Below are 446,838 nucleotides of genomic sequence, written 5' to 3' on the forward strand. Positions count from 1 at the left end.
GGAAAATGATAAGACCAATATGATTGACATAGGGACCCCATCTCGAGAAACGATTTTTCTCTGCAAGAATGTTTCCGTCTTCTTCCCGGATCTTGTATTTTTTTTGAGTTAACTTTTCCTTGATCTTACTTATTGAATCATTGACTTCTACCATTTCTGTTTTCCCATAGATTCGTTGACGCTTCAGGAAACCAACATGTCTGGAAACACGTTGATTCTTGAGGGCACGATAGAGGGGAATCACCCGATCCAGACTGCAGATCACGAGGGAAACTCCAATCGATGCGATTAATAATAGATACCACCATGAACTATATAAATCATGGAACCCTAACGTATAATATAACTCTCCAAAAAAGCCGTATACATCTTCATAGTATTCATTTGCCGGCTGTCCATTCGGAATATACTGTTCCTGGGGCAAAATCGTACCGACTGCAGAGGCGATAAGTGTGATGACAATTAACCATACGCCAACCTTAACAGATGAAAAGAAATTCCAAATCTTATCGACTATCGATTTGTTATACGTTTGGGAACGTCTAGCACTACCCTCGTATCGCATGTCATGAAGCTTCTCGTTCTTCGCTTCATCCGTTAAAGCACGTCCGCAGGATTCGCAGAGAACGGTACCATTCGGGTTTACATGACCGCATACACATTTGATCTCTTTCATGTTAAAACTCCTTATATCAAGTTAAACTGCTGAACTAAGGCTTAATGCTCTCTAAATCTTCAATGATATCGTTTTCTGACATCGTTCCTGTAATGATCTTTTCGATTTTACCTTGAGGGTTAATGAGGAAGGTTGTTGGTAACGGATCAATGCCGTATGCATTTTGAACTTCTTCTTCCTCGTCCACTACAATCGGGAACTCTAACCCGTGTTTCGATACGAAACGATTGATAAGAAAATCCGATTCCCCCACATTAACAGCCAATATCTCTACACCTTGATCTTTATATTTCGAATATTGATTATTCATATAAGGCATTTCTCTTTCACATGGTTTGCACCATGTTCCCCAGAAATTCAGGAATACCCCTTGACCCTCATAGTCGGACAAACGATGTTTATTCCCTTCCATATCCTCCAAAACAAAGTCAGGCGCTTGATCCCCCACCTTCAACTTCCCTCTTTCATCCTTCGTAAAGTTTGCATACAAGGTATATGCAACCGCAGAAGTCAGTACAATGAGGATTATGGTCCGGATGAGTAATCTGCGTTTTTTCTTATCCATGTACGTGTGCCTCCCATATTGAAATCGTTCTCAAAAAATGGAAAAGTTTTTTTCTCTCTTTACAGTAGCAAAGGGCCTGATGTCATAAGAATTCACTTATGAGACCAGTCCCTGCCATAATGTAATGTTCCATTCCTTCATAATAAGCAGGGAAATATCCCTTATATTTCAGGGTAAAATTCCTTTCTCATTATATCATTTATCACTTTATAGATAGTGTAAATTATATGAAGGATATGTGACACTTTCCATGCTATTTTCTATCGGATGCTTCCCGTTTCAGCCAGTGTTCTTAGCTGCTTCACTTCATGGGGAGTAAGTTCCCTTCCTTCTCCTGCGTTCAAACCATGAAGAGTAAGGAATGCATATCTTTCTCGTTTCAGCTTCTGAACCGGATATCCAAGGGCTTCGAACATTCTGCGCACTTGGCGGTTTCTGCCCTCATGAATGGTAATTTCGACGATGGATTTCCCTTGTTTCTTATCAATGCTTAATACTTTCACTTTTGCTGGAGCCGTCATGCCGTCCTCCAGTTTAACCCCTTTTTCAAGTTCTCTGATTTTGAACTTAGGTGGGATGCCTTTTAATCTCGCTACATACGTTTTTTCAATTTCGTTACTTGGATGCATCAGGGAGTTAGCGAAATCCCCATCATTGGTTAGAAGAAGAATACCTGACGTTTCATAGTCCAGTCTTCCTACCGGATAGATTCTTTCTTCTATTTCAGGGAAGAAATCGGTTACGACTTGACGGTCTTTATCGTCAGTCACAGCTGAGATGACCCCTCTTGGTTTATAGAGCATATAATATACTTTATTTTCTCTTTCAATCTGAATACCTGTCACTTCAACTCTATCGGAATTAGAAACCTTTGTTCCTAATTCTTTTACTACTGTACCATTGACCTTTACTTTGCCTTCTATAATTAATTGCTCAGCTTTTCTTCGTGACGCTACGCCACTATGAGCAATAACCTTTTGTAATCGTTCCACGGTATTTCACCTCATTTAATTTTCAATACATTTGTCTTCATGAATTATTACACAATCCAGACAAAATAGAAAGGTATAAAGAAAAATCGACTTTTTCAGTCGATTTCTTTATACCTTATTATTTCCTTTATTAATAGATGTCAACCATTATTAAAACATGACCGTGACGATGAAGATTGCAGCTACGATTCCTACGACATCGGCTAGTAATCCAACTTTGAGGGCGTCCCCCATCTTCCGGATGCCTACTGCCCCGAAGTACACGGTCAGTACGTAAAGGGTCGTATCGGTACTTCCCTGTAAGGTTGATGCAAGTCTTCCTATAAAGGAATCTGGCCCGTGGGTAGCGACTATATCGCTCATCATACCCAGGGCAGCTGTTCCTGAAATGGGCCTGATAATGGCAAGTGGTACAATTTCAGGGGGAATACCGAGTGCAAGTAATCCCGGACGGATGAGGTTTACGAAGAACTCAAGTGCCCCTGATTCTCTGAAAATGGTAATGGCTACAAGCATCCCAATGAGAAAAGGAATGATTGACACGGCTATTTTAATGCCTTCTTTTCCCCCATCGACGAACACTTCATACGTAGGTACCTTTTTGAGTGTTCCATAGATTAAAATGAAGCCGATCATAATGGGGATCAACCATAATGAAATCGTGGATATCCATTGCATCTACTTCACCTCTCTACGAGTACGTCTATAATGAAAATATCGGTCTATCAATATGGCTCCTATGGTGGAGAGCATGGTCGCGATCAAGGTTGGTCCCACAATTTCAGTCGGGGAAGCAGAATCATATTTCATCCGGATCGCAATGACAGTTGTTGGTATGATGGTAAGGCTCGACGTATTAATGGCTAAGAAGGTAATCATCGATCTGCTGGCATAGTCTCTTCCGCCGTTCAATTCCTTTAATTGCTCCATCGCTTTAATCCCAAGAGGTGTTGCTGCGTTTCCAAGACCGAACATATTGGCCATCATATTCGATAATATATACCCCATCGCGGGATGATTATCAGGCACCTCTGGAAACAACCGGGTGACAAAGGGTCTGAACAGCCTTGCCAGTTTATCCAATAATCCCGCTTCCTGGGCAATCCTCATGATTCCCAACCAAAACACCAATACACTGACCAACCCTATACAAAGAGTAACGGCTTCATTTGCTGAAGTGAAAATGGCTTCGTTTACTTCTTTCATCTTGCCATTGATAATGGCGAATACTAAACCTATGATGGTCATCCCCACCCAAATGAGATTAACCATGATCCCTGACCCCTATAAAGGACTCAAAGGAATAGGCCCAGAATTTCCACCAGCTCTTTTCTTCTTCAGCTTCATCCGTTGTTTTAAAGTAAATGGGAAGAGTATCTACTTCTTCGTCTTCTAAATACACGACAGCCTTCCCTACTACTTCAGGTACATTTTTATTCTTTAACCATTCCTCTTTAGGCTTTAACATTTTGTACTCTACCTTCACATCATCCACTTCATCATCTTTAAGGGTTAGGACGGATTCTCGTTTAAGATAGGCATGATCCTTATATATTTCGTCATCCATTTTTTCAATCATGCCTTCTTCCAGGACGATCTTATAATCATATTGCTTAAACCCGTATTCAAACATCCCTATATGATCATTCCAATCATCAGGTCCATTGAGTGTAACGGCAATCAGGTTCTCCCCGTCCTTGGAAGCTGTGGACACAAGCGTTCTTTTGGCTAGTTTTGTATATCCCGTTTTCCCACCCGTACTATGCTTATACAATTCTGTTAATAATCTATTTTTGTTCTTCCACTTCCGGTCCCACTTTTCTTCAGGATTTGGTGCTGTATGCACTTTTGTCCCTGCAATCTCCTTATATACTTCATTCTCCATTGAATATCTAGTCAGAACTGCCATATCGTAAGCAGTGGAATAGTGGTCTTCATGATCATCGAGACCATGTGGATTGGAAAAATGCGTATTTTTCATTCCGATTTCATTCGCTTTTTCATTCATCATATAAGCAAACCCGTCAAGACTTCCTCCCACAGATTCTGCAATAGCGACTGCCGCATCATTCCCGGACCTCAACATAAGCCCGTAAACGAGATCTTCCAGCTTGATTTTCTCCCCCGCTTTCAGGTAAAGGGACGATCCTTCTGTCCCCGCTGCATTCGAAGATACCGTTACTTCCTTATCCATCATTCCGGATTCAACCGCAAGAATCGCCGTCATGATTTTTGTGATGCTTGCTATCCGACTTTGACTGTGGGCATCCTTTTCATACAGAATCCGCCCCGTCTCCTGATCCATTAAAATCGCCCGCTGTGAACTAACAGAAGGTGCGGCCTGAACTTCATTGGAAACCACTACAAATAGCAAGGTGAGGATAAGAATATAATATATGTAATATTTCACTCTCTTTCGATTCACACCCATCTACTCCTTTAATTCTAACGTGTTTGTACAAGTTTATGCAGGACAAGGGGTAATATGAATGAAAATCCGGAATTCACATTTAGGTTCAATTTCTGGTATTTGACCCACGAAAAAGACACAGCAGAGAAACTTTGCTGTGTCTTTTCGTGATTCTATTCTTTTGGATCCGGACCCCTGCCAGTCCATTTATATTTCATTCTGCCCTACTCTTTCGATTCCATCGTTTCTTGAAATTTCTCAAAAAACAAGTCCGCTTCATCCTGCATGAATTCATCCTCGATATTTTCAGGTAGGGGAGGAAGTTCTTCTATTCTCTTCAAGCCGAAATAGTCCAGAAATTCTTTTGTCGTACCGAATAAGTAGGCACGACCTGTCCCTTCTGCTCTTCCAACTTCCTTCACGAGCCCTTTTGACGTAAGGGTCTGAATGGGACGCTCGGTTTTGACGCCTCTGATTTGTTCAATTTCCATCCTCGTGATCGGTTGCTTATAAGCGACTATCGCAAGTGTTTCAAGAGCTGCTTGTGATAAAAAGCTTACATTTGGTGACTCAACCAATTTCTTTAAGTAATCGGCGTTGCTTTTTTTTGTCACCAATTGAAAAGTGTCTGCTATCTCAATCATATAGATCCCCCGATCGGGATCATTTTCGTAATCCGCCTTTAGCTCCTCGATCACAGCCATCGCTTCCTGATCCCCGATTTCCAATACAGAACAAACTTGCTTTAGTGAAAGACCTTCATCACCAGCTGCAAACAATAAGCTTTCGAGGATCCCTTTCCAATTACTACTGTTCAACTAGACCTACCTCCTCTCCTGCTTCAACAAATATTTCCGTGAAGTTTTTTTCTTGATTGACAATGATCTGCTTTCTCTTCATCAATTCAAGCACGGCAAGGAAAGTAACAACGAGATGTTCTTTATTATCAGACGGGAAAAGACTTGTAAAGGGTGTTCGCTCTTTGATATTTCGCAGACTATGAAGAATATCATTCATTCTTTTTTCAATGGATATTTCCTGTCTGGTTATTCTGGTTTGCACTGGCCGTTGCAGCTTCTTGCGCCTCAATAATTTATGAAAAGCTCCTAACATGTCATATAGAGACACTTGAACCTCGCTATTCTTTAAATCCGCCTCTTCCGTAAATTCCGAGAGATCACTAGGAGGTTTCGTATACACCTGTCCCCGTTCTTCCTCACGGTGCTTCAGCTCATTGGCAGCTTCTTTAAACTTGCGATACTCAATCAACCGCTCAACCAATTCATCACGGGGATCTTCCTCTTCGAATTCAATTTCATCGTTTAAAAGGCCGTCATCATGTTTAGGGAGGAGCATTTTACTTTTAATCGCCAATAATGTAGCGGCCATCACTAAGTACTCACTGGCAACATCAAGTTGCAAATTCTTCATCGTATGTACATATAACATATACTGCTCAGTAATTTGAGCCATAGGAATATCATATATATCAATTTCCAACGAATTAATCAGATGCAAAAGAAGATCTAACGGACCTTCAAAAGCGTCAATCTTCACATTGTATTCCACTTTATCACCAAATTTCTAATTACAGTCATTCCTGATCGCTACTTAATAGTATAGTAGATTGACCACTATTCTCCAATAGAAAGTTTTTGCATAAAGAGGATGTACTTGTCGTTTTGGCAAAGATGGAGAATATGCTACACTTTAAATACTCAGACGTTATTTCATAATATAGGAGGGACTCACATGGTTTATCCTAAACCTTACTTAGAATTTTTAATGTATTTCCATGGAAATCGTGATTACTTCGAGTGCCATGAGGTGTTGGAAGAACATTGGAAATATGCAGATCCTAAGAACCGTTCTTCCCATTGGGTTGGATTAATCCAGATTGCTGTGGGTTTGTATCATTACAGAAGAGGTAATCTCTCAGGAGCAGCCCGGACACTTAGGAAAGCCGTTCAAAATATCAAACTGAATCAGGATGAACTTTCCCGATTAGGGATCCATCCTGGTAAACTTCAGGAAAAACTCGTTGATATCACCCATGGACTAAGTACCAACCAGCCCTATAACAGCATCAATATCCCCCTGACGGATTCATCTCTACAAAAGCAGGTCCAATCACTGTGTGAGGACAATGGATACTCCTGGTGTTCTCCAAGTGATTTAAACAATATCGAGCTCATTCATCGTCATTCCCTGCGTGACCGTTCGGAAGTGATTTTAGAACGAAAAAATGCTTTACAACGAAAAAAAAGAGGCTGACCACCTACAGATCCGGTGGCCGTCCTCTTTATTGATCTTCGTCTATTACTTTATCTTGATCGATTTCGTCACACTTCTCAAAGAATGAAGCGGTCTCTGAATTCGGCTTCACTTCATGCTCAGAATGCATGTCTCTAAGATGCTTCACCATTGATTTCCCAATTCCTTCGTGCCGATGGGATGGATTAACGGATATATGCTGAATTTCTAAAGTACTATCTGTCTTGAATACTCCAATTAAACCTACTATGTCCTCTTCTTTCCATAAAAAGAGCTGCCAATTATCTTCAGTTTCGTATTGCTTCATCGTCTGTTGAAGCTTCTTCAAATCCTTTTCATTTGGCATGAAAGATAATAATCCCATTGCGATCTTTTCAAACGCCTTTTTATACCGAATTAACATATTTACCCCTCGTTATGTTTTATGTCTAATCTATTTATTTCCTATTATAGACAAAAACTAGAAATTTAATTGATATGAACGTTTATTTATCTTACTAAATTTACTTTTATTAATCAACTTTAACCAATCAGTTTCCAGCCAGGAACAGCCAGTAGATGACTCCCCATACTATGCCTGATACTAATAAAAACAAGAACAATCCCTTATTGCTGATCTTCATAAATGACTCCTTTGTCTACACTATATTCATCTATATATGTCATTGCTATTGTATAGTAAAATCACTATTTGTTAAAGTATGTAATTAGATATGAAAAAAAAGTAGTCTTTAAGTACGATATACTTAAAGACTATGTTTCCAGCTTATTTAAATCTTATATCGAGTGAAATCATATCCTCATATGTCTCTCTTTGAACAGCTAATCTTGCTTCTCCATTCTCGACAAATACGACAGCGGGACGGGGAATACGATTGTAGTTATTCGCCATAGAATATCCATATGCACCAGTACAGAACACAGCAAGAGTGTCACCAGCTTCTGATTGCGGGAGGGGTAAATCCCAAATCAACATATCTCCGGATTCACAGCATTTACCAGCGATTGACACGGTTTCTTCAGGGGGATGATCCGCTTTATTTGCAATCACCGCTTCATATTTTGCCTTGTAGAGAGCCGGTCTTATATTATCACTCATTCCCCCATCAATGGCTAAGTACTTTCGGATGTTGGGCACTTCTTTTCTTGACCCCAATGTATATAGGCTGGTCCCTGCATCTCCAACAAGGGAACGTCCCGGCTCGATCCAAATCTCCGGCATTTCAAGGTTGTACCTCTCCACTTCCTGTTTTACAGCCGCAATCATTTCCTTCACATATTGTGCAGGTGGAATCGGGTCATCATCCTTCGTATAGCGAATTCCAAATCCACCGCCTAAGTTGATCACTCTCGGATCGTAATCATATTGAGATTTCCATTTTGCCACCTTCTCAATGATTTTTTTTGCAGCAAGAATGAAGCCTGTCGTCTCGAATATTTGAGATCCGATATGGCAATGAAGACCTAACAATTCAATACCTTCATAGCTCATCGCCATTTTCATAGCATCCCGGGCTTGACCATTCCCCAAATCGAATCCGAATTTGGAATCCTCTTGTCCGGTTAAAATATAATCATGAGTATGGGCTTCTATCCCAGGTGTCACTCTTAATAAAACCTTCGTCACTCTTTCAGTGGATTGTGAGATGGCATTCACAAGTTGCAGCTCGTAGAAATTATCGACGACAATGCAGCCTATATTGTTTTCAATGGCCATCATCAGTTCTTCTTCAGATTTATTATTTCCATTAAAATGGATGCGTTCAGGAGGGAATCCTGCCTTTAAGGCAGTGTACAACTCCCCTCCTGAAACCACATCCAGAGATAATCCCTCTTCTTTCATCAATTGAAAGACCGCGATACATGAAAATGCCTTACTGGCATAGGCAACTTCCGCTTTCACTCCAAGGGAATCAAATGTTTCTTTAAAGCCTCTTGCCCGTTCTCTAATGAGTGCAGTGTCATAAACATAAAGGGGTGTACCGTATTGTTTGGCTAGTTCTAAGGTGCTCACCCCTCCTATCGTTAAATGACCATTTTTTATTTCTGCTGATCCATGAAGATGCATGAAACGTCTCATTCCCCTCTTTAATGCTCTGCTAATTAAACGTAATTTACCACAGAATGAGAGTTGTTGCAATATTTCTAAGATTTCGCCGGCTGCTTATACTTATTTCTCGGCTGCACGATGCTAGGCCGAATTTTGGATCCCGGCACGGCTTTTCTTATCAGAATCTGCATAAACGCCTTTGGACTGAACGGAAGTAAAGGCCATAAGTAAGGTGTATTGAGTGATTTAATATTCACTACAAATAGTATAAATAGCGTGCTGCCGATCATAAGGCCGGGAATATGGAAGAATGCGACTAATACAAGAAGTAGAAGTCTTGCCATCTTATTCGCTACACTTAGTTCATAACTAGGAGTCGCAAATGTACCGATTGAAGCAACCGCTACATAAAGGATGACCTCTGGTTGAAAGAGACCGACGTCAATCGCAATTTGTCCAATTAATACAGCCGCTATTAAACCCATAGCTGTGGAAAGCGGGGTCGGGGTATGAATGGCGGCAATCCTGAACATCTCGACTCCCATATCTGCTATAAACAATTGAACGATGACAGGTATATTTGTCTGTTCATTCGGTCCTACATATTTTATGACCTCAGGTAATAATGAAGGATCCAGAACGAATAAATACCACAACGGAAGTAAGAACAAGGATGCGAGTACACCCATGAATCTTGTCCATCTTACAAATGTTCCGACAGCAGGCGATTGCCTGTACTCTTCAGCATGCTGCAGATGATGGAAGAAGGTAGTCGGTGTGATGATCACACTTGGTGAAGTATCCACGAAAATAAGAACATGTCCTTCTAATAGGTGAGTGGCAGCTACGTCCGCCCTTTCCGTGTATCGTACTAATGGATATGGATTATACCCCTGCTTCACCAGAAATTCCTCTACGGTTTTATCCGCCATCGTGAGACCATCAATTTTGATGCTTTTCAACTCTTTCTTGATCACTTCGACTAAGCTTGGATTTGCAACATCATCTATATAGCAAATGGAAATGTCTGTTTTTGATCGTTCTCCGATACGAAATATTTCAAACCTCAATCGTGGATCCCGAATTCTTCGTCTTGTTAAAGCGGTATTCACAATAATATTCTCTACATATCCATCTCGGGAACCACGTACTACCTTTTCAGTATCAGGCTCTGAAGGCTGTCGCCCGGGATAACTACGAACATCAACAATGATTGCCTCTTGGTAGCCTTCGACAAAGACTGCTATTAATCCTGATAGCACTTCGTCAACTGCTTCTTCAATCGTTTTTACCGGCTCAACCGATTGATGAACAAGGCGATTATGTACAATCTCATATAATCGGCTCGTTGCACGCTCATGATCATTGATCTCAACGAGTTCCTCCACTATTTGAATAATGTAGGAAGCATCAGTCAACCCGTTAATATAATAGATGTGCACTCCTTTTTTCAAAATCATGAGTTTACGTACACCTAAATCAAAGCTTTTGTTTAATCCTACATGATTCTTCATGTACTCTTCTATAACAGCTAAGTCTTTTGATATTGGTGTTTCTTTCGTTTTCTCAGGCATGATATCCGCTCCTTTCCAAGATGATTTCAACTGCCTTTTTCGTAATGGGCGAACCTTGTGAGTAGTGATCCCTTTTGGCCATTTTGCCTATGTCACCAATCCCGACAATAACGGGAACATCCAGCTCATCAAGGCAATAAACCGTATCACCCGTTAATCTTCCCAAATCCATTTCAGGTACACCAAATTTATCTACCCCATATGGAGTCAATTCACCAAATTTATCAATACATACATCCACTCTTGTCCATTCTGCCTGCCTGGTTTTACTTGCTACCGCAATGATGCCGAGCACGTCTATGCCAGGGTGTTTCGCAACATACTTTAGTGCCCTTTCGCCTGCTCCTTCTCCAATAAATCCACTATCATCAAACATCACAAAGACGGGGTCATTCTTTGCACTTCTGATTAATTTCACAATCTCTGGTCCTGATAATAAAGAAGGATTTCCTTTAGAGCTTGAGATACATCGTCCTCCATACTCTTTTGCCACGCACTCGATTGCCCGCTTGGCATATTCATCTCCATCTGTAATCAGGATCACTTTTCTTTTGTCGTCCATATGAACCCCTGCCTCTTGCTGTTTATTGATGAACCAAGTAGAGCCAATGAAAAAGTGAGCCGACAATTTTCCCAAATACAATCGCCATAATGAGAATGACGATTTGACCTTCAATCCCAATCCGCTTTGCAAGGATCGGGAACACATTCAATACTTCTGTTAATGCAGCCGCCAACAGCCCGATGAACACTCCGCTCGCTAATCCGATGGGCATAAGAACGAATGGGGAAAAGTGCAGCGTATAATTATTTAAGCTGACAAACCCTCCTGCCAGTGCACCTGTAATGACAGCCAATTCATAGTGGTGTATCATTTTCATTGTTTTTGTTAACTGAGTTAACCTTGGGATGATTCCTAATACGGTTAGAAAAGCTACGAACCCGGAACCGACTGCCAGTCCACCAGCAAAACCAATAAATACTGTAATCAATACGTTAATGGTCATCTAATTTTTTCTGACTTTCTTTATTTTCATGCATGATGACATACTGATCTAAATCCTGCTGGTAATTAAACATTTCAACTTCTAGTGGACTAGGCTCTTCATTAAGTCTCTTTCGGAACACATGGTTGAAAAATAAAATCATCCCAAGGCCTAAACCGAATGAATAGGGAACTTGAAACAGTAATGGATGGGGATCCTCATCCCCAGTTACAAAATGATACAGCCTTTGATGAACTTCCCTCATACTTACATCTTCATGAAAATTCATAATTGCCAGGGCTGCACCGATGAATAATAGTAACCAAACGCCAATGAAGAGCGGAAGAGAGACTTTCTTTTTCTCATAGATCACTTCAATAATACTTTGTGTGGGTCCAATCGTTTGGATATCAAGATCCGAGAAGTTCTTGCATATTTCTCTTATCACCCTCATCACATCGACCACAATGATATTCTTATCAGATGCTGTCACTTGATGAATCGGGATTTCCCTTAATTCTTCCAGAATATTTTCAGGTGCTATGATTTGAGCAAGCTGTCCAAGCTTGACCGTACTCTCTTCCCTTACCTGCACTCGATGACGTAAGCGTATATACAAAATACCTTCCATGCAGTTCACTTCCTGAAAACATGATTTTCCCTTCGTACCAATAGTATGGATTAACGGAAATAATTTATGTAATGGCTGGATGTGGTCTTTTGAGATTCATGGAGGAGGAAGTGAACAATAGTGTAGATTCTGAAGGTTCGGAGCATAGGAAATGGCAACAATTTCAAAGGGAACTGTGGGGCATTCCAGAATCGACTGTTGTATAAATTCCATAAATAAAAATAACCTTGTCGTTTCAACATGATTCGTTGAAACAACAAGGTTATTTTGCCTAAGATTCTGTATGCATATGATCTTTCATTGTTTGTAATATCTTCTTTTCCAATCTCGATACCTGGACCTGGGATATACCCAGTCGATCTGCTACTTCCGATTGGGTTTGGTCTTTGTAATACCTTAAATACACAATCAGCCGTTCCCGATCATCCAGTTCCCTAATGGCTTCTTTTAAGGCAATTTTGTCAAACCATTTATTATCGCTATTATCTGCAATCTGATCCAAAAGGGTAATGGGATCTCCATCATTTTCATAAACGGTTTCATGAATGGAAGAAGGGGCACGACTTGCTTCCTGTGCCATGATCACCTCTTCAACCGAATACTCCAGATGCTCGGCAAGCTCACTCACCGTCGGAACCCGCCCAAATTTCTTGGAAAGTTCATCCTTGGCTTTACGAATCTTGTTTCCCATCTCTTTCAGGGAACGACTTACTTTTACTGTTCCGTCATCCCGGATGAACCGCTGGATTTCACCAATGATCATCGGAACTGCATATGTGGAAAACTTGACGTCGTAGCTTAAATCAAACTTATCGACTGATTTCAGCAACCCGATACTGCCTATCTGAAAGAGGTCATCAGGCTCATATCCCCGATTGAGGAAGCGCTGGACGACGGACCATACCAGCCGCATGTTCTTCTGGACGATCAAGTCCCGGGCACTTTGGTCACCGTCCTGGCTCTGCTTTATGAGCTCTTTCACCTCATGATCCTTCAGAAAGGACTGTTCCTTTTCTTTCTTAACTTCGACATCCATGGGCACGACTCCTTAATTGCATAGCGCTTTACTATTGGTCAAGTGCTTCTTTAGTCTTACCGTGGTGCCTGTACCTGGGTGTGATGACACTTCTATTTCATCCATGAAATTCTCCATGATGGTAAAGCCCATGCCAGAACGCTCAAGCTCAGGCTTGGACGTGAACAATGGTTGACGGGCTTCCTCTACATCACCAATTCCGACTCCTTCATCGCGGATGGTCATATCGATGTACCCATCTTCTTCCATAATGACAGAAATATAGACGATACCATTCGGTCTGTTGTCATATCCGTGAATGATGGCATTTGTAACGGCTTCAGATATGACTGTCTTGATTTCAGTCAACTCATCCATCGTTGGGTCCAGCTGTGCAATAAATGAAGCAACGGTAACTCTGGCAAAGGACTCATTTTGGCTTAAAGAACTGAATTGAATGTTCATTTCATTTCTCATGTCAGGCGACCCCCAATCTTTGTAATGCGTTTTCTTCAGACGGCTCAAGACGGATAATCTTAAACAATCCGGACATTTCAAATAATCGGTTTACAGAAGGGGAGATCGCACACACAACCATTTCTCCATGCTTTTGTTTAATCTGCTTGTATCGACCCAAAATCACACCTAATCCTGAACTATCCATAAAGCTCAGTTCCTCTAAATTCAAAATGATATGCTTCACATTCTCACTTTCAATCAGATTCGAAGCTTTTTCCCTAAGCTCATCAGCAGTATGATGATCCAGCTCACCACTTAAACGAATACACAAAACATCTTTTTTGACTTCTAAGTTAATAGCAAGACTCACTATCAGAAAGCCTCCTTCTCTGTCGTATAGTGAGTCATTTCGCTATTCTTTTAGTAAATTCCTTCTCCATGACAAAACTAGAAGGAATTCGTCATAATTAGAGGTTATTTTTATCAAAAATCATTAAGACAGTTTTACTTTCCAACCTTCGTGAAAAGTCCAAAGGATTTTTTGTACAGCTCCCACCAGCTTGCGTCATTTACATTTTTCTTAGCGACGAGAGTGCTTTCCAATACTTTTTCTCCTTTGTTCATGATGACAATGGTCCCGACTTTATCTCCTTTTTTGATAGGAGCCTTCAGGTTTTCAGAGAGTGTTATCTTCTGTTCTATTTTATCCTGTTTTTCACCCTTTTGAGTTAACAGGGAGATGGGCTCTTCCGTCACTGCATCCACTTTGTTTTGTTTCCCTTTCGATACTTTCACCTGTGCCAGGGAGTCTCCCTTTTTAAAGAGAGGTTTGGTGGAATACTGATTGAAGGCATAATCCAGCATTTTACTTACCTCGTTGTTTCGTTCTTTAGGAGTCGGTGCTCCGAACACGACAGCAATGACTCTCATATTATCTTTCTTCGCCGTTGCCGTTAAGCAGTATTTCGCTTCATTTGTGAATCCGGTTTTCAATCCATCCACACCGTCATAGAAACGAACCAATTTGTTTGTATTTACCAACCAGAATTTTTTTTCCGTATCTTCACGTAAGTACGATTCATAGCTGCCTGTGAAATTGGTGATTCCTTCATATTTTAGAAGTTCCTTGGCCATCATGGACATGTCATGTGCCGAACTATAATGATCTTTGGACGGTAAGCCTGTCGGATTTTTGAATCGAGTGTTATTTAACCCAAGCTCTTCTACCTTTTTGTTCATTTTCTCAACAAATGCTTCTTCACTTCCTGATATATGTTCTGCCATGGCCACTGATGCATCATTGGCCGAACCAATCGCAATACCCTTGAGCATTTCTTCAACCGTCATGCTTTCACCGGGCTCCAGGAAGATTTGTGATCCCCCCATCGATGCGGCATATTCACTCGCTCGAACACTGTCTTCCCACTTTATTTGACCTTTTTCAAGGGCTTCCATGATCAACAGCATTGTCATAATCTTAGTCATGGATGCTGGTGCCAGCTTTTCATGGCTATTCTTCTCATATAATACCGTTCCAGTATCCCGCTCAATCAAAACAGCTGATTTCGCTACTTCAGCTAATTCCGATTTCTTCTCCTGGGCAAACCCCATTGAAGGAAACAAAAAAGCTGCTAAAACAAATGTAATCACTATATACGCAAAACGTTTCATCCAACTGTCCTCCAATCAAATCTCGTTTTAAATCAATACTCATAGACCCATTTTTTCCAACTGCACCATTTTTATACAAACATTGGTAAAAAAGTGAGGTTGGTTCATGGATGATAGGTTATAAGTGGGTTGAAAGACGGCTAAATTTAAAGGGGGATTCTTCAAATAGGGGATGAAATGATGTGTTTCTCAACAAGATCACTGAGATGCAGCATTTTGTCGGGTGAAATGAGCTCTTTTGAGTGTGAGAGAGCGCTATTGAACGGTTTAATTGCGCCAAAATTCAATTTATTGCGTCTGTTTTGGGGGAATTGCGTCAATTTGAACGTTAATTGCGTCTTCCACATCTGGAATTGCTTATTTTCCCATAATAAGGTATTCGCATTTCCAGACAAAAATATAAAAAAGGCCCCTGCCAAAGAGAAATTATCCTCTTGGCAAAGGCCACGATCAAAATTTTAAATCAACCCGTGATTTCAGTATGAATCAACGTAGGTGCTTTCACATGTTCAGGTGTTACTTTAATGCTTTCGTATAATTTTTCTTTTACATTTTCGATATTCTCATCATTGCTATAGATCGTTACAAGAGAATCTCCCGTTTTGACAGAATCACCGATCTTCTTGCGCAACTCAAGACCAACTGCTAAATCGATAACAGAATCTTTTGTTGCACGGCCTGCTCCTAACCACATGGCAGCCGTTCCTACTGCATCGGCCACGATTTCTGATACATAGCCATCTTCTTTCGCTTCAAGCTCAACCTTATATTGCGCCTGTGGAAGTTTTGATGGATCATCTACAACGGATGGATCTCCACCTTGTGATTCCAGGAATACTTTAAAGTTCTCAAGAGCCGATCCATCTTCAATCGCTTTTTGTAATAGTTCTCTCGCTTCTTCCAATGTCGAAGCTTTTTCAGCGAGATACACCATATGACTTCCTAGCGTTAAGCATAATTCCGTTAAGTCTTCTGGACCTTCACCTTTTAATGTATCGATGGCTTCTTTCACTTCAAGTGCGTTTCCGATCGCGAAGCCCAGTGGCTGACTCATATCCGAAATGACCGCCATTGTTTTTCTGCCGACGTTGTTTCCGATGTTCACCATTGCTTTGGCAAGGTCTTTTGAATCGTCCAGTGTTTTCATGAAAGCTCCGGCACCCGTTTTCACGTCAAGTACGATAGCATCCGCACCAGCAGCTATTTTTTTACTCATGATGGAACTTGCGATCAGAGGAATGCTATTGACCGTTGCCGTCACATCACGTAAGGAATAAAGCTTTTTATCAGCCGGTGTTAAATTACCACTTTGTCCGATAACGGCTAACTTATTCTTGTTCACCAATCGGATGAATTCATCGTTTTCAATTTCCACATGGAAACCTTCGACGGATTCAAGCTTATCGATGGTTCCTCCAGTGTGTCCAAGTCCTCGTCCACTCATCTTCGCTACAGGTACTCCAACAGAAGCCACCAGTGGTCCAAGAACAAGGGTCGTTGTATCTCCAACACCGCCTGTAGAGTGCTTGTCTACTTTAATTCCTTCAATTGCAGACAGATCGATTTGATCTCCTGATTCGACCATTGCCATCGTCAGGTCCGCTCTTTCTCTATCGCTCATGTCTTTGAAGAAGATGGCCATTGTCAGGGCACTTACCTGATAATCAGGGATGCTTCCATCTGTATATCCTTCAACGATAAATTTTATTTCTTCTGTAGAGAGTTCTTTACCTTCACGCTTCTTCTCTATTAAGTCAACCATTCTCATTGTATTCACCCGCTCTTCTAGTATTGTCAAAGGGAAGTCCCTTTAGTTTTCAAATTGAATCGTACGACTCTTAGATTGATTTGACGATCTCTTTTACATATGCCAGGAAGTTTGCACGAACCATTTCGGTTGTTTCAATCACTTCATCATGGGATAGGGGTTGGTCAAGGATACCTGCCGCCATATTTGAGATGCATGAGATTCCAAGCACTTTCATTCCCCCGTGTCGGGCTACGATTACTTCTGGCACAGTCGACATTCCCACTGCGTCTCCTCCAAGGGTACGGGCAAGACGAACTTCAGCTGGAGTTTCGTATGTAGGACCTGTATTCCCCACATATACACCTTCTTGCACTTCAATTGAAAGCTTCCCTGCGATTTCTTTCGCTTTTTGACGCAGTTCTTTACAATATGCTTCTGACATATCCGGGAATCTAGGTCCTAAGCGGGAATCGTTTGCCCCAATTAGTGGATTGCCACCCATATTATTAATATGATCCGTGATCAGCATCAAGTCACCAGCCTGAAAGCTTTCATTCACTCCACCGGCTGCATTTGTGACGATTAAGACTTCGACGCCTAGTTCTTTCATAACACGGACGGGAAATGTGACTTTATCGAATCCGTACCCCTCGTAATAATGAAAGCGCCCTTGCATGGCCACGACTTCCTGACCCGCCAATTGACCGAACACAAGCTGCCCTGCGTGTCCTGCCACTGTCGAAACAGGAAAATCAGGGATTTCTTTATAAGGTATTTTCACTGAATTTTGGATTTCATCAGCTAACACACCCAACCCTGAACCAAGGATGAGTCCGATCTTCGGTTGGCCTGTGTATTGATTTTTTAGATGGTTTGCTGCATTTTGGATGTTTTCGTAATTCATATTCATTACTCCTTTTTTTATCATTCAACGTAAAGAGGAGGAAATGGGCTGATGTAACTGCACCTTCATCCCTCTCCCTTTCAATTTTTTCCAGAAACACCTATTTCAATTGTGATAAGAAACTGCGACCAAACTTCGGCATGGTCACATTAAAGTTGTCTGCCACGGTAGCGCCGATATCTGCGAATGTTTCAGAGATAGGCAGCTCTTTCCCTCCGTCAAAGCGTTTTGAATAAACGAGAAGTGGAACATATTCTCTTGTATGGTCTGTTCCTGGAGCGGTCGGATCGTTCCCGTGATCGGCTGTAATGATAAGAAGATCATCTTCCGTCATTTTCTCGAACACTTCAGGCAGCCGTGCATCAAATTCTTCTAACGCCTTTCCATAGCCTTCTGGATCGCGACGATGTCCGAATAAAGCATCGAAATCGACAAGATTCAGGAAGCTCAAGCCTGTAAAGTCTTGATCGAATGATTGAATGAGTCCGTCCATCCCGTGCATATTATGCTTCGTACGGATCGATTCAGTCACTCCCTCGCCATTAAAAATATCTGAAATTTTACCAATGGCGACCACGTCAAACCCCGAATCCTTCAGTTCATTCATTACGGTACGGTTAAAAGGTTTTAACGCATAGTCATGACGATTGGATGTACGTTTGAACCCGCCTGGTTCGCCAACGAATGGACGAGCAATCACACGACCTACGAGGTATTCCTCTTCTTTCGTGATTTCACGGGCGATTTCACAAATTTTGTACTGCTCTTCAATTGGAATGATGCCTTCATGAGCTGCAATTTGAAGGACAGGATCTGCAGAAGTATAAACAATAAGAGCTCCTGTTTCCATATGTTCTTTTCCTAACTCTTCAATAATCTCAGTTCCGCTTGCAGGCTTATTTCCAATGATCTTTCTGCCTGTCTCAGCTTCAAGTTTTTGAATTAATTTTTCAGGGAAACCGTCTGGATACGTTTTGAACGGTTTATCAATATTAAGGCCCATTATTTCCCAATGACCAGTCATCGTGTCTTTCCCAACAGACGCTTCCTGCATTTTCGTGAAGTATGCTAACGGCTTGTCAGCTTTTTCAATTCCCTTCACTTCTTTAATATTCGAAAGTCCAAGTTTTCCCATATTGGGCATATTCAGTCCATTCATATGTTCAGCAATGTGACCAATCGTATCCGATCCTACATCATTGAATAGGTCGGCATCAGGCGCCTCACCGATGCCCACTGAGTCCATGACGACCAGGTGAACTCTTTTGTATGTATAGTTACTCATTCAAATAAACCTCCTATATGTAGCTTCTTATTAAAAAAAGCGGTTACATTTTTAATCTTTAATCGTATCTTACCCTTAACTGCATTATAGCAATCGACAGGATTTAACGTCAGAAGTCTGACATCTACATTCTACTTTTTCCTTTCTAAAAAAACAAGAGAGATCCCTTAAAGAATACTATTTTCTTTAAGGGATCTCTCTTCATCTTTTAAGCCCGCGGATGAAATTGTGAATATACATCCTTTAAGCGTGTTTTCGTTACATGTGTATAAATTTGGGTGGTGGAAATGTCTGCATGACCGAGCATTTCCTGTACTGCCCGGAGATCTGCCCCATTCTCCAATAAATGGGTTGCGAATGAGTGCCTGAGTGTATGAGGAGTCAGATCCTTTTCGATATTAGCTTTTTTTGCAAGAGCTTTTAAGTTCTTCCAGAAACCTTGTCTTGTCAGGCCTTTACCATGATGATTCAAAAACAAGTGATCATCCCGGTGCTTCTTACTTCTTAATTTCAACCGGGCATCTTCTAAGTATTTCTCAAGAACATTCATTGCCGTTTGTCCGATGGGGATAATCCGTTCTTTATTCCCTTTTCCTATACATCGGACAAATCCCATGGTCAAGTGGACATCATCCAGTTTTAGTTGAATGAGTTCACTTACCCTGATACCAGTCGCATAAAGGATTTCAAGCATCGCTTTATCTCTCATCCCAAGTGGTGTAGATTCCTCAGGGGCTTCGAGTAAAGCTTCCACTTCAGCTATGCTTAAGATCTTCGGAAGCGTCCGCTCTGTTTTTGGTGTTTCGATATGCACAGTCGGATCTTGTTCCGTCGCTTTTTCTCTTAGCAAAAATTGATGGAAGGAACGGATAGATGCAACATGACGTGCAACTGTCTTTGAAGATTTCCCCTGACTCTTTAAGTGGCCGAGAAATTGGACTATGTTCATTCTCGAAACGGCGTTCAGTTCCGATATTTCTTCCACCTTCGCTAAGTATAGTGCATAATTCTTTAAGTCACGCTGGTACGACTCTATCGTGTTTTTGGCCAGTCCTTTTTCTACTATTAAAAAGTGCATGAAATCTTGAATATGGTCTTCCACACTGCATTACTCCCCGTTCATATAAAAAAATAATAGCCGATCATACCAATGGCTTTCTTCATCCGTCACAGAAGAATACACCTTGACTGCTGCTCCCTCGGGTTCATCATATCTGTGATACCCTTCGTATTCTTCACTGATCCACATAATACCATAGTAAAACAAAATCGTTGATCCAGTAAACAAAATAAAAACCTTAATGGTTTGCCATACCATTTGAATTCCTTTTATCATCCTGTCGTCCTCCATATTCATCGGTACTAACGTCTATTAATACAAGCTATGACGTTTTTAATCTGTTTTATACCTTATGGAGTTAAAACGGTGAAAATTTCTGTCCGTGTATATAAAAAAGCCTTAAAGAGTATGTATGGGATGTTTCAAATGAGAAACAACGACAGGAATCTTTAAGGCTTTTCGGCATCATATTATTCTTCTGGGTCCTCTTCTTTATCCTGGCATCTGGAACAAATACCATGAAAGGTAAGGCGGTGATCTTTTATTTTAAATTTCCAATCTCGTTCAACAATCGCTTCCACGTCTTCTAAGAGATCTTCTTGTATTTCATCAACCGCTCCACATTCAATACATACTAAATGATGATGAAAGTGGGCTGCCCCTTCTTGTCTGAGATCATAACGCGATACACCATCGCCAAAATTGATTTTATCCACAATTTTCAGTTCAGATAGCAATTCCAACGTACGATATACGGTTGCCAGTCCAATTTCCGGAGATTTTTCCTTAACGAGGAGGTATACATCTTCGGCGCTGAGGTGATCTTCTTCATGTTCCAATAAAACGCGTACCGTTGCTTCGCGCTGGGGCGTAAGCTTGTAGCTGGCAGAATGAAGTTGCTTTTTGATTCTTTCAATACGGCTTTCCATAGTCCTCTCCTCCCTCGTCAATGTCCTTACTATTATATCAAAAAGGGAGGAATAAGCAAAATAAAATTATTATAATTAAACAAATAAAACGATTCTTATATAAGAATCGTTTTATTTTATTTTTGAAATAACCGCTTCCATTAAGTTAGGAGAAAGATACGCTTCTATACTGGCTGCAATCGTGACGATCCCTATAGCCACCACCAAGAAAATCACGTATCTGGATAAGAACGGAATCATTTGAAACTGCATGGATGAAGTCTGCCTCATGAATATCTTCCGAATAAGTGTAAGGGAGAAACTGGCGCTGATCGCTCCGATGAAAATAAACGCCGGAATAATGATGATATTTTGCGGTAAGACGCTGACAAAGGATAATAAAAACCCGCTCCATCCCATTTGATTCACAAGGAAACCTACTGAAAACCCAACCACTACACCCTTCATAAATAATAGAACGAAGATGAGGGGGAGTCCAATAATCGAGATTCCCAGTAACCACATCAATCCTAGATACTTTACGTTATGAAGGAAGCTCTGACGGAACAGCTCTTCTGCTGACGTCATACTGCCATCTTCCATTTCGCTGAAGAATTTACTTAAATAGAAATACAGGTCTTCCTTTTGGGCAAAAGACAATGAATTGACCACGATGGCCCCAAAAATGATCCCCATTAAAAATAGCGTAATGATAAATAAATAGATCGAGGAATGTGCTTGTACATGTTGAACGAGTGGATTTGAATTTGATATTTTTTTGCGCATCACAGTGCTCCTCCTAGATATACGATTACTAATCTATATGTAGGCAGGGACAGGTTTATTCTTGTCTCTTCTATTCTATTGAACTTCCGTGGGGATAACCGTATAATCATAGAAACCTTATGGTGGAAGTGGAGGAAAATAATATGAACAATCCAAGTTTAATCGAGTTTCCCGATAAGATTGAAACTCCACGCCTTTATATTAGACCTTGCCTGCCCGGTGACGGATCTGAAGTCTTTATTGCCATCTCTGAATCAAGAAATGAATTAATACCCTGGCTTCCCTTCGCCCGTAAAGAACAATCCCTGGATGAAGTGGAGGCGGGAGTCCGGGAGTCCTATGCAGCGTTTATTAAAAAGACCGACATTCGACTACATATTTACCTGAAAGGAACAGATGAATTTATTGGATCTACAGGGCTGCACCGCATCGATTGGAATGTGCCAAAAGTGGAGATCGGATATTGGCTTCATACGAAGCACACGAAAAAAGGGTATATCGTTGAAGCGGTAAACGCGTTGACACATTTCGCCTTAAATGACCTCTCCTGCCAGCGGGTGGAAATTCGCTGTGATGAGAGAAATGCAGGTTCCAAAAGAGTACCTGAAAAACTGGGATTTAAGCTTGAAGGCATCCTTCGTCATGATCATCTTGATGAAAACGGGAAAGATGCACGTAATACGTGTGTTTATTCTCTGATTCCAGGGGACTCAGTCATTTGATATTCGTGGGAAATGATTGGGTTACAAAGATTGTGAATTCATAAACATTAATCTACTGGATATTTAATCTTTCATTTTCAGTCCATTTAGAGTTAAAAGCCATTTACCTTTTGAGTTTTTCAGCTAAAAAATGACTTCATTGAGGGAGACAGGGGATGGGCGCTTCGAATACAGGAAAGTGAAGCCCCGATTTCGTCATTCTGGCGTTTATTGCGTCAAAAACAGAGGTTATTGCGTCGTTTCATTTATTTATTGCGTCAATTCTTCATTATATGCGTAATTCACCATCATTTATCAAGAACAAGAAAGCTGGACTCCTTTTCCTAAGGAGTCCAGCTTTCTTTCAAATTCTACTCTTATTTTGTAAGCTTCTGCAGTTGCAGATATTGAACGGCATAAGCCGTTTTTGCATCGTAAATCCGCTGTTCCTTTATAAGCTGCTCCGCTTCCTCGACTGTTACTTCAATCAACTCTACAAATTCATCTTCATCCGTTTCTTTCGATTCCTGAATGGGATAAAGGTCGTGAGCGATATACAAGTGAACCAGCTCATCGGCAAATCCGGGAGACGTGTAAAACGAAATCAAATGCTCCAGGTTCCCACATCCGTAGCCCGTTTCTTCTTCCAATTCACGAAGGGCTGTTTTACCGGGTTCTTCCCCGGGCTCTAGCTTCCCTGCAGGAATTTCGATGATGGATTTCTCCAACGCTTTGCGATATTGCTCTACCATGACAAGTTTCCCCTCTGGTGTTAACGCAATAACAGCAACAGCCCCAGGATGCTTAATCAGTTCCCTCTTGGAAGTCTTTCCATTGGGAAGCTCTACTTCATCCACCTGAAGATCAATGATTTTCCCTTGATAGATGGTTTCTGTTTTAATCGTCTTTTCTTCAAATTTTTTCATCCGCTCAACTCTCCTTGTTCTGTCATTGACCTTGTCCTCATACATTTTACCATATCCTATTCGAGGATCGAGGTGAAACCCCTTGAAGGTGATTGCTGAAAAAGACCGGATCATCCTGGTAGGTAAAGCATGGGAAATCAGGGAGAAGCTGAAGCAATATAATCAAACCTATTCCACGGTGAAGGAATGGATCGAAGCCAATCGTTGAAACCAACCGTATCTTTTGTTTAATCGCCCCGACTTTCGTTAAGATAATAGAGAGTGCTAATGTCGAAAGGACGGATACAATGGAAAAAAGACCAATAGGAAGTTCCGATTTATTTGTATCAAAGATGGGACTCGGTTGTATGTCGCTTGGAACCGAAGAGAAAGCTGCCAAGGAAATTGTGCAACATGCTTTAGAGAATGGGATCAATTATCTTGATACCGCTGATTTATATGATTTTGGTCAAAATGAAGAAATTGTGGGTAACGCCATCCGTGAGGTCCGAGATGACATCATTCTTGCCACAAAGGTAGGAAATCGCTGGGATGACGTGGAAGATGGCTGGCGCTGGGATCCTTCCAAATCCTATATCAAGTCTGCCGTCAAGGATAGCTTAGCCCGCCTGAAAGTGGACTATATCGATCTTTATCAGCTTCATGGCGGGACGATTGAAGATCATTTTGAAGAAACGATCGAGGCATTTGAAGAATTAAAGAGTGAAGGTTTGATCCGCCATTATGGAATCTCGTCCATCCGCCCGAATGTCATTAAGCGATTCCTGAAGAGTTCTTCCTTAGAGAGCGTGATGATGCAGTACAGCTTACTGGATCGCCGCCCGGAAGAATGGATGGACCTATTGGATGAGAATAAGGTGAGTATCGTGGCCCGGGGGCCATTGGCAAAAGGACTTCTTTCTGAGAAAATGCTCTCCAAAGCTTCTGCGAAAATGAAAGAGAGTGGGTATCTGGACTATTCTTATCAAGAGCTTCAAGAAACAATCGAGTCCATTCATAGTAAAATGGGAGACCAACGCAACATGAATGAGCTTGCCCTCCAATATATTCTTTCCCACCAATCGGTTGCAGCCGTTGTTCCGGGAGCCAGTTCTGTTCAGCAGCTTCAGGAGAATATTGATGCGGTCAATGCGAGCCCTTTATCTACTGAGGCGCTGAATATGCTTAAACACTTAACTAAATTATCACGGTATGAGCAACATAGGGATTGAGTAACAAAAAAATAAGCGGGGCAGGGTTCTTAATTCCCTTCCCGCTTATTTTTTTCATACCAATTTACCGCCTTTTTCTCCAAGACCTTCACAAATTGGTCTTTCCCTTGAATGTAGCCTTCCATATCATGTGGGAATTTCTTTGCAAGTCTTGATTTCAGTTCACCATATCGATTTGCTTCCGCACTGTATTCCTTTAAATAATCACGAAATGCTAAGTGCCTGATCACATGATCGATTCCATAAGGGAAAACGTGAAGATGTACGGCTCTCTCATTTCCTTCTCCCTTATAGAAGTAGCGACGGTTTGGGATACCATTCTCCCCTTTCCCCACAAAATCCAGTTGACTGAATTCTTCTGTCCGGTCATCAACGCCCTCAAGGTCAGGGACTTCTATTAGAATATCGATAATCGGTTTAGCGGCCAACCCAGGCACCGACGTCGAGCCGATATGATGGATGGTTGCATCCGGGAGAATCTTTTCCAGTGATCGCTTTTCTGTTTCGAATTTTTCTTTCCATTCCGATTGATGTGGTACTACTTTCACATCCCTCATCAATCCTTGTAACTCTTCCAATCCATGCTGCTTTCATTCAACAGCTCTTCAAAACTCTTATTCTTTTCCCGCTGCTTTTTCTCTTCTATTTTTTTAAGACGCTCTTCTTCCTTCTTCACAGACTCTACTTTTTCAAGCTCTTTCTTCTTCTGCTTTAATTGTTCGAATAGATCCTGGTTGATCGAATTCTTTAACGTCAGTTCTGCTTCCTGTTTCTTTTTCTTAGACATGTGCTGGTTCCCCCTATCTGTCATAGTTATAAATCTTTTTTTGGTTTTAGTCAAAAGTCAGGCTAAAAAAAAGCCGGTCAAAAGGGGGACATGCCCCTTATAACCGACTCTCTCCATCAATAGGCTTCCAATTTCACATCTTCTCCTACAATCAACGTCGCATCCGTTGATGATTGGATATCCTCCACAGAGAAGCCGTTCGCAACTTCACGAAGAAGCAAGCCTTCTGCAGTTACATCCATCACGGCTCGATCGGTGATGATCCGGTGCACGACACCTTTCCCTGTCAGAGGCAAGGTGCATTCCTTCAGGATTTTGCTCTCACCGGCTTTATTCACGTGCTCCATGATGACGATGATGCGCTGGGCTCCGTGGACGAGATCCATCGCTCCACCCATACCTTTGATCATCTTTCCAGGTATCATCCAGTTGGCAAGATCACCATTTTCGGCTACTTCCATTCCACCGAGGATGGCAATATTGATGTGGCCTCCGCGGATCATCCCGAATGATTCCGAGCTATCAAAGTAAGAGGAGCCTGGAATCGCCGTAACGGTTTCTTTCCCGGCGTTGATGAGGTCTGCATCGACTTCTTCTTCTGCCGGATATGGTCCGATTCCGAGTAATCCATTTTCAGATTGAAGGACAACCTGTTTGTTTTCTGTTATATAGTTGGCTACCAGTGTAGGCATCCCGATTCCTAAGTTGACATAGAAACCATCTTCTATTTCCTTTTCCGCCCTTCTTGCTATTCTTTCACGCATTTTGGCACGATCCATCCCGTTCCACTCTCCCTTCTATGCTTGCTTCACTGTTCTTCTTTCAATGCGTTTTTCCTGATCCGCCTGAATCAGTCGCTGCACGTAGATGCTTGGGGTATGCACTTCATTCGGATTGATTTCCCCGATTTCAACAAGCTCTTCTACTTCGGCAATCGTCACTTTTCCAGCTGCCGCGATCATCGGGTTAAAGTTTTGAGCCGTTTTGTTGTAGATCAGATTCCCCATCTTATCGGCCTTCCACGCCCGTACAAGTGAGAAGTCTGCCGTATAGGCTTCTTCCAGCAAATATTCTTTTCCATTAAATGTGCGGGTTTCTTTTCCTTCGGCTACCGGTGTCCCGACTCCTGCCGGTGTGTAGAATGCAGGAATCCCTGCGCCACCTGCGCGGATTTTCTCTGCAAGCGTACCTTGAGGAACCAATTCCACTTCCAGTTCACCAGATAAGACCTGTCTTTCAAATTCTTTGTTTTCCCCGACATAGGAGCCTATCATTTTATCAATCTGTTTATTTTTCAATAATAAACCTAAGCCCCAGTCGTCTACACCACAATTATTTGAAATGACGGTCAGGTTTTTCACACCTTTTTCTACAAGGGCAAGAATGAGTTTTTCAGGGATACCGCACAGACCGAATCCGCCAACCATTAAAGTGGCTCCATCGTGGATGTCTGCCACCGCTTCGTCATATGAAGTGTATACTTCTTTCATTGTATTCCCTCCTTGAATCTGGATTTTTTCTATTGCTTATTTATGAAGTTCAACGACTGTTGCTACTCCCTGTCCACCACCGATACAAAGGGTAGCCAGTCCGTTTTGTACGCCTCTTTTCTTCATCTCATGAATCAGCGTCACCAGAATCCGCGTTCCACTGGCTCCGATCGGGTGACCTAATGCAATGGCTCCTCCGTTTACGTTTAAGGCATCCTTTTTGAATTGAAGTTCTTTATCCACCGCTAATGATTGAGCGGCAAACGCTTCATTTGCTTCAATTAATTCCATATCTTCAATCGTCAGCTTTGTTTTTTCCAATACTTTTTTAACGGCAGCAACAGGGCCGATCCCCATAACGCTTGGATCAACACCGGCATTGGCGTTACCTTTAATCGTCACTAGAGGGGTGATGCCCAGTTCGTCTGCTTTCTTCTTCGACATGACGACAACCGCAGCGGCTCCATCATTGATACCGGATGCGTTTCCTGCTGTTACACTGCCATCTTTTTTGAATGCAGCCCGAAGACCTGATAACTTCTCGGCAGTCGACCCTTTACGAGGGAATTCATCCTGCTTGAATACAACTGGGTCTCCTTTTCGCTGAGGAATATGTACCGGAACGATTTCATCTTCAAATCGGCCTGATTCAATCGCAGCAGCTGCCTTTTGCTGGCTCCAGGCCGCAAATTCGTCCTGCTCTTCACGTGTAAGGGAATAGCGGTCGCAAAGGTTCTCTGCCGTTACTCCCATATGATAATCATTAAAGGCACACCATAAGCCGTCGGAAATCATGCTGTCGACTACTTTCTGGTCTCCCATTTTGTATCCTTCTCTTGCTCCTTTTAGTAAATATGGAGCCTGACTCATATTTTCCATTCCACCTGCAACGATGATATCCGCATCTCCGGCAAGGATGGCCTGCGTTGCGAGATGAACCGTTTTTAATCCTGATCCACACACTTTATTTATCGTCATGGCAGGTACATGCTCAGGCAGTTCCGCTTTGATGGATGCTTGGCGGGCCGGATTTTGACCTAATCCTGCCTGCAATACATTCCCCATGATCACTTCATCTACATCACTTGCATTTAAACCAGCCTTTTCTAGGGCATCTTTAATGACAATCGCTCCAAGTTCCGGAGCTGAAATGCCTTTTAAAGATCCGTTAAAGCTTCCGATGGCTGTGCGCACTGCGCTCACAATGACGACTTCATTCGACATCTTTCTTCATCCCTTTCTCTTCTGACTGATTGGTTTGCCTATGACTAACCTTTAAAAACAGTTCCACTTTAACTCATTCTATGTAAGCGGTTAAATTCCTCTAAATTTGTCAAAAAATTTTTATATTGATTTATATGTCGAAATTTTCTTAAAATGAAAGAGGGAGGGAAATTATGAATTTACCTAAAAAAGCAACGATTATTGAAGTAGGTCCGAGAGACGGATTACAAAACGAGAAGAACTTTGTTCCGACTGATGTAAAGAAAGAGTTTATCCTTCGGCTGAAACAATCAGGAATCAGGGAAATGGAGCTGACTTCGTTTGTATCTCCCAAATGGGTTCCCCAGATGAAGGATGCGAGTGATATTGTCGACTCCTGCATGACGATTGATTCAAGAGATATCGTTCTCGCTCCCAATAAACGGGGAATCGAGCGGGTATATGAAACGGGCTGTCGATCAGTGGCCGTATTTGTAGGGGTAAGCAATACGTTTAATCAGAAAAACATTAATAAAACGACAGATGAAGCTCTTGAAGGCTTATCCCCTCTAATTTCAGAATTAAAAGAGCGGGGTTACTTCGTGAGAGCCTGTATCTCCACCGCTTTCTACTGTCCATATGAAGGGAAGGTCTTACCAGAGGATACTCTTTCTCTTTGTCAGGAATTTGTTTCATTGGGCGTGGATGAATTGAGCGTCGCCGATACGATAGGAAGGGCTAACCCATCTGAAGCATATCATCTCTTTGCGTTACTGAAACAGGAATTGCCCGATACATTACTGACAGCGCATTTCCATGACACCCGTAAGATGGCACTTGCTAATATCCTTGCTTCGCTTCAAGCGGGAGTTGACCGCTTTGACACCTCTGCAGGCGGACTTGGAGGCTGTCCTTTCGCCCCTGGTGCAACAGGGAATGTAGCAACTGAGGATGTTGTATATATGTTAGAAGAAATGGGAGTCTCCACAGGAATAGATTTAGGGAAACTGGCTCATGCCATCGAGCTGGTGAAGCCCCATGTCAGCCGCCCCATTGAAAGTGGTTACTACCGCCTGTATGAATTGAATCAATCATGAATACCTTCCTTCTCCTTCGAGCATTCTAAACTAGATAAAACTTGAAGGAGATGAGTTCAATGAGTCAAAAACGTGATAAAGGCTTCAGCCAAAAGGGCAAACCTAACTCAGATACGGTTTCTAATCCAATGGCTAAGGAAGAACTTGAAAAAGCCATTCATCCTACTAAAGGGCAAAATGCTAAATCTTAAATACCCATTCAGGAAAGTGTCTCTTCTCTAGGGACACTTTTTCTTTGTATTTCCTTGTTCGAAATTCCTCTTTTTTCCTCCTTTTGCTACAATATGAGTAAGAATGATATTGCTTTGAGGTGATGAAGATGAGAAAAAAACTTGCCATCCTTGGCGGTACCCTTTCGTCCATAGGTCTGCTTGGGATTTATATTACGAATCGTTTTATGTACTTACCGAAAAAGGGAGATGACTTTATCCGGTCTCGTGAAACAGGATCGACCAGGCTGATAGAAGAGGATTATGACTCACTTCCTAAAGAAGAGGTGCTGATCCGTTCCCAATACGGATATGACATTAAAGCGATATTCGTGAAGCCTCACCCCCATAAAAAATTCATGATCTTTTCCCACGGGGTTACAGAAAACAAATGGAACTCGATCAAGTATATGAATCTTTTCATCAAACAGGGATTCAATGCCGTGATTTATGATCATCGCCGGCACGGAGAGTCCGGAGGGAAGACGACAAGTTACGGATACTTTGAAAAATATGATTTAAAGGCTGTTGTGGATGAGTTGATCCGTCGTGAAGGGGACGACGTGTTCTTTGGAATCCATGGTGAATCCATGGGGGCTGCGACCCTGCTTCTATACGCCGGCAGCGTGGAAGACCGGGCCGATTTTTATATTGCCGATTGCCCTTTTTCCGATTTTGGCGAACAGCTCGCCTATCGTATGAGCGTAGAAGTGAAAATGCCGGCAAAATTTCTCCTTCCCCTCGTCGGCGGCACACTAAAGCTGCGACAAGGGTACACATTAAAGGATTTATCACCTATATCGGTTGTTCAAAACATCAGGAAACCCGTGTTATTTATCCACAGCACAAATGATGACTTTATCCTGCCCCAAATGACGAAGGATTTATTTGAAAAAAAACAGGGACCAAAAGAGCTGTTTCTCGATTTCCGTGGCACTCATGCTCAATCGTATAATGACAACCCTGAGGAATATGAACAATTGATTCAACGGTTTCTTCATCAATTTGTATTAAATGAAAGGGATGATGTTTCTTGATTCCAACTGATTTCAGGTCAAAAATGCAAACCATGTACGGCGAATCGGGTGAAGGATGGATTTCAAACGTGGAAGAACTTATGGTGACTTTGCAAGATAGGCTGTGCTTAACCTATGGCGAGCCCTTTTCATTAAGCTACAATTTTGTGGTTCCTGTCCGAATTGATCATGAACGGGATGCAGTTCTAAAGATCGGATACCCTAACAACGACTTCTCAAATGAGTTTCATGCTCTTCAAGATTTTCAAGGAAGGGGCATGGTGGAAGTTCTTGATATCAATAAGGATGAGGGATGGATTCTTTTAGATCGTCTGTCACCTGGTTCATCCCTTCATTCCATTGAGGATGAAGAAGAGGTCCTGCATGTGTTTGCCCACGTTGCTCACCGTTTATGGCATAAACCTGTCAGCCATCATTCCTACCCTGCCGTTCAATCCTGGTCAAAAGGGGTCGGTCGCTTGCGTGAACAGTTCAACGGAGGCACTGGTCCCCTGCCTGAAGAAATCGTCTCAAAAGCTGAGATGCTCTATCCCGAGTTACTTAGTTCTGCTCACAATCTTTTTCTTCTACACGGTGATTTGCACCACGGCAATATTCTATTCTCTAAATCCTCCGGCTGGACGGCCATTGATCCCAAGGGGCTTATCGGTGAGAGAGAATATGACTGCATCCAATTTACATTAAATGAATGGAGTAAATGGGATGTTCCAATAGAGCTGCTTCGATACAGAATCAAAACAATGGCCTCTCTTCTCTCCCTCTCTTATGAACGGTTGATTCGTTACGGGTTCTGTCATTCGGTTTTATCTGCGTGCTGGTCTGTAGAGGACGGGATGGACGAATGGAAGACAGGGGTTTCAGTGGCCCGCCTGTTTGAGGAATTGATGAATGAACTAGATTAGTATCTAAAGAATGATTTACCCCTGCAATATCATAAATTATTTAATATTATAAAAAGCCTCGGATCTTCGATGTTCTCTCTCAGATCTGAGGCTTTTATTTTCATTCTCCCGGAAACATCAAAAAGTTCATTCTCCCATTTATGATCTGGCCGGGACTCTTTAACTGAAACGTGTTGCTTTGTGAAGAAAAATCAATTTTTAACTCTTCGTCTAGGAATACCCTCTTTGATTTTTCCACTAGAATCGGATAGCTGTTCGTTTCTATCTTTATATCTTCACCTTCAACGGGATGATGGACAAACCATAAAGTAGGAATACCGCTGACAACACAGCCGCAGCCTTCTGTATCATATTTCAATTTCAGGTGACCATTTTGGGCCCCGACTTTATCTTGAATCTTTTTGGTTGCTTCGTTCGTTAGTTCAATTTTCATCCGACGACGACCTCCTCTATCCCTTATCCTATCACATTTTATTTGTTTCCTTTAGAATATTGCTTTTTTACTGTTTTCACTTTACTATCGATAGTGGGGATTCTTTTGTATTTTCTAGAAAGGGTGGTTTTTCATGGCAAAAGCTCAAATTAAAGTGAACGATAATGGTTCTTTTCGTGTAAGCGGGGACGTGGAACTTATTGATGCTGACGGAAATGTATTTCCAACGAAACAAGTGTTTACTCTTTGCCGTTGTGGTTTGTCTACAAACATGCCGTTTTGTGACGCGTCTCATAAAGGAAAATTCGAATCATGTGTGCGCGCAGAAAAAGTATTGGACGAAGAGTAAATGGAATGAAAAGAGAGACTTCACCAGGGTGAAGTCTCTCTTTTCATTGGGCTGTCAATCGAAAAAACGAATGTCCACAATGCTTGCAAGTGGAATATAGTGTACGTCTTCAAACCTGTCTACGACGTGCAGCTTCCCTTCCAGTGAGTCGACATGGTGAACGGTTCCAATCGATAATTGATGACGGTGCTTTACATAGTGAGTAATCGACACCGATTTACCAAACTCCATCGCCTCTGCGACGACTTCATTCATCCTGTCCAGTTCCTGCTCGTCAAGTTCGATCCTCTTCTCGTGCGTATCTTCCTTTGCCCAATCCCTGAGTAATTTCACGTGCTCCGGCAGCATCATAGATGTCCACTTGATTCTTCCTCGATCGCGGATCAATCCTCTCACCTCCTATATTTACGATTTATGTCCACCCACCAGGCGGGCACGATGCCTTGCTGTTCCTGCTTCTGTATAGGATACGGCCCGGAGAAGGGCTGCTGATCCATATTTATTTCGGATTCGGTCCACTACATACCCCAGCTCCCGCTTCTCCCACCGATTCGGCTCGAACAAAGAAATCTGCAAGGCCCCATCATCTACAATATTTGAAAGAGCGATGTTGATTTTCCGTACAGTTTTCCCGTTGTAATTCTCTTCAAATAACTCCAGACATACACGATATAAATCCATGGTGATATTGGTCGGCTCCTCGATGGTCCGCGACCGGTGAAACCCTCCACCAAATTCTTCGTGACTGTAACCGACGCCAAAGCTTATTGTTCTCCCCGCCTTGCGATGGGTGCGGGCGCGCCTGGCGACTTCTTCACACATTTCTAAAATGACACGTTTGATTTCCTCTTTCTCCTTATAATCGCGCAACAGGATCTGCCCCTTGCCAAAGCTGATTTGACCATCCATGATCGGTGCTCCTATTTCAGATAAATCAACTCCCCATGCGTGGTAATAAAGTTGATTTCCCATAACGCCGAACTTGGCCTCCAGCTTCTCAAGGTCATACTGCGCCAATTGCCCGACAGAGAAAATGCCCATGCGATTGAGCGTTTTTTCTAAGCGTCCGCCAATCCCCCACATTTTTCGTAAAGGCGATAACGGCCACAGCTTTTCCGGAACGTCTTCATAGGTCCATTCGGCGACCCCCTCTTTTTTTGCTTCGAGATCCAGGCAAAGCTTAGATAACAGCATATTGGGACCGATCCCTATGGCGCACGGCAGCTGAAACTCCCTTTCCATATCATCCTTGATTTTGCGGGCAATGGTCGTGGCATCCCCCCAAAGATTCGTCGCTCCATCAATCTTGATAAAACTTTCGTCCACGCTATACGTATGAATGGCATCTTTCGGTACGTAGCGATGGAACAATCGCGTCAATTCAGTCGATATCCTGACATACGTAGCCATTTTTGGCTCTACAAGCCGGATGCGCGGGTCCTTTGGGATTTCAAACATCCGCGAGCCCGTTTTGATCCCAAAGTCCTTCTTCAGCCTGGGTGATGCCGCTAACACAATACTTCCTTGGCGGTCCCTATCCCCTACTACGGCCAAATGGCATTCAAGAGGATCGAGACCCAGCATGACAGCCGAACAGCTAGCATAAAAGCTCTTCATATCGATGCACAGAATCTTATGGTGTGGCAGCACACTGTAATCGACAGTCATATATTCGCCCTCCATTTTACCTAAAATAGAACAAACGTTCTTATATAGTGTAATTATGATTCTAACCGAATATACGTTCCCTTTCAACAAAAATTAATGGAAATAGAGAGAATAACAAGAAAAGCGGAGGCGGCTTGATCAGGTCCGACAAGCATAAGACGAATCCTCATAAAAGGCGCTCTTTGCCTTTTTTGTGGATTTGACTTATGACCTCGAGGGCCTAGCCGCCGGAGCTGGACATCAAGAAAAGCGGAGGCGGCTTGATCAGGCCCGACAAGCATAAGATGAATTGACCGGAAAGGCGTTCTTTGCCTTTTTGGTCAATTTAGCTTATGACCTCGAGGGACTAGCCCCTGGAGCTGGACATCAAGAAAAGCGGAGGCGGCTTGGTCAGGCGGATCATCACTATAATGCATTAAGAATACTTCAACTCATAACACAATAAAAAGACCAACATCATATTATGATGTTGGCCTACTCCTATACATACATCAGCCTCTCCCGGCTTGGAATCCTGGATATTTCGTCATGCCCCCATCAGCGATGAGGGTGGTTCCTGTAACATAACTTGCCTGCTCTGAAGCCAAAAAGGCTGCACAGGAAGCAATTTGCTCCGGTTCCCCGATATAGCCCATTGGAATGAGCTTTTCCACACCTTTTTTCTTTTCGGGATCGGAAAATTTCTCGGCATTGATGGGAGTATCAATGGCTCCGGGAGCAATATTGTTTACCCGGATTCCATCGGGTGCGAATTCTAATGCAAGACTCTCCATTAATAATTTCACACCACCCTTACTGGCCGCATAATGAGCAAAGTGAGGCCACGGTATGATTTCATGAACGGAAGAAACGTTGATGATCGACCCTTTGATATTATTATCAAGCATGTATTTCGCTGCTTCGCGGCACCCGAGAAAGGTCCCCGTCAGATTTGTGTTGATGACTCTCTGCCAATCTTCGAGTGAAAGATTCTCAGAGGGTACCTCATTCTCGATTCCTGCGTTGTTCACATAGATATCAAGGCGACCATATGTATCATGGGCCAATTTAACAAAGCCCTGAACATCTGCTTCTTTTGACACATCACCTTGAATGATGGAGGCTGTTCCCCCTGCTTCTTCGATTTCCCTTACTAGTTCTTCAGGATTTTCTTCTTCTTTAAAATAATTAATGACCACTTTACAGCCTTCACTGGCAAATCTTTTGGCAATCGCCTTTCCTATTCCAGTAGCAGCTCCGGTTATAACGACAACCTTCCCTGTTAGATCTGAATACATATCCATTCCTCCTTAATCTTTCGTAAAGCCTAATAGAACACCGCCAATAATGATAAGAACACACCCTGCAATGACGAGAAGGATTTGCTTCCTGGATTTCTTTTCACCTAAGAAAAACAAACCTCCAAGGGTAGAAATGACGATCCCTGTTTGAGATAGGGAGAAGCTCGTTGCCACCCCGATGCGTGGAAGCGCAAGCAGCAAGCCTAGATTCCCCGATGCCCACATCAGACCGGTCAAGATATTTCGTACCGTATATTTTGTAAAGGGCTTATGCCTGAACGTAATGACAACCGCCCCGATAAACATTCCAATCGCCTGGGGCAAAATCGCTTCCCATCCATTAATATCAAACCATCTTAAAATGACGACATAGGCTATGTATCCACAACTGGATAATAATAAAGTGAGTAGACCCTTTTTCAGTTGAGACCCTTCGTCTCCCTCGGATTTTTGTGTGAATGATGTTAATACCACACCAATGATCAGAGCTAAAACGGCACCGCTACCAAGGAGGATCGTTTCTGTCGTTTTCCATTCCTTAAACACTAAAACGCCAAAGAGAGTCGTTCCGATCAGCTGCATTCCCGTTGAAATCGGAACGGTTTTCGCAACTCCGATGAACTTTACACTCGCTAATTGATTGACTTGACCGACTGCCCAGAAGACGCCGGAAATGAAACCGATTCCCCATACAAATAACGTCAATTCCGGGGATTTGATAAAGAATACCCCTACCGCAAACAACAGTGACCCAATGGTGATCCCAACCGTTTGACTGTAGGCATTCCCTCCAAGCTTTACACTTACAAACACAAGGCTTCCCCATGCTACTGCGGGGATCAGGGCTAAAAGAATCCCTATCATACATCCACATCCTTTTTCCAACAATAATCATAGTTTTCCTCTGAAACGAACATTCTAGCCATTCATGACAGGAAAACCTACTTTTTCCACTCTCTGATGCATACCCTTATTTTGTCCGGTATAATCTCTGGGGTGAGGTGGAAATATGGATAATCAGCATGCGAGGAGAGAAGCACATGGGCAAATGAATACAATATGGCATTTCGTCCTTAATCAAAAATAGAGAAATTAGAGGTCTTAAAACAAAAATAAGAAAGCGCTGATTTATAATCAACGCTTTCTTATTTCTCATTTTGTAGAGGTATGTATCGGCACAATCACTCTTTCATTCTCGACATTCACAATGACGTGTACATCTCTGTCGATGGAAAGATCCTTGAATCGTAATGAATATAAACCGGTGGGATTTTTTTCAATGGACTGGATGACGACCTGTGAAAACCGGGGGTCTTTTACGACTAATCTGACGACGCTTCCCTCGGTTTTACTTTGTTGATCCGTCAGAAAAACCAATTGATCAGCGTCAGCTCTGCGGGGGTAGGACTCCTGGAGCTCACCGTCAAACGTCACATTCACTTTTTTACCCATCTCTATATCATCTTTATGCAATTTTTTATCTTTATCTGTCTTCAAGACGGTTTGGTCACTGAATGAAAACCACACATCATTAATAAGCACTTGATTGCCTTCAAGCTGGGTAACAAAGCCTATGAAATTTGCGCTGGCTTTTGATGAATTTACAGAGGTTGAAGGTCCACAACCGGTAAACAGAAAACAGAAACAAAGGATCAGAACAGTCAAACACTTCTTCATAGACTCCCCCCTTATTAGATTAGACGAATGAGAGCATGATTTGGTTTCACTATTTTTTGAAAAAAAGGTTATTTCCTACTTTTTCGACAAAAGATGGAAATATTTGATAGATAACGCTCCCCATATTCATCCATCGCGGCAGATTGATTTCCCTCCTATTTGTAAAAAGGGCTTCCACGACTTTTTGAGCGACATATGCCGGATTAAGCATAAACTTTTCTACATTCTTCACATACGTCCCGGATTCATCGGCAATGGAGAAAAAGTCTGTGGCGATCGGCCCGGGATTCACCGCAGTCACCCTCACACCGTACCTTTTCGCTTCCATCCTTAAACTGTTCGTATACCCCAGTACAGCATGCTTAGAGGCAGAGTACGCACTGGACTTTGGTGAAGCGAACTTACCTGCCTGAGAGGCAATGTTGATGATATGACCAGAACCTTGTTGGCGCATATAAGGAAGGACTTCCCCCGTACATGCCATAAGTCCAAGAACATTCACATCCATCATTCCCTTTACATCCTGGAATGACGTTTCGTGTGCTTCCTGGAATATTCCATAGCCTGCATTATTGATCAATGCATGAATCGCTCCGAAGTCCTCAAGGATGGTGTTGAAGGTGCGTGGGATTTCGTCGTAATCCGTTACATTTAACGGATACACTTCCACCTTACAAGTGTATTCGGTCATGAGCTTTTCTTTTAATGCTTCAAGGAGATGCACGCGACGTGCAATCAAGGCAAGATTGCCGCCGTTTTCTGCTACTTTAATGGCCATCTGTTCCCCGATTCCTCCAGAGGCACCGGTAATGACGATGGTTTTTCCTTGTATTCTTCTGTTCATGTCTGGTCCCATCTTTCTAGGCAAAATAATAATAGATTCCTTCATGCATTTCTTTCTTTATGTGATGAAGTGATTCAAGATAATCCAATTGTCCGATTGTTTCAGAGAGTGTCAGGCCAAGTTCCTTTTGATAGACGGAAGGAAATAGTGTCTTACAGATGTCGAATACGGTCAGACGGTTACCTTTGATCATTTCGAGTACACCGCGTGCTCTTTCATCCTGTTTCCCTAATCTCCTGGGAATTAATCCATGAACATCCGTAATATTGTCCCCATGACCGGTGTAGGCAAGGGAAATGGGAACATCCAATAACTTTTTCAAAGACACATTGTATTGCAGCAATGGCTTTGAACGTTCCAGCTCCCCTTCAAAAGGTGGTTCAATGAGAGGATTAGGGGAAATATTCGCAAGTATATGATCTCCAGCTATCAGAACACCATCACTCTCCCTGTAAAAAGACAAGTGACTCTGAGCATGCCCTAACGTTTCAATGATCGTCCAGTCTTCCATCCCGGGAATGAGGCCCCCTTCCTTAATTTGAATATCCAGTTTTCGGTTCCCCATATATTTCAGGGGACTCTTGAACTTATGGATTACTCGAAGATACTCTTGAGGTAAACCAGATTCAATACCCAATTGAAGGAAAAAGCGATCATACACTTCATGAAAATGGTCGTTGCGATCCAACCAAAACTTGTTATAGCGATGCCCATATATTTTGACCGTCGAAGAGAACCGATCAAGTAACCCTGCGTGATCGGGATGATGATGGGTCAGAACGATTTGTTCTATATCTTGAGGTGCATACCCCAAAAGGGATAATTGCTCGGTCAACTGTCCCCAGGCTGTGTCTGTAAGCGGCCCTGCATCCACCAATGTCAAAGCGTCCCCTTTCACCAAATAAATATTCACATCTCCAACGGCAAATGGAGTTGATAAAGTAATTTTTGCAATATCATTCACTAAGGTTGTCATAAATTCACCACATTCTTCATAATAAAAGGGTAGGCAGCCAAAACGACATGCCCTTCCCTTTCAGGCATTCATTTCTTTGATATTAATAAAAAATGAATGACCCTTCATTTAATAGTGTACATTTTTTCCTAACAAATGTCATTTTTAAAATGATTGAATATACTGAAATAAACACTTGACAGATAAGCAGTCTTTCTATGATAATCACCTATAATATACGTTTACTATTAAAAAGTCACCTTACATAACAATAATTGAAAAAGCGATGATAAAGAATAGTAATGAATAGATGATGTTAGAGATCGGTGCTCACCGGCTGAAAGGCACCGTCATCCCCTCTATTTGTGAACCTGCCTTTTGAGCGTCTTAAAGCAGAACGTTTTTCCAGCGTTACTTGGAAGTGAAGTGTGTTCATTTCAACCATTAAGGAATGAACAAAACAAGGTGGTACCACGGAAGCAGACCCTTTCGTCCTTTATGGATGAGAGGGTCTGCTATTTTTTTCAAAAAAATGGAGGAGGAATGAACGAATGAAGACATTGTTTATAGGAGCAGGGTCGATGGCTTACGCTTTAATGAGTGGAGCACTGAAAGCCGGGGTCCTGAAGAATGAAAACGTGCATGTAACCAATCGGTCCAACCAAGAGCGCTTAAACGAAATCGTGCACAAGTTCGGTGTGCGTCATGTGGAACATGATTCCCCATACGATGTCGTCATTCTGGCCATGAAGCCAAAAGACTTTCATGAAGCAGCAGATTCTATTAGGACCCACCTTACAAGGGATACGTTGGTCATTTCTGTTTTAGCAGGGATCACCATGGAACATATTAGCGACAAACTCTCCTTTAACGGAGCCATTGCAAGAGCCATGCCCAATACAAGTGCGGCCATGGGAAAATCAGCTACGGCAGTATCGTTCAACCGGTACCTTTCTGACTCCCAGAAAGAATGGACGACAACACTATTTCAATCCGTCGGAACAGCAGTTGAAGTAGAGGAAGAAAAATTAGACCTTATAACGGCTTTATCGGGCAGCGGCCCTGCTTATATTTATTATGTAGCTGAATTACTTAAGAACGCGGCAGTAGAGTTAGGTCTGCAGGAGGAACTCGCTAAAAGCCTCGTTACCCAAACGATAGCAGGGGCAAGTGCAATGCTTGAAGAATCCGGTTTGGAAGCCCGGGAATTAAGGAGAAACGTGACCAGTCCAGGTGGAACGACTGAGGCGGGGATCACCACATTAGAAGATTACCAGGTTAGAGATGCGTTTTTCCAATGTGTCTCATCTGCGAAAAGCCGTTCTGAAGTTCTTGGGAAGGAATTAAAAAAACAATCTTTAAAGAAATAAGGTGAAAACCCATCATCATTCGCAAATTTAAATTTCCATTGATACAATCAAAGCAAAAAAGAAGGTCGGCACAATGATTTTCCTACTCATTCTACTTTTCACTGTACTTGCAGTCTGGCTGGTTCTTACCATTGATGTGTGGAGGGGGGTATCAAAGCTATCTTCCATTCAAGACTTCTCCCATACAAATCAAGGACCACTCCTGTCTGTCATCGTACCGGCGAGAAACGAAGAAGAAACGATAACAGATAGCATACTGTCGCAGCTGAAACAGAACTATCACCAAATTGAATGGATCGTAGTCAATGATCGTTCATCAGATGGAACTCCTGAAAAGCTTGAAGCTTTGGCCAAACTGGATAAACGAATCAGTGTCCTTCATATCGACTCACTGGAACAGGGATGGCTGGGAAAAAATCAGGCATTATATAAAGGGTATCAAATGGCAAAAGGAGATCTCATCCTTTTCACCGATGCCGACGTCATCTTTAAAGACCCCACCATCTCATCCAGGGCGGTGTCCTTTCTACAATCTCAGCAACTGGACCACGTTACCCTGGCTCCTTATATTCGATCGGGTTCCTTTTGGCTAAAAAGCTTTGTGGCTTTTTTCTTATTCGGTTTCTCTTTTTATAAGAGACCCTGGAAAGCGAACGACCCCTCCTCTAAGACAGGTATGGGCATCGGAGCCTTCAACCTCATCACCCGGACGGCTTATGAGGAAATCGGTACTCACGAAGCAATTAAGCATATGCCCGATGATGATCTGCAGCTGGGGGTCCAGATAAAAAAACACCATAAGAGACAATTCTTCCTCACGGCCCTTCAGTCTCTGGAAGTGGAATGGTATCGATCCTTGAAAGAAGCCTTCAACGGATTGGAAAAAAATACATTTGCAGGCCTCCATTATTCCTTGCTTCTCGTTGTGTTTGCCATGTTTGGAGTCTTCTGCTCTACGGTACTCCCTTTTATCACGATTTTTTCAGCGTCACCCCCAATTCGAATCGTGAGTATGTTAATCATTTTATTCATTGGCATCACGTATTTCAAAGTCATAAAGCAGATGACAAATGAGTCTCCCCTTCTATTTCTTGCATTACCTGTAACATCCCTATTATTTATCTATTCCATCGGACGAGCTACGTTTTTAACCTTTAAACGAGGCGGAATCGAGTGGCGTGGAACGGTTTATTCATATAAGGAACTGAAGCAGAAAAGAAAGTAAAGCACATTTCTTTTCTAACAAAAAAGGTGTTGTTATAATTCATGTGCAGCACTGTTTAGCAACCCGAAATAAATACAACGTCATGGAAGGTGATCGGAAATGAACGCAAAGCTATTTCAACCATATTCACTTAAAGATGTAGAATTGAAGAACAGAATTGTAATGGCACCTATGTGCATGTATTCTTCTCATAACGAAGATGGAAAAGTCGAGAACTGGCATCGTACTCACTATACAAGCCGTGCAGTGGGTGGCGTCGGGCTCATCATTCAGGAAGCTACAGCTGTCACTCCCCAAGGAAGAATCTCCCCGCAAGATTTAGGGATTTGGGATGACGGGCATATTGAGGGATTAAGAGAATTAGTGGGATTAATCAAAGAACACGGTGCGAAGACAGGCATTCAGCTTGCTCATGCAGGAAGAAAGGCCGTTCTCGAAGGAGACATTCTTGCTCCATCTGCAATCCCGTTCAACGATGAGATGAAAACACCCGTCGAAATGACGGCGAATGATATTAAAGAGACCATCACTGCCTTCATCAAAGGAGCCGAAAGAGCGAAGAAAGCGGGCTTTGATGTGATTGAAATTCACGGGGCACATGGGTATCTCATCAACGAATTCCTGTCCCCGCTTTCTAATAAACGTACGGACGAATATGGCGGATCTGCTGAGAACCGCTACCGATTCCTTCGTGAAGTCATTGATGGGATTCAACAAATATGGGACGGACCTCTCCTTGTACGTGTTTCTGCGAAAGACTATAACGAAGAAGGATTGGACGTTGAAGACTATGTTGTGTTCGCCCAATGGATGAAGGAACAAGGAGTCGATTTGATCGATGTAAGCTCCGGTGCCGTCGTACCAGCACGGATTCCGGTGTTCCCTGGTTATCAGGTGAAGCTTGCTGAAACCATTAAAAAAGAAGCGAAGATTGATACAGGTGCAGTCGGGCTGATTACGACAGGTATACAAGCAGAAGAAATTCTGCGAAACGAGCGTGCCGACCTCGTCTTACTCGCACGTGAATTACTTCGTGACCCATACTGGCCAAGAACGGCGGCCAAGGAGCTTGGTGTAGAGATCGAAGCGCCTAAGCAGTACGATCGCGCCTGGTAAGAAATGTTTTGACAGACTTAAAGAGAGTTGCATGCCAACAGGCATGCAACTCTTATTTATTCATACACTTTTTGAACTTCATACCTGAACCCTAAACAACGGTAGTTTTGTTTTTGATACATCAATCTCGGTGTACCCTCTCCATCCGCTACCAGTATCACGGTTTTTTCTGGGAATTGTCTCATGACGAACTGTTGCAGTCTGCTCCCAATCCCCTTCTTTTGAAACGATTCATGAACCATGAGTCCATCGATTTCTGCTGTCTCGTCTTCAACGATCACATCGACGGATCCGGCCGGGGTCCCTTTATTGAAAGCGAGGACCTGCATCAAACGGGGATTTTGAAAATTCTTCTTATGCATGCCGACCTTTTGATTTGCAAAGGCTTCACCGTACTCTAAATCCTGCCTATATTGAAAAGACAGGTACGCATCCAATTCCCTGTCGGTCACCGCTTTCACTTCAATATCAGAATTATCGTCTATAGTAGGAAATTGACCAGGTTCTATACTGTATAGTTCATTAAATCCTGATTCATACCCTTCACTTGTAAAATAATCCATCAATTCCTCTGTTAGTTTTGTATCTTGGGGAAAATAAAATTTCACATGCTTTTGCCCTTTTGATTGATGATATTCTCTTAAAAAGTGAGCAGCATCTTTAAATTCAGCCAGGGTTGGATGTTTTTTGAATTCAAGAAAATTACTATCATACCTTGTTAACATTTCTGGAAAATGAATATGTTTATAGTGATCATTCTCACTTATTTCTTGTCCTGGATTATAAATATGGTCAAATGTGATTTCCTTCATTTTACTCCCCTTTTCCTCTATGAACTTACTCCCATACCCGTTGAACAGATGCAGCATCTTCTTCGACTTTTACTACAAATACATCAGGATTGGAAAGTGCAAACAGCTCATCATATCCGTATTTCTCATCAAACAATCTCAAAAGCAGCGTCGTTAAGTTTCCATGACTCACACACACCACATGACCTTCTTCTTTTTCTAAAATGTCTTCTATAAAAGACCTTGCTCTCCCCATTGCCTGGTCATTCGATTCTCCACCAGGTAAAACAAGTGAAAAGTCATCAAAGCTCTCCTTTAACTTTTCCATCCAATCAGGAAGTTCCCGATCACTTAACACTCTTTCTCCCAAGCGATCGTCTTCTTGAATCGTTAATCCGGACTGTTTGGCAAAGGGTGCTATCGTATCTATGGCTCTAACAAAAGGACTGGAATAAATCGCCTCAATCGATCGGTTTTCCAAAAATGCAGCCAATTCGACCGCTTGCTGTTTCCCTACTTCCGTTAACGGCGAATGAAAAGGCTGCCCCTCGGCTTTCGCATGGCGCACCAAATAAATTGTCTTCATTTGCTTCCCCTCACTTCTTTAAAGGTATTACATACTCCATGAAGTCTTTTGCGATATATGATTCTGGAAAAACGTCCCTTGCTTCCCCCTCCAATTCTTCCCATGACTCTTTTGCATATCGGGAGGAAATATGGGTTAAAAACAGCAATTTAGCCCCTGCTTCTAAAGCTGTCTCTGCTGCTTGCTTTGTCGTCGAATGGAAATACTCACGAGCCATTTCCTCCTGATCCCGATTGAAAGTCGCTTCATGAATGAGTACATCTGCTGACCTTCCTAAATCGACAGCATTTGAACAAACCCTGGTGTCTCCAAGAATCGTGACAACCCGTCCTGAAATCGAAGGTCCAAGAAAATCCTCTCCATTAACCTCTCGGCCGTCTTCCAGCTGGACGGTTTCCCCCAATTTTAATTTCTTATAGACCGGTCCTGGTTGAATACCTCTTTCCTGTAATTGATCAACTTGAAGGACACCCGGTTTATCTTTTTCAACCACACGGTATCCGAAAGTAGGCAGAGCATGATCCAGCTCCCTCGCCTCTACAATAAATCCTTCATCTTCAAAGATGGCCCCTTCCTCGATCTCAATCACTTCAAGGGGATATTGAAGATGCGTCCGGCTGACAGATAGAGACACGTGGATATACTCTTTGATTCCCTTAGGTCCATATACCGTAAGCCGGGACTCTCCACCTTGGAAGGAGCGGCTGCCTAATAATCCTGGCAGCCCATAAATATGATCCCCGTGTAAGTGGGTGATGAAAATCTTCTCTATTCTTCTCGGTTTCAAGCTAGTATGTAAAATTTGATGCTGCGTTGCTTCCCCACAATCAAAAAGCCAAACCGCACCGCGTTCTTCTAATAATTTCAAAGCAATACTGGTTACATTCCGGAGTTTAGCGGGTACTCCTGCCCCGGTTCCCAAAAATAATAATTCCAACTTATTCACTCCTATGATGAGCCATACTGCCATTATTTTAGCACATCCAACGATAATTTACCTTTCTCTCCCATCGTTCATACCGCGTTATCTCTCCCTGAAATACAAATGAGTAATAAGAAAGTGATTTAAAGCCAATATAATGACGTAGAGATTTTGAATAAAACGTTTTCATGTTTTTAATAAAGAAAGTCATCAGCATATAATTTGCTAATTGAACCATAAGTCTTTAAAATTAAGTAATTGTATAGGATATTAAATAAGAAGACATACATCAAACAAGCTAGCAACAAGATAAAGTGAGGTCATGACATTGAATAATTCAACTACACCATCATCTCTCATTACGATTTTTGGAGCCACTGGTGATTTAGCAAAAAGAAAGCTTTATCCATCTCTTTATCACTTGTTCCGTAAAGGGAAAATTTCGAAGCGTTTTGCCGTTGTAGGGGTAGCACGCCGTGAATGGTCGAATGAAGAGTTCCAGGAACACGTCAAAACATCGGTACATAAAGCGTTAGGCAGCAACGAAAACATAGATGAGTTTGTCTCTCATTTCTACTATCAGCCGAATGATGTTTCAAACAGTGACTCGTATAAAGAGTTGAAAAACCTTTCTGATGAACTGGATGCAGCATATGAATTAGAAGGAAATCGCATTTTCTACCTGGCGATGGCTCCTGAATTCTTCGGAACGATTACAGAGCAGTTGAAGAATCAAGGTGTAACCGATACAAACGGTTTCCAAAGACTGGTCATCGAAAAACCATTCGGTCACGACCTGCCTTCAGCCGAAAAACTGAATAGCCAGATCCGCGAATCGTTCTCTGAGGATCAAATTTACCGTATCGACCACTATCTCGGGAAAGAAATGGTTCAAAACATCGAAGTCATCCGCTTCGCGAATGCGATGTTTGAACCCTTATGGAACAACCGTTACATCTCCAATATCCAGGTCACTTCCTCTGAAGAGCTGGGTGTCGAAGATCGTGGGCGCTATTACGAAAAAAGTGGAGCTCTTCGCGATATGGTTCAAAACCATCTGCTTCAAATGGTTGCACTACTTGCCATGGAGCCCCCAATCAAATTGACGACAGACGAAATCCGCAGCGAGAAAGTTCGTGTATTACGATCCCTGCGTCCGTTTGAACATGAAGAAGTGAAAGATTATTTCGTGCGAGGTCAATATGGATCTGGTACATCCGGTAATCAGGATCTGCCGGGTTATCGCGAAGCAGACAACGTTGATGATCAATCCAATACCGAGACTTATGTTGCAGGAAAACTGATGATCGATAACTTCCGTTGGGCTGGGGTTCCGTTCTATATCCGCACAGGAAAGAGAATGGAAACAAAGTCAACGAAAATCGTCATCCAATTCAAAGATATTCCAATGAACCTGTATTACAATCCGGATAAGCCGCTTGCACCGAATTTATTGGTGATTCACATTCAGCCTGAAGAAGGAATTACCCTTCACTTAAACGTGAAAAAATCCGGACAAAACATTGAAACGACTCCAGTAAAGTTAAACTTTGCTAACACCAGTGTAGATGGGATGAACACGCCGGAAGCATACGAAAAGCTTCTATTCGATTGCCTGCGCGGGGATGCAACCAACTTCACTCATTGGGATGAAGTGAAGTTATCCTGGGCATTCGTCGATAAGATTTCTGAAGTATGGGAACATACACGTGACGGAGAATTCCCGAACTACGAAGCAGGATCAATGGGTCCGAAAGCAGCCGACAACCTGCTGGCTAAAGATGGCTTCTACTGGTGGCCAATTGCGAATCTAGACGTAGACCAATGCTAAGGAAGGTGTGGAAACAATGAAAATTTATGATGTAACAGCCCCAATCTTTAACGGAATGCCGGTTTATAAGAACAAACCGGAAAAACAACCTACCATCGACACAAATACGAATGGTCATGTAACAGAGTCGCGCATCTCAATGGATGTTCATACAGGAACACATGTTGATGCTCCACTTCACATGATCAACGACGGTGAAACAATCGAAACCATCGATATCGAACAGCTCGTTCGTCCCGTTAAAGTATTCGATCTGACAAAAGTAGATGAGAAAATCAGCCTGAAAGATATTGACGGATTAGAAATCGAAGAGAATGATTTCATCCTCTTTAAAACAAAAAATTCATGGGATACCGAATTCAACTTTGAATTCGTCTATGTAGCAGAAGATGCAGCAGCGTACCTTGCAGACAAGAAAATCTCAGGGGTTGGAATCGATGCACTTGGTATTGAAAGAGCCCAGGAAGGACACCCTACTCACCGCAGTTTAATGGGAAGTGGAGTCATCATCATGGAGGGACTTCAACTGAAAGACATTGAAGCTGGCCAATACTTCATGGTTGCCGCTCCACTAAAGATTGAAAACACCGATGCATCACCTGCTCGTGTGTTGTTGTTTGATGAATTGATAGGGTAAAATCCTAAAAGGACTCTCCAGTTTCCTGGAGAGTCCTTTTTCATATTTAGAGGTCTACCCATCTAACACAAAGGATCAAGCATTTCGAAGATAGAACGGTCATCTCTAAACTTCCCTAACGTAAGGCCAAAAACAGTCTTTTAATTCTAAGAATGATGCCTAACAGCTTGAGGGATTCATCCCTCAAGCTGTTGTGTTATTCCGTAATGTAGGTTTGGTGAGCTTACAATCCGGATAGTGAATGAAAGGAGCATAATACGAGAGCTTCTTCATGAAATAACATGCTTCAGGGAAATGATGCTCAAGAAACCGGAGTGTAGAATTATTCAGCACTTCGTCCTTCACATACATTTGAAGAACTTCCTCGACCAGCTTTATGAAAGCTACAACCTGTATTGAAACATCTTCCTCAAATCGGATTTGAGCCGGGAAACCAGGTTGTGTAAAGTGTAAATAACCTTTGAACATATCATTTTTCACCATGAATTGTGAAAACTGGACCATTAAAGCTCTCGCCCTTTCAATAAGATCAATTTCGGCGCTATCGAGTATATCAATTAACAAAGCCGCATGTCCCCGCTGGTCATCAAGCCACAAATCCAATAAATTCACAAGGGAAAGTGACTGATACTCATTCCCTTTCATGTAGCTCTTCAAAATTCGTAAGTATTCCCTATTCTCTGCCAATGTCCCATTCAAGTAGCTCGGGGACAAATTTAAGTTCACCTGATTGAATAGGCGTAAATGTAGAAGATGGCCTTCGAACGTATAATATTGGTAGGAGACATCCTGTGCCCATTCTGAAAGCTGAATCATTTCAGAAGCTGAAGGAGGCAAATTCCTTGGGAGTTTCTTCATTTCCTCCTCAACATTTCCAAACCACTCAATGTAATATTCCGCATGCTTGACCCATTTATCTTCTGTGGGGCTTAAATAATCACGAATAAAATAGGCATGATCTTTTAATATCCCCAACCAAAATTCATGTTCTGCCAGGGTGTAATCTTCTCAAATCCCATAGAACCTACCCCTTTCTTCCTATACTTAACTTTATTAAGTGAAAGAGGCCTTCATGCTTACAATAAAATGCATTGTTTATTAATTCCATCAATAGTTGAAGAACCATGCTTTTCTAAGTCTTATCATTCCAAGAGTCATATTCTATGCGCTACATCAATTATTTTCCCAATGACATTCTGCACTTCATCCGAATGTCTGATGATATATAGATGATCAGCTTCTCCCTTCACAGGCGCCGCTACATCCTTGAAGTAAGCGTCAGTCTGTTGCCGGCTCAGGACTTCTTCAAAGGTGGTAGCATTCCTGAAAATGGCTGTACTCCGCTCACTGTTTACTACTCTGGCTTGAAGAATCCGGTCGGGGATATCCAAATGGATGAGGATGGTGGTAAATCCCTTCCCTTTGAAGTGCTCCAACAGCTTCAACCGTCCACTGCGGCTCAGATTCGAATTGCAAAGGATGAGGTGAAAAGAAGTCTCATTCATGGCATAGTCAACAATGGTTTGACTGACGGCATATTTAAGGGTATTTGGCCCTTCCATTGGAAGCAGACTTCTATAAAAGGTGTTGATGAATTCAGCATGGGCATCCTGGTCGATCACAATGGAATTCAACAATTGCTCTTCCAGGCTCCTGGCGAAGGTTGATTTTCCGCTATGGGTTTTACCAACAGTCATGATTACTAGTCTTGTCATGAATGGACCTCCAATTCATAGTTTAAACTCAATGTTTAGATTCCATAAAGAAGGCTCCCATTTTTAAGAGAGCCCACTCTCGATAATTTTCATGTGCCTTATCCGTGTACCCTGATTTCCATTTTTCTCGCCTGTGTCTTCATTCCCATTGCTTCATAAAACTGAATAGCCGTATCATTAAATTCCCAGACACCGAGCTCCAGGCTTTCGGCTCCTGTGTCCTTTGTAAATTCTACTGCTTTAGTAAACAATTGTTTTCCTAATCCTTTTTCTTTATATTTTTCTGTTACTCCGAAGTCCTCTATGAAGACATATTCTTTTTTCACTATAGTTTCTCGGTCAGGGGTTTCGTTCTTCCTTAAAAATGTAAAGGCGATGATTTCATCGTAAAGATCGATTACAAACACTCCCGCATCATCGTTCATAATCAACCCCTTATAGTAACCCATATCCAACGTATGTTCAGTCGGTTTGTAACGATCAGGTCTTCCTGAAACATGGAGATCGTGAACCTCTTTATGGATTAGTTTTATTTTTTCGTAATCGTCTAAGGTCGCTTCTCTTAAGACAAACTTCAATTTGATTCCCCCTTTTGTGTTAATCAATCATGAAAAAAGCCTTGTACACGTCACCAATGATCCCTTCTAATTGATGAACACCTAAGTCTGTATTGGTCATGATGACCAAACCCCTTTCCAATTGAGGATAGGCCACCATCATACATTGAAAACCGACGCCCCACCCAAGTGATGATATTTCGATCCCCTTGTCGTTTTGATCCAGGAAAACCCCCAGTCCGGTCCATGCCTTACCACCTTGTGGATGGATCATTTCGGCTGCGTTACTTGACGAAAGATTGAGTTTGCTTTCCCCTTTTAACGCATGCATGAGTTCAATCACTACAAGTGCTAAATCTGAAGGCGTTGTCCAAAGTCCCGAAGCAGCAGGATACGGATAAATTGGATATTTGTCATTCACAACGTTTCCTTCATTCGTATGACCACATGAGACATTTTGAGAAGGAGGATCAAATGTGCTATTTTCCATATGTAATGGCTGAAAAAGATGTTCGCTCATGACTTTCGAAAAAGGGTTCCCAGTAACATCTTCTATCAACAGTTGTATGATACAAAAGCCTGCATCGGAATAATGAAAGGCGTCTTCAGGTTGATATTTCAATTCAATCGGGACCTTACAATAAGGGGATTTTCCTTCTAACAGGTCCACCACCGTCGGCGTTCCGAACTCCGATTTGAGTTCAATGAAGCTACCTTCAGGATCGGAAACCCCCGATTGGTGACTAAGTAATTGTCTTAAGGTAACGTTTCCATTATATCCATGTATTGGGACCTTCCATGATGTTAGCAATTTATTAATATCCTCATCTAAAGCCAGAATGCCTTGTTCCGCAAGAGTCATGACCAACATGGAGGTAAGAAATTTACTGATTGAACAAGCACTGAAAGTCGAATCACTTTCCACCCGTTTATCTGTTCCTGTCTCGAGTAAACCGAAGCATACTGTGCTGTTTATGCTACCACTCTCAATGGTTGCCATGCTTAATCCCGTTACACCAAATTCTTTCATGCATTTTTGTATGTTGATTATTTGTGGTTTCATCATAACCTCCATCGTTCTATTAAAATATGTTCCAGCTCTAGTAAACTCACCATCTAAAGTTGATGGAAACATCATACATCGATTTCTTCCAGATCATATGATCAGCCCCATCACCCCAATAATCCTTCAGCCAATAATGGGGTTCACCAAATTTCCGCTTCCATATCTTCTGGGCATTGGCGTACCCGCTGTCCAAACAGAACTCCTGGATCCCCCTGTTTAGAAAAGTAAGGAACATGACGTTTAGGAGTAATGTAGCTACACCACGTCCTTGATAATCGGGATGCACAAACACTGTTCCAATCTCATACATCTCTTTTATTTCTCCATCTGTGCAGGTGGTAATCAGTTCACTGGCTGGACCGTATTCAATCGTTCCGATGACTTCAGCATTGTTCTTATCAAAAGCGATTAGAAAGTATCGGTTCGTCCCATTGGTGTCCAAGTCACTTTTTAAGTATTGTTTCTTGATCTCTATTTCATTTTCGATGTCATCAAGCAGCTCTTCTAAACCTTCTTTGGAAAAGGTATGTTTAATGACTTTAGAAAAAAATTGAATCAGTTCTTCTTGGTCTTCAATGCGTGGTCTTCTTATTTCAATGGCGGGCACTGGAAATCACTCCTTGACTAACCTAAAATTCATTCCTTTGTTTTCTTTTATATCTTAAGCATTTTCCAAGCCTATCGTTTATGCAATATTATGGTAACACATCCTATCTCTTACATACGATAAAATTCAGATAATTTAATATCTTTTAATGTTCTCTATGGATTTTTTCAAAAGCTCTTTTAGTAAACATTTCTTCTCGTCTCTCCTTTAGGGTCTCTTCCTCTGATTTATGCGCAGATTCCAAAAAAGTAAATTTATCTCTTTTGAATGAATGGTATTGTGAAAACAGGGTCGTTCCTTTCCGCTACAATCTACTCTGTGCTACTACATTCTTACTCCTTATAAGTATTGATAGACACACAAAGAAATCTCCTAATGTTAATCCAAATATGGAGCCCTTAGGCATATGGATCAAAATGTTTATCGTTTATCGTCATGATCGCCTATATCCTTTCCTTGAATGACTAAAAATAAGATTGAATAACAACCTTATCTAGAAAACCTTTTTTTCTCCCACGGTATATTGCCTCTTGTAAAGAGTGCAGGGATCGGTTTTCTATAGATTGTATTTGTCAGTTTTAAGCTCTGTCACGAAATTTATAGATGGTGAGGGGAACTGCGTAGACTCCTGCGGTAGTACGGTCGTGCCGAGACCCCGTTCGGCTAAGCTGAGGAGGCTCGGCCGAACGCTAGCTGCAAGCGAAGCAGTTCCCCTCACCATCCAGCACATACTAATTGACAGAGCCGGAGCAGACTTTTTTTGAAAACAACAATCTTTGTGAAAAAGAGCATTTCAAAAATAAAAACCCCTCTCCTAAAAGGAAAGGGGCTTTACTCATTCGATTATTTCATCCACTCAGTATGGAAAGTACCTTCTTTGTCCACGCGCTCGTACGTATGGGCACCGAAGTAATCACGCTGAGCCTGGATCAGGTTTGCAGGCAGGGTTTCTGTACGGTAGCTATCGTAGTAAGACAGTGCCGCAGAGAAGCCGGGTACCGGTACACCATTTTGGACGGCTACGCTGATGACTTCGCGGAGTGCGTATTGGTAACTTTCTACGATCTCTTTGAAATAAGGATCTAATAGAAGGTTTGAAAGATTCGATTCACGGTCGTAAGCTTCTTTAATCTTTTGCAGGAATTGAGCGCGGATGATGCATCCTCCCCGGAAGATCATTGCGATATCCCCGTATTGAAGATCCCATTTGTACTCATCAGATGCAGAGCGCATTTGCGCGAAGCCTTGAGCATAAGAACAAATCTTGCTCATGTAAAGAGCTTTACGGATTGATTCAACCAACGCTTTTTTATCGCCTTGGAATGATATCGTGTCAGGTCCTTTTAGCATTTTGCTTGCCTTCACTCGCTCATCTTTAATGGATGAAATAAAACGGGCAAAGACCGACTCAGTTATGATCGGTAAGGAAACACCAAGATCTAACGCACTCTGGCTTGTCCATTTTCCTGTACCCTTTTGTCCGGCTTTGTCCAGGATGACATCCACCATGGGCTTTCCTGTATCTTCGTCATTCTTCGTGAAGATATCTGCTGTGATTTCGATGAGATAGCTATCAAGCTCGCCTTTATTCCAGTCTGCAAACACTTCATGCAGTTCCTTGGCACTTAAGCCCAGGACATTTTTCATCAGGAAGTACGATTCTGCAATCAGCTGCATATCCCCGTACTCGATGCCGTTGTGCACCATTTTCACATAGTGACCTGCGCCATCAGGACCAATATACGTCGTACAAGGGTCTCCATCGACTTTCGCTGCAATGTCTTTCAGGATAGGGGCGACAAGGTCGTACGCTTCCTTCTGTCCACCAGGCATGATGGAAGGACCAGTAAGGGCACCTTCTTCTCCACCGGAGACACCCGTTCCGATGAAATGAATGCCTAATTCGCTTAATTCGTGATTGCGGCGGCGCGTATCTTCGAAGAACGTATTTCCTCCGTCAATCAGAATGTCCCCTTTTTCCAGGAACGGCTTTAATTGTTCAATGGTTGCATCAGTTGGATTTCCTGCTTTCACCATCAAAAGGATCTTTCTAGGCTTTTCTAGGGAATTAACGAATTCTTCAATCGTATATGTAGGAACGACATTCTTTCCTTTAGATTCGCTTACCATTTCATCTGTTTTTTCACGGGAACGATTATATACAGAAACAGAGTACCCTCTGCTCTCAATATTCCAAGCTAAGTTTTTGCCCATTACGGCTAGACCGATAACACCAATTTCTTGAGACATGCCATTAACATCCTTTCGTTTATAGAATACTGGGTTTTTTCTTTGTAAACTATCAACATTATGTAGGAAAACCTAGTTGACCAATTTTTTAAAGCCTGTTTTCGAACTCTATTTCAATCTAACAAGAATAGTGTGGTGATGCAAATAATCCGTTTGAAGTGTTCGCTATCTACCTTAAGGTGTCCTCCTTCTTCCTGGGTCATTCCCTTAGAAAATCTTTGTTGAAGCTTGTGTCCTGTTTGGAGTCAAAGGTTTTCTTCTTGTTCTTCCCTTTAATTCCCTGGGAGATTGAATCTTTCCCGAACTTTTCCTGAAGCTGTGATAAAACGTTGTAAAGTGGTTCCTTTTCTGCAACCTTTCTATAAGAGAACAGGTCCAGTTGTTCGGTTGCTTCACTTTTTTCCACTATATCCTGGGCGGTGACACCCAAAAGTCTTACGGGATCTCCATCCCAGTGCTTCAACAATATGTCTTTGGCATAATGAAATAGATCTTCTTTTTTATATATCGGATTTTCCAGCTTCTTGCTTCTCGTAATGGTTTTTCTGAATTTATCCCTGATCATGAGCTGGATGGTCATCCCCAGAACGTCTTTCTGCTGCAGGCGTGATGACACTTTTGCACATAGTTTCTCTACAACCATTAATAGCTCGTGTTGGTTCGTTGTATCCTTTGGTAAAGTAGTGGAGTTTCCAACGCTTTTATAATCATAGATCGAATCAGGGTCCACGCTTCGCCTATCGATCCCGTTGGCGCGTTCTTTGAGACGAAGACCATTGATTCCAAGCAGTGATTTCAGCTGTATATCATTGGCATGAGCGAGATCATGGCAGGTATGAATACCAAACGAATTGAGCTTTTCTGCGGTCTTCTGTCCAATGCCGTGCATTTCGATGACAGGAAGGGGCCAGAGCTTTTCAGGGATATCTCGCTTTCTTAATACGGTGATTCCCATAGGCTTTTTCATATCTGAGGCGGTTTTGGCCAGGAATTTGTTGGGGGCCACCCCGATGCTGCAGGGAAGATCGAGTTGACTTTTAATTTGGGATTGAATGTCTGACGCAATTTGTAAAGGGGTGCCTTTTTCATAGGAGGCCGTGATATCCAGATATCCCTCATCAATCGAGACGGGCTCCACTAATTCTGAATATTGTCTGAGGATATCAAATATTCCTTTCGAGGCTGCACGGTAACGGTCAAAGTTAGGCGTCATGATAATGAGCCCAGGGCACAGTTTTTTGGCTTCCCAAAGAGGCATTGTCGTTTTCACTCCGAAGCTTCTCGCTTCGTAGCTGCATGTCACGATAATGCCTCTTCTCTCCTGGGGATTCCCGGCAATAGCTAATGGTTTGCCCCTCAATGTTGGGTCAAAAGCCATTTCAACAGAGGCATAGAAGCTATTCATATCAACATGAAGGATCACTCGTCCGTTTTTTGGATAATGTGAGTTCATTTAAATCGCGGCTTTCTTTGTCTAATTTTGATGGGTTTTTTGCTCGTTCACGTAATCCTTTATCTCTCTAATACCTTCTAGACTCTCTACTAAAACATCGGGGTCTATCTGGGTGATGAACGAATCTTCAAGATTGATGATTCCTGAGAAATAGTTTGTTTTTGAATACGCAAGTAAACCTACGTTTGTAAAGGAGTCATTCGGTACTTGGAGAATTTCTTTCGCTTCCTTTACGACCAAACCGATCTGCATTGTTTCTGTGTGAACGACGAGAAGAAACATTCCTGTTTCTTCACCTGCATTCGTGTCATAAAGGATATTTGCTAAATCAAGGACAGGGATCAGCTCTCCCCTGACCTTTACAAGTCCCAGGACAAATGAAGGCAGATGAGGGATGGCTCTCACTTCTTCCACTTTTTCAATCGAAACTACGTTCTCAATCGGTAGAGCATATTCTTCTTTTCCAGCATGAAAAACAACTACTTTCGGCATTGTATAACGTCCCCTCTTAAAACTTCTGATATGTATACTTCTAATGTACCATATTTTAGAAAGGTTGAGTGCTGGTTTTGAAAGAAGAAAATGTCCACGAACGAAGGATGAACTTCGGTTCATGGACATTTGGATGATTAGATGATCTGTCTGGCTCCGGCGGCTAGAGGCTCGAGGTCATAAGTCAAACCTGCCAAAAAGGCAAAGTACGCCTTTCCGGCAGGTTCGTCTTATGCTTGTCGCCTCTGAGCAAGCCGCCTTCGCTTTTCTATTTGTCAGCTCCGGCGGCTATTCCCCCGCTACTTCCTGAATGATCGCTACAACCATTTCAGAGAGCTTGTTCAGTTCTTCAACAGGCATTCTTTCGCTCTTCGTATGAATTTCTTCATATCCTACTGCCAAGTTGACTGTCGGCACTCCGAAACCTGCGATGACGTTGGCGTCACTTCCACCTCCGCTTGTAAGAAGCTCGCTTGGACGACCGATTTTCTTCGCTGCGCGTTTTGCCACTTCGACTACTTCGTCACCGTCTTTGAACTTGAAGCCTGGATACATCACCTGTACTTCAACTTCTGCTTTTCCACCCATTTCTTCTGCTACGGATTCGAATGCAGATTTCATCTTCTCTACTTGAGCTTCCATTTTTTCAGGGACGAGTGAGCGTGCTTCTGCAAGAATATCCGCTTGTTCACATACGATATTCGTTGCTTTCCCACCTTCGAAGCGTCCGATGTTTGCTGTCGTTTCTTCATCGATGCGGCCGAGTGGCATTTTGGAAATCGCTTTAGCCGCTATCGTGATGGCAGATACGCCTTTTTCAGGAGCTACACCGGCATGTGCTGTTTTCCCATATATCGTTGCTTTCACTTTCGCTTGTGTAGGAGCGGCAACGATGATATTACCGACTTTCCCATCACTATCAAGGGCGAAACCGTATTTCGCTTTTACTAGAGAAGAATCCAGTGCTTTCGCTCCGACTAATCCTGATTCTTCCCCTACCGTAATGATGAACTGAATATCACCGTGAGAGATATTGTTCTCTTTAAGTACCCGAACAGATTCAAGCATCGTTGCAAGTCCCGCTTTATCATCGGCTCCAAGAATGGTCGTGCCGTCAGAGTAAATATAGCCATCATCTTTAAGCGTCGGCTTAACCCCTTTTGCAGGGACAACTGTATCCATATGAGAAGTGAAGTAGATGGTATCTACGCCTTCTTTATTCCCTTTCAGCGTACAGATCAGGTTTCCGGCACCATGGCCCGTTTCCCCCATCGTGTCATCTTCAAATACCTCTACGCCAAGATCAGAGAATTTTTGTGTTAATACTTTGGCGATTTCTGCTTCTTCTCTCGTTTCAGAATCGATTTGGACCAATTCCAGGAATTCATTCAATAAACGTTCATGATTAATCATTTAGTCGACCTCCACAATTATGTATTCACTTCTATAGTATAGCGTGAATAGGCCGGTTCAACAAATGGTATCGCTTCTACAACGGAATATTTCCGTGCTTTTTCTTTGGCCTTTCTTCCCGTTTATTTCTCATCATTTCCAATCCTTGAATCAATTTGATCCGGGTTTCACGGGGATCTATGACGTCATCAACCATTCCACGGGAGGCTGCTACATATGGATTAGCGAATTTCTCTCGGTACTCTTCAATCTTCTGCTCCCGAAGCTGTTCAGGATTGTCACTACCTGCAATTTCCCTTGCAAAAATAATATTTGCTGCTCCCTGTGGACCCATGACGGCAATTTCTGCATTAGGCCATGCAAAAACTAAATCAGCACCGATGGACTTACTGTTTAGTGCAACATAAGCACCTCCATAGGCTTTTCGTAAAATCACCGTCATTTTTGGAACCGTAGCTTCTGAATAGGCATAGAGGATTTTCGCACCGTGACGGATGATCCCGCCATGTTCCTGCTTGATTCCAGGGAAGAAGCCAGTTACATCTTCAAAGGTGATCAATGGGATATTGAAGGAATCACAGAAACGGATAAAACGGGCTGCTTTGTCAGAGGAATCAATGTCGAGCCCTCCTGCCATGAATTTTGGCTGATTACATACAAGGCCAACGACTTCTCCTTTGATACGGGCCAGTCCAACGACGATATTTTTCGCAAATTCTTTCTGGACCTCCATAAAGCTGTCTTCATCCACAATTTCATTGATGACCGTGCGGACGTCGTAAGGACGGATAGCATCGAATGGAATCAGGTCCGTTAAATTCCCACGATAATCATCTTCTTCATCCACTTCCAAACGAGGAGGCTTATCCTCATTATTTTGTGGTAAATACGCTAATAGTCTACGAACCTCGAGAAGGACCTCTTCTTCAGTTTTCCCTCTGAAATGAGCATTCCCGCTGATGGAGTTATGGACCTTCGCACCGCCTAAATCTTCTGAACTGATTTTCTCACCGGTGACTGTTTCAATTACTTTGGGTCCTGTGATGAACATTTGACTTGTATCATCCACCATAAACACAAAATCCGTGATGGCAGGGGAATAAACCGCTCCTCCTGCGCAAGGTCCCATGATCACGGAGATTTGTGGAATCACTCCGGAATAAATAGAGTTTCGATAGAAGATATGTCCGTATCCATCTAAAGAAACGACGCCTTCTTGAATTCTTGCACCACCTGAATCATTTAATCCAATGAAAGGTGCACCATTTTTGACCGCCAGATCCATGACATGTGAAATCTTTTTCGCATGCATTTCCCCCAATGCGCCGCCAAATACCGTGAAATCCTGAGAAAATAAGTAGATGGGTTTTCCATTTACTTTTCCATAACCTGTAACGACTCCATCTCCGGGGCCCTGAACCCCGTCCAGTCCAAAGTCTGAACAGCGATGCTCAATGAATGGATTAAGCTCGACAAAGCTGCCCGGATCCACTAAAATATCGATTCGTTCTCTGGCAGTCAGTTTTCCTTTTTCGTGCTGCTTATCTATTTTTTCATCTCCGCCGCCTAATTCTACTTCTCTTCTGCGATCATACAATTCATTAATTTTTTCATAGATATCCATTATGTTACTCCCCCTTGATGTTTGATTTATCACATAGTTCATATAGTACACCGTGCGCTGACTTTGGATGCATGAAGGCAACTGCAGCTCCGCCAGCCCCCGTTTTTGGAGTTTCGTTGATCATCTGGACTCCACTCACTTGCAGTTCCTTGATCCGTTTTTCAATTCCTTCGACACCAAAGGCAATATGGTGAATGCCTTCTCCCTTTTTCTCAATGAACTTGGCAATCGGACTTTCTTTATGTAGTGGTTCAAGTAACTCAAGCTTAATATTTCCACCATCAATAAATGCTACTTTCACACCTTGATTTCCCACTTCTTCGACCTTGACGAGTGAAAGTCCAAGAGTATCTTCATAAAATGGAAGAACATTGTCTATTGATGATACTGCTATTCCGATATGGTCTACCTTTTTCATCCCTATCATCCCCCTGTTGTTTACATGTTCCACCCGTATAGTATTCGATAAACGGTGTCGAATTCCCTCCTAATCCGGCGAATAATTAAAGCGTTTTCTTTTATGCCAATGGTTGTTTTCTCTCACTATTCACGATAAAATAGAGTTGAAAATCGCCTCTTTAAGGTGAGATGAAGAATGGAGAGATACAATGGGTAATAAAAAATTACAAAAAATAATTGTATTTGTCATGTTGTTTGCCATGATTGCATCGACAATCATGGCGGGACTGACTTTCTTATTATAATAGAAAACAAAGGATCTGCTTTTCGACTGGGTCGATTAGCAGATCCTTTTTATTTTATCGCACCGTGATCTTTTCCCAGCTGATGGAAGCTTTTGTTCGTTTTGACGACTAGAACCTTTGTTCCGACTGGCACCTGATCAAACAGATATTCGACATGTTTGTTGTGCATTCGGATGCATCCATTTGAGATATATTTGCCTATGCTTGAAGGTTGATTCGTTCCGTGAATTCCATAAATCCTTCCATCTGTCCCCTTGGCGTCAAATCCGATCCACCTTGAACCCAATGGATTCCGGGGGTCTCCACCGGGAATGTTCTTCTTACGATAATAAGGGTTCTTGGCTTTAACGGTAACATTAAATAGTCCTTCCGGGGTGAGGGTCGTCGTTTTCCCTGTTGCTACCGGGAATGTGTGCTGAACCTTCCCGTCGTCGATGAAGGCTAATTGATTACTTTCCTTGTTCACGATAATAAATGGATCCCCGGGAAGTGGATTCCTCCCAAGCGGCCATATGGGAGAAGCGAACAAGATAATGGCAAGAAGTATACGCATCCTATCACCTTTTTTCGTGTTTTAGGTGTAGTTTACTTCCTTTTGATCATTTTCATCCTTCTTTATTCCTTTAAACGAACTTTTCAGAAGAAGATACTGCTCCATCTCTTGAACAAATTGATAGAGAGCGGCGCGGGTTTCAAATTCTTCCCTCGTCTTAGGTAAATCCATCCGTTCAAACTCCACTTTCATATCATACAGTTTTTTCAAATAAAACAGGGCCGTGTTTCCTGGATGTATGTGATCACTAAGCTCATCCAGAAATTCGGCAATCCGATGTCCCTGCTCTATCGTCAATGAGATCGATGTCGCTATCGGTAAGATACGTTGTAGGATTTCGAACTGTTTTTCCCTCATTTTAAAATACAAATAATATAAGTTCTCATGACGTAAAAAGTGATTTTCAACATCTTTGAATGCTATTGTCTTCGCTTCTTTAAGTAATTGTTCTGTTTCAGTGATTTCTTTTCCATCCCATTGGCTGTCATTTGTTCGCAGGTAGTTGATCATTTCACAAAAGATTTTATAGAAATTGGCTTCGATCTTTTCTTGATATTCGATCATCTTTTTATCAACGCTTGGCATATACAAATTCATAACCAGAGCGATCCCGATCCCAATAACGATGATCCCTAATTCATTCTGAAAAAGGCCCGGGGTCACCTTACCTGCAGAATAAATATGTAAAATGATAACGGAACTGGTGACGATTCCTTCTTTGATATTCAGGGCTACCGTTATTGGAATGAACACAAGTAATAACAAGCCGATTACGGCAGGATGATAGGCCATGAACTCAAAGAACGCAGCCGAAATCACCATGGCAATCACACAGGCCAGGAAACGGCTCCATGAAGCGTTAACCGATTTCTTCTTCGTGTTTTGAATGCACAGTATCGTCAAAATTCCGGCTGATACAAAGTTATCCAGCTGAAACCACTGTGCAATGCTGATCGCAACCGCTGTGCCGATCCCAGTCTTAAGTGTTCGATACCCGATTCGAAACATTCATTTTTCTCCTAACTCTTTCTTTTTTAGCTACTTTAGAATACCATATTTCCCCTTGAACATAAAAAGGAGGATTAACGAAACTGTTCGCTAATCCTTCCATCGTTTAAAGTATTTTCTCTAAGAATTCTTTTCCACGTTCGCTTTGCGGGTTCGAGAAAAAAGGAAGAGGCTCTCCTTCTTCGACGATCTTACCATCATCCATGAATAAGACTCTGTCTGCCACCTCTCTGGCAAAGCCCATTTCATGGGTTACAATGATCATCGTCATCCCTGAATGAGCAAGTGATTTCATGACTTCCAGCACCTCTTTGACCATTTCCGGGTCCAGTGCAGATGTCGGTTCGTCAAAAAGCATCACTTTCGGTTCCATGGCCAGTGCCCTTGCAATCGCTACACGCTGTTTTTGGCCTCCTGATAAACGGTTTGGGTACTCAACACTTTTTTCTTTCAAACCAACCTTGGTTAGAAGGTCCGTCCCTAATTTTTTAGCATCTGATCTGTTTAGCCCCTTCACTTTCACTGGGGCGTAGATCACGTTTTCCAACGCCGTCATATGCGGAAAGAGGTGAAAGTGTTGAAATACCATGCCTATGTCTTGTCTCACTTTGCTTATATTTTTGACTTTCACAATAGCTTCTTCAAAGTATATCGATCCTGAAGTTGGTTCCTCTAAATAATTCAGGCAGCGGAGCAGAGTGGATTTTCCGGAACCGGAAGGACCGATCAATGCGACAACCTCCCCTTTTTCTACGGAGAAATCTATACCTTTCAATACTTGAAGCTTACCGAACGATTTGGTGATTTTTTCTGCTTTAATCATTCCCACGTAGTCTCCCTTCCAGCGCTTTCCCTAATAAGGTTAGAATCATGACAAGCACATAATAGATCAGTCCTGCAAATAGTAGTGGTTCGAAAAAGGAATACAAATCACTGCCTACCATATACGAACGCCTCATCACATCGGCGGCTCCGATAACAGTGACGATGGCAGATTCCTTCGTAAGGGTGATAAATTCGTTCATTAAGGCAGGCAAAATGTTTTTAATGGCCTGAGGCAGGATCACATCTTTCATCATCAAACGATATGGAACCCCAAGAGCCATGGCCGCTTCCTTTTGCCCTTTATCCACTGCATTGATCCCCGCACGGATGATTTCGGAAATATAGGCAGCTGAATTAAGGGAAAAAGAAAGAATCGCTGCTGTATACGGTTCGATCTGAGTTCCAAAAAGCTGAGGCGAGCCATAAAAGATGATCATTAATTGCAGAACTAAAGGAGTCCCCCGAAAAACCGATGTATAAATATCTGCAAGTAATGTTAAAGGTTTGATGGAACTTATTTTACAAAGAGCAAGCAGAATACCGAAGGCAAATCCAAGTATTCCTGCTAACCCGACAATTTTAAGAGTGACCTTCAATCCTTCCAAAATAAAAGGAATCGAAGGGATCAGTTGTTGAAAATCAAGTGGCATTGTATTCTCCTCCAATCGTGCTGTTAAATAGGAAGGACTAACCTATGATGGGTTAGCCCTTCTATCAATCTACTGTTCTCCGTCAAACCACTTTTCAGCCAGTTTATTCAATTCTCCATTTTCTTTGAGCTTTTTCAATGCATCGTTGAATTCGCTTGTAAGCTCACTATCCTTTGGAAGTGCAACGGCAGAACCCGCCTCTTCTTCGTTCACGTCCATTGTATTTCCTAGAAGTTCTTTATTTTTATCCAAATAACCATTTGCTACTGTATTTTCGATGATTATGGCATCAAAACGTCCATTTTGCAGATCCTGTATCAGCTCAGGAATACGGTCACGGGTCTCTACTTTTAATGGGATGGAGGTGGAAAGTTCTTCTGCAGCATCCTGTTGGATGGAACCTAACTGAACGCCAACCGTTTTACCATCAAGATCCTTTTCGCTTTGAATTCCGCTCTCTTTTGTTGAGATGATCATATCTTTTGCTGTGTAGTAGACATCACTGAAGTCAACGTTCTTTTGTCGTTCCGGCGTAGGGGTCATAGCTGAAAGTACAAAGTCCACCTGCCCGGTTTTAAGTGCTGAAATTAATCCGCTGAACTCCATATCTTTAATCTCGATTTCATAACCAAGTTCATCTGCCAGCATATGAGCCAAGTCAATGTCGTACCCGATAAATTCATCACTGTTTGCCGTATCGACATATTCAAATGGTTTATAGTCAGCCGACGTACCCATAATCAGTTTCTTTGATTCCCCTGAAGCGGTTCCTGCATTCTCTTCTCCTGCACCACACGCAGCAAGAGTAGTAGAAACGATTAATACTACTATAAGAGATAATATCTTTTTCATTGTAATTCCTCCCCAATAATAATGTATAAATATAATATATAATGTATATTAATTACTATATTCGTATTGTATCAGAGATAAATATTTATGCAATAGTTTTTATAGTTACTCATAAAAATTTATATATTCTGAAAATATAATAGTTGGTTTATTAATTAAGAACACTAGTCCGTGTAATTAGCGAACTTATCTTATTCAAAAAATATTCATTTTTAATGAGGGGACCACGACAAAACGAAAGAGAAAGGAGAGTAGTAGTTTTTATAAAATAGAGTGAATTTACGTTGATTAGAAACTAAAAAATGCAGATCTGGCTGTAGATTTTATGAAAAATTAGGATATTCATCTTTTTATATGGGGAATTAACTATGAATTGCGTCATTTCGGGAGATAATTGCGTCGTTTTCATTAAATATTGCGTCGTTCTTAAAGAGAATTGCGTCTCTCTAGAATTTATTGCGCCGCATTTAAAAGGAATTGCGTATTTTAGTAAATCAGGAATTATCAGCCTGTTTACTCTGCTTCCCACCCTGCAAATAAAAGAAGATCAATCGTATAAACGTGAAAGGCAAAAAAAAACCCGTCAAGTTCCTCACACAAACATCCACCTAAAGCAGATATTCATGTAAGGAACCTGACGGGCCACACTCTCTTACTTACACTTCTTCACAATACTGATCGAAGTACGATTGAATTTTGTTCACAACCGACATTGGGTCGTGACCTTCAATTTCATGTCTTTCTACCATCGTCAATAACTTTCCATCTTTTAATAGAGCAAATGACGGTGAAGATGGTGGATAGCCGGTAAAGTAGCTGCGCGCTTTCGCAGTGGCTTCTTTATCCTGGCCGGCGAAAACGGTTACCAATTGATCTGGTCGTTTATCGTAATGAATGGAATGAGCTGCTGCTGGACGTGCAATTCCTCCGGCGCAACCACAAACGGAGTTAATCATCACGAGTGTTGTACCTTCTTTAGCGAAAGCTTGATCTACTTCTTCTTCTGTTGTTAACTGGGTATAACCGGCTTGTTCGATTTCTTGACGAGCCTGGCGAACAACATCATTCATAAATAAATTGAAATCTATATCCATGCTTGAACTCTCCTTTTAATCGCTGACTTAATCATTCTCCATAAGAACATGAATTTTGATGTACCCCTATCATAACAATTTCAAACCCTATGTTTCAATTAAAATTAACTAAACCCGTTAATGAATTACACCCTTATATCGCTTTAGCAATTCTTCTACTGCTTGAGAAGTGGTATAGTCCCCTTCCTTCACACGCCCTTCCATGTGTGGAAGGGCAGACTTTATATCCTTATGAAAAAAGAAATCTGACAAGACTCTTTCTTTCAACATCGTATGGAACCATTCCTGCTTTTGGAGAAGTCGCTTTTCTTCAAAGACTCCCTGTTCTTTTGATTGCTTCTCAAACTGTCGGATCACATTCCACATCTCTTTTAACCCCTCATTTTTCAAAGCAGAACAGGTATAAGCCTTTGAGCTCCAACCTTTAGTTGCGGGAGTCAAGAAGTGGAGGATTTGGTTCAGCTCTCTTCTTGTTTTCTCAGCGAGAGGTTTATTTTCTCCATCCGCTTTGTTGACAAGTAATGCATCGGCAAGCTCCATGATCCCCTTTTTCATTCCTTGAAGCTCGTCCCCGGCTCCAGTGATGACGAGCAGGAGGAAGAAATCCACCATTTGCCTCACCATCACTTCACTTTGACCGACTCCAACGGTTTCAATGATCATCAGATCATATCCGGCCGCTTCGCATAAGAGAAGTGTTTCACTCGTTTTCCGGTGTACTCCACCAAGTGTTCCTGCAGTGGGGGAAGGTCTTACAAAAGCACGGGGGTTTTTCGATAATTGTTCCATTCTTGTTTTATCCCCCAGAATACTGCCACCGGAAATGGAAGAGCTGGGATCAATCGCAAGGACGGCAACCCGGTGGCCCTGCTCACATAACATTTCCCCGAACGCTTCTATAAATGTACTTTTACCAGCTCCAGGCACACCTGTAATGCCGATCCGAAAGCTTTTACCCGTATAGGGCAGGAGCTCCTGCAACAGTTCCTGTCCCTTTGCATAATGCTGTTCTGCATTGCTTTCAATCAGAGTGATGGCCTTCGCCAAGGAGCTACGGTCACCATTCAAGACCCCGTCCTTTAATTCGGTAATCGATACAGAATCCTTTTTCTTCTTCACAAAACGCTTCTTTCGCCCTGAATCATGCTCTCCCATTATTCAGCCACTTCCTCATAGCCCAGCACTTCATAAATTTCTTTGATGACTTTTTGTGCAGCAACGGGTATGATCGTCCCTGGTCCAAAAACGGCAGAAGCTCCGTTATTCAATAGGAAGTCATAATCCTTAGCCGGGATCACTCCACCAATGACAACGAGAATGTCTTCTCTTCCTAATTTCTTTAGTTCTGCTACCAATTGAGGCAGGAGTGTTTTATGTCCTGCGGCCAGAGAACTTACACCGATGACATGCACGTCATTTTCGACTGCTTGCAGAGCCGTTTCTGCAGGCGTCTGGAACAATGGCCCGATATCCACATCAAAGCCAAGGTCTGCGAACGCCGTGCTAATCACTTTAGCTCCTCTGTCATGCCCGTCCTGTCCCATCTTTGCAATCAGGATACGCGGTCTTCTTCCTTCGTTTTCCAAAAATTCTTCTGTCATCTCTTTCACGACGTTGATTTCTTGTTCATTTGAAAAGTTCGAGCTGTACACCCCACTTATACTCCGGATTGTTGCTTTATGTCGTCCTGATACTTTTTCAATGGCGTCAGATATTTCTCCGAGTGTCGCCCGGGCCCGCGCTGCCTCTACCGCTTTTTCAAGTAGATTCCCTTCTCCTGTTTCTGCTACAAGCGTTAATGCCTCGAGCGTTTCGGTTACTCTATTCTCATTTCGTTCTTCTTTAAGCATTTGAATTCGCTCAATTTGCTTTTGTCTCACAACTGTATTATCAATGTCCAGCGTTTCAATCGGATCTTCCTTGTCCAGGCGATATTTATTTACCCCGACTATCGCTTCATCCCCCGAATCAATCATTGCCTGTCTTCTCGCAGCCGCTTCCTCTATCCGCATCTTCGGCAATCCGGTTTCAATCGCCTTGGTCATTCCGCCAAGCTCTTCGATTTCTTCGATATGATCCCAGGCCTTCTCCATCAACTGATCGGTCAAGGATTCAACATAATGTGAACCTGCCCATGGATCAATCACTTTTGTAATAGCGGTTTCCTCTTGAAGGTATAGCTGTGTATTACGTGCGATCCGCGCAGAGAAGTCTGTCGGCAGGGCAATCGCTTCGTCCAATGCATTGGTATGAAGCGATTGCGTATGACCCATAGCAGCCGCGTGGGCCTCAAGTAATGTACGAATGACATTATTATACGGATCCTGCTCCGTTAAGCTCCAACCGGACGTTTGGGAGTGGGTTCTGAGCGCCAACGATTTCGGATTACCAGGACCGAATGTTTTCATCATTTTCGCCCAAATTCTCCGCGCCGCCCTCATTTTGGCGACTTCCATGAAATAATTCATGCCAATCGCCCAGAAGAATGATAGTCTTGGTGCAAAGGAGTCGATATCGATCCCTGCCTGGAGACCTGTACGAACATACTCAAGACCATCTGCCAGCGTATAAGCAAGCTCAATATCGGCAGGCGCTCCCGCTTCTTGCATATGATACCCGGAGATACTGATGCTATTAAACTTCGGCATATGTTTGGACGTATACTCAAAGATGTCTGCAATTATCTTCATGGATGTTTCAGGAGGATAAATATAGGTGTTCCTCACCATATACTCTTTTAAAATATCATTTTGAATCGTACCGGACAGCTTCTCCTGCGAAACTCCCTGTTCTTCTGCCGTGACGATATAAAATGCAAGGATGGGCAGCACCGCTCCGTTCATCGTCATGGAAACAGACATTTGATCAAGAGGTATTCCATCAAACAGAATCTTCATATCCAGGATCGAATCGATGGCGACTCCCGCTTTTCCTACATCCCCTACCACCCGGGGATGATCGGAATCATAGCCACGATGAGTAGCTAAATCAAAAGCGACAGACAGACCTTTCTGCCCCATACTTAGGTTTCTTCTATAAAAGGCATTGCTTTCTTCTGCTGTTGAAAATCCTGCATACTGCCTTACCGTCCAAGGACGATTCACATACATGGTCGGGTACGGTCCCCTTGTATAAGGAGCCAAGCCTGGGAGGTCTTCTCCATGGGATATATCCTTTGAGTCCTCTTCTGAATAAAGAGATTTAATGACGATCTTCTCATTTGTTTCATAGGTGCTGCCTGTTAGAGAACCATCATTCGTTCTCACTTCTTTCGAATAAGGGTTGATTTCTTGCCAATCAGGCTTTGTCATTGTCAGTTCCCTCCTCCCAGATGGTTAATAGGTCATCTACTTTTTTCAGTATGTTTTGCTTGTTGTAAATGGATCCATTCAGTCCTAAACGAACCCACTCATGCTCATCAGGTATTTTCCCTGCTGCGTCAATCACAATGGTCGAATCAATATGATGAATGGACTCAATCAGCATAGGCAGTTTGTCTTGATATTCTTCCTCTGTTCCACAAACACAATAGTATGGATAACGGGTTTCTTCCACAAATTGAAGTATATCTTCCTTAGAGAAGCACTCTTTACTTTGATTCGCATGAATGCCCCCCGTCGCTAAAAATCCTTTTACAAAATCAGCCCTGGGCTTATGGGTTTTCAGCTTTCCTAACCCTATTAAACCTGCCACCGGTTTACTTCTCAGCTTATGTGTCCTTTCTCTTAATCTTTCAAAAGGAAGAGACAATCGCTCACCCACATTATTAGATGATGGAGTTTGATATGTCTCCTCAAGATTTGAATAGATGTTTGTCCCGATCATCGAGTTTTTTCTTGTGGCTAAATCATGAATACGTGACTCTCTCACTCTATTTATTTTTTCATTAATGGAACCATTTTTCAGACAGACAAGAATTCCCCCATCTCCATCGACCTGTTGAAATTCCTTCCATGCAAGCTTACCTACCTCTTCTGATAACCATTCCACATAATAAGAACCGCCCCCAGGGTCGACCACTTTATCCAAATGAGCTTCTTCCCCAAGGATCAGTTGCGTATTCCGGGCAATTCTCTCAGAAAACCCGTTCACTTCCCCACTCACTTCATTGAATGGAGCAACAAGAAGATAATCCACCCCTGCAAGAATGGCAGAAAACGCTTCTCCTCCCCCGCGAAGCATATTGACATACGGATCGAGTGTGGATTTGTTCAATTGAGACGTTTCCGCACTGCAGCTGACCGAATGAGCGATCGCTTGTTCTGAAAGTCCATAAGACGATAATACTTCTTGCCACAATTTCTTAAAGGCTCTGATTTTGGCTATTTCCATAAAGAAATGGCTGCCTACTGAAAAGTGAAAATGCATTTTCCCAGCAATCTTTTCTATAGTCCATCCTTTTTCCTGAAGTGTTTCAATATAAGCGACCCCTTCACTCAGGCCGTATGCCAATTCCTGCGTGGCACTTCCTCCACTATTATGATACTGGGCAGAATTAATGATTATGGTCTTCAGATTAGGCAGATGCTCATCTACGTCTTTTACAACCTCCAACCAATCTACAAACTGCTCCCGATTTTCATTTATTGGATCAAAGCCCATTACACCTTTGATTTCCCTCAGTTCAGGAATTTCCATCATTCGCTGAATAGAGAGTGCTGTCTTTTTTTCAATGGAAAAGACAGGAGTCTCTAACCCAACGACTTCTTTTATAAATTGGTGGAAGCCTTCTCTTATGTCTAAGTCACCTACTTGAAATGAAACACAGTTCTGTCCCCGGGATAATGCATCCTTCATTGCAGAAGTGAGTTCTTCCCAAGTGCCCCTTTTGACCGGTTGAGCGATGAACCATTTTGGAGCACTCTCCAATTTCCCTTGAACATTAGGGATATAAGCATTCACCCTATCCACTCCAGGTAAATCTTCTTTCGTGTATAACGGTTTAAGTTCAATATTTTCATAGGTTTTCGTATGTAAGGAACGAATCCCTTTCCCTTTTAACGCTATCTCAGCTGCTTCTTGCCATTCGGTAAGTGTTCGTCGACTGAATGATTGTTCTTTCATATCATTAAGCTTCATAGTACCCCTCTTTCGACCTGCATGATTGTAATCGTTTACATTTACATCTGAAGAACTTCACTTAACTAGCATGAGTGCACATTGAACATTCGAAATGTTTATACTAATACTATTTTAGTATATAAAAGAAAACGTATTTCTTCAATCTCTCTGGTAAATGAATCAAAAAAGAAAGAAGAGTCGACGGGGTCGACTCTTCCTCCCTTAAGCTTTATTTCTTTGTATTGATATACAATTTACCTTCTGCACGTTTCGTTGTGACATTTCCATAATCATCGGAAATCTTCACTTCAATAAGTGCTCCAGGTGCCTTTACATTGGAAGTGGCTGTGTAGTAACCGACGTAGTGACCTTCTGATGTTTCCATCATTGGAAGCTCATTTGCGTTTGTTACTTGGGATCGTGCATTTGTCAGTGGCATTTGGATGACAAATGTGGCATCTAATCCAGGCTCACTGTCAAATTCGATTTTAACCGATTCACCTTTCTTCAGCTCTTTATCTTCAGAAGGAAGAAGATTTTCAACTGCGATGTCACCAAATTTAGCAAAGACTGTCACGCTTTGTTTCTTTTTGTTTCCAGCTTTATCTTTCGCTACTACCTGTATGACATTTTCTCCTTCATCCAGAAGCAGTCTATGACTGAACTGTCCATCACTTACAGAAGCTTTCTCGCCATTAACTTTTACCCAGGCAAGGTTTTCATCGACAATCGTTCCTTCTACGGTGATGGCTTCACGATTCGTTTTCATGCCTTCTTTCGGAGACGTGATGGCAAGCTCAGGCTTCACTTGATCAAGGGTGATGGTTACAGGCTCAGATGGTCCCGTCATCCCTTGCTCGGTTGCTGCTTTCGCTGTAATCGAATTCTCTCCATCATGTAATGAAACATCTGCAGAGAAGGTACCATCTTCCATCGTTTCTGCTGTTGCCACTTCTTCGTCTCCATTAAAGAGGTGGACCGTTGTGGTCGGGGCAGAAGTCCCTTCAACGGTAACCGACTCCTTATTTGTAAATGATTTATCTTTCGGTGATGTGATGACTGGTGCAGTGACTTCATAATTCACTGTTGCACGAATCATATAGTTCCCTTCATCTTCTGGTGCTAGTGACCATGCACCTCCGACGAATTGCCAGCTTCTTGCGGCATATTCGCCATCTTCATCTGTTCCAAGCCCTGGTGCATTCGGATTTGGAGCTGATTGAATGTAAACCATGTAGAAATCGCCGTCTACCATGATGCCATGCTGGCTTAGGTCTACATGTGTCCATTCCCCGTTACGTAAAGCAGTTCCATCAAACGGACCGGCTACTTTCTTACCAGGAGCGCCATCTGGACCAGATGCATCATAAACGGCAACTTGGAATTCTGTTCCACCCGGTACTGGCCATTCTGTATCCCAGAAGCGGAATAACCCGCCTGTAACCAATGCTGTTTCATTGCCTTCTTCAAGAGACATTTTCACAGCCCAGCCATTACCTGCATCATAGAATGCACGTGCGTTTTCAGCTGTTCCATCATCGTAACCAATTTCACCGGGATATCCGATGAAAGGCTCTAATGAAACATCGGCATTTGTTGCTTCTCCACCTTCAACTGTTACAGTCATTTCCTTACTATAGTAGTAAGGTGCAACTACTTTAAGGGTGTACTCACCTTCATATGCCTCCAGCTCATATTCACCATTTTCATTCGTTTCTACCGGCTCTACAACAGCATCTTCAAGTAAGAAGACAGTAGCTCCCTCAACCGGTTCTCCAGAAATTTCATTTGTGACTGTTCCCGTAATATTCCCTTGAGGAATTTCTTCAAGGGTAAAATTGGCGTTAGATGTCTGATCTGCTTCAATCGTTACACTTTGTGTTTCAGATCTGAATCCATAGGTTGATGCTTGCAGCGTAAACTCACCGGCTGCATGAGTCATTTCGTACGATCCATCGGCAGGGTTCGTATATACCGAACGTCCCGTTTCCAGTACGCTTACTTCCGCTTGCAATGGAAGCAGCACCGGCCCTGGTACGTTTCCTTCTACCGGAGTTTCTTTGCTTACATGTTTCGCCATTTTGATTTTATTCGGATTTACACTCGGTTTCTTTGAAACAGATGATGACTTCTCATCCTTCGATTTCAATCCAAGGTTCATCTTTTTAGCTGGAAGAATCGATTCTCCACTTAGCTTAACGTCATCGATATACCAGCCTTGTTTCACGACACTACCATCAGTTGTAACATTAAATGCGATGTAGATGCGCTGACCGGCATATTGACTCAGATCCACTTCTCCGTCGACCCAGCCATCCGTATTCCCGTTGACACGAAGGGCCTGCGTCCACTCTTCACCATCTGTGGATACAAACACATGACCATAATCATAGTTTCTTTCAAGCTCATGCCACTGCTTGAATTGTAAGAAGCTATTCCCTTCAGGTAAATCGATCGGAGGCATTTGTAAGGACATGTTGGCACTGTTGTCATACGTACCATCCAGACTTGTTGCATATACCTTTTCTCCTGAAGTAGCGGCACCTGGACCATTAACCGGTACACCCCACTCCCAGCTGTTTCCTGGGCCGTAAGAATTCCAGCCACTTGGAGAAGACTCAAAGTCCTGCTCATATCCGACTGTGATTCCCGGAAGAAGAGTGACAGAATAGGCATCCGTTTCTACTTCATTTCCGCCAAAGTCCATTGCCGACCATTTATAAGTAACACTTTCTCCTGTCAGTGCTTCTCCAGGAATGATCGCCTCATAAGTTCCTGATTTATAGTCACCTGAAGATCTTGTTGCTTCAACAGATTCCCAAGCGCCATCCTGATTTTGATAATGTAATGAAACATTCGTTACACTCACATTATCATTTGCTTCCGCTTGTAGTGGCAGATTCATTCCTTCAAATGCTTCACCAGGGGCTTCATGACTGATTACTGGAGCTTCAGAGTCATCCCCTTCTTTTGAAACTTGCCCTTCTACTTTTCCAATACCGCTCATTACGGATGAAACGGCATCGAATGCGTTAACCAAGCCATGACCATATCCATTATTAGGTGTTTCAGGGAAGGTACCGTCTGTCAATGGAACAGCCGTTGACATTAAGATTTCTTCCATTTCATCAACCGTCAAACTTGCATCCGCTTGTCTCAATAATGCTGCAACTGCAGAGACGTGAGGACCCGCCATTGATGTACCATTCCATCCGCCTTCGTAGTTACTTCCCGGTACTGAAGAGCGAATATTCACTCCCGGTGCGGAAATTTCAGGTTTAACTTCCTCGTAAGGAGAAGGACCCTGCAGCGAGAAACTTCCAAGGTTGTCATTAATATCCGTTGCACCCGTTGCAAATGACTCAGGGTAATTTGCAGGTGTAGCAATTGAACCCGGGCCTCCAGGATTAAATAATGTTGTATTACCAGCAGAGAACTCAGGGAATATTTCTGCCGCTCTCCATGCGTTCACCATATCCCGGTACCACTCATCAAGACCGGGACCCCCACCCCATGAGTTATTGACAACATCTGGAGCCATCTCGGGATGCGGGTTGCCCTCAGCATCCTTAGGAGCAAGAATCCATTCTCCCGCTTCCAACAAATCAACATCTGTTCCTCCATCTGCCGTGAATGCTTTTACAGCAATCCATTTTGCTCCCGGAGCGACGCCGATCTGATTGCTGCCGGCAGGTTCTGAACCAACCATTGTTCCTGTAACATGCGTACCGTGTCCTTGATCATCATAAGGTGCACTTTGCCCTGCTGTTGCATCAAACCAGCTGAATTCATGATCAGGGGCATCAGGATTTTGAGGATCATATCCTCTGTATTTTTCCTGTAAAGCCGGATGATTCCATTGAACACCTGTATCAATCGATGCTACAACGGTTCCAGCTCCATCAATTCCCATATCCCAAACCGCCGGTGCACCAACTCTGTCAATATTCCATTCAATCGATGCCGGACTGTTTTGGACTTCTTTTTCTGCAACGCTAGCTGAATCTTCAACTTTTGCCGGTTGAATGAGCTGACGCGTTTCATTCGGCAAGATTTTCTCAACTTCAGCAAATGTTGAAATTTTATCCATTACCTCTTTTGTGGAAGTAACGGCCATTCCGTTTACAACGTAGAAATCTTTTATTTCCTTTACTGCACCGGACTTTTTTTGTTTCGTTAAGTATTCTTTCACTTCTGCTTGAGATTCAAGGGCCGTGGCACGAAGCTCGGAAACGACCATATTTCGCTTCAGTAATTTTTTGCTGTTAGCAGACAGCTTCTGTTTTTTCGCTTTTTCAGCCGCGCTCTTAGCTACAGCCTTCGTATCAAGCTGCTCCTTGAACTTCACTAAGTATGTGACGTGCTTATCTTTCTTGAATTGATCATGTAGTTTCGATGTGATCTTTGATTGTGGACTTACCTTTGCGCTATCGCTTGCTGAAGTGGATGGTTTTTCTTTAGCCAAAGCTGATTGTGAGGTATTCGCTGCCCCTGCATTGAATGGAAATAATAATGGGACAAACATTACTAAGGTGAGTACAATGGATAACCATCTTGCTTTACGCTTTCTACGTGTCATCTAATTCCCTCCCAGTAATTTTAGATTCCTTCAGTAAACCCGACACCTCCCTGATTCACTACTTGGAAAAAAGTAGGTTCTAAACCAAAGATAACCAAGTGGTAATGTAAAATTTGTAAGTTTATGTCGGATTAAATCTGAATATTCGGAAATTAATAAAAAAGTCACCTTCTCGCATATTTCATGTATGCATATAGTCACACAGATAATATAACTACAGGAATATTTTGGATTGCGATGCACATCTCATAGGTTAAAAGGAGGGAGTACCCCCAACATTTCGTACTAAGCAGGAAATAAATGAGAAAGAAGACATAGGAGGGAATTTAATCTTGTAAGTACTCGGAAAACGACCTATAAATCGTAAAAAAATTATTTACGGGATATTCTTCCAGTTATAATTTTCCTTTTTTTCCTGAATTCTTGGGCCTACCATTTTGTTTTATAATCCTTTCTATCCAGAAGCAGAAAAAAACAAGGACCAACCACCCAGGGTCAGTCCTTGTCACTATTTAATAGACAGATGTATTTTCTTTTGATGTATTTTCTAAGATTTCTTTCACCCGCTGCAAGAATCTTCCGCATACCAATCCGTCAAGAACACGGTGATCAAGTGACATACACAGGTTCACCATATCACGAACTGCGATCATCCCGTTGTTCATGACAACTGGACGCTTCACAATCGACTCCACTTGAAGGATCGCTGCTTGAGGATAATTTATGATACCCATCGATTGTACTGAACCAAATGACCCGGTATTGTTAACTGTAAATGTGCCTCCCTGCATATCTTGAGAAGTTAATTTACCGCTGCGGACTTTTCCGGCAAGCTCAGTAATTTCTCTTGCAATTCCTTTGATCGTCTTTTCGTCTGCATTTTTGATCACAGGCACATAAAGTGCATCATCAGTGGCCACTGCAATGGAAAGATTGATGTCTTTCTTTTGAACAATTTTGTCGCCTGCCCACATAGAGTTGATTTGCGGATACTCTTTAAGAGCTTGCGCTACAGCTTTCACAAAGAATGCGAAGAATGTCAGATTAAAACCTTCACGCTGCTTGAATTCCGTTTTTAGTGAGTTTCTATAATCAACAAGATTTGTAACATCCACTTCCATCATCGTCCATGCGTGAGGAGCTTCATGCTTGCTTCGAACCATGTTGGATGCGATGGCTTTACGAATTCCCGAAACCGGGATTTCAATATCACCAGGTACAACAGGAACGTTCGCTGCAGGTGCGGATTGCTTGGCAGGTTGTTGAACAGCTTGCTCTTTCACTGGCGCTTGCTGAGGAGCCTGATCTTCGGCCTTAGGCGCCTGAGCCTCTCCTGCTTTTGGAATATTACCTGACTCAATGACCTTCTTAAGATCTTTACGAGTGATACGTCCGCCGTTTCCAGTGCCTTCCACTTGATTCAGGTCAATATCGTGCTCTTGAGATAGCTTTAATACTGCCGGAGAATACCTTGCTTTATTCCCACTATCTTTACTTGGAGCATTCCTTTTAGTTGCTGATTGAGTTGTTTCATCCGCATCTTCCATAGGCTCTTCTTTCGGAGTTTCTTCAACAGGTGCAGAACCTTCACCTTCCACTTCAATCGAACAAATGATTTCTCCGACTTCAAGAGTGTCTCCTTCATCAGCAATTAAATCTTTAATGGTACCCGTAAAGGATGATGGTACCTCTGCATTTACTTTATCCGTTTGAACTTCCGCAATCGGGTCATATTTATTGACGGTATCACCAGGTGAAACCAACCATTTACTTATTGTACCTTCTGTAACACTTTCCCCTAGCTGAGGCATTTTCATATTTTCTATACCCAATGAGGAACCCTCCTTACTGTTGAGTTTAATTGGTTTTTCTGATTAAAATTCTGCAAGTTCACGCATTGCTTTTTCTACTTTATCCGGGTTGATCATAAAGTATTTTTCCATTGTTGGCGCATACGGCATTGAAGGAACGTCAGGACCAGCAAGTCGTTTGATTGGAGCATCAAGCTCGAATAAACAATTTTCAGCGATAATCGCAGAAACCTCACCCATGATGCTTCCTTCTTTATTGTCTTCTGTCACGAGCAGAACTTTCCCTGTTTTAGAAGCTGCTTCAATGATCGCTTCTTTATCTAATGGATAGATTGTACGTAAATCCAGGATGTGCGCCTCAATTCCGTCTTGGGCAAGCTTTTCTGCTGCCTGAAGAGCAAAGTGAACACACAAGCCATATGTGATGACTGTGATGTCTTCCCCTTCACGCTTCACGTCTGCTTTTCCGATTGGAAGAGTATAATCATCATCAGGTACTTCTCCTTTAATTAGACGGTAAGCACGTTTGTGTTCGAAGAATAATACTGGATCTTCGTCACGGATCGCCGCTTTCAGCAAGCCTTTCACATCATAAGGAGTAGAAGGCATGACTATTTTCAATCCAGGCTGATTAGCGAAAACCGCCTCAACGGATTGAGAGTGATAAAGTGCTCCGTGAACTCCACCACCGTATGGAGCACGAATAACCATCGGACAGCTCCAATCATTATTCGAGCGATAACGAATACGTGATGCTTCAGAAATGATTTGGTTCACAGCAGGCATGATAAAATCAGCAAACTGCATTTCTGCAATCGGTCTCATACCATACATGGCAGCTCCGATTCCAACTCCGGCAATAGCTGATTCTGCAAGTGGTGTATCGATGACGCGGTCTTCTCCAAATTGATCATACAATCCGTGAGTCGCTTTGAAAACTCCACCTTTTTTCCCTACGTCTTCTCCAAGAACGAATACTTTCTCATCACGTTCCATTTCTTCTCTAATGGCCATTGTTACGGCATCAATGTATGAAATTACTGGCATGATTGAATTCCCCCTTACTTCTCTTCTGCATAAACATACTTCATTGCTGATTCTGCTTCAGCATATGGAGCGTTTTCTGCATAATCCGTTGCTTCGTTCACGAGCTTCATAATACGATCATTGATTTCTTTTTCAATGTCATCGTTCATAACGCCTGTTTCTTTCAGATAAGCACCAAACGTGATGATTGGATCATTTGTTTTCGCTTTTGCCACTTCGTCCGGAGAACGATAGCTTCGATCGTCATCATCAGAGGAGTGAGGAGTTAAACGATAAGAAACTGTTTCAACAAGGGTTGGACCTTCCCCGCGACGGCCGCGATCCGCTGCTTCTTTGACCGCTTTATATACTTCGATAGGGTCATTTCCATCAACCGTGATTCCAGGCATTCCATATCCAATGGCACGATCGGACACTTTTTCACAAGCTAATTGCTTTTCAATCGGAACCGAAATCGCATATTTATTGTTTTCACACATAAAAATGACAGGAAGTTTATGTACACCTGCAAAGTTTGCGCCTTCATGGAAATCTCCCTGGTTGGAAGACCCTTCACCGAACGTTACAAACGTCACAACATCCTTCTTCTCCATTTTTCCGGCAAGAGCGATACCAACGGCATGTGGTACTTGAGTCGTTACAGGAGATGAACCCGTTACGATATTATTTTTCTTTTGACCAAAGTGACCAGGCATTTGACGTCCACCTGAGTTTGGATCTTCTGCTTTTGCAAAACCTGATAGCATTAATTCCTGGGCCGTCATCCCGAATGTTAAGACAACACCCATGTCACGATAGTACGGAAGTACATAATCCTTTTCGCGGTCTAAAGCAAATGCAGCACCAACTTGAGCCGCTTCTTGACCTTGACATGAAATAACAAATGGGATTTTACCCGACCGGTTCAGTAACCACATGCGCTCATCGATTTTTCTGGCAAGCAGCATTGTTTCATACATTTCTAATACTTTCTCATTGGAAAGTCCTAACTCTTCATGACGATTCTCTGCCATTTTATTTACCTCCTACACAATCTAATGGTTGGAAAGGTAGAGAAGATCTCTACCTTATAAATTTTTTGTTGATGGCGGCCCCAAAAGCCATCTACGCTCTACTATTTGTCCAGCTGCCCCTCCTTGTCCCTCGAGGTCACAATGGATAAATCCCATAAGGCCAAGTACGCCTTCTGGGATTTCCCCCTTGTGCTTGTCGGGCCAGAACAGTCGGCTTCGCTTTTCTATTTGTCCAGCTGCGCCTCCTTGTCCCTCGAGGTCACAATGGATAAATCCCATAAGGCCAAGTACGCCTTCTGGGATTTCCCCCTTGTGCTTGTCGGGCCAGAACAGTCGGCTTCGCTTTTCTATGAATGAATAGCTTTTCCATCTACAGCAAGTGCCGCTTCTCCGATCGCTTCTGACAGGGATGGATGAGGGTGGATTGTGTGCGCGATTTCCCATGGGGTTGCGTCCAATACTTTAGCAAGTCCCGCTTCTGAAATCATGTCGGTTACATGCGGACCAATCATGTGCACACCCAGAATGTCATCGGTATCTTTGTCTGCAATGATCTTGACGAATCCATCCGATTCACCATAAACAAGTGCTTTCCCGATCGCTCTGAAACTGAATTTTCCGGTCTTCAGGTTATATCCCTTTTCTTTCGCTTCCTGCTCCGTAATCCCTACGCTTGCAATTTCAGGATTACTGTAGATGCATTTTGAAATGAGGGAATAGTCAATAGGATGAGGCTTCTCATTCGCCATATGTTCCACTGCTGTGATTCCTTCGTGAGATGCTACATGAGCTAATTGAAGTCCACCGATGACATCTCCAATCGCGTAAATATGAGATTCCTTTGTTTGAAAGAATTCATTCACTTCAATAAAACCTTTTTCCACTTTAATATCTGTGTTCTCTAAGCCAATACCTACAACATTCGCTTGTCTGCCTACAGATACAAGGATCTTCTCTGCTATAAAGGCTTTTTCTTCTCCTTTATGCTCAGCTTTAATGGTGACCTCTCCATCCCCTTTTTCTAGGGATTCAGGAAGCACCTTTGCACTTGTCACGATTTTGACGCCTTTTTTCTTCATTAAGCGCTGCATTTCTTTAGAAATCTCATGGTCTTCGGTTGGTACGATTTTATCAGCGTATTCCACCACAGTTACCTCTACATCAAAGTCAGACAGCATGGAAGCCCACTCAATACCGATGACCCCTCCGCCAACGATGATGATCGATTTAGGAAGAACTTCAAGTGAAAGCGCTTCATCTGAGGATAATACGTATTCTCCATCAATATCAAGACCCGGTAAAGAACGAGGTCTGGAACCTGTTGCAACGATCACATTCTTAGGGATCAACATAGCATTATCTTCCCCGTTATTCATTTCAACCGAAATCGTCCCAGGCATCGGCGAGAAAATAGAAGGTCCTAATATACGTCCAAGTCCTTCGAAGACATCGATCTTACCTTGTTTCATCAAGTGTTGAACTCCTTTGTGAAGCTGTTCAACGATCCCGTCTTTTCTAGATTGAACTTTTGTGAAATCTAACTCTACTCCATTGATCTTCACACCAAAGTCTTCACCGTGTTTAGCTGTAGCATATACTTCAGCACTCCGAAGAAGAGCTTTACTAGGTATACATCCTTTGTGTAAGCATGTCCCCCCCAGTTTTCCCTTTTCAACGATTGCTGTTTTTAATCCAAGTTGAGAAGCACGAATGGCGGCTACATAGCCACCTGTGCCTCCCCCTAGAATGACTAAATCATATTCTTCTGCCAATCTTGAGTCCTCCTTGCTCTTATACTCTTGCTTCTTCTTTTACATTTCCAGGGTACACCTTATAGTCTTCTTCACTTCGTAAGACCCTTAATGCCCCTTCCGCAAGAGCTTGCAGTTCATTTTCTCCTGGTTGAATCACGACATCCGCTATCCAATTGATTCGATTGCTTATCGCTTTTACAAACTCTTTACCATAAGCAAGACCACCCGTTAACACAATGGCGTCAACTTTACCATTAAGGACGGCACTTGCTGACCCAATTTCTTTCGCAATTTGATACGCCATCGCATCGTACACGGCTTTGGCATTTTCATCGCCATTTTCAATCATCTTCTCTACTTTTACCGCATCGTTTGTTCCAAGGTAACCGACTAAGCCACCTTGACCAACGAGTTTCTTCATGATTTCATCTCGGTAATAATCACCTGAGAAGCATAGGTCAACTAAATCACCCGCCGGAACAGTACCTGCTCTTTCAGGACTGAATGGGCCATCGCCATGTAAACCATTATTCACATCCACAACTTTCCCATTGCGGTGGGCACCGACGGTAATTCCACCACCCATATGAGTGATGATCAGATTTAGGTCCTCATATTTCTTTCCGAGTTCCTTTGCGACTCTTCTTGCTACCGCTTTCTGATTTAACGCATGGAAAATACTCTTTCTTTCAATGAGTGAAAACCCTGAAACCCGGGCAAGTGATTGCAGCTCGTCCACTACAACAGGGTCGACAATATAAGACGGGATGTTTAATCCAGAGGCAATTTCAAATGCCAAAATCCCACCAAGGTTTGAAGCATGCTGACCTGAGAATCCTTCTTTAAGATCCTTCAGCATGTCATCATTCACTAAGTAGGTGCCGCCTTCTATCGGTCTAAGAAGGCCCCCACGGCCACAAACAGCACTTAGTTTTGAAATGTTGATCCCTTCTTCATCTAACGTTTGAAGAATGGTATCCTTTCTGAATTCATACTGATCAATGATAGTTGGAAATTCATTAATCTTTCCTGTATCATGACGAATTGTCTTTTCAAAGATAGATCGATCATCATCGAAAACACCAATCTTGGTTGATGTCGATCCAGGGTTAATGACTAATATCCGATGTTTGTTTTCTTGCACTGTTGTTACCTCCATTTGGGTAGCTATTATTGTAATGTTTGTTCGTAGAATTTTTCCCCTATGATAGATAACCCCTTAATCTGTTCGATGTTCGCATTAACAGGGAAGAAACGCTCTACTCTTGTTAGAAGTAAAGCGTTTTTTCTTCTAATTATCCACGTCTGCTTAAAATATGTTGACCGTTTTGTAAGAACTGGCTTCTTGAACGGCGCATTTTCTCGATTCTCTCTTCCGCCATACGATCAGCAGCTACGTAAGTAGGAACATTATCACGTTTAGCGATTTCAATAACCCGCTCAACGTTGTTGTACACTTGCTCCACTTTTTTCATCGCTCTTTCACTATTGTAACCGTATAATTCATCCGCTACGTTGATGACTCCACCTGCATTGATGACATAGTCAGGTGCATAAACGATACCCATTTCATGAATCGCGTCACCATGACGAGTTTCTTTTAATTGGTTATTCGCAGCCCCTGCAATGACTTTTGCTTTTAGCTGAGGAATGGTTTCGTCGTTGATGATCGCTCCCAGGGCACATGGTGCAAAGATGTCACAGTCAACTCCATAAATTTCGTTGATATCAACAGCTTTTGCCCCGAATTCATCTACAGCACGTTGAACAGCTTCCTTATTGATATCTGTAACGATCAGATTTGCTCCTTCTTCGTGAAGATGGCGGCACATATTGTACGCAACATTACCGATTCCTTGAACGGCGATTGTTTTCCCTTCCAGTGAATCTGTTCCAAAGGCTTCTTTCGCTGCAGCTTTAATTCCACGGTATACTCCATAAGCCGTAACAGGAGATGGGTTACCAGAAGATCCAAAGGCAGGAGAAATACCTGTAACATAATCTGTTTCTTCATGAATCAAGTCCATATCAGCAACTGTAGTACCAACATCTTCTGCAGTAATATAACGACCGTTTAATCCTTGGATGTAGCGACCAAACGCACGGAACATTTCTTCATTCTTATCTTTGCGAGGGTCACCGATGATAACCGTTTTCCCCCCACCTAAGTTAAGTCCGGCAGCAGCATTCTTGTACGTCATACCTTTTGCAAGACGCAGAGCATCTTCAATCGCTGCTTCTTCAGATTCGTATGTCCACATACGAGTTCCTCCAAGTGCAGGTCCAAGAGTTGTATCATGGATCGCGATGATCGCTTTCAACCCTGATGCTTCATCTTGACAAAATACCAATTGCTCATAATCATATTGTTCCATATAGCTGAAAATTTTCATTTTTATTTCCCCCTAAAGTCTAATTTTATGTTTGATGTATCTATTATTTATTTGAAGCAGAGCATATAGCCAGTGCCAGTGAATATAACTTACTTTCTGCACTGTCTGCCCTGGATGTTAACACGATTGGTGCTTTTGCTCCCGCAATCACAGCCCCAACTTTCGCTTTCGCAAAGTAGATCAGGGACTTGTAAAGAGCATTACCCGTCTCGATATTCGGAACGAGCAAGATATCTGCTTGTCCTGCGACGTCACTTTCAATCCCTTTATGCTCCGCAGCATGATGAGAAACTGCATTATCAAGGGCTAATGGCCCATCGACAGCACAATTACGAATCTGCCCCCTTTGATTCATCATCGTAAGGGAAGCGGCATCCACTGTTGCCTGCATGGCCGGATTCACTACTTCAACCGCGGCTATCGGGGCAACTTTCGGATGGTTGACACCGATTGATTGGGCAATCCCAACGGCATTTTCAATAATTTGCGCTTTTTGCTGCAAATCAGGTGCAATGTTCATAGCTGCATCCGTAATAAATGTCAATCTATCGAACCCAGCCACCTCAAAAGCTGCAACATGTGATAATACATTTCCTGTACGGAGTCCCCACTCTTTATTTAACACTGCCTTTAAAATGACAGCAGTGGGAACATTCCCTTTCATTAAAGCACTTGCTTCATTTTCCTTTACAGCCTTCACAGCAAGTTCCGCTGCTTTCTGCGGAGAAAAAGCATGCTTTATCTTAATATTGCCGTGTGATCGAAGCTGTGGCGCAACCTCTTCTAAAAGAGAGATAATTTCTTCTTTATCACCAAACAATAAAAATTTGGCCATATTTTTTTCAACTGCCATTGCGACAGCACCAAGGACTTCTTTATCTTCTGCAGCTGCAACCGCTACAGTGGAATTTTCTATCTGGGTTGCTTTTTCCACCAAAGATTGTAGATTCATGTATGTCGTTTCAACCCCTTTTTTCTGTTATTATGTTCCCATTAAACTATATGCAAGAACCGTGCCAACTTTTATAGTGTTGAAAACGCTTCATTTCCATACATCCAACCATGCAATTCTTTTCATACCATGCAAATTATTTCATGCTAGTTATTTCAATGTCATATTTTTCAATTTTGTAATACAAATTTCGCACTGAAACACTTAATGCTTTGGCTGCTGCCGTTTTGTTACCATTATTCTGCTCTAAAACGTTCTGGATTATATTTTTTTCATATTGTTCTACTTGAGTAGCCAAATCTTTGTGGGTTCCTGATGCATCAGCAGCAAGCTCTTTAACTTGGCTCTTAGATGTATTCTCCAGTTGAGGTAAATGTTTGCTATCTATCTTTACTTCGTTGTAGTTCATAAAGATAATCGCTCTTCCCAATACATTCTCGAGCTCTCTGACATTCCCAGGCCAATGGTAATTCATTAACTTGTTCATCGCTTCCTTTGTAACCCCTTCAACATTTCTGCCATAATCCTGGTTGATCTTTGTAATCAAGGTTTCAGAAATGAACGGAATATCTGATTTACGATGCCGCAGAGGAGGTATTTGAATGGGCATTCGGTTGAGCCGGTAGTAAAGATCTTCTCTGAAAGAACCATCGGCAATTCCTTTTTCCAAGTTCACATTCGTCGCCGCAATGACCCGGACATTAATCTGGATGGATTTCGTCCCACCAACTCGAACAATTTCATTCTCCTGCAGGACCCTCAGTAGCTTGGCTTGAGTGTTGGCGCTTAACTCCCCAATTTCATCCAGGAATATACTTCCATTATTAGCTTCTTCAAATAATCCTCGTTTACCTCCCCGCTTTGCTCCAGAAAAGGCACCTTCTTCATATCCGAATAATTCACTTTCCAATAGATTCTCCGATAATGCAGCACAATTGACCCGCAGGAATTTGTTGAACTTTCGATCACTCGCATTATGTATCGCGTGTGCAAATAATTCTTTTCCCGTACCGGATTCACCCCGAAGAAGAACAGTTGCTGGCGTTTTCGCCCCTAATTTAGCTTGTTCTACGGCAATCATCATTTCCTCTGAGTCCCCGATGATGTCTTCAAACATATACTTCGCTTCTAGAGTACGGATGATTCTTCTTGCACGATCCAACTCCTGAGTGAGTGACTGAATCTCAGACATATCATGGATGACACCGACACTCCCCTTGAGCTTATTGTTCACAATAATTGGAGCTACGTTAACGATAACCTCTTTACGTTTCGGACCAACCCGCATTCTTGTTCCCCTGATGGCTCTTCGAGTCTGCAGGACTTTCAAGTGAATACTCTCCCCTTCGGAAATATCTGCAGTTGCGGGTTTTCCGATTACTTCTTCCTGGGTGAGTCCCGTGATTCGTGTATAGGCAGGATTTATCAGAATCCCTTTCCCCTCTTCGTCGACTACAGATATTGCATCATCGCTGGAATGAATGATAGCTTCAAGCATGGTCTGTATTTCTTTGAGGTTCGTTATTTCTTCTGCAAGATTTACGACCTCCGTAATGTCTTTAAACACAGAAAAGGCACCGATGATTTCATCATTGTCGGTAATCATCGGAATTCGGTTGGAGATGATCTTCAGCCCATTATCTAACACCACTTCTTGATTGGTTTCAGTACGACGTGTTTCCATCGTGGTAGTTAACTTACTCTCAGGAATCACGTCAGAGATATGCATCCCGATAACGTCTTCCTGATCCTTCCCAATCATCCGCTCTGCACTTTTATTGTAGAGCATCACATTTCCTTGATCATCGATCCCGACCATACCATCGTCAGTCGAGTTAAAAATAAGATCCCTTTTAAACGACTCACTTGTCAACTGATGAATGAGATCTTCCTTTTCTTCCAAAAGCTTCGAGATAAGAAAGGCAACACTGCCTGGGATAATGACTGTATTCTTTCCCCGTTTATCTCTTATATTTTCAAACACTTTTTGTTCACCGGTCACTTCAATGACGATATCAACAGAATCATTCAGGAATTGTCGCCAATCATTACCAACCGGTATCCCCAGTTCTTTAGCCAACAAAATACCTGAAGCGTTTTCATTTAGGTCTACAACTGCAATCACTTTCATGACGGAAGCTTCGTGGAGGATTCTTAATATGGCTGTCCCACCTTTACCCCCACCGACAATTAGAACCTCTTGCAACATTTTTCACCCCGACTATCAATACCTGCAATTTTTTTCACAAACATAATGTTACACTACTTTTCTAAACTTGACAATTTTCTAGTTGGAGTTAGAATTTTAGTATGGAAACGAAAAAGGAGTTATACACCTAATGGTCCGACTAATAGCCCTTATTATAATGTTGATACCTGGCGCGCTTGCTGCACTGGGAATTAAATTGATGAGAGATATGTTATTTGGTATTCTGCAGTCACCCATTCCTTATTTATGGCTGCAATTCGTCATCGGGTTGCTATTCTTTGTATGCGGTCTCGGTTTCATTGCGGGATTTGTTCTGCACCGTGACCGAAAACGGAATAAAGTACAGTCCCGGTTCACGAAAAAAAGCTAGCGTAATTTTCTACGCTAGCTTTTTTTATGATTTCTTAACTTCAATGCTCTTTCAGGAAAGTCCGTCACGATTGCTGAACAGTCAATACTCAGAAGTCTCTCCATCTGATCTATCTTATTTACCGTATAGGGTCTGACAGCTATCCCGTTTTTCATGGCTTCCACAATGATCTCATCGGGTGCAGCCTTTAAATTGGGATGTATCGCTTTCGCCCTGATGGACCTGGCATAAATCCAGGGCATATATAGACCCGATGAGTAGAGCGGAGCAATTTCGACTGCAGGCTCCAATCGGTAACAGGCCACGATCGAATAGTGATTAAATGAAGAAATGATGATTCGATCCTCAAACCCAAACTCCCTTATCAATCCGATCACTTTTGCTTCCAAGCCCTGATAGTCCATAATGCTGTTCTTCAACTCAATATTACAAAGCATATCATTGCCCTTTAACCATTGAAATACCTCTCTCAATGAAGGCACACGATTTTTTTTAAACAGCTTACTTTTAAATTTGAATTTCGCCTGCAGCTTTTGAATTTCCTTAAGCCTATAGTCTTTGACAAACCCTTTCCCATTGGTTGTGCGATCAACCGTTTCATCATGAATCACGACGATTTCTCCATCTTTTGTCAGCTGAACATCTAATTCAATCCCGTCCGCCCCTACTCTTTCAGCTTCAAAGAAAGCGTCCATCGTATTTTCCGGGTGTGTCCCGGCTGAACCACGGTGTGCAAAGATTAGCGTCATGAGCGCACTCCCTTTTCTTAAGTTAATCTAACCCTGTATGTACATTCTATATCGAGCTTTATGAATGTTTGTCTATTCATATTATATACTTATTTAGATTCTTCTCAAAGGATGAAACCTTTATAAAAAAATCCTGAGAATCTCAGGATTTTTTTGTTTCAATGCAACTAATTAAAACCAGCAGCATCTTCTTCTGCGGCGACGGTCTTCAATACCTCTTACATCGTCTCTGTCACAACGGCGTACAGCTCTGCAGAAATCCTCTCCTCTAATAAAAGCTCTCACAGGAACTCTAAAGTCGTCTCTGTCTCTGTCAAAAGCACCAGCAACATCATCTCTATCACGGAAGCATCCCATTGTCTCACCTCCCTTTAGTTGTTTTTGTATTACATTGTATCTTATGTAAGAATGGACAAGCCGTAAGGGCGTACTCCTACTTTTGAAAAAAGAGGCGATTTCTACTTTAGAAAACGGAAATGTATAGATTTCTTCAAACCAAAAAACCCCACGAATCCACCTGGGCTCATAGGGTTTTAAATCGTTCTATTCAGTTAAGAAATGATCGCACTATTCCTTACCCTTTCATGAAGCCATATGTTCCAGACGAAGCTTATCAGCAACCATCGCAATGAACTCTGAGTTTGTCGGCTTTGCTTTTGACATACTCACTGTGTATCCGTTGGTATATCAGCTTTTTGAACGTACTGTATGTTTGTTTATATCATTTATTTATTGGTATGTATTGTAGTGGTTAGTTGGTAACTACTCACTAACTATTTCCAGTATATTAGTACGTTTTCTACAAGTCAACACTTATATAACTGGTGTCTTACTGAAACATACGTTATTTGATAGATATAGCTGAAAGTTGTGCTTCTCACGGGACCTACAAGCGATTTAACCTTTTCTCTGTCTATCATCATACATCTAATATTAATTCCTTCATTATATAGACATAAAAAAGGCACTGTCCACTTTGGTCAGCACCCATCACTTAATTTCTTTATTCAAGTCCACTGTCCGGAAATGAAAGTTTCAATAGCATCTTACCGTAATTGATTAAACTTGACATTGTTTCAATTGCATCATTTGTGTCTTGTGCCTTGCTTACTACTTTTTTAATAACAGATTCTGCTTCTTCTACAGTTTGTGCTTTTGTGACATTCATCATTTCCTTATAGAGTTCAAGAATTTCTTCATTTACTTCATTACCCTTTCTTATTAACCCTACCATGTCAGGTAAATGAGAAGTATTTTCTGCGATTTGTTTAGTCATTTCATGCATCTCAATTTCACGTTGTTCAGCTTCTTGTTCTTTTAATAATTTGTTCCGTTGCATTTCTCTCATATACTTTTCAGCTTCTGCCATTCCTTTGTAACTTGCACTTAAACCATCCATTTTAAGAACTGGTTTATCTTCTCCTATATCCATTTTAGGTAATGGTTTTACTCCCCCTATATCCATTTTTAGTTTTGGAATATTAAACTTATCCATCATCAACACCACCACTGTAAAATTTTTCTTGTTATTATTATATCAGGTCTTAAATAACTCTGAATACTATATTTTCACATAAAAAAATCACCCTGAAAGAGAAGGTAGTTTCACCAACTCAATCAGGGTTTCTTCATGTGTATTTAATATAGCTTTCTTCCGGTCAATAGTTCTGTAATCCGTTCTTCATTCAAAGCTAAAGCTTCCAGTGTAACAGGGTTTTCTTTAGTAAGTTCAGTATATTCTTCTACAATGGTTTCACTGGTGTTAAAGCCGTAATAACGCATGTAATCATTTATCATGTTTTCACTAGTAACAACAGAACGGTATTCTTCAGCCAATGCTACCACCTTCTGCATGTAATCAGCTTTAAGTTCCTGAATCTCTTTAGCCTTTACAGAAGAAGCTTCTGCAACTGCCTTCACGTACTTATGTTTAATACTGTTCATTTCACCAGTGATTCTAATAATTTCAGCTTTTTCAAGGTCCTTCAGCTTGTCCTGTTCTCCATTAGCTTCTTCCAGTGCTTTTTTTAGTGGTTCCAGGGCTTCTTTCTTGGCTTGTAATTCTTCCATAGATACCTTTCCTTGTACTTGCCTTCTGTATGTATCATCATACTCTTTAAAAGCCTTCTCAAAAGAATCTGAAGCATTTAACACTTTTATATCAGCTTCATTTTTACGCTTATCAATAGCTTCCAGTGTTCTCTTCAGGTCAAACTGTAATGATTCCATACGTGAAATATTCCGGTTCTTATTAGCCGGTTTTGGTGAACGCTGCTTAAACATATTTTTAAAGTAAGATGTAATTTTCTCCACTAATTTCTTCATTGATAAAATCCCCTTTTCAGTTCTGATTATTGAATATTAATTTTCAAAAATGACTACAAAAAAAGAAGGTGGAATCTGAAGTGAATCAGAACCACCTATTAATTATTAAAATTTGTAATAGTCCTTAAAGTAAGCTTTCATTACTTCATCTGGTGTTACGTCTAAACCATTCTTAATGCTATGATAAGTAGAAATATTAGTTTCCACTTCGGCTTTCCTTGATGCGTAACTAAAATCCTTTTCACCTACTTCAACTTTCAGACGGTCAAGCATTACTTCAAATTTAGAAGATTCACCAACTTCCTTCTGAATCTGATTCAATGTCGCAAGATACTGTTCTTTAGCTTCTAATATCTTTTTAACCCCATCAGCTTTATTCTTAATATTTACCTTTGCAAAGTCTGGTGCGTGTTCTCGTAATTCAGCAAGTACCCCTTGCAATTCTTCGGTCAACAATCCACCAATATCTTTAATTTTCATATCTGTTACATGAAGAATATCTTTCTTATCCTGAAGAAGCTTCTGTTCAGTTTGGTAAGCATCTAATGAAACATCACCCAATACATAAGCTTTATACAACTCATGAAGGTGTGCTTCACCGTCCTGAATAGCTTGTACCAGTTCACCCTGTTCTTCTTTAGCTTTATCCAGTGCTGAAGCATATGATTCTTTAATCTGTTCAGCCTTTTCAAAAATACCTTTATATGTTTTAATTACGGTTGCTTTATTCATTATTCATCTTCCCCTTCTAGTTTAATTTCTTCAGTTTCAGCTTTAACTTCATTTGTTACAGTTGGTCCAGTTTGCCGTTCAGCACGTTCTTTCTCAATACGGGCACTTTCTCTCACTTCACGTTCTTCAGCTAATCTTTTAGTGCCTTCAACGATGTCCAAAATTGCACTCATTAATCATTTATCCTTTCAGTCTCTGTAATAATAACTGCTTCTTCTCGTCAACCGATTTAGGTGCAGAAGTACCAGTTCCATCTTTACTTATTCCAAGCTTCTGGGCTTGTATGCGATTATCAGCTTCAACCACATAACCGAATACATCCATAAACATCTTCATTTCTGCTGAAGAAACACTTTGTTTATCAGCAAAAGCCATAACTTTTTTCTTCATCTTCTGCACGGCTTGTAACTCATCTTCAGGTAATAGAATGTGTGCCATTTCATTGATATATTTCTGATAGGCTTCATTTTCCATCCATTTGTAAAAGGTTTTCGATGACATACTAAAGTGCTTGAACATCTTCTCTTTTGTGAATCCGTTTTTCAGCTTGTTGGTGACATAAAATTTGGCTACTGCAACCTGTTCACCAGTAACCCCGTAAGGTACTTCTATATCATGAATACTTTTTTCTTGTGCCATTCCTTCCGGTTCCCCTTTCTATTTCACTGAAATTACTTCAGGCTTGTAATGATGCGAAAGCGATTTCCATTTGCCAATTAAAGATTCTGTATAGCTTTTATAGAGATTCGTTTGAAGTATCTTATTCAGCATCTTCGGAACCCTGTTCACATTTGTATTTCTCTTTCCTAGTTCTTGGTGAATTTCTTGTAAATCAGAAATAAGCAATGCCTTGTATTTCTTACCACGGGCTTCAAAATGCTTCCAGTGTAAGGTATTATCTTTATGTGTGAATTTGACTTCATAAGAAAAAGAAGCTTCCCTTACTTCTGCAACGGTTTCAGAAATCATTACTGCAAGGATTCCTTTACTCTCAATCTGTTCCCCTTCAAGTGCTTTCATTACTGTTTGAAGGTTCCCTTTAATATCTTCAATTCGTTGTATGTTCGACTTCCTAGCCATTTCATTTATCCCCTTTTTGATTATGATTGTTCATAACTTTATACAAAAAAATTTGGTCTGATTCATCTAATCCCATTTCAGTAAAAGCTTTTCTGATAATCCTTTCAGCATCAGGTGATACTTTAAGAATCCCAGCTTCGTATTTACTTAAAGTAGATTGAGAAATACCAACCTTTTCAGCCAGTGCTTCCTGTGTTAGTTGTTCAGTAAAGTGTCGTAGTAGTTTGATAAACATTCCGTTCATACCTTCCATTCATCCCTTTCAATTAGTAGTTATAGAGAATAATTTATTCGTCATTGACAAAATAAAAAGGGGATGGAATATTCCAACCTCCTTAAGTGAGTTGATATTGATAAATAAAATAACAGTACAAAATTTAAACCATTTATAATTTTGTCTACTACTAAGTACGCCAGAATGATAAAAAGTAAGACAGGCACAATAATACATTCCATTATTTTCAAACAGAAAGTATAATAAAATAAGAATATTCAAAAAGGGGATGTTGAATTGACCATAAAGATAACTAATTGCACTATCATTAATAGTGGTACTGGAGTGCATTTAGAAGGCGATAATGTTGATGTGGAAATTAAGGGGATTAGAACTATTAACAATAAAAAAGATATTTATGCGAATGTTGGCAAAAGGAGTACAGTTATAATAGAAGATTTATCTTCTGATGGATGTAAAACTGAATCAATTACTATCAAAGAATATAATCACACGATTGAGGAGTTAAAAGAATTTGTATCATCAAAAGAAAACTATTTTAGTTCTGAAGAAATTAAAGAAATTAATCAAAAGTTGGACGAATTAAAAGAAGTAAAAAACGAACCTGCCAAAGTAAAAAAAATCATAAATGAAATCTATGGGGTAGGAAAGGATATAAGTTCAAAACTTCTATTTGAGTATATAAAAATAAAAACAGGTTGGTTTTCAGAATAACAGCAACATATTTCGTCTACTACTCTTTCCCTATAAGCTTACTATATAGAAACATTATTATAGTTGGCTTTAAGGGAAAGGTTTAGGTCAAAAAATATAGCGTATTTGTCCGATAGAGTTACTATTGACAGTAAGCCCCCCGGTCCCCCTTGTACCCCCCCTTCCAAACATCTATATATAAATTGATTATTAATATTCAACTTTATCAGCACCAACTGAAGAACATCATTAATTACAATTAATCTTTAAAGTTTCACTGAATAACATAGATAACATTCACTAACTATTGATACATCCACCTTCACAAGTGCCTTCAGTTCCTTTCAGTTTGTGCTGAATCACCACCTGAATAGAATAAGGAAGCAAAGATTGGTTAAAGCTTATCAGAAGCTAACAGAACTAACTGGAATATAACACTGTATCTACACCAGCAAACCCTGAATGTATCCAGCTTATCTTCACCTTCTGTAATACAACTGCTTCCACTATAAAAAACTACAGGTGTATCTAGTAACCAAGGTACACACCAGCCTGTTATAGAAAATCAGCATCCCTTTATTTAGTCAGTACCCCACCATATTAAAAATAAGGATGGACCCTTGTTAAATTTCAGAAGGTACACCCCTATTACTTGACAATAACAATATACATAAATTTGAATATTAAATACACTCACAACTTCCGATAACAATCGTTATGTAAACTTCATATTATCTTAACCCTTGTTATTACTGCATTCTTGAATGGAAGGAAACACTTAGAAAATAATAGTATACACGATTTTATACATTGCCTTTATATCAACGTTTTCAGTACCGAAAACAAAGAGTTATACAAAGGTGTACAAGTGTTGGTCCAATGCAAAATGAATAAATTGAAATTTCAACATATTCCTAATAAAGTTCCACGAATTAGGATAAAAGTCTCATTAAAGGTATTCCCATCCCCACTAACATATAATATAATTGGAATTACCAACCATTAGGAGGTGATTACATGCATAAAGTTCATTTTGTGGATTTTGATAATAAAAAAGTATTAAGAGAAGAAACAGTGGAGAAATATAATGAAGTGCTTGAAATGGCTGAATCAATGTCCAAGATAAAAGGACAAGAAATACTTCTATTTGATAGCTTATTCAGAACACTGAAAGCAGAATTCTCCCATTATACAACGGTTAGAAAAGGAACATCTACTCTGTATTTTCTCAACTTCAAGAATGTTACCTTATCTGATATTCAAGTACCCGTCCAATTAACACCATGATATCAACTACATAGGAACGACTTTGAGGTGAACAGTCTATACTGGTTCACTTTTTTATTTGCCCTGAAAACTAGTGATACTGAAGATATCGTAAATAAACTAATTACCTTTTCCTTCCCTGTCTCCCACGTTCATTTCATGGGTAAAATCAGCACCTCTAAACACGAACTACCCCCACCAATATCCTTATTTCGTTCACAATTTAGACATATTATTGCACTGTAACCGTACTTAACCCTAACCAGCCACACATTCTGTATATCTCCATTTACGCACTGTTCAGATACTTGTTTAAGCCACTTGTATAAAAGAAGTAAACAGAGATTCATAACCACCCTATACAAATTCAGGGAAATGACGGTAAGACAAAGATGTGTACAAATGTGTCCCTAATATCGACAATTGTGTGACAAATAGACACAATCTGTCTTACTTCATGCCATTTTCAAGACCCTATTAGTAGGAAATAAGAGATAACGGTAACACTGAAATAACTGCTAAACTTCTTTAAAAGTTTCCATTAATAACTCTGTATAATAAAGCATTAACCGTTTAGAGTTTCCTTCACTACGTTCAGAAAACATATAAATAAAAAATAACTAATTTAATTCTTTTCATATTTTGCTGAAGAATGAAGCAAAATTCATAACGCTATATCTGTTATTACTCTCTATATTCAGAAATAAAGGATAAGTATATTCTTAATCTCAATTAACCAATTACATACAATACCCTGAAGCTTTTACTGGTCTCTGTATCACTTACCAGTAATAACTTCAGGGTACTTTTTTTATGCCTACTTTCATCATCTAAAGCATCTTATTTTATTGTTATGGAGTTCTAAGCTGTCATCTAAGATTGGAGTTTCCTGAATAACCCATCTTCTAGCTTGTCAATATTAATAGTAATAAAATTCATCATCATACTTCAAAGTAGAAAGTAAACTATCTTGATTTACCATACTCCCTTGTGAGTAATTTTTAAAATCTGGGTGAGTTACTTTATCCCACCAAACTAAAACTTTTAATCCTTCTGGTAAGTAGCTATCTATTTTTTCTACAAGCTTCTTACAAGTATCTAATGCATCTACTAGCTGATTTATGTTGGTTGTCAATAAAGGTAATAGTTCCGATGTTTTAGACTTACTTTCGAACGCTGAAGGATGTATAAACCTATTTCGTGTTTCATTAATTATCTTGTATTCTTTCACCAGTTTATTTAGTTCATTTGAGTTACTAGTCACAAATTCTGGAATGATTAATCTTTTAATTATTTCATCATCTTCAACTTTATGATTGTCTATTATACCTTTTGCAGAATCAGTTATAAGTTGGTATGTAGAATGCTTTACATTATAAAAAATGTAATATAAATAAGATTCTACAAATGTAACTGAAGATACCCAAAGAGTTCTCATTAGCGTATCAATTTCATATTTTAGCTTTCTATTTTCTACGAAATTTTGCTTTTCAATAATAGGAATCTGTTGATTGGCAGCCATACGTATTTTAAACGTCTCTAACTTATCCACAAATATATTCCAATTATTTATGATATCTGAGTATGTAAAGAATTCTGGAACAGTTAAAATTAATCCGGACATCAAATCAATGTTTACCCAATGATGCGATTGTACGTTATTATGAATTCTTTTATATAACTTTTTCAAGTCTAGAATTTCTTCTATTATGCCCACAGGTTTTACATAAGTTCCATGTTTTTTGGTTTCATCTACAATATCTCTAAATAATTCAATAATCTTATCTATAGTTTTGTATTCAGCATGATTGTAAAACCCACTTGCTTTTAAACTTGTCTCCACTTGAAATTGAAAGAATTCAAGTATCTCGTTATTATTATATTTCTTGGGGTTTTTTTTAATATCGTAAACCCATTGAAAATTTTCTTCCTGACCTTTTGTAAGTTGTCTCCCACTACATATATTAATAAAAATGGCGGTTAATCCATACTTATAGCATTTTTTAGGTTTGCCACTTAAGGGTTTCATTGATTTTCCACTTAGAAGCATTTGCAACTCTTTTACTAAATCCTGTTTCTGCATCTGCATTGTATTCCCCTTTATCTTAAAATGATGTATGTAATAATTCATCGTTGTTAGTACAGTCGCAACCTATCTTTTGTCCAAGGCATTTTGGACAAACTTCCATATCACAACCACTAACATGGTAGTGCCCTTTTCTTATCGCACAATCCCCACAAAAATCATAAGAATAGTCGTAGGCTTCTTCACCAAACACTATTCTTTTATACTCTACTCCGTTGATAATGCAAAACGTGTAAAGTTGAGATTCAGCGACCTCTAATAAATACTCGCTTGAATTATTCGCTTCCTTATGAAGTACATCGGGATTACTAAATTTTTCTAAAATCAACTCATTTTCTTCTTCCCAATATTCATTATCAATGAATTCATGTAAATCACTTTTTAAAAATCTATAGTGAAATGACTTAAGAAAAGAAAAAATGACTACATAAGTATTTGATAAATCTTTAACGTCTAATTCCACTTCAAAATGGATTATATTGTTTCTAATCTCAATTGCTTTATTGATTATTCTTTCATCTTGTTCTTTTAAGTCAATTTTAATTATATTTTTTAGTCTATATATAGCCTTAGTTATAGATACTGTATTTTTAGGTTTATCAATATTATCGTATAAGAATATTTCGTTCTCTCTCCGCAATACTTCTTTAAAAACTAATTCTAATGATTGTACGATATTTACAATAGAAAACATCCAGTATCTCTTGTATTCCTTAGGGTAATCTTCATGGGTTGCTAGATGATAAAAGTATAAGGAATTATTTAGAAAGTCATAGGAATTATCTAATAAGCTTGATTTTATTGTATTAATATATAACACCTCCATATAACTAATCGTATTTATGCTTTAAAGCTTAAACCATTCACGCACTTCCTTAACTCCTCTATAAGTCTTCGCCCAACTACTATTACTTTCTAAGAATTCAATGCCCTTTAATGTTATCTTTGCAGAAGAAAGTATTACTGCGTATGCTATATCATCAGCATAGAAAACAGATATTCCTTTTGCTAATCCTTCATCTTTTAGTAATTGTGCAAGTTCCCCCCATTGTTCATCTGTTAATTCATAATCATCCTGTTTAGGTTCGTTATCCTGATTTATTTCCATAAGTACACTATATAACAGCTTTTTCCGGTTCATATTACTCCCCCTTTAATCCTATATTTCGACAAAATACACTTATAATCCTTTATATGGAAATGTTTTTTGTGTCTGAAGACTTACATGTTGTTATAAAGACAACTATACTTAAGAATGAAAAAAACTCCTTTTGTTAATTAAGGAGTTTTTTTATTGTCTAAAAATGTTAAATACATCAACTAGTTTATTTCTTCATATTGACCTATACTTAATTCTTTAATAATTTGATTTTTAACTCTTTCAATCGAATGTTCAAGATTTTTAATATCATCATCCAGTTTATTAAGTCTTTCTTTAAACACATTTTCTTCAGTTTTCAAATCTAATTCAACTGATTCCTTAGCCAAGGATTGTACTGAAATTAGTTTACCTATTTCTTCAAGTGTAGGTAAAATGGAAACCACTAGTTCATTAATTTCTTCAGAGTAATATAACTCATTTTCTTTAAAATACTCTTCAAACTCATTAATTGTAATGAAGGTTTTTTTAAGTTTGTATCCCTTGATAGCAGTTTTTAATAAAGAAACATCTCTATACCTTTCGAAGTCAGACAATGTTTTTGTTACTGTATATTCATCAGATACTTCAGACCTAACATACACTTCAACTTCCCCAAAGGTTATTTTATCAAAATTCGGCCATACTTCTTCCCTTTGAGATTTTTTTAAACTTCTTAGTGATGATAAAGCTAATTTATATAATTCCTTATAAGATTCATGCCTTTTAGACCTATACAAATTAAAATCATGAAGTTTCCTTTGATAATCGAATTTCTGTTCTTCAGTGTAAAGATTTAATTCATGCTTGTAGCTTTCAATTTCCTTTTTAAAAATCTGCCCGATAAATCCTTTAAAGTATGTTTTTAATAAAAAAGTTATGATTGCAATTACAATTGAAACTTGACCTAAGAACTTCCACATTTCATTTATGTATTCCATTATATCCCCCATTTTAATTCTAAAATTGCCTACCAGGAAATTATACCCATCACTTATTATGATATCAACTAGTTTCAATGAGTAACCAGTGAAGTTAAAAACTTAAAAATTCATGTCTGTATTCATAACCGTTGTTGTTTATGGGTTGTAAGATACAAAAATGATAAAGGTGGAAATTAGAATGAATGCAACCCTTACAAAAAAAATCGAATTAAATTTAGACTCTACGCTACACAGTACTATGATTAAGTACATTGTTGAAAAATCAATCAGTGGTATTACTCAGGGTGAACTTATTGAGTTGAGAGATATGTTTATGTATGATAAAAGTCTATATTGTGCATCCATCAAGAAAAGATATACACCACTTCTCGGCTTATTAGAATTTCAGTATCATATCACTGAAGATGTTGAACATAGCTTATTAGCACTAACACATGATTCTATTCACAAAGTCAAATTCAACTTTTTTGATGAACCAAATACAGTTATTGAAATTAGTGTCACTTAAAACCTTAGGGGAATGGATAAACACCATTCTCCTTTTTTACTTTTCCCACAATGTATTGAAGGCTTCCATAAGGCTTACTGTTCTAAGCTTCTTGTTAAGAATACCCCAGTAGAAGCCAAATGGATTGCATACCCTACCAAGTTTCATTCTCCTTATCAGCATTTTGAAAGCTTGAATACTGGTTTCCACAACATCACTTGTTACATTGTGTTTACTTGCTGATATCTGTACTATCTTCCAGTATTCTTCAATGGTCTTAGCATCATCAAAGAAGCACTTAACAAACTTTGTAAAGTTAGAAGGTACATGTTCACCAACAAAGGAAGCACCTAATTTCTCATTGGCTGATTGTTGAATATAGTTTTCATTAGTGACTTGATTAATTTCATCATCAGTACGTATATCTTTAATATGATTAATGGTTTTAGAAAGGTTGTCTGTTTGTGGTTGGTTCAATTTATCAACTTCAGATGGTTCAGAACCTGTCGAATAAGAATTAAATACATAAACATTGCTTGATTTACTGCCGTTTTTCCTTTCAGTTTCATGTACCGTGAGTAAGCCAAATTGCTTTGCTTTTGTCACCATGCGTTTAAATGTGCTTCTGCTGATTCCAGGACCATCTAATTCATGTGTAGCTTTAGTTAAAGTTCCAATCTTAGCATTACAAACACCAAATACCTTTGCAGAAAAACGTACTAAACGCTTAAGTGCTACTAATTCTGATTTAGTGAACTCTTTCTTAACGTCAAGCATCCACTGTTCAAAGTGATTGTTAAAGTCCTTTATATCACTGAATTGAGAAAGGTGTTTAAAGTTGTTTATGTTCCCTGATTTGTATGTAGATTCCATTATGAATTGTTCTCCTGTCTCCAACTGGAACAAGGTACACAACCAACACACTAAAGAAGGCATCACTAAAGACACCTTGCAATCCTGTAATTTTTTTATTAGAATGAAGGTTGAAGTACGTTGTACCGTATTTATTTTGTGGTAAAGCGTCGTATAGCGTATATGTGTTACTTAGTCACCTACTGCAATAGGTGACTTTTTCTTTTTTGTAGTAACCTTAGTTCCTTACTTTCTTATCGTGTGACATAAATTCAGTAAAGTCAGTGCAAAACGTTCTGCTTCTTCAACTCCGATTGATAAAGTTGCTTCAACTTCTTTTTCTCCACTTCTTGCTAATTCAAGGAATATGGAATCATCAACTTTTTCACTGTCCACCAGTGAATCCTTATAAACCTTCTTGGCATCAGATACTTTCCAGTAATGGCTTTCCACTCCCAAATATAACTTTTCATCTTCAGTGTCAAAAACTTGATATCTGTTCTCCATTCCTATCACTCCTACTTAAATTTTTAGATTTGTTAAAGGTGAATGCTTCTGATATTTCTGTCCTATTTCCTTATCCGTAAAATCAAGATAAGCCTTTTGAGTAACTTCAACACTGGAATGCCCTAAGATACGTGATAACGAAACCCAATCACCACCATGAAGCAAATAATACTTTGCAAAGTTGTTCCTTAATTGATGTGGATGTATTCCCACACCTACTTTCCTTCCAGCATCCCTTAATGACTTTTCAAAGTTCCTTACCTCCAGTTGAGTTCCACGAATAGTTGGAAACAAGAAATCACTATTAGAGAACCTATCATGGTAAAGCAACCAACGTTTAATATCACTCGACATTCTGAAGGAAAAGTACACGTATCTTTGCTGATGGTTCTTTGGATTTTCTATCAATATTGCCTTGTTTTTGAAATCAAAGTGGTCTGCCTTTAACGTTAGACATTCTGAAATTCTCATGCCTGTATCTAAAAGCAACCTTGTTACTATCCAGTTCCGATAACCATGAAATGTAGTTGTGTCAAACTGCCTAAGCACTTTAACGATATCTTCACTACTCAATAAAGGTTTCTGTTTCCGGACAGGCTTTATGTTATTTATGCTTTCTACAGGATTAACCTTTATTTCACGTTCTACAGTGTGTAAATAGTTAAAGAATACTTTGATATTCCTTAAGTAATTTGCAACCGTTGTATCGCTTATAGGCTTGTTGTAATCGTTTCTAAGGTCAGGGTGATTCACTTTCATTGAAGCAGTATCAGAAACTACAGTGTATTTACCACGTTCACGCAAATACTTGATGTAATGCCTGATATGTGCCGATTTAACCTTACTCACTTCATTTACCTGAAACTGTTCTTCCATGTAATGAACAAATAGCCTTAATGTCTGTTCATAGCTGCGTAACGTTTTTTGAGTTAAATTCTTACTGGAACAATACAACATGAAGTTGTCCATTTGCAGTTCCATATCAGACAACAACAAAAAAGACACCATCCTTTACTGGTAAATTTACATACCAATAAAAAATGATGTCTTTCGGTAAACATACTGTTTATTTATAGGTTCAAAAAGAAGTTAGTTGGTCACCATGCACTGAATAGCGATAATTTAGTGTTGTGGATAAAAACCAGTGATACCAACCCTACTTACCCTTTCATGAAGCCATATGTTCCAGACGAAGCTTATCAGCAACCATCGCAATGAACTCTGAGTTTGTCGGCTTTGCTTTTGACATACTCACTGTGTATCCAAACAAAGAAGAAATGGAATCGATATTCCCTCTGCTCCATGCTACTTCAATTGCATGTCGAATGGCACGCTCTACTCTCGATGCTGTTGTGTTGTATTTTTTTGCAATATCAGGGTAAAGGACCTTTGTAATTGAACCAAGTAATTCGATATCGTTATAAACCATAGAAATCGCTTCTCTTAAATATAAGTAACCTTTAATATGTGCCGGAACGCCAATTTCGTGGATGATGCTTGTAATACTTGCATCTAAGTTTCTAGGTTTCTGCTCTGTATGCATTCTGGGTGAGGAAGGTTTTTTGATGATTGGGTTTGATTTACCGCTTACTTGTCTAATGTGACTCACTAGATTTTCCATATCAAATGGCTTTAGGATAAAGTAAGAAGCTCCAAGGTCGACGGCTTTCTTCGTAACATCTTCTTGACCGAAAGCTGTCAGCATGATGACATTAGGAATGCTCTTCTTTTCACGAAGTCGTTCGAGCACAGCGAGCCCGTCCAAATGAGGCATAATAATATCCAATACCAGGACATCAGGCTCCACTTCTTCTAACAAATCTAAACAATCTTGGCCATTATGAGCAATTCCTACTACTTCCATATCATTTTGTGAAGCAATGTAGTCTTCCAATAATGACGTAAGTTCACGGTTATCATCCACAACACATACTTTAATCGATTTCACTACAGGTTTCCTCCTCAATCCTAATTAATTCTTCTCTGTAATTTTATTCTAAATTACTTTTTCGACAATGCAACCTAAATTCCTTTTATTTTTGAAAAAAACTTGAAAAATATTATATTTTCTTTGATTTTCTAAAGATTTCTTTATATTTCGACCCTATTCGATATTCACTCATCGATTTGTCGAATAATCTTTATTTTAACAAGTTTATCGTGCTTTTGGCAAACCTTCCTTATTTTCTATGTCCTTTTCTTGAATCATGTCTTACAAATTCTTGTAATGGTTAATTTCACAAAAAAAAAGAACCCTTATAAGCACCCACGATCGGGACTTTAGTAAGGGTTTTCCATTTTTAGCTTGCTCGGTCATGATTTTTCTTGTAAATATCGATTCCCGCTTCACTCAGCATCCATTCAATATGAACGCCATAGCCACTTGTAGGATCATTTACAAACACATGTGTGACGGCTCCGATGACTTTGCCATTTTGAATAATCGGACTTCCACTCATGCCTTGGACAATTCCACCGGTTTTATCCAACAGCCTGGGATCTGTTACTTTCAATACCATTCCTTTTGTTGCCGGATATTTCTGTGGGATGGTGCTGACGATTTCAATATCGTACATTTCTACATCTTTTCCATCTACTACAGTCAATATCTGGGCAGGTCCTTCTTTCACTTGATGGGAAAGAGCGATAGGCATTGGTTTATCCATGAGATCGTTATCTATGGATTGATTTAATTCACCAAAAATCCCGAATGGACTGTTCCTGGTAATATTTCCAATTACGTTCCGATCAGAAGAAAAACGGGCTAGTTTTTCACCAGGTTTTCCGTCTGTCCCTTTTTGAATGGACGTTACTTCTGAATGAACAATTTCACCGTTTTCAACGACAATCGGTTTTTTTGTATCCATATCAGAAATGACATGGCCAAGCGCCCCATACTTCTTGGACTTCGGGTCAAAGAACGTCATTGTTCCGATTCCAGCTGCAGAATCACGAATATACAACCCTAATTTATAGTTTTTTTCCCCTTTTTCTTTTAACGGGAGCAATTGAGTTTTTACGGTCTTCTGTTCACGTTTGATCACAACGTCTAAAGATCGTGATTCTTCACCTGCCTTCTGAACAAAAGGAGCAACATCCGCAAGTTCTTCAATTTTGGTTCCGTTTATTTCTGTAATCATATCCCCTACCTGAATTCCGGCTTTTTCGCCTGGAGACATCTTACCTGCATCTGTTTCAACCAGATGATGACCTACGACTAACACCCCGACAGTATTTAATTTCACCCCGATGGATTGACCACCCGGGATCACCTTGAAATCTTTCAGTACTTCTACATCGACTTTTTTAATGGGTAACCCAGCTAACTCAAATACCACTTCATCCTTGCCTACAGAACTTCCTTGGATTGAGAGCTGACCTTCCTCTTCTTTCAATTGAACATGTTGATTATCAGACGAACCCATCGTCGTAACGGATGCAGCCTTAGGGAGAGCAACTTGATCCCCTTCCATCACCCTTACAGAGTTCGGAGTATTGATAAACTGTTGAACAGGTTTGTAGAAACCAATAAGGCAAAGCGAAACAAGGAGAATTCCACCTATACATTTTCTTAACCAATCTAAACTCAATATATTCACTCTCCTCGCTTCTAATCCACACACACTAACTATTGGCTACAGTTTTAATTTTGCCTTTAACAGCCACATTTATAACTGGTAATCATGAAAAAAAAGCTACCCGAATTGGATAGCTTTTCATGTTTCTTTAATGGAACCTGCTAACTGCAACAATTCCTTTGCATGTTCCAATGTTAAATCTGTAATTTCCACTCCTGAAATCATTCTGGAGATTTCTTTGATCTTTTCCTTTTCTTGAAGGCGTTTAACCATTGTGCTCGTTCTGCCGCCTGAAAGTTTTTTTGAAATAAACAAGTGACAATCCGCCATCGCAGCTACTTGTGGCAAGTGAGATATACACATCACCTGGGAATGAATGGCTACTTGGTAAATTTTTTCAGCGATGGCTTGTGCCACTCTACCACTCACTCCCGTATCCACCTCATCAAAAATGATGGAGGTAATTCCCTGGTGCTTGGAAAAGATCGTCTTCATGGCTAACATAATGCGGGAGAGTTCTCCACCTGAAGCCACTTTGGATAGCGGCTTTAAAGGCTCACCTGGATTGGTGGATATGTAAAACTCCACTGTATCCCAACCATCCTTTTTAAAATGATGGAAGGAAAACGATTCTTTTTCCCCACTTTTCACAAAACGGACTTCAAATTTCGTTTTATCCATGTAAAGTTGCTTTAATTGCTCATGAATACTTGCAGTTAATTTTTTCGCCCACTGCTTTCTCGTTTGCGACAGATTTCTCGCCTCTAATGATAAGTCTTTCTCAAGTGATTGTAATTTACTTTGTAAATGTTCGACATGAGAATCTTTGTTCATGATGGTTTCAATTTCTTCTTCAATCTTTGAACTGTATGCGAGAATTTCTTCCACAGAGGATCCATACTTTCTCTTTAAACCGTTAATCTCGTTCAGTCTCGTCTCGATGAGATCCAAACGATTCGGTTCAAATTCAAGTTGATCTAATTCCCCTCTTACTTGTTGAGCAGCATCTTCAAGCATATAAAAAGCATTCGAAACAGATTCCAGAGTCTTATCATATTGAGAATCCACCTCTGCAGCTGTCTCGAGATGACTCATGGCAAGGCCTGTCCAGTCCAGCCCTTTTCTCTCGCCTTGTATGCTGTCATAAGAAGTCTGCAGCGCTTCAAAAAGTTTTTCAAAGTTCATAAGCTTCCGCTTCTCTTCCATAAGCTCATCATCTTCGTTTAATTGCAGATCCGCATCATGAATTTCTTTCAGCTGAAACTGAATGAGATCCAATCGATGAGCCATCTCCTGCTCGTTCTCATTAAGCCTTTTTAGCTGCTTATAAATGGAAAGGTACTCTTTGTATACTTCTCCGTAACTCGAGAGACCTGAAGCAATCTCTTTTCCGCCGAATTGATCCAATAAGGAAAGATGCAGGCTTTCATTAATCAGCTCTTGATGCTCATGCTGTCCATGAATATCAATAAGTGAAGCCCCGAGTTCCCTCATGATCGCAATCGTCACGAGCTTACCATTGATCCTGCAAACACTTTTCCCTGTACTCGAGATATCTCTACGAAGGATGATCATGCCTTCTTCGATCTCTATCCCGAAGCTCGCCGCTTTCTCAAAGCAAGGATGCGTTTCATTATCAAGAATAAATAACCCTTCAATTTCAGCCTTCTTCTCCCCATGCCGAACATATTCCGAGGATCCTCTTCCACCAACCAATAAGTGAATGGCATCAATGATAATCGACTTCCCAGCCCCAGTCTCCCCTGATAGAACGGTCAGACCTTCTTCAAAAGAAAGAGAGAGGGATTCAATTATGGCGAAATTTTTGATTGATAGTTCTTGTAGCAAAACATTCACCTCAAATAAAAAGGAACTTTTCCCTCAAACAATTTAAAAGAAAAGCTTCCTATTGGATTTTGTATGAAGGGCTGCAAATACCCCGCCCATTAAATTAGAATTGATCCTACAATTTATAGCATGTCTAAAAAACGTTCTGAAACAATCTTCGTCTCTTCTTCAGTGCGGCAGATGATCAAACATGTGTCATCTCCACAAATCGTTCCCAGTATCTCTTCCCAGTCCAAGTTATCAATTAAAGCACCGATAGCATTAGCATTACCAGGTAGAGTCTTCATGACCAGCATATGCCCGGCCTGGTCCACTTTGACAAACGCATCCGTCAGGGTACGCTTAAGTTTTTGCAGAGGATTAAAGCGCTGATCAGCAGGCAAACTATATTTGTATCTCCCATCCATCAACGGCACTTTAACTAAATGCAATTCTTTAATATCCCTCGACACGGTAGCCTGGGTCACATTAAAGCCAGCATTCTTAAGACTTTCCACTAGCTCATCCTGTGTTTCCACATCTCTATTCGTAATGATTTCTCTGATCTTTATATGTCTTTGCCCTTTGTTCATCATAGAACATACACCTCTTACATTTGATTAAAACCTGTATAAATATACCTCTACGCTTATGTTAGCCTATTTTGTATGGAAGTACAATAAAAAAGAAAAGCGGAGGCGGCTTGGTAGGCCCGACAAGCATAAGGCGAACATGCCTGAAAGGCGCTTTTGCATTTTGGGCATGTTCGCCTTATGACCTCGAGCCTCTAAGCCCTGGAGCTGGACAAAAAGAAAAGCCGCTCTTCCATGAAGAGCAGCCCATTCCTTATTGCGTATTCGCTTTTAACTGATTATGAGCTTCTTCAATAACCTCATCCGGTGTAGTGCTTAAGAAAGATTCGCCACTCTCTGCATCCCCGGACCATTTCAGATGGATCAGGAATTCAATATTCCCATCTCCTCCTGTAATAGGGGAATAGGACAAACCGGCAATATGATAGCCTTCTTTAATAGCCAGGGTCATAATTTTCTCGATTACCATTTTGTGCACGGCCGGATCCCTTACAATTCCTTTTTTCCCGACTTGATTCTTACCTGCTTCGAACTGTGGCTTAATCAAAGCGATACAGTCCCCACCAGGAACCAATAGGGTTTTAAGGACAGGTAATATGAGTGAAAGGGAAATAAAGGACACATCAATGGATGCAAAACTCGGCATTTCACCTTGTAAATCCGTCGGCGTTACGTAGCGGAAGTTGGTTCTTTCCATCACGACGACCCTCTCATCCTGTCTAAGCTTCCAGGCAAGCTGGTTATACCCTACATCAAGTGCATAGGACATCTTTGCCCCGTTTTGCAAAGCACAATCGGTAAATCCTCCAGTAGACGCCCCGATATCTATCATCACTTTATCGTTGACGTCTACATCAAAGACTTGTAAAGCTTTTTCCAGCTTTAAGCCTCCACGGCTGACATATGGGATCACTTTCCCTTTCATCGTCAGCGGGATATCTTCACTCACTTTTTCCCCAGGCTTGTCCAGTCTCACTTCATTTGAGTAAACAAGTCCTGCCATGACAGCTCGTTTTGCTTTTTCTCTTGTATCGATTAATCCCCGTTCTACCAGGAGTACATCTACGCGTTGTTTTTTTACTTTCATCATTAAGCCCTTTTTTGTTTTTTTGGTGTTATGGTTAAAATACGGTCTACGACATTTTCTTTAGTCATGCCGATTTCGTTCAGCAATTCCTTCACGCTTCCATGCTCGATGAAGTAATCAGGAATTCCAATGCGGTCAATCACGGCGTTATGGTAACCCTGTTCTTGTGCGAACTCAAGAACACCGCTTCCGAATCCTCCTTGGAGAACCGCCTCTTCTATCGTTAAAATAGGCATTTCTTCTCCAAGGATACTCTTTAACATCGCTTCGTCCATTGGTTTAATGAATCTCGCATTCACGACCCGGACGGAAAGCCCTTGTTTCTCAAGCTCCGCCGCCGCTTCCATCGCCATTGGGATTGTTGTACCAAACGTCAGGATAGCAGCATCTTTCCCTTGCTTTAATACTTCCCATGTCCCGATTGGAATGTTTTTCAGCTCTGAATCCATGGGCACTCCATATCCGTTTCCACGAGGATAGCGTAACGCTATTGGACCATCATTATACTGTAAAGCTGTATTGACAAGGTGTTGACCTTCATTTTCGTCCTTCGGCATCATGATCACCATATTCGGTAAATGTCTTAAAAAGGCGATGTCAAATACACCTTGATGCGTTTCACCATCGGCACCTACTAATCCGGCACGGTCAATCCCGATGAAGACATTTAAGTTTTGTCGGCAAATATCGTGAACCACTTGGTCGTACGCCCTTTGCAGGAAGGTTGAATAAATGGCCAGGAATGGCTTCATATCCTGGGTAGCCAGACCCGCTGCAACAGTAGTGGCATGCTGTTCGGCAATCCCTACATCAAACATTCGATCGGGGAATTCTTCAGCAAATCCAAGCAGTTTGGACCCCACAGGCATGGCTGGAGTGATTGCGACAATTCGTTCATCCTCACGGGCAATCTTTCTGACGGTTTCACTTACAAGCCCACTCCAGGAAGGTGGTGCATTTATAGGCTTAATCAGGTCTCCTGTGTCAATCTTGTATGGTCCTGTACCATGCCATGTGCCCTGCTTGTCTGATTCAGCAGGATGAAACCCTTTCCCTTTTTTCGTTATGACGTGTAAAAGGACAGGACCTTTTGTTTTCTTCGCATACTGGATGTTTTCAGATAAATCATTATAATCATGACCATCGATTGGCCCAAGATAGGTAAAACCTAATTCTTCAAAGAACATTCCTGAAACGAATAGATACTTTAAACTGTCTTTTACCCGCTCAGCCGTACTTGCTAATTTTCCGCCGACAGCAGGGATTCGTTTAAGAATGTATTCCATTTCATCTTTAACCCAGTTGTACTTCCCGGCAGTGCGCAATCGGCCAAGGACACTGTGAAGGGCTCCAACGTTTGGGGCGATGGACATTTCATTATCATTTAAGACGACGATCATATCTTTCTTTTCATGACCGATGTGGTTAAGTGCCTCGAGTGCCATACCGCCCGTTAAGGCGCCATCTCCGATCACAGGGATGATGTATGAATCTTCTTTTTTGACATCCCTTGCGATTGCCATACCCATGGCTGCGGATAGTGAAGTAGAGCTATGCCCCGTTTCCCAAACATCATGATCGCTTTCATTGCGTTTAGGGAAACCACATAACCCTTTGTATTGTCGCAACGTATCAAACTGACAAGCACGGCCAGTCAAGATCTTATGTACATACGACTGATGACCAACATCCCAAAGGATTTTATCTTTTGGACTTGAGAAATGCTTATGAAGGGCAACTGTTAATTCAACCACCCCTAAGTTTGGACCAATATGACCGCCAGTCTTAGATAGATTCTTTATTAAGAAATGGCGAATCTCTTGACTGAGCTCTTCTAATTGTTCATTCGACATATTTTTAAGAAAAGAAGGCTCCTTTATTGATAATAAATCCATGAGGTCCCACTCACTTTCCATCACTAAATATTTTGTTTCGCACGCTTGTAACGTTTTTTCTTGTTTTTATCTTTTTTATCTTTAATCACTACGATGTGAAATCGATCTTCAAAAAATTGTAGAACTTTACCAACTCTGAATATTATATCCTTAGAATAAGTGATAGCAAACGTTTTTCCAAGCGCTTTGCCTCCAACGGTCAAGGAAGCTATGATACTTGTCAATGTTACGCTTACAATATATTCTCTCAAAGAACCGCCTTCAAGCTGAAAAGATACGGCTAATTGTATAATGACAATCGCTGACGCAGTACCACTTATAATCCCTGAAATATCGCCGATTACATCGTTACAGAAGCTCGCGAACCGGTCTGCGTTCCTGACGATTTTGATTGAATAACGTGCACCATACACTTTTTTGGCCGCCATAGCATGAAAAGGTGTTTCATCAGCGGCCGTTGCAGCAATCCCCAGCATATCAAAGAAGATTCCGATAAAGACGATGATTAACACAACAACCAGTCCTGTATACCAAGCGACACCATTTAAAACCATATTGGATGTAACTGAAAAAATAGCCGCTAACACAAATGTGATAACGGCAATGCTGACACTCCACTTTATTGAGTTTTTCATTGTTTCATTCATTATCGTTTAAACACACCGTTTCTATTGTGTAGATATATATTATCAATGCTATGTAATTGGATGGTCATATAAAGAGTAAAAATTGCAGCTTAGGTCCAGTAGGTTTTCCCAATCGGATACCGGATGTTGCCATACCGGCGGTTTCCCTTTAAACCCGACTTAGCCGCGTCACCACAAGCTAGACTGGATTACCACTTAGTCCGCACTATAATCCTCTTTATATGTCCGAATATGAACAGTCTAGGAGTTTTCCTCAACAGTCCTTAACGCAATCCTTAGCCTCTTTTGCAAAGAGGATTTCATATGGGCGAAAAAGCACATATCAATGGCCAACTGATGTGTACCTTGTAACCATAATCCCCTCTCTCTTCACTCAAGGCAGGCTACGCTGCTAGTGAATCATCACATCGCAGGTTCATACTTTGTCCTTATTGCATATGCTTATGCCAGCATAAGAAACAAAGCCTCCGCGGCTTGCGGGTCAACGCCCACATGCCATTGTGGATCGCCCTCAAGCCTTACTCCCAGATATGACCCAAGGCTGGGCGCCTCAAGCCAATTCCAGGAACTTCATCGATGTGCCCTTTAGTGGATTTTTAGGCCCACCTTCAGGATTGGTGGACTGACTAGAATACTGCACCACCCAAATTTTCATTCTAGAGATATTATAACATATGTTAAATAATTTGCTCAAACATAGAATGGTTTTAATGATTCCGGGCAACGATTAATTGGGCAATTTCGGTAAGGAGACTGGAATCGATTGTGATTTGATCCAGTGAGGATAACGCTTCGTTCAAGTGGAAGTGAAGCTTGTCCTTAGCTCCTCCTAACGTCAAGAGACTTGGATATGTACTCTTATGTTTCGATTCGTCGCTCCCCACTGGCTTTCCAATAATTTCTTCGGAGCCTTCAATATCAAGAATGTCATCCTGAATTTGAAAGGCAAGGCCAATATGATATGCAAATTGCTTTAGTAATTCAAGTTGCTCTTCCGACGCATCGGAGATAATTCCGCCTGCCAATACACTAAACGTCAGTAACTTACCTGTTTTATGCTCATGAATGCTTTCGAGTCCTTTTACAGTAAGCTTCTTATTTTCCCCTTCAATATCGGCTACTTGTCCACCAACCATGCCTTCGGGTCCCGCACACTTTGCTAAAAGACCGATGAGCCTTACCTTGTGATCACTTGTAAGGCCCTTGTCCTCTGCGATCATTTGAAAACTGTAGGTTAGTAAAGCGTCACCGGCTAAAATTGCCATCGCTTCACCAAACATTTTATGATTGGTCGGCTTCCCTCTTCTCAAATCATCATCATCCATGGCAGGAAGGTCGTCATGAATCAAAGAATAGGTATGAATCATTTCAAGGGCAGAAGCAGTGCTTAACCCGAGTAAAGGGTCCTTGTTAAAGGCTTTGATCGTTGCTAAAAGGAGGATGGGACGAATTCTCTTTCCACCTGCTTGCAAAGAATAGATCATTGCCTTATTCAAGTTAGAGGGCATAGAAAGGCTCTCTACCGTCTCGACCATTTGGTTGGTAATCATTTCTCCATGCTGTTGTTGAAATTCTTTCAGATCAATGTGAGGATTCACCCTTTATTCCTCCCCATCCAGATCGAAGGCTTTTTCCCCTTCATCTGTCATCATTTTCGTTAATTGGTTTTCTGCTTTTTGCAACGTATCATGACAGTATTTCGAAAGATCCATTCCTTTTTGATAGAACTCTAGCGCTTTCTCCAAAGGAACTTCTCCCTCTTCTAATTTCTCAACAATTTCTTCCAGTTGTTCCATAGCTGTTTCAAATGATAATTCTTCTTTAGACTTTGCCATTATTTTCACGCTCCTCAACGGATTCAACTTCGCAATGGATTTTTCCATCCCTTACATTTATCTCCAGACGGTCACCAGCTTTGACTTGCTTGGACGATTTGATCAATGTATCATCATCCTGATAAACCAGGCTGTACCCCCTGTCCATGATCTTTAATGGACTGAGGGCATGCAAGGTAGACAGGGAAGAACTGAAACGGTTGTTCTTTTCTTTCAGTACCTGCTTAAATTGCTTTTCTACCCTCGACTTCATAAATAAGACTCTCTCGTTTTGAATGGTGATGAGTTGTGAAGGATGCACACGTTGAAGTCTTGAGTGAAGCCTCGTTAATTGGTCGCGGTTTTGTCTCACATGCAAGCTTATGTTTTTCTGCAGCTGGTCGGTCAGCCGGTCGACGGTTTCAATTTTTTGTTGATACAGATTACGCGGATTTCTTAACGCGTAGGACTTAGTTAAACTATTTAAGCGGCTGCGCTCATTTTGAAGCTTAGTCTTGAACGCTTTGATCAGTCGTAATTTACGATTCATGATTCTTTCCAGCAAATCATCAATGTGAGGAACCGCTAATTCTCCCGCAGCTGTTGGTGTAGGGGCTCTAAGATCGGCTACAAAGTCAGCGATCGTAAAGTCTGTTTCATGTCCGACAGCAGAAATGACTGGAACTTTTGATTCAACGATGGCTTTGGCCACGATTTCTTCGTTAAACGCCCATAATTCTTCAATCGAACCACCGCCACGGCCGATAATCAATACGTCAATATCGCCTAGATTATTTACCTTTTTCATTGCCCCGGCAATCGACCCTGCCGCCTGCTCTCCTTGAACCAAAGCAGGAAAAATAAGGATTTCACCTATTGGATATCGTCTTTTTATGGTTGTAATAATGTCTCTTATTGCAGCACCTGTTGGAGATGTCACAACGGCAATTCGCTTCGGAAACTTAGGGATCACACGTTTCCGGCTTTGATCAAAATAGCCTGCTTTCTCGAGCTTCTCTTTCAACTGTTCATAGGCCAAATACAGCTCACCGATTCCGTCAGGCTGCATTTCTTTTACATAGATCTGATATTGCCCGCCTGATTCGTAAACGGAAATATCTCCCCGGATCAACACATTCATTCCATTTTCAGGTCTGAATTTCAGTGATTGATTGTTACTTGAAAACATGACAGACAAGATACGGGCTTTTTCGTCTTTCAAGGTAAAGTACATATGGCCGCTTGAATGTCTTTTAAAATTAGAAATCTCCCCCCGTACGAATAGATTGGATAAATGGGGATCTCTATCGAATTTGCGCTTTATGTATTTTGTCAGAGCTTGTACCGTTAAATAACGTGATTGATCGAGTTCCATGCTCAAGTGACTCCTTTGTTTCTTGCAATTTGTAAAGGCTTTTATATGTATGAATACGGAAAGGGACAAGCGATTAGCTGTCCCTTTCCGATTTATGTTACCTATAGTGTACTATTTTTTATCCGTTTTGGCGATTGGCAAGAGCCCATTCCGCAGATTTCACTGTATTGTACAGTAACATCGTAATCGTCATAGGTCCGACACCACCAGGGACCGGTGTGATTTTCCCGGCTTTTTCCTTTACTTCTGAGAAATTCACATCACCACATAGTGCACCGTTTTCATCACGATTCATTCCGACGTCAATGACTACGGCTCCCGGTTTAATATCTTCTGCTCCGATTAAATTCGCTTTCCCTACCGCAGATACAATAATATCTGCCTGTTTTGTGTAGAAAGACATATTCTTCGTTTTCGAATGGCAATACGTAACCGTCGCATTTCGATTCAAGAATAAGTGACCTGCCGGCTTTCCGACAATATTACTTCTTCCTAAAATCACGACGTGTTTACCTTCTACAGAAATGTTTTCATATTCAAGTATCTTCATGATTCCAAGCGGCGTACAGGAATAGAAGGTTTCTTGATTGGTCACCATTTTCCCAATCGACACGGGATGAAACCCGTCCACATCTTTAGATGGAGAAATCGTTTCGATCACGGTTATTGGATTGATATGCTCAGGGAGAGGCAGTTGTACAAGAATTCCATGGATATGGCTCTGTTCATTTAATTCTTCAATTTTATTCAGCAGTTCATCTTGAGTCAAACTGGATTCATATTGATAAAGCTCTGAATGAATGCCAAGATTACTGCACGCTTTTCTCTTCATTTTGACATATGAATGAGAAGCATGGTTATCACCTACCAGGATGACAGCCAAGCCTGGAGTGACATCCTTTACCTTTAGCTCCTCGATCTTACTTATTAATTGTTCACGATAATGACCTGCAATGAGTTTGCCATCAATTATAGAAGCTGACATTCCAATCGCCCCCTAACATTGTTAAGATTGACTCACCTTTGAAAGAACACCATTGATAAACTTGCTTGATTGATCATCTCCAAAGATCTTTGCAATTTCAACTGCTTCGTTAATGACTACTTTATTCGGAACATCTTCCACAAACAGTAGTTCATACACTCCTAAACGCAAAATGTTACGATCTACTTTTGCCAGACGGTCAAATGACCATTTCTCAAGGTTTTCACGAATGTGCCCATCGATACGTTCCTGATTCTCGATAAACCCGAGAACAAGCTGTTGAAGATACGCATCCATCTTCTCCTCTTCCTCCAGCACATTGGTTAACGCAACATCCGGCTCAATCCCACTCATATCTATTTGAAATAACGCTTGTAAGGCCTTTTCACGAGCAACTCTTCTCTTCATCTTATATTTACTCCTTTTAATCCATCAATTTTCATACCTTTGATAATAGCACAAACTAAGGGTAATACGCACGTCTATGTAAAAAAATCAATATTCTGACAGAAAGGCGGAGGCGGGTTGGTCAGGCCCGACAAGCATTTCTTGAGAATCCCTGAAGGCGTTCTTTGCCTTTGGGGATTCTCAAGAAATGACCTCGAGGGACTACCCGCCGGAGCTGGACAACCGAAAAGCGGAGGGGCTTTGTCCAGAGGCGACAAGCATAAGACGAACCTGCCGGAAAGGCGTTCTTTGCCTTTTTGGCAGGTTTGCCTTATGACCTCGAGCCTCTAAGCCCCGGAGCTGGACAACCGAAAAGCGGAGGGGCTTTGCCCAGAGGCGACAAGCATAAGACGAACCTGCCGGAAAGGCGTTCTTTGCCTTTTTGGCAGGTTTGACTTATGACCTCGAGCCTCTAAGCCCCGGAGCTGGACAATCAGAAAAGCGGAGGCGGGTTGGTCAGGCCCGACAAGCACTTTAAGAGTGCAACTGAATGAAAAATAAGGATTTTGTCTCTATATTCAATCCTATTATTAAATAGGACATGAAAATTGGATCCGATTGTCCGAGCAACTTCTGAAATGGTACTTTTCAGATGAATTATATAGCTGCTATACCAGGATATTATCAACTTTCCACTACTTATTATCGACTTTCATACATATATTATCGACTTCCCGACTTTTATTATCGACTTTTACATTACTAAGCAAATGTACATAGCCTTTCGAGAGTTCTTTACAAAAAAAAGAACGGCCCCCTTAAGGACCGTCCTTCTCTTACATTTCGTCTTCAATTTCAGCTTCAAATTTCTGATTCTCAAATTGAATGCCTACGATATGAACATTTACTTCATCCGCTTCAAGAGCAGTCATGTTAAGCAGGGCTTGACGAATGTTATCCTGGATTTTTTGAGCCACTGTCGGGATGGCTACACCGAATTTCATGATGCAGTATACATCCACGATGATTCCTTCCTCGGCAAGCTCCACTTTGACACCTTTACCGTGGTTTTTCTTTCCGAGACGCTCGACGACACCTGTTGCGAAGTTACCACGCATTTGTGATACGCCTTCTACTTCTGAAGCAGCGATACCTGCAATTACTTCAATCACTTCAGGTGCGATTTCAATCTTCCCAAGGCCGTCTTTACCGTGAGACATTTGTAAAAGGTTTTGATTTTCCGCCATGTAAGGCACCTCCTGAATTCACACTAGGATTTCATTACTTCGTATTTCTCCAAGAACTTCGTATTAAATTCTCCACCAACAAAGGTTTCATGATCTAATAGTTTCAAATGGAACGGAATGGTTGTGTGTATACCCTCAACCACAAATTCACTCAAGGCACGTTTCATTCTTGAGATCGCTTCTTCACGAGTCGCTCCATAGGTGATCACTTTGGCAATCATACTATCGTAGTATGGAGGGATCATATAACCAGGATATGCGGCAGAATCGATTCTTACGCCAATGCCGCCTGGTGGAAGATACATTTCTATCCGTCCTGCTGACGGCATGAAATTCTTCTCAGGATTCTCTGCATTAATACGACACTCAATTGCCCAACCAGTGAACGTTACTTCTTCCTGTGTAAGGGAAAGCTTTTCTCCTGATGCCACGAGAATTTGTTCTTTAATCAAATCGACTCCTGTTACCTGTTCCGTTACAGGATGCTCTACTTGAATACGGGTATTCATTTCCATAAAGTAGAAGGATTGATTAACATAGTCATATATAAATTCTACCGTGCCGGCACCAATATAATCAACCGCTTTGGCTGCTTTTACTGCTGCTTCCCCCATTTTAACACGAATTTCTTCTGTTAAAGCTGGAGATGGCGTTTCTTCGATCAATTTTTGAAGGCGGCGCTGAATCGTACAGTCACGTTCCCCAAGATGGATCACGTTCCCGAAATTATCAGCCAGCACCTGGATTTCCACATGCCTGAAGTCCTCGATGAACTTTTCAATGTAAACACCAGGGTTACCGAATGCAGTCATGGCTTCTTGCTGAGTGATCGTTACTCCTTTAACAAGCTCTTCCTGGCTTTTCGCTACACGGATCCCTTTTCCTCCACCACCTGCAGTGGCTTTGATGATGACAGGATAACCCATGGATTCTGCAAGCTGAACCGCATCTTCTGCGTCCTTCACAATACCCTTTGAACCCGGTACAATCGGAACGCCTGCTTCTCTCATGGTTTCACGAGCCACGTCCTTTGTACCCATCTTCGAAATCGCTTCTGGTGAAGGTCCTATGAAGATGATGTTGCAATCGCGGCACAGGTCTGCAAAGTCAGAGTTCTCGGCTAAAAATCCGTAACCCGGGTGAATGGCATCACAATCTGTCAGTTTTGCCACGCTAATGATGTTTGTGAAATTCAGGTAGCTGTCTTTCGATGCAGTCGGTCCGATGCAATAAGCTTCATCCGCTAATTGAACATGGAGTGCTTCTTTATCTGCTTCCGAATAAACGGCTACACTTTCGATGCCTAAATCTCGGCATGCACGAATAATACGTACCGCAATTTCTCCTCGATTGGCGATTAATACCTTTTTTATCATATCTATTTTCGCTCCTTATTCAGGTTTGACCAAGAATAACGGCTGTCCATATTCAACCAATTGACCGTCTTTTACTAAGATTTCTGTAATTTCACCTTTTACTTCCGCTTCAATCTCATTAAATAATTTCATCGCTTCTACGATACATACGACAGAGCTTTCATCGACTTTATCTCCAACCTTCACATATGGACCTGATTCCGGGGAAGAAGATTGATAGAACGTCCCTACCATAGGAGACGTGATTTTATGTAAGTTTGAATCGTCTGCTTTTGCTTGTGGAGCTTCTTTTTCTTCTGTATTTACAGAAGGAGCTGCTTCCTGCACTGGCGCTGGAGCCTGCTGTACTGCTTGAGCTGCAGGTTTTACTTCCTCTACTGCCTGAACGACTTGTGGTTGCCCGGAAACTGTTACACCATTATTCTTTTTAAGTTTAATTTTCGAACCATCATGCTCGTATGTAAACTCATCAACACTAGAATGATCTACGAGTTTGATTATTTCACGAATTTCTTGAATTTTTAACACGGTTGACACCCCTCTTATAGTTTAAAAAATTATGACTAGCTACTAATATCATACGATAATACCTCGTATAAATTCAATATGCGATTCCTACCAATCTGTAAAGCGCATACAACCCTATTCTCTATTCTAGACCTTTTTAGAAAAAAAATAAAATAATAGAAGAATTTTTTTGATATCTGTTGATTCGTTTATATGGGTGCAAGTCATTGCACTTCTTTTTTAAACAAAAAAATAGCCACCTGAAGGTTCCCCTTCGGCGGCATTCGTGTTTTACACATTAATTTGTTGGCTGGAATTCTACTGCTACCGGTTTCATCTGCCCAACTTCACTCATCACGAGGCGGATGATTTCATTCGCATCGGCTGTTGAGTGCTCCTTGTCGGATTTCACTGTAATACGGATATTCTCACCGTTAGCTCTGACCAACGCATCCTCATAACCCATTGTTTTAATCATTGTTTCCAATACTGATTCTGTCATGGCCAACTCTCTTAAGTTCTCCATCTCCTCATAGGCAGCGCTTTTTTCCTCTGCTGATACATCGGCGTTCGCTACTTTCGCTTCCAGTTCTTCGCGAAGCTGTTCGCGTTGATCCAACACTTCAATTCTTAAAGCTTCGAACATTTCATTTCCAGCTGCGTCTGTTACGACTTCCATGTCAGACATGGTTTCCTTCCCATCTTCTTTCGCTTGCTCCTTTCCGTCCTTTTCCTCATATGCCATATCTGTCACTTGCTGTGTTGGAGAAGTAATGTAATAAACTGAAAGCACGATCACAAGACTCAACATCGTTAATAACCAAACTGTTTGTTTTTTAAGTAACATCTATCATTTCCCCCTTATTTTTTGGGCAGAACCGAAACCCTGTGACTTGGTACGTCTAATCCACGGGTAACAGCTTCTATGATCCATTTTTTGATTTGTATATTATCGGCCCCTTTTGCTACAACAAGGACACCGCTGACTTTAGGTTTTTTAGTTTCTTTCACAATGGGAACTTCTTTTTCTCCATCCCTGACGATGACCATTTCTTCCTCTTGTGATTTATCTTCTATCGATCGTTTTCCACCTTGCTTATCTTCTTCAGAGGTTGTTTGTGACTGTGTGGATTCATTCTTTTCATACACTTTTGACTCTGTTGCCTCTACATTGACAACAACATGCACTTCACTCACCCCGACAATCTGATCCAGGGCTTCTTTCAGTTGGTTTTCGTATTGATCTTCGTACCCTCTCATGGAGCCATCCGATTCCTTATGGCTTGAGCCGAATGTTGCGACCTCTTCAGGAGCTTCTTGGTCTACTGAATTAGATACTTCCATGCTGCTATCCCCGCTCCAAAGATTACTGATCAGCATAAAGGCGACACCTATCAATAGCACAATGAGAAAGTATTGAAACTTATACCCTTTTTTTTCCTTTGGCGGTGAATTCGCATTCTCCTTTGACAGCCATTCCTTCAATACGTTAAGCGGACCTTTATTAAAGTTCATCTGCTTCCCCAGTCCCCCCTTCAACTGTAATGATTATTTTGTCTGGTGTAAGATTCCATTGCTCGGCAAGTAAGGAGGCCATTTGGGACGTACTTTCTTCAGGCGTTTTCTTTCTCGGCTCAGCTCCCGTATCGATCTCCACGTTTTGAACAGTTTCAATCGTAGTGTTTTCCTGTTTTTCTTTAACTACCACTGTCACTTCTGTGATACTATCCGGGACATTCTCCAAATCATCTGCTTTAACTTCAACCCTTTCAATGACCTTACCGTGTTCATCCATCATCTCCTTTTCAGCTTGTTGTTTCATTTGGACAGCCATCTGTTCTAAAATATATGCACGTTGTGAGGCTTGTATTTCTTTTTTCTTCATTTCTATTAAATTTTCTACTGAATTATTCTGAGAATCTCCATTTATATCAATTGACTCCATCACCGTATCAAAGTCGGTGGCCATTAATTTAAACAAAGGTGTAAGGATAATGGTGATCAACAATAAGCCAGTCACGATTTTCGCATATTTTTGCATGTTGGAACTGGGAAGAAGCATGTCAATGACGGTGGCTAAGAGAACAAAGATTATAATATTTGTAATCCAATCGGTGAGAAATGACATGACGGTACTCCTTCCTCTTTATCGCATCATCATCGTGATATTTCCTGCCGCAATGATGACGGTAAGACTCAAAAAGAACATAAAGGACACAATGGCAAGGGCCGCAAAGACATAAATCACACTTTTGGCAATGATATCGAGACATTCGATCACGGGTCCGCCCCCGAGTGGTTGCAGGAGAGCCGCTGCTAATTTATAAATAAACGCAATCATGAGGATCTTGATTGCGGGAAAAGCTGCAATGATCAGAACAATGGCCACACCAGCGATTCCCACCGTGTTCTTTAAAAGAACGGAAGCGCTGATCACTGTATCCGTCGCATCCGTGAACATCCTTCCGATCACAGGGACAAAATTTCCTGTAACAAATTTCGCTGTTCGAATCGTAATCCCATCTGTCACCGCTGCCGTGGCTCCCTGCACGGATATAACACCAAGGAAAACGGTCATAAAGGCTCCTAATAACCCGATGCTCCATGTTCGCAATAACTTGGCCAGCTGCGTCACTTTATAATGAGTGGAAAGTGTACTTACAATACTTAATAACGCCGCCAGAAATAACAGGGGCAGCACGACATTTTGGATCAACAAACCGCTTGTGTTCATTAAAAAGATAATCACAGGATGAAAAAATGCTGCGGATACAACTCCCCCGGAAGCTGCAATAAGGGCTAACATCAGGGGTATGAGGGCAATGATGAAGTGGATCATGGTGGAGATGGCATCCCTGGTGTAATCAATCGCCACGTGAAAACTATTAAGGGCGATGATGATCAGGACCATGAACACAATGCTGTATGCAACCTTGCTGACACTCCCTCCTTCAAATGCATTCTGCAGGGATTGAAGGAACATACTGAAAATCGTTAGCATAATCAGTGTTCCTAATAGCTTCCCATTCATCACAAGCTCCTGGAAGGCGAACTTGAAGATTCCACTAAACCATGCCTTAAAAGAAAACTCTTTTTCCCCTTTGATAAAATCAACCAAACTCCCCTTTTGGCTTTCGGGAAGATAGCCACCGTATTGATCCACGATACTGTTCCAGAATCCTTTTAACTCTTCAATTCCTAATTGATCTAACTGCTGATTGATCATCTGCTGTTGAATCGTCGAATCGGGCGGACTCTGTTCCTCCCCTTCTTCAGCTTGTCCACTGGAGGCTCCTACGAAAAAAATCACGAGTGCTATGACGAGTATTCGATATATTTGCAACAATTTTTTCCACCTCTTAACGTTTCGCTTATCCAGTTGGGATCATGTTGATAATCGTTTCGATAATCACTGTCAGAATAGGTACCGCCATTGCTAAAATCAAGATTTTACCTGCAAGCTCCACTTTCGCCGCAAGAGCGCCTTGTCCGGCATCCTTTGTAATGTGAGAAGCGAATTCCGCTATGTAGGCGATGCCGATAATTTTGAGAATGGTTTCTACATACACCATATTCACATTTGCATTCGCAGCAAGCTTCTCGATCATATGAATGATGGAGTAAATTTGATCGATCAGAAATAAAAAGATCGAACAACCTACAAACACAATAAGCAAAAAAGCAAAATTCGGTTTCTGCTCTTTCACAATCAAAGCCAGAAAGGTCGCAACCAGTGCTATGCCAACAATTTGAATGATTTCAATCGCGGACGCCCCCTCTAACCTTGATATAAGAAGACCGATTTAATCTTCTGGAACAGATCATCGACAATCGAGGCCACCATGAACAGGATATAGATGAACCCAAACAATGTAACCCACTGTGCATATTCTTTCTTCCCGACCTGATCTAAAATCGTATGCAAAAAGGCCACTACTATCCCCACCCCTGCGATTTTGAAAATAATATCCACATCAATTCCCATATTCATTTCCCTCCCGGTTTCTAAAAGCTGTTCTCGCAAGCGATTGGCATGTTTAAAAGTATTGACCTTTATGCATCGTTAAAGTAATAGGATGATCAATAATAAACCTGACAAAAAACCCAAGCTCTTCGTCATCTTTTCATATTTTCTCTGCTTTTCTATCGCCTCTGATTCTTCTCTTTCGAGATGTTTTAACGCTAACTGTATATGTTTCTGCTGGGTCATCATGTCATGTTTGCCCAGGTTTTCTCCAAATTGTTTCAGGATCTCGTACTCACCTGTTTTAAAAGCCGTTAATTTCCATATATCATTCAGGCTTTCTTCCCACGCTTTCTTCACTGAAATCTCCTGCTCCGTTATTTTTTTTGAAAACGTTTCAAAGAACCATGAAACAGGTTTTTGCAGCTGCTTGGAAATCTTTCTGGTCGCTTCATGCAATGGGGTATGACTGTAGGTGATTTCTGCTTCCAATGACTGGAGGGCCACCTTCAACAACCGAAGCTGCCGCGGTCTTTCGGTTAAATATTTAGACGCTTCGAAACCAGCCCAGGAAGTAGAAAGCAGGATGAAAACAGCACCGATTAGTTTAATCATTTATGTCACACTCACTTTTTTCAGAAGAGATTGACCGTGTTCATTCCACACTTCATGAACCTTACCAGGCTCATCCCCTCTCCTTAGTTCAACAAAACGCTCAATAGTTTGGAGACTCACAATGTCCTTGATAACTGGTCTTTTCGCAACTTCACCAAATGTAGATCCATGAGTCGTCATCACAAGGGTAATACCGGCATTGACGGCTTCCTGGATAGCTTGACCATCTTCCACACGGCCAATCTCATCCACAATCAGGACGTCGGGACTCATCGAGCGGATCAGCATCATCATCCCTTCAGCCTTCGGACATGCATCCAGCACGTCCACTCTCGGTCCAAACATAAGTTGAGGAATTCCGTTTACACAGCCGGCAATTTCAGACCTTTCATCGACAATCCCTACTTTGAAAGGGGGGATATTTTTTTCAGGGATGCCCGTCGAAATCATGCGTGCAAGATCTCTTAGCAATGTCGTCTTACCTGTCTGAGGCGAGCCGATAATCATCGTATGCTTCCAGCCACTCGCATAAACATATGGAAAAATTGATTGAGCTATGCCAAGCTTTTGTCTCGCAATCCTGATGTTAAAGGAAGACAGATTCCGAATTCCTTTCACCACACCGCCCTCTAGAATGACTTTTCCAGCAAGACCGACCCGATGTCCGCCTTCAATCGTGATATATCCTCTCTTCAGTTCTTCTTCCAATGTATAAAATGAATGACGGGATAGTTTGTTAATGAGCTGTTCGCTATCTTCCTCGGTAACGGTATAAGAGAGAAAATATGGCTTCCCCCTGGCCGTGACCTCCAACACACGGTTGGTACGAACCCTAATTTCTTCAATTCGGTCAATAAGATCTTGTGGAAGGGTCAGGACTTTGTCAGAAATAGTGCTGGGTAGTAAGGCTAGAACTTCTTGCATATAGGTACCTCCTAATCTTGTTCCACTTCGGATGGTATGAAGACATAACGAACCTTCGTACATGCTTCCCGATAATACAATGTATTCTAGTGGATTGAGATTATGACAGTAGAGTTGGGAGATTTGGTTTGGAGCGCGGGGGATGAAGGGGAATGGATGTCGAATTTTAACCAATGGCAGATATATCAAAATTTTGGCAGATGAAATTTGAAAAAGGCAGATAAAATAAAAATATGGAAGATAAACCAATACAAAACGCGACAAAGACCCCATCGCCCAATAAAAAAAACCTGAACGGGAGTACTCCCGTTCAGGCTTTACACATTATTTATCCACGTGACACGTAAGATCCGTCCGTTGTATTAATGATCAATGTATCTCCTTCGTTGACGAAGAACGGTACGTTAACCACTAATCCTGTTTCCACTGTTGCAGGCTTTGAACCACCGGAAGCCGTGTCGCCTTTGATGCCCGGTTCTGTTTCAGTTACTTTCAATTCAACTGAGTTTGGAAGCTCTACTCCAAGAGTTTCTCCACCGTACATCATGATGTGCACTTCCATGTTTTCTTTCAGGTATTTCAATTCATATTCGATGGAAGAAGCAGGAAGTTCGATTTGATCGTAACTCTCATTGTCCATGAATACATGCATGTCACCATTAGCATACAAGTATTGCATTTTACGATTATCGATTTGAGCTTTTCCTACTTTTTCTCCTGCACGGAACGTTTTTTCCTGGATGGCACCTGTGCGCAGGTTACGAAGCTTGGAGCGGACGAATGCTGCCCCTTTACCCGGTTTAACATGTTGGAAGTCGATTACTCGCCAAATCCCGTTGTCGACTTCAATTGTCAAACCTGTACGAAAATCATTTACTGAAATCATATTTATTTCCTCCTATTGTCTAGTAGACCTGTCTTTAGGGCTACAATGGTAGAATGATTAGATCTTTTGTGGAATGTGTCAGTGTTTCATTGGAATCTTCTGTTATGAGTGTATCATCTTCAATACGAACACCGCCAACACCTGGTACATAGACTCCCGGTTCAACCGTTACGATCATCCCAGGCTCCAGTATCACATCGGAACGGGAGGACAATCCTGGTCCCTCATGGACTTCAAGTCCGATTCCGTGTCCCAATGAATGTCCGAAATACTCACCATAACCCTTTTCTGTTATGTAGTCACGTGCAATAGCATCCGCTTCTTTACCTGTCATACCAGGCTTGATTTTTTCCATAGCGAGAAACTGTGATTGTAGAACGACGTCATAGATTTCTTTCAATTTCTCACTTGGTTCTCCTACAGATAAGGTACGTGTCATATCGGAGCAATATCCTTTATAGTATGCACCATAATCCAACGTTACAAAATCACCTTTTTCAATGACTTTATCACTGGCAACCCCATGAGGAAGTGCAGAACGATTACCTGAAGCAACGATGATATCAAAAGATGAAGATGTCGCTCCCGCTTTTCTCATGAAGAATTCTAATTCATTGGAAACTTCTAACTCTGTCACACCCGGTTTAATAAAATCTAATATATGCTTAAATGCTGCATCGGCAATATCCGCCGCATCCTTAATTATCTTAAGCTCTTCAGGTGTCTTAATCAAGCGTAACTTTTCTACCAGCCCTGATACCGGTACTAGTTCTGATTCCAACACTTCACGATAGCTATCATACGCACTATAAGTCATGTAGTTCTTTTCGAAGCCCAATTTATTAATCCCCAGGTTTTTCACTTGTTTCGCTACTTCCTCATGGATGGGCCCAGTGTGCTGGACGATTTCAAAATCGGCAGCCTGTTCGGTTGCTTGCTCGATGTAGCGGAAATCTGTTATGAATAACGCTTTCTCTTTAGAAATCAGAACAACTCCTGATGACCCCGTAAAGTTTGTCATGTACCGACGGTTGTAGGTACTTGTAAGTAAGATCCCGTCAAGTTCGTTTTCTGAAAAAGTCTCTCTTAATCGTTCAATTTTCATCATATTCCACTCCCTTAATGTTCTTTATGATCGCCTGTAAAGCCAACTCGTAACCAAACAGTCCCAAGCCGACGATCTGACCAATCGTTTCAGCGGCCACGACAGATTGATGCCTAAACGCTTCACGGGCATGTATGTTAGATATATGCACTTCCACTACCGGTACTGAAACCGAAGCCACTGCATCTCTTATCGCATAGCTGTAATGTGTGAAAGCACCGGGATTCAGGATGATTCCCCCATACCCTTCATCCTCTGCCTTGTGTATGTAATCAATCAGTTCCCCTTCATGGTTCGATTGAGCTGAAACGAGTTGAAAGCCTTCATCTTCTGCTTGTTTCACAAGCTTCCCCTCAAGTTGCGGCAAGGTGACGTGCCCATAAATATCGGGTTCACGTTTTCCGAGCCTATTTAGGTTAGGACCATTTAAAAGCAAGATTTTCATCATATGTAAACCCCTAAAAAAATAGAATGTTCATCATGAACATTCTAACACAAACCTTATACCTATACCTACATAATTGTCTGATAATGAGGATTTGTTAGTGTGAAACTTCCCCTGATTTTTCTTTCTCATTCTGATGTCTCAATTCATTTTCTTCATAAGAAATCGAATAGCCGATAAATACGCCATATAAAATATACAGACAGAAGGTTGTGATCAAAGTGTGATAATCAATGGAAGTAAAGGATTCAATGCTCGGGAAGAGCGGATTGAGCAGTAAAAAGAACGCTAAGTATAACGCTACACCGTAGGCAACCCCTACCCACATAGACTTGAATTTTCGTAATAAACCATAATAAATGAGGGCCACACCTATAGAAATCACTCCATACGCCACAATGGAAAGAACGATACCAATCCATTTGTCCACCCAGTCACCAACCGCCCACGGCTCAAAAATAATATTCGGCTCGATTTTCGTAAACGAAAAAAAGTAACAAATGTAGGCAATTGAACTCCATAACATCCCACCTATAAAGCCTGTAACTACGACCATGGCCATGAAGGAGAGTGGTTTTTCACCCTGATTCTGCTCTAAACGTGGATTCTCCTTGCTTTCCTCTGTTCCATCCTGAATCTTTTCATGTTGTCCCTTTTGTTCAGCCATCTGTAACACCTCCATTCGTAGTATGTCCCATTGATTTAAACATTTGCATGGTTTTACTTATTTTTCATTTGTGGATGATGAGGAAATATGGATGTTAAAATTCTATCTCTAGTCCTTTGAATCATTTTTTAGTAAAATAGATAATATCTTTCCAAGTTTCAGAAAAATAGCTTTAGTAATATTTACAGAAAATCGATAACTAATATGGTTAAATAACAAGGAGATTGTCTAGAATAATAGTATAAATATGTATAATGGATTGAATTGTAAGGAGGTGGCTTTGTTGAACGCTCGTAATATCTTTGTTATCACATTAATATTGTTAGCTATTGTAGGGCTCTTAACTTCCCTAATCGGAAATCCTTTGGGGCTAGTGAAACAATTACTTGTTACTGCAGCTGTGATTGGAATTATCTACTTCATTTACCGAAGATGGTTCAGCGGAAGGCGGGCTGGTAATAGTAATGAACAGAGAGCGTTTCTTAAAGCAGCCAAACAATCAAAGAGGCGGCATAAGAAAAAATCTCCAAGTAAGCCTCAAGTATCAAACGCCTCAAAGAAACGTTCGATACGAAAGAAATCCAATGCCAACCTTACCGTAATTGAAGGAAAAAAGAATAAGAAAAACAATCGAGCCTCATTTTAGGAGCTCGATTGTTTTATTAATACGGCCATTTTTGTAGAAATGCTTCCGCTTTTGATTTTCCGTATTGAATGAGTTCTGCTCTTTTTTCCGGTGTTAATCCGAATTCGGTTGTGAGCACACCTTCAGTCGGAATAAAGATGATGTTTTTTTCAAGTTTCCTGGAAATGTATCTTGAATCATGTGCATCTTTCATCGTAGTAAAGAGTGCTTCATACATATCAATCGCATTTTTGATTTGTTTTTTTGGCTTTCCGACTAGATCGTGACTCAACTTCACCCCGATGACCGGTCTTACCTTTTTCACATTTTCCCGATCGAACAGCCACATTGGAAAGTTACTGAGCACCCCACCATCCACCATGAAACTTATTCCTTCTAAAGAACGCAGCTTTACAGGTTCAAAGAAGTAAGGAAGACTCGCACTCATTCGTATCGCCCTGGCCACAGGAAAGGTTTCTTTCGCTATGCCGTACTTCTCTAGATCATCTGGAAGAACCAATAATCTGCCATTCGATAAATCCGAAGCGATGACCCGGAGAGACTGGGGTGGTAAATCGGCAAACGTATAAATCCCTCTTGCTTTCAGCTTCTCTTCTACCCAGCTTTCAAGCGCCACTCCTTTATATAAACCTAAACGATAGTAAACCCGAAACCATTTTATAATAGGGAGAGAGATGATTGCGTTTGAGTCCAGCAATTTACTAATTTCAATATCATCCATGATTTTGAGGAGCTCCCTGCTCGAATAACCGGCCGCAATAAATGCTGCAATCACCGCTCCGGCACTTGTTCCTGCGAGCCTTTTAAATTTGTAGCCCTTCTCCTCTAATGCTTGATAGGCCCCAATCAACGCGAGCCCCTTTATGCCTCCACCTGAAAAAACACCATCGATGTCCAAAGGCCTCACTCCTTCAATGTCTATTACTACATCTTTAATTCACAATGAAGGGTTTTAGACTAAAAAAATAGGAAGGGAACAAGTCCCCTCCTATTTTTCTTCATTTATTATAGACCGCATTTCAGCTGGGCCCCGCAGTTTGTACAAGTATTACAGCCACCCATATCTTTTACCGTCCCTTTACGGCAGACTGGACACGTATTCCCAACTTCAGAACCAATGGTCACGTCAGTTGAACGTACGTCCTGAATCGTATCAAGTAATACGATCGGCTTTTTCGATGTAGGAATGTCTTTTTGTTCCTGTTCGTCCTCGTCATCAAAGCTGTTTTCTTCTGCCTTAAGGGTAAGAACCTGTGAATCACGGCTTCCGTCAACGTAGACGGTTCCACCTTTTGCTCCACCTTTATACAGTCGCTCATACACTTTTTCTACTTGCTCGACTGTATAACCACGAGGGGCATTAACCGTTTTTGAAATTGAGCTGTCGATCCAATTCTGAATCACACATTGGACATCGGCATGTGCTTGTGGCGCCAGGCTCATGGAAGAAACAAACCATTCTGGAAGATTGTCAGCATCTGCATCTGGATTTCTCTTCAAGTAATCCTCTACAATATCCGCTTTCACTTCAATGAACTTACCAAGACGTCCACTTCTGTAATATGTGAAGGAGAAATAAGGTTCAAGACCAGTAGATACTCCAACCATCGTACCTGTTGAGCCTGTTGGGGCAACGGTCAATAGATGAGAGTTTCGAATCCCGAACTGTTGAATGTCTTCCCGAACATCCTCAGGCATTTTCTTCATAAAACCTGTTTCCACAAACGCTTTACGTAAAGCTTTCGTTTCTTCGTCGGTACTTCCTGTAAGGAATGGGAAGCTTCCCTTTTCCTTGGATAATTCAACGGATGCACGATAAGCGGTTGTTGCGATGACTTCAAATACTTCATCCACAAGTCTGTTGCCTTCTTCAGAACCATATTCTTTTTCACAGTAGATCAACAAATCTGCAAGACCCATTACCCCAAGACCAACACGGCGCTCACCAAGTGCCTGCTTTTTGTTTTCTTCAAGGAAGTACGGAGTCGCATCGATGACATTGTCCTGCATGCGCACACCCACTTCAACGGTACGCTTCAATTTTTCAAAATCCACGGTTTTCGTCTCTTTATTGGCAAACTGAGCAAGGTTGACAGCTGCCAGGTTACACACGGAATATGGAGCAAGAGGCTGTTCACCACACGGGTTCGTAGCAACTACCTTTTGACCATATGCCTTCGCATTCGTCATGTCATTCGCGTTATCAATGAAGAAGATTCCGGGTTCCGCTGAGTAAGTTGCACAAACGTTGATAAGATTCCAAAGCTCTTTCGCCTTGATCTTACGGTAAGTACGCACTTTGTAGCCAAGCTTTTCCCACTCACGGACATCACCAACGTTGTGCCATTCTTCATTATAGTATTTCATTTGCTCTTCATTATAAGTTTCCACATCAGGGAAGCGCAGTTCATATTCACGATCGTTTTCAACGGCTTCCATAAAGTCGCTTGTCAGGCAAACCGAGATATTCGCACCTGTCAGGAATTCTGAATTATGGACGCTGTACGTTCCGCCTGTACGGAGCTTTTCTTCTGCATTCTTAAGGATTTTCGCATCAAATCCACCGTAGCCAGGGATTTGTCTATAATTAAGGATTCCTTGATACATCGCTTCCTCTTGTTCTGTCAGAGGTGTGAATTTCAATTTATCCTGTGCTGCTTTTTTAATGGTTTCATCTTCTGTATTTTCAAGAAGATAACGCAGAATACGCGGGTTTTGCATTTTGGATATGATGAATTCGATAATATCGGGATGCCAATCTGAAAGCATGATCATTTGTGCTCCACGTCTTGATCCGCCCTGCTCAACCAAGTGAGTCAATTTAGCGATGTCATCCAGCCAGGAAACCGACCCGGAGGATTTACCGTTCACGCCTTTGGCCAGAGTATTTCGCGGACGAAGAGTTGAACCGTTCGTTCCTACACCCCCGCCTCGGCTCATGATCTCCATCACCTGCTTGCGATGTTCCGAAATTCCTTCACGAGAATCCTGTACGAAAGGCATCACGTAGCAGTTAAAATACGTTACGTCCGTTCCGGCACCCGCTCCGTAAAGCACCCGGCCAGCAGGGACAAAATGCAAATTCACTAATTCATGATAGAACTTTTCAAACCAAACTTGTCTCTTTTCAGGAGTTTCTTCCACTTCTGCCAAGCCTGTTGCGTTACGCTTCGCAATTTGTTCATAGTAGACTTCCAGTGGCTTCTCGATTACATCAAGTGTTCTTGAGACGATACCGGTTTCCATTTCTTCCGGCTTGTCGATGGCACTTCTGTACTCTTCTTCGATCCAAACATCTGCTTTCTTTGTTTCCCAGTCGATGCTCGAAATGTAACCTAATCCTCTTGCAGGGAATTTAGGATCTTCTTTGATGGTGAGGACCACGAAATCCCCTTCAGAAAGAGTGATCTTTTCCGTGTCTTTGAAAGAATAGCGATCAATCATGACAAGACGGGATACACCTTTGTGTGTAGTATTCATATCTGGGGTTATGGGATGTACTTGAGGAAATAATCCGATATCCTGATTTAATCTTTCGATGTTTAATTTCATTGTGTTTTTCGACGCAACAGTCATAAAGACAACTCCTTCTATCTCAAATCTTTCATTTGTATGTTGATTACTTTGATGTCTAATATCAAGTAATACGATATCATAGCTCTAATAGAAAAGCAATAAATAAACACAACATATAGTGTGTTAAAAATTATTCTACACACCACATATTGTGTTTCAGGTCAATAGGTCATTTGTTTGTCAAACGGTTAATAAGCCAATAAAAATAGAAAACAGGAGGAAATAATAGAAAATCATATAATACTCCCACCATTTCTATTAATTTAGAACTTGATATAAATCCAAGTCGCGTAATAGTTGGTAAAATAGGAAAAAAGCGACAAGCATCGCTTTTTTTCTACAAAAAAATTTTTATCGCTTAAAATTCCAGTCATCTGATTCGTACCGGGTCCCGGCAAGGTCCACAACATATTGTGTTTCCTCTTCAGAAAGTTCATACGGTTCCAGGTGGATATTCAATCCTTCTTCAAAACCTTTTTTGAACGCTTCCTTCGCCATATCCATGGTAATAGATTCAGAACTGATTTCGTTCATCGCGACGGCCTTGCTTTTAAATGCCCGCTGCATACGCTCTTTTACCCGGTCCGATGGATACTTAAACAGGCTGAACAGCTTATCCTCGTCAAGATCCAATAGTATGGAACCGTGTTGAAGGATGACGCCTTTCTGCCGGGTCTGGGCACTTCCAGCCACTTTTCTGCCTTCAACGACTAACTCGTACCAGCTTGGCGCATCAAAACAAACAGCCGAACGTGGATTTTTTAATCCTTCCCGCTCTTCTGCTGTTTTCGGAACAGCAAAGTAGGCTTCGAGTCCAAGTCCTTGAAATCCTTTTAAGATCCCTTCAGAAATCACTCGATATGCTTCCGTAACCGTTTTAGGCATCTCTGGGTGTTCCTCGGAAACAATGACACTGTACGTCAATTCATGCTCATGCAGAACCCCTCTGCCTCCCGTCGGTCTTCTGACAAAGCCAAGTCCGTGCTCTTTCACTGCTTCAAGATTGATTTCCTTTTCTACCTTTTGAAAGTATCCAATCGAGAGCGTTGCGGGATCCCAGCCGTAAAACCTGATCGTGGGAGGAATCTTCCCCTCGCTATGCCAATCCAATAGCGCCTCATCAAGTGCCATATTAAAAGAAGGAGAACAATTCCCTGAGTCAATGAATCTCCATGTTTCTTTTTTCATGCAACATACCTCATTTACGTCTTCTCTTTATTATTTTGTTATGTAAAAAATCAACTTCATTTAAGTCCGTTACTAGTCTATCAAATTCAAAAGAAAAAACAAAGAAAAACAGATTGGAAAGTGTTTGCTGTAAAATAATAAATTTGTTTTGATTCTCGAGGCTTTCATGAATATAATAGAAGTTAGCGCATTTGTAGAAAGGAGCATGAATGATGGAAGGAATATATATTCTTTTAGTCGTACTTGGTGGAATCATTGTTTATTCACTCTTTACGTTCTTCTATCAAAAGAGAATTGTGAATACTTTGACTGAAGAAGAATTTAGAGCAGGATATCGGAAAGCTCAGTTGATAGATGTTCGTGAAGCGAATGAATTTGATAACGGTCACGTACTTGGCGCACGAAATATCCCCCTCTCTCAAATTAAAATGAGACAAAAGGAAATCCGTGCCGATCAGCCCGTTTACCTTTATTGCCAAAGCGGACTCCGCAGCGGAAGAGCAGCTCAAATGCTTCACCGCAAAGGGTACCGAGATCTTCACCAATTGCAGGGCGGCTTTAAAAAGTGGACAGGTAAAGTAAAGCATAAAAAATAATGTGAAAGGATTGCCTTTGGGTGATCCTTTTTTTGATTGGTGGAAGTAGTGGGCTGGGCTCCCGGGTAGAGTTGGTTTTATATTACATAGGTCCGTCCCTCAAAAAAAATCCCCGCAGCGATTGGCTGCGGGGATTTCCAATTTATATTCTTTAGTTTTCTTTTGTATAACGCAGTACCGGTTTTCTCGCTGCGAGTGTTTCGTCCATACGTTTGACGATGGTTGTATGAGGTGCTTCCTGGACGATTTCCGGCGTTTCTTCTGCTTCTTTGGCAATCTGGATCATGGCATCAATGAAGGAATCGAGTGTTTCTTTAGATTCTGTTTCAGTTGGCTCGATCATCATGCATTCTTCCACATTTAATGGGAAGTAAATCGTTGGCGGATGATATCCGAAGTCGAGTAGACGCTTCGCAATATCCAATGTCCGGACGCCCAGCTTCTTTTGACGTTTTCCGCTGATGACAAATTCATGCTTACAATGACGATCGTATGGAAGGTCAAAGTGAGGAGCCAGTCGGCGCATCATGTAATTTGCATTCAGGACTGCGTTTTCTGTAACGGCTCTCAGCCCGTCTGGACCCATCGTTCTGATGTACGTATAGGCACGAACGTTGATTCCAAAGTTCCCATAGTAAGGTTTTACACGGCCAATGGAATCAGGACGGTTGTAATCGAATTCGAACTTATCGCCATTTTTCACCAGGACCGGTTTAGGAAGGTATTTAATCAAGTCTTCCTTCACTCCGACAGGACCGCTTCCCGGACCACCGCCTCCGTGAGGTCCCGTAAACGTCTTATGAAGATTTAAATGCACGACATCAAATCCCATGTCCCCCGGTCTGGCTTTTGATAATACGGCATTTAAATTGGCACCATCATAATACAGCTTACCGCCTGCTTCATGAATGATTGCAGCCATTTCCAGAATGTTTTCTTCAAATAATCCAAGTGTGTTCGGATTGGTCAGCATCAGGGCTGCTGTATCATCTCCTACTACACGCTTCAGATCTTCCAAATCAACTAATCCATTCTCGTTTGATTTTACCGTTACCGTTTCAAAACCTGCTACAGTCGCACTGGCAGGATTTGTTCCATGAGCAGAATCCGGTACGATGACCTTCGTACGGTGAGTGTCGCCATTTGCTTCATGGTAAGCCCGGATCATCATAAGACCCGTCCACTCTCCATGAGCACCGGCAGCAGGTTGAAGGGTCACTTCATCCATGCCCGTGATCTCTTTCAAATGCTCCTGAAGATCATACATCAGTTCAAGGGCACCTTGAACGCTTTCTGCTTCTTGCAGAGGATTGATATGAGCAAATCCATTTAAGCGTGCAACGTTTTCATTCACCTTCGGATTGTACTTCATCGTACAAGATCCTAATGGATAGAAACCGGAATCCACACCATGATTACGTTTTGATAATGCCGTATAATGACGCATGATATCCAGTTCGGATACTTCTGGAAGCTCTGGATCTTCCGAACGGATATAATCCGATGGGATGAGATCCGATAATTCAACCTGTGGTACATCCATTTCAGGTAAGCTATAGCCTACACGGCCTTCTTTAGATAATTCAAAAATAAGAGGTTGATCTTGCTTATTCATGACAATCCCCCAATTCTGCTACGAATGCGTCGATTTCTTCTTTGCTGCGAAGTTCAGTAACAGCCACTAGCATGTGCTGAGATAACCCGTCATCCATTAATCCTAAATCGTATCCACCAATCATTTCTTTTCCTAATAGCTTTTGATTGATTTCTTTAACCGGCATATTTACCTTTACGACAAACTCATTGAATGATGGTCCTTCAAATGCAATGGAGAACCCTTTTGCTTTAAGGGCTTCTTTTGCATAATGTGCTTTTTGGATATTTTGAAGCGCCATCTCTTTAACGCCTTGTTTTCCAAGCGCCGTCATGGCTACAGATGCAGCGAGTGCATTTAATGCCTGGTTTGAACAAATATTCGACGTGGCTTTATCTCGACGGATATGCTGTTCACGTGCTTGAAGAGTCAGAACAAACCCTCTGATTCCATCTTCATCAACTGTTTGACCAACAAGACGGCCTGGAACTTTACGCATAAGCTTTTTGTTAACGGCGAAGTATCCACAGTGCGGTCCACCGAATGCACTTGGAATACCAAATGGCTGTGCATCACCAATGACGATATCAGCGCCTAGTTGTCCAGGTGGAGTAAGTGCCCCTAATGCAAGGGGATTTGAAGAAACCACGAACATCGCTTTTTCAGCATAAGTCACTTCTTCGATGGCTTTTAGTTCTTCTACCCGGCCGAAGAAGTTAGGATATTGAACGACTACCGCTGCAATTTCATTACTCATTAATTTCTTAAGTTCTTCCACATCCGTAACACCGTTATTGTGCGGGATTTCTACGACTTCTATATACTGACCTTTTGCATAAGATCGTAAAACATCACGTGATTCCGGATGCACAGTGCTTGAAACCAGGACCTTTTTCCGACGGGTCTGCCCTGCACTAAGCATAGCTGCTTCGGCAAGAGCCGTTCCTCCATCGTACATGGAAGAATTGGCTACATCCATGCCGGTCAGCTCACAAATCATCGTTTGGAATTCAAAAATGGCTTGAAGTTCTCCTTGCGAGATTTCCGGCTGATATGGTGTATAAGCTGTATAAAATTCAGAGCGTGATAATACATGATCCACGATGATCGGCATGTAGTGGTCGTATACTCCAGCCCCTAAAAAGGATGAATGACTTTTCAGGTCAGCATTCTTCGCTGCCATTTTGGTCAGTTCCTTTACCAATTCCGTTTCTGACTTCGCTTCTTTGATTTTGTAATCCCCTTTGAAACGAACCTTCTCAGGAATATCTTCAAATAGATCGTTAACGCTGTCTACTCCTATGCTGTCTAACATTTCCCTTTGATCCTGCTCTGTCATCGGTAAATAACGATGCTTCATGACCGTCATTCCTCCCCTATTTCTTTGGTCTTTTATAGAATGGTGTGGCTACTACTTTCGCTTTTAACTTTTTCCCTCTGATTTCAACCAGCACTTCCGTATCTAAAGAAGTAAACTTTTTATCAAGTAATGCTAATCCTACATTTTTCTTTAATGTTGGCGATTGTGTACCGGTCGTGACTTCCCCTATTTCTTCTTCACCGGAATACACCTTATATCCATGACGTGGAATTCCGCGATCGATCATTTCAATCCCGACGATTTTTCTTGGGGCGCCTTCATCCTTTTGTTGTTTCAGCACTTCCTGACCATTAAATGGAACCTCTTTATTCACTTTTACGGCGAATCCAATCCCTGCTTCGATCGGCGTGATCGATTGAGATAATTCTTGTCCGTAAAGGGCAAGGTTCGCTTCAAAACGCAATGTATCACGTGCACCAAGTCCGCATGGAAGTACACCATGCTCCTTCCCTGCATCCAGGATGGCTTTCCATATTGCGGCCGCATCACCTGCATCACAGTAAATCTCAAATCCATCTTCCCCTGTGTAACCGGTACGTGAAACAAGTGCATGCTTACCGTCTATATTCACTTCGGTCTGGAATTTAAAAAATCCGATATCGCTTAGTGAATGTTCGTTTGTAAGTATTTGTAAAACCTGTTCAGCAAGTGGACCTTGAAGTGCCAATTGCGCCATATGTTCAGAGATGTTGTTGATTTCAACCCCATCGACTTCATGTTCTTTCAGCCACTGAAAATCTTTATCTATATTTGCCGCATTTACAACGAGCAAATAATCATTATCTTTTATTTTATAAACTAATAAGTCATCGACCGTCCCACCGTTTTCGTAGCACATAGCCGTATACTGAGCTCCTCCATCTTTTACTTTGGAGACATCATTTGTCATCATTCTTTGTAAATAGTCAAGAGCCCCTTCACCCTTCACTTCAATTTCTCCCATATGAGAAACGTCGAATAGTCCAGCTCGGGATCTTACCGCTTCATGTTCTTCTTTAATGCTTGAGAATTGCACTGGTAAAGCCCAGCCACCGAAGTCGATGGTCTTTCCTCCATACTCTTTGTACACTTCGTATAAAGGTGTTTGTTTTAACTCTGACATGACTTTTCCCCCTTTATCTTCCTTACATGCATAATCCTTAACCAAGTTTTATCCCATGAAAAAAGGACAGAAAAACCCCTTTTCATAAAGAAGTTTTCTCTGTCCTTGCACCTGAAAGTTTACCGAAGAACGGCTTTCCCCTTTGGTGGTTTCCCATACGGAAACACTCTCCAGAGTTGCGTCCAACAAGAGTCTTTTTGCCTGAGAGATTCACACTTAAATGTGCTTGCTCCTTCGGCGCTGAATGCACAGTCTCTCCCCTTGTTATCATTCGCCAATATTCCTTGAAACATTTGGTCATACTAGAAATATACAGAAGAAATGTTGTAAATGTGAATGTTCGGATTTTCGAGTTTTTTAAACATTAGAAAATCTATTTTCATCCTACCATTAAATACGAGGATTGAGCAATCATTTTTATTAGAATTAAGGAGATGTTTTTCAGATGAATGTTGAGGTTTTATTTGATGAAGAATGGGGCGAGGGTCTCGAGAATTTAATTGATAACGATGGCCCATGGGGAAATTGGGAGCTTTATAAGCTGGCCATCGAATTTGAACATCATCTTGCAATTCCGAACTTTGAAGGCCTGCAAGCACCAAAACATTTGGCAAACGTCACTCCGCTCCCCCATCAGCTTGAAGCAGCAAAGCAGGTTGTCGAAACGATGAACGGAAAAGCGATCCTTGCAGATGAGGTTGGATTAGGTAAAACCATTGAAGCCGGATTGATATTAAAAGAATACATGATTAGAGGATTAGTGAAGAAAGTATTAATATTGGTTCCCGCTTCCCTGGTCTCTCAATGGGCCTATGAATTAAACAGTAAGTTTTTCATTCCGGCTGTTCCGCAACGAAAAAGTTACGTATGGGATCAGTGCGATATTGTCGTTTCATCCATGGATACGGCTAAGCGGAGCCCTCATCGGGAAAAAGTGTATGAACAGGACTATGATTTGGTGATTATCGATGAAGCTCACAAACTAAAAAATCATAAAACAAAAAACTATGAATTTGTCCAGAATCTAAAAAAGAAGTTCTGCCTTCTTCTGACAGCGACACCTATCCAAAATCGTGTTGAAGAAATCTTTCACCTAGTTTCTCTCCTTAAGCCTGGACATCTCGGAAATGAATCCGGGTTTTCTGACAGATATAAAAAAGGGGACCGTACTCTTCAAGAGGACGAACATTTAAAAAGTCTCATTAACAAAGTGATGATTCGTAACAGACGCAGCGATACGGGAATTGAATGGACAAAACGGCACGTAAAGACTGTCTTAATCGATTTTAACGAAGCCGAAAGAGATTTATATAACAGCATCGATCTGCTCAGGGGGAACTATGATGACTGGGCTAATTCAAGCTCCTTCTCGCTGATGACACTTCAAAGAGAAGCATGCAGCTCTCGTGAAGCAGTATTTTACACTCTCAAAAACATGCTTGAGAAGAAGGAAGCTCCCACGGTTGGTTTTGAGAATACTATTGGCACCCTGATGAAAAAAGTAGAAAACGTGACAATGAACTCCAAGGCTCAGAAAGCATTGGAAATCGTTCAATCGATCAATGATAAAGTGATAATATTTACAGAGTACCGTGCGACACAGCTCTATCTGCAATGGTTCTTAAAACAGCATGGAATAAGCTCCGTACCTTTCCGAGGTGGATTTAAACGGGGAAAAAAGGACTGGATGCGTGAACTCTTTCAAAAGCATGCACAGGTGCTAATTGCTACTGAGGCCGGAGGGGAAGGAATCAACCTCCAATTCTGCCATCACGTGATCAACTTTGACCTGCCCTGGAATCCTATGAGGTTAGAGCAACGGATCGGTCGTGTCCATCGTCTCGGACAGACAGAGGATGTTCACATCTACAATTTCGCTACCAGAGACACGGTCGAAGAACATATATTAAAACTTCTTTATGAAAAGATCAATCTCTTTGAACGAGTGATCGGACAATTGGATGAAATCCTTACCCGCCTGGATTTCCGTGACTTCGAAGAGCATGTAACCGATATTCTTTCTTCATCCAGGACGGAAGGGGAAATGAAGATAAAAATGGAGAATTTAACGAGTATGATTCAATTTGCCGAACAATTAAAGGAGGAGAAATCAAATGCAGCAGCACGAAATTCATCAATTTCTTGAGAGATACTTCGTGGCTAATGGATGTGACCTGGTTGCGAACGGAAACGGCCATATGACCGTCCAACTCACGATTGATTTGGATAAGGAGCTGATGAACCGTCCTTTCTATTGGCATTACCTTGAGAAAACGGGAGGTATTCCAAATCCTATGACATTGTCCCTTATAACGAATCCGGATAAAGCACCTGAAGACTTAAAAGGAGAACCTATTCACTTTGGTTCTCCACGGTTACACCAAATCTTCCATTCAACACGAAATTTAGCAGGGTATATTCGCTTATACGAAAACGGGCACACACCGAGTGGTCAGCAAACCCCTCTTCATCCCTGGCTCGGACTGAATATCAAAATTTCGTATCAATCCAACCGAAAGAAAGACAGCATTCGAAGCATCGGATTAAATCTGATCAATGGCGTACTTCTGGAAAACTTTCATTCGTCATTGATGTCCAGAAATCTGACACCTAAGATTCCTGATTTCTCGTTCACATTGACACCGATCATCAAACCGAGAAGCGGAGTGAACCGCATTCAAACGTACCTGTATGAAGAGATCAAAAAGGAACCTGTTGAATGGGCTGAGCAGGCACGAAAGACGTGGGAGGAAGATTTACAATTATTGAATCACTTTTATGGAGATCAAGAGGAAAAACCCGAATCCTATTTCCTGGAACAACAAGCCTTAAAAGAACAATATGAACCTAAGATTTCTATTGATATTATTAACGGCGGGATTTTTTATTTACAGAACAACAATTGATTGTTAAACGGAGTAAGTGCTTTTAGACGCTTACTCTGTTTAACTCCAAAAAAAAGACTGCCAAAAGGCAGCCGTTGATTATTTATTTTTCTTAAACATGATCATGAAAGCATATGGTATGATCCCGAACCAGCGAAATAGGAATGGTTCTCGCTCATTCTTCCGCTGCTTCTTTATACTTTTACGTTCATGAGGTGATTTTTCATAATGTTGGACAAATGTTTGTGTTATGAATTTAACATAATCATTCACTGACATAAAAGCACCACCTCCTGCTTTTATCAGTATGCCCGGCTATAAGTAATTTTATTCAGCTTGCCCATCTAGATAAGGAAGTATTTCTTCAATAACCTCTTCTATGGTTTTATTGTCTGTATGAATCGTTATGGAGCTCCCGCTCTCATACATTGGGAAGCGAAGGTTGAATAAACTCGATAATCGTTCCTTTGAATTATTTTGTACGAGTGGACGATTTTCATCGCCTTCTAAACGGGACCATAATGAAGCAAAAGGACAAGTCAGGTGGAATACAAATTCCTGTTGTCGCAAGATCTCCCGGTTCTCTTCCCTTTCAATCACTCCACCACCAGTAGTGATAACCGCTTGCTTGTTTGCCAACTCAAGGAGCACTTTGTTCTCCAGATTTCTGAAATGTTGTTCCCCCTGCTGATTGAAGATCTCTTTAATGGACTTTTTCTCTTTGTTTTCAATGTAACTGTCCATATCAATGACCGGTAGATTCAGTAATTCACCAAGATGTTTCCCAATCGTCGTTTTTCCTACCCCCATAAATCCAATAAAGAAAATCGGTTTCATATTCTACTCCCAACTTATTATGTGTTTTGTTTCCCTATTATACACAACCGTCGTCGGAAGAAAAAGCTTCTCATCCCGTTTGAACGTCACTTCCAATCGTATTTCATCCGGGGTGACCATTTCGCTGTGGGTCACGATTTCACCATAATTCCCTTTCAATTGTTTGGAAGTAAGCATCCCACTCTCCATCTCCAACAGAATCGCATGGGATACACTCACGTTTCTTTCATAAATGTTTTTCATATTTGTTAAGTATAGATATTTACTTATAAAAAGATCCTTTGCAGCAAACCCTACAGATAAAATAACCATCAGAAGGAACAAAGTATATGGCAATATGAACCCCTTATTGTTAAGGCTTTCCTTCTCCTTGTTCGGTTGAAAAGTAAAAGAATTCCCCCTCCACTTTTTCTCCACCCACAAACTCCAAATCCATATGCACTCCCTGGATAATGGATGCAAAGCTAAATGAATCCACTGACTGTAGTACCACTTCATGCCCTTGATTATTTACCCTCCTTCGAATGGATTGATTATACTTTTCATACGAAATGGATTCACCACTCACTAGGAAAGAAATCTTATCAGGCGTGATCACTATACTTTCCCCTCTCCATATTTCATTTCTCAAACTCTCATTGAATAAATTCCATTCATAATAATGCGGTGGAACCATATCATTTTTTATCGTAGAGAAGCCCTTCATGATGAGTGGAATGCATAGTGAAATCATGCAGAATACTGTAAAGCTTAACAGAACCTCGATTAATGTAAACCCATTGTTATTCAGCCTTTGAGATACAGACTTCATGGGGATCCGCACCTCTCTTATGATAGTGGACACATGCTTCTTCATTGAATCCGCCTTTCCAATCGAATTCGTATCTGACACCTTTATACATTCTTGAATGATTCACATACTCGTGCCTGACGATTGCCTTCTCCACCCCTTCTTCAAGAAATTTCAAAGCCTCCACTTCATGCTGAAGTCGTTGAAGTTGAGAAGCATATTGGATCAGAAAAGGTATAAATACGCCTGCTATCATAAGGATGCAACTGAAGGCAATAAGGGTTTCCGGAAGTGAGAAACCTTTAGTATTCCTGTACATAAAACCTCCCTTGCCCAATTTGAAACATGAGCTGAATCATGGTATCTCCCATTTTAAAGTTCAACTTGCCAAATCGATTTGTATTTCCATCCGGATAGAATGTGATGTCTGTTAAGCTGTTAATGGATGTAATCTGAATGGAAGATGAAATCTCTCTTGAGACAATCGTTTGTCTAGTAGCGGTTTTCGCAACGTATTTATTGGTTACAGGGTAAAAGGTCACTGTGATGGGAACTTGATGTCTGATGCTGTAGCTTTGGATCTGGTAGAGGTCTGATTGGAGCTGGGAAAGAAATAAGTCCTTTTCATTCCCAGCTTTCATAGGAAAGATGGAAAAGCTGACCCAAGTCAGAAGGGTCGTGAAAATCAATAAGACGACAAGCATCTCAATAAGGGTATACCCTCCTTCCCCATTTCTTACTTCATTAATTAGAGGTTACCATCCCTTCAGCATCAATTGTGATGGCACTTCCGTCAGGGCAGGCTTTATAATTCTCATTTAAATACCCATCTGTAACGAGGGTATCTATGGTGACGGGAAGCGCATTCCCATCCATTTTGTACGCCTCAATCTGGCCTTCCACCATGTGAACAAATGCTTCGCAGCCTTTGGAGTTAATTGAATTACTTTGGTTGGTGACGTTGGGTATCGTAATAAAAAGCAATACAGAAATGACTAATAGAACAATCATCATTTCGATTAGGGTGAAGCCTTTTTCGTTTTTAAGCATGGTGTTCCTCCTTCGGTTTTGTGAATTTTTTACTAATGAGAATGCGGTGACTCGACGAAATTCATTTCATTTTCTGTTGTGTCGAGGCATTGCTACATTTCTAAATACCCTGCATCATCTGAAATAACGGCATCATAATGGAGAAGTAGATCGTCATGATGAAAAGACCTACAAAAGTAAAGATCATCGGCTGAATATATTTAAGCAATGCATTGGTATTCTCCTCTAATTCTTGGAAACACATTTCGCTATAAAGTCCCAGTTCTTCTGCTAATCGTCCATTGGATTGCCCGTGATGGACAACAAAGGGTAACTCTTTTTGAAAAAACGGAAGCGATGAAAAACATTCATGAAATGGTTTCCCTTCTTTTAATCCTTTGATCAATTTTTTTGAAACGTATTGTAACGTTGGTCGGAAGGATTGACTTTCAATGATGAGGAGTGACTCTGTAATGGATACCCCGCTTGTGAGAAGGAAGCTTAGTTCTCTGGCAAAAAAGTGTGAGTGACCAAGCCTTAAATAATTTGACAGATAAGGAATTTTGCATAGGGCGACTGAGATTTTAATTGGAGAAATTCTTTTTTGGAACAGGGAGAATACTATGGTGCAGATAATGAGTGATAGTAAAACTATACTGAAAATTAATGGGAAGCTTTCAATGAAGTGTAAGAGGTACTTTAGATTTGCTGAAGGTTCATATCCGATAGAAGTATACAAAGATTGAAATCTTGGGAAAAGCACGTTTTGAAGCAAGACCATCATTAAAATCGATACAACGATGAGCATGAATGGATACTGAATGACTTGTTGGATTTTCTGCTGATTTTTTCTTCTTTTTATCAGATAGTTTCCCGCCTCTGATAGAGTCTGGCCCATTTGACCATGATGCTCGGCAAAATAAATTTGTGCACTGACGTGGCTCGGGATGTTCAGCTGTTTGTTGATGACCGAAGAGACGGACTCTCCTTTTTGCAATGATATAATCATTCTCTCTTTTAATTTGAGGGTATTCTTTTCTTTAGGGAGCAGGAGAAAATCGATGGCTTCTGAAAAACTATAACCCTTTTGGAGGAGGTCTCCAAGTCTTTTAAGAAACTTACCTTGATCATCGCTTCTCTTCATGTATCCATTTCCTATATTCAAGTTCTGAAACAAACCCCAGTGCCACCCCCTTATTGATCAAGGTTTGGAGTGTATGATATTGATATTGGACCGACTCCCCTTTCGCCTCTTTTATTACTTCTTTCAAAGCACTTCCTGTTACAATTTCATAGACAGAAGCTCTATTAACCTTTTTACCTCGAAGACAATTCCCCCCACACTCCGTTTTGCAAATCGGGCAAACTAACTTTAGTAACCTCTGTGCTGATACGGCTAACAGTGTTTGTTGAATATCATGCCATTCAATTCCTAATTCCATTAAACGGTAAATAGCACCTTTTGCATCCCTCGTATGCATGGTCGTGATTACTAAATGACCAGTAATAATAATAGGACTATGCAATAAAAAAACCCCTTCATTATTAAAAGGGGGAAATACTGTGTTTTCTGGAACATTACCAACACTCTAGATCTCATATTGAGCTCAGCAATTTATGACATTTACTAATTCGTGTCATCAATGTGCTCAGATTTTGAAACTCCAGGTTCATAATCCATAAAACCAATGATGTCATCGAATATCGCTATTGTGTCTTTATCTTTATCTGCAATATGTAAATTATATTTCTCTAAATTATTCGTAATATCATTTATCTCTTGTGTACTTAAATCTGATCCAACTTTTTGTTTAATTATGACTTGGTAATTCATTTTATTATTCATCGGTTCTTCTGATTTTACTAATGTAGAGAAAGGTGTTTCATAAATTGTATGCACATTTTCAGGATATTCTAATGAAAAATACATTTCTTGATTCCCTTTTGTCATACTCTCATAAATATCTAAATCCATTAAATAATCTACTAAATATTTTACTTCTTTTTTTGAAGCGTCATAAGCAATCTCAAAATTTGTAATAATAAATTTAGGTGGTAATAGTTTTTTTTCTAATGTGTATCTGTTATCCAGATGAGCTTGTGCTAAATCCTGTTTTGGCTGTGCTTCTTGTTGACTTACTGCTTTATCTTGATTTGTGGCTGTGGCTGTCGCTGTCGTTTCTTTTTTTGTTTCGTTATCAGAAGATGAAGATTTTTCTATAGTTGAACATCCTAGTAAGGAAAACATGACCATAAGAATAACCACAAACATATTAGTGTTTTTTAGCATTTGTGTATTTCCCCCGTTATTTTAAAGATTTATATATGTATTTAATTTAGTTCATAAATAATCCGACCCTAAAATGATCATTTCCTTTAAAAAGAAAACCCAATGAATGTACTTCTTCATCGAGTTTTCTAAATTTATTTTCTTATTGCTCAGTTTTAGAACTCCATGTTGCATAAGTATAGTTTGCAGTGGTTGTTTGTCCATTAGTTAGGTTACATGGTGGGGAGATGTAGTAACGTGTCCCAGTAGACTTAACCCATTTACTTCCAGCAGTTAACTTCCAACTTCCTTTTGGAATTGACCAAGTCTTAGTTATTGTTTTGGTATTGTTATATCCATACCCAACGTTTGCAGTAATTTCAGCTCCTGCTACCAAAGCATCAAAAGATGCCTTTCCACCTAGTGATACTGTTGCCTGATGGGAAATTGCAACTGAATGACTGACTGAGTCATTACTAGAACTACCATTATATGCATAATGTGTGAAATCTGTTTTAGTTGAAGTTGTTTTACTTCTATATGAAGTAGTATATGAACCTACTTCCGGACAAGCGTTGGGTTGATCAGAAATTTTTAGATCCGGGTTTTTTTGTGCACTTACCGAGCTTAGAGAGAAACTTGAAAGTGATAATGCAAGACCTAGTGATAATAATATTTTCGATGATTTCAAACTGAACATCCTTTCACTGATAGTATTATATTCGCTCAAATTCTAATAAAAAGTTACTTTACTTCATATATGAAATAAAACTGCGTAAATTTAATCAAAAATGAACTTACATAGAGGTATTTAGGCCTAAATAGTCTCTAAAGCGATTATAATCCATTAGTTTCTTGAATTGTATAAATATTCCTAAAAGAATAATTATTCTTACGGGAATAATTATTGTAATACTTAAAAAATTCATGTAAGATTTAGAAAAATTAGCAGTTTAGAAATAATAATTCTTACTAAAGTGCATTTTTTCACATCACATTTATTTATCTTGGAGGGCAACCATGAGTAAGAATCTAATGTATTTATCTATTTGTTTTTTAGGAGTTTGTATCCTTTTAGGTTCCTGGCTAATTTCGAATTCATTACAGAAAGATTCTGTTGCAAAAGACGAATCTAGATATGAACTAGTTCCAGTGAACGAACAAAATATCATTCTTTATGATAAACAAACTGGTGAGTATTGGAGAAAATTCATTGAACCAAACGAGGGTCCAACTAATTGGGAAAAACAACCTTCTCCTATTGCTTCAGAATAAGATTAAAACCTGAACATCACTTTGTGTGATGTTCTTTTTAACGCTCCTACACGTAAAATAGTAAATTTTACATATATATTTGTAATTTATGCAGGAAAATAGTATCACTTCCTTGAATATTTTATTAATAAAGTAAAGGAGGAAGTATATTGAAGAATAAAATTAGGTGTGTGCACTGTAAGGAATATTATCAACCACAAGATCAAGTCGCTCTAAATTATGCCAACAGCATTTTACACTTTGATTGCCCAGACAATGAGAACCTTCCAATAGTTGATGAAGGAACCTTTGAAGAAATCGTAAAGAGGTATTCTTTTTTTAGTGACAGTTTGCTTGACTAAGACTTCTATTGAGAATCGTTGTTGAGTTTTATCTTGGAGAACATATAGATGAAATGTAAAAAGCCCAACTCAATTGAGTTGGGCTCTCTTGTTTATTTACTCTTTTTGATAAGTTTTTGTAGTAAATCATTAGCTTTTTGCTTAGCAGCTGTAGTTTCTTTAGCTAACACCTTAGTTGACAGTATTTTGTTAGTCTCTGAAAAAGTAACCTCAAGAATATCCCCTTCCTCTGCAGGAAGTACTATATCCTTATCAACGATTAATTCCTCTGATTCATTTGATCTCAAAAGGAGTGTTGCTTTGTTTCCTTCTATTTGATCCAATGTGTATTTTTTAATATTCACTTACTAACTCTCCTTGAGAATTGTATAGTTTAGCAGTATCTCCCGCATTATTCCAGATATAAGCTCCAGTCCATTTTAAGTAGGTAGGAGGATTGTTAATTGCATTCGCTCCAGAAGTAATATGCACTGAGCTCCCTGATTTAAGGATGAAGTTTGCTGGAAAATTAAAGGTTTGATTACCTTCAACACTTACTAAAGTCCATCCTGTCATGTTAGTGTCATTGCTGCCATTATTTTTCACTGTTACAACCTCTGTGCTCAGATTAACACCTGTTAGTGAAACATCAGCAGTTGGTTCTGGAGTCGGCTCTGGCGTTGGCTCTGGATTGGGATTGGTAGGTTGTTGGCCAATATAAATATAATCCCCATCGTCAGACATTTCTATTGTACCATTAACTGTAGAGATTAAATCTACACCATAGTCCATTAATCTATTGTAAACTTCACTGTGGGGGTGACCGTACTGATTCCCTTCACCGTAAGATAGAATCCCAAAAATAGGGTCTACTGCTTCAACAAAGGCTTGTGATGTGCTTGTGTAAGAGCCGTGATGACCTACTTTCAGTACTTCGGCATCTAAGTCATATTCTTGAATTAAACGTTCTTCTACGTCTACTCCAGCATCACCGGTTAACAAGTAATCAACTTCTTCATGAGATACCATAAGTACGACACTAGCATCGTTGTTATCTGTATTATTAGCACCGCTATTCAGCACTTCTACGTTTACAGCCTGATCTAATTCAATATAGTCGCCTTCTGCTGCAACCTTAAAGGGAATATTCTTCTGATCGATCAATGATAAATATTCTAGATAAGTCTCTGAAGTATGCGGTTTTCCACTATCGATTACTTTACCTACTGGAAACTCATTAAGAACATCAATTAATCCTCCAATGTGATCAGCATCTGGATGAGTCGCGACCATTACATCAATCTTATTAACTCCTTGTGACTTTAGGTGACTTACAACCTCATCACCTGCTGATTTCTTACCTCCATCAACAAGCATCGTCTTACCATTAGGCATTTCAATGAAGATACTATCACCTTGTCCTACATCAATGAAATGCACCAATAGTCTCCCTGGAGAATCATAGCCTAATTCATTTAGGGCATTTGTTGAAATCGCATTTTCTCCTCCTAATACATATGTATTAAGAGTTTTATCGCTTAAATATTGTTTTGTTTCACTGGCTGAATGTTCTGGGTGAATCAAGAGTATTCTTGCATTCATTTTATTAGCTAAACCAGAAGCAGCAACTGCATCAGGATAATCTTGTTTTGTAGAAGATGAAGACGTTCCACGAACTAAAATTATGTTATCTGAATTAATGTTCAAATTTTCTGCTGCAGCTACGCTTGTTGCGTAACGATTGATTCCTGAAATTCGTTTTACTGAAATCCCTTTTGCCTTTAATTCTTTTTCAACATTAGTTGAAATAACACCTACTCCTCCATATACATCTACTTGTTTAATAGAAGAAGGTAAATTCACACTAAGTTGATTTTTTTCTGTTAGGTAAATAGGAACTTGATTAATAGAGGATGCTGCGGAAGCAGATAGGGCATCGGCAACAGTGTATCCATTAGCAAGAATTGCTTTGGTACCTTTCGAAGTCCCTGCCACTTTATTTATCTCAGAAGCAGTTTCGAATCTACTTTTTCCTGCTACACGTTGTACATTATATCCCTTTGATCTTAGAGAGTTTTCTACATTAGCAGAGATAGCAGCAGCTCCACCAAGCAAATAAACCTTTTTAGTACCTAAACGTTTTAATTCGTCTACTACAGATTGATCTAATTTTGTTGGATATGTAAGTAGAATGGAAGCGTCCTTCACTCCAGCTAAACTCGCTGAAGCTAATGCATCAGCCGGATTGTCAGCTCTTGCTAACACAACCGCTTTTTCAGAAGATGTAAGTCCATTTGGCCACCCTTCTTTTGAAACTTCAATAGCAGTGTCTAACCTAGTGCTTCCAGAGAGTCTTGTGTAATCACTTGCTGCTTCACTAGAAAACGGATAAACAATGATACTACTAATCACTAAAATAATTGAAAATAATACAAACGATACTTTTTTCATATGATACCTCCTTAAAATGGAAAATGCTATATAATTCTACCATACTGGTAGATTCAGGGAAAGTACATTTGAATCATATGGTTATAGGAAAGTTGGAGTAGTTAGTGAAAATTTGAGTAGTATGAGGATAATACCAAGAGGATAAATTTACCCTCTTCAATGGGAAGAGGGCTTAACTTATGAGCCATGCTATTTCTTGATGGTGTAATTTTATTATTCACTAAGTACTTTTCCTTTATTCACATTACCTTCCTAAATAATGAATAACTTTCTTACGAGTATCCCATCGATCAGTTCCAGAAAGATCGATGACACGATTTGTTTTCTTCTTCAGTCCATCAGTCGGTCCACCAACCACCATGAGCTCATTGATCTTTAGCGATTCATTTGCCAAGGACTTTCGGTTATAGAGTCCGCATTTCTTCTCATTCGCCAAATCATACCCCACGCTTACATCTGCATCTGAATAGACTACTACTGCCATATTAATCATTTCTTCTTCCTCCTTTTGTTGTGGTTTCGCTACAGTATCCTTTAATGGTTTGTATTTTAGTCCAAAGTATTCTAGTACTCCTTGAGCTGTCTCACTAGCCACTTCCTTTTGATAATCTTTGTTTAGCATAAGATCGGCTTCTTCTGGATGATCCATGAACCCGTTCTCAGTCAAAATTCCTACACCTTGAAATTCTCTAGTGATATGAAGATTCTGCTCAACAATTCCCCTCCATACCTGCTTAGTACCTTTGCGGAGGTATTTACCTACGCATTCAGCTAACTTTCTAGCATGATTACTTCCAGGTTGAATATGAACGGAAATACCACTTGGATTCGAACCATAAAAAGAACCATCAAAGGCATTAAAGTGAAAGCTTACTAATACCACTCTTACATTGGATGCTCCGTATTTACGAATGTAGTGATTGAGCAATCGATTGGCCTCATTTGTTCTTTTTGTGAGTGGAGTGTCATTTGTTCCTGGAGAAATATCATGGACAATGACCCCGTGCCTTTTCAGTTCATCTTCAAAGTACTGAGCTGTAGGTTCATTGAACTCATTTTCGCGAATCGCTCTTCCTAATGACATAATGTATGGTGTACGCTTTCCCGGTGTATCCCACAACCCATGCCCTGCGTCTCTTAATACTACATAAATCATATTTATCCTCCTTTCAAATTTAAAAGAGCCACCTCTTTGGCAGCTCTTATTTCTTGGTCAATTCCTGCTTCTTGAGTGCATTCTTTTTTAACCGATTGCGCACATGAGTGTTTTTCCAGACTGCATATAGGTTTAGCACTAATGATCCTGCTGCAGCTGCCATGAACACAAACGCATCAATGCTCGTCTGCGTGAACCAGTCAAAGCTGACTCCTATTGTTCCTAAAAATAAAAAGACGGAGGTAAGAAAGCCCCCTAGCAATGTAAAAATGTCTTTTTTCATTTTTAAAATCTCCCCTCTATTTCTGAATAAACCCATAAAAAATAGCAATTGCTCCTCCTATAACTCCAGAGCTAATTGCCGTAATAATCGCGCCAGTAATTTTCCTTTTGATCCAAGTTGTATTTTCATCAATTTTGTTAAGTGTTTTGTTGAGTGTGGTGATCTGTTCCTCATGCCTTGTAGTTGTGCTTTTAAGGTCGCTGACTTCTTTTTCAAGTATTTTAATGTCGCTCTTCATTTCAACAATGTCTTTTTCATAGTGGTTCATTTCATACTGTACCTCCGCCGTGTTTGACATTTCTACTGCTCCCTTCTCTATTTGTCATGAGTGGGATCACCTCCTGCCATCCCTTGAATACTTACAAGGTCATTGGGAAATCTAAATTTATATCGATTCAACAAAGGAGAAAGCCACATGAAGAAAACATTACCTTCATTACTATTAATGATGTTCTGTACACTCGTTCACTTTTATTTCACCCATTTAGGTCAAGAACTAAATAGAAAACGTTTCATTGTAAGTGGAATAATATTGACTTTCTTAGGATTGCTTTATTCAACTTTACAAACCACCATCATTATTAAATCTGTCAATTCATCAAAGAAACCACGATTTGAAAAATAAAAAACCCTTTTATGAAAAGACTTTAAACTAGGTCTTTATTTTCTTTAGAATTCGTTCTCCCTTGATACTTAGCAACCTCTTGGGATAAGGCAGCATTCTTCTGATGAAATTCTTGTAATTCAGCTCTTGAAAAAGCTAAATCACCTTCTAGTTGGCCAATCTTGGCTTGCAGCTGTAGAATCACCTTTTCCTCTAGTGTAAATGTTTTTTGTTCCATAAGAACTTCCTTTCTAATTCATGTGGCTATGCCACCCCTGTTTCAACATATTGATTTCTTTTACGGCTTCCTGTAAGACTTTCCAGAGGTAAGTATTCATGGCATATAAGTCAATACCTAACTCATCCCCAAAATCACTTCTGACCTCTTCTGGAGCTTCTTGGGCAGATAATCCAATCCTCATTGTATGGGTTTCATCTGTGATGAGACTATATTGTTTCGGTGTGATGTTTAAAAACTCTTGAAGAATCTCATTTTTCTCGAACTCAATTATGTTCTCTTTCAATCGCTCATCTGATACAGTCCTAAAATCTGATGCATCAATACGTGCGTATGCAGTGTTTGCTCTATTTCGTATTTGTGCTGCAGGTGTTGAACCGTTTAAGCCTTGGATGGTTGTTTCGCCAAGTACAAAAGCCATGTGACCATAATCTTCAAATTTCTTATAGATCTCAACACCAATGATGTCGTCAAAGTAGAAATACATTGAACCTCTTCTATTACCGGTTGACGATCCGTTTTGATAAATATAGTTTCCATTACCGGCTTTCCACCTTGCATGTCCACTAGATGGATCTATCTCGACACCATTAGGGAAAACTAAAGATCCTGCGTATAGTTTTGAATTTCCATTAGCTTTATAACTCGAATCGGAAACAAAATGCCAAGCGTTTGCCCCATCATCGTGCCATAAATGGTCAGTATTTGTACCACTTCCTGAAGCAATTAAAGCATTGTTATTAAAATAGATGTCACTTCCCGATACAACCCTTTCTAACGCCTCAATATTTCCTCTAGAAATAATACTGTCAGCAGAAAATGGACCACCTTTTAAATCCATTGACCTAGCACTTACATTAAATCTTGTTAAATAATCTACTCCTCCACCGTCTTTACGATGATAGATTGTTAACCCTCCGGCCCATCCTTCAAAAGCCATAATACCGTCCGTGTAAAAAGTATTTCCACCATCGGCTGTATTGTTATATTGAAGTCCAAAAATAGTTGGGGACCCTGACTCATTGTTTAATGGACCAACCTCCATTTGAGAGGAGTTTAGCTTTCCTGAGAAGCTTCCTGTTGCTCCGTTTAGATGTCCTGAAAATGATACATTACCAGAACCATCAACCTCGAACTGATTATTTATGTTTAAACCATTCAAAGATTTGATCATATTTGCTTCTAGCCAATCAACACCAAACGTGGTGTGTTCATCCACCACATTAGGACCTCTTGAACCAGAAGGAGAAAAGAATATGTCATATATCTGATAACTTGATTTACTTGAGGAACCAGAAAACATCGCTGAGAAACTAATATCTGGACTCTTACTTATAGTTCTTTTAAGGTTTCCATTATGATAATACTTAACGGTTTCTCCATCATAAATAATGACGAAACTGTCGCCTGCCGAGTAAGATCCGTGATCAATGGAATTTCCACCATTATATCTGGTCTCAAATGTCCCACCATTTTTTAGATAAAACATATGATCCATGTTGTAATAGTAATAGTTTGCTGTATCCGCTGAGGAATCGATCCCAAACATAATTGAATTATTTGTTTGGGCAGGTTTAAAGCTTAAGAAACACCCACCAACATAACTTTCAATTGAATAAGCACCTTCATACCAGGATGTTCCACCTTCTTTATAAATCCTTCCTTGAGCATCGACTTTTCCATACGCTGAAGTTACCCAATTCAACTTCAATCCTGGCTCCCCCTGCTCTCCCCCAGGTCCTGTCGGTCCAGTAGGACCACGATCCCCTGTATCTCCTTTGTCCCCTTTAATTAGTACCCATGTATACCTTGAAGGGTCTGTTGAATCAGCAGAAGTAAAATCTGTATAGGTGCCTATATATTGTCTACCTGAAGCACTTGTGGTAGAAAATCCACTTGTTCCAGTAGAATTATTCGCCCAAGCTGTATGAAAGTATGGGGTCTGTCCATTTGAGCCTGGTGGTCCTTGAATGCCTTGTGATCCGTCAGCTCCTTTAATTAAGGACCATTTATAGATTGAAGGATTCACGCTATCGGTAGATGAAAAGTCAGTGTACATACCAATATAGGTTTTACCATTAGATTCACTTACTGAGAATCCACTTGTACCCGTGGAATTATTCGCATAAGCTATGTGAGTGTAAGACGTTCTCCCGTCAGCTCCTGTGGCTCCTTTAATCCCCTGGTCTCCCTTAGGTCCTTGGATGCCTTGCAGTCCAGTAGGTCCTTGAGGTCCAATTTCACCTTTATCCCCCTTTTCACCTTTGACTAGAACCCATTTATAGTCTGTAGGATCATTACTCTCCACTTCAGTCGATTGATTAGGAGATAGACCAACATACTTTTTGCCAGTGGGATTGTTACTCATACCATTTCCACTAGCATCATCAGCATACTTAATCCATGTATATGTCGGTTGCCCCTCTTCGCCCGGCGGTCCCGGAACACCTTGGTCTCCTTTTAGCAACATCCATTCATAATCCGTCGGATCCATAGAAGGGGTCTCTTCCGTTTTATTGTAGGCAAAACCAACATACGCTTTCCCTAGCGGAGAAGGTGAGATTCCTTCACCATTTTGATTATCCGCATACATGACCCATGTATATAAGCTTCCTCCTGTAGGAACCCACTTCCTCATTTCAGGATTCCATGTATGCGCAATTTCCACAGTTCCTCCTGTTTTTATCCAAATAATATTGCTCTTCCCTTCTGGGGGAGTTGGTGATTTAAAGACCTTTGTCGCATAAAGATCCTGCAAGTCTCTCCAAACGCGAAATACATCTTCTTTTTTATACTCAATGACTTCACCCAATTTATATTTCTTCTTGGACTTATCAAAGATAGACCGGTCAACAAAAATAACCCTCGAATCTAAATACATCGGAGGGTTGAACTTCTCATCTTTAATTTTGGCTGAATCGCCTAAATGGACCACTTCGTGATCGTAACCAAAAATATGATCTAGGGAAGCTCCTTCTGCTTCATACTCGACAGCTGCAGTGATTCTCTTTTTAAGTTCCGCTTCGCCGAGTTGCGTAAGACGTTCCTCCGTCATTTCTGTGTCAGTAGATTGAGGTTCATATACTTCTACAAGATGCTGCCCCTGCCAATTCCAGTTCTGAAAGGCTGCCGCATCAGTGACAGTAACCTTTAATTGGGTGCCGTCTTCCCTTTCAGGTCCTAAGCAAATCAGTGCAGTGACTACTCGCTTGGCCAATAGTCTACGTTTAATACCAAGAAGATCTTTACCCTCCACGATTTCTTTTCCAGAGTCTTGGCCAACCCTTTTAACAATATCTACATATCTACCTGTTACCTTATTTCCTGATATCGTGACTCTGAACCGAATCTCACAATCAAATAAAGAAGCAATGGCTTTTAACGCATCGTAAGCATCCAGGTCTTTATCAATGATCCACTTACGAATGCCACTATATTCGGTAATTCCTAATTCCCACCCCTTTATTCCCTCAAGGACAAATTCACCGGCAGATTCTACAGTTTGGCCATCCCTTACTTGTGGATGAATGGTTTTTAGTTTTCGAAGGTCGTAGTATGAAGCGTCTGAATATATTTCTACCTCTCCCTGTTTAGTTAAGTCGATTTTCTCATATACAATGAATTCTCTGTAATCCCCTTCGTCAGCCGGGATGAGGAGTCGGGATCTCCCTTGTATCTTATCAAGATCTTCTTCTGTTACCGGTGCAATAAATTCGTATTTCTCATCATTATCAAGAGAACTCTGATGGCTGTCATAGGAGACACTAGTAATCCAACCCACAATTTCACTGTTTTGATGATCGAGTATGTGTATGATACTCATTGAAAAGCATCCCTCCATATTGCCTGGACTTCCGAAACCACATTAGAAGGATTAATCACAAAAACGTTATCACCTTCCTGCAGATGAAAGAAACGCGCTCCAAAATCTTTACCGGTGAATGGATCACCATTTTTATAAATCTTAGATTCTTTATGATTAAACTCAAATACATCCCCAGCTTCTCCAATGTATGGGATTCCTTCAGGCTCAGTATTAATCTTGTACACTTCAATTAAGCGAATTCTTGCTTTTGACGGTGCAGGAAAATTACTATGTGTTCCTATGTGCATTCCAACCGCAGCTAAGTCCTGTTGAAACTCGTTGTTCAAATCGTTAAAACTGAATGTTTGTTTATGCCTGGTGTAATTTGAACCGTCTTCACGTAACCCTTGCTGCGCAATAGAGAATTTAAAATCGGTCCCCTCTTTCTCTAAGTCCATATATCCAAAGAAGTCTGAATAGGTCCAATCCATTGAGACGATGTATTTTGAGTTTGCTCCATTCCTTAGGTTGATTTCCACATCAACACCGCCAGTGGACTTCCGAAGGACGACCGATACCTTCCCTATTACCTGACTGGAGGCATTCAGTAAATAGACTTCCGTACGGGCTCGCTGGGAAGGATTATTACCCACATTAAAAAATGCCCTGATCAGATAATCAGAAGCAGTTTCTAATGTGGAACGAGACTTGGTAGGTCCATGCCAAGAAGTACCTGACCCATATGCTGAAGCGTAATAATCAAGACCGTCCGCATTCATGGTGCCTGAATTGGTTCCTCCGTCAGGTGCAAACAATGCATTGGCCCAGCCTGTCATATTTTCTCCATTTGTTTTTAATATCTTAGTGTACTTTTGAAATGGTGTTTGATCCACACTCACAGGACGACCAATCCGCATGTAGTTTTCATCTCCAATGATGTCAAGGTAAGTTGTTGACTGAGAAAGAACAAATCGAAATGTTGGTGGAGTAGGCACTGTACCCCCATTATGCAGCGTAATCGGACTGGCTAAGTTTGTGAAAATGGGATCTTTTAATCTGCCATATTTATTTGGATCAGAGCAGAAGAAAGTGATACTCCCAATTAATATATTTGAATTCTCTTCTGGTACATCGTTTGAGGATAGGGTTGCATTGAAAGTAGCATCTTCATCTGTAAATAGTAGCTCTTTTTTTGAACCTTTTAGCAAGGCATTTAATCGGTTATACCTTTGACGGAATCCTTCATTTGTAGTGTCAGAAATCTTATATTTAATCGTGATTTCTTTTTCTTTACTAGTCACTTCACTCGATTCCATAAGCCCTTCTCTTCCAGGGATTTCAAACGCATTGATCCGATTACTCAGGTTACTTCTTCCCGAGACTGTTAGAGTTGTAAAACTACCTAAATGATCTGATAAAACTTCATCAAGATTGGTTCCATTAAAAATAGTCTGGATGGATAGAGAGGTACTTAAAGTACCAGGCTCTGAAAAATCTACAAACTCATACATAAAGTACCTCCTTTAACTTTGAAAATGTACGTTTCTATCTTGCACTTCTGTAATATCTTCTACAAAAGCTTTGAATGCTTTCCTACCTAACTGCAGGTTTATTTGAGCAGGTTGTTTATTTGTGACTTGAACTTCTGCATTTATTGCGCTTTTCACCTGAGTAGTGCTATTCTTTTTCAGTCCTCTTAAACCTGTTCTGATTCGTGAGCGATTGACAGATAGACTAGGGTTAAAAGCTTCTTTCACACCACCTGCAAGTTTTGTCGTTGCTCTTACAAGTGGAGCTTTCGCTTTTTCAATGGATGTTTTAATGGGCCCTTTAAAATCCATTCTATGAATATCACTCAAAGGTCCTCTTTTTGCAGGAGAAAATGGCCAGAAATCACGGACAGCACCAACTATATTTTCAACTGTTCCCAGGATCTTTCCCTTCATTGCTGACAAGCCATCAATAGCACTTTGAATGATCGCTTTACCAGATTCATAGAGGTCAATGCTATTAAAATAGCTTAATATGTTACTCCAAATAGCTTTAATAATCGTCCAAGTTGCAGACATTTTTTCATTCACTGTATTTTTCAAAGCTCCAAACTTATCTGACACCCAATTTTTGATTTTACTTGATATGTCTTTAATCCAATTCCAAACTGCAGACCAAATTTTCACTGTCCATTTTTTGACTTTATCCCAGTTTGCAATGATTAACACCACTAACCCGACTACCGCAGCAATCACCCATCCAACCGGTCCTAAGGCAATAAACCAGGCTGCAGCCATCCTGGCAGCATGAAATAATGCTTGAATTCCCATCCATGCCCACTTTGCAACGAAGATAGCTGAAGTTGCTACCACCTTAGACAATGCAATCACCATGTTTTTACCTGTTGCAAGTAGCCAAGCCGCTGCTATTCTAGCACCTTGTATTAGTGCCTGTGCCCCCATCAAGGTCCACCTGGCAATAAAGATGGCTGATTGAACAATAAACTGAGCGACAGTAGTGACTACTGATAAAATGAATTGAGCTAAAGACTTTATCATCATCTGAATGCCTGTAACTAAACCGGCTCGCATCATTCCTGTTTTAAGCCATATAAATGTAGCCATACCACCGAAAGCTGTTCTAACTAGTATGATAAGAGGTGTTAAAGATAACAAAACTCCACTTAGTGACAAGATCATGGTAATGACTTTAGCAATCAATGGATTAGCCTTCATCATTTCTGAAGACCAACTTAAAAACCCGTTAACTATATCAAGGATTTTTGAACCTAGAGGGGCCATACCAATTCCCAGCTGTACTAAAAAGTTAGTGATATTACCTATTAGTGCCATTACCTTTGGTCCGTTTTCTCTGACATACTGAATAAAGTTCTGAAATCCTTTTGATTCGTCTAATGTAGCAGACCACCTAGCAAACTTATCTGTTAAGCCGACCAGTCCACCCTGCATATCAATAGATAATGGTGTAAATGCAACCATTAGATTCATAATTCCTCGCATAGTATTCCCGAATGATTTTCCTAGAGCTACCATCGCTGGACCTGCATTTTTGTTTAAAAAGCTAATGAATTCCTTAAACTCTTTTGTTTCTATTGATTGCCCCAGACTTTTAGATAATATGTCCACTCCGCTAATGGCTTCGTCAAATGCAGGTTTTAATTTTTGAAGTAACGACTGTACCTGATTTAAGCTCCGGATAAAAATGTCCATTACAGGCTTTTCAAATTGCTTCGTAAACTTCCCCCAAAACTTACTGAAAGATTGGAGTGCTTTTAAGCCTCTTTGTTGCTCATTTGATAAACTCGCCTGGGCTCTCTCAATCTCTTTTAGTATTTCGGCTCTTTTTTCTAAATCAGTGGTGTTAGCTAGCTCGTTTCGTAAATCTTTAATCGTCTTGTTAACTTCGAATACATCATTTAAAGCTGAAGTAGCCACAGTCCCAAATAAAATAGCACCAGTTCCAGCTGCCGCAAATGAAGTAGTCAAGCCTCCAAGAGCACCAGCCAAACTTGTAATTAGAGGTACTAATGCAGGAAGTGCAGCTAGAGATCCACCTCTAAAGAAATTACCTGTAACGGTTCCAACAGAATTAATCGTCTTTGCTATACGATCTATTCTTTGTTGGAATTTATCTACACGAGCCTCCACTCGGATGATGATTTTATCTCGAGCAATTGCTTTTGCCTTTGCCTGTAAATTGCTGATCTTCTTAAAGAAGCTAACTGTATTCGCGTCCACTTCTTTTTTCACTTTGCCTTTAGTGAATCTATCCATCATTTTCTTTGCATTTTTTATGTTACGTTTCAGTGGCTGAATATCAGCATCTAATGTGGTATCTTCTACACTCTCTGAATCTCTTTTGAACTTTTCAGTTATGTCTCTTGCCTTCTGAATAGCCTTCCTGAACTTCGTAACATTCGCTTTTAATTCAGCTTCTACAGAGTAGTTAGACATATATTCACCCCTTTCTAGAATTTCGTTGAAGAGCAATTTGCGCAGGGGATAATTTTTTTGTAGGCTTATTGGTACTTTGTACAATAAATCCTTGATCAACAGTTTTTAATGCTTCCTCATAGTCAAAAAAGTCGTTGAAATCTTTGAATGCATATTCTTCTTTTGGTTTCTTCTCGGTCCCTTTATTGACTTTCGCTTCAGCGTTCCGAATGAGAAAAGCAAGTTTATGCAGTTTGTATTCCTCATCTATTTCTTTATACTCTTGGGCATACCTTTTAAAATGGAACTCACTTAATGTCATCTCTTCAACATCAACTAATCGCTCTATACCAAGTTTTCGAAGTGCATATATAACTACTTCGTTATAGGTTAGCCCTCTGTCGTTTTGCTCACTTTTTTCACTGCTTGATACTTTTCTGGAACCAGCTTTCGGGTCATAGGTTGCTTTCCCAGTTCATACATGACACGTTGAGCAAATTCATCTAGGCCTTCACTGTCTGCGATATCATTCAAGATCGTTTCAAAGTCCTCGTCAGTAGTAGGTTTTTTCTTGTCATGTGCAGTTGCTGCTTGAATCAGCTTATAAAGACAAATGACATTACCTGATTGAAGACCTGGAACCAACATTGTTTCTAATCCTTGACCCAGGCTCACACTCTCCACCTCTAAACCCAAGGATCGGTCAATCGTCGTAAGGGTTCGAAGTCCAAATGAAAGTTCAATATCTCTACCGTTAAAGTTAATATGCAAAGTTTTTTCCTCCTAAAAAATCAAAATTAAAAGAGGGGTTAGCCCCCCTCCGAATTCCCATTATGCTTCTGGTGGTGTTCCAAGTCCGTCGTCGGCTGGATCAGTAGCTAAGACGTCATGAAATACATAGCCTAATGTTTCGATATCATTTGAAGGCAGTGTCACTCTTCCCTTTTGCCGTTTAAATTGAGTTACAAAGGTCCCACTCACCTCAGGATCGTCTTCTGATGGGTTCGTAGTTTCCCATTCAGTTATATAACCCTGGCGATATTCTGCAGCAAAGGTAGTAACCATATCAGGTTCGGTCCCTGTTTCTTCTCTATCAGCTAAGTCCACTTCCCACATCTCTACTGGATAATCATCAACAATAGAATCACTGAGCATTGTAAATGTTGGGTCTGTTTCTGCCTGGAGGGCTGAAATGCTTACTTCATCCTCAAGTGCCCCTGAACCTGAAACACTTCCATCCTTGGTCTCAGTTGATTCTCGATCACGGGAATAGGACTTTGAGTGTTCAGTTTGAAATACTAGCTTTGCTCCTTCAGCAGCCTCACCAAGTTTTCGAAAATAGAGTACCTTGTGTACTCCTTTTGCAATGTTTCCCATGCCTCTACCTCCTTATTAGGTAATTCTGTATTCTGCCTGAATAACTCCATGCAACAGATTGTCATTCGTTGTATTATCAAATATTTCATTTGAATCAAGTGAAACCAGTCTCACGTAGTAATTATCAAGATTCGTTAGCCTTCGCAATGCCATTTCGAGATTATAGATCATTTCGGCAAAATGCGATCGGTTATTTGCAATCTCCCAAACATGAATGGTTTGTGATAGATTACCGGTAATCACTTCTTTGTTGTTAATGACATCAGATCCTATCGAACCTGCTAAATGAACAAACGGATAAGGAATTCCCTCATCTTTTTCTGGAAGATAATCGTATGTGTCGTATCCCAATGAAATAGATTTATTGAATACTTCATTAAACAGTTGGATCTTTGGTGACTTCATCTACTCACCTACTTTACAAGTCTATTTATGTCATCGAGAAACTGCTTTTTCTGGTTGTAGAATCCAGGAAAGATGAATGGTTGAGCATCCATGAACCGTGTTCCGAATTCAAGGTAACCAGAGTGTTCGGATTTACTGATTGTCTTTCCGGCAAGTTTACTTACCATCTTTGTTTCAATATTTCTTTTTGTGTAGCCCGTTTGGTACCCTTGGGTAAATTCAGCATTCTTAACTACCTTTTCGGTCATTTCAATGGTATTGCTCTTCACGATTTTTCCGACATCGTCTTCAATGTCCCTATTCATTCGGTCAAGCTTTGCAAGCAGAGCATCCAGTCCATCTAAGTCCAATCGCTCACCCCTTCCAAAAACAAAACGCTCTCCGACCTATGTGGAACATGTCGGAGAACGTTATATTTCTTTCCGTTGATGACAGCTTTATCTACTTTGAGTCTATATGGTCGCTGTAGTCTAACTGTGGTGATTTGCTTGTCTAAGGAACCGAATAACACCTTCACTCTTTCCAGGCTGATAGGGGACGTGTCACAGGGGAATGTGACACCTTCATCCACCCTAACAACTGTCTTACCGACAGAAGGATCATATGCCCTGCCTATAACTTTATGGAGTGTGATCCGATTGGAGTATCTCATCAAAAGAACATTACCTTTCCTGAAGTCTCTGTTTTAGGAATATACGTTCCTAAGATGGAATGATAGGGCTTAAAATCATCTTCTGTAAATGTAACAGACCTGCCTTCGATGGATTCTGACTTCATCCCTTCGCTACCGATTTTGTTATACCGGTTCACCACCAACTCCTCAACAATGAACATTAACTCTTCAGGTATTCCTGGCAGGCCAGCATTTTGCATTAACCAGACTTTCAATCTAGCTTCTACATTTGTGATTAGTCTATCAATCTGGCTGTCTTGAAGATCATCTTGAATTCCCACAATGATTTTGACATTATCTTTGATGGTCATTCAATCACTTCAATTCTGCTTCTGCAGCAAGAGCTTCTTCTTTACCCTGAATCTTTTCTCCATTAGACAATACATACCAAGGACCGCCTGTATGCTTTGGAAACTCACTATCTTCAGAAGATTCGTTTGAGTTCTCAGGCTCAAGGTCGGCTACTTCTGTCTCCACTCCCAATTGCTCAATCAACGGCTTACCTACTCTATTTTCTGAGCTTAATAATTGCGCGACCCGTTCTTTACTTACTTTACCCTTTGCAGGAAAGGGATCTCCCTTACGATAAACACGGTGATTATCTTCTATATCTCTGAAAACTCGTATCACTTTGTAAGGCATTCTTAATCATCCTCTCTTTAATAAGTGGTTATTACGCTGCTGGGGCAGGACCTGGGACTAATTTAGCAAAGGCTTCATCTTTAATGATCATTAAACCTACATCCATAGTGGCACGAAGAGCAACCATTTCCTGCTCAAACAAGTTTATAGGTGACCCGTCTGCATTTGTAATAGTAGACAGTTGTGCTTCCTCTGAAATTGCATAATCAATATTAAAAGGAATACCGTAACGTAATTGATCAAAATCACCAGCGTAAAGATTTCCTTTTGCAAGATTTGCAGTTTTTAAATCCACTGCTGGCAACCCATCAATCGTATTGTTTGAACGATCATACAATGATTGTAATGTTCCATTTTCAGCTTTTTGAGCATTGCGTAAGGCAGTATGATTTTGCACTTTTGAAATCCATGCGTTTGGCTCTACATCATTCTCGAAAAGCTCATCTTCTACAGCCAGGATATTGTCGTAAGTGATCCCGTCATAAACGATATTTTCTGCAGCTGTTACTGATTGTTCAATCGATTGAGTGAATGGGTTAGCTACATTCAGAATTCCTGCTTCATCAAACTTTTTGTAGAAGGCCTCTGCAATTTTAGGTCGCATAATTTCAAAGAAATTCGAAACCCTGTATTGTAGATACTCCCGGGAAACTGGTAGAATGACACCCAGCTTCTTGGCCGTCATCTTTACTTGCAGCAAGGTTGGTTTTGAAGTTTGGATCTTCTCAGTCTCTCCTACCCAGTAAGCCCCAGGTCCTTCGGCAAAGTATTCGAATGTCTTTTCTTTATCCGTCATTTCCTCGTATACACCAAGCTGCATGATCTTGGAATTTTCCATTACATCATTTAAGATCATTGTGTTGTATTTATCCGGGATCGTACCATCTTTCGCTTCGTGAACCATTACGTTGTCTGGGCTAAATGTTTGTGCAAAGTACTGTAGATCAAGTTTTAATAGGTTTGTTCCCATATGATTTCTCTCCTCTTATTTAATGATTCTATTCTTCCTTGCCATTTCTGCTTTTGTAGTATGAATGCTGTTGTTTAGTTTTGAACCGCCCGTTTCAGGGGGATCCTGACGAAGCTTTTCCTTTACTGCGTTATTAACTGCAGCATCGAATTCCTGTTTAATACTGGTCACTGCTTCTTTGATTTTCTCGTTGTCCTCAAGCTTAATAAGAGAATCCGCAAAAGCTGCCGGCAGTCCCTCATCTTTCAAGTCTATTTCTACTTCAGACCGAAGCTGCTTAGTATTTAATTCACGCTCTCGCTTATCAAGTGCTTCTAGGCGCTTCTTGTACTCAGCATCTTCTCTTTCTTTCTGAGTCATTTTTGCGTATTGTTCTGCATCCTTCTTAGCATCAGCAATTCTTTGATCAAGCTGAGACTCCCATTCCTTCTGCTTCTTCTCAAGAGCTTTTGCAAGCTTACGATCTGACTCAGCTTCAATCTTCTTTTGAAGTTCCTCTGCCGAAAGCTCAACCTTTGCGGGTGGATCGTTTGGTGGATCATCTGGATTCGGTGGATCCGCAGGCGGGACATTCGGCTCGGAAAAATACTGAAGATCTAGTTTTAAAGGTGCAAGCTGTTTCTTAAAAGCTGCTGGATTAAACACATTTATTGGTTTTTTCACTTTCATTTCCTCCTAACCCATGAACACGCAACGACACGCATATACCCATCATTAACGTCCTCACACGTTTATTAACAAAACAAATAAGCCTGTTTATAACGTCTGGTGCTCAAAGACGCGCTCGAACAAATTCTTATAAGGTATATTTCTCTTTCGTACTCGCAAAAAAATCCTTTCTCCAGTCTCCCAAAACAAGTGCCGTTGAACTCCTACAAAAAGGATGCATGGGAGGAGCATTGATTCCTGGCTTCATTTCCTTCACTTTGAATTTTTTCTTATTCAAAAGTTCACATCTCTTTGTGGTCTTCCCGTCCATTACAGCTACATACTCATATTCAACTTCTTCATCGTTTGAGACAGACTGATATGATAACTTTTGGGCTTCCACTTGTACTCTGGCAGTTTCAGTGATTAATAACCTTTTTGCTTCAAATGAACTGACTTCAAATCGCTCTCGAATTTTCCTTATATACTTGCTAGGATGTACACCACGAACGATTGCACTATTGATAATATCGTCCAATTCTTCTCTGAGGGCTTTCATATCTCTCCATATCCTTGAAGACCACTTGGCTCCGTAAAACGAGGCTCCTACAATTGATTTAAGAGTTGGAGTGGTGATTGCCATGTTGACTCCTAATATCCCGGCTTGCCTTAACACTTCAGATATTCCTGCTTGTTCCAAATACTCTTGGAAGGTCTTTTCCTGCTCATTTGTCATCGATACCAAGTGAGCATTCAAATACATCATCAGAAGCTCCTGCCGGTTAATCCTCATCTTTGTATTGTAGGTGTATAACTCCTTATTCGCTTTCGGAGAGAAGTCCTTCTCCCGCACATATCGTGCTGCTGTTCTTTCATATGATTGAACATCGAATTCTGAAACTCTCTTCTTTGCTTCAGCTAACGATATCGTATTTTTTTCTGCGTAACGGGAATAAAAAGCATTGATTTCTTTTTCTACCTCGCGAAGAGCATGATCAATAATCTCTTTTAATTTTCTTGATACCTCTTCATCTTTCATTTGCTCACGCTTGATATTGTCTCTTTCACGCTTTATCCAGTAGGATTCTTCATCAGCCATCTACCACACCTCAATTCCTCATATACTCGGAGGACATCGATTGTCTTTGTTCGGCCCTTTCACCTGATATCTTTTTTTCTTCCTCTTCTGGGTTTTCTACAATCATTGGAATGATCTTCAGCTTCGTTTCCTGGGACAACTCCCCTCCAAGTGCATTGAACATCTCCACTGCCTCTTTCGTGCTCTTAGGAAGGTTTGGAGTAAACTTATAGGTTAACCCTTCAAACTCCCCTTTGCCCGCTTCGCTCGCCAGGTGCATGACATTGTTGATGAGCCTATAACGTCTGTTTAAGGATCTCTTGAAGAGACGCTCCTTATTTATTCGAATCTGTTCAAGACCAAACAGTTTATACTTCATCGCTTCTCCTGTTTGTTGGCCACTGAAATTCTCATCATTTAGATCCGGTGTATTTGTGAACTTATGAATATCCGTTTGAAGCCTTCCTTTATACGCTTCACTTCCAGATACATCGTATTGTTTATAGATATAATCAGCTTCAATATGGCCCTCTCTGCCATCTGCATTTTGAGTTGGCTTAAGGAAGATGATATTCGCCTCTTTCATCTTCTTTGCTTCTGTAGGATCTAAATCTACGTTCCCCAGTATCTTCAGCATGGCATCATTCAAATCAGTCATGTAGTTTGCCGTATCAGATTGTGCTGCATCGTATAAATCAATCAAGTTCAGTACATTCTCAAAATCCCCCTGACGGAATCGATTGTTACTGTGTTCATTAATCGGGACTTCCGCAAACGGATGATCAACCTGACTATCAATCGTCAAATTATAGTCACCCATATTCGAAGTGAAATACGTGTAGATCTTCTTGTCTGTATAAAGAATGACTTTAATTTTTCTTTGTCCTCCATACCCAACTGTGAAGTATCTGACCCCAGCAATAACGTTCTTCTCTATAGTAGTGTCATAGATCAAGAAGGTTTCTAATGGTGAAGATAGATATACCTTGGTTTGATCCAGTTGATTCCGGTGTATCAGTTCATATGCCCGACCGTAGATAGATAAATCAAGAACTATATCTGCATTAAGTGCTGCACCTTCTATCGTCTCGTTGATTTCATTAATTTTCTCTTGAGTGGTTTCATCCTTATGGCGGACTGAAACAGGCACACCTACAAAGAATCCCTGCATGAAATTAGATACATACTTCGCGTAATTGTGCTTGGCCCGGTGATCTGCCTTATCATCTTCTTTGCGCCGTTTGGAGACTGAGATTGTCGTGTTCTCCCCAAGATAATAATTGTCCAAGACATTGAGCCTTGGACGTTGGTGTTCGATATGATGTTTTAGAATGGCAGAAAGTTCACTTGTATCTTGGACCAGCGAATTAGCTGATTCAAACGTATATTGAATATTTGCCTCTTTACTGAACCGCCTCTTCTTCGTCCTGCTGTATTTATCTTCTCCAAGCTCAAAATTATTAACGTGATTCATGTTCCACCTCCTATAAACCTAATCCTTTTAAAGCATTATAAGTATCATCTTTCTTGGACACTCCCAAATGGTATTGTTCTAGGCTATATCTCAATGCATCGATAATATGGTTATTTGCATCAATCGGTGTATTCAACCACTTACCATCTTTGTCCTGATCAAACGTGTACGTATTAAATTCTTCAATGGTATGTTCACATGTAGGATGAATGAACACCTTGAATCCTTGAATGAATAGGATTCCTTGATTCACGCTGCCTTTCCCCTTGACTGAAGCTCTCATCCTTTTAACACCTTTGTTGATTAACTCCTGAATCAATCGTCGTTCTGCAGAGTCAGCTGTGATGACTGATTTAAGAAGTCCTTTTCTAATAATCATCTTGTAGATGTCATCAGTCAGCATCGCTTTCTCATAATGCTCATCATATATCCAAAGCTCTTTATTTTTCAGGTCCACTACTGAACTTGGTAAGGTAGTAGGATCATTCGTAAAACCAAAGTCCATACCATGTGCAGTTTCCTGAATCTCTTTGATTTTCTGCTGAATATCAAAATCCCTGACATGGAAGTTATCAAATACCAAGCCTTCAGCTACTCCCCATTCACCATCACAAACAATCCTGGCACGTCTAGGGTTAGTTCTATATAAGTCCTCATACCTTGCTCGGTCAACATCATCAAGCCACTCATTAACTCGAAAGGTCGTTGTAATCGCAAACGTATCTTTTTCCCGGGTCTCTTCATCAAAGAAGACTTTCTTAAGCCAGTGTCGTTCAGACCAGGGATTAAAAGTAACTGTTATCTGTTTAAAGAAGTTCGGATCATCATATTTTCCCCGGATTGATTCAACAACAGTTCGAAATTTAGCTTCAGTTTCAATTTGATAAGCTTCTTCAAACCATGCCCAACTCAATATCCCAACATCAACGGTAATCGAGGTAATTTTCAATTCATCATCAAGACCTCTGAACAAGATCTTCTGGCCAGTAGGCATGTACGTTATCTCTGGCATTGATTCATTGAACTTAAATAAATGGGCAACCCCTAATTGAGTGGCTGCCCATTTTAAATCAGTATAAGTGGATTGTTTGTTAGTGTTTGAATATCGCCGGACTACTAATAGATTCGCCCAGGAGTATTTCATAATTCTGTGAATGAAATTTAATGCAGTGTTCTTTGATTTCTTACTACCACGCGAACCTTTTACTACCCTATAAAATTGCTTGTTGTTCCAAAACCGGTTGTACCCTCCACCAATCTTCTTTTTGATGGATATTTTATGTTGCTTAGTCATCATCAGGTACATCCTCAACAAATACAGGGGTTAAGGTCTCGACTTGCTGCTTTTCGGTCCACATGACATATCGCTTTCCTAAGAGCTCTGCTGCTTTAACACGATCTTTAAGAAAAGGATCCTTGTCTTCCAGCTGCTGGGCACCTTCTCCAATACCAACTGGAATTTGTTCAGTATGATCTCCCCTCATCACTGCTGTGAGAAATTGAAGAATCTCATCTTGTTCAGCAATTGATTTCTTTTTCAATTCTTTTAACCGCTCATCGATATAAGATCTCACGTTAGCCTTTGTTAGCAGCCTACTTCCTGATGCTCTAGCTGCTGTATCTTTTTTTACACTTGGATATGCGATTTTATAAGAACCTGAGATGTTTCCTGTTTTAACATATTCGTCAGCAAATCGTCTTTGTTTCTCTGTAAGTCTCATTGCATCTCACCTGCCACCTCCGAAGTATTCAGCATGATTTTTAAAGAAGAAAAGCACCCATTGGATGCTTTTAAGTTTACTTTATTGAGTATTTTTCCATTTTACTTGGGAATTCGTAAACAAAGCGAAGCAACATAGCAGTAAATTCAAGCAACTCAATTGCATCCACTCGTGAAATACTTGGTAACTCATGTGTAGCTTCATTTCCTTTTCGCCTAATATGATCCACCCATTCTCGGCTATTTGGGGGGATAAAGTGATTATCTTCCAAAAATGAAACATACCAGGCAAATTTCTTTCCTTCTTCTGCACCTTTTGAAACAGAAATATTCATTAATAGTTTCCTACAAGACAAAACTGCAGACGTATAGGCATTCACAGAAATGCAAGCTCTAGCCTCATTATATAACTCGGAAATCCCATCTGGTAAGTGACTAACTTCTTCACCAAGTACGGGTCCAGGATATTGTTCTTTTTTATTAGAATCAATAAAGGTTGGCTTATTACAAGCAGGACATATATATATATTACCTGTAGTTTTCTTACTTCCAGTTCCTAACTGCTGTATACACGTAAAGCCCTTCGAAGGTCCTGCATTTGTTCCGCAATATCCACAAACATACGATTCCTTAGTTACATTACTAATACTATGGTTCCAAGCGCCATGTAAGACATTTTTCAACAATATCATCTCCTCATGAATACTCATTCAACAAGAGGAGACATTTTCCTTTAAAATTTTTTTACATTTAAACTTCTCTCAATAATTATTGGCATTCCTACGACAAATTCACCAATTTTATTCTCTCCAACGCTTCAACGAACCAAAACTCATCCTTCTCTATCCCAATAAATTTTCTATCCGTATTTAAACAAGCAACTGCAGTTGTCCCACTGCCCATGCAGTTATCCAAAACCACTTCACCTTTGTGGGTATATGTCTTTATTAAATACTCAAATAGAGCAACCGGCTTTTGTGTTGGATGTTTCGTTTTTGAATCTCTAGAATAGTCCAGAATGCTTCTTGGGTAGTTCTTATGAGTTGTAACATACTCACGTTTCAAGGAATCGGTATTAGCCATCAGATCAGAAACCTTTTTCCGTTTCCTTCTCTTTGTCTGCATCAAAGGAATGATCCCCTGAGGATTATATGTAGGTAGTCTCTTATAAAACACACAAATATTTTCATGGTTTTTCATGGGCATTCTCTTAGCATTTGGAAAACCAGTAACATGCTTTCCCTTCTTCCAGATCCATTCATACCTAAATAATTTCATGTTGCTGCTTATCAGTTTAGTAGTAAAAGGCTGAGAAGCAGTTAAGACTATCGCTCCGTTATCTTTTATGACTCGTTCATATTGGTCCCAAAGTTTATCGAAAGGAATAATTTCGTCCCATGAGCACCGAGTCGTACCATAAGGCAAATCACACAAGATCATATCAATGCTTTTATCTTCAATTAAATTCATTTGTTCCAAACAATCTCCCAAAATAATTGTGTTATGTAAGTCCTTCGTCCTCATAAACCTCAACTCCATTCTCACTTCAATTAATATAACAGAACGTACGTTCGTTTAACAATGTAAAAAAATAGGCTCAACTGCTTAAGCAGAAGAGACTATCATATCTTCTTTTGGCAATTTTCTTTTCAGATCGTTCAATCATTGTTTGAACACTACTCGAGCTAATGCACAAGTAATTTGCAATTTGACTATATGATAAGCAGTGACCACGGGACATCAGATATACTTCTTTCTCTTTTGCAGTAAGAACAGATAAAGCATCTTCTATCATTTCTTGTTCTGCAGAAGAGATTACACTTTCACTTTCAGCTTCATCCCAGGCATAAGTCTCTTCTTGGCTTCTAAAAAACCTTTGCATTAACAAAGGATCAAAAGGTCTTTCCCGTTGATATGCTGCTAACCTTTCAACCCCTCTTTTATTCCCTGGCTGCCTCCCTGTTTCCATCCACTCAATGGCAAACTGCAGGTCTCTTATCATTCCATTAAGCAGTGACTTATCCCGATCAGAAGCTTCTTTAATCATCTTTTTGGCTTTTGATAAATTTTCTTTATAGCTCCACAAAAGATTTTCCATATAGTCACCTCATTTAGTAAATAAAAAGGACACCAATCAATTACACCGGTTAAATGGTGAATGATTAGTGTCCTCCAGTTGGCTGGTAGAACTATAAATATTTTTTTCTTTTTTATAGACTCTTAATTTCGTTCTGACCGTATCATAAGAGCTAACCCTAAACTAAGGATAGCAACGTAGGACGATAGCTTAGAATACACTTCTTGATAGTTAACAAATAATTCCCTAACTATCAAGGGAATTCCCATGGATAGTGGAATAGATATAGCAATAAAAAAACCTTGAAAAAATTTATAATAATCATATATGAAACTTTTATTAATATTGGAATCATTGGGAAGTCTGAAAAAATCTGAGCACGTTATACAAAATGCAAAGAGTGATAAACCTAACATAATCCCCTGACTTATATCAAACATTAATCCTAAAATTGCTGAAAAGATGAAACCTGTTCCTAATAACCATATAAACCTGTCTTCACTCAAAACTCTTCCCCCTCATCAAACTTAACCCGTTTCACCTTCCCCTGGTGAGTAACAATCTTCGTCTCTCCATGAGTCGGCAACACAGCAACCTTCGCCTTCCCATCACAAACCACCACAGCAAAACTTCCTTCTTTATCCATTATATCAATTTCTAGTTTCAAAGTACTAGGATTAATTTCTATATCTGATAACCTCACCAGAACCCCTCCTATGTTATAATTAAGTTGGATGGCCGGGAGAAATCCTAGCTTTTTTATTCATTTCCAAAATTAATAATTTCATCTACACCAGAATTCGAAAACAGCATAGGATAATATGGGAAATGTCTTTAACCTCTTTGCAAGGAATCGAGCTAGTCACTCGGTTCCTTATTTCATTTCTTTTTCCAAATATAAATTATTCCTAGATGAATATCTAATTTTGATCTATAGAGAATTCATACAAAAATGTGTTAAACGGTTATCAATTAAAGGAATTCCCTAAATTCCGCCAAACTCCTTTCGTGGTATTATATACCTAGTTTTCAGTAGAGGAGTTATTATATGATTTTTAATATTGGAGATAAAGTATTGTATAAGGATGAAGAGTATTATGTGTTTTGGATATATAATAGTGAATATATAGAGCTATCAAAGGATAATCGATATCATTGTGAACTAGCTCACGTATCTGAACTCACATTGGTTAAATCTAAAAGATAAAAGCTTGTTATAGATTTAAGAATTAATGAATTGGTACTGTGCCTTAAGTAACTTAAATAGTGGTTTTTTATATGTTAAAATTAGCCATAACAAGACAAATTCTATCCTTTTTAGAGAAAGGAGACAGAGAAAATGTCAAAACATAAAGAATTAATAAATGTATTAAACACCTTACAAACATACGCCGAATGTGATATTACTCAGTCTTTTTCTAAAAACGACTCCGAGATATTGGTCTATTACTGTAAGGAAACTGAATCATTTATGATCACCCAAAATGAAAGAGTAGAAGCTTATGATGACATAAATTCCGCTTTATCAATATTAGAAAATTTATTACAAACAAGTTAGAAACACCACTTATTATTTTAGTGGTGTTTTTAATTTTACTCTTCCATTATTAAGTAATTAACGGTAAAATTATCCTAGACATTTATTTCGATAATCGTAAGAAAGGTGATTTTATTGAATTCATTAATTGTTTTATCAGAAGAAAAGCTTCAGGATATACTAGTAGATTCAAAAAGAGTTGGAACTTCCATAGACTTCATAAGATTGGTTGAAGATGCACTTCAACTTAAAATAGATTTAAAAGAAATGAATACGTTCCTAAACTAATCATTACTTAGAAATCTTAGAACTTCTAATTCTACAAACAGGAGAAACGATGCACATAGTCGTTTCTCCTGTTTGTTTATTGTTCAATGGGTACCACCATAATCTCAATCCTAGGCTTCTCGCTATACCACTTACTAGCTAATAGCTCCACTACCTGGCTATCATCCTTCCAGAGGATCTGGTTACAAGCGTCTTTGATTCCTTTCACATAGTTGTCTACATCAGGTTTTGTCACTGGTCTTAATTCACCACTCTCAGCTGCAGCTAACTTCTTTTTGCTGAAGTTCTTTAACGTTGGCTTATATACCCTGATAAACAACTGAAGTGGTCCTTCAAGCAGTTTCTTAGGGCGGTGCTCGGCAGCGACCAACTTTACATACTTCTTAAAGTCCTTAGACTTCTTAGGATCATAAGCCCTGGTAAATCCTCCTTGAGAGCTAAACCTTGGTCTCCCCTGGGCTATGGGAGTTCCATAGACCGTAAACTGAATCATCTTCATTACTCAAAACCACCCATTCTCAGAACTCTCGACATTCCTGTTTCTAAATTTAGCGATGGCTAATTCTTGCCTTAGATCATAATAATTAAGGTCATAAATGCTTGTCCCACTCTTCGTTTCAGTTACACCTATGGTAAGTAGCTCACTAATCATCCCCTGTGACTTTGTTTCCTGACTAATCTTAATAGAATCAAATAAAACACCCATTTCATTACCCCCTTTTAAATGCTAAAAGCTCTGCTTCAAGCTTTGCCTTTTCTTTCTCAAAGTCATAGTCACTAGACTCACTGCGTTGATTCTGTGTATAAGTCTTATTCTCCTCAAACCAATCTGGTAATCTCTCAGTACGAATGGGCCTGACCTTTCCAGAAGACCTCGCAGGTGTTCGCTTAGTTCTCTGCTCCTTAAATTGTTGTTGCTCAGCTCGAGACTGCTCCAAAGTTCTAATCCCTTTCTGAGACCAGTTCTTAAGAATCGCCTCAACATATCCCCATTTCTTAGTACCTTGCTCTACAGCAATCTTCATGGCCTCCAGTACCAATTCCTCACAGAGATCATCACTCCAAGACACAATCTTTTGCGGTATATAACCTCCCAAGATCCCAAACCCCTCTTGCTCGTAAAACTGAAACGGATTGAGAGATGCAGGCGCATCATCTACTACATCTTCTTTTAGTTTCGTTTTGTTTTGTTTATGTTTAGGTATGGTCAACTGTTGGTCATCGGATTGGTATCCATATTGGTATACGGATTGGGTATCGGATTGGTATAGCGATTGGTCAACTGAGTTGACCAATGACTTTACCTTATAGATGGGAGCCTTCCCCTTCTTGCCTTTTTCGTACTCAATCAATTCATTTTCGATAAGCTTTATTCGAGCATTAACCAGCCCTTGCTTTGAAAGACCCGTTAATTTCTCTACTGTGGAGTTGGGCGCATTGAATCGTTCTTTCCAGCCAGCCATATTGTTTATAGCCATCAGTGTGTGCCATAACGCAATTGCGCTGGTATTAAGATCGTTCAGTAGCAACCAATCCTTAAAAGCTTTGAGTTCCTTTAGATAATTCAAGTCATCACCTCTATGCTTGTCTTACGTATGAAATAGCTGCTGAAATAGATTCCCTGTCTTCCTGATTCGTTGCGTCTGACAAAGCATTCTCAAGCCATGTAAGTGTATTGTTCTTCGTTATATCCGTTTGATAAGGTCTGAAGACAATACCTCCATGATCTAAAAACATTTCTAACGGGGTGCCACTATTCAATCCCTGTGTCTTTCTAATCTCCTTTGGAATAACCACTCTACCTAATTCATCAATCTTTCTCACGATTCCAGTTGCCTTCATAACTCCTCTTCCTTCCTTTCACATATCGCTTTCCCCTCTTTAATACCTTTTACGTGATAGTGGGGATATCGCTTCATATAGTCCAATACGAGACATTTAAGCTCTTCCTTACTCTGAGCCTTCTCCCAAATCCATTTTGGAAGAAGGACTCTGTAAGGTACTTCATGGTTAATCAAACTTTATGTCCATCGTGTCTTGTGCTGATTCTTTTTTGTTTTTCTTTGATTTAGATTCTTTTGCCAGTTCTTCCGTTTGTTCTTCCTGGACCTCATATTCGATTGTGTTGTCATCCTCTTCAGGTGTGATATCTTTCATTTCACGATCCTCATTATCTTCAATAACAGCCTTTTGCATTTCGACTGAAAGAATACCCCATTTAGATAAGAGATTCTTAAGTACCGTTTTCATAGCCATAGCATCCCAGTCATTCTTCCAACCAAAATCTGATTTACTGAATTTCTTCCGATGCTTTTCTACTTGTTCTCGGGTCCAGTAGACGGTTTTTCTAAATCCATTCAGTAGTTCAAAATAAGCTGCATAACCAATGACGGCTTCTGATTCTCTTTGCTCAAAATCGATATCGATTTCCTCTGTTAGGGGATTCCATTTAATCAATTCCCCTTCATGAATCGGTGTGACGTTTATATACCGGTATTGTCCAGTTCTAAGAGCTAATTGAATATAACCTTTATATCCAAGTTGAAATTGTGCCTTGCCCCCATATGGAACAATCCAGGCGTACCCTAAATTCTTATCTACTGGAAGATCTAATGTTGCTGCAATCATCGCTGATGAGATAACTGACATTGGCTCAGCTTTTTGAAGCATCTTTTCATTGTTGTAAAGGCTAAGGATAGAGGCGGTAAACTGTGTTGCTCGTTTACCTAATACCTCTTCAAAGCGCTTAATCACACTAGGACTAGCTAGTAACCCTTTCATAGTGGATCCTTGTGTAGAAGGAGCTTGTCCGTTCTTGTTAGCTAGTTGAGTTTTAAGAGATTGATTGGTGGCCATTATTTAGCCTCCTTGATGTCAAATCTTCTATAAGCACTCTTTTTGGTTACTTCTTTATATATATTCGGAAACTTCTCTTTTAAGAGCTTTGAATCTATTCTATTTGACTCTATCGGCTTCCAGGCTACTTGGTAATTCGAGCAGAACCCTAATTCAGCTTCTTTTAATTCATGCTGCAGGTCATGTTGAATGTGTTTTTTCTGTTTTTCTAATTCGCTAATTGTCTTTTTCAAATCGAAGTACTCAAGGATACGATCTTTATTGGTACTCTGTAGCTCGATAGACTTACCTTTTTCAGCTTTTGCGTACTTTTCTTTTAAGTACCTTTCAGCAGCACTCGATCCGTCCAGGGCTGGGGGATTCCCTCCAATAACGTGATACTCCCAGAAATGTTTTTCAGCTTCGAAAATAATACTGATTAATTCTTCGTCGCGGTCTACTTCTTTACATATAAATTTGTTACCGCCTATTAAGACAGCGATGTATGCTTTGGGATATCCGAGTACCCCTAAGTAATGCTGCACCTGTACCAAATACGATTCAGGTATTTCTTCGCTCTCCCAATCTTTCGCAAGGAACTGATTTGCTGTTTTACACTCAAGTAGCGCTTCTTCTCCCACAACATTACGATCAATGTTAGCGATAATGTACTCATGATCAGGGTGTTGAAGGATGGCATTTCTTTTTCGTACCTTCTTCCCCATACGTACTTCAAATTCTTTTGCGACCATATCCTCAAAGAGATTTCCAAAGTAGGCAGCTTCACTGGATGATTCTTCAATAAGTACCTGACCTGTTTTCTCAAGCCATAATTCAAAAGGTGTTTTATATTTATTAAGTCCGAGGATAATGGAAGCGTCTGACCCTCCAATTCCTTTTCTTCTCATTTCTAACCATTCATGACGATCCATATCATTGGTAGTTGCTAATATCGCTGGCATAAATTCCCCTCCATTTGATTTTGTTTTCAATGTACAGTAGAATGTAAAAAACCCTTTAAAGAGGTTTCAACCCCTCTTTCCAACTAGACCTGTGTGCCAGCACAGGTCTTTACTCTGCTATTGAGAAATGAAACTTACATTTCTCTATCAAGTAATCCTCTAAATTTTCTTCCAAGATGACTTCCCCATTATCTGGATCCGTTATAATTGAATCTCCAACCAATATCTCGTTCCCAAAATAATCAATTCCGTTATGTTCCGGCTGAGAGACCATATTGGTATAGCCATATTTCTCTAACCTTGTGATATCCGGATGTTCAAGCATTTGTTTCACCTCCTAAAATTGGTAATGCATGAAATTTGCTTTCGTATTCATTCACGTTATATAATTCTTTTTGCGCATAAAATAGTGAGATGCAGTAAGCTTTGGTGCCAGCCTTAGCTTGCTGCCTTTTTTGTTTTGTTTCTAAGTAAAAGTGTTTTTTCAAATGAAGAAAGCTTTAACCATTCACCTGCTTTGATTTTCAAATCCTTCACCCCTTCCTAGCATCGATTCATCATGACGTTCACAAATGTTTGAGTAATATGATGTAATTCATCCTGCTTTACTTTCTTCTCTGCCAATCTATCAAGCTCTTTAATCGAATTAAGTAGATCAACCGCTGATAACATGGCATCTTTATATTTTCCTTCTTCCATTCTTTCCTCAATTGCCTGAATTGAATTCCATGAGCCTCTTTGATGTTGAACTGCCTTACGTAAATCTTCTTTCTTAAACGTTTGCGATATCACTTTTGTAACCTCCGAGCTTTTAGTGTTAACCTCCATTGTTTGAATATCTTTATCATGGAGAATTGATATTCTTTGGATATTAGAGCGACAAGATTGATCATGCTGGCTGCAGCATCTAGTACTTCAAAGGCAACCTTTTTCATTTCCTCTCGCTCTGTATCACTTTGAGATCTTACTGGCTTGTACCAACATGCTTTTTCAAGATGTTCTAAAGCTTCAAGTGATTCTTTCTTGACCAGGAGCATCATGGCTGTTGGATGATGTTCAATGAATTCTCCGTTTAGATATGGTATTGATACATCTCCAGCTGATTCGTTCCACCTAACAAAGTAATATTCTTCGTCGTCGATCGCTTCAGCTGTTAGAGCTCTTAAATCTTTAGGGAAACGTTGTCTCCCCGTTTCGTACTTTGCAATGCTTTCTCTTGAAATCGGAAGCTTTAACGATAGTTGTTGCTGTGTTATACCTTTGCGCCTTCTCGCACTAGCAAGCTCCTCCCCTTCCATAACTTTCATAAGGGTTGCTCCTTCCTTTACCTATATATGGATTTCAATGTTCATGCTTTGTTCATATAATGAAGTTAACTTGCTTTTTCAGATTTTTGTTTGCGTTCTTCAATGATTCTTGGGACAGATGTTTTTAAGAAATAGCTTAGGATTTTTTTTATTGTTTCATCCGATGGTTGATTCAATTAGATCACCTCCTTATTGATTGATACATTTTGTATCAAAATTAATTAAAAAAATATCAGGAAACAACTCGGTTAACTCATATCGATAAAACTGCTGAAATTTCACCATTGTTTCTCTACCAGGATCAGAATCTCCTTTTTCAATTTTTCTTACGTATACTTCTGAAATTCCTAATGACTCAGCCACTTGTCTTTGAGTTAGATTTCTTTGTTTTCGTAGCTCAATTAATTTTCTTCTTTTCATTTCTTCACCTCCCTAATTGATACGTTTTGTATCAATAACTATATATTAATGGATATTTTATGTATCGTCAACGATTTTTGATACATTTCTTATCATTTATTTATTCTGATAAAATTTGTATCTATAATAAAGTTAATACGTATATCTACGTACTTAAATCAGTATTAAGGAAGGGTTGCTTATGCTAACAAAAAGGCTGAAGAATTTAAGAGGTAAAACAACCCAAGAAGAAGTAGCAGGACGAATTGGTATTTCAAGGGCACGCTACTCCCATTACGAAAATGGACGAAGTGAACCTGATACTGAAACACTTAATAAATTAGCTGATTTTTACGATGTGAGTGTTGACTATTTACTTGGAAGAACTGATGACCCAAATGAAACACTTAATAATAAAGGTAATAACTCCAGTTCACTAGATGAGATAAACAAACTCGTAAAAGAGTACGGCATAGAGCAATTTGGTTTCTTTGATATTGAAAAGTGGAAGGATCTTTCTTCTGAAGATATTGAGGAGATTAAGAAGCATTTTGAGTATGTGGTGTTTCAGGCAAAACAAAGGAATAAAGAGGACTAAAATAATGACAAAAAAGCTCAGAGAAGATTCTCGGAGCTTTTTTCATTAGAATGCTGAAGAAACAAAAATAATCTTTACTGAAGTTTATCGCCGAAAATGAGAAATAAAATCCCTAAAAATGTATATCCTCTTCAATGCGAACGTTTATTCGTGTATATTTAAGATATGATCTTCAAAGGAGGATATTATGAACTCAATTAATTTAATTATTTTAAACTTCAACGAAGTTAGAAGAAGAAGTATTAAGGTCTGGACATCCATTCCTCAAGAAAAACTAAAATGGAAGCCAGATGATAAAGCAATGACATGCCTAGAAATGATTAGGCATGTGCTAGAAAGCGAACATTATTATCACCTAGCAATTAAAAATAGAGGGAGTTTATCTAATTTCGATTCTCCATTCGAAATTCGACCTTTTACTTCTGTAAATGCAGAATTGGATTTTGCAGAACCTTATCGAAAGCAATTCTTAGATACGATTAAGTCATTTTCAGAAGAAGACTTGAAAAATATTAAAATTGATCGTTCTGATTCAGGGTACATACGAGATCTAGGTGACATGCTATTACGTGTTGCCTACCACGAATCTGTTCATACCGGTCAGTTATTGGATTATTTAAGGTCAGCAGGTATACCTCGAATCCGTATATGGGATTAAGTCCTCATTGGTGCTGTCACATAAGTGATGCACCTTTTTTACTGAGCTCTTTTAGTCAAAAATTCTGTCGGTGAGGTTGCTACAATACAAGAGGAGATTAAGAAGCATTTTGAGTATGTGGTGTTTCAGGCTAAACAGAGGAATGAAGAGGACTAGTCAAACGCACAAAAAAGCTCAGAGAAGATTCTCCGAGCTTTTTTATAATTCCGTTAAAGCCCCCTTTACTTTAATAAGCAAAACAGTCAAGCTATGGTAAAATTAGTGTGCATTATATTATTTTTTTAGGTTGTGATACAGAATGAATTTATTCGAAAAACTATATACTCTTATTATTTTCTTAGCAGTAATTATTGGTATAGGTATAGGACAAGTAGAACTGATAAGAGAAAATGCAGAAAGCTTTATTGTTCCTTTATTAGTAGCAATGCTTTATATTACTTTCTTACAAATCCCTATTGAAGAAATAAAAAAAGCTTTTAAAAACATCAAGTTTACATACACTTCGGTCATCATAAACTTCGTCTGGACACCTATGCTAGCATGGCTGCTAGCAATGGCATTTTTAGGCGATAACCCAGCGTTGTATATTGGCTTTATTATGCTCATGGTTACACCATGTACTGACTGGTATTTGATATTTACAGGGATAGCAAAAGGGAATGTTGCGTTATCAACTGCAATCTTACCTCTCAATTTAATCCTACAAGTCATTTTGCTACCTATTTATCTTCTTATTTTTGGTGGAACAACTGGTGTAATAGAGCTTTCGTTTCTAGTGGAGAGTATCTTAATTGTACTATTCATACCATTAGTTTTAGCGTTTCTAACAAAAATGTTCTTGAGAAACAGGCAGCAGTTAAGAGAAAATCTTATATCCAATCTCAGCGTGATGCCGATAATTTTTCTCAGTCTTGCAATTGTTGCTATGTTTGCTTCACAAGGTCAATTACTACTAGATAATTTAGATTTAATGTGGCAAATTACCATCCCTATTCTTTTGTACTTTATTATAAATTTCTTCGTTGGTCAGAAAATTGGACAGCTTATGAGGTTTCCCAAATCCGACAGAACAAGTTTAAGCTTAACGACTTTAGCAAGAAACTCTCCAATCGCTTTAGCAATTGCTATGACTGCATTTCCAGACCAACCTTTAATAGCTTTAACATTAGTTATTGGACCATTATTGGAATTACCTATTCTGGCTATCATTACACAGATTTTATTATTTATTTCAAAAAACAAAAGTACATAACCAACTCAAAAGCACACATCTTTAAATAAAATTGATGTGTGCTTTCATATTGCATTAACCTGCCCGTTAACAGAAGAAGCATATAAAATCTCCTATTTTCTGTTAGCTCCTGGTGTACCTTATTTTGATTATATAGACCTAGGGGTTACTCCCCTACCATACCGTCGTTATCATTATCGCGCATATAAGGATATAACCAATGATCACTCATTATTGGCATACTATACCCTGCGTCTTCTGCTTCTTTAATCGTCACCTGACCATTACCGTTTGTATCAACGCTTGAAATATCACCGCTAGTGTCTGAACTAGTTGAAGTTGAATCGGAAGGCTCACTATCCGTTAACCCGAGTGATTCGTTTACCTCATCAGGGTTTACATTATCAAATGTATCAACAACCTCTTCACCCATTAAAGTATAGGTATATTGATAACTTGAAGGAATCTGCGTTTCCGTATCTGGATATGTGATAATAGCTTCAAAATTAGTGACCCCTCCAGCTTTACGGATCGCGTCCTCCATATAAGCTTGATCACCATGTCGGTTGAGTGTACTTTCTTGGGGCGTAATATTATAAGCGTTTGATACTCCCCCGAGAGAATCAGCAATGATATGTCCTTCATCTAAAACGTCACTTTCGACTCCGGGAACTTTTGCTTCATCTGAGTAGTATCTACCTGAAGATAAGACAGGTTCTGTACTGTCATCTTGTACAATGATTTCATCAGCAATGACACGTATTAGCTGTCCGTATTCATTAGTAAATGCCCAATATTCTCGGTCCCCAAAACCAATGTCAACGACGACGTTAGGTTCACGGTATCCAGACAGATCACCGCCATCAACTTCAATAAGTTCATATCCTGGAAACAGGTCATCATTTGTTTCAGTTGAAGTTTCTTCTGCTACTGGTTCCTCTTCTACTGGTTCTTCATCAACCGTAGTAGTGGTTTCTTCTTTCGCACTATTATCATTTGTATCTGTTCCGGTTACCTCTTGGGAATCTGTTTTTTCTTCTGTAGTGGATACATCTTCTACGTTGGTACAACCAACCATAAAGATGGTCGTTAAGAGAATTATTAAATAATTCATTTTCGTTTGCATTTTAAGACTCTCCTATATCAGTTTCATATTGTTCATTCTGAAGGGGGAAATGAGTTAATTATTTTAATACAGCATATTGAGAAGTAACTATTAAGAATAAAAAAGTCGCACTTAAGTGCCAGATTTTTTTAATAACCGTTGCTATTTTCGTTCTCGTAAATAGCTTTTATCATTTCCCTAAAGGAGTCTTCCTTTAATGTTTCATATATTTCTCTTTTAGCATCACCAATAGTTGGATCATAAAAAGAAATTCCATTATGATACAGTTGCCCAAAGAATTCATCATCTAATATATACCCGGGTGATACAAATTCGTTTAAGCCGCCGTAATAAGATAGCAACCAATTCTCCCCATATAACTCCTCTTTATTTAATTTCGTAAATATTCTCTTAAAATCAGGTTTAATTAAGAACGAGCTCATTGTATACATGTCTAGTAAAATAATTGAGCATAAAGGATCTTCATAATTAAATAACTTATTAATCAATTTATCATCCAATAGCTTTATGTCCATTGATTTAATTATTGATAAAGCCCATAAAACTTCATAATTATTATTTAGATTTATATTGTCAGTTATAAACTTTTGTAGGAATGAGCTTATTTTATTTCTGTCCAATTCGTATTTATAATGCCAGTCATATGTATGAAAAATGATTTTTATTAAGGGAAGTGAGCTTGCATCCAAGGAAACTACATTTAATAAAAATGATTCAAACACATCCCAATTTTCCGGGAAAATTTTCTCTTCTGATAACTTTTTTATGCAATACTTTAATACACCATCCTTTGGGAATTCTTTTGAATATATAAAAGCTTTATTAAAAAAACTTATTAAATCATAATACTGCTCTAAAGGGCTATTTTTTCTAATATGATATAATTTCAAATCGGAAATCCATCTTGGTTCTAAATCATCAGGAATTTTTATTAAATAATATTTATTAGGATTTAGGTCAAGTTGATAGGATTTTATTATTCTCTCTAGCTTAGAAAATGCATTAAGAGCATCTTGTTCAGTTTCAAAGTAGAGTTCATAATCATCAATATACCTAGTTCCAATAATGTTAGGTAACTCACTTTGAAGTTCTAAATCTATTGCTGTACCTAATATTTCAGCTAATAAAAGAGAAGTATCTGGACCTACAGGTATACCCATTGACTGTTTATCTTGTGTATTTCTTAGACAAGTATCTAGTCTATTTCCTAGTAATGAAGAACTAAAATTGCTTTTGGCAACATCTTTCCCATGCAAACCCCAAGGAATACTATGAGTATATATTGAAGGGTAGTATCTTGAAATATCTGTTTTCAAAACATAATTTTTCCCAATAGAATTATGAATTTTAAATTTCACCCTATCCTTTAAACTATGCTTTCTTTCTAATGCATTTTTCCCATTCTGACTTATTATTGGAGTCGTTAATGATAACTTTGATTGGCCGATAAATGCCTCTAAATCATACCAATTATCTTCAATCTCTTTACTTAATCTATATTGATGTAAGGGATTGGGTATGTTTAATATTCTTCTAGAGTGAGATACTTTAGGAATTGAGTACGTAATACTTTTACTGGATTTAACCTTACTTTTCTTAAAGTCTATTTTTTCTATTTTTGTTGAAAGTGAATTCATTGTGAACTCAGGTATTAATTCATTGGGTAATAGACCTTTATCGATTAAGCTCAGAGCGTCAATTATTGTCTTTGTTTTTTTAACCATACTAGAATCATCCTTAATTTTTCTTTATTTATTAACGTCACCTATAAATAATTGTTTTAGCCCCTTTAAAATCAGTTTCAATCGCACTCGGGAAAGCTGTTTTCCATAACTCGAATACTTTTAAATTGGCAGCCTTACCCCCACTATGTAACCTTACTACATGAAATCCATATTCATCCCCACACCTCTTAAGTGTTCGTTTTGAATGATGTGAAAACACTTTCCCAGTTTCGGAGATTTCATATAGTCCTTCATAACCTATAATCGGTTTATATATTTCCTTTTTCATAATTCTCTTCCAGCATCTTAGTTTAGAAAAGCCCCTATTCTCCATTGATTCCATTGATTTTTCTTCTTGCTTCTACCCGGAACAACACAGTAGTCATTAATAATTGTTTCTTGTCCAATAAACTCTATCGGCATCTCATTATAGTTACTTAAGACATATGAGGCGATAAACCTACGTGCTTCTTGTATTCCATTTAATGATTGGTTCAACTGGATCGTTTCTCCGTTATAAACTTTATCTACAGAATAATTCTTCGATAATTTACTTCCGGTAATAATGAAATGTAACTCGATTTCCTTGTTGATATGACTAATAATCTGTTTTGGCATACCTGAGGACCGTCTTTTTGATTTAAAGGTAGGGATTACTTCAATAAAGGCATTGACTAAAAAGAAGAGTACCGGGTCATTTAACTCGATTTTTTGCAAACTAACCTTAACGTCATTCCAGTTGTATTCGAGGACTTCAGTATCTTTGCTGAATAATAATTTCTTATGTGCTGATATTTGCCTCTTATCCAACATTCCTCTTATTTTAAATTCAAATAGTAAATTAAAATTCTCACCGCAAATCCATGCATCAGGTATAGATCCTGAGTTATCTTCTAAATCAGAGGAAGAAAAGCAGTTTTTATATGGTGCGATTCCAATTACATACTCTAGTGATTTTGAGTCTTGAGGGCAAAATTTCTTTCTTACCTTGGTAAAGGTATTATTGAAATTAAAGCTATTGGATTCATCCTTCAGGAGATTTTTCAAAAAAGGCTCTATGATTTGATAGTTATTGTAACTGAGAATGCTCATTAAAATATGAGTATAATGATCTTCTTCTTGTCCTTGGTATTTAAAAAGATTCATGTACTCCTCCGTGTTAAATCAGATATACGTTAAATATAGCACAAAATAACTACTAATCTAATATTTCCCTGTAAAATTATAGGTAGAATTGTAGAAACACATAGAAAAACCTCCCTCTAGATTGAGAGAGGTTTATGTTTAATTACTTACTATACCAAACCTTATTATACTGAATCTGTGTATTGTGAGCTGGGTGCCAATAATCTACTGAATAAGAATAATCATAGTTCATTAAAATTAATGGAAATTTATTTTTTTTCCTCATCGTGTTTTCTTGGTATTATATCAGTCCAATTAATCTCTAAAGCACAAATAATAGGTTCTAGCTTCATGAGAGTAGCATTTGCTTGCCCCTTCTCAATCATTGATAAATAATTTACCGTTAGACCAGAGACACTACTTAATTCCTCTAATGTTTTCCTCTTATTTTTTCTATAGTATCTTATTTTTTTTCCAACAAATTCAGTGATACTCAATATCTCACAACCTTTTTTAGTAATTTGAAAAATCAATAATATTTCAGGTTAAACCTTTATAAACAGACTCTTATACTTACCATTCCATAATTTACTAATGTTTTCCTCTATAGATACGTCATAAAATATAATTTAATAATTAATATTATTCGGAGGTTTAAATTGCTTTTCCCTGTAATCGAAGGACCTGTGTCTGACAAAAAACATGCTATTAAAGATTCTAAAATGACCGAGTGTGGTATTCCTTATCCTGATTTTTATGAAGATGATAAACATGCAATGAAGTTAATTTATTTTAGAGAGGTTAAAGAGATTTCTTGTCAGAAGTGTAAAGAAAACATCGAACCATTTATGGATAATTGAATTTTTTCAGTACTAACAAACTAATTCATCACCCCTTGCCATATTGGAAGGGGTTTAAAATCGTTGAAAATACGAACGCATGTTTGTATAATGTTACCGAGGTGAGCAAAATGTACCAAATAACATACAGGACCACCGGATTAGAGGATTGGGTTTCTCGACTCTATTCTAAGATTGGGATAACAACTCCAAATTCAATTAGTGAGGAACTAATATCTAGGTTCCTTGGTATCTATGTGAAGAAGAAACCTATACCAAGTAGCTTTCACGTGTTTGGTAGATACCAAGACATTGTAATTGATAGTAGAGAACCGATAGAAAAACACAGGGAGATTTTCTTTCATGAGTTATGCCATATCCTTAGACATTCAGGCGTTCAAACAATTATGCCTGCTTCGTTTAGAGAGCTCCAGGAATGGGATGCACATCATTTTACTCAGTATGCAGCTATCCCCTATCACATGATTAAATACATTCCTATCAATGATCGAGATGTGATTAAACAAATGTCTGATATGTTCTTGGTATCTCCAGAACTATGTGAAGAACGATTAGAACAAATTATTCGAAGGAATCAAATTCAAAGAAGCATTTACTAAATTACCAATCTCTCTATTTTATTGTTCTTAATTTACAAGTATTTTAGTTTTTGAAGGAAGTGGTTATATGAAAGCAGCAGTGTATGTCCGTGTTAGTACCACTGAACAAGCCTCTGAAGGCTACTCTATTCGAGCACAGACAGACCGTTTAAAAGCTTACTGTGTGTCCCAGGGATGGGATATATTCGAAATCTACATTGATGATGGTTATAGTGCAAAAGACACCAACAGACCTAATCTGGAAAGGATGATGAAACATATTGAGCAAAATTTGGTTGATTGTGTCTTGGTTTATCGCCTAGACCGTTTGACTAGGTCAGTAAGGGATCTTTATAACATTTTGGAAACGTTCGACAAATACGATTGTAAGTTTAAATCAGCTACAGAAGTATATGATACGACCACAGCAATGGGTAGGATGTTCATAACGATAGTAGCTGCTCTAGCTCAATGGGAGAGAGAAAATACAGGTGAGCGCATTCGCATGGGGATGGAACAAAAAGCACGTGAGGGCAATTGGGTAATTAACCAGGCTCCCTATGGATACGAATTAGATAAAGAAAACAAGACGCTTAAAATTAATGAAGAGGAAGCTCTAGCTGTAAAAAGAATTTTTGAATACTACCTCCAAGGGAAGGGAGTAAATAGCATTGCTGTAGAATTAAATCGATTGCAAATTCGTACAAAAACAAATGCCACATGGAATGATTTCAAGGTAAGATACATCCTCACTAACCCGACCTATATTGGGAACATGAGATATAACTTTAGAGTGAACAAAGAAAATTACTTTGAAGTAGAAAATACCCATCCTCCAATTATCTCTAAAGAAACTTATAACAGTATACAAAGAATTAGGGAAAGTAGGTCTGTTAATCATCCAAGAGCAACTACAAGTAAATTTATCTTTTCTGGAACCGCGAGATGTGCACGATGTGGCAGTCCTCTTGCTGGGAAATACGGATATTCTAAAAGAGGAGAAAATGTCTATAAGCCTAGAGCCTATTATTGTTCTAGTAGTAGATTGGGTCAATGCGATCAGAGAAACATGTCAGAGCGTTATTTAGAAACTCAGTTTATTAAGTATTTGGATACTTTTGATATTAATCCAGACATCGTTGAAGACCTTACTCAAATGGATGAAAATGATGAATCTAAAGATAGAATAGATATACTTACTAAAGAACTAAAGGAGATAGATAAACGTAGGAAAAAATGGCAGTACGCCTGGGTAAATGACTTGATAAATGATGAAGATTTCTCTGTTCGAATGGAAGAGGAAAAAAGTAAAGAAGAAGATGTAAATAAGCAGCTCTCTTCTCTTCAGCCTTCAAGGGAAAAAACGAACACTGAAGATCTTTCAGATATTCTATTGGATATAAAATCAAACTGGAACCATCTTGATGCATTGGAGAAAAAGATGTTGCTTCAGATGTTCACTAAAAAAATTGTGGTTGATCGGGTTAGTGATCAGTTGAAACCTGATTGTTTGGAGATTAAAGAGGTTGAATTTTATTAAATTTTAATTTTTTATTTTCCTTCTCCAGTATACTTTAGCCGAAGAACTAAAATTAAACTCTACTGAAGTTTTTCATCGAACTATACATTAACTTTGTAAGCTCACACTTTGAAATCCTTATGCATATATTATATTGGGAAATGTCAAAACACTCTTTAGGGTATAGGAGTCAACCTTGTCCGTTGATTCCTTTTTATTCTGTCAAAAAAATAAAACTTTTGTCGTAATACTTTCCAATCACCTCCATATTCAGGCATAATGTTACATGAGGTGATTAATTTGGTAGAAGAGTTTGAACTTTTTTTGTTTATAAAACATTTAGGTGAATTATTTGAAGAATACCTTATATGTGAGTCACCTGACTTAAGAGATATCATCTTAGATGAAATTCAATTTTTCGTTGAAATAATTAATTCATGAATCTGTTTTATTTTATATTCAAAGGAAGAAGAACCTCTTGCAGAATATTTGTCATATCCGCAAATATACAGGCAAATAAAGAATAAAACATATTATAATATTACCATAAGGAAATATCCAAAATGTTTCTTCCATTCCGTGTTATAAATTTGTGGCGGTCCAGGGGATCGATCCTTTTTTATAATTTTGAATTTATGATGCACTCCTAATATATTTGTCGACTTTAATCACTTACGACTATTCATTTGAGAAAAAAATAAAGACTAGGTTGCAAAAAAGTGGGTAAAATCTACTTTGTGAGAGTCAAAGAGGTCATCCACCTACCTTTTTGATCTTCCAATATATTTTTGTACTCCACTGAAACATGTTCACTAAAACGATTAGCTGAACATGTTTCTTTGATTTCATCCTTTAAGAAGGGAAATGTGACCCCAGTTCGGCAAAAGTGACCTCTCTCAAGTGAGAATATTAATCCATTCCTATATTTTCAAAAAATAAAATATCATTTTGAATGATGCCTTTAAAGAAAAAACACTCAGGTTACTGTTGCTTCTTCAGTCAACCTGAGTGTTTTTATAGGTCTATAAACAGAATTATTTCATCATTGGAGGCATCGGAACGGTGGCATGTACATATTTAGGAGCAGGAGCCAGTTTGGGTTTCGATCCGAATGGACCAGGCTCACTGATATATTGGAAATTCGCTTTCCCGTCCATGCTAGGTCCGCTCGCCCATCGTCCTTCGGCACTCGCTTCTCCTCTGGATAGATTATAAAGATCATATGAAACAGCCTGCTTTTCAAGCTCTCTCGGGAACGTAGTCGGTACGACAATATCCCCTTCACGCTCTTCAAGTTCTGCAATGGCTGCCGCCCATTGATTCTGATGCGCCGTGTCACGGGCGATCAAGAAAGAAAGCGTATCGCGAACACCCGGGTCATCACTCAGTTCATACAGTCTCACTGCCTGCAATCGGCCCATTGATTCTGCCGTTAGGTTGGCACGGAAATCGGCCAGGAGGTTCCCGCTTGCCCCGATATATGACGCTGTCCAGCGATTTCCCACACTATCCACCGGCATCGCACCTAACCCGCTCACAATCACATGCTGTGGATTCATTCCACCCATTGCTGCCGCGAGCACCGGATTACTCTTATACATCGCTTCCTGTTCAGATACGGGGGCACCATCCAGCAGGCGGGCAATAAGTGTGGCCAGTAATTCTACATGAGCGATTTCCTCCGTCCCGATGTCCAGGCACAAATCACGAAATTTTTTGTCCGCCCGTCCGTTGAAACCCTGGAATAAATATTGCATCATCACCGAAATTTCTCCGTATTGTCCACCAAGAATTTCTTGTAGCTGGTTTGCATAAGCCGGGTTTGGCCGGCTCGGTTTCGCTTCATACTGAAGCTCCTTTATGTGATAGAACACAGTCTCATCACCTCTGCCTTTTTGTTTATTAACACCAATCTACTTTATGTAAAAGTGTGGTTTCATGTGAACAAAAAATAGCAGGGAAGCTAAACGACTTAATTATGTCTAATTGTTGATTCCTATTCAGAACACAATCCATTAAATATCTGCATGGTTCTTTTAATATGACTGGGTGACCTGTTAAAGCAGCCCTCACCGCAATTTCCGCTGTTTCCCGATCCCGTATCTCCCCCACCATAATAATATCGGGATCATGCCTCAATATCGCTTTTAAACCAGCGGAATACGTAATCCCCGCTTTTTCATTCACTTGAATTTGCACCATTTCTTCATGAAGCTTCTCTACGGGATCTTCAAGAGTGATCACATTACGGTTCAGGGCAACGGAACAATGGTGGACAAGGGAATACAAAGTTGTCGTTTTCCCACTGCCAGTTGGACCTGTAAATATAATGAGACCATGAGAATACATAAGTAGAGCGAGTAATTTTTTTGCAGATGAAGGATACAGGGACATTTTATCGATTGGGATTTGATACTTTTGGGGGAGTATTCGAATGACTAGACTTTCTTTTAAATGAGTGGTTGGTAAGGTAGAAATTCTGAGTGATAGAGGTGTACCTCGAACGGTAAGACTGAAGGAGCCACTTTGAGGTTTTCGTTTTTCTCCAATGTCCATGGAAGCCATGAACTTTAAATGGGCTATCAATCGTTCTGCCTGATCCGAATCAACGGTGTGGAACGGTACTAATACCCCGAGCTTTCTAAACTGAATCAAGTAATCTTTCGTTCTTGGTATGACATGAACATCTGTCGCATCACCGCTGAAAGCTTCTCCAATCATTACTTCCGATAAGGATTCTACTGAGTGAAATATATAGGCACCACCTTTCTGTTTTCTTAACTTAAGATATACGACATTAACTTACAAAATCCTTCTTTTTCCTTAAATTTTTTTCTCACCAAATACTTAAGGATAACTGAAATTATTTCTTCATTGCTCAAACCCGACCACAGTCATTCACACATTCACCCCTCGCCCATATACATAAAAAGAATAATAATCATAAAACGAAAGTGGTGACAATATCCCATGAGTAAATACATGGATTACACCTCTCCGGAAGCTCAATTCTTTTTTGATGTTAATAAAAGTCCCTTATTTAAAAAAGACAATCAAAATTTAATAAATATCTTAGGGGTAAATCAGTTGAATACGTTGGATAACTCTTCCCTGCTTGATATCTATTTAAGTAAACATAATTTTGTGGAACCACATTACCACCAGAATGCAGCTGAACTGGTCTATTGCATTTCTGGTGGAGCTGTTGTTTCCATGCTCAATCCATATACTAAGGAAGTCTTAAATTTCCGTATTTCACCTGGACAGGTGGCAAATGTTCCACAAGGCTGGTGGCATTATGAAGAAGCAACCCAGGATCAAACTCACCTATTGGCCATTTTTAATGCCCCTACACCGGAAGTGATATTAGGTTCGGATATCTTAAAGTTCACCCCTTCAAGTGTCATGGCGTACAATTATTGCATGGATGAAGGTGCTTGGATCAAATCGACAGAAAAGGTGAAACCAAGTACTTACATCGGTCCTGCTTGCTTAGATCCAGATAGGCATTTATCTCAACGACAATCCCATTTCGCCTATTCCCCATATCACTATCACTATCAGCCAAACCCTTATCATCATCGTCAGTGCATTCCAAAAACCTTTTAAAAAGCGGAGAGAACTTTTATTAAAAACTAATGAATAGAATATCAAAATACAACCATACTATATTTTGTAAAGACGACAATGGGCTATAGCCAAGCGGTAAGGCATCGCACTTTGACTGCGACATGCGTTGGTTCGAATCCAGCTAGCCCAGTACTAAAAGCAGAGGCGGCTCGTTCAGAGGCGACAAGCATAAGATGAGGCACCCGGAAAGGCGCTCTTTGTCTTTTTGGGTGAGCTTATGACCTCGAGCCTCTAGCCGCCGGAGCTGGATAATCTAAAAGCAGCGGCGGCTCGTTCAGCCCCACTACCACATTGAAAACGGCAGGCACTTTGTGAAAAGTGCCTGCCGTTTTCAATCCAACTTATTTTTAATTATTACATTCAACTGCTTTTCTTCAACGATCTGTTCTTGTTCGCAAGGCTTTGTAATCCCTCTGGATTGTATCCGACCACCAGCTTTTTACCGTCTGTTAATAAGGGTCTGCGAAGAAGTTTTGGCTCTTCAATAATTAATTTAATCACTTCTGATAGAGGTAAATCGTTCACATCTTTACCTAAGTCTTTGAAGGTTTGGCTTCTTGTAGCCAATATTTCATCAAGTCCATCGGTGGTCAGGGATAGTAGCTCCATTAGCTCTCTATGGGTAGGTGTCTCTCTGAATAGATGTCTTTCATCAAAATCGACGGAATGGGCAGTTAACCATTTTTTGGCTTTTCGGCAAGAGGTACAGCTTGGATAAGTAAAAAATGTCAGGTTATTCACTTTCATGACCTCCTTAAATTTGAGCTTGCATGTTTATGATATGTTAAACATATTGTACATTAATTGTATAACTTTTGTATAGTAATATCCCTTAGGAATTTGTGAACTTTTTATAAACAATGAATGAAGCAAGCTATAATAGGCTTTCCCTTCATATCCATTCTTTTTCTTGAGGCTTATAATAGAGCTATTAACTACAAAATTGGGGTGTTTTTTGAATGGATATGACACTGAAGGTTACAAGCGTACTTTCAGACCCGACCCGGTATTCCATTTACTTGTACATTAGTGAGAGAAAACATGAGCTTTCAGTTCAAGACATCGCTGAGAAGTTTCATATTCACCCGAATGTTGCCCGTCTACACCTATCAAAGCTTGAGGAAATAGGAGTGTTGCAATCAGAATATGTAAAGACCGGCAAAGGTGGCAGGCCAGGCAAACGATATATTCCATCTGAAGAACTCGTTCAGTTATCCTTTCCTCCTCGAAACTTCCGCTTACTTAGCGACCTCACCATTGCCTCATTAGCTAAGCTCGGAGAAGAGGGTTTTAAGGTGCTGGTGGACACAGGATATGAGTACGGTAAAAGCTTGGTGGACCACTATCTTGAAAGCCGTAACTTATCCTTAGTTGGGGTAACTCATGCTGAAAAGCTGCATGTATTATCAGAAATTGCCAAATCGATCGGTTTTACTTTAGATGAGTCAATCGGTGATTCATATCAAATCAAGTTCCACTATGATCATTGCCCTTTTCATGAGAATGCTCAGCTGGAACCGGTGTTCATATGTGGTTTACACAACGCATTATTAAAAGGGATGTTTGAAACTCTATACTCTGTGGAAGAATTTAAACAAGAAGAAAATATGATAAATGACTGTTCCACGTGTAGATATCACGTAATCGTCACAAACTAAAAGCAAACGGATATTTACTTTTATGGTAGTATTCATTTATAATATTGAATGATGGACTTAGGGTGCAAAGGAGGGTTACATATGGATCGTATGTTTAGAGTTCTTGGATTTTGGACTGGTATTTTTGCTGTAATGTTCTATCTTGGTGATATGACCACGACATCATTAATCTTTTTAGGCCAAACAGGATTCTTCATTATGCTTAGCTATTTAAAACTGTCCGAACGTATGTATATTTACATTTTCGGTGCTTACTTAACAGTGTTCTTTGCTGGATTTACTTATTGGACGACCTTTATGATGACTCCGGGTGCAGGAGGACACTAAAAAAATTCCCTTTAGCTTATGGCTAAAGGGAATTTTTTTTGTGAATGTTAAAATCCATTCAAAAATGGATTTGAATCCATCTCTCCTTCGATCGATGTTTCCGGTCCGTGACCAGGTAGAACCGTTGTAGTCTCAGGCAGCGTTAATAACTTTTCATGAATGCTTGCCAGGAGCTCTTTATGATTTCCTCCAGGTAAATCGGATCGTCCGATACTGCCCATAAATAATGTATCTCCCGCTAATACGATTCCACTTTCTTGTACATAATAAGAAATACTACCTGGTGAATGACCAGGCGTTTCAAATAGTTCTAGCTGAAAATCGCCAATGTTCAGGTGTTTTTCATTTGTTAATATGTAATCAGCAGGCTTAAGTCGGATCAGATCACCCATCATGAATAATTGAGATCCGTTTAAAGCAGGATCCAGTAACCACATAGCTTCTTTCTCGTGAATATATACTGGAATGCTATAGTTGTCACGTACTTGATCAACTGCTCCAATATGATCAAAATGAGCATGAGTAAGGAGAATGGCTAACGGAGTTAACGAATGATTCTCTAACCACTGAATCAGTTTCTCCCCTTCTCCTCCCGGATCCACGACCAGGCATTCATTTTTTGTGTTCCATAGAATATAGCAGTTGGTTTGTAACGGGCCTAACGGAATTTGTTTCCACTGCAACGTATCCACCTCCAAATGTGATACTATTATTGTAGCAGAACTTATCACATCATAAAAACATGGTGGCAAGAGCGCCATAGAAGTGTCAAATTTTTGACCTCGACAAACAGAGGAAAAAAATATAAAATGTTAATGAGTGCATTTATGTACATATGGTTATCAGGTAGTAAAACGCATTTTAATGAAAGGGGTCATATAAATGGGTCTTGTAATTATTACAGCATTGGTTACATTATTAGCTTTGTTTGCGGTAGTAAGCACTTTCAAAAACAAGAACGCTATGGGAATTCTTTTCTCCCTGGCAACATTAGGTGTTTTTGGTTGGTTTACAATTATGACTGTCCTTCACTCTGGTTACCCAGGTGGGCATTAATTAAACAATGAATACTCATAAAAAAGCCTTCCGTTTCATAACGGAAGGCTTTTTTACTTTCGATTAGGGTACTTGAAAGTTATGTAGGCACTAAAAAGTACCCTATAGACCTTTACGATGGGTACGTTATAATAGAAATATATTTAAGCCTGTCAGGATAATAGCGAGTGTAACAGTCTATCCTATATGGAAAGATATCGTCAGGGAACGGAGGTTTACTAATGAAGAAATATAATATACCTGTTGAGGCCTCCTTAGAAGTCATCGGGGGCAAGTGGAAAGTGGTGATTCTCTGTCATTTGATTAAAAGCAAGCGACGAACAAGTGAATTGAAGAAACTAATGCCTGGAATCACTCAGAAAATGCTGACCCAGCAGCTAAGAGAGCTCGAAGCTGATGGAGTCATCAATAGAATTATTTACAATCAAGTTCCCCCAAAAGTAGAATACGAATTAACTGAGTATGGATGGTCGTTAAAAGGACCTTTAGATATGCTATGTGAATGGGGAGAACACCATATTGAGAAAACCTATCCTGACAAAAGCGAAGTGTTGGTGGATAGTGAGGAAGCATAGTTCAGGAAACTAAAGGAGTGAGTATCTTTAAGATACCCACCCCTTATTTGGTGCTTATTGTTCTAGTCGACGCTGTACAGAAGATAGTTTTCCTTCCATTGTCGAATTCTTATCACGGCGATCATCGATTCGAATATTTGTTGCTACCCGTTTGATCCCCTGTTGGAAAGGCGATTCATGAATGTCTTGTATGACCTGAAACAAAACAGGAAGATCCCCCTCGATGATGGTATTCATCGGAGTTAATTGAAAACGGATTTCCCCTTTTTCCTCATACTCTTTAAGTATTCTATGTAAGTCCGCTACATAGGAACTTACACTTGGTGATTCCGTCCCGATTGGAATGACTGTAACATCAACGATTGCCATTATAAATCTGCCCCTTCTTTCAGTAGTTGAATGATGGTTGAGTTAGCCAAATCGATTACTTTCTCAAGTTGATTTCCATATAAACAATAATTCCCATTGGGGGAACACTGAATAGGTTCTAAAGGAAGATCCTCAAAAAGAATACTGTCTTTTCCAGAAACCGTGTCCCATTTTTCTAATGAGAATGTACCAGAGTAAGTATCAAAGGAACCTGGTTCATTTGCCACGAAAGTAATCAACTGACCCTTCCCTTCTATCATATCATAATGAGGTATTAACCAATCAGAATAACGACTCAACAGATCTACTGTAAATTCTGACTGAATCTCACCATTTGAAGTAATGAATTGATACGCAAAAGGTCCTTCTTCTTCACGAGAAGAGATAGATAAAAGAGAATTGTTAAATTGATTGAAGTGGATGCTTGTATCCACAATCATTTCCTCCCCACCCCCCTGAATATTCTGGGATATAAGTGGAGCCGCAACGCTTATTTCTTCCGTATTCCAATCTTGAAAAAGAATGGAATACTTCGATTGCCACTGCACAAATGGCTGCTCTACTTCAATAGGATCCATTGTCCCCTCTTCTACATCAATATGAAAGACTTGAAAGCTCCAATCTTCGCTGAAGCTGGTCATGAGCAATGCATTGTCATCAAACTTGTTCCAGGAATGAGTCAGTTCGTAGGATGGAATATCTTCTTGAAATAGCACTTCTCCTGCTCTGTCTATAATCGTCACCCGGGCTGAATAAGACGCTGGTGCAGAGTGGATGAGTATTTTATTCTTATCGGGTGAAATGCTTGCACTCACAAAAGAGGAAGGAATATCATAGATTTTCTTAGTGCTTCCATCATAGAGATTATATATATATAAAGAGGATAGATCATCATTATTTTGTACGGATAGAATCTCTGAATCTGAAAGCCAGCCTATGTTTTCTACAAAACTGTCTTGAGTAAGAATTCCTGAAACGACTTCCTTGTTTTCAGATTTCTCTTTCTCGGGGGGAGAAGTTTGAGTTTGTTCGGTTTGACAAGCTGACAGCCACAGTATACTTAATAGCAAAAACAGCAAAACACTTACCTTTTTCTTATTCAATATCCTTCTCCCTCCCTCAATTCATTCCATAATAATTAGTACGTTTCAAAGCAGAAAATGTTTCAAAATTATTAAAAAAACATTGCAAAATCCAAAAAAGTGATGACCAGATGTTCACTCACACACCATTTGGGTCACCACGATCGGTTATTCTTTAAATAGGATGATGATTTATTTTACTCCTGATTTTCACTTTCTACAATAGTTATTTATGGAACATGTCAAAAGATTTTTCGAGTCATTTATTATAATAAGTCGAAATTCATACAGTCTTGTCGGGGCTGATCGAGCCGCCTGCGCTTTTGTTTCGTCCAGCTCCGGCGGCTAGCCCCTCGAGGTCATAAGCTAAATTGGCCAAGAAGGCAAAGAACGCCTTCCCGGCCAATTCATCTTATGCTTGTCGGGGCTGATCGAGCCGCCTGCGCTTTTGTTTCATCCAGCTCCGGCGGCTAGCCCCTCGAGGTCATAAGCTAAATTGGCCAAGAAGGCAAAGAACGCCTTCCCGGCCAATTCAACTTATGCTTGTCGGGGCTGATCGAGCCGCCTGCGCTTTTGTTAGTACCAGCGATAGATGGATACGAGGAAGATTCCGAGCATGTCTTGGTAGATTTCGTTGAATTGAGAGAGGGGCAGAGGATTTATTCCTTTTCCTAACTCTATGGTAAACCCCGCTTGCTTGAATTCTTTAATAAACCAATCCTTGTAACCCGCGTAGCTATCTATATATCTGACAGATTCATATCCGCTTACTCTGTTAAAATCTTCTGAAAGCCTTGAAGCTTCCGGCGGCTCTAAACCCTCATAACCCCAGTAGAATTCCTTCCCTTGAGTGTGGAGGGCAAGCAGCCGGTCGAACTTTTCCTGTCGAGCCAGTTTTGCCATAGCAACTGTTTCAGGTTCTGAAAGAGGCTTATATCCTGGGAAATCTCTCGGAGCTGGTGCTTTTTCTTCCTTTCTTTCTTTTTCCAGCTCCCATTTGGCAGGGAATTGGTTATTCAGGTCTACTCCTTTTATATTTGCTTTCCAACCTGTAAAGTCGGAACTTCCCCGATTGATTTCGATCAATTCTTTTCGTTTGTCTTTCGGCGGACCATTCAAGACGAGATCTACTCCATCCGGATTAACCATAGGTACAAACGATATTGTCACCACATCATATAAAGGGAGGGTTTGAATTCCTCTCATGAGATTTCCATTCGTTAATGATAATAAATAATCATTAATGAACGTCATTAAGATGGAAGTGGTAATCCATTCATTTGCATGAAAAGAAGCATCTATGTGAACCTTTTTCTTTCCAGTTCCAACTCTCATTTCAATGAGATCTTTTCCAAGGACACTTTCGCCGACCGAGTTTAATTTGATGAACGGATAGACCTCTTTTAATTTTTTCACATCTTCTTCAAATGTTTCGGAGCTATAGGCTTGTTTCCCATTGACTAGCGGATATACCACTCTTGATGGCAGAAAAATGCTTGACCCTATTTGTAAACGGTTAGGATTAACTCCTTCGTTCAGCAGGAGTAAGGAATCAACTCCAATATTCCACTGTTCGGCAAGCGTCCAGAAGGAATCTCCACTTTTAATTGTATGGCTTTTTTTTCTGAATCCAGGGAGTTCTATCTCTGTACCAATCTTCAATCCATTCGGATCAACTAAGGGGTTCGAATCAATGATTAATTGGATTGGAATATAAAACAGCTGGCTATAGTACCAAAAAGAATCGCCACTACGAACTTTCACTTTCATGAAGGAACCTCCCTATACATACGTCCTTACTTACATGTATGAATGGTTCTATAATTCATGACAAAAAAAGCTTGCGAATCTCTTCGCAAGCTCTCTCTTACTTATTCATCATCTTCTTCGTTTTCACCATAAAAGCGAAGGAGGTCTCCATTAATGATCTTATCGGAGTATTCCAGCTCCTCATTTACACGCTCTTTGTATGGCTCACAGTATTTCATATCCGTTGTCTCTTCGGATTCCTTATTCCAGCACTTTTCACCTGCAAAAACATAGTCTTCAGTGATGAAGCGACCGTCACGCAGAATGGCCAGATCTTCATGCTGACTGGAGAATATATCAGAACCAAACTGGATATCTTCCTTCGTATCGATTCCTAAAAGATGCATAATCGTTGGTTTTAAGTCAATTTGACCGGAAACCTTGGAAATGGTCTTCCCTTCCTGTCCAGGAACATGAATGATTAAAGGAACCTCTTGAAGCTGTGTACTTACAACTGGTGTAACTTCTTTGCCAAGATATTGACTCATGGCCTTATTATGATTTTCGGAAATGCCGTAGTGATCTCCGTACATCACGATAACGGAGTTCTCATATAAACCTGATTCCTTTAAGTCTGTAATGAAGTTCTTTACAGCTTCATCCATGTAACGGACAGTTTGGAAATAACGATTGACCGTACCGTCATTGGATGTGTAAGGATCGATAAGCTTATCTTCTTCATCTAGAGTGAAGGGATAATGGTTCGTCAGTGTGATCATCTTCGTACTGAAAGGTTGAGGCATCTCTTTCATATGCTCAACTGATTGCTCAAAGAACGGAATATCCTTCATACCCCAGTTAACAGAATTCTCTTCCGTTACCTCATAGTCAGGTAAAGAATAGAAACGTTCGTATCCTAGGGAATCATACATAATGTCACGATTCCAGAAGCTTTTATTGTTAGCATGCATAGCGGTTGTATAGTATCCATTTTCACCAAGCTTTTCAGTCATGGATTCAAACTCATTTCCTGAATGAGTGAAGAATACTGCTCCCCTGTTCAATGGGTAAAGAGAGTTATCGAGTAAAAACTCTGAGTCTGACGTTTTCCCTTGCTGAGTTTGATGGTAGAAATTATCGAAGTAATAGCTTTCTCCAATAAAGTCATTCAGAAAAGGTGTAATTTCCTGACCGTTCATTTCGCTGTTAATGACAAAATTCTGTAGTGATTCAAGTGATACCATGATCAAGTTCTTATCCTTTGCTACACCAAACATTTCTTTATCAGGTTCGATGTAACTTGCGCGAACATAATTATCAATATCCGCTAATTCACTGCCGTCTGCCATTGCTCGTTGAGCGGAAGACTTTGATTGTAAGAAAATATCATACACATGGTAATTATACGTTCCAATATTCTTTACTAACATTTCACGATCAAACGTTCTTGTCAGAAGTTGTGGTCGTTCCGATTCTGCCAAGCCAAGGTTAAAGAAAACAAGGGCCGTGGCAACCAGGAAATACGCTCGTCGATTGGCTCTGCTATAGTTTTGCAGAGAGAACCATGTTGGCTTTAACTTGATGATAAGAATTAACACAATGACATCTGTAAAATAGAATAAATCCTTCCAGCTCATAATTGCGCTCGCACTTGTACCTAAATCAGAGAAATTGCTTGTTTGAAACAGGACTGGGAGTGTCAAGAAGTCATCAAAGAAGCGATAGAAAACAACATTTCCATATAGGATAAACGAAAGGACGAAGCTTGCAGCGATAATATAGCGGGTGCGAGACTTATCCTTCTTAAGAAGCAATCCTACTCCGAAGATAAAAAGTAAGAAACTTAGTGGATTGATGAAGAGTATAAGTTCTTGGAGTGTATTTTCTATCTTTATATCAAAACTAGTTTTATAGACAATGTACGTTTTAACCCAAAGGAGCAATGCAGCGATGATAATAAGAGAAGCCTTTGGTGTTTTTTTCAATTTCATTTAATCAACCTCCTTGCTACAAACGGTTCATGCGTATGTAACAAATTCATGTAATATTTGTAATGGTAAAAACAGGTAATATCAGACAGCAACCTTGACCTATCTTAATACTTTTTTTACAAAACGTCAAACTCCATTTCACATCAATCATGTATAATAATTATTTAAGTCTTATTCTCTTACCCATACTATTAGACGATTGAAACCGTTGAAAGTTTCAAAATAACTATATTTTTTCAAAACGGTTCCTTCGTCCCTATGTCAAAAAGACTAGTTTCAACCTTTTAGTAGAATCAAAGAAAATAGAGCCCTCCCTTACAGGAAAGCTCTTTCTAAGAAATAATTATGCAACTTATCTCATCAGATCTTATTCTTAACTAGCCAGGCTGCACCAATCACACCGGCGTCATTTCCAAGTGTAGCAATACTCAAGTTTGTTGAAGTACGGACGGTAGGGAATGAAAATTGCTTGAAATATTTCACGACCGGGGTTAATAAGATCTCACCCGCTTTAGATACTCCTCCACCAATGACGATCTTTTCAGGATTCAGTCCATTTCCTAAATTTGCTAGGGACAACCCTAAATAGAAGGATAATTGATCAATGACTTCAAGGGCAAGTTCATCATGTTCTCTTGCTGCATCAAAAATATCCTTTGCACTGACAGTTCCATGGGCCTCTCTTATTCCTCGCAGAACAGACATTTTCGTTGTCGCATCCAGTTTTTCATTTGCGAGACGAACGACTCCAGTCGCAGAAGCAACCGTTTCCAAACAACCTGTCTTCCCACAGTTACACTGGTATCCACCTTCAGGAACAACGGTAATATGTCCAATTTCACCACCTGCACCTTTCACACCGTGCACGATATCTCCATTTGTTATGACTCCCCCGCCAACACCTGTTCCAAGTGTCACACAGACAATATCCTTTGCACCGTCTCCTGCACCTTTCCACATTTCACCCAGTGCCGCGCAGTTTGCGTCATTGTCAATAACGGCTGATAAACCTGTTTCCATTTCAAGTAAATCTTTTAATGGCGTATTTTTGTCCCAGCCTAAATTAACGGCTTCGTAAATAATCCCTTTCGCCATATCCACAGGTCCCGGCGCACCCATTCCGATGCCGACCAGTTTATCTTTTGATTGATCTAGGTCTTCAAGCTTCTTATCAATCGCTTTTGCAATATCTACAATAATATTTTTACCATTCTCTGATTTATCAGTAGGGATTTCCCATTTATGTAAGAGCTCACCGTACTTATTCAAGAACGCGATTTTTGTCGTCGTTCCTCCTAAGTCTACACCAACCAACCATTTTTCTGTCATCTTTATCACCTGTCCTGTTTTTCTTTTTCAATTTCTATTTCATGTCGCAACAAAAACAAAGCTGTTTGAAAATCCCGCGTGTCGATCAGCTGGGATTGATAAAGTTCTATTAGTTCGCCTTCCATTAATTGCAGTTCAGAAAGACGATGCCCAACGTAGATAATGGTTCCATAACTTTTTAATAACTGCTGGATATCATATATCGTTTTCATATCATACACCCTGCTTTCCATCATTCACATTAAAGTATAAGTGAAAACCACTATCTTCTCAATATGCAGCTACCAAATATCCATTATAGGTTCTTTCACGAAGATTGTTTTATAAGAAGTCTCTTTTCGTAAAGGCTGTTGCTGTCTTAGAGAAGAGAGTAATAGTTGATTTCCGCTACAGGATGCTCGCTTTCCGCGGGGCTGGCGGTGAGCCTCCTTCCGCTCCAATCAACTTTTTAAGTATGTATCCTTAAAAAATCCAGTAAATACAAGAACTTTAGCAAACAACTTGAAATGGTTAAAGGAAAATATCCCAATTGAGGAAGAACTTTTTAATTAGTTGGTTAATGACAACTCCCCTCACCATCGTAAATAGATTTTTCGTTATAGAGTTTAATAGTGACGATAACAAAAATAGTGAGTCAGAATGTAGTACAGCGTGGATTGTAGCGGAAGGCACTTGACCCCTGCGGGAAATAGAGGAAAGGTCGAGACCCCACAGACTGAACGTCGAGGAGGCTCGACTTCCTCCCCGGGGAATCTTGTGCCTGGAGCGGAAAGGAACGGTCAACATTTTGTTCGAAAATCACTAATCGAGGAAACAAATTATGAAAAGAGCCTTTCTGTAAACAAAAAAGATCTCCTTAATGGAATAACCAATAAGAAAATCTCTTCAACTTATATTAACGATCTGGATCTTTCGGGTGTAAGAATCGTGGCCGTCTGTTTTTTAAGGGCATAGGCGAACGCAGGAAGACGTCGCGGAATGCTCTCAGGTTAAACGGAATGAATGGCCACATATATGGAATATCAAAGGAGTTCATTCTTGAGAGCATAATAATCCATAGCAGTATACCCACAACAAAACCGTACACTCCAAATAATGCAGTACAGATCAATAAGAAGATCCTGACCAACCGGTTGGCTAAGCTCATCTCATAGCTTGGCGTTGCAAAGGTACCGATTGCTGCAATGGCGAGGTAAAGAATGACTTCGTTAATTAAGAGACCCACTTCCACCGCCACTTGACCAATCATTAACGCAGCAACGAGACCAAGAGCCGTAGCTAACGAAGAAGGGGTATGGATGGCAGCCATCCTTAGAATATCGATTCCGACTTCAATGATTAAAAATTGAAGGAATAATGGTACTTCCCCTACATCATTTGGCCCCACATAACTCAATGCTTCCGGCAATAGCTCGGGATGAATGGCAAATAAATAATAAAACGGCAGTAAGAAAATCGAACACCACACAGCGATAAATCTGACGAAGCGCAAGTAGGCTCCAACTGAGGGCTTGTTCCTATATTCCTCTGCATGCTGGAGGTGATGCCAAAAAGTTGTCGGCGTAATCAAGACACTCGGTGAGCCGTCCACCATAATAATGACGTGTCCTTCATATAAGTGTGCTGCGGCTGTATCCGGCCTTTCCGTATAACGGACCATGGGATATGGATTCCAGTGGCGCCCGGCAATAAACTCTTCCAGTGTCTTCTCTCCCATGGGAAGACCATCTGTGTCGATCTTAGATAGGGCATCTTTGATTTTATGGACCAAATTTGGATCGGCAATGTCTTCTATATAGCTGACGACTATATCCGTTTTGGATCTTCTTCCGATTTGCATATATTCCATTCGAAGCGAAGGATCGCGAACTCTCCTTCTTGTCAAAGCTGTATTAAACACTATCGTCTCGACATACCCGTCCCTTGAACCTCTCACCACCCGTTCGATATCGGGTTCCTGAGGTCCTCTGACTGGATACGTTCTTGCATCGATCATAATGACCTTGTCAATACCATCCACCACAAGGGCTGTGGGACCTGCCAATACTAAATCAATCACTTGGTTCAAATCATCCACTTGCTCGATCTCTATGTAAGGAATGTACGTCTTTAATAATTTTTCTAACGTATCTTCTTCTAATTGTTCAGGACTAAGTCCTGACAAAAGCTTCATCAGATAATGCATAATATCATCTTTAACAAAGCCATCCACTAAAAACATCGCCATTTTTCTCTCAGCATACTCCAAATCCAATTGAATGACATCAAAGCTTTTGTCTACTGCTAAGGTATCCCTTAGATAATTGGTGTTTTCTTCAATCTGAGTAGAGACAGGCTTTTTCTTTTGATTTGTCATTAGCCTTCACTCCCAATAACTTTACATGAATTTCCATCTTTACCATCCTAGACAAAGCAGCTAGAAAACATACATCCTATCATATTGATATCATGAGCTTCATACTATTTACTAAATGGACATACTACTGGAGTGAACGAAATGAAACAACGACTAAAAGAAGCCATGCCCTTTCTTGTCATCATGTGCATTGTTGCTCTTGGGATTCAATTTGTTTACATGCCCCAAACGGAGGAAAGCATTATTTTTTTCCCGATAAATGAACATGTTTCCTATGAATCTGCCACTACAATTCTGATGCTTCAACCCGAGAAGAAAAATGAGCATTATGAGGTAAACTGGAAGGTATCTTCAAAACTTGATACACCTGCCTATTTACGTCAGGATGTCGGCTTTTTATTTATGAACGGGAGACTAAAAGGGCTCATGAACGAATGGGAACAGGACACCGATCAAATTGTTGAGGAGTCAACCATAAAGGGAAAAGAAAGCAGCCTCCTTCAAGCTGTGTCTTTCCATTATTCTGAAATTCATGAAACGGAAACAGATTTTACGAGTGCCCAGAAAATGTCTGAAGATACATTGTATGTAATTGATTCAAATTTCAGCCCTTTAAACGCCTTCCGACAACCAGGTACAGATGCAGAAAAAGAATGGAAGAACATACTGGACAAAGTGACCTCTCAACAACTTGACTATCTTTGGGAAAAGGCAATTGCATCCATGCAAATCCCTATGGAAGACTATACATCCTTTCCGTTAACTCAACTCCCTAAATTAGAAAATAAACCTTTGGAAGTATTCACCGAGCAAGAATGGGAACGTGTAATAGGAAACCTATGGGAAGGACTTTACAAAAATTATTATTTAGGAATTAAAAAAGAGGATGGCTCTGTCATTGAGTCAATAGACAGTGCCATCCCACTTATATTAGTGAAAGAAGATCGAAAGGAAGTTCTCGTGTTACTGATTGATAAAAACGGAGAAGCTTCTCTACTTAAACAACAGATATCCTTTTAAGTGTTCCCCTGCAACTCTTTATAAAGTTTTTCATAATTTTCATCCTGCCTATTTAATTCATAGGCTTTTTTTGCATGAACAATAGCTTCCTTTCTGTCACCTGAGTCGATCAGGATTAACGCAAGATTGTAGTGAGCTTCATGAAACTCACCATTTTCTTCGATCGCAGCTCTCAAATGATCTTTTGCTTGTGTTAATTTGTTCATCTTGATTTCAGCGTATGATAAGTAGAAGTATGTCTGTGCATTTGGCGAGCCTTCTTCAACCACCGGGAGAAGAATATTTTCCGCTTCCTCCCACTGTTGATTGGAAATCTTTTCTTGAGCCACGCCATTCACAGTATTAACATCCCAAGAGGTTGGATCTGCACCAATACCCCTCGAAACAAAAACTCCAACAAGCAGGATACTTCCCACCAGAAAAAGCAATTGACGCAGTGGGCGGTGACTATTCGGCAAGCTGACAATTCCCGCTGCGAGAAAACCTCCCACCAATCCTCCGATATGGCCAGCATTATCAATTCCCGGGATGGTAAACCCCAGGACTAAATTCAACAGGATCACCGCTATGATATTGGTACCGATCGTTCTAAAGAAAATCTTCGGATATAATACGCCGAAATACAGCAGTGCACCGAAACAGCCGAAGATTGCGCCACTGGCTCCTGCAGAGAGATTAGATGTGAAAAGGAAGCTGGCCAGAGATCCCGTGATTCCCGATATCATATAAATGAAGATGAATCTGAGACGTCCGAACATTTTCTCCACTGCCATTCCCAGATAAAATAGGGCAAGTGTGTTCATAAGTAAATGAAGTATTCCTATATGCAGAAAGATCGGGGTTACAAGGCGCCACCACTCTCCTTCAATCATGAGGGGGTTATACTTAGCACCGAACTCAATCAATGTTTGTGGGTCCTTACTTCCACCATTAAGTTCAAGAATTAAGAACATGATCAATTGGAGTGCAATGAATAAATAGGTAAAGAGCGGCTTTCCTCTTTCAAACAGCTGTCTTTCCTTCTGTAGCTGTTTAGAAGAAGAAGTCATGGTCATGCTTTTAATCCACTCTACATTGGCATCCAATACTTCAGGGGGGAGCTCCCATTCCCCTTCATTGAAAAAAGGGTCATTCCTGAGGGTTTCTATACTTTGATCACCATGAAGAAGAAGAGGCTGAACGGATGTCTTTTGATTGTTCAGGGGTTCCTGGAATAAATCCGGATCTGCATCTACAGGCGGATAAGTGGAGACATAGATATTCTTCATTTGAAGATGCCTTTTCCCAAGGGATTTTCTGATTTTCTCCCCATTCACCGAGGTCAATTCCATATCCCGCTTGACCCAGTTTCCCCAATCGAGATCTTTCCGTACCATTCGAATGACGTTCGCTTCTTTCTTACCGGTGTTCTCAAGCCATATTTCATCTTGATTGGGTGAGAGATTAAGAATTCTATAGTGTTTATTCTCAACCAAATGGTAAGCTATCTTCCAAAACAAATAATGATAACGTAAATCCACATCATCCACTACTTTCTTTTTGGCTCTTTTCTTAAATATTGTTGTTTATAACATATGGTCTGCTTGGGCTCTGTCAATTAGTTTATGCTGGATCGTGAGGAGAACTACTCCGCTTGCAGCTAGCGTTTTACCGAGCCTCCTCAGCTTAGCCGAACGGGGTCTCGGCACGACCAAAATCCGCCGGAGTCTGCGCAGTTCCCCTCACCATCTTTAAGAGAAATTTCGTGACAGAGCTTTAAGGTGTGCAAAAAAGACAATGTAACTAGAAACCAGAAATCTTATCCTTAATAAGAAATCAATTTCTACTTACCTTAATAGAGGTTGTTTGATAAAAGATTTTGTTTTTTATTACTTTCTTAAAAGAAACATGCTCCGAAAGTTGATTCTCGCTGAAGGATGCTCGACTCCTGGGGGAATGGCTGGACAGGTGAGAACCTGGAGGCTTGCCGAGTAGGCTCACCGCCAGCCCCGCGGAAAGCGAGCATCCTGGAGCGGAAATCAACTACTACTTTCTCCTTTAAGCTTGCCACAAACTTTTCTCTATTTAAGAAATCCTATTCTCCCCCTACTATACCGAACCTTTTCTTAAACTGTAAAACAAAAAGACTGTAAGAGAGATTTTCCCCCTTACAGTCTTTTTGACTGTTATCCTCTGAATGCACCTTGAATGAATTTAGAGCGGATACCAGGTATCCCCATCGCTGCTTTCACAGCAAATTTTCTAATGAGAAAGTTCCCTAGAAGTACATTTAACAGTCGATATCGATTCGGAATCAGAAAAAGAACCAAACCGCCCAGCACTAACCATTTTGTCCATCCGTTCATAATGATCCCTCCTGCTAGTAGTTTGGATCATTATAGAGAAGCTTATCCCACTAAATTACACGGAAACGATACTTTCTTTCGTTACCGTCAATAGAAAATGAGCATAAGCACTCCTGCAAAAAGACTTGAAAGCGCATTCACTGTCTCATTGTTCATGAGCGGGACCCCTTTCGTCCTTTCTGTGTGATGGTCACAATGAACGGATGACTCTGTTCGAAGATCGCAGACCGTACACCGGTACTCAAGCTGTATGAACGCGCCCAGTACTGTATCCAGAATGTTTCCTAAAAATCCGGAAAGGAGAAGGAGTACCAAGAGAGATACATCCATGACATTCAATAAAATCAATGATGCTAGTGAGATAAGGGCAGCTCCAAAGAAGGCCGCTACCGTTCCGAGGACGGAAACAGCACCAGATGTGCCTTTAGGAACTCTCCTGAAGGTTCTTATGGAAAACGGCATTTTATGACTGAGAGGACCGATTTCAGAGGCCCATGTATCAGCGTTTGCCCCCGCGATTGATGCAATGAAGGCCAGTGTCCAGACTTCGTTTCCCGTCACACTGAAGAATAAGGCAAAGAGGGCTGCAGGACCTCCATTCGCCAGCACTTGCTGCCAGTCCCTTATGGACGTCTTCGCTAAGCGCTCCTCAATTCCTATCTTACTTTTCTTAAAAAGGCGAGACCATATACTGGATGAAAGGAAGAACACGCCTAATATAAACAGTCCCTCAAACCCATATGACCATCCAATAGCCATGCCTACCATTATGGCCATTACAGCGCCTGAGAGACTTAAATTACTGGTTTTCCATCCTGCTATGGCGATAGAGAAAATAATTAGGAGAAGAAAGAAATACTCATTAATCACAATCGATTCGTCCCTTTTCCGTCAAGATCGTTCCTACGGGTATATCGAAAGATTCGATTGGCAATGTATCGACCATTTGCTCCGCAAAGGCAAGGGACATCGTCAGACCCGAATAGCTTGAGAGCAACCTGTCATAAAATCCGCCGCCAAACCCCAGACGATAGCCCTTATCTGTATAAGCTAAACCTGGAACGATCATCAATTCAATAGCATCATTATGTACAACGGTCGACTTGTCGGGGTCCGGTTCATACAAATCAAAATAGGATTGTTCGAGCTGGTGGAAATCATGAAGCTCAAAGAAGACCAATTCACGGTTTTTCGGAAAACATTTCGGGACTACTACCGTTTTCCCTTCCTCCCAGCCCCGTTTGATTATATTCCACGTATTGACTTCCGGAGGCTTTGAAATGGTCACCGCAACGGTGTTGCACTTCTTCCACTCGGGAGATTCAAAGAGTAACTGTTCTATTCTAAAACACTTTTGTTGAAACGCTATATGATCGATTAATTTTAATGATTGAAGCTGAAGATTCCGTAATTCTTTTTTAGACATAATATCCCTCCATACTATTCAGATATTATTTTAATGGATTCTCTATGTAAATGCGATGTTGTAACTGTTATGAGCATAAAAAAAAGCAGCGGATAAAATCCGGCTGCTTATTTCGTTTCGCGGTGAAGAGTCACACGCTTTAATTTCGGGCAATATTTTTTTAGCTCAAGACGGTCTGGGTTGTTACGCTTGTTCTTGGTTGTAATATAGTTACGCTCACCAGTTTCTGTGCAAGCCAAAGTAATGTTTACACGCATTATTATTTCCCTCCAAACATATACATCTTCTACTATTCATACGACTTTTCTATAATATCACTTTTCTTTCGGAAATGCTAGTCCGTTTTTTATTCTATCGCTTAAATTTGAAACCTCTTCTTCTAATGCTCCTTCAATGGCATACACTTTGCCTTGTTTCACTTCAAAAGGCTTGAATGAGAAGTCTAACATATAAACCATCATATTAAGGCCATTGGTGATCGGATAGTAGTAAAGGCTTCCGTTACTCAGGGACTTCTTCCATAATTGTAAGCCTTTCAAGTTAAGGGGATAGATGGATTTCTTAACAGAGCCCGCGCAGGAAACGATGTTCGTGATGGCAACAAGTTTACCACTATAATTCCAGAACGTATCCTTGGATAGTGATAATACTCCAACTCCATCTTCTTTACAGGCGAGCCATTCAATAAGAAAGAAAACCTTAAGATGCCTGCTTTCCTTTGTGGTATTTACCATTTCAAAGGCCAAGGACTCCCCCCACCCTTCAATATGTTCGTGAATTTTCACAGTTATGCCGGTAAGAGAGGTTAGTTTCTCTGAGTAAAGGGGTACATATTCATTATTCCTGTTCCAGGCTATTCCTTGGATATGGAATTTCCCATTCGGATTCTCCTTCATTAGCCTCTACACCTTTTGCCAGATTTTTATTTTCTTTCCATAATATCTGGCAAGCTCCCTTGCCAGATTTCGTCTGTCAGCTTTGGAATAAATGATGAATCCTCTTTTTGGGTCACTGATGATTTTCGTTCGGCCACCATCTCTATGGTCAAAAACGATTTCTTTCTGACTGGAGGAAGACGGAACGGTTTCCAGTAATTTAGCAAGGACGATGGGTTTCTTGCCATTTGGACACGCTACTTGAAGTCTGGTGATGAAAGGTTCAATAAAGTCTTTAGAGTGGTGGAAGCCTTTTTTTAAGGAGGGGGGAGAATATTGCCCCCTCATGAGGTCATCACGTGCGCATTTATATTCTTCCGGGTTTCCAATATCTCTCCAATAAGCACTTGTTTTAAAAACATATACTTCCTCATTGTTTGTAAGAAGCTGAGGAATGAAATCCTGACCGAAATCCCTCGCTCCTAAATGAGCATAGCGATCAAGCAGTCGTGGATCTAACATATATACCCCGGTGTTCACCTCATTTCCTACCCACTCTTCCGGCTTTTCAGTAAAATTAACCAATTTACGATTTTCGTCTGTATGACAAATCCCATATTCTTTTGGATTCTCTACTTCTTTTGAGACAACGGTCATTACTGCTCTTTTCTCGTAATGGAATTCAATGACTTTATCTATTGGAATATTCGTGAATGCATCACCACTTAACACCAGGAACGGTTCACGAAGTCTGTGCCTGGCGAGGAAGACCCCTCCTGCTGTTCCAAGGGGGGATTTTTCCTCCAGGTAAGTAGTGTTTACATTGAATCGTTTCCCATCACCAAAATAGTCTTTAATCGTTTCACTTTTGTAACAGGTCGTGATGAGAATATCTTTAATTCCATATGACCTGAGGAGGTTGATGCTGTATTCCAGAATTGGCTTATTCAAAATCGGAACCATCGGCTTTGCAATCGACATTGTATAGGGTCTTAATCGCTTGCCTTCTCCACCTGCCAATATCACAGCCTTCATCTTTTTATGCCTTCTACTATTGATTGAAGAAGCACATCATCGTATACGTGGATGGTTTGTTCAGCGATCCGATCCCAACTAAACATGGATTGAGCCATTTTGAAACCAAGATTCCCTAATTGCTCCGATTTTGAAGGATTTTCAATTAATGAGACCAATTGTCCATAAAGGCTTTGTTCATGATTGGGCTCGAATAATAAGCCGGTTTGTTCATGTTTCACGATTGATTTTAGTCCTCCTGTATTAGACGCAACCACTCCTTTACGGAAAGCCATCGCCTCCAGGGCAACAATGCCGAATGGCTCATAAAGGCTTGGGAAAATAACCGCTAAACAATTTTTCAAATAGTCATTCCGATCCCTATCGGAAATGTATCCGATGAAGGACACACAATCACTCAGGTCTTCATGGGCTACCATTTGACGATAATGCTCTAACATCGGCCCTTTTCCTGCTATGATAAATGAGATGTTGAATCCTTCTCTCTTTAACTGTGAGGCTACCCTTATAATCGTGTCGAACCCTTTCTCATGAACCATGCGCCCGATTGAAAAGAAATACGGGGTGGATGGCCGTTCTATGCTATAAGGAGAAGATTTATCGAGCTTCTCTAATTCCACGCCATTTGGTATCACAGCGACTGGTGCTTCGATAGTAAATAAGCTCTTGATTTCGTCTTTCATATGCTCACTGCATACAATAAGGTGGTCAGATGCACTAATGAGAAGCTGTTCTTCCCGGTGAATCTTGTGTTGTAAATCGGTATATATTCCTTGATTGCGTCCATGCTCAGTAGCATGAATGGTTGTGATGAGAGGAATTGAATAGTACTCTTTCAGCTTCATCGCTGAAGTGGACACAATCCAATCATGGGCATGAATATGAGTGATTCTTTCATCTCTAATCAGATCATGAGCGTAATGAATGAACGCCTGATTTAAATCAAATACCCATTTAAAGAAGTCTTCTTCATATGGATGCAGGGGATGCACACGGTGAATCGTCACACCTTCCATTCTTTCAATAGCCAGTGCATCATTGGCTTTCGTTGTAAGTACATGCACCTGTTTCCCTTTTTTCACAAGATTATTTGCCAGATCATACACATGCCTCGAGAGTCCCCCCACGATATTCGGCGGGTATTCCCATGAGAGGATCAGAACGGAATCCTGTTTCATTGCTTTTTCTTCTACATTACCTGCGAAAAGCTTTTCAAGGATTTCATCAGATGGAAATGGTACGACCCTATTACGATGAAGGAATAAATGTTCATCAACCTTACCTTCCGTTACCATACCTAGTAAGCTGTCAAAATGAATAGTCGTCAAGCCAGTCTCGATATTCGTCCCTTCCAGGCTCGCGATCCATTCCCTCATTAGTTGATGTGCGACCTCTGTCTGTCCAGCAGATGAATAGAGATCGTCAAGTTTCTCTTCCATACGATGAACGATTCGAATATTCTTCATGGCAGCGTCAGAAAGAATAGGGGTTTGCTTCTCCATCCCAAGATATCCGAAACCTACTCTGGAAAGAGCAGTAGAAGATTCCATCTTCTCCTCTAATGAGTGCATGAACTCCCCTTTTATCAATTCATCGTAGCTTGAATGATCCTCGATGAAAACAACGGAGAGTGAATGAACGTTCTCTTCTGATACTCCAATCCTTCCTTCTGAAACAGGTATTAACTTTAACCCCCTAGGTGTTCTAATGACACCGCTATCCTTCTCTTTTTCACTATGTTCATACGAGTAGTAGGAAATAAATGTGAATTCGATTCCTTGTTTGGTAAGGTATAAGTCAATTCCAGGAACATACGCTGCCCGCGGTAACCAAAACGACTTAGGAATCATTTGGAAATACTGCTTATACAATAATGTACTCATACGCACTTGAGATTCAATCGCCCTCGGTGTCCTGTAATGTGTCAGTGGAAATGAGCTTACAGTCGTAGGAATCACGGTAGCTTTACCTTCTACCACCAGACTCTTATAGGCTTGTACGAAATTCATGTCATAGGTCGACCACTGTGAATAGACCAGCTGCCATTTACTCTTTTCATGCGGCTCTGCTTGCAGAAGGTTGGATTGAATGATCGAGTGAGCTTTCTCCTTAAACTCTTCACTCATAAAAAGTGAGAAGAGGGTAGGGTTCATCACGACTGGTATAGAGGATGCTCCGTTACGCTGCAGAAGATCTAACAATGCACTATTTTCTAGAAGGATAGAAGTGAGTAAATCTTCCCGTTCGTTCCATTGTGAAAAAGCCAGTTCGTTAAATTGTGGATATATCATCACTGCCGAAAGTCCTTTCATGCCTTTTCCTCCTGATTCATAACATAATACGAATAGGTGCTCACATGCTCCACCCATTTCGGTTCTTTAATTAATCCTTGCTCATATTCAAATAACTCTTTCATACTGTGATACTCCTGCTGATGGGACGTTCTTGGGGTGTGGAGTACATTGGAACGGGTGAATGCAACAAAGTCACCGGACGGTAAACGTAATCCAATTTCCATACAATAGCTTCTGTTTTCCTTTAGGCCATTTACAAACCAATCACTCTCCGTATGGGGAACATATGAATCGGAGTATGCGTGATGATTATGTCCGTTAAAGGAAATCGATGTAATATCATATAAACGCAGGACAAATGGTTGAGGGTCAGCATTCATTTTAAAATGGCTCTTCACATGGCGAATCCATTCTTGAGTAATGTTCCAATAGCAATAGATTCTCGATGACGTAGAGAACATGATCGATAATTCAGTGGCTCGCGGGTTTTTCGCATGAAGCTTAGGCATCTTTCTTCCAAAGGAAGCTCTACCTACCCGTTTTTTGGGTATTTCCTGCTCAATCACTTCTACAGGCGCACTCTCATTTACAGTAGTGTTTCCCTGAGCTTTCTGATACTTCACCCATTGATATTGAACTTTCCCAACGGTGGTATTCAGCTCTTTGGCAATTTTCCTGAATGACACTCCTTGTTCTTTTAACCGAATGATTTCTGTGATCAAAACAATTCCTCCTAAAGAGTAACCAAATATTATATAAATTCAATCTAAAAATTATGACAATTATCTATAATTTCATCGTAACACCCTATTCAAAAACCTACAATAAACGCATTTTGTCGTATCTTGTTATACGTGGAGATAGTGGGGTTTATCATGCATTTTTTTTGCAAATCATTATGCTGAAATGATATTAAAGCGATTACATTATCGGAACGACAAGATTCTTTCATAATTGCCCAGTGACATTCGACAAAATATTGGTTCTTTCCACAAATTTATCCTTCCACCTTATAGAGATAAGCCATTATCTATGCTATAACTAAAGGAGAATAATACTGCATGGGGTGATATAGTGGATTTACTATTCATTGGATTAGTAAGCTTCTCTATCCTATTACTAGTCATTTCGTTTTTCCAACGGGATCGGTATCGTGATATTGAAAAAGACATAGAAGAATTGTCAATGAATGTTCTTCAAGAGCATTATCAATTAAAGAAGAGAATACGGGTACTGGAAGAAGAGTTGATGGTGAATGGCGATGCTCCTATACAAAGAACAGCACCTGTAAGGAAACCCATTCATGAGGTTGTGAAAAATCAAGTCATTGCACTGTATCAACAAGGGATACCTGTCGAACAAATCGCAAAGCAATCTGCACTTTCTAAATCTGAAGTTCAGCAACTTATTTCGAAGCTTCAACACTAAATTCATTGAGTAAAATACTCAACTACTCAATAGAATGCACAGAAAAAGCTGTCCTTGTGCGGGACAGCTTTTTTCTGATAGTGTCTATTCATTCAAGTCGTAACGACGACCTTTCACTAAATAGAATACACCTTCTGCAATGTTTGTTGAATGATCCGCAGCTCTTTCAAGATAACGGCAGATGAATGAGAGCTGAGTGATCTGAGCCGTAAATTCAGGCTTTTCTTTATTGAGAGTCAGAAGCTCTACAATCGTTTCACCATATAAGTCATCCACCTTATCATCCATATCAGCGATTCTCTTTGCTTTCGCCACATCTTCTTCGACAAATGACTCTAATGTAAGCTGAATCATTTCGGATGTGATGGCATGCATTTCTTTAATATGATGAATCGGTTTAATCAGAGGTTCATTACCAATACGGATCGTTGATTTCGCTACGTTCACAGCGAAATCTGCGATTCTTTCCAAGTCTGACGCAATTTTGATGGCAACGATGATTCTTCTTAAATCAGTTGCCACTGGTTGTTGCTTAGCTATAGTCAGAATGGCTAAATCATTGATCTCCTCTTCCAGATCATCGGCTTTTTGGTCGCCTTCGATAATAGCAAGCGCCGTATCAACATCCTTCTCTTCTAACGCCACAATACTTCTCTCAAGTGCAATCTTTGCAATATTGCCCAAATCCATTAGTTTGGTTTGTAACTCTTTCAAATTCGCATCAAATTGTCCTCTTACTGCCATGATTATACCCCTTCCTCTTTCAACACTTAAGCTTCTCAATAGTAGGAATTAAACACCCGGTGATATTTATCCTTCTTCTAATGTGAATTAACCGAAACGGCCTGAGATATAGTCTTCTGTTCGCTTATCAGATGGAGTAGAGAAGATTTTATCTGTTTTGTCAAATTCAACTACTTCCCCATTCAGGAAGAAGGCTGTGCGGTCAGAAATACGTGCAGCCTGTTGCATATTATGAGTTACAATAATAATACTGTATTCTGTTTTTAACTCTTGAACCAGTTCTTCAATCTTTAATGTAGAAATCGGATCCAGAGCAGATGTGGGTTCATCCATCAAAATGACGTCCGGCTCAATAGCAAGACATCTTGCTATACAGATACGCTGCTGTTGTCCACCCGATAGACCATATGCATTTTGATTCAGGCGATCTTTCACTTCATCCCAAATCGCTGCACCGCGTAAGCTTTTTTCAACAATTTCATCCAGGATTTTTTTGTTTTTGATTCCGTGAATGCGTGGTCCATATGCAATGTTGTCGTAAATCGATTTCGGAAATGGATTTGGCTTTTGGAATACCATTCCTACTTTTGTACGTAATTCCTCAACGCGGTATTTACTGTCAAAAATGTTGCGATCACGATAGATGATATCTCCAGAAGTTTTTACGCTTGGAATCAATTCGATCATTCGGTTCAATGTTTTAATATACGTTGACTTACCACAACCTGAAGGTCCAATAATTGCCGTAACTTCATTTTCCATGATATCCAGGTCGATATTCTTTAACGCATGATTCGTACCGTACCATAAGTTCAATTGTTTCGTTTGGTATACCGCTTCTTTTGTTTCTTTATGATCAACCATGTTACTTTCTTTTGCTTTAATCGTTTGCATTTCGAAAGCCTCCTTCATCCAATAAAAAACATAATAAATTATTAATATCTCTTCTGAAACTTATTACGAATTAACACTGCAATCGAGTTCATTATTAATAGTAGTCCCAATAGGATGATGATTCCTGCAGCTGCCACATCATGGAAATCCGCTTGTGGTCGTCTTGTCCAATCGTAAATTTGCATTGGAAGTGCTGTGAATGTATCCAAAATGGAACCTGGTGTAAAGAGTAATATCGTTGGTACACCGATAACAACCAGGGGCGCTGTTTCTCCGATTGCACGGGAAAACGCTAAAATGCTTCCTGTCAATATTCCGGGTATTGCGGCTGGTAAAACGACTCTGGTAATTGTCTGCCACTTTGTAGCACCCATACCATAGGATGCGTCCCTTAACTCTCTTGGTACTGAACGAATCGCTTCCTGTGCCGCAACAATGATAACAGGCAGAATGAGCAAACTCATTGTCAAACCGGCTGCCAGTACACTTTGCCCAAGGGCAAAGGCCCGGGCAAAGATCGTTAAACCTAATAGACCAAATACAACGGAAGGAACACCTGCAAGGTTTGAAATATTTACTTTGATAAATTTATTGATTTTGTTTTGTTTCGCATATTCTTCTAAATAAATCGCCGTCCCCACTGCTAATATGAACGAAACGATAACAACAACGAACATCAGCCAGATCGTTCCCATAAAGGCGGCATAAATCCCTGCTTTTTCAGGGAACCTCGATCCCACATTTTGTAAAAATTGCAGATCCAAGTATCCAATTCCTTGAGTGAATACCCGATATAATAATACACTTAACACGACTAAGCCAAATAAAGTTGCCAGTAAGAAAAGCCCTTTAAAGATGCTATTCACCATTAGTCTGGATGACATCTTTTTCAAGACGTTTTCCTGATTGATATACTTCATGATTAATACTCCTCTCTGAATCGCTTAGAGATGTATTGAGCAAGCAGGTTCATACCTAATGTGAATAAGAATAGTGTGAAACCTACTGCATAAATACTATAGTAAATCGTCGTTCCATATCCTGCATCTCCTGTACTTACCTGAACGATGTAGGCTGTCATCGTTTGGATGGAATCAGTAACATCCCAAGAAAGATTTGGAGAAGCACCTGCAGCAACCGTTACAATCATGGTTTCTCCAATTGCACGGGAGATGGCAAGAACAATCGATGCAACGATGCCTGATACAGCAGCAGGCAAAACAACCTTAAGTGCCACTTCTAATTTGGTTGCCCCTAATGCCTGTGCACCTTCACGTATGGAATTCGGAACAGACGACATCGCGTCTTCAGATAGAGAAGCAATCATGGGAATAATCATGATCCCAACTACAATTCCAGGACTCAATGCATTAAATATACTTAACTCAGGTATAAATGACTTCAATAAAGGAGTAACAAATGTTAGAGCAAAGAACCCAAATACAATCGTTGGAATCCCCGCTAACACTTCTAATATCGGTTTGATGAACCGTCTTGAACGATCCGTTGCGTACTCACTCAAATAAATGGCGGAAGCAAGTCCTATCGGTACTGCTACCACTACAGCTATTCCGGTAATCTTCAATGTTCCCGAGATTAAAGGAATGATTCCGTAACTTGGATTCTGAATGGAAAAAGGAAACCATTCTGTTCCTGTTATGAACTCAAATACCGATACTCTTGAAAAGAATGTAAATGTTTCAAAGATAAGAGTAAATACGATACCTATGGTTGTTAATACTGAAACCCCGGCTAATGCAAACAAGATCCATGGTATAGACTTTTCCACAGAACGATTTAAGCCTTTACCACTTTTTTGTGCAATCATCTCTGAAACAGAGTATGAAGATCCTTTTGAATTTGTAGCCATATAATGTAAACCCCTTTCATCCACATGACAAGATGAGAAGCAAGTATTAGTCGCTTCTCATCTGTTTTTTTGACTTAACAACGATACTTGATTATTTCAGACCCTCTAAAGCATCTGTAGCTTCCTTGATTTTTTCTTCTGGAAGACTTACATAGCCAACTGCTTCTGCCATTTCAGCAGAGTTATCAAGGGTGAATTTCATGAAATCATATACAGCTTCATTATCTTTAACAGAAGCGTTTTTAGCATATACGAACAATGGACGTGATAGTGGAGTGTATTCCCCGCTCTCGATTGTTTCATTATTCGGCTCAACTCCGCCGATTTTTACTGCTTTAAGTTCTTCCTTATTTGCAAGGTAATAAGCATAACCGAAGAATCCGATCCCGTTTTTATCACCCGTTACACCTTGTACAAGAACGTTATCATCTTCAGAAAGCTGAATGTTTTGTTTCACCATATCTTTTTCTTCTAAAACTACTTCATTGAAATAATCATATGTTCCTGAGTCAGTACCAGGAGAGTAGAATTTAACTTCTTCATCTGGCCATTCCGGATTGATATCAGACCATTTCTTAGTCTTTCCATCTTCAATCCAAAGCTTTTGAAGATCTTCGACTGTTATGTCTTCTGCCCAGTCGTTTTCTTTGTTAACTACGATTGTAAGACCATCTTTTGCAACTTCGAATTCAGTGAAATCAATACCAGCTTCTTCTAGCTTTTGCTTTTCTTCGTCTTTGATTGGACGGGAAGCGTTTGAAAGATCCGTTTCACCTGCGATAAATTTTTCAAATCCACCACCAGAACCGGAAACACCGATAGATACTTTTACATCAGGTTGTGTAGCTGCATATTCTTCGTTAACAGCTTCCATGATTGGAGCTACTGTTGATGAACCATCCATTTTTACGCTACCGGATAGTTGTTCACCTGAACCACCATTTTCTGCTCCACCTTGAGCACCACATGCACCCAATACAAGAGCTGATCCGATCATTGCTGACATTGCCAGATACTTAAAGCTTTTCATTCCTAAATTCCCCCTAAGAAACTTGGTTGTTTTGTCCTACGAGTAATAGATTAATAGATGAGTGTTAATGCGGTTTTAACCATTTGTAAAGGTTTTGTAAATTCGACATTTTTCTTCATCTTCAGACCCTTTCAATAACCTGAAAAACCCCGTCAAACCCCCATTAAACATAGTATTAGACAAGGATTTGTAAATTATGTAGTTCCCAGATGAATATATCAAATATTTATTTCGACTTTATCTTGATTTTCGTTTTCATTATAGAAATGTTCTATTGATTTTGAGTAAAAAGACTTAAAAATCATAAAAAAAAGCTGATTCCCAGAAAGTTATTTCGTGGAAAACAGCTTACGTTTGCTTAGTTATTCTGTTCTCTTTCCTCTTGCATTTGTTCCTCTGCCTCTTCAGCGTTTTCTACCTTCTTGTTAACTGAAGTGGGATCTTTCTCATCTTCTACTCGTTTCTTCTTTAGTTCAAAGTACTTATCCATCACTCGTTTAGAAATGTATTTATTGACGTAAGGATCGGCTACTCCGCTTGCTTGGATATGAGAAGCAGGAACCATTGTGGCATACGCCACTTCAGGGTTATCAAATGGGGCGTACCCGATAAGAGTCGTGTTGTAGTTCAGATCTCCATCCACATACGTCTCAGCGGTACCCGACTTACCTGCCGCATTATACGGTGCATTCTTAAATTGATCATACGCCGTACCATCAGGGGAGTGGTACACCCTGTAGAAACCTTTTTGAACATGCTCGATTTGAGCTTGTGTCGCATCGATTCGATTCAGCACATTCGTCTCTTTTTCAAACAGGATTGGTCCCAGGCTTTCCTGATCATTTGTCGGCTCTCTAATTTCTTTCATGATATGTGGTTGCACACGATAACCATCATTGGCAATCGTAGAGATGTACTGAGCTAATTGCATCGTTGTATACGTATCGAACTGACCAATTACTAAATCAAGTAAGAAACCAGGAGTGGTGTCATTACCAGTCAGTCCAGAAGACTCACCAGGTAAGTCGATTCCAGTCGGCACACCTAATCCGAATTGTGCGTAATGGTTCCGAAAGATGTCAAAGGCTTCTGGATTATTCACAATCGGCTCATTCGGTACATACTGACCTCCGGCTACTTTAAGGGCAACCTTCCACATATATGAATTAGAAGACTTCTCCAGAGCAAACAAGTCTGACATGGGAATTCGTTGGTATCTATTGAACCATGAAGATTTGGGCTTTGTCCCTTTTATTTTTAATGGTTCATCGATCAACACTTCTCCCGGTTTTAAATCCCCGGTCATGTATCCTGTTAAAACAGTGGCCCCTTTAACAACCGATCCAACTTCATAAGAAGACGTAAAGGTTCCTAACGCAGCATCCCTCATCTCATATTTTCCTGTTTCAGAGTTTTTCACATACTGTTTTCCGGCCATGGCCAATATCTCCCCAGTATTAGGGTCGATCATGACCACGTAAGCCCGATCCAGGTTAGGAGATTCACCGCGATTCACAATCTGTTTTTGTAATTCTTCTTCTATAATCTTTTCGACTTCACGTTGAAGCTCCATATCGATTGTCAGAACAATATCTTTTCCCCGTTGACCTTCTTGAACGAGTACAGATTCCAACACGCTACCGCCTTTGGTGACGTTTTTGATTTGTTCCTTTTGACCTTGCAGGACATCTTCATATTCTAATTCAACGTAACTCTTCCCAACTCGATCATTCCGGTTGTAGTCTTTCGCTAAATAGGAATCAACCAGGTTCTTGGGCAAACCTTCCCTTGAGGAAGAAACGTTCCCAAGAATCGTCCTCAACGTATCATCAAATACGTACGATCGCTTCCAGTCTGTAGTGGTATTGATGCCGGGAAGTTCACTGAGGTGTTCACTGACGACTGCAAATTCTTCCGGGGTGACCCCTTCGTTCTTCACAACTTGCGGATTTAATGCATATCCGCTGGAGAATTCACGATAAATCGCAATGATTTCTAAATCTTTTTCAGTCAGTGATGCTAACTCGTCTTCTGTGATTCGATCTAGTCTCATTTGGTACACTTTCGCGTTTACATCGTCTTCAGATAGATCTTCATTGCCTTGAAGCTTTTTAATTTCCGCTTCTGACACCTTTTTGTCTGCTTGTTCTTTATTATTTAATAACCAATAATCTTTCTTGTCTCTTTCTGTCACTTCTTTGGTGTCTTTTTCAATGTACTCAGAAAGCTTGGCAGCAACCTCCATCATCTCTTCGATCTTTGTGTTGTTTGCACGTGTATACGTAATCGCATTTAACGGTACATTATCGACGATCACATTACCATAACGGTCATACATTTTCCCTCGTGGCACACCTGTATTGACGACAACATCCTCTGTTCTTTCTACTTCCTTCTTGTAGCTTTCTCCGTTCACTATTTGAACGAGTCCCAGTCTAAGAACCAGAAGAGAGAATAATAAGAACACGGCAAAGAACAGCAGATTCATCCGAACGGGAACATGCGTCTTTCTTTTTCTCTTATTTCTTTTCAATCTTTCCAACCCTTCCTCTATGTAAAAATATCTTTATATCGTTACCATCCCTTCTTATTTTATAGAAAAATACAAGGATAATCTAGACATAAGCAAAGAGAGGAAATCTTTCCCTCTCTTTGCTTAAATATCCTAAATGGGTAAGTCCACTTTTCGCACGAAGAAATATATGAGGGTATGACCCGCTCCGAGCATTAATAGGAGGATTGGGATACTCTCTTCATGGTTAAAAAATGTGACGGCAATGATGAAAGCCAGGACTGACACAATTCTTCCTGAATTCAAGAAAATCTCCCTCACGACAATATACTCGATTCTCATTTCAGCGGCGTTCCATCCCGTTCCGATTACATCATATGTCATTGAAATATAAGGTACCAGAAGGATGGGGTATGCAATGGCAATCATCCCGGCATAGAGCAATAACTTCGTGTAAGTGACATCAAAAACAATCAAGAATATTGCCAGGTAGAGAAGGATTCCACCTAATAAAATGGCCTTTTTTCGAAACTTTTTTTTAATCACCCGCGATGCAATGTAATAGCCTACGAATGCGATCCCTGAGTTTATGAGTCCGAATGTACCGATGGCAAACTCACTTCCTGTGCTGATGAACACAAACACAGAAATAATGAAGATAAACGTTCCTTCTCTTAAACCCTGGAAGAAGTGGGCGTTCGTAATGAAGCGCCAGTTAGCATTGTTTTTCCTTTCTTCCAGTATTCTGAGGAATAGGTACCGCCCCGATGCAGGTCGCCTTTTTAGAAAGAAGCTCAAAAGCACGGCTACAGCAAATAACAGGAGAGATAAACCAAATACAATGGTATAGCCCTTATACGAAGCAAACCTGGAGATGATATAACCTGCGAGAATTGGTCCGATCATTCCTCCAGCTGATGTTAACGTACCGAGAAAACCATTGAAGAAATCTCTCGTTTCAGGTTCCGTAATTTCAAAGGTCAGTACATTAAACGCTAACCAATAGAAGCCGTAGCCGATACCGAGCAACGCTCCTAACACAACCAGGTAATTTTCGGCCGACTCCCCGAAAGCCAGTACAGATATGTAAAATAGAGCCAAAAAAATAACCCCGAAGCGTAATACAATTACCCGGTCTACTTTCTTTGCCCATCTTCCAGCTAATATAAAAGTTAATGGCTGAAAGATGACAACGGTTAAATTATAGATGCCTAAATCAATAAATTCACCTGATTGCTTCCACAAGTAGATGTTTACAAATGTGTTTGAGAGCGCAATACTCAAAGAATATAATCCGCCAATCAACAGCAGCAGAGTAAGGTCTCTCGTTAAATCAATATCGCCTAATAACTTTTTATAGCTACTCATTTGAAAAACTCCCCTTTAACGTACCCCTATCTTGTGAAAAAGGGAGGGAAGTTATACAAAAAAAAGAGAGGTTCTTGAAAGAACCTCTCTCCTCGTACGATTAAATTATTTAGCAGCTGAATAACGCTTCGCTACTTCATCCCAGTTTACAACGTTCCAAAACGCACCGATGTAGTCAGGGCGACGGTTTTGATAATTCAGGTAGTATGCATGCTCCCAAACGTCAAGACCTAAAACAGGAGTTTTACCTTCCATTAGTGGGCTATCTTGGTTTGGTGTGCTTGTTACTTCTAATTCACCGTTGTTTACCACTAGCCAAGCCCAACCTGAGCCAAAGCGGGTAGCAGCAGCGTTAGCAAATTCTTCTTTAAATGAATCGAAGCTACCGAACTTGGAAGAGATGGCATCTGCAAGCTCTCCAGATGGAGCGCCTCCACCATTCGGAGATAATACTGTCCAGAATAGAGAGTGATTAGCGTGGCCGCCACCATTGTTGCGTACTGCAGTACGAGCACCTTCAGGAACAGCGTCTAAGTTAGAAACAAGATCTTCAATGGATTTGCTTAGTAAATCATCGTGACCTTGAAGTGCATCATTTACTTTCGTTACATATGCGTTATGGTGTTTCGTGTGGTGAATGTTCATTGTTTCCTTGTCGATATGAGGTTCTAATGCATCATATGCGTAAGGTAATTGCGGTAATTCGTAAGCCATTATAAATTCCTCCCTATGTATAGTTTCCTGAACAATGAATTCAGGCCGTTTCAGTATAAGATTACCAAAACTACTATATCTGTTCAAATATTTTGCCTTCTATTTCTCACTTTTCTCATACAAGAATAAAATTCCCTATATTTTCATTACTAGTCATAAGAATATATTTCCCCTTCAAATAACAAAAAAGAAATATACAGCCATGACAATCTGGATGATTCCTTTTGTCACTACACTGGAGATGAATCCAACGACGGATCCAACACCCACTTTTACGGCGGTCTTTAGATTGGATCTATGCACGACCCATTCACCTATGATCGCACCTATAAACGGGCCGATCAGAATCCCGATGACAGGAATGACAAAAGGGCCGACAAGCAAACCGATCGTACTTCCCCAGATTCCGGCTTTCGTGCCGCCAAATTTCTTTACCCCTATAAGGTTCGCCATGTAATCAGCTCCGAAAAGGAGAATCACAAACAATACCTGCACAGTCCAGAATAACCAGCTAAAGGGTTCAAAGCTGAAAAACACGCCATATAAAATAAAGCTTCCAATCAGAAAGACGACACTCGGCAAGATCGGATATATTAAACCCACAAAGGATAAAATCATGAATACGATGATAATCGTCCAATAAATAAATTCCATCTTTTAACACCTCCTAAAGTATAAAAAAAATGACCCATTTGACAAATTTCAAATGAGCCAGCACTTGTATTATTCTACACCCAATACTGCTTCAGCGATATTGACAGCATGATCACCGATACGTTCTAGGTTACTGACGATATCAACAAACACGATTCCTGCTTGTCCAGAGCATTTTCCTTCGTTCATACGAAGAATATGCTGTTTGCGAAGCTTTCTTTCCATCTTATCGATCTGATCTTCTTTTTCAGCTACTTCCCTTGCAATCTCAGTATCGTTCAAGTCTAAAGATTTCAACGCTTTTTCCACTGTTTCAATTGTTAGATTAAACATTACTTCAAGGTCGTTCATTGCATCATCCGTAATCTTAACCTTGTTGGTCTGTTGGTATTCAATCAGTTCAACAATATTCTCAAAATGATCTCCTACACGTTCGATGTCGCGTACGGTATCCATTAAGATTGAATGTCTTTCTGATTCATTCTCTGATAACGAAGCTGAAGAGAGGTCCACTAAATAATTCGTAATTTTCTTATCGAGGTTGTTAATAGCACCTTCGATTTGGTAGGCTGTTTCTGCATTTTTTGAACTTTTCGTTCTTAAAAATTCATTTGTCTCTTCTAATCCTTTAATTGCAAACTGCCCCATACGAAGAACCTCTTCTTTGGCTTGTCCTATTGCAATAGAAGGAGATTGTTCAATAAACATTGGATCTAAGTGCTTAGAGTTATAATCCACTATTGAATCCTTACCAGGAATTAGTTTTGTTACTATAACCGCTAAGATCGCAATGAACGGGAATTGAATAATCGTGTTTGTTACATTGAATGTCCCGTGAGCAAACGCAATCGTCATTGGTTCATTTAAGTTTAACTGAGCTTGAAGAAATAAAACGAATTTCTCAAACACAGGTAATATGATTAAGAAAAGGGTTGTACCGATTAAATTAAATAACACATGGACCGCTGCTGTTCTTCTTGCTGCAACAGATGCGCCCAAGGCAGCCAACACTGCAGTAATGGTTGTACCTATATTATCACCGAACAATACAGGTAAAGCTGCATTGATATCAATCAGATCTGAAGCATAGAGTTCCTGAAGGATACCAATTGTGGCAGATGAACTTTGAACAATAACAGTAAATAGAGTTCCAATTACTACACCAAGAATAGGGTTTGAACTCATGCTAACCGTTAAATCATGAAAAGCTTCTAGAGAACGTAAAGGTTTCATTCCCCCACCCATTAATTCCAATCCATAGAATAATGCACCGAAACCAAAAATCATTTGTCCAAAATTGTGTACTTTTTTATTCTTAAAGAAGAATAACATAATGGTTCCTACTGCAATGATTGGTAATGCATATTCACCAATATCGATTCCAATAATAAATGCGGTTACTGTAGTACCAATGTTGGCACCCATTATAACCCCGATAGCTTGCTTTAGGGTCATAAAACCTGCGCTTACCAGACCTACAACAATAACCGTCGTACCACTACTTGTTTGCAGCAGGACTGTTACAAAAATACCAGCAAGTACACCCATAAACGGGTTGGTCGTGAACTTGTCAAGAATCTCTTTCAAACGTTCACCAGCTGTTTTTTGAAGTCCGTCCCCCATATACTTTATACCAAAGAGGAAAATCCCGAGTCCTCCAAAAAACTGAAACAACATCTCTTGCCAATTTAATTCCATTTTTTCAACCCCTACTTAAATTTTCGACATTAAACAACAAAAACCCCATATCATTTTTAATATATTATAGAGCAAAGGTAAATACTTTTTACTCTAAATTTACAATAGGTTAATAAAACTCGCTTTTTATTACAAATTCGTTACAGAATATAATCATTCTAAATTGATTATATTCTCTATACTTGATGCAAAAGAAAGACAAGCATAAAATAGAAAGGGTATGCACGAAAGGAGAAAGAGTATAAATGAATGTATTTCAACAATTGTATAAAAGTATCTATTCCCCAAAAGACATTGCAACATTCCGCTTTCAGGGAATTGGCAAGACGATACGTTACGTTTTCTTACTGGCACTAATATCTATTTTACCAGTGGCTGTACAGTTTATTTCGTTTGCAACCAGTGCCATCGACAATGTAAGAGAATCAGTTGAAGCTGAATTTCCATCCTTTACAATCGAAAATGGTTCGTTATCTTCCGATCAATCAGAACCGATCACATTAGAAAAGGATGGCATTACTATCATCTTCGACAGTACAGGCGAACTCAAGGAAGAAAATCTTGACGCAAACGATGCGATAGCCTTTTTGGAAAAGAGTTTCGTAGTCATCAATCAAGGGAATGTCCAATCTTCTTCCTATAGTTTATTCGGCGATACAGCTCTTACAAAGGATGGCTTAATTGATCTATTAGATTCGTTAATAGATATGAAATGGATTCTCCTTCCCGTAGCGTTATTTTTTCTCTACTTATTCACTTCCGGAATGACGTTCTTGAAGATCACGCTCTTCGCCATAATCGGTGTTACGTTTGCCAATGTTCTTAAGCGAAATGTTAACTACCGGCAAAGCTTTCGGATCACCGCCTATTCAGCGACGGTTTCCACGTTATTTTTTACCCTAATGGAAATGCTGCAAACCTATATTCCTGCAGCCCCGATATTGGATTGGTTTGTAATCACCGTCATTCTTTACTTAGTCGTGAAAGAGATCCCCCAAAAGAGGATCCGGGCATAATTAAAATCCCTGTCTCACCCGGAGACAGGGATTTCCCTTTTACGTCATTTTTTATAGGAACTATTCAGCTCCATCCCTATAACTTGAATTGCCTGCTTAATTCCTTTAGTTGGTTAGAAGCATTCAATAGCTTTTCTCCTACTTCATGGGTATTCCTAACCTTTTCGTGCTGCTCTTCAAAGGCAGCAAGCATCTGCTCCGTTCCCGCTAACGTTTCTTGTGAAACGGAAGAAAACGCCTCTGTTGAAGCCTCAACCTTAGGGAGAGATATTTCTAAATAGCCCAAATCCGCCTTCATATTTTGTAAATCCGTCGTAACACCATCTATTTCATTTTTCAACAGATCAAACGATTCTCGTGTATCAGTGGCTTCTGATACGTAGTACTGAAACTCTTTGAAAAATTGATCGAATTGCCTTGAAGCTTTTAACGTGATTGACTCCATAATATGAATGGTTTCACTTATATTCTTCGTAGCAACTGATGATTGATCTGCAAGCTTCTTCACTTCATTGGCGACAACTGCAAATCCACGACCGGATTCACCGGCCCTTGCGGCTTCAATCGCAGCATTGAGGGCGAGGAGTTTCGTTTGTTCAGCAATTTGATTAATCAAGGAAATCACTGTGACGATGGAGGATGATTGATCATGGACTTCTTGAATGATCTTATTCATTTGCTTGAAGTCTCCGGATACCCTGTTCAACCCCCCAACCATTTTATCAACCTTGTACTCTCCGTCACCCGCAGATTCATTCATATCCTTTGTTTTCTCAAAGACAGAATTCATTTTCATAAATATGGATTTTACGGTCATATTCATTTCTTGGAAGTGGTTGACACTTACTTCGGAAGTACCTGCCGTTTCTTCTGCCCCCCCTTTCACCATTCGTACCGTTTCTACCATATACTCATTTTCTTTCAATAATTCAGATGAAGAGGTTTGAAGCTGTATACCTGTAGATGCTAAACTGTCTGTTGTTTGATGAATATTATGTATTAAGTCTTTCATTTTCACTACCATCGAATCAAAACTCTTTTGAAGGGAAACGATTTCCGGCATCGTCGTTTCGACAGGTATGTTGGAAGCCAGATCACCATCCCTTATTTTTTTCATCGATTCGCGCAATTGAGCGATCGGGGAGGTCAACCGGTTCACAAATAATAAGACAATGATAAAGGCAACCCCCACGCTAAGACCAATCATAACCAGTGTATAGGCAGCCATCGACCGAATGTCTTGCATATACTCTTCCTGAGGGACTACGATCACATATTCACCTTGCAGCTCTTGAATCGAATGAAAAGCCATCGTATAGGTTTCCCCCTCGATGGTTGTTTCGATGGTCCCCTTTTCAAGTTCTTCGATTTCTTCTATAAGAGGTTTCCCAAATTGCAATCCAGAATCTTTACTAACTGAAAATGGTACAGCTTCAGAATCTTTAATAAAATAGAATTGTGCTTCAATATTATCTTGGATCAACGCTGTATCCTGTTTCTTGATCACATCATTCAGTTTTTTCTCAAATTGTTCCTGTTTACCGACATAAATGAGCATCAAGCTTTGTGCAATATCACTCATCGAGGTCACTTCACGATCCAAACGCTGTTCCATTAGATGAATCGTAGCCTGTTTTGACTTTAAATAAGATATCCCTCCAATCGTAGAGCCAGTAATGACAACCAGGAGTAAAATGACGATCAATAATCGATTCTTTAATGTCAAACTCTTGGAAAAAGGAACAGTCATTTTCCTTTTTAGAACCCTTTTAATCCGCTGAGGCCATTCTCTTAAGAGGTTCAATATTTTCGACAAATTCATACACCCTTCCCTAATCTTTCCACATTTCATTTTCTCAAAGAAAGATGAAGGAAGTGTAAAGCTTGTGTAAAGGATTATTGAATTTTAGGCCGAAAGACCCCCTCCCTACGCTTGGACACAAGTATAAATAACATCAAGTTAAGAAGGGAAAATGCAAAGGTGATCAAATACATTTCCAACACATCGTCTTTCCAAAGGTTGTAAGCAATAGGTCCAAGTGCAACCCCACCGAACCTCACAGCTCCATAAATACTGACAATAAATCCCCTTTCATTCTCTGATACACTTCCAGTAATAAAGGTATTAATGACCGGCAGCATCAAGCCCAATCCCCCAAAGCTTACTGTAATAAAGAACATCAAAAACCCCAATGATGAAAAAAAGATCAGAAAGCCTAATGGGACCGACATCATTAACAACCCACATTTCATATACGTCCACCCCAGTTCCTCATCCGCCTTTAACCTCCCCCCACACCAGTAAGAGCTAATGGTCATCGCACCAAGTGGAAAGATAAATGTAAATCCCTTGAAAAAGCCATCAATATGAAAAGTATTTTCAATATGGTAGGAAAGGAAGAAGAGAATGCCGAATAATAAAAATAAGCCTATCCCTCCAATCGCATATAGTGGAAATAATAAGCGTCCCTTTGAAATAAAGATGGAGTACAGGTTCTTTTTATCAGCCTTGTGATAACCCTCTTTCGTTTCAACCGTTTCTCTGAGTCCTATTAATATCACCACGCACAAAACAGGAAACACCCAAAATGCATGATTCCAATGGACCAGGATAGCGAGTGTAGCACCAGTAAGTGGTGCGACTACCTTACCTATCCCATTAAACACTTCTAACGAGCCTAACATCCTTGAGCGCTCCTGTCCCTGAAATATGTCACCGATCAACGCCATGGCCAGAGGTGTCGTTCCAGCGGCACCCACACCTTGTAATCCTCGGCCGATCATGAAGAGACTAACAGGTTCATTCACTTCTCCGCTCACAACACAAAGTACACTTCCCAGAATCATTATCCATAGTGAAACAATGATTAATCGTATACGACCAAAGCGATCCGACAACATCCCCACAAACGGAATCACCACTGCTGCAGGTATGGTGAATGAGCTTAAGATAAAACCAGACCAGCTGCTATTCAAATGTAAATCCGCTTCAATACTCGGGAGAATGGGAATAAGCATAGAATTTCCCAGTACCATTAATATGGGCAGTAATCCGATTACCAGTTGGAGAAGCTTATTCGTCATGATTCGTAACCCCTTTATAGTCATATTCATTCTAAAAACCCGGGAGGAAAGTATATATGAAAAGAATGGCTATTTTCTTTGGTATTATCATTCTACTTTATAGTGTCTATTATGATTTAAATAAGGGAACCTTAAGTCTGCTTTATAAAGAATCCACTGCCGCAACCGCCCAGCCACAGGTTAATCAATCGTCTCCGACCGCACCACAGGAAACTGCTGGGGAAGCCTCCTCATCCATACCTTACGTGGAAATGGAGGTAAAGCCCGGTGATACAGTCTTAAGTCTTGTAGAAGATCTTCTTGATGATTCTATACCTGTTCCCATCGAACGTGTGATAACTGATTTCGAGGAATTAAATGATGTGCCGCCTGCAAAGATTCAAATTGGGAAAACCTACAAGATACCGAATTATCAATGATCCAGGCATGCAAAATACACCTATTTCTTGTCATTTTACACAAAACACTGTTACAATAGCTTCGTATTACTTTATAATGAATGTTTTTAGAACCTTTCTAAAGGAGCGAATTACACTTGAGTGAAATTATACATCGTTCAAAGACACGTCCGGTCAAAGTCGGAGATTTAACTATTGGCGGTAACAATGAACTTGTTATTCAAAGTATGACTACTACAAAGACACATGATGTTGAAGCAACGGTTAAAGAGATTCACCGTCTAGAAGAAGCAGGTTGTCAGGTTGTCCGTGTAGCTTGTCCAGATGAACGTGCAGCAGACGCGATAGCTGATATTAAGAAACAGATTAATATTCCACTTGTTGTCGATATACATTTTGACTATAAACTAGCCTTAAAAGCCATTGAAGGCGGAGCCGATAAAATCCGGATCAATCCAGGAAATATCGGTCGCCGTGAAAAAGTGGAAGCAGTTGTCAAAGCAGCGAAAGAAAAAGGGATCCCCATTCGAATCGGGGTAAATGCCGGAAGTTTGGAAAGAAAAATTCTTGAAAAGTACGGATACCCAACTGCTGACGGTATGGTAGAAAGTGCCCTCCATCACATCAAGATCCTGGAAGATTTAGATTTTCATGACATAATCGTTTCCATGAAGGCATCTGATGTAAACTTGGCCATCGAAGCATACACGAAAGCGGCTAAAGCATTTGATTACCCGCTTCACCTTGGAATCACTGAATCAGGTACATTATTTGCAGGAACAGTAAAGAGTGCAGCAGGGCTAGGGGCGATTCTAAGTCTTGGCATTGGTAATACACTGCGTATTTCCTTAAGTGCTGACCCTGTTGAAGAAGTGAAGGTAGCAAGAGAACTATTAAAGTCGTTTGGATTAGCTTCAAACGCTGCTACTTTAATCTCATGTCCGACATGCGGACGTATTGAAATCGACTTAATTTCAATAGCCAATGAAGTGGAAGAATACATTTCCACCATTAAAGCACCAATCAAAGTCGCTGTCCTTGGATGTGCAGTAAATGGACCAGGTGAAGCCAGAGAAGCCGATATCGGCATTGCCGGGGCTCGTGGTGAAGGACTGTTATTCCGAAAAGGTAAGACTGTCCGGAAAGTTCCTGAAGAGACGATGGTTGAGGAATTAAAGAAAGAAATCGACAAGATCGCAGAAGAATATTTTGCACAGCAAGAAGCAGAAAAGAAAGAACAAGAAGTCTAAATGCATGTAAAGAGGACTGATCTTTGATCAGTCCTCTTTTTTTATTTCTTGAAATGCTCCCAATTTCAAGAAAAAGCAATATTCTTAAAAGAACGGCAGTACAAATAATCCGATAATTATCGATACGGCCCCAATTCCGATTGCCCAGGCACCGAGCATTTCTGCTCCTCGTCTTCTTGCCACAAATCCAAGTACAATCCCCGCAGCACCCATGATTACAGGGAGAATAAATAAGGAAAGAATGGATAGAGCAAGTGCAGAGTAACCCAATACACGACCTGATGTTGTCGTATCTTCGGCGGTATCCTCTTCAAAGTCGCGGCTTACACTCATTGGAGCAGCAATTTCTGCTGCTGTTTCTTCACGGTATTCTTTACTCACATCTGTTTCCGGATTGTCGTAATACACGTCGATATCTTGTAGATTTCGATCAACGCTGTTTAATTCGCGTCGTTCATCATTCATACAGCAATCCCTCACTTTCTGTGTTTGGGAGCCTTCTTATTGTGTGTCACTCCGCTTTTTTTACTATGCTAATGTTTGTCATTTTTGTTAGCTTATTTTCACTTTTAAAACCATTTATTGCTTTTGAAAGGCTACTTTTCATAAAGTTTGTTGCGATTTTAAGGAAGAAAGTAGTAGTTGATTTCCGCTCCAGGATGCTCGCTTTCCGCGGGGCTGGAGTCGAGCCTCCTTCCGCTTCAATCAACTTTCTAAGCGGGTTTCTTTTAAAAGAAATAAATAAAATCAAAACCTTTTAGCAAACAATCTCTTTTGAGGTGAGTAGAATTTATCTCCTATTGGAGAAGAAACCTTTTTACTAATTAGATCGTTTTTTAACACCTTTAGCTCTGTCACGAAAACCTCTTAAAGATGGTGAGGGGAACTGCGTAGACTCCTGCGGAAGTACGGGCGTGCCGAGACCCCGGAAGCGAAGCTGAGGAGGCTTGGCCACACGCTAGCTACAAGCGAAGCAGTTCCCCTCACCATCCATCACACACTAATGGACAGAGCCAAATCAGAAATTATGTTAAAAGACAACAATCTTTTCGAAAAGAGTCTTTTGAAAACATCGTTTATCTACTGGTCAGAAATGTGATAAACTTGAAGGAGTTTTTATAAAGAGGAGCATGATAAAGAATGAAACGTTTTGGAATCGATATTGATGGGACAGTTACGTCACCTGAATCTTTACTGCCTCACATAAATGATTATTTTAAGTTAAATTTAACCTTACAAGACATCACCCAATACGAACTGACGGAAGTCCTGAATATTTCACCTCAAACGTTCGGGAAGTGGTTTAAGGAAGCGGAACCAACCATTTACAAAGAATCTCCCCTTGCTCCTGGCGCAAAGAAAATATTGGATCAATGGAAAGAAATACATGAGCTTTATTTCATAAGTGCAAGAAGATCCGATCTCATCCAATTAACTAAAGAATGGTTCAACACCCAGGATTTGATGTATCATCACATCGAATTAATTGGCTCACATGACAAAATTTCAACAGCAAAAAAACACGGTGTCGATATTTTCTTTGAGGATAAACATGATAATGCAGTAGCGATTTCTGAAGAACTATCGATTCCCGTTCTGTTATTTAACACACCATACAATCAACAACCGATCCCTAATGGAGTCATTCGCGTAAATGACTGGCAGGAAGCGAACTCCTGGGTTCAAACCTGGCTTCGAAATGAATCATAAGAATAAGCCTCTAATCAAAAGAGGCTTTCCCATTACTTATTAAATATTAAATACATCTTTAAATTGTTCCACCCGCTTCCGATTCACTTTAAAATCATAATATCCGAGTCGTGAACCTGACTTGATATGTAGAAGATGTGTACTTTCATCAATATAGAGTTCCAGGTCATCCTTGAATTTCAACCATTTTGATGTGAAAACCACATGCACATAATGTGACTTCTCTTCCTTGATCTCTACATGATTGAACTTGCTTAGGGTACTACGTATTCTCTCCTTCGTATCCTCTGTGCTTCCACTGATGGGAAGCGGTGCTATTCGATGATATGATGTGAGATCAATTGTGCTCACACAGTTTTTTTTATTCGTCGGGCAGTGAGTAAAAGGCACTGTTTCCATGGCTGCATCTCCTCTCAATTTCTTCCGTATAATGCATTTTTCCCCTCTTTTACCTTTACTTAAACTTTGGACATTTTAGTAAAAGAAAAAGACTTCCAAGAAAAACAAATTTATCATGAGTGGTAGTGTGAAAACATTGACCGTTCCTTTCCGCTCCAGGCACTTGCTTTCCGCGGGGAGGAAGTCGAGCCTCCTCGACGTTCCGTCTGTGGGGTCTCGACCTTTCCTCTATTTCCCGCAGGAGTCAAGTGCCTTCCGCTACAATCCACTCTGTGCTAATACAAAAAATAATTATTTCAATTATCAATCAAGCCTCAGGGTTCTATAAAGGCGTAAAATTTATTTAAAAAGGCTGTTTTCCAATTTAGTTAGTTTTTTGACACCTTTTAGCTCTGTCACGAAAACCTCTTAAAGATGGTGAGGGGAACTGCGTAGACTCCTGCGGAAGTAAGGGCGTGCCGAGACCCCGGAAGCGAAGCTGAGGAGGCTCGGCCGAACGTCCGCGGAAAGCGAAGCGGTTCCCCTCACCATCTAAGCACTCACTTGTTGACAGAGCAACAAGCAGATCTTAGTAATAAAACAACAAACTTTTCGAAAGGAGCCAAGAAAAAAGAGACCCTAAAAAGGATCTCTCTATTGACATTGAGGACATTTGCCATAAATTTCGAATTTATGACCGGATATATTATATCCTGTGTCCGTTAAATTTTCTTGTAATGCTTCCATTGGACATGTATGAATTTCTTTCGTTTTACCACAATCCATACAAATGAAGTGATGATGATGGTGATGACTTTCGCATGTAAATCGAAAATGTCTTTCCCCTGAGAGTTCAGTCTCTTCCAAGATTTCAAGTTCAACAAACAAGCTCAAATTACGGTAGATTGTATCAAAACTGAGCCCCGGGTAATCAGCTTTCATATTTTCCAAAACATCCCTGGCCGTCAAATATTTATTAGAGCTGGAGAACAATTCTAATAATTGCTCCCGTTTTCCTGTATGCTTATATCCTTTTGATTTTAACAGGTCCATTGCTTCCGTTACATTCATTTTCTACACCTCAACTTTAGAAGAATGACTCGATGATCTGATTTTTTTAATCACAATTGTAATGAGAAGGATTAAAATAGCCGTCATGACAATCGTACCACCTGGTGCAAGATTCAAATAGAAGGCACTGATCAATCCAACAATAACAGAAATTTCACCGAATAACAGTGAAAACCCTATCGTTTGTTTAAATCCATTGGCAATTCTTATACTTGCAGCAACCGGTAATGTCATCAGAGACGAAACGAGCAGGATCCCGACGATGCGCATGGAAGCGGCAATCACAAGTGCCACCATGACCATAAAGATAAAGTGTATCGCCTTAGCAGGGATACCTGATGCCTTTGCATGGTCTTCATCAAAGGATAGAAGAAACAATTCTTTATAAAGCAGGAAAATCACGCCTATGACAAGAACGCTGATTCCTCCAATCAGATACAAATCTCCTCTGCTGACTGCGCTGACACTTCCAAACAAATAACTAAATAAATCTGTATTAAAACCGTCTGCCAGCGAAATGAAGATGACCCCTATCCCGATTCCTCCAGATAGGATGATCGGTATCGCAAGCTCCTGATAATGCTTGTATAACATACGCAAACGTTCTATGAACAATGAGCCCATGACAGAGAATACCATTCCAAAGTAGAGTGGATTCAATCCCGAAAAAGCAGGCATTGTTTTACTTAAATACAGGCTCGCTGCAATACCTGACAGAGTGACGTGACTCAAGGCATCCGCAATTAAAGAAAGCCTCCTTACGACGATGAATGCTCCTAATAAGGGGGCGATGATTCCAATGAGAATCCCCGTTAGAAAAGCATTTTGTAGAAATTCATATTGAAAAATAGCTTGTAGCATTGTCTTCCCTCCAATCGATCATGAATGATGATGTTCATGTTCATGATTTAAAAAATGTACATCATGACCATAAAAAGAGGAAAGCTGATTTTCCTTTAGCTTCTCAAACTCTTCTGTTTTGCCATGGAAATGTAAATGTTTATTTAAACAAGCGACATGAGTCACTTTGTTCGAAATCGATCCTATATCATGAGTGACAAGTACGAGAGTAATCCCTAAATCTTTATTTAAGGTTTCTAACATATCATAGAAGTTTTGGACGTTTTGACTGTCCACCCCAACTGTCGGCTCATCTAGAATCAATACATCAGGCTGGCTGACGAGGGCCCGGGCAATGAACACCCTTTGCTGTTGTCCACCTGATAATTCTCCAATGTTACGTTTAGCGAATTGACTCATTCCAACTGATTCTATGGCACTATAAACATCTTGTTTGTATTTAGATGAAATCCTCTTGAACAAGCCTGCTTTTTTCGCTAATCCGCTCGCCACCACCTCATATACCGTGGCTGGAAAGCCTGTATTGAAGCTATTGGCCTTCTGGGAAACAAACCCTATGCGATCCCATTGTTTGAATTTATGCTGGGGGATCCCAAATAGCTCAATATTTCCTTGTTTTACTCGTAAAAGGCCAAGAACAAGCTTTAGTAATGTGGATTTACCTGAACCGTTAGGTCCGACAATCCCAAGGAATGCCCCTCTCGGAATGCTTAGGTTAATATCTTCGAGCACTCTTTCCCGCTCATATCTGAAATTCACATCTTCTATTTTTATAATGGGATTTGTAGTATCCATTTTAATCATCTCTCTTTATAAGAATCATTACGATTTAAAAGTACATAGGGTAGTATACATGATGAGTGCACAATTGTAAATCATTCATGCCCCAATACCATATAAAAGGACTGCTCAATTTGAGTGAGCAGTCCTTTATTGGTATGCTGCATCAATGAATCGCAGACTTAAATCGTGCACCCTTTGTTTCCTGTGTACTCATAATCGTAATGAAGGCATTGGGATCCACATCAGAAACGATGGATTTCAACTTTGTTACTTCAAGTCTGGTGACCACGACATAAATGACCTCTTTATCATTATCGGTGTATCCTCCACGACCCTTTAACATCGTTGTTCCCCTGCCAAGTCTCTTTAGGATTGCGTCGGATACATCAAGGTAATGGTCAGAAACAATGATTACAGCCTTCGTCTCATCCATTCCCTGAATCACCGTATCAATCGTCTTAAAGGCTATATAGTAGGTCATAACGGAATACATTGCTTCTTCAAGTCCGAAGACAAATGCTGCCCAGCCGAAAATGAAAATATTGATGAACATAACAAACTCCCCCACTGAAAACGGAAGCTTCTTCGTTAAAAGGATACCCAGGATTTCAGTTCCATCCAGAGATCCACCATGGCGTATCACCAGGCCGACCCCAACTCCAAGAGTCAATCCTCCAAAGACAGTGGCTAACACTTTCTCTGTTACAAACGGATCAATATGGTGTAAAAGGCTTTCAATACCTGCCAGTGCGATAATGGCAAACAGAGAAGAAACGACAAAGGTTTTCCCGATATGTTTATACCCGTAATACATGAATGGGAGATTAAGGAGAACAAGCAGGGTCGCAAAGTTTACAAATGGAATGGTGTCTGAAACTAGATAATCCAATATCAGCGAAACACCAATTATTCCACCATCGATGATATTATTTGGAACAAGGAACAACTCAATGGATATTGCAGCTAAGGCTGCTCCAATCGTTATAAAGATCAATCGGTAAATAAAATGAAGGGGACTTTCTTTTTTATGTACTCTTTGGGTCATCGGCAATTCCTTTCCTTTCACTTTATTTTCTTATAAAAATGTCACTTTCTGAACACGAGTTACATATGTATCTGTTGAGGAGTGATAAACATGAAGTTATTACAAAACGTGATTAATCACAAAATCAACAATATCACAAATGAAGAATTATTAAAGTACGCCAATCAATATAACATTTCTTTGACGTCCCAGCAGGCAACAAGCATCGTCGCCAGTGTTAAAGGAAAGAACATCAATATTTTTGATGACAAGAAACGCAGTAAATTGGTGAAGGACTTAGCCAGGATCATAGGTCCTTCCAAGGCAAAGGAAATCAACCAACTCTTTTTGCAGCTCATCAGATAGTAAAAGAAGAGGAGGCGTCCCTATTGATGAGAGATGACCTCCTCTATTGCCTTTTTTTATTGATTCAGTATTTTGGTTAATACATCTTCATCGAATGTTTGACTACGCAGCATATCAATTTCGAACTTGTAAGGAGGTTTTTTATTTTTCTTATCTTCCCCTACATATGGTGTTTCCAGAATCTTAGGTACCTCTTTCAGTTGTGGATGATGAACAATATAGTTCAGTGCTTTAAATCCGATATGTCCGAATCCAAGATTTTCATGGCGATCTTTACTGGCTCCACGTTCATTCTTACTATCGTTAATGTGTAGAACCTTTAAGCGATCAATTCCGACAATCTTATCGAATTCTTCCAAGACTCCATCGAAATCTTCCACAATATTATATCCTGCATCATGGGTATGACAAGTATCGAAGCAAACAGAAAGGCGGTCATTCAGTTCTACTCCATTGATGATTTGAGCTAATTCCTCAAAAGATCTTCCACATTCAGAACCCTTCCCTGCCATTGTTTCCAATGCAATTTGCACTTTATGGTCTTTTGTTAACACTTCATTCAGACCTTCTATGATCTTATCGATTCCCTTATCAGCTCCTGCACCTACGTGAGCACCCGGGTGAAGCACAATCTGCCCCGCTCCCAGAGCTTCTGTGCGCTCGATTTCAGAACGGAGGAAATTGACACCCAATTCAAATGTAGCAGGGTTCGTCGTATTTCCTATGTTGATGATATAGGGAGCATGAACAACTATGTCCTCTATCCCATTTTCTTTCATGTGAGCGATACCCGCTTCAATATTTAAGTCTTCGATCTTTTTTCTTCTCGTATTTTGAGGTGCACCTGTATAAATCATAAATGTATTCGCTCCATAAGAAACGGCTTCCTCACTGGAAGCTAATAGCATTTTTTTACCACTCATTGAAACATGGGATCCAATCTTAACCATTCTTCTCAACTCCTAAGAAAATCTCTCTATATTGTATCGAATGTGTACAAATGAATCACGTTAGAACATTTATTTATTTCTGTTTTTGATTCTTCTTTCCCGCTTTTTGATTTGATCCATTTTGTATTTCATTTTCTTCTTATAGCCCGGCTTAACTGTTTTTGGTTTTCGAACCATTGATTTTGCTTTTTCATCAATCTCATCAACATTCGTTTTTTGACGGTTCTTACGTTTGTTAAGGGGTGGTAACTCAGACCATTCCCCTTTTTTAATGTCATGATGAGCAAAGCTGATTCCGAGTTTCTCCAGACGATTCAATGCATCTTCATCGGATGGTGTATAAATGGTGTATGCAATACCACTGTTTCCTGCACGTGCCGTCCGCCCGGAGCGATGAACATAGAAATCGAGATCTTGTGGCAGTTCGAAGTTAATGATATGACTCACACCTTCAATATCAATCCCTCTTGCCGCTAAATCTGTCGCTACGATGTACTGATAATCCAGGTTTCTGATTTGTTTCATCATTTTCTTACGTTCACGTGGAGAAAGATCTCCGTGAATCCGTCCAACCTTTAATCCTTTTGCAATTAGAGCATCCGCTACTTCATCTGCTTTTTGTTTTGTATTGGTGAAGACAATACCTAAATATGGATTAATTTCCACTAAGATATTGTACAGCAGGTTGATTTTATCGCGACTCTTCAGAGGGACGATCACATGTTGGATATTCTTTGCCGATAGCTGCTCGGGCTCAACATGTGCATATTGTGGATTTTCCATATACTTTTTCAAGAATGGCTTCAGTTTCTCTGGAATCGTCGCAGAGAATACAAGCATTTGTAATTTTTCTGGCATCTTAGCTGCAATCTGATCCACGTCTTCAATGAATCCCATATCAAGCATCAGATCCGCTTCATCAATCACCAGTAAACTGGCAGTATGAACAAATAAGGCTTGATCCTTCACTAAATCATTGATCCGGCCGGGAGTACCAACCACAATATGAGGCTGGTGTTTTAATTTCTCAATCGTTCTCTGCTTGTCCGTTCCACCAATAAAGCAGCGGGAAACAATGTTGCTATCCTTCGTGATCTTTAGTACTTCTTGATAAATCTGTTGTGCAAGTTCTCGGGTCGGTGCGGTAATAACTGCCTGTACCTGTTCAGAATCTGCAGTCACCTTCTCAATGATCGGCAATAGATATGAATGTGTTTTTCCCGTTCCTGTCTGGGATTGACCTATCGCACTCTGACCTTTTAAAATCAGTGGGATCATTTTTTTTTGAATTTCTGTTGGTTCATAGAAACCCAGTTCTTCTACAGCTTCATTAATGAAAGACTGGAATCCGAATTGTAGAAATAAATTCTTTTTCATTCTTTACATCTCCTTTTATCAAAATATCCTTTTATTTACGCTGTCATCGGGATGGATGTCTCTCGTACACATCATCACCATAGATATATATAAAATTTACGGATCACTTTATCAACACGAGTGATTTTATCTTAACGTAACAGTTTAGTAAGCGTCATATTTAAAGAACATCTAACCATTATAATATTTTTTTGGCAAAACATCTAGTTCATACTTATTTTAATTTGAGATGATATTGTATGAATACCCTTTTTTCACCTATTGCATACTCTATACTGACGAGGAATTTATTCGAATGAAAGGAGGCTGTCATTATGCCGCCTAGAAGAATGAGGAATCAAGGTCAGGATATGCGAAATCCTTTCGGGATGAGACAGCAGCAGGGATTCAATGGGTTCGGAATGCAGCAGCCTAGAAGGAATGGCTTTGGACTGAGGCAGACGCAGGGGCAGACGCAGGGGCAGACGCAGCCACCTCCGTTTCAATTTGGAGGACAACGACAAAATCAAGGTTTCAATATAGGGATGAACCAGAGAGGAAGAAGCAGAGGGACAGGTAAAGGTGGTTTATTGTCTAAGCTTCTTAAAAAGGGAGATAATCAGAATACAGGCGGAGGATTATTACAACAATTTTCCAGAGGGGACTCATCTTCCAACACGACCGGCTTTGAACGATCTCCCCAGGCAGCCGGCGGAATCCTCCAGAGCTTATTGAACCCCGGTAATGTGAATTCATTTTTATCCAATACACAGCAAATGCTCCAGACCGCTCAACAGCTGGGTCCGATGTTCCAACAATATGGACCTATGGTGAAAAATATCCCGGCACTATGGAAGTTATATCGTGGATTCAAAGATATGTCTGCTGATGATGCGTCCGACGACGGGAATAGCGAAGAAAAAAATGCGGATATCGACATCCCTGAAGTCGAATCCACCGTAAAGAAAAAAAAGAAGAAGAAACAACCCGTAGAAATCTCAGAGGATATTGAAGGTCTTGAAGATATCCAGGCACCATCTAAGTCTAAATCAGGATCAAAACCCAAACTGTATATTTAAGGCCGGGATCCCTAAAGGTACTGAATCACCTGTTTAGGGATTTTTTTATTTGGCTCTTTTCGCAAAGATTGATGTTTTCTAACATAGAATCTCCCTCACCATCTTTAATGGAATTTTCATGACAGAGCTTCAAGGTGTGCAACAAAACAATGTAACTAGAAAATAAATTCTTCTTTCTTAAAAGGAAAATCAATTTCTACTTATCTTTAATAAGATTGTTTGCTAAAATTCTTGTTTTAATTGTTTTCTATTAAGGATACATGCTCAGAAAGTTGTTTGGAGCGGAAGGAGGCTCGACTCCTGCGGGAATAGCTGGACAGTACGAAAAGCGGAGGGGCTTTGCCTAGGGGCGACAAGCATAAGTCGAGTCTGCCGGAAAGGCGCTCTTTGTCTTTTTGGCAGACTCGGCTTATGACCTCGAGCCCCTAAGCCCCGTAGCTGGTCAGCTGAGACCCCGGAGGCGCAGCCGAGGAGGCTCACCGCCAGCCCCGCGGAAAGCGAGCATCCTGTAGCGGAAATCAACTATAACTTTCTCCTCTACAATAGCAACAAACTTTACGAAAAGAGCCTTTTATTAAAGGCCGCTAAGAAGGCAGTTCGATAGGGAAAGGTTCATATGATTATCGTTCTCTTTGTCAGGAAGACCATTCTCCTTTATAATGAAGACAAAACCTTTTCTCATGTAGGAGGATATTCATAGATGGAAATTATTAAGATTACACCGAGAGGCTATTGTTACGGGGTTGTAGATGCAATGGTCATTGCAAGAAACGCCGCATTAGACAAATCGCTTCCTCGTCCAATTTATATTTTAGGCATGATCGTTCACAACAAGCACGTCACTGACGCATTCGAAGAAGACGGGATCATTACCCTGGATGGCAGCAACAGAAAAGAAATCATCGAACAAGTAAATGAAGGAACGGTGATCTTCACCGCTCATGGAGTCTCTCCTGAAGTGAAAGAAATAGCCAAACAAAAAGGACTTGTCACACTGGACGCAACTTGTCCTGATGTAACGAAAACACATGATCTGATTCGCGCTAAAGAAGCGGAAGGTTACGACGTGATCTATATCGGTAAAAAAGGACATCCAGAGCCTGAAGGAGCTGTCGGGGTTGCACCTGAGATCGTTCATCTCGTGGAAACAGCTGAAGATGTAGAAAAACTTTCTATTGATAACGAAAAAATCATTGTGACCAACCAAACGACGATGAGTCAATGGGACGTATTGGATACGATGGATAAAGTAAAGGAAATGTATCCTCACGTTGAACTGCATAAAGAAATTTGCCTGGCTACCCAGGTTCGTCAAGAAGCAGTTGCTGAACAAGCTGGAGATGCAGATGTTCTCATCGTCGTAGGAGATCCAAAAAGTAATAACTCCAACCGCCTTGCTCAAGTATCAAAGGATATCGCAGGTACTCCTGCACATCGCATCTCAGACATTGGTGAATTGGATATAGAATGGATTAAAGATGCGGGCGTCGTTGCGGTAACAGCCGGTGCATCCACTCCTACTCCAATCGTAAAAGAAGTCATTAAATTCCTTGAAGCTTTTAATCCAAATGATGAATCCACTTGGACAAGAGAGCGAAATGTTCCATTAAATAAAATTCTCCCTAAAGTACGAAAAGCTAAGTTGGGAACAAAATAAAGTGAAAGGCCCCTTAGAATTTCTAAGGGGCCTTTCATCTTTACATATAAGTAAATGGGTTGGTTTCAGCTTTTGACGCGAATATATTGACGATATACCCTTTTTCAGAGGATTTTTTCGCTAAATAACTGGCCACTCCATCCTTCATGACCTTTTCGATGTGATGACCTGCATCAACTACATTCAGCCCCATCATCATGGCATCGTGGGCGGTGTGGTAATAGATATCTCCTGAAACGAATACATCCGCTCCCTGTCTTTTCGCTTTTCCGATAAACTTATTTCCATCTCCGCCAAGCACCGCTACTTTCTTCACTTTCGCTTCTCCATCCCCGATGACTCTGATTCCGTCCATACCAAATGTTTCTTTCACAACTAAGGCAAATTCCTTAAGACTCATCTCATCTTGTAAATGTCCGATTCTACCTAAACCTAAAGCGGGTGATCCGTTTTTGAGGGAATAGATATCATAGGCAACTTCTTCATAAGGATGATGGGTAAACATGGCTTTCAACACTTTTCTCTCTGAAGAAGCAGGATAAACCGTCTCCACTTTCTCTTCTGCTACTTCCTCAAGGGAGCCTTGCTTCCCGATTTGAGGGTTCGTGCCTTCCTCAGGGAAGAATCTCCCCTTTCCTTCAGTCGAAAAGCTGCAATGTGAGTAGTTACCGATGTGCCCGGCTCCCGCATTACCGAGGGCCGTTCGAAGTTCCTTTGCATTTTCTTTTGGCACATAAACGACCAATTTACGGAGCTCCTCTTGGTGAGTAGGGACGAGTACAGACGTATCCTGCAAATGCAGCATGTCGGACAGAAGGTCATTCACTCCCCCTGTCGCCACATCAAGATTCGTATGGGCCGCATACACGGCAATATCATGCTTGATTAACTTCTCGATCATCCGTCCTTGATACGTGTCAGTTTGCAGGGACTTTAGTGGACGAAAAAGCGGTGGGTGGTGAGCAATGATTAATTTCACGTTGTTTTTGATTGCTTCATCCACCACATTCTCCAATACATCCAGGGTGATCATCACATTTTCAACCTTTTCGTTCAACTTACCAATTTGAAGACCAATCGGATCCCCTTCTTCTGCTAAATATTTTGGTGAAAATTGCTCAAACAGCTGAATGATCTCATGGCCGTTTACTGTCTTCATAGGATAAGAACCTCCTCCACCATTTTTATTTTTTGAATGAGTTCCCGTTTTCGTTCTTCCAACGCATCCGTCTTTTCTGCTTTTTCCATGTTATTCAATATATTCTTCCATTGATGAAGCTCCTGATTCCATTTTTTCAAAAATGCATCGTTACGCTCCTTCATCAAAAGTGGACCGAGGAGCAACTCTTTTTCAAGCTCACCAGAGTAGTGGCGTCTCGGGTTTCCTTTCTCCGCCACTAGAATTTCATATACCTTATCATCTTCTTCAAGAATTTCTTCCCCTATTAAGTCCCATTCATTGTCCATAAGCCACGTCCGGATGGACCTTGCACTCACATTAGGCTGAAGGACCAACCTGGGTTGATTGATCAGCTTTGCTTTACCCGCCTCCAGGATAGAGGCAATCAATGTGCCCCCCATTCCGGCAATCGTAATACAATCCACTTCACCTGGAGAAATCACTTCCAGGCCATTCCCTAATCTTACTTCGACCTCTTGAGTTAATTCGGCATCTTCCACTTGTTTCTTGGCAGAAAGATATGGCCCTTTCACTACTTCTCCTGCGATGGCAGAGGCCGCAATGCCTTTATTGACGGCATAGCACGGTAAGTATGCATGATCCGAACCGATATCAGCGATTTTCGATTGCTTGGGTATGTATGAAACAACTGTTTCTAGTCGTTTTGATAACTGTTGAATATTCATTCGTTCACCTTTAATCATTTTTATTGGGTAAATCATATACGATAATCATTCTAACCAACTTTACACGATAAAAAAAGTCCTTTGCCCAAAAGACAAAGAACCTTTTTCAATCATTGATTATTTAAGTGATTTAATCCAGTCTGCCATAGCATCCAGATTTCCTTCTTCTACTAGACCAGCCGGCATCATACCTTTACCGTTTTTGATCGTTTCTTTAATTTCGTCTTTAGATAGCTTTGTTCCTTTTAGAGCAGGACCGGCGCCACCTTCATAGTTTCCACCATGACAAGATACACAAGACTCTTTGTACTTAGCTTCCGGATCGAATTCTCCGCTTGAAGCCTGTTCGCCTTCTTTACCTTCCATTTCTCCGTGACCTTCTTCTTTTGCTTTTTCATCAGCGTTATTAAGGCCTTCTAAAGATAAGAAGAAAACAAGACCAATTCCAAGAGCCATGATAAGTACGAATGGAATAATTGGATTACGATTCATGATTTTAACCTCCTTTATGTACAACATCCAAAAATAGTGCTCTTTTCAACACTTTATATTTTACTGTAAAAAACGACAAAGTAAAAGTACTATCAATTAACTTTTCCATCTTTCTCACAAATTAGACACATTTCGTGTGAAATAAGGAAAGTTTTCATTAAAAGAGGGAGAGCTCTACTGCCCCAGAACGGACCAATAGAGCTCCTTATTGCTGTTATGATGTTTTCACCTTATTGACAGCCTATCAGCCTTGAAATGACCATTCTCTGAACTTCTGAGGTACCTTCCCCGATTTCAAGGAGCTTGGCATCCCGTAGATATCTTTCCACATGGTATTCTTTCATGTAACCGTATCCACCATGTATCTGAATGGCTTCATCCGCTACTTCCATACTGATTTCTGAAGCGTAAAGCTTACACATGGATGCTTCCTTCGAAAATGGTCTTCCTTGATCTTTCAGCCATGCTGCCTTATGAACCATATTCCTTGCCAGTTCGATCTTCATTGCCATGTCAGCAAGCTTAAATTGAGTGACTTGAAACTGTGATAAGGTTTTGCCGAATTGCTTTCTTTCCTTGGAATACTGCAGTGCTTTATCAAAGGCAGCCTGTGCCACACCAACAGCCATGGCACCGATTCCAATCCTTCCGCCGTCCAGGGTGACAAGGAACTGCTTGAAACCTTCTCCTTGCTTTCCTAACAGGTTTTCTTTAGGCACTTCCACATCCTCAAGAACCAACTCAGTCGTATTTGATGAATGAAGTCCCATTTTTTCATAATTATCGATTACCGTAAATCCTTTTGCTTTAGTCGGAACGATAATCGCACTAATTTCTTTGTTCCCATTGTTTCTACCAGTAATCGCTGTTAAAGCGAGATGATTCGCATAGCTTGCATTGGTAATATAGCATTTATTACCATTAATGACCCATTTATCCCCTTTATCTTCTGCAGTGGTTTGGGTGCCGCCTGCATCGGAACCTGCATTAGGTTCCGTCAGGCCAAAAGCGCCAAATGACTCCCCTGTACAGATTGGCGTTAAGTATTCCTGCTTTTGTTCATGAGAACCAAATAAGTTAATGGGTGCTCCACCCAGAGAAATATGAGCAGAGTACGTAATACCTGTCGACGCACAAGCTCTGCTAAGCTCTTCGGTTACAATGGCGAAACTGACCGTATCGGCGCCTGCCCCCCCATATTCCTCGGGAAACGGAAGTCCCATCATCCCCAGATCAGAAAGCTTCTTGAAAATTTCTTTAGGAAACTCCTTTGTGCGGTCCCGATCCAATGCACCAGGAGCCACTTCTTCCTCAGCAAATTCCCTGATTGTCTTTTTAATCATTGTTTGTTCTTGTGTTAAGTCAAAATTCATCCTTATCCCCCTTGTCTAACTTTGATGACTGAAAGCCCTAACTCCATTTCCATAACAGCGCTTTCAAACATAATCACTGCACTCTATGAATGCGCTCTCATTCTTATTATAAAAGGGAATAGTGAATTTTCTCAACTTTAAAAAACTTTTAAATTTTCAGAAGTTATAGTAATATAAAAATAATTAGTAGGCCCCCCCTGCCATACCTGAAAGGGAAAGATAGCCCAGCTTCCATTTCAAACCTGCACCTATCCAAAGGAAACAGTTCAGAAATAAGGTTATGTACATTCCGAAAGAACTCCTACCGAATAACTCTTCTGTTATTTCTATGGAGGACAGAAGAAGTATACATGCGGCAGCCATATACAAGAGTAATGGCGATAATTGTTTTTTAGTATAATAAATTCCTATCGCTACTAATAATCCGACAAAACTTGCCAAAATCGTTGTTTGCAAAACGATTGACAATTCAGTAAAATAAATGACAAATAATGAAATTAATATCGCACAAATTGATAATAAGAAGTCTTTGAGCATTATCTTCTTTTGGGCATTCTTTTGATCACTGTGTTCCATACCGTCTCCTTCGGTATATAATGCAAGGAGATAGTTACAATAGTGCTCTGGCAGCATATTAGCTTGCTTCCAAAGCTGTATTTCATTCGCAATCAATTCTTTTCTTGAATTTTTTATTGTTTTCACAGTAGATGTCACACCTTTATCTCTTAAATCTTTTAGCTACATTCGTCAAAGGGGTTGAAAAAACCTTTATTTAGAGCAAAAAAAACTACCTCTATTCAAAATAGAGGCAGTAAAAGGTTTTTTCTATTCTAAAAAGTCCTTTAACCGTTTGCTTCTGCTTGGATGACGCAGTTTTCTAAGAGCTTTTGCTTCAATCTGACGAATACGTTCCCTTGTTACACCGAAGACTTTTCCTACTTCTTCAAGTGTGCGGGTTCTGCCATCGTCCAGACCAAAGCGTAAACGAAGAACATTTTCTTCACGATCTGTTAAAGTATCCAGTACATCTTCAAGCTGTTCTTTTAAAAGTTCGTAAGCAGCATGTTCTGAAGGAGATTGAGCTTCTGCATCTTCAATGAAGTCACCAAGATGAGAATCGTCTTCTTCACCAATTGGCGTTTCAAGGGATACAGGCTCTTGAGCGATCTTAAGAATTTCCCGGACCTTTTCAGGGGTCAAATCCATTTCTTCTGCAATTTCTTCCGGTGCCGGTTCACGCCCTAAGTCTTGCAATAACTGTCTTTGTACACGAATAAGCTTGTTAATGGTTTCCACCATATGAACCGGGATACGAATCGTTCTGGCCTGGTCAGCGATCGCACGGGTGATGGCTTGGCGAATCCACCAGGTTGCATACGTACTGAATTTGTACCCTTTACGATAATCAAACTTTTCTACCGCTTTAATCAGACCCATATTTCCTTCCTGGATAAGATCCAAGAATAACATCCCACGACCAACGTAACGCTTGGCAATACTGACAACAAGTCGTAAGTTCGCTTCAGCAAGACGTCGCTTAGCTTCCTCATCGCCTTCTTCAATCCTCTTGGCAAGATTTATCTCTTCCTCAGCAGATAAGAGATCAACTCTTCCAATTTCTTTCAGATACATACGGACAGGATCATTTATTTTAACTCCTGGAGGAACGCTTAAATCATTCAGATTGAATTCTTCTTCCTCTTCTTTTTCTAACTCCGTAGCACCCGGATCATCATCTTCGTCATTTTCATTGATAATTTCTACACCTTGTTCACCTAATTGTTCGTAGAATTCATCCATTTGATCGGAATCTAACTCAAACCCTGATAATTTATCAGCAATATCTTCGTATGTGAGGACTCCTCTTTTCTTACCTTGGTTAACTAAAAATTCTTTCACCTGATCAACTGTTAATTCTGATGCTATTTGTTTGGAACGCGCTGACTTTTCAGCCATTTGTTCCCCTCCTTCCAACTTCCTTACAAAACTTTATAGAGACTTACGCAGCTGTAAGATTTCCATTGCTATTTGTGCTTCTTTTCGGTAATCCTTTAGTCGTTCTGCTTCTTTTCTTTCCACTTCTTTTTCTTTTATTCTCAACATCTTTTGATGTTTTAACACCTGATTTACATAATCCACTAATTCCTGGTCCGTACTTTCCTCGCTTATTGACATCATTTCAATGTCCGTTACGATCCTTCTTAGCCTCTCATCGGGAAGGTACCCGATAAAGGCACTGGCACTTGGAGGTAGACCTTCTTCATAATAACCCAATAAATAAGTAATAATAGCCTGATGTTCATCAATATTAAGGTGAGTACCTGCAAGCCACTCCTGAATCTTATAAGCGATGTTCGGGTCCTTAAGCATATAGGCAATCAATCTTCTCTCAGCCGTTTGATAAGCGGGTAATAGTTTTGACTGAGTCTTCCTGGAGAAATTGCCTTGCATACCTACCTGTTTAGGAGGTTTGGAATTCCGTTTGTCAGGGCCTTCCAGTTCAAAGAGCTGCTGTTGAAGAGCATCAAGAGATAATTGGAACTCATCTGCTAAATACCTTAAATAATAATCCTTTTCAACCGCTTTACTCAGTTGGGTAATTTCCTTAAGTATGTCTTCTATATACTTAAGGCGATCTCCTTCATCATTTAAGTTTTTATTCAGCTTATAGTACCGAAGCTTAAATGCCATGAACGTTAAGCTTGCCCCTATTACATCCTGTTGAAACTTTGTTGGACCATATTTTGAAATGTAGTCATCAGGGTCTAATTGTTCCGGTATTGTTGCGACACGAATGTTCAGCTGATGATTGTGCAGAAGATTTCCAGCCCGGAATGCGGCTTCCACTCCAGCAGAATCACCGTCATAACATATGATCACGGAATCAGTCAGGCGTTTAAGCAGTCCGATTTGCTGCTCTGTTAATGATGTACCCATAGTGGCTACGCCATTTTCCACCTCTGCTTCACTGGCTGATATGACGTCGGCAAATCCTTCAAACAGAATAGCCTGCTGTTTTCTTCTAATCATTGAACGTGCGCCGTGATAATTATAAAGAATGCTGCTTTTGTTAAAAATTTTCGTTTCCGGACTGTTTAAGTACTTCGGTTCATCATTCGCATCGATGCTTCTTCCTGAAAAAGCGACCGTGTTCCCTTTCGTATCAACTATAGGAAACATGATTCTTCCCCTGAAGCGATCCAAGAAGGAATTGTCTCTTTCCCTTCTAACGAGTAAACCCGCCGCTTCCATCAGCTCCAGGGAATAGCCTCGCTTCTGAAGGAACTTAACCGTGAAATCCCAGCTTGGAAGTGACCATCCAATCTGAAATTTAGTAATGCTTTCAGTCGTAAACCCCCGAGCCAATAAATATTCGAGGGCTTCCTGACCTTCTTTTGTATTTAGAAGGAGATGATGGTAAAATTTACTTAATAACCCATGAGCTTCCATCATTTGCTTTTCATCTTCTTGAGGGGGAAGCTCCCTTTCAGACGAAGATGCCTGTATGGAGATTTCTTCTCCTACTTTAGATCCAAGCTTTTGCGCTGCTTCCAGGAAGCTTAAACCATCCACATCCATTAGAAACGTAAACGCATTTCCCCCGGCCCCACATCCGAAACAGTGAAATATCTGTTTGTCAGGGGAAACAGAAAAAGATGGAGTATTCTCTCCATGAAACGGACACAAACCAAAATAATTGCGTCCCTGCTTTTTCAGTTGTACATAATCACTGACGACATCTACGATATCGGTTGACGATAATATTTTATTTAACTTATCTTCAGGGATTCTTTCAGACACGATTTATCACCTGTTTTTATTTACCCTCTTAATCCATTCTGTATTTATTCCGATTCTCCTGCAATTTCCGACAAGATTTTATCGAAGGAAATACAAAAAGTTTCTCTGTCTTCATTTGTAAAAGGTTTAGGACCTTTACCATAGTTTCCTCTACGGCGTTCTTTTGCTGCGACGTATCGATAATCGAGTGCCGTGACTATACTCTCTTCCCTGTAGGCTTTTCCCCTGGGAGAGATGGCATAAACTTTTTTCGGTAAAACCAGTGACGCCAATCCAATATCCTGGGTAACCAGTACGTCATGTGGTTTAACATGGTTCATGATGTATAAGTCAGCCGCTTCTTTCGAACTATCGACATATACCCACCTGCCTTGATCAGGTGTGTTCTTTCTATGGGCATGAGAAGCAACAAAAACAACTTCAAAGCCATATCCCCTGGTAATTTTAATGATTTCCTGTTTTACCGGGCAAGCATCTGCATCTACATATACGGTAGACTTATGTTCGCTAATACTAACTATTCTACATCACTCCGTATTATCCTTCTCTTTTTATGAATATTCCTAGAGAATTGATTAAAATTGTCGAATTTTAATTAAGACGAGACTTGACATATCACAATAATTAGTTTATTCCTTAAGAGTTTAGTCTAAACCTATTTTAAATATTTTTATCACAATTTTTTATTATAGTATAATCGGACAAGTTTGACCACTATAAAAACTCAATTTATAAAACCTTTAGTTGTTTCCGTTTGGATTCAACAAAAAAGAATGATCCCTTCCCATTCAATTCAGGGAGAGAATCATTCTTTTATACAAGTTAATTGCTTGAGTGTTGATAGATATTCGTAATGACATTGGCTGTTTCTTCTACAGCTTTGTTTGTTACGTCAATCACATGGCAACCGATGCGATTCGTTATTTTCTCGAAATATTTCAGCTCATCTTCAATGCGTTGAATATTTGCATAGCTTGCCTGATCATTCAATCCTAATGACTTTAATCTTTCCCTGCGAATCGTATTCAACTTCTCAGGACTGATCTTCAATCCGAAGCACTTCTTCGGAGAAACCATAAACAATTCTTCTGGTGGATCGACTTCCGGTACTAGTGGTACGTTAGCCACCTTAATTCTCTTCAGGGCAAGATATTGTGATAACGGCGTCTTTGAAGTTCTGGAAACACCTACAAGCACAATATCTGCTCTAAGGATGCCACGGGGGTCCCGCCCATCATCGTACTTGACGGCAAACTCTATCGCTTCCACTTTCTTGAAGTAATCATCATCCAGCTTTCTTACCGTTCCCGGTTCGAACAATGGTTCCTTTTGGTAAGCTGATTGATATTTATCCATTAATGGACCGATAATATCAAATGCATACAACTCTTCTCTTTCAGCTTCTTTTTTAATATAAGCACGCATATCCGGCTTTACGAGTGTGTACACGATCAGGCCCTGGTTTAATTTCGCCAGGGAAATCACTTCATCGATATGCTCTAAGTCCTCTACATACGGAAAGCGTTTAATGACCGTATTGGAACCATTGAATTGGCTAATCGCCGCTTTTGTGACTAGTTCAGCAGTTTCACCCACCGAGTCGGATACAACATAGATGATCGGTTCTTTCACGATCGTTCACCACCTTCTAATATTCATCTGCTAACGCTACAAATGCTTTTGTGATATTGGTTTTCGTAATTCTGCCTATGACCTCTAAATCGCCTTTATCTGTTTTCTTAATCACCGGAACAGAGTCGATTTGCTTATGAATCAAGTCTTTGGCCACACCTATTAGCTGGTCATCCTTTTCACAGACCGTAATATTAGGCATTCTCGTCATAATGATATTCACCGGCAAGGTACTTAGTTCCTGCTTCCCGATGCTCGCCCTTAACAGATCCTTACGGGACAGGACGCCAACTAAGTACGTATTGGCATCCACTACAAACAATGTTCCTACGTCCTCCAGGAACATTGTAACAATGGCATCATACACAGAAACATTTTCGTTTACCACTACAGGAATCGATTGATAATCTTTAACATATATTTTGTTAAGGTTTTCTGTCAACAGCTGCGTTCCTGTTTTCCCTGTATAGAAATATCCCACTCTGGGACGGGCATCGAGGTAACCCGCCATGGTCAGAATGGCTAAATCAGGTCTGAGAGTCGCCCTGGTCAAGTTTAATTGATCGGCGATTTGTTCACCAGTGATAGGTCCGTTGTCTTTAACTATTTGTAAGATATGTTCTTGACGCTTATTAAGTTCGATTGTTACTCACCACCTAACGGACAAACGATTTATGTTATACTTTATATGAAATATTATATACTATTTAAAAAAAATGAAAAGAGCATATTATCATTCAATTGTGTCAACACTATATTTTAAATTTCACCTAACACAGATTATCTTTTTTTGATACAAACTTCAAATCTTTTCCCTTCTACTGATCAGTAGTTGTTTTTATTTCTTTATCATGATAAAATGTCTTCATCTTATAATCAATAATGCTATGACGGATCAATAAGTACTTGCTGCACTCAAGCGACCAGGGACGGTGAAAGCCTGGAAAGCAGGGAAACGGCAATCCCGAGCTATTTTACATTTAAAAGTGGGTATACATAACGTATATCAACTAGGGTGGAACCGCGAGTATCAAGCTCGTCCCTAGGCTATATGCCTAGGGACGAGCTTTTTTATTTTATTACATACATGATGAAAAGGAGTGACTTTTATGTCAATGGAACAAGTAGTGAATTTAGCGAAGCATCGCGGATTTGTTTTCCCGGGTTCTGAAATTTACGGAGGACTTGCTAACACGTGGGATTACGGTCCACTAGGTGTAGAATTAAAAAATAATATAAAAAAAGCATGGTGGAAAAAATTCGTTCAGGAATCCCCTTACAATGTGGGTCTTGATGCAAGTATCTTAATGAATCCGCAAACTTGGGTAGCTTCTGGTCACGTTGGAAACTTCAACGATCCAATGATCGACTGCAAGCAGTGTAAAACACGTCATCGTGCAGACAAAATCATCGAAAATGCCCTTGAAGAAAAAGGCATCGAGATGATAGTGGATGGACTTTCATTTGAAAAAATGGAAGAAATCATCAAGGAACACAGTATCGTTTGCCCTGATTGCGGAAGCCAGGATTTCACCGATATCCGTCAATTCGATTTAATGTTTAAGACTCATCAGGGTGTGACAGAATCTTCTACAAACGAAATCTATTTGCGCCCGGAAACAGCTCAAGGTATATTTGTTAACTTCAAGAATGTTCAGCGCTCAATGCGCAAGAAAATGCCTTTCGGTATTGCTCAAGTCGGAAAAAGCTTCCGTAATGAAATTACACCTGGTAACTTCACATTCAGAACACGTGAATTTGAACAAATGGAACTGGAATTCTTCTGTAAACCAGGAGAAGACCTAGAATGGTTCTCTTACTGGCGTGAATTCTGTAAAAACTGGTTGCTTAACCTGGGAATGAATGAAGATAACATGCGTCTCCGCGATCATGATCAAGATGAATTATCACATTACAGTAATGCAACTACGGATATTGAGTACAAATTCCCATTCGGTTGGGGAGAGCTTTGGGGTGTAGCAGATCGAACTGACTTTGACCTGAAGCGTCATATGGAACATTCGAATGAGGACTTCCACTACATGGATCCTCAAACAAATGAAAAGTATGTACCATACTGTATTGAACCGTCCCTTGGTGCAGACCGTGTCACTCTAGCATTCCTGTGTGACGCATTTGAAGAAGAGGAGCTTGAAAATGATTCACGTACAGTGCTCCGCTTCCATCCGGCACTGGCTCCATTCAAAGCAGCGGTCCTGCCCCTTTCGAAGAAATTATCTGATGATGCATTCAAGGTGTATGAAGAATTATCACAGGACCTTATGATTGACTTCGACGAAACAGCATCAATCGGTAAACGCTACCGTCGTCAAGATGAAATCGGTACGCCATTCTGTATCACATTTGACTTTGACTCGGTTGAAGATGGCCAAGTGACAGTCCGTGACCGTGACACAATGGATCAGGTCAGAATGCCGATCAGTGAAGTAAAGGCGTTCCTGCAGGAGAAAATTAAATTTTAAAACCTAAAGCGGAGGCGGCTCGTTCAGAGGCGACAAGCATAAGACAGCCCTGCCGGAAAGGCGTTCTTTGCCTTTTTGGCAGGGTTGACTTATGACCTCGAGCCTCTAGCCGCCGGAGCTAGCAGACACCTAAAGCGGAGGGGCTTTGCCCAGAGGCGACAAGCATAAGACGAACATACCGGAAAGGCGTTCTTTGCCTTTTTGGTATGTTTGACTTATGACCTCGAGCCTCTAAGCCCCGGAGCTAGCAGACACCTAAAGCGGAGGGGCTTTGCCCAGAGGCGACAAGCATAAGACGAACATACCGGAAAGGCGTTCTTTGCCTTTTTGGTATGTTTGACTTATGACCTCGAGCCTCTAAGCCCCGGAGCTAGCAGACACCCAAAGCGGAGGGGCTTTGCCTAGAGGCGACAAGCATAAGACGAACATACCGGAAAGGCGTTCTTGGCCTTTTTGGTATGTTTGACTTATGACCTCGAGCTTCTAAGCCCCGGAGCTAGCAGACACATAAAAAACAGGCCCATTCACCATAGTGAATGGGCCCTTTCTATATAATCACAAGCAGCATTATAAGCTAGAATAAATCCTTCATGTTATCCATTTGGTCTAGGAACCTTCTGGATTTTAATGTTAGACCTGAATTTTCATCGTAATAAGTCCTGATTACCCGCTTTAATTGACGTTTTGTTTCATCTTTCACCGATATATTTCCCAATCGATTGATATCGAAATAGTAAAATACCCTCAGAAGCTTAACAGTGCTCTGCGAGATCGGAAAATGATGAGGATCTTCACTTAAACAACGATGACAGATGAATCCATTTTCTTTAAATGAGAAAGCGAACTCACCATCCGCCTCCCCGCATACACTACATCCATTCAAATGAGGGTACAACCCTAATACAGGGAGCATCTTCATTTCAAATATGTGCATAAGAATTTCGGGATCATAGTCTTCATTCAAATAGTGAATGGTCTTATAAAGCAATTCAAATAGAAATGGGTTCGGTTTCCGGTCTTCTGTCGCTTTGTCGAGAAGGTCTACGATGTAAGTGGCATAAGCCGTTTTAAACAGATCTTCCCTCACATGCCTTAACGATTCAACCATCTCTCCCTGTTGGAGTGTACCCAGCCCACTTCCTTTAATAAAAAGGAAATAACCATATGTAAACAATTGTGAAATGGCGGATAGACGGCTATTAGGTTTCTTTGCCCCTCTAGCCATCAATCCTATCTTTCCGAATTCTCGTGTGTATATGGTAACAATCTTGTTCGACTCACCGTAATGATTCGTTCTGATAACGATTCCTTCACACTTCTGCAGCATATAGCCACCTCCCGACATCAATGCATCCGGGTGATGACAAGTTTATCACGTTAAAGGAAAATCAACTTCCGCTGTTTCTTCTTCAAAGCTGTAAGGATCCTCGATCGTCTCCTTTTCAAGCTCCTTAAAAAGTAAATAGGTGTCTATACTTCCTGTCTGCGAAAAAAATTTCCATGTTAAGTCTAACATAAAAAACCCACCTTTCTGGATTTAAACTAGCAAGACTTCATAAGCTTTCTTGTGATTAGAATGAGCTTTTTCTCTCTAAAAGATGCGGCCTAAATATTGTTAATTCAGCTATCAATATTCGTCGTCGCTGAATCCAAAGTCACGCAGGGTAGAAGATCGGTTTCTCCAATCCTTCTGTACCTTCACCCATAGTTCAAGATAAACCTTTGACCCCAACAGGTTCTCAATGTCGACACGGGAGCGCTTCCCTACTTCCTTTAGCATCGACCCCTGTTTTCCGATGACAATCCCTTTTTGCGAGTCTCTCTCCACAATAATGGTTGCGATCACGTCAATAAGGTCCTTCTCTTGCTTTCGCTCCATTTTATCGATCACGACTGCAATGCTGTGTGGAATCTCTTCCCTTGTCAGATGCAGGACCTTCTCACGTATGAGTTCTGAAACGATAAAACGTTCAGGATGGTCTGTAATCTGATCAGCAGGATAAAATTGAGGACCTTCTGGCAGTTGATCCTTTAATAATTGTAGAAGGTTATCTACATTATTACCTTCAAGTGCTGAAATCGGAACAGTCGCTGCGAAAGGAAACAGGTCATTGTATTGTTGAATCATCGGCAATAAAGCATCCGGGTGAATTTGATCAATCTTATTAAGAATAAGGAAAACAGGTGTTTTAACCCCTTTTAACTTCTCGATGATGAAGTGATCCCCTTTTCCCAAACCTTCTTCTACGTTGACCATAAACAAAATGACGTCCACTTCTTTTAAAGTGTTCTGAGCAATCTTCATCATGAAGTCTCCCAGTTTATGTTTCGGTTTGTGTATCCCTGGAGTATCGATGAATATCATTTGTGCATCATCTGTCGTGAAAACTCCCTGAACTTTGTTTCGTGTTGTTTGAGGCTTATCACTCATAATCGCAATCTTTTGACCGATTACACGGTTCAAGAAAGTGGACTTCCCTACGTTTGGCCGTCCGATAATGGAGATAAAGCCTGATTTGTATTCTGTATTACTGCCTATATTACTCATTTAAATCCTCCGGTGAAAAAGCTCCTGGTAATAGTTCTGCAACGGTTAGTTCTTCCACATCGCCTTTAAGGTTTGTCAGTACGACTTTCATCTCTTTCGGACATAACTCTGAAATGACCTGACGACAGGCTCCACATGGCGGCACCGGTCTTGCCGTGTCTGCTACAACCGCAATCATTGAATAGTCTGTATCGCCTTCTGAGTATGCTTTGAATAGAGCTGTTCTTTCAGCACAATTACACATACTGTAGGCTGCATTCTCGATATTACAACCGTGATATACCTTACCATCCTTAGACAGAAGGGCCGCTCCCACCTTAAATTTACTATAGGGTACGTATGCTTTTTCTCTTGCTAGTTTAGCTTCTTGTATCAATTGTTCTGCATTCATTGGTTTAACTCTCCTTTTAACCCTTACAAATTCATTTTACTACAATTTTCATAAAAGAAAATGGGCTGTTATCATTTTGTAATAAAATAGTTAGATAATTCAAACTATTTATCAATTTTGTCCTTTGCTCCACTTATTCTATACAAGTACAAGAACGTTTTCAAATGAATTAAAGGCTGCGGGAAAGAAATCGTTCAATTTCTCTCCTGCAGCCTTTGTTTTTCAACTATTTGTGCCTCTTTGCATCCCATTAAAGTGTAGTGACGAGTTCAAGCAGCTTTGGGATGAATATAATAGCACCAACAACCGCTGTACACACGGCAAAGAGTAAGACGGCAGCCGAAGCAAGATCTTTCGCCGCTTTCGCCAAGGGATGATAGTCTGAAACTGAAAGGTCCACTGCCTTTTCGATTGCCGTATTCATGGTTTCAAGTGCCAGTACGGAAAACACCAATATAATCAGGATGATCCATTCCATGGCAGATACGGAAAGGAGATATGCTAAGATAAAGACAATGATCCCTACACATGAGTGAATCCTGAAATTCTGCTCCGTTGACCATACAGATTTAATCCCATCTGCCGCATATCCAAAAGACTTCAAGAACCTGAATAGGCCGAACTTAGTCCCTTGTGAGTCCATACTCATTTAAAATATCCTTTTGTCTTTGAAACATTTTCTTTTCATCCATTTCTTCCATATGATCATAGCCTAATAAATGCAGGAATCCGTGAAGGGCAAGAAAACCAAGTTCACGGGAAAATGAATGATTGTATTCTTCAGCCTGCTCTTTGGCTCGCTCGATGGATATGATGATATCACCGAGAACCCGGGGAATTTGACCGCCTACTATTTCGACTTCGTCCTCTCCCAGTTCTTCAAGAGCAAAGGAAATGACATCCGTCGGCTGGTCCTTATGGCGGTACTCCCGGTTGATTTCCTGTATTCTTTCGTTCGTCACAAACGTAACCGACACTTCGCTGTCATCTTCGACCTCTTCTTCTTTTGCAGCAAAGTTCAAGATGTTTTGCACCAAACTTGTTTCCTCTTCGGATAATTTTTCAGTTTCATCAATAAAGTCGATCAATAATGTCATGCTTTTTCTCCTTTTGCTTTAAGTTCCGGATATTCTATTCTCGGATGAAAGATTCCATTCAGTGTCTCACAAAGAGACTTCTTGACAGTTTCTAATTGCTTTAATGAAATATCGCATTCGTTAAACTGACCGTCCTGCAGGCGGTCTTGTACTATGGAATGAACAAGCTGTTGAATCTCTCCTTGCGTGGGAGATTTCTTCGATCTGACAGCCGCTTCCACACTATCCGCTATGCTGATAATGGCCGCTTCCCTTGTTTGTGGTTTAGGACCGGGATATCGATAATCTTCTTCCTTAACATCTTTCCCTTGTTCCTGTGCCTTATAATAAAAAAATTTCAACAAGGTTGTCCCATGATGCTGCTCGGCAATATCGACGATTTCCTTTGGCAGCTTATGCTTCCGCAGCATGTCGGCACCATCTGAAGCATGACTTATAATAACATCCCTGCTCGTCTCAGGCGAGACCCGATCATGAGGATTTTCCATATTTAGCTGATTTTCAATAAAAAAATGTGGCCTTTTTGATTTACCGACATCATGATAGTAACAGCCGACTCTCGCTAATAGGCCGTTTGCACCAATGGATTCACATGCAGATTCTGCAAGATTCGCTACCATGACACTGTGATGATATGTACCAGGTGCATCGGTCAGCAGCTTCTTCAATAATGGTTGTGTAGGGCTTGAAAGCTCCACCAGCCTCATGGAGGAAAGTATGCCAAACCCGGCCTCGAAAAACGGCAGAAAGCCGATTGTTAATATAGAGGAACTGATTCCTGATACCAGGGCAAACACGAGATAATACACATATTCACTGTTCGAATATGAGGTTCCGCTTAATAGAATCAAGAACCCAAGGATCAAAATATTCACAAGAGCTACGTAAATCCCCGCCCTTAATATATTGGAGCGCTGATTACGGCTCACCAGGAAAAGAATCCCGGATACGCCACTGAATAACGTATAAATCGCAATTTCAATATCGATTGATCCTGAGAACTGTTGATGAAATACGATACTCGAGCACGCAGAAAGGATAAACACCATCATCATAGCGATCCGTTCATTCAGGAGGATTCTAAGTATCATCCCGGTGAACGCTGCAGGGAATATGAAGGCTATATCATTGATTTCCAGTTGCTCTATGAGTCCCACGATCTTCATGATCAAGAGTGATATCACAAATACAATGCTCGTGAGGATTAAATAATTTTGTTTCCTTTCTTCGGTTACTTCCAATGTGTAGAAGAAATAATACAATGAACTGATCACCACAAGCACAAAGAGTGCCAATCCGATGTACGGGCGGAAGGAGAACGTATTTTCCACCATACCTAAGGACTTCAGGATACTGTATTTTTTAGAGGTGATCAGTTCCCCATCTTCCACGATGACTCCACCTTCGATAATTTCAACCTTTTGCACATTTGCCTCGGCAAGTTTCTTTAACTCATCCGTTTTTTCAGCATCATAGTAAAGTGTCGGCTCCAAAGCGACTTTCCCCAATTTGACGGCGGCAGTGGATAAATCACCTTCGAAGGAATAGTTGGTGATCCGCTGTTCTAAGTTCAATTTTGCTTCGTTTAATTCTTCCTCTTTCACCCCGTTTTCCATGATGATCTTCATCTGTGTGGAAACGATGGTTTCTAGCCGCGACAAGTCATCCTCTGAAGCCACCAGGAGTATCTTTAACACGTCATCACTTAAACTGTTGGTTATATTATTATTTTTATCCTTAGGCAATTTTGCTTTCAGAAGTTTCAACTGATCATTAATATCGGTATTTTGGGAAGGCTTTAGATCATCTTCTTCACCTGCCTGTGCTGAAGATTCTTTCTTCACTTCATTTACACTTTCAATCAGTGAGCGAAGAAGGGATATGGAGTTGTCTACCGCTCCTTCTTTCGTGGTATAGACATTCGCTACTTCAGCCTTTGCTTCTTCCTTCTTCTTCTCGGTAGCCTCATCATCAACGAATTTCTTAGGAGCCCTTATCGTAGTAGGAGCTTCTTCATACAAATTGATATCAAGGGTTTTCGGTTTTACATTTCCAAATAAAACCCCAAAAACAATAATGCCAAGTAACACAAATAAGAGATTAGTAAAGAGTCGGTAGCTAAGAAAGCTCCTTATCTTGAGTAAAAATGGGTGCGTTTGCATAAAGAACCCCCTGTTATGTAAGTACAATTTTAACCAGTTCAAGGTATAGAGCTCACAGAAAGCATAATAAAAAACGATCTAGCAATTATGTAAAATGATAACAGTTTTTCTCTTAATTATCCATGTTAAACCCGATAAAAAAAGATTGATCCCTGCATGCGCCGCCTCTATTAACAGGGACATGAACACATTGGATCAATCTCTTTATCGTTTTATTTTTCAATTGTTTCATAGGCATTGATGATTTTAGCGACTAATGGGTGACGAACCACATCCGCTTGATCAAGATAAATAAAAGATACGCCTTTTACATCTTTTAATATTTTTTCAGAAGAAATCAGTCCTGACTCGCTTCCTCTCGGTAAGTCCACTTGAGAGCGATCTCCTGTAATAATCATCTTCGAATCAAAGCCAAGTCTGGTTAAAAACATTTTCATTTGTGCTTTCGTTGTGTTTTGTGCCTCATCGAGGATGACAAACGCATCATCCAGTGTACGGCCTCTCATATAAGCAAGAGGAGCGATTTCAATGGTTCCTCTTTCTATCAACCGGGCTGTATGCTCAGCCCCAAACACATCATGCAGAGCGTCATATAAGGGACGTAGATAAGGGTCCACTTTTTCCTTCAGGTCCCCCGGAAGGAAGCCAAGACTCTCTCCCGCTTCAACAGCAGGCCTTGTGAGAATTATTTTCTTTACTTGCCCATTTTTCAACGCATGTACCGCCATCACTACAGCAAGATAGGTTTTCCCCGTACCTGCCGGACCAATCCCAAACACCATATCGTGTTTTTTGATAGCCTGAATGTATTGGCGCTGCCCAAGGGTTTTCACCCTGATGGATTTACCTTTTGCATTTTTCGTGATTTCTTCATTGTACAAGTCTGTAAAGTATTCAAGTGTCCCTTGCTTGCCCATTTCCAGTGCATAGTGGACATCTCTTTGGCCAATATTGATTCCTTTACGTATTACAGCTACGAGTCGATCTGAAACATCTAGAGCGAGACTTACATCTTCTTCCTTACCTGAAACCAGCAATTCTTCGCCTCTTGTTACGATTGAAACGTGTAATTCCTGTTCTATTAATTTAAGGTGAGAATCTGAAACACCAAACAAAGCGATGGCTTCATTAGGGTTTTCAAGTTGTAATTTCATTAAGATTTCATCTGACATTCGTTAGTCTCCTTGAATAATTGGTTGTCCTACTGCAATATTTTCTAATACTTTGAAGTGAATTGTTACCCTAACTTTACCATTCTCAACCTTTTCTTGCAAAATTTTTTCACCTATGACTTCTGCATCTTCCGGGAGGGTGGACTCCAAATTACTTTTGGCCAGCTTCTTCGCCGCATCGATGGCTTCTGATTTCGTATAAGTTCTCTCAACATCTTCTTTCTCTTTAAAGCTTTTATCAATATAATATATTGGCAGCTCCCATTTCAAGAAACGAAGGTTCTTTTTGTTCTCTTCCACGATGGACTCTTTATACTCAACTTTCCCGAATCCCCACACCGGAATATTGAAAGAGCCGACTCCTACATATCGCTTTCTCTTTTCATCGCCGCTAAAAACCACAAACTGGGATTTCAACGGTAGATCAACGTTAGATTTATACCATGTTTCCCCCAGGATTTTCGCCTTGGCCGGGACCCCTTTAGGATCTTTTTCATTCCCGATCAAACCGGATACAAGGAGCTGACCTTTATTCACATAATCATTTACGTTCACCTGGGGATCTCCTTCTTCTACGAACATCTGAGTGATGATCGCTTTCTTCTTCGCTACAATATGCTGCAGACCGGAGGATTCAGAAGGCTCAGGGGCGTTCTTCTCAACCACTTGGAAGTGAAAGGTTGTCCCTTGCAATTCCACCCCTACCCATGTAATATTGTTCATCCTGTAGGATAGCTCTCTTTGAATATTTTCTACATCCGGGAGTGAGAATTGCAGTTTCCCTTTTGATACTCCCATTTCTTCCAGCTCTTTTCTTATACTGTGCTCCGTTTGCGGTGACGCCCCCTTAATTTGGATGCCCCACACCATATTGGAGAGCAGGAACACGATGATGAAGAAAGCAAGTCCACCAATCATGAACCCTGAGTTATTCAGGGAGCGCTTGAACAAAAATGGAACTCCCTGACCTCTTAGAAATGTCACTTTACACTCGGATGTTCGAACAGCTCTTCTGAAGTTATGTACATCCTCTAAGGATAAGTAAAAGGTGATGGTTTCTGTTCCAGCTCTCTTCACATTCCAAATCGTGATACCCGCCCGAAGCAATTGATTGATGACCCTCTCGACTAGCCTGCCTTCCATTTTCACAAATACCTTTCCCCTTAGAAAGGTGAACCATTGATTCTTCAAATCCGTCCCTCCTATTGTTCTAAATAGATCACTTCTACGATCTTCCCCTGAAGAAGAATTTCTTCAGGAAGAATCATCTTGATGACAAATTGTTCACCTTTTATTAAAAGTTGACCTTGTTTTAGCAGAAGTCGTACCTCTCGATCTGTGAACGTTAACAGACCACGATGGTTCTCTATATAGATATGAATTTGTCCGATCATTGTGACGCGAGGAAGGTCCATCATGACATCTTCAGGTAAATCCATTTTCTGGGTCATCCATTTACGCATGTGTTGTAAAAAGCTTTTTGCCATAAAAAAAGAACCCCCTTTCATCTCATATTTATGAAATGAAAAGGGGTTTCATCACTCTTATTTTTGATGATGCCGCTTTTTTGATCTCGGAGGTCCGAATACCTCTGAAAAAATAAATCCTTTTACGATATCATCTTCCTTGTTGAAATCAATGTTGAGAGTTGAATTTTTTTCCCGTATCTTCCTTGCCCTTGTCTGATGAGCTCCAAGTCTGCGGGAATATCGCTCCTCTTTCTTTTGCAAGTCTGCATAAGTTGATTCCGCTTCCTTCTTCTTTTCTTCAAATCTGGTTTGAATGGAGGAGGCTGCGTCTTTCAATGGTTCTTTATAATCTTTCGGCACTCTGCTCCGTGCCGGTCTCTCTCTCTCCCTTTCTCTCTCTCTTGCATGAGGTTCGGAAGGAGGGGCAGATGCCGTTTGAATCGGTTTTTGCCTTACCGGTTTATTTGAAGGCGACTCTTTCACTTTATTGAAAATCGACGTGATAAGCCCGATCAGGATGGCAATGATTAAAGGTTCCATGGAGAAAACTCCTTTCTCACAAGGGGATATTACTTATCTTTAGAATTTTTCGGATCATTTTTATCCCCGGTTAGTTTGCCAATCGAGTCTCTCATTTCCGTATCGGCGTCGATATTCTTTATGTTCATATAGTCCATCACACCGATATTGCCTGATCGAAGTGCTTCAGCCATGGCAAGAGGTACTTCTGCTTCTGCTTCCACAACCTTCGCTCTCATCTCTTCTACTCTTGCTTTCATTTCCTGCTCATTGGCAACGGCCATTGCTCTTCTTTCTTCCGCTTTAGCTTGAGCAATGTTCTTATCAGCTTCCGCTTGTTCTGTTTGCAGTTCTGCTCCGATATTCTTGCCAATATCAACGTCCGCAATATCAATCGAGAGAATTTCAAATGCCGTACCTGCATCCAGGCCTTTTGAAAGGACCGTTTGAGAAATCAGATCCGGATTTTCCAATACCTTCTTGTGATTGTCGGATGAACCTATTGTAGATACAATCCCTTCCCCTACACGGGCAACGATCGTCTCTTCCCCGGCACCCCCGACAAGGCGGTCGATATTCGCACGGACCGTAATACGCGCTTTCGCTTTCACTTCAATTCCATCCATTGCCACACCGGCAATGAATGGTGTTTCGATCACTTTAGGGTTAACACTCATTTGAACCGCTTCAAGTACGTCACGACCTGCAAGGTCAATCGCCGCAGCACGCTCAAAGGTCAATTCAATATTTGCACGATGAGCTGCAATCAATGCATTCACCACTCTGTCCACGTTACCACCAGCTAAATAGTGACTCTCCAGCTGATTGATCGTTACCGTGATTCCTGCTTTATGGGCTTTAATCAATGGATTGATCACACGACTCGGGATAACACGTCTCAACCTCATTCCCACTAGTGTGAAAATACTGATTCTTACTCCAGCTGCAATCGCTGAAATCCACAGCATGACTGGTACAAATGTAAATAAAACTGCTAATACAATCACTCCCACCACAATGGCAACGAGCAATAAAATCGTACTTGGTCCTATAACCATATTCTTTTCCTCCTAAGTAATTATGAAATGTCTCTTACAACAATCCGTGAACCTTCTACTTTCACAATCTTAACTCTTTCGCCAGCTTTAATAAAGCCGCCCTCTGTCACTGCATCAATTCTTTCATCATCCACGATCACGGTACCGGAAGGTCTTAGAGGAGTTTTCGTTACTCCTTCTTTACCGATCAACTCTAATCGATTGATGTTTGATACATATCCACTTTCTGTGCTTGTTGAATCTTTTAAAATGATTTTGTTGAAAAATTTCATTTTTTTACCAAACACCTTTACAAATATAATCATTGTAGCAACGGCAATAAGTAAAGCGATAAGAAGAGAAATTCCCATTTGCACTACATCGCCCCCTGCCAACATAATACTTGCGAGTATTGCCCCGATGCCAAGTCCCCCTGCGATTCCCCCAGGGAGGAAAAATTCCGCAACGACAAGCGCGATTCCAACGATAAAGAGGATTATCGTTTCGTAACCGGCAAGTCCCGCCACTAAGTGTCCATAAAAGAATAATACAAGTGAAATCAATCCGATAGAACCGGCAATGCCAAAGCCTGGTGAATACAATTCGACAATCAACCCAAGGCTTGCCAACGAAAGAAGGATTGGTACCACGACCGGATTTGTTATAAATCGTGCCAGTTTCTCTGCAAATGTCTCTTCAACATTTACAACAGAAGATTCATCGACACCAAGGGTTTCGTATAACTCATCCAGATTCGCAACAGTTCCTTCAGAGTAGCCGACTTGTTTGGCTTCTTTTGAACCCAGGGTTAATAATTCCCCTTTTTCAATCCCCAATTCTTCGATTACTACCGATTCATCCGCCATGGCTAAAGCAACTTGAGGATCTCTCCCATTTGATTCAGCGGCACTCTTCATGGCAGAAAGCCAGTAACTCTGAGCTTTCTTATCAGCGGCATTTCCAGCTTGATCGATCACAGCCGCAGAACCGATTTGACCATTTGGGACCATATAGATCTCATCTGCATGAAGGGAGATGAAGGCACCTGCCGATAAAGCATGATTATTCACAAAGGCAACCGTCTTTGTTTCTACTCCGTCAAGGAGCTGACCAATATCACCAGCTGCAGTGACCAGACCTCCAGGCGTATCAATATCAAAAACAATCAGTTCAGCATTGTTTTCCTCTGCATCACTTATCGCTCTCTCCAAAAATGCATGAAGGCCTTTTTCAACTTCTTTGTGAATAGGAATAACGTATACTTTTTTTGTATTCTCAGCAGAGCTTAACAAGGGCTGTAGAAAACTGAACCCAAGAATCATCATGAAAAATATAAGTAGACCTTTTTTCAACGCAACCCCCTCGTTTCAGGTAATATTCCTTGATACTCTATGTACGATTGACCTATTAAAATAGTTTCAACTTTTTTAAAAATATTATGATGTTTGCGTGGAATTTATTAATATAGTAAAAAAACTCGAAAGAGAAGGATGTTTTTGATGGGCTGTTCTTGTTTATAACGATTCTTTACTCTTTATTATCAACCTGCTCAAGTTTATTTTCAACCTTCAATCTTTAATTTTACCTTTCCCCAACTTAATTTCAAACCTCCCTCTCATGGTAACCCCCACTTTTATAACGTGCATAAAAAAACCGGAAAGCATGATGGCTTTCCGGTTTCTTTAATCTTATGATAAATGTTGAAGAACAAGTTTGTTGACGAGAGCTCCATCGGCTTTCCCTTTTAATTTAGGCATGATTGCTCCCATCACTTTGCCCATGTCGGCTTTAGAAGTAGCACCTACCTCCGCTACTGTCTGTTGGACAATAGCAGAGACCTCTTCTTCTGAAAGCTGCTTAGGCATATATATTTCGACGTAAGTCAGTTCTGTTTGAATTTTTTCAACGAGGTCTTCGCGACCAGCGTTTTGAAATTCTTGGAGGGAGTCTTTCCGTTGCTTCACTTCTCGAGAAAGGACAGTCAACTCTTCGTCTTCAGAGAGTTCCTGTTTCCCATGTTTAATCGCTTCATTTTGAAGTGAGGCTTTTAGCATGCGAATCACAGAAAGCTTCTCTTTTTCTTTATTTTTCATCGCTTGTTTCATATCATCATTTAAACGATTGAGAAGACTCATGCTTACACCCTCTCTTAGAACTTACGCTTTCTTGCAGCTTCTGATTTCTTTTTGCGTTTTACGCTTGGCTTTTCATAAAATTCGCGCTTTCTAAACTCTTGTAAAGTTCCTGTTTTAGAAACTGAGCGTTTGAAGCGACGAAGAGCATCTTCAAGCGATTCGTTTTTACGAACAACTGTTTTTGACATCTCTCTTTCCCTCCCTCCGAACACACTACACTTACATGTTCAAGTCAAGAAATGGTTTGTACCAATTTCTTAAGACGCAAAATTTTCCCGCGTCCTTTACTTCACCAATAGGTTATGGCTTTGCCCTTGGATCATTGTCACAAGGGGACAGAAAGTGTATGTCTTTCTTGGATGAATTCTTTATTAACATAAAGAAATCCATGTACTTTGCCATTATAATATATGATATGTAATAGGTCAACAATTTATCATAAAACAGGTCACATAAATAGGCATGTCTCACTCTTTTCTTCCATACATTTGTATAAAGCAGGCTGGTGTGTGGGAGGAATATAATGATTTTACATGGAATCGCCTTTATTTTTTTCATTTTATGTTTTTTGCTGGGGATGACTTGGCTGAGGACAGGGCTCTTTAATATTGCCAATCAGAAAATAAAGAAATGGCTTCATTATTTAACAAGCACTCCCGCTAAAGGTGTTCTTACAGGAACGATAGTGACAGCCTTTATCCATAGCAGTTCTGCCGTTATGGTTCTCACAGTGGGACTGGCCTCATCCGGCTTGATACCGTTCAGACAGACTATCGGAATCATGCTTGGAGCGAATATCGGGACAACGTTCACTCTTGAAATGTTCACACTGGATATGAATTATCTTATTGTCCCATCCATGGTCATCGGATGCATTCTGTATTTCTTCCGCTCACCTTCCATCCGAAGTGCTGGAATGATATTTATCGGGTTTGGATTAATCTTTACGTCGATCCGCGCGATTCAGTGGTTAGCTACTCCATTAACGACTCACGAATCCTTGCGCACGTATATCATAGAAGTGAACGAGCATGTTGTACTCGCCCTACTTGTTGGTTGTGTATTAACGGCGATCATCCAATCCAGCACCGTTGTCACAGGGGTAACGATGGGATTTCTGGCAGCAGGTTCCATTGACCTTCATGCAGGAATCGCCATCATGCTCGGCGCAAACGTCGGGACGTGTATTACAGCCTTTATTGCAAGCATCGGTGGAGGAATTCAAGCTAAACTGACGGCGTACGCTCATATTTGGCTTAACGTTATTGGGGTCGCTCTTTTCATCCCCTTCATTCCACTACTCGGATCGGTTGTTCGATCTTTAGCAGGCTCACCCGATTTACAATTGGCACATGCCAGTGTCATATTTAACATTTTATGCTCGATCCTTGTGTTGCCATTTGCGAATCAATTCGCCCGATTTATCGAAAGAATTCACCAGCCAAAAAAAAGCTGAACAAGGATTGAGATCCCCGTTCAGCTTTTTTTCTCATTAATAATCAGAGTCGCTTGTCAAGCCTTGTACGATTTTTACACCTGAGCTTGCTCCCAGGCGAGTAGCTCCAGCATCAATCATTGCTTGAGCATCTTCAGAAGAACGAACGCCTCCTGAAGCTTTCACACCGATATCTGGTCCGACTGTTTTTCTCATAAGAGCGATATCTTCGACTGTCGCTCCTCCAGTAGAGAATCCTGTAGATGTTTTCACATAGTCTGCTCCAGCTTCTACAGCTAATTGGCAAGCTTTCACTTTTTCTTCATCCGTCAGCAGACATGTTTCAATGATCACTTTTGAAAGTGCCTTACCTTTAGATGCTGCCACAACAGCTTCAATGTCGCGTTTAACCAACTCATGATCGCCACTTTTTAAAGCGCCGATATTGATTACCATATCAACTTCTGTAGCACCTTTTTCGATTGCATCCTTTGTTTCGAATGCTTTCGTTTCAGGCGTAGAAGCTCCCAGCGGGAACCCGATAACCGTACACACTTTCACTTCAGTGCCGCTTAATAGTTCGCTTGAATATTTTACCCATGTCGGGTTAACGCATACAGAAGCAAACTTAAATTCTTTCGCTTCCTGGCAAAGTACTTCTACTTGGTCTTTCGTTGATTCAGGTTTAAGTAAAGTATGATCAATCATACTAGCAATGTTCGTAGTCATTCATTATCTCTCCTTTAACAGTTGTCCGTACCTCTCTTATCATAACAAAACAAAGAGAAAAAGACGAGCATTTCTTATTAGCATCTCCAAAAAAAGAAAACCTTTTCATTTTTTATAAGAAAATGAAAACAACCCCGGCAATCTTTGCCAGGGTTGTGAATTTATCATTTTAAACGGTACACTCTCGCCTCGTATGGCTTAAGCGTTATCTTGCTTACAATTTCATGGCTGTTTACATCATAGTTATTCAACAGAAGATTTGAAGAGGAGACTTCCAATTCACCAAGGTCACAAACGGCATCATCAGTGGAAAGGTTTGTGATCACGATCATGGATTGATCTTCTCCTGTGCGGGTATACGCATAGATTTGCTTGTCTTTTTCAAGAAGCAGGTCATAGATCCCGTACGTGAAGACATCTTCTTTTTTCTTTAGTTGAATCATTTTTTTATAGAAGTTCAGAATGGAGCTTTCATCCTTCTCCTGAGCTTTTACATTAATTGTTTTATAGTTTGGGTTCACTTTCATCCAAGGCTTGCCGTTTGTGAATCCACTGTTTACCTCGTCAGTCCATTGCATCGGTGTTCTGCTGTTGTCACGGGAAGAAGCCCAGATGATGTCCATGATGTCTTGGTGAGGTACCCCTTCTTCACGCTTCAGACGATACAGATTCTTGACCGCTACATCATCATAATCTTCAATGGATGGGAATTGGACATTTGTCATACCGATTTCCTGACCTTGATAAATAAAAGGAGTCCCCTGCATCAAGAAGTACATGGTCGCCATGGCAGTGGCACTTTCTCTCCAATATTCTTTATCATTACCCCAAGTGGAAACAACTCTTGCTTTATCATGATTTTCGATGAATAGAGCATTCCACCCATTGCCTTCAAGGCCTTTCTGCCAGCGAGTGAGCACCTTTTTCAATTCGACAATATCAAGGTCAGGGTTGGTTTCTGCGTCCCAGAGACCAAGATGTTCGAATTGGAAAATCATATCCATCTTACCATTTTCTTTTCCGACCCACAGTTCCGCTTCATCGGCTTTTACACCATTCGCTTCCCCAACGGACATGACATCATAGTTTGCATACGTCCGATCCTTGAATTCTTGCAGAAACGTATGAATCCCTTTTTGATTCATATGCATATCGAAAGAAGAAACATACTTTTCCTTTTTCGGATTTGGCATATCAGGTAGACCCGGACGTTTCTTAATATGGCTGATGGCATCGATTCTGAAGCCATCAATCCCTTTATCTAGCCACCAGTTGACTGTGTCATAAAGAGCGTCGCGGACTTCTTCATTTTCCCAGTTCAAATCCGGCTGCTTCGTAGAGAATACGTGAAGGAAATATTGATCTGTTTCATCGTCATACTCCCATGCCGATCCTCCAAAGATGCTTTCCCAGTTATTTGGCTCCTTGCCTTTTACGCCATCTCTCCAGATATACCAGTCACGCTTTGGATTTTCTTTAGAGCTCTTAGATTCAATGAACCAAGGGTGCTCATCACTTGTATGATTAAGTACTAGGTCAATGATCAGTTTCATATCTCTCTTATGAACCTCATTAAGTAATTGATCGAAGTCCTCCATCGTACCGAAGTCTTCCATAATATCCTGATAATCAGAAATATCATATCCATTATCATCATTAGGTGATTTATACATTGGACAAATCCAAATCACATCGATACCTAATTCTTTAATATAATCCAACCGTTGAATCACGCCCTGCAAATCACCAATTCCGTCGCCGTTTGAATCCTGAAAACTCCTTGGATAGATTTGATAGCCTACCGCTTCTTTACGCCATGCCTTTTTCATCGTAACACCTCATTAAAGTATAGTAAGATACAAACGCTTACATTAATGCAATCGTTTGCACTATTAGTTTAAAAAAAAGACCTGTTTCATTTATTATGTTGACATTAATAGTTTACAACCTTCTTCTTCACATATCAATAGATAAATTGTTTCTAAGAAAAAAAAGAAAGTGGTTACAAAGAATTATTGTGCAAAAACAAAAAGCTCTTTACACAGATTGTTGTATTCAATATAAGGTAACCCTGGGCTCTGTCAATCAGCGTGTGTAGGATGGTGAGGGGAACCGCTCCGCTTTCCGCGGAATAAAAAAAGCACCTAACCATTGTCAGGTGCCTTGATCTATTAAATTTAAATTGCGGCTTTTTCTTCTGTTTCTTCAAGGACACGTACGAATTGGCCTTCATTTAGAGGATAACCTGCTTTTGTGATCTTAACTTTCACAAGCTTTCCTACCATATCTTCTGTTGCAGGGAATACCACTTTCAAGTAATTATCCGTATATCCAACATAAAGATCATCTTGGTAAATTTCTTCAGGGATAACTTCTAATACTTCATTTTCAAACTGAGAAGAGTATTCTTTCGCTAATTGATTAGAAAGTTCAATTAAACGATGAACTCGTTCATTCTTGATATCTTCATCGATTTGGTCGTCCATACGTGCTGCAGGAGTACCTGTTCGCTTTGAATAAGGGAACACGTGAAGCTCCGAGAATTTATGTTCATTGATGAAATTAAATGTTTCCATAAATTCTTCTTCCGTTTCACCAGGGAAACCGACAATGACATCAGATGTAACGGCAAGTCCCGGTAAAGCCTTTTTAAGCTTTTCCAAGCGCTCTGCAAAGAATTCCATCGTATATTTTCTGCGCATTCTCTTAAGAACCGTATTGGACCCTGATTGAAGTGGAATGTGTAAGTGTCTGACAACAATATTTGATTGATCAATCACTTCAATGACTTCATCCGTAAGTTGACTGGCTTCGATGGAAGAGATACGAATTCTCTTCAGACCCTTCACTTTTTGCTCCAGGTCTTTAAGAAGCATGGCAAGGTTGTAGTCTTTCATGTCCTCTCCGTATCCACCTGTGTGAATTCCTGTCAGGACAATCTCTTTATAGCCGGCATCCACTAGCTGCTGAGCTTGATGAATGACTTCTTCAGGATCACGGGATCTCATCAGTCCACGGGCCCATGGAATAATGCAGAATGTACAGAAGTTATTGCACCCTTCCTGGATTTTAAGAGAGGCACGTGTACGATCCGTAAATGCCGGAACATCCAGCTCTTCGTAGACACGATTCTTCATAATGTTTGTAACGCCATTGATTGGTTGGCGTTCTTGTTTATATTCTTCAATGTATGTTAGCATTTTTCTTCGATCCTGCGTCCCAACCACAACGTCAACGCCCGGTATCGCCATAATTTCAGCAGGGGATGTTTGAGCGTAGCATCCTGTTACACAAATCACTCCGTCAGGATTCTTACGGATGGCACGACGAATGACCTGTCTGCTTTTCTTATCTCCCGTATTCGTTACCGTGCACGTGTTAATGACATACACATCTGCAATCGAATCATATTCTACACGTTCATATCCTTCTTCTTTAAATAGTTGCCAGATGGCTTCTGTTTCGTAGTGGTTCACTTTACACCCTAGAGTGTGAAACGCTACTGATGGCATTACAATCACCTCATAAGTTCTAATTGATAGCTGATGGCTGAGAGGACATACAATGGAGCAGTCTCCGTCCGTAAGATTCTTGGGCCCAGTCCACATGGAATAAAGCCCTCGCTCTTACACATCTCTACTTCTTTTTCTGTCAATCCACCTTCAGGGCCGAATACGACAAGGACACTTTGTCCATTTTCAATCGTCGATAACACCTTTGATAGATTTCCTTTTTCTCCGGCTCGTGCTTCTTCTTCATATGCGATCAGTTTGTAATCAAACTGTGCCTGTATTAATTGTTTCAATGAAATGGGGGCAGATACGTCGGGAACAAGGAGTCTATGAGACTGCTCCGCTGCTTCCTTAACGATTTTCTCCCATCGTTCCACCTTTTTCTTGGCTTTTTTATCGTCCCACTTCACAATGGAGCGATCCGCATTAAAAGGGATAAATTGAGTGGCTCCAAGCTCTGTTCCCTTTTGGAAAATCAACTCCAATTTATCCCCTTTCGGCAGTCCGCTCGCAATGGTTACTTTAATTGGCAATTCTTTCGTCGTTGTTTCCCATTTTACTATTGATAGTTCTATTGAGTCACTGGAAATCGTTTCAATACGGGCAATTCCTGATGCTTGATCCTTAAATACAGCATAGACTTCATCATCTTCCTTCATTCTCATGACACGAACGATATGATGATAGTCATCCCCTGTTATCGTAATCGGATCATTTTCTCGATATATGTCATTTATAAAATATCGTTGCATACAGTTTCAACTCCACCGTTTTTACTTAAATTCACATAGGCTTCTTGGCAATAATAGCGACCCAGTCTTCCATGACCATAATTTCTTCTATAATAAATCCGGCAGACTCCAATGCATCACGTACTTCTTGCTTCTTAGGCTGGATAATCCCAGAGGTGATAAAAAATCCGCCAGGTTTCACAAGTTCGAAGGCATCAAGTGTAAAGCGTAAAATGATCTCAGCCAAGATATTCGCTACAATCACATCCGCTTGCCCTGAAACATCATTCAATAAATTATTCGCGTCAACCGTTACAGTTTGCTGGACTTTGTTCAGCTTCACATTCAGTCTCGCTGAACGAACAGCCACTTCATCTAGGTCATACGCTCTTACATTGTCTGCAGCTAACTGTGCAGCAGCAATGGATAATACACCTGAACCTGTTCCTACATCGATGACCGTATCGTGTTTTTTAACGATTCGCTCTAGGGCCTGTATACACATGACTGTTGTAGGATGCGTCCCTGTCCCGAACGCCATGCCTGGGTCCAGTTCAATGATGAGTTCGTCACTATGAACCGGTGTGTAGTCTTCCCAAGTTGGTACGATCGTAAATTTATCGGAGATCTTCACAGGATGGTAGTATTTCTTCCACGCCGTTGCCCATTCTTCCTCGTTCACTTCTGAAATCTCCACTTTGTTTACACCAATGTCGATATCATAGGTTACCAGGTTCGAAATGCCCTGCTTGATCTCGTCAACGGTTTCACCAAGAAAGCTATTTACGGGCAAGTACGCTTTGACTAAGACACCTTCACTAGGATAATCATCAGGATTGAGTTGGTAGATCTCTCCAAACATATCTTCTCTTTCCTTAATTAATTCGGCCGGGTCTTCAATGACCACACCGCTTGCTCCAGATTCATGAAGAATGTTTGAAATAGGTTCAATCGCTTCATTCGTAGTAAGAATACTGATTTCTGACCATTTCATTGATCTACCAACTCCGTTCTTTAGTTATTCGCCTTTAAAGGCTTTTTTTACTTTATCAAAAAAGCTTTCATGCTGTTCGTCTGGAACCTGTCCGCTAATATCAGCAAATTCTCTTAATAGTTGCTTTTGCTTATCCGTTAACTTAGAAGGGGTAACCACCTTCACCTGAACATGCTGATCACCTGTACCGTATCCACGGACATTCGGTACTCCTTTACCTTTCAAACGGAATCTCGTGCTTGTTTGAGTTCCTGCAGGCACTTTCAGCTTTACTTTTCCGTGCAGGGTCGGCACTTCAATCTCATCACCTAATGCCGCTTGTGCAAACGTCACTGGCATTTCACAATAGATATCATCTCCGTTACGCTCAAAGAAATCATGTGAGCGAACGTGGAATACAACATACAAGTCACCGGCAGGTCCGCCATTTATACCCGGTTCACCTTGACCAGTCACACGCAGCTGCTGTCCATCATCGATACCAGCCGGGATTTTAACAGAAATTTTACGGCGCTTCTGTACTTTTCCGGCCCCGCCACAAGTTGAACATTTTTCCTTGATTTGTTTACCTGTACCGTTACAGTAGTGACAAACGCGTCTGTTCACAATGCGGCCGAACGGTGTATTCTGTTCTACATTCAATTGACCCGATCCATTACAGTGAGAACATGTATTGACCTTTGTTCCCGGCTTTGCACCTGAGCCATGGCAGGTGTCACATTCTTCTTCTCTCGGAATCTCGATTTCTGTGTCTTTCCCAAAGACCGCTTCTTCAAATGTCAGTGACATCGTGTACTGAAGATCGGCACCTTGCCTAGGTGCATTCGGATCTCTTCTGCGGCCTCCGCCGCCACCGAAGAATGTATTGAAGATGTCTTCGAAACCACCGAAACCTCCACCGCCAAAGTCAGCACCGCCGCCAAATCCCTGGTTAGGGTCAGTATGTCCGAAACGATCATATTGAGCACGCTTTTGATCATCACTCAATACTTCATAAGCTTCCGATATTTCTTTGAATTTTTCATCCGCATCCGCTTCTTTATTAATATCCGGATGATATTTTTTGGAGAGCTTGCGGTATGCTTTCTTCATTTCGTCTTTTGAGGCATCTTTTCCGACACCAAGAACCTCATAATAGTCCCGTTTACTCATTAAAACACCACTCCCGAATCCTTTGCATAAAGGTTATTTTAACATTGAGCTTTGACTATTATCAATAAAAACTCAACATTCCTTTTAATTGATTGTGTCAGTCAGATGAATGAATCACCTTCTGTTTCTTTCAATCATAGAAAAAGTCAAAGCCAAGAACCGCCCTGACTTTGACTTTTTCGTTCATACTAAATTATTTCTTATCATCATTTACTTCTTCGTATTCAGCATCGACTACATCGTCGTCTTTCGAAGCTTCGCCTTCTGCTCCTTGAGCTGCTTGAGCTTCCGCTTGAGCCTGCTCATAAAGCTTCATTGTTAAGCTTTGAACGATTTCCTGTAATGCATCTTTCTTTTCACGGATAAGATCTAAATCATCTTTCTCGATTGCTTCTTTTAATTCAGCTTTCGCATCTTCCGCTTTTTTCACTTCGTCTTCTTCAACTTTGCCTTCAAGGTCTTTTAACGTTTTTTCCGTTTGGAAAACAAGTTGGTCGGCTTCGTTGCGAAGTTCGACTTCCTCTTTACGTTGTTTATCCGCTTCGGCATTTTCTTCTGCTTCCTTCACCATACGTTCTACTTCATCATCTGAAAGACCAGTAGAAGACTTAATTGTGATGTTTTGCTCTTTACCTGTTCCAAGGTCCTTCGCACTTACATTCACGATACCGTTCTTATCAATATCGAATTTCACTTCGATTTGTGGTACTCCGCGTGGCGCTGGCGGAATGTCAGATAATTGGAAGCGTCCAAGCGTTTTGTTATCAGCAGCCATTGGGCGCTCACCTTGTAATACATGGATATCTACAGCAGTCTGGTTATCAGCGGCAGTTGAGAATGTTTGAGATTTAGATGTCGGAATCGTCGTGTTACGCTCGATCAGCTTTGTTGATACCCCACCCATTGTTTCGATACCAAGTGAAAGTGGTGTAACGTCAAGTAAGACAACATCTTTAACGTCCCCAGTAAGAACTCCACCTTGAATCGCAGCACCCATCGCTACAACTTCGTCAGGGTTAACACCTTTAGATGGCTCTTTACCAGTTTCTTTTCTGATCGCTTCTTGTACAGCCGGGATACGAGTTGATCCACCAACAAGAATGATTTTATCGATTTCACTTGCAGAAAGACCAGCATCTTTCATTGCTTGACGAGTTGGTCCCATTGTACGTTCTACAAGACCTGAAGAGATTTCATCGAATTTCGCTCTTGAAAGAGTCACTTCCAAGTGAAGTGGACCTGCTTCTCCAGCCGTGATGAATGGAAGTGAGATCTGAGTTGAAGTCACTCCTGAAAGATCTTTTTTCGCTTTCTCAGCAGCGTCTTTAAGACGTTGAAGAGCCATTTTATCTTTAGAGAGGTCGATGCCGTTCTCTTTTTTGAATTCAGCTACAAGATAATCGATGATCACTTGGTCAAAGTCGTCTCCACCTAGACGGTTGTCGCCGGCAGTAGAACGTACTTCGAATACACCGTCACCAAGTTCAAGGATGGATACGTCAAATGTACCGCCACCAAGGTCATAAACAAGGATCGTTTGATCTTGATCCATCTTGTCTAAGCCGTATGCTAGTGCAGCAGCCGTTGGTTCGTTGATGATACGCTCAACTTCAAGACCTGCGATTTTACCGGCATCCTTCGTTGCTTGACGTTCTGCATCATTGAAGTAAGCAGGTACCGTGATGACTGCTTTTTCAACTTTTTCACCAAGATAGTCTTCTGCATATGATTTTAAGTGTTGAAGAATCATAGCTGAAATCTCTTGTGGAGTGTATTCTTTTCCTTCTGCTTCTACTTTGTGATCTGTTCCCATATGACGTTTCACTGAGATGATCGTGTTCGGGTTTGTGATCGCTTGACGCTTCGCTACTTCCCCAACCTGCTTTTCTCCATTTTTGAACGCAACAACTGATGGTGTTGTGCGGTTTCCTTCTGCATTTGCAATAACCTTTGGCTCTCCGCCTTCAAGTACTGATACACATGAGTTTGTTGTACCTAAGTCAATACCGATAATTTTACTCATAGTAAGAAACCTCCCTATTTTGTATATGTAATGTCTTTATTATTGATTGACCTTCACCATGGAAGGACGAATTACTCTGTCTTTCAGTTTGTATCCCTTTTGAAATTCTTCAACAACTACATTGCTATCGAAATTTTCATCTTCTGTTTGCATAACTGCTTGATGCAAATGTGGATCGAACTCTTGACCTACCGCTTCAATTGGCTCTACTCCCTCTTTCTTAAGGGCTTCAACAATACTTCTATGAACCATTTCCATTCCTTGAAGAAGTGTTTTTGTTTGATCATTATCAGCATCTATATTTAAAGCACGCTCGAAATTATCAAGTGCCGGCAATAGTTCAGTGATCAGTCCTTGAGCACGATATTTCTCCTTCGCTTCGTTTTCTACATTGACGCGGCGGCGGAAGTTATCGAAATCAGCTCTTAAACGGAGATAACGATTCTCAGACTCATTCAGCTTATCTTCCAATTGTGAAAGCTCATCTGATTCTTGTTGTCCTTCTGCTACTTCCTCTGCTTGAGGTTCTTCAGCGAATACTTCTTCTACCGCATCGCTGTTTTCTTCTTTCGCATCATGCTGTTCTTGTTTTGTTTCTTCAGACATAACATTCACCTCCTTAAAAATCTGCGACCATTACAAGGCGCCAGAAGGCCATTAGACCTGCTTCCTGGCCCTATTTTCCTTTATACAATATGTCCACTAATCTTCACTTTGATACAGTTTCGTCAGAACCTTGGACATATCATTTGAAAAGAAATTAAGTAAACTCACGACACGGGAATACTCCATTCGGGTAGGTCCGATAATCGCGATGGATCCTAATTGTTCTTTACCAATAGAATAAGTAGCGGTTATGAGACTGCAATTCTCCATAGCAAGATGATCATTTTCTTTCCCGATTTTAATGGTCAATCCAGTAGCGGATGGACGAATCAAGTTGTAGACGCTCTCCTCTTGTTCAATCATCTCAAGGAGCATGCGAACTTTATGGACGTCATTAAACTCAGGTTGGTTGAGTATATTGGTTTTCCCACCAAAGAACAGCTTATCCGTGACCGTTGGATTAAAGGAATCCGTAATCGAGTGAAGGATAAAATCATAGTTCTGAATATGCTCTCTTAGTAAAAGAGCGACTTCCTTGAAAATTTTATCGTTTAACTCACTGATAGGAACACCCGATAAACGGTCATTCAAGATGTGCACAAGCTTCTCAAGCTCCGCAGCATCCATTGTAGGAGGGATATGGAACAGTTTATTTTCAACATGTCCGTTATCCGTCACGATGATGGCAATCGCTGTATCTTTGTTCAGAGGAATAAGTTGAATCTTTTTCAGCTTATTTTCCTTCAAATCGGGACCTAATACGATGGTCGTGTAATTCGTCAGCTCGGAAAGAATCTTTGCCGACTTCTGGACCACTTTCTCCAATTCATATATTCGCTCAGTGAAGATGGAACGAATTGCATGCACGTCATTCTTCTTTAATTTCTGTGGAGAAAGCAAGTGATCCACATAATAACGATAACCCTTTTCAGAAGGAATACGTCCTGAAGAAGTATGCGTTTTTTCGATAAAACCCAAATCCTCCAAATCAGCCATTTCATTTCGAATCGTAGCCGAGCTGAAGGAAATTTCATCCTTCTTGGATAAGCTCCTCGAACCGACAGGCTGAGCTGACAGGATAAAATCATCAATAATCACTTGAAGAATTAGAAGTTGTCGATCTGTTAACAACATTCATCACCCCTGTTAGCACTCTATCAAGATGAGTGCTAAATCTAATTAATAAATTATCAAATCAGAAAAGGGATGTCAATATATTAGATTGGCTCTTTTCGTAAAGTCAGTTGTTTTTGAATAAGCGAGTAGTGGTTGATTTCCGCTCCAGGTACTCGCTTTCCGCGGGGCGTGAGTTGAGCCTCCTCGGGCATTGCCCTGTGGGGTCTCAACTGTCTAGCTCCGGCGGCTAGCCCCTCGAGGTCATAAGCTAAATGGCCCAAGAAGGCAAAAAACGCCTTCCCGGTCCATTCATCTTATGCTTGTCGGAGCTGGTCGAGACGCCTCCGCTTTTAGTACTTTCCCGCTATTCCCGCAGGAGTCGAGCACCTTCCGCTCCACTCAACTTTCTAAGCATGAGTTACTCCCTGTAGAATACATCCATTAAATTACACCAAGGAAAGATTGAAATACTTCGTTTCCCAGAAAACGGCCCTGCTTCGTAAGTGCCACACGCTCTTCATCTACTAAAAGCAGTTCTCGTTTCTCCATTTCCTTAATGGAGGTACCAAAGACGGACTCCACGCTGCAATCAAATTTCTGTTGGAATATGGATTTACTCACGCCATCTACCTTACGTAATCCGAGGAACATTTCCTCTTCCATCATTTCGGCTTTGGTGACTTCATGCTGCTGGATGGTAGGCAGGGAACCTTCTGCAATCGGGTCCATATATTTTTTCAGGGGACCGTAATTGGAATAACGTACTCCGTTTATATATCCGTGGGCACCTGCTCCTAAACCATAATATTCATTATTGTCCCAATAAACGAGATTATGTTTGCTTTCGTATCCCCGTTTAGCAAAATTACTGATTTCATATTGATTGATCCCATATTTCTCCATCGTTTCGATCAGAATCTCGTACATAGCCGCTTCCTGATCTTGAGAAGGCAATGACAGCTTCCCTTTCCTCATCAGGTTGTAGAAGACCGTTTTCGGCTCTACTATGAGTGAATAAGCCGAGTAATGAGGAAGATCAAGATCAAGTGCTTTCTTCAATGTATCTTGAAAATCTTCCTCAGTTTGCTTAGGCAGGCTATAAATCAGATCAATGCTGATATTGGAGAATCCTACTTTCTGAGCCGTTTCCACAGACGTATACACATCTTTGCTTCTATGTGTCCGACCAATTCCTTTTAGGAGCTCATCATTGAATGACTGAACACCAAAACTCAATCGATTCACACCGTGGTCCTTTAACACTTGAAGTTTGTCTTCTGTCAAATCGCCAGGGTTTGCTTCAAATGTGAATTCCCCCTGATCAAAGGGAAGGTGATTGTTGATCGATTCACATAATACATCGAGCTGGCCCGCATTCAATGACGTCGGAGTGCCGCCACCGACAAAAATCGTATCAAGCTTGTCAGGTGACATGACTCTTCGCTTCATTTCATCACCCAGGCTGATTAAATATTCATTTACAGGCTGTCCTTCTAAAAAGACTTTATTGAAATCACAATAGTGACAGATATGTTCACAGAAAGGTATATGAATATAAGCTGATTTTACCAAGAATATCCCTCCTTTTGGGGCAGTCATAGAGAAAAGGGGGTAAGCAGTGCTTGTTTTGTACAAGCCACTTTCCCCCTTTATCATCAAGACAATTATTTTTTATCCGTGTCATCCATCTTCAAGACGGCCATGAAGGCTTCTTGTGGAACTTCTACATTACCTACGGACTTCATACGTTTTTTACCTTCTTTTTGTTTATCAAGAAGTTTACGTTTACGTGAAATATCTCCACCGTAACATTTTGCCAGAACGTTCTTCCGAATGGCTTTAATGGTCGATCTTGCGACAATCTTCTGTCCGATCGCTGCCTGGACGGGTACTTCGAATTGTTGTCTCGGAATTAATTCCTTCAATTTCTCAACAATCAACTTCCCGCGTTCATAAGCGAAGTCACGATGAACGATAAAGCTAAGGGCATCGACATTTTCAGCGTTCAACAGGATATCCATCTTCACAAGCTTGGATTCCTTATATCCGATCAGCTCATAATCAAATGAAGCGTACCCTTTCGTGTTCGATTTCAATTGATCGAAGAAGTCATACACGATTTCAGCAAGCGGGATTTCATAGACGATGTTCACTCGTGTATCATCCATATACTGCATGTCGATAAAGTTCCCGCGTTTTCCTTGGCAAAGCTCCATTACGGCACCAACGTAGTCGTTAGGAACCATGATTGTTGCTTTAACATAAGGCTCTTCAACATGATCCACTTTTTGCGGATCAGGCATCATGGACGGGTTATCCACTTTCACTTCTTGACCATCCGTCAATTTGACATGATAGATAACACTTGGTGCAGTCGTAATAAGGTCGATTTTGAATTCGCGCTCAATACGTTCCTGAATGATCTCCATATGAAGGAGTCCGAGGAATCCACAACGGAACCCGAACCCTAACGCTTGAGATGTTTCAGGCTCATATTGAAGTGCCGAGTCATTCAATTCAAGTTTCTCAAGTGCTTCCCTAAGATCGTTGTAGCGATTTGAATCGATTGGATATAAACCGCAATATACCATCGGGTTTAAGCGGCGGTAACCTGGTAATGCTTTTTCAGCAGGATTTTTGGCAAGAGTGATGGTATCTCCCACCCGGGTGTCCCCAACATTCTTGATCGCTGCTGTTAAGTACCCAACATCCCCGACCGTTAATTCTTTTTGTCCCGTCGGTTTCGGAGTGAAGACACCGATTTCCGTTACTTCAAACTCTTTCCCCGTCGCCATCATACGGACTTTATCTCCGACTTTGACACTTCCTTCCATCACACGGATGTAGGCAACGACTCCTCTATATGCGTCATATAAAGAGTCAAAGATAAGGGCTTTTAGTGGGGCATCTGGATCTCCCTGCGGAGCGGGTACTTTTTCAACCACCTGCTCGAGGATCTCTTCAATCCCGATCCCTGCTTTGGCTGATGCCAGGACTGCTTCCGATGCATCCAGACCGATGACATCTTCCACTTCCTGTCGAACCCTTTCAGGATCTGCTGCAGGAAGGTCGATTTTGTTGATGACCGGCAGGATTTCCAGGTCATTATCCAAGGCAAGATACACGTTTGCCAATGTTTGCGCTTCAATACCTTGAGCTGCATCCACCACAAGGACGGCTCCTTCACAAGCAGCTAAACTACGAGATACTTCGTATGTAAAGTCTACGTGCCCTGGTGTATCAATCAGATGAAAGATGTATTCTTCCCCATCCTTTGCTTGATACTTTAATTGCACAGAATTTAATTTGATTGTGATTCCACGTTCTCTCTCAAGATCCATTGAATCCAGTAATTGCTCTTTCATTTCACGCGCCGTCAGTGCTTTCGTTTTCTCCAAAATACGATCGGCAAGGGTAGATTTCCCATGATCTATATGAGCAATGATTGAAAAGTTTCTAATTCTCGATTGTCTTTCTAATTTCTCTTCACGGTTCATTATACGTTCAACTCCTGTTATTTCCACACATGTACACTATTTTGAATTATAGCAGTAGACTATATATTATTCAATGTAAACTAAAGGGCTATACGGGAATTGTCGATTTTAGAAAGGAATCAATCGAGTTCTTAGAGATAAATCTCCAAAAAAAAGAGAAGGCTGGAACATTTCCAAAAGCCCTCTCTTAAATTAACGAAGCAATAAAGTTCACTATTTCATTGGTGATACTTTCAATTATATTCGCCAGCGCCTTTCCGATTGAGGAAAACGCATTAAAGGCTTTCATATCCTCTAATTTCTCTTTCTTTTCGCTTAACGTTTTCGATTCTACTTCATTCCCAAGGAACGACGCTTCCACGTTTCCTTCTCCGTCCTGACTCACTCCCACCGGCGATGTGAATTTTTGTTGTTCATGTCCCTTCATTTCCACGATGCCTTCATTCGCATACTGCATTCCGATCAGTACCCCGATAAATAATGCAGATATAAGTAATGCACATTTAAAAAAGAATTTTGTCATTGGTTCCTTCATCCTTTTACTACTGACTTGAAGCAGGAGTGACAGGTGTATGATTCACCTTTTCAGCCTGCCAATAATATTCAGCGAATACTTCAGCGAAAGCCTGTGCAGATCGTTCCAATTCCTCGAATGTATTATCGACTCCACCAAACTCCAGTAACATGGCATTGCTTGAAAGATCCTGGTTGAACTTCCCGTTGGTCCCGCTTCCCTTCTTCGCAATCACTCCACGTGAAATCCCTTTATAGTTCGCTTCCAATAATTTATGAAGCTCTGTTGCCACCTTTAAATTCTGCTCGTAATTCGGATGCTCTTCCCCAACGACAAATGCAAGCTTAGCATAAGATTTTCCTTTGATCGTTCCCGTCGTGACAGCCCTTCTTTGAGAATCACGATGGATATCAACGAGATACAGCAAGTCTTTATTACTTGTCATGGCAGCCTGCACTAAAGGTCTCGACTCCTGGTAAGCAGCCCAATAATCCAATCCTTTTTTGTTTAAGGTCTGAATCACGTCGGTTTTATCTATGCTCGTTCCGATACCCTGGTCCTCTAAGTTCCTCTTCACCATGTCCCCCACCTTGGTGACATTGACTTCTGAGTGCATGGCTGAATCGGGATTGGTCACACCATCCAAATAAGGGAGATAGGATTCTCGGGTATGAGTGAAATAAAGATGAACGGTTTTTTTATTCCCTGTGGATAATGGAGGTGCCACATCCCCACTCTTTTGATCCGGGTCTTTAAGATTCTCAACATTCTTGAGTGGTGCCTCATTCCCTGCTTCGAGTGCTTCAGGAGGCGGGACCGACTCAATCGGCATATTCGTAAAATCCGTTCCTTCCCCTGCCACAAGGATATCCCCGTCAAAAATCGAGAATCCCGGAAGCTCTCTCCCCAGGAAACTTCGGGGATCTTCTAAGCTCACATTGGTAGCCACCTGAAAAAGGAGGGATGACACATTCGGTAAAGCCTGCTCTTCTTCAGTTAAAATTTGATTAAAAGACCGGTTTTCTAATGCCAAGATCTTATATAATGCATCACCCTTCACATTGGAAGCCGCTTGATTCAATGAATTCGATGTAATTCTATACTCAGGGTTCAAGGAAGTGAGGATGCCCGTTATCGAAAAAATCGAGAGCAATCCTACAACGAAGATCAACATCCCTTTCAGTATCGTTGACATATTAATCGCTACTACATAATTAGGCGCTTTATACGACCTCATTCTCCCACCCTTTCCTTTAATCTACTCTAGTACAACGTATGTCATTACTAGAGATAGTAGAACTATATTTAGTAGTCATTATGAGGTTATTGGTGGAAAGTTAAACGGGGGAATCTATTATTTTTAGTGGATCAGAAGTAGATGGGGGTTGGGAATTGAAAGCTGGAGTGAAATTAGATGGGTAGGAAATTTCTTTTTAAAGTGATAATCACGATTTTTGAGGCGGGGGAATAACCCCTTTTACGTAAAAATCTAATATTTTCGGTTTCAGAGGTAAAATAAGCTCCAATTTTTACAGAAAAATGCTTTCCTCTTTTTGGATATCAGCGAATTTTTCATTTTATCAGCGAAATACTGATTTTATCAGCGAAATCGTCACTTTTATCAGCGAAATTTCAAATATATCAGCGAAACGATCATTTCTTCTAAACTTTAGAGCACACTGATTCCCGAACCGGGAGATTCGAGAGCTGACAAATTCCCTCAAGACCCGATCACTCTATTCCCAATTCATCAAAGAACGCCTCAAGGGTCAATACCTACCCCTAAGGCGCTGCTTTCATCTGCAATCTATCTCGTCTGATATCCCGTATTCTCCTGGTCAACCGCATCATGCAGTGCAGCATTCAAGCCGCTTGCGATAAGGTTGGCCATATCTTCCATGAACACGTCGACTTCTTTAGGTGTGACCATCAGATTATGCCCGATGGGAGCCAATACTTCATGAATCAATTTTCGTTTTTCATGATCCTCGAGTGTACCTACAATCCCCATGTAGGCTTGACGGTGTTGTTCTTCCGGAAGATCTTCTTCTGTTAATTTCCTTCTCTCACCGAAGCTCAACCCTGCCGGGGCAAGGGATCTGGATGGACGGTCCCCTTCTCTCATTTCCTTTCCAAAATGCTTTAAAAGAAAATCAACTGTATCGCTTACGATTGTGACAGCATCAAGTACGGTCGGAACACCGATGGCAATAACCGGAACCCCTAACGTTTCCTGATCCAATCCTTTTCGCTTGTTCCCTACTCCTGACCCAGGATGGATGCCTGTATCCGAGATCTGGATGGTTGAATTGACACGCTCAATGGAACGGGATGCCAGGGCATCGATGGCGATGATGAAGTCTGGTTTGGATTTCTCCACTACTCCGAAAATGATATCGCTCGTTTCAATACCCGTGAGCCCCATCACACCAGGTACGAGGGCACTGACCGGCCGATAGCCCTCCTCCACAGATTCCGGCTGCAGTTCAAATAGATGTCTCGTCACAATGATGTCTTCACAGACGCGGGGTCCTAATGAATCGGGGGTTACATTCCAGTTACCGAGACCAACGATTAAGCAGCTTGCATTTTTACTGATTTTTTTATTAATCAAAAATTGATTAAATTCGTTCGCAAAAACTTTTTCAACTCTTTGTTGCAGTTCTGCATCTTCCTGGCGAATTCCATGAGCCTCGATGGTTAAGTAATTACCAGGTTTTTTACCGATTTTCTCTTCTCCTTCTGGTGTAACGGTGACAAGGGAAACTTTTATCCCATCCTCTTCTTTCTCTTTAATCATGACTCCTTGAATGGATGAAGTATCTTCCGCTTTATCAGTGACGACCATTTCTCTTGCTTCAACGGCAAGATCGGTACGAATGGAATATTTACTGTAATCGATTTCTTCTTTTTTCATTTCGACTCTACCTCCAGGCTTGGGATGATATCTACTATTTTTTTATGTTTACCTTTTTCGTATGGGTTCATTCACTCGTTTAATTTCACTACATAGTATTGCAATATCACTGTTCGTTTGATAAAATATCATTTGTTCTTATTGTTTAGGAATTTAAATCGAGTCACATAGAATCTCGATCCTTTTATAGGAGGTGACAGGAATGCCAAATATCAAATCAGCTATCAAGCGTGTAAAAACTAGCAACGAGCGTAACGCTCAAAACGCTGCCGTGAAATCTACAATGCGTACTGCTATCAAGAAAGCAGAAGCTGCAGCTGCAAACAGCGCAGATAACGCTAAAGAATTAGCAACAGAAGCGGTTCGTCAATTAGACAAAGCAGCTCAAAAAGGTCTTATCCACAAAAACGCTGCGGATCGTCAAAAGTCTCGCCTTATGAAAAAAGCGAACTAATTGAAAAAAAACCACCTCGCCCATGGCCAGGTGGTTTTTCTTTTGCTTATTATTCACTGATCACATAAAGCTCTGATCATGAAGTTTAAAAAGAAACATTTCAATCATTAATTCCTTTTTGATTCTCCCTGTTTTGATTTCATAATCTCCTTGAGATAGCAATTCGATGATATGGGCGAGTTGTTTATCGTTGAAGTGCTTTGCCTGTCCTGCTGCAAGTTTCACTCTGAAAGGGTGTACTTTTAGGTAGGAAGCAATTTTTTGCTGCCCGTAACCTCTTCGTGATAGTTCCTTCGTTCCATATATCAATCTGAACTGCCCTGCCAGGATCGATAGAATCTTCAACGGTTCTTCGTTTTGTTTGAGAAGGTCATAATAAATTCTCAATGCCTCATCGATTCTTCTGTGAACGACCTTGTCCACTAATGTGAAAATATTTTGTTCCAGGGACCGGGCTGTTAATCGTTCCACCACTTCTACGTCGATTCTGTTTGTATCGCTTGCATATAAAGAAAGTTTGTCCAGCTCCTGTGTGAGCATCATTAAATTTGTTCCAGCGAGGGTCAGTAATAGTTCAATCGCATCTTCATCTATCTGAACACTATTAGAGGCAGCACGTTCTCTTACCCAGGACTTTAATTCATGCTCGTTCAGCTTTTTGGCCTCTACCACTTCTGCCAGTTTCTTCAAGGACTTTGTGATTTTCTTACGCTCGTCCAGTTTTTCGTAATTGGCTGTAATGACCAAAATCGTATAGGGAGCAGGAGATTGTATGTATTGTTCCAGTCTTTTAATATTGTGCTCTACCTTCTCTTTTGTTTTTTCTGCTGTCAAAAAAACAGGGTTTTGTAGGATGACGACCCTTCTCTCCCCCATAAATGGAAAGGTTTCTGCATCTTCTATCGCCACTTCCACAGGGGTTTCCTCCAGATCATAACTGGAAAAATTAAAATCCATTTCTTCTTCTGAAAGGGCACTTGAAACAATTCTTTGTTTCGTTTCATTAATAATAAATGACTCATTTCCGTAAACTAAATACATAGCTCCAAATTGAGATTTCTCTATTTTTTTCCATATATCAATAACCAAGTCAGCACTCTCCATTAAGTCTTTTCTCTACTCTATGGTAAAAAAGCTTTTTGGTTTTGGCAAGTGGTAAAGGGGACATCCGTCATATGGGACACCCCCTATATCTATATTAACGTTAACGGAGAAGACCTAGGAACCATCTCCGTCAAGCGGTATTTCCTTTGTATTGATTAGTGTCACCTGAGCTCGGGAAACTTATAGGTGACAACTCTTGTCAGTAAAGGAAAAAGTAAAGGGAAGTATAGATTTTTCATTAGCGATGTTCTATACTAGAATAGAAATAGGAGGGGTAGTTGTGAACCAATTTGAAAAGAATGTACAATCAAAAAGAAATGATGCAGTAGATTCAGGCGTTGGATTTATTGTTTCTTTTGGATTCTTTGCGACAATGTTCGTTATTGCAACTGTTATTAAGTTAATCGGCTCTTAATGAATATAGGAGGCAGACCTTACAGAATCCGGTTTCTTCAACTTCCATATATGGTACTGGTGTATCATACAGATGGCTTGAAGGTGCCTGACTCCTTGTGATAGGTCTGCCCCTTTTTCATTAGCGCTTAATTTGTTTTGTCATACATCCTATGGCAGGTGGGCTGAAAACGTTCCTTTTTTATCCCAAAAACGATAGGTGATCGCCCCATTTTCTCCCGTGCTATATATAGTTATTCCTCTTATCTCCAATCGTTCCACTACCTCAGGATGAGGATGCCCAAAGCGATTGGTTTCACCCGCAGAGATCACCGCCACAGACGGATTCGTCTCAACGAGGAACTCTTCGGTTGTACTCGTATTACTCCCATGGTGACCTACTTTCAACACATCAATAGGCAGATCGAAGTTTCTGATGAACTCTTTTTCCCCTTGCTCTTCTAAATCTCCAGTAAATAACCATTTCAATGAACCGATTTCTCCATATAATACAATGGAATCATTATTTCCTTCATACTCTTCATCCTGCGGGGAAACAATATGCAATCCATCATTATCACCTGCCCATCTGTATGGATAATGTGCTTCTTTAACAGGAACTTTCTTTTTTCTGGCGATTTTCATGATTTTCCTCATTTCGCCTTTCTCTTCACTGTTAGGGCTGATCAAGACTTCCTTCACTTTCATTTCCTCAAGAACCGCCTCTGATCCGCCAATATGATCGAGATCCCCGTGTGTTAAGATCAGGGCGTCAATGGACGTGACCCCTTTACTTTTCAAAAAAGGAACGACGATGTCTTCCCCTACAGAAAAACGATTCTTCCTCTCTTCCCATTCTTCTTTCGGAAACTGCACTTCCCCACCTGTATCGATAAGATAGGTCCCCCGATTGTACGGCAGCATGATCAGTGTAGCATCACCCTGCCCAACATCCAGGAATACAACCTCTCCATAAGGATTATAAGTGTTGATTAGCATGTGAATGGATGCCCAGAAAATCAAGAGCAGCATGGAAAGTATGTACTTTTTCTTTTCAAACCAAACAAACACAACATAAATAGCGATGAGGTAACCAATCAAGAATAGAAATGGAGGCTTTCCCATCACAATTGTACTGAATGGAAAAGAAGCGATAATGGTAGATACCCACTGTATTCCATCCATAAGATATTTATGGAGCAGGATCAACCATTCAACTGACAGAATATAGACGAGGATGGTCAAGGGAAGAACAATGACTGAGAATAGGGGTACATAAAGAAGATTCGTAAAAAAGCCTATCAAAGAAAATTCATAAAAATGATAGATGATGATGGGTAACGAAGACAGTTGGGCAACAAGTGTTACTTTCACCAATTGTGAAATGGATGAGGAAGTATTTAGAATAATGCTTGAAGATACTACAAGAGAAAAACTCACCATAAATGACAGCTGAAATCCAACATTGAATACATAATATGGGTCATATAAAACTAACATCACAAATACAATGGACAAACTCTCGATTGTACTTAACTTATTTGCCACTTTCCTACTGAGCAGAATCACGATCAGCATGGAAGATGCCCTCGTAACGGAAGGAGATGCGCCCGTCAGTACGATATAACATAGAAGAAAAACAATACATATCCATGTCACCGATTCTTTTGTGACACCGATCCTCAATAGGCAGTAGTAAAGAATCGCAAAGATCAGCCCAACGTGCAGGCCTGAAATTGCCAATAAATGAACGACACCCAGCTCTCTGAACGCCTTCATTGTGTCTTCTGCGATCATCCCTGTTTCTCCAAACAGTAACGCTTGGGTCACTCCTACTGTTGAAGATGGGAAATCCCTCTCTATTTTTTTCAATCCATCAAACCTTAGATGTAAGAGGGCGTGTTTCCATTTGCTTTCATCCACGCATCCCCCGAATGCTTGTACGTCAAGTATCCAATAAACTCCTCGATGAGCCAAATAATTTTTATAATGAAACAAGTTTGGATTTTTATTCGGTTTGGGTTCTGTAAGCTCCCCCTTCACTTCACACAGAAAACCAGGTTTCATATGTTGGAATTTTCGTTTTTCTTTCTCTGAAGAGAAATAATAGCGCATGAGGACCTTCTCATTCTTTATTTGAGCGAGGGAAACAAAGGAATCCCCATCGATGGATGGAATGTCATTGATCACAATTTGTAAGTCGACCGGTTCAGGTTCTGATGACAGGACGGTTTTCTGTCTCTTTTCCTGAATAGTGCTGTTGAGAAAGGAAATAAAGAGAAATAGGAGGCACAGAAATAGGATGGTGGTGGTCTTTTTTCTGAGGAAAAGGGATAGAAGGAGCAGAGCAAGAACGACTGCACCCCAATGAAATTGAAGTGCAAGTAGCGTCCCCGAAAGTACTGAAAATGCCAGGTAAAGGAAAATCCCCCTATTCATTGAATAGTTTTATGTATTCTTGTTCATAGTAAGCAAGCTTCTCGGCTTCAGCACCTTGATTTCTCAAGTCATCGATTAATTGAAGCATCATGGAGGCTTTTTCATTGTGTTTTACGTCGATGCTGCTCTCTTGAAAGGGTACTTTCTCTACATGGACGTTTGCCTTTTGGAATAGTTCGATGGCATAAGGATGATTTTTATAATCTTTTGCATAATAAACCGTTTTGATTCCTGCCTGGATAAGAGCCTTACAGCATTGAAGACAGGGGAAGTGAGTAACATAAATATCCGCATTTTCCGTTCCGACCCCGAACTTTGAACATTGCAGCAGGGCATTCATTTCGGCATGAATGGTCCTCACACAGTGATTGTCAATCACATAGCACCCCTCATCTATACAATGATCCCCTCCTGCAATGGAGCCGTTATAGCCTCCTGCAATGATTCGTTTTTCACGAACGATGGTTGCCCCAACCGCCAGTCTTGTACACGTACTGCGCAGGGCAAGGAGCTGACTTTGGGCCATAAAATATTGATGCCAAGCGATTCTTTCCATCACCATTCCCCCTTCTATATTTTTAGGTGAATTTTCATTTGCTTGTTTAAGTGTATAAAGACTTCCTATGTTTCGTCAATTCATTGGACATAAATATATTCTTTTAATTTCTCAAACGTTTTTTCTCCGACTCCAGAGATGTTTTGAATCTCTTCTATAGTCTCAAACGGACCATGTTCTTCGCGATATTGGATAAAGGTTGAAGCTTTCGCAGGGCCGATTCCTGGCAGTGTTTCGAATTCCTGTTGAGTGGCTGTATTAATGTTGATACGATCCTTTCCCGGATCGTTCCCAGGCATTGGAGAAGCCAACAGGGGCGGTTCTATTTCCCCGATTTTAGGGACATAAATCATCATTTCGTCTGATACCTTTACCGCTAAATTGATCACTTTTTTATCTGCTTCTGCGGTGAAACCACCGGCTCGATCGATCACAAACTTCAACCTGTCACCCTGCCTGACCTCATATAATCCAGGTTTCACAACCTCTCCCTTTACGTCTACAAATACTTTTTCGACAATTTTCAATTCTTCAGGCTCCGTTTCTTTTTTTACGGGAGCGGCAGTAAAAGAAGCCTCTTTCACAGGAGGGGCGGTTGCATTCTTTAATATATATGCAATCAGGACAATGGCACAAATCGCAAGAATCACAAGAACCGTTCTATATTTTTCAATTAAGGATTGCACGGGAAATCACCTCTGGTGGAATATTCGTTGAAAGGGATTCATAAGTTTTAGGAGAGAGTGTGATAGAAGGAGGGCTGCACATGAAAGTGGGTATCATTGGAACGGGGAACATGGGGAAAATCATTATTGAAGCTCTCATTGAATCAAAGGCGATTTCTCCTTCACATCTTCATATTACGAATCGTTCATTAAAAAAAGCAGAAGGTATAAAAGAAAAATGGAATAAAGTGAATGTAAGCCATTCAAATGAAGAAGTGATCAAGTCAGCTGACTTAATCTTCATTTGTGTGAAACCTCATGATGTGTATGATGTGATTCAGGAGAATAAAAAAAGCTTCACCAGGGATAAATGCGTTGTTTCAATAACCAGTCCGGTAAGCGTGGAACAATTAGAATCGATCTTGACCAGTTCCTGTGCCCGATTCATTCCTAGCATTACGAATCGTGCATTAAGCGGAGTGTCACTTTTAACTTATGGAAGTCATTGTTCAGATAAATGGAGGCAGGATTTAATGACACTGGTTGAACATATCTCCACACCGGTAGTCATTGATGAAAATGTGACGCGAGTGGCTTCTGACATTGTGAGCTGTGGACCTGCTTTTTTCAGTTATGTTACGCAAAGGTTTATTAACGCTGCTGCAGAAGTAACAGAAATAGACAGGGAAACAGCTACTGTTTTGGCATCTGAAATGCTTGTTGGTCTTGGGGACTTATTGAAGAAAAATATTTATACATTACCGACACTTCAAGAAAAAGTCTGTGTAAAAGGCGGAGTGACTGGAATAGGGATTTCCGTAATGGAAAGAGAACTGGGAGATGTTTTCGAGAAATTATTTGAAGCCACACAGGAAAAGTTCGTGGATGACATTGAAGGAACGAAGTCACAATTTGGAGTCTAGACAGGCTCCTTTTTTATATTTCGACACAAATTGATATTTTCCTTCTTTTTTAAAAAATCTTTTTCATAAAAAAGCCGGATCAATCTCTTTTCAAGAGACGATCCGGCTTTTATCATTTCTTCTTACACGTAAAGAAAATTCTTTCGCTATGGTCTGTAGGGGCTTCCTGTGTGAAGTCTGCGGAGACGTTCAACACTTCGAAACCTGCATCCTCCAACCATTCTTTCATGGTCAGGATGGGGTATGTGCGCTGTTTATGCAGCTCTTCTACTCTTTCGTACTGATTCGTTTCCTCATCTTTCACGAAAAAGGTCAGTTCATGCTCTACACTATTGGGAACTTCTCCAGGGAAGCAATCCCAAATGTATGAGACGTGGTCATCCGAAAGGGTAAATGTCTGGTTAATAAATATTTGCGTCATTTTATAAATGGAATGCACATCAAATAGGAATAAGCCATCATGCTTAAGATGAGCATATACACTTTTAAACGTATTTTTCACATCTTTTTCGTCTTCCAGGTAATTCAGGGAATCACAAAAAATCGTAATAAGATCGTATTCACCAAGGGAATCAAGCTTTGACATATCCTGTTGAAACAGATTTATCTTTACGTTCATTTCAAAAGCCTTTTCCTGAGCTACCATAAGCATATCCTGAGAGAGATCGACACCTGTCACATCGTAGCCGTCCCGGACAAGGCGCAGTGATAATTCCCCGGTGCCACAAGCGATGTCAAGGACTTTTCCCCCTTGGATTGAATAAGCTTTAGCTTGCTTATTGACAAACTCCAACCAGCCGTCGTATGGGACGTCCTGCATTAAATAATCGTACACATAAGCAAAACGTTCATAACTCATTTAGTGACTCTCACCTTGTCCAACTTCGACGAAGGATGCATCTCCCCATAAACGCTCTAGATTATAGTAGCCTCTTTCCTCTTTATGGAACACGTGAGCGACGACATCACCTAAGTCGACTAAGATCCAGCGTGCTTGATCAAAGCCTTCCAACCGTTTGACTGTATAGCCGTTTTCTTCTGCTCTGTCCTTTAATTCCCGTGCAATGGCCTGCACCTGTTTGTCTGAGTTACCGTGACAGATCAAAAAATAATCCGCAATTAAAGAAACACCTTTCATATCTAATACAACAATATCTTCAGCACGTTTATCATCAGCGGCATTAAACGCTAATTCTACTAAATTTTGTTCCATTCCTTCATCTCCTCTTGTTTAAAATTAATCCGTTATAAAAGCGAAATGTATCTGGGTAGATCGCTTGATTTTTTTTCATAAGAAACGTCATTGTATTTTGAAGTGCCTTCAACAACCCTTGGTCCAATGACTCTTTTGCGAGTTCCCTGACTTCTTCCACCCCGGGAAATTGTCGATTCGGTTCGATATAATCAGCTAAATAGATCACTTTGTCCAGCTTGGTCATCTCTTCTTTACCCGAAGTATGGTATCGGATGGCATTTAATATATCTTCATCCTGTATACCCACTTCACGCTCAACAAGAAACGCTCCTACCGGTGCATGCCAAAGCTCGCTATTGTACAGTAAAAGATCCTGATCCAGCTTCTCTTCTACAATGATCGTTTGCATTTCCTCTTTATCCCGGAACTTCGCATAGTCATGGAAAATCGCCGCTATTTCTGCCTTTTTCTCATCGGCTCCATATCGCTTTGCAAGCTCTATGCTTGTTTCCATGACTCCACAAGTGTGTATATAACGATGTTCCGTTAAATGTTCTTTCACGATTTCCAAGGCTTTTTCCCTATTCATACAATTTCTCCTCCTTTATGAATCGATACACATCGTCGGGGACTAAGTAGCGTACCGATCGCCCCAGTTTCACTGTGTTGCGAATGTAGGAAGAAGAAATATCAATGGCCGGTACTTCCACCAATTGAACATTAAACGAAGTATCATGTGAATAGGAAGGACGATTAACACCAATGAACCTGACCATTTCCTGAAGTTCCTCTATCCGGTACCACTTCGGGAGATATTCGATCATATCCCCGCCTATTATAAATGAAAACTCGGTCTCCTTTTCCCTCTCGGTTAACAGCTTAATGGTGTCGTAAGTGTATGAGGCACCCTCTCTTTCAAGTTCAATCCGTTCGATGGAAAAGTGAGGGTTGCTCTTAATCACTTTTTGAAGCATGAAGAGACGCTGTTCTACTGATACACTTTCATCCGCCTGTTTATGAGGAGGAACGTGATTCGGTAGAAATCGTATTTCATCCAAATTCGCCTTCTCTAAAACTTGTTCCGCAATAACCAAATGGCCCATATGAGGAGGATTGAATGTCCCTCCAAGGAGTCCAACCTTTTTCATCATTCTATCAATCCTTATCGTGGGAGGATTAATTGCTTGTTTTCTTTCGATTCCTTGTATAGAACAATTGTATTTCCAATGATTTGGACGATTTCCGCCCCTACACCTTTGGATAACTCGTCAGCAACCTCGGACTTATCCATATCACAGTTTTGAAGAATGCTGATTTTCATCAATTCTCTTACTTCAATCGCTTCTCCGATTGTTTTGATCATATTCTCATTGACTCCGCCTTTTCCTACTTGAAAAACCGGATTTAAATGATGTGCTTCTGAACGTAAATATCTTTTTTGTTTACCTGTTAACATGTTGACCTCCTAGTTGTTGTAAAACGGTGTTTTTCATAATCGAATATGGTGGAAAGATTCCCGTCCATTTTTCAAATGAAAGGGCTCCCTGGTACACAAACATATCAAGACCATTTTGAGTACGGGCACCTTTCTGATTCGCTTGTTTCAACAATGCTGTTTCCAAAGGATTATAGATAATGTCACTGACGATGCATCCCTCTTTTAACTCTTTGATCGTTAATGGACTGTCTTCAATATGAGGAAACATTCCTATAGATGTTGTTTGGATGATCACATCATATTGGTCCAATGAGTTTTCAGCAGCCTCTAAAGATATGAACCCTGAGTTCAAATCGAAAGGGCACGCTTCGATCATCTTTTCAGCTCTCAGTGGCGTCCGGTTGGTCACATCGATTCTCTTCACCCCTAGAGAAGCAAGGGAATAATAAATGGCTTTTGCAGCACCACCGGCACCGATAATCAGCATCGATTTATCTTCAAGTTGTTCATCCGCTATATTTTTCAAGCCTTCCACAAACCCAAGACCGTCTGTATTATAACCGATCAGCTTGCCATTTTCATTGACAATCGTATTCACTGCCCCGATTGCCTCTGCCAATGGATCGATTTCTTCTAAAAGAGGCATGACATTTTCCTTATGGGGAACTGTCACATTCACTCCTTGAATTCCCAACGCCTTTATTCCATCAATGGCTTGGGAAAGCTGCTCTTTTCTCACGTGAAATTTCACATAAGCAGAATCCATTCCACATTCTTGAAACGCAGCATTATGCATCTCGGGAGACATAGAATGGGCAATTGGATCTCCTATAACACCATATAGAGCCACAGAATCCCTCCTAGATTAATGATTTTCTCAAGAAAACACTAACGCCTTTAGGAACATGGGCAGCAATGGTAGCCCCTCTGTCATTCACTGTAATCCATCCTAAACCTGAGAAGACGATATCCGTTTTTGCTTCTTTAATTCTGAACTCATGCCTCACAAGTGGAGGGAATGTGTCCATATCATCTTTTCTTGGCGGCTGCAACATTTCTCCTGCATGATTCTTATAGAGCTCATCGGCTTTCTCAATCTTTGTGCGATGAATGGATAGCTCATTTGAGAAATAACAGGTAAATGCCTGACGCTCACCAGCCATGAAGTCAAATCGTGCCAATCCCCCGAAGAAAAGGGTTTGTTCTGGATTTAACTGGAAGGTTCTCGGCTTAATCTCTTTCTTAGGAGTAATGATTTTCAGATCCTGTTTATCAACAAAATGGGCCATCTGATGGTGATTAATAATTCCCGGCGTGTCTATGAGTGACTCTTCGTTATCAAGTGGAATTTGAATCATATCGAGAGTGGTGCCAGGGAAGTGAGAAGTCGTAATGACATCTTGTTCACCTGATACATGCTTGATAATACGGTTTATAAACGTTGATTTCCCTACGTTTGTACACCCTACTACATACACGTCTTTTCCATTTCGATAATGTTCAATCGCTTCGATTGCATCAGTAATTCCCTGACCTTTCGCAGCACTCACTAACTGAACATCAATAGGCTTTAACCCTAATTGACTTGCTTCATGTTTCATCCAATGAATCAGCTTGGTGGGTTTTACAGACTTGGGAAGCAGATCCACTTTGTTACCAATGAGCAGAATCGGGTTAGATCCTACGAAACGATGCAATCCAGGCAGCCAGCTCCCATTGAAATCAAATATATCGACAATCTTGACAATCAACCCTTCTGAATTACCAAGTTCATTTAATATTTTCAAGAAGTCATCATCCGTTAAGGGGACATCCTGGACTTCATTATAATGTTTTAATCTAAAGCAACGTTGACAAATGATCTCTTCTTTCTGAAGAGAAGAAGGTGGTGCATACCCCATTCCTTCCTTATTCTCCGTCTGGATTTCAACGCCACATCCTATACATACAACTTGACTCACTTTTTATCCTCCCACTCAAGCATGCCTTTACGCTTGAAAAACTTCATTATTCTTCGTTCTACACGGCGATTGAACTTTGTGATGAACCCATCTGATTGTGCCACGGGAACAACCAGTATCGTATGGAAGCCGTTTCGATTCCCGCCTAAAACATCCGTCAACAGCTGGTCTCCAATGACTACCGACTCTTCCTTCTTCACACCCATTTCCTGAATCGCCCTTTTGAAAGCACGTCCCATTGGCTTACGTGCCTGGAATATAAACGGAACGCCCAAAGGCTCTGCAAATGCTCCCACCCGGTTTTTGTTATTATTGGACACAATGGTCACAAGGATTCCATGCTCCTGCATTTCTTTAAACCACTGGATTAACTTAGGGGTGGCATTGGGACGATCCCATTCCACTAACGTATTATCTAAATCTGTAATGATCGCTTTAATTCCTTTTTCTTTTAAATACTCCGGTCTGATACTGAAAATATCTTGAACCTGTTCATCGGGTAAAAATTGCTTTATCACTTGCAGCACCTCAAATTTCATAATCATTTATATACTTTAATGTTTACTTTTCTTCTTTGTCGTATAGCTCAAACGTCCATTGTTTCTGCGGATATCGATTCTCTCTATAGTACCTTTTAACGTATAACAGATTAATGATAACCAATTTTTCCTGCAGATTCAAAATAAATCACATATATTCCTGGAATTCCATAAATATTCCCAAGGAGAATAAATATTTTTCGACAAATTTCCAGATGCTTTCATGGTTGTGGATAACCTTATTCACATTATACAAGACATAAACATCGCTTATTTACCAGTTATATACAAGTTAGTCACAACTTATCCACCGTGAACTGTGGATAACGGAACGCTTGTTCTGAAAAAACAAATTTGGTAAAGTTTAATTACTACTTAAAAACGTACTAACATTATGTTTCGAAATACAAAAAAGTTGATGGTTATTGGAGGTGGCATTAATGAGGAAATTATCGGACGAACTGTTGATTGATTCATATTTCAAAGCGTTGGAGTTGAAACTCAATACAGAATTCATTCGCCTCATCGAAATGGAAATTCACCGTCGATCTCTTACTAATAAAATAAAAGCTTCATCGTAGAATACTAACATGAAATGGGACGGATTTGTTTAAAATCCGTCCTCTTTTTTATATAAGGATGTTTTCGTAACGATGTGACTGAGGAAGCAGTGCCTGATTTCCGCTTCAATCTTTAGAAAGCAGCGTTATTTAATGAAATCTCCAATCGTTTCCCCTACCGTCACATTTCTAGGTACTTCTTTATTCGGCGACAATCGGAACGTATTTTTTTCAAAAAGGAGAATGACGGTGGAGCCGAAGCTGAAGTATGCGACCTCTTCGCCTTGTGTCCATTCTTTTTCCTCATGAATATAATCAATGCTGTTGACAAACATGGCCCCTACTTTTACGACAGCTACTTTCCCTCTTACATGCTTCAGCTCCGTAATAGAGCGGAAGTTTTTTGAAAGGGCTTCTTTTCCGTATAACAATCCCAGTTCATTGACCGGGTAGGAATGCTGTCCTAGTGACCACCTGCTTAAAATCGTGCCTGATACCGGGCTGTGAATACGGTGATAATTCGCAGGGCTCAAATAAAATACTGCGAATCCCCCCCCACTATAATCAGAAGCTTTCCCTTCACTGCCAAGCATATCAAGAACGGAGTAGGGCTTTCCTTTGACTTCAATTACAAGGTCATCGGAAATGCTGCCGGTATCGGCCAGTAATCCATCAACTGGACTGACCGCTTGTTCCTCACTATAGTTCACGACCCTTGCATCCTCTTTCAGATTTCTTATAAAGAAATCATGCAGCGTTTCATAATCAGCTACACGGCCTTCTATTTCATCCACATTTATTTTGTACGTTTTTATAAATGATGAAATAAATGGCCGACTCAATGAAGACTGTACAAATTTCCTGATCATATAAGAGGACCATTTTTTATTTGTTAGTTCGATAAATAGACGATAAATGGATTGCTTCATTAATATCCCTCACAAATTTCTAAAAAACGATTAACTTTAACAGTTTAATAAGTATATAATAAAATATTATTATATACTATATTTATAAGAATCTTTTTTCACTGCGGGATTTAACATATATTGTGGTTACCATTCCAATTGTTTCTGCAAACGTATGTAGAGTGAATATGTTAGCCAGAAAACATGTTCAGTAGTGAACAAACTTATTCAAAGGGAGTGAGTGATGTTTGTTTCTCTCCGAAGTCGTCGACCAAACATTTAAAAAGCTAAAAAGTCAAACGGCCAACCTCATTACTTTGTCCAACTTATCATTAGGCGGATTTGCTATTATTTCAATACTTCATAATCAATTAAACCTAAGCTTGTTATTGATTTTCATCGCTGCCTTAACAGACCGCTTCGATGGGATGGTTGCGAGGAAAATGAACATTGAGTCAGAGTTAGGAAAACAGCTGGATTCCATGAGTGATATCATATCATTTGGCATTGCTCCTGCCCTGCTCCTGTATATAGCCGTTCTTAATCAGTATGACTTTCCGGGGATGTTTTTCACCATATTTTATATTGGATGTGGAGCTTTTCGGTTAGCCCGCTTCAATATTTCAGAAAACGATGGCTACTTTACAGGATTGCCGATCACCGTAGCCGGATGTTTACTGACTCTGTGCTACCTGGCTATCCCTTTTGTTTCAGGTGTGCTGATTTTATGTATGACAATTACTCTAGCTGTATTAATGGTAAGTCCTTTTACATTGAAGAAGATGTAAGGAGGTATGACTAGCCCTGTTCACCTTGTGAACAGGGCTCTGTCAGGTTATAAATGTTGTGCTTGTCAGGCTAACAGTTATTGTAGTACCACCATCCACCAAATAGGAAAAGTAAGATTAGTAATACAACGACTAGAGCGAAGTAAAATCCGCCACCACCATAATAACCTGGATAGACTGGTCCATAACAAGGGTATCCATACGGCATTGCAATACCTCCTCACCTACTTTTACTACTAGTATATGTACATAGGGAAATAGCGTATAGGCAGTTTCCAACTTTATTACCCGAATTCTCCGGAAAGAAAGTTTACGATTTCTTTGATTACTTTCCAGGGACATGCAAGGACATCCCTTTCTTATCATATGAATGAGTATAGGCTTAAGTCCTCATGGAGGTGTGAATATGTCTGGAGTTCTAACGGCACTGGGGTATTTCATTAAAGAGTTAATTTTCCTCGTTTCTTACGTAAAGAACAATGCATTCCCTCAACCTCTATCTGCAGCAGATGAACGAAAATATTTAAGGCTGATGGCAGAAGGAGATGAGCATGCCCGTAATATGCTCATTGAACATAACCTGCGATTGGTTGCTCACATCGTCAAGAAGTTATGAACATGATATGATGTCGCTTAATTTGAACTATAAAATTTTTAGTATGTTTCGTTTAGATCGAAAAGGCTCCAAACAATCTAAATCAATAAAGGAAATGGACAAGCCTCTATTATCAATTTACTAAAAAAAATAAACTTCAACATTATTGTGCTAATAACTTAGAGAAGAAGACTTCTCATTATAAATCCCCTTAATTTCACATATGTTTTTCTGGGTAAGAAATCTAAATTTATTTTATAAATCCCATTGTATTACGGATTGTGTTTTTCAGTCGATTATAGAGTTTAAATAAGAATTATTTGCATTTAATTAAACAATTGGGAATATACTTTCAAAATCTTACAGTAAGAAGAGGAATATAATATGCATCTTGGTTATTTAACAAATAACCAAGGTGCGTTTTGCACAGTACTGTTATTTTATCGTTTCTCAAGTTTAAACTATCTTAAACGCTCTTTAAAGAATTTCTATATCAATCGCAATATGCCCCCCAGTTTCTAATTTTGAAGGTATGAATCTTACTCTCTTCTCATGAAATAAGACTTTTTCCCTGTCGTCTATAATTACAAATGACTGTTCAAAGAAATAGTCAATATCGTCATCACCTTTGATGAAACCTTTATCTTCTCTAACCCACACAACTCGTCCTTCGATTTTTCCTGGGAATGATGTATGTTCTAAAAGGACATCAGAAATCTTAGTTACTTTCTTTATCCATTCTCCATTCTTCCTACTTCGTGTTCTATCTATTCTCTCAGAGCCAGATAAGTAGTGCGTTGGAATATCAAAATAAAGACAATATGCGTAATCAAACGCATAAGTTGTTCCTTTACGGCCTGTGCCATTATCTATAATGTTGAGGACATTATACTCTTCAGATTTATTAACGTATTTTGACAAAGGTAAGGACTTACTTGGATATTGAAATCTATATGTGCCCCTACTTTTACAAGTTTTAGCTAGGTTATTCAGAAAATCCTTATCAACTTCACTAAATAATGACTCCATAGATTTAGCATGCTCTCTAAGTGCAATTTTCACATGAGCTATTTTCACTTCTTCTGAGCCTTTATTCAAATTATAAGCAACATTTAATGATTGATCTAACAACTGAACAAACCTTCTTGCATTACCATTAGAAGCATTAATTAATTGTTCAAACAAGTCTCCTTCTTCACTTGATAAGCTAAATAAAAAGTCATACTTAAGTTCTTCATCCATTGAACTAGATATGTACCTTTCAACAAGTTCTAATGTCTTTTCCCTAAAAGAATTGTATCCCACATTACTTGTAATATCTTCTTGTAACCACACAATATCACCATATCTGGTTTCATTTAATATATCTGCAGTTGAGTGTGGATACACAGCTACTTTTGTTCTTACATAGTCTAAAGTCCTTAATTGATTCATAAGCACTTCAAAAAGTGATGGTTCCCCCTCTTCTTGCTTAAAGAAAGCTTTGTTCACTGAACCAGCTTCGTCAATAAGGAGAAGGATTTTCCCGTTTACATCTTTAAGTAAAGTATTATATACATGATTTACGTCAGCTATTCCAGGATGTCTATTTTGTTTAAGTTCAACTACTTTTCCTTCCTTGTATTGAGCAGAAAGCTCAAAAAAGTTGGGCTTTGCTTTACCAGAATAATTTATATCCTTTTGTATCTTCTCAACGTACTCATCAGCGTTTAACTTTCTTAGTTCGTTCAATATTTTCGCTAATTTGTGGTCACTTCCTACAGTAGATAATGGTAAAGTTGTTATTCCATTATGTAAATTTGCAAGTTTTTCACCGTCCTGAAGGTGCAAAAACACTGAAGATATTTCTTCTATAAGTTTTATGATAAATGCATTATAAATGTCAGTAGGATTATTTATATGCTGAAAGTCACTTAACTTTATATAGACAGGCAGTATTATTTCTTCAGATCTCAATAATGATGGAACTAAGGAATATAAGTAACAAGCATGATTTGCCCTAAGATACATGGTTTTACCTGTTCCCATACGTCCCTTTACTATCACATTTTCATAATCAAATGGGCTTGATAACCCATTTGTGGGATCAATAAAAAAATCTAAGATTTGTTCTAAATTAAATTCATCAGCATTTCTAACTTTAAACGGTCTCTTTATATACAAATTTCTAAGTTTATCTAAATCTGATACGTGTAGTTTTTCCACTTATAACTTTCCCCTTTTATCCTTACTCTTTTCCTATGAATAAAATTATATCAAATTACACTATTTTGAAAAGAAAAAAATAACAGTAACTAACAACCCAAAATCATACAACTTTCAAAATTAAGTTTATTTACAATCAAGGAAACAAGGAAAATAATTAAATATCGCTGACATTCACCGTCTTCTTTTTGTTTAGTGTAATGAACATTATGTGGGTAGTCAGCATGATCAAATAATTCATCCGCTCCAATTGATCTTGCTTCATTGTACTAAACAATTTCTGGACCTCTACAAGAGAATCACGTGAGTATGCCTATGAATATCGACACCATCTATTGCTGTAACTCCTTTAGGCATTAATTCTTTAATTTTCTCTAATGTAGAATCATATTGAAATTGAGCAGCTGTTGCCAATGGGTAATCCGATATCCCATTCATAACGTGGCACTTTTAGCCTACGTTAATTTTGATTTGATGTGTTCTCAAGCAACAAAGCTAATGGTTGAAGACTTACTCTCTTTGCGTCTTCCCACTCACCAAATTCCAGGATAAATTTTTTAAATTTTGAGTAATTTTGTGTATATTTGTCTCAATATACTCCCTTTGAAACTGTTTCCAATAAAATGAAGAGTAAAGTTTTCTTGTGATTATTTATGAACCTCTCTCCTAGAAGCTTATTTATTTTAATCTAGAATGTTTTCATAACTCTTACGTATGAATCAAAATCATTTTGTCTACTCATTAGATACCTCCATATAATTCCAAATAAAAAATCCTTCCATGGTTTGAACCATGAAAAGACCTTCACTTTAAAGATGTTCCATCTTTGCTATTTCAAATTGTTTTCTTGCTTTAAGGCTTGTACCTCCCTTAAATTCTTCTTCTGAAAGTAAATCATAATCAAAAAGTATCTTTGACACTTCCACATGTTCTTCCCAACATTGATTTTCAGTGCTTAGAGTTCCTAAATAATAAAGTTCCAATTAACCTCCTCCTTTTATCCTGTAAATTCGACAAATGGTAGTCTTTTACCTTTTTCATCCAAAAAGAAAAAACAAAATAAAATTAGAATGATTAGTATGATCTTGTAACGATATTCTTGTAATATTCTTTTACCTTATATGGATAAGGTTACTTTATTAAAGAACCGAGAATAACTTTACTTACGTAGCCAAAAAACCGAGAACGAAGAATTGCACTTGAAACTTTTTTTCAAAATAGAGGGGATGTCCCTTATTCCTTTAGTACCGCCGCTTTTTTTCTCGGTAATAGGGTAGGAAAGCGATCGCTTTCCTACCCTATTACCGAGATTATTTAAAAAAATATCCTTAAAACCGAAGTATTAAAGGTTGTCCATTTTTCTTCCATAGTATATGAACAAACATAACTGTAATTTTTTTACTATGCCTCCTCTTTAAAATGGTATATTAGATTTATCAAATTATAAAAAGAAGGGATATAGATATATGTCAGAAATAAACAAAATTTTTTCTAATGGTGAAAAGATGAAAGAAGTAGGAGCATCAGTTACTGAAGTCGGTAAAGCTTTTGGGGATGCTATTAGAAAACACCCTGAAAAGGCAATAGGAATAGGAGGGGTATTAGGGGGTATTTATATCCTAAAAAATAAAAAAATCAAATTCAAACTTAAAAGGCAAGATTTAGACATTGAATTTGAAGCAGAATAAATTCATGAAAAACCTCAATATAACCTCAGCTATGAGAAGTAATTTCTTATAGAACTAAAAACCTTATCGAATTATGAAGTTAAAAAGATCAAAAACTCAGAACAATTTAAATCTGGGTTTTTTGATCTTTTATTCAAGGTTTGTAATAACGTTTTGTCTCCCTAAACGGAACCCCATATTAGGCTTAGCTATATGTTACTTAAGTCTATCTTTAATTTACATTCAAACTTATTTGGAGGATCGACTTTTACATACTCAACAAAATAGAGGAATAATTTTCTTACCTTCACATTAGATAAACCTGGAAGGCTACGGAGGTCTAAGATAAGACCTTCGATATATTGTTCATCTGCATCAATTTCTTGCAATTTAGCAATTTTGCTTTGCAATTCCACTATCTGTTTGTCTCTTTGGTTTACAGATTGAGTTAGAATTTCTTTTCCTATATTTAAGTATTTGATAATGGATTTATCCGCTTCTGAAGAAAATAACTGGGCAATCCTACTTTTTACTGTTAGGATTTTTAAGTTTTCTTCTCCATTACTCTTCTCAAGAATTGCCTTTTCCTCTTGTAAACTTGAGAGTTGTTTCTTCACCTTTTCCTTAATAGCTTTCATTACTTTTTCTGGACTTTCACTTTGAATTTTTTGAAACAAGGAAAACATTTCTTTATGAAGACTGTCTACACATATCTTATAATCACATGGATAGCATACATAAAATTTCCCTCCATAGCCTTTTGAACGTTGGTCTTTACCCTTTAAAGGTTGGTTACATACCTTACAAACAATCAAATTGTTAAGATAGAAACTTGTTTTGTAGTAATTGGGTGGATGCTTTTTCTCTTTCCTCTGAGTATATTGAAAGAAACATTCTTCCCACTCCTTTTGAGTAATTACGGGGTCAATAAGTGGGCTCTTCTTCATTACCCAGTCCTCCCTGGGGTTTAGAGAATTATGAGAAGTAGTGTTTGTCTTCTTTATTGTCATGAATCCAGCATAGAATGGATTCAGAACTATTTGTTTCACTTTTTGCTTCTCCCAATTTCCCCCTTTATAACTTCCTGCTGGGAGCTTAGTGGCAATTTGATTAAAGCCGTATCCGCTTTTGTAGAGATTAAAAATCTCTTTAACATGAACGAGCTCTTCATCACATTTTTCAAACTTGCCTTTCTCTATTGCAATGACTTGGTCAATAGAAAGTTCTTTCTTTATTGATTCAATTACCTGTTGGTTATCATGCTTACCTGTCTTCCGTAGCTTTTTATGATACTTATAACCAAATGGTGCCTTTCCCCCTGTCCAAAGCCCTTGGTTTAACAGAGATTTTAAAGCATCTTTTGTAGTAACTCTTATCTTATCAAGTTCATATTTAGCTAGGGCATCCTTTATAGACGAATAGACAATGTCTCCGTAACTGTAAAGAGTTTCAGTGCTGCTTTCCACGATGTGAATACCCAGCATATTCATAGTAAGACGAAGTGCATCGTGTTCTTCTGGTAATCGAGCTAGTCTAGAGTGCGAATAAACAATGATAAAATCAAAACTTTTTTCGTTAGCTCTTTTAATTAGATATTCCAGTCCCTCTCTGACCTTTTTCCTTGATGAAACTCCTTCATCTGAAATTTCATCAATGATCTCACATTGGTACTTTTCTGCAAAATCATAAGCACTTCTTAATTGTGTATCCATATTCTGCTTATCTGTGGAATGCCTACCGTAGAAAACAGCCCTCATGCCAGGCTGAATAATATTAGATAAACTCAATGGTTTCATTTCCTCCTAATGCATCCACATGGGGATGCTTAAAAATAACTTGTACCTCAGTCTTGCTAACTGCGTATATAACTCCAATAATGTCAAGAAGTAAACTCATTGTTTCTTCCTCTTTTAACCCTGCATGAATTATTTCATAAGGAGGCTTAAACTCTTTATGAAATTTTTTCAATTGTTCAAGAGTGGCTTGTTTTTCATACCACTTATCCTTACAACTTAAATATTGTTCATTCACCTCATTTAATTGATCATTAAGACCAATTAATTCATTAGACAATTGCTCTGCTTTATCTGCTGCTAAGATAGCATCAAGCTGTTCGGCAATTTTGGTTTTAATTTCATCTTCAATTTTCTTTGACAATAATTCTAGGTCTTTATAAGTTTTGGAATCTTCTCGTATCATTTTCTCTAAAAACACACCTACATTTGGTGAAAGGATATCTTCAAAGAAATCATTAGCTTTTCTGATAATTTCTTTTTCAATAATGTTTTTTTCATACCTAATATCCTTATGATTGTTACACTGGTAAACAGCCTTACCTTTTAGCTTTTTAGTATTTAAACTTTCTTTGCAGTCCAAACACTTTATTATATCTTTTAATAAAAAGGTAATTGAAGTATTATCACCCGCTTCTCGATAATATCCTTGTAGTTTCTTTTGAGCCGAATTCCATTCTTGGTCGCTAATTATTCTAAGATGCGGGACTTCCCTTGTTATTACAGTATCATTGTCACTATACGTCCTCTTTCCTATATATACTTTGTTTTTCAAGAGGTTTTTCAAGTTACCATATGACCATTGGAGCCCCTTATATAAATAACCTTTTTCGTTTACTAACCTTACAAACTGATTGAAACTTTTAAATTCGTTACTCAAAAATAAGTTATAAATTTGCTTTATGTCTTGAGCTTCTTCTTGCACTACATTCCAGTCACCGTCTTTCAAAGGGTTTTTTTCATAACCTATATTTATTGGCCCTACGGCATGAAGGCCCCCTTTGGCTTTAGTAATCTTTGCATCCCTTAACTTTTTTACAAGGTTATCAGCTTCATGTTGGTTAAAAGATGCCATGATACGTTCAATTAATTCTCCTTCAATTGAAAAAAGCATTGGAAATTCATGCTTCCCTGCGAATAAAACCTGTATTTGATGCTCCTTAAATATCCTATATATCTCCATGTATTGATAAACTTTTCTTGCAATTCGGCATCTGCTATACACGAGTAATGTTTTAACGTTTCCTTTTTGGATTTCTTTTAACAACTTAGACATTTCTGGTCTGTCCTTTGTATTTGTTTTTCTAGCTGAAGTTTCATCGTCACTGAATTCTTCATCAATAATTAACTTGTTTGAATTGGCTAACTCATGAACGTGATCACGTTGCATGAGTATAGATAGCTTCTGCTTTTCTTTCGTGATGGAATTTCTATAATAAGCAACAACCTTCAAGTAAACTCCTCCTTTAACCATTCATTCTTCATCATATGCTGGTGTATTCTCAATTTTGTTACTCTCTAATAAAAGATCTATATAGATTTCAAACCATCTGTCTGCAGCTTGCTCATCATGTATATAACCTATTTCAGACACTCTAATATCATATTTCTTCATAATTACCACCTTATCTTTTTGATATTTAAAAGAAGGAATTGCTTAACTCTTATAGAATGTAGAAATTAACATTATATTGATCGGAGTGGTGACCACTATGCTCCAAGATATTGGAGAAAGAATTAGAATATTGCGTACTAGCAAAGGTATCTCTTTAAATTCATTTGCTGAAAAATTAGATATTTCCACTGGTTATCTTAGTAATTTGGAAACTGGTAAAACAGACACAATACAACTTTCTCTTTTACAAGCTTTACAAGAGGAATTGCACCTCTTCTCCTTTTACAAAGATGAAGTTGACGAGTTAGAATCAAGGTTGCTTAATTTAAAAGACAAGTTAAAACAATTAGAGGAAACTAACCCCCAAGCAGCCAACTTTCTGATATCAACAATTGAAAAAGGAATAGAAGTTTATTTACCAAAGAATTAGTATCAAAATTATTTTAGCCACTATCTACACAATTATTCATAAAAATGAATATAACGTTCATTTAAATGAATATTGTAGTGAAATTTAAGAGTCCCTTTGCTTGTTTTAGTTGGGACTCCTTTTTTGCCTCAAAATGGTGTTAGGTGTTAATCTTCAACAATGGTTAACTCCACCTGTCCTGCAGTTGACTTTTCTATGTTCTTCAAAGAATTTCTTATCAAATTTTTATAATACGCTTTGGGACTTTTATATTCCCGATGTGTATATGGACATATAAATATCTTTTCTTTTAGGTAATTTCCATTGATACAGCCATTCACATCAAATATTTTTTGATATACTTCTTTAAGGTTACTTATTACTTCATCTTCCTCCAAGTTTTTATTCATTTTCTTTATCAAAGATAAACCCAGATTTTCGAATTCATTGTATGAAAGTGATTTCATTTTTAAATCCGTTCTCTCTCCATTGTTTGACTTATTTTTAAATTTTTTGATACTATTACTGTTAATTTGGGTTTTAAGCTTTAAATTTTCATCATCTACAAGCCCATAAAGTTCATTACATATTTGATTCTCAATTGTTAATAATTCATTGGTTTTTATTAATTCATTTATTTGTTCTTTCAATTCTAGAACATCAAATTCAAGTATTTGCTTTTCTTCTTGTAATTCAGAAATCATTTTTTCCTGTTCTGCTACATTGTCTTTAACTTTATTGGTACCTGTATTTTCTATTGATTCACAATTTTGCTTTGGCTGTATTGGCGTTATTTTTTTTACATGTTCCTGATATACTTCCATAATAAACGGTAACCCAGGTCGTTGTTCCTCAATAAATTCGAATAGATCTTCGTCAAGTATTTTATAACCTTCTTTTCGATTTTCACCTCGTACAGCAGGAATTTTCCCTTCTCGTATCCATCTAGTGATCATTTGAATTGAATCAGTTATAAAGTACTCTTGAAGGATTGATAGTGCCTCATGCACATTATATTCTTTCATAAGAAAACCCCTCCCATAAGGTTACTAAGGTAACTATATGAAAAAATACGAAAATAAGAATTTTAATAATCATTTTAGTTTTTCAATCTAGAGTTCAAAGATGAAAACACACTTAAAGAAACAAGCTAGTGCCGATTAATGAGCACTAGCTTGTTTTAATACTTCGTAAATATGTTCCCCTATATGACCTTCAAGTTGATCACGGAAAAAATCATCTTCTAATACTTTCCCAAAAAAACCTTGGTTCTTGTCATAACCATCTACAACATAGTCCATAAATCGTTTTCTAAACCCGAGAATGAAATCTTCATATGAATTGTTCTGTGCTTGTGATCGAAGAGTTTCATCACCTGCAGCTATATCAACTATTTGCTGGATGTTTAGTTTTTCATGTTCTCCAAACTCCGTACCATTCTTAGAGTTAAGTCGCTCTAATATCGCTGTAAGAGGATCTTTAGGCGGGTCTTCATTTGCACGGCCACCACTGATATCAATGCCAACAGTATAATCTTCCTCGTCTTCTCCAAGGGAAATGCTACCCTGTTCTTTCTTTTTTAGAGAGTAGTATTCTAATACCACCTTGTCCTCTAAATCAACTTTTGTGCCAGGTTTCAATGCAATTTTCTTTAACAGGTAACGAAGGTAAACAAACAGTTTATGCAGATCTACATCCTTAAATGGAGTAATTTGTAAGACGAACATATAAATGCTATTGAACTTCTTAGCTTTACTTACAAAGTCTCGTTGTTCTTCTTCCGTTAAATTATCATAACGACGCTTTGCCGAATCGATGTAATTGTTTGAAAGCTCAGTATCACGCTTGGTTTGTTTATCCTTATAGAGAATATCCATGAATTTATCAATTTCTTCATCATTTAAGACCATGTAATCCTGCAACTCTTGTTGGATGCTATAAAGCTCATTAGGGTCAATATCACCCTCAAGAACCGTATCTTCGTAATAAGGTTCAAAAGCTTTACGGATGTCATCAGGGTCGTTTACAAAGTCGAGAATGAACGTATCTTCTTTCCCTGGATACGTTCGATTTAAGCGTGAGAGCGTTTGAACGGCTTTCAGACCAGAGAGTTTTTTATCAACAAACATTGTATGTAGCTTAGGTTGGTCAAAACCAGTTTGGTACTTTTCTGCTACCAGCAGCACTTGATACTCATCGCTATCGAACTTTTTTGGGAGCTGTTTTTCGGCAAATCCGTTCATCTCGGTTTCTGTATAGTCCTCGCCGCTATCTTTTACTGTCCCTGAGAACGCCACCAGAGCCTTCATATCCTTATAATTCTTGTGTTTAATGTATCGATCAAATGCTATCTTATAACGTACAGCATGAAGTCTCGAGGAGGTTACAACCATCGCTTTTGCCTGACCGTTTAATTTTTTACTAGTAATCCTTCTGAAGTGCTCGATGATGATTTCAGTTTTCTGATCAATGTTATGAGGGTGCAGACTCACAAAACGTGATATTGCCTTCGTTGCCTTGGCACTTTCAAACTCAGGGTCCTCTTCAATTTTCTTTGCCACACGATAATACATTTTGTACGTGGTGTAGTTTTTCAGCACATCAATGATGAATCCTTCTTGAATCGCTTGCTTCATACTGTAAAGGTGGAACGGGTGCGGTTTCCCTTGTGCATCTTCTGTTCCAAACATCTTTAATGTGCTTCCTTTTGGCGTTGCCGTAAAAGCAAAGAAACTGATATTAGACTGTTTTCCAACACGATTGATTTCATCGAGAATTTTCTCTTCTGTATCACGTTCGTTCGCTTCCGCTTCCTCATCCAACTTTTGAGCCTCTTCAAGCGTCAAACTCGTAGTGAGTGCTGCCATGTTTTTCCCGCTAGTGGAAGAGTGAGCTTCATCGATAATAATGGCATATCTCATATTTTTCAGTGTTCCGAGTTTATCTAAGATATAAGGGAACTTCTGAATTGTTGTAATGATGATTTTTACACCCTTATTCAATGCGTCTGCAAGCTGCGTAGAATCCTCCTCAATCTTTTCCACCATGCCTGCTTTATGCTCCAATTGATACACTGCCTTTTGAAGCTGCTTATCCAAGACTTTACGGTCAGTGACCACAATCGCACCATCAAATACGGATTCGTTGTTATCGTTATGTAAGGTAGCTAGTCGATGAGAGAGCCATGAGATGGAATTGGTTTTACCGCTCCCAGCACTGTGCTGGATAAGATAAGACTGTCCTGGACCGAATGATTTTGCATGAGTGATGACTTTTTTTACAGCGTCTCGCTGATGATAACGAGGGAAGATAAGCGTTTCTTTTGTGATGATATTACCATCATCATCTTCGTCTTCATCTACGATGAGATAAACAAATTTGTCTAGTACCTCAAGTAAGTTCTCCTGAGACAACAAATCTTCCCATATGTAATGTGTACTCAGTTTTCCTTTCACAATCGGGTTGCCTTTGCCGCCGTTAAATCCCCTGTTGAAGGGGAGGAAGAACGTTTTCGTGCCGTTTAGCTTCGTTGTCATGAATGCTTCATTTGTATCAACGGCAAAGCAGGCAAGAGTACGCTGCTTGAAACGAAATAGAAGGTCTTTTCCGCTTCGGTCATGCATCCACTGATGCTTGGCATCGCTTACATCCTGACCTGTAAATTCATTCTTCAACTCGAATGCAAGAACAGGAAGACCGTTCAGGAAGATAACGAGATCGATTCGTTCTCCTTCTTTATGGATCAATTCCTCCGTTACAGACAATCTGTTTTTTTGATACAAGTCCATCAGCTCTTGATTCAAGGAAGTCGGTGGCTTAAAATAGGCGAAATTCAATTGTACTCCGTAATCTTTAATCCCTTTTCGTAGTACATCAATCATCCCGCGACGTTTCAGTTCTGTATCTATTCTTGACAAAATCTTTTGTTTATATTGACCCTTATAAATATCTTTTAACCTTTCTAGGGCTTTGTCTTGTGTTTCCTCTAGAAAAGTAAATAATTGCATTTCATCGACTGCATATTGCATATTATAGTCTTTGTTCGTTCCTTCGATATAGCCATTTTCAGTGGTCAAGTATTCCTTGACCACTGTTTGAAATGCCTTTTCTTTTAAGATATCAGGTGTAACAATCATATTTTCACCTCCAAATCACTTTGTTTATAATTGCGAACATCGGTTTTGCCAGTTACCGCTTCATAGATAAGGGATTGGCGATACTTCTCTAACGTATTAATTTGACAAGAAAGTTTATTGATTGTATTTTCTATTTCATTAGTTTTTTCAACTAAGTAATTCGATATTTTTGTTTGTTCTTTAATGGGAGGTAAACATAACACCATATTTCCGAAATCTCGAAACGAAATCGGTTTCCCATCTCTTAAGCTCAAAGACAAAGTTGATAATACATTAATGAAAGTCTTACTATAAAACATATATTTAAAGTATTCAGAAACAACATCATATCTGTTTTTAAATACTGTATATGCAGGACTAACAATACCCCTAATTTTAGAATATTCGAAGCCGCTCTGAAAACTTCTTAAATGTATTACAAATTCTTTCGGTTCAACTAATTTGAAGTTTTGTAAATCTTTAAATGCCATTACCACTCCAGATTCGATATCTTTTCTGGGAACTAGTCCCCGCCCTTTCATTACTGAAAGCAATTCCTCTTTTGGAAAGTTCTTTTTACTGATCTCTTTAAAAATATATTTTGCTTTTTTTAACTCCCAGTGTTCAGGAATTAAACCTATCCACTCTGTCCCACTATCTTTCATTTTTACGTCAGGATCTAACCCACGAGTTACAGTTTCACTTATAAGAGAATCGCGATATTCTTGAAGAGTTTCAATTTGTTTTCTTCTTAAAATAATAGCTTTGTTTATACCTTCGTCTGCCTCTCTAATAAATTCTATAATTTTTTTGATTTCTTGTTCCGAGGGAATAGGAATGATAATATCACCAACGGTTTGAGTATTTAAGTTAAGTTGGGTCCCTAATTTCCCTAGTCCCTTATAAGGTTGACCAGATTCAAAAACATAAAATAAATATTCTCGGAATTCTTCAGCTAGTTTTGGAAAATAAACAAAACCGTCATGGATGCAACAGTTTATATTCGTTATACATGGCTTTCCAACAGTGCCAGCTATGCTCAAAAATAATTCGCCTGGATATAATTTTACACTTAGACTGGAACCGAGTCTTGACATTGCTTGTGTGGTATTAATTAAATATTTACCCGAAGCTGATACGTCAGCAATTCTAACCCAAGCAAATTTTCCTTCTTGTTCGAAATATTTAGGATCATCTATAGGTCTCGGAGAGGCACCTCTTTTTACAGGTGAGAGGTATTTAATTTTTTTAGAATCCCAATTGCTTGGTATTTGTCCAATCCATTCTACCTTAGTATCTTTGTAGGAATTGTATGTTCTTAGTTTCATCAGACTAGCACCTTCTTTAGTAACGCCTGTATGCTTTCTTCTAGATTCACTATCTGTTGTTTCAAAACTTTTGAGTCCTCTAACCCTTCATATTTATAAAAATGGCGAGTAATAGGCAGTTCATAGCCAATTTTTGTTTTACTCTCATCAATCCATGCATTTGGCACATGAGGTAAAACATTACTCTTGAAATATTCGTGAATTGTCGCTGTAAGCGGTATGTACTCTATATCTCGAAGTGTCGGATCTGGTTCAATATTCCCCTTTTTGTCTTTGCAAACATCTGCTGTTTCATCACGCTCTGAAAGTCCCATGTAAATGGCTTTCCACAGTCCCGATTTAACCTCTGGAACATTGTTAAAAAGTGGTTTAAGTGTGGCGATAAACTCTTCACGATCCTTATAAAGTTGGTCAGAAAAATTCTCTTGAAGGATAGCGATTATTTTCTCTTGGAGCTTTTTACCCTCTTTCAACTTCGAAAGTTTTTTAATATCAGTAGTCTTTTTATCTTTCTTACGTTGAAAATCAAGGTAAACTTGTTCATCAAATAATTTATTAAAAGCTGACTCATTGTATAGATTTTCAATTCGTTCGGGGGTTATCATGAAATTCAATTGCAATGGTCGTTCAACAATAACTTTTTTATATCCAAATTCTTCTTTATCAAATATCTTACTGAATTCGTTTTCTTTAAATTCCCCATAAATTCGTGAAATTTCAGAGATTTGTTCATTTGTGATTTCGTTTCTCTTGTTACCCATACTTCTTGACATTTTTACATAAAAGCTTGTTCCGTTAATCAATTGAATCTTTCCTTTTCGTACTGCACCTTTTTCAATGTCCTCGTTCTTCCTGTTAGATAGTACCCAAATATATGTGGTAATACCAGTATTATAAAAAAGTTGGTCAGGAAGAGCGATAATACCTTCCAGTAAATCATTTTCAATAATCCAACGTCGAATCTCACTCTCGCCGCTACCAGCATCACCAGTAAATAAAGGAGAACCGTTCAATATGATTGCCATACGGCTACCTTTTTCGTCCTGTTTCATCTTAGAAACCATGTGTTGCAAGAAGAGTAGAGAACCATCCGATGTACGAGGGAGACCTGCTCCATAGCGTCCATCGAAGCCTTTTTCTTCGTGTTCTTCTTTGATTTTATCTCCATAATGTTTCCAGTCAACGCCAAAAGGAGGGTTCATAAGTGCATATCGAACCTTAAGGTCTTTATGTCCGTCATTGTCATTTAAAGAGTTTCCGAACGCAATATGCCCTGCGTCTTGACCTTTAATCAATAAATCGGCACATGCAATCGCATAAGACTTCGGATTGAGCTCTTGTCCAAATACTTCTACTTGGGTGCTCGGGTTTAATTCTTTGATAAACTCTGTTGCTTCAGATAACATTCCGCCTGTTCCGCATGCAAAATCTCCTACCTGAATTATCTTACCTTCTTGCATAAGTTCAGATTGATCTTCATTAAGTATAAGGTTTACCATAAGCTTGATTACTTCACGAGGAGTATAGTGATCCCCAGCTTCAGCATTTTCAGAAAAACGCCGAATTAGTTCTTCAAATATGTATCCCATTTGCATGTTTGATACCTTTTCTACGCTAAGATCCATGGCTGCAAACAGTTGGATAACGCTATAAAGCAGGTTATGCTCATCCATTTTTTTTATTTCGTCTTCAAAATCAAAGCGTTCGAAAATCACACGCACATTGGAAGAGAAACCTTGTATGTAGTTCCGAAGATTAGCTGCGATGTTATCAGGGTCACGAAGCAAAGTTTGGAAGTCGAATGGACTCGTGTTGTTAAAATCGTACCCAGTGATTCTGTTCAAAATCGCATCATGCTTTACAGTTTTAACCTTTTCCAGCACTTTTGCTTTCGTAGGCACTAATAAGGAATCAAAACGACGTAATACGCTGAGTGGCAGGATTACATCACGGTATTCTTCTTTTTTATATGGCCCACGAAGAATTTCTGCGTTCTTCCATATGAAGTTAACAAATTCACTGTTTTTTATAATTTGCATAAGTTCTACACCTCAATTTAAAATACTTTTATTCAATTTGTTGTCGGTTACGTTTTTTATTCTACATTAAGGTTGTCGAACATTTTGTCTAACTTTGTCGAATGAGGGGATTTCTAGCCATATCAAGGCTACAGAGTTCTAAAAAGTATGTTTTTTTAAAATGTGATAGGACAAACCTCTCGCTTCATACATTGTGATGAGGTGATGCAGCTTGGCAAAGCAGATTGAATTCGTCAATCACCCCTCCACAGATATAGAATTAGATGAGGAAAAGGCAAGAAGGGTACAAATGCTGATTGCAGAGTTCCTTGTCAAAAAAGCATTAGAAAAAGCCGCGAGCAGTTAGCGGCTTTTTTGTATTTACTCATTTGTTTTACTGTCGATGTAGTAAAGAAGTACCCTTGATAAGTTAATGATAAATTTTGCTTCATTTTCTTCAATGATGTCTTCGTTTGGGTGGGAGAAACCATGGCGATTCCTAATGTCATTCATGTTCTCAAGAAACTTACCAATTGCATTTACTGTTTGATTGATGGGTCTTTGATGCTCTCTAACCTCTATGTTAAAACTCGGATGATCTGTTTTGAGTTTACTCCACATATCCTGGATCTTTACGTTTTGCTCACTAAAAGTGATGTTTTGTTCGTCGCAAAGTGCTTTCAGATAGCCGTGAATTGCTGTGTGGGAACGGTCCACTGCACTGCTATACGAATGTTTTGATATCAATGTGTCCGCTTGCTGGAGAACTTCTTTTACAAACTCGATATCATGCTTTAGTTCTCCTTGTTCGATTACTTCGCCACGAAGCTGATTAATCCACTGTTCGATTTTTTCATGTAGCCTTTCTTTATTTTGAAATTCACTTGGTTTGATAATCTCATCCTGCAACATATCTTCAAAAAGGTGAAGTGGATATTTCTCCAAAATACCTAATAAAATTTTTGATTGATCAGATGCTGTTGCACCAGTCAGTATTTGAATAAAACGTTCTCTCGTGGTTCCATTATAATCATACGGATTAATATCTAACCCACAATAACTCGGGTAGAAATCCGCATGTGTAGAATAAGAAAAATCTCCTAAATAACCTCCACTGACACCTATGTAGGAAACCACACTATTTACTTCTACTCTTCCTAACTTCCCCATATTCACACTCCTAACAAATATTTGAAACTATATTCATTATACCGATTGAGTTCTTCCCTGTAATCCATAAATCAGGAGAGATGTGCTGATTCTGAATTGTTTCAAAATCGGTCAGTAATGAGAAAAAATCATTTTGCATGCCAACCAGTTATTTTGGTTGGTTTTTTTGTCTCAAAACTCATTCTCAATATCATCGAATCATTATGTATGAAAAAAAGGTTTTTGACACTATACTACAAGACTAAAATAAGGTGATTAGAATGGGAAGGAAATTGGGATACGCACGGGTTTCGACAAAGGATCAAAAACTGGAACTGAAGATCGATTCCCTGATAGAAGCTGGTGTAGAAGAACGGGATATTTTCAAGGAAAAAATAACGGGAAGTAAAAAAGAAAGACCCGCACTAGAACAGTTGATGGAATACGTGGAGCCTGGCGATACCATTGTCGTATGGAAACTCGATCGAATGGGAAGAAGCATCAGGCACTTAATTGAACTCATGGAGCACTTCAAGGAACAGAACATCGCCTTTGTATCTCTGCAAGAAAACATCGACACATCATCTACTACGGGTAAATTGATCTTCAATATCTTCGCGTCATTCTCTGAATTTGAACGGGATATGATCATCCAACGAACGAAAGCTGGATTAGAAGCGGCTCGTGCAAGAGGTAATAAAGGTGGGCGTCCAAAGAAAGACGAAGCTGCCATTAAACGGGCTTTGAAATTGTATCATTCTAAAGAATATTCGATTAAAGAAATCGCCGAGATGACTGGCGTTAGTAAAGCAACACTGTTCGGAATATCGAGAAAAAAGCTGCGAAATAACTCGCAGCTTATTTAAAGAATATATTATAGCCTTACTGATATATTATTGATAAGACATAAAAAAGGGTAAATGCATTATTAAAGAAATCAATTATCATATACTATAAAAAGCGTGGTGGTTTATTTATGTTCACAAATTTTAAAATCTTCGAGCCATATATGAATCCTAACGAATTTGAGGAAATGAATAAGCTATATGATACAATTCAATCACGCGAATCATCGTTAGAAAGTAAATTGATTTCATATCGTGCACTAAATAATTTGATTGAATTGGTACGTTATCGAATCAAGCAAGATAATAAAATAAATTATCCCCCCTCTTCTAAAAAAGTAACGTCTATATGGTATAATAGAAAAAAATGACATTAAATAGGCGGGGTACTAAACGTGGATTTATTAATGCACTTAAAAGCGTTTTTTACAAGCGAATTGTTCTTATTGTTCTTCACTATTATCGCTACAGGTATTGGAGCGGCAGAAACAAGGATGGCGTTAGAATTACTACATATTCATCAAAAATTCAACTTGCACCTTCTCGATGAAGAAGATAGAAAATGGATTTTAAAAAGTCAATTTCGACTACAAAGGTATAAAGTCGGAATTGCAACATCGTTTTTGGCAATCATCTCCTTAGCAAGGGAACTCGATCACTTGAATCAGTCAATCATAGGTTTAATTGCTTCATTAAGTGGTATAAATTTCTTATCAAAACAAATTGATGGGAATTTTGAAACTGCAATAGATGCCTATTTACAAGGTAAAGTGGATGAAAAGTTATTTAATCTCCAAAATGATTTAGATGAAATTGCCAAAGAAGCTAAGGATGAAGAAAAACCAGATCAAAAAGAGAAAGAAACTGCTTAAAAAGGAGTGTTTCAAATGAGAGTTAATTTAGAATCTCTGCAAAGAAACGCACAAAGGTACTTATCGGAATATGAATACGATCAATTTATGAGATACCTTGAGGAACGTAACAGTACCAATATCGCAATACGAGTTCATGCAAATATGGAAGTATCTCGTATGGTAAATACAATTAAAAGAAATGCCCGACGACGAGTTAATACGGGTGTAAGAAGCTAAAACGAAACCGCTGAAAATAGCGGTTTTTTTTATTAAATTCACTTAGGTGCTCAATGTGATTTTGGTAAGTAATTCCGAGACCTGTTTAAACTCCAGAAAAACTCCTATACTTTTAATGATGAAGATGAATGATGAATATACATAGCATTAAAAGAATAAAAGGAGTTTATTCTATGATAGGAATATATTGTCGTGTCAGTACGCAAACACAGGCTGACGAAGGATACAGCTTGGAAACACAGGAAGAACTCTGCATGAAGCGTGCAAAAGATCTCGGATATCCCCCCTCTCAAGTCAAATTGTACCGAGAAGAAGGTCGTAGCGGTGAAGATATCGATCGACCTGTGATGAATGAGCTGCGTGAAGATACCGCAAATGGTGTGACTACGAAAGTCATCATCACGGATCCTGACCGATTAACAAGGGACCTGACAGATAAGCTGATTGTATGTAAAGAATGGGACAGACAAGGCGTAGAAATCGTATTTATCGACACTGAATACCAAAACACCCCTGAAGGGCAAATGTTCTTTAACATGCGTTCTGTATTCGCTCAATATGAACTCTCGCAAATCCGAAAACGAACCATCCGAGGAAGGCTCCGTGCAGTCGAGAAGGATAAAAAAATCATGCCGATGAGAGTAGCTCCTTATGGATATGACTACAAGGACGGAGAACTGCTTGTAAATGACCAAGAAGCGGTCTTTGTAAAGAAGATATACAAATGGTACTTAGATGGCTCTACGCTTCGAGAAATCGGTAATAAGCTGTTTAAAGCGGGTGCTGTTCCAAAACGTGCGGAAAGTAAAAATTTCGGAGCAACTTCCATCCGTCGTATTTTAACTTCAGAGATATACTTAGGAAAATACGTTTACAACAAACGTGAAACGAAAAAGGTATGGGGCGAGCGAACGTCCTCTGGGAAGCAAAAGAAAACATACACCATACGGGATGAAGCGGATTGGATTACAGTAGATGTCCCTCAGCTCATTGATCAAAAAACCTTTGACTTAGCACAAAAGCAAAAAGAAAAGAACATAAAAAAACGTGGTAACGTGAAATTTAACTACCTTTTTAAAGGCATGATTCGATGCAAGCACTGCGGACGTATATGGGAGTGTACATCCTACAGCGGGCGATTGGATAAAAAGACTGGCGAGAGAAAGAAATACGCCGTGTACAGATGTCCGAATCTAAACCCTAAGCGATACGGTGATGGCGTTGAAAAATGTGAAAGCAAAAGTATTCGAATTGATTTGTTAGATGATTACATTATGAATATGATTCGTGAGTGTTTAACGAGTAGAGAGTTGTTTGAAGAAGCGATCAAAGCCCAGATGACAGATAAAGATGATGGCTTGGATGTTGAGATCGCGGATCTGGAGAAACAGCTTAAAAAGAAAACAGATGAGCGTGAACGTGTGAAACGCATGTTTGTCGTGGCTCAAGTGATTACAGAAGATGAAATGTTACGTGATATGAAAAAGATCAATGGTGATATCAGTAAACTAACGGATGAGATTGATGTATTGAATAGACGGAAAGAAAACCAAGAGAAAAGTGAATTAAGTGATGAAGATGTGGATGTAATTATCTCGAATGTGGAGAAGATGTTCGATGGTGAGATGGAGTTCCAGGATAAGCGAGAACTGATGGAATTGCTGATTGAGGAAATTGTTATTGATGCGAAAACTGAGAAGATCGGCATTACAGTAAAGGGATTATTAGAACATTGCTTTATGTTTACATCGTCAAGAAATTCGAAAACACAGGGGAAGATCCAGAAGATCTAATTTCCATCGGGACCATCGGATTGATTAAAGCAATTGAAAGTTATTCAGAAGGCAAAGGTACGAAACTTGCAACCTATGCGGCACGTTGTATCGAGAATGAGATTCTTATGCATCTTCGTGCACTCAAGAAAACGAAAAAAGATGTCTCTCTTCACGATCCTATCGGTCAAGATAAAGAAGGAAACGAAATCAGCTTAATTGATATCTTAAAGTCTGAAAGTGATGATGTCATCGATACGATTCAATTAAGTATGGAACTTGAAAAAGTAAGAAAATACATTTGTGTGCTGGACGAAAGGGAAAAAGAAGTGATCGTCGGGCGATTCGGATTAGACTTGAAAGAGGAAAAAACCCAACGGGAAATTGCCAAGGAATTAGGAATCTCAAGAAGCTATGTATCACGAATCGAGAAAAGGGCACTCATGAAGATGTTTCATGAATTTTATCGTGAGGAAAAAGAAAAGCGAAACAAATCATGAAAAAGCGATCCAAACTCGGATCGCTTTTTTTCATTCTCTATTCTACACTGACTTCAGCGGCAATAATCAGACCAATCACAGATGTTACGACAAGACCCATTATCATTGAAAACATCGTAATATCACTCCCTCTTTAACAGTCATTACTACCTGCACTTCTTACTATTAATGTATCACGAAAAGCCGGATTCTTCCCTTTCATTCGTGAACAACTTATTACTAAAGATTGACAGAACTGTGTCTGTGTTACGTCTCTCGTAACCCCAATAAAAACAAAGAAGGACACCCTCATAGAAAGGCATCCTCCTCATTCATTCTTATTTCTTATCCTGCTTCTTCTTTTTATGGAAGAAAGCCGACCAAAAAACAATATTTAAAAACATCGTTCCACCCACCTTTTGTTTCGTTAGGCAGTATCCTTCTCTACCCATAGCGCATTAAGCATTTTCTCCTGTACATAAATCATATTTTATTCTCCTCTCCATTTTCAGATATCCTTAGAACAATTGCGACATGTATTGGTTCTTGGTTTTCGTTTCTTCATAGGATTTTGAAACCGTTTCATTGTGCGTCGCTTCTTCAAACGTTTCTTGTTTCTTATTGAACGTTACCGTTATAAATAAAAGATTAAGTGTCATACGTATCACCCCTTTCAAAGTGCCTCGTGAGTTGCCAGGCATACTAAAAAACCACAAAGAGACCGATCCTTGTGGCACAAAAAAGCCACAGGAACCTTCATTCTCCCTGTGGCTATCATTTAATGGATTTAAAATTAAGCGTAAAGCATCCCACAAGTGGTCGAATGATTAAAACAATATGAAGTTGTGTCTTTTTTTCCATTAAGCACGAACATTTTCTTCGACCTCCCTCTTGTGATTTTTTTCTTACATTGGTTAGTATATCCAATTTTCACAGTAAAGTAAACCACTTTCCTCATTATTTTTTCTACAAATTTCCACATGGTTCTAGAATGTTCTTTTTTCAGGTTTATGATTTTAAAACATCTGGTCTGCCGGTGCTCTGTCAATGAGTATTGTGCTTGATGGTGAGGGGAACTGCTTCGCTTGCAGCTAGTGTTCGGCCGAGCCTCCTCAGCTACGCTTCCGGGGTCTCGGCACGACCGTTCTTCCCTAGGAGTCTACGCAGTTCTCCCCACCATCTATAATAGATTTTCGTGACAGAGCTTAAAGATCAGAATAACAAATATAGAATGTATAGGATATCAATTCCAATGATTCAATGTGGCAATAAGAAGAGTAAACATTGATTAATGACCGGTTTATGAGTTACCAATAGATGTTTTGTGCTTTCTTTCCAGATAGTTTTTTTTAGAAACAAATTTTCTACAATGGGAACTATTTTTGATTACAAAAAATAAATAGCACAGAGTGGATTGGAGCGAAAGGCACTTGACTCCTGCGGGAAATAGAGGAAAGGTCGAGACCTCACAGACGCGACGTCGAGGAGGCTCGACTTCCTCCCCTGGGAATCTTGTGACTGGAGGGGAAAGTACGGTCCGGGTTTTCGCACTTCACTCATATAAAAAATGAATTTACCTTTTGGGAATCTATTCAAAACTCACCGCCAGCACCCTTTGAAAACGACATGAAAAAACGAGTCCTCAATGAGAACCCGCTTTACATGATCTATTCATCTATAGATTGCATATCTCTTTTGTATTTGATCGCTTTTGTAAAAAATATAAGTGACAATCCGAGTAAAACAACGGTGCCTGTCATGAGGGTGATCGTTTTACTTGGTGTGACGGTTTCTGTTGGAATAATAACCCCTAAATACATAAAGACACTAAGTGCAAGTAACGTAAAACCAAATCGTTTGAAGTCGTTCATTTTTTGTTGAATGGTTCTTTTTTTTGCGTTCTTCATGCGCATTCACCTACTTTAGAACTAGTAAACTCTCATTCTATGGTAACATACTGAAGCATATCATCTACCATGTAATTGATACCAGTTCTGCCAATAGTCGAATTACTTGGAAAGGGCATTTTCAATATCTTCAATCAGGTCCTCTACGTCTTCAAGACCGACAGAGATACGTACCAAACCATCGGTGATCCCTAACTCATTTCGGCGATCTGCCGGAATGGACGCGTGAGTCATGCGGGCAGGTACCGAGATTAAACTTTCTACAGCGCCAAGACTTTCTGCCAATGTGAAGTATTTCGTGTTCGTGAGCAGACGATCTGCATTTTCTTCACTTCCTACATCAAATGAAACCATTCCCCCAAAGCCGGATGCCTGTTTCTTGGCAATGGCATGGTTCGGATGCGTTTCTAATCCTGGATAGTAAACCTTTGATACTTTCGGGTGTGATGTAAGATACTCGACTATTTTCTTCGTGTTTTCTTCATGCTCTTCCATTCTCAGACCTAAGGTTTTAATGCCTCGAATCAGTAACCATGAATCCTGTGGTCCAAGAACCCCGCCGGTTGAATTCTGTACAAAGAATAATTCTTCAGCAAGCTCTTCAGAATTCACAACAACCAGTCCTGCCACCACGTCACTGTGTCCGCCGATGTATTTCGTTGCGCTGTGAAGAACGATGTCTGCTCCCAGGCTGATTGGGTTTTGCCAGTATGGCGTGCTGAACGTATTATCCACGATCGTCAATAGATTGTGCTTCTTGGCCAAGGAAGCCGCTGCCTCGATATTGGTAATTTTCAGCAGTGGATTCGTTGGTGTTTCAATGTATACAGCCTTTGTATTCGGCTGAATGGCACGTTCAATATTGCCGATATCACTCGAATCAACGAAAGTGGACTCGATGCCGATGCGGTTTAAGACCTTGGTCATGACACGATACGTTCCGCCATAAACGTCGTCGGTCATTACTATATGATCGCCGCTATTGAACATCATCATAACTGCCGTAATAGCTGCCATTCCCGATCCGAATGCAAAGCCTCTTTCTCCGCCTTCCAGATCTTTAATCAACTCTTCAAGCGCATGTCTTGTCGGGTTTCCTGAACGTGAATATTCAAAACCTTTATGCTTTCCTACTTCATCCTGCTTATACGTACTCACCTGGTAGATGGGAGTGGATACAGCACCTGTTTGAGGATCTGTAGGGATACCGCCGTGAATTAGTTGTGTTTTCTTTTTCATGTTTAGAGTCCTCCTTCATATATTTTCTTACTTAAATAGCGCTCACTCGAGTCCGGGAAAATCGTGACAATATGACTTCCCGGCTCTGCTTCTTCCGCTTCCTGTAATGCTGCATGCAGCACTGCACCTGAAGAACTTCCGACCAGCAAGCCCTCCATCAGCGCAAGCTCTTTTACTCGTTTATAAGCATTGTCATCAGTCACGGTATGGATGCTATTAAAATAGCTTGGATCCATATAGTGAGGTAAGAATTCCATGCCGATCCCCTCTGTTTTATGAGGTCCTGATGGTCCACCGTTCAAGATGGAGCCTTCAGGTTCAACAATGACTGTTTTGATGTCCTTATTTCTTTCCTTCAGGTACTGAGCAGTCCCCATGAAGGTACCCCCTGTCCCTGCCCCTGCGACAAATGTTTGAATGTTGCCATCCATCTGATTCCATAGTTCAGGTCCCAACGTTTTGTAATACGTTTCCGGATTGGCCGCATTCCCAAATTGCTGCGGAGAATAAGAGTTCGGGATTTCCTTTACAAGTTCATTTGCTTTTGCAATGGCCCCCTTCATTCCTTCCTCGGTTGGGGTATGAATGATCTTGGCGCCTAATGCTTTCATAAGCTCCTGCTTTTCTATGCTGAATTTTTCTGGTACGCAGAACATGACATTGTATCCGGAATTCACAGCTGCAAGCGCCAGGCCGATTCCCGTGTTCCCTGCAGTCGGTTCGATTATGGTGCCTCCCGGTTCTATTTTACCGTTACGGATGGCATCATCTAATAATTCCCTGCCCAGGCGATCCTTCACACTACCTCCAGGATTGAAAAATTCCAGCTTAGCAAAGAGGCGAATTCCCTTCTTTAACGGGAAGTTTGTAAGCTCGACAATCGGTGTATTCCCAATCAGGTCATGTACGCTGTTATACACGTCCATGTATTCAATCCCCCTTCATAAAAAAAGCTGACCCCATGCACTTCCCCTGTCCTCAAATGCATACGATTGGAGGGCTCGACTGAACACATCCGTTCCGTATGTTTTGATGAGAAAGTTGGTACCCGGGTCAGCCGTAATTTCCTCGTATTAAACAGACTTTACAATGCTCATAACCATTTTGGCAGAGTGGAGGGCTGCCTTTTCTAAATATTGTTCGAAGGAAACATCTGATTCCTTGCCTGCAATATCAGAAAGTGAGCGAATGATGACAAATGGTACGTTGAATTGATGAGCCACTTGCGCAATGGCGGCTGCTTCCATTTCAACTGCCTGTAACCCGGTGAATTTGTCACGGATCGCTTCTACACGCTTTGGATCATTCATAAATGAATCTCCCGTGGCAATCAACCCGGACACCACTTGTGCATCTCCAAGTTCCCTCACGCTATCGATGGCTGTCTGCATTAATTTCTCGTCTGCTGTAAATGCGGCAGGAAGCTGCGGTACCTGACCGTATTCATATCCAAAAGCCGTCACGTCCACATCGTGATGTCTTACCTCTGTTGAGATGACAACATCACCAACATCTAGTGAAGGATCGAATCCTCCAGCTGACCCTGTATTGATGATGCAATCCGGTTTAAAATGCTGCAGAAGAACGGCTGTTGACATCGCTGCATTCACCTTGCCGATCCCTGAGCGAAGTAAGATCACATCTTTGTCTTTCATCGTTCCACTTGTATATTCACACCCTGCGATTGTTTCCACTTTCGGGTTTGAAATATTTTCTCTAAGTAAGGCTACTTCTTCTTCCATTGCTCCAATGATGGCGATTTTCATTACTAAAACCTCTTTCTACTGTTTAGTCGCCTCCATAATCCACACAAAGGTATTTACTTGCTTAAAAGTGACTGAAAACCCATTTTGGTCCAATAATTCCTTTAGAACATCCAAGGTAGTGTAATATTCCCGTTTTAAATCTTCAGCAAGGTTGTAATACTCTTTTTTGATTGCTTGTGATATGGCGGCTTTATAGTGCTGATCCGTTTCAAACATCGTATCTGCAAATACTATTTTACCACCATGTGCTAGGAGCTTTCCATATATGCGAAAAGCTTTTCCCTTTTCTTCATCTGTTAAGTGATGAAATGCATAGGAGCTAACGATGGAATCTGCCTTTCCTTCTAAAGAAAAGTCGAGAAAATCTCCATCCATGAACGTTACCTCTTTTCCAAGCTTCTGCATTCCAATGGCCCTCATTTCAGGGGAAGGTTCAAAAGGAACCACTTCAAGTCCTCCGTCCAGTAATCTTCTGGTCAGATTCCCTGTCCCCGGGCCAAATTCAACTACTCTTCCCTTTGACCGGGAAACTACTTCGTCAAGAATGGATTCATAGTCCTCGAAAACCGCTTGATATTCAACGTCTTTCCCCGTTACTGTATCATCATAAGAATCTGCCCAATCCTGGAACAAATCCAAAAATTCTCTACCCATGGTTATGCACCTCAGCTACATTAAGTTTATAATTCCTATAAACATACTATGAATTAAAATAAAAACTGTTATTAAATTATCATATTCTTTGAATGAATTCAACAATTAATAATTGTAAAATCCGTTTTCCGGCTCTAAAATAAGGGAGATAACCTGTCTGTAAAGGGATCACAGTAAAAGAGGAGGATAAACATATGAATATTTCATTTGACTTAATAGAAGATAAAGTAGAGTTTTTTGAAGCAGATAGCTTACGAACATTGGAAAAGAAGGTGGATGAACAAATCCAGCATAATAAAGCGATCATGCTGAGCGTTCATCATGTAGATCACGCCGTTTCCATTGATGAAAATGGCAGAAGATTGTATAGCGCGGCGGTTCATTTTAAAGTGAAAAACTGATTCAAAAAAGGCTCTCCCTATTAAAAGGGAGAGCCTTTTCATCACATATTAATCTTTATCATTTTCAACTAATTCCTGTACTTTCGTAGGCTGCCATCCTTTGCCTTCCACCCATTGGAGATAAACTCTGTATGGGGTTTTTGTATCTTTAGCCGTCACGGTAGCCATGGACTTCTGAGGTCCGCCATTCCCTTCCATCCACCAAACGGTCATGTTTTCTTCGGGAATGCCTGTTGCATAAGAAGTAGCCTTGATTTTTTCCTGCCAGTCTACAGTGCCTTCATCATATACAGACACGTGTTCACCGGTTTGCTCAGTCCCAACCGGCTTCCAGTCAGGATGCACCATTGTTTTCTTCACATTGGGTTCGTCACTATCTTCCACTTTTAATTCGCTTTGGTCTTCCCCCTCTAATGCAACAGTGTCCTCTTCATCAGAAGCTTTGTCTTTTTGTTTTTCTTCATCGCTCTTCTTTTCTTCTTCTTTTTTATCTTCATTATCTTTTTCCTCAGATTTTTTATCCTCATCTAGAGAAACAGATTTGTCTTCTTTTTCAGCATCCTTATCGCTTGAGCCTTTTGTTTCTGTATCAGGAACGTTAGATGATGCCTTCTCATCGCCGCCTCCCATCACTATTGTCGCTCCGACAACGACAATCAATAAGAGTACGACTGCGATCATTATGTTCAAAATTTTATTAGAATTCTTCTTGGATCGTTTATCTAATCGAGATTGGTATTTCGCCATTACGTTCCCTCCCTATTATCCTAAACATTTTAACATGATTTGAGGAAAAGAATAAAGCGAAACATTATCCATCTCAGCTGGTTTTAGTTACTTTCATAAGAAAGGGAAAAAGGTCGCAGGACCATTGTACATCAGGGCTAATTATTCTCAAGATTATATATGGCATCTACGCTATCTTTGAAAATCGGATAGATCCCTCCCTCATCGATCTTCACATCCATGTTGACGGCAACGAGGGAGTATTTGGGATTTTCAAAGGGAAAATATCCGGCGAACCATTTATTGTATAATTCATTTTCCTTCGTTTCTGCTCCCCGATAATTCCCTGTTTGGGCCGTTCCCGTTTTCCCGGCAATCGTGTAGGCAGCTGTTTGCAGGTATGGAGCTGTTCCTTCAGGGGAGTTCACCACTCCCCTTAAATACTGCTGAAGCTTCATGGCCGTAAATGGAGTGATCGTTTCACCCTCAGCCTCCTGTATTGGGAAGGAAAACATCTTCGTTCCGTTTTGGTACTCGACTGCGGATACGGCACTAACCTGATATTTTTCCCCTCCCCTTGCGATGGTGGCCATCATATTGGCCATACCAAGGGGGGTGACTCGTACTTCCTGTTGTCCAATGCCTGTTTGAGAAACAAGTTTTGGTTCATTTCTGTGTTCTTCATTCGCGAAAATCCTTCCTTCACTCACTTGAATCTGAGGAAAACTTTCATAATGAAAGACGTTCCCTTTCCAGGCAATGTCTCCAAGCAAGCCGATCTTTTCAGCATACTCATCAAGAAGACGGTCATCCTTCTCCGTTAGTTCATTCGCCAAATCCGCAAACGTTCGGTTACAGCTGACAGCGATACTCGTTTTAATATTAATGTTCCCATGGGGTTTTTCCGCAGGACCACCTAGAATATCTTCATCACATGCAAACAGCCTGCTTTCATCCACAATCCCTTCGTCCATGGCTGCAGCGGCGACAACGGTCTTAAACACGGAGCCGGGGATCAACGCTTTCAGCATATAGTTCGTTGCCCCGCCACTAAACGGGTCACGGCTGCTCATGGAAGGTCTTGATACACTGGCTACGATTTCACTTTTTTCAATATCAAGAAGCAGTAATCCACCCTTTTGAATGTTATACGTATCGGCGACTTCTTCCAATGCTTGCTGCATCCTTGCATCGATTGTCGTTTTCACATTAAGGGGGTAGAAGGGATTGGCAGGGGCAAGGTATTTCACGTCTACACCGAAAAGGGGACCACCGATGGCATCCACATGATAGATCAGCTTTGCTTCTTCCTCTGCGACCAGCCACTCGTCAAAGCTTTCTTGAAGGCCTGACACGCCAATTTTCTGATTCGCTCCTTTTACTTTATCAGGATAGCGTTCATGAAAAACCTCTGTATTTTCTCCTGTTACGCCGATCAACTGAGAAGCAGGGACTTCGGTGCTTTTGAACTTTTTAGTGAGTGCAAACACTCCCTGAATTTCAAGGGCATTAATGTCACTCATTTGGCTTTCCGTCAGCTGTAACGGTTCTCTTCCGCCAAAGATGATCGGTCCTTTCGCTTCCGCAAGCTTTGATAGGATTGTTTGAGGTGGTACATGGAGAATATCTGCCACTTTTTCTGCAGGCCAGTCCATTTTCTTCAGGAAAGGAAAAAGAACAAGAACATTTTTCTCCGTATAAGTAAGTGGTTCCCCGTTCCGATCGAGAAATTCGCCCCTGCCTTCATCAATCACCAATTGTTGCGTTCGTTGAGAGACACTTTCTTCGAGAAGATTGATTTTATGTTTCGAATAAGATTCTGTTTGGAATAATTGCAATTGCATCAGTCTAGCTGCTAGCCCAAAAAGAGCAAGTAATAAAAAGATACTGAGTAACCTGATTCGTTTTCGTTTCATTTTGTCACCTCGTCCCCATTGTTGACGAGTTTCATGTGAAATAATCTTATTCACAGCATAAAAAAAGAAGGGACTCGCTTATGAGTCCCTTCTACATGATCAGCTTACTTCTACAATCTTCACATTCATTTCTCCACCTGGAGTTTGAACGCTTACTTTCGCTCCTACCTTATGACCAAGAAGGCTTTTCGCGATTGGTGAATCATTTGAAATTTTCCCTTCAAATGGATCCGCTTCTGCACTACCAACGATTGTGTATGTTTCTTTGTCTCCGTCCGGCAATTCAACGAACGTCACTTTTTTACCTAATTGTACTGTATCTGAGTTCATATCATCTTCTTGAATGATTTTCGCATTGCGAATCATGTTCTCTAAAGTAGATATACGACCTTCAACAAATGCTTGTTCATCTTTCGCTGCGTCGTACTCTGAGTTCTCGGATAAATCTCCAAAGCTGCGGGCGATTTTAATACGCTCAACAACTTCTTTACGTTTAACCGTTTTCAAATTCTCCAGTTCTTTTTCTAACTTCTCTTTACCTTCTGCTGTCATCGGAAATACTTTATCTGTACTCATGACCCTCTTCACTCCTTTTCTATCTAAGAGTTTCCCCATACTCTTTATGTAAATGTTCATTTGCAGGTTATGTAAAGGTAGGGAATGGAGAGAGAATTTATTCTCTCTCCATTCCCTGCTTCTTTACAATGTGGGAAAATGTAAAATCTACCTATATGTCTTTATCTATGCTATCGTATTACAAAAATGACTTTTGTTCAAGAATTGTTTGAATTTTTGTTACCATTAAATCGATTGCCACGTGATTATGCCCGCCTTCAGGAATGATCACATCGGCATATCGCTTTGTTGGTTCAATGAATTGATTATGCATAGGACGAACGACTGTGATGTATTGATCGATGACGGAATCGATGGAACGGCCGCGCTCTTTAATATCGCGAAGCATTCTTCTGATGATGCGAAGATCGGCATCTGTATCTACATATAGCTTAATATCCATTAAGTTACGCAATCTTTCATCTTCTAATACTAAAATTCCTTCTAAAATAATAACATCTTTCGGTTCAACGAGAATCGTATCCTCAGAACGGGTGTGCATTTTATAATCATAGACCGGTTTATTTACAGGCTGATGATCAATTAGACCGTTCAAATGTTGAATTAATAGATCATTATCAAATGCCAATGGATGATCATAATTCGTTTTAAGACGTTCCTCAAAAGGGAGATTCGATTGATCTTTATAATAATAATCCTGCTGCAGCATTAGAATCGAATGACCTTGAAATTGTTCATATATGGCTTTGGTAACACTTGTTTTACCTGAGCCGGATCCTCCTGCTACACCAATCACAACGGGTTTATGCTTCATAAGTATTAGGTGTTCTCCTTTCGCATCATGTTATCAGGATATACTCTCTGATGAACCTTAAATTTAACAATTTGTAATGGGTGACGTGCAACATCAAGCTCATTTCCTTTTTCATCCCACATCTTCTCGACAACTTGTGTAAAGTTGGAGATCTCAGGACCAAAAAATTCTACTTCCTGTCCTATTTTAAAATGGTTTCTTTGTTGCAGGGTGACGATTTGAGTTTCTTCGTCGTAATCTAGCACAAGTCCGACAAATTCATAATTTGTGTTTTTCTTATTATGAACACCAAACATTTGCTCCTTGAAGCCTGGAACTCCCTCAAAGAACGCTGGAGCTGTTTCACGATTTGCACATTTATCTAGCTCTTCCAGCCATTCTTCTCGAATCGTAAAGTTATCGGGATCTTTACAGTACTCGTCAATCACTTTACGGTATACACTTACGACAGTGGATACGTAGTGAATGGATTTCATGCGTCCCTCGATTTTTAAGCTGTCAATGCCCAATTCAATCATTCTCGGTATCGATTCAACCAGCTTTAAATCTTTAGGGCTCATGGCAAATGGTGCATCACCATCGCCGTAAAGAGGATTTTCATTTTCTCCGTCGACTTCATATAAATCGTAATCCCAACGGCATGATTGACAGCAACCGCCACGATTTGAGTCACGGGCCGTCATATGGTTACTTAAAGTGCATCTGCCGGAATAGGCAATACACATGGCACCATGGATAAAGGTCTCGATTTCAATATCTACCTTTTCTTTCATTTCACGGATTTCGTCGCCGCTTGCTTCACGTGCCAATACCACTCGGTCAAGTCCTTCTTCCTTCCAGAACTGGACTGCTTTCCAGTTTGAAAGGGACTGTTGGGTACTTAAATGCACTTCCACATTTGGTGCGACTCTTCTGCATGTTTCTATGATGAGTGGATCAGCGACAATAATCCCAGCGACTCCCGCCTCCTGAAGTCCACGTAAGTAGTCTTCCAGGCCATCCATATTCTCATTATGGGCATAGATGTTGGTTGTTACATAAATCTTCGCGCCATAACCTCTAGCAAAATCCACGCCCTCTTTCATTTGTTCGAAGGTGAAATTCCCGGCGTTTGAGCGCAGACCGTATTCCTGCCCGCCAATATAAACTGCATCTGCACCGTAATGGACAGCTATCTTCAATTTCTCCAGATTACCGGCAGGAGCCAGTAACTCAGGTTTCTTCACAATGACACGTCTTCCATCTACTATCTTGGATATTGGTTTTTTCTCAACCGTGGCCATCGTAACTCCTCCGTTCTGATCAAACTTCATTTCGTTCTTAATACACCGTTTCTTTAAAGAAAAATCCAGTATCCAATGGACGATTTTCTGGTTGCAATCTTTTCGCTTCTTCTAAAAATCCGTCTTTCTGCTCGTCATATTGAACTTCGTCCTCTATACATAGATCAATGGCTTTTCGATATAGTTTCGTCACCCCAAGTATATAGTCTGATGATTTCAGGACACCATCGATTTTGAAGGAATCAATTCCGGCTTCAATCATTTCACCCAATTCATCGACTATGCACATATCATTCGGACTCATAATATGAGTGCCATTCTCATCTTCATATATTGGGTATTTATTATGACGTTCTTCATCGTGAAGGAACATATTACGTTGTTCTTTACGGTTTTCAATCTCCATCGCCTTGCCTCTATACTCAAAATAGTTACCAAGTAAAGAGCGTTTTGATTGAAACATGCAGGTCATTCCGTGGACCTGGACCTCGATTTCAACTTCTGCATTCTCTTTCATCTCCACAATGGTATCCATGCTTAATTCCCTGGCCAGAACAGCGCGTTTTGCCCCTTTTCTACCCCAATAATTACATGTATACCAATTGGTGGCAGTCGTTTCCGTGTTCCAATGAAGAGACATATCCGGTGCCACTTCCCGGGCTGCCATCAACACAGCAGGATCCCCGAACACAATCGCATCCGCGCCGGCTTCTTGAAGAAATGCAATATAGTCCTCAAGTTCAGAAATTTTTTCATTATGGAAGAGGGCGTTCATGGCTACATACACTTTTTTACCGTGTTTGTGTGCCACTTTGATCGCTTCTGCTACATCTTCTCTTGAATACTCTCCTGCAAGCCTTAAGCCATACCTTTGTTCGCCAATCATAAACGCATCCGCTCCCGCCAATGCTAACGTTTCGATATGAGAAACAGAGACAGGGGTCACGAGTAATTCTGGTTTTTTCATGAGCGATCACCTCTTTTTTTACTGATGGCAATGCCGTCTCCAACGGGTAAAATACTCGTATCAAATTGCCCATGATTCATGAGCCATTCATTATAATTCTTCAATTTTTTGACCATGTTCCGAATTCTTTTCTGTTCTACCTCTTCTTGTGCGACAAGTCCCTTAAACAGGACATTATCCGAATAGACGACCCCTTCTCCTGAAAGCATTTCTGAGTAGAGTTCAAAGAATTTAAGGTATTGACCCTTGGCGGCATCTATAAATATGGCATCAAAAGGACCGTGCTTTTCCACTTCTTCGCCGAGCTCCAATGCATCACCGAATAAAGTTACGACCCTCTTTCCAAACTCAGAACGAGACAGATAGCCCTCGGCTGCGTCGAATCTTTCTTCGTCACGTTCAAGGGTAACGATTGTCGAGTGAGGAAGAGCCTCCGCCATTCTGAGAGCGGAATACCCAATCGCAGTCCCAATTTCCAAGATGCGTTTCGGTTGTTGTATACGTAACATCCCCAGCAATGCTTCAATCCCTACCAGTTCCATAATCGGAACGTTATGAGCTTCTGCGTACTGTTCCATCTCAGCAAGTAAAGGGGAACGTTCTTTTACGATTGATTCTATATAGTGAATAACCTGTTCGTTCATAAATAAGCCTCACGATCATGTTCATAAGTGGTCTCGGGTAACGATCCATTCTTTAGACAACATGAAAAGAAGAAAGCTACAATGAGCTTTCTACTTCACACACATCTTCATAAAGATATCGCCCGTATATAAAAATAACTTGTACTATTTTATCACATAGAGAAGAGGAAAGCGAATATTTCTTTCCTCTTCTCACCGCTCTATTCTTCTTTGTTTGTAATGTACTTCGCCTTTTTCTCGTTATGTTCTTCTAATGTTTCAGAATAATAGACGGATCCATTGGCAGAAGCCAGGAAATAGTAATACTCTGTATCCTCCGGTTCCAAAGCCGCTTCAATCGAAGACACCCCTGCATTCGCGATCGGACCTGGCGGTAACCCCTTCACTTTATAAGTGTTATAGGGTGAATCCACTTCAAGATCTTTGTAGACGGTTCTTTTTTTATGTTTACCTAACGCATAAAGCACTGTCGGATCGGTTTGAAGAGGCATACCTTCTTCAATACGATTGTAAAAGACACTTGAGATTTTTCCTCTGTCTGCTTTTTCTGTTGCTTCTTCTTCAATGAGGGAAGATAACGTAAGAAGCTCATGGGCCGTGTATTCCCTGTCTGCCATTGCTCCCTCATATTGAGCGAGGACTTCGTTCGTTTGGGCAATCATCTTCATTAATATCGCTTCTAACGAAGGCTTTTTCTCATAGAAAGGGTACGTCGCAGGATATAGATATCCTTCCAAAGGACGTTTAATTTCTTTCTTCAATATTTCATCAGTTATCAATGCCGGATATTCCTGTTTTAATTGCTCGAGCCATTTCTTGTCATTTAATTTATCTACAATTTCTTCTTTTTTGTATGGCGACTTATCAGCAATAAGCTCAGCGATTTGATCTAATTGCAGTCCCTCAGGTATGGTAATCTTAAATTCTGCTTTTCTCATTACCTTACCGGTTTTTAAGCTATTAACAATTTCATTTAATGTCATGGAAGGTGTCAAGTCATAAGAACCTGCTTGAAAACCGGATTCATTGTTAAATTTCACATAGTATTTAAAGATTGTAGAATTCTTAACGATTCCTTCTTCCTCCAGAATGTTCCCGATGGATGTCACTCCAGAGCCTATAGGTATTTCGACTTTTACGGGTTTCGTATTGTCCGGATCGACGGGTTTTAATGCTGAATTCACGTAAAGGTACCCACCAATGGCCGTTCCTCCAATAATGATGACAAGACAAAGAATGACAAGTCCTACTATTTTTCTAATGACCTTTGCCTCCTCTTGTCTTTCCAGCAATTTTTTCATGAGTGTCTCTTTTATATTTTTGTTCTTTTCCAAAGCTATATTTCCCCCTTTCGAGCAAAAAAGCGGGATATCCGTTAAAGGTAATTCGACATCATCTCCACTATTATACAATATTTTGCACAAAGTGAAACAGGGACCTGCAAAAAGGTGAATTTTTTGTCCCTTTTTGCGGTCCCTGTTTCTTATGAAACTATAGCTTACTGCTTATTCTGCGTCTTCTTCTTCGTCTAAGAAAGTGTTTAACATTTCCTCGATCATGTCCCACTCTTCTTCAGTTTCAATCGGCTTTAATTCGCCTTCTTGACCTTCGTCTCCAGGAAGGAAAGCAGAAGCATGAATTTCAATTTCTTCTTCGTCGTTCTCATCTGCTCCCAGTGGATAGTAAAGGACATATGATTTATTGAATTTATCTGATTCAAACGTGAAAAGAACCTCGCATAATTGTTCATTTCCTTGTTCGTCAACTACTGTAATTTGTTTTTCTCCGTGTTCCATGAACATTCACCTCATTATTTTTGGCTGTCAAGATATCCTTGGAGGATCATCATTGCAGCCATTTTATCAATTACTTTCTTACGTTTCTTCCTACTTACATCGGCTTCTAAAAGAACTCGTTCCGCAGCCATTGTACTCAGTCGTTCATCCCAGTATTTAACGGGAAGGGATAACTCTTGCTGAATTAATTCACCATAAGCTTTAGACGCTTCTCCCCGGGGACCAATTGAGTTGTTCATATTTTTAGGCAATCCGACTACAACTGTGTCCACCTGGTACTCTTCGGCAAGTTCCTTTAATCTGTCGATCCGGAACACACCTTGATCTTCGTCAATCTTAATCGTTTCAATTCCTTGAGCGGTCCAACCAAGCTCATCGCTAATTGCGACTCCCACTGTCTTAGAGCCGACGTCTAAACCCATTACACGCATGTATTATCCCTCTTTGTGCTGTTTCAAATACGATTTGACTAATTCTTCGATGATCTCATCACGTTCTAAACGGCGGATGATATTTCTGGCATCTTGATGTCTAGGAATGTAAGCAGGATCTCCAGATAATAAGTACCCTACGATTTGATTGATTGGGTTGTACCCTTTTTCTTGAAGAGCATCATGAACTTGCAGGAGTACTTCCTTCACGTCATGTTCGAACGGCTCCTCTGAAAAATCAAATCGCATCGTTTTGTCAAAAGAACTCATTTTTAGCACCTCTCTTTAGGCTTGTCTTTTTGACAACCGAATTGTTAATCGTTACCTACATTGTACACCACTTTCACACGGAGTTAAATGGATTTGACCCATTCTTCTACAATTTGCAGGGCTTCTTCTACTTTTTCCGGGTGTTTACCCCCAGCTTGAGCCATGTCCGGACGGCCACCGCCTCCTCCACCACAGCGTGAAGCCACTTCTTTAACAAGTTTTCCAGCATGATATCCTTTTTCGACTAAGTCCTTCGTAACTCCTGCAATGATCGTAACTTTATCGTCTCCAGTTGTTGCCAATACAATAACCCCTGAGCCCAATTTCAGTTTAAGATCATCCATCATTGTACGTAATCCATTGCTATCCCCAGCAGCCACTTTCGCGGAAAGAACATTCACCCCGTCAATGACTTTGACTTGATCCGTTAAGCTACCTGCTTCTATGTTAGACAACTTTGCGGATAATGATTCATTTTCTCTCTGAAGCTCTTTCATTTCTACTAATAAAGAGTCCACTCGGTTGACGACTTCTTTAGGATTCGCTTTAAGTTTGCCTGCTACTTCCTTCAGTTGAGAAACTTGATCATTCAACACTTTATAAGCATTCTCTGCTGTAACAGCTTCAATCCTTCTCGTGCCTGCTCCGATTCCACTTTCAGAAAGGATCTTAAATAACCCGATTTCAGACGTGTTTGATACATGACAGCCACCACAAAGTTCTAAGCTATATTCTCCAATCGATACGACGCGAACTTCTTCGCCGTATTTTTCACCGAATAAAGCCATAGCCCCCATCGCTTTTGCCTCTGATAATGATTTAAGGGCTGTGTTCACTGAAATAGCCTTCCAAACCTTCTCATTGACGATGGTTTCGATTCGCTCAATCTCTTCCTGGGAAACAGAACCGAAATGAGAGAAGTCGAATCGCAGGCGATCTGGTTCCACTAATGAACCTGCCTGGTTTACATGATCTCCAAGAACATCTTTCAATGCCTGATGAAGGATGTGAGTAGCTGTGTGATTTTTCTCCACTCTTGTTCTGGATTCACGGGACACTTTCGCAAGAACTTGTGCTTTTTGCTCTAACGTACCCACTTCAACGATGGCAGAGTGAAGGTTTTGGCCATTAGGAGCTTTTTTGACGTTTGTTACCAAAACTTTCACACCCATAGCTTCAATGTATCCTTTATCGCCGATTTGTCCTCCGCTCTCTGCGTAGAATGGTGTCTGGTCCAGAATGAATTGACATTCCTGTCCTTTATCTACTTTCGGCTGGCGTTCATTGTCAACCAACAGTTCAAGAATAGTAGCAGTCGTTTCTAACGTGTCATAACCTACAAAGTGACTTTCTACCGTGATGTCACTAAGGACTCCACCCTGCACTTGCATGCTTCCTACATCCTGGCGAGCCGATCTCGCTCTTTCACGCTGAGCTTCCATTTCTTTTTCAAAACCATCATGATCAACTGTTAATCCTTCTTCTTCTGCATATTCTTCCGTTAATTCAACCGGGAATCCGTACGTATCATACAAACGGAAGACATCCTCACCAGGAACGATCTTGTTACCTGCAGATTTTTGTACCTTGATGATGGAAGAAAGAATAGCAAGCCCCTCGTTCAATGTTTCGTGGAAACGATCTTCTTCATTTTTCACTACTTTTTGGATGAATTCCGCTTTTTGTTTCACTTCCGGATAGAAATCCACCATGATTTCAGAAACAACCGGAACCAACTCATACATGAATGGACGGTTGATTTCAATTTGTTTCGCAAATCGAACCGCACGGCGAAGCAGTCTTCTTAATACATAGCCACGGCCTTCATTGGATGGAAGTGCTCCGTCACCGATAGCGAAGGAAACCGTTCTGATATGATCAGCGATGACCTTGAACGCTACGTCTATGTCACTGTCTTTTCCGTAAGACTTACCGGAAATTTCTTCTGTCGCCTTTATGATCGGAATGAATAAATCGGTATCAAAGTTTGTAGGTACTTCTTGTACGACACATGCCATACGTTCAAGTCCCATACCGGTATCGATATTCTTCTTAGGGAGCGGAGTGTACGTTCCGTCAGGGTTATGATTGAATTGTGAGAACACAAGATTCCATACCTCAAGGTAACGATCATTCTCTCCACCCGGATATAATTCAGGGTCTTCAGGATTGTCCCCATATTCCGGCCCGCGATCGTAGAAAATTTCTGTATTCGGGCCACTTGGACCTTCTCCGATATCCCAGAAGTTCCCTTCAATTCGGATGATTCGTTCAGCTGGTACGCCTACTTTTTTGTTCCAGATGTCAAATGCTTCATGATCTTCGGGGTGAATGGTAACGGAAAGCTTCTCGGGATCAAAGCCGACCCATTTCGCGTCGGTCAAAAATTCCCAAGCCCATTCAATTGCTTCTACTTTAAAATATTCTCCGATCGAGAAGTTTCCAAGCATTTCGAAAAAAGTGTGATGACGTGCTGTTTTCCCTACATTTTCAATATCATTTGTACGAATCGACTTTTGGGCATTCACGATTCTTGGATTTTGAGGGATGACACGTCCATCAAAATATTTCTTTAATGTCGCTACCCCACTATTGATCCATAAAAGGGACGGATCCTCATGCGGAACCAATGATGCACTTGGTTCCACCCCGTGTCCTTTTTCTTGAAAGAAATCTAAAAACTTCTGACGAATTTCTGCGCCTGTTAATTTGTTCATTTTCAAGCTTCCTCCTTTATATGTATGGTTAAAAAAGAATACAAAAAAGCCCTCATCCCTAAAACAGGGACGAGAGCTGTTTCTCGCGGTACCACCCTGGTTATGAATAAAGGAAAGCCCTTCCGCTTTTCTTTTATTCATCCCTCAAAACACCTTAACGCGGATATACGGCAGGCTTTACCTGCACTCAGGATTAGCATTCGGTTATCCTTCATCTAAAATCCCTTACAGCCTGGGGGATTCCTCTCTGGTAGATGGACTATAACGTACTCGATCCTTCATAGCTTTCATTTTATACGAATACTTGTATATGTTGGATTATAGAAATATTCACTGTATTTGTCAATGTTGATTCTTAATTTTTCAGCTAATCTTCCCCTGCTGCATGAATGAAATGGGTTCGTCCATGTAAAATCGCTACTTTTACCACAGCTAAAAAAGGTACTGCAACAATCATTCCGATCACACCCCCTACTTCACCACCAATGATAAGGGCAGCCATAATAAACAGAGGATGCATATGAAGGCTTTTTCCCACAATGAGGGGCGATAAGATATTGCCCTCCAGGAATTGGAGAACTACGACCATGATGACGACATATATCATCATATTGACAGAGATCGTACTTGCCACAATGGCTGCTGGAACCGCTCCGATAATCGGTCCGAAATAGGGGATTACATTGGTTACTCCAATGATCAATCCGAGGATCAAGGGATACTTCATACCGATCAACCAGAGTGTTAATGCTGAAAGTCCCCCAATGATCAAACAAACTAAAAGCTGTCCCCGGATATAGCCTCCCAGCGATTCATCCACATCCTTTGAAAATGAAATCGCGCTGTTCCTCCATTTTTTTGGTGTAAGCTGCCACAGGAATTTTTTCACTTTCGTAATATCCTTTAATAAATAAAAGGATACAAAGGGAATTATCGCAACAAGCAGCAAGCTGTTCATAAACTTCATCACAGTGGCCAGAACGACTGCGACAAGCCCCGTCAACCAGGCTTCGATCCCGTCAATTCTTTCCTCTAATTGAGATTGTATTCCATCAGGCCAAGTGGAGGTCTCGCTTTGCACATAGTCCAGCCACCTCTGGTATTGTTTTGTAAAAAGTGGCGCATTCTCTGATAAATCTTTCAGCTGATGTATGATGATTGGAGTCCCCTTATAGACCGCATACCCTAATCCTCCGAAGAAAAGGATGTAGATGAGCATGATTGCTATCCCCCTATGAATGCCCGCCTCATGGATTTTTTCTACTATTGGATGAAGCAAATAGGCAATGAATCCCCCTATCAAAAAGGGTAGGAGCGAAAAGAACAATACTTCCAGGACCGGATGCCATACAGGCTTTAATAAGTAGAGAATATATAGGAATATAGCAAGAATAAGAGCTATTGAAAGTCGGTACAACCATTTGGCATAGGGTCTCTTTTCCATCATCTACACTCCCTTCTCTTCTATATTGTTGGAAGATAGAAGGGTATTTTATTCATTGGACTTAAACAAAACGTGATGGGCGGCTTGGGCATACCCGACAATAAATCGTGGGGATGTAAGGAGCGAGAGCCTTTTCGCTGATATATTTAAAATTCCGCTGATAAAGCTGGGATTTCGCTGATATATCGGAAATTTCGCTGATAAAAGTGAGATTCCGCTGATATCCAAATAGCAGCTGCTATATCAATAAAGAATTAGTGATTTTTTCTTCTGATCTAAGTTCTCTTCATATAAAACACCAGGAAATAAAAAAAGACTGACCCGAAAGTCAGCCTTTTTAGCTGTTAAAAAAGTTTCTTTACTTGTTTACGAATTCGTTTCATTTGTCTTTGGTTCATCATATTGGATCTTTGTGAATAGATAGAAGCAGCGATTCCTGCTCCAAAACCAACGATGGATGCAAATGTTTTGTTCAAGAAAGACACCTCTTCCTAGCTTAGTCGGCGTTCTTCCTCATCAAACAAGTCGTCTAAGGAGCTCAGTGATCCATCCTCTTCCACTTGATGAGTATGAATGACTCCCTTTGACAATGAAAGCTCTATATAGCAACCCCAGCAATAATATTGGTTGATGCCGATCTTTCCGATATCTTTGCTCTGACAATTTGGACACTTCATCGGTAAGGTTCACCTCTATTACACCAAACCTGGTGTGTATTCCCTACCATCATGACCAATCCGAGCTCTTTTTATACTTGTTCAATGAGAATATCCGCCCAAACGATGTTTAATCACCGTTCTTATATAGTGTGGGATATTTTCTTGATTTCATAAGGAGTAACCTTTTCCAAAGCACCCACCTAAATTTATTTATTATGTTGTCTGCTCACTTACTTCCTTCACATAATCAACCTCAAACCCCAGATCTTCAAGCATTTGGTGATCGGCTGTACCTTCCTGGCCGGCTGTCGTTAAGTAATCACCAACGAAAATCGAGTTTGCCGGATAAAGGCCCAGTGGCTGCAAACTGCGCAGATTCACTTCCCGTCCCCCTGAAATACGGATCTCTTTTGTCGGGTTGATGAAGCGCATTAAACAAAGAACCTTCAAACAATATCTCGGATCGAGGTCGTTTGTTCCTTCAAGAGGTGTACCATCTATAGCATGTAAAAAATTCACTGGAATGGAGTCGGCATCCAACACCTTTAAGCTGCGGGACATATCAACCACATCCTGCAATGTCTCTTTCATGCCGACAATGATTCCCGAACAGGGAGAAATCCCTTGTGCTTTCGCTTGTTCAACGGTGTTCACCCTGTCTTCATATGTATGGGAAGTGGTGATATTTTCATGATGGTTCTCTGAAGTATTGATGTTATGGTTATAACGGTCGACCCCTGCTTCCTTTAACCGTTTCGCCTGATCGTCTTTTAATAAGCCTAAACATGCACATACTTTTAAGTTATACTGCTCTTTGATTTCCTTTACTGCCGAAACCACATGATCGACTTCACGATTGCTCGGGCCTCTTCCACTCGCCACAATACAATATGTTCCCACATTTAGCTGGTGAGCATTTTGGGCTCCTTTTAATATTGTCTCTTTATCCACCATGCGATATTTCTCGATCGGAGCATTTGAAACAATGGACTGTGAACAATATCCGCAGTTTTCAGGGCATAAACCTGATTTCGTATTGATGATCATATTCAATTTCACTTTGTTCCCATAATAATGTTTTCGAATCAGGTAAGCGCTATGCAATAATTCCAGAAACTCATCATCAGGACTTTGTAAAATCGATAAAGCCTCTTCGTTTGTGATTTCTTCTCCCTCGATCACTCCAAGTGCCAGTTCCTTCCACGTTTTCATGTGAAATTCCTCCCCTTTTATGCCGCTCTTTTTATATTCTTAAATGTACTCTTTGACAGGACCGATTTCTCCAGGCGATGAGCCATAATTCCTGCACACACGGCTAATATGATATCCTTCGGTAAAGGAACCACCATCCAGGCCCATGCAAGTTTATATGTAAATCCTTCAGGAGCTGCAGCCCAAAGCTTGTATGCTGCATACATCCAGTTCGTACCAACCACATAATTGACAGTCATCCCGACTAGCGCCGCGAAAATGTAGACCTTGATTCCTTTATGTTTTTCTACGATTTTACCTGTAATGTATGCTGTGAAAATAAACGAAACGATAAATCCGAATGTCGGGCTCACAATAGAGGATAATCCTGCTCCAAATCGTGCAAATACCGGAACACCCACGAGTCCCACCAGTGCGTATACTGTCATGGAAATCGCCCCGACCCTGCTTCCAAGGATCGCCCCTGCTAAAATGGCGAAGAACGTTTGTAACGTAATGGGAACGCCGCCCACTACCATAAAAGGTACGAATGTCGTGATGTTGGCACCTATCGCCATAAGTGCAACAAACATCCCTGCCAGTGTAAGATCGATTGTCCTTAATTTTCTGTTCATCTGTCTTCCCCCATCTGTCTTTTTTCTACAAGATAAGGATATCGCTTTCTTTAAATATATGTCAACTTAAATTTATTTATAGTTAACAATAATTGTTACTAATAAGTCCAATTCGTAAAGATTGATCTTTTTAACAGAAGATCTGCTTGGTTCTGTCCATTAGTGTGTGAAGGATGGTGAGGGGAACCGCTCCGCTTTCCGCGGACGTTCGGCCGAGCCTCCTCAGCTTAGCCGAACGGGGTCTCGGCACGCCCGTACTTCCGCAGGTGTCTACGCAGTTCCCCTCACCATCTATAAGAAAATCGCGTGACAGAGATTAAAAGTGACAAAAACAATCTATAGAAAACAGAATTTCATTACACTATTGAAGGCGACCACTGCCCTTCACTAGAGGTAATTTAACGCGGAGCAAAAAAGATTATGTACAGATAAGATTATTTTTCGATCCTATTTTTTTGTCATTCAAGGAAAGGATATAGCTAATCCTGCAGTTAACATTTGGTACCATACACAGACGAATTAAAGGAATTGATTAACCAATTGAAAGTAAGTCCACTGTTCTTCCAAATTATGAGTTAACATAATATTTTTACTCTTTTGTATATAATTTGTTTATCTATACTTGCACAGAGTGGATTGTAGCGGAAGGCACTTGACTCCTGCGGGAAATAGAGGAAAGGTCGAGACCCCGCAGGGCAAAAGCCCGAGGAGGCTTGACTTCCTCCCCGAGGAAAGCAAGTGCCTGGAGCGGAAAGGAACGGTCTATGTTTTCCTATGTTTTTGACTAACATTCATTCAAAAGATAAATTTACTTCTCCTGACCTGACTCAGCATAATCAGTGGAAGAGATTCCAAAAGAGTGTATAGAAAAAGGTCAACGAATGAATAATTTCTCCAGGAGAAATATTCATTCGTTGACCTTATGCTTTCATGAAATCATAGGGGCTGATGCCTTCCATTCCAATCATTGGATCCTCATTCAGCAAGATTTCTTCTATGGGTAAGTCTTCTTCAGAAGAAATTGCCGTGTTCTTTGCAGCGGTTAAACCGTTCAGTTTTTCGCTTAGGGTTGTTTTGCGGAGAAAATCATCTTCTCTCTCAACTCCAAGCGTAAAAGCATCAAGCTCCCCACAAAGAATGAGGAATTGCTTGCTCCTGGTAATGGCAGTGTAAAGAAGATTCCTTCTCAGCATCCGATAATAGCTTTTCACGACAGGTAAGATCACAATGGGAAACTCACTTCCTTGTGACTTATGAATCGAGCAGCAATACGCATGGGTAATTTGCATGAGATCTTGTCTCGTATAGGTGACCTCATTTCCTTCATATGAAACAATGATCATATCTTGCTTCTCAGTGTTTTCCTTCGCATAAAAGATCGAGACGATTTCACCGATATCCCCGTTGAAAACATTGTTTTCAGGTTGATTGACAAGTTGAAGAACCTTATCCCCAATACGATATTTCACATCTCCAAATGCGATCTCTTTCCGGGTACCGTCATTGCTATTGAAGATTTCCTGAAGGAGTTCATTCAATCGATCGATACCTGCAGGGCCGCGATACATAGGAGCAAGGACCTGTATATCTCTCGGGGAGTACCCTTTTTTCTTGGCGTTCTCAACGACTTTTTGAACGACTTCGGATATTTGATTGGTTCTGCATGGAAAGAAGGATCGATCTTTTTGCTGTTTGGTCAGATCTGCAGGAACCTGTCCCCTTTTCATATAGTGAGCAAGTTCAATAATGGAAGAGCCCTCTTCCTGTCTATAAATATCCGTTAACCTGACTGTCGGCACCACTTCCGATTTCAATAGATCCTTTAGTACCTGGCCGGGACCTACAGACGGTAATTGATCCTCATCCCCGACAAATATCACTTGAATATCTTCAGGCAGGGCCTTCAATAATTGATGGGCAAGCCATGTGTCGACCATGGACACTTCATCCACAATTAACAACTTCCCTTCAATAGCACGTTCTTCATCACTCTGAAATCCTTCTTGACCGTTCCAGCCTAGAAGACGGTGAATCGTCATGGCAGGGAGGCCCGTGGATTCTGTCATTCTCTTCGCCGCTCGACCAGTCGGGGCTGTCAGTAAGACAGGGAAGGGTTCATCTTTGTAATCCTTGGGATCCAAGGAGCAGCCATGGAGATCAGCAAACAGCTCGACAATCCCCTGAATGACGGTCGTCTTACCTGTTCCGGGTCCACCGGTCAACAGGAGCATGGGAGACATCAACGCTGTTTCGATGGCTTGTTTTTGGGAAGGTGCGTATTGAACTCCCAGTCGGTCCTCCAGTGCTCCAAGTGACAGAAGAAATTCGGATTGAGGAAATTGATCTTCATATTGGGTTTGAGACAAAATCTTTTCGATGTTTGTCACGATCCCTTTTTCCGAGAAGTAAAGAGAAGGAACATACACTTTTGTGCCTTCTCCAATGACTTTCCCCTCTTCCTCCAAAGAAACCAGTTGACTGGATATTTCAGTGTAATCGACCTTTTCGGGCTGACTTTTCTCAAGGAGCTCCTTCACCGTTACAATGAGTTCTTCTGCCTCGAGATACACATGGCCCTGCTTTACACATGTTTGTTCAAGGGTGTACAAACAGCCTGCTTTGATCCGGTCGGGATGACTGCCTGTCAAACCAATCTTAGAACCAATCTCATCGGCCCGGGTAAAGCCGATTCCTTCAATATCTTCCACGAGCTTATAGGGGTTATTTTGAATGATCTCAAGCGCCTGCTCTTTATAGGCTTGATAGACCTTCATGGAAATTTGAGGTCCAAACCCCAGATCATTCAGCATGATCATGACCCGCTCCAAGCCTTGATGCTCGGAAAGCGTATCATAAATACTTTTCGCCTTTTCCTTTGGAAGCTTTGGAATTTCATCAAGGAGGCTTGGATTTTCGAGTATTTTGGTAATGGCATTTTCCCCGATATGTTCCACAATTTTCTCAGCTGTTTTCTTCCCGATTCCTTTAAATAAATCACTTGATAAATAATGGACGACACCTTGTGTGGTTTGTGGGATTTCTTTCTTGAAATGCTTTGCATGAAACTGCATGCCAAACTTTGGGTGCTCTTGAAACCTCCCGTAAAACACGTAGGTCTCATCTTCATGAATCTTAGGAAAATTCCCGGTTACGACCGCTTCTTTGTCTTCATAAGTATCATTCGTTTCATCTACCCGGATACGGACGACGGTATAGAGATTTTCCTCATTATGAAAAATCGTGACAAGGTGCCTTCCTTTTATATAGATTTCTTCCTCACCAAACAGCTTTAAAGAATCTTGCTGGCTCAAATCAGTGAACCTCCTAACTATTCACTTTGTTCATTTTTCAGCTTTTCGATCATCTTGATGCCATAGCCCGCCAGCATATGATCTGGTTGAACTTCGATTGCTTTGTTGAAATACATCAGCGCCGTATTTGCATCATCCTTATGGCCAGCATAGGCAACCCCTAAGTTGTAGTAAGCATCTGCGTGAGTTGGGTCTGCTTCCACTACTTGAGATAATTGCACAATCGCTTCTTCGTATGCTTCAACCTTCGCTAAGCATAGACCTAACTGGAAGCGTGCCTCTGTGTCCTCTTCATTCAGTTCGACACTTCGTTGTAAGTAAGGAAGAGCGAGCCTCGGCTGCTCTAATTGGAACAAACTGACTCCAAGCATGAAGTAAACGTCGGCATTTTCCATACCTTTTGAAACAGCTTTTTCAAACTGATCCTTTGCTTCATCAAAGTTATTTTCATTAAAGTACAGGTTCCCCAGGGAATAGTATGCTGCCCCTGCATTGTCGTCGATCGAGATCGCCCGTTCGAAAAACTTCTTCGCCTTTTCATTGTCTCCAACTGACATTAATACGTTCCCGAAATTAATATATCCGACAGGATCCTTAGGGTTTTCTTCGATGGCTTCTGTAAAAAGCTTCACAGCCTCTTCTACTTTTCCTTCTTGTAATAACTCAATTCCTTTTAAATTCTTATCCAATTCAAACACCTCTATATTGTTATGATTTATGTATGCAAGTTGAGTAAGGTACTTTCCCGCGTATCGCCTTCTAGTATAACATAAGGTACTCTCAATATTGATATCCATCAATGATGAAAAAAGGACTGAGAGAAGAGAGTTTGTACATCTCTTCTTCTCAGTCCTTTTCGTGGGTAGCCTTAACCTACGTACGTAAGTTTTTTCTCATCTTTATAAATGGTATCGATGGTTCCTCCACCCAGACACTCATCACCGTTGTAGAAAACAACGGCTTGTCCTGGTGTAACAGCACGTATAGGCTCGTCAAAGATGACTTTCACCTTACCATCTTCTAAAGGAATGACCGTTACGTTGTTATCATCCTGACGGTAACGGAATTTTGCCGTACAGGCGAATTCAGCTGGTTTCTCTCCATTTGAAGTCCAGTGGACATCCGTTGCTAGAATGGAATCGGAATAAAGGGCAGGATGCTCAAAGCTTTGACCTACATAGAGCACGTTTCTTTCAAGGTCCTTACCGATGGCGAACCAAGGCTCACCTGCTCCACCTATACCCAGTCCATGACGTTGGCCAATCGTATAGTACATCAATCCATCGTGCTTTCCCATCACTTTACCATCTAATGTTTCCATCGTTCCCGGTTGGGCAGGTAAGTAATTGCTTAGGAAATCTTTGAAGTTGCGTTCACCGATGAAGCAAATCCCCGTACTGTCTTTCTTGGCAGCAGTTGCAAGGCCCGCTTCCTTAGCAATTTCCCTAACCTTTTTCTTGTCGATGCCGCCTAGGGGAAACATCACTTTTTCAAGTTGCTCCTGCCCTAACTGATTGAGGAAGTACGTTTGATCCTTATTGTTGTCGACACCGCGGAGCATCTTGTATTCTCCATCACGGTATTCAACCTGTGCATAGTGGCCGGTTGCGAGATAATCTGCACCAAGTTTCAGTGCATGATCAAGGAATGCTTTGAACTTAATTTCTTTATTACACATCACATCCGGGTTTGGTGTTCTTCCTGCTTTATATTCATCCAGGAAATACGTAAACACTTTATCCCAGTATTGTTTTTCAAAATTCACAGCGTAGTAAGGAATACCAATTTGGTTACATACCCGAATCACGTCGTTGTAATCTTCTGTTGCGGTACAAAACCCATTTTCATCGGTATCATCCCAGTTTTTCATGAAAATCCCGATGACTTCATAGCCTTGTTGCTTTAATAATAATGCGGCTACGGAAGAATCTACTCCACCAGACATCCCAACGACCACTCTCGTATCCTTTGGTTCTTTTTTCACTAACGCCACCTCCTTATTCGTTCAATCGCCCTTTTCAGACGACTTTCTTAAGTTGTTAATCGCTTCACGATTTTTGCGACTTCATGGGCAGTCCAGACAATCTGCTCATCCGTGTTCCCCTGACCAAAGCTGAAACGGATGGAGTTCCTTGAATTCCCTGACTGTTTGCCAAACATCGCGACCAATACATGTGAAGGCTCTATAGATCCAGCCGTACAAGCAGAACCGCTTGATACAGCGATACCTGACATATCTAGATTCACCAGCATGGACTCTACATCCGTGCCGGGAAAGCTTAAGTTTAGCACATGGGGCAATCCATGCTCAAGAGATCCGTTCTCTTCAAAATCAATGCCTTCTCCGGCTAAGGTCTCTTTCAGTAAAACCTTGAAACGAGGGTATTGAGAATTCTTCTCTTCAATGGTTTTTTGAGCAATTTCTACAGCCTTTCCAAGACCAACAATGGCAGGGACGTTTTCTGTACCTGCTCGGCGCTTTCTTTCCTGTTCTCCACCATATAATCCAGGCTGAAGTTCCACGTTTTTGTGTGAATAAAGAAAGCCTATTCCTTTAGGACCATTTATTTTATGACCCGAAACCGAAAGCAAATCGATTCCAAGCTCCTTCACGTCAATGTGTGTCAAGCCAAACGCTTGTACAGCATCTGTATGAAAATAAGCCTGATGATTTCGAAGGAGCTGTCCAATTTCTTTAATCGGCTGAATCGTTCCTACCTCATTATTCCCAAACATAATCGTAACAAGTATCGTATCATCTCGAAGTTCCCTTTGCAGTTCCTCCACTGATATTCTGCCAGTACGGTCAACCGGTAGATAGGTCACTTCAAATCCTTGGGATTCAAGAAATTCACACGCATGTAAAACCGCATGATGCTCGGTTTGTGTCGTAATGATATGATTTCCTTTTCCTTTATTCGCCCCGGCTGAACCGATAATTGCTAAATTATCCGCTTCAGTTCCTCCGCTGGTAAAAATGATTTCATTGTAATCTGCATGAATGCTTTGAGCGATGATGGTACGTGCAGAGTCGACAAGATGACGTGATGCACGGCCAAATGAATGAATGCTCGATGGATTACCAAAGTACTCCTTCATCACTGAAGTCATTTCTTCAATTACTTCATGATGCATGGGAGACGTTGCAGCATGATCCAGGTACACTCTTTCCATTTTTCGTTACCTCCTAGATATAGAACATGTATGCATCTGATTCACCGTCATCTGAATGACTGGCTAAATCTTCTATCGTTGTATTATCGAGTACTTCTTTAACGGCATCACGGATCCGGATCCATAGCTCACGTTTTGCCGGTTCTTCATCTTCAATTCCTTCTACAGGACTAATGGGCCCTTCAAGGATCCGGATAATATCTCCCGCTGTGATTTCAGATGGCTCATGTCCCAACACATACCCACCGTAAGCCCCCCGGATACTTCTAACAAGACCGCCATTACGCAGTGGCGCAACCAGCTGTTCAAGATAATGTTCCGACAGCTCATGCTGCTGTGCGATTGTTTTCAGTGAAGTCGGCCCTTCACCATGGCGTTTAGCTAATTCAATCATAATCGTTAAACCGTATCGGCCTTTAGTTGATATCTTCATGTCCAGCACCTCTACTATATTTAATAACATCTCGTTTATCGGGACGTATTTTTCTACTATATTGACTTTTGTTATTATAGCATATCCGTCCTCTCACTGTGAAAGGGGCAGCTTCATACACTCCCCCCCTTTTTTCCCAGCCACAATATTTCCTTAAGAGAACCTCCTATGATAAAGTGAATTTAACTAGAACGTCAGTTTGGAGAGATGTTTCATGTCGATTAAACCACTTGCATTTAAGATGAGACCGAGGACTATTGATGAGATCATCGGGCAGCAGCATTTAGTTGGAGAAGGAAAAATCATAGACAGGATGGTAAAAGCGAAGCAGCTGTCATCCATGATATTATACGGTCCACCGGGTATCGGAAAAACATCCATCGCGAGCGCCATTGCCGGAAGTACGAAATACCGTTTTAAAACACTGAATGCCGTAACCAATAATAAAAAAGATATTCAAATTGTAGCAGAAGAAGCCAAAATGTCCGGGAAAGTGATCCTTCTTTTGGATGAGGTGCATCGCTTGGATAAAGGGAAGCAGGATTTTCTCCTTCCTTATTTGGAAAACGGTATGATCACATTGATAGGTGCAACGACGAGCAACCCGTACCATGCCATTAATCCGGCGATCAGAAGCAGATGCCAAATTTTCGAGTTAAAGCCGCTGACGATCGATGAAATGAAAATCGCCTTGCATCGGGCCATCGGAGATGAAGAACGTGGATTAGGTGGATATTCACTTAATGTAACCGCCGAAGCGATTGACCACTTTGCAAGCAGCAGCTTTGGAGATGTGAGGAGTTCGCTGAATGCCTTGGAACTGGCTGTCTTGTCCACTTCACCGGATGAAGACGGTGTGATTCATATTGATGTCAGCATCGCAGAAGAGTGTCTGCAAAAGAAAAGTTTTTCACACGATAAAGATGGAGACGCTCATTACGATGTCGTAAGCGCGTTTCAGAAATCGATCCGCGGGAGTGACGTGAATGCCGCTCTTCATTATTTAGGCAGACTCGTTGAAGCCGGGGACCTTCCGAGCATCGCCCGCAGACTATTGGTGATTGCCTATGAAGATATCGGACTTGCCAACCCCCAAGCGGGACCAAGAACACTGGCGGCAGTCGAAACAGCTGAGAAAATCGGGTTTCCGGAAGCGAGAATTCCTTTAGCCAACGCGATTATAGAGCTTTGTCTCTCACCTAAATCGAACTCGGCGATCACGGCCATCGACCTTGCACTCGGTGATATCCGTAAGGGAAAAAGCGGCGAGGTTCCGGATCACTTGAAAGACGCCCATTATCAAGGGGCAAAAGAACTTGGTAGAGGGATCGAATACAAGTATCCACACAGCTATGAATCAGGGTGGGTACCCCAAACCTATTTACCAGAAAAACTTAAGAACGCTCAATACTATACTCCTAAATCGACAGGCAAGTTTGAACAGGCGATTGCTCAGGTGTATGAGAAGATTAATAAGCAGATGAAATAACAAAAGCGGAGGCGGCTCGTTCAGAGGCGACAAGCATAAGGCGAACCTGCCGGAAAGGCGCGTTCTTTGCCTTTTTGGCAGGTTTGACTTATGACCTCGAGCCTCTAGCCGCCGGAGCTGGATGACACAAAAGCGGAGGCGGCTCGTTCAGCCCCGACAAGCATAAGATGAATTGGCCGGGAAGGCGTTCTTTGCCTTCTTGGCCAATTTAGCTTATGACCTCGAGCCTCTAGCCGCCGGAGCTGGATGTCACAAAAGCGGAGGCGGCTCGTTCAGAGGCGACAAGCATAAGGCGAACCTGCCGGAAAGGCGCGTTCTTTGCCTTTTTGGCAGGTTTGACTTATGACCTCGAGCCTCTAGCCGCCGGAGCTGGATGACACAAAAGCGGAGGCGGCTCGTTCAGCCCCGACAAGCATAAGGCGAACCTGCCGGAAAGGCGTTCTTTGCCTTTTTGGCAGGTTTATTTTAGGGATAAGCTCTTTTTTTAACGTGTCAATGCCATATCTCTCCACCCAATCATACATTAGTAAAAAGGCCTGGAGGTGTATGGATTGATTATCATTGAAAATGGATTGTCAAGTATTGGGCAGCAGAATCTATCACCTGTAGAAGAAAGAATCGTTAAAGCGCTGGAAAGCAGTCCTACTGAGTATCGCTACCGTAACTTAGGAGAGCTAAGATTTGAGTTGAGGATGCGGGAACGATTCATTGTCAATGCAAGGAGCATGGATGAGGGTGACGCCAAATTCGCTGCTTTTGAATACTCCTATTTTAACTCTACTTTTTGGATTAAGACTCCCTACGGATATAGACTTCGCGACTCGAAGCTTCCATCAGAGGCCATTGAAGATATATTCACAAATAGCTCTGCCTATAGCTTCGAATGCGTCACCAGCATTGTCCTCATATACTATAAATCGATTCTTGATACGATCAGGACTTCTTATTTTAATCAACTGTTCTCTCCCCTTTTAGTCTGGGGTCACAATTATGACGATGATATGAGCATGGTCACCTATGAAGGCGTGGACTATATTCCAGGGGATGTTTACTATTTCTCTAACCCTGACTATGACGATCCGATATGGATGGGGGAAAATTCTGTGTTCTTAGAAGAGGATCAGTATTTTGGTCACGGTGTGGGAATCATGACTCATGATGAAATGATAGAAGCTTTAAATACTCTTCGAAAAAAAGATGCTACTGAATCAGCCTTTCTCCTTCAACAAGTCACACGTTTGAAGTTTTCAGATTTATACCGGTATGCATAAAAGTGACGAACTCTGATGAGTCCGTCACTTTTTTGTTAATTTTTAGTTGTCCAGCTGCTGCGACCCTCGAGGTCATAAGTCAAACTTCCCATAAAGGCAATGGACGCCTTTCCGGGAACTTCGCCTTATGCTTGTCGGGCCTGACCAAGCCGCCTACGCTTTTCTATGCCGCCACATCTCTCTTATTAAAGACGATGAATGCAAGAAGCTGGAAGATGATGAAGTAGATGATGAGCATGGTGATCGAGAAGCCCATGGTCATGCCGTCCACTAGCGGTGGAGTGAAACCTGTGTATTGAGTCAGATCTGTGTTCGCGAACAAACTGAATTTCGCCCAGTCGAATCGAAGAGCGAGCAGGCTCGTTGCATTGCCTCCCACAAATAATAGAAACAGGGAAATCCCGATAGCCAGTGAGCTGCTTCTGAACACAGTTGAAATCATGAAGGCCATTGTAGCCATCATCACGACATCAATGGTTTTCAATAAGTAGGTTTTGAGCAAATACCCGACAATGTTCTGTTCGACTACCTTCCCATCCACATACGCCAGGTGGGTGGACTGATCTGTACCGCCAAATAATAGAAGCCCGATCAGGAACGATACGACGAATAATACTAGTAGCATGCTCATTCCGTATAAGATGACGGTGAAATACTTCGATAGAAGGATCTTTGTCCTTGAGATAGGACGAATGAGTAAAAGCTTGATCGTACCCCAGCTGAACTCACTTGCGACAATTCCCGCTGCCACAATGATGGCAAACAGACCTACAACAAGTACGGAAAAGGCATTCGTTTCAACAAACGTCCAAACCGTTTCTTTCACTTTCGGCTGAATGTCATTTTCAATGCGATATTCATTTAACGCAATTCTTCGTTCCGTGTCTTTCTCTATGAATTTGTTCATATTTGGATTTTCCGACAACATTTGTTTATCTGCTTCCACTTGCGCTGTGAGTTCCTGCTTCCAGTTTTCCGATTCCTTCGCTTTCCCGTCATCATACTTCGTAAAAGCTGCCGTCACTCCGATAATGAGAATAAGCAATCCGAGCATGACATATGTTCCGACCCTTTTAAATATTTTTGTCCATTCATTTCTAATGAGACTAAGCATGCACGACCTCTCCTTTTTCATTCGTGATTTCCAAGAATCTATCTTCCAATGTCTTGGCAATTGGCATGACACTATAGATTTGAACATCTGCTTCCACAAATGCCCGTATGACATTCGGTACTTGTTCCTTCGTTAAAGCGACCTGTACTTCCGAACCCTTCGTTTCATATTTGATTCCAGGATCGAACTTCTTTAGTACAGCTTTGACCTTTTCTACCTCATTCACCTCAAAATGGTAAACCTGTTCGGAACCTTCAACGAAATCACGTACCTGCTGAACATCCACAAGCTTTCCGGATTGGATGATCCCGATTCGATCGCACATCATTTCCATTTCAGATAATAAGTGACTAGATACGATTACCGCCATACCCTCTTCCTGTGCAAGCTTTCTTATATACGCACGAATTTCACGGATACCGGCAGGATCCAAGCCATTTGTAGGCTCATCGAGTATGAGAAGCTTTGGTTTATGGAGCAGGCATTGCGCCAGACCCAAGCGCTGTCTCATTCCAAGTGAATAGGTTTTCACTTTATCATTGATGCGGTCTGTTAAACCTACCAGTTCGATGACTTCCTTCATTCTTTCTTCGGTGATTCCATTTTGCATGCGGGCAAAATGTTTTAAGTTTTGATATCCCGACATGAACTTATAGAGCTCCGGGTTTTCAACGATGGCACCAACATCCTTAATGGCACCTTCGAAATCTTTTTTGATGCTTTTCCCAGAAATCAGAACGTCTCCTTTTGAAATATTCATTAATCCTACTATCATTCGGATCGTCGTCGTTTTTCCTGCTCCATTCGGGCCCAGAAAACCGAATACTTCCCCTTCATACACATCAAAGGATAAATTATCGATAATGGTCTTGCCTTTAATAACTTTTGAGACACCCTGTAATTGCACAACCGTCTTCATCATTTCATCTTCCCTTCTTTTTTCGATGTTTGCTTCAACCACTGCAGGACAGACAATCCTTCTATTTCTCTAAGCTCTTCTACCTGACAGTGCCCTTTAATTTCTCCATCATTGATGATAAACGCTTCATCAAGTATCCCTTCAATTTCATCGATTTCATGGGTTGCTATGATCACTGTCTGATTCCCGAAATCGATATAGGATAAGAGGCCTTTCACGATGGAGTCCCTTACCATGGGATCCAACCCTGAAAATGGTTCATCCAGGAGCAGGACCTCCGTATTTCGGGACAGGGCAAGAACAAGCTTCAGTCTGCCGCGATTCCCTTTTGATAAATGCTTGATTTTTTTCTTACTGTCCAGTTCCATGAATTCCACTAGCTCATGTGCCCGCTGTATATCAAAGTCCGAAAACTGAGAAGAGTAAAACCGGATCATCCCATCAACGGTAAATGCTTCATAAAACATATCCAACTCTGTTAAATACGCCACTTCACCGGCTCGTTTCCGGGTGATCGGCTTACCGTTCATGGTCACTGAACCAGCACTTGGAAGAACCAATCCCGCGATCATCTTTAAAGTGGTCGATTTCCCGCTGCCATTTGGGCCTAGCAGACCATAAATCTTCCCTTTTTCGAAGTGAAACGACGTATTCTTCAAGGCCAATTCATTTCCATATTTTTTGGTGACAGCTTCAAATTTCACAACCACCCCTATTCCCCCCCTCTTTCGGCAAGATATCTCTCGACGCTTTTTATCATTTGTTCTTTTGATAACCCCAGTTCTTTCATGTTTTTAATGAACAACTCGATTACTTCCTCTTGGAGCTTTTCGTTCAAAACCGAAAGAACCTCTTCCTTTTCCGTGACAAATGTTCCCTGCCCTCTCCTCGTCTCCACAATGTCCATCCTCTCTAATTCGCTATACGTACGCTGAATGGTATTTGGATTCACCCCGGATTGAACGGCCATTTCCCGGACAGAAGGCAGTTTGTCACCGGGAGATAATTCTTTTCTTACAATCTCACGTATGATCCGATCAGCTATTTGGAGGTATATCGGCTTGGAGGCTGTATATTCTTCTGTCATGTATTACACCTCAACCTTACGATCTAATAGCCAGCAGGAAATGATAAATACGATTATCATGATCATTCCTTCAAACACAAACGGCAGCAAGGGCAGCTGGATCATTTCAGGCTCAAAACCGGCATTCGCCTCATTAGAACCAATCGAGAGAAAGACACCCGAACTCACTTCAACTGTAAAAGCATTGAAGAGTATTTTTTCCACCCATTTAATGCTCATAAGAAATGCAACAACACTTTGATACACAATGATAAAACCAGCTACAAAAATCCATCGTATATTCTTGATGGATGGAAACTTTGAAAGTGAGTGGTAGAAGGTCCACAAGAAAATCGTCCATCCGGAAAAATATAGGCCAACTACTGTTACTCCTAAATTAAATAGGATTCCTTCTTTGATTGGCCAATAGGAAAAAAGAGAGTCTTCAGGGAAGACAGCCAAGGTGATAACACCTAAAAGATCCACTAATAGAAGTGACGCCGTAGAATAAATAATGGCAATAATCAGTTTCGGCAATAAAAGAATGAATCCACTATACGGACTATGGAGCCAAAGCTGCGTCTTTCCTTCCAATCGAAGCATGGACAGAACAATGCCCGGTAGAAATGCAAAGTGAAATACACCGATCATGATAATGAATATTTGAACGATTATTGGCTCGTTGACAAAGTTTCCGATCACCATTCCTATGATGTAAATCAGAAAAATTATGCCAATCCATCCATAGAACCAAACCTTGGAGGTTTTAAAGTCTTTCCAAAGAAGACCTTTAAATGCCTTCATACTTGCACTCCTTCATAACGCGTTTTAGTGTTCTAGTTAGATAGTACACTATGACACATTATACCGTCAATACCTTATTCACCTAATTAATGGAATTATTTTTTTGCTGGTGTGTTTAGTGATAAGAGGAGAAGAGGAGGGGAAATGAAAAAGAAAAAATAACTTCGGATTGAGGAAGAAGATCAACTAATATTGGAAGTCTGCTATTATTCATTGATCCTTCTCAACAAAAAAGGACTGAATCCGAAAATGGATCCAGTCCTTACAATTACATGACCATTATTTGTCTTTTACTCTTTTGATTTCAATATGCTTTAACAGCTGGTTCATCACATGACTTGCTGCAATAAGACCTGCAACCGATGGGACAAATGCGTTTGAAGAAGGGGGAAGCTGGGCTTTACGAATCTTTGCATCATCTTTCCCTACTTCTTTTCTGATATCTTCACGGATGACGATGGGACTCTCATCAGAGAAAACAACCGTTACACCTTTTTTAATGCCCTCTTTCTTCAGGCGGGTCCGGATCACCTTTGCGATTGGATCCGTATGAGTCTTGCTGATATCGGCAATCTTGAAGCGTGTCGGATCGGTTTTATTCGCCGCTCCCATGCTCGCAATCAATGGGATATCGCGCTTTAAACATTCTTTCATTAAGTGTATTTTATACGAAATCGTATCAGAAGCATCTATTACGTAATCCAATCCTTGATTGAAGAATTCTTCGTAGGTTTCTTCCGTATAGAACATCTTCAAGGCGATGACTTCACAGTCCGGATTAATATCCATGATGCGGTCTCTCATCAGATCGACTTTCGGCTGACCTACTGTAGAAAGCAATGCATGAACTTGACGGTTCACGTTTGTAATATCCACATCATCTTTATCCACTAATACAAGACGGCCTACACCTGACCTGGCTAAAGCTTCAGCTGCAAAGGATCCCACTCCCCCGATTCCGAGTACTGCCACCGTGCTATTCTTAAGGGTTTGAAGACCTTCCTTACCGATCGCTAGTTCATTTCTTGAAAACTGGTGTAGCAAAATAATCAACTCCATTATAAGTATTCAACTAGGTTTATACTGAATTAGAATAAAGGATAGAGAAACGAAAATCAATATGAAATGTTGTCCTCCTCTATCGTTTACCCTATTAAGAGAAGGTTTAGACTCAACAAAAAAAGCCAGGCTACTTTGAGCCTGACTCTTCATTTATAGGATCTTCAATTAAAATCGTATTTGGACGAGTCCCAATCGTGCCGCCGCCATCATTTCCTTCGTTTTGAACCCGCTCTCGGCAGGTGGGTGCTTTATTCCACTATTTGTTAGTCCTCGGCATGAGGCATGAACTCCTAGCAGAAACGTCAAGCTCCCAAAGTTTGAAGTGTTCGGTCAAAACTGTTAGGTAAAAACGTCGCACACATCAGGACTCGTTTGTGATTGTTTAAATAATATCATATCACCTTGATGATTTCAACGAATGTCCCCCGGAACTTATTTACATTATTCTACATCCAGCGACAAAGATAACTCTTTTAATTGAGCTTCACTCACTTCACCAGGAGCATCCGTCAATACACAGCTTGCACTCGCCGTTTTGGGGAAGGCAATCGTATCGCGGAGATTTGTGCGTCCTGCAAGAAGCATGACTAAACGGTCGAGACCAAGTGCAATTCCACCATGTGGAGGTGTTCCATATTCAAAGGCTTCCAATAGGAACCCAAACTGCTTTTTTGCTTCTTCTTTTGAGAAACCAAGAACTTTAAACATCTTTTCTTGAATATCACGCTCATAAATCCGAAGGGATCCCCCTCCAAGTTCGTACCCATTCAATACAAGGTCATATGCTTCGGCACGGACAGAAGAAGGATCCGTCTCGAAACGTTCCAGGTCTTCTCTCACCGGCATTGTGAAAGGATGGTGGGCAGCATAATAACGATTCTCGCCTTCATCAAATTCAAACAACGGCCAGTCGGTCACCCACAAGAAATTGAATTTTGTTTCATCGATAAGTTTCAACTCTTTTCCTAATTTCAGGCGAAGAGCACCGAGGGCATCTGCCACTACTGATTTTTTATCCGCAACGAATAGCAATAAGTCTCCCGATTCTGCATTTGCTGAAGCAGAGATTTGCGATGCATCCTCTTCTGTTACAAATTTGGAAATAGGTCCTTTTAAGCCTTCTTCTTCTACCTTTAACCAGGCAAGTCCTTTTGCACCGTATCGGGAAACAAACTCTGTTAACCCATCGATGTCTTTACGGGAATACTGGGAAGCACCGCCTTTTACGTTGATCAGTTTCACCTGACCACCGCTTGCTACTGCGCCTGCGAATACTTTAAATCCGGATTCCTTCACGATTTCCGATACATCGATCAGTTCCATTTTAAAACGAGTATCCGGTTTGTCAGAGCCGTATCGACTCATGGCATCATCATACGTCATTCTTTGGAATGGTAATTGAACATTGTGATCCTTCACATCGTTCATCAGTTTCTTCATCATATCTTCTACAAGGGTAATGATTTGCTCTGTATCCATGAAACTCATTTCCATATCAATCTGAGTGAATTCCGGCTGACGATCTGCTCGAAGATCTTCGTCACGGAAACAGCGGGCAATTTGGTAATAACGGTCGAAGCCGGATACCATCAGCAATTGTTTGAAGATTTGCGGTGATTGTGGCAGCGCGTAAAATTCACCTTGATGAACACGGCTTGGCACTAAGTAATCACGGGCACCTTCTGGCGTACTCTTTGTTAAAATCGGTGTTTCTACATCCAGGAACCCATTTTCGTTCAAGAAGGTACGGAACGATGTCGTCACATTATGACGCATTCTCAACGTTTCCATCATCGCTGGGCGGCGAAGGTCTACGTAACGATATTTCAAGCGGACATCTTCCGACACTTCCATTTGATCATCAACCATGAAAGGAGGGGTCTTCGCTTCATTTATGATTTGAACCTCTTCTACATGAATTTCAACTTTCCCGGTTCTCAGGTTAGGATTGACGGTTCCTTCTCCTCTTGCCACGACAGTACCTGTCACACTAAGTACATACTCATTACGAATTTTCTCCGCAAGGGCGAGGGCTTCTTCTGATAAATCCGGATTAAAGACGACTTGTACGATTCCTTCTCTGTCACGAAGGTCGATGAAGATTAATCCACCCAGATCCCTTCTCTTTTGTACCCAGCCTTTAATCGTTATTTTTTCACCGATGTATGATTCTGTGATGTCTCCGCAATATGCTGTTCTTTTTGTCATCATGTTCTCCTCCTTGTCAAAATCAACGGGTTCTATTTACCAAGTTTGCTTTTCACATTCTCTACAAAACGATCAAGACTTACTTCTTCCTGCTCACCAGTAGACATATCTTTCAGGTTGATTTTATTTTCCTGTAATTCATTGTCGCCAATGACGGCTACATATTTCGCTTCATAACGGTCCGCTGCTTTAAATTGACCTTTTACCTTGCGATCCAGGTAATCCTTTTCTGATGAAATTCCCACCTGTCTTAAATTGTGAAGAAGCTTTACTGCATAGTCCTTCGCTTCTTCTCCCAGTGAAACGATAAAACAATCGACGCCTTGCTCGATTGGAAGTTCAACGTTTTCAGCTTCCAGTGCGGAAAGTAGTCTTTCAATACTAAAGGCAAAACCGATTCCTGGAGTTTCCGGACCACCGATCATTTCCACCAATCCATTGTAACGTCCTCCACCACAAAGGGTCGTGATGGCTCCAAATCCTTCTGCGTCACTCATGATTTCAAAAGCTGTGTGATTATAATAATCAAGGCCGCGAACAAGAGTCGGATCGACCACGAATTCAACATCCATCCCTGTTAGGTACGTTTGGACTTTTTCAAAATATGCTTTTGATTCGTCGTTTAAGTAATCGAGAATCGAGGGTGCTGTAGACATTAATTCATGGTCACGGTCTTTTTTACAATCCAGAATGCGTAATGGATTCTTCTCTAAACGATTCTGACAGTCTCCGCAGAATTCACCGATTCTTGGTTTAAAGTGATTGATGAGGGCTTCTCTGTGAGCATTTCGACTACCCGTATCGCCAAGACTATTAATGACTAACTTTAATTGAGTAAGTCCCAGTTTCTGATAAATCCCCATTGCCAATGAAATCACTTCTGCATCAATCGCCGGGTCTTCACTTCCCAATGCCTCAACCCCGAACTGTACAAATTGGCGGTAGCGGCCGGCTTGTGGTCTTTCGTACCTGAACATTGGACCGGAGTAAAAGAGCTTCGTTGGTTGATTTGGATGCCCGAACATCTTATTTCCTACAAAGGAGCGAACAACAGAAGCGGTTCCTTCAGGTCGGAGCGCCAAGCTTCTGCCTCCGCGATCTTCAAACATATACATTTCTTTTTGCACGATATCCGTCGTATCCCCTACTCCTCTGGTAAACAACTCGCTCGCCTCAAAGATTGGTGTGCGGATTTCTTTATACTGATAGGCGTGGCAAAGATTCTTCGCCACTTCCTCTACATACTGCCATTTTTCTACTTCACCTGGTAGAATGTCCTGTGTACCTCGTGGAATCTGAATGGACAAGTTGATTTCCTCCTTTTATCTAGCACATTGATATTTATGTAAATAAAAAAAGCCCTCAATCCCTTGTATATCATACAAGGGACGAGAGCTGTTATTCCCGTGGTGCCACCCTAATTGAAGCCTATAAAGACCTCCACTTAGCCAGTTAACGCCTGGTACGTTCATCTCCTACTAAAGATACTTTTTCAGAGAGAAACCTCCTGAGTGTTCATTCACTAAGTCACATTGTAGAAATGCTCTCAGCCAAGGCATTTCCTCTCTTTACACGTGGGTATCAGCTACTATGCTCGATCAACGGTTTTTGTAAATGTTATTTTATTTCTATAATGATACGGATGCCGTTAGTTCATGTCAAGAGGTTAAAGAAAATTTCGTTACGATCTCTCCATTTTCTTTTTCAGTAGCTTAACTTCTTTCAACGATAATCCGAACTCGGAAGCAAGTTCCACGTTTAAGGCATCTTTCTCACGTTCTAGAAACTGATGAAAATCTACACCGAACAGCTGGTTATCACCATTTGCATTCATAAACCCTTTTTCACTTGACCTCATTTCCATCACCCTTTCAAAACAATCCTTAACTCTATCATTTCCAATTACCTATTTTTATTTCGTTTTAGAGGAATTTAATTTTTTTTATCGTATTAAACCCTTAAGGGATTTTTTCGATAAATCGTCGAAATTTTGATCAATATCTAAGTGAAAAGATCCGATATTACTATGGGTGTTTGTATTTCTAACAGGAGGTGAAGATGATTAAGAAAATAATTGCATCAATGCTGATTGTGCTCATGATCATTCCTTTTCAGTCACTCGAAGCTGATTATGCACATGCAGAAACAGGCACGGCCACGATCAGTGTTTCGACTCTGAATGTCCGTACGGGGCCAGGACTCAGTTACCCGGTTCTGACGAAGGTACATAGAGGGGAAGAGTACAGTATAGTAGACACACAAAATGATTGGTATAAGGTCAGGACCGATAGTGGTGAGGGCTGGGTAGCCGAATGGTTAGTATCAGTAGAATCTGCCGCTTCCGATGTTTCTCCCAAACAGGAAGGACGGGTTAACACCGATGGGTTACGCGTCAGAAAAGGGCCAAGCACCTCTGAAGGAGTCGTGACGGTTTTAAACACGGGTGATAGAATATCCGTTTCCGACGAAGAGGGTGAATGGCTACTCATCGAATGGGGAAATGAAAGCGGCTGGGTGCATGAGGAATACGTGTCGGAAAACAACACAACTTCTTCCCCATCGAAAAAAAGTGAGAATAAACAAGGTATCATCACCGACAACTCCCTTAATGTTCGAACCTCCCCTTCTCTTCAAAGTTCCGTCCTGGGAGTATTAAATAAGGGTGATCACGTAGATGTAACAGGAAGTGTCAGCGGGTGGTACGAGATTCAATTTGGCAGCGACAAGGCATGGGTGAACGATGCATATGTAGAATTCTCTTCGAGGGCTGATGAAGAGGAGCCTTCTTCCCCGTCCACAGATCTTATTGGAATCATTACGGTTCACGGTTTAAATGTCCGTGATGAAACCTCTTTAAACGGGAGTGTCGTTGGAAAGGTCTCAAAAGGGGAGAAATATTCCTTATTAAAAGAGAAAAACAATTGGTATCAGATTGAGCTCTCAAATGGGAAAAAGGGCTGGATTGCCGGTTGGTATGTCCAAAAAACCGTTACTGCCTCCGCTTATGAGAGTGAACCATCTTCAGAAAATGAAAACGTCACAATCCTTTACAACGGTACAAATATCAGAAGTGAAGCAAACGCCCGGGCAAGCGTCATCGAACGGGGCTCAAGTGGTGACACCTTCCCCGTTATCAGCAAAAACGGAGATTGGTATGAAATTGAATTAGAGGACGGCAGTGCAGGTTTTGTTGCCGGCTGGGTGGTGTCCATCCGATCCAGCACCGGGGAAAACACTACTCCTTCACGCAAGCGGAGCGGCGGCTTACAAGATAAAGTCGTGGTGATTGATCCGGGGCATGGAGGCAGGGACAGCGGAACGACGGGAGCAAGTGGGACATTGGAAAAGCTCCTTACCATGAGAACCGGGGAACTCCTTGCCGAAAAGCTAAAGAGCGCTGGAGCCAAAGTGGTCTTAACAAGGAAAAACGATGAATATCTTTCATTACCATCAAGGGTATCATTATCTCATTATTATCAGGCTGATGCCTTTATCAGCCTCCATTTTGACAGCATTCTAGATTCCTCTATCGTCGGACATACTACCTACTATTATCAAGGTCACCAGGAAGAACTGGCAGAGGAAATTCATGGAAGCCTTGCAGATCGGTTACCGACGAAAGACCGGGGTGTACGGGTAGGAGATTATCACGTTGTTCGTGAAAACAATCAGCCGGCTGTCCTTTTGGAGCTTGGATTCTTAAGTAATCCGGCAGAGGAAGCCAATGTCAATACACAGTACTTTCAAGACCTGGCGGCAACGGCAATCTATCATGGATTAGGGGATTATTTCTCCGACTGATGCTGCGATGTGAACAACATGCTATATGAATAAAATAAAGAAAAGCTGATCCTGCAAATTGCAGGATCAGCTTTTCTTTATTTACTTTCTATAATTAACGTAACAGGACCATCATTCGTTAAATTCACGTCCATCATGGCTCCAAATACGCCCGTTTCAACTTTGATACTTTTTTCTTTTAATACCTTATTAAAGTAGTCGTAAACAGACTCTGCGTGATCGGGCTTCGCTGCATTCATGAAGTTTGGCCTTCTTCCCTTACGAGAGTCCCCGTAAAGAGTGAATTGAGAGATGGAGAGAATCTCGCCTTCTACATCCAGCAAAGAATGATTCATCTTCCCCTCTTCATCTTCAAAAATACGCAGGTTCACTACTTTGTCTGCAACATAACGAGCATCTTCTTCCGTATCTTCATGGGTGATCCCCACGAGCAATACAGCACCTGAACGAATGGCTCCCTTTACTTCTCCATCAACAGTGACGGAGGCTTCTTTACTTCTTTGCAGTACAACCTTCATAAAGAAATCTCCTTTAGTTCATGATTCTTCTTACAGCATAAATATCTGAAATTTGTTTAATTCTTTCCACGACTTTGTGTAAGTGGGATATATTGTGAATCGAAATGGACATATTGATGGTTGCCACTTTATTTCGATCGGATTTTCCACTTACGGCCGATATATTCGTCTTCGTCTCGTTTACCGCCTGAAGCACTTCATTCAAAAGGCCTCTGCGATCGTAACCGGAGATTTCAATATCCACATTGTATTCTTTACGGTCATTTCTATCACTTTCCCATGACACTGGAATAAGACGCTGCTCTACTTCATCAGCCATAACGTTTGTACAGTCAGCACGATGCACAGAAACCCCACGGCCTTTCGTGATAAAACCTACGATCTCATCCCCTGGAACAGGGCTGCAGCAACGGGATAAACGAATAAGAAGATTGTCAATGCCCTCTACCTGGACACCGGCATCTTTTTTACGTTTGACCGGTTGGGCATTCAATTCCTTCATCGTTTCTTCCAGGCTGTCTTCCTGTTCACGTTTTTTCCGGTCTCTCTCCGTTAAGCGGTTGGCGATTTGAGCTGCCGTAATCCCGTTATAGCCAACGGCTGCATACATATCTTCTTCATTTGAAAAGTTAAACTTCTCAGATACACGTTTAATATTTTCAGGAGTAAGGATTTCTTTCACATCGAAATCTTGATTCTTGATTTCTTTTTCTACTAAATCCCGGCCTTTTTCAATATTTTCTTCTCTTCGCTGTTTTTTGAAGAATTGCTTGATCTTATTCTTCGCTTGGGATGTTTGCGCAAGCTTCAACCAGTCCTGACTGGGGCCGTAAGAATGCTTGGACGTGAGAATTTCAATGATATCCCCCGTTTTCAACTTATAGTCAAGAGTGACCATCTTACCATTTACCTTGGCACCGATCGTTTTGTTACCGATTTCAGAGTGAATACGATAAGAAAAGTCTATCGGAACAGATCCCGATGGAAGCTCAAGTACATCTCCTTTAGGTGTGAACACAAAGACCATATCAGAGAAGAGATCAATCTTAAGAGACTCCATGAACTCTTCCGCATTGGCAGATTCGTTTTGGAACTCTAATATCTCCCTGAACCATGAGAGCTTCTTCTCGAAGGATACCGTTTCGTTCGCTTCTTTTCCTTCTTTATATGCCCAGTGTGCCGCCACACCGTACTCAGCGATTTGGTGCATTTCAAGCGTTCTGATTTGCACTTCAAGAGGATCCCCTTTTGGACCGATGACAGTTGTATGAAGAGATTGGTACATATTAGGTTTTGGCATGGCAATATAGTCTTTAAACCTGCCAGGCATTGGCTTCCAACACGTGTGGACGATTCCCAAAACGGCATAGCAATCCTTAATGCTATCTACTACCACACGTACTGCCAATAGATCATATATTTCATTGAACTGCTTGTTTTGAAGGGCCATTTTACGATAAATGCTGTAAATATGCTTAGGTCGTCCAGAAATTTCCGCCACGATTTTCACGTCGCCTAACTTATCCTTAACCTCATTGACAACGTCCTCTAAATACTCTTCACGCTCCGCACGCTTTTTCTTCATAAGATTGACTATGCGGTAATACTGTTGAGGATTTAAATACCTCAACGACGTATCCTCTAATTCCCACTTAATCTTCGAAATCCCTAATCGATGTGCCAATGGAGCGAAGATTTCAAGTGTCTCATTTGCAATTCTTCGCTGCTTCTCTTGTGGCAAATGTTTCAACGTTCTCATATTATGCAGACGATCTGCCAATTTAATCAGGATGACACGGATATCCTGGGCCATCGCCACAAACATTTTCCGGTGATTTTCAGCCTGCTGCTCTTCCTGTGACTTGTATTTAATCTTTCCAAGTTTTGTGACCCCATCTACAAGCATGGCCACTTCAGCATTGAATGCTTCCTCGATTTCCCCAAGAGAAACACCGGTATCCTCCACTACATCATGAAGAAAACCGGCAGCGACGGTTGACGGATCCATTTCCAGATCCGCGAGTATTCCCGCTACCTGGATGGGATGAATGATATAGGGTTCCCCAGACTTACGATACTGCTCACTATGTGCATCCCTTGCATACTCATAGGCTTTCTGAACCATCTCTACATGCTCATCATTTAAATATTCTCTTGTTTTATCAATAACCTGTTCAGGGGTTAGTACTTGATCTTTAGCCATGATCAAAATCACCTTTGTATTTTAATATATTTCACTAGTGTTCGATTTTAATGATTGTTACTATTATCAAAAAAAAATAGGGTTATGTAAAGGGGTTAGAATAAAATTCTCAGATTTCATCTATTTTTGTCGATAATTGTCGATGAGAAAAATTTCACATCTATCATCGATTTGACCCTTCCAAATAAAAAATAAGGGCTGACATTCAAAACCAGATGTCAGTCCCTTAAGTTAACAGTATATCACATATTATATACGTGTATGAGAATTGATAAACAATATTAGTATTGCATTAATGTAAGAATATCATAGTTGTCGAGCTTGTCGCGTCCATCCAGGTACGTTAATTCGATTAAGAATGCTGTACCGGCAACAATTCCACCTAACTCTTCTACAAGCTTGATGGTAGCTTCGATCGTGCCACCCGTTGCAAGCAAGTCGTCCGTGATAAGAACTCGTTGTCCAGGCTTGATTGCGTCTTTATGAATCGTCAGAGCGTCTTTACCGTACTCTAATCCGTATTCTTTTTGAATCGTTTCACGCGGTAACTTACCAGGTTTACGTACAGGAGCAAAACCCACTCCCAAGGCATACGCCACTGGGCATCCAATGATGAAGCCTCGTGCTTCCGGCCCCACAACCAGGTCGATCTGTTTCTCTTTTGCATACTCTACGATTTGATCTGTCGCGTATCTATATGCATCACCATTATCCATTAATGTAGTGATGTCTTTAAACTTAATTCCTTCTTTAGGCCAATCCTCAACGATCGTAACATATTGTTTTAAGTCCATGCTTTTACTTCCTCCTCAATTGTAACAGACTCTTCTATCCTTTCATTAAACCAAGTCTTCAACTCTTGATAGGAAGAATATAACAATTCGTTTTCAAGCTCGTATTGTTGTTGTTTCTTCTGATATGTTAGAGATTCAGAAAGATCTTTCTTGGTTTTCTCAGGATTGAGAGAAATAAATCCATTCACTATTGTAACAAACTTCAAATCAAAAAACACCTGTGACATGAAATCTATTGTTTCTTTTGACCAGCCTTTGTATTTCGCCAGGTCATCACCATGTTTATTTAAATCAAATGAACCACGCTTTGTTAAAAATCCATAGTACCATTTGAAATGATCACGGGTTGGCATCGTACTGAAAAAATGATCTTCTTCCTGGAAGAAATGAGCATAGATCCGATGTGGATGACCTTTCTTCAATAGCTCTTCAAGTATTGGTTTGGAAGTGGGCAGATCCAGAAGAACCAGGCTTGCCTTATCGGTTGCAAGTCCTTCAAGTGATGAACCATCCTCAAGAAGCGTCACTTCATCTTTTTCCAGACTCAGCTTTTCTATAGTAGCCGGATTAAAACAAATAATTATTTTTTTTTCTTCAGGGATAAGCCCATTCCATTTATGCACTTGTTTAATCCCGCGAACATCAAATAATTGCCAATGATCAATTTTCACATCTTGTAAAAACACCTGAGGCTTTTTGCGATTATTCCATTCATTAATCGATAATTCACCTATAACAGAGGCATTCGAAAATGGGGTCATATGATCGGCCAGTTCTCCCAATCCAAACCCGACACCGTCCAATTGTACACCTTTGTCTTCTAAGACCAGCTTCAGATGATTTTGTGCAGATCCGATTTTTTTATAGTGTTCGATGCTTACATTGTCTATGATCCACTTCGGTTTTGGGTTATGCATCCCAAAAGGGGCCAGAAGCTGAAGCTTTTCAATCGACTCTACGGAGATTTCGTCCACTGTAACAGAAGCATCAAGCTGTGTGACCGGTATAAAGTCATCTTCCGTTAATTCAGTCGAAGCCAACTCATTTAATCGATTTCTGAACTGGGCTACATCGTCTAACTGTAAGGTCATACCTGCAGCCATCGGATGTCCTCCAAAATGGGGCAGAATATCACGGCAGGTTGATAAATTCTTGAACAGATCAAACCCTGCGATACTTCTTGCCGATCCCTTTGCTGTTCCCTTTTCAGAGTCAAAGCTGAGCACGATGGTCGGACGGTAAAACCTGTCGACTAAGCGTGAAGCTACAATACCGACTACTCCAGGGTTCCAGCCTTCTTTCCCGATTACAAGTACAGCGTTATCCTTCAGGGGAAAATCATTCTCCACCATCTCAACCGCTTCTTCGGTCATTTGAGACACGATCGCCTGTCTTTCTTTATTCAAGCTGTCAATTTCTTCAGCCAGGGCCTTTGCTTCCTCGGCATCTTCTGTAAGCATAAGATCAACGGCAGGATCTGCATCCCCTAACCGGCCGACAGCATTTATACGGGGAGCAATCATGAACCCAATGGATTCTTCCGTAATTTCCTGCTGTTGGGCATTTGCAATCCTGCATAATGCTTTGATTCCCAATCGGTTTGAAACCCGTAGCTGGGCAATCCCACGCTTGGCCAGAAGGCGATTTTCTCCTCTTAATGGTACTAAATCGGCAATGGTCCCAATCGCAGCAAGGTCAAGCAGGTGGACAGGGAGTTCCCCGTAAAGGGCATGAGCCAGTTTGAATGCCACCCCTACTCCTGCCAGTTCTCCAAATGGATAGGTGGTACCTTCGACCTTTGGATGAATCAAAGCAAACGCCGGAGGTAATTCCGGTCCGGGTTCATGGTGATCTGTAATGATCAAATCTATATCCAGTTCTTTAGCCAATTTTGCTTCATTCACAGCGGATATTCCCGTATCTACTGTTATGATGAGTGTGAATTCCTCTTCCTTTGCCCAGCGAAAGGCACCTTCATTAGGGCCATATCCTTCGCTGAACCGATTTGGGATATAGAATTCCACCTCTGCACCAAGGTCCCTTAACACTGTCATCAATACTGATGTACTGCTTACTCCATCAGCATCGTAGTCACCATAAACAAGAATCCTTTCCCCATTTTCAATGGCTTTATGGATTCTTTCCGTTGCTTTTTTCATATCTTCAAATAGAAATGGATCGTGAAATGAATCGCCTGTATCAAATAGAAAATTCCGGGCTTCTTCTACGTCGTCCAGGTCCCGGTTGATTAATAATTTCGCCACAAGCGAAGGTACTTTTAATTCATTTTCAAGTTCTGATATTTTATGTTGATCTGATTCTGTCATCATCCAACGTGTTTTTGAGTTTAACATACGTTCACCCCTCAGCCTTACTCATTATACAAAAAGGAAGGTGTGGTTTCAATCTTAATAGAAGGAGGGGTTTTTTCTTATTCAATAAAAAAACAGCCTGGTGGCAAATCCACCAAGCTGTTTACTCCCCTGTTTCCCCTACTGAGCCGGGAGCACTCTTTTTCAAAGGGACTTTTTCTGCCTTTTCTTTATGCATACTTTCAGCCTGTTCTTTTAACAGTAAATTTTCTTTCTCTAAAGCCTTTACTTTTCGTTGGACGACGAATAATCGAAACAATCCAACCGACCCGATAATGATTCCCCCCATGAATACAGATCCAAGTATAACTAATATAAGAGGCCAATCAGCTTCACCAAAGAAATAATTGACGGTGACAGGATCTACATTGATGACAGCGAAAACGGAAACAACCAATGCAAAGAAAATACCTAATAATAATGTCCACTGAAATTTCATCGGATTCCCCTCCTTATGATAAGTCTATTTGTTCATCCCTTTCTTCAGAAGCCGGATTGTACGGATTAATATGAATGAATACATCATTCACATTGGACTCCTCCAGAAGTTTCTTCTTTACCTGCTTCCCGACGCGATGACCATCCTCGACAGTCTTATGCGGATCTACACTGATTTTCAAATCAATGATGACGTAATGCCCATGTTCCCTGGCATGGAGTTCATTGATTTCCTTCACTTCAGGTACAGAGTCCACTATTTTACAAAAGGGTACGATATCCTCCTCGTGCATGACGTGATCCAGCGTATTATGTATGGATTCAGCTCCCAAGTGCCAAGCCATCCTGAGGACAAGGAGTGAAACAAAGATACCGGCTACCGGATCGGCGTATACAAGAAAGCCTACATCGAATTTCCCCCCGAGGATGGATGCGGAAATCCCGACAAGTGCGGCAATGGATGAAAAGACATCTGAACGATGCTCATATGCATTGACGATCAAAGCATCACTCTTTATTCTTTTACCCAATCGATATTTGTATTGAAACATTGCTTCCTTTACAATAATGGAAAAGATGACGGCATAGATAGCAATCGCTGTTGGAGGTGTTAAAGGATGAAAGAAAGATTCTATGGACGATTTTCCAATCTCAATCCCGACTAAGAACAATAAGACTGCCACAATGATTGCTGCTATCGACTCGGCCTTCCCGTGTCCATATGGATGATCCTGATCAGGAGGCTGCTTAGCTGCACGTAATCCGATAAAGACGGCGAGAGACCCTGCAACATCCGAGGCAGAGTGAACGGCATCTGCAATCAACGCTCTACTATTCCCTAATATACCGGCTCCCCACTTAATAACCGCCAGTACAATATTCCCTATAACACCAATCATTGCAGCTATTTCAGCTTTCCTAAAACGGTCTTCATGATTCAAGCGGTGTCGCCTCCTTTCAACTATTAGTATTGTAACCCAATACCGTAAAAAAACAAAAAAAGACAGGTCCGGGGAGAAGCTCTCCCCGGACCCATTCATACTCTTATACTTGCGGTTCGTCTGACCACGTCTTCTTTTCTTTTACGGTTTTGATCGTACCTGTTTTCTTCAGTTCTCTCTTCTTCAACACAAGCCAAACCTGAGAGGCAATGAATACAGAAGAATACGTACCTGAAATCAACCCGACCAATAAGGCAATGGAGAAGTTACGGATGGACTCACTACCAAAGAACATGAGAGCAAGAACTGTAAACACCACGGTTAATACGGTATTCACCGAACGGCCCATCGTTTGTCTGATACTTTGGTTCACGACATCTTCTATATCTTTATCCGTTTTCAGCCTGCGCTTCTTATGAAGGTTTTCCCTCAGCCGGTCAAAGGTAACGATCGTATCATTTATCGAGTAACCGACAATGGTTAAGACTGCTGCGATAAATGTAAGATCTACCTCGAGTCTTGTTAAACTGAAGAAGGCAATGATAAAGAATGCATCATGCAGGAGTGCAAGGATCGCACCGGCTGCCATTCTCCATTCAAAGCGGAACGTCACATAGATGACAATCCCGATCGATGCAATCGCTACAGCGATCATCGCATTCTTAGCAAGCTCTTTCCCGATAACTGGTGAAACGGTGCTGATGCTTGGTTCCGCACCGTACAGTTCGTTAAATCGGTCCTTTAATGCCGCAATCTCATCTTTGTTTAAATCTTCCGTATAGCGAACGACGGCGATATTCCCATCGTCCCCTGAAATCACTACATCTTCAGAAGGCAATTTCATTTCTTTCAATTCATCTTGAATCTCTTCTGTCTTTAAGCTTTGATCAGCAAGGATTTCCATACGTGAACCACTCACGAAGTCAATCCCTAAATTCAATCTGAAAATGGCCAGGATGATGATTCCTGCCGTGATCAGGATAGCTGATAATCCGAAGAATTTTTTGCGCTGTGCAGCAAAATCAAAGCGATCGAAACGAGTTGGCAGATCCAGCGTATCGTAATTTTCCGCCAGGTCTTTGATTTCGTTTTTGTTCACGCCGAACCAGCCTGGTTTTTTATTAAAGAAGCGACTGTTTACCCACAGTCCCAGTAATAAACGTGAACCCCATACAGCAGTTACGAAGCTTGTCAGGATACTGACAATCAACATCGTTGCAAATCCTTTTACAGAGCTTGTTCCATATAAGAAAAGTACCGTTGCTGCAAGTATCGTTGTTACGTTAGCATCCAATATCGTTAAGAACGAAGATTTATTACCCGCTTGGAAGGCTGAACGAATAGGCTTTCCAACGCGCATTTCTTCTTTGATCCGTTCATAGGTAATGATATTGGCATCGACGGCCATACCGACCCCAAGGATGAGGGCTGCAATTCCAGGCAGTGTCAGGACCCCATTCATTAAATCGAAAATCAATAGAATTAAGTAAATATAAACTGAAAGTGTAATCGTAGCAATCAGACCCGGGAAACGGTAATACGCAATCATGAATAAGAAGATGATCGCAATCCCGATGATCCCTGCAGTGACTGTTTTATCAAGTGCCTGCTGACCGAACTTTGCCCCCACAGAAGTTGAATATTTTTCATCCAGCTTTACAGGGAGTGCTCCTGCATTCAATAAGGAAGCAAGATTCTGAGCACGCTCAACGGTGAAATTCCCTTCAATGATGACTTCATCGGAGTTGATCGGCTGTCTTACAGCGGGATCCGACAAGAATTTCGGATCTTCTTTCCCCACTTCCGCTTGATAAGAATCTTTTCCTTCCTCGAAATCAAGCCAGATCACCAGCTGATTTTGCGGAGCCATTGCAGATATCTCCTTCGTCAATTCATAGAATTTTTCACGATCTTTTAATTTCAAGGAAACGATTGGATTGTTCTTGTCATCAAAGGTTTGCTTCGCAGAACCGGATGCAAGATCCGAACCATCCAACCGGACTTTATCATTTACGTCGCGGAACGACAGGTTGGCTTGAGTGGACAAGATTTCTCTTGCTTCGTTTTGATCTTCCACCCCCGCTAATTGAACACGGATCCGGTTTCCATCTTCAATTTGGATATTAGGCTCACTGACACCCAATACGTTAATACGCTTGTCCAATGCATCGGCTGTATTGGACACCGTTTCTTTCGTAATTTCCTGCCCCTTCTTAATCGGTTGAACTTCATATAGAACTTCAAATCCGCCTTGCAGGTCCAAACCTAATTTAATGTTATCGACAATACTCTTCGTTGTTCCTCCCATAGTACCTGCAAGTAATACCACAAGTATAAAGAAGGCAATTATTCGGCCACGCTTTACCATTATGTATAGATCCTCCTTGCCGTTTTAAAAACCATACGAACTATGTGCTTCAAAAAGTAATATAATTCCTAAAAACTTCAGGCATTCTCATTATCTATGAGAAAGAAAAAGGTGTCAATTTCTTTTCGGGCTATTTTCCGTGCTTATTCGGACGAAGAAGTTCGTTCAATTCATCTTCATTCACATCTGCAAACCAATTGGGAGACCTGTATGCTTCAATCGTTTCAAAGCTCATATACTCCCCGGGTTTAACCGTTAACACATCACTCACTAGCTGAAAGAATTTCACATCCGTTTCGGGTTTCTTCCATTTCTTCTTCGTTAAGTAGGACCAAAGTCGGCCGACGTCTGCTTTTCCATAGCCAAGAATTTCAAATTCTTCTACTTTGCTTATTAGTGCTGGTTCTAACGATTCATAGAAACGATCATAAGGATGCTGATTATTCTTCATTCCCCGTTCACCCCATCTGGGCTAAATATAGCCGGAATTGTTCACTACTTGTCATGCTTTGTCCACCCTTGTGCATATACATCATTGTATACGATAATACCAATTTTGAGAAGGCAGGGAATTTTATGTCAAAATTTCTTAAGGGCACTATGATCTTAATGATGGCAGCCTTTATTACTAGAATATTAGGGTTTGTAAACCGGATCGTCGTCGCAAGATTCATCGGTGAAGAAGGCGTCGGTCTTTTTATGATGGCTTTTCCGACCCTGATCCTTGTCATCACCATCACTCAACTGGGCCTTCCCGTAGCCATCTCAAAAAATGTGGCTGAAGCTGAATCCAGGGGGGATATCCGGAAGGTAAAAAAAATATTGGTGGTTTCCTTATCGATCACACTCGGGCTTTCCATCATTTTCACACCGGCTCTCATTCTGCTTGCTCCGTACTTGACCGAAGCTTTATTTACAGATGATCGAATCTATTATCCTTTAGTTGCCATCGCTCCAATCATTCCGATTGTAGCAATTTCCTCTGTCATCAGAGGGTATTTCCAGGGAAGACAGAACATGAAGCCTTCTGCTTATTCCCAGGTCATTGAGCAAGTGGTCCGGATTACGTTGATTGCCGTATTAACGAAAACTTTCCTTCCATATGGGATTGAATATGCAGCCGCTGCTGCCATGGTGGCGTCAGTATTAGGAGAACTCGCATCCCTTCTTTACCTTTTCACCAGCTTCAAATTAAAGAAAAAGTTCAAAATCAGACGAAATTTCTTCACCTCGATCCGAAACGGCCGTGAGACGTTTAACGAATTGATGAGTGTGGCCTTGCCTACGACCGGGAGTAGAATGATCGGGTCGATTGCCTGGTTTTTCGAACCGATCGTCGTTGTCAACAGCTTAGCCCTTGCTGGAGTGGCGGCCGGGATGGCAACGAAGCAGTATGGATCCCTTACAGGGTATGCGCTGCCTCTCTTGTTCCTCCCGTCATTCATTACACTCTCATTATCTCAATCTCTTGTACCAGCCATAAGCGAAGCCAATTCTCAAAAAAACTTCACATTAATCGAGCACAGGCTCCAACAGGCGCTGAGATTCTGCTTGATTACGGGAGGCATATCCGTTGTCATCCTTTATGTTTATGCCAAGCCTCTCATGCAGGTGATGTACGGGAGCGAGAGTGGTGCAGGTTTCTTAATGATTATGGCCCCATTCTTTATATTTTATTACTATCAAGGGCCCCTGCAAGCTGTTCTCCAAGCTCTGAACCTTGCAAGAGCCGCTATGATCAACAGTTTGATAGGAGCTGTGGTGAAAACCGGGGTCATCTTCATTCTTGCCTCTCAACCCGCATTTGGCATCAATGGCGCTGCTCTCGGTATTGTAACAGGATTTATGCTCGTTACCTTGCTTCACTTCATGACCATCCTTAAATATATCCCGATGACGATTTACTTAAGGGATTACTTAAAGACCGGATTCGTACTGATTGCCACAGGATTATGGGCTCATTATTCGTATCTATACTTATTCAGCAGTGACGGCCTCGTGTTCCGCTTATTGTTTGGAGTCATGTCTTCAACGATTGTATACCTTCTCCTCTCCATCGGCCTTAAGCTTATCGTTAAAAATGACCTTGCACGCATTCCATTCATCCGCCGATTTATTACGGTATAACCATCACACAAAAACTCCTCAACATGTTGTTGAGGAGTTTTTGTGTGAACGTTGACAAATAAGACTAATGATTTTTTTCGTCAATATAGAATTGCCCATTCTGAAAGCTGCAGAATGAAATTTCTTGTATATTTTTAAAGCCTCTATCCCTCATTTCCTTTCGTAACCAGAAAACCGTTTTCCCGATCATATCCAAATGAGTGGTTTGGACCTCGCCATCTAATATCAACGGCAAAGTCATGGACTGAGAACCTTCCTCCCCATCTTCTTTCTTTAATACCGATAATTTCCCGGAAGGTTCCAAGATTGCAAACTCCACATCTGCCAGATTGAAGATATCCTTTTCTCTTAATTGCAGGAGTAAATCATCATAGTTATACCTCTGTTTTTTCATCATTTTATCGTCGATTTTTCCGTTATGGATGATAACGGATGGTTTCCCATCCAACAGTTCACGAAACGGTTTGGACCTTAGGGAAACCCATGCAAATACGATTTGTATCAATACAATGACCCCCATTGGAAGCAACGTGTGGATGATGGGGTCCTTAGGTTGTTCAATGGCCATGACAGCCATCTCGGCAATCATGATAAAGACCACTAAATCGAGTATGCTCAGTTCACCGATCTCTCTTTTTCCCATGATTCGAAAAATAAAGATGATCAAAAAATAAAGAAAAAGAGTGCGTATAATAATTAGGAAATATTCCTCCACTACTTTTCCCCCTCATACATTCGTCTTTTGTAGTATCGACAGATAGAGAAAATTAATGGGAGGAATATTTATCCACCTAAAAATGGCTGAATATATTTGAAATACACATATATCGTTGAAACAGCAAGGGAGATCAACGTCACGGGTACACCAATAAGTAAATATTGATAGAACTTGATATGTACATCTTCTTTCGATGCCAGTCCTGCAATCACAAGATTTGATGAAGAACCAAGCAATGTACCGTTCCCGCCTAAACAAGCACCCAGAGCCAACGACCACCATAATGGATCCATATTGACCATACCGAATTCACCAAATTCCTGGATGACCGGAATCATGGCAGCTACAAATGGAATGTTATCTACAATGGCAGACAATATACCGGTTCCCCACAAAATGACGAATGCCGTTTTCTTCATATCTCCATCTGTTAACCGCAAAATTTCCCGGGCGATTTCATCTATGAATCCCGCTTCTTCGATCCCTCCCACAAGAAGGAATAAGCCCATAAAGAAAAACAGCGTTCCCCACTCCACCTCTTTTAATATCGATTCCGGAGGATAAATCTTTTCGAGAAGCAGCATTAACAGGACAGCCCCGGCAAGGGAAACGGTCGTCACATCGAGATGAAACATCGGATATAAAGAAAATCCGACCAACACCAGGCCAAGCACAAACAGAGACTGAAGGAGCCCCCTGTCTTTCTTTAAATACTCCTCTGCCTTAATTCCTTTCAGGAGTAACTTTCTGTCTTCCTTTACAAGGAGGACTTCTTTGTAAAGGACACACATGATAAGTAAAGTAACGACGTAAACCATCAAAACGACGGGTAATAAATTTTCAATAAATGCATTAAACGTAAAGTGTTTTACCGCTTGACCGATCATCATATTAGGCGGGTCGCCAATTAAAGTCGCCGTTCCGCCAATATTACAAGCGAGGATCGTCATGATGAGAAAAGGGATGGGAGGAAGTTCAAGAAGCTTCGTCAGTTTAAAAAGGATCGGAACTAATAACATGGCAATCGTTACGTTAGCCAAAAAGGCAGAGCCAACCGCAGCCAATAAGGAAAATAGGGTAAGAAGAGCCAGTCCATTCCCATTCACCCATTGTGCGAACCGGATGGCGATATATTCAAAGAACCCCGTTTTACTCGTCAACGTTACAATTAACATCATGGAAAAAAGCAGAGTGATGGTTTTCCAATCTATATACGTAAACAACGCCTTCTCAATGGGAAAAGCCCCAATTAAAAGCATGGCAACACCGCCTGCCATGGCAGCGAGTACCCGGTTCCATTTCTCAGTTATCAGCAGGATGTATACAGAAACAAACACAATCAACACGATCATCGGAGACATGGTCACACCCCCTCCTTCTCCAGGAAGTTTCATACTAGTCTATGAGGCTTGACCATGAAAAATTTCTAGTCTTTTTCATGGGATGGATGAATATGCTTGTACTATCACATGAATAAAATTTAATGAGTTAGAAGGGAGAGGACCATCATCGAGGCGAAAAAAATGGGAGGTGCCGTTCTATACGGGACAACAACCATATTTGTCATAGCGATTGTCGCAAGCTTATTATTCTCTTTGCTGCTTCGGTTTACGGAACTGACTGAAAGCTCCATCACATTATTTGTCACCATCATATCGTTTCTGTCTTTATTTGTTGGCGGATTTATGTCTGGTGGGAAAGGAAAGACAAAAGGATGGGTTCTCGGAGGATCAACAGGGCTCATTTACACCCTGGTCATCTTCTTATTTCAATACCTCGGGTACGATAGTCTATTTTCAATGGAGCAGCTCATCTATCATGGCTGCTATATCCTCACAGCCATGATGGGAGGGATCCTCGGGGTGAATATGAGTGGTGGAAACAGGGAGAACTAGTTCCCTCACCAAATAAAAAAGGGTCCCTCCCAAAGTGCCTTGGCACAATGATGAGGAACCCTTTTTTATTATACTTGATCTGCTCTCACTACTTCTCTGATCGCATTACGATCATATGTAAGACGGCTGCCGTCACCACATAGAATGACTACTTTTCCTTCTTCGATGGCATCGATCGCACCATGCAATCCACCGATCGTGATGATTCTATCACCCTTAGCAAGTTCATTTTGCATTTTTGAAATAGCTTTTTGACGCTTTTGCTGAGGACGGATCAGTAAAAAGTAAAACAGAACGAACATTAATACTAAAGGTAGAATTGTTCCTAAACTTCCTCCCATTCTTTTCCCCTCCTTTCATCTATCTATTTATGGTTTAGCTTTTAGAAGTTTTTCGCATCAGGCCGGTTGAATCCGTATTGCTCGAAAAATTCTTCTCTAAAGTCTCCTAGACGATCTTCGCGAATCGCTTGTCTGACTTGCTCCATTAATTTTAACAGAAAATGAAGGTTATGATAAGTCGTAAGGCGAATTCCGAACGTTTCGTCACATTTAATTAAATGACGGATATACGCACGGCTGTAATTTTTACATGTATAGCAATCGCAATTCTCATCGATCGGTCTGAAATCCCTTGCAAATTTAGCGTTTTTCACAACCAGGCGGCCTTCGCTTGTCATAAGGGTACCGTTACGGGCGATACGGGTTGGGAGGACACAATCAAACATGTCAATTCCGCGCATCGAACCATCGATCAGTGAATCCGGAGATCCAACCCCCATCAGGTAACGAGGTTTATCTGAAGGAAGATGTGGCGTCGTGAAATCAAGTACGCGGTTCATGACGTCCTTCGGTTCGCCGACAGAAAGGCCACCTACGGCATAACCGGGGAAATCCATGGATACAAGGTCACGGGCACTTTGCTTCCGAAGCTCTTCGTACTCCCCACCTTGGACGATTCCGAATAACCCTTGATCCTGCGGTCGCTGGTGAGCTTCCAGACAGCGCTCTGCCCAACGTGTCGTACGCTCTACAGAACTCTTCATATAGTCGTATTCAGCAGGATACGGTGGACATTCATCGAAAGCCATCATGATATCAGAGCCCAATGCGTTCTGAATCTCCATCGCTTTCTCCGGACTGAGGAAGAGCTTATCCCCATTTAGATGATGACGGAAATGGACCCCTTCTTCTTCAATCTGGCGAAGCTTACTCAAACTGAACACTTGGAATCCGCCTGAATCAGTAAGGATGGCACGGTCCCAGTTCATGAATTTATGAAGGCCGCCAGCTTCCCTGATGATTTCATGACCGGGACGTAACCATAGATGATAGGTATTACTAAGAATGATGCCGGATTCCATGGATTTCAAATCCTCCGGTGACATGGTTTTTACAGTGGCCATGGTTCCTACAGGCATGAAGGCTGGCGTTTCGAATGAACCGTGTGGCGTATGGACGCGGCCCAGTCTTGCACCGGTTTGTTTACATGTTTTAATCAATTCATATTTTATTGCAGTCAACGTGTGAAATCTCCTTCCACTTTCCATAAAGGGGTAAATAGTTTGTTCAATCAGCGTATTACTTAATAAACATCGCATCTCCAAAGCTGAAGAAGCGGTACTTCTCTTTAACTGCCGTTTCATAGGCATGCATCACGTTTTCCTGTCCCGCAAAGGCACTGACAAGCATGATCAGGGTAGACTTCGGTAAATGGAAATTCGTGATGAGACCATCGATCCCCTTGAACTCATATCCCGGATAAATGAAAATATTCGTCCAGCCATTCTCTTCCACGAAAGTCCCGTGCTTTGAAGCAATGGTTTCCAGAGTCCGGGTGGATGTGGTTCCGACTGTAATGATGCGCCCGCCATTTGCCCTTACTTCATTCAATAGACGGGCGGTCCCTTCGGATACCTGATAGAACTCGGCATGCATATCATGTTCCTCGATCGTATCGACGGAAACCGGTCTGAACGTCCCCAGTCCCACATGAAGGGTAATGAATGCAATATGTACACCCTTTTCCCTCAGCTCATCCAACAGCTCTTCCGTAAAATGGAGACCTGCAGTCGGAGCTGCCGCTGAACCTCTTTCCCTGGCAAATACAGTCTGGTAGCGGTCCTGTTCTTCCAAACGCTCACGGATATATGGAGGCAAAGGCATTTCCCCTAGTTCATCGAGCACTTCGTAGAATATCCCCTCATATTGAAATTCAAGGATTCTCCCACCATGGTCTTTCAAGCCGACACAGGTTGCTTTTAACTTTCCGTCCCCGAACACGATCTCAGTGCCTACGCGAATTCGTTTGGCAGGCTTTACAAGCGTCTCCCACCGGTCTCCATCCTCTTGTTTCAAAAGAAGCACTTCAATATTGGCACCCGTATCTTCTTTTTGTCCAAAAAGACGTGCCGGTAGTACTCTTGTGTCATTTAAAACGAGACAATCCCCTTCGTGCAGGAAATTCACGATATTTTTAAAATGGAGATGATCTGTGGACCCATCATTTTTATCCAATACCATCAGTTTACTCTCGGAACGATTTTCCAGGGGAGTCTGGGCAATCAGTTCTTCCGGTAAATGAAAATCAAAATCTTCTACTTTCACAATTTGTCACCTAGCTTATTTAAATCTCACCCATGATTCCTATTTAAATCGCCCAATTAAATAAAAGACAACGGAAAGTATAACACTTAACAGAATAGAAGTCATAAGTGGAAAATAAAATGTTGTGTTTTCTTTTTTAATAATAATGTCTCCAGGAAGCTTACCTATTTTGATAAATTGCATCAGGAATCCGATAATAAGAATGATTCCACCTATAATCATCAGTAACTTTCCCGTCAATTGTCTGGCACCTCCAGCTGGAAATGTTCATACACAAGATGAGTGACGATCCTTCCTCTTGGAGTCCGTTGGATAAACCCGATTTGCAAAAGATACGGCTCGTATACATCTTCAATCGTGTGTGACTCTTCCCCGATACTTGCGGCGATTGTATCAAGTCCTACCGGACCGCCTCTAAAGCGCTCGATGATGCCCTTTAGAAGCTTATGGTCGATATGATCTAGGCCCAGTTTGTCCACTTGAAGAAGCTCAAGGGCTTCCCTTGAAAGGTTGGTCGTAATATCACCATTGCCCTTCACCTGGGCAAAATCCCGCACCCTTCTGAGTAACCGATTGGCGATACGTGGGGTGCCCCTCGACCTCCTGGCCAATTCTTCAGAAGCAGTCGCTTCGATCTTTGTATTTAAAATCGCCGCTGTCCGCTGAACAATTTCATTCAACTGTTCCTCATTATAATATTCCAAACGGCATAAAACTCCAAATCGGTCACGAAGAGGGGCTGATAATGCACCGGCGCGGGTCGTCGCTCCCACGAGTGTGAAAGGCGGAAGGTCCAAACGAACAGACCGGGCACTCGGACCATTCCCTATGACAATATCCAAACAAAAGTCTTCCATTGCCGGGTAAAGAACCTCTTCGATCGCCCGTGGCAAACGATGGATTTCATCGATGAACAACACATCACCGGGCTCCAGTGCCGTCAGGACGGCAGCTAAATCTCCCGGTCTCTCAATGGCAGGGCCGGATGTGGTGCGCAGGTTTACGCCCATTTCATTTGCAATCACAGCAGCGAGGGTTGTTTTCCCCAATCCCGGTGGCCCATAAAGAAGAACATGATCCAGGGTTTCCTGACGCATCTTTGCCGCTTCAATGAAAACCTCCAAGTTATGCTTTACTTTATCTTGTCCAATATATTGTTTTATTGTCTGAGGACGCAAGGAATATTCAAAGGAATCTTCATTTATCTCTGATTCGCCTGATACGATTCTTTCTTCCATTCAGACTTCCTCCCTTCATGGAATCCACTTATTTCAATAGAAGCTGAAGAGCTTTCCTGATGATTTCGTCTGATGTATGCCCTTCTCCTTTTAACTTTGGAGTGATTTTCTTGATTTCACGTTCTGAATAGCCCAGGGCTTTAAGGGCAAGAATCGCTTCATCAAATGCTTCATCCTTCCCTGAGGACACTTCGGACTCCTCCGGATTTGAGAATAAACTTGGAAAATAATCAGGCACAACATCCTGAAGCTTCCCTTTTAAGTCCAGGATCATCTGACGAGCTGTCTTCTTACCCACACCGGGAAACTTCGTCAAGAAACTCTCATTCTCTTCTTCGATGGCGGTGATTACCTGCTGGGGGGCACCTGAAGCCAGAATCGCTAAAGCTCCTTTTGGACCAATTCCTGAAACATTTAATAGTTTCATAAATAGCAATTTTTCTTCCATTGCCAGAAAACCATAAAGGGCAATAAGATCTTCACGTACATGCTGATATGTAAAAATCTGAATCTCTTGATTTTGATATTTAGAATAAACAAACGGATTCGCCGTATACAACTGATACCCGATCCCATTATTCTCCACCACTACGTACTCGGGACCCACTTGAGTCACTGTCCCTTTTATATATTCATACATCTCATTCTCTCCCCTAATGGTACATCTCACTACTTTATCTTTAGTCTCTCATCCAAATTCAAAAGACTCTTTTTGCAAAGGTTGTTGTTTTTAACATATTATCTGCCTACGCTCTGTCAATCAGTGTGTGCTGGATGGTGAGGGGAACTGCTTCGCTTGCAGCTAGCGTTCGGCCGAGCCTCCTCAGCTTAGCCGGACGGGGTCTCGGCACGACCGTTCTTCCGCAGGAGTCTACGCATTTCCCCTCACTACCTTTAAAAGATTTTCGTGACAGAGCTCAAAAGTGACAAAGTAAAATCTATAGAAAAAATAGTTTCTCTTCAACAAAAGGAAATCAAGTACTACTCACTTTATATGAGGTTATTTGCAATAATTATTGATTTTATATGTTTCTTTAAAGGATACATGCTCAGAAAGTTGATTGGAGCGGAAGGTGCTCGACTCCTGCTGGAATAGCTGGACAGGTGAGACCCCGGAGGCAAAGCCGAGGAGGCTCACCGCCAGCCCCGCGGAAAGCGAGCATCCTGTAGCGGAAATCAACTACTACTTTCTTCTCTAAGATAGCAACAAACCTTACATAAAGAGCCTTTTCAGAAGTCATATAAAACCTATTGTATCATATCACTATTTGAAGTGATGGGGAAGGGAGACAAAAAAGAAACACTTGTTCTAATTTTATCGGATTATGAAAAGCTTGGGCAGGGGAAACTTCTACGAAAAAAAACCAGTGGCATGTGCACTGGTTTTACACTCTTATTTAGGGACGGAGTACGCTTTAAATTGTTCGAGAACTTCTTCATACTCCTGCTTCGACTTAATGGGGATGCCTTTGACTAAATCATCATGCCGCTTACTTTCAAGCTTCTCTACATCAATCTGGAAGAAGGATTGAATAATCTCTGCCTGTCCCGGTTTTCCATTAAAAATGGATAGAACACCATTATCGGATATACCGAAGTATCCATTTGTCTTTAGGAGAGGGGATATATCATCCATCTGTTTTTGAAACACGACCTGTTCTTCCGTCATATCCACTAGCTGCCAATCCTCGTATGCAGCCCAGAAGTCTTCCATGCTCCAAATCGTTTCCTGCACGATTTCCTCACTGACCTCACCATCCATGTATACTCTTTCCAGTATCACCGTGATTGTGTGGGCGGACGCAACCTCTGCCGGCGTTTCATTCAGCTCGCCTCCATCAGCAGCCTGCTTCTCTTCTGTATAAAAAAACGTGAAGTAAAAAGCACCTATCAACAACATCACCATAAACACGATTCGAACCTTAATCGTCATCGTGATCACCTCGAACTTAAATTATGTAACGCTCTATTCACTAGTCTTGCCAAACCATGTTAAGAATATCCAGTCTAAGTGAATTTTTTCGAGGGACGGACCTCAGGGAGCATTGTTTCATCATTCCCACTCAAGAAGGTGAACTTTGAAAGAACAAAAAAAAGACTACCAAAGAGATTGAACTCTTTAAGTAGTCTCACCTTGTTTACTCATTGTTGCGGTGCTTTACTGAATTAAACATATCGTGCATATCAAAGTTAATACCTTCTCTTGGGCCGCCGTCACGTAAATCATTGTCAATGTTCCTGACTCGACTGAATGTACCTTCATCGGTCACGACCGAAACCGTTCTTCCATGAAGATATGGCTGTACGGCTTTTTTCACTCTGGTTTTCGTTTCTTCTATTTTGCTATGGTCATCAAGCTCTACAGCAATCAGGACATCAGAACCATAAGCTACCGCACGAACGTCACTGACATTTTCAACTTTTCCTGTGACATCGCCAATTTTCTCAGCCAGATCACCTTCATAAGCTGTGTAGTAAGATCTCTTCGCATTTCGCGTATTATCATCAAGATGACCGTGGTAATTCGCATCACCATGGCTCGCGCGGCCGTCTTGGGCCATGAAATTCTCGTCATAGTTAGCGAGTGGTCTTGAAGGGTTTTGAGGATTTCCATTTTCATCCTTCACTTGAAGGAAATCCCGTTTCTTTTGACGGATATCCTGCCCTTCCCTCCCAACAGAATGATCATACATTTCAGTTAGAGGTCCGTCCCTCTCATCTTCCTTATCTCCCCCGTGGCCTTCGTTTGAATAGAAGCCGAGGGGCTCATAGGAGTCTGTATAGCGATCTTGGGCTTCTTCTTCTCCAGTGTTACATGCAGCAAGGCCCATTGTCATGACGGCTGTTAATGGTACCATGAATAATCGTTTATTCAATGGTGATTCCTCCTTCAACCCAATACTTGAGCATAATTTGTGCTCACCATTAGGTTGTGAAAGGATCTCACCTTTCATTCGGGTCAAAGTTTGGAGACATCCCCTACAATTGGGTATTGATCCTTTTTACTTCTCCATGCAGCTCTTGATTGAATTGCATTCGCTGTGAAAATTGATGAAGGGTTAAATTGATTAAGTAACCCCACACACGCTGCTTATAGGATTGATCTTCAAGGATGAATCGATTCCACTCTCGAAACACATCTGATGGATACATTAAACCAAGATAAAAGATGAGCTCATCCTCATATGATTTGAATGGTGTCAGTCGTTTGACGTCACTTAGAGACCAATTTATATAAGGTAAAATCCGGTTACAAAACTGCAGGTCATCGGTTAACTCTGTAGAAAGTGACATTAAATCAAAGTCAATCATATACACCATCCCGTTCTTTCCTCTTAAGAAATTATGATGTGCTACATCTCCATGAGTAATGCACTTTCCATACTCTTCGATGTCGATCGATTTTAATTCTTTCAATGCCCACTTCCCCCATTCTAAATACGTATACAAATAATAAGGTTGAATGAAGGCTTGCAAATAGGGAAGATTATATTGAAACTGCATCATTCGTTTTTTCCATTTTTTCAGCCATTTGTATCGTGGAATCTCAGTTGTCCATGAATGGTTGATCTTTTTCGATACTGAATGAAATTTTTTCAGTACTTTTAAAGCATCATCCCTATCTTCAGGTTGATCATAACGGATGGACCGGGACGTTTCTAACCATGTGGTAATACCGATTGGAGATCCTTCAAATAGTAATATCTCCCGCTCGTGAATAGGATGAAACGGCAATACGTGATAAAACTTTTCCCTTAACAACGTTGAAATCAGCCGTTCCTGATGTAAGAACCTCAGTTGATTTGGAAATCGTTTCACAAACCACTTTCTTCCATTGCTTTTGAGCTTCCATTTTCCTTCTTTTAGCATTTTAAGGGTTGCTCCGGGATCGTTTAACTTAGATTGTAAAAAAGAAAGGAGACGATGTGAATAATCGTCCCCTCGTACATGCATGTTAGCCCTCAAAGTCATCGTCATTGAAGTTCGGCATGGAAAATGCCCTTGGACCAAACATTCCTTGTGGTCCCATTGGCATGCCCGTTCCCTGACCTTGGGGTCCCATCGGCATTCCTTGGCCGGGCATACCTTGGCCAGGCATTCCCTGCCCCATCATTCCTGGTCCGAAGCCGTATGGTTGTTGCTGCATTCCTTGAGGCATTTGATGGTGCATTTGCTGTTGCATCATCGGATGATGCATCATTGGCCCATATCCTTGAGGTCCACCGCATCCGCAATCACCTTGGTCGCTTGCTCCCATTACTCCGGACGGCTGACCCATTGGCATTTGACCACCCATTTGGGCTCCCATTACTCCTGATGGCTGGCCCATCGGCATCTGGCCACCCATTTGGGCTCCCATTACTCCGGACGGCTGACCCATCGGCATCTGGCCACCCATTTGGGCTCCCATGACTCCTGATGGCTGGCCCATCGGCATTTGATGTCCATACATCGAAGAAGGAGACTCTTCTGACATTGCTCCCTGAACTTGACCTCCCGGCCCCATTGGATACCCACCATGGAATCCTGGTCCCGGCATGACAGGAGAGACTGGATAGCAATTCTGAGGATACATCATGGCCGGTGATACTTGTTGCGGCATTTGAACGGATGGATAGTCATTTTCATCTGACACACCCATTACTCCGGACGGCTGACCCATTGGTTGTTGCATTGGCATTTGCATCGGCTGTTGCATATGCATCGGCTGTTGCATCGGCTGTTGCATCGGCATTTGACCATGCGGCATGTATGGCATGACAGATGAAGACTCTTCTTCATGCCCCATTTGCGGCATCATCGGCATCTGTTGCATTCCAGGCATCATGGAAGCTCCCTGAACCCCGCTTCCAGGCGCCATTGGCATTCCTTGGCCCATCGGCATTCCATATCCTCCTGGATGCATTCCCCATCCATGTGGTGGACAGAAACCTGATCCTGGCATTACAGGTGATACGGGTACGCAATTATTTGGGTTAAACATAGGCTGGGTGTTCCCTCCTTGTGGTTGAGATGGCATTTGTAAGCTTTCTTCTTCTTGAACACCTTGAATGGCTTCTTGCTTTGGTTTTGGCTTTGGCTGTTCTTTTGCTTTTGGAAGTACATTAGTAGGTTTAGGCGGCGTTTGAGGTTTTGGTTTTGGCTTTGCTTGCTGCTTTGGTTGTTGCATTGGCTGTTGCATTTGCATATTCGCCATATTCATCATGTAGTAGTTGTTAATATCAATTTCCGGCACCACTGGTTGAGGCATTTTAGGTGCAAATGGCTTTTGTACTTCTTTCGGCTTTTCTTTCTTTGGCTCTTCGACTGGCATGGCCATAGGCTTCTGCTCTTTGAACGGATGCTCTGCTTTAGGCATCTCCTTCTTTGGCATTTCCTTGGAACCGTACTTGATCTGTGTCTCTTTCTTTACGGATCCGCCTGTAGTCGGCACTTTAATTTTCATGCCAGGCATAATCATGTCAGGGTTTGATAGCTGGGCATTCATCTGTTTTAACTCTTCGAAATTCACGCCATACTTCTTGGCGATTTTCCATAGAGTATCCCCTTTTTGAACAATATGGATTTTCACTCTTTTTCCCTCCTCAGGCATAAGTCTATATATCCTATGACAAGATAGGCAAATTGCTAATCATCTACATAAAAACTTATGAGTGATTCAAAAAAAATATACCGTCCCGGACGATGGGAAGGTATATTTCAGCTTGGACGAATAATTATTTAACTTCATTAAGCACGGGCTAACATGCGTTCTAAGGCGAAAATCGCATTTCGTGCAGTATCTTCATCCACTGTAATGATATTTTCGGGTTCTCCCTCCATAATCTTTTCCAATGACCATACTAAATGGGGCAAATCGATGCGATTCATCGTTAAACAAGGACACATGTATGGATTTAAGGAAACGATCGTCTTATCGGGATGTTGATTGATCAGTCTTTTCACGAGATTCATTTCTGTTCCTATCGCCCAGGAAGATCCTGGAGCCGACTGGTCGATCGTTTCTATAATATATTTCGTGCTTCCATTAAAATCTGATTTCTCCACCACTTCACGGCGACATTCAGGATGAACGATGATCTTCATGTCAAGATGATTTTTTCGGATTTCCTCTATATTCTTCTCTGTGAAGTTTTCATGTACGGAACAGTGGCCTTTCCACAGGATCACTTTCACACCATCAAGGTCCCCATCATGGATCAGCTCGTTTCTAATCGGATCCCAGACAGCCATTTCACTTAAGGAAACACCAAGGTCTGCTGCTGTGTTACGTCCTAAGTGTTGATCAGGCAAGAAGAGAATCCGTTCCTTCTGCCCTAAAGCCCATTCCACCATTTTGTGTGCATTTGATGACGTAACCGTTGCTCCTCCATTCTTTCCAACAAAGCTTTTGATTGCTGCGGTGGAATTGACATACGTGAGGGGAATGATTGTATCACCGAATCGCTCCGTCAGTTTGCCCCATGCCTTTTCCGTTTGATAAATATCTGCCATATCTGCCATGGAACACCCCGCCCTCATATCGGGTAAGATGACAACTTGATTTTCATCCGTTAAAATATCTGCCGTTTCGGCCATAAAATGGACTCCGCAAAACACAATGAATTCCGCTTCTTTATTTTGAGCGGATATTTGGGCAAGTTGAAGGGAATCCCCGACGGCATCAGCAAATTGGATCACTTCATCTTTTTGATAATGATGACCTGGAATAAAAAGCTTCTTTCCTAATTGACGTTTGATTTCCCTCACTCTGTTTTCCATTTCTTCCGTTGTGAGGCTTGTAATCGATTCAGGTAATACACCCGTTTCTTTTGTTAATTCATCCAGTAACCCCATGTTCATACCCCTTTCGCTATTCTTACTCTTGCGCTGATATCAAGTGATTTCACCGAATGGGTCAAGTACCCGAGGGAGATATAATGGATACCTGTCTCTGCATAAGCATTGAGACTTTCCCTCGTGATCCCACCCGATGCTTCCGTCACGATATGAGAGGGAACAAGAGGGATCCACTCCCGGATTGTCTCTGGACTACAGTTATCGAACATAATGACATCTGCTCCGCTTTCGATCGCTTCCACCAACTGTTCCCTTGTTTCGATTTCCACTTCCACTTTCACCATATGACCGATTTGACTCTTCACCTTATTCACAGCTTTTGAAATCGATCCGGCAAATGAAATGTGATTATCCTTCAGCATGACGGCATCATAAAGGCCATTTCTGTGGTTGAATCCTCCACCGGTCCTTACGGCATACTTCTCAAGCATCCGTAACCCCGGGGTTGTTTTCCGTGTATCACATAATCGGACGCCACTCCCTTTAACCTGCTGTACGGCTCGATGGGTTTCGGTGGCAATACCGCTCATGCGCTGAATCAAATTGAGGACAACTCTTTCAGCCTGGAGAAGATCCCTCATAGGACCTCTGATTTCAGCTATCAATTGTCCCGTTTCGACCATTTCTCCATCTTCAATGAACACTCTTGCTTGGATTGATGGATTGAAGAGCCCGAACCCAACCTCGATCACATCTTTCCCACAAAATATACCGCTCTCTTTCATCAGGAATGAAAAAGATCCTTCATCGTCTTTAGAAAACAGAATTTCAGAAGAGTGATCTCCATCACCCAGATCTTCACGGTAAAAGTCTTCAAGCATAGATTTTAGTTTCATTTTGTTCATGATATTCCACCCTCAATCTACCATCTTTGTTTTGTAAAACCATTTTCCGTTTTAACCATTGATCATTATCTTCACGAGGGAAGTCTGATCGGATATGACCTCCCCTGCTTTCCTTCCGTAATAAAGCGGACTTTGTCACGAGCAAGCTTACGATCCACATGAAATATATGTGAATCTCTTCACGTGAATTAAAATCGAGAAGCTCATGGAATGTCAGGGGGTGTGCCTTTAACCACTTCAAATGTGCGAGCAGCCCATCTTCATCCCGAATGATCCCGACACGCTCCATCATACCTTCTTTTATATCTGCAGATTGTAAGGGGATATTAAGGGACTCTCCCTCTTTAATCTGGTCGGATGTGGAGTGGAGATGAGGCGAGGGGCTGACTCCCTTTTGAATAAGAAATTTACCCAGGCGTTCCCCGAACACCAATCCTTCTAATAATGAATTGCTTGCCAGTCGATTAGCCCCGTGAATTCCGGTGCATGCAACTTCCCCGATGGCATATAACCCTGGGATATTCGTTCTCCCGGCATGATCTGTTACGACCCCACCCATCATAAAGTGACATCCAGGGGAAACAGGGATCATCCCTTCCTTGATGGAAATGTTATGTTTCAAGCAAAGAGTGGAGATGGAAGGGAATTTCCCCATGAAATCTTCTATTCTACTAATATCCAGATACACTTCCCTTCCCCTTTGCCGCTCCTTATAAATACGTTCAGCGACAATATGCCGGGGGGCAAGTTCCAGTTGTGGATCGACACCCTCCATGATCCTTTCTCCCTTATCATTTAACAGAAGTGCACCTTCCCCTCTGACGGCCTCTGAGATAAGACCGCATGTTTTCCCGTCCAGCCAAAGGAGGGTCGGATGAAACTGAATGAATTCCATATCTGATAGCTTTGCCCCTGCAAGAAAGGCAAGCGCCATTCCATCTCCCGTCACAGCTGGATGATTGGATGTAGAGGAATATATACCGCCGATTCCCCCAGTGGCGAGGACGACATGGGAAGCATAGTAATAGCGGATTGAATCATTCTTATCCTTTGTTTTCACCCCGCAGCAATGGCCGTTGTCGTCTTTAACAAGCTCGTAAACCATTTCCCCTTCGATGAATTCAACCTTTTCCATTGAAAGGGATTTCAATAAGTACTTCACTAAATATTTCCCCGTTTGATCTCCACCACTATGCAGGATCCGATGTTCACTATGTGCCCCCTCCATGCCCAGAGAGAGACTTCCATCCACTTTTCGATCAAAGGGTGCTCCTTCATCCACCAGGGATTGTACGATTCTTTTTCCATCTGCTATGAGTTGATTCACACCATCTTCGTCCTGGTGATAGCGTCCTGCTTCCAATGTATCTTTAAAATGAGCATTTACAGAATCCTTCAGTCCTAAAGGTGCCGCAATCCCGCCTTGAGCGAGGTAAGAGTTACCACTTTTTATTTTATCCTTTGTGATAATCATCACATAAAAATGATTTTGAAGTTGACGTGCCAATTGCAAGGCGGCAATGCCACTTCCTACGATAATAATATCGGTTTTTCCCATCAAAAACCCTCCTGATTATTTACAGGTGTCTTGACACATATATTTACACATATTTAAACTAATGACAAGTGTTTTTTACCAGACTCATATATTCAGACTATTTTCATAAAAGGCAGGTTACAAGATGAACTATTTTGATTACGCCGCTACAACCCCTATAGATCCTGAAAGTTTACATGTGGTTCAAACAGTCAGTGAGGAGTTCTGGGGCAATCCTAGCAGTCTTCACGACATTGGCGGAAAAGCACAGCATCTACTGACTAAATGCAGAGAAAAATTGGCAGGGATGCTTGGGGTCCCGTCTAAAGGAATATACTTTACCTCTGGAGGGACAGAGGGTAATCATTTGGGCCTTGTCACATTGGCACTTAGCAGACGAGAAAAAGGAAAGCACATCATCCTGGGTGGCGCTGAACATTCATCCCTGCATTCTTCAGCAGCTTTTCTTGAGCAATTTGGCTTTACCGTTACAAAGATCCCTTTCACCTCTCAAGGATTGATTGACCTTCAGGTATTAGAAGAATCGATTTCAGAAGAAACCATCATTGTCAGCATCGGACACGTCAATGGAGAAATCGGCACGATCCAGCCATTGCAGGACATTAAGAATCTGCTAATAAACCGTGACATATTGCTGCACAGCGATATGGTTCAATCATTCGGGAAAATGGACATCACGGAATTCACTACCATCGTCGACAGTTTCACACTCTCTTCTCATAAAATTTATGGACCAAAGGGAGTCGGCGCTCTTTATATCAATCCTTCCCTTGATGTATCTCCCATGATTCCGGGACAGACTCATGAGGACGGGTTCAGGGGAGGCACGGTGAACCTTCCGGGGATCGCTGGATTCGTGACAGCCGCCAGTATATGTCATGACTCAATTTCAACACCGCATTATTTTCGGTTGAGAACACGTTTCTTATCACAATTGGAAGAACAACTGCCGGGGACTTACACCCTCTATGAAGGCCCTGCACCCGCACAGCTTCCACATGTGGTCGGACTTGGGATTCACGGCCTCGAGGGTCAATGGCTCATGCTCGAATGCAACAGGCGTGGAATGGGCATCTCAACAGGCAGTGCGTGCGCGGCAGGTTCACAGGATATGTCTAAGACATTGACAAGTATGGGAGTCGGCCAAAGAGCCGGAAAAGAATTCATCCGGATTTCATTCGGGAGAGATACGAATGAAGAACATGTAGGAGCATTGGTACAAACTTTATCTGAAATCCATGCGGCTCATGTATCTTCCTTAACTTGAAGAACGAGTTGTGGTATGATTTCCTATATAAAATTGGGGACGGAGGAGATATCTTTGGCAGGAAAAAAGATCCTTGGGGATGAGAGAAGACAATGGATCCTCGATAAACTAATCACAACACATGCCCCTGTAACAGGTGGAGATCTCGCTAAACAGACCAATGTCAGTCGACAAGTCATCGTAAGTGATATCACATTGCTGAAAGCAAAAGGAGAGCCCATCATTGCGACCAGTCAAGGCTATCTGTACATGCCGACTTCCAATCAGGAAACGCTGATTGAACGCACTGTTGCCTGTCAGCACCCGCCTGATCGTTCGGAAGAAGAACTATTCTTACTTGTCGATCACGGCGTAACCGTGAAAGATGTGAAGATCGAGCACGGGGTATACGGAGATCTAACCGCATCCATCATGGTCTCAAATCGCAAAGAGGTAGAACAGTTCATGAAGAAGATAGAAGACACAGGCGCTTCCTTTTTATCTGAACTGACAGATGGTGTCCATTTACATACGTTAATGGCATCAACAGAAGAATCCCTCGAAAGTGCAGAAAATGCCCTACAAGAAGCAGGGTTCCTTATTCAATCTTAATAAAAGAGGCAGATTTCTAATTAGAAACCTGCCTTTTCACTGTTCAATTATCCAATAAATAAGAAGAATATGTCCCGATCATTTTCACTTTGCATCCGAGGGCTTCCATTTCGCTGATCGCTCCCGGCAGTAGCACATCATCCATTTCGTGGGCCACATCAATCAAGAAGAAATAATCCCCTAACCCTGTTTTCAACGGTCTGGATTCAATTTTACTTAAGTTCAATTGTCTCCAAGCAAAGGTTGATAAGACCTGATGGAGAGCTCCTGATCGATCTTTCGGGAGAGTCACCATCAAGGTCGTCTTCTCCATACTTTTTTCCTGGGAAAGCGACAAGGGATCGGCCGTCTTATGTAATACGATGAACCTTGTATGATTATAGGCAAAGTCATGAATGTTTTCATGCAGGATCGTTAACCCGTATTTTTCAGCCGCCAACTCATTCCCGATCGCCCCGAGAAACGTGTCAGGGTTCTCACTCACGAATTTGGCCGCGGCTGCCGTACTGGTCGTTTGTTCTAAAGAGACGCCCCGAAACCGCTTATGTAAAAACTTATGGCACTGTGCCAATGCATGGGAATGGGAAAGAATTTTCCGAATCGATTCTTCGCTATCGCTCCATTCCGGGTGTATCATCAAGTGCTGCTGAATCGCGGACGTCAATTCTGCTGTAATCGCTAAATTCGCTTCATGAAACAAATAATCGACTGTAATATGTACCGAGCCTTCCAAGGCATTTTCTAATGGAACAACGGCATAATCAACCTCATTCTCTATCACCGCTTCAATGCAATCAGGAATCGTTACATACGGTACAGTATCTTGTTCTGGAAATGCCTTCTTGACAGCTAAATCTGTAAAGGAAGCCTGGGGTCCTAAATATGCAATTTTCACTCTGATCTTCCTCTCACTCTCACCAAATTTATTGAACATTCTAACACGTATAGCATCAAAGAGAAAGAGTTTTTAAGCAAAAAAAAGAAGCATCAGGCTCCGGAACCCAATACTTCTACTTTTTCTACAAATTCTAATCGTCTCAGCTTTGAAAGCAAATCTTCCAATCCTATCGTAAGGTCTGTCACATTTAGTGATAGCGTGACATTCGCTCTTCCCTGCAATGGGATTGTCTGATGTATCGTTAATATATTGCAACCATGCTTGGCTGTTTCACTGAGTAAATGAGACAGCGTTCCTGAACGATCTTCCAGATGGAAGAATAGTGTGATGATTCTCTCCTTCACCACGGTGTGAAAAGGAAACACAGTATCACGATATTTATAAAAGGCACTCCGGCTTAAATCAACCCGATGGACCGCTTCCCATACTGAGTCTGCCTTGCCTCTTTCAATCAATTCTTTCGCATCCAGGGTTTTCTTCATCGCTTCGGGCAGCACATCTTCACGTACTAAATAAAACTTGCCCTCTTGAAATTTTTTCCCCAATGACTATTCCTCCAATTGTCTTGCTCAAGAGGACAGGGGCAAAGATCAAGCCCCTGAGAAAACCTCCCAGCTTACTATTGTAGAGCATCATCCGCTAATAAAAGCCGTCAATGCTCTTCTGTCTGAAATAGATGAAGGATGAAACTTAATCGACAAATTCGAATTCATATTTTAACAAGCGGATCGTGTCGCCGTTCTCGGCACCACGCTCACGAAGGGCTTCATCCACTCCGTACGAACGAAGCTGCCTTGCGAATCGTCTCGTAGAATCTTCCCGGGAGAAGTCCGTCATCTTGAACAATCTCTCGATTTTCGCACCGCTGACAACGAATGTTCCATCAGGATCACGAGTGATTTCGAATTCTCTCTCTTCTTCTTCATGCTTGTAAAGGACACGGTGGATACCTGTTTCCTCTTCTTCATGAATAGGAAATTCAGAAGTTGTTTCCACTTTATCAGCTACGGCATATAGAAGCTCACTAAGCCCTTGACGCGTAACAGCTGAGATCGGGAAAACAGGGAAATCTTCCTGCAGTTTCTCTTTGAAGATCTTCAGGTTTTCTTCTGAATCAGGCATGTCCATTTTATTGGCCACGATGATTTGAGGTCTCTCCGTTAAACGAAGATTGTATTGCTTAAGCTCTTCATTGATTGTCAGATAATCCTCGTATGGATCTCTTCCTTCCATTCCACTCATATCGATCACGTGAACAATAACACGTGTACGTTCAATATGGCGCAGGAATTGGTGACCGAGTCCGACACCTTCATGGGCTCCTTCAATTAACCCAGGCAAATCAGCCATGACGAAGCTTCTCCCATCTCCTGTTTCAACCATTCCAAGATTCGGAACGATGGTTGTGAAATGGTACGAAGCAATCTTTGGCTTGGCAGCTGAAACAACTGAAAGCAATGTGGATTTCCCTACGCTCGGGAATCCAACCAGTCCAACATCTGCAAGTAGCTTCAATTCCATCACGATATAACGTTCTTGTCCCGGCTCCCCTTTTTCAGAAAGCTCAGGAGCTGGGTTGGCAGGCGTAGCGAAACGGGAATTCCCTCTACCACCGCGGCCACCTTTCGTAATCACGGCACGCTGACCATGCTGAACAAGGTCTGCAATCGTTTCACCTGTATCATCATCCTTCACGACTGTTCCAGGTGGAACCTTTACAACCATATCTTCTGCGTTGCGTCCATGCTGATTCTTACTCATCCCGTGCTCTCCACGAGTGGCTTTGAAATGACGCTGATAACGGAAATCCATCAACGTTCTTAAGCCTTCATCCACTTCAAAAATGACGTCTGCACCGTGACCGCCATCTCCTCCGGCAGGACCACCTTTAGGTACATATTTCTCACGACGGAAGGCAACCATACCGTTTCCGCCGTCACCGCCCTTTGTATAAACCTTGACCTGATCTATAAACATACTCTCACTCCTAACTTATCCGTGAAATCGCCTCATCGGGCGACTACATGAATGACAAGAACCTCTTCTTGAAGTTGTTCTATTTCTATATTTTCTCCGTTTGATCGTTGATTCTTTATCCAGTCTTCCACCAAGCTTCTACTCTTTAGTATACCTGTGAAATCAAATATAAAACGGGATTGTTCTTTTGTAATGTCCAGTAAGATGGATAATTGATTTTCTACATTGTTCATTACATTTGATTCAAGGAATTCTAGCAACTCCTTGCACCAGTTGTAAAGTCTCCGATCTTCAAGCCCGTGTGATGACTCCGATTGAATAACTTCAAAATCCAGCTTAATCAAATGTCTTGACCAATTATATGTTAATATCCATTCTGCCAATAATGGAAGCTTTAAATTCGATAGCTTCGACTCATTTTGTGCAACGAGAACCATTTCCTCGATCACTTGCTTCGCCCGCTCCACGCGATCAAGATCCAAGTTGCCTTTTATTAATTGCAAATCATTCATCCAGTCGTGGCGAGCATGCCTTAACGCCTCGACTACACCCCATTTTTCGCTCATAATCTAACTCCTATACTTTAAGTGCTACCTGTAAGTATATCAAAGATGGGACTCTCGCGTATATTGTTTCTGTAAAATTGGTGGTGAATGAAGATTATGTGGGTTGCTGGATTTTCAGGAATTGAAAATAAATCGTTAAATTTGAAAATATATGGGTGGAAATTGAAAATAAAATTCAATTTTTGAAAATAAATCGCTTTTACACCTGCTTTTGAATCAAATACTCTCGATCTTAACCCTAATTCTCAGTAAAAAAAGTCCAAATTCAATATAAATCTGTCTGAAACACCATCAAACCCGAGCCATCACCCATATCCCTGATAAAAATAAAACTCTAACCGAAAGTCGGTTAGAGTTTTCGTTAAAGATATGCGATTAAGCTTCATTCGCAACTGGGTATACGCTCACTTTTTTCTTGTCACGACCCATGCGTTCGAAACGAACAACACCGTCGGTCTTAGCGAAAAGTGTATCGTCGCCACCACGGCCGACGTTTAGGCCTGGATAAATTTTCGTACCGCGTTGACGGTAAAGAATTGATCCACCAGTAACCATTTGACCGTCTGCACGCTTAGCACCAAGACGCTTTGAGATAGAGTCACGACCATTTTTAGTCGAACCTACTCCTTTTTTAGACGCAAAAAACTGAAGGTCTAATCTTAACATCTGTTCCACCTCCTACTTTTTGAAGGTTATTTTAATAAAATCACTATAGTCTCTTTCAATCGTTTGGAGGCTGATAAGCATGCTATCCAGTAGCAGCTGAATCTTGCTCTCTGTTTCTTCCGGAAGATCATCAGGGATGACGCAGCGAAGATAACCACCATCAGAGGATTGCTCGATGGCCGGTTCTACACCGGTTAACGCCATAATGGCATTAATACTGCCAAATGAAACAGCAGAAGCACCTGCACAAACAATGTCTTGCCCATTTTCGGCAAAATCAGCATGTCCATCCATAGAGAAAGAACGGATTCTTTTCCCGGATGAACGCTCTACGTAAACGTTAATCATTTCATCACGCCTTACGCGTTGATTTCGTCAATGACAACTTTAGTGTAAGGTTGACGGTGACCTTGCTTACGACGGTAGTTCTTTTTCGCTTTGTATTTGAATACTACAAGCTTTTTCGCGCGGCCTTGCTTTTCGACTTTCGCTGTTACAGTAGCTCCATCCACTAACGGACTTCCTACTTTCACATCGTCGCCACCAACGAATAGAACTTTGTCAAATGTTACCGTATCGCCTTGTTCTGCGTTTAGCTTTTCGATGTAGATAGCTTGACCAGCTTCCACACGGATTTGCTTACCACCTGTTTCGATAATTGCGTACATAATCGCACCTCCTTATAAACTCAGACTCGCCAATGACAGGTGTTGGATTGCTCCACACTTTTGTACCCGTAATGAGCGGTTGTAGCACGGGTGCTACAATCAATAACATTAGAATCCTATCATAAAAATCGATGCACTGTCAATAACATTCAAGAAATTCATATAAACTTTGTTACATGATAATAAGGATGTTCATGAGTGATTTCTTTTATTTTGATTTCTTTACCCAACGCTTTTTCCAATCTTTTAAGGTGAACGTTCTGCAATCCGGAAAAGACGGTTGCGACTTCCCCAGTCGCTTCCACTTCGATCAGGGAGCCATCCATCGCCTGCATTTCCCACAGCTCACGTTCAAGCTGGAATGCAAGCGTCTCAGGTGTCATTTCCCTCCCTGTACCTTGACACACTGAACAAGGACGAGTCAAGTAGGCAGACAGGGGCTGACGGGTTCTTTTTCGCGTCAATTCAAGAATGCCAAGGGGTGTAAAGCCTACGATCGTCGTGCGCTGCTTATCCGATACCAACGCATCTGAAAGTGCATCCACCACTTCCTGTTTATTACTTTCCTTTTTCATATCGATAAAATCGATGAGAATCATGCCGCTTAAATTTCGAAGGGTGAGTTGCTTCGCCATTTCTTTCGCTGCCAGTTTATTTGTTTGTAATATAGTCTGTTCTAATTCGTCTTTACCTGTAAACTTTCCTGAATTCACATCCACAACGGTCATGGCTTCTGTTGACTCGATTACAATAAATGCCCCATTATCGAGCCATACCACTTTTTTCAGTGCGTTCTCCCATACAGAGGCAACATGGTAATGACGGAGAATATTTTCATGGCCTTGATAGTGTTCGAAGGTCCACTTATCTTTTATCCCGGCTCCGCTCATTTCTTCTAGATGAAGAAGGCTTTCATAGTCATCGACTACAATACTTCCTCCACTCCCCTTTTTCAGTTGTTCATGGAGATCCTCATAGAAAGTGTCCTGCCGGGATAAGAGTGAAGGACATTTTGCTCTCAGAGATACCCTTTCCAGGCTTTCATATCTTGAACGTAATGAGTGCAGTTCCTCTTGTAACACACCTTCTCTCACTTCAACCGCATTGGTTCGCATCACAATGCCTTCTTGCGGATTTTTCCACTCATTCCCTAATCGTCTTAAGACCTTCCTGTTTTCATCATCCACTTTTTTAGATACCGCCACATAATACCCTTGTGGCATGTACACAAGATGTTCCCCTTTGAGCTCGATAACGGCCGTCAATCTTGCACCCTTCGTTCCCATCTCATCCTTCATGACCTGTACGATGATTTTTTGCCCTTCATGCACACTCTTTCCAATGGGGTGAGGATCGTTTCCCGCATGGTATGCCTCTATGTTTTGCGGAAAGTCTTTTTCATGAAGGTAGCCATTTTTACCCCCGCCAAAATCTACAAATGCCGCACCCAGCCCTTTTTGAACCTTGACGACTCTTCCAAGATAAATATTGCCTGTTAAGCTTTCCTCTCCAGGCTGATATGTATATAATCCAATGATTTCATTATCTGATCGGTATACCCACCGTTTTTCCCTGCCCTTACTGTGTACAATGATTTCTTCCACACCGAAAGCCCCTTTCCCACGAAAAAAGTCATAAGAAAAAAGGGTTGTTTCCAACCCTTTTACCAGTATGTCCTTACTTTATACAGTTCGTGTTCATTCGTCAATAAAGGTAGAGGAGATCCTTCGTTTTGGCCGAGGTCATTTTTTCTGCAAAAAAGGCGTGCAGGAGCTCATTTTCATCCAGCTTCCCTACTTCAATTCCTTTTTCGAAGACAACGAGGGGATGCTTTACCCCCCGCTGAAACTTCTCCACTACTGTAATGATGGAATCTTCACTTTCAATGGGAAGTGGCCGCAGTTCCATAAATTGATGACTCTTCCCATAATACCGTTCTAACAAAAACTTCATAAACGCATACCGCCTCTGTTTCCAGTCCACCCATAATGAAAAGTACAGGAACGATAGAACGATCCACAGATTCAGATGAAGGGGAGCGATGATGAGTACAACCAGGTGAAACAGCAATAGTAAACCAAAAGAAAAGAGAAGCGTGTATTCATACGCTCTCAAATAATTAAGCTTCGTTGCCAACAGCAAGGAAACCAGCTTCCCTCCATCCAACGGCCAAATGGGTAGAAGATTAAACAGCAGCACCATCATATTCAACTGAATAAAAAGCGAAAATGAATCCGGGCTGATCACGCCGGTCTCCATAAGCCCCCAACCTGAAGCTATGAGCCATATGTGCTGCAAGGGACCCGCAGCCACCACCCAGAACTCCTCCCGCAAAGAACGGTTTCCATGCTCATCCATCTCCGCAACCCCACCAAAAGGCAGCAGGGCGATTTTCTTTACTCTCCAGGAAAAAGAATGGGCCATCAGTCCATGTCCCAATTCATGAATCGTAATGATGAAGAGAAGCAGTATCAGTTCAAAAAAGTGAGCCGTCATAATCGCAATGGCTATGACGAGCCATAGCAAAGGGTGAACATGAAATTTTTTCAAAAGTGAAAATATATTAGTCAAATGACATCACCTGTATCGGGTCGATAAATTCATCACCCATTTTTATCGCGAAATAAAATTCTCCTGTCACATCGTTCTGACTGCTGGTGGAAACCTTGCCTACAAGTGATCCCTTCTCAATCGATTCATACTGTTTCACATCAATCGATTCGAGGTGACCATACCAGGATTCTGATTTGTCTGCATGTTGAATGACGACTGTGTTCCCAAGCTCCTCTTTCTTGCCTGCAAATATAATCAATCCCCCCTTCATCGCCGCTACATCTTCACCTAGGCCCGTTTCAAGCATAATGCCTTGTCCATTGGTTTTAAAATTTTCAACGACCTTCCCCGACGCAGGTACGGCATATTCTGCACTTTGCGCACTAGTTGATTCTTTCTTGGTATTACTTGTCGGTAATAACGCTAATGGTTTTCCGAATTGGTCCTCATACCACGTGGAAATGGCGGCAAACTGGAATTCTGTATCCATGGTTTTCGTGACAACGGATTTCGCTTCATTGAATACAGGTGAAGGACTCTTAAACATAATCGCCGTCACTAATACCATGATTCCCGCTCCAAGTATTTTCAGCATAAAGGTTTCCTTCTTAAATAATGGATGCATTCCCTCAGGTGGCGGTCCCCCTTCAAAGCTTGTCTGCCGTTCCATTCCATAGCGCTCCTCGTCCGATGGGAGAAAGTATGCAGAATTCTCGCCTGGATTCGTTTTCTTTCGTTTCGCTATCCTCTTACGTATTTCATCCGCACGATTCCCCATGTACACCATTCCTTTTTATAAGGTATTGTTTCATAAACGTCTGAGCCACTCCGTTCAAGAGTGACTCTATATTAAATGGTTCTGGTCATGATGAGGGACAAGGGTTGTTAGATCCATATTAAAAAGAGGTCCATTCGATTACACATGATTTGCTACAATGTATGACTTGTCCTGAAAGAATATTCATGTGGAAAATAAAAAAGTCCCGGTAAAACGCTCGATGCGCTTTACCGGGACTGAATTGATTCTTACGCTTTTACGCCGAATAATTTTTTAATTCTTGAAAAGACTCCTGCCCGTTCATCTTCCAAAGACTGTAACGGAACCGATTCACCAAGGATTCGTCTGGCAATATTCCGGTAGGAAATGGAGGCTTTGCTTGTTGAATCCAGAGCGATGGGCTCACCTTTATTGGAAGATTTGATCACATTATCGTCGTCGGCAACAATACCGAGAAGGTCGATGGAAAGATGGGCTGTGATTTCATCCACATCCAACATTTCACCATTTTTCATCATATGATTGCGTATGCGGTTAATGACGAGCTTCGGTGGTTCAATATTCTCTTTCTCCAGCAAACCGATGATTCGATCCGCATCACGTACAGCTGAAATTTCCGGTGTCGTGACGACAATCGCACGATCGGCACCTGCCACAGCATTCTTATACCCCTGCTCGATCCCCGCAGGACAATCAATAATGATATAATCATAGTCTTGCTTTAAATCTACTACTAGCTTCTTCATTTGCTCAGGGTTAACAGCGGATTTATCACTTGTTTGTGCAGCTGGCAGTAAAAATAGTTTATCCTCGAAACGCTTATCTTTTACCAGAGCTTGATGTACTTTACAGCGGCCCTCTACAACGTCTACTAAGTCATAAATGATTCTGTTTTCGAGTCCCATCACCACATCGAGGTTTCTGAGGCCGATATCTGTATCAATTAAACAAACCTTTTTGCCTTGTAGAGCTAATGCTGTACCAACATTGGCAGAAGTAGTCGTCTTTCCCACTCCACCTTTACCTGAAGTAACAACTATGGCTTCACCCACATTAGCTTCCTCCTTTAAAACTAGTAATATTTGGTCTAAGATGCTTTAAAACTTGTAATCGATCCACAACAATTTGTCCCTGATCATCGACATAAGCACATTCCATTTCGTGCTCATCATCTTCTTCCACCCGATCAGGTGCCCTGTTCAGGGAGTCCCCTATCCGGAGCTGGGACGGAACCATTTTGGATGCGACAATGACAGCCTCCATGTTTCCGTTGTGGCCTGCATGGGCAATTCCTTTCAACGAACCCAATATGTAAATATTCCCTCCAGCCAGCACTTTCCCGCCAGGATTGACATCGCCGACAATAAGGATGTCCCCTGACACTTCCACGACTTGTCCAGATCGGATCACGCCGGTTAGAGTTTCTATATTTCGTTCATCTATGAGTTTCTCTGCTTCATTCTTTGTAATCACATTACTCCATACTTCATTCACTACTAAATTACGTTTTTGCCTTACGATCTCTTTCAACTCTTCTACCTGATCATCCGTCAGGTAGCGATTCCCCGTCTGGATATTGACCGTGAGCAGGGGAGTCCCTTCTGTTTCCCGGTAATGCGCAGACAGCTTATCGTCCAATTCCTTCTTTAACTCATGAAAGGAGCATTGATCATTGAGATGAAGGGTCAATCCTTCTTTTGTTCCTTTTATCATCACATTTGGCTTTTTATTCATGGCGCAATTTTTCACCTCAGTCGTCTATTAAATTCGACATAAGCAGTGCCATTTCCTCTTTTTATGAAAAAATTACTAATAGAATTTATTCATCCAGCCACTCTTTCCGTTTTCGGAGAAGATAGTTCCTGAGTGGAAATGCCACAACTAAATAAAACACTATATTAAGGACCAATGTCGGCCACAAACGCCAGTCCACGAACTGCATAAAAGTCAAATCAGTACGTTGGATAATTAAATTGATTTGATACACCAAAAACTCCAATACGGAAAGGTTCACAAGTGAAATAATCCCCAATACAAAGAGGTTATTATGTAAAACCCTCATCATCTGGTGAGATAAAAAGATGACAAATGGGAAGAGCACTAAGTAAATCCCATTGATTTCTGTGTAATAAATATCAAATAGAAAGCCAAAGATGAATCCGTAAAGCAATGCAGTGCGGTATTGATAAAACGCACAAATAAAGAACAGCACGATAATCAGGAAATGCGGAACAATGATTTTCTGATCAAACCACTCTTCATTTGGAAAAAGATGAACAAATAAACTCTCACTGTAAAAGAAAAGCAGGGTCATAAACGGAAGGAGGAGCCTACTGATCATTGCCATCCTCCTCAGCATCCGCTTCCTGTTCCGTCACACCCTGGATGTCACGGTCGATGACCATGACGTGCTCCAAGTGATAGAAATCAGCAGCAGGCTTTACATATGCCGTTTGAGTCAACCCGTATTGATCCGGTTTCACTTCTTTCACTTCCCCGATGACCAGCCCCTTAGGGAATACTCCTCCCAATCCTGATGTCATCACTTTAGAGCCTTTGTCGACTTTCATATCGTTGGAAATCCGCTTAACCAAAATTTCTTTTTTATCACTGTCGTACCCTTCAATCCATCCGTTGATGTCTTGTTCTTTCCCTTGTATCACAGTGGAAATCCGGTTTTTTGTATTATTGGTCGATATTAATTCAACAGTAGATGAAAATTCATTTACGCTTTTAATCTTTCCGATCAACCCAGCCGATGAAATGACGGCCATGTCTGACTTAATCCCGTTCACTTCGCCTTTATCAATCGTCAGGAGCTCTTGCCAGCGATCAGGATTCCTTGCAATGACGGTAGCTTGAATCGTGTTATAGGCACGAAGGTCTTCCTTCTTTTCAAGGACCGCCCTTAATTCATTATTATCTTGTTTCAGGTCTTTCACCTTTGTTTCAAGCTTCACTAATTCATCTAAACGTGTTTTTAATTTTTCGTTTTCTGTGTATGTATTTTGAAGATCTTGAACGTTTTCAACAACTCCCGCTACATAGTTAACAGGTTTTGAAACCAATGACTGTCCGAATCCTACCATATCTTTTACAAACTGCTCAGGCCAGCTGATGCTATCTCGCTCCCGCAAAGAAAATCCGATTAATCCAACAAGGACTATGACACTGACGAGCAGAATGATCAAACGTTTATTCAGGAAGAATTGTGGCATGATGTACACCTCAACCTTTTCTCATTCTAGTAAATACTATATCAAAAATCGTTTATTTTTGATATCATTCGTCAAAATATTCATGGTTGTTCGAAAAAAGATGGGGCCGACCTTAAGGCTACCCAAGCATCCTTAAGGAAACGTCCCCCCATTCATTATTTATGTTTATTTTCCTCGATTTTTAAATAGATGGATATGGTCAAGGGCTTTCCCCGTACCGATTGCCACACAATCCAGAGGTTCCTCTGCAATGAGGACCGGCATTTTCGTCTCATCGCTGATCACTTTATCAAGATTACGAAGAAGCGCCCCGCCACCTGTAAGCACGATTCCTCTGTCCATGATATCAGCCGCGAGTTCTGGCGGTGTTTTCTCTAATGTACTCTTAACGGCATCGACAATCGTGTATACGGTATCATGAAGAGCAGATGCAATTTCAACTGCGGTTACTTCGATCGTTTTCGGTAAACCGGTCAAAAGGTCACGTCCGCGAATCTCCATTGCTTCAATTCCTTCAGAATCACCGGCAGAACCTACTTCCATTTTGATCGTTTCCGCTGTACGGTCCCCGATCATCAGGTTATACGTTTTGCGGATATAGTTAATGATCGCATCATCCATCTCATCCCCGGCTACACGGATCGACTGACTTGTCACAATCCCTCCTAAAGAGATGATGGCTACTTCCGTCGTTCCCCCACCGATATCTACGACCATACTTCCTGTCGGTTCCCATACTGGCAGGTTCGCTCCAATTGCAGCTGCAAACGGCTCTTCAATCGTATAAGCATCCCTTGCTCCCGCCTGTCTTGTCGCATCGATGACCGCTCTTTCTTCAACACCGGTAATTCCTGAAGGTACACAGACCATGACGTAAGGTTTTCGGGAAAAAGCTCCTTTATTCCGTGTTGCTTGTCTTATGTAGTACTTCATCATCGTGGCTGTTGTTTCGTAGTCAGCGATTACCCCATCTTTCATCGGGCGAAGAGCCACGACATTTCCCGGTGTTCTACCGATCATATTCTTAGCATCATTCCCGACTGCAACGATATGCTTGTTATCTGTTTGAAGTGCGACAACAGAAGGTTCGCGAACGACAATCCCTTTGCCTTTCAAGTACACCAATGTGTTAGCTGTTCCTAAATCAATCCCTAAATCTTTCGTTCCAAACATGAATGGTATCTCCCTTTCTGATACAAATTGGCTGGTTTTTAACGTTTTATATGTGTTTTCACAGGAGAGTCGTCCAATCACTCTCTATCCTCGTAATTTTCGTCACAATAATTGTTCGTTCATGCATAACGAAAAGACTCATTCCCTTGAAGAATGACTCTCTTTTTCAAAGACTGCGTTATATTGAATCACCATATTGTTTGTAAAAATCATAAGCTTAATTATATCGCAACCAGGAAAAAAATCATAGTGTCATAAATACCCTTTTTCCTTTAAACTGATAAACTTCTTCTCCCCTATTATAAGATGATCGAGTATATCAATACCAATGATTCGACCACATTCCACTAATCTTTTTGTCACTTCTATATCTTCTCTGCTTGGAGTCGGATCACCAGAGGGATGGTTATGGATACAAATGATCGATGCGGCGGATCGTCTGAAGGCTTCTTTAAAGACCTCCCGGGGGTGGACGATGGAAGCATTCAGACTTCCAATAAAGATGGTTTGTTTGTGGAGAACTTGATTCTTTGTGTTGAGGTATAAGCATACAAAATGCTCCTGGGCCAAAAATCTCATATCGTTCATGACATAATTGGCTCCGTCTTCGGGGGAACGGATGCTATATCTGTCATCAAAAGCCAAGTTGCTGATTCTTCGACCGAATTCGACGGCGGCCATGATTTGAACTGCCTTCGCAAGGCCGATTCCCTTCGTTTTCGTAATCTCTTCCAGGGAAGCATCCTTTAATAGATTTAATCCATCAAAGTGGTTGAGCAGCCGGTTGGACAGCTGCAGAACAGACTCGGATTTCGTTCCGGTCCGGAGTAAGATAGCCAGTAGCTCCTGATTCGACAGGCTTGCCGCCCCGCTTTGAATCAGCCTTTCACGTGGTCTTTCGTCCTGAGGGAAATCCCGGATCATAAGCCTGTTTTCTTCCTGCTGAGGTATTGTTTTAACCATTGGTTCCTCCTTTTTGTACGCTCGGGAGTCATTATGGTTGAAGATAGCCCATTTCAAGTAATACACGATTCACTCGTGAGATGGGTAAACCAACGACGGAGAAATAATCGCCTTTAATTTCTTTGACAAATTTCGCTCCGATTCCTTGAATACCATATGAACCGGCTTTATCAAAAGGCTCTTCAGATGCAATATAATCGTCTATCTCTTTAGAAGTCAACTCCCAAAACGTTACATCCGTTTTTTCATAAAAGAGTTCCTCCACGTCACCATGCAGAATGGCAACCCCCGTGTAGACAGAATGAGTAGAACCTGAAAGCATTGATAGCATTTCTTTCGCTTCTTCTTTCGATTCCGGTTTACCAAGAATCCGGTTATCCTTCGCTACGACAGTGTCTGAACCGATTACATAGTGAGTGGGGTATTGATTCGAGATTTCTTTCGCTTTTTTGCGGGCAAGATACATGACGACTTCATGGGGCATTAAATCAGATGAAAAAGTTTCCTCAACTGTAGAGCTGATAACGGAAAAAGAAAGTTGAATTTGTTGCAGAAGTTCTTTTCGACGAGGAGATTGTGAAGCGAGTATGAGGTTGGACACACCATACCAATCCTTTCAGAGTAGAAATTGGGAGATACATGACTATACTACCAAAATCCGCCTTTTTAAACAAGTAAAAATAGAGCCAACTCTCTTTGGTCAGTAAGCTTGAATCTGACAAAATGAGAGAGGCCCTATTGTAGACATCATATTATTTCCTAGAAAATAGTCTAATACAGTCGAAATTATAATCCACTGTAATGTTGCAGGTAGGATAATAACTCTTCCTGAACTTTTTGGGCATCATCCGGGGTCTTCATCCCTGCCGCAAGATTCCCTGCATTGACTAAGGACTCTTTCATGGAGGCAATGGAATCTTGCCCCACCTTGATTCCTTTTAGTTCCTTCACTCCGGATTGAATGGTTTGAATCGTTTTTTCGTCAGGCGTTCCACCGATCATTCCACTGCTGCTCTCCATAGCTAATGTGTTGTAGAGCCTATTTCCCTTTTCCAAAAAGGATTTCTCTTCCTTTGAAGCATTTATTCCTTTAGCTCCAAATACAAAATCTTTCGCAAAAACGTCTACCCCTTGTTCTTTCAATTCTGCCCCAAGTGATTTGGCTGTTTCAAGATCTCCCGAAACACCCAATAAAAGAAAGAATTGTCCATCCTTTTCCACACTTGCGCTGCTCAACCCTTTTCCTGCTAAGCTGTCCTTCATGGCATTAAGAGATTCCTCTGTTGAAAACACACCGCCTTGAAGAATCGACGTTGAGAAATCCTGTAATTCAACTGCCGATACGGACTGCTTCCCTTCCGTATTTGCTTCTGCCGTCGTATCTTGCAACGTTGCCGCCGGCGTCGCTGGACCATCCGTTGTCGTAATGACTTTAAGCGTGCCGAACCCCAGCACAGCTCCTACCACTACCGCACCAATTATCGACATTAAAAGATTAACAGAATCCTGAAAAGGATTTTTGAATGACTTGGGCTTCTTTTTGTTCCCTGACACATAATTGATTTTTTTGTATTCCTTAGGAGGCTGAGCTTCCTCATCGTCGGGTAGGATCCAATCGAATCCTTTGTCTTCCGCTTCTTCCCCGGCAGCTGCTTCAGTCTCCCCCAACTTCCAATCATAAACAAGAAGATCTTCGTTAAAATTTGTTTTTTCACCATTAATTTTAATAGATATCTTTTTATCTTCGTCTCTTTTATTATTCATCACCGCCACCCTCCTTCATCTATTTTTTTCCATGCTATCACATCCAATAAAAAAAAGAACAAGACTTTTGTCGTCTTGTCCTAACAGGTTTTCGTCAAATTTTTTAGTTTTTCTGCAGGGATTGAACTGAAAGGGTAGAAAACGGTATTTCTTCTTTATCTCCATCTACATTTGTACAGAGATTATACTCTTCCCCCCATAAACAGATGGATATCACACTCTCCCCATCAGCCATAACATAAGAGGATTCACCCGGTGCCATGACTGTTTTAGAATGCGGATCCAAGATCGGTTCAATCAATTGAGCATCTATCAATTCTTTATACGTAATCTTACCCGTTACCTTCTCTTGAAGCATGGCATCCTTCGCATAGTATTGCGCTGAACTTTTCATCGTAAGGGCGTTTGCCACAAACGCCTGTTTCTTGGATTTTTCAATCAGGTTGTTTATCGCTAAGGTGGCAATGACAGCAATGATTCCCAGTATGACAATCACAGCCAGTAATTCTACTAGAGTATATCCTTTTTCATTTTCACGCATTAACATCAGACCTTTAATTGGTATCTTGTTCTTCTGACTTTTGTTCAGGGAACTGCTGAAAAGGATTCTTTTTGTTTGACGGAGGAGGTGCATCGAGTTTTGGCAGCTCCGTTTCTAGTTCTACTAAACCAGGTAAATAAAAGGCGGATACAACTATATTCAATTGAATATTTTCAATTTCATCTTCGTATTGCTGTAATTCAGCCGGTCCGCTGAAAGAAATCTGTTCAACCTCTACGATACGATGCAGCTCTTCTAATTTATTGATGAATTCCTCTATATGAAAATAGCTCTTTGCTTCTACAGAAATCGTGGCTGTCAGTTTTTGAAGGCCTTGTGGAAGGACCACATCAGGTGCCGGATTCACTTCAGTGCCTTCTTCGGTAACTTCAACATCCGTTTGGGAAACATCATCCCCTGCGCCCAAGGGTTCAGTTGCAGGAAGATCTATAACACCTTCCGTAAATTCAATGCTTGTGACAAAACTGTCCGAGACGATTTCTGCTTTTTCCAAATCGATTAGCAGCTGTTGAGTGAGAGGTTTAACTGGAACCTTCTGTTGTAGTGAACTCGAATTTTCAAAGGAAGCCTGTTTAATGGAAGAAATCTTAGAATCCAATGCTTCAATCAGCTTCTTTTCCGTTTTGATTTCATTCAGTAGATTTTCCTTCTGATTTTTCACGGGTAGATAGTAGAACCATATTGCTCCGAGGATTAGGATTATTGCTATCACAATCGAAGTACTGATCAGTAACCATTCTCTTTTTTCGAATCGTATATTCATTCCGAATCGCCTCCCTGCTCTTCGGAAGTTTCCTCTGTTTCCATTTCCTTTATCTCTGCTCTATTTAACGTTACTTCATACTGACCTATATACCTTGGTAAAATGGTCTCCGTATTAACGGCTGTTAAACTATCATTTTCAGAGATGGTTTCTGTAGTCAGCGACAATAAGGTTGCTTCCTGAATGTACCTGGATCCCTTCAGATGCGTTAAATAATACGCAGCTTCACTGCTTGTATCAAATTGAATCGAGAGTTGGATACTCCCATCTTCCGCGTATGTAAATTCCTTCACGAAACCCCGCTCCGGCAGTATTTCGACCAGGTGATTCAAGACAGGCACAGTATCGATGGGGTAGCTTTCCGCCCAGCTGACTGCACTCTCCAATTGTACCCAGGCATCCGATGATTCAAAATCAGAAATGCTTTGCTCTTTTTCCGCTCTGAGCTGCTTGGTACCCTGTAATTCCGTCGTCAGGACGTCCACATCTTTTCCGATATTCGCAGCAAGAAATAATAGAATCATAAGAGCAAGGATTCCGACGGATAGCACACCGATAACCACATACACCCACTGACGGCTTCCTTTTTCATTTTGAGGTAATAAATTGATATCGACGAGCACTATATCACCTCTTTCAACCCTAAACCAATAGCGAGTAAAAACGCACTCGATAGTTCTTCATTGGTGTAGGCGTCGCGTGCAGCGGTTGGCACCTTGATAATGTCGATTTCAAACCGTTCTGATAAAAGGGTCTGGATATCCCCTACCATGGGATGGTCACCGGTTACGTATACTTTATTAATCATTGCTTCATCATTTGTAAGTGTATATCGGTAAAAGCTGATGACTTTGTCGATTTCTTTCATCACGTCATCAAATTGAAGGGATTGGAGATCATTGTGATACATCCTCTCATCCATCACTTCCCGATCCTCACCTAATCCGATTGGCCTGAAAAATACAGGCTGATGATCATGGAAGATGGACACGGTCACATTAGCCTGATTGAAATAGAGGAGCATTTCATGGTCTTCTTTACGAGTTAAATCCAAAGAGTGTACGTATCTATAAAAGGCAAGTGGACTAATATCAGCCACAACCGGCTTTAAATGGGCATCAGTCAAGAGCTGCTGATATTCCATGACAATATCCTCCGGTGCCGCCACCAGGATGATTTCTTTCTTGTCTCCTTTATTTCCTACAACCACCACATCAAATACCGGGTTCTCAAAAGGCAGGTGTATACTCGTCCCGATTTCCATAAACAAGTGGCTCTTCACCTCATCTTCCTCAATATCGGATGATATCTCCATCTTCCTGATGATCATCTGAGTATTCGGAACGATGAATTGAACTTCCCTCTTTTTGATTCCCCAATCGAGGACACACTCTTCCAACAGTGCTTGAAAAGCTTCTTTTTCAATGATTTTGCCATCTGAGATCATCCCGTCAGCAATTCGTTTCTCTCCAAAATGGTGAATATGTAAAGGAGAAACAGATTTCAATTCTACAAATCGAATCCATTGATCACTGATGACGATATTGATTTTATTTTTATTCTTATTGAAGAGACGTGATAACATCTTGAATGACCCCTTTAGCTATATAAAGAAAAATACCAATGCAGGATTGGCTGGTGAAAGAAGTATGCTGCGAGTGTGCCTATTACGATATATGGACCGAAAGCAATGGGTTGCCCTTTCTTGTACAAGCCAAGCATCAGGCCTGTAATACCAGCGACCGCCCCAAAAAGGGTAGCGAGGAAAAAGGAAAAAAGCATCACCTTGACCCCCACGACGAAACCAATGACAGCGAATAATTTGATATCACCGCCGCCCATTCCTCCCTTGCTGATGATGGCAATCAGAAGAAGCAGGCAAAAGCCGGTAATGCTACCCCCGACGCTGTCCCACCACGGGTTTAACGGGATGAATATTCGTTCTATAATAAATAAAACTGAAAAAAACAACAGCACTTTATCGGGAATGACCATATATTTCAGGTCACTGACCGTGATGATCATGAACAGGGAGACGAGAGTAAGAGCGACAACCAGCTCCGGCTGTATGCCTAAAATAATATAAGAAAGTAAGAATAACAGTCCGGTAGTTAATTCCATCAATGGATAAAGAGGAGAAATGCGCCCCTTACACTGAGCGCATTTTCCACCTTGCATAATATAGGATAGTACTGGTATCAGTTCCTTGGCCGTCAGCGTGTGCCGGCAGTACGGGCAGGCTGATCTTGGTTTGACGATTGACTTTTTGAGCGGTATCCGGAGGCCGACTACGTTGTAGAAGGAGCCTAGGAGGAGACCGTAAGAAAAAATAATAACAATCATTATAATTTTATTAATCGTCTGATTCTTTGTCAGCGTCTGACGGATTTAATACTACTGTAGATCGTTCTATATCATCAGGATTTCCATTTAAATGGGTTCCTCCACCGCTACCTACTAATGTTACTGAATAAGAGTAATTTCCCGTACCTGCATTTTTAGTTACAGTCACAACACTCTTATCTTTGTCATATCCACTACCATCAGAAGGGTTATCGAATTCTTCAAGGTAACCGTTTGTGATTAAATCTGCCATTTTAATATTTCCTGTTGTGTTCGAATCTGCTGTAACCGCCAACCTAGCCCCACTCACCATCTGCTGAGCATTCGCAATATGAGCATCCTTCTTCGAGTTATTGATCAACCCACCAATACTAGGAATTGCAATCGCAGCGATAATTCCTAAAATAACGACAACAGCAAGTAATTCGATAAGCGTCAATCCGCGCTCATTTTTCAGTCTTTGACCCATCTTCTTTAACATGGTAATTCCTCCTGTTTATATATCTTTTACTAAAAACTAGTAATCTAGTACTAGTATACAACACTCATCCGACAAAAAAATCATATTTTTTGTAAAATTATAGGTATTTTCTAATAGTTTTGAACATTATTAAAGATTTCGAACATCGGAACGAGAATCGAAGTGACGATGGTCCCGACCAATCCTGCCAGCATGACGATCATGAGTGGTTCAATCAATGATTTCAGACGATCCGTGGCACTTTCCACTTCTTTTTCATAGAAGTCTGCGACCTTCGCAAGCATCGAGTCCAGGGACCCTGTCTCTTCTCCTATGGCGATCATTTGCGTCACCAATGGAGGAAAAGCCCAATGCCGTTTCATCGGGTCTGTTAGGGACGTCCCCTTCTCCAATGACCTGCGGGATTCGCCGATCACACGGGCCACCACTTCATTTTCCACAACCTTTTCAACAATCGCTAATGCCTGCAAAATAGGGACTGAGCTTGAAAATAATGAACTAAGCGTTCGTGTCATTCTCGCGAGTACCGCTTTTTGCAGCATCTTCCCGAAAATCGGCACTCTCAGGATGGCATAATCAAGATAATACTTCGATCGTTTGTCTTTTCTTAACATGGCCAGAGTGATAGCAATGAATACAAAAAACAAAATGATGATGTACCAGAACTTTTGCATGAATTCACTTGAAGCAATAACAAATTGTGTGATGGCTGGCAATTCGCCTCCGAAATCGGACAGCATATTCACGAAGGTCGGCACAACGGCAGCCAGCAGGAATATGACGACACCGATGGCAATAACGCCGACAACCATAGGGTAAGCTAACGCCGAAATGATTTTCTGTTTCGTGATATGCTGCTTTTCATAATGAGTGGCGAGCCCTTCCAATGTTTCATCCAGGCTGCCTGACGCTTCCCCGGCCTTCAGCATATTGATCAGCATCGGTTCAAAAATCTTCTTGTTACGGGAGAAGGCTTCCGATAACGGATTCCCGTCCCGCAATTCATCTTCGATTTCCGTAAGTGCTTTGCCGAGTGCCTTACTCTCCGTCTGCTCGGCCAGAATATGAGTCGAATCAACCACTGTAACCCCGGCTTGAAGAAGGGTCGCAAACTGTCGCAAAAAAATAACAAGATGCTGTAACTTCACCGGATTTCCGATCGTTATGTCTTTGGTCATGAGTGTCTCAGGCATTTCCAGGATTTCAATGACCCTTACTTCCTGCTTCTTCAACTGAATGAGGGCATCCTTCTTTGATGTGGCCGTGATGATGCCCGATTTCTTTCCTTTTTGGTCCCTGCCTGTGTACTTATAACGTCCCATCTATTGAGGAATCTCCTCTCTGCTATAAGGAAACGCCATTTCCTTTGAAATGATGCCACTCTCATAAAGCTTTATCACACTGTCGCTCATGATGTGCATGCCTGAAGTTTTGGACGTCTGCATAACATTTTGAATTTGGTGGACCTTTTCTGAACGGATCAAATTGGCAATTGCTGCATTATTCATCAGGAGCTCTGTCGCGGCCCTTCTTCCTTTTTTATCTACCGTGGCAAACAATCTCTGTGAAAGGATCCCGACAAGGACCGATGCCAATTGAACGCGGATTTGTGACTGCTGCTCCGGCGGGAAGACGTCTACGATTCGCTCGATGGTGGCCGGGGCACTGGATGTATGAAGTGTCGCCAGAACAAGGTGTCCGGTTTCCGCTGCCGTTATGGCAGTATGTATCGTCTCCAGGTCCCTCATTTCCCCTACGAGAATAATATCCGGATCCTGTCTCAAGGCACTTCTCAAGCCTTTTGAAAATGACCTTGTATCAAATCCCACTTCCCGCTGATCGATGATGCATGCCCCGTGCTTGTGCAGGTATTCGATGGGGTCTTCCAAGGTAATGATATGCTTCCTCATTTTCCGGTTCATATAATCCACGATGGATGCCAACGTGGTCGACTTTCCACTTCCTGTTGGTCCGGTAACAAGGAAAAGACCCTGTGGTTTTTCAGCAATCGCCTTCAATGCATGGGGGAGAAATAATTCCTCCATTGTAGGGATGGAAGTCGGAATGACACGTATGGCCAAAGATATGCATGATCGTTGTTTGAATGCATTCACCCTGAACCTTGAAACGCCCGGGATTCCATAGGAAAAGTCCAATTCACCCACTTCTTCAAAGGCAGGATACATCGTTTCAGAAATGATGGCCTTTGCCATCATTTCCGTGTTATCAGGCAGCAAATTTTCTTTACCGAACCTTTTAAGGTCTCCATGTATCCGGAAGATAGGAGGTGAGCCGACTGTAAGATGGATATCGGACGCGCCCAGCTCGAAAGCAGACTTTAGAAGATAATCAACTTTTTCTTTCAATTCATTCACCTACTCTGAAATCGCTACTCTTAATACTTCTTCGGTCGTGGTCATGCCCTGCTTCACTTTCAGCAAGCCGTCATCGATTAAGAAGATTGTTTTATTCCGTACGGCATGCTCCCTTAACTTGGAGAAGGGTTCGTTGTTCAGAATGACCTTCTTCATGTCATCATTCATGACGAGGACCTCATGAATGGCAATCCGGCCTTTGTATCCTGTCATATTACAGGAAGAGCAACCCTGCCCTCTCGTAATGGTCTCGATCTTCATCCCCCTTTTGGCGAATATCTCAATTTCCCGTTTGGTCGCCGCCATCTCTTGTTTGCAATCACGGCAAACTTTCCTGATCAAGCGTTGAGCCACGACCCCGCTCAGTGAAGAAGCAACTAAAAATGGTTCTACACCCATATCCAGTAGTCTCGTCACCGTACTGATTGAGTCATTGGTATGGATGGTGCTCAACACGAGATGTCCAGTTAAGGAAGCCCGTATGGAGACTTCAACAGTCTCCCTGTCCCGAATTTCCCCGACCATGATGATATTCGGATCCTGACGCAAAATGGCACGCAGCCCCTTGGCAAAGGTCAAGCCGACATTCTGATTCACACCGATCTGATTGATGCCTTCCAGCTGATACTCAACGGGATCCTCGATCGTAATAATGTTCACTTCTTCACTGTTGAGATGATTCAAGGCTGCATATAAAGTGGAAGACTTCCCCGAACCGGTTGGTCCCGTGATGAGAACAATCCCTGTCGGCTGCTGGATCATCTTCATGAACCTCTGTTGATTTACTTTGTTGAAACCCAGTTTTGACAGGTCATTCAGGCTCGAACCTAAATCCAGAATCCTCAACACTATTTTCTCTCCATAGACCGTCGGCAAAGTCGACACACGCAGATCGATAGGATGAAAGTCGATATTCACTTTGATTCGTCCGTCCTGAGGCACCCTGAATTCGGTTATGTCGAGATTCGCCATGATTTTAAGCCTGGCAATCAGCATACTCTGCATGTGCTTCGGGAGATTTCTTTCGTTTCTAAGAATGCCGTCCACCCGGTAACGTATGACGACTTTGGTTTCCTGGGGGTCAATATGTATATCGCTAGCTTTTTGGGTCACCGCATTTGAAAGGATTCCGTTCACTAATCGAACGATGGGTGAATCGGAATCCACCACCGTATTTTCTTCTACTCTATTTTGATCCCGATTCTCCTGGAAAAGGTCTTCAAATCCATCCTCTAAGTCATAAAACTTATTGATGACTTTCAAAATATCATCCTTGGTCGCAATCGCTGTCTCGATTTGAAAGCCTGTGGCCAAACGCAGATCCTCGATGGCGTAAAAGTCCAACGGGTCGCTCATCGCGACGAAAAGCCTATCCCCTTCTTTTTTGAGTGGGATCATCAAGTTCCGCTTAGCCGAATCTTTAGGAATCAAGTGGAATAAGTTCGTTTCAAAGGGGTATCTGTATAAGCTGACATGGGGAATTCCCAATTGAAATTCCAATACTTCAATCAACTGCTGCTCTGTAATATATCCCCTTTGAAGCAGGGCATCCCCCAACTTCTGCCCTTTCGCTTTATCTTTCAGGGTATCTTGTAACTGGGATTCGGATATGATTCCTGCTTCAACGAGCAGGTCTCCAAGTCTCTTTCTAATCGTGGTCACATTATCACCCGCTTTTACGACTTATTTTCTCTCTTTTTTCTTTGGTTTTACTTGATCGTCTGATGGACTTGAAGAATCCTGATCGGCTGTACCTTCACTTTCCTTCCCTGTGGAACTGCTCTCGTTATCTTCCTCGTCCATTGAGGAAGTTTCATCTTTTTCCCCATCATCCGATTCTTCATTCGTCGCTTCTTCCCCATTCGTCCCGGTTGGTACATTATCAAATGTTCCGTTTGGGGTTTCCTGTAATTCCTGCAACGGATAAACCGCAATCTTATGCTGTGGTCCATAAAAATCTTCATTGATCAGTTCTTCTGAAAGGATTTCACCTGAAGAGCTCAATTTTTGCTTATAAACCCGGATCAGTACCCCATCTTTCCCTTCTTGTTGGATATCGACGCTTCCTTTTTCAACAAAAGGGCTAAACTGTTTAATGACTCTTGGGGGGAACGTTTCTTTTTCAGACAAACGGACATTATATGAGTTTGGAAAAGGGATTCCCTGCAATTGAACCTTGATTCTATTCTCTTGGATGGCAAGCTTCAGCTCATAACCGGTTGAATTAGGATTGGTGATGACAAAATCCTGGTTATTCATCGGATTGAATTTCGCTTCAAAGCCTAGTGTCACATAGTCCGGAAGCAGCTTGCTTATATTTCGTTCGATGATCGAAAAGTTGGAATGTAAGGTGATTTGATAGAGTAATGATGCAACCGGACTTAAATCAGACTGTGATTCAACTACAAATCCTTCTGTTTCCAGAAAATCCGAAAACGAAAACTGGGAATTGGGTGCAATGGGAATGGAGGGATAATTGTCTATAAAGCTCTTGATCATTGGTGTAACCTCTAATTCATTCGACACGGCCTCAAAAATTACTTGTGGTGATTCATTGCTTGCTGCATAATCATATATCTTTACGCTCTCTTCTTTATGAAGACTACCAGCCAAGGAGAGGAGATACTCTATTAAAGAAGGAAGGTTTAGGTCTTCACCCCTATAGTCAGGGAACTGATTTGAAAGAAACGCATCGAATGCATTTTCATCCATCGTCACAATTAAACTTGTACTTTCATCATCAACAAGTTTCTCTATGCTTTCTTCCAAATGAAATTGAAAGAGAGATGGATCGATTTTTGCACTTTCTCCATTGAAATCCAGCAGTAGGTTTTGATTTAGCTTCCATTCCTCTACTTTCTCATCCAGTATCTTCATTGCTTCCTCTTTGTTTGCTCCACCCAGATTAATAGATGCAACCGCTGCATGTTTCGATAGATTGAGTGACTTAACAAAGAACGTTTCATAAGCAAAGACGCCTAAATGAGAAAACCCATATAGAAAAAATGTGGATAAGAACAAAACGGTCATCAGCTTACCAAATAGACCTTTTTTCACACTAGGCGCTCCTTCCTGACTCCTACTTAATATTCATCGTTAAATCAACGAAAACAGATGGACCAGCGTCCTGAGCAGCTTTAATATCGGCTTCCGTTAGAGATGAACCTTTAGCAATCAATAGATTACCCTCTAAATTATATATATCTTCAATCACACTTTTTCCTGTAAGTAATTGAGTCTGTTTCGTTTTAATTGTCTCTAGGCCATGTTGTTGCGTTGGTAAAATTTCAGTCTCTGCTTCGAACACAGGCTCATGGCTTACAAGTTGATCAAATGATCCTTTAAAATATTCTGCAGCGTCTTCGTTCACAATAATGATATCTTTCCCAAATGTCAGTACATGTTCCGTACCAAGGAAAAACGTGTTGTCTTGGGCATTTAATTCTAAGGAAACAATAGCCCCGGTTTCATCATCCACATAAAATTCTTGAATGTTTCCGATCATTTGGCCTTTACGGGTCATCACACGGGTATCGTTGATTTTAATTTTTTTGTTCACCAGCTGGTTTGCAATCGGGATTTCATTTAAGTCGATCACTGCATTCTCATTTTCGACAGTGACGGCATACTCGCCTATACCGACTACCTTTTTGAACGGGATCGCCTTCACACTGACCTGCCAATCTTCATGCTCGATGGTCAGAAAATCAACCGAGCCCTTTTCCGGATTGATTACAAGGGATTTGACTCTCCCTATTTCACTTCCATCGGATATACTGATAATCGGTAAAGCTTTCATTTCTGCACTCTTTTTCATGTCATCTCACCTATTCTGTCATTTTAATTTCGTTTAACTTTTTCCATGCAAACTCATTTGTTTGTTCGATATCCATTTGAATGTACGGATACTCTATGAATCTCTTAGCAATCCCTTCAGTAAAAATGTGTAAGTCTTCATATTGTCCTGTTGAAATGTAATGATCCATTAATATTCTTGCAAATGTATAGTAGTCTTGATCGTGTAAACTTGGATGCAAGTAATGCTTAATCATGTTTTCCATCTGATGGGAGGATAATATACTCTTCGAGAGTGTGATTTGTTCAATCATGGTCTTCATAACCTCTCTCATGATCCTGGACCTTTTAGGAAATGCATGTACGTGAAGATCCTCTTCACTGATACCTTCAACAATACGATCCTGGGTTCCCTCAGATATTTCAGCTTTCTCATCTTCTACAAAATCATCAACTAAAGCATCTTCCAATTCATCTTCTGAAGCAAGTAAGCCCTCTAAGTCTTCTACAGCTTCCGAATCATCATCAAATGCTTCCTTCATTTCTTCCTTTTCATACTCAATGGTCTCGTCAGGTTCATTTATTAATCTCTCAATCTCACTTAAAACGATATCAGAAGACTCATTTTCTTCTTCCGTTTCATTCATTTTTCCAATATCTTCGTATTCATTGGCATTCTCAATGAACCATTCACTTTCATCGTCATCGACCTTTATCGATTCTGTTTCAACAGTAGGGATTATCTCTTTGATCTCCGAAGCTTGCAATGGTTCATCTTGTTCTATAGAGGTATCATTTTCTGATTCTTCTTCTGCAACGTCCACTTCAATTTCATAGAGATCTTCCATTTCAATTGGAGCCATATCAACTTCAACCTGAGTGGAATCCACAGTATCCTCAACTTGTGATTCATCCTTTTTATTATGTAAATGATCCTTTAATCCCTTATGTTTATGGACTATTTGCACAGGTTCTCCTCCTGAATCCATCTCAGTGCCTGCAGTCAGGACTATAAGACCACTGAATCGTTGTTCAATCATATAAGAAGATAGGCCTAACAAAACCATTAACATGATGCCGATCATCCAAATTGAATATTGGGTCGATGCGACTAGTCCAAGGAGCGTTAACCCAAATGCAATACCAGCAATGAGTAGTTTCCCTTTTACACTGATGCCTATCGGTATAAAATATAAAATAGGTAGCAACAAAATAAGTGCCAGCAACGAAAATAGGTATATCAACTTACATTCATCTCCTCCCTATGATATATTTCTTATAAATCAGACTTTTTTTTACAAGTTTCGACTACTAGATATTGTATAATAAAGTCAGGTATTTTGAAAGCAGGTGTTGGGTTGAAACGAATAAAAATATATAAAAATAATAGAGGCTTCACTTTAATTGAACTTTTGGTTTCGGTTACAATCCTGGGGATCGTCCTTCTTAGTTTCATGAATTTTTTCCTTCAATCCAGTACATATACGAATGGCAATCAAAAGAAGACAGTCGGGATCAATGTAGCCAGGAATGTCTTGATGTTCATGGAAAAACAAGACTTCCTTGAGGTCAGGGACTTTTTCTATGAAGTGAATATAGGCAGTGAAAATCCAACAGATGAATTTTTAAAATTATTCATTTGCGGGGATGAATACCAAACCTTCCCTAACTTCTCTACTGAATCAGAAATGATTGATTCCTGTCCGAACAAGAAAAATATTAATATAAACGGGTTAGAATATGAGACTGAAATTTATTCCGGGGAAGTCACGGACCTTGATGAATCAGATTACTATATTCCTATTACAATCGAAGTGAGGTGGAATATCAATGATAGAGAATACAGTACGACAGTTGATGGAAAAGTTAAAAGCGAAGATATTCGATAATAGAGGCATTACCCTTATTGAGTTATTACTTACCCTATCCATATCGGCTATCCTGTTACCCGTTACATACGGTGCAATGATCACCGGCTATAAGATTTATGAAAAAGTTTCGATCGATGCTCAATTGAGAGAAGACGCAGATTATGTTTCTGCGATGGTAATGAAGAAGCTATATTCATACCCCTTCGACACAATTGAAGAGTGCGTGCCAGCCTCTACTACTTGTGTAAAGTTTATAAACAGCAGTGCATTATCTGTAGCGCCCTATTCAGGTAAATCCTTCTACCAGGTAGAAGATGAAGAGATTGTGAATGATGAACAAATTCTGCAATTAGTTCAAATCGGGGAGAAAAAACAATGGAGCTTTGATGGGGAAATAATAACTACTCCATCTGACTTTACGGGGTCCGTTATCACTTCTACCTGCACATCCAAACCGTGCAATGAAGCAATTATACAATTATCTTACAAAGTTTCACATCCCAATTTCGATAAAACCCTTAATTTAGAGAGCAGCTTCGGATTTTAGAAGGGAGAAAACAGCTTGTTAACCAATCAAAGAGGAAATGCCTTACTTACCGTATTAATTACATCTCTTGTTATGGTGACAATCGGTATGGCTATCATAAGTTCGACGATAGGTGGAGCGAAACGAACCGAAGTCAGAGAGACCGACATTGACATTACATATGAAGGGCTTAAGGCAGCTGAAGAAATTTCATCCAAGCTTGTCTATCAATTGCAGCCCTCAAGAGAGTTAGAAATGAGCAAATTGACACCAGCAAATATCAATACAAAAGTAGCAGATTTTTTTCAATCTTCCATTCTTCCATCCTATCAGTCTCTTGATAGAATAAAATGTGTCACAGTCATTGATGTGAGCGGGACCAGTGCAATAAACCTGCTGGGTGACACCTGTACCAAATCCAATATCCCTGATTTCAAAACCTTTGAGCTGGACTATCTTGGTACCAACCTTACGAGAGTATATGAAATCCTGATTCAAACAAAGAATCCTTCTTCTGAACAAGGGAAAGTCGAAAAGACCGTTAGAAAGAGGATCATTTTATCGCCCGTCCCAAGCTTCCTCAAGTATACTCTAGGCTCAAGAGAACAGCTTCAATTGAACGGATCTCCACATCTGGTTGGTAACATCTATGCTAACTCTTTAGGCATAAGTGAAGAGGCAAACTACCAGCTTTCTAATAAAAAGGATAAAACATTCCCGGCACCATTTCCCTCCGTTATCGGGGACTTGTATACAAGCTATAATAAAGCGGATTATGAACATATGAAAAGCTTGATAACTTCAAATCAGTTCTATCCGCTAATAGAACCTCCCAAAGTAAAACAGGATAGTCAATTTACTGATATTTCATTTAATCAAACGTATGAAGAAGAGGTTAGCAAAGTATTAGAATCTCTTGATCTATCAATAAGAAATGACGGTACCCAAACAAATTTAATGACCGCAATCAGAACGGCTCTTCTTTCAAATTCCTTCTCTCCTGCTCTTGTAGAAGGTGGGATATTGAATGAAAACTCACAGGGGAAGGTTAAAGTGAGTGGAAATATTACTATTAGAGGGCTACGGAGTTCAGGGGTGGACCTGCTTGTAGATGGTGATGTAAATATTATCGCAAGTTCTCCAATGAAGGTCGGGAATATTATTTCGACTGGTAATGTGACGATTTCTAATTTAATTGGGGAAATGACCATTGATAATATCGTTGCAGCAGGAAGAGTATCAATAGAGGCAAATTCACCCGTAAAGCTGGAGGAGAATATAGTTAGTTTTGATAATATCTCTTTTCAATCACAGAATTCCACTTCGGTTATAGCGGGGAATGTATTTTCAGGCAGGAATTTAACCATACTGGGCGATGCCAATGATCCATCCGGTGAGAATGATGAAATTAAATTTGATTCCGTCATTTACGCAAAGGGAAAAACAAGCATTTCCAACTTGAATATTACCGGTAAAGAAGATGAAGATGGTACTAACAATACTGGAAAATTAATTTTACTCTCAAGAGGAGAGTTACTGTTAACACGAATGAATGAATTTCAGTATTATGCTCAGGAGAGTGAAAAGAATGAATTCCGTTTGTTGCCGGATCCATTTGAAAGCATCAAGCCGTTACAAGCTTTCTTCTACACTGACAGCGACGCTACCCTTTATGGGGTTGGTTCATTATTTTATGTTAACGGAGGTGTCTTTTCAAAAGGAAACCTTACAGTGAATGCTGTGCGTGGGGACGTAGACAATGTCGATGACGCATATCAGAGCTCCCCCTCTAAGCAGCAAGAGAAATTGTCAAGATTCATCGTAAACTATAACAAAGATGTCCTTCTTTCTAAACTGGATACTTTACCAAATGTTGAAGCACTCTCATTAATAAGTGATGAGATCATAGTTGAATGAAAAAAGGGAGGTCCATCAACGTGGGCCTCCCTTCTTATCACCATCTTCCATCGATATCCCCGTCTCCGGTCTCCGGATTTTCGGTTTCATCATCTCCCGCAACGACTTCAAAAATCGCTATCGCCTTTAAACGAGGGTTTTCTTCAGAAGTAACCGTTATGGTCGTCACCCCTGCATTTTTAGGTATGACCTTCCAAACTCCATTTTCTTGCACGATGTCTACAACATTGTTACCTGTGTCGAAGACGTTCTTTATGTTTTTATTGGTTGCATTTTCAGGATTGAATACTAAATGAGAGTGTATATCGAACGCGTTCCCTTCAAGCAATAGAGTGTACTTCGATTTTGTGAAGTCCATGCTTTTCAAATTTACAATCCTTGACTTAACAATGACTCGAATCAACTTTTTGTATTTCCCATTCTTAGTTTGAACTTCCACTAAATCTTCGCCGGGATATAATCCTGTCATCCGGTTCTCTTTGGTGGAATTGACTTGACTGTAAGAGGAGTTGATCATTCCGTCATCACCTTGCAGAACCTTCACATTATAATTATTGTTCGGTTTTCCAAACGGGAAGATATCGATATTGAATGACTGAGTTTCTCCTACATATAATTCAATTAGTGAAGGTACACGCATTAAATCGTCACCCTCGATCCAAATGGTTTTTTCAATAATATAATCCTCGATTGCAAAACCGCCAACGGCTTTTACCCGGATTTCATTCTTCCCGAAACGTTCAATGGTTTTCGTTTCTCCCAACTCAATTTCTGTCCATTCTCCAGTAGTTTCTTCATCATTAAGAAGTTGATAGTTGTAAGAAACATCCCTTCCAGGAATACCGTTTGAGAGATAGAATTCCACTTCATTCGATACAGAAGAACCATCATCTAAAATTTTATCAGTGAGTGGGTCTTTAACAATCAATTCAGGAACGAATGGTAAAATGGCTGTCCCATTATCCCTGTAGCTGATATTCAGGTGGGTTGGGCTACTGACTAAAGACTTTACAGGCATAATCGGGTATCGACCATCCACTCCAGCTTCCAGTGATGCTACAACATTTTCCGTTTGCCCCTGTATTTTCACCTTTTTGATCGTACCGTTTGAATAACCATCAAATACAAATTCTTTTCCATATTGCAGCTGACGAGTTCTAACTTTCGCACTGATTTCGTTATTATTCGGGCTTAGATTACTACTTACTTTGTTCCCGTATCTTGAATCGACATAATAGACTTTCGCTTGTGGCATTTTTACATTATTTATGGCCCAGACGGCGTTCATTGTTACAGGTATCTCAAGTACAGGTATAGTAAACGCACCGTTTTCAAAGCTCATCTTTTGTTTAACATTAATGATGGCAATTTTCTGTCCATTCATATTCTGGATTGATATATCCGGACTTTCTTTAACAATGATCCCCTCAGGTAAGGGCTGGTGTATAATGATCTCACTTAAATAACCTTTTGCTTTCGGATTTACCAATCCGCCAAAATCCAGTTTGAACACTCCGGTAAAAGTATTCGTTTCTTTTCCATCCTCAATAATTAAATTGAACAGGTCCTGATTGATTCTATTTAAGTCTACCCTTCCTGTTACCGATGCGGGTGCATCATCTTTCACTTCAATCGTCACCGACTTTTTATCACTTGAGCGAAAGTCTGTTTCTTCTGCCGTTTTATACTGCACTTTCAAATCCTTAAACGTATAGGATCCCTTTTTAGAGAATTCCACCGGAAGTGATACTGTAATTGGTGTCGGTACGCCCTGTCCTACTTCATATACTGTGGAAAATGGCAGATACACTGTATTATTAATCACGTTGTATTGATTTTGGTCAACTGTCACATTTTCCGGCAACTGTACGACGGTTTCTCCATCCAATTTGACTGAATTTAATTTATTCGCCAATTTTTCAAATGCATCGGAGACACTTCCTTCACTTGCTTTGATGAAGCTACCCGACGTTTGTTGTGCCAGCATTTCAAGATATCTGTCATCAAGATCTCCTTCACCGTAACCCAGTGTGTGCATGGTGATTTTATCGTTGTAGATCTCCTTGGATACTTCGAGACCTTTTTGTTTGATCAAAGCCTCCATTTGCTGACTGTTGGTTTCCAGCTCACCAGGGTTGTACCAACCAGCATTAAATGACGTACCATCCATAGTAAATGACGGAATGTATAAAGACTTCAATTTACTATTATCAAGGGAATATATTTTATGCATCCATCGATTGTAACTGTATCTATTTTGAAAGTCATATACCAATTGTTGATCGCTCTCGACAACATTTGTTTCACCGCAAAAAAACCAAAGTGGCCTCGTACACACCTCTTTTTTCACTTTTTCGACCGCCGTCGCAATCATCGGCTGTCCATCAGTTAAGAAGACAATATACTTTTCATTCTTGGAATCTTTCAGCATATTCTTCGCTGCACGCAAGGGGTCTGTGTAATTGGTGCCTCCATAAGCGGTGGTATGTAACATGGAAGTTTTAATGGCATCGAGGTCATTACTTAATGGAAGTATCGTTTCTATTTCTGAAGAAAACGTTATAAGAGAGAATCGATCATTACTTTGTTTGTTCTTCTCAAAGAATTGTAAGGCATTGGTCACCCCATCCTTTGCATTTTGCATTTTATCCCTGGTACTATTCATCGATCCCGATTTATCAAAGACAAAAACGACGTCTATAGGAGGTCGATTCGTTTCTTTCACCTCTCCTATTGGATTGATATGAAAGTCTAATGAAGCTTTGGCATTACTATCCACTGGTTTTACAATTACTTCCTGGGACGGGGTAACATTGAAGTCTACTTTTAAATCTGCAGTTCCCTTGGCATAGGTGCCGGTTGAATTTAAAATAAATGCTAGAAAGAGGATGAAAAGTAATAGTAGTGAAATCTTTCCCTGAATTCTCATAATATCCCTCATTTGGTTATCCTATAATGCTTTTATTATATCAATCTTCAAACTATTATAATAGGACTAAATGCTCAAAAACAAAGAAAAAAGATGTCTATTGTCGAATAGACACCCTTTAACTATTTCATATACTGAGCCACCCGATTCCGCCCGGCCTGTTTCGCCCCCGTATAAAGCGCACGGTCTGCATGACGGATGAGCGCCAGGGTATCTTCAGCATCTTCAGGTGCGGTCGAAACTCCGATGCTTGCGGTGATCCGGACCATCATTTGTTTGTTGGATTCATCCAGGCTATCATGGATGGTGAAGGGGTTGTTGGCTATCGCACTCCTGACATGCTCTGCCAGGCTGAGCGCTTCATCCCGATTCGTATCCGGAAGGAGGATGACAAATTCCTCCCCTCCATACCTCGCAACCGTTCCCCTGGTATCAATCAGGGTACGAAGGCGGTCTGCAAGTTCAATCAGGATTTCGTTACCGCTCTGGTGACCATAGTTATCGTTGATGACCTTAAAATGATCAAGGTCGAGCATGATGAGGGAAAGACTCTTCCTTTTCCCAACATCGAGATGACTGAATTCCAGGTACAGGAGATCTTCAAAATAGCGGTAATTATATAGTCCTGTCAGGGCACATCTCTCACTGTTCTTCTTCGTCCGTTCATGATGCCTGGCATTTGCGATCGCCACTCCGAAATAGGAGCATAAAATATCGACGATCATCAATTGATATTTTTCATAGGCTTTCTTTTTGGAAGAAGCCAATAGAAGGATTCCCCGTACCTTTTGACTTCTTACAATGGGTACGCACAGAACGCTTTCCACTCCATCTGGCATGTACCCTTCAGCGATCCCGGTCCATTCAGATCGTGAAGTATAGAGGACGGACTTCCCTGTTTCCCATACTACACCGCTGATACCCTGGCTTTTCTTTAATGGTCGCAGGTTATTAGACTTCATTTCTCCCTTTTCAACCCGTCTTAACAGGACAAGTTCTTCTTCCTGGCAGTCAAGGATATAGGCATATTCAACCGGAAGAGTCTCAATGATCTTCTCGATGAATATATCAAGCACTTCATTTACTTTAAGGCTTTCCGTTAATTGGTGACCGATTTCACCCGCTTTTTGAAGGTATTCATTGATCTTTTCAGAAGAGTTATACATCTTCAAGATGATAGATAAGCTCACAAAAGGGATACCAATCAATAAAGAAGCAACGGCTCCCAGTTCAAACGTTAAATAATAGAGAGATAAAGAAAGGGGGAACATGATCATGTTTGCCGTAAAATCCCATACAAAATCCTTGCTGTAAAAGCGGACATCACTATTTACCAGATAGTGTTGATATAGCAGGAGCAGTATCTGGTTAACCATGATCGATACGATTTGATAACTCAGGATAGGGAGTATTAATTGATTTATATCTCTTAATCCGACTTCTCCACCAAATAAAAAATAGACTAGACCACTGACTAATGAAACGATAAAGAACATGACAGAATTCAAGGGGATTCTATGCCAATCATGTTTAGTCAATTGAAGCCGGATGAGTAATGGAATAATTGAGAACTGCATGAGGATGATTTCAACAAATAAACCATACTTTATGAACCCTACAAGTGTCACCCACTGGATGAAGAAGATGGTCGCACCATTTATCACAATGGGCATAAGCGGGATAAAGGTAGCAAAAGCCACCAATGTTAAGAGCTCTAATTCATTTCCTGCAATATTTTCAGGAGGATAGTATTGATATGTAATATACAAACCGGCGGGTACAACTGAAAGCCAGGTCAGTAATATGTAAAGCTTCTTCTTTACTGATAACGTCATATCTATCCCCCATAGGCCACAATCAATTTAATATAGTTCGATCATACTATACTAGTTAAATAGTCACAAGTTTAAGAATATTTTATCAAAGCAGTTCAATAAAGTCACTTATTATTTTCTGTAATTTTCCAGTTGGTCCACCAGATATGGTTTTACCTCAGATAAAAAGTAAAGTGAACCTGTTATTAACAGCACTTCTTCTTCTTTCATTCCTTGTATTTTTTCAGTAACGTAGTCTCTCCATTGGTGAACTTTCTTCTTGTTTGGATGGGAAGATAATTCATAAAGCTCTTCAACTGAAGCGACCCGTGGAAAGTCAAAGGTTGTAAATCCGATTTCCTCCACCGCTTCTTCCAATTGAGTGATCATCGGTTTTAATTCTTTGTCGTGGAGTGCCGATAAAAGAACAGTTACTCTTTTATTCATAAAGCGGTCCTTAATAGTTTTCACCAAGGCTTGTACCCCTTCAGGATTATGGGCACCGTCAATATAAATCCCGGGATTGTATGATAGAGCTTCCATTCTGCCTGGCCATGATGCCTTTTTTAACCCCTCTTTGATATGCGTGCTTGCTATATTATGCTTTTCACTAAGAAGCTCTATCACTTTAATTGCAATCGCTGCATTATTGATTTGGTGTGCACCAATCATGGAAAGCTCATACGTTTCATTCTGAACGGGAGATGTGTAATGGAATCTCTCACCTCTTTCGAGTAAGGCTTTTTGTTCCACAGAAAAATCCTCTCCAAGTTCAAACAGGTCACTATTCATTTCCAACGCTTTCTTTCTTATCACTTCAGCCGCTTCTTTCTGGTGAACCCCTGATATGACAGGAACAGAATGTTTGATGATCCCAGCTTTCTCAAAGGCTATGTCTTCTAATCTGCTTCCCAGGAATTGCATATGATCCAGACCGATGCTCGTAATGACTGAAACCATAGGTGTGATGACATTCGTCGAATCAAGCCTTCCTCCAAGCCCAACCTCATAAAGGACGAGGTCGACCGGTTGCATTTCAGCAAAATAATAAAAGCTCATAGCTGTTATGACTTCAAATTCAGAGGGGGTTCCCCATTCAGAATGCTCCATGCTTTCTGCAATGGGTTTGATCTTTTCCACAAGAAGAGTTAAATCTTCATCTGATACAGGCTCTCCATTAATGCTGATCCTCTCATTGAACCTCTCAAAATAGGGTGAAGTAAAGGTGCCGACTGAATACCCTGATTCCTGTAATATATTTCGTAAATAAGTGACAGTGGAACCCTTTCCGTTTGTACCCCCGATATGAACGGTTTTAAGCTTTTCATGAGGATTCCCAAGCTTCTCTAGTAAGTACTGCATTCTCTCTAGACCCGGCTTGATTCCAAGTCTTAGTCTTGAGTGTATCCATCCAACGGCCTTCTCATAGGTTAACAATTTCAGTCACTCCCCTTAAGGTTTCATTAGAAAGAGGGCTCAGGTCGGGGCAGATTGCCGGAGAGAAAACCTTGATGCATCCCCTCAACCTCAACAATCAGACCCGATTCTAAAGCCCTCTTCTTATCCTCTGATCAAAAGATTATAGTGATTTAAGCTCTTCAATTCTTGCTTTAACAGTCGCTTGTTTCTCTAAATAATCTTTTTCTTTTGCTTTTTCCTCATCCACTACATTTTGAGGCGCCTTGCTCACAAATTTTTCGTTGTTTAATTTGCCTTGAACGCGGGAAACTTCTTTCGTCCACTTCTCCAGTTCTTTTTGAAGACGGGCAATCTCTTCTTCGATGTTGATTAATCCTTCTAATGGAAGGAATAAGTCTACACCTGTTACAACCGCCGTCATCGCTTTATCCGGTGTATCTAAATCTGTACCCATTTCCAGCTTCTCTGGATTACAGAACTTTTCGATATACGCTTTGTTCTTCTCGATGATCGTTAGGGTGTGTGCATCTTTTGCTTTCAGCATCAAGTTGATCTGCTTGCTCATCGGAGTGTTTACCTCTGCACGTACATTACGTACAGCACGAATGATGTCAACGAGCAGCTTCATCTCTTCCGCTGCCGCTTCGTCTGTAAGTTCATCTTGAACCGTCGGCCATGCAGCTACAGTAATGGATTCGCCTTGATGCGGCAAGTTCTGCCATATTTCCTCGGTAATAAACGGCATGAATGGGTGTAAAAGTCTCATTGTGTTGTCGAGTACATAAGCCAGAATCGAACGGGTTGTTTTCTTAGCCGCTTCATCTTCTCCATATAGAGGCAGTTTCGCCATTTCAATATACCAATCACAGAAATCATCCCAGATGAAGTTGTAAAGAACGCGTCCCACTTCACCAAATTCATATCGATCGGCTAATCGTGTCACGGTTTCGATTGTTTCATTTAAACGGGTAAGAATCCATTTATCCGCTACTGATTTTTCGCCGGAAAGATCGATTTCGTCATACGTCATTCCGTCCATGTTCATAAGGGCGAAGCGTGATGCATTCCAGATCTTATTCGCAAAGTTCCAAACAGATTCTACTTTCTCAAAGGAGAACCGAAGATCCTGCCCCGGCGAGCTGCCTGTAGATAGGAAGTAGCGAAGGGAATCTGCACCATACTTTTCGATGACATCCATCGGGTCTACACCATTACCTAATGACTTACTCATCTTGCGTCCATCTGCATCCCGAACGAGTCCGTGAATCAGTACGTCTTTAAATGGACGTTCTCCTGTGAACTCCAGTCCTTGGAAGATCATGCGCGATACCCAGAAACCGATAATATCGTAGCCGGTCACAAGTGTATTCGTTGGGTAATAGCGTTTAAAATCTTCTGCATCCAGATCAGGCCAACCCATCGTTGAAAACGGCCATAGAGCTGAACTGAACCATGTATCCAGTACATCCTCTTCCTGTGTCCAGTTTTCAATGTCCTTCGGCGCATCGTTGTTTACATAGATTTCGCCTGTTTCTTTATGATACCAGGCCGGGATGCGATGTCCCCACCAAAGCTGACGGGAAATACACCAGTCTCGCGTGTTTTCCATCCAGCGCAGGTAAGACGTTTCAAAGCGATCAGGTACAAAGTTGACCTTATTCTCTTCCTGCTGAAGTTTTACCGCTTCTTCTGCGAGAGGATCCATCTTAACGAACCACTGAGTCGATAGATAAGGCTCAACCACCGCTCCACTTCTTTCTGAGTGACCGACTGAATGCATATGCTCTTCAATCTTGAATAGAACTCCTGCTTCTTGTAGGTCCTTTACAATTTCTTTGCGGCACATAAAACGATCCATGCCTTGGTATTTATCCGCCTTGTCATTCATCGTTCCGTCTTCGTTCATCACAAGAACGCGTTCTAAGTTGTGACGATTACCGATTTCGAAGTCATTCGGATCGTGAGCAGGCGTTATTTTCACTGCACCGGAACCGAATTCCATATCAACGTAGTCATCTCCTACGATCGGAATTTCACGTCCCACGATTGGAAGGGTAACGTTTTTGCCGATTAAATGTTTGTAGCGATCATCTTCCGGGTGAACCGCAACTGCCGTATCACCAAGCATCGTTTCTGGACGTGTTGTGGCAATTTCAATGTGACCACTTCCATCAGCCAACGGATATCTCATATGATAGAATGCACCTTGTATATCCTGGTGAATAACCTCAATGTCGGAAAGGGCCGTTTTCGTTGCCGGGTCCCAGTTGATGATGTATTCACCACGGTAAATCAGGCCTTTGTTATATAGGTCTACAAATACCTTTTGTACAGCTTCCGATAAGCCCTCGTCCAACGTGAAACGTTCACGGCTATAATCTAAGCCTAATCCAACCTTAGACCATTGCTGACGGATATGCTCAGCATATTCTTCTTTCCATTTCCATGTTTCTTCTACGAACTTTTCACGACCTAATTCATAACGTGAAATGCCTTGATTGCGAAGTTTTTCATCTACTTTTGCCTGTGTCGCAATCCCTGCATGGTCCATACCCGGCAGCCATAATACATCGTAACCCTGCATGCGCTTCATTCTAGTCAGGATATCTTGTAGCGTTGTGTCCCAAGCATGACCAAGATGAAGTTTTCCTGTTACGTTCGGAGGAGGAATGACAATTGTGTACGGCTCCTTCTCCTTATCGTTTTTGGCTTCGAAATATTTACCTTCCAGCCACCATTTGTATCTGCCCTGCTCAATGGCATTGGGATCATATTTTGTCGGCATGGATAATTGCTGATCTTGAGTTTCCATTTGTTTTCCTCCTATAGTAGTGCGAATAACTACACTTTTCTAAAAAAAATAAAAAAATCCCCCGTCCTATGAAAAGGACGAAGGATTCCATTCGCGGTACCACCTTTTTTCTCAGGAGAAATAAGCCTCCTGAACTCTCGACGATCATAACGGCTTTTAACCGGCTTCTACTACTGAAATTCATAGAAACAGCTCTTCAGGCGACCTTCCATTGTCTTAACGTAGAAAATCTCTCAGCTAATGATTTTCCTCTCTGAAAGTAAGGATCAATGTACTCTTCCTGTTCATTGCTTTTCAGGTATTATTTATTTACTCATTATAGTATAGGAAAAGATAAACTTTCGTCAATCATTATCGCCAATTTTCCATAAAAATATTCATTTCGCCTACTCAGGCACCATTCTTTTTCTCAATTCATAGAATAAAGTAGTGAATATACCCAGGAAAGTGAGTGGACGAATATGAAGAAAATCAATCAATACACCATGCAGAAATGGATGGGGAACGCCCGGTTAATATGTAAGCAATTCATCATACCCTTTACGATCTTTCAAGGGGTCCGGACCATTTTGCTTCCCACCACTTTTGATGTCCTTCTTTTAACTCTTTTTATCGGTATAGGCCTTGCCATTTATTTCGATTGGATTTAATGGACTGACGAAATGTGGACTTCGCCAGTCCTTTTTTCATTCTGCCTCGGCCGCCTGCTCCTGCTTCTTTTTTTCCATTTCATCTAAACGCATGACCACGTATTCCGTGTTTTTCAGAAGCCAGTAATGCCGTTGCAGCTTCTTAAGAGATTTCCGTTCATTCCGTTTATCCTTCGCTGTATGAAAATACTTTTCCACCACAGCGATGACAGAACTTGGATAAGCCAAATAACTCATGAACAGGAGCCGCTCCTCATTACGGACGGTAAAATGCTGAAAATAGGTGGTTAGCCACTCGATACATTCCTCATAATACTTAGGATAGGTTTTCAATGTTCTGGACAAAAACGGCAGCAGGTCATGGAAGGGTGATGCCATTTTTGAGTTCTCAAAGTTGTGAAAATACCCCATGCCTCTCTCATCGAATAAAAAATGCTCCGTCGATATCTTTCCATGTGTAATGACCGTTCTGACCTTCTCAAGCTCCTTCGTTTCCTCATACCATTCATCCAGCATTTTCCGGGAAAATTTCAGTGCCTGGGAAGCGTCCTTATAGTACATGCAAAAATGGAATTGAAAAGGAGACATATACGTTGTCCTTTCACATGTTTCCACATATTCATCGAGAAACTGCTGTTCTTTATCCCATCTGGATGTCAGCTGCTCGTAATGAGATTCTCTCTCTTCTTTATCAATCTTTACTTCTTGAGAGGAGAGAGTATGAAGTCTTGCCAATTCCCGGAACATTTTCTGATGCTTTTCAAATTGATCTTCCCTTTCCTGGTTCAAGAGCCAGGGCATGACATAATATAACTGCCCATCGTTCCACACCGCATAGCGCCCATCCAATGTCGGATAGATCGGTACGATACGGTTATAGCCCCTTTGAAACAACATCTGTACATTCCTGACAAAATCAACTCCAGTTTGGGCGGTCAGCTGCTTTACAGCAAGTGTCCCTTTATTGGAGAATACTTTGGAAATCTTCCCGTAATTCTCAACAAAATGGGGTTCGACACCATAAGGTTGTAAGACAGGCTTTAATCCCTCCAGCGTTTGTACCATACCTCTCACCTTCTAAGATTACTTTTCTAAAAAAAACGGACTAACTCCAATGAATTTGGTGTCAGCCCCGTAGTTCCTTCTATATTGCAATTGCGCTCTTCTCAGATGGGAGCGACCTTGCTATATTCCTTTTTTAACCCTTGAAGACAAATTCGCTTTTCGGGATATATAGAACCTGCCCTACATAGACGTCTTGATTGGCTTCAAGCTGATTGACCCTCAATAGCTGAGGAATGGTCAGATCATACTTTTCTGCTATATAATCCAGCGTCTCTCCCTCTTGAACGATGCATACCCTTAATGTTGCACCCCTTTCCTCTTCTTTTCTCGCAAAGAAATCGGTAAGGGAAATGCTCTCATATTTCTTTTTACCTTTAGTCTTTTTCTTTTCATCCTTCTCTTCTTCGCTATCTTCCATTTCTGCTTCTACTGCGGATGATGAAGAGGACTCTTCTTCCTCCTCCTGCTGATTATATTTAGGAGGCGGTGTGTAGGCTGTCTTTGGTGCAGCCGGCTGTTCTTCAGATGACTCGCTCAGTTCATGCTGTGGCATTTCAAACACGTTTTCTTTTCGGAAATAATTTTCCTCAAAGGTATGAGCAGGCTGAGCATCGTATTGAATCTGTACAGGTATCTCATCGTCTTCTTCAGATGGCGGTGTCCGACCTTCCAGATTAAACGGCTGGTACTCGTCGTCTCCAGAATCCTCTTCTTCCTCCTGTTCTTCAACGTTCCCCGTTAATTCTTCCACGTCGTAGTTCTCATACTCGTATACTTCTTCTCTTTCTTCTTGCTCTTCCTCTGTCTCTATTTCTTCTTCGGTTGTTTCCTCTTCTACTTCAGCAACTGCACTCGAACGGTATAGCGGCTCGTAATCTTCCTCTCTGCTAAATTCAGCTTCAAGGGGAGTGTGCGTCTGCTGTTCTCCATAAATCCCTGTAATCGTCAGATCGGCATTCAATTTTAAGCAAGCATTCTCAGGAACCATATAATCGAATGACTCCACGAACACGTCGATATCACCAAGATTGGCAATTCTATTTTTCGGAATCGTCACATCGACCGGGAAACGGTGGACAAATTCATACTCACCTTTTTCCCTCTTTTCAACTATTTGGACAAACTTACCACCCGCTTCAAACTCATCCTCTTCTTCATCCCTCGGTGAGGTTGGTAAATATTCACCGGAAAGATCAAGGCTTCCCCTGATAAGTACGTACTGCTCTTGCTCTTGTATCGTTATATGAGGATCTAAGGAGATAGATAGCAATTCTTCAACTTCCTGTCCTTTTTTAAACCATATTGATTCTTCCAAGGAAAATCGCAAACACGATTGTTGTTCTTGTGACAAAAGAAATTCCTCCTTTCAGGTTCCAAACAAAGAAATAGTAAACAATGCCATTATCACTTTATGAACTGAAAAGGAGGAATATGATAGGAAAACGAAAAGTTGTGGGTAGTGTGGGGATTTTGATTTAGAAACCGGGGTGTGTTTCGGATTGATGTTGGTCGTTTGGAATTATCGACCGTTCTTTTAATTTATCAACAGTTATTTTGATTTATCGACCGTTATTTTGATTTACCGACCTTCAGATGGATTTATCGACCGTTCTTTCATTTTATCGACCGTTTTTTCAAGATATCGACTGTTCTACAATATTCGACACACTCCTGCCATCCCCGCTTCCGTAAAAAAATAGCCGATCCCTATAAAAAGGATCGGCTATCATCATTACTTCTTACTAATCTTTTCAAACGCTTTTTCAGCAGCTTCAAGGGTCTTTTCAATATCTTCATCTGTATGAGCGGTAGATAAGAAAAGTCCTTCAAATTGGGAAGGTGGTAAGAATACTCCTTCATGGGCCATTTCACGGTAGTAATCGGCAAACATCTCTAGGTCTGATGATTTCGCACCTTCGTAGTTGGTTACTTCTTCATTGGTGAAGAAGATCCCGATCATGGAACCGGCACGATTGATTCTGTGAGGGATGTTATGCTTTTCTGCCGCTTTCTTTAAGCCCTCTTCCAACAGGTCTGCTTTGCGTGCGAACTCTGTGTATGTTTCAGGAGTCAGCTGGCTCAGTGTTTCGTATCCTGCCGTCATGGCCAATGGATTCCCTGAAAGGGTTCCGGCTTGATAAATCGGACCGCTTGGAGCGATTCTTTCCATGATTTCAGCTTTACCGCCGTATGCACCTACCGGCAGACCTCCACCAATGACTTTTCCTAAACAAGTTAAGTCCGGAGTTACATTGTAATAGCCTTGGGCACATCCGTATCCGACACGGAATCCAGTCATGACTTCATCAAATATCAGCAGAGAACCATGATTTTCCGTTATTTCACGTAGGCCTTCCAGGAATCCCGGCTGAGGTGGAACGACACCCATATTACCTGCAACAGGTTCTACGATCACACCAGCGATGTCATCACCAAATTGTTCAAAGGCATAACGGATGCTTTCCAAGTCATTATAAGCCACCGTAATCGTATTCTTTGCTACGCCTTCAGGTACACCAGGGCTGTCGGGCAATCCGAGAGTCGCAACACCTGATCCTGCCTTGATTAATAAGGAATCTCCATGACCGTGGTAGCAGCCTTCGAACTTGAGGATTTTATTGCGTCCAGTGTATCCACGCGCAAGACGCAGGGCACTCATCGTCGCCTCCGTACCAGAGGACACCATACGGACCACTTCGATACTTGGAACTCTTTCAATGACTAATTCGGCAAGTTTGTTTTCAATCTCTGTCGGGGCACCGAAGCTTGTCCCGTTTTCCGCTACTTTTTTAATGGACTCCACCACGCGGTCATTGCTGTGCCCAAGAATGAGTGGTCCCCAGGATAGAACATAGTCAATATATTCATTTCCATCGATATCGTAAATTTTAGCTCCTTTTCCTCTTTCCATGAAAATAGGATCCATCTTTACGGATTTGAATGCACGTACAGGACTGTTTACTCCGCCAGGCATCAGTTTTACTGCTTCTTTGAACGCTTGCTTCGATTTCTCATATGAACGCATTCCGGTTTCCTCCTTTAGTGATCTTTTCGTCATCCTTACAGGAACTTTCCACCATTTAGGATAACCAATTCGCTACATCTTTTGCGAAATACGTAATAATAAGGTCTGCACCCGCACGTTTCATGCTTGTCAGCTTTTCCATTACGATTTCCTGTTCGTTTACCCAGCCGTTTTGAGCCGCTGCTTTCACCATGCTGTACTCTCCACTTACGTTATAAGCGACAACAGGGGCATTAAAACGGTCTTTCACTTCCCGCATGATATCTAAATAGGAAAGGGCAGGTTTGACAATTAAGAAGTCTGCGCCTTCTTCTATATCCGATTGTGCTTCTCTTAACGCTTCAAGGCGATTGGCAGGATCCATCTGATACGTTCTGCGATCTCCGAATTGCGGAGTAGAGTGTGCGGCATCACGGAATGGACCATAGAAGCTTGAAGAGTACTTAACGGCATATGACATGATCGGCACATCATGATAGCCGGCCTCGTCCAATCCGTGGCGGATCGCTGCAACGAATCCATCCATCATATTCGAAGGAGCAATGATATCAGCTCCTGCTTCAGCCTGGCTTACCGCCGTTTTTGCTAATAAATCGAGCGTAGGATCATTCAGTACTTTTCCATCTTTAACGATTCCACAATGTCCGTGGCTCGTATATTGACATAAACAAGTATCGGCAATGACGACAAGCTCAGGATAATGTTCCTTCACAAATCGGGTTGCTCTTTGGACGATTCCATGGTCATGATATGCTTGGGTTCCTGCCTCATCTTTTTCAGCTGGAACACCGAATAAAATGATGGATTTGATACCTAAGGAAACCACTTCATCCATTTCCGCTTTTAAGTTATCCAGGGAAATGTGAAAAACCCCTGGCATGGAAGGAACGACATTCTTAATATTTTCCCCTTCAACTACAAACAGTGGATAAATTAAATCTTCTTTTCTTAGATGAGTTTCCCTTACTAACGCACGCATATGATCTGATTGACGCAGGCGGCGATGACGGTTAAAATGCAGGTCTTTCATGTGTAAACCTCCTAAGTAAATAAAGCTTTATTTTGATGGTCTATTCGTGATAAATTCTTTCATTTCGTTTACCATTTCATTTACAGTATATATGCCTGGACAGATTTTTACATGTAATCCGTACTTTTCAGCCGTATTTTTTGTAATGGGACCAATGCAGGCAATGGGTATGTCCCCGATTTTATCATGAAGATTGTACTGATCGACCACCTTCATAAAATGATGAACCGTTGATGAGCTGGTAAACGTAATGATATCAAGTTCTTCTTTTTCAATGATGCCCTTCAACTGACCGATGCACCCTTCTGGAAGGACGGTTTCATAGACGATCCATTCCTGACAGGATACCCCTGCAGAGGCCAGCTCTGAAGCAATGACGTTTCTTGCCAGGTTCCCTTTGGGGATCAGAACGTCTCCTGAAGGCTTCACTTTCGAAATGAATTCGTCTGCAAAGTCATCTCCTGTAAAATGATCGGGCACGAAGGAAACAGGAATCCCATATTTCCTGCAATATTGTTCCGTTTTACTTCCGACTGCAGCAAACTTCCCGGAAAAAGAAGATAAATCGAGCTGTAATCGTTTCAATGCTTGTAGAAAGAATCTTACTCCATTTTTGCTTGTGAAAATAATCCATTCGTACGTATGTATGGTTGTGTGAAGATTCGTTTCCCACTCATCTTCATGAGGTTGAAAATGAAGGAGCGGCACCACAATCGGAACCCCTCCCACGTCTTCAATGAGGGAAGCCGTTTCACTGGATCCCTCACTTCCGCGAGTAATCAAAACCTTTATGTTTTCTAAAGGCCCTTTACCCTTCATTATTGATCTAGCTCCTCTTTCACCTGATCGATTAAAGCCTTGGCTCCCAGGTCTGTTAAGCTTTCAGCGACTTTCTCCCCTACTTGCTGAGGATTTGGTCCCACCATGTATTCTTTATAAATCGTTTTTCCATCAGGTGAAGCTACAAGCCCCGTTAGAGCTACGTCCCCATTGTCTTTCAGCTCAGCAAATCCTGCAATCGGCACCTGGCATCCGCCTTCCATTTTATGAAGGAACGCTCTTTCAGCCGTAACGGTCTCAGTCGTCTCAACACACGCAAACTTCTGAAGAAGCTCCAGCAACTCAGAATCATCTTCCCTGCATTCAATGGATAACGCACCTTGACCGACTGCAGGCAGGCAAAGGTCTGGATCAAGGAATTCCGTTACAACATCTGATGTCCAGCCCATACGTGATAACCCTGCCGCTGCAAGGATGATCGCGTCGTAATCCTCATTTTTAAGCTTCGATAAGCGCGTATCGATATTTCCACGTATCCATTTGATTTCAAGATCCGGACGAACGGATAAAATCTGTGCCCCTCTTCGCAGACTGCTCGTTCCTATGATTGCACCGCCAGGTAAGTCTTTAAGCGCCACATGATTTTTACTGATGAACGCATCTCGGTGATCCTCGCGAATCGGTATACATCCGATGGTCAATCCTTCAGGTAAGACCGCAGGCATGTCTTTCATACTGTGAACGGCCATATCGATCTCTTTATCCATCATTGCTTGTTCAATTTCTTTTACAAACAAGCCTTTTCCGCCGACTTTTGACAGGGTGACATCAAGGATCTGGTCCCCTTTTGTAACGATTTCCTTCACTTCGAATTCGTAAGAGGGATCCAGTGCTTTCAACTGATTGATCACCCAATTTGTTTGTGTCAGTGCTAATTTACTTCGTCTCGATCCAACAATGATTTTTCTCATAATGACCTCCTGAAAACTTATGAATACCAGAAATGAAATGAAGACAACCTACTACCCAAGAAAAAGTTAATTAAAATGATCAAAAAGGCTGCAACATTAAGAAAAGCTAAAGATTTACCAAATACGTTCTTTTTAATGCGAAGATATAAATAACTACTATATAAAATTAATAGAATGAATGACCCTACTATTTTCGGATCATACCATAGGAATTCCGGCAGTTTGATGTATGCCCATTGCAGACCCAGTATCAAGCTCAATAGAAGCATGGCTACACCAATGGAGTTCGATATATATGAAATCTTTTCAAGTTTGGACAAATCGCTGATCCGCCATAACCTTTGTCCCCATTTTTTCTCCTTCAAAAGTTTAAATTGCAGGAGGTAAAGCAAGGAAAACACAAAGGATAGTGAAAATGCACCATACGAAAGGATGGCCATCGTAATATGAATCAACAATAATTCAGATACGAGCTGTTCTGCCATCGCCCGTGACTCAACCTGTACCGGTGCAAACGTATGGATCGCCATGATGATGAATCCCAGTACATTTGTAAAGAACACCGTAAAATCCACTCTTAATAATCGATTGATGACAAGTGATAGTGTAATGAGGACCCAGGCATAAAAATAAAGTCCCTCAAAGATGGTGAGGACTGGAAACCTGCCTGTATTCATCATGTATAGAAATAAAAAGATTGTTTGAAGGATCCAAACAATCGCAAGTAACCAGAAGGCAAACAGATTCGCCTTCCGGTTTTTGTTTAAGAAATCTATAAAGTAAAAGAGAATACTAATAGCATACAGAACAATCATAAGTTCATGCAGCCTAGTCATCGTTTGTTCAAACATAGACAATAACCTCACTTATGCTTGAAAAGAAGGTTGTGGTACAAGCTTAAGATCGCTCTCAGTCTTTTCATTGGCTGCTTTCACTTGTTTCTGCTCTTGCACTTGTTGTTCAATATTAAAGATATTGATGAATAAATCCAGTTTATCTTCAGCATCAGGAAGTCCTGCGAATTCCTTCGCTTGAAGGATCGGATCCTTCAACAACTGATTGATTATACTCTTCGTATGCTTATTTAACACTTTTCGCTCCCGATCAGTTAAGTCGGGCATTTTCCGTTCAATGCTTTCCATCGTTTCAGCTTGAATGGAAAGTGCTTTTTGTCGCAGTGCTGAAATAACCGGAACAACTCCAAGCATATTCAACCACTCTTTAAAAGCTACAATTTCAGCTTCAATCATGATTTCGATTTCCTCAGCGGCTTTCTTTCGCTCAGCCAGGTTCGCCTGAACGATGCCTTCTAAATCGTCGATATCATAAAGGAAGACACTTTCTAATTCTCCGATGGAAGGATCCAGGTCACGAGGTACCGCAATATCCACCATGAAAAGAGGACGTCCCTTCCTCATGCTTTCCACATGTGACATCATTTCTTTTGTAATGACAAAATCCTTTGCACCGGTAGAACTGATCATAATATCCGCCTCTACAAGGGCACATTGAAGCTCCTTCAATGTTTTGGCATTACCACTGAAACGGTCTGCCAAGGTTTGAGCCTTTTCAAACGTACGATTGATGACCGTCACTTTAGTGGCTCCGCTGCCATGAAGGTTTTGGATCGCAAGTTCTCCCATTTTACCGGCACCAAGAATAAGAACATGCTTTTTCTCCAGGCTGCCGAATACTTTTTTAGCTAATTCAACGGCTGCATAGCTGACAGACACCGCATTGGAACCAATATCTGTTTCAGAGTGACCCTTTTTCGCTACCGTCACTGCCTGCTTGAACAGATGATTATATACTGTACCAGTCGCACCTGACTCCTGTGCATTCAGGAAGCTTGAACGAATCTGTCCAAGAATCTGGGTTTCCCCCAACACCATTGAATTCAATCCGCACGCAACCTTAAAAAGGTGTTCGACCGCTCCTTCTTGTTCATAAATGAAAAGATAAGGCGTGAACTCCTCTTTATCTATATCGAACCATTGAGATAAGAAATCTTTAATATAATAACGACCTGTATGAAGCTGATCCACTACTGCATAGACTTCCGTTCTATTACATGTAGAAACAATCACATTTTCCAGAATGCTCTTCTTTTCCTTCAAAGCCTTCATAGCGAAAGGAAGATCAGTTTCATTGAATGATAAACGCTCACGAATCTCAACAGGGGCCGTTTTGTAATTCAAACCAACGACTATTGTATACATGCTATGCACTACACCCCCAACTAAAATCATTACTCTTATTATAACATGTCCTAAAAAGCTCCCGACACAAAAATGTGAACAGAAATTGAAACCTAAGTATGATACATTTATAAAGGAAAGAAGGCATGCTTCTTCCGATACTTGCAAAACATTCATTTCATCATATACATTTAAGATTAATAAAGAATGTGCATGAAAGCATTTTCAATTCTAAAAAAATCTTCTATATTTCGACATTCCCTACTAATGTAGGGTACCAAAACAAGCCTAAAGAATCAAGTAATGGAAAGGTTTTTCGCCTGGACATCCGGGCTTATTATCATTAGTATGTATTATTTTCCCTGAAAAAACAGCATTTAAAACATTTAGTATTAAAAGATACGGGAGGAAGAGTATGAAACAACAACAAAGAATTTTCCCAGGAATGATCTTAATCGGCTTTGGGGCATACTTTTACTTACAACAAGCGAACATAGTCCTGTTTCAGGAGTTCTTCACGTGGCCAACTTTACTGATGATTGTTGGATTTGCTTTTCTCGGACAGGGATATGGCGGGAGAGATTATGAAGCGATATTACCGGGCACGATTCTCGTTGGATTCGGTCTCCACTTTCATGTTGTCAATAAACTCGAAATCTGGCCGGATCACATGGGGACTTTCATTCTGATCATTGCATTGGGTTTTCTGCTCAGGTACCAGAAAACGAGAGCAGGGCTATTTCAAGGGGTGCTCTTTTTAACCCTTTCTATTATTCTCTTATTCTATGACAAAGTGGTGGGATGGTTTGGTTTCATAGGAGGAAATGTGGAGACTGCATGGGAATTCTGGCCGATTATCATTATTGGAATCGGTGTCTACTTATTGTTTATAAAGAAAAAATAGTCCTGAATAATCCATAATAAAAGCCCGGAATTTGCTCCGGGCTTTTGTACGTACTATTAGAGGACTGAATCCAAAAACTCTCTCGTCCGCTGCTCTTTTGGAGCGTTGAACAATTCCTGGGGAGGTCCCACTTCCACGATCCTGCCATCGTGCATATACACGACCCAATCGGCTACCTCGCGGGCAAATCCCATTTCATGGGTCACGACGACCATCGTCATCCCCTCTAAAGCAAGCTCTTTCATGGTTGCCAAAACCTCTCCGACCAATTCAGGATCCAGTGCAGAGGTGGGTTCATCGAAGAGCATGATTTCAGGCTTCATGGCAAGTGCCCTTGCAATGGCCACACGCTGTTTCTGTCCACCGGATAGCTTGGATGGGTATACATTTTCCTTATCCCCAAGTCCAACCTTCTTTAATAATTCTTTCGCATCCTTTTTTGCTTGGGACTTCTGAACACCTTTTACGTAAACAGGTGCTTCCATCACATTTTCCAGGACCGTTTTGTGAGGGAAAAGGTAGAAATGTTGAAACACCATTCCAACTTTTTGACGGATTTTATTTAAATCATGTGTATCCTGGTTGACTTCATCGCCTTCGATGACAACCTTTCCATTGTCTTTCAGTTCCAGGAAGTTTAAGCAGCGGAGCAATGTACTCTTCCCTGATCCACTGGCTCCAATGAGGCAAACCACATCACTTTCCTTTACGCTGATATCAATGTCCTTCAATACATGTAAATCACCAAAGGATTTATTTAATTTTTCAACTTTAATCATTTCCTGACTCACACTCATCCCTCCCGCATCTTTATTAATCACTAACCGACATCCGTTTTTCTATGATATTGACAATCGTTGAGAATACCAGTACCAGTACCAGATAATAGATCGCTACAACGAGCAGGTAAGTCATGTAATCGAAGTTGTTGGAACCAAGCGTCGTTGCCACACTGAACAATTCGAACATCCCGATGAATGATGCAAGAGATGAATCCTTTAATGCAATGATGAACTGATTGCCCAGTGGCGGCAGGGCCCGTCTGAATGCCTGTGGAAGAATGATTCTTCTCATGGACAACCCGAGAGACATCCCGAGGGACCGTCCCGCTTCCATTTGTCCTTTATCAATGGACTGAATGGCTCCACGGAAAATCTCGGCGATATAGGCCCCGTTATGGAAGGCAAGTCCCATTACGACAGACCAGAAGCCTGAGATATTTAATGAGGTTAATCCAAAGTAGAAAATAAAGATTTGAACAATCAATGGTGTTCCACGTACTACGAAAATATATAAATCCGCTAAAAGTTCCAATGGCTTGATTCCGGAAATCTTGAGAAAAGCGAAAAACAAACCAATCACAATCGCAATCAGAACAGATACAAAGGTTAATTGGAATGTTAATAACATCCCTTTAAGAAAAACATCATATGTACTTGTTAACGTTTCAAAAAAGTGCATGAACTTCCCTCCAGTCTATTCAATCCGTGTAAATAACGGACAAAAAGCGAATGCGCATAGAAGCACATTCGCTCTGTGTCATGCTGCCTTTACTCTTCTTCGGGATCTGATGTGATATCTGTATTGAAATACTTTTCACTGATTTTCTTGAGCGTTCCGTCTTCTCTTAATGTTTCTAAAGCTTTATTGACTTCATCCAGTAACGCTTCATTTTCTTTGCTTACAGCGATGGCTTGTTCACTGCGGCCGATCAGCTCACGCGCTTCGATATTCAAATCAGCAGCAATCGCTTCTTTGCCTGTAATGAAGTCGGTGATAACGGCATCATGCTTGCCCTTATTTAATGCTTCTAATGCGACTACGTCACTATCATATTGTTGAATATTATCCGTTACTCCCTGGGCAGTCTCTGCATAAGTAGATCCCTTTGAAACGGCAATCTCCATTCCTTCCAGGTCATCCAGCGTTTCTACAGAACTGTCCGGACGAACGAAAATCTGCGGGCCGGAATAATAATAAGGAGTTGAGAAGTCTACTTCCTTCAAGCGCTCATCCGTGATCGTATGGCTGGCAACCGCTGCATCAAAACGACCCGATTTCACTCCTTCTACAATTCCTGCAAACTTAAATTTCTTCTGTTCAGGTTCAAGACCCATTTCTTTCGCAACGGCTTCTGCCACTTCAATATCGAAACCTGACATGGTTCCATCATTATTTGTTACACTGAATGGCTTGAATTCACCTGAAGCTGCATAAATGAATTTGCCTTCCTCTACTAACTTCGCACCATTTTCCGTTGTGGCTTTGTCGCCGCAGGCTGATAGAAGAAGCACAGAAATGACTAACAAGACTAGGCTTTTCCAATTCTTCACTGGCTAGAGTCCCCCTTATGTAGCTTGTAATATTTTTAATCTTTCATAATTTTATCAACAAAAGAGAAAATTCTCAAAATTCAAATATAGCTTCCACAGCTTATAATTTTCCATTTTAGTGGATGAAACGGATTCAGCTCATTTACAGGTACATATGCGTCTCTATCCTTTTATTTCCTTTCATATGCTTTGGTGTTATAGGTCAAAAAACCTTATACGGACTTCTGTAGACCCTCTTTTATACTACTTTTAAGCTATAGTGGTGCTGTCACTATTTGGTCATAAAAAAAGAACCAATCTCCATATATGTGGAAACCGGTTCTTTTTAAGACTTATTTATAATACGACTTGATGGCGTCCCAGGCTTTGTCTTTTCCAAGGCCTGTTTCGGAAGAGAACATGATGAGATCGTCTTCTTTGTCCATATTTAGCGTTTCTCTTGTTACTTTTAAGTGTTTCTGCCATTTGCCTTTTGGGATCTTGTCGGCTTTCGTGGCGATGACGATGCATGGAAGCTCATGATGCTTGAGGAAATCGTACATCATCACATCATCATTGGTTGGCGCATGGCGCAGGTCCACAATGAGGACAACCGCCCTCAGCTGCTCACGGGAAGTGATGTATGTTTCAATCATCTTCCCCCATGCTTCCCGTTCTGTTTTGGATACTTTGGCAAAACCATATCCAGGCACGTCCACATAATAGAGGGTTTCTTCTATTTTATAGAAGTTCAGCGTCTGGGTTTTACCCGGCTTGGATGAAATCCTTGCCATGCTCTTACGACCGATCATTTTATTGATGAATGAGGATTTCCCTACGTTCGAGCGTCCCGCTAATGCAAACTCAGGAAGAATATCCCCAGGATATTGTTCAGGCCTGACTGCACTGATGACTAGCTCAACTTGATTTACTTTCACTTCTTTTCACCTACTAATGCTTTCTCTAAGACTTCATCGATATGGGATACAAGGATAAACGTTAATTCTTCCCTTACACTTTCAGGAATATCGTCAATATCCTTTTCATTATCTTTGGGAAGGATAATCGTTTTAATGCCAGCACGATGAGCGCTTAATGTTTTTTCTTTTACTCCTCCGATTGGAAGTACTCTTCCTCTCAGAGTCATTTCACCTGTCATTCCTACTTCACGATTGACGTATTTACCTGTCAGTGCTGATACCAGTGCCGTTGTTATTGTAATCCCTGCTGAAGGACCGTCTTTTGGGACTGCTCCTTCAGGAACGTGGATGTGAATATCATGTTTCTCGTGGAATGACTCGTCGATCCCAAGGTCTTTCGCTTTCGAACGAACATAACTAAATGCCGTCTGAGCGGATTCCTTCATGACATCTCCCAATTTACCTGTCAGCACAAGCTTCCCTTTACCAGGGGCTAAGGATACCTCGATCTGCAAAGTATCTCCGCCAACGGTCGTGTAAGCAAGACCTGTTGAAACCCCGATTTGGTTTTCTATTTCCGCTTGACCATAACGGAACTTTTTCTTCCCCAGGAACTCTTCAATATTACTGGACGTAATCACGACTCGCTTCTTCTCACCGGAGACAATGATCTTCGCCGTTTTTCTACAAAGGGCTGCAAGGTGGCGTTCTAAACTTCTCACGCCTGCTTCTCTTGTGTAATAGCGAACAATATCGACAATCGCTTCATCCCTGACTTGAAGCTTCGATTTATTTAAGCCATGATCTTTGATCTGCTTATCTAATAAATGATGCTTCGCTATATTTAATTTTTCAAGCTCCGTATAACCTGCAATCGTGATGATCTCCATCCTGTCTCTGAGTGGACCTGGAATGGTCGATAAATCATTCGCTGTTGCGATGAACATGACCTTGGATAAATCATACGTTTCTTCAATATAGTGATCACTGAAGTTCGAATTCTGTTCTGGATCAAGTACTTCAAGCATCGCTGACGAAGGATCACCTCTGAAGTCACTTGACATTTTGTCAATTTCATCAAGAAGGAAGACAGGGTTGATGGTACCTGCTTTTTTCATGCCCCTAATGATTCTCCCTGGCATCGCACCCACATACGTACGCCTGTGACCTCTGATCTCCGACTCATCCCTGACGCCTCCAAGGGAAATCCTGACAAAGTTTCGACCCAGTGATTCAGCCACCGAGCGGGCTAAGCTCGTTTTCCCGACACCCGGAGGTCCGGCAAGACATAGGATAGGCCCTTTTAGAGATCGCGTTAACTGTTGAACGGCCAGGTATTCAAGCACCCTCTCTTTTACCTTTTCAAGCCCGTAATGATCGCGGTTTAAGATTTGTTCAGAGCGATTTATATCCAATTGATCTTCAGTTTCAGTCGACCAAGGAAGCGATACAAGCCATTCGATATAATTACGAATGACAGAGCTTTCAGCCGAGCTTGATGGCACTTTCTCGTAGCGGGCCAACTCTTTCAATACGGTTCTTTCAACATCCTCAGGCATATCCGCTTGTTCAATCTTTGATGTCAAATCTTCAATTTCACCGGTTTTTCCTTCTTTGTCGCCTAATTCTTTTTGAATGGCTTTCATTTGTTCCCGTAAGTAGTATTCTTTTTGGGTTCTTTCCATGGAACGCTTCACACGCTGCCCGATTTTCTTCTCAAGGCTAAGCACTTCTTTTTCATTGTTAATGGTCTCGATCACCATTTGAAGCCTTTTCTTAATATCCAGTGTTTCAAGAACGTTTTGCTTTTCTTTCATCTTCAAAGGAAGATGGGAGGCAACGATATCCGCAAGTCTTCCCGGCTCTTCAATATCTGACACAGTGGAGTACGTTTCGGCTGAAACTTTTTTTGATAGCTTTATGTATTGTTCGAAATAATTCAATAACGTCCTCATTAAAGCGTCTGTTTCTGATTCTTTCACATCGGAATCTTTGAATTCCTTAATTTCCACTTCATAAAAGTCTTTTTGATCAGTAAATGTTTCAATAGACGCCCTGTTTAAACCTTCAACCAGAACTCTGATTGTTCCATTCGGTAATTTAAGCATCTGCTTTACCTTTGTAAGAGTTCCCATTTCGTAAAAATCTTCTTGTGTTGGCTCATCTATATTCATATCTCTTTGAGTGGTTAAGAAAATTAAATGATCATCCATCATTGCTTTTTCTAAAGCTTGTACGGAGCGCTCACGTCCAACATCTAAATGCAAGACCATTGTTGGATACACAAGTAAGCCTCTTAATGGAAGGAGGGGAACCGTTAAATTATTTTGATTTGCCACATATAACACCTCCGAATTTTGCTCTAAGTCTTTGTACAATTCTAACTTATTTACTAGGTAGTGTCTATTAAATAGGTATTTACAACTTTATTCACACCGTTTATCGCTTATTCCAGTTTCTCTTCCATTCAAAAACAAACCGATTCGGATAGACCCGAATCGGTCAACAGTCTATACACTTTTCTTATTTTGTTCTGTTATAAGATCAGTTTGGTGTGGTGCTTCCTTCATAAGAGCAAGATCCAATACTTCTTTAAGCTGTTTCACCGGGATCACTTCAATCCCCTCAATTTCACTTAACATTGCTTGCTGGTTATCATAAGGGATGATCGCTATGGTTGCACCTGCCAATTTTGCACCCTTCACTTTCGCGGTCACGCCCCCGACTGGTTTCACGAGACCGTGGATACTGATCTCACCGGTAACAGCAATGGTATGTTTCACTGGTATACGGTAAATGGCAGAGTAGATGCCAAGTGCCATGGCGATTCCGGCAGAAGGTCCGTCTACAGGGACTCCACCAGGAAAGTTCACATGAATATCATATTGATCAGCAGGTACTCCCATGGAACGGAGCACGGTAATCACATTTTCGATGGAGCCTTTCGCCATGCTTTTTCTTCGGACTGATTTACTACGATCCCCAATGCTTTCTTCTTCCACAATTCCCGTCACATTGATCAGTCCTTTATCCGTTGCAGGGATAACCGTTACTTCAATCTCGAGTAATGAACCCGTATTAGGGCCTGTTACGGCTAACCCATTTACTAGACCGATCGTTGCTTGTTCATTGATTTTTTTCTGATAGCGGGGAGAAAGCTGACTGGATTGGATGATCCACTCGAGTTCATGATCAAAGATTTCTTTTCTGTTTTCGGTAATGGCCACTCCAGCCGCAATCTGAACCATATTAACCGCTTCACGTCCATTACGGGCATAGGAGGCAAGCGTTTCAAGGCCCTTGTCACTAATCATCATCTCTACTTTTTCAACGGCTCTGGCAGCTACTTTTTTCACTTCATCATGCTCAAGCTCTCTAAAGAAAACTTCCATACATCTTGAGCGAATGGCAGGCGGAATTTCACTTGGGGTACGGGTGGTCGCACCGATTAAACGAAAATCTGCCGGAAGGCCATTTTTGAAAATATCATGTATGTGGGTAGGGATTTGATGATTTTCTTCATTATAGTAGGCACTTTCAAGAAACACTCTGCGATCTTCAAGTACTTTTAATAATTTATTCATTTGGATAGGATGCAATTCTCCTATTTCATCAATGAACAATACTCCTCCATGGGCATTCGTTACAGCCCCTTGCTTCGGCTGGGGAATCCCTGCTTGTCCCATGGCTCCCGCTCCTTGATAGATGGGGTCATGGACAGACCCAATCAATGGATCCGCAATTCCCCGTTCATCGAAACGTGCGGTTGTGGCATCCAGTTCAACAAAAACGGCGGCAGGTTTAAAAGGCGATTTCATATTCTTCTTGGCTTCTTCCAGGACCAGCCGGGCAGCTGCGGTTTTCCCGACTCCAGGCGGACCATAGATGATCACATGCTGAGGGTTCGGACTGCATAATGCTGCTTTCAAGGCTTTAATTCCATCTTCCTGGCCGACAATATCTTCAAAGCTTGATGGTCTTACTTTCTCGGCAAGAGGTTCAGTTAATGAAATGGATCTCATTTTACGTAACTCTTCCATTTCTTTTTTTGACTCACGATCAATGGAAACTTTTTGCGTTCGCTGATTTTTCAATAGGTTCCAGAAATACAATCCAATGATGATTCCGAAGAATAATTGGATAAACAAAGCGATGCTAGTAAAGCTCATTCGTCTCCCTCCAAGTAGATACAAGTTGTTATCGGTTAGTATCTCCTTGACCCTGTGGGAATAAACAAAAAAATTCTGGTTCTAAAATGAGTAAAATTAATAAATATGGAACGACTACTGATGATAATTAAGCGATTGTATGAAAACAAAGTCCGTTCCTTTCCGCTCCAGGCACTTGCTTTCCGCGGGGAGGAAGTCGAGCCTCCTGATATGAACGAAACTGTCAATACTCATTATGCACATCGATTTAAAGGCAACTTTAATAAAAGAAGCCTTTTTAGCTCCTTCTTTTATTTTGCGTTAAAGCCGTTACTGGCTAGACTTTCTCCTTCTTTAGCTTACTGACCCCTTCTCATCTCATCCCATAGCTGTCAAATGGTTTTCTTGACAGCTATGGGATGAGATGAGACGATTTTTGAGCTAAAGAAACTATATATTTCCTCCTTTTTCTAATAGAAGGTAAG

The 446,838-nt window shown here is 40.7% G+C and carries 456 protein-coding genes, 1 tRNA gene, 1 other RNA gene, 6 pseudogenes, 2 riboswitches and 5 other annotated features (1 of these 471 cut by a window edge); of the genes and pseudogenes, 77 read left to right on the forward strand and 387 right to left on the reverse strand.

All coding sequences use genetic code 11. The annotated features are described in order from the left end of the window. From resB to FZC88_RS15615, 8 genes are all read right to left on the reverse strand, one after another. On the reverse strand, window positions 1-676 hold the 5' end (the start) of the coding sequence (gene resB, locus FZC88_RS15580) for a cytochrome c biogenesis protein ResB (RefSeq protein ID WP_148995576.1). The gene continues 992 nt to the left of window position 1, outside the view; the window shows 676 of its 1,668 coding nt (coding positions 1-676); its start codon is at window positions 674-676; the stop codon falls past the left edge of the window. Window positions 677-710: 34 nt separating this feature from the next. Further along, window positions 711-1,241: a thiol-disulfide oxidoreductase ResA gene (gene resA / locus FZC88_RS15585; RefSeq protein WP_148969504.1), complete on the reverse strand. Its 531-nt coding sequence runs from the start codon at window positions 1,239-1,241 to the stop codon at window positions 711-713. Window positions 1,242-1,501: 260 nt separating this feature from the next. Next, window positions 1,502-2,233 carry a pseudouridine synthase gene (locus FZC88_RS15590; protein WP_148969505.1) on the reverse strand — a complete coding sequence of 244 codons (732 nt, stop codon included), beginning with the start codon at window positions 2,231-2,233 and terminating at the stop codon, window positions 1,502-1,504. 150 nt (window positions 2,234-2,383) lie between these two features. Continuing rightward, window positions 2,384-2,911: a spore maturation protein gene (locus FZC88_RS15595; protein ID WP_044340130.1), complete on the reverse strand. Its 528-nt coding sequence runs from the start codon at window positions 2,909-2,911 to the stop codon at window positions 2,384-2,386. Continuing rightward, a complete protein-coding gene (locus tag FZC88_RS15600) occupies window positions 2,912-3,505 on the reverse strand; it encodes a nucleoside recognition domain-containing protein (RefSeq protein ID WP_148969506.1) in 594 nt (197 codons plus the stop codon). It lies immediately after the preceding gene. Further along, a complete protein-coding gene (locus tag FZC88_RS15605) occupies window positions 3,498-4,658 on the reverse strand; it encodes a D-alanyl-D-alanine carboxypeptidase family protein (protein ID WP_315634047.1) in 1,161 nt (386 codons plus the stop codon). The genes FZC88_RS15600 and FZC88_RS15605 overlap by 8 nt, the downstream gene beginning before the upstream one ends. Before the next feature lie 209 nt (window positions 4,659-4,867). Then, entirely contained in the window at window positions 4,868-5,461 is a 594-nt protein-coding gene (scpB, locus tag FZC88_RS15610; protein ID WP_148969508.1) for an SMC-Scp complex subunit ScpB, read from the reverse strand. Then, window positions 5,451-6,212 carry a segregation/condensation protein A gene (locus tag FZC88_RS15615; RefSeq protein ID WP_148969509.1) on the reverse strand — a complete coding sequence of 254 codons (762 nt, stop codon included), beginning with the start codon at window positions 6,210-6,212 and terminating at the stop codon, window positions 5,451-5,453. Before FZC88_RS15615 ends, scpB begins: the two co-directional genes overlap by 11 nt. A gap of 183 nt (window positions 6,213-6,395) precedes the next feature. Between FZC88_RS15615 and FZC88_RS15620 the strand changes: the two genes are divergently transcribed. Then, window positions 6,396-6,917 carry a DUF309 domain-containing protein gene (locus FZC88_RS15620; RefSeq protein WP_148995577.1) on the forward strand — a complete coding sequence of 174 codons (522 nt, stop codon included), beginning with the start codon at window positions 6,396-6,398 and terminating at the stop codon, window positions 6,915-6,917. Window positions 6,918-6,945: 28 nt separating this feature from the next. Here FZC88_RS15620 and FZC88_RS15625 read toward each other — a convergent pair whose 3' ends face one another. The 17 genes from FZC88_RS15625 to spoIIM all read right to left on the reverse strand — a co-directional run bounded on the left by FZC88_RS15625 (window position 6,946) and on the right by spoIIM (window position 21,996). Then, a complete protein-coding gene (locus FZC88_RS15625; RefSeq protein WP_148969511.1) occupies window positions 6,946-7,320 on the reverse strand; it encodes a GNAT family N-acetyltransferase in 375 nt (124 codons plus the stop codon). Between the two features lie 363 nt (window positions 7,321-7,683). Then, window positions 7,684-8,985, reverse strand: a complete 1,302-nt coding sequence (gene lysA / locus FZC88_RS15630) for a diaminopimelate decarboxylase (protein ID WP_148995857.1) — start codon at window positions 8,983-8,985, stop codon at window positions 7,684-7,686. A gap of 77 nt (window positions 8,986-9,062) precedes the next feature. Further along, a complete protein-coding gene (locus FZC88_RS15635) occupies window positions 9,063-10,541 on the reverse strand; it encodes a spore germination protein (RefSeq protein ID WP_187443655.1) in 1,479 nt (492 codons plus the stop codon). Beyond that, on the reverse strand, window positions 10,534-11,103 hold the full coding sequence (gene spoVAEA / locus FZC88_RS15640; protein WP_148969512.1) for a stage V sporulation protein SpoVABEA: 570 nt from the start codon (window positions 11,101-11,103) through the stop codon (window positions 10,534-10,536). The genes FZC88_RS15635 and spoVAEA overlap by 8 nt, the downstream gene beginning before the upstream one ends. Before the next feature lie 22 nt (window positions 11,104-11,125). After that, window positions 11,126-11,548: a stage V sporulation protein AB gene (locus FZC88_RS15645; protein WP_113967618.1), complete on the reverse strand. Its 423-nt coding sequence runs from the start codon at window positions 11,546-11,548 to the stop codon at window positions 11,126-11,128. Then, window positions 11,538-12,158 carry a stage V sporulation protein AA gene (locus FZC88_RS15650; RefSeq protein WP_148969514.1) on the reverse strand — a complete coding sequence of 207 codons (621 nt, stop codon included), beginning with the start codon at window positions 12,156-12,158 and terminating at the stop codon, window positions 11,538-11,540. The genes FZC88_RS15645 and FZC88_RS15650 overlap by 11 nt, the downstream gene beginning before the upstream one ends. 271 nt (window positions 12,159-12,429) lie before the next feature. Next, window positions 12,430-13,194: an RNA polymerase sporulation sigma factor SigF gene (sigF, locus tag FZC88_RS15655; protein WP_148995578.1), complete on the reverse strand. Its 765-nt coding sequence runs from the start codon at window positions 13,192-13,194 to the stop codon at window positions 12,430-12,432. 12 nt (window positions 13,195-13,206) lie between these two features. After that, window positions 13,207-13,650: an anti-sigma F factor gene (spoIIAB, locus tag FZC88_RS15660; protein WP_148995579.1), complete on the reverse strand. Its 444-nt coding sequence runs from the start codon at window positions 13,648-13,650 to the stop codon at window positions 13,207-13,209. A gap of 1 nt (window position 13,651) precedes the next feature. Beyond that, entirely contained in the window at window positions 13,652-14,002 is a 351-nt protein-coding gene (gene spoIIAA, locus FZC88_RS15665) for an anti-sigma F factor antagonist (RefSeq protein WP_113967610.1), read from the reverse strand. A gap of 134 nt (window positions 14,003-14,136) precedes the next feature. Continuing rightward, a complete protein-coding gene (locus tag FZC88_RS15670) occupies window positions 14,137-15,303 on the reverse strand; it encodes a D-alanyl-D-alanine carboxypeptidase family protein (RefSeq protein WP_148995580.1) in 1,167 nt (388 codons plus the stop codon). A 463-nt stretch (window positions 15,304-15,766) separates the two neighbouring features. Beyond that, window positions 15,767-17,071, reverse strand: a complete 1,305-nt coding sequence (locus tag FZC88_RS15675; RefSeq protein WP_148995859.1) for a pyrimidine-nucleoside phosphorylase — start codon at window positions 17,069-17,071, stop codon at window positions 15,767-15,769. A 70-nt stretch (window positions 17,072-17,141) separates the two neighbouring features. Then, window positions 17,142-17,957, reverse strand: a complete 816-nt coding sequence (locus tag FZC88_RS15680) for a purine-nucleoside phosphorylase (protein ID WP_148969517.1) — start codon at window positions 17,955-17,957, stop codon at window positions 17,142-17,144. A gap of 100 nt (window positions 17,958-18,057) precedes the next feature. Then, window positions 18,058-19,242, reverse strand: a complete 1,185-nt coding sequence (deoB, locus tag FZC88_RS15685) for a phosphopentomutase (RefSeq protein ID WP_148995581.1) — start codon at window positions 19,240-19,242, stop codon at window positions 18,058-18,060. A 208-nt stretch (window positions 19,243-19,450) separates the two neighbouring features. After that, complete coding sequence (xerD, locus tag FZC88_RS15690; protein ID WP_148969519.1) at window positions 19,451-20,344, reverse strand: site-specific tyrosine recombinase XerD; 894 nt, start codon at window positions 20,342-20,344, stop codon at window positions 19,451-19,453. A 6-nt stretch (window positions 20,345-20,350) separates the two neighbouring features. Then, window positions 20,351-20,578: a YqzK family protein gene (locus tag FZC88_RS15695; protein WP_113967599.1), complete on the reverse strand. Its 228-nt coding sequence runs from the start codon at window positions 20,576-20,578 to the stop codon at window positions 20,351-20,353. 194 nt (window positions 20,579-20,772) lie between these two features. Further along, window positions 20,773-21,231, reverse strand: a complete 459-nt coding sequence (fur, locus tag FZC88_RS15700) for a ferric iron uptake transcriptional regulator (protein WP_113967597.1) — start codon at window positions 21,229-21,231, stop codon at window positions 20,773-20,775. A gap of 111 nt (window positions 21,232-21,342) precedes the next feature. Continuing rightward, complete coding sequence (gene spoIIM / locus FZC88_RS15705; RefSeq protein ID WP_113967595.1) at window positions 21,343-21,996, reverse strand: stage II sporulation protein M; 654 nt, start codon at window positions 21,994-21,996, stop codon at window positions 21,343-21,345. A gap of 143 nt (window positions 21,997-22,139) precedes the next feature. Between spoIIM and FZC88_RS15710 the strand changes: the two genes are divergently transcribed. Further along, window positions 22,140-22,718, forward strand: coding sequence for a GNAT family N-acetyltransferase (locus tag FZC88_RS15710; RefSeq protein ID WP_148995582.1), 579 nt, complete (start codon window positions 22,140-22,142; stop codon window positions 22,716-22,718). 356 nt (window positions 22,719-23,074) lie between these two features. Here FZC88_RS15710 and FZC88_RS15715 read toward each other — a convergent pair whose 3' ends face one another. Continuing rightward, on the reverse strand, window positions 23,075-23,623 hold the full coding sequence (locus FZC88_RS15715; protein WP_148995583.1) for an NUDIX hydrolase: 549 nt from the start codon (window positions 23,621-23,623) through the stop codon (window positions 23,075-23,077). A gap of 82 nt (window positions 23,624-23,705) precedes the next feature. Between FZC88_RS15715 and mciZ the strand changes: the two genes are divergently transcribed. Both mciZ and FZC88_RS15725 read left to right on the forward strand, forming a co-directional pair. Continuing rightward, complete coding sequence (gene mciZ / locus FZC88_RS15720) at window positions 23,706-23,831, forward strand: Z-ring formation inhibitor MciZ (RefSeq protein ID WP_113967592.1); 126 nt, start codon at window positions 23,706-23,708, stop codon at window positions 23,829-23,831. A 79-nt stretch (window positions 23,832-23,910) separates the two neighbouring features. Further along, window positions 23,911-24,834 (forward strand): aldo/keto reductase, encoded by a 924-nt coding sequence (locus FZC88_RS15725; protein ID WP_148995584.1) that lies wholly within the window; start codon window positions 23,911-23,913, stop codon window positions 24,832-24,834. Between the two features lie 29 nt (window positions 24,835-24,863). On the opposite strand, the gene FZC88_RS15730 is transcribed toward FZC88_RS15725, so the two are convergent. From FZC88_RS15730 to FZC88_RS15750, 5 genes are all read right to left on the reverse strand, one after another. Beyond that, complete coding sequence (locus tag FZC88_RS15730) at window positions 24,864-25,412, reverse strand: GrpB family protein (protein WP_262371886.1); 549 nt, start codon at window positions 25,410-25,412, stop codon at window positions 24,864-24,866. Continuing rightward, window positions 25,391-25,621 carry a YqkE family protein gene (locus FZC88_RS15735; RefSeq protein ID WP_148969524.1) on the reverse strand — a complete coding sequence of 77 codons (231 nt, stop codon included), beginning with the start codon at window positions 25,619-25,621 and terminating at the stop codon, window positions 25,391-25,393. Before FZC88_RS15735 ends, FZC88_RS15730 begins: the two co-directional genes overlap by 22 nt. A gap of 116 nt (window positions 25,622-25,737) precedes the next feature. Then, window positions 25,738-26,400, reverse strand: coding sequence for a CoA transferase subunit B (locus tag FZC88_RS15740; protein ID WP_148969525.1), 663 nt, complete (start codon window positions 26,398-26,400; stop codon window positions 25,738-25,740). Between the two features lie 18 nt (window positions 26,401-26,418). Next, window positions 26,419-27,111: a CoA transferase subunit A gene (locus FZC88_RS15745; RefSeq protein ID WP_098353600.1), complete on the reverse strand. Its 693-nt coding sequence runs from the start codon at window positions 27,109-27,111 to the stop codon at window positions 26,419-26,421. A 36-nt stretch (window positions 27,112-27,147) separates the two neighbouring features. Next, window positions 27,148-28,335, reverse strand: coding sequence for an acetyl-CoA C-acetyltransferase (locus FZC88_RS15750; RefSeq protein ID WP_148995585.1), 1,188 nt, complete (start codon window positions 28,333-28,335; stop codon window positions 27,148-27,150). Window positions 28,336-28,508: 173 nt separating this feature from the next. Between FZC88_RS15750 and FZC88_RS15755 the strand changes: the two genes are divergently transcribed. The 4 genes from FZC88_RS15755 to FZC88_RS15765 all read left to right on the forward strand — a co-directional run bounded on the left by FZC88_RS15755 (window position 28,509) and on the right by FZC88_RS15765 (window position 31,559). Further along, window positions 28,509-29,411, forward strand: coding sequence for a hydroxymethylglutaryl-CoA lyase (locus FZC88_RS15755; protein ID WP_148969527.1), 903 nt, complete (start codon window positions 28,509-28,511; stop codon window positions 29,409-29,411). Window positions 29,412-29,470: 59 nt separating this feature from the next. Then, a complete protein-coding gene (locus FZC88_RS24540; protein ID WP_258549516.1) occupies window positions 29,471-29,602 on the forward strand; it encodes a hypothetical protein in 132 nt (43 codons plus the stop codon). 128 nt (window positions 29,603-29,730) lie between these two features. Continuing rightward, window positions 29,731-30,657, forward strand: a complete 927-nt coding sequence (locus FZC88_RS15760) for an alpha/beta hydrolase (RefSeq protein ID WP_148995586.1) — start codon at window positions 29,731-29,733, stop codon at window positions 30,655-30,657. After that, window positions 30,654-31,559: an aminoglycoside phosphotransferase family protein gene (locus tag FZC88_RS15765; protein ID WP_148995587.1), complete on the forward strand. Its 906-nt coding sequence runs from the start codon at window positions 30,654-30,656 to the stop codon at window positions 31,557-31,559. The genes FZC88_RS15760 and FZC88_RS15765 overlap by 4 nt, the downstream gene beginning before the upstream one ends. A gap of 100 nt (window positions 31,560-31,659) precedes the next feature. Here FZC88_RS15765 and FZC88_RS15770 read toward each other — a convergent pair whose 3' ends face one another. Then, entirely contained in the window at window positions 31,660-31,992 is a 333-nt protein-coding gene (locus FZC88_RS15770) for an iron-sulfur cluster biosynthesis family protein (RefSeq protein ID WP_148995588.1), read from the reverse strand. Between the two features lie 133 nt (window positions 31,993-32,125). On the opposite strand from FZC88_RS15770, the gene FZC88_RS15775 reads away from it, so the two are divergent. Continuing rightward, complete coding sequence (locus FZC88_RS15775; RefSeq protein WP_113967576.1) at window positions 32,126-32,341, forward strand: CDGSH iron-sulfur domain-containing protein; 216 nt, start codon at window positions 32,126-32,128, stop codon at window positions 32,339-32,341. A 54-nt stretch (window positions 32,342-32,395) separates the two neighbouring features. On the opposite strand, the gene FZC88_RS15780 is transcribed toward FZC88_RS15775, so the two are convergent. The 7 genes from FZC88_RS15780 to FZC88_RS15810 all read right to left on the reverse strand — a co-directional run bounded on the left by FZC88_RS15780 (window position 32,396) and on the right by FZC88_RS15810 (window position 38,786). Beyond that, window positions 32,396-32,728, reverse strand: a complete 333-nt coding sequence (locus FZC88_RS15780) for a YolD-like family protein (protein ID WP_148969531.1) — start codon at window positions 32,726-32,728, stop codon at window positions 32,396-32,398. Window positions 32,729-32,746: 18 nt separating this feature from the next. Continuing rightward, window positions 32,747-34,009: a Y-family DNA polymerase gene (locus FZC88_RS15785; protein WP_148995589.1), complete on the reverse strand. Its 1,263-nt coding sequence runs from the start codon at window positions 34,007-34,009 to the stop codon at window positions 32,747-32,749. Window positions 34,010-34,500: 491 nt separating this feature from the next. Then, complete coding sequence (locus FZC88_RS15790; RefSeq protein WP_148995590.1) at window positions 34,501-35,286, reverse strand: glucose-1-dehydrogenase; 786 nt, start codon at window positions 35,284-35,286, stop codon at window positions 34,501-34,503. Window positions 35,287-35,298: 12 nt separating this feature from the next. Then, window positions 35,299-36,150 carry a GRP family sugar transporter gene (locus FZC88_RS15795; protein WP_148995861.1) on the reverse strand — a complete coding sequence of 284 codons (852 nt, stop codon included), beginning with the start codon at window positions 36,148-36,150 and terminating at the stop codon, window positions 35,299-35,301. 291 nt (window positions 36,151-36,441) lie between these two features. Continuing rightward, window positions 36,442-36,966: a DUF3221 domain-containing protein gene (locus tag FZC88_RS15800; protein WP_148969534.1), complete on the reverse strand. Its 525-nt coding sequence runs from the start codon at window positions 36,964-36,966 to the stop codon at window positions 36,442-36,444. A 49-nt stretch (window positions 36,967-37,015) separates the two neighbouring features. Then, complete coding sequence (locus FZC88_RS15805; RefSeq protein WP_148995591.1) at window positions 37,016-37,810, reverse strand: SDR family NAD(P)-dependent oxidoreductase; 795 nt, start codon at window positions 37,808-37,810, stop codon at window positions 37,016-37,018. A 16-nt stretch (window positions 37,811-37,826) separates the two neighbouring features. Next, window positions 37,827-38,786 carry an MBL fold metallo-hydrolase gene (locus FZC88_RS15810; RefSeq protein ID WP_148995592.1) on the reverse strand — a complete coding sequence of 320 codons (960 nt, stop codon included), beginning with the start codon at window positions 38,784-38,786 and terminating at the stop codon, window positions 37,827-37,829. A gap of 256 nt (window positions 38,787-39,042) precedes the next feature. After that, window positions 39,043-39,265 (forward strand) — a binding site (T-box leader). Between the two features lie 51 nt (window positions 39,266-39,316). Between FZC88_RS15810 and proC the strand changes: the two genes are divergently transcribed. The 3 genes from proC (at window position 39,317) to namA (ending at window position 42,476) form a co-directional block, all read left to right on the forward strand. Next, window positions 39,317-40,135, forward strand: coding sequence for a pyrroline-5-carboxylate reductase (gene proC, locus FZC88_RS15815; RefSeq protein WP_148969537.1), 819 nt, complete (start codon window positions 39,317-39,319; stop codon window positions 40,133-40,135). A 73-nt stretch (window positions 40,136-40,208) separates the two neighbouring features. Further along, on the forward strand, window positions 40,209-41,360 hold the full coding sequence (locus FZC88_RS15820) for a glycosyltransferase family 2 protein (protein WP_148995593.1): 1,152 nt from the start codon (window positions 40,209-40,211) through the stop codon (window positions 41,358-41,360). Window positions 41,361-41,459: 99 nt separating this feature from the next. After that, entirely contained in the window at window positions 41,460-42,476 is a 1,017-nt protein-coding gene (gene namA / locus FZC88_RS15825) for an NADPH dehydrogenase NamA (RefSeq protein WP_148969539.1), read from the forward strand. Between the two features lie 56 nt (window positions 42,477-42,532). On the opposite strand, the gene FZC88_RS15830 is transcribed toward namA, so the two are convergent. Genes FZC88_RS15830 through rnz form a run of 3 tightly spaced genes read right to left on the reverse strand, consistent with a single transcriptional unit; the run spans window position 42,533 to window position 44,790 of the window. After that, window positions 42,533-43,288: a GNAT family N-acetyltransferase gene (locus tag FZC88_RS15830; protein ID WP_148995594.1), complete on the reverse strand. Its 756-nt coding sequence runs from the start codon at window positions 43,286-43,288 to the stop codon at window positions 42,533-42,535. A gap of 25 nt (window positions 43,289-43,313) precedes the next feature. After that, the gene (locus tag FZC88_RS15835) at window positions 43,314-43,853 is read right to left on the reverse strand and encodes a histidine phosphatase family protein (protein WP_148995595.1); all 540 of its coding nucleotides are present in this window, start codon (window positions 43,851-43,853) and stop codon (window positions 43,314-43,316) included. 10 nt (window positions 43,854-43,863) lie between these two features. Next, the gene (gene rnz / locus FZC88_RS15840; RefSeq protein ID WP_148995596.1) at window positions 43,864-44,790 is read right to left on the reverse strand and encodes a ribonuclease Z; all 927 of its coding nucleotides are present in this window, start codon (window positions 44,788-44,790) and stop codon (window positions 43,864-43,866) included. A 307-nt stretch (window positions 44,791-45,097) separates the two neighbouring features. Between rnz and zwf the strand changes: the two genes are divergently transcribed. Both zwf and FZC88_RS15850 read left to right on the forward strand, forming a co-directional pair. Continuing rightward, complete coding sequence (gene zwf / locus FZC88_RS15845; RefSeq protein WP_148995597.1) at window positions 45,098-46,606, forward strand: glucose-6-phosphate dehydrogenase; 1,509 nt, start codon at window positions 45,098-45,100, stop codon at window positions 46,604-46,606. Window positions 46,607-46,622: 16 nt separating this feature from the next. Then, the gene (locus FZC88_RS15850) at window positions 46,623-47,243 is read left to right on the forward strand and encodes a cyclase family protein (RefSeq protein ID WP_148969544.1); all 621 of its coding nucleotides are present in this window, start codon (window positions 46,623-46,625) and stop codon (window positions 47,241-47,243) included. A gap of 183 nt (window positions 47,244-47,426) precedes the next feature. On the opposite strand, the gene FZC88_RS15855 is transcribed toward FZC88_RS15850, so the two are convergent. The 11 genes from FZC88_RS15855 to mce all read right to left on the reverse strand — a co-directional run bounded on the left by FZC88_RS15855 (window position 47,427) and on the right by mce (window position 58,838). Then, window positions 47,427-48,239 carry a DUF2935 domain-containing protein gene (locus tag FZC88_RS15855; RefSeq protein ID WP_262371948.1) on the reverse strand — a complete coding sequence of 271 codons (813 nt, stop codon included), beginning with the start codon at window positions 48,237-48,239 and terminating at the stop codon, window positions 47,427-47,429. Window positions 48,240-48,397: 158 nt separating this feature from the next. Then, window positions 48,398-48,958: an ATP-binding protein gene (locus FZC88_RS15860; protein ID WP_148969546.1), complete on the reverse strand. Its 561-nt coding sequence runs from the start codon at window positions 48,956-48,958 to the stop codon at window positions 48,398-48,400. Window positions 48,959-49,056: 98 nt separating this feature from the next. Then, the gene (locus tag FZC88_RS15865) at window positions 49,057-49,536 is read right to left on the reverse strand and encodes a GNAT family N-acetyltransferase (RefSeq protein WP_148995599.1); all 480 of its coding nucleotides are present in this window, start codon (window positions 49,534-49,536) and stop codon (window positions 49,057-49,059) included. A gap of 19 nt (window positions 49,537-49,555) precedes the next feature. After that, a complete protein-coding gene (locus FZC88_RS15870; protein WP_148995600.1) occupies window positions 49,556-50,578 on the reverse strand; it encodes a serine hydrolase domain-containing protein in 1,023 nt (340 codons plus the stop codon). Window positions 50,579-50,624: 46 nt separating this feature from the next. Next, window positions 50,625-51,188, reverse strand: coding sequence for a GNAT family N-acetyltransferase (locus tag FZC88_RS15875; protein WP_148995601.1), 564 nt, complete (start codon window positions 51,186-51,188; stop codon window positions 50,625-50,627). 843 nt (window positions 51,189-52,031) lie between these two features. Beyond that, window positions 52,032-53,438, reverse strand: coding sequence for an NADP-dependent phosphogluconate dehydrogenase (gene gndA / locus FZC88_RS15880; protein WP_148995602.1), 1,407 nt, complete (start codon window positions 53,436-53,438; stop codon window positions 52,032-52,034). Window positions 53,439-53,637: 199 nt separating this feature from the next. After that, on the reverse strand, window positions 53,638-54,891 hold the full coding sequence (locus FZC88_RS15885) for a DNA polymerase IV (RefSeq protein ID WP_148969550.1): 1,254 nt from the start codon (window positions 54,889-54,891) through the stop codon (window positions 53,638-53,640). A gap of 21 nt (window positions 54,892-54,912) precedes the next feature. After that, window positions 54,913-55,383, reverse strand: coding sequence for a chemotaxis protein CheW (locus tag FZC88_RS15890; protein WP_148995603.1), 471 nt, complete (start codon window positions 55,381-55,383; stop codon window positions 54,913-54,915). A 288-nt stretch (window positions 55,384-55,671) separates the two neighbouring features. Further along, window positions 55,672-56,796 (reverse strand): tripeptidase T, encoded by a 1,125-nt coding sequence (locus tag FZC88_RS15895; RefSeq protein ID WP_148995604.1) that lies wholly within the window; start codon window positions 56,794-56,796, stop codon window positions 55,672-55,674. A 76-nt stretch (window positions 56,797-56,872) separates the two neighbouring features. Then, window positions 56,873-58,420, reverse strand: coding sequence for an acyl-CoA carboxylase subunit beta (locus FZC88_RS15900; protein WP_148995605.1), 1,548 nt, complete (start codon window positions 58,418-58,420; stop codon window positions 56,873-56,875). A gap of 4 nt (window positions 58,421-58,424) precedes the next feature. Beyond that, a complete protein-coding gene (mce, locus tag FZC88_RS15905; protein WP_148995606.1) occupies window positions 58,425-58,838 on the reverse strand; it encodes a methylmalonyl-CoA epimerase in 414 nt (137 codons plus the stop codon). A gap of 190 nt (window positions 58,839-59,028) precedes the next feature. Between mce and prli42 the strand changes: the two genes are divergently transcribed. Further along, window positions 59,029-59,124 carry a stressosome-associated protein Prli42 gene (gene prli42, locus FZC88_RS15910; RefSeq protein WP_148969555.1) on the forward strand — a complete coding sequence of 32 codons (96 nt, stop codon included), beginning with the start codon at window positions 59,029-59,031 and terminating at the stop codon, window positions 59,122-59,124. 49 nt (window positions 59,125-59,173) lie between these two features. Here prli42 and FZC88_RS15915 read toward each other — a convergent pair whose 3' ends face one another. The 19 genes and pseudogenes from FZC88_RS15915 to FZC88_RS16000 form a co-directional block, all read right to left on the reverse strand. Continuing rightward, window positions 59,174-59,677, reverse strand: a complete 504-nt coding sequence (locus FZC88_RS15915) for a L,D-transpeptidase (RefSeq protein ID WP_148995607.1) — start codon at window positions 59,675-59,677, stop codon at window positions 59,174-59,176. Window positions 59,678-59,698: 21 nt separating this feature from the next. Continuing rightward, window positions 59,699-60,685, reverse strand: coding sequence for an aromatic acid exporter family protein (locus FZC88_RS15920; RefSeq protein ID WP_148995608.1), 987 nt, complete (start codon window positions 60,683-60,685; stop codon window positions 59,699-59,701). 106 nt (window positions 60,686-60,791) lie between these two features. Then, window positions 60,792-61,508, reverse strand: a complete 717-nt coding sequence (locus tag FZC88_RS15925) for an amino acid ABC transporter ATP-binding protein (RefSeq protein WP_148995609.1) — start codon at window positions 61,506-61,508, stop codon at window positions 60,792-60,794. Continuing rightward, entirely contained in the window at window positions 61,501-62,160 is a 660-nt protein-coding gene (locus tag FZC88_RS15930; RefSeq protein WP_148969559.1) for an amino acid ABC transporter permease, read from the reverse strand. Before FZC88_RS15930 ends, FZC88_RS15925 begins: the two co-directional genes overlap by 8 nt. A gap of 69 nt (window positions 62,161-62,229) precedes the next feature. Next, window positions 62,230-63,012: a transporter substrate-binding domain-containing protein gene (locus tag FZC88_RS15935; protein ID WP_148995610.1), complete on the reverse strand. Its 783-nt coding sequence runs from the start codon at window positions 63,010-63,012 to the stop codon at window positions 62,230-62,232. A 656-nt stretch (window positions 63,013-63,668) separates the two neighbouring features. Further along, on the reverse strand, window positions 63,669-64,106 hold the full coding sequence (locus FZC88_RS15940) for a BrxA/BrxB family bacilliredoxin (RefSeq protein WP_148969561.1): 438 nt from the start codon (window positions 64,104-64,106) through the stop codon (window positions 63,669-63,671). Between the two features lie 117 nt (window positions 64,107-64,223). After that, entirely contained in the window at window positions 64,224-65,261 is a 1,038-nt protein-coding gene (gene meaB, locus FZC88_RS15945; RefSeq protein WP_148995611.1) for a methylmalonyl Co-A mutase-associated GTPase MeaB, read from the reverse strand. Next, window positions 65,261-67,417 carry a methylmalonyl-CoA mutase gene (gene scpA, locus FZC88_RS15950; RefSeq protein ID WP_148995612.1) on the reverse strand — a complete coding sequence of 719 codons (2,157 nt, stop codon included), beginning with the start codon at window positions 67,415-67,417 and terminating at the stop codon, window positions 65,261-65,263. Before scpA ends, meaB begins: the two co-directional genes overlap by 1 nt. Beyond that, window positions 67,404-69,185, reverse strand: coding sequence for a methylmalonyl-CoA mutase family protein (locus FZC88_RS15955; RefSeq protein ID WP_148995613.1), 1,782 nt, complete (start codon window positions 69,183-69,185; stop codon window positions 67,404-67,406). The genes scpA and FZC88_RS15955 overlap by 14 nt, the downstream gene beginning before the upstream one ends. Before the next feature lie 211 nt (window positions 69,186-69,396). Then, window positions 69,397-73,746 (reverse strand): S8 family serine peptidase, encoded by a 4,350-nt coding sequence (locus FZC88_RS15960; protein ID WP_148995614.1) that lies wholly within the window; start codon window positions 73,744-73,746, stop codon window positions 69,397-69,399. A gap of 512 nt (window positions 73,747-74,258) precedes the next feature. Next, a pseudogene (locus tag FZC88_RS15965) lies at window positions 74,259-75,224 on the reverse strand (dihydrolipoamide acetyltransferase family protein); the annotation flags it as partial. 183 nt (window positions 75,225-75,407) lie between these two features. Then, a pseudogene (locus tag FZC88_RS24755) lies at window positions 75,408-75,563 on the reverse strand (biotin/lipoyl-containing protein); the annotation flags it as partial. A gap of 57 nt (window positions 75,564-75,620) precedes the next feature. Then, window positions 75,621-76,604 (reverse strand): alpha-ketoacid dehydrogenase subunit beta, encoded by a 984-nt coding sequence (locus FZC88_RS15970; protein ID WP_148969567.1) that lies wholly within the window; start codon window positions 76,602-76,604, stop codon window positions 75,621-75,623. A gap of 14 nt (window positions 76,605-76,618) precedes the next feature. Further along, a complete protein-coding gene (locus FZC88_RS15975; protein WP_148969568.1) occupies window positions 76,619-77,617 on the reverse strand; it encodes a thiamine pyrophosphate-dependent dehydrogenase E1 component subunit alpha in 999 nt (332 codons plus the stop codon). Between the two features lie 347 nt (window positions 77,618-77,964). Beyond that, window positions 77,965-79,389: a dihydrolipoyl dehydrogenase gene (gene lpdA / locus FZC88_RS15980; protein ID WP_148995616.1), complete on the reverse strand. Its 1,425-nt coding sequence runs from the start codon at window positions 79,387-79,389 to the stop codon at window positions 77,965-77,967. Window positions 79,390-79,408: 19 nt separating this feature from the next. Then, window positions 79,409-80,530, reverse strand: coding sequence for a butyrate kinase (gene buk / locus FZC88_RS15985; RefSeq protein ID WP_187443657.1), 1,122 nt, complete (start codon window positions 80,528-80,530; stop codon window positions 79,409-79,411). A gap of 136 nt (window positions 80,531-80,666) precedes the next feature. Then, a complete protein-coding gene (gene bcd / locus FZC88_RS15990) occupies window positions 80,667-81,764 on the reverse strand; it encodes a branched-chain amino acid dehydrogenase (protein WP_148969571.1) in 1,098 nt (365 codons plus the stop codon). A gap of 43 nt (window positions 81,765-81,807) precedes the next feature. Beyond that, a complete protein-coding gene (yqiS, locus tag FZC88_RS15995; protein WP_148995618.1) occupies window positions 81,808-82,716 on the reverse strand; it encodes a phosphate butyryltransferase in 909 nt (302 codons plus the stop codon). 136 nt (window positions 82,717-82,852) lie between these two features. Then, window positions 82,853-84,922: a sigma 54-interacting transcriptional regulator gene (locus FZC88_RS16000; protein WP_148995862.1), complete on the reverse strand. Its 2,070-nt coding sequence runs from the start codon at window positions 84,920-84,922 to the stop codon at window positions 82,853-82,855. A 133-nt stretch (window positions 84,923-85,055) separates the two neighbouring features. On the opposite strand from FZC88_RS16000, the gene FZC88_RS16005 reads away from it, so the two are divergent. Further along, window positions 85,056-85,295 carry a DUF2627 domain-containing protein gene (locus FZC88_RS16005; protein WP_148969573.1) on the forward strand — a complete coding sequence of 80 codons (240 nt, stop codon included), beginning with the start codon at window positions 85,056-85,058 and terminating at the stop codon, window positions 85,293-85,295. 14 nt (window positions 85,296-85,309) lie between these two features. Here FZC88_RS16005 and FZC88_RS16010 read toward each other — a convergent pair whose 3' ends face one another. The 9 genes and pseudogenes from FZC88_RS16010 to FZC88_RS16050 form a co-directional block, all read right to left on the reverse strand. After that, complete coding sequence (locus tag FZC88_RS16010) at window positions 85,310-86,044, reverse strand: glycerophosphodiester phosphodiesterase (protein ID WP_148995619.1); 735 nt, start codon at window positions 86,042-86,044, stop codon at window positions 85,310-85,312. 582 nt (window positions 86,045-86,626) lie between these two features. Beyond that, window positions 86,627-86,722: pseudogene (locus FZC88_RS16020) on the reverse strand (sporulation transcription factor Spo0A); the annotation flags it as partial. Window positions 86,723-87,047: 325 nt separating this feature from the next. Next, the gene (locus FZC88_RS16025) at window positions 87,048-87,539 is read right to left on the reverse strand and encodes a hypothetical protein (protein ID WP_187443658.1); all 492 of its coding nucleotides are present in this window, start codon (window positions 87,537-87,539) and stop codon (window positions 87,048-87,050) included. A 143-nt stretch (window positions 87,540-87,682) separates the two neighbouring features. Then, on the reverse strand, window positions 87,683-88,369 hold the full coding sequence (locus FZC88_RS16030) for an Hsp70 family protein (RefSeq protein WP_148995621.1): 687 nt from the start codon (window positions 88,367-88,369) through the stop codon (window positions 87,683-87,685). Window positions 88,370-88,474: 105 nt separating this feature from the next. Further along, on the reverse strand, window positions 88,475-89,101 hold the full coding sequence (locus FZC88_RS16035; protein WP_148995622.1) for a hypothetical protein: 627 nt from the start codon (window positions 89,099-89,101) through the stop codon (window positions 88,475-88,477). Continuing rightward, entirely contained in the window at window positions 89,101-89,274 is a 174-nt protein-coding gene (locus FZC88_RS24100; protein ID WP_187443659.1) for a hypothetical protein, read from the reverse strand. Before FZC88_RS24100 ends, FZC88_RS16035 begins: the two co-directional genes overlap by 1 nt. Before the next feature lie 7 nt (window positions 89,275-89,281). Continuing rightward, window positions 89,282-89,740: a phBC6A51 family helix-turn-helix protein gene (locus FZC88_RS16040; RefSeq protein WP_148995623.1), complete on the reverse strand. Its 459-nt coding sequence runs from the start codon at window positions 89,738-89,740 to the stop codon at window positions 89,282-89,284. An 18-nt stretch (window positions 89,741-89,758) separates the two neighbouring features. Beyond that, window positions 89,759-90,181 carry a hypothetical protein gene (locus FZC88_RS16045; RefSeq protein WP_148995624.1) on the reverse strand — a complete coding sequence of 141 codons (423 nt, stop codon included), beginning with the start codon at window positions 90,179-90,181 and terminating at the stop codon, window positions 89,759-89,761. 1 nt (window position 90,182) lies between these two features. Next, window positions 90,183-90,425 (reverse strand): helix-turn-helix domain-containing protein, encoded by a 243-nt coding sequence (locus tag FZC88_RS16050; RefSeq protein ID WP_187443660.1) that lies wholly within the window; start codon window positions 90,423-90,425, stop codon window positions 90,183-90,185. Window positions 90,426-90,692: 267 nt separating this feature from the next. Here FZC88_RS16050 and FZC88_RS16055 point away from each other — a divergent pair, with 267 nt between their 5' ends. Together FZC88_RS16055 and FZC88_RS16060 are read left to right on the forward strand one after the other, a co-directional pair. Beyond that, window positions 90,693-91,130 (forward strand): hypothetical protein, encoded by a 438-nt coding sequence (locus FZC88_RS16055; RefSeq protein WP_148995626.1) that lies wholly within the window; start codon window positions 90,693-90,695, stop codon window positions 91,128-91,130. Window positions 91,131-92,126: 996 nt separating this feature from the next. Then, complete coding sequence (locus tag FZC88_RS16060; protein WP_148995627.1) at window positions 92,127-92,396, forward strand: hypothetical protein; 270 nt, start codon at window positions 92,127-92,129, stop codon at window positions 92,394-92,396. Between the two features lie 898 nt (window positions 92,397-93,294). Here FZC88_RS16060 and FZC88_RS16065 read toward each other — a convergent pair. From FZC88_RS16065 to FZC88_RS16080, 4 genes are all read right to left on the reverse strand, one after another. Then, a complete protein-coding gene (locus FZC88_RS16065; RefSeq protein ID WP_148995628.1) occupies window positions 93,295-94,464 on the reverse strand; it encodes a hypothetical protein in 1,170 nt (389 codons plus the stop codon). Between the two features lie 16 nt (window positions 94,465-94,480). Continuing rightward, window positions 94,481-95,155 (reverse strand): hypothetical protein, encoded by a 675-nt coding sequence (locus FZC88_RS16070; RefSeq protein ID WP_148995629.1) that lies wholly within the window; start codon window positions 95,153-95,155, stop codon window positions 94,481-94,483. A 153-nt stretch (window positions 95,156-95,308) separates the two neighbouring features. Beyond that, complete coding sequence (locus FZC88_RS16075) at window positions 95,309-95,602, reverse strand: YjcQ family protein (protein WP_148995630.1); 294 nt, start codon at window positions 95,600-95,602, stop codon at window positions 95,309-95,311. A gap of 179 nt (window positions 95,603-95,781) precedes the next feature. Next, on the reverse strand, window positions 95,782-96,540 hold the full coding sequence (locus FZC88_RS16080) for a hypothetical protein (RefSeq protein ID WP_148995631.1): 759 nt from the start codon (window positions 96,538-96,540) through the stop codon (window positions 95,782-95,784). Window positions 96,541-96,721: 181 nt separating this feature from the next. On the opposite strand from FZC88_RS16080, the gene FZC88_RS16085 reads away from it, so the two are divergent. Further along, window positions 96,722-97,051, forward strand: a complete 330-nt coding sequence (locus FZC88_RS16085; protein ID WP_148995632.1) for a hypothetical protein — start codon at window positions 96,722-96,724, stop codon at window positions 97,049-97,051. 36 nt (window positions 97,052-97,087) lie between these two features. On the opposite strand, the gene FZC88_RS16090 is transcribed toward FZC88_RS16085, so the two are convergent. From FZC88_RS16090 to FZC88_RS16235, 30 genes are all read right to left on the reverse strand, one after another. Next, window positions 97,088-97,903 (reverse strand): hypothetical protein, encoded by an 816-nt coding sequence (locus FZC88_RS16090; protein ID WP_148995633.1) that lies wholly within the window; start codon window positions 97,901-97,903, stop codon window positions 97,088-97,090. Window positions 97,904-98,128: 225 nt separating this feature from the next. After that, window positions 98,129-98,389: a hypothetical protein gene (locus tag FZC88_RS24105; RefSeq protein ID WP_187443661.1), complete on the reverse strand. Its 261-nt coding sequence runs from the start codon at window positions 98,387-98,389 to the stop codon at window positions 98,129-98,131. A 15-nt stretch (window positions 98,390-98,404) separates the two neighbouring features. Next, window positions 98,405-99,379 carry a tyrosine-type recombinase/integrase gene (locus FZC88_RS16100; RefSeq protein WP_148995864.1) on the reverse strand — a complete coding sequence of 325 codons (975 nt, stop codon included), beginning with the start codon at window positions 99,377-99,379 and terminating at the stop codon, window positions 98,405-98,407. 178 nt (window positions 99,380-99,557) lie between these two features. Beyond that, entirely contained in the window at window positions 99,558-100,337 is a 780-nt protein-coding gene (gene spo0A / locus FZC88_RS16105; RefSeq protein ID WP_148995634.1) for a sporulation transcription factor Spo0A, read from the reverse strand. A gap of 352 nt (window positions 100,338-100,689) precedes the next feature. After that, window positions 100,690-101,979 carry a SpoIVB peptidase gene (gene spoIVB, locus FZC88_RS16110; RefSeq protein ID WP_148995635.1) on the reverse strand — a complete coding sequence of 430 codons (1,290 nt, stop codon included), beginning with the start codon at window positions 101,977-101,979 and terminating at the stop codon, window positions 100,690-100,692. 126 nt (window positions 101,980-102,105) lie between these two features. After that, complete coding sequence (gene recN / locus FZC88_RS16115) at window positions 102,106-103,815, reverse strand: DNA repair protein RecN (protein ID WP_148995636.1); 1,710 nt, start codon at window positions 103,813-103,815, stop codon at window positions 102,106-102,108. Between the two features lie 122 nt (window positions 103,816-103,937). Beyond that, window positions 103,938-104,387: a transcriptional regulator AhrC/ArgR gene (gene ahrC / locus FZC88_RS16120; protein ID WP_044340153.1), complete on the reverse strand. Its 450-nt coding sequence runs from the start codon at window positions 104,385-104,387 to the stop codon at window positions 103,938-103,940. A 253-nt stretch (window positions 104,388-104,640) separates the two neighbouring features. Continuing rightward, the gene (locus FZC88_RS16125; protein WP_148995865.1) at window positions 104,641-105,474 is read right to left on the reverse strand and encodes a TlyA family RNA methyltransferase; all 834 of its coding nucleotides are present in this window, start codon (window positions 105,472-105,474) and stop codon (window positions 104,641-104,643) included. Window positions 105,475-105,476: 2 nt separating this feature from the next. Then, entirely contained in the window at window positions 105,477-107,369 is a 1,893-nt protein-coding gene (gene dxs / locus FZC88_RS16130) for a 1-deoxy-D-xylulose-5-phosphate synthase (protein ID WP_148995637.1), read from the reverse strand. Window positions 107,370-107,392: 23 nt separating this feature from the next. Continuing rightward, window positions 107,393-108,016 (reverse strand): CNNM metal transporter family protein, encoded by a 624-nt coding sequence (locus tag FZC88_RS16135; RefSeq protein ID WP_148969579.1) that lies wholly within the window; start codon window positions 108,014-108,016, stop codon window positions 107,393-107,395. 707 nt (window positions 108,017-108,723) lie between these two features. Next, on the reverse strand, window positions 108,724-109,596 hold the full coding sequence (locus tag FZC88_RS16140) for a polyprenyl synthetase family protein (protein ID WP_397541200.1): 873 nt from the start codon (window positions 109,594-109,596) through the stop codon (window positions 108,724-108,726). Window positions 109,597-109,617: 21 nt separating this feature from the next. Beyond that, window positions 109,618-109,851 carry an exodeoxyribonuclease VII small subunit gene (xseB, locus tag FZC88_RS16145; protein WP_148995638.1) on the reverse strand — a complete coding sequence of 78 codons (234 nt, stop codon included), beginning with the start codon at window positions 109,849-109,851 and terminating at the stop codon, window positions 109,618-109,620. Then, entirely contained in the window at window positions 109,838-111,205 is a 1,368-nt protein-coding gene (gene xseA / locus FZC88_RS16150; protein ID WP_148995639.1) for an exodeoxyribonuclease VII large subunit, read from the reverse strand. The genes xseB and xseA overlap by 14 nt, the downstream gene beginning before the upstream one ends. 118 nt (window positions 111,206-111,323) lie before the next feature. Continuing rightward, entirely contained in the window at window positions 111,324-112,190 is an 867-nt protein-coding gene (gene folD, locus FZC88_RS16155; RefSeq protein ID WP_148995640.1) for a bifunctional methylenetetrahydrofolate dehydrogenase/methenyltetrahydrofolate cyclohydrolase FolD, read from the reverse strand. A 21-nt stretch (window positions 112,191-112,211) separates the two neighbouring features. Next, entirely contained in the window at window positions 112,212-112,598 is a 387-nt protein-coding gene (gene nusB, locus FZC88_RS16160; RefSeq protein ID WP_148969583.1) for a transcription antitermination factor NusB, read from the reverse strand. Between the two features lie 815 nt (window positions 112,599-113,413). Next, complete coding sequence (locus FZC88_RS16165) at window positions 113,414-113,824, reverse strand: Asp23/Gls24 family envelope stress response protein (protein ID WP_113970461.1); 411 nt, start codon at window positions 113,822-113,824, stop codon at window positions 113,414-113,416. Window positions 113,825-113,847: 23 nt separating this feature from the next. After that, window positions 113,848-115,200, reverse strand: a complete 1,353-nt coding sequence (gene accC / locus FZC88_RS16170; RefSeq protein WP_148995641.1) for an acetyl-CoA carboxylase biotin carboxylase subunit — start codon at window positions 115,198-115,200, stop codon at window positions 113,848-113,850. A 15-nt stretch (window positions 115,201-115,215) separates the two neighbouring features. Further along, entirely contained in the window at window positions 115,216-115,728 is a 513-nt protein-coding gene (gene accB / locus FZC88_RS16175; protein ID WP_148995642.1) for an acetyl-CoA carboxylase biotin carboxyl carrier protein, read from the reverse strand. Between the two features lie 277 nt (window positions 115,729-116,005). Next, window positions 116,006-116,554 (reverse strand): SpoIIIAH-like family protein, encoded by a 549-nt coding sequence (locus tag FZC88_RS16180; RefSeq protein WP_044340042.1) that lies wholly within the window; start codon window positions 116,552-116,554, stop codon window positions 116,006-116,008. A 14-nt stretch (window positions 116,555-116,568) separates the two neighbouring features. Beyond that, window positions 116,569-117,222, reverse strand: a complete 654-nt coding sequence (gene spoIIIAG / locus FZC88_RS16185) for a stage III sporulation protein AG (RefSeq protein ID WP_148995643.1) — start codon at window positions 117,220-117,222, stop codon at window positions 116,569-116,571. Continuing rightward, window positions 117,212-117,835, reverse strand: a complete 624-nt coding sequence (gene spoIIIAF / locus FZC88_RS16190) for a stage III sporulation protein AF (RefSeq protein ID WP_148995644.1) — start codon at window positions 117,833-117,835, stop codon at window positions 117,212-117,214. Before spoIIIAF ends, spoIIIAG begins: the two co-directional genes overlap by 11 nt. Before the next feature lie 18 nt (window positions 117,836-117,853). Beyond that, window positions 117,854-119,044, reverse strand: a complete 1,191-nt coding sequence (spoIIIAE, locus tag FZC88_RS16195) for a stage III sporulation protein AE (RefSeq protein WP_262371949.1) — start codon at window positions 119,042-119,044, stop codon at window positions 117,854-117,856. A gap of 34 nt (window positions 119,045-119,078) precedes the next feature. Further along, window positions 119,079-119,471, reverse strand: a complete 393-nt coding sequence (spoIIIAD, locus tag FZC88_RS16200; protein ID WP_172655798.1) for a stage III sporulation protein AD — start codon at window positions 119,469-119,471, stop codon at window positions 119,079-119,081. Window positions 119,472-119,485: 14 nt separating this feature from the next. Then, window positions 119,486-119,692, reverse strand: a complete 207-nt coding sequence (gene spoIIIAC, locus FZC88_RS16205; RefSeq protein WP_034758004.1) for a stage III sporulation protein AC — start codon at window positions 119,690-119,692, stop codon at window positions 119,486-119,488. Between the two features lie 78 nt (window positions 119,693-119,770). Next, window positions 119,771-120,286 carry a stage III sporulation protein SpoIIIAB gene (spoIIIAB, locus tag FZC88_RS16210; protein WP_148995645.1) on the reverse strand — a complete coding sequence of 172 codons (516 nt, stop codon included), beginning with the start codon at window positions 120,284-120,286 and terminating at the stop codon, window positions 119,771-119,773. After that, window positions 120,287-121,210, reverse strand: coding sequence for a stage III sporulation protein AA (gene spoIIIAA / locus FZC88_RS16215; protein WP_148995646.1), 924 nt, complete (start codon window positions 121,208-121,210; stop codon window positions 120,287-120,289). 328 nt (window positions 121,211-121,538) lie between these two features. Beyond that, entirely contained in the window at window positions 121,539-122,096 is a 558-nt protein-coding gene (efp, locus tag FZC88_RS16220) for an elongation factor P (RefSeq protein WP_148995647.1), read from the reverse strand. Window positions 122,097-122,136: 40 nt separating this feature from the next. Further along, a complete protein-coding gene (locus tag FZC88_RS16225; protein WP_148995648.1) occupies window positions 122,137-123,204 on the reverse strand; it encodes a M24 family metallopeptidase in 1,068 nt (355 codons plus the stop codon). Beyond that, complete coding sequence (aroQ, locus tag FZC88_RS16230; protein ID WP_148969593.1) at window positions 123,191-123,649, reverse strand: type II 3-dehydroquinate dehydratase; 459 nt, start codon at window positions 123,647-123,649, stop codon at window positions 123,191-123,193. Before aroQ ends, FZC88_RS16225 begins: the two co-directional genes overlap by 14 nt. Before the next feature lie 94 nt (window positions 123,650-123,743). After that, window positions 123,744-124,313, reverse strand: a complete 570-nt coding sequence (locus FZC88_RS16235) for a YqhR family membrane protein (protein ID WP_148969594.1) — start codon at window positions 124,311-124,313, stop codon at window positions 123,744-123,746. Window positions 124,314-124,596: 283 nt separating this feature from the next. Between FZC88_RS16235 and FZC88_RS16240 the strand changes: the two genes are divergently transcribed. After that, on the forward strand, window positions 124,597-124,959 hold the full coding sequence (locus tag FZC88_RS16240) for an SA1362 family protein (RefSeq protein WP_262371890.1): 363 nt from the start codon (window positions 124,597-124,599) through the stop codon (window positions 124,957-124,959). 16 nt (window positions 124,960-124,975) lie between these two features. Here the strand turns inward: FZC88_RS16240 and FZC88_RS16245 are convergent, their stop codons facing one another. The 3 genes from FZC88_RS16245 to FZC88_RS16255 all read right to left on the reverse strand — a co-directional run bounded on the left by FZC88_RS16245 (window position 124,976) and on the right by FZC88_RS16255 (window position 129,723). Next, on the reverse strand, window positions 124,976-125,857 hold the full coding sequence (locus FZC88_RS16245) for a patatin-like phospholipase family protein (protein ID WP_148969596.1): 882 nt from the start codon (window positions 125,855-125,857) through the stop codon (window positions 124,976-124,978). 107 nt (window positions 125,858-125,964) lie between these two features. Continuing rightward, window positions 125,965-128,535 carry a vitamin B12-dependent ribonucleotide reductase gene (locus FZC88_RS16250; RefSeq protein WP_148995649.1) on the reverse strand — a complete coding sequence of 857 codons (2,571 nt, stop codon included), beginning with the start codon at window positions 128,533-128,535 and terminating at the stop codon, window positions 125,965-125,967. A gap of 351 nt (window positions 128,536-128,886) precedes the next feature. Next, complete coding sequence (locus tag FZC88_RS16255; RefSeq protein WP_148995650.1) at window positions 128,887-129,723, reverse strand: lipoate--protein ligase family protein; 837 nt, start codon at window positions 129,721-129,723, stop codon at window positions 128,887-128,889. A 212-nt stretch (window positions 129,724-129,935) separates the two neighbouring features. Between FZC88_RS16255 and FZC88_RS16260 the strand changes: the two genes are divergently transcribed. Further along, window positions 129,936-130,319, forward strand: coding sequence for a rhodanese-like domain-containing protein (locus tag FZC88_RS16260; protein WP_148995868.1), 384 nt, complete (start codon window positions 129,936-129,938; stop codon window positions 130,317-130,319). Between the two features lie 151 nt (window positions 130,320-130,470). On the opposite strand, the gene gcvPB is transcribed toward FZC88_RS16260, so the two are convergent. The 3 genes from gcvPB to gcvT are packed head-to-tail and all read right to left on the reverse strand — an operon-like array spanning window position 130,471 to window position 134,396. Then, complete coding sequence (gene gcvPB, locus FZC88_RS16265; RefSeq protein WP_148995651.1) at window positions 130,471-131,934, reverse strand: aminomethyl-transferring glycine dehydrogenase subunit GcvPB; 1,464 nt, start codon at window positions 131,932-131,934, stop codon at window positions 130,471-130,473. After that, window positions 131,927-133,273, reverse strand: coding sequence for an aminomethyl-transferring glycine dehydrogenase subunit GcvPA (gene gcvPA / locus FZC88_RS16270; RefSeq protein ID WP_148995652.1), 1,347 nt, complete (start codon window positions 133,271-133,273; stop codon window positions 131,927-131,929). Before gcvPA ends, gcvPB begins: the two co-directional genes overlap by 8 nt. 16 nt (window positions 133,274-133,289) lie before the next feature. Beyond that, window positions 133,290-134,396 carry a glycine cleavage system aminomethyltransferase GcvT gene (gene gcvT, locus FZC88_RS16275; RefSeq protein ID WP_148995653.1) on the reverse strand — a complete coding sequence of 369 codons (1,107 nt, stop codon included), beginning with the start codon at window positions 134,394-134,396 and terminating at the stop codon, window positions 133,290-133,292. Window positions 134,397-134,493: 97 nt separating this feature from the next. Continuing rightward, a riboswitch (glycine riboswitch) is annotated at window positions 134,494-134,572 on the reverse strand. Between the two features lie 3 nt (window positions 134,573-134,575). Beyond that, window positions 134,576-134,667, reverse strand: a riboswitch (glycine riboswitch). 174 nt (window positions 134,668-134,841) lie between these two features. On the opposite strand from gcvT, the gene FZC88_RS16280 reads away from it, so the two are divergent. Both FZC88_RS16280 and FZC88_RS16285 read left to right on the forward strand, forming a co-directional pair. Further along, window positions 134,842-136,542: a DEAD/DEAH box helicase gene (locus FZC88_RS16280; protein WP_148995654.1), complete on the forward strand. Its 1,701-nt coding sequence runs from the start codon at window positions 134,842-134,844 to the stop codon at window positions 136,540-136,542. Continuing rightward, window positions 136,511-137,302 carry a YqhG family protein gene (locus tag FZC88_RS16285; RefSeq protein ID WP_148995655.1) on the forward strand — a complete coding sequence of 264 codons (792 nt, stop codon included), beginning with the start codon at window positions 136,511-136,513 and terminating at the stop codon, window positions 137,300-137,302. The genes FZC88_RS16280 and FZC88_RS16285 overlap by 32 nt, the downstream gene beginning before the upstream one ends. 78 nt (window positions 137,303-137,380) lie before the next feature. Here FZC88_RS16285 and FZC88_RS16290 read toward each other — a convergent pair whose 3' ends face one another. The 11 genes from FZC88_RS16290 to FZC88_RS16340 form a co-directional block, all read right to left on the reverse strand. Continuing rightward, window positions 137,381-137,560 carry a YqzE family protein gene (locus FZC88_RS16290; protein ID WP_044340022.1) on the reverse strand — a complete coding sequence of 60 codons (180 nt, stop codon included), beginning with the start codon at window positions 137,558-137,560 and terminating at the stop codon, window positions 137,381-137,383. Between the two features lie 48 nt (window positions 137,561-137,608). Further along, the gene (locus FZC88_RS16295; protein WP_148995656.1) at window positions 137,609-138,118 is read right to left on the reverse strand and encodes a shikimate kinase; all 510 of its coding nucleotides are present in this window, start codon (window positions 138,116-138,118) and stop codon (window positions 137,609-137,611) included. A gap of 3 nt (window positions 138,119-138,121) precedes the next feature. Continuing rightward, complete coding sequence (locus FZC88_RS16300) at window positions 138,122-138,454, reverse strand: hypothetical protein (RefSeq protein WP_148995657.1); 333 nt, start codon at window positions 138,452-138,454, stop codon at window positions 138,122-138,124. 16 nt (window positions 138,455-138,470) lie between these two features. After that, entirely contained in the window at window positions 138,471-138,929 is a 459-nt protein-coding gene (gene comGF / locus FZC88_RS16305) for a competence type IV pilus minor pilin ComGF (RefSeq protein WP_187443687.1), read from the reverse strand. Further along, window positions 138,901-139,227, reverse strand: coding sequence for a hypothetical protein (locus FZC88_RS16310; RefSeq protein ID WP_148995659.1), 327 nt, complete (start codon window positions 139,225-139,227; stop codon window positions 138,901-138,903). Before FZC88_RS16310 ends, comGF begins: the two co-directional genes overlap by 29 nt. Further along, the gene (comGD, locus tag FZC88_RS16315; protein ID WP_148995660.1) at window positions 139,211-139,657 is read right to left on the reverse strand and encodes a competence type IV pilus minor pilin ComGD; all 447 of its coding nucleotides are present in this window, start codon (window positions 139,655-139,657) and stop codon (window positions 139,211-139,213) included. The genes FZC88_RS16310 and comGD overlap by 17 nt, the downstream gene beginning before the upstream one ends. Then, window positions 139,653-139,958 (reverse strand): competence type IV pilus major pilin ComGC, encoded by a 306-nt coding sequence (gene comGC, locus FZC88_RS16320; RefSeq protein ID WP_148995661.1) that lies wholly within the window; start codon window positions 139,956-139,958, stop codon window positions 139,653-139,655. Before comGC ends, comGD begins: the two co-directional genes overlap by 5 nt. A 100-nt stretch (window positions 139,959-140,058) precedes the next feature. After that, complete coding sequence (gene comGB / locus FZC88_RS16325) at window positions 140,059-141,081, reverse strand: competence type IV pilus assembly protein ComGB (RefSeq protein ID WP_148995662.1); 1,023 nt, start codon at window positions 141,079-141,081, stop codon at window positions 140,059-140,061. Continuing rightward, window positions 141,065-141,463 (reverse strand): ATPase, T2SS/T4P/T4SS family, encoded by a 399-nt coding sequence (locus FZC88_RS16330; RefSeq protein WP_262371891.1) that lies wholly within the window; start codon window positions 141,461-141,463, stop codon window positions 141,065-141,067. The genes comGB and FZC88_RS16330 overlap by 17 nt, the downstream gene beginning before the upstream one ends. A gap of 101 nt (window positions 141,464-141,564) precedes the next feature. Beyond that, on the reverse strand, window positions 141,565-142,227 hold the full coding sequence (locus FZC88_RS16335; RefSeq protein WP_148995663.1) for a hypothetical protein: 663 nt from the start codon (window positions 142,225-142,227) through the stop codon (window positions 141,565-141,567). A gap of 142 nt (window positions 142,228-142,369) precedes the next feature. Beyond that, on the reverse strand, window positions 142,370-142,897 hold the full coding sequence (locus tag FZC88_RS16340; protein ID WP_148995664.1) for a hypothetical protein: 528 nt from the start codon (window positions 142,895-142,897) through the stop codon (window positions 142,370-142,372). Between the two features lie 329 nt (window positions 142,898-143,226). Here FZC88_RS16340 and FZC88_RS16345 point away from each other — a divergent pair, with 329 nt between their 5' ends. Further along, entirely contained in the window at window positions 143,227-143,481 is a 255-nt protein-coding gene (locus FZC88_RS16345; protein ID WP_148995665.1) for a hypothetical protein, read from the forward strand. Between the two features lie 149 nt (window positions 143,482-143,630). Next, window positions 143,631-143,822 carry a hypothetical protein gene (locus FZC88_RS16350; RefSeq protein WP_148995666.1) on the forward strand — a complete coding sequence of 64 codons (192 nt, stop codon included), beginning with the start codon at window positions 143,631-143,633 and terminating at the stop codon, window positions 143,820-143,822. 92 nt (window positions 143,823-143,914) lie between these two features. Here the strand turns inward: FZC88_RS16350 and FZC88_RS16355 are convergent, their stop codons facing one another. From FZC88_RS16355 to FZC88_RS16375, 5 genes are all read right to left on the reverse strand, one after another. After that, window positions 143,915-144,166 carry a DUF3006 family protein gene (locus tag FZC88_RS16355; RefSeq protein WP_262371892.1) on the reverse strand — a complete coding sequence of 84 codons (252 nt, stop codon included), beginning with the start codon at window positions 144,164-144,166 and terminating at the stop codon, window positions 143,915-143,917. Next, the gene (locus tag FZC88_RS16360; protein ID WP_148995667.1) at window positions 144,156-146,252 is read right to left on the reverse strand and encodes a cell wall-binding repeat-containing protein; all 2,097 of its coding nucleotides are present in this window, start codon (window positions 146,250-146,252) and stop codon (window positions 144,156-144,158) included. Before FZC88_RS16360 ends, FZC88_RS16355 begins: the two co-directional genes overlap by 11 nt. Window positions 146,253-146,496: 244 nt before the next feature. Next, a complete protein-coding gene (locus tag FZC88_RS16365) occupies window positions 146,497-147,408 on the reverse strand; it encodes an N-acetylmuramoyl-L-alanine amidase (RefSeq protein WP_148995668.1) in 912 nt (303 codons plus the stop codon). Between the two features lie 46 nt (window positions 147,409-147,454). After that, window positions 147,455-147,691, reverse strand: a complete 237-nt coding sequence (locus tag FZC88_RS16370) for a PTS mannose transporter subunit IID (RefSeq protein WP_148995669.1) — start codon at window positions 147,689-147,691, stop codon at window positions 147,455-147,457. A 16-nt stretch (window positions 147,692-147,707) separates the two neighbouring features. Beyond that, window positions 147,708-147,989, reverse strand: a complete 282-nt coding sequence (locus FZC88_RS16375) for a hemolysin XhlA family protein (RefSeq protein ID WP_148995670.1) — start codon at window positions 147,987-147,989, stop codon at window positions 147,708-147,710. Between the two features lie 117 nt (window positions 147,990-148,106). Here FZC88_RS16375 and FZC88_RS16380 point away from each other — a divergent pair, with 117 nt between their 5' ends. Continuing rightward, a complete protein-coding gene (locus FZC88_RS16380; RefSeq protein WP_148995671.1) occupies window positions 148,107-148,316 on the forward strand; it encodes a hypothetical protein in 210 nt (69 codons plus the stop codon). 22 nt (window positions 148,317-148,338) lie between these two features. On the opposite strand, the gene FZC88_RS16385 is transcribed toward FZC88_RS16380, so the two are convergent. From FZC88_RS16385 to FZC88_RS16485, 22 genes are all read right to left on the reverse strand, one after another. Then, window positions 148,339-148,533 carry a hypothetical protein gene (locus FZC88_RS16385; RefSeq protein ID WP_148995672.1) on the reverse strand — a complete coding sequence of 65 codons (195 nt, stop codon included), beginning with the start codon at window positions 148,531-148,533 and terminating at the stop codon, window positions 148,339-148,341. A 13-nt stretch (window positions 148,534-148,546) separates the two neighbouring features. After that, a complete protein-coding gene (locus FZC88_RS16390; protein ID WP_187443663.1) occupies window positions 148,547-152,356 on the reverse strand; it encodes a phage tail spike protein in 3,810 nt (1,269 codons plus the stop codon). Continuing rightward, on the reverse strand, window positions 152,353-153,849 hold the full coding sequence (locus FZC88_RS16395) for a distal tail protein Dit (protein WP_148995674.1): 1,497 nt from the start codon (window positions 153,847-153,849) through the stop codon (window positions 152,353-152,355). The genes FZC88_RS16390 and FZC88_RS16395 overlap by 4 nt, the downstream gene beginning before the upstream one ends. 12 nt (window positions 153,850-153,861) lie before the next feature. Continuing rightward, the gene (locus FZC88_RS16400) at window positions 153,862-156,303 is read right to left on the reverse strand and encodes a phage tail protein (protein ID WP_148995675.1); all 2,442 of its coding nucleotides are present in this window, start codon (window positions 156,301-156,303) and stop codon (window positions 153,862-153,864) included. Between the two features lie 4 nt (window positions 156,304-156,307). Beyond that, window positions 156,308-156,604: a hypothetical protein gene (locus FZC88_RS16405; protein WP_148995676.1), complete on the reverse strand. Its 297-nt coding sequence runs from the start codon at window positions 156,602-156,604 to the stop codon at window positions 156,308-156,310. A 68-nt stretch (window positions 156,605-156,672) separates the two neighbouring features. Next, window positions 156,673-157,053, reverse strand: coding sequence for a tail assembly chaperone (locus FZC88_RS16410; protein ID WP_148995677.1), 381 nt, complete (start codon window positions 157,051-157,053; stop codon window positions 156,673-156,675). Between the two features lie 60 nt (window positions 157,054-157,113). Beyond that, complete coding sequence (locus tag FZC88_RS16415; protein ID WP_148995678.1) at window positions 157,114-157,659, reverse strand: phage major tail protein, TP901-1 family; 546 nt, start codon at window positions 157,657-157,659, stop codon at window positions 157,114-157,116. Window positions 157,660-157,674: 15 nt separating this feature from the next. Next, a complete protein-coding gene (locus FZC88_RS16420; RefSeq protein ID WP_148995679.1) occupies window positions 157,675-158,064 on the reverse strand; it encodes a hypothetical protein in 390 nt (129 codons plus the stop codon). Window positions 158,065-158,072: 8 nt separating this feature from the next. Further along, window positions 158,073-158,414 carry an HK97-gp10 family putative phage morphogenesis protein gene (locus FZC88_RS16425; protein ID WP_148995680.1) on the reverse strand — a complete coding sequence of 114 codons (342 nt, stop codon included), beginning with the start codon at window positions 158,412-158,414 and terminating at the stop codon, window positions 158,073-158,075. A 301-nt stretch (window positions 158,415-158,715) separates the two neighbouring features. Further along, complete coding sequence (locus tag FZC88_RS16430) at window positions 158,716-159,048, reverse strand: phage head-tail connector protein (protein ID WP_148995681.1); 333 nt, start codon at window positions 159,046-159,048, stop codon at window positions 158,716-158,718. A 4-nt stretch (window positions 159,049-159,052) separates the two neighbouring features. Continuing rightward, window positions 159,053-159,379: a hypothetical protein gene (locus FZC88_RS16435; RefSeq protein ID WP_148995682.1), complete on the reverse strand. Its 327-nt coding sequence runs from the start codon at window positions 159,377-159,379 to the stop codon at window positions 159,053-159,055. A 31-nt stretch (window positions 159,380-159,410) separates the two neighbouring features. After that, entirely contained in the window at window positions 159,411-160,349 is a 939-nt protein-coding gene (locus FZC88_RS16440; RefSeq protein ID WP_148995683.1) for a phage major capsid protein, read from the reverse strand. A gap of 15 nt (window positions 160,350-160,364) precedes the next feature. Then, on the reverse strand, window positions 160,365-161,012 hold the full coding sequence (locus tag FZC88_RS16445; RefSeq protein WP_187443664.1) for a DUF4355 domain-containing protein: 648 nt from the start codon (window positions 161,010-161,012) through the stop codon (window positions 160,365-160,367). Between the two features lie 133 nt (window positions 161,013-161,145). Beyond that, window positions 161,146-162,096: a minor capsid protein gene (locus tag FZC88_RS16450; RefSeq protein ID WP_148995685.1), complete on the reverse strand. Its 951-nt coding sequence runs from the start codon at window positions 162,094-162,096 to the stop codon at window positions 161,146-161,148. 10 nt (window positions 162,097-162,106) lie between these two features. Beyond that, on the reverse strand, window positions 162,107-163,549 hold the full coding sequence (locus FZC88_RS16455) for a phage portal protein (RefSeq protein WP_148995686.1): 1,443 nt from the start codon (window positions 163,547-163,549) through the stop codon (window positions 162,107-162,109). Between the two features lie 10 nt (window positions 163,550-163,559). After that, window positions 163,560-164,843, reverse strand: coding sequence for a PBSX family phage terminase large subunit (locus tag FZC88_RS16460; protein ID WP_148995870.1), 1,284 nt, complete (start codon window positions 164,841-164,843; stop codon window positions 163,560-163,562). Beyond that, window positions 164,836-165,270, reverse strand: a complete 435-nt coding sequence (locus FZC88_RS16465; RefSeq protein ID WP_148995687.1) for a terminase small subunit — start codon at window positions 165,268-165,270, stop codon at window positions 164,836-164,838. The genes FZC88_RS16460 and FZC88_RS16465 overlap by 8 nt, the downstream gene beginning before the upstream one ends. Window positions 165,271-165,346: 76 nt before the next feature. Beyond that, window positions 165,347-165,952, reverse strand: coding sequence for a DUF4145 domain-containing protein (locus FZC88_RS16470; RefSeq protein WP_187443665.1), 606 nt, complete (start codon window positions 165,950-165,952; stop codon window positions 165,347-165,349). A 97-nt stretch (window positions 165,953-166,049) separates the two neighbouring features. Further along, window positions 166,050-166,739, reverse strand: a complete 690-nt coding sequence (locus FZC88_RS16475) for a DNA-methyltransferase (RefSeq protein ID WP_262371893.1) — start codon at window positions 166,737-166,739, stop codon at window positions 166,050-166,052. Window positions 166,740-166,866: 127 nt separating this feature from the next. Beyond that, window positions 166,867-167,367: a sigma factor-like helix-turn-helix DNA-binding protein gene (locus FZC88_RS16480; RefSeq protein WP_148995690.1), complete on the reverse strand. Its 501-nt coding sequence runs from the start codon at window positions 167,365-167,367 to the stop codon at window positions 166,867-166,869. Window positions 167,368-167,489: 122 nt separating this feature from the next. Further along, a complete protein-coding gene (locus FZC88_RS24110) occupies window positions 167,490-167,852 on the reverse strand; it encodes a hypothetical protein (RefSeq protein ID WP_187443666.1) in 363 nt (120 codons plus the stop codon). Continuing rightward, window positions 167,849-168,049 carry an XtrA/YqaO family protein gene (locus tag FZC88_RS16485; RefSeq protein WP_148995691.1) on the reverse strand — a complete coding sequence of 67 codons (201 nt, stop codon included), beginning with the start codon at window positions 168,047-168,049 and terminating at the stop codon, window positions 167,849-167,851. The genes FZC88_RS24110 and FZC88_RS16485 overlap by 4 nt, the downstream gene beginning before the upstream one ends. 636 nt (window positions 168,050-168,685) lie before the next feature. Here FZC88_RS16485 and FZC88_RS16490 point away from each other — a divergent pair. After that, window positions 168,686-168,904, forward strand: coding sequence for a hypothetical protein (locus FZC88_RS16490; RefSeq protein WP_148995692.1), 219 nt, complete (start codon window positions 168,686-168,688; stop codon window positions 168,902-168,904). 114 nt (window positions 168,905-169,018) lie between these two features. Continuing rightward, on the forward strand, window positions 169,019-169,171 hold the full coding sequence (locus FZC88_RS24115; protein ID WP_187443667.1) for a hypothetical protein: 153 nt from the start codon (window positions 169,019-169,021) through the stop codon (window positions 169,169-169,171). A 76-nt stretch (window positions 169,172-169,247) separates the two neighbouring features. Here FZC88_RS24115 and FZC88_RS16495 read toward each other — a convergent pair whose 3' ends face one another. From FZC88_RS16495 to FZC88_RS16545, 10 genes are all read right to left on the reverse strand, one after another. Next, on the reverse strand, window positions 169,248-169,664 hold the full coding sequence (locus tag FZC88_RS16495; RefSeq protein WP_148995871.1) for a RusA family crossover junction endodeoxyribonuclease: 417 nt from the start codon (window positions 169,662-169,664) through the stop codon (window positions 169,248-169,250). 9 nt (window positions 169,665-169,673) lie between these two features. Next, window positions 169,674-169,877: a hypothetical protein gene (locus FZC88_RS16500; RefSeq protein WP_148995693.1), complete on the reverse strand. Its 204-nt coding sequence runs from the start codon at window positions 169,875-169,877 to the stop codon at window positions 169,674-169,676. Between the two features lie 4 nt (window positions 169,878-169,881). Next, the gene (locus FZC88_RS16505) at window positions 169,882-170,739 is read right to left on the reverse strand and encodes a DnaD domain-containing protein (protein WP_148995694.1); all 858 of its coding nucleotides are present in this window, start codon (window positions 170,737-170,739) and stop codon (window positions 169,882-169,884) included. 10 nt (window positions 170,740-170,749) lie between these two features. Further along, window positions 170,750-171,013, reverse strand: coding sequence for an AbrB/MazE/SpoVT family DNA-binding domain-containing protein (locus tag FZC88_RS16510; protein ID WP_148995695.1), 264 nt, complete (start codon window positions 171,011-171,013; stop codon window positions 170,750-170,752). 168 nt (window positions 171,014-171,181) lie between these two features. Beyond that, on the reverse strand, window positions 171,182-172,027 hold the full coding sequence (locus tag FZC88_RS16520) for a recombinase RecT (protein ID WP_148995697.1): 846 nt from the start codon (window positions 172,025-172,027) through the stop codon (window positions 171,182-171,184). Then, window positions 172,027-172,968, reverse strand: a complete 942-nt coding sequence (locus tag FZC88_RS16525; protein ID WP_148995698.1) for a YqaJ viral recombinase family nuclease — start codon at window positions 172,966-172,968, stop codon at window positions 172,027-172,029. The genes FZC88_RS16520 and FZC88_RS16525 overlap by 1 nt, the downstream gene beginning before the upstream one ends. A 109-nt stretch (window positions 172,969-173,077) precedes the next feature. After that, complete coding sequence (locus FZC88_RS16530; protein WP_148995699.1) at window positions 173,078-173,293, reverse strand: YqaI family protein; 216 nt, start codon at window positions 173,291-173,293, stop codon at window positions 173,078-173,080. A 218-nt stretch (window positions 173,294-173,511) separates the two neighbouring features. Then, complete coding sequence (locus FZC88_RS16535) at window positions 173,512-173,760, reverse strand: hypothetical protein (RefSeq protein ID WP_148995700.1); 249 nt, start codon at window positions 173,758-173,760, stop codon at window positions 173,512-173,514. After that, on the reverse strand, window positions 173,757-174,275 hold the full coding sequence (locus FZC88_RS16540; protein WP_148995701.1) for a helix-turn-helix transcriptional regulator: 519 nt from the start codon (window positions 174,273-174,275) through the stop codon (window positions 173,757-173,759). The genes FZC88_RS16535 and FZC88_RS16540 overlap by 4 nt, the downstream gene beginning before the upstream one ends. A gap of 189 nt (window positions 174,276-174,464) precedes the next feature. Next, window positions 174,465-174,695: a helix-turn-helix transcriptional regulator gene (locus FZC88_RS16545; protein WP_148969646.1), complete on the reverse strand. Its 231-nt coding sequence runs from the start codon at window positions 174,693-174,695 to the stop codon at window positions 174,465-174,467. A 181-nt stretch (window positions 174,696-174,876) separates the two neighbouring features. Here FZC88_RS16545 and FZC88_RS16550 point away from each other — a divergent pair, with 181 nt between their 5' ends. The 3 genes from FZC88_RS16550 (at window position 174,877) to FZC88_RS16560 (ending at window position 177,182) form a co-directional block, all read left to right on the forward strand. Then, window positions 174,877-175,272: a helix-turn-helix domain-containing protein gene (locus tag FZC88_RS16550; protein WP_148969647.1), complete on the forward strand. Its 396-nt coding sequence runs from the start codon at window positions 174,877-174,879 to the stop codon at window positions 175,270-175,272. 187 nt (window positions 175,273-175,459) lie between these two features. Continuing rightward, entirely contained in the window at window positions 175,460-175,930 is a 471-nt protein-coding gene (locus FZC88_RS16555; protein WP_148969648.1) for a DinB family protein, read from the forward strand. Between the two features lie 298 nt (window positions 175,931-176,228). Continuing rightward, window positions 176,229-177,182, forward strand: a complete 954-nt coding sequence (locus tag FZC88_RS16560) for an arsenic resistance protein (protein ID WP_148969649.1) — start codon at window positions 176,229-176,231, stop codon at window positions 177,180-177,182. A 145-nt stretch (window positions 177,183-177,327) separates the two neighbouring features. Here the strand turns inward: FZC88_RS16560 and FZC88_RS16565 are convergent, their stop codons facing one another. The 5 genes from FZC88_RS16565 to FZC88_RS16590 all read right to left on the reverse strand — a co-directional run bounded on the left by FZC88_RS16565 (window position 177,328) and on the right by FZC88_RS16590 (window position 181,633). Next, the gene (locus FZC88_RS16565) at window positions 177,328-178,287 is read right to left on the reverse strand and encodes a DNA/RNA non-specific endonuclease (RefSeq protein WP_148969650.1); all 960 of its coding nucleotides are present in this window, start codon (window positions 178,285-178,287) and stop codon (window positions 177,328-177,330) included. A gap of 128 nt (window positions 178,288-178,415) precedes the next feature. Then, window positions 178,416-180,011, reverse strand: a complete 1,596-nt coding sequence (locus FZC88_RS16570) for an RNA-directed DNA polymerase (RefSeq protein ID WP_148969651.1) — start codon at window positions 180,009-180,011, stop codon at window positions 178,416-178,418. Between the two features lie 37 nt (window positions 180,012-180,048). Then, window positions 180,049-180,300 carry an NUMOD4 domain-containing protein gene (locus tag FZC88_RS16575; protein WP_148969652.1) on the reverse strand — a complete coding sequence of 84 codons (252 nt, stop codon included), beginning with the start codon at window positions 180,298-180,300 and terminating at the stop codon, window positions 180,049-180,051. A 17-nt stretch (window positions 180,301-180,317) separates the two neighbouring features. Beyond that, complete coding sequence (locus FZC88_RS16580; RefSeq protein ID WP_148995702.1) at window positions 180,318-181,157, reverse strand: hypothetical protein; 840 nt, start codon at window positions 181,155-181,157, stop codon at window positions 180,318-180,320. Window positions 181,158-181,405: 248 nt separating this feature from the next. Continuing rightward, window positions 181,406-181,633 carry a helix-turn-helix domain-containing protein gene (locus FZC88_RS16590; protein ID WP_187443668.1) on the reverse strand — a complete coding sequence of 76 codons (228 nt, stop codon included), beginning with the start codon at window positions 181,631-181,633 and terminating at the stop codon, window positions 181,406-181,408. A gap of 162 nt (window positions 181,634-181,795) precedes the next feature. On the opposite strand from FZC88_RS16590, the gene FZC88_RS16595 reads away from it, so the two are divergent. The 3 genes from FZC88_RS16595 (at window position 181,796) to FZC88_RS16605 (ending at window position 184,114) form a co-directional block, all read left to right on the forward strand. Beyond that, on the forward strand, window positions 181,796-181,996 hold the full coding sequence (locus tag FZC88_RS16595; protein ID WP_148995704.1) for a hypothetical protein: 201 nt from the start codon (window positions 181,796-181,798) through the stop codon (window positions 181,994-181,996). Between the two features lie 110 nt (window positions 181,997-182,106). Continuing rightward, window positions 182,107-182,595, forward strand: coding sequence for an ImmA/IrrE family metallo-endopeptidase (locus FZC88_RS16600; RefSeq protein ID WP_148995705.1), 489 nt, complete (start codon window positions 182,107-182,109; stop codon window positions 182,593-182,595). 67 nt (window positions 182,596-182,662) lie between these two features. Continuing rightward, entirely contained in the window at window positions 182,663-184,114 is a 1,452-nt protein-coding gene (locus FZC88_RS16605) for a recombinase family protein (RefSeq protein ID WP_148995706.1), read from the forward strand. Window positions 184,115-185,127: 1,013 nt separating this feature from the next. On the opposite strand, the gene FZC88_RS16610 is transcribed toward FZC88_RS16605, so the two are convergent. Beyond that, on the reverse strand, window positions 185,128-185,967 hold the full coding sequence (locus FZC88_RS16610) for a manganese catalase (RefSeq protein WP_148995707.1): 840 nt from the start codon (window positions 185,965-185,967) through the stop codon (window positions 185,128-185,130). Between the two features lie 166 nt (window positions 185,968-186,133). Further along, window positions 186,134-186,847 (reverse strand): annotated as a pseudogene (locus tag FZC88_RS16615) (ATPase, T2SS/T4P/T4SS family); the annotation flags it as partial. 216 nt (window positions 186,848-187,063) lie between these two features. On the opposite strand from FZC88_RS16615, the gene FZC88_RS16620 reads away from it, so the two are divergent. Continuing rightward, window positions 187,064-187,702, forward strand: a complete 639-nt coding sequence (locus FZC88_RS16620) for a cupin domain-containing protein (RefSeq protein WP_148995709.1) — start codon at window positions 187,064-187,066, stop codon at window positions 187,700-187,702. A gap of 79 nt (window positions 187,703-187,781) precedes the next feature. Continuing rightward, window positions 187,782-187,853, forward strand: a tRNA-Gln gene (locus FZC88_RS16625). A gap of 230 nt (window positions 187,854-188,083) precedes the next feature. Here FZC88_RS16625 and FZC88_RS16630 read toward each other — a convergent pair. Continuing rightward, window positions 188,084-188,464 (reverse strand): Spx/MgsR family RNA polymerase-binding regulatory protein, encoded by a 381-nt coding sequence (locus FZC88_RS16630; RefSeq protein ID WP_262371894.1) that lies wholly within the window; start codon window positions 188,462-188,464, stop codon window positions 188,084-188,086. Between the two features lie 218 nt (window positions 188,465-188,682). Between FZC88_RS16630 and FZC88_RS16635 the strand changes: the two genes are divergently transcribed. Continuing rightward, window positions 188,683-189,381: a helix-turn-helix transcriptional regulator gene (locus FZC88_RS16635; protein WP_148995711.1), complete on the forward strand. Its 699-nt coding sequence runs from the start codon at window positions 188,683-188,685 to the stop codon at window positions 189,379-189,381. Between the two features lie 81 nt (window positions 189,382-189,462). After that, window positions 189,463-189,708, forward strand: coding sequence for a DUF2626 domain-containing protein (locus tag FZC88_RS16640; RefSeq protein WP_113970494.1), 246 nt, complete (start codon window positions 189,463-189,465; stop codon window positions 189,706-189,708). A gap of 47 nt (window positions 189,709-189,755) precedes the next feature. Here the strand turns inward: FZC88_RS16640 and FZC88_RS16645 are convergent, their stop codons facing one another. Next, window positions 189,756-190,391: an MBL fold metallo-hydrolase gene (locus FZC88_RS16645; RefSeq protein WP_148995712.1), complete on the reverse strand. Its 636-nt coding sequence runs from the start codon at window positions 190,389-190,391 to the stop codon at window positions 189,756-189,758. 199 nt (window positions 190,392-190,590) lie between these two features. Between FZC88_RS16645 and FZC88_RS16650 the strand changes: the two genes are divergently transcribed. Further along, window positions 190,591-190,764, forward strand: coding sequence for a DUF2759 domain-containing protein (locus FZC88_RS16650; protein ID WP_148969664.1), 174 nt, complete (start codon window positions 190,591-190,593; stop codon window positions 190,762-190,764). Window positions 190,765-190,985: 221 nt separating this feature from the next. Further along, a complete protein-coding gene (locus tag FZC88_RS16655) occupies window positions 190,986-191,339 on the forward strand; it encodes a winged helix-turn-helix transcriptional regulator (RefSeq protein ID WP_148995713.1) in 354 nt (117 codons plus the stop codon). Window positions 191,340-191,393: 54 nt separating this feature from the next. Here the strand turns inward: FZC88_RS16655 and FZC88_RS16660 are convergent, their stop codons facing one another. The 7 genes from FZC88_RS16660 to FZC88_RS16690 form a co-directional block, all read right to left on the reverse strand. Next, on the reverse strand, window positions 191,394-191,708 hold the full coding sequence (locus FZC88_RS16660; protein WP_148995714.1) for an MTH1187 family thiamine-binding protein: 315 nt from the start codon (window positions 191,706-191,708) through the stop codon (window positions 191,394-191,396). Next, on the reverse strand, window positions 191,708-192,811 hold the full coding sequence (locus FZC88_RS16665; protein ID WP_148995715.1) for a YqgU-like beta propeller domain-containing protein: 1,104 nt from the start codon (window positions 192,809-192,811) through the stop codon (window positions 191,708-191,710). The genes FZC88_RS16660 and FZC88_RS16665 overlap by 1 nt, the downstream gene beginning before the upstream one ends. Before the next feature lie 555 nt (window positions 192,812-193,366). Then, the gene (locus tag FZC88_RS16670; RefSeq protein WP_148995716.1) at window positions 193,367-194,560 is read right to left on the reverse strand and encodes a M14 family metallopeptidase; all 1,194 of its coding nucleotides are present in this window, start codon (window positions 194,558-194,560) and stop codon (window positions 193,367-193,369) included. 101 nt (window positions 194,561-194,661) lie between these two features. Further along, on the reverse strand, window positions 194,662-196,530 hold the full coding sequence (locus tag FZC88_RS16675) for an LTA synthase family protein (protein ID WP_148995717.1): 1,869 nt from the start codon (window positions 196,528-196,530) through the stop codon (window positions 194,662-194,664). Between the two features lie 360 nt (window positions 196,531-196,890). Further along, complete coding sequence (locus FZC88_RS16680; RefSeq protein ID WP_148995718.1) at window positions 196,891-197,859, reverse strand: ROK family glucokinase; 969 nt, start codon at window positions 197,857-197,859, stop codon at window positions 196,891-196,893. Between the two features lie 5 nt (window positions 197,860-197,864). Beyond that, complete coding sequence (locus FZC88_RS16685; RefSeq protein WP_148995719.1) at window positions 197,865-198,071, reverse strand: YqgQ family protein; 207 nt, start codon at window positions 198,069-198,071, stop codon at window positions 197,865-197,867. A 683-nt stretch (window positions 198,072-198,754) separates the two neighbouring features. Further along, window positions 198,755-200,215, reverse strand: coding sequence for a spore germination protein (locus FZC88_RS16690; protein ID WP_148969672.1), 1,461 nt, complete (start codon window positions 200,213-200,215; stop codon window positions 198,755-198,757). 141 nt (window positions 200,216-200,356) lie between these two features. Here FZC88_RS16690 and FZC88_RS16695 point away from each other — a divergent pair, with 141 nt between their 5' ends. After that, entirely contained in the window at window positions 200,357-201,235 is an 879-nt protein-coding gene (locus FZC88_RS16695; RefSeq protein ID WP_148995720.1) for a hypothetical protein, read from the forward strand. Here FZC88_RS16695 and FZC88_RS16700 read toward each other — a convergent pair. The 9 genes from FZC88_RS16700 to FZC88_RS16740 all read right to left on the reverse strand — a co-directional run bounded on the left by FZC88_RS16700 (window position 201,232) and on the right by FZC88_RS16740 (window position 209,932). Then, the gene (locus tag FZC88_RS16700) at window positions 201,232-202,755 is read right to left on the reverse strand and encodes a rhomboid family intramembrane serine protease (RefSeq protein ID WP_148995721.1); all 1,524 of its coding nucleotides are present in this window, start codon (window positions 202,753-202,755) and stop codon (window positions 201,232-201,234) included. The two genes, FZC88_RS16695 and FZC88_RS16700, sit on opposite strands and share 4 nt — an antisense overlap. 645 nt (window positions 202,756-203,400) lie before the next feature. Continuing rightward, a complete protein-coding gene (locus tag FZC88_RS16705) occupies window positions 203,401-203,580 on the reverse strand; it encodes a hypothetical protein (protein ID WP_148969675.1) in 180 nt (59 codons plus the stop codon). Between the two features lie 87 nt (window positions 203,581-203,667). Then, window positions 203,668-204,450 (reverse strand): DUF92 domain-containing protein, encoded by a 783-nt coding sequence (locus FZC88_RS16710; protein ID WP_187443669.1) that lies wholly within the window; start codon window positions 204,448-204,450, stop codon window positions 203,668-203,670. Continuing rightward, window positions 204,443-205,006 (reverse strand): 5-formyltetrahydrofolate cyclo-ligase, encoded by a 564-nt coding sequence (locus tag FZC88_RS16715; protein WP_148995723.1) that lies wholly within the window; start codon window positions 205,004-205,006, stop codon window positions 204,443-204,445. The genes FZC88_RS16710 and FZC88_RS16715 overlap by 8 nt, the downstream gene beginning before the upstream one ends. A 107-nt stretch (window positions 205,007-205,113) precedes the next feature. Further along, window positions 205,114-205,263, reverse strand: a complete 150-nt coding sequence (gene rpmG, locus FZC88_RS16720; protein WP_064091498.1) for a 50S ribosomal protein L33 — start codon at window positions 205,261-205,263, stop codon at window positions 205,114-205,116. A gap of 57 nt (window positions 205,264-205,320) precedes the next feature. Beyond that, complete coding sequence (locus tag FZC88_RS16725; protein WP_148995724.1) at window positions 205,321-205,902, reverse strand: hypothetical protein; 582 nt, start codon at window positions 205,900-205,902, stop codon at window positions 205,321-205,323. 6 nt (window positions 205,903-205,908) lie between these two features. Beyond that, on the reverse strand, window positions 205,909-206,916 hold the full coding sequence (locus FZC88_RS16730) for a nucleotidyltransferase family protein (protein ID WP_148995725.1): 1,008 nt from the start codon (window positions 206,914-206,916) through the stop codon (window positions 205,909-205,911). Beyond that, a complete protein-coding gene (locus FZC88_RS16735) occupies window positions 206,913-209,228 on the reverse strand; it encodes a glycosyltransferase (RefSeq protein ID WP_187443670.1) in 2,316 nt (771 codons plus the stop codon). The genes FZC88_RS16730 and FZC88_RS16735 overlap by 4 nt, the downstream gene beginning before the upstream one ends. Next, on the reverse strand, window positions 209,225-209,932 hold the full coding sequence (locus tag FZC88_RS16740; protein ID WP_148995727.1) for a DUF4912 domain-containing protein: 708 nt from the start codon (window positions 209,930-209,932) through the stop codon (window positions 209,225-209,227). Before FZC88_RS16740 ends, FZC88_RS16735 begins: the two co-directional genes overlap by 4 nt. Window positions 209,933-210,284: 352 nt before the next feature. Between FZC88_RS16740 and FZC88_RS16745 the strand changes: the two genes are divergently transcribed. Next, window positions 210,285-210,638, forward strand: a complete 354-nt coding sequence (locus FZC88_RS16745) for a helix-turn-helix domain-containing protein (RefSeq protein ID WP_262371895.1) — start codon at window positions 210,285-210,287, stop codon at window positions 210,636-210,638. A gap of 84 nt (window positions 210,639-210,722) precedes the next feature. Here FZC88_RS16745 and phoU read toward each other — a convergent pair whose 3' ends face one another. The 10 genes from phoU to FZC88_RS16795 form a co-directional block, all read right to left on the reverse strand. Next, window positions 210,723-211,382: a phosphate signaling complex protein PhoU gene (gene phoU, locus FZC88_RS16750; protein ID WP_187443284.1), complete on the reverse strand. Its 660-nt coding sequence runs from the start codon at window positions 211,380-211,382 to the stop codon at window positions 210,723-210,725. Between the two features lie 87 nt (window positions 211,383-211,469). Then, window positions 211,470-212,276 (reverse strand): phosphate ABC transporter ATP-binding protein PstB, encoded by an 807-nt coding sequence (pstB, locus tag FZC88_RS16755; protein ID WP_148995728.1) that lies wholly within the window; start codon window positions 212,274-212,276, stop codon window positions 211,470-211,472. Window positions 212,277-212,317: 41 nt separating this feature from the next. Further along, window positions 212,318-213,196, reverse strand: a complete 879-nt coding sequence (gene pstA / locus FZC88_RS16760) for a phosphate ABC transporter permease PstA (RefSeq protein WP_148995729.1) — start codon at window positions 213,194-213,196, stop codon at window positions 212,318-212,320. A 2-nt stretch (window positions 213,197-213,198) separates the two neighbouring features. After that, on the reverse strand, window positions 213,199-214,104 hold the full coding sequence (pstC, locus tag FZC88_RS16765) for a phosphate ABC transporter permease subunit PstC (RefSeq protein WP_397541201.1): 906 nt from the start codon (window positions 214,102-214,104) through the stop codon (window positions 213,199-213,201). 133 nt (window positions 214,105-214,237) lie between these two features. Then, the gene (locus FZC88_RS16770) at window positions 214,238-215,176 is read right to left on the reverse strand and encodes a PstS family phosphate ABC transporter substrate-binding protein (RefSeq protein WP_148995731.1); all 939 of its coding nucleotides are present in this window, start codon (window positions 215,174-215,176) and stop codon (window positions 214,238-214,240) included. A gap of 358 nt (window positions 215,177-215,534) precedes the next feature. Further along, the gene (locus FZC88_RS16775) at window positions 215,535-217,730 is read right to left on the reverse strand and encodes a peptidoglycan D,D-transpeptidase FtsI family protein (protein WP_397541202.1); all 2,196 of its coding nucleotides are present in this window, start codon (window positions 217,728-217,730) and stop codon (window positions 215,535-215,537) included. 111 nt (window positions 217,731-217,841) lie between these two features. Next, entirely contained in the window at window positions 217,842-219,056 is a 1,215-nt protein-coding gene (locus FZC88_RS16780; RefSeq protein WP_148995732.1) for an MFS transporter, read from the reverse strand. Between the two features lie 105 nt (window positions 219,057-219,161). Beyond that, the gene (locus FZC88_RS16785; RefSeq protein WP_148969687.1) at window positions 219,162-219,770 is read right to left on the reverse strand and encodes a superoxide dismutase; all 609 of its coding nucleotides are present in this window, start codon (window positions 219,768-219,770) and stop codon (window positions 219,162-219,164) included. A 174-nt stretch (window positions 219,771-219,944) separates the two neighbouring features. Then, the gene (locus FZC88_RS16790) at window positions 219,945-220,424 is read right to left on the reverse strand and encodes a DUF456 domain-containing protein (RefSeq protein ID WP_148995733.1); all 480 of its coding nucleotides are present in this window, start codon (window positions 220,422-220,424) and stop codon (window positions 219,945-219,947) included. Between the two features lie 69 nt (window positions 220,425-220,493). After that, window positions 220,494-222,122, reverse strand: coding sequence for a Na/Pi cotransporter family protein (locus FZC88_RS16795; protein ID WP_148995734.1), 1,629 nt, complete (start codon window positions 222,120-222,122; stop codon window positions 220,494-220,496). 245 nt (window positions 222,123-222,367) lie between these two features. Between FZC88_RS16795 and FZC88_RS16800 the strand changes: the two genes are divergently transcribed. After that, window positions 222,368-223,138: a DUF1189 domain-containing protein gene (locus tag FZC88_RS16800; protein ID WP_148995735.1), complete on the forward strand. Its 771-nt coding sequence runs from the start codon at window positions 222,368-222,370 to the stop codon at window positions 223,136-223,138. Window positions 223,139-223,214: 76 nt separating this feature from the next. Here FZC88_RS16800 and FZC88_RS16805 read toward each other — a convergent pair whose 3' ends face one another. Both FZC88_RS16805 and FZC88_RS16810 read right to left on the reverse strand, forming a co-directional pair. Then, the gene (locus tag FZC88_RS16805; protein ID WP_187443671.1) at window positions 223,215-224,954 is read right to left on the reverse strand and encodes a methyl-accepting chemotaxis protein; all 1,740 of its coding nucleotides are present in this window, start codon (window positions 224,952-224,954) and stop codon (window positions 223,215-223,217) included. 80 nt (window positions 224,955-225,034) lie between these two features. Beyond that, window positions 225,035-226,222, reverse strand: a complete 1,188-nt coding sequence (locus FZC88_RS16810; protein ID WP_187443672.1) for an MFS transporter — start codon at window positions 226,220-226,222, stop codon at window positions 225,035-225,037. Window positions 226,223-226,278: 56 nt separating this feature from the next. Between FZC88_RS16810 and FZC88_RS16815 the strand changes: the two genes are divergently transcribed. Together FZC88_RS16815 and ispG are read left to right on the forward strand one after the other, a co-directional pair. Further along, window positions 226,279-226,641: a hypothetical protein gene (locus FZC88_RS16815; protein WP_148995738.1), complete on the forward strand. Its 363-nt coding sequence runs from the start codon at window positions 226,279-226,281 to the stop codon at window positions 226,639-226,641. 125 nt (window positions 226,642-226,766) lie between these two features. Further along, complete coding sequence (gene ispG, locus FZC88_RS16820; RefSeq protein ID WP_187443688.1) at window positions 226,767-227,870, forward strand: flavodoxin-dependent (E)-4-hydroxy-3-methylbut-2-enyl-diphosphate synthase; 1,104 nt, start codon at window positions 226,767-226,769, stop codon at window positions 227,868-227,870. An 84-nt stretch (window positions 227,871-227,954) separates the two neighbouring features. Here ispG and FZC88_RS16825 read toward each other — a convergent pair whose 3' ends face one another. Further along, on the reverse strand, window positions 227,955-228,335 hold the full coding sequence (locus FZC88_RS16825) for a DUF4190 domain-containing protein (RefSeq protein ID WP_148969695.1): 381 nt from the start codon (window positions 228,333-228,335) through the stop codon (window positions 227,955-227,957). Between the two features lie 675 nt (window positions 228,336-229,010). Between FZC88_RS16825 and FZC88_RS16830 the strand changes: the two genes are divergently transcribed. After that, window positions 229,011-229,580: a hypothetical protein gene (locus FZC88_RS16830; protein WP_148969696.1), complete on the forward strand. Its 570-nt coding sequence runs from the start codon at window positions 229,011-229,013 to the stop codon at window positions 229,578-229,580. A gap of 39 nt (window positions 229,581-229,619) precedes the next feature. Here FZC88_RS16830 and FZC88_RS16835 read toward each other — a convergent pair whose 3' ends face one another. The 5 genes from FZC88_RS16835 to FZC88_RS16855 form a co-directional block, all read right to left on the reverse strand. Further along, a complete protein-coding gene (locus FZC88_RS16835) occupies window positions 229,620-229,979 on the reverse strand; it encodes a DUF1499 domain-containing protein (RefSeq protein WP_148995739.1) in 360 nt (119 codons plus the stop codon). A gap of 633 nt (window positions 229,980-230,612) precedes the next feature. Then, the gene (locus tag FZC88_RS16840) at window positions 230,613-231,029 is read right to left on the reverse strand and encodes a Fur family transcriptional regulator (protein ID WP_148995740.1); all 417 of its coding nucleotides are present in this window, start codon (window positions 231,027-231,029) and stop codon (window positions 230,613-230,615) included. A 3-nt stretch (window positions 231,030-231,032) separates the two neighbouring features. Continuing rightward, on the reverse strand, window positions 231,033-231,890 hold the full coding sequence (locus tag FZC88_RS16845) for a metal ABC transporter permease (RefSeq protein ID WP_148969699.1): 858 nt from the start codon (window positions 231,888-231,890) through the stop codon (window positions 231,033-231,035). A gap of 18 nt (window positions 231,891-231,908) precedes the next feature. Continuing rightward, entirely contained in the window at window positions 231,909-232,685 is a 777-nt protein-coding gene (locus FZC88_RS16850) for a metal ABC transporter ATP-binding protein (protein ID WP_148969700.1), read from the reverse strand. A gap of 151 nt (window positions 232,686-232,836) precedes the next feature. Further along, window positions 232,837-233,718, reverse strand: coding sequence for a YitT family protein (locus FZC88_RS16855; RefSeq protein WP_148995741.1), 882 nt, complete (start codon window positions 233,716-233,718; stop codon window positions 232,837-232,839). 90 nt (window positions 233,719-233,808) lie between these two features. Here FZC88_RS16855 and FZC88_RS16860 point away from each other — a divergent pair, with 90 nt between their 5' ends. Then, entirely contained in the window at window positions 233,809-234,063 is a 255-nt protein-coding gene (locus FZC88_RS16860; RefSeq protein WP_148969702.1) for a DUF2624 domain-containing protein, read from the forward strand. A gap of 56 nt (window positions 234,064-234,119) precedes the next feature. Here FZC88_RS16860 and FZC88_RS16865 read toward each other — a convergent pair whose 3' ends face one another. Continuing rightward, the gene (locus FZC88_RS16865; RefSeq protein WP_148995742.1) at window positions 234,120-235,013 is read right to left on the reverse strand and encodes a deoxyribonuclease IV; all 894 of its coding nucleotides are present in this window, start codon (window positions 235,011-235,013) and stop codon (window positions 234,120-234,122) included. Window positions 235,014-235,082: 69 nt separating this feature from the next. Further along, on the reverse strand, window positions 235,083-236,390 hold the full coding sequence (locus FZC88_RS16870) for a DEAD/DEAH box helicase (protein WP_148969704.1): 1,308 nt from the start codon (window positions 236,388-236,390) through the stop codon (window positions 235,083-235,085). Between the two features lie 314 nt (window positions 236,391-236,704). Between FZC88_RS16870 and FZC88_RS16875 the strand changes: the two genes are divergently transcribed. Continuing rightward, window positions 236,705-237,448, forward strand: coding sequence for a YqfQ family protein (locus FZC88_RS16875; RefSeq protein WP_262371897.1), 744 nt, complete (start codon window positions 236,705-236,707; stop codon window positions 237,446-237,448). A 700-nt stretch (window positions 237,449-238,148) separates the two neighbouring features. Further along, complete coding sequence (locus tag FZC88_RS16880; protein WP_148995743.1) at window positions 238,149-239,105, forward strand: 4-hydroxy-3-methylbut-2-enyl diphosphate reductase; 957 nt, start codon at window positions 238,149-238,151, stop codon at window positions 239,103-239,105. Between the two features lie 40 nt (window positions 239,106-239,145). Here the strand turns inward: FZC88_RS16880 and FZC88_RS16885 are convergent, their stop codons facing one another. The 10 genes from FZC88_RS16885 to FZC88_RS16930 form a co-directional block, all read right to left on the reverse strand. After that, window positions 239,146-240,264 (reverse strand): Nif3-like dinuclear metal center hexameric protein, encoded by a 1,119-nt coding sequence (locus tag FZC88_RS16885; RefSeq protein WP_148995744.1) that lies wholly within the window; start codon window positions 240,262-240,264, stop codon window positions 239,146-239,148. Further along, window positions 240,261-240,971 carry a tRNA (adenine(22)-N(1))-methyltransferase gene (locus FZC88_RS16890; protein ID WP_148995745.1) on the reverse strand — a complete coding sequence of 237 codons (711 nt, stop codon included), beginning with the start codon at window positions 240,969-240,971 and terminating at the stop codon, window positions 240,261-240,263. Before FZC88_RS16890 ends, FZC88_RS16885 begins: the two co-directional genes overlap by 4 nt. A 117-nt stretch (window positions 240,972-241,088) precedes the next feature. Then, the gene (gene cccA, locus FZC88_RS16895) at window positions 241,089-241,463 is read right to left on the reverse strand and encodes a cytochrome c550 (protein ID WP_148969708.1); all 375 of its coding nucleotides are present in this window, start codon (window positions 241,461-241,463) and stop codon (window positions 241,089-241,091) included. Window positions 241,464-241,693: 230 nt separating this feature from the next. Further along, window positions 241,694-242,836, reverse strand: coding sequence for an acyl-CoA dehydrogenase (locus FZC88_RS16900; protein WP_148995746.1), 1,143 nt, complete (start codon window positions 242,834-242,836; stop codon window positions 241,694-241,696). Window positions 242,837-243,019: 183 nt separating this feature from the next. Continuing rightward, complete coding sequence (locus tag FZC88_RS16905; protein ID WP_148995747.1) at window positions 243,020-243,538, reverse strand: hypothetical protein; 519 nt, start codon at window positions 243,536-243,538, stop codon at window positions 243,020-243,022. A gap of 123 nt (window positions 243,539-243,661) precedes the next feature. Beyond that, the gene (gene rpoD, locus FZC88_RS16910) at window positions 243,662-244,792 is read right to left on the reverse strand and encodes an RNA polymerase sigma factor RpoD (RefSeq protein WP_044339621.1); all 1,131 of its coding nucleotides are present in this window, start codon (window positions 244,790-244,792) and stop codon (window positions 243,662-243,664) included. A gap of 33 nt (window positions 244,793-244,825) precedes the next feature. After that, a complete protein-coding gene (gene dnaG, locus FZC88_RS16915; protein WP_148995748.1) occupies window positions 244,826-246,637 on the reverse strand; it encodes a DNA primase in 1,812 nt (603 codons plus the stop codon). 44 nt (window positions 246,638-246,681) lie between these two features. After that, entirely contained in the window at window positions 246,682-247,149 is a 468-nt protein-coding gene (locus FZC88_RS16920; protein WP_148969713.1) for a YaiI/YqxD family protein, read from the reverse strand. Window positions 247,150-247,459: 310 nt separating this feature from the next. Beyond that, the gene (locus tag FZC88_RS16925) at window positions 247,460-248,272 is read right to left on the reverse strand and encodes a pyruvate, water dikinase regulatory protein (protein WP_113970612.1); all 813 of its coding nucleotides are present in this window, start codon (window positions 248,270-248,272) and stop codon (window positions 247,460-247,462) included. A gap of 13 nt (window positions 248,273-248,285) precedes the next feature. Then, complete coding sequence (locus FZC88_RS16930; protein WP_148969714.1) at window positions 248,286-248,912, reverse strand: helix-turn-helix transcriptional regulator; 627 nt, start codon at window positions 248,910-248,912, stop codon at window positions 248,286-248,288. Window positions 248,913-249,378: 466 nt separating this feature from the next. Between FZC88_RS16930 and FZC88_RS16935 the strand changes: the two genes are divergently transcribed. After that, complete coding sequence (locus tag FZC88_RS16935; protein ID WP_148969715.1) at window positions 249,379-250,752, forward strand: glycine--tRNA ligase; 1,374 nt, start codon at window positions 249,379-249,381, stop codon at window positions 250,750-250,752. A 574-nt stretch (window positions 250,753-251,326) separates the two neighbouring features. Here FZC88_RS16935 and recO read toward each other — a convergent pair. The 15 genes from recO to rpsU form a co-directional block, all read right to left on the reverse strand. Beyond that, entirely contained in the window at window positions 251,327-252,079 is a 753-nt protein-coding gene (gene recO, locus FZC88_RS16940) for a DNA repair protein RecO (protein WP_148969716.1), read from the reverse strand. A 45-nt stretch (window positions 252,080-252,124) separates the two neighbouring features. Beyond that, window positions 252,125-252,268 (reverse strand): YqzL family protein, encoded by a 144-nt coding sequence (locus FZC88_RS16945; protein WP_098353091.1) that lies wholly within the window; start codon window positions 252,266-252,268, stop codon window positions 252,125-252,127. A 111-nt stretch (window positions 252,269-252,379) separates the two neighbouring features. Continuing rightward, on the reverse strand, window positions 252,380-253,300 hold the full coding sequence (gene era, locus FZC88_RS16950) for a GTPase Era (protein ID WP_148969717.1): 921 nt from the start codon (window positions 253,298-253,300) through the stop codon (window positions 252,380-252,382). Then, window positions 253,293-253,691, reverse strand: a complete 399-nt coding sequence (locus tag FZC88_RS16955) for a cytidine deaminase (protein WP_034757514.1) — start codon at window positions 253,689-253,691, stop codon at window positions 253,293-253,295. Before FZC88_RS16955 ends, era begins: the two co-directional genes overlap by 8 nt. Window positions 253,692-253,941: 250 nt before the next feature. Then, a complete protein-coding gene (locus FZC88_RS16960; protein WP_148995749.1) occupies window positions 253,942-254,340 on the reverse strand; it encodes a diacylglycerol kinase in 399 nt (132 codons plus the stop codon). Then, complete coding sequence (gene ybeY, locus FZC88_RS16965) at window positions 254,315-254,788, reverse strand: rRNA maturation RNase YbeY (protein ID WP_148995750.1); 474 nt, start codon at window positions 254,786-254,788, stop codon at window positions 254,315-254,317. The genes FZC88_RS16960 and ybeY overlap by 26 nt, the downstream gene beginning before the upstream one ends. After that, the gene (locus FZC88_RS16970; RefSeq protein ID WP_148995751.1) at window positions 254,785-256,950 is read right to left on the reverse strand and encodes an HD family phosphohydrolase; all 2,166 of its coding nucleotides are present in this window, start codon (window positions 256,948-256,950) and stop codon (window positions 254,785-254,787) included. Before FZC88_RS16970 ends, ybeY begins: the two co-directional genes overlap by 4 nt. Window positions 256,951-257,162: 212 nt before the next feature. Next, window positions 257,163-258,122: a PhoH family protein gene (locus FZC88_RS16975; RefSeq protein WP_148969722.1), complete on the reverse strand. Its 960-nt coding sequence runs from the start codon at window positions 258,120-258,122 to the stop codon at window positions 257,163-257,165. A 3-nt stretch (window positions 258,123-258,125) separates the two neighbouring features. After that, window positions 258,126-259,313: a sporulation protein YqfD gene (gene yqfD / locus FZC88_RS16980; RefSeq protein WP_148995752.1), complete on the reverse strand. Its 1,188-nt coding sequence runs from the start codon at window positions 259,311-259,313 to the stop codon at window positions 258,126-258,128. Window positions 259,314-259,324: 11 nt separating this feature from the next. Further along, window positions 259,325-259,609 carry a sporulation protein YqfC gene (yqfC, locus tag FZC88_RS16985; RefSeq protein WP_148969724.1) on the reverse strand — a complete coding sequence of 95 codons (285 nt, stop codon included), beginning with the start codon at window positions 259,607-259,609 and terminating at the stop codon, window positions 259,325-259,327. Window positions 259,610-259,666: 57 nt separating this feature from the next. Beyond that, the gene (locus FZC88_RS16990; RefSeq protein ID WP_148995753.1) at window positions 259,667-260,131 is read right to left on the reverse strand and encodes a hypothetical protein; all 465 of its coding nucleotides are present in this window, start codon (window positions 260,129-260,131) and stop codon (window positions 259,667-259,669) included. Window positions 260,132-260,160: 29 nt separating this feature from the next. Further along, on the reverse strand, window positions 260,161-261,162 hold the full coding sequence (floA, locus tag FZC88_RS16995; RefSeq protein WP_148995875.1) for a flotillin-like protein FloA: 1,002 nt from the start codon (window positions 261,160-261,162) through the stop codon (window positions 260,161-260,163). A 26-nt stretch (window positions 261,163-261,188) separates the two neighbouring features. Next, window positions 261,189-262,499: an NfeD family protein gene (locus FZC88_RS17000; protein WP_148995754.1), complete on the reverse strand. Its 1,311-nt coding sequence runs from the start codon at window positions 262,497-262,499 to the stop codon at window positions 261,189-261,191. Window positions 262,500-262,835: 336 nt separating this feature from the next. Next, window positions 262,836-263,282 carry a GatB/YqeY domain-containing protein gene (locus tag FZC88_RS17005; RefSeq protein WP_148995755.1) on the reverse strand — a complete coding sequence of 149 codons (447 nt, stop codon included), beginning with the start codon at window positions 263,280-263,282 and terminating at the stop codon, window positions 262,836-262,838. 14 nt (window positions 263,283-263,296) lie between these two features. Beyond that, a complete protein-coding gene (gene rpsU, locus FZC88_RS17010; RefSeq protein ID WP_032087602.1) occupies window positions 263,297-263,470 on the reverse strand; it encodes a 30S ribosomal protein S21 in 174 nt (57 codons plus the stop codon). A gap of 335 nt (window positions 263,471-263,805) precedes the next feature. Between rpsU and FZC88_RS17015 the strand changes: the two genes are divergently transcribed. Next, window positions 263,806-264,738, forward strand: a complete 933-nt coding sequence (locus tag FZC88_RS17015) for a Na/Pi symporter (RefSeq protein WP_148995756.1) — start codon at window positions 263,806-263,808, stop codon at window positions 264,736-264,738. 36 nt (window positions 264,739-264,774) lie between these two features. On the opposite strand, the gene deoC is transcribed toward FZC88_RS17015, so the two are convergent. The 14 genes from deoC to gpr form a co-directional block, all read right to left on the reverse strand. Then, complete coding sequence (gene deoC / locus FZC88_RS17020) at window positions 264,775-265,446, reverse strand: deoxyribose-phosphate aldolase (protein WP_148995757.1); 672 nt, start codon at window positions 265,444-265,446, stop codon at window positions 264,775-264,777. Window positions 265,447-265,610: 164 nt separating this feature from the next. Further along, the gene (locus tag FZC88_RS17025; protein WP_148995758.1) at window positions 265,611-267,275 is read right to left on the reverse strand and encodes a glycoside hydrolase family 13 protein; all 1,665 of its coding nucleotides are present in this window, start codon (window positions 267,273-267,275) and stop codon (window positions 265,611-265,613) included. Window positions 267,276-267,623: 348 nt separating this feature from the next. Further along, window positions 267,624-268,958 carry a tRNA (N(6)-L-threonylcarbamoyladenosine(37)-C(2))-methylthiotransferase MtaB gene (mtaB, locus tag FZC88_RS17030; RefSeq protein ID WP_148969731.1) on the reverse strand — a complete coding sequence of 445 codons (1,335 nt, stop codon included), beginning with the start codon at window positions 268,956-268,958 and terminating at the stop codon, window positions 267,624-267,626. 5 nt (window positions 268,959-268,963) lie between these two features. Then, window positions 268,964-269,710: a 16S rRNA (uracil(1498)-N(3))-methyltransferase gene (locus FZC88_RS17035; RefSeq protein WP_148995759.1), complete on the reverse strand. Its 747-nt coding sequence runs from the start codon at window positions 269,708-269,710 to the stop codon at window positions 268,964-268,966. A gap of 31 nt (window positions 269,711-269,741) precedes the next feature. Beyond that, a complete protein-coding gene (gene prmA / locus FZC88_RS17040; RefSeq protein ID WP_148995760.1) occupies window positions 269,742-270,683 on the reverse strand; it encodes a 50S ribosomal protein L11 methyltransferase in 942 nt (313 codons plus the stop codon). Window positions 270,684-270,707: 24 nt separating this feature from the next. Then, the gene (gene dnaJ, locus FZC88_RS17045; RefSeq protein WP_113970634.1) at window positions 270,708-271,835 is read right to left on the reverse strand and encodes a molecular chaperone DnaJ; all 1,128 of its coding nucleotides are present in this window, start codon (window positions 271,833-271,835) and stop codon (window positions 270,708-270,710) included. A gap of 193 nt (window positions 271,836-272,028) precedes the next feature. Further along, complete coding sequence (dnaK, locus tag FZC88_RS17050; protein WP_148969735.1) at window positions 272,029-273,858, reverse strand: molecular chaperone DnaK; 1,830 nt, start codon at window positions 273,856-273,858, stop codon at window positions 272,029-272,031. Window positions 273,859-273,897: 39 nt separating this feature from the next. Continuing rightward, the gene (grpE, locus tag FZC88_RS17055) at window positions 273,898-274,464 is read right to left on the reverse strand and encodes a nucleotide exchange factor GrpE (protein ID WP_148969736.1); all 567 of its coding nucleotides are present in this window, start codon (window positions 274,462-274,464) and stop codon (window positions 273,898-273,900) included. A gap of 96 nt (window positions 274,465-274,560) precedes the next feature. Continuing rightward, window positions 274,561-275,595: a heat-inducible transcriptional repressor HrcA gene (gene hrcA, locus FZC88_RS17060; protein WP_148995876.1), complete on the reverse strand. Its 1,035-nt coding sequence runs from the start codon at window positions 275,593-275,595 to the stop codon at window positions 274,561-274,563. Between the two features lie 426 nt (window positions 275,596-276,021). Beyond that, window positions 276,022-277,179 (reverse strand): radical SAM family heme chaperone HemW, encoded by a 1,158-nt coding sequence (hemW, locus tag FZC88_RS17065; protein ID WP_148995877.1) that lies wholly within the window; start codon window positions 277,177-277,179, stop codon window positions 276,022-276,024. A gap of 65 nt (window positions 277,180-277,244) precedes the next feature. Beyond that, window positions 277,245-279,077: a translation elongation factor 4 gene (gene lepA / locus FZC88_RS17070; RefSeq protein ID WP_397541022.1), complete on the reverse strand. Its 1,833-nt coding sequence runs from the start codon at window positions 279,075-279,077 to the stop codon at window positions 277,245-277,247. A gap of 187 nt (window positions 279,078-279,264) precedes the next feature. Next, window positions 279,265-279,600 carry a DUF3679 domain-containing protein gene (locus FZC88_RS17075; RefSeq protein ID WP_148995761.1) on the reverse strand — a complete coding sequence of 112 codons (336 nt, stop codon included), beginning with the start codon at window positions 279,598-279,600 and terminating at the stop codon, window positions 279,265-279,267. 19 nt (window positions 279,601-279,619) lie between these two features. Then, window positions 279,620-280,828, reverse strand: coding sequence for a stage II sporulation protein P (spoIIP, locus tag FZC88_RS17080; protein WP_148995762.1), 1,209 nt, complete (start codon window positions 280,826-280,828; stop codon window positions 279,620-279,622). Between the two features lie 570 nt (window positions 280,829-281,398). Beyond that, window positions 281,399-282,508 carry a GPR endopeptidase gene (gpr, locus tag FZC88_RS17085; RefSeq protein ID WP_148995763.1) on the reverse strand — a complete coding sequence of 370 codons (1,110 nt, stop codon included), beginning with the start codon at window positions 282,506-282,508 and terminating at the stop codon, window positions 281,399-281,401. 202 nt (window positions 282,509-282,710) lie between these two features. Between gpr and rpsT the strand changes: the two genes are divergently transcribed. Then, window positions 282,711-282,962 (forward strand): 30S ribosomal protein S20, encoded by a 252-nt coding sequence (gene rpsT / locus FZC88_RS17090; RefSeq protein WP_044339591.1) that lies wholly within the window; start codon window positions 282,711-282,713, stop codon window positions 282,960-282,962. A 60-nt stretch (window positions 282,963-283,022) separates the two neighbouring features. Here rpsT and holA read toward each other — a convergent pair whose 3' ends face one another. Beyond that, window positions 283,023-284,051, reverse strand: coding sequence for a DNA polymerase III subunit delta (gene holA, locus FZC88_RS17095; protein WP_148995764.1), 1,029 nt, complete (start codon window positions 284,049-284,051; stop codon window positions 283,023-283,025). A 295-nt stretch (window positions 284,052-284,346) separates the two neighbouring features. Between holA and FZC88_RS17100 the strand changes: the two genes are divergently transcribed. After that, window positions 284,347-284,481, forward strand: coding sequence for a YqzM family protein (locus tag FZC88_RS17100; protein ID WP_044339687.1), 135 nt, complete (start codon window positions 284,347-284,349; stop codon window positions 284,479-284,481). A gap of 149 nt (window positions 284,482-284,630) precedes the next feature. Here FZC88_RS17100 and FZC88_RS17105 read toward each other — a convergent pair whose 3' ends face one another. From FZC88_RS17105 to FZC88_RS17115, 3 genes are all read right to left on the reverse strand, one after another. Continuing rightward, the gene (locus tag FZC88_RS17105; protein WP_148995765.1) at window positions 284,631-286,898 is read right to left on the reverse strand and encodes a DNA internalization-related competence protein ComEC/Rec2; all 2,268 of its coding nucleotides are present in this window, start codon (window positions 286,896-286,898) and stop codon (window positions 284,631-284,633) included. Beyond that, entirely contained in the window at window positions 286,891-287,454 is a 564-nt protein-coding gene (locus FZC88_RS17110; protein ID WP_148969742.1) for a ComE operon protein 2, read from the reverse strand. The genes FZC88_RS17105 and FZC88_RS17110 overlap by 8 nt, the downstream gene beginning before the upstream one ends. A gap of 80 nt (window positions 287,455-287,534) precedes the next feature. Continuing rightward, a complete protein-coding gene (locus FZC88_RS17115) occupies window positions 287,535-288,140 on the reverse strand; it encodes a helix-hairpin-helix domain-containing protein (protein WP_148995766.1) in 606 nt (201 codons plus the stop codon). 80 nt (window positions 288,141-288,220) lie between these two features. On the opposite strand from FZC88_RS17115, the gene comER reads away from it, so the two are divergent. Next, on the forward strand, window positions 288,221-289,042 hold the full coding sequence (gene comER, locus FZC88_RS17120) for a late competence protein ComER (RefSeq protein ID WP_148969744.1): 822 nt from the start codon (window positions 288,221-288,223) through the stop codon (window positions 289,040-289,042). A gap of 112 nt (window positions 289,043-289,154) precedes the next feature. On the opposite strand, the gene FZC88_RS17125 is transcribed toward comER, so the two are convergent. From FZC88_RS17125 to FZC88_RS17160, 8 genes are read right to left on the reverse strand one after another with little or no spacing between them, the layout of a single operon-like run. Next, window positions 289,155-289,901 carry a class I SAM-dependent DNA methyltransferase gene (locus FZC88_RS17125; RefSeq protein ID WP_148995767.1) on the reverse strand — a complete coding sequence of 249 codons (747 nt, stop codon included), beginning with the start codon at window positions 289,899-289,901 and terminating at the stop codon, window positions 289,155-289,157. Then, window positions 289,902-290,255 carry a ribosome silencing factor gene (gene rsfS, locus FZC88_RS17130; RefSeq protein WP_044339584.1) on the reverse strand — a complete coding sequence of 118 codons (354 nt, stop codon included), beginning with the start codon at window positions 290,253-290,255 and terminating at the stop codon, window positions 289,902-289,904. Between the two features lie 4 nt (window positions 290,256-290,259). Continuing rightward, entirely contained in the window at window positions 290,260-290,826 is a 567-nt protein-coding gene (gene yqeK, locus FZC88_RS17135) for a bis(5'-nucleosyl)-tetraphosphatase (symmetrical) YqeK (RefSeq protein ID WP_148995768.1), read from the reverse strand. Further along, window positions 290,819-291,385 (reverse strand): nicotinate-nucleotide adenylyltransferase, encoded by a 567-nt coding sequence (locus tag FZC88_RS17140; RefSeq protein ID WP_148995878.1) that lies wholly within the window; start codon window positions 291,383-291,385, stop codon window positions 290,819-290,821. The genes yqeK and FZC88_RS17140 overlap by 8 nt, the downstream gene beginning before the upstream one ends. Before the next feature lie 14 nt (window positions 291,386-291,399). Continuing rightward, complete coding sequence (gene yhbY / locus FZC88_RS17145; RefSeq protein WP_148969748.1) at window positions 291,400-291,693, reverse strand: ribosome assembly RNA-binding protein YhbY; 294 nt, start codon at window positions 291,691-291,693, stop codon at window positions 291,400-291,402. Next, a complete protein-coding gene (gene aroE, locus FZC88_RS17150; RefSeq protein ID WP_262371913.1) occupies window positions 291,680-292,525 on the reverse strand; it encodes a shikimate dehydrogenase in 846 nt (281 codons plus the stop codon). Before aroE ends, yhbY begins: the two co-directional genes overlap by 14 nt. A 10-nt stretch (window positions 292,526-292,535) precedes the next feature. Further along, the gene (gene yqeH, locus FZC88_RS17155; RefSeq protein ID WP_148995769.1) at window positions 292,536-293,636 is read right to left on the reverse strand and encodes a ribosome biogenesis GTPase YqeH; all 1,101 of its coding nucleotides are present in this window, start codon (window positions 293,634-293,636) and stop codon (window positions 292,536-292,538) included. Next, a complete protein-coding gene (locus tag FZC88_RS17160; RefSeq protein ID WP_397541197.1) occupies window positions 293,633-294,154 on the reverse strand; it encodes a YqeG family HAD IIIA-type phosphatase in 522 nt (173 codons plus the stop codon). The genes yqeH and FZC88_RS17160 overlap by 4 nt, the downstream gene beginning before the upstream one ends. A 461-nt stretch (window positions 294,155-294,615) precedes the next feature. On the opposite strand from FZC88_RS17160, the gene sda reads away from it, so the two are divergent. Then, window positions 294,616-294,756: a sporulation histidine kinase inhibitor Sda gene (gene sda / locus FZC88_RS17165; protein WP_113970654.1), complete on the forward strand. Its 141-nt coding sequence runs from the start codon at window positions 294,616-294,618 to the stop codon at window positions 294,754-294,756. A gap of 125 nt (window positions 294,757-294,881) precedes the next feature. Here the strand turns inward: sda and FZC88_RS17170 are convergent, their stop codons facing one another. Then, a complete protein-coding gene (locus FZC88_RS17170; protein WP_148995771.1) occupies window positions 294,882-295,664 on the reverse strand; it encodes a phosphatidylserine decarboxylase in 783 nt (260 codons plus the stop codon). Between the two features lie 227 nt (window positions 295,665-295,891). On the opposite strand from FZC88_RS17170, the gene pssA reads away from it, so the two are divergent. Then, window positions 295,892-296,431 carry a CDP-diacylglycerol--serine O-phosphatidyltransferase gene (gene pssA, locus FZC88_RS17175; RefSeq protein WP_148995772.1) on the forward strand — a complete coding sequence of 180 codons (540 nt, stop codon included), beginning with the start codon at window positions 295,892-295,894 and terminating at the stop codon, window positions 296,429-296,431. A 70-nt stretch (window positions 296,432-296,501) separates the two neighbouring features. On the opposite strand, the gene FZC88_RS24120 is transcribed toward pssA, so the two are convergent. Then, the gene (locus FZC88_RS24120) at window positions 296,502-296,639 is read right to left on the reverse strand and encodes a hypothetical protein (protein ID WP_172655779.1); all 138 of its coding nucleotides are present in this window, start codon (window positions 296,637-296,639) and stop codon (window positions 296,502-296,504) included. A gap of 198 nt (window positions 296,640-296,837) precedes the next feature. Here FZC88_RS24120 and FZC88_RS17180 point away from each other — a divergent pair. Beyond that, window positions 296,838-297,041 (forward strand): annotated as a pseudogene (locus FZC88_RS17180) (RNA polymerase subunit sigma-70); the annotation flags it as partial. Window positions 297,042-297,503: 462 nt separating this feature from the next. On the opposite strand, the gene FZC88_RS17185 reads toward FZC88_RS17180, so the two are convergent. From FZC88_RS17185 to FZC88_RS24130, 3 genes are all read right to left on the reverse strand, one after another. Then, window positions 297,504-299,231 (reverse strand): ORC-CDC6 family AAA ATPase, encoded by a 1,728-nt coding sequence (locus FZC88_RS17185; protein ID WP_148995773.1) that lies wholly within the window; start codon window positions 299,229-299,231, stop codon window positions 297,504-297,506. A 288-nt stretch (window positions 299,232-299,519) separates the two neighbouring features. Further along, window positions 299,520-299,669: a hypothetical protein gene (locus tag FZC88_RS24125; RefSeq protein ID WP_187443673.1), complete on the reverse strand. Its 150-nt coding sequence runs from the start codon at window positions 299,667-299,669 to the stop codon at window positions 299,520-299,522. 371 nt (window positions 299,670-300,040) lie between these two features. Beyond that, window positions 300,041-300,214 (reverse strand): hypothetical protein, encoded by a 174-nt coding sequence (locus FZC88_RS24130; RefSeq protein WP_187443674.1) that lies wholly within the window; start codon window positions 300,212-300,214, stop codon window positions 300,041-300,043. Between the two features lie 483 nt (window positions 300,215-300,697). Between FZC88_RS24130 and FZC88_RS17190 the strand changes: the two genes are divergently transcribed. Beyond that, window positions 300,698-300,919 (forward strand): hypothetical protein, encoded by a 222-nt coding sequence (locus tag FZC88_RS17190; protein WP_148995774.1) that lies wholly within the window; start codon window positions 300,698-300,700, stop codon window positions 300,917-300,919. Window positions 300,920-301,107: 188 nt separating this feature from the next. On the opposite strand, the gene FZC88_RS17195 is transcribed toward FZC88_RS17190, so the two are convergent. Genes FZC88_RS17195 through FZC88_RS24135 form a run of 3 tightly spaced genes read right to left on the reverse strand, consistent with a single transcriptional unit; the run spans window position 301,108 to window position 304,306 of the window. Next, a complete protein-coding gene (locus FZC88_RS17195; protein WP_148995775.1) occupies window positions 301,108-302,694 on the reverse strand; it encodes a recombinase family protein in 1,587 nt (528 codons plus the stop codon). After that, window positions 302,672-304,144 carry a recombinase family protein gene (locus FZC88_RS17200; protein ID WP_187443676.1) on the reverse strand — a complete coding sequence of 491 codons (1,473 nt, stop codon included), beginning with the start codon at window positions 304,142-304,144 and terminating at the stop codon, window positions 302,672-302,674. Before FZC88_RS17200 ends, FZC88_RS17195 begins: the two co-directional genes overlap by 23 nt. A gap of 21 nt (window positions 304,145-304,165) precedes the next feature. Continuing rightward, window positions 304,166-304,306 carry a hypothetical protein gene (locus FZC88_RS24135; protein ID WP_187443677.1) on the reverse strand — a complete coding sequence of 47 codons (141 nt, stop codon included), beginning with the start codon at window positions 304,304-304,306 and terminating at the stop codon, window positions 304,166-304,168. 97 nt (window positions 304,307-304,403) lie between these two features. Here FZC88_RS24135 and FZC88_RS17205 point away from each other — a divergent pair, with 97 nt between their 5' ends. Next, window positions 304,404-304,736, forward strand: a complete 333-nt coding sequence (locus FZC88_RS17205) for a helix-turn-helix domain-containing protein (RefSeq protein ID WP_148995777.1) — start codon at window positions 304,404-304,406, stop codon at window positions 304,734-304,736. A gap of 146 nt (window positions 304,737-304,882) precedes the next feature. On the opposite strand, the gene FZC88_RS17210 is transcribed toward FZC88_RS17205, so the two are convergent. The 4 genes from FZC88_RS17210 to FZC88_RS17225 all read right to left on the reverse strand — a co-directional run bounded on the left by FZC88_RS17210 (window position 304,883) and on the right by FZC88_RS17225 (window position 312,197). Further along, the gene (locus FZC88_RS17210) at window positions 304,883-305,740 is read right to left on the reverse strand and encodes a helix-turn-helix domain-containing protein (protein ID WP_148995778.1); all 858 of its coding nucleotides are present in this window, start codon (window positions 305,738-305,740) and stop codon (window positions 304,883-304,885) included. 135 nt (window positions 305,741-305,875) lie between these two features. After that, entirely contained in the window at window positions 305,876-308,851 is a 2,976-nt protein-coding gene (locus FZC88_RS17215; RefSeq protein WP_148995779.1) for a type I restriction endonuclease subunit R, read from the reverse strand. Then, window positions 308,848-310,158 (reverse strand): restriction endonuclease subunit S, encoded by a 1,311-nt coding sequence (locus FZC88_RS17220; protein WP_148995780.1) that lies wholly within the window; start codon window positions 310,156-310,158, stop codon window positions 308,848-308,850. Before FZC88_RS17220 ends, FZC88_RS17215 begins: the two co-directional genes overlap by 4 nt. Next, window positions 310,158-312,197 (reverse strand): type I restriction-modification system subunit M, encoded by a 2,040-nt coding sequence (locus FZC88_RS17225; protein ID WP_148995781.1) that lies wholly within the window; start codon window positions 312,195-312,197, stop codon window positions 310,158-310,160. Before FZC88_RS17225 ends, FZC88_RS17220 begins: the two co-directional genes overlap by 1 nt. 211 nt (window positions 312,198-312,408) lie before the next feature. Between FZC88_RS17225 and FZC88_RS24550 the strand changes: the two genes are divergently transcribed. Continuing rightward, window positions 312,409-312,543 carry a hypothetical protein gene (locus tag FZC88_RS24550; protein WP_262371919.1) on the forward strand — a complete coding sequence of 45 codons (135 nt, stop codon included), beginning with the start codon at window positions 312,409-312,411 and terminating at the stop codon, window positions 312,541-312,543. Window positions 312,544-312,557: 14 nt separating this feature from the next. Here the strand turns inward: FZC88_RS24550 and FZC88_RS17230 are convergent, their stop codons facing one another. After that, window positions 312,558-313,346, reverse strand: a complete 789-nt coding sequence (locus FZC88_RS17230; RefSeq protein ID WP_148995782.1) for an abortive infection family protein — start codon at window positions 313,344-313,346, stop codon at window positions 312,558-312,560. Between the two features lie 260 nt (window positions 313,347-313,606). Here FZC88_RS17230 and FZC88_RS17235 point away from each other — a divergent pair, with 260 nt between their 5' ends. From FZC88_RS17235 to sigK, 4 genes and pseudogenes are all read left to right on the forward strand, one after another. After that, a complete protein-coding gene (locus tag FZC88_RS17235; protein ID WP_148995783.1) occupies window positions 313,607-314,191 on the forward strand; it encodes a recombinase family protein in 585 nt (194 codons plus the stop codon). A 374-nt stretch (window positions 314,192-314,565) separates the two neighbouring features. Then, window positions 314,566-315,042, forward strand: coding sequence for a hypothetical protein (locus tag FZC88_RS17240; RefSeq protein ID WP_148995784.1), 477 nt, complete (start codon window positions 314,566-314,568; stop codon window positions 315,040-315,042). Between the two features lie 392 nt (window positions 315,043-315,434). Further along, on the forward strand, window positions 315,435-317,054 hold the full coding sequence (locus FZC88_RS24555; RefSeq protein ID WP_397541198.1) for a recombinase family protein: 1,620 nt from the start codon (window positions 315,435-315,437) through the stop codon (window positions 317,052-317,054). Beyond that, a pseudogene (sigK, locus tag FZC88_RS17255) lies at window positions 316,997-317,533 on the forward strand (RNA polymerase sporulation sigma factor SigK); the annotation flags it as partial. The gene FZC88_RS24555 and the pseudogene sigK, both read left to right, overlap by 58 nt. A 497-nt stretch (window positions 317,534-318,030) precedes the next feature. Here the strand turns inward: sigK and FZC88_RS17260 are convergent. The 6 genes from FZC88_RS17260 to FZC88_RS17285 form a co-directional block, all read right to left on the reverse strand. Further along, on the reverse strand, window positions 318,031-318,171 hold the full coding sequence (locus tag FZC88_RS17260; RefSeq protein WP_187443287.1) for a YrzI family small protein: 141 nt from the start codon (window positions 318,169-318,171) through the stop codon (window positions 318,031-318,033). 1,008 nt (window positions 318,172-319,179) lie between these two features. Further along, complete coding sequence (locus tag FZC88_RS17265; protein ID WP_187443678.1) at window positions 319,180-319,419, reverse strand: YrhC family protein; 240 nt, start codon at window positions 319,417-319,419, stop codon at window positions 319,180-319,182. 102 nt (window positions 319,420-319,521) lie between these two features. Beyond that, on the reverse strand, window positions 319,522-320,658 hold the full coding sequence (locus tag FZC88_RS17270) for a bifunctional cystathionine gamma-lyase/homocysteine desulfhydrase (RefSeq protein ID WP_148995786.1): 1,137 nt from the start codon (window positions 320,656-320,658) through the stop codon (window positions 319,522-319,524). Between the two features lie 2 nt (window positions 320,659-320,660). Continuing rightward, entirely contained in the window at window positions 320,661-321,584 is a 924-nt protein-coding gene (locus FZC88_RS17275; protein ID WP_148995787.1) for a PLP-dependent cysteine synthase family protein, read from the reverse strand. 147 nt (window positions 321,585-321,731) lie between these two features. Beyond that, window positions 321,732-322,424, reverse strand: a complete 693-nt coding sequence (gene mtnN / locus FZC88_RS17280; protein ID WP_148995788.1) for a 5'-methylthioadenosine/S-adenosylhomocysteine nucleosidase — start codon at window positions 322,422-322,424, stop codon at window positions 321,732-321,734. 15 nt (window positions 322,425-322,439) lie between these two features. Next, complete coding sequence (locus FZC88_RS17285; RefSeq protein ID WP_148995789.1) at window positions 322,440-323,078, reverse strand: class I SAM-dependent methyltransferase; 639 nt, start codon at window positions 323,076-323,078, stop codon at window positions 322,440-322,442. Between the two features lie 194 nt (window positions 323,079-323,272). Here FZC88_RS17285 and FZC88_RS17290 point away from each other — a divergent pair, with 194 nt between their 5' ends. Then, the gene (locus FZC88_RS17290; protein ID WP_148995790.1) at window positions 323,273-323,479 is read left to right on the forward strand and encodes a DUF2536 family protein; all 207 of its coding nucleotides are present in this window, start codon (window positions 323,273-323,275) and stop codon (window positions 323,477-323,479) included. Between the two features lie 48 nt (window positions 323,480-323,527). On the opposite strand, the gene FZC88_RS17295 is transcribed toward FZC88_RS17290, so the two are convergent. The 22 genes from FZC88_RS17295 to cymR form a co-directional block, all read right to left on the reverse strand. Further along, window positions 323,528-324,226: a YrrS family protein gene (locus FZC88_RS17295; RefSeq protein WP_148995791.1), complete on the reverse strand. Its 699-nt coding sequence runs from the start codon at window positions 324,224-324,226 to the stop codon at window positions 323,528-323,530. Between the two features lie 137 nt (window positions 324,227-324,363). Then, the gene (locus FZC88_RS17300) at window positions 324,364-326,121 is read right to left on the reverse strand and encodes a peptidoglycan D,D-transpeptidase FtsI family protein (RefSeq protein ID WP_148995792.1); all 1,758 of its coding nucleotides are present in this window, start codon (window positions 326,119-326,121) and stop codon (window positions 324,364-324,366) included. A gap of 99 nt (window positions 326,122-326,220) precedes the next feature. Next, window positions 326,221-326,697: a transcription elongation factor GreA gene (gene greA / locus FZC88_RS17305; protein ID WP_148969762.1), complete on the reverse strand. Its 477-nt coding sequence runs from the start codon at window positions 326,695-326,697 to the stop codon at window positions 326,221-326,223. A gap of 178 nt (window positions 326,698-326,875) precedes the next feature. Further along, entirely contained in the window at window positions 326,876-327,511 is a 636-nt protein-coding gene (udk, locus tag FZC88_RS17310; RefSeq protein WP_148969763.1) for a uridine kinase, read from the reverse strand. 5 nt (window positions 327,512-327,516) lie between these two features. Beyond that, window positions 327,517-328,794 (reverse strand): peptidase U32 family protein, encoded by a 1,278-nt coding sequence (locus FZC88_RS17315; protein WP_148995793.1) that lies wholly within the window; start codon window positions 328,792-328,794, stop codon window positions 327,517-327,519. Between the two features lie 37 nt (window positions 328,795-328,831). Next, window positions 328,832-329,761, reverse strand: coding sequence for a peptidase U32 family protein (locus FZC88_RS17320; protein WP_148995794.1), 930 nt, complete (start codon window positions 329,759-329,761; stop codon window positions 328,832-328,834). Beyond that, complete coding sequence (locus FZC88_RS17325) at window positions 329,758-330,405, reverse strand: O-methyltransferase (RefSeq protein WP_148995795.1); 648 nt, start codon at window positions 330,403-330,405, stop codon at window positions 329,758-329,760. Before FZC88_RS17325 ends, FZC88_RS17320 begins: the two co-directional genes overlap by 4 nt. Window positions 330,406-330,605: 200 nt before the next feature. Next, window positions 330,606-331,745 carry an endolytic transglycosylase MltG gene (gene mltG / locus FZC88_RS17330; protein ID WP_262371953.1) on the reverse strand — a complete coding sequence of 380 codons (1,140 nt, stop codon included), beginning with the start codon at window positions 331,743-331,745 and terminating at the stop codon, window positions 330,606-330,608. A 165-nt stretch (window positions 331,746-331,910) separates the two neighbouring features. Next, entirely contained in the window at window positions 331,911-332,201 is a 291-nt protein-coding gene (locus tag FZC88_RS17335; protein ID WP_044339564.1) for a DUF1292 domain-containing protein, read from the reverse strand. A 14-nt stretch (window positions 332,202-332,215) separates the two neighbouring features. After that, window positions 332,216-332,632, reverse strand: a complete 417-nt coding sequence (ruvX, locus tag FZC88_RS17340) for a Holliday junction resolvase RuvX (protein ID WP_148969767.1) — start codon at window positions 332,630-332,632, stop codon at window positions 332,216-332,218. A gap of 3 nt (window positions 332,633-332,635) precedes the next feature. Beyond that, window positions 332,636-332,902 carry an IreB family regulatory phosphoprotein gene (locus tag FZC88_RS17345; RefSeq protein ID WP_034757362.1) on the reverse strand — a complete coding sequence of 89 codons (267 nt, stop codon included), beginning with the start codon at window positions 332,900-332,902 and terminating at the stop codon, window positions 332,636-332,638. Between the two features lie 83 nt (window positions 332,903-332,985). Beyond that, the gene (gene alaS / locus FZC88_RS17350; RefSeq protein WP_148995796.1) at window positions 332,986-335,619 is read right to left on the reverse strand and encodes an alanine--tRNA ligase; all 2,634 of its coding nucleotides are present in this window, start codon (window positions 335,617-335,619) and stop codon (window positions 332,986-332,988) included. A gap of 62 nt (window positions 335,620-335,681) precedes the next feature. Continuing rightward, window positions 335,682-335,910 (reverse strand) — a binding site (T-box leader). Window positions 335,911-335,986: 76 nt separating this feature from the next. Further along, entirely contained in the window at window positions 335,987-337,063 is a 1,077-nt protein-coding gene (locus FZC88_RS17355) for an AI-2E family transporter (RefSeq protein WP_148970040.1), read from the reverse strand. A gap of 344 nt (window positions 337,064-337,407) precedes the next feature. After that, on the reverse strand, window positions 337,408-337,539 hold the full coding sequence (locus FZC88_RS17360; RefSeq protein WP_082051298.1) for a YrzQ family protein: 132 nt from the start codon (window positions 337,537-337,539) through the stop codon (window positions 337,408-337,410). Between the two features lie 15 nt (window positions 337,540-337,554). Then, a complete protein-coding gene (locus tag FZC88_RS17365; protein WP_034757353.1) occupies window positions 337,555-337,740 on the reverse strand; it encodes a hypothetical protein in 186 nt (61 codons plus the stop codon). A gap of 195 nt (window positions 337,741-337,935) precedes the next feature. After that, window positions 337,936-338,934 (reverse strand): biotin synthase BioB, encoded by a 999-nt coding sequence (bioB, locus tag FZC88_RS17370; protein ID WP_148995797.1) that lies wholly within the window; start codon window positions 338,932-338,934, stop codon window positions 337,936-337,938. Between the two features lie 17 nt (window positions 338,935-338,951). Next, a complete protein-coding gene (locus tag FZC88_RS17375; protein ID WP_148995798.1) occupies window positions 338,952-339,548 on the reverse strand; it encodes a biotin transporter BioY in 597 nt (198 codons plus the stop codon). 920 nt (window positions 339,549-340,468) lie between these two features. Next, entirely contained in the window at window positions 340,469-342,859 is a 2,391-nt protein-coding gene (recD2, locus tag FZC88_RS17380; protein ID WP_148995799.1) for an SF1B family DNA helicase RecD2, read from the reverse strand. Between the two features lie 17 nt (window positions 342,860-342,876). Further along, complete coding sequence (locus FZC88_RS17385) at window positions 342,877-343,548, reverse strand: tetratricopeptide repeat protein (RefSeq protein WP_148969772.1); 672 nt, start codon at window positions 343,546-343,548, stop codon at window positions 342,877-342,879. A gap of 179 nt (window positions 343,549-343,727) precedes the next feature. Beyond that, complete coding sequence (gene mnmA / locus FZC88_RS17390) at window positions 343,728-344,843, reverse strand: tRNA 2-thiouridine(34) synthase MnmA (protein ID WP_148995800.1); 1,116 nt, start codon at window positions 344,841-344,843, stop codon at window positions 343,728-343,730. A 47-nt stretch (window positions 344,844-344,890) separates the two neighbouring features. Further along, on the reverse strand, window positions 344,891-346,033 hold the full coding sequence (locus FZC88_RS17395) for a cysteine desulfurase family protein (RefSeq protein WP_148995801.1): 1,143 nt from the start codon (window positions 346,031-346,033) through the stop codon (window positions 344,891-344,893). Between the two features lie 13 nt (window positions 346,034-346,046). Continuing rightward, a complete protein-coding gene (gene cymR, locus FZC88_RS17400) occupies window positions 346,047-346,466 on the reverse strand; it encodes a cysteine metabolism transcriptional regulator CymR (protein WP_044339554.1) in 420 nt (139 codons plus the stop codon). Between the two features lie 214 nt (window positions 346,467-346,680). Here cymR and FZC88_RS17405 point away from each other — a divergent pair, with 214 nt between their 5' ends. Further along, window positions 346,681-347,955: a replication-associated recombination protein A gene (locus FZC88_RS17405; protein ID WP_148995802.1), complete on the forward strand. Its 1,275-nt coding sequence runs from the start codon at window positions 346,681-346,683 to the stop codon at window positions 347,953-347,955. Between the two features lie 551 nt (window positions 347,956-348,506). Next, the gene (locus tag FZC88_RS17410; protein ID WP_148995803.1) at window positions 348,507-349,226 is read left to right on the forward strand and encodes a protein-glutamine gamma-glutamyltransferase; all 720 of its coding nucleotides are present in this window, start codon (window positions 348,507-348,509) and stop codon (window positions 349,224-349,226) included. Between the two features lie 163 nt (window positions 349,227-349,389). Here FZC88_RS17410 and FZC88_RS17415 read toward each other — a convergent pair whose 3' ends face one another. From FZC88_RS17415 to FZC88_RS17460, 10 genes are all read right to left on the reverse strand, one after another. Beyond that, a complete protein-coding gene (locus tag FZC88_RS17415; RefSeq protein ID WP_148995804.1) occupies window positions 349,390-350,340 on the reverse strand; it encodes an ABC transporter permease in 951 nt (316 codons plus the stop codon). Continuing rightward, complete coding sequence (locus FZC88_RS17420) at window positions 350,333-351,259, reverse strand: ABC transporter ATP-binding protein (protein ID WP_148995880.1); 927 nt, start codon at window positions 351,257-351,259, stop codon at window positions 350,333-350,335. Before FZC88_RS17420 ends, FZC88_RS17415 begins: the two co-directional genes overlap by 8 nt. Beyond that, window positions 351,259-351,969 (reverse strand): ABC transporter ATP-binding protein, encoded by a 711-nt coding sequence (locus FZC88_RS17425; RefSeq protein ID WP_148969778.1) that lies wholly within the window; start codon window positions 351,967-351,969, stop codon window positions 351,259-351,261. The genes FZC88_RS17420 and FZC88_RS17425 overlap by 1 nt, the downstream gene beginning before the upstream one ends. A 2-nt stretch (window positions 351,970-351,971) precedes the next feature. Further along, window positions 351,972-352,346, reverse strand: coding sequence for a GntR family transcriptional regulator (locus tag FZC88_RS17430; protein WP_148969779.1), 375 nt, complete (start codon window positions 352,344-352,346; stop codon window positions 351,972-351,974). A gap of 3 nt (window positions 352,347-352,349) precedes the next feature. Beyond that, window positions 352,350-353,129 carry a hypothetical protein gene (locus FZC88_RS17435; protein WP_148995805.1) on the reverse strand — a complete coding sequence of 260 codons (780 nt, stop codon included), beginning with the start codon at window positions 353,127-353,129 and terminating at the stop codon, window positions 352,350-352,352. A gap of 279 nt (window positions 353,130-353,408) precedes the next feature. Further along, window positions 353,409-354,173 (reverse strand): tRNA threonylcarbamoyladenosine dehydratase, encoded by a 765-nt coding sequence (locus FZC88_RS17440; RefSeq protein WP_148995806.1) that lies wholly within the window; start codon window positions 354,171-354,173, stop codon window positions 353,409-353,411. A 199-nt stretch (window positions 354,174-354,372) separates the two neighbouring features. Then, window positions 354,373-354,562: non-coding RNA, 6S RNA (gene ssrS, locus FZC88_RS17445), on the reverse strand. Between the two features lie 70 nt (window positions 354,563-354,632). Continuing rightward, on the reverse strand, window positions 354,633-356,399 hold the full coding sequence (aspS, locus tag FZC88_RS17450; protein ID WP_148995881.1) for an aspartate--tRNA ligase: 1,767 nt from the start codon (window positions 356,397-356,399) through the stop codon (window positions 354,633-354,635). Window positions 356,400-356,431: 32 nt separating this feature from the next. Next, window positions 356,432-357,706: a histidine--tRNA ligase gene (hisS, locus tag FZC88_RS17455; RefSeq protein ID WP_148995807.1), complete on the reverse strand. Its 1,275-nt coding sequence runs from the start codon at window positions 357,704-357,706 to the stop codon at window positions 356,432-356,434. Window positions 357,707-357,780: 74 nt separating this feature from the next. Further along, window positions 357,781-358,010 (reverse strand) — a binding site (T-box leader). 70 nt (window positions 358,011-358,080) lie between these two features. After that, window positions 358,081-358,257 (reverse strand): RNA polymerase subunit sigma-70, encoded by a 177-nt coding sequence (locus tag FZC88_RS17460; RefSeq protein WP_113971304.1) that lies wholly within the window; start codon window positions 358,255-358,257, stop codon window positions 358,081-358,083. A 200-nt stretch (window positions 358,258-358,457) separates the two neighbouring features. Between FZC88_RS17460 and FZC88_RS17465 the strand changes: the two genes are divergently transcribed. Continuing rightward, the gene (locus FZC88_RS17465) at window positions 358,458-360,200 is read left to right on the forward strand and encodes an SH3 domain-containing protein (protein WP_148995808.1); all 1,743 of its coding nucleotides are present in this window, start codon (window positions 358,458-358,460) and stop codon (window positions 360,198-360,200) included. Window positions 360,201-360,277: 77 nt separating this feature from the next. Here FZC88_RS17465 and dtd read toward each other — a convergent pair whose 3' ends face one another. The 8 genes from dtd to FZC88_RS17505 form a co-directional block, all read right to left on the reverse strand. Beyond that, the gene (dtd, locus tag FZC88_RS17470) at window positions 360,278-360,718 is read right to left on the reverse strand and encodes a D-aminoacyl-tRNA deacylase (RefSeq protein WP_148969784.1); all 441 of its coding nucleotides are present in this window, start codon (window positions 360,716-360,718) and stop codon (window positions 360,278-360,280) included. A gap of 13 nt (window positions 360,719-360,731) precedes the next feature. Further along, window positions 360,732-362,921 carry a RelA/SpoT family protein gene (locus FZC88_RS17475; RefSeq protein ID WP_148969785.1) on the reverse strand — a complete coding sequence of 730 codons (2,190 nt, stop codon included), beginning with the start codon at window positions 362,919-362,921 and terminating at the stop codon, window positions 360,732-360,734. A 281-nt stretch (window positions 362,922-363,202) separates the two neighbouring features. Next, window positions 363,203-363,715 carry an adenine phosphoribosyltransferase gene (locus FZC88_RS17480; protein ID WP_044339542.1) on the reverse strand — a complete coding sequence of 171 codons (513 nt, stop codon included), beginning with the start codon at window positions 363,713-363,715 and terminating at the stop codon, window positions 363,203-363,205. Continuing rightward, a complete protein-coding gene (gene recJ, locus FZC88_RS17485; RefSeq protein ID WP_148995809.1) occupies window positions 363,706-366,069 on the reverse strand; it encodes a single-stranded-DNA-specific exonuclease RecJ in 2,364 nt (787 codons plus the stop codon). Before recJ ends, FZC88_RS17480 begins: the two co-directional genes overlap by 10 nt. Before the next feature lie 121 nt (window positions 366,070-366,190). Beyond that, window positions 366,191-366,526: a LapA family protein gene (locus tag FZC88_RS17490; RefSeq protein WP_148969787.1), complete on the reverse strand. Its 336-nt coding sequence runs from the start codon at window positions 366,524-366,526 to the stop codon at window positions 366,191-366,193. A gap of 13 nt (window positions 366,527-366,539) precedes the next feature. Next, window positions 366,540-367,424, reverse strand: coding sequence for a cation diffusion facilitator family transporter (locus FZC88_RS17495; RefSeq protein WP_262371954.1), 885 nt, complete (start codon window positions 367,422-367,424; stop codon window positions 366,540-366,542). Between the two features lie 145 nt (window positions 367,425-367,569). Next, window positions 367,570-369,834: a protein translocase subunit SecDF gene (gene secDF, locus FZC88_RS17500; protein ID WP_148969789.1), complete on the reverse strand. Its 2,265-nt coding sequence runs from the start codon at window positions 369,832-369,834 to the stop codon at window positions 367,570-367,572. Between the two features lie 130 nt (window positions 369,835-369,964). After that, the gene (locus FZC88_RS17505) at window positions 369,965-370,285 is read right to left on the reverse strand and encodes a post-transcriptional regulator (protein ID WP_148969790.1); all 321 of its coding nucleotides are present in this window, start codon (window positions 370,283-370,285) and stop codon (window positions 369,965-369,967) included. Window positions 370,286-370,410: 125 nt separating this feature from the next. Between FZC88_RS17505 and spoVB the strand changes: the two genes are divergently transcribed. Beyond that, window positions 370,411-371,961 (forward strand): stage V sporulation protein B, encoded by a 1,551-nt coding sequence (gene spoVB / locus FZC88_RS17510; RefSeq protein ID WP_148995811.1) that lies wholly within the window; start codon window positions 370,411-370,413, stop codon window positions 371,959-371,961. A 64-nt stretch (window positions 371,962-372,025) separates the two neighbouring features. On the opposite strand, the gene FZC88_RS17515 is transcribed toward spoVB, so the two are convergent. Both FZC88_RS17515 and FZC88_RS17520 read right to left on the reverse strand, forming a co-directional pair. Then, complete coding sequence (locus tag FZC88_RS17515) at window positions 372,026-372,676, reverse strand: DUF421 domain-containing protein (RefSeq protein WP_262371931.1); 651 nt, start codon at window positions 372,674-372,676, stop codon at window positions 372,026-372,028. Between the two features lie 68 nt (window positions 372,677-372,744). Further along, entirely contained in the window at window positions 372,745-374,040 is a 1,296-nt protein-coding gene (locus FZC88_RS17520; RefSeq protein WP_148995812.1) for an ArsB/NhaD family transporter, read from the reverse strand. 162 nt (window positions 374,041-374,202) lie between these two features. On the opposite strand from FZC88_RS17520, the gene FZC88_RS17525 reads away from it, so the two are divergent. After that, window positions 374,203-374,574, forward strand: coding sequence for a TIGR04086 family membrane protein (locus FZC88_RS17525; protein WP_148995813.1), 372 nt, complete (start codon window positions 374,203-374,205; stop codon window positions 374,572-374,574). A gap of 68 nt (window positions 374,575-374,642) precedes the next feature. Here FZC88_RS17525 and yajC read toward each other — a convergent pair whose 3' ends face one another. The 13 genes from yajC to nadB form a co-directional block, all read right to left on the reverse strand. Further along, complete coding sequence (gene yajC, locus FZC88_RS17530) at window positions 374,643-374,915, reverse strand: preprotein translocase subunit YajC (RefSeq protein ID WP_148969794.1); 273 nt, start codon at window positions 374,913-374,915, stop codon at window positions 374,643-374,645. Between the two features lie 41 nt (window positions 374,916-374,956). Next, complete coding sequence (gene tgt / locus FZC88_RS17535; protein ID WP_148969795.1) at window positions 374,957-376,096, reverse strand: tRNA guanosine(34) transglycosylase Tgt; 1,140 nt, start codon at window positions 376,094-376,096, stop codon at window positions 374,957-374,959. Between the two features lie 58 nt (window positions 376,097-376,154). Further along, window positions 376,155-377,180 (reverse strand): tRNA preQ1(34) S-adenosylmethionine ribosyltransferase-isomerase QueA, encoded by a 1,026-nt coding sequence (queA, locus tag FZC88_RS17540; RefSeq protein ID WP_148995814.1) that lies wholly within the window; start codon window positions 377,178-377,180, stop codon window positions 376,155-376,157. 39 nt (window positions 377,181-377,219) lie between these two features. Continuing rightward, window positions 377,220-377,402 carry a DUF2905 domain-containing protein gene (locus FZC88_RS17545; protein ID WP_148970044.1) on the reverse strand — a complete coding sequence of 61 codons (183 nt, stop codon included), beginning with the start codon at window positions 377,400-377,402 and terminating at the stop codon, window positions 377,220-377,222. 14 nt (window positions 377,403-377,416) lie between these two features. Next, window positions 377,417-378,418 (reverse strand): Holliday junction branch migration DNA helicase RuvB, encoded by a 1,002-nt coding sequence (gene ruvB, locus FZC88_RS17550; protein ID WP_148969797.1) that lies wholly within the window; start codon window positions 378,416-378,418, stop codon window positions 377,417-377,419. Between the two features lie 28 nt (window positions 378,419-378,446). After that, a complete protein-coding gene (gene ruvA, locus FZC88_RS17555; RefSeq protein ID WP_148969798.1) occupies window positions 378,447-379,058 on the reverse strand; it encodes a Holliday junction branch migration protein RuvA in 612 nt (203 codons plus the stop codon). A gap of 753 nt (window positions 379,059-379,811) precedes the next feature. Beyond that, window positions 379,812-380,351: an intercompartmental signaling factor BofC gene (locus FZC88_RS17560; RefSeq protein ID WP_148969799.1), complete on the reverse strand. Its 540-nt coding sequence runs from the start codon at window positions 380,349-380,351 to the stop codon at window positions 379,812-379,814. Window positions 380,352-380,556: 205 nt separating this feature from the next. Further along, window positions 380,557-381,294, reverse strand: coding sequence for a YhcN/YlaJ family sporulation lipoprotein (locus tag FZC88_RS17565; RefSeq protein WP_148995815.1), 738 nt, complete (start codon window positions 381,292-381,294; stop codon window positions 380,557-380,559). 103 nt (window positions 381,295-381,397) lie between these two features. After that, window positions 381,398-382,372 carry a phosphotransferase gene (locus tag FZC88_RS17570; protein ID WP_187443680.1) on the reverse strand — a complete coding sequence of 325 codons (975 nt, stop codon included), beginning with the start codon at window positions 382,370-382,372 and terminating at the stop codon, window positions 381,398-381,400. Between the two features lies 1 nt (window position 382,373). Next, a complete protein-coding gene (gene safA / locus FZC88_RS24560) occupies window positions 382,374-383,990 on the reverse strand; it encodes a SafA/ExsA family spore coat assembly protein (RefSeq protein ID WP_262371934.1) in 1,617 nt (538 codons plus the stop codon). A 158-nt stretch (window positions 383,991-384,148) separates the two neighbouring features. Beyond that, window positions 384,149-385,255, reverse strand: coding sequence for a quinolinate synthase NadA (gene nadA, locus FZC88_RS17580; protein ID WP_148995817.1), 1,107 nt, complete (start codon window positions 385,253-385,255; stop codon window positions 384,149-384,151). A gap of 2 nt (window positions 385,256-385,257) precedes the next feature. Continuing rightward, window positions 385,258-386,103, reverse strand: coding sequence for a carboxylating nicotinate-nucleotide diphosphorylase (gene nadC, locus FZC88_RS17585; protein WP_148969803.1), 846 nt, complete (start codon window positions 386,101-386,103; stop codon window positions 385,258-385,260). Then, on the reverse strand, window positions 386,072-387,661 hold the full coding sequence (nadB, locus tag FZC88_RS17590) for an L-aspartate oxidase (RefSeq protein ID WP_148995818.1): 1,590 nt from the start codon (window positions 387,659-387,661) through the stop codon (window positions 386,072-386,074). The genes nadC and nadB overlap by 32 nt, the downstream gene beginning before the upstream one ends. 124 nt (window positions 387,662-387,785) lie before the next feature. On the opposite strand from nadB, the gene FZC88_RS17595 reads away from it, so the two are divergent. Beyond that, entirely contained in the window at window positions 387,786-388,928 is a 1,143-nt protein-coding gene (locus FZC88_RS17595; RefSeq protein ID WP_148995819.1) for an IscS subfamily cysteine desulfurase, read from the forward strand. Window positions 388,929-388,943: 15 nt separating this feature from the next. Then, window positions 388,944-389,519 (forward strand): transcription repressor NadR, encoded by a 576-nt coding sequence (locus FZC88_RS17600; RefSeq protein WP_148995820.1) that lies wholly within the window; start codon window positions 388,944-388,946, stop codon window positions 389,517-389,519. 43 nt (window positions 389,520-389,562) lie between these two features. Here FZC88_RS17600 and pheA read toward each other — a convergent pair whose 3' ends face one another. The 30 genes from pheA to FZC88_RS17750 form a co-directional block, all read right to left on the reverse strand. Beyond that, window positions 389,563-390,414, reverse strand: coding sequence for a prephenate dehydratase (gene pheA, locus FZC88_RS17605; protein WP_262371936.1), 852 nt, complete (start codon window positions 390,412-390,414; stop codon window positions 389,563-389,565). Between the two features lie 92 nt (window positions 390,415-390,506). Then, the gene (locus FZC88_RS17610; RefSeq protein WP_044339521.1) at window positions 390,507-390,962 is read right to left on the reverse strand and encodes an ACT domain-containing protein; all 456 of its coding nucleotides are present in this window, start codon (window positions 390,960-390,962) and stop codon (window positions 390,507-390,509) included. A 145-nt stretch (window positions 390,963-391,107) separates the two neighbouring features. Then, a complete protein-coding gene (gene obgE, locus FZC88_RS17615; protein ID WP_148969808.1) occupies window positions 391,108-392,394 on the reverse strand; it encodes a GTPase ObgE in 1,287 nt (428 codons plus the stop codon). A gap of 32 nt (window positions 392,395-392,426) precedes the next feature. Continuing rightward, entirely contained in the window at window positions 392,427-392,960 is a 534-nt protein-coding gene (locus FZC88_RS17620; protein ID WP_148969809.1) for a Spo0B C-terminal domain-containing protein, read from the reverse strand. 375 nt (window positions 392,961-393,335) lie between these two features. Continuing rightward, on the reverse strand, window positions 393,336-393,626 hold the full coding sequence (gene rpmA, locus FZC88_RS17625) for a 50S ribosomal protein L27 (protein ID WP_044339518.1): 291 nt from the start codon (window positions 393,624-393,626) through the stop codon (window positions 393,336-393,338). A gap of 12 nt (window positions 393,627-393,638) precedes the next feature. Continuing rightward, a complete protein-coding gene (locus FZC88_RS17630) occupies window positions 393,639-393,974 on the reverse strand; it encodes a ribosomal-processing cysteine protease Prp (RefSeq protein ID WP_148995822.1) in 336 nt (111 codons plus the stop codon). Between the two features lie 11 nt (window positions 393,975-393,985). Continuing rightward, window positions 393,986-394,294: a 50S ribosomal protein L21 gene (gene rplU / locus FZC88_RS17635; RefSeq protein WP_034757222.1), complete on the reverse strand. Its 309-nt coding sequence runs from the start codon at window positions 394,292-394,294 to the stop codon at window positions 393,986-393,988. A gap of 12 nt (window positions 394,295-394,306) precedes the next feature. Then, window positions 394,307-394,385: a sequence feature (ribosomal protein L21 leader region), on the reverse strand. A 67-nt stretch (window positions 394,386-394,452) separates the two neighbouring features. Next, complete coding sequence (locus FZC88_RS17640; protein WP_187443681.1) at window positions 394,453-395,898, reverse strand: Rne/Rng family ribonuclease; 1,446 nt, start codon at window positions 395,896-395,898, stop codon at window positions 394,453-394,455. 100 nt (window positions 395,899-395,998) lie between these two features. Continuing rightward, a complete protein-coding gene (locus tag FZC88_RS17645) occupies window positions 395,999-396,865 on the reverse strand; it encodes a M50 family metallopeptidase (RefSeq protein WP_187443682.1) in 867 nt (288 codons plus the stop codon). Then, window positions 396,858-397,625 (reverse strand): M23 family metallopeptidase, encoded by a 768-nt coding sequence (locus FZC88_RS17650; protein WP_148995824.1) that lies wholly within the window; start codon window positions 397,623-397,625, stop codon window positions 396,858-396,860. Before FZC88_RS17650 ends, FZC88_RS17645 begins: the two co-directional genes overlap by 8 nt. Window positions 397,626-397,873: 248 nt before the next feature. Further along, entirely contained in the window at window positions 397,874-398,677 is an 804-nt protein-coding gene (gene minD / locus FZC88_RS17655; protein ID WP_148995825.1) for a septum site-determining protein MinD, read from the reverse strand. 1 nt (window position 398,678) lies between these two features. Next, the gene (minC, locus tag FZC88_RS17660; protein WP_148995826.1) at window positions 398,679-399,359 is read right to left on the reverse strand and encodes a septum site-determining protein MinC; all 681 of its coding nucleotides are present in this window, start codon (window positions 399,357-399,359) and stop codon (window positions 398,679-398,681) included. Between the two features lie 85 nt (window positions 399,360-399,444). Next, complete coding sequence (mreD, locus tag FZC88_RS17665; protein WP_187443294.1) at window positions 399,445-399,966, reverse strand: rod shape-determining protein MreD; 522 nt, start codon at window positions 399,964-399,966, stop codon at window positions 399,445-399,447. Further along, window positions 399,956-400,843 carry a rod shape-determining protein MreC gene (gene mreC, locus FZC88_RS17670; protein ID WP_148969816.1) on the reverse strand — a complete coding sequence of 296 codons (888 nt, stop codon included), beginning with the start codon at window positions 400,841-400,843 and terminating at the stop codon, window positions 399,956-399,958. Before mreC ends, mreD begins: the two co-directional genes overlap by 11 nt. 165 nt (window positions 400,844-401,008) lie before the next feature. Then, window positions 401,009-402,016, reverse strand: coding sequence for a rod shape-determining protein (locus FZC88_RS17675; RefSeq protein ID WP_148969817.1), 1,008 nt, complete (start codon window positions 402,014-402,016; stop codon window positions 401,009-401,011). A gap of 252 nt (window positions 402,017-402,268) precedes the next feature. After that, window positions 402,269-402,979 carry a RadC family protein gene (gene radC, locus FZC88_RS17680; RefSeq protein ID WP_148969818.1) on the reverse strand — a complete coding sequence of 237 codons (711 nt, stop codon included), beginning with the start codon at window positions 402,977-402,979 and terminating at the stop codon, window positions 402,269-402,271. 31 nt (window positions 402,980-403,010) lie between these two features. Continuing rightward, complete coding sequence (locus tag FZC88_RS17685; RefSeq protein ID WP_148995827.1) at window positions 403,011-403,580, reverse strand: Maf family protein; 570 nt, start codon at window positions 403,578-403,580, stop codon at window positions 403,011-403,013. A 185-nt stretch (window positions 403,581-403,765) separates the two neighbouring features. Then, window positions 403,766-404,743, reverse strand: coding sequence for an SPOR domain-containing protein (locus FZC88_RS17690; RefSeq protein WP_148995828.1), 978 nt, complete (start codon window positions 404,741-404,743; stop codon window positions 403,766-403,768). A gap of 103 nt (window positions 404,744-404,846) precedes the next feature. Further along, window positions 404,847-405,284, reverse strand: coding sequence for a type II secretion system protein (locus FZC88_RS17695; RefSeq protein WP_187443683.1), 438 nt, complete (start codon window positions 405,282-405,284; stop codon window positions 404,847-404,849). A gap of 13 nt (window positions 405,285-405,297) precedes the next feature. After that, complete coding sequence (locus tag FZC88_RS17700; protein ID WP_148995830.1) at window positions 405,298-406,068, reverse strand: hypothetical protein; 771 nt, start codon at window positions 406,066-406,068, stop codon at window positions 405,298-405,300. Further along, complete coding sequence (locus tag FZC88_RS17705) at window positions 406,065-406,691, reverse strand: hypothetical protein (protein ID WP_148995831.1); 627 nt, start codon at window positions 406,689-406,691, stop codon at window positions 406,065-406,067. Before FZC88_RS17705 ends, FZC88_RS17700 begins: the two co-directional genes overlap by 4 nt. After that, entirely contained in the window at window positions 406,691-407,653 is a 963-nt protein-coding gene (pilM, locus tag FZC88_RS17710; RefSeq protein WP_148995832.1) for a type IV pilus biogenesis protein PilM, read from the reverse strand. The genes FZC88_RS17705 and pilM overlap by 1 nt, the downstream gene beginning before the upstream one ends. 14 nt (window positions 407,654-407,667) lie before the next feature. Further along, window positions 407,668-408,411: a prepilin peptidase gene (locus tag FZC88_RS17715; RefSeq protein ID WP_148995833.1), complete on the reverse strand. Its 744-nt coding sequence runs from the start codon at window positions 408,409-408,411 to the stop codon at window positions 407,668-407,670. Window positions 408,412-408,421: 10 nt separating this feature from the next. Further along, window positions 408,422-408,892, reverse strand: coding sequence for a type II secretion system protein (locus FZC88_RS17720; protein WP_148995834.1), 471 nt, complete (start codon window positions 408,890-408,892; stop codon window positions 408,422-408,424). 110 nt (window positions 408,893-409,002) lie between these two features. Beyond that, window positions 409,003-410,214, reverse strand: a complete 1,212-nt coding sequence (locus FZC88_RS17725; protein WP_148995835.1) for a type II secretion system F family protein — start codon at window positions 410,212-410,214, stop codon at window positions 409,003-409,005. Continuing rightward, complete coding sequence (locus FZC88_RS17730) at window positions 410,215-411,258, reverse strand: type IV pilus twitching motility protein PilT (protein WP_148995836.1); 1,044 nt, start codon at window positions 411,256-411,258, stop codon at window positions 410,215-410,217. It abuts the gene before it with no gap. Between the two features lie 9 nt (window positions 411,259-411,267). Beyond that, on the reverse strand, window positions 411,268-412,929 hold the full coding sequence (locus tag FZC88_RS17735; RefSeq protein WP_148995837.1) for a GspE/PulE family protein: 1,662 nt from the start codon (window positions 412,927-412,929) through the stop codon (window positions 411,268-411,270). A gap of 21 nt (window positions 412,930-412,950) precedes the next feature. Next, window positions 412,951-414,324, reverse strand: a complete 1,374-nt coding sequence (locus tag FZC88_RS17740) for a VanW family protein (RefSeq protein ID WP_148995838.1) — start codon at window positions 414,322-414,324, stop codon at window positions 412,951-412,953. 22 nt (window positions 414,325-414,346) lie between these two features. Beyond that, window positions 414,347-415,084 carry a PRC-barrel domain-containing protein gene (locus FZC88_RS17745; protein ID WP_148995839.1) on the reverse strand — a complete coding sequence of 246 codons (738 nt, stop codon included), beginning with the start codon at window positions 415,082-415,084 and terminating at the stop codon, window positions 414,347-414,349. 10 nt (window positions 415,085-415,094) lie between these two features. Continuing rightward, window positions 415,095-416,306 (reverse strand): hypothetical protein, encoded by a 1,212-nt coding sequence (locus tag FZC88_RS17750; RefSeq protein WP_148995840.1) that lies wholly within the window; start codon window positions 416,304-416,306, stop codon window positions 415,095-415,097. Between the two features lie 114 nt (window positions 416,307-416,420). On the opposite strand from FZC88_RS17750, the gene FZC88_RS17755 reads away from it, so the two are divergent. From FZC88_RS17755 to FZC88_RS17765, 3 genes are read left to right on the forward strand one after another with little or no spacing between them, the layout of a single operon-like run. Next, window positions 416,421-416,951 (forward strand): type IV pilus modification PilV family protein, encoded by a 531-nt coding sequence (locus FZC88_RS17755; protein ID WP_187443684.1) that lies wholly within the window; start codon window positions 416,421-416,423, stop codon window positions 416,949-416,951. After that, window positions 416,893-417,480, forward strand: a complete 588-nt coding sequence (locus FZC88_RS17760; protein WP_148995842.1) for a prepilin-type N-terminal cleavage/methylation domain-containing protein — start codon at window positions 416,893-416,895, stop codon at window positions 417,478-417,480. The genes FZC88_RS17755 and FZC88_RS17760 overlap by 59 nt, the downstream gene beginning before the upstream one ends. A gap of 15 nt (window positions 417,481-417,495) precedes the next feature. Continuing rightward, window positions 417,496-419,376, forward strand: a complete 1,881-nt coding sequence (locus FZC88_RS17765) for a bactofilin family protein (protein WP_148995843.1) — start codon at window positions 417,496-417,498, stop codon at window positions 419,374-419,376. 37 nt (window positions 419,377-419,413) lie between these two features. Here the strand turns inward: FZC88_RS17765 and FZC88_RS17770 are convergent, their stop codons facing one another. From FZC88_RS17770 to FZC88_RS17785, 4 genes are all read right to left on the reverse strand, one after another. Then, complete coding sequence (locus tag FZC88_RS17770; RefSeq protein WP_187443685.1) at window positions 419,414-422,305, reverse strand: vWA domain-containing protein; 2,892 nt, start codon at window positions 422,303-422,305, stop codon at window positions 419,414-419,416. Between the two features lie 122 nt (window positions 422,306-422,427). Then, complete coding sequence (locus FZC88_RS17775) at window positions 422,428-424,140, reverse strand: sensor domain-containing diguanylate cyclase (RefSeq protein ID WP_148995845.1); 1,713 nt, start codon at window positions 424,138-424,140, stop codon at window positions 422,428-422,430. A 111-nt stretch (window positions 424,141-424,251) separates the two neighbouring features. Beyond that, window positions 424,252-425,556 (reverse strand): bifunctional folylpolyglutamate synthase/dihydrofolate synthase, encoded by a 1,305-nt coding sequence (locus FZC88_RS17780; protein ID WP_262371938.1) that lies wholly within the window; start codon window positions 425,554-425,556, stop codon window positions 424,252-424,254. Between the two features lie 142 nt (window positions 425,557-425,698). Then, complete coding sequence (locus FZC88_RS17785; protein WP_148995846.1) at window positions 425,699-428,350, reverse strand: valine--tRNA ligase; 2,652 nt, start codon at window positions 428,348-428,350, stop codon at window positions 425,699-425,701. 70 nt (window positions 428,351-428,420) lie between these two features. Then, window positions 428,421-428,647, reverse strand: a binding site (T-box leader). 164 nt (window positions 428,648-428,811) lie between these two features. On the opposite strand from FZC88_RS17785, the gene FZC88_RS17790 reads away from it, so the two are divergent. Then, a complete protein-coding gene (locus FZC88_RS17790; RefSeq protein ID WP_044339496.1) occupies window positions 428,812-429,000 on the forward strand; it encodes a hypothetical protein in 189 nt (62 codons plus the stop codon). A 36-nt stretch (window positions 429,001-429,036) separates the two neighbouring features. Here FZC88_RS17790 and ysxE read toward each other — a convergent pair whose 3' ends face one another. From ysxE to hemA, 8 genes are all read right to left on the reverse strand, one after another. After that, entirely contained in the window at window positions 429,037-430,065 is a 1,029-nt protein-coding gene (gene ysxE, locus FZC88_RS17795) for a spore coat protein YsxE (RefSeq protein ID WP_148995847.1), read from the reverse strand. A 133-nt stretch (window positions 430,066-430,198) separates the two neighbouring features. Then, on the reverse strand, window positions 430,199-431,416 hold the full coding sequence (gene spoVID / locus FZC88_RS17800) for a stage VI sporulation protein D (RefSeq protein WP_148995848.1): 1,218 nt from the start codon (window positions 431,414-431,416) through the stop codon (window positions 430,199-430,201). A 381-nt stretch (window positions 431,417-431,797) separates the two neighbouring features. Next, the gene (gene hemL, locus FZC88_RS17805; protein WP_148995849.1) at window positions 431,798-433,090 is read right to left on the reverse strand and encodes a glutamate-1-semialdehyde 2,1-aminomutase; all 1,293 of its coding nucleotides are present in this window, start codon (window positions 433,088-433,090) and stop codon (window positions 431,798-431,800) included. Between the two features lie 55 nt (window positions 433,091-433,145). Next, window positions 433,146-434,120 carry a porphobilinogen synthase gene (gene hemB / locus FZC88_RS17810; RefSeq protein WP_148969841.1) on the reverse strand — a complete coding sequence of 325 codons (975 nt, stop codon included), beginning with the start codon at window positions 434,118-434,120 and terminating at the stop codon, window positions 433,146-433,148. 27 nt (window positions 434,121-434,147) lie between these two features. After that, a complete protein-coding gene (locus tag FZC88_RS17815; protein ID WP_148995850.1) occupies window positions 434,148-434,939 on the reverse strand; it encodes a uroporphyrinogen-III synthase in 792 nt (263 codons plus the stop codon). Next, on the reverse strand, window positions 434,939-435,871 hold the full coding sequence (hemC, locus tag FZC88_RS17820; protein ID WP_148995851.1) for a hydroxymethylbilane synthase: 933 nt from the start codon (window positions 435,869-435,871) through the stop codon (window positions 434,939-434,941). The genes FZC88_RS17815 and hemC overlap by 1 nt, the downstream gene beginning before the upstream one ends. A 17-nt stretch (window positions 435,872-435,888) precedes the next feature. Further along, the gene (gene ccsA, locus FZC88_RS17825; RefSeq protein WP_148995852.1) at window positions 435,889-436,722 is read right to left on the reverse strand and encodes a cytochrome c biogenesis protein CcsA; all 834 of its coding nucleotides are present in this window, start codon (window positions 436,720-436,722) and stop codon (window positions 435,889-435,891) included. A gap of 15 nt (window positions 436,723-436,737) precedes the next feature. Beyond that, a complete protein-coding gene (gene hemA, locus FZC88_RS17830) occupies window positions 436,738-438,090 on the reverse strand; it encodes a glutamyl-tRNA reductase (protein WP_148995853.1) in 1,353 nt (450 codons plus the stop codon). A 394-nt stretch (window positions 438,091-438,484) separates the two neighbouring features. Between hemA and FZC88_RS17835 the strand changes: the two genes are divergently transcribed. Beyond that, the gene (locus FZC88_RS17835; protein ID WP_148995854.1) at window positions 438,485-438,973 is read left to right on the forward strand and encodes a LiaI-LiaF-like domain-containing protein; all 489 of its coding nucleotides are present in this window, start codon (window positions 438,485-438,487) and stop codon (window positions 438,971-438,973) included. 56 nt (window positions 438,974-439,029) lie between these two features. Here the strand turns inward: FZC88_RS17835 and FZC88_RS17840 are convergent, their stop codons facing one another. The 6 genes from FZC88_RS17840 to lonB form a co-directional block, all read right to left on the reverse strand. Beyond that, window positions 439,030-439,752 (reverse strand): amino acid ABC transporter ATP-binding protein, encoded by a 723-nt coding sequence (locus FZC88_RS17840; protein WP_187443691.1) that lies wholly within the window; start codon window positions 439,750-439,752, stop codon window positions 439,030-439,032. A gap of 34 nt (window positions 439,753-439,786) precedes the next feature. Next, window positions 439,787-440,434 (reverse strand): amino acid ABC transporter permease, encoded by a 648-nt coding sequence (locus FZC88_RS17845; RefSeq protein ID WP_148969847.1) that lies wholly within the window; start codon window positions 440,432-440,434, stop codon window positions 439,787-439,789. An 89-nt stretch (window positions 440,435-440,523) separates the two neighbouring features. Beyond that, a complete protein-coding gene (locus tag FZC88_RS17850) occupies window positions 440,524-441,306 on the reverse strand; it encodes a transporter substrate-binding domain-containing protein (RefSeq protein WP_148969848.1) in 783 nt (260 codons plus the stop codon). A gap of 332 nt (window positions 441,307-441,638) precedes the next feature. Further along, window positions 441,639-442,223, reverse strand: a complete 585-nt coding sequence (gene yihA, locus FZC88_RS17855) for a ribosome biogenesis GTP-binding protein YihA/YsxC (protein WP_148969849.1) — start codon at window positions 442,221-442,223, stop codon at window positions 441,639-441,641. Beyond that, the gene (gene lon, locus FZC88_RS17860; protein ID WP_148969850.1) at window positions 442,220-444,544 is read right to left on the reverse strand and encodes an endopeptidase La; all 2,325 of its coding nucleotides are present in this window, start codon (window positions 444,542-444,544) and stop codon (window positions 442,220-442,222) included. The genes yihA and lon overlap by 4 nt, the downstream gene beginning before the upstream one ends. Before the next feature lie 171 nt (window positions 444,545-444,715). Then, a complete protein-coding gene (gene lonB / locus FZC88_RS17865) occupies window positions 444,716-446,374 on the reverse strand; it encodes an ATP-dependent protease LonB (RefSeq protein ID WP_148995855.1) in 1,659 nt (552 codons plus the stop codon). Window positions 446,375-446,838: the final 464 nt, after the last annotated feature.

This window comes from Rossellomorea aquimaris (assembly GCF_008180865.1).
Lineage (GTDB): Bacteria > Bacillota > Bacilli > Bacillales > Bacillaceae_B > Rossellomorea > Rossellomorea yichunensis.

Excerpts from the sequence above, each read along its gene's own strand:
- FZC88_RS15635 (WP_187443655.1), bottom strand. The coding sequence starts at position 10,541 with ATGCCTGAGAAAACGAAAGAAACACCAATATCAAAAGACTTAGCTGTT.
- FZC88_RS15790 (WP_148995590.1), bottom strand. The coding sequence starts at position 35,286 with ATGTATTCAGATCTAACAGGGAAGGTTGTCGTTATAACCGGAGCTGCT.
- FZC88_RS16675 (WP_148995717.1), bottom strand. The coding sequence starts at position 196,530 with ATGAAATTGAAAAAAACACCAAAGGCTTCTCTTATTATCATCGCTGCA.
- FZC88_RS16640 (WP_113970494.1), top strand. The coding sequence starts at position 189,463 with ATGGATCGTATGTTTAGAGTTCTTGGATTTTGGACTGGTATTTTTGCT.
- FZC88_RS15595 (WP_044340130.1), bottom strand. The coding sequence starts at position 2,911 with ATGCAATGGATATCCACGATTTCATTATGGTTGATCCCCATTATGATC.
- yqiS (WP_148995618.1), bottom strand. The coding sequence starts at position 82,716 with ATGAATCTACAATCTTTGGTGGAAAAAGCAACCCAGATAGAAAATTCC.
- FZC88_RS17325 (WP_148995795.1), bottom strand. The coding sequence starts at position 330,405 with ATGAACGAACAGGTTATTCACTATATAGAATCAATCGTAAAAGAACGT.
- FZC88_RS16180 (WP_044340042.1), bottom strand. The coding sequence starts at position 116,554 with ATGTTACTTAAAAAACAAACAGTTTGGTTATTAACGATGTTGAGTCTT.
- aspS (WP_148995881.1), bottom strand. The coding sequence starts at position 356,399 with ATGACAAAAAGAACAGCATATTGCGGAGACATCACAGAATCATACATC.
- FZC88_RS17760 (WP_148995842.1), top strand. The coding sequence starts at position 416,893 with ATGATAGAGAATACAGTACGACAGTTGATGGAAAAGTTAAAAGCGAAG.
- sda (WP_113970654.1), top strand. The coding sequence starts at position 294,616 with ATGAGGAAATTATCGGACGAACTGTTGATTGATTCATATTTCAAAGCG.
- FZC88_RS16900 (WP_148995746.1), bottom strand. The coding sequence starts at position 242,836 with ATGAATTTTGACTTAACACAAGAACAAACAATGATTAAAAAGACAATC.
- FZC88_RS17285 (WP_148995789.1), bottom strand. The coding sequence starts at position 323,078 with ATGGGTAGAGAATTTTTGGATTTGTTCCAGGATTGGGCAGATTCTTAT.
- FZC88_RS16080 (WP_148995631.1), bottom strand. The coding sequence starts at position 96,540 with ATGGAATACATAAATGAAATGTGGAAGTTCTTAGGTCAAGTTTCAATT.
- FZC88_RS15620 (WP_148995577.1), top strand. The coding sequence starts at position 6,396 with ATGGTTTATCCTAAACCTTACTTAGAATTTTTAATGTATTTCCATGGA.
- FZC88_RS16695 (WP_148995720.1), top strand. The coding sequence starts at position 200,357 with ATGAAACAACGACTAAAAGAAGCCATGCCCTTTCTTGTCATCATGTGC.
- FZC88_RS17600 (WP_148995820.1), top strand. The coding sequence starts at position 388,944 with ATGATTTCCTATATAAAATTGGGGACGGAGGAGATATCTTTGGCAGGA.
- FZC88_RS17745 (WP_148995839.1), bottom strand. The coding sequence starts at position 415,084 with ATGAAAAAGAGTGCAGAAATGAAAGCTTTACCGATTATCAGTATATCC.
- FZC88_RS15740 (WP_148969525.1), bottom strand. The coding sequence starts at position 26,400 with ATGGATCGTGCCAAAATGCGTGAAAGAATAGCAAGAAGGGCGGAAAAG.
- FZC88_RS17290 (WP_148995790.1), top strand. The coding sequence starts at position 323,273 with ATGAATATTTCATTTGACTTAATAGAAGATAAAGTAGAGTTTTTTGAA.
- comER (WP_148969744.1), top strand. The coding sequence starts at position 288,221 with ATGAAAGTGGGTATCATTGGAACGGGGAACATGGGGAAAATCATTATT.
- FZC88_RS15600 (WP_148969506.1), bottom strand. The coding sequence starts at position 3,505 with ATGGTTAATCTCATTTGGGTGGGGATGACCATCATAGGTTTAGTATTC.
- spoIIIAA (WP_148995646.1), bottom strand. The coding sequence starts at position 121,210 with ATGCAAGAAGTTCTAGCCTTACTACCCAGCACTATTTCTGACAAAGTC.
- FZC88_RS24135 (WP_187443677.1), bottom strand. The coding sequence starts at position 304,306 with ATGAAGAAATATGATATTAGAGTGTCTGAAATAGGTTATATACATGAT.
- FZC88_RS16475 (WP_262371893.1), bottom strand. The coding sequence starts at position 166,739 with ATGAATTTAATTGAAGATAAAAGCATTGATATGATCTTGTGTGATTTG.
- FZC88_RS16975 (WP_148969722.1), bottom strand. The coding sequence starts at position 258,122 with ATGTCAGATGAAATCTTAATGAAATTACAACTTGAAAACCCTAATGAA.
- accC (WP_148995641.1), bottom strand. The coding sequence starts at position 115,200 with ATGATAAAAAAGGTATTAATCGCCAATCGAGGAGAAATTGCGGTACGT.
- FZC88_RS15935 (WP_148995610.1), bottom strand. The coding sequence starts at position 63,012 with ATGAAAAAGATATTATCTCTTATAGTAGTATTAATCGTTTCTACTACT.
- FZC88_RS16620 (WP_148995709.1), top strand. The coding sequence starts at position 187,064 with ATGAGTAAATACATGGATTACACCTCTCCGGAAGCTCAATTCTTTTTT.
- FZC88_RS17345 (WP_034757362.1), bottom strand. The coding sequence starts at position 332,902 with ATGAGTTCTTTTGACAAAACGATGCGATTTGATTTTTCAGAGGAGCCG.
- proC (WP_148969537.1), top strand. The coding sequence starts at position 39,317 with ATGAAGACATTGTTTATAGGAGCAGGGTCGATGGCTTACGCTTTAATG.
- bcd (WP_148969571.1), bottom strand. The coding sequence starts at position 81,764 with ATGAAAATTTTCAGCTATATGGAACAATATGATTATGAGCAATTGGTA.
- FZC88_RS15725 (WP_148995584.1), top strand. The coding sequence starts at position 23,911 with ATGGAAAAAAGACCAATAGGAAGTTCCGATTTATTTGTATCAAAGATG.
- pilM (WP_148995832.1), bottom strand. The coding sequence starts at position 407,653 with ATGTTATCACGTCTCTTCAATAAGAATAAAAATAAAATCAATATCGTC.
- FZC88_RS16435 (WP_148995682.1), bottom strand. The coding sequence starts at position 159,379 with ATGCCTTACAAAGTGATACGAGTTTTCAGAGATATAGAAGATAATCAC.
- FZC88_RS15920 (WP_148995608.1), bottom strand. The coding sequence starts at position 60,685 with ATGTTTCGAATCGGGTATCGAACACTTAAGACTGGGATCGGCACAGCG.
- aroQ (WP_148969593.1), bottom strand. The coding sequence starts at position 123,649 with ATGATGAAAATCTTGCTTTTAAATGGTCCTAACCTAAATAGGCTCGGA.
- FZC88_RS17690 (WP_148995828.1), bottom strand. The coding sequence starts at position 404,743 with ATGAATAATAAAAGAGACGAAGATAAAAAGATATCTATTAAAATTAAT.
- FZC88_RS16050 (WP_187443660.1), bottom strand. The coding sequence starts at position 90,425 with ATGAACGGAATGTTTATCAAACTACTACGACACTTTACTGAACAACTA.
- spoVB (WP_148995811.1), top strand. The coding sequence starts at position 370,411 with ATGTCAAAATTTCTTAAGGGCACTATGATCTTAATGATGGCAGCCTTT.
- ybeY (WP_148995750.1), bottom strand. The coding sequence starts at position 254,788 with ATGACATTATTGATCGACTTTATTGATGAAACTGAAAAATTATCCGAA.
- zwf (WP_148995597.1), top strand. The coding sequence starts at position 45,098 with ATGACATTGAATAATTCAACTACACCATCATCTCTCATTACGATTTTT.
- FZC88_RS17835 (WP_148995854.1), top strand. The coding sequence starts at position 438,485 with ATGAAACAACAACAAAGAATTTTCCCAGGAATGATCTTAATCGGCTTT.
- hemL (WP_148995849.1), bottom strand. The coding sequence starts at position 433,090 with ATGCGTTCATATGAGAAATCGAAGCAAGCGTTCAAAGAAGCAGTAAAA.
- FZC88_RS16250 (WP_148995649.1), bottom strand. The coding sequence starts at position 128,535 with ATGACTGTTGCGTCGAAAAACACAATGAAATTAAACATCGAAAGATTA.
- FZC88_RS24105 (WP_187443661.1), bottom strand. The coding sequence starts at position 98,389 with ATGGAGAACAGATATCAAGTTTTTGACACTGAAGATGAAAAGTTATAT.
- FZC88_RS16835 (WP_148995739.1), bottom strand. The coding sequence starts at position 229,979 with ATGGAAACAGTGCCTTTTACTCACTGCCCGACGAATAAAAAAAACTGT.
- FZC88_RS17025 (WP_148995758.1), bottom strand. The coding sequence starts at position 267,275 with ATGAAAAAGGCATGGCGTAAAGAAGCGGTAGGCTATCAAATCTATCCA.
- ahrC (WP_044340153.1), bottom strand. The coding sequence starts at position 104,387 with ATGAACAAAGGGCAAAGACATATAAAGATCAGAGAAATCATTACGAAT.
- FZC88_RS15670 (WP_148995580.1), bottom strand. The coding sequence starts at position 15,303 with ATGAAACGTTTTGCGTATATAGTGATTACATTTGTTTTAGCAGCTTTT.
- FZC88_RS15775 (WP_113967576.1), top strand. The coding sequence starts at position 32,126 with ATGGCAAAAGCTCAAATTAAAGTGAACGATAATGGTTCTTTTCGTGTA.
- FZC88_RS16420 (WP_148995679.1), bottom strand. The coding sequence starts at position 158,064 with ATGAAGTCACCAAAGATCCAACTGTTTAATGAAGTATTCAATAAATCT.
- FZC88_RS15895 (WP_148995604.1), bottom strand. The coding sequence starts at position 56,796 with ATGATTAATCATGAACGTTTATTGAATGAATTCCTGGAATTGGTCCAA.
- FZC88_RS15925 (WP_148995609.1), bottom strand. The coding sequence starts at position 61,508 with ATGATTAAAGCAGAAAAAATCACCAAATCGTTCGGTAAGCTTCAAGTA.
- FZC88_RS16560 (WP_148969649.1), top strand. The coding sequence starts at position 176,229 with ATGAATTTATTCGAAAAACTATATACTCTTATTATTTTCTTAGCAGTA.
- FZC88_RS15750 (WP_148995585.1), bottom strand. The coding sequence starts at position 28,335 with ATGTCGAATGAAGTCGTCATTGTGAGCGCAGTGCGCACAGCCATCGGA.
- FZC88_RS17525 (WP_148995813.1), top strand. The coding sequence starts at position 374,203 with ATGGGAGGTGCCGTTCTATACGGGACAACAACCATATTTGTCATAGCG.
- gndA (WP_148995602.1), bottom strand. The coding sequence starts at position 53,438 with ATGTCTCAAGAAATTGGTGTTATCGGTCTAGCCGTAATGGGCAAAAAC.
- FZC88_RS17490 (WP_148969787.1), bottom strand. The coding sequence starts at position 366,526 with ATGAAATTTCAGTGGACATTATTATTAGGTATTTTCTTTGCATTGGTT.
- FZC88_RS16575 (WP_148969652.1), bottom strand. The coding sequence starts at position 180,300 with ATGAAAAAGGAAATATATAAACCGATTATAGGTTATGAAGGACTATAT.
- FZC88_RS16800 (WP_148995735.1), top strand. The coding sequence starts at position 222,368 with ATGAATGTATTTCAACAATTGTATAAAAGTATCTATTCCCCAAAAGAC.
- FZC88_RS17675 (WP_148969817.1), bottom strand. The coding sequence starts at position 402,016 with ATGTTTGGAACGAAAGATTTAGGGATTGATTTAGGAACAGCTAACACA.
- FZC88_RS16540 (WP_148995701.1), bottom strand. The coding sequence starts at position 174,275 with ATGAAAGTTATGGAAGGGGAGGAGCTTGCTAGTGCGAGAAGGCGCAAA.
- FZC88_RS16705 (WP_148969675.1), bottom strand. The coding sequence starts at position 203,580 with ATGAACGGATGGACAAAATGGTTAGTGCTGGGCGGTTTGGTTCTTTTT.
- FZC88_RS16795 (WP_148995734.1), bottom strand. The coding sequence starts at position 222,122 with ATGGAATTAAATTGGCAAGAGATGTTGTTTCAGTTTTTTGGAGGACTC.
- FZC88_RS15625 (WP_148969511.1), bottom strand. The coding sequence starts at position 7,320 with ATGTTAATTCGGTATAAAAAGGCGTTTGAAAAGATCGCAATGGGATTA.
- FZC88_RS16510 (WP_148995695.1), bottom strand. The coding sequence starts at position 171,013 with ATGAAGGCAACTGGAATCGTGAGAAAGATTGATGAATTAGGTAGAGTG.
- FZC88_RS15900 (WP_148995605.1), bottom strand. The coding sequence starts at position 58,420 with ATGGATATCTATGAAAAAATTAATGAATTGTATGATCGCAGAAGAGAA.
- rsfS (WP_044339584.1), bottom strand. The coding sequence starts at position 290,255 with ATGGAACAAAATTTAGTAGAATTAGCGTTTAATGCCGCTGATGATAAA.
- FZC88_RS24120 (WP_172655779.1), bottom strand. The coding sequence starts at position 296,639 with ATGCCGTATGGATACCCTTGTTATGGACCAGTCTATCCAGGTTATTAT.
- FZC88_RS16945 (WP_098353091.1), bottom strand. The coding sequence starts at position 252,268 with ATGTTAGACTTAACATGGAAATTTTTTTCGCAGACAGGAAGTATAGAC.
- resA (WP_148969504.1), bottom strand. The coding sequence starts at position 1,241 with ATGGATAAGAAAAAACGCAGATTACTCATCCGGACCATAATCCTCATT.
- minC (WP_148995826.1), bottom strand. The coding sequence starts at position 399,359 with ATGAATAAAAAGCCAAATGTGATGATAAAAGGAACAAAAGAAGGATTG.
- ruvA (WP_148969798.1), bottom strand. The coding sequence starts at position 379,058 with ATGTATGAATATATAAAAGGGACAGTGACTCAAGTGGGTCCCGAGTAC.
- hemW (WP_148995877.1), bottom strand. The coding sequence starts at position 277,179 with ATGACTGCCCCAAAAGGAGGGATATTCTTGGTAAAATCAGCTTATATT.
- FZC88_RS24540 (WP_258549516.1), top strand. The coding sequence starts at position 29,471 with ATGAGTCAAAAACGTGATAAAGGCTTCAGCCAAAAGGGCAAACCTAAC.
- FZC88_RS16855 (WP_148995741.1), bottom strand. The coding sequence starts at position 233,718 with ATGACCCAAAGAGTACATAAAAAAGAAAGTCCCCTTCATTTTATTTAC.
- FZC88_RS17015 (WP_148995756.1), top strand. The coding sequence starts at position 263,806 with ATGATTTTACATGGAATCGCCTTTATTTTTTTCATTTTATGTTTTTTG.
- FZC88_RS16670 (WP_148995716.1), bottom strand. The coding sequence starts at position 194,560 with ATGAAAGTGAAAGTTCGTAGTGGCGATTCTTTTTGGTACTATAGCCAG.
- spoVAEA (WP_148969512.1), bottom strand. The coding sequence starts at position 11,103 with ATGGACGACAAAAGAAAAGTGATCCTGATTACAGATGGAGATGAATAT.
- recJ (WP_148995809.1), bottom strand. The coding sequence starts at position 366,069 with ATGTTAAACTCAAAAACACGTTGGATGATGACAGAATCAGATCAACAT.
- pstA (WP_148995729.1), bottom strand. The coding sequence starts at position 213,196 with ATGAAGTATATCAATCAGGAAAACGTCTTGAAAAAGATGTCATCCAGA.
- FZC88_RS15850 (WP_148969544.1), top strand. The coding sequence starts at position 46,623 with ATGAAAATTTATGATGTAACAGCCCCAATCTTTAACGGAATGCCGGTT.
- FZC88_RS17545 (WP_148970044.1), bottom strand. The coding sequence starts at position 377,402 with ATGATTATAGGTGGAATCATTCTTATTATCGGATTCCTGATGCAATTT.
- FZC88_RS17295 (WP_148995791.1), bottom strand. The coding sequence starts at position 324,226 with ATGGCGAAATACCAATCTCGATTAGATAAACGATCCAAGAAGAATTCT.
- hemA (WP_148995853.1), bottom strand. The coding sequence starts at position 438,090 with ATGTATACAATAGTCGTTGGTTTGAATTACAAAACGGCCCCTGTTGAG.
- FZC88_RS17235 (WP_148995783.1), top strand. The coding sequence starts at position 313,607 with ATGGGAAGGAAATTGGGATACGCACGGGTTTCGACAAAGGATCAAAAA.
- udk (WP_148969763.1), bottom strand. The coding sequence starts at position 327,511 with ATGAAGCATAAACCCGTTGTGATTGGTGTAGCAGGAGGATCCGGCTCA.
- FZC88_RS16875 (WP_262371897.1), top strand. The coding sequence starts at position 236,705 with ATGCCGCCTAGAAGAATGAGGAATCAAGGTCAGGATATGCGAAATCCT.
- mreC (WP_148969816.1), bottom strand. The coding sequence starts at position 400,843 with ATGCCACAATTCTTCCTGAATAAACGTTTGATCATTCTGCTCGTCAGT.
- FZC88_RS16990 (WP_148995753.1), bottom strand. The coding sequence starts at position 260,131 with ATGGAACCTTTAATCATTGCCATCCTGATCGGGCTTATCACGTCGATT.
- nusB (WP_148969583.1), bottom strand. The coding sequence starts at position 112,598 with ATGAAGAGAAGAGTTGCTCGTGAAAAGGCCTTACAAGCGTTATTTCAA.
- prli42 (WP_148969555.1), top strand. The coding sequence starts at position 59,029 with ATGGGTAATAAAAAATTACAAAAAATAATTGTATTTGTCATGTTGTTT.
- FZC88_RS16735 (WP_187443670.1), bottom strand. The coding sequence starts at position 209,228 with ATGAAAGGACTTTCGGCAGTGATGATATATCCACAATTTAACGAACTG.
- FZC88_RS16070 (WP_148995629.1), bottom strand. The coding sequence starts at position 95,155 with ATGTTTTCTATTGTAAATATCGTACAATCATTAGAATTAGTTTTTAAA.
- FZC88_RS17205 (WP_148995777.1), top strand. The coding sequence starts at position 304,404 with ATGCTCCAAGATATTGGAGAAAGAATTAGAATATTGCGTACTAGCAAA.
- namA (WP_148969539.1), top strand. The coding sequence starts at position 41,460 with ATGAACGCAAAGCTATTTCAACCATATTCACTTAAAGATGTAGAATTG.
- FZC88_RS17480 (WP_044339542.1), bottom strand. The coding sequence starts at position 363,715 with ATGGACTTAAAACAATATGTTACGATCGTTGAGGATTGGCCTAAAGAA.
- FZC88_RS16500 (WP_148995693.1), bottom strand. The coding sequence starts at position 169,877 with ATGGGTGTTTTATTTGATTCTATTAAGATTAGTCAGGAAACAAAGTCA.
- meaB (WP_148995611.1), bottom strand. The coding sequence starts at position 65,261 with ATGGGAGAGCATGATTCAGGGCGAAAGAAGCGTTTTGTGAAGAAGAAA.
- yhbY (WP_148969748.1), bottom strand. The coding sequence starts at position 291,693 with ATGTTAACAGGTAAACAAAAAAGATATTTACGTTCAGAAGCACATCAT.
- deoC (WP_148995757.1), bottom strand. The coding sequence starts at position 265,446 with ATGACTACGAACATTGCTAGTATGATTGATCATACTTTACTTAAACCT.
- FZC88_RS17005 (WP_148995755.1), bottom strand. The coding sequence starts at position 263,282 with ATGAGTCTTCTCAATCGTTTAAATGATGATATGAAACAAGCGATGAAA.
- FZC88_RS16260 (WP_148995868.1), top strand. The coding sequence starts at position 129,936 with ATGGAAGGAATATATATTCTTTTAGTCGTACTTGGTGGAATCATTGTT.
- FZC88_RS17035 (WP_148995759.1), bottom strand. The coding sequence starts at position 269,710 with ATGCAACGATATTTTATAAATGACATATATCGAGAAAATGATCCGATT.
- FZC88_RS17725 (WP_148995835.1), bottom strand. The coding sequence starts at position 410,214 with ATGGGACGTTATAAGTACACAGGCAGGGACCAAAAAGGAAAGAAATCG.
- FZC88_RS16035 (WP_148995622.1), bottom strand. The coding sequence starts at position 89,101 with ATGAATAAAGCAACCGTAATTAAAACATATAAAGGTATTTTTGAAAAG.
- FZC88_RS16495 (WP_148995871.1), bottom strand. The coding sequence starts at position 169,664 with ATGATTCAGTTTACGGTCTATGGAACTCCCATAGCCCAGGGGAGACCA.
- FZC88_RS17465 (WP_148995808.1), top strand. The coding sequence starts at position 358,458 with ATGATTAAGAAAATAATTGCATCAATGCTGATTGTGCTCATGATCATT.
- FZC88_RS17125 (WP_148995767.1), bottom strand. The coding sequence starts at position 289,901 with ATGAGTTATGAACGTTTTGCTTATGTGTACGATTATTTAATGCAGGAC.
- spoIIIAG (WP_148995643.1), bottom strand. The coding sequence starts at position 117,222 with ATGAACTTTAATAAAGGTCCGCTTAACGTATTGAAGGAATGGCTGTCA.
- yqeK (WP_148995768.1), bottom strand. The coding sequence starts at position 290,826 with ATGAATAGGGAAAAAGCCTTGGAAATCGTGAAAGAACATTTAACGGAA.
- FZC88_RS15735 (WP_148969524.1), bottom strand. The coding sequence starts at position 25,621 with ATGTCTAAGAAAAAGAAACAGGAAGCAGAACTGACGTTAAAGAATTCG.
- gcvPB (WP_148995651.1), bottom strand. The coding sequence starts at position 131,934 with ATGAATAAGCAAGATCAACCTCTTATTTTTGAATTATCTAAAGAAGGC.
- FZC88_RS16520 (WP_148995697.1), bottom strand. The coding sequence starts at position 172,027 with ATGGCCACCAATCAATCTCTTAAAACTCAACTAGCTAACAAGAACGGA.
- scpA (WP_148995612.1), bottom strand. The coding sequence starts at position 67,417 with ATGACAAAGCCTGATTGGCAAGAAATCAACCCTTATTCGAAAGAAGTG.
- FZC88_RS16045 (WP_148995624.1), bottom strand. The coding sequence starts at position 90,181 with ATGGCTAGGAAGTCGAACATACAACGAATTGAAGATATTAAAGGGAAC.
- lysA (WP_148995857.1), bottom strand. The coding sequence starts at position 8,985 with ATGCATCTTCATGGATCAGCAGAAATAAAAAATGGTCATTTAACGATA.
- FZC88_RS17630 (WP_148995822.1), bottom strand. The coding sequence starts at position 393,974 with ATGATTAACGTTTACGTAGAGCGTTCATCCGGGAAAAGAATCCGTTCT.
- FZC88_RS16840 (WP_148995740.1), bottom strand. The coding sequence starts at position 231,029 with ATGAATGTAACGGAAGCAATGGACCTGTTAAAATCAAAAGGATATAAG.
- FZC88_RS17140 (WP_148995878.1), bottom strand. The coding sequence starts at position 291,385 with ATGAAAAAGGTTGGACTCCTTGGAGGGACATTCAATCCTCCTCATATG.
- spoIIIAB (WP_148995645.1), bottom strand. The coding sequence starts at position 120,286 with ATGATTAAACTAATCGGTGCTGTTTTCATCCTGCTTTCTACTTCCTGG.
- FZC88_RS17210 (WP_148995778.1), bottom strand. The coding sequence starts at position 305,740 with ATGAAAGAATATAATGTGCATGAGGCACTATCAATCCTTCAAGAGTAC.
- FZC88_RS16415 (WP_148995678.1), bottom strand. The coding sequence starts at position 157,659 with ATGGGAAACATTGCAAAAGGAGTACACAAGGTACTCTATTTTCGAAAA.
- FZC88_RS16715 (WP_148995723.1), bottom strand. The coding sequence starts at position 205,006 with ATGTCTAAAAAAGAATTACGGAATCTTCAGCTTCAATCATTAAAATTA.
- comGB (WP_148995662.1), bottom strand. The coding sequence starts at position 141,081 with ATGAAGAGAAGCGATGATCAAGGTAAGTTTCTTAAAAGACTTGGAGAC.
- dxs (WP_148995637.1), bottom strand. The coding sequence starts at position 107,369 with ATGGATTTATTATCAATAAAGGAGCCTTCTTTTCTTAAAAATATGTCG.
- FZC88_RS15810 (WP_148995592.1), bottom strand. The coding sequence starts at position 38,786 with ATGACAACCTTAGTGAATGATATTGCAAAAATTACTTTATCAACTCCA.
- FZC88_RS16480 (WP_148995690.1), bottom strand. The coding sequence starts at position 167,367 with ATGGAAAATCTTTTGTGGAGCTATAAAGAAAATTTATCAAAAGCCAAA.
- lepA (WP_397541022.1), bottom strand. The coding sequence starts at position 279,077 with ATGAACCGTGAAGAGAAATTAGAAAGACAATCGAGAATTAGAAACTTT.
- mreD (WP_187443294.1), bottom strand. The coding sequence starts at position 399,966 with ATGATCAGTAGGCTCCTCCTTCCGTTTATGACCCTGCTTTTCTTTTAC.
- FZC88_RS16860 (WP_148969702.1), top strand. The coding sequence starts at position 233,809 with ATGAAGTTATTACAAAACGTGATTAATCACAAAATCAACAATATCACA.
- FZC88_RS16090 (WP_148995633.1), bottom strand. The coding sequence starts at position 97,903 with ATGGAATCTACATACAAATCAGGGAACATAAACAACTTTAAACACCTT.
- FZC88_RS17365 (WP_034757353.1), bottom strand. The coding sequence starts at position 337,740 with ATGAAGTGTCCAAATTGTCAGAGCAAAGATATCGGAAAGATCGGCATC.
- pstB (WP_148995728.1), bottom strand. The coding sequence starts at position 212,276 with ATGCAAACGATTAAAGCAAAAGAAAGTAACATGGTTGATCATAAAGAA.
- FZC88_RS16565 (WP_148969650.1), bottom strand. The coding sequence starts at position 178,287 with ATGCAAACGAAAATGAATTATTTAATAATTCTCTTAACGACCATCTTT.
- FZC88_RS16290 (WP_044340022.1), bottom strand. The coding sequence starts at position 137,560 with ATGTCAGTGAATGATTATGTTAAATTCATAACACAAACATTTGTCCAA.
- FZC88_RS16030 (WP_148995621.1), bottom strand. The coding sequence starts at position 88,369 with ATGAAGAAATTAGTGGAGAAAATTACATCTTACTTTAAAAATATGTTT.
- dnaJ (WP_113970634.1), bottom strand. The coding sequence starts at position 271,835 with ATGAGTAAACGGGACTATTATGAGGTTCTTGGTGTCGGAAAAGATGCC.
- FZC88_RS16770 (WP_148995731.1), bottom strand. The coding sequence starts at position 215,176 with ATGAAAAGCTTTAAGTATCTGGCAATGTCAGCAATGATCGGATCAGCT.
- FZC88_RS17320 (WP_148995794.1), bottom strand. The coding sequence starts at position 329,761 with ATGAAAAAACCAGAATTACTCGTGACCCCTGTCTCTGTTTCTCATATC.
- cymR (WP_044339554.1), bottom strand. The coding sequence starts at position 346,466 with ATGAAGATATCAACTAAAGGCCGATACGGTTTAACGATTATGATTGAA.
- FZC88_RS16440 (WP_148995683.1), bottom strand. The coding sequence starts at position 160,349 with ATGGGAACAAACCTATTAAAACTTGATCTACAGTACTTTGCACAAACA.
- FZC88_RS17460 (WP_113971304.1), bottom strand. The coding sequence starts at position 358,257 with ATGAGGTCAAGTGAAAAAGGGTTTATGAATGCAAATGGTGATAACCAG.
- FZC88_RS16550 (WP_148969647.1), top strand. The coding sequence starts at position 174,877 with ATGCTAACAAAAAGGCTGAAGAATTTAAGAGGTAAAACAACCCAAGAA.
- FZC88_RS16010 (WP_148995619.1), bottom strand. The coding sequence starts at position 86,044 with ATGACGCTAATCTTTGCACACCGTGGTTCAGCCGGGACACACCCGGAA.
- rpsU (WP_032087602.1), bottom strand. The coding sequence starts at position 263,470 with ATGTCAAAAACAGTTGTTCGTAAAAACGAATCGCTTGAAGATGCTCTT.
- FZC88_RS15680 (WP_148969517.1), bottom strand. The coding sequence starts at position 17,957 with ATGAATTACGAAAACATCCAAAATGCAGCAAACCATCTAAAAAATCAA.
- gpr (WP_148995763.1), bottom strand. The coding sequence starts at position 282,508 with ATGAAAAAAGAAGAAATCGATTACAGTAAATATTCCATTCGTACCGAT.
- FZC88_RS16280 (WP_148995654.1), top strand. The coding sequence starts at position 134,842 with ATGAATGTTGAGGTTTTATTTGATGAAGAATGGGGCGAGGGTCTCGAG.
- dnaK (WP_148969735.1), bottom strand. The coding sequence starts at position 273,858 with ATGAGTAAAATTATCGGTATTGACTTAGGTACAACAAACTCATGTGTA.
- nadA (WP_148995817.1), bottom strand. The coding sequence starts at position 385,255 with ATGGGGTTACTGGATGAATTAACAAAAGAAACGGGTGTATTACCTGAA.
- spoIIIAF (WP_148995644.1), bottom strand. The coding sequence starts at position 117,835 with ATGTCATTTCTCACCGATTGGATTACAAATATTATAATCTTTGTTCTC.
- FZC88_RS16650 (WP_148969664.1), top strand. The coding sequence starts at position 190,591 with ATGGGTCTTGTAATTATTACAGCATTGGTTACATTATTAGCTTTGTTT.
- FZC88_RS16960 (WP_148995749.1), bottom strand. The coding sequence starts at position 254,340 with ATGAGTATGGACTCACAAGGGACTAAGTTCGGCCTATTCAGGTTCTTG.
- FZC88_RS15970 (WP_148969567.1), bottom strand. The coding sequence starts at position 76,604 with ATGCCAGTAATTTCATACATTGATGCCGTAACAATGGCCATTAGAGAA.
- FZC88_RS16810 (WP_187443672.1), bottom strand. The coding sequence starts at position 226,222 with ATGACGAATAAGCTTCTCCAACTGGTAATCGGATTACTGCCCATATTA.
- ruvB (WP_148969797.1), bottom strand. The coding sequence starts at position 378,418 with ATGGAAGAAAGAATCGTATCAGGCGAATCAGAGATAAATGAAGATTCC.
- rplU (WP_034757222.1), bottom strand. The coding sequence starts at position 394,294 with ATGTACGCAATTATCGAAACAGGTGGTAAGCAAATCCGTGTGGAAGCT.
- FZC88_RS17420 (WP_148995880.1), bottom strand. The coding sequence starts at position 351,259 with ATGAAGACGGTTGTGCAATTACAGGGTGTCTCAAAAGTTATTAAAGGC.
- FZC88_RS15710 (WP_148995582.1), top strand. The coding sequence starts at position 22,140 with ATGAACAATCCAAGTTTAATCGAGTTTCCCGATAAGATTGAAACTCCA.
- FZC88_RS16655 (WP_148995713.1), top strand. The coding sequence starts at position 190,986 with ATGAAGAAATATAATATACCTGTTGAGGCCTCCTTAGAAGTCATCGGG.
- FZC88_RS16690 (WP_148969672.1), bottom strand. The coding sequence starts at position 200,215 with ATGACAAATCAAAAGAAAAAGCCTGTCTCTACTCAGATTGAAGAAAAC.
- FZC88_RS17790 (WP_044339496.1), top strand. The coding sequence starts at position 428,812 with ATGAAGAAAATCAATCAATACACCATGCAGAAATGGATGGGGAACGCC.
- FZC88_RS17405 (WP_148995802.1), top strand. The coding sequence starts at position 346,681 with ATGTCGATTAAACCACTTGCATTTAAGATGAGACCGAGGACTATTGAT.
- FZC88_RS16490 (WP_148995692.1), top strand. The coding sequence starts at position 168,686 with ATGTCAAAACATAAAGAATTAATAAATGTATTAAACACCTTACAAACA.
- FZC88_RS16635 (WP_148995711.1), top strand. The coding sequence starts at position 188,683 with ATGGATATGACACTGAAGGTTACAAGCGTACTTTCAGACCCGACCCGG.
- FZC88_RS16935 (WP_148969715.1), top strand. The coding sequence starts at position 249,379 with ATGTCAATGGAACAAGTAGTGAATTTAGCGAAGCATCGCGGATTTGTT.
- FZC88_RS17595 (WP_148995819.1), top strand. The coding sequence starts at position 387,786 with ATGAACTATTTTGATTACGCCGCTACAACCCCTATAGATCCTGAAAGT.
- nadC (WP_148969803.1), bottom strand. The coding sequence starts at position 386,103 with ATGAACAAAATGAAACTAAAATCTATGCTTGAAGACTTTTACCGTGAA.
- FZC88_RS16970 (WP_148995751.1), bottom strand. The coding sequence starts at position 256,950 with ATGCAAACGCACCCATTTTTACTCAAGATAAGGAGCTTTCTTAGCTAC.
- FZC88_RS15830 (WP_148995594.1), bottom strand. The coding sequence starts at position 43,288 with ATGAAGGAAATCACATTTGACCATATTTATAATCCAGGACAAGAAATA.
- FZC88_RS17775 (WP_148995845.1), bottom strand. The coding sequence starts at position 424,140 with ATGACGTTATCAGTAAAGAAGAAGCTTTACATATTACTGACCTGGCTT.
- FZC88_RS16405 (WP_148995676.1), bottom strand. The coding sequence starts at position 156,604 with ATGACATTAAGTGAGTTCCATTTTAAAAGGTATGCCCAAGAGTATAAA.
- FZC88_RS15835 (WP_148995595.1), bottom strand. The coding sequence starts at position 43,853 with ATGAAGACAATTTATTTGGTGCGCCATGCGAAAGCCGAGGGGCAGCCT.
- hemC (WP_148995851.1), bottom strand. The coding sequence starts at position 435,871 with ATGAGAAAAATCATTGTTGGATCGAGACGAAGTAAATTAGCACTGACA.
- FZC88_RS15955 (WP_148995613.1), bottom strand. The coding sequence starts at position 69,185 with ATGAAGCTTAATGATATGAAAGAACAATCATTCAGTCGACGAACACTT.
- FZC88_RS24125 (WP_187443673.1), bottom strand. The coding sequence starts at position 299,669 with ATGAATGGGATATCGGATTACCCATTGGCAACAGCTGCTCAATTTCAA.
- FZC88_RS16685 (WP_148995719.1), bottom strand. The coding sequence starts at position 198,071 with ATGAAAACGATATATGATATCCAGCAGTTATTAAAAAGTTATGGAACC.
- FZC88_RS15890 (WP_148995603.1), bottom strand. The coding sequence starts at position 55,383 with ATGCCGAAAGTAGTTGTTTTTCATGCTGGAAAAGAAGAATATGCTCTA.
- FZC88_RS16845 (WP_148969699.1), bottom strand. The coding sequence starts at position 231,890 with ATGCTACAAGCTATTTTTCAATATGAATTTCTACAAAATGCTTTTCTA.
- yqfC (WP_148969724.1), bottom strand. The coding sequence starts at position 259,609 with ATGGCAAAAAGCTTTTTACAACACATGCGTAAATGGATGACCCAGAAA.
- FZC88_RS16335 (WP_148995663.1), bottom strand. The coding sequence starts at position 142,227 with ATGCTAAAAAACACTAATATGTTTGTGGTTATTCTTATGGTCATGTTT.
- FZC88_RS17785 (WP_148995846.1), bottom strand. The coding sequence starts at position 428,350 with ATGGAAACTCAAGATCAGCAATTATCCATGCCGACAAAATATGATCCC.
- FZC88_RS16060 (WP_148995627.1), top strand. The coding sequence starts at position 92,127 with ATGCATAAAGTTCATTTTGTGGATTTTGATAATAAAAAAGTATTAAGA.
- FZC88_RS17715 (WP_148995833.1), bottom strand. The coding sequence starts at position 408,411 with ATGATTGTTATTATTTTTTCTTACGGTCTCCTCCTAGGCTCCTTCTAC.
- FZC88_RS16730 (WP_148995725.1), bottom strand. The coding sequence starts at position 206,916 with ATGAAGGCTGTGATATTGGCAGGTGGAGAAGGCAAGCGATTAAGACCC.
- FZC88_RS17300 (WP_148995792.1), bottom strand. The coding sequence starts at position 326,121 with ATGAAACGAAAACGAATCAGGTTACTCAGTATCTTTTTATTACTTGCT.
- FZC88_RS17840 (WP_187443691.1), bottom strand. The coding sequence starts at position 439,752 with ATGATTAAAGTTGAAAAATTAAATAAATCCTTTGGTGATTTACATGTA.
- FZC88_RS16660 (WP_148995714.1), bottom strand. The coding sequence starts at position 191,708 with ATGGCAATCGTTGATGTTACAGTCATTCCAATCGGGACGGAATCACCA.
- deoB (WP_148995581.1), bottom strand. The coding sequence starts at position 19,242 with ATGAGTAACTATACATACAAAAGAGTTCACCTGGTCGTCATGGACTCA.
- comGC (WP_148995661.1), bottom strand. The coding sequence starts at position 139,958 with ATGCTTAAAAACGAAAAAGGCTTCACCCTAATCGAAATGATGATTGTT.
- FZC88_RS17075 (WP_148995761.1), bottom strand. The coding sequence starts at position 279,600 with ATGACAAAATTCTTTTTTAAATGTGCATTACTTATATCTGCATTATTT.
- FZC88_RS24555 (WP_397541198.1), top strand. The coding sequence starts at position 315,435 with ATGATAGGAATATATTGTCGTGTCAGTACGCAAACACAGGCTGACGAA.
- FZC88_RS15675 (WP_148995859.1), bottom strand. The coding sequence starts at position 17,071 with ATGAGAATGGTTGACTTAATAGAGAAGAAGCGTGAAGGTAAAGAACTC.
- fur (WP_113967597.1), bottom strand. The coding sequence starts at position 21,231 with ATGGAAAGCCGTATTGAAAGAATCAAAAAGCAACTTCATTCTGCCAGC.
- phoU (WP_187443284.1), bottom strand. The coding sequence starts at position 211,382 with ATGGCAGTAAGAGGACAATTTGATGCGAATTTGAAAGAGTTACAAACC.
- hemB (WP_148969841.1), bottom strand. The coding sequence starts at position 434,120 with ATGAAAGACCTGCATTTTAACCGTCATCGCCGCCTGCGTCAATCAGAT.
- FZC88_RS16005 (WP_148969573.1), top strand. The coding sequence starts at position 85,056 with ATGGTCCGACTAATAGCCCTTATTATAATGTTGATACCTGGCGCGCTT.
- obgE (WP_148969808.1), bottom strand. The coding sequence starts at position 392,394 with ATGTTTATAGATCAGGTCAAGGTTTATACAAAGGGCGGTGACGGCGGA.
- FZC88_RS17505 (WP_148969790.1), bottom strand. The coding sequence starts at position 370,285 with ATGAAGAATAATCAGCATCCTTATGATCGTTTCTATGAATCGTTAGAA.
- pstC (WP_397541201.1), bottom strand. The coding sequence starts at position 214,104 with ATGATTGCACAAAAAAGTGGTAAAGGCTTAAATCGTTCTGTGGAAAAG.
- FZC88_RS16125 (WP_148995865.1), bottom strand. The coding sequence starts at position 105,474 with ATGAAAGTAAAAAAACAACGCGTAGATGTACTCCTGGTAGAACGGGGA.
- FZC88_RS17215 (WP_148995779.1), bottom strand. The coding sequence starts at position 308,851 with ATGATTGTTACACCTGATATCTTAAAAGAAAAGGCATTTCAAACAGTG.
- FZC88_RS17315 (WP_148995793.1), bottom strand. The coding sequence starts at position 328,794 with ATGGCCACGGTTGAGAAAAAACCAATATCCAAGATAGTAGATGGAAGA.
- FZC88_RS17560 (WP_148969799.1), bottom strand. The coding sequence starts at position 380,351 with ATGACGATTAAGGTTCGAATCGTGTTTATGGTGATGTTGTTGATAGGT.
- mtaB (WP_148969731.1), bottom strand. The coding sequence starts at position 268,958 with ATGCCATCAGTAGCGTTTCACACTCTAGGGTGTAAAGTGAACCACTAC.
- greA (WP_148969762.1), bottom strand. The coding sequence starts at position 326,697 with ATGAGTACAGATAAAGTATTTCCGATGACAGCAGAAGGTAAAGAGAAG.
- FZC88_RS16885 (WP_148995744.1), bottom strand. The coding sequence starts at position 240,264 with ATGAAGACAGTAAACGGCCATGAGATCATTCAGCTGTTTGAGCAATTT.
- lonB (WP_148995855.1), bottom strand. The coding sequence starts at position 446,374 with ATGAGCTTTACTAGCATCGCTTTGTTTATCCAATTATTCTTCGGAATC.
- FZC88_RS16580 (WP_148995702.1), bottom strand. The coding sequence starts at position 181,157 with ATGAATCTTTTTAAATACCAAGGACAAGAAGAAGATCATTATACTCAT.
- FZC88_RS16295 (WP_148995656.1), bottom strand. The coding sequence starts at position 138,118 with ATGAAACCGATTTTCTTTATTGGATTTATGGGGGTAGGAAAAACGACG.
- FZC88_RS15940 (WP_148969561.1), bottom strand. The coding sequence starts at position 64,106 with ATGGATATAGATTTCAATTTATTTATGAATGATGTTGTTCGCCAGGCT.
- FZC88_RS17355 (WP_148970040.1), bottom strand. The coding sequence starts at position 337,063 with ATGGAAAAGAGACCCTATGCCAAATGGTTGTACCGACTTTCAATAGCT.
- FZC88_RS16785 (WP_148969687.1), bottom strand. The coding sequence starts at position 219,770 with ATGGCTTACGAATTACCGCAATTACCTTACGCATATGATGCATTAGAA.
- FZC88_RS16390 (WP_187443663.1), bottom strand. The coding sequence starts at position 152,356 with ATGAGTATCATACACATACTCGATCATCAAAACAGTGAAATTGTGGGT.
- FZC88_RS17435 (WP_148995805.1), bottom strand. The coding sequence starts at position 353,129 with ATGAAGGCATTTAAAGGTCTTCTTTGGAAAGACTTTAAAACCTCCAAG.
- FZC88_RS16815 (WP_148995738.1), top strand. The coding sequence starts at position 226,279 with ATGAAAAGAATGGCTATTTTCTTTGGTATTATCATTCTACTTTATAGT.
- FZC88_RS16365 (WP_148995668.1), bottom strand. The coding sequence starts at position 147,408 with ATGATTTATGTAGTATTAAGAGACGCAGGGCATGGGTTGTGGGATACA.
- FZC88_RS16065 (WP_148995628.1), bottom strand. The coding sequence starts at position 94,464 with ATGCAGATGCAGAAACAGGATTTAGTAAAAGAGTTGCAAATGCTTCTA.
- radC (WP_148969818.1), bottom strand. The coding sequence starts at position 402,979 with ATGGTTAAAACAATACCTCAGCAGGAAGAAAACAGGCTTATGATCCGG.
- FZC88_RS15805 (WP_148995591.1), bottom strand. The coding sequence starts at position 37,810 with ATGAACAGAAGAATACAAGGAAAAACCATCGTCATTACCGGTGCCTCT.
- FZC88_RS16725 (WP_148995724.1), bottom strand. The coding sequence starts at position 205,902 with ATGAAGGAGAATCCGAATGGGAAATTCCATATCCAAGGAATAGCCTGG.
- FZC88_RS17430 (WP_148969779.1), bottom strand. The coding sequence starts at position 352,346 with ATGACAGAAGAATATACAGCCTCCAAGCCGATATACCTCCAAATAGCT.
- FZC88_RS16085 (WP_148995632.1), top strand. The coding sequence starts at position 96,722 with ATGAATGCAACCCTTACAAAAAAAATCGAATTAAATTTAGACTCTACG.
- gcvPA (WP_148995652.1), bottom strand. The coding sequence starts at position 133,273 with ATGAAGCATCGTTATTTACCGATGACAGAGCAGGATCAAAGGGAAATG.
- nadB (WP_148995818.1), bottom strand. The coding sequence starts at position 387,661 with ATGGGAAAAACCGATATTATTATCGTAGGAAGTGGCATTGCCGCCTTG.
- FZC88_RS15745 (WP_098353600.1), bottom strand. The coding sequence starts at position 27,111 with ATGAAAGAAGTATACACTTCATATGACGAAGCGGTGGCAGACATCCAC.
- FZC88_RS16825 (WP_148969695.1), bottom strand. The coding sequence starts at position 228,335 with ATGAATGATGAACGACGCGAATTAAACAGCGTTGATCGAAATCTACAA.
- FZC88_RS16360 (WP_148995667.1), bottom strand. The coding sequence starts at position 146,252 with ATGAAAAAAGTATCGTTTGTATTATTTTCAATTATTTTAGTGATTAGT.
- FZC88_RS17720 (WP_148995834.1), bottom strand. The coding sequence starts at position 408,892 with ATGTTAAAGAAGATGGGTCAAAGACTGAAAAATGAGCGCGGATTGACG.
- folD (WP_148995640.1), bottom strand. The coding sequence starts at position 112,190 with ATGTCAGCTTCTATAATTGATGGCAAACTCATTGCAGGTCATTATCGT.
- FZC88_RS15770 (WP_148995588.1), bottom strand. The coding sequence starts at position 31,992 with ATGAAAATTGAACTAACGAACGAAGCAACCAAAAAGATTCAAGATAAA.
- era (WP_148969717.1), bottom strand. The coding sequence starts at position 253,300 with ATGAGTAATATAGGCAGTAATACAGAATACAAATCAGGCTTTATCTCC.
- FZC88_RS17415 (WP_148995804.1), bottom strand. The coding sequence starts at position 350,340 with ATGCTTAGTCTCATTAGAAATGAATGGACAAAAATATTTAAAAGGGTC.
- FZC88_RS16600 (WP_148995705.1), top strand. The coding sequence starts at position 182,107 with ATGTACCAAATAACATACAGGACCACCGGATTAGAGGATTGGGTTTCT.
- FZC88_RS16370 (WP_148995669.1), bottom strand. The coding sequence starts at position 147,691 with ATGAAAAAAGACATTTTTACATTGCTAGGGGGCTTTCTTACCTCCGTC.
- dtd (WP_148969784.1), bottom strand. The coding sequence starts at position 360,718 with ATGAAGGTTGTACTGCAAAGAAGTAAAGAAGCCTCCGTCACTGTTGAT.
- FZC88_RS16680 (WP_148995718.1), bottom strand. The coding sequence starts at position 197,859 with ATGACAGAAAAATGGTTGGTTGGTGTAGACTTAGGAGGAACGACGACA.
- FZC88_RS24100 (WP_187443659.1), bottom strand. The coding sequence starts at position 89,274 with ATGAGTGCAATTTTGGACATCGTTGAAGGCACTAAAAGATTAGCTGAA.
- FZC88_RS15755 (WP_148969527.1), top strand. The coding sequence starts at position 28,509 with ATGAATTTACCTAAAAAAGCAACGATTATTGAAGTAGGTCCGAGAGAC.
- FZC88_RS15930 (WP_148969559.1), bottom strand. The coding sequence starts at position 62,160 with ATGCCACTTGATTTTCAACAACTGATCCCTTCGATTCCTTTTATTTTG.
- FZC88_RS16310 (WP_148995659.1), bottom strand. The coding sequence starts at position 139,227 with ATGTACAGGAATACTAAAGGTTTCTCACTTCCGGAAACCCTTATTGCC.
- FZC88_RS15870 (WP_148995600.1), bottom strand. The coding sequence starts at position 50,578 with ATGAAACCACAAATAATCAACATACAAAAATGCATGAAAGAATTTGGT.
- FZC88_RS17375 (WP_148995798.1), bottom strand. The coding sequence starts at position 339,548 with ATGAACAGAAAATTAAGGACAATCGATCTTACACTGGCAGGGATGTTT.
- buk (WP_187443657.1), bottom strand. The coding sequence starts at position 80,530 with ATGGAGGTAACAACAGTGCAAGAAAACAAACATCGGATATTAGTCATT.
- efp (WP_148995647.1), bottom strand. The coding sequence starts at position 122,096 with ATGATTTCAGTAAATGATTTTCGTACAGGTTTGACAATTGAAGTCGAC.
- grpE (WP_148969736.1), bottom strand. The coding sequence starts at position 274,464 with ATGTCTGAAGAAACAAAACAAGAACAGCATGATGCGAAAGAAGAAAAC.
- FZC88_RS16450 (WP_148995685.1), bottom strand. The coding sequence starts at position 162,096 with ATGGCTGATGAAGAATCCTACTGGATAAAGCGTGAAAGAGACAATATC.
- gcvT (WP_148995653.1), bottom strand. The coding sequence starts at position 134,396 with ATGTCAGAGTTAAAACAAACACCTTTATACGAAGTGTACAAAGAGTAT.
- FZC88_RS16235 (WP_148969594.1), bottom strand. The coding sequence starts at position 124,313 with ATGGCTGAACAAAAGGGACAACATGAAAAGATTCAGGATGGAACAGAG.
- alaS (WP_148995796.1), bottom strand. The coding sequence starts at position 335,619 with ATGAACAAATTAACAGGCGCAGAAATTCGTCAGAAGTTTTTAGATTTC.
- prmA (WP_148995760.1), bottom strand. The coding sequence starts at position 270,683 with ATGAAATGGTCAGAAATCAGTATTCTTACTACGAATGAAGCGATTGAA.
- FZC88_RS16555 (WP_148969648.1), top strand. The coding sequence starts at position 175,460 with ATGAACTCAATTAATTTAATTATTTTAAACTTCAACGAAGTTAGAAGA.
- FZC88_RS15760 (WP_148995586.1), top strand. The coding sequence starts at position 29,731 with ATGAGAAAAAAACTTGCCATCCTTGGCGGTACCCTTTCGTCCATAGGT.
- FZC88_RS17190 (WP_148995774.1), top strand. The coding sequence starts at position 300,698 with ATGTCAGAAATAAACAAAATTTTTTCTAATGGTGAAAAGATGAAAGAA.
- secDF (WP_148969789.1), bottom strand. The coding sequence starts at position 369,834 with ATGGTAAAGCGTGGCCGAATAATTGCCTTCTTTATACTTGTGGTATTA.
- FZC88_RS15695 (WP_113967599.1), bottom strand. The coding sequence starts at position 20,578 with ATGATAAAAGGAATTCAAATGGTATGGCAAACCATTAAGGTTTTTATT.
- FZC88_RS15715 (WP_148995583.1), bottom strand. The coding sequence starts at position 23,623 with ATGAAAAAATTTGAAGAAAAGACGATTAAAACAGAAACCATCTATCAA.
- FZC88_RS15800 (WP_148969534.1), bottom strand. The coding sequence starts at position 36,966 with ATGAAGAAGTGTTTGACTGTTCTGATCCTTTGTTTCTGTTTTCTGTTT.
- FZC88_RS16285 (WP_148995655.1), top strand. The coding sequence starts at position 136,511 with ATGCAGCAGCACGAAATTCATCAATTTCTTGAGAGATACTTCGTGGCT.
- FZC88_RS16135 (WP_148969579.1), bottom strand. The coding sequence starts at position 108,016 with ATGAATGAAACAATGAAAAACTCAATAAAGTGGAGTGTCAGCATTGCC.
- FZC88_RS16165 (WP_113970461.1), bottom strand. The coding sequence starts at position 113,824 with ATGGCGGAAAATCAAAACCTTTTACAAATGTCTCACGGTAAAGACGGC.
- FZC88_RS15650 (WP_148969514.1), bottom strand. The coding sequence starts at position 12,158 with ATGGAAGGTATTTTGTATATACGCTTACGTCATCGAGTGCAGGTAAGG.
- FZC88_RS16225 (WP_148995648.1), bottom strand. The coding sequence starts at position 123,204 with ATGATGAAAATTGAACGATTAAGAGAGACTTTTTCAGAAAACGAACTT.
- spoIIAB (WP_148995579.1), bottom strand. The coding sequence starts at position 13,650 with ATGAGAAATGAAATGAACATTCAATTCAGTTCTTTAAGCCAAAATGAG.
- spoIIIAC (WP_034758004.1), bottom strand. The coding sequence starts at position 119,692 with ATGGGAATTGATGTGGATATTATTTTCAAAATCGCAGGGGTGGGGATA.
- FZC88_RS15915 (WP_148995607.1), bottom strand. The coding sequence starts at position 59,677 with ATGCGTATACTTCTTGCCATTATCTTGTTCGCTTCTCCCATATGGCCG.
- FZC88_RS16865 (WP_148995742.1), bottom strand. The coding sequence starts at position 235,013 with ATGGTTAAGATTGGATCCCATGTTTCAATGAGTGGTAAAAAAATGCTA.
- FZC88_RS15785 (WP_148995589.1), bottom strand. The coding sequence starts at position 34,009 with ATGACTGTCGATTACAGTGTGCTGCCACACCATAAGATTCTGTGCATC.
- FZC88_RS15860 (WP_148969546.1), bottom strand. The coding sequence starts at position 48,958 with ATGACAAGACTAGTAATCATGACTGTTGGTAAAACCCATAGCGGAAAA.
- ruvX (WP_148969767.1), bottom strand. The coding sequence starts at position 332,632 with ATGCGTGTAATGGGTTTAGACGTCGGCTCTAAGACAGTGGGAGTCGCA.
- FZC88_RS16780 (WP_148995732.1), bottom strand. The coding sequence starts at position 219,056 with ATGAGTAGCTATAAAAAGTTATTAGGCGATATTGATTTAACGAGAGAC.
- FZC88_RS17265 (WP_187443678.1), bottom strand. The coding sequence starts at position 319,419 with ATGAAGAACGCAAAAAAAAGAACCATTCAACAAAAAATGAACGACTTC.
- yajC (WP_148969794.1), bottom strand. The coding sequence starts at position 374,915 with ATGGGAGGAAGTTTAGGAACAATTCTACCTTTAGTATTAATGTTCGTT.
- FZC88_RS17475 (WP_148969785.1), bottom strand. The coding sequence starts at position 362,921 with ATGGCTAAAGATCAAGTACTAACCCCTGAACAGGTTATTGATAAAACA.
- FZC88_RS16380 (WP_148995671.1), top strand. The coding sequence starts at position 148,107 with ATGAAGAAAACATTACCTTCATTACTATTAATGATGTTCTGTACACTC.
- FZC88_RS16040 (WP_148995623.1), bottom strand. The coding sequence starts at position 89,740 with ATGGCACAAGAAAAAAGTATTCATGATATAGAAGTACCTTACGGGGTT.
- FZC88_RS16605 (WP_148995706.1), top strand. The coding sequence starts at position 182,663 with ATGAAAGCAGCAGTGTATGTCCGTGTTAGTACCACTGAACAAGCCTCT.
- FZC88_RS17650 (WP_148995824.1), bottom strand. The coding sequence starts at position 397,625 with ATGGGGAATCGTGCGGATGAAATACGTAAGAGGATAGCGAAACGAAAG.
- FZC88_RS15820 (WP_148995593.1), top strand. The coding sequence starts at position 40,209 with ATGATTTTCCTACTCATTCTACTTTTCACTGTACTTGCAGTCTGGCTG.
- FZC88_RS17260 (WP_187443287.1), bottom strand. The coding sequence starts at position 318,171 with ATGACACTTAATCTTTTATTTATAACGGTAACGTTCAATAAGAAACAA.
- mce (WP_148995606.1), bottom strand. The coding sequence starts at position 58,838 with ATGAAAAAGGTAGACCATATCGGAATAGCAGTATCATCAATAGACAAT.
- spoIIM (WP_113967595.1), bottom strand. The coding sequence starts at position 21,996 with ATGCGCAAAAAAATATCAAATTCAAATCCACTCGTTCAACATGTACAA.
- FZC88_RS17700 (WP_148995830.1), bottom strand. The coding sequence starts at position 406,068 with ATGAATATACGATTCGAAAAAAGAGAATGGTTACTGATCAGTACTTCG.
- ccsA (WP_148995852.1), bottom strand. The coding sequence starts at position 436,722 with ATGTTTGAACAAACGATGACTAGGCTGCATGAACTTATGATTGTTCTG.
- FZC88_RS17170 (WP_148995771.1), bottom strand. The coding sequence starts at position 295,664 with ATGAAGCAATCCATTTATCGTCTATTTATCGAACTAACAAATAAAAAA.
- FZC88_RS17105 (WP_148995765.1), bottom strand. The coding sequence starts at position 286,898 with ATGAATAGGGGGATTTTCCTTTACCTGGCATTTTCAGTACTTTCGGGG.
- rpmG (WP_064091498.1), bottom strand. The coding sequence starts at position 205,263 with ATGCGTGTAAACATTACTTTGGCTTGCACAGAAACTGGTGAGCGTAAC.
- FZC88_RS16455 (WP_148995686.1), bottom strand. The coding sequence starts at position 163,549 with ATGAATCACGTTAATAATTTTGAGCTTGGAGAAGATAAATACAGCAGG.
- FZC88_RS16345 (WP_148995665.1), top strand. The coding sequence starts at position 143,227 with ATGAGTAAGAATCTAATGTATTTATCTATTTGTTTTTTAGGAGTTTGT.
- xseB (WP_148995638.1), bottom strand. The coding sequence starts at position 109,851 with ATGGCAAAGTCTAAAGAAGAATTATCATTTGAAACAGCTATGGAACAA.
- FZC88_RS17395 (WP_148995801.1), bottom strand. The coding sequence starts at position 346,033 with ATGGAAAGAGTGTACCTGGATCATGCTGCAACGTCTCCCATGCATCAT.
- rpoD (WP_044339621.1), bottom strand. The coding sequence starts at position 244,792 with ATGGCTGAAAAGTCAGCGCGTTCCAAACAAATAGCATCAGAATTAACA.
- FZC88_RS17230 (WP_148995782.1), bottom strand. The coding sequence starts at position 313,346 with ATGGGGAAGTTAGGAAGAGTAGAAGTAAATAGTGTGGTTTCCTACATA.
- FZC88_RS17520 (WP_148995812.1), bottom strand. The coding sequence starts at position 374,040 with ATGTCTCCGATGATCGTGTTGATTGTGTTTGTTTCTGTATACATCCTG.
- FZC88_RS16465 (WP_148995687.1), bottom strand. The coding sequence starts at position 165,270 with ATGAGACTTACAGAGAAACAAAGACGATTTGCTGACGAATATGTTAAA.
- FZC88_RS17620 (WP_148969809.1), bottom strand. The coding sequence starts at position 392,960 with ATGAGCGAAAAATGGGGTGTAGTCGAGGCGTTAAGGCATGCTCGCCAC.
- FZC88_RS17815 (WP_148995850.1), bottom strand. The coding sequence starts at position 434,939 with ATGAAGGGTAAAGGGCCTTTAGAAAACATAAAGGTTTTGATTACTCGC.
- FZC88_RS15975 (WP_148969568.1), bottom strand. The coding sequence starts at position 77,617 with ATGGCAGAGAATCGTCATGAAGAGTTAGGACTTTCCAATGAGAAAGTA.
- FZC88_RS16530 (WP_148995699.1), bottom strand. The coding sequence starts at position 173,293 with ATGCTTGAACATCCGGATATCACAAGGTTAGAGAAATATGGCTATACC.
- FZC88_RS16830 (WP_148969696.1), top strand. The coding sequence starts at position 229,011 with ATGAAACGTTTTGGAATCGATATTGATGGGACAGTTACGTCACCTGAA.
- FZC88_RS16395 (WP_148995674.1), bottom strand. The coding sequence starts at position 153,849 with ATGTATGAGTTTGTAGATTTTTCAGAGCCTGGTACTTTAAGTACCTCT.
- FZC88_RS17770 (WP_187443685.1), bottom strand. The coding sequence starts at position 422,305 with ATGAGAATTCAGGGAAAGATTTCACTACTATTACTTTTCATCCTCTTT.
- comGF (WP_187443687.1), bottom strand. The coding sequence starts at position 138,929 with ATGAAGTCTGTATCTCAAAGGCTGAATAACAATGGGTTTACATTAATC.
- FZC88_RS16525 (WP_148995698.1), bottom strand. The coding sequence starts at position 172,968 with ATGCCAGCGATATTAGCAACTACCAATGATATGGATCGTCATGAATGG.
- FZC88_RS16870 (WP_148969704.1), bottom strand. The coding sequence starts at position 236,390 with ATGAAAAAGAATTTATTTCTACAATTCGGATTCCAGTCTTTCATTAAT.
- FZC88_RS16790 (WP_148995733.1), bottom strand. The coding sequence starts at position 220,424 with ATGGAATTTATTTATTGGACGATTATCATCGTATTCATGATTTTATCC.
- FZC88_RS16460 (WP_148995870.1), bottom strand. The coding sequence starts at position 164,843 with ATGACTAAGCAACATAAAATATCCATCAAAAAGAAGATTGGTGGAGGG.
- FZC88_RS16385 (WP_148995672.1), bottom strand. The coding sequence starts at position 148,533 with ATGGAACAAAAAACATTTACACTAGAGGAAAAGGTGATTCTACAGCTG.
- FZC88_RS15960 (WP_148995614.1), bottom strand. The coding sequence starts at position 73,746 with ATGACACGTAGAAAGCGTAAAGCAAGATGGTTATCCATTGTACTCACC.
- FZC88_RS16955 (WP_034757514.1), bottom strand. The coding sequence starts at position 253,691 with ATGAATGCAGAACAATTGATACAAGAAGCTAAACTAGCAAGAGAAAAA.
- FZC88_RS15645 (WP_113967618.1), bottom strand. The coding sequence starts at position 11,548 with ATGACCATTAACGTATTGATTACAGTATTTATTGGTTTTGCTGGTGGA.
- recO (WP_148969716.1), bottom strand. The coding sequence starts at position 252,079 with ATGCTGCAGAAGTGTGAAGGAATCGTTATCAGAACGAATCATTACGGT.
- FZC88_RS16880 (WP_148995743.1), top strand. The coding sequence starts at position 238,149 with ATGGAAATTATTAAGATTACACCGAGAGGCTATTGTTACGGGGTTGTA.
- ysxE (WP_148995847.1), bottom strand. The coding sequence starts at position 430,065 with ATGGTACAAACGCTGGAGGGATTAAAGCCTGTCTTACAACCTTATGGT.
- cccA (WP_148969708.1), bottom strand. The coding sequence starts at position 241,463 with ATGAATCGTAATCCAATTATTCCATTCGTACTTATCATGGCTCTTGGA.
- spoIIP (WP_148995762.1), bottom strand. The coding sequence starts at position 280,828 with ATGAGGTCGTATAAAGCGCCTAATTATGTAGTAGCGATTAATATGTCA.
- xseA (WP_148995639.1), bottom strand. The coding sequence starts at position 111,205 with ATGGAACTCGATCAATCACGTTATTTAACGGTACAAGCTCTGACAAAA.
- FZC88_RS17195 (WP_148995775.1), bottom strand. The coding sequence starts at position 302,694 with ATGAAACCATTGAGTTTATCTAATATTATTCAGCCTGGCATGAGGGCT.
- FZC88_RS17220 (WP_148995780.1), bottom strand. The coding sequence starts at position 310,158 with ATGAAACTAAGAACATACAATTCCTACAAAGATACTAAGGTAGAATGG.
- FZC88_RS16570 (WP_148969651.1), bottom strand. The coding sequence starts at position 180,011 with ATGGTTAAAAAAACAAAGACAATAATTGACGCTCTGAGCTTAATCGAT.
- FZC88_RS17270 (WP_148995786.1), bottom strand. The coding sequence starts at position 320,658 with ATGAAAAAGAAAACACAACTAATTCACGGCGGTATCCCTACAGATCCT.
- FZC88_RS16075 (WP_148995630.1), bottom strand. The coding sequence starts at position 95,602 with ATGAACCGGAAAAAGCTGTTATATAGTGTACTTATGGAAATAAATCAG.
- FZC88_RS16255 (WP_148995650.1), bottom strand. The coding sequence starts at position 129,723 with ATGAAAAAAGAAACATGGAGATTCATTGACTCAGGGAATTGTTCTCCT.
- FZC88_RS17275 (WP_148995787.1), bottom strand. The coding sequence starts at position 321,584 with ATGGACGTGTATAACAGCGTACATGACCTGATTGGGAATACACCGATT.
- FZC88_RS17845 (WP_148969847.1), bottom strand. The coding sequence starts at position 440,434 with ATGCACTTTTTTGAAACGTTAACAAGTACATATGATGTTTTTCTTAAA.
- FZC88_RS16400 (WP_148995675.1), bottom strand. The coding sequence starts at position 156,303 with ATGTCTAACTACTCTGTAGAAGCTGAATTAAAAGCGAATGTTACGAAG.
- FZC88_RS17495 (WP_262371954.1), bottom strand. The coding sequence starts at position 367,424 with ATGATTGGTGTTATAGGGAATATTGTACTGGCGGTTATTAAGTGGGGA.
- FZC88_RS17695 (WP_187443683.1), bottom strand. The coding sequence starts at position 405,284 with ATGCGTGAAAATGAAAAAGGATATACTCTAGTAGAATTACTGGCTGTG.
- FZC88_RS16025 (WP_187443658.1), bottom strand. The coding sequence starts at position 87,539 with ATGGATAAGTTTAATATTCCAAAACTAAAAATGGATATAGGGGGAGTA.
- mtnN (WP_148995788.1), bottom strand. The coding sequence starts at position 322,424 with ATGAAAATCGCCATCATTGGAGCAATGGAAGAAGAAGTAGCCTTACTT.
- FZC88_RS16430 (WP_148995681.1), bottom strand. The coding sequence starts at position 159,048 with ATGACCATCAAAGATAATGTCAAAATCATTGTGGGAATTCAAGATGAT.
- FZC88_RS17225 (WP_148995781.1), bottom strand. The coding sequence starts at position 312,197 with ATGCAAATTATAAAAAACAGTGAATTTGTTAACTTCATATGGAAGAAC.
- bioB (WP_148995797.1), bottom strand. The coding sequence starts at position 338,934 with ATGAAAACGTGGAAGGAACTGGCACTTGGAGTGATCGAGGGAGAAGAA.
- FZC88_RS16890 (WP_148995745.1), bottom strand. The coding sequence starts at position 240,971 with ATGAATATTCAACAGTTATCAAAACGACTAGAAACAGTTGTTTCATAC.
- FZC88_RS15885 (WP_148969550.1), bottom strand. The coding sequence starts at position 54,891 with ATGAACTCACATTATCCAAAAAACGGACGAGTGATCCTTCATGTTGAT.
- FZC88_RS17110 (WP_148969742.1), bottom strand. The coding sequence starts at position 287,454 with ATGGAAAGAATCGCTTGGCATCAATATTTTATGGCCCAAAGTCAGCTC.
- sigF (WP_148995578.1), bottom strand. The coding sequence starts at position 13,194 with ATGGATGTCGAAGTTAAGAAAGAAAAGGAACAGTCCTTTCTGAAGGAT.
- FZC88_RS16545 (WP_148969646.1), bottom strand. The coding sequence starts at position 174,695 with ATGAAAAGAAGAAAATTAATTGAGCTACGAAAACAAAGAAATCTAACT.
- FZC88_RS17335 (WP_044339564.1), bottom strand. The coding sequence starts at position 332,201 with ATGGAACACGGAGAAAAACAAATTACAGTAGTTGACGAACAAGGAAAT.
- FZC88_RS17570 (WP_187443680.1), bottom strand. The coding sequence starts at position 382,372 with ATGCATGTACGAGGGGACGATTATTCACATCGTCTCCTTTCTTTTTTA.
- FZC88_RS16850 (WP_148969700.1), bottom strand. The coding sequence starts at position 232,685 with ATGGATACTACAAATCCCATTATAAAAATAGAAGATGTGAATTTCAGA.
- FZC88_RS16375 (WP_148995670.1), bottom strand. The coding sequence starts at position 147,989 with ATGTCAAACACGGCGGAGGTACAGTATGAAATGAACCACTATGAAAAA.
- rpmA (WP_044339518.1), bottom strand. The coding sequence starts at position 393,626 with ATGTTAAGATTAGACCTTCAGTTTTTTGCGTCTAAAAAAGGAGTAGGT.
- rpsT (WP_044339591.1), top strand. The coding sequence starts at position 282,711 with ATGCCAAATATCAAATCAGCTATCAAGCGTGTAAAAACTAGCAACGAG.